The following is a 461,373-nucleotide window of genomic DNA, read 5'->3' as shown; positions in this document are numbered from 1 at the left end:
CACTCCGAAACCCAGCCCATAACATTGCACTAAAGGCCTGCGCGGCCGCATTGCGCGGTGAAATTGACCCCGAAACGGCCCGGGGACTATTTGTCGCTTTCGCTAAAAGGCAAGATCTGCTGGTTTCAGCAGATATCGACCCCGCGATTTCTCAGCGCCGGCAGGAGAGAAATCCGCATGTGTGTTGAATTGATTTCGTGGTCACTCGACCAGAGAGGCTTACTGATCAAGGGTTTTAAGATCTGCGGCATATCGCTTCAAACAGAAGCCCCGGCCTTCGGGGGGCGATAGCCGGGGCTCGCGCAAGTTGGGTTGCCATCGGTCTGGAAAGCCTGCGCAAAGGCATGAAATAGGGGAACAAGGACAGTGGTCAAGGGTAAAAATGCACTGCCTGGTATAATCGGCTAGCGCCCCGCGTGCCAAATCATGGCAAGCGCAACCAGTGCCAGCACAGATGTTAGAATAGCTTCCCCTAAAATGATCCAACTTATTTGCGTCTCTCCAATGCACAAGCTGCTGCAGCTGTTCCGAGGATGGCGCACGGGTCCAGCCATCCGCCTCCGCCTGGTGCCCGTGCTGGCGTATCCATCGTATAGGTTCAGATTTCTTAGAATTTAATTGTCAGCCCCAGGATCGGCCCTTTCTCGACGACGTCGAATTCGAATATAGCTCTAGTATCTTACAAACGACGATCTGAAAGGTGATTGTTATGACGTTGATGTGCGCTTCAAGTTGAACCGGTTCCCATTGGCCATATTTCAAAAACATTAAAAGTTGTGTAAAATAATTAAAATATAGAAGTAAAGTATCCACAATTATCCGTTATTGACGAAAGGTATCGTTTGATTTTTACTGGCGTGACATAGCGAAACTGACAATTATTCCTAATGTCTAGGAGGATCCGGGACATGGCCGAACTTCGAGAAGATGAACGCGCTGATGCTTTGCAGTCTAGCGACAATGTCGATTGGATCAGGAATGTTTCTGAGACTGAAGAGTTCAATCAGTTCGGCTCGATTGCAGTCTTTCAGGCTGGCTTTGGGATACCTGCTGAAACCGCACGTATCTACGAGACCAATGCGCCAGTGAGTGTCGGCGACGATCCACAACCCTCCGAGGATACGTCTGCTGATGGGGCCAACTCCAGTATCCCATTTACCGCCTCCCATGTCTCGGTTGGCGGGGCGGCTACCGACGTAGATGACTTGGTCCAGGGTGGACCTGGCGCGGACTGGCTATGGGGTGACGGTGGTGATGATATGCTCTTGGGTGGCGAGGGCGATGACTACCTCGACGGTGGAACCGGCAACGATTTTCTGGATGGCGGGGGTGGCCGCGACTCGCTGAACGATGGCGACGGAGACGATATACTCCTTGGTGGCGATGGGGCTGATGTCCTGTACAGCTATGACGGTGATGACTATCTCGATGGCGGCAACGGAAATGACCGGCTTGCAAGTTTTGGAGGCAATGACGTCATCCGTGGCGGCGACGGGGACGATTGGATCGATGCCTCCCGAGACTGTTTCGTGGATGGGGGCACCGGCTACGACATACTCGCGATCGAGTTTGGCAAGTCGGAGACCCCGATCGTTTTTGATGCGGCGAGCGGAACGACTGCTACTGGGCTCACCTTCCTCAATATTGAAGGCATCTCCTCTCATGTGGCCGGCGACCAGAACAACCAGCTTCTTGGTTCCGAGGCAAGTGAGGCATTCTTTTCGTCATCCTCTGGCAATGACGTGCTTGACGGTGGGAGCGGAAACGATACCCTCGTCGATCAGGGCATTTTGCATGGTAGTGGAGACGATCGCCTTTTCGGTGGCGAAGGTAACGACAGGCTTCAGAATGATGGTGGAGGCGGTTCGGATGAGCTCACTGGCGGTCCCGGCGCAGATACGTTCTCCTGGTTCCTGATTCCACCATCTGGCGAGGGCGTCGATCGTATTCTCGACTTTGATGGTGCAAGCGGCGACAGGATCGAGTTTTCCGAAACCGCGCAAGGTGTTACAGGAATAGACGACTTTGACGCTTTCCTTGCGGCGTCACGCGACGTTGAAGACGGTGTCTACATCTCCTTCAATGGCACTGATGATTTCGGCATCCTCGTCGAGAATGTGTCGCTCGCGGACCTGGCGGCCAGCGACATAGTCTTTGACGTTGGCGGTGCGTAAAGAAACAATAAAGCCATTATCGAGCAATCCCTCTATGATTAACTTGGTTGCAAGAAGCCGGGTTGGTTAGAAGGGGCTTTCAATCCGTGCACTCGGTCCAATGCCGAAGGCCCCTTCGGCATTTCGTGCTATCAACGGCAGAACCTGAGCAGACCGCGTGCTAGACTGGAAATCAGCACATCTTAATAGCAAGGTCAGCAGTTTGGACATCTACCGGAATCGATGCTCTACCGTGTGGTTTACTATGCTAATTACAATTGGAAAACTGTTCCATGGTAATCAGTCGCAAGGCAGAAAGCCGGACCTTATTGGTGTGGAAAACGTGACCAAATACTACAATCATTTTTTAATGCTTTACTTATTCGACATACTTCGACAGCAATAAAATAAAATCAAGCTGTCGATAGATTAATCTCGTACAAGTGCTCCTAAATAATGGTCAGACTCCTTTTTCTCCTTCTTGGTGCGCGCGCCTTAAAGCCCATGTGGCGACTTCTCATGGCGGCGGGTATCGTATGGATGCTCCTGGGCATCCTGATCCTGTTCGATCTTAGCGATGGAAAGCTCTCCGTCTTTCTGGACACGCTGGCTATTTTCCTCATAGTCGAAGGATTTGTAGAAATCATAGCCGCAGCTGCGCTCGGTTTGCGCCGTCACTGGATCGATGCATTGCGGGGAGTGGCGTTTCTATTTGCCGCCTTTCTCGTTTTCAATGTGCCATGGGACAACAATATTGGTGCCGCGATCGTTTTTGGAACCGCGTTTCTTGTCGACGGATTGTTCCGGATTGGATCGGCTTATGTTTTACGTAGCCCGCGCTGGCGCTTTGGAATAGTGGCTGGACTGGTTGAATTCGGCTTGGCGCTTATGATCCTTTTTGCATGGCCGGTTCCGCACTTGCTAACGGTTCCGTTTTGTTTTGCTCTACTCCTGATAACGTCGGGCTATGCACTTGTGCGTATGGCGCTCCCCTTGCGACGTCTACCCGACGGCGCCTCAATAATGTCGCTTCCTCTCTATGCAGCGCGGAATTGGCAGGGCGGTAAAATCCATCCCATAGTCGCCGACGGTACAATTGTCGAAAAGGACATGATCCTCAACGTCTATGTTTGGACCGCAGTGGGCTCGGTCTCAGATCCCCAGCGTCGGCTCGTTATCGACCGATATGTTGCGGCCGTCGACCAGAAAGGTGTTATTTCCACGGGACATGCAGCGCTTGAAATGCCGCCTGATCTTTATGTGAGCCATTATCCGGCGGATGATATCGATCATAATCCCGACGATTTCCGTGCACTTCTTTCGGCGAGGCCCGAAAACGATGTGCCTGGCCGTTTCAATGCATCTCTAAAAGAGGAAGCTGCCGCTTGGTGTATGCCGGATCAGAAGATCAGTTTTAGCCGGTTTAACCCGCAGTCGCTGCGAACATTTTGGAAGGCTTACGCTCGCGATAAAACCTACAATCTGACCGCACGCAATTGCTCGACGACTGTCATTCAAGCGCTTGACGCCGCAATCGAAGGCGCCGGTGATACGGGGAGACTTTGGCGCGACGTATTCCGTATAGTCAGCGACCCACATTTTTGGTTGATGCGCATTGTCCGAGGCAGAGCTGAAGCGATGACCTGGACCCCGGGTCTCGTGCTTGACTATAGCCGACTTCTCAATGAGGTCGTCGAGAATAGCGAGAGACGCTGGAGAAAGCGCTTGCGTCAGGCGTTTCAATCAAAAAGAGAACTGGTCAGCAAGGAAGAACGTTCCGAGAGTGAAAGGGTTACCCCATGACAGGTTCATTAAGAACAATGGCTGTTGTGATCCTCACGGCAGCCATGTTTGGCCTGACATATGGGCTCAGCGCGCCACTGATAGCACTGGAGCTGTCTGATGCAGGGTATTCCGAGGCGTTGATCGGCGTAAATGGTGCGATGTATGCGGTCGGCGTTCTTATGATCGCCCCCTTTCTTCCCGCCCTTTTAAAGCGATTTGGTTTTGGCAGGCTTGCCAAAGGAGCGCTTCTGGCAGCTGGCGGATTGTTTGCACTTTTTCCCGCATCACCATTCTTTTGGATCTGGTTTCCACTGCGTGCTGCGCTGGGTGCAGCTTCAGAAACCATGTTCGTGGTCTCTGAAGCGTGGTTGAACCAGATCACCGCTGAGGCAAATCGTGGTAAAACGATAGCTATCTACGTTACTGCCCTGTCGGCCGGCACAGCATTGGGGCCCGCTATCCTGACGCTTGTGGGGCGTGATCAATCGCTTGCGTTCGTCATTGGGGCCGCACTTGCATTCGTTGGCTTTCTCGTTCTGCAGAGCGGCCGGCCAGCAGAAGTACAGTCGGCGGAGGAAAGCAAAACGAGTCTAATTGCCTTTCTGAAAGTTGTTCCATTGGCAATCGCCGCTGCCGCGCTGAACGCGGCTCTTGAAGCCGCGGGTTTGACCTTGCTCCCTCTATATGCAATTCAGTTAGGATGGCAAGAGCAATCGGCGACGCTGTTACTCACGATCCTGCTCCTGGGTTCAATTACGCTACAGCTTCCCATTGGCTGGATCGGCGACAGGGTTAAACGCCAACTCCTTATTGTCGTTCTCGGTGCAATGTCAGCGGTAGGGGCGCTTGTCTGGCCGTTTGCGCTTTCTCATGACTGGCTCGCTTATCCGCTGCTATTTGCCTGGGGCGGCGCATTCGTTGGGATTTATACGACAATGATTGCGATCCTCGGAGATCGCTTTAGAGGCGGAGAGCTGGTCAGCGTTTACGCTTTATTGTCGATAGCTTGGGGTCTCGGCGCTCTTGTCGGCCCCCTGATTGGCGGTTTAGCTATGGAGTTTTCGCCGCACGGTCTTCCCGGAGTTGCGGCAATCTCATGTGCGATCTTCACTATCTTCGCTGCACTGAGAAAAAGCGGAGCCAAATCCGTTGGAAATGATGTTGATAAAGCGTGCGGACCAGAGCCGGGATGACGAGGTGAATAATCGAATTCTGGTCCGGCGTCGGCTTCTGGACTAGTATGTTGTGTCCCATTATCCAGGGTTAAACTGTACTTTTTTATTCGCAGGTGGCTTGAAAGCAGTGTTCTTACCGATCGACAAAGCGCTTTACGATTTCTGCGATGAATGACCCCGCGCGACCCATGCTGAATGAAAAAGCCTTATCCCACCTGCACGCGGATTTGGTAAGCCATTTATTGAACGAACTTGAAGAATGTTGTTCACTGTCCACGACACCGCCTCCATGCCCATTCTGCAGAACTCCAAATGCTTATCTCTTAAAAAGAGGCGGGACCCGCTCGAACGAACTGCCGAGGTTTTGCTGTAAAGATTGCAATCGCATGTTCACTCGCCGGACTAGATCGATTTTTTCCAATATCAATCACCGTGAACTCCTGCCCGCCTTTATCAGGCAACTGCCACAACAAAAATCCTACAGAAGCGCCGCACGAGAGCTGGGATGTGAATGGCGTTTGCTTTGGCGTTGGACGGAGAAGATAAAGGCGTGGCTGCTAGCGCAAGAGGACACTAAGCGGTGGGTAGAATGCATACGGTTGGGCCAGAATAGAGCGCATGCAAATGGTCGCCGAAAACGGCCACCCGTTGCGCCACTCGAACCAGAGATTGTCCGGTTGAGGCTTGCAGGCCATGCGATAGGCACAATTGCAACCCGATTAGGACTGAATCATGCGACCGTCGCAAAAGTCATTCAATACCACAATGCACTTGCTGCTGGTGAGGTTCTTCCGCCCCGCCAAAAACCCGGACGCCCAGCCACAATCACATTCTCCGCGGCGGTTATTGAGGAGGTGGAAAAGAGACGCGCTAAAGGTCGAAAGCTCACCGAAATCGCGCAGGAACTTAATCTTCCTTACGGGCCGCTTGCACGACAGTGCCGACGAGAAAGGAAAAAATCAGCCAGAGCTATTTTATCGCCTGAAAAATGAGCATCTCTGGCTTTCGGTGAGACGGACAGAACGACGCTTTCCTGGTGCTCCTGCGCCATCACCGGAGCGGTGGTGAGAACGCAAAGAAATGTCAAGGACGCAAAAAAAGCTTCGACATTGATTTCCTCTATTCCTTCATTTTGAAGAAGGCAATAATGCATGGTTTTCCGCTCAGGCTTCGGAAGAACTGGCCGCGGCGTATGCCACGGAGGCTTTATCACCTTTCATTCTCAATCGGTTCGGCGGGACCGAAGCTGAAATTCCGACCAACTTAAAGAACGATTCCAAACGTTATTGTCCGCATGATCTCAGTTTCCGTCGGTGCTTGCTTTATACCTCCTCATCCAACCTCGCTAAAGGCTGACGGGTGCGGAGCCACAAATACAGGATTCCGATCGGTGCAACGAAAATCGCAAACGCCCAGAGAAAGCCGTTGACTAACCATTTGAGCATGATCAGCATCATCGCGTTCATAAAAATCACGTTGTTTCCGAAGGCCAGATCGCGAAGCTCATCCCAAACCAGCTTCGCGAACGGAAAGAGCAACGTGCTCAGCGAGGCGAAAACTATCAGGCCGACAGGCGAACCGTTCTTGGTTTCCGCGTTCAACGCCACGCCGATCATAAGGGCAAAGAAAATCAGCCCGATCAAATAAGATCGGATGAGATAGGACGGCTGCAGCCCGCCAAAAATACGACGCAAAAAGTTCATTAGTTAATTTCCTTACCTTGCCTACAAAGATGCCTCTGCCTATATAAGTTCTTGGACGCGGTTGTAGAACCTCAATTGGTTCGAGCCCCCCGCTAAATTTCAATCGCGTCCGCCAACCTACATCTTGCGAACCGGCGAATTGCCCTGCGTCTTAATCTTCCAACGGGAAATGTTTCAATCACGCGGTGGGCCCGAACGCCTCGGAAGTCAGTTTTCGGTCGCTCGTCCTGATTTGTCGTCAAAGAGAAACGTAAATCCCCGACTGCACTTGTTCGCTTGGAAATGGGCCAAAGCATTTTGGCAGTCACTGCGCGAAAAGCCTTTTGCTTTGCATAGGCGATCAAATTCTCTGAGGAGGCAGAGGACGGCAGCAGCAAGATCAGGGCGGCTATCCCTTGATTACTTTGCCGGTCAATAAATCCACGGTCGATGTGCCGTTTTCAGAACGCAATGCATCTTCGTAGACGTGCAGATCATAAAACCTGTAATCAGGCTGAACCCCTTGCGAAGAACAGCAATACTGTGAGCAACTGATCTGAGCTGACCGTGGTTCACGCATTTGCCCCGGTTTAGTTTGGATTGTCAGGGTCATCGACCAAGCAACCGACGCCATGGCAACCGATATAATTGCCGTGCGTGTCGAAATTCGTTTCCCCGTTTTTGTCGAACTGCGGGCGAACATCTATTTCTTCGTCGGGATTATCGACTGTGCATCCGATGCCGTGACAGCCGTTATAACCGCCATCATCTTTGTAATTGCTGGTTGTGTGGTGGTGCTTATGTTTGTCATCTTCCGCGATGCCTTCGATGATTGCGCCAAGCACGGCTCCAGCGACAACGCCGCCAACATCATGCCCCCGGTGGTCGTACATACGTGCGCCAGGATCGAATGTATCCCCTTGAACTGCCCCCCATTTCGACCGGACAGTCGGCATAAGCAGAAAGGCTCAAGCACAGGCTTGAGGACAGGCTTATGTCTAACGAGTATCGACACGTTGAATTGTTGACGGGTGATGTTCGCCGCAGGCGGTGGACAACCGAGCAAAAGCTGACGATCATTGAGCAGAGTTTTGAACCAGGCGAGACGGTATCGTCTACCGCTCGCCGCCATGGCGTTGCGCCCAATCTGCTTTACCGATGGCGCAGGCTCTTGAGCGAGGGAGGTGCTGCAGCCGTGGATTCTGACGAGCCGGTTGTCGGCAATTCGGAAGTGAAGAAGTTGGAAGATCGCGTCCGCGAGCTGGAGCGCATGCTCGGCCGCAAGACGATGGAGGTCGAAATCCTCCGCGAAGCTCTTTCCAAAGCGGACTTAAAAAAACGGATATCGCGGCCGATCTTGTTGCCGAAGGACGGTTCGCGATGAAGGCTGTCGCCGAAACTTTGGGCGTCTCCCGTTCCAACCTCATCGAGCGGTTGAAAGGCAGATCAAAGCCGCGCGGGTCCTATCATAAGGCCGAGGATGCGGAGCTCCTGCCCGTCATCCGCAGGCTGGTGGACCAGAGGCCGACCTATGGCTATCGGCGGATCGCCGCGCTCCTCAATCGCGAGAAGCGAGCCGCCGATAAGCCTGTCGTCAACGCCAAACGGGTCCATCGCATCATGGGCAACCACGCCATGCTGCTGGAGAAGCATACCGCCGTTCGCAAGGGCCGCATCCATGACGGCAAGGTCATGGTTATGCGATCCAACCTGCGCTGGTGCTCGGACGGTCTGGAGTTCACCTGCTGGAATGGCGAGGTCATTCGTCTCGCTTTCATCATCGATGCCTTCGACCGGGAGATCATTGCCTGGACGGCAGTTGCCAATGCGGGCATCTCCGGCTCGGACGTGCGCGATATGATGCTGGAGGCGGTCGAGAAACGCTTCCAGGCAACACGAGCCCCGCATGCTATCGAGCATCTCTCTGACAACGGCTCGGCTTATACCGCGCGGGACACGAGGCTGTTTGCTCAAGCCCTCAATCTGACGCCCTGCTTCACGCCGGTGGCCAGCCCGCAGTCGAACGGAATGTCCGAGGCATTCGTTAAAACCCTGAAGCGGGATTACATCCGCATCGCAGCACTACCGGACGCACAAACAGCGCTCCCGCTCATCGACGGATGGATCGAGGACTATAATGAAATCCATCCACATTCCGCGCTCAAGATGGCTTCCCCTCGGCAGTTCATCGGGGCTAAATCAAATTAGCCGACGTGTCCGGTGAAACGGGGTGCACTCCACCCCTCGGCCATGATGGTAGCCGCCAACATGGGCAAACACGCCTGAGCAACCCTGTGCCACCCACACATATTTGCTATTGGGGTTATAGCCCCATGTCTTATTGAGAATGCAGGGTGATCCGGAGGTCTGATGAATGAGTTGCGGCTTTGAAAGCGGGCCTGCGTAGCACTCATCATACTGATAATTGCGTGACCGGCATTCCACCGTGTTTTGCGCCCGGGCTTCTGCCATCAACTGCGGCACAAACATTGTTCCGGAAAGGGCGACACTTGGAGCCATGATGGTTTTGATCATCTACCCGTCTCGATTATTGTTGGTTTCCGAAATATTTGCGGCGGAGAACTCCAAGTTCTCCCGTTTCCTGTTCTGCGAGGATCTGCAAAGTCACCTGATGGCCGATGGGATCATTATGCTGGAAGGCAAAACCGTATTTGTCAGGATGGAATATCGCGCCGACTACTGACAGACCGGAATCCTGTTTAGTGTGCACGTAGTATTCAAGCACAGGAGCATCGCCGATTATCGCATCAATTTCACCACTGGAAAGTGCGTCTATCGCGTCTTGTAAGTTCGTAAAGCTTCTCACTTCAAGGCGCAATTCGCGGCCATATGTCTCGGCCACGCTTCCACCGAGAACACCAACTGTTCGTCCGGGTAGGTCTGCTATGGAGTTGATCTGGTGCGTGAGCGAAAGAGCGGTCATCACACTGGTTACGGACGAAGTTACGTAGGCTATCACCGCCACGCCGCACACCATCCACAGACCGCCTGAGATACGCCCAAGCCAGCCCAGAATATTAGGGCGTGTGATCTTTCCGGAAGTCGCGACCGACATAACTTCATAGAAGCTTTCGGCCAGTCCGACATGCCATTCGGGGGGAAACGTTTTGTCGAACCTGCGATAAAAAAAAGCCAAAACAACCGTCGCAATAATGATGAATGACACAAGCCACAGCATGGCGCGCAAATGACCTGCTTCTTCGAGGCCGCTAATCACTTGCCAGAAGCCGCCTGTATTCTCATTGGCGACCATTATTCTCAAACCAGCATCGTACCACGGCTGCGAAAACAAAATTCTGGCCGCACGCTCTTTCGTGATTGTCAGGTTCGAAATAGCAGCTCCAACTTCACCGTTTTCGACGGCCGATATAAGGGCTTCAAATGAGGGATATTCGCGAAATTCGTATGTTCGCCCCAAAGCTCTTGCCGACTTTTCCCATAACTCAATCGCCATTCCCGTATAGCGATCACCGTCTTTTGTTACGAATGGCGCGCTGACATAGACGCCAGCGATCAACGGGCGGGGAGGGGCGGTCTGTTGCTGAGCCAAGCTGCTGCCGATTGCGCTGAGCAAAAGGGTCAGAGTAACAAACGCGGAAAGTAGGCTATTTATTTTGGAAAATCTCATAATCTCATGGATGATTCATTCATTTCAAGGAGTACGGCGTGCGCGCTACCGTGCACGCCGATTTAACCCGCTACATCTTCTTAATAAGGCGCTCTTCGGTCTCACGATCCATGGTGCGCTGGAAATTATCGTTGTCCATTTGCTGCTGCTGCAACATGCACTGAGAATATTCAGGCGTGCCGCGTGGAATATCGAGATTATCGCAAGAACGCTGATAAGCTTCCCGGTCAAGATCGTCGAGCGATTGGCAGCCCGTTACAATACTTGCGATAATAAAAACCGTGGGTAGCATCAAACGATACATATTCAATTTCCTCTGCCGTTTCTCACGTGTTATATTTTGGCAAAGTAACTGTTAAAAGACACAAACGCACCCCTCAGCCCATAAAAAAACACTAAATTGACAAATTTTATCATGTGAGGTGATCTAAGCAGCAGTCTCGTTTTATGCCGAACTCGCAAAAAAATATGCTGGTGTTCGTTTCCCTCGGTTGCGAACATGATGGGGGCTAGTCGATGGAAATAGAAATTCTCTGGTTTCGTATTTCTTTGTATTTATTCTCGCCTTGGGTGAAGAGATATTGAAGGCTTCTTTGGCTTTTATAGCTAAAGGAAAGGTCGGAATTTTGCGGCCTTCGCCAATTTCGGACTGCGCGATGAAGGAAGGGAGTCGTGATTTTCGCCAAGCATGTCCCTGAAACTGTATTCAATAGGCGCCTGGCAATCGTTGTTGACTGACTTATCTTGGCCGGTGCCGCCCGCAGTCCAACGCTTTCCATTGTCAACGTTTTGATCGGAAGCGAGCGCACGGAAATTTCCACATCGCCCGATCCGTCTACATTTATGCAGTAGCGACGGTGGGTTTTTCGCTCGATGACAATTTCATGCGCAAAGTCAAAACGACGATCCTGCTTTATGATCCCGGCGGCGCCAGCTGATTGCCACAAAAGCCGAAAGGATCATCCTCGAGGCTACCCAGATTCTGACTGACAATCTGGTTTATGAATGTTCCCGCATATGTCTCGCGTAACAATGTGCGATATTCGCGATTTGCATAAGGTACATCGAATTTCCGTTCGATTCGCCGATGAATAAACGCCTTTGCGGCGATAATTCAGTTCTCTAACGTTAACGGGTGACGTTTATGCCAGGCTGTTGCCAATTGAAAAGCGTGCCCCGCTCTGAGCAATATATCTTCGCCAAATGCGGGCCCGATCAGCTGAATGTTGATTGGCATACCATCGCTGTGAGAGCCGCCGGGCATTGATAATACCGGGTGCCCTGACATCGTAAAGGGACACGTGAACCGATGAATGCCTGAAATAAGCTCGTCCGTAAAGTTCCGCATCATTGAAAGTGTGGGGGCAGAAAACGCCATTGCTGGTGAAAGCACAAGATCGACTTTTGCAAACAGTGCGTCGAATTCGTTTCGGAAGAGAGCACGGCGGTTTATGGCTTTTTGATAGTCTGTACCTTTAAGCGCTCGGCCTCTTGCCACCAGCTCGCGCAAGGACTGACCGACGGCGTAGGGCGTTTCGTCGAATACTTTGTCATGCACAAGTGCATTCTGAACTGCGCAGATATCGAACCAATCCCAGATGATCTGCGACGTATCGGGCACCTTTATTTCGACCAGTTTGGCGCCGAGCTCGCGCAACACATCTGCGGCGGACTGAAGCGCTTGGATATGCTCCGCATCTGTCCCCAAGGATGAGAATGCCATGTCAAAACCGATGCGCAGACCTTTGATGGAATCGGTGATCCCAGCAAGGTAGTCCGGGACAGGCTGTCGCGATGAAGTAAGATCGGCAGAATCGTGACCTGCTATAACACCGAGGATAGCAGCTGCATCAACCACATTACGCGTGATCGGTCCGGCATGGTCGAGCGATCCGGCTAGTTCATAAATGCCAGCCCGGCTCACACGCCCCCAACTTGGCTTCAGGCCGGTTACTCCGTTCATTGAGGACGGGATCCTGATCGATCCGCCGGTTTCTGTGCTCAGCGCGGCGCAGAACAGGCCCGATGCTACCCCCACAGCACTTCCGCTGGAGGAAGCTCCGCACCAGCGGTCAGGGTTCCATGGGTTGATCGGTGTGCCATAAGGTTCGTGATGCTCCGCATAAGCGCCTTCAGTAAGATTGGTCTTGCCAAGGATAACTGCCCCGGCATCAATCAAACGCTCGGTGACTGTAGAATTCGAAAACGCTTTGGCGTTGCGTCGCAGCGGTAATCCCGCCGTCGTTGGTGTATCCTCAAGATCATAGAGATCTTTGAGCGCTATAGGCACGCCGTGCAATAGGCCTTTGCGTCGACCGTTGGCAATATCCCGGTCAGCAGCGGCGGCTTGCCGGAGTGCAAGTTCGGGCGTCTCGGTTATGAAGGCTTTGAGATGTGAAAGCGCCTCACAACGGGCGATTTGGTACTGCGTCACCTCAACAGAGGATATTTCGCCACGAGCAATCAAATCGCTCGTTTCGACCAGCCCCATATAGTGCAGATCATCCTTCGTCATGACTTATCTTCAGCGCTTGAGCACATAGCCTGCGACTTCTCTGTCCCAGGCGGTCGCTGTGATACCAGTCTGCCTGAGTAGCGCTTTACGAATCTTGCCATTTTCGGTCAGCGGCAGTTGGCTCACGATGTCGATGAAGCGTGGAACGGCGAAATAGGCAAGTCTGCTATTGCAGAAATCCACGATATCGATCGGATCGATCCGGTTCCCGCTTTCCGGCAGGATCGCCGCCATCACCTCGTCTTCCCCAAAGTCAGAAGGAACGGCATAAACGGCGCAGGATGAAATCGCCGGGTGTGACAGAAGCACCTGCTCGACCTCCCATGACGAGATATTCTCGCCGCGACGACGAATTACGTCTTTCATCCGGTCGATAAAACGGTAGTTGCCATCAGGATCGCGGGCAACGCGATCTCCCGTGTGGAACCAGAGATTGCGCCATGCCTCCACGGTTTTATCCTGCATACCAAAATAGCCGGTGGCAAAGGCGAAGGGTTCATCAGCGCGAAGAAGAAGCTCGCCCGGTTCGGCCTCGGGAACATCTACGTCATCTTCATCGACAATGCGCGCGTCAAAGCCGGGGCAGAGGTAGCCCATCGTGCCTGGCTTTGCCGGGGGAATGTTGCTAGCGAAGACGAAGTTAGTTTCGGTTGAGCCATAAGCGTCAAGGAGCGGTACACCGAACCGTTCCAAAAACGGCTTGTGAAAACGCTCAGGCACGCCGCCGCCGAGAGCCGTGCGCATTGAATGCTGGATATCGGAATCTTCCGGTGGTCGTGAGAGAAGTATAGCCGCCATGGCACCGAGAAAATAGCCGATGGTGGCTTTGTGATGCTTCACCGCTTTCCAATAGCCGGAGGCGGAGAACTTCGGCTCCAGCACATAGGTCGACCCCGTGAGCAACGCCTGCCAGAAACAATTGAGCGCATTGGTATGGAAGAGTGGCAAAGTTGTCAGCAGCACGTCGTCTTCGCGTATTCCCAACCCACGCGCGGTCCCCACGCCCCACCAGAAGAACTGGGCTTGCGGGCAGCAAACCCCTTTGGCTGGGCCAGTCGTGCCGGAGGTATAAAGAATGGCGCAGGTGTCCCCCGGTTTTACCGCATGTGGAGAAATTGAAGCGGGGAATTCAGGCAGCGCGCGCGCGGGCATTTCCCCCACCACATCTACGGCGCCACCAATCGTCCAGATTGTCTCCACGCTATCTAAAGCCTCCGAAAGTTCATCAAAGACTGTGGCGAAAGCGGCCTCAACGACGAGCAGTCGCGCGCGACAGTTCACGAGGATGTGCTGTAACTGGCTCCCACGCGAGGCTGTGTTGATTGGCACCATGATCGCTCCGATCCAGGCGCAGCCAAGAAAGACCGCCAGGAATTCAGATCGGTTGGAACAGAAAATTGCCACCCGGTCGCCTGCAATGATACCAGCGGATGCCAGTAGCGCGCCAGCGCGTCCGGCGATATCGCGGGCGTCATTATAGGTCCAGACGGTGTTGCCGAGAACAGCAAGCCGCCGGTCGTGGTAACGTTCCGCCTGCTGGATCAAAATTTGCGGCAGGGTGCGCTGCTTCGGTCCGAACCGCTCCACAATCCCCTCGATGAATGGCTGGACGGTGATGTCGCGCGCTGAAGCGCTCATTGAATTTGATGACATTTAGAGCGAAACCACCGCAGCTTTGATACGGGTATGGTCAAGTACCGATTGCTCGCCCAAATCGTGTCCGACGCCCGAATTCTTGGTGCCGCCAAAGGGTAGCGCCGTATCGAGTACGTTATGGACATTGACCCAGATGTTGCCAGCTTTGAAACTGCGGATGAACCGGTGCACGCGACTGATGTCACGGGTCCAGATACTGGCACCGAGCCCATATTCGGAATCATTGGCCAGCTTGAGAGCCTCGGCTTCATCGGTGAATTTCGACGCTACAAGAACCGGACCGAAAATTTCCTCTTGAACCACGCGCATATGTTGGTTGGTGTTCACCAACACCGTTGGTTTAACATAACTGCCCGCATGATCGACCGCTTCGCCACCTATCAACACAGATGCGCCCTCGCGTTTACCAGTTTCGATATAGCTGAGTACGCGTTCCTGTTGCGCGCGATTGACCAGAGGCCCCATCTGGCTTTGTGGATCGAGACCGGGTCCAAGCCGGATGGAGCGGGCGATCTCCGCTACTCCTTCGAGTACCTTATCGAAAACTGCTTCATGCACATAGAGCCGTGACCCGGCACAACAATTTTGACCATGATTGCCGAAGATTGCCCAGGCCGCGCCAGGAATGGCTTTTTCCAGATCTGCATCAGCCATAATGACGACCGGCGATTTGCCACCAAGTTCCAGATTGTACTTTTTGAAGGTCGCTGCCGCGTGTGAGGCAATCAGCTTGCCAGTCGCGGTCGAGCCGGTGAAGGAGATTTTATCGACGCCCGGATGTTTCACAAGTGCGGCTCCCGTGTCGGCGCCGGAACCGGTGACCACATTGAGAACACCTTCCGGGATGCCGGCCTCAAGCGCGAGATCGGCAAGGCGAAGCGCAGTCAGCGGTGTCGGCTCTGCAGGCTTGAGGACTATCGTGCAACCAGCGGCCAAGGCGGGTGCGATTTTCCACACGGCCTGACAGAGAGGAACATTCCATGGCGTAATGCCAGCGACAGTCCCGATGGGCTCGCGCTGGGTAAAGGCGAAGAACTCGCCCTGCGGCATGTAGGGCGCGGAAATATCGACGGTGCGCCCCTCAATCTTCGTTGCCCAGCCCGACATATAACGCAGCGTATGAGCAGAAAATTCAACGTCGAAGAGACGGGTATTGGCGATCAATCGACCGCTGTTAATGGTTTCCAGTTCTGAAAGTTCACGGCTATTGTGTTCGATCAGATCGGCCAGCCTAGACATGGCGAGCGCTCGTTCGTGAGGTCGCATGCGCGACCACGGACCATTTTCCAGCGCGTGGCGGGCTGCGCCGACTGCCGCGTTCACGTCTTCGGCTGTAGCTTCTGGCACATATCCGACCGTGTCACCGGAACTAGGGTCGACCATTGGAATGGTTTTCCCACCGGAGGCGGCAACAGTGCGCCCACCGATGCGAAGACCATGTTCCTGACGCAGAAACGCGCGACTTTCGGCTCCGAGAAGATTTAAATCGTTACTAAGCGCATTCATTCGGAACCTCTGTTGTTACGGCATTGTGAGATTTCAGGCGGGTTTGGCGTCGGCAGTCCGTTGGAGGAGGGCGAAGGCAGAATGGACGAATAGTCGAACACCCATGGCAAGCGCGTCCTCGTCGAAGTTGAAAGCGACATCGTGATGCGGTGCGGTGATGCCTTTGGCAGCATTACCGGCGCCCAACAGCACGAAGCAGGATGGTGCCTTCTTTCCGAAGGCAGAAAAGTCTTCTCCCGGCATGATTGGCGGTAGTTCGCCGACCTTTCTGGAGTCGAAAAGTGCGGTGGCTACACCCGAGACAATAGATGCAGTTTGCGGGTCATTGACCACACTGTCGTAGACACGGGTATATTCGTAATCACAAGCCGCGCCGTGTGTTGCACAGATGCCGGTGGCGATTTCACCGATGCGACGCTCGATCAGGTCGCGAATGCCGGGGTCGAAGGTGTTGATGCCGCCGCTGATTGTTGCAGTCGCTGGAATGACACCGACAGATCGACCGGAATGGAATTCGGTAACGCCGACTACCGCCGAGTGTAGCGGATCAATCTCCCGGGCGACGAGGTGCTGCAGGTTGGTGACGATCTGTGCTGCGATTGAGATGGAATCGACGGCGGCATGGGGAGCACCAATATGGCCGCCCTTGCCTTTGACTGTAATCTTGAAGATGTCACAAGCAGCCATCACATGCCGGGCGTTCACCTGCACTACGCCAATCTCGTAGGGTGACCAGAGGTGCAGGCCGATCACCCTGTCCACGCCCTTCATTGCCCCATTAGCGATCATTCCCAGAGCTCCTCCGGGTGGTGTTTCTTCACCATTTTCGAACAGGAAGCGGATTTCACCTTCTATTCTGTTACTGATTTGCGACAGCACGGCGGCCGTGCCCAGCAGAATAGCCGTGTGCCCGTCATGACCACAGGCGTGCATGACACCCGGATTTCGGGATGCAAAGGGCAAACCTGTATCTTCAGTGATCGGCAAAGCATCGAAATCGGCGCGTATCGCAATCGTCGGGCCGGGCATTGCGCCCACCAACCGTCCGACTACGCTCGTGCCTGACGGCCGGGAGATTTCGATGTTGCCGAAGGATCGCAATGTATCGACGATGAATTCGCCGGTATCCTGCTCCTGAAAGGACAGCTCTGGGTTGGCGTGTATATGCCGCCGCCATGCAATCACCTTGTCCGTGACTTCATTTGCCAGCGCATCAAGCTGATCCTTCATTGCACTTCTCCCTGGGACCGGCAAACAAGCTTTGAGGAGTAGCCTGTCTAGGGCCAAATTCACCCCGTTACCGGAACGCCTAATCCCGGTTCAGTTTGCTCAGCAATGTGCTCAAGTCTTTGTTTAGTCGAAGTCGGGCGATTCCAGTCGCATGCAGACAGCGCGCGGTTCGGTATAGGCATGGACCACTTCGGTGCCGAATTCGCGGCCGAGTCCTGAGAGCTTCGCGCCGCCGAAGGGCATGGCGGTATCGAGAATGTTGTGCGTATTGATCCAGACGGTGCCCGCGTCCAGCTGACTGGCCAACAGATGGGCCTTATTGATATCTTTGGTCCAGATACTGGCACCTAATCCGAATTCGGTATCGTTGGCGAACGCCTTGATCTGGCGTGGATCTTCGATAGGCATCGCCATCACCACCGGGCCGAACACTTCCTCACGGGTAATCCGCATGTCGCGGCGGCCTTTGGTCAATACGGTCGGCTGGTAGAAATAGCCCGTTGTGTCGGCGCGGCTCGCACCGCACAGCGGTTCTGCGCCTTCTTCGATGCCACTCGCGACTAGCGATGAGACACGTTCCATCTGGCGAGCAGAGATCAACGGGCCAAGTTGGGTCGACGGATCGAAACCGCTGCCGAGACGCAATTCCTTGGCTATCTGGGCCACCCCATTGGTTACTTCATCAAAAATCGAGGCGTCGATAAAGAGCCGGGAACCGGCGGTGCAGACCTGTCCCGAGTTGGGGAAAATCGCGTTCGCCGCACCGGGTATTGCTTTATCGATATCCGCATCGGCCAATATAATCGTCGGAGACTTGCCACCAAGTTCGAGCGTCACGCGCTTCATCTGGCGCGCCGAAGATTGGAGAATGCGCTGGCCCGTGGCGGTCGAGCCTGTAAAGGCAATCTTGCGCACGAGCTCGTGGTCAACGATAGCCTGACCGGCCTCATGTCCATGGCCGGTAACGATGTTGATAGCGCCGTCGGGAATGCCGGCCTCGAGGATCAGTTCACCCAGTCGAAGCGTTGTCAGAGAGGCCTCTTCCGAGGGCTTCAATACAATCGTGCAACCAAAGGCAATAGCTGGCGCGATCTTCTGAATTGCCTGACCGAGCGGGAAATTCCAGGGCGTGATACCACCCACGACACCCACAGGACGGCGTTCGGTGTAGGCGCGATAGGTGCCTCCATCGTCAAAAAAGGGTGAAAGCGTGATATATTCGCCATTAATCTTCGATGCCCATCCCGCGTAGTAACGCAGCGCATCGACGGTAAACTTCAGGTCAATGTTCTTTGAAACCAGATAGGGCTTGCCGTTGTCCAGCGTTTCCAGGCGCGCCAGCTCTTCTGCGTCACGCTCAACTAACAACGCCAGATTTTCGAGCAGTCGACCGCGATCCAGCGGACGCATCTTTTGCCAGAGTGTGCTCTCGAAGGTCCGATGAGCAGCTTGCACCGCGTAGTCGACATCGACCGCAGAGGCAGCCGCTATATCAGCGATCTTCTCTTCAGTCGCGGGATCATAAACGGGGATAGTGCGGCCATCGACAGGGTCCTGCCATTTTCCAGCGATCAGCAATTTACCTGCTGGAATACGCATGGCTGCTCCGCCAGCTCGTTCTATCAACGCAAGCATTTCAATTCACTCCCAGTTCGGATCGGCAATATAGCCTACCGGTCATGTCACTTCCCTTTAGCGATCTTGTTTGATCGTCTTTTCGTCGCTGATGACGAAATTGACCATTGGAGACCCCTGAAGGTCCAATAGTATCGAGGCAGTAGATTGATCGCATAACGTTATCGCCATCAAGTCTCGCCTGCTTTGTTTGTTCTGGATTTCTAGTGTTCCAACAGAGAAAGAAATCTTGTGAGCGCAGGGACAGACTGGCTGGACCCATACACCAAAGCGAGATTGAGCCCCACATCCAATCCATCGACAGGCAGCAGTTCCACGCCGAGAGGCTTGCGCCATTTCTGGCATTCGTTGACCAGCGCATTTCCAAGGCCGGTGGTGACGAGCGCCAGCATTTCCGCCTCATTCTCGGCTTCGTGCACTACATCGACTGCAACGCCCGCCTGGAACAGACCACGGTGCATTTCGTCATAGTAGGCAGGACTTTCGCGACGATGGAACTGAATCATCCGTTGCCCCGCCAGTTCTGACACATTTACCGATTTCCGGCCTGCAAATTCCGAGTTGACGGGCACTGCGAGCAGCACCGAATGGCGCGTGATCGGTTTTATCGTCAGGAGGGGATCGGCAGGTGGATTATAGAGAAATCCCGCATCGATTCTGCCATCGTATATGGCTTCGATTTGGTCGAGACTTGTCATCGCGCTCAGTACCAGACTAACTCCGGGGCTGCTGCTGCGAAACTCCATGATCGTTTCAGGAATGACGCCGCTCCACGCGGCGACTTCGATAAAGCCGAGCTTCAGCATGCCAGACTCACCGCGAGCGACCGATTGTGCCTCACTGACAGCATGACTGAGGTCCACAAGAATTTCGCGACAATGATCCCGAAATGTCCGCCCCGCCGCCGACAGTCTCACACCGCGCGGCAAACGATCAAATAGCGTCACCCCAAGCTCTGCTTCGAGTAGCTGGACTTGTCGGCTGAGCGCGGGTTGGGCGATATGGATGCGTTCCGCGGCACGCCCGTAATGCTCGTCTTCGGCCACTGCTATGAAATATCGAATTTGTCTCAGATCCATGATGATTGATAACAATATGCGATTTGTTATGGCAAGCAATTATATTGGACCCTTTGAGCCTCGCCCCACTATCCCTTGGAAAACTTTTCCTATGCGACAACTAATAATGCCGCAGTGGCATGAGGGCCTTTTCATGCATTCACCTTTTCTCGCTTTCGAAGCCCAAGCCAAAGCTCAACCCGACGCACCGATGTTGATCGCTCCGGCGAGTGCCGGTCTCGCTTATGCGCCGGACGGGTTTCGAAAAACATATGGTGAAGTATATGCTGAGGTTAGGGAGATCATGGCACGCTTTATTGCGGCTGGATATGGCGCAGGCCATCGAGTTGCGCTGCTCCTTGAAAATCGACCGGAATTTTTCAGCCACTGGCTGGCACTCAACGGCATCGGTGTCTCGATCGTCCCTATCAATCCGGACCTTCGTCCCGCAGAACTCGATTATCAACTCGAAATCGCCGATGCGGATTTGATCGTCACTTACTCTGTCCACGCGCCTGCATTGTCGGGCTTCGAAAGCGAATATGTTCGTGTGGCTGAAGCGGGCGGGTCCCTTCCTCCTACGACATCGGTGGCGGGAAAGCCGAAGGGCAATGGAGACGACGAATGCGCGCTGCTTTTTACTTCCGGCAGCACAGGAAAACCCAAGGGTTGCATTCTTTCCAACACCTATTTCATGACGCTCGCCGACTGGTATGTCACCCAGGGCGGTATTGGTGAAATCAAACCGAACTGCGAAGTTGCACTTACGCCGCTGCCCATGTTCCACATGAACGCGCTCGGCTGTACGGCACTCGGAATGATCGTGTCGGGCGGTGCCATTGTACCGCTAGATCGCTTTCATGCCAGCCGCTGGTGGCAATCGGTCAGCGACTCCGGCGCAACTATTATTCATTGTCTTGGTGTTATCCCTGCGATTTTGCTCAGGCTTCCCGAAACCCCCTTTGATCGCGACCACAAGGTCAAGTTTTCACTGGGACCGGGCGTTGATGCCCAGCACAAAATCGAATTCGAGGAACGCTATCGCATTCCGATCATCGAAGCGTGGGCGATGACCGAGACGGGGGGGCGGGCCTGTACCGGCACGGCTCGTGATGCCTACACACCTGGCTTGCGTTGCATCGGTCGTGCACGGGACGGCATGGAATATCGGATTGTTGATGATCTGGATTGCGATGTCGAGCGTGGCAAACCGGGCGAACTGATCGTGCGCGCGGCTGGTAACGATCCGCGTCAAGGCTTTTTCTCAGGCTATCTCAAGGACGAAAAGGCGACCGAGGAGGCTTGGGCCGGCGGTTGGTTCCACACAGGTGACGTCGTTTATGAGGATGACGATCACCTGCTTTATTTCTTCGATCGCAAGAAAAGTATTGTCCGTCGCAGCGGCGAGAACATCGCCGTCCTTGAAGTCGAAGCGGCACTCGGCGGCAATCCCGCTATAAAGGCAACAGCGGTAACGCCGGTTCCAGACGAGTTACGAGGCGAAGAAGTGTTCGCCTTTTTCGTGCGGGCGGAAGGCGCCGGCCATGACGACCCCGTCATGCTGGCGGAGGCCGTTGTCCGGGACAGCGCGGAGCGGCTCGCCTATCACAAGTTGCCAGGCTATGTCGCCTTCATCAGTTCGCTGCCGCTTAGTTCCACTCAAAAGCTGCAACGCGGCGAGATCAAAACCATGGCCGCGGAATTGGTGCGTCTCGGCTCAGCAATCGACCTGAGAGACCTGAAGGCGCGTATCCGTCACAAGGTGGTGCAAGGCTGATGGCAGGTAAACTTGCGCGGAAGTCCTATGAGGGAATTGTCGCCACGGTGCCGGTAACCGTGCCTTACGAGCGGTTTTCCATCCAGAGCGCACATTGGTGGATCGGCCGCGCATTAAGGGCATTGGCCAAGGACGCAGGTATCAGCCATCGCGACTTTGACGGCTTCGCGATGGCAAGTTTTTCGACCGCGCCAGACACGGCGATCGGGTTGACCCAGCATTTTGGCTTGTCGCCCCGCTGGCTCGATCATGTGCCAATGGGGGGCGTTTCCGGCATTATCTCGCTTCGACGTGCAGCACGGGCTGTGCAGGCGGGAGATGCGGATATTGTCGCCTGCGTTGCTGGTGATACCAACCACGTCGATAGTTTTCGCAAGACGCTCGCCAATTTCTCACGCTTCGCGCAGGACGCGACATATCCCTATGGGGCGGGCGGGGCCAATGCCAGTTTTGCGCTCATTGCTCGCCATTACATGAACCGTTTTGAAGCCAAGCGGGAAGATTTTGGCAAGCTCTGTGTCGCCCAGCGGACCAATGCACTTCGCAATCCATTTGCGCTAATGAAAAAGCCGCTGACCCTTGAGCAATATATGGCGGCGAGACCGGTTTCCGACCCGATCCACCTTTTTGATTGTGTCATGCCTTGCGCGGGCGCGGAAGCATTTTTGATAATGCGTGAGGAAACAGCGAAAGCCCTGAACCTCCCATTTGTCCATATTCTTTCGACGATAGAGCGCCATCATGCTTATGCTGACGACGAGGTGCAATATCGTGGTGGCTGGGCGCGCGATATCGACGATCTCTACGCCATGGCTTCCGTTACTGCGAACGATATCGATGTGGTGCAAACCTACGACGATTACCCCGTCATCTCCATGATGCAGTTCGAGGATCTGGGGTTCTGCAAGAAGGGCGAGGGGCCGGATTTCGTCCGCAGCCATACATTCGAAATAGACGGCTCGTTCCCGCATAACACCAGTGGCGGCCAACTCTCCGTCGGCCAGGCCGGTGCGGCGGGCGGTCATCTTGGCATTGTGGAGGCCATGCGACAGGTAATGGGAGTAGCGGGTGCGGCGCAGGTCAAAAATGCCCGCATCAGCCTCGCCTCTGGTTTCGGAATGATTAATTACGACCGCGGGCTTTCATCTGGCGCTGTTATTTTCGCGGGAGGGAACGCATGACTGAACCACTTGCTCGACCAAAGCGAAAAAATCCGCTTGCTCGTACACGACAGCCACTCTTGCCACCATCTGCTCGCAGCCGCACGGCGCATGGGCTTACGCTCGCAGCTGCCGAGGGCCGTTTTGCTCTTCAACGTTGCGAAGAGTGCAGGCAATTTACTTATCCGCCACGCGATGCCTGCCCGAACTGCCTGTCGCACAAGCTTGCATTTGTCGACGCGCCCAGTGGCGGAAAACTGGTTTCCGCTACGACAATCCACATTACCAGTGACAGCTATTTTCGTGAGCGCACACCCTGGCGACAAGGCATTGTCACGTCTGAGTGCGGTCCACAAATTATCGCGAACCTCCATGGCGAATGCGTAGAGGGCGATAAGGTTCGGCTGACGCTGCAACTCGACAAAGCGGGCCAGCCTGTAATCTGCGCATTGCCTTTGAAGGGAACAGACGACATGCTTGACGATCCTGCGTGGCGTGAATTGACCGCTGATCCGAAATTCAGGCGCGTGCTGATCACAGACGGTCGCAACTCCGTTGGACAGGCGTTGGCGCAATCGCTGGTCAGAGCAGGCGCTGCCCGCGTTTTCGTTGGGGTTTCGGAACCATGGAAACCATTTCTCGGTGAGCACATGCTGCGCGCAATCGAAGGCGTGGAGATTGTGCCGCTGGATGTGACAGACGAGCAATCCGTTAGCGACCTTGCGGCCGTTATCGGCGCGAAGATCGATATTCTGATCAATACAGCAGACCATACGCGACCGGTCCAACTCTTTGATCCGAGTGGGGCGCGCAAGCTGATGGAAGGTGCAGAGGTGATGCTTGCGGGCTCGATGCGGCTGGCACAAGCTTTTGGTCCAATCATGGTAAGCCGAGGCGCTGATGGTACGAACTCGGCAGCGGCTTGGGTAAATGTGCTTTCTGTCTATGCGTTTTCCAACCTGCCAGCATATGGCGCATTGTCGATGCTGAACGCTGCGTGTCTCTCACTTTCGCACTGGCTAAGGGCGGAGTTGAGACCAGGCGGCATCAAGCTGCTTAATGCTTTCGCGGGACCTTTGGATACGGAGTGGTTTCAAACAGTGCCTCCGCCAAAGGTTGCTCCGATACAGCTTGCCGAAGCTATCCTTGACGGCTTGCGCCGCGGCCTTGAAGAAATCTATGTCGGCGATGTTGCGAAGGATGTTCGCGACCGGTTTGCCGCCAATCCGAAAGCATTGGAACGGGAGATCGGTCTATGAGCAGCGCGGCCCAGACACCCGACTCCGTTCTTGCAGCACTGGCGCTTCAGATCGCCAGTGGTGAATTAAAGCTAGTGGATCTGACACACACGCTGAGCCCCAATTTCCCGACCATCATCATGCCGCCGGAGCTGGGCCAATCGGCGCCTTTCCGCATCGAACGCATATCCTGTTATGATGGCAGCGGTCCGGGCTGGTACTGGAACAATATTTCCTTTGGTGAACATACGGGTACGCATTTCGACGCACCAATCCACTGGTTCACGGGCAAAGACTTACCGCTAAACACTGTTGATACGCTACCGACTGCCCATATGCTGGCGCCCGCAAACGTTATCGATTGTTCAAGGCAATCCGCACTCGATCCAGATTATCTGCTGACAGTTTCCGATGTAGAAGCTTGGGAGGCCATTCACGGTCCTATAGCCCCGCGTAGTTGGGTGTTGCTGCGGACCGACTGGTCGAAAAAATCGGGCCGCGACTATGCCAATCTCGCCGATGATGGTGCCCATACGCCCGGTCCGGACGTTGAGGTTATGCGCTGGCTGGTTGAGGAACGGGACATTATCGGCTTCGGCACGGAGACGATTGGCACCGATGCGGGGCAGGCTGGACATTTCAGCCCGCCTTATCCCGCCCATCATTATCTCCATGGCGCAGGTCGCTATGGTTTGCAATGTCTTGCAAATCTCGACCAACTGCCTCCCAAAGGTTCAGTCATTATGGCCGCACCTTTGAAGATTAAACATGGTTCAGGTAGCCCTCTCAGGGTGCTGGCGCTCGTCGCTGGTTGAAAGGGCTATCCGAGGCAGAGAGCTGAAATCGACGCTTCGGGTATAGTGGTGAAGAACACGCCGGTTACCACGAGGGCGGTGCCCACTATCCGCCGGAGGTTTCGTTTGGCTGATAGGCCAAGGCTCGACATGCTTGATATCCCAAAGCCCGAGATGACAACGCCAGGTAATGCTACAACGGCAAAACCGGACATGTAGAGTGCACCGGCAGCTATATCGCTGAAAAGAGCAGCAGTGAGTAGCGCATTGAGCACCATTGCACAGGGCGCCAATCCCAGTGCAGCGCCAAGCTGGTAGGGCGAGCGCGGTCGCAGTTTCAACGCCGATTTTTGCATTATGGCGAAAAAACTGAACCTGCCTTCGAGCTTTGAAGGTGACGGCAGGAAGCCGATGATTGAAAGCCCCGTCAGAATAATCATAAATGCTGCGACGTATCTGAGGAAATTCTGGAAGCCAGCCAGCAGCATCATGCTCTGGATATAATAGCCGAGGCTGCCTGCAACCATTCCCGCCGCGACGTAGACTGTAGCGCGACCCAGCTGCATCCTGACGAGAAAATTCAGTCGCTGGCTCGTGGAGAACCCGCCAGCGGGCTGAGAGACGGTAACAAACATCGAGGCGACGCCGCCACAGAGGCCAGCGCAGTGCAGGCTGCTGGCCAGTCCTGTCAGCATTCCGGATGCAAGGATTAACTCAAGTGTCATCTTTATAGCGTCCGCAGCAGTGAAGAATTGGGGCAGCGGTCACCGAAAGCTGTATCGAGCGGATACATCAACGGAACAGCTGCCCTTGAGGACTTCAGGTGTTAGCTTGCATCTTCGATGCGCGACGCGCCGATCTTCTGATATGCTTCCGGTCGTTTGCTACGGAGCCAAAGAGCCTGCAGAAAACCTGCGATGGCAACGATGACCAATCCCCATGGCAGAGCGTTGACCAATGGAGAATCTATACCTGTCAGCGCCTCGTAGTTGGTGACTGCGAGCCACGTGGCTGCTGCAATCGCGATGCCACCGAGTGCGGGTGCTAACGTGGTTGTCAGCCCATAAGTGCCGCGTTTGGCAAAAAACACTGGAATGCCGAGCGCAGTCAGCGCCAGAAGAGTCATAAGGCCGACCGAGCCGAGACCTACGAACATGGGCGAGATATTGAGGAGCGGATCAAGACCGGCGAGCGCGGCAGCCGCAGTAATGACTGAGAGAACCAGTGTCAGGAACAGTCCCGCTACATGGGGCGATTTATAGACCGGATGCGTTTTGGCCAATCGCTGCGGTAGTACGCCGTCGCGGGCGAGTGCGTAAATATAGCGGGCGCTGTTATTGAAGAGGCCGAGAACTGCGGCAAATGCGCTGGTGACCACAAGAAAGCTGAAAGCATGCGCGCTCCACGCACCGAGGAAGTCGTTGGCCCGCGCAGTAACGAAATGGCCCGGATCTGCCTCCGCGACCTTTGCAACCTCAAGGCTGCCGATTGCGGTAGAGAGGCACCATGCGGTCATCGCATAGAGCAAGCCAGCAATGATGACGGAAACGTAAGTTGCACGGGGAATGGTGACCTTGCGGTCGCTTGCTTCCTCCTGATAAATGGCCGTGCTTTCGAAACCGATCATGCTGTTGAAGGAATAAATCAGCGCTACGCCGAGACCGGGGGCAAAAACGGATGACGGTGAAAAATCGCCGAGGTTGAATGCCGGCAACCCTTTCTGAAATATGATAGCGATATTGAGCAGCATGATCATCGCGATCTCGGCTAAGAGCGCGATCGACAATACAGTGGCAACGAGCGTGATGCGGTGGTATGCGAGTATCGAAACGATGACAATGCTTATTGCGGCCCATAATAGCCAAGGTGTCTGAAGACCCGTTACCAGTGCAAAGAGGTCGCCGCAAAAGAAAGAAAGTGCCGAAAGCGTCGACAGGCAAAGTGCCAGATAGGAGACGGCGGCAATATAGGCAGCGGGCAATCCTATGGTTCGTCCGACACTCGCGGAGATATAGGCATAGAAGGCACCGGCGTTCTTGATATAGGGAATCTGCCGAACATAGCCCACTGCAAATAGAAGCATGGCGACCCCTCCAAGAAGCCATGCGCCGGGTACGCCTGAACCATTGCCAAAGGCCAGCGCTATCGGCATGAGCGCCACGACGACGGCCAGCGGTGCACTGACCGCCAGCACCATGAAGACGATAGCCGACGTGCCGAGCACGCCTCGTTCGAGTTGTTCGTCGGTAGCGTCGCTGATAGCGCTCGCTTCGATGGATAGTGAAGCTGAAGAAACAGGCATTTTTTCCCCTTTTATTGTATGCTTCAGGTTACCTGCGTCGTGTTGAAGTCGTTTTGGCTATTCTTTGCCGCCACAGCAAGAGGTATGGGTTTTTGAGCCGTGACCACCTGGCTGCGATGCCGGGACTTTCATCGCCGGACTGGTTTTGAAAAAGTTGTTGGGTTTTAAGGTAAAGCCCGCATATTCCACAGGCATGATCGGGAAATCTTCGGGCTTGCAGACATGCGTGTGGCCGAAGCTGTGCCAGAGTACGATATCTTCATTGACGATGCTGCGCTTCTGTCTGACATAGACCGGTAGACCGCATTCGCCCCCGTGCTGATTTGGGTAATCACCACTGGCGAAGCGTTCCTCCGGTGCATATGGCGTCACCCAGACATGTTTGGAGGCGAAACCTGCACGCTTGTAGACAGAGCTGCCGGGATCGGCGAGCAGCGTCGGCGATGGCATTACAACCAACTTGTAGCCCGGCGCGTTACCAACGTCGTTGGACTTGTTGGGATTGATGACCTTCCAGTACCGGCCTGTCGATCCGTCGGCTTCACGCGCGGCATCGGCTTCATTCTCCAGCACGGTCGAGCTGACCTTGAAAACGTTGCCATGTGGATTTTCCGGCCCCATTGGCACCCGGATATAGTCGTGTTCGGTAACGCTGTTGCCGTTACCGTCGACGGTCATATGCAGGCGGGCGTTGAAGAAATGCTGGTGCGAGGGGCCACCGAGCGAAGGAACGATCATGCCGCCCCACTGGTATCGTTCACCATCCGGCAATGCCGCTGTCTGGACGATGCCGGTCAGCTTGGCTTCGAGCTGTATAGTCCCGTCTTGATAGAGATACCAATAGAAGCCGTAGTCATAATTACCAACGGTGGCGAAGAAACTGATCACGAGCCGGCGAGAGCGGCGCGTCTCACTAATGTTGGAGCGGAATTCATTGTGTTTCCACAGAATTCCGAAATCCTCCTCGTGCATGCATATCGCATTTTTCATCAAGAAGGGCTGACCGAAATCGTCCGCTGCGGGCACGTTGAAATAGTGAATGTGGCCAAGACAGTCGCAACCGAGTTCCAGCTGGTTGGCAAGCTTGCCAAGGCCGAATTCGCCAGCGTCGAAAGCGCATTTTGCAAAATGCTGTGGCGAAGGGTCGGCGTAGGGTACGGCCATTTCAGTGATGCTCGCGCGATAAATCAGCGGTCGGTCGACATCGCCATCACGGAAGGTAAGCTGATGAAGCACCAGCCCCTCACGGGGCGTGAACCCGACGCGAAATTTCCAATCCTGCCACGTCACTTTCCATCCATCGACAGCAAAGCTTGGGCCGTCTGGCTGAATGATTTCTAGCGGTTTGAGATCGGTACGTGCAGGAGCGAGGGAGGCGCTATCGTAGTTGTATTGTTGCTTGGGGATCGGTACGAGCCGTCCGTCATCCTCCACGGTGATAACCTTGCCTTCTATGAGGTCAACCACCGCAACGATGCCTTCAATCGGATGAGCATAAGCATTGTCCTGCTCGTAAGCGCGATAGTAGGAGACAGCGCGCAATATACGGCGGCCTTTATAGGGCTCGAAATCAAAATAACCGGGTGAGATCGGGTCTATTTGGATAAGTTCGATTTCGCTGTCGGTGAGCCCGCGGCGTTTCATGGCCGAACGCCATTCCGGCGCCGCTTTAACAATATCGGCGGCCCGGAAGAAATCCTCGACGATGATCGGCGGTTGGCCGTGCTCATGATCGGTTTTGAGATCTTTCCAGGACACTAGCTGTTCTGTGCGCAAGTCCACCAACGCCTCACCAGCGTGGCCTGTGGCGATATCGAGCACAAGGACAAAAGCGATACGTGAAAAGTCATCCCCCCCGGTGAAAGTTTCGACTTCAGACTTTGGCGGTTCACGTAGCTCTACGAAGGGAAAGCGTGGTAGCTGACCAAGATCGCGTGCCGCGTGCAGAATCTTGCATGCGGCATCGATCTCGGTGATCGACAGAGGGTCAAGCGGGTGAGTTGCTTTGACGGCGAAAGGCGAGGGGTCGTGTTCTTTAAGCATGATGGCACTCTGCTGGTCTTCGATCAGCAAATGTCTCATGTTCAAGCGACACCGGGGATGATGGAAGTGGCCAAATATTTTGCAATTTAGGCCACGAAAGCTTGTGTTACAGGCAGGAGGAAGATGAATTTCAATAGGCCGAAATTTTCCGAGCTGTCACAAGCGGTCCTTTTGTGATGTACTCGCGTGGCGACAGACCGGTCCATATCTTGAAAGCGCGGGAAAACACCGCTACGTCGGAGTAGCCCAGATAGGCCGCAAGTTCAGATATCTGCAATCGGCCATTGGCCAAGAGATTTTCCGCCTTCAGTAACCGCTGGGACTGAAGGATTTCTCTGAATGAGGTGCCTTCCTCGTCCAGTTTCCGTCGCAGGCTTCGGGGTGAAAGACTTAATTCCTTGGCGATAATATCGAGATCGACGGAAGCTCGGCCCAGCCGTTTGACCACGCAGTTCGTCACCACCTCGCTAAGCGTCCGACCGTTTTCTGGCGTTTCAAACATCAGGTCGTGAAGATGGCGTTCTACGACTGCCATTGCTTTAGTCTCGGCCATTCCACCTAATCGTAGCGGGCGGTCGAGGTCCTCGTTGGCGATGATCATACAATTGAAGCGGGCCCTGCCGCCGACGGGAGAACCGAAGAAATCGCGCAGGCGCGTGCCCCGCGTGTCCATCGCGTGTTCGAATTCAATCTTTTGCGGGACCCAACGAGGCAGCCCGAGTTGACGAATGAGCGCGGCAATGGCGCCGAGCGTAAATTCGGCATCCTGATGTCGGGGCCAGATAGATGGGTCCTCAATGGCATAAGCATAGCTCGTCGTATCGGCTTCTCGCGTGATCAGCAGGCTTGTCCTGGTCTGCCAGGCTGTTTGGAAACGAGCAAAGATATCAAGCGCCGACCGTACGCTTTGTGCGTTGCTCATAAGCGCATAGAACGGCCCCAGTTGTTGCAGTCGAAAGCTTGAGCCGAGTTCGAGCCCGAAATAGGGATTGCCGGTATGGGTCGCAGCATCTTCCATCAGTTCGATATAAAGACGCAACGAAACGCGGCTATATGGCGACCGCAAGTCGGCTTTTGAAAAACCATGGCGCGAAAGGATATCGTCGAGCGGTGCACGCAGGCGTACGAGTTCATTGACGATAGGCTCGAGGAAAAGAGCTCGGATGGTCGCCTGCCTGTTATCGGCAGCGTAAGCCAGCTGATCCAGCATGTCGGCCTCGGTGGTCCGGATGTCCCATTTGTCGGGCGATGCCCAGCGATATGCTTACCCCGTATCTTCGTACGTTTCAGGTTCGCACTTTCTCATTATCCACGCTCTTTGGTCTTGATCAAGACCACTGCGTTCAATTCCCGATGCATATTTCAAAGCAATCGCGTCATAGCGGTTTGTTATCAATAGGCTCTACCTATTCTATTGGATGCCCAGGGGAATTTCAGTTTTGCATGTGATCAGGCGAGATGCGGGCTTTGCACAAAGCGATGCTTCGACCAAACATAAGAAAGGGGAGTTCATGACCATGAAAAAACTAAGGACCGCCTTCACCGCAATTATGCTGGCGTCCGTCGCCAGCGCGCAGGCACAGAATCTGGTTGGCTATGTTTCGCCGATCACGGCACAGCCGGGCCAGCAGATGATCAATGCTGCAATTGAGGAAGCTGCGAAGGAAAAAGGTTGGACGTATCGTGTACTCGATGCAGGTCTCTCCGCCGACCGCCAGGTCTCGCATGTCGATACGCTTCTCACGATGGGTGCCAAAGCAATCGGCTCATGGTCGCTCGACGCGAATGCGGTTGCAGGAGCCTATGACCGCGCCAAATCGCAGGGGGTGCCGGTGATCGGCCTGAACTCCGTTGGTGAAGGTGTCGCCAACACTGTCTGGTGGCAGACCAATGTCTGCAAGGCTGGCGGCGCTTATGACCAGCAGGCCGCCTGGATCGCCAAGCGCAAACCCGGTGCCAAGGTCGTGGTGTTCGGGGGGCCGCCGGTTGAAGCCATCGTCAACAACGTCAAATGCTTCACCGCCGCCGCCAAAGCAGCTGGCCTTGATGTCATCGACCAAGTGGACAACACCAAGGATTCAACAGCAAATGCCGGGAGCCTTGCCTCCGACGAGCTGTTACGTTTCCCGGATACCGAGGTTTTCTGGGCTTACAACGATGCGAGTGCGCTCGGTATTTCTGCTTCTGCACTGGCAAGTGGCAAGTCGATTTATGATGGCAAGAACGAAGACGGTATCATGGTTTTCGGTATCAATGGCGACCCGGATGCTATCACTGCCATTAAGGAAGGCCGCCTGACCGGGACCTGGGATCCGGACTCCTATGCCACCGGTTTTGCTGTCGCAACCGCCATGGAACGCGCTATGGCTGATGCTAGTGCGCCGCAAAAGGAAATCATCGTGGCGGCAAAGTTGTTCACTTATGAGAACATAGACAGTTGGAAGAACGGTCCTGAGCGCGGCTATTCGCTGACCAGTTTTCCTATCGCCGAGTAAATAACGTTTTGTGATCGGTCAGGTCGCGGAGTTTGGCTAACCGCACCTGACCGCATCGAACATTCTATAGAATACGCCGTTTCACGGCAGAAGCCCGGGTTGCTCCAACGCCCTCACTCAATCGTCGATTGACGTCGGCGACGGAGTATTTCCCGCAAACCACCAAGCCAGACCGCTAGTATGAGAATGGCGCCGCTTACCATGCCCTGCCAGAAGGACGAGACGCCACTCAGTGTCAGGCCGTTCTGTACCACGCCGAGGAACAGGACGCCTACCATTGTGCCGAACACGCCGCCTTCTCCACCGGTGAAGGCTGTTCCTCCAATAAGGACGGCGGCAAGCACAGTCATCAGCAGTGTTGGGTCAACTTCTGCCGCTGCCGATGTCAGCCGTCCAACCTGAACGATACTTCCCAAGCCAGCCATCAAACCTGCGATGATGAAGACGATCAGTACAACGCGCTTGACGTCAATGCCGTTCAGGCGTGCCGCCTCGGCATTCGCTCCGATCGCATAAAGTGCACGACCGAAAGCTGTAAACTTGAGAATACCGCCAGCGATCAATAGCAGTGCTAAATCAAAAATAAGGATGATCGGGAACGGGCCGATACTGCCATTGACGAAGGTGTTGAGTGGCTTAAATCCGGCGCTGGAAAATACGCTCACGCTCGTGCCTTCATTGATGATCAGCGCGAAGCTCTGAAACATTGAGAGCGTGCCAAGGGTGACAACGAAGAACGATATCTTGAAATAGGCAACAAGCATGCCGTTAATCGCGCCAAGCAGTGCGCCAAAAGCCAATGCCATCAGGATCGCAATAGGAGCTGAAGTGCCTGCGAGAAGTAGCAGGCCGAAGATCATTGCGGTCGCGGCTGCTGCACTTGCAACAGACAAATCAACGCTGCCCGATATAACGACGTAAGTTGCACCCAGCGCCAGCACGAAAATGACGCTGTTGGATTTAACTATGTTCATCAGGTTGGGCCAGGTGAGGAACACTGGCTGCGTGAGCGTCATGAAAATACTGACGATGACAAGGGCGACCAATGCGCCGGCATATCTATTTTGGAAAATACGGACGATCAGGGATGGCGCGGGCGTAAAGCGTCCGGTCGCAGTCTGCTTTTCCAGTTGGGTGAGTGTCATTGGTGTGCTCCGGATAGTTGGGTCGGATATTCATATCTGGCGCCTCCCGCAACGGCGACATGCGCGATGGCCTGTTCGGTGGCTTCGTCACGGCCGAATTCCTGTTGCAGCTCGCCTTCGAAAAAGACGGCAATCCGGTCACAAATTCCGAGAAGTTCCGGTAGTTCAGACGAAATCACGATCACCGCTGCACCGGCTTCGGCTGCGTCTTGCAGCATCCGATAAATCTCGCTTTTTGCGCCGACATCTATGCCCCGCGTGGGCTCGCTCAGCACAAGCACATCCGGTTTGCGAACGAAGGTGCGGCCGAGTATCACTTTCTGCTGATTGCCACCGGAAAGGGTAGATATCGCAGTGGCGGACGACGAAGTGGCCACACGGTATTCCCTGATCGCATCGCCAACATCTTTGCGCTCCCTGCGGCTATTAAGCAAACCAAACGGACAGAGCCTATCCATCCATGCAAGGGAGAAATTTTCGAGTATGCTGCGTACAAGCAGGAGCGCAGATGCCTTACGGTCATCCGGTACATAACCGATACCGGCGGCGATGGCCTTGCGTGGATCACCCAATCGAACGTTCTGTCCCGCGACCCTGACTGTGCCAGCGCTGGCGATTGCGCCACCAAGGGCCATGCCAAATTCGGATTTGCCCGATCCGACAAGGCCTGCGACGCCCATGATCTCGCCGCGGTTGACCGCAAGCGAGGTCGGCTTCAGAACGCCTTTGGGCGTATGCAGGTTGTCGATTTGGAGAACGGTTTCGCCGGTATCTGTCATGCGTTTGCCATAGAAATCCTTGATCTCTCGGCCAACCATCAACCGGACAAGGTCGGATTCGCGCGTATCGGGAAGCGGAACTGTTGCCACGAGTGTCCCGTCGCGCAAGACTGTTGCGACAGAAGACACTGCGTAAATTTCTGGCATGCGGTGCGTTATCATCAAGATAGCCATACCGGCATCCCGCTCTTGCCGCACGAGATTAAGCAGACGTTCCGTGGCGGCTTCCGATAGCGAGCTGGTAGCCTCGTCAAGAATGAGCAACCGGGCATCGGAGGACAGGGCGCGGGCGATCTCGATCTCCTGACGAAGTTCGACACTCAGTTCAGAAACGATAGCACGCGGTGAGACATGAACGCCGAGGCGCGCGAGGGCAGCACGCGCATCTGTTTCCAACTGCGGCCAGTCAATGAAGCCCAAACGAGTTCTTGGCAGTCTACCGAGAAAGATATTTTCGGCGACCGTGAGGGTTTGTGCGAGGGTCAGCTCCTGGCTGATCATCACAATGCCCTTGCGCAATGCCTGAACCGGGCTCTCGATCCGGCACTCCTCGCCAGCAACGATGATTTTGCCTTCATCAGGTTGAATAAGGCCGGCGATCACTTTGGAAAGTGTCGACTTACCGGAGCCATTTTCGCCGGTCAGGGCATGAACTTCGCCAGCTCGAACTGTCAGATCGACTTTGCTGAGCGCGCGAACTCCCGGGAAGGTCTTGGATATTCCCTCAAGCCGGACAATCACATCGTCTTCCATACTCTTGTCCTCCGTTCGGCTGTTGGTGCAGTTAAATCCCTCATGCCGATTGCCCTCTAATGAGATCTGCTGCCTTTTCGCCGATCATGATCGTGGGAGCGTTTGTGTTGCCCGATATCAGAGTTGGCATGATCGAGGCGTCGACCACGCGAAGACGCTCGATACCGCGGACTTTCAGTTCGGGGTCCACGACAGCCATCGCATCCGTGCCCATTTTGCAGGTGCCAACCTGATGTGAGACGCAGCCGCCGTTTTTAACGAGATAATCCTCAATCTCGTTGTCGGTTGCCGTCGCCGATCCCGGTAAATGTTCTTCAATGACAAAATCAGCAAGCGGTTTGCTGGCGGCCATGCGTCGCGCGAGCTTCAAACCTTCGATCGCAATGCGCCGATCCCGTTCGTCGGAAAAATAGTTGGGTGCGAGCTTTGGCTGGTCAAAGGCGTCAGCGGAACGGAGCGTGATCTCGCCACGGCTGGCCGGTCGTACCGGACAAAGGAAATTTGCGAAGCCAGAGAACTTGAACAGACCATCTTCATAATATCCACCGGAGAACGTCTGAAACAGAAACTGCAGGTCAGGCGATGCTGATTCCGGCAGCACTTTCGTAAACAATCCTGCTTGCCCGGCGGGAACCGAAAGCGGTCCCTTGCGTGTCAAAAGCCATTTTAGTCCGACCTGCGCCTGCTTGAATCGGCTCATCATGACGTCGTTCATGGTGATCGGACGATTGCACTTCCACGTGATTTGACCGCCATAGTGATCCTGAAGGTTCTTACCGACGCCGGGGAGGTGGTGAACCGACTGAATGCCGTGCCGCGCGAGCGCTTCGGCATCGCCGACGCCCGAAACCATCAAAATTTGAGGCGACTTGATCGAGCCTGCAGCGAGGATGACCTCGCGGGCTGCCTTGACTTCAACAGACGTGCCGCGATGACGCAAGCGGACACCACATGCCCGGCGGTCGTCAAACAGGATATGTTCGGCTTCCGCTTCGGTTGCGACATGAAGATTGGCGCGACCCATTGCGGGTTTGAGATAGGCGGTTGCGGCAGAGGCGCGGCGACCGTTCTTTACGGTTGCCTGAAAATAGCCGGCGCCTTCTTGTCGCGCGCCGTTAAAATCGTCGTTCCGCGGTATGCCTTGTGCGCCGGCCGATCCGATGAACGCGTCGCAAAGGGGATTGCGCTCTGTTAGATTGGTGACGGCAAAGGGGCCGCTCGTGCCATGATAATGGTCGGAACCATTCTCCTGGTCTTCTGCCTTGCGAAAATAGGGCAGCACGTCCTCATAGGACCATCCAGGGTTCCCGAGTTGCCGCCAGTGATCATAATCCTCTGCCTGCCCACGAATATAGATCAGACCGTTGATGGAGGATGAGCCACCGAGTACACGACCGCGCGGCCAGTATACTTTTCGACCGCCGAGCGCAGGATTTGGTTCTGTCTCGAACTTCCAGTTAACCTTGGGATCGACAATGGTCTTGCCGTAGCCTACTGGAATGTGAATCCAGAAGCTTGAATCCTTTCCGCCAGCTTCCAGCAGAAGCACACTTGATTTGGGATCTTCGCTTAGTCGTGCAGCCAGAACGCACCCTGCAGAGCCAGCGCCGACGATGATGTAATCAAAGATTTGTCCGTTGAGCACGGATACTCTCCCACTAGTCCGGCCCGAGCGTGTTCCCGCTTATCCGAATTTTATTTTCGCGCTCGGAACCGGATGAATATAAGATATGTGATCAGGTCAGGTTCCAGACATGCGGATCATGTCGGCGGCCTTTTCCGCAATCATGATAGTTGGCGCGTTGGTGTTGCCTGAAATCAGCGTCGGCATGATGGAAGCATCGACTACCCGCAAACCTTCGATACCATGCACTTTCAGTGAGGTGTCCACGACAGCCATTGAATCCTGCCCCATCTTGCATGTTCCAACCTGATGTGCGATCGAAAGGCCGGTCTGGCGCGCATAAGCCAGTATTTCGTCATCCGACTGAACCGCCTTGCCGGGTGCATATTCGACTTCAATAACGGCGGCAATTGCAGCTTTCTCAGCCACTTTGCGCGACAGCTTGATGGCTTCGACCAGTACCTTGCGGTCGTTTTCCGATGAAAGATAGTTGGGCTGCATCAACGGCGTATCTTTGGGATTGGCCGAGCGTAGCTTTAATGTGCCTCGGCTTTCTGGGCGCACCGGACAGACAGCATTGGCAAAGCCCGAGAACTTGTGCAGGCCGTCATCATATTCATCGTGGCTGAAGGTCTGGAACAGAAATTGAATGTCGGGCGTCTCCAGACGCTGATCGGATTTCGCAAATGCGCCAACCTGCGCGGCCGAAATCGTTAATGGGCCGGTGCGGAAGAGTAGATATTGAAGGCCGACCTGCAACTGTTTCGCCGGGCTCATCATGATATCGTTGACCGTTACCGGCAGGCGGCTCTTATAGGTCACGAGTGCACCGTAATGATCCTGCAGGTTTTCGCCCACTCCCGGAAGATCATGTACAACGTCAATGCCGAGCTGTCTCAGCTGCGCGGCAGGCCCTATCCCTGAAAGAAGAAGTAATTTTGGTGAATTGATCGATCCAGCGCTTATGACGACTTCGCGCCTGGCACGAACAAACACCTGCTTGCCGCCCCGCTCGAAGATAACGCCGACGGCTCGTTTGCCCTCGAATACGATCCTCTGGGTTTCGGCCTTAGTAATCACGCGCAAATTTTGACGTTTCATCGCTGGCTTGAGATAGGCAACAGATGCCGAACAACGACGCGCATTGCGGGTCGTTGTGTGGTAGTAGCCCACTCCTTCCTGAGTGGCGCCATTAAAATCGTCATTAGCCGGAATGCCAGCTTCAACTGCACTCTTGATGAAAGCATCGCAAAGAGGGTTGCGCTCCTTGAGGTTGGAAACGCGCAAAGGGCCGTCACTACCATGATAGGCGTCGCCACCATTTTCATGGTTCTCCGCCTTTCGGAAATAGGGCAGGACATCATCATAAGACCAGCCAGTATTGCCGAGCTGTCGCCAGTGGTCATAATCCTGCGCTTGGCCTCGGATATAGAGAAGCCCATTGATCGATGAGGAGCCGCCTAGCACCTTACCACGCGGCCAGTACATCCGCCGATTGCCGATTTCGGCGCTTGCTTCGGTCTCAAAACGCCAGTTGAGGCGGGGATGGACAATCGTCTTGCCATAACCGATGGGGATATGAATCCAAGGATTCCAGTCCTTTCCACCGGCTTCAAGGATAGTAACCGCAGTTTGACCATCCTCGGTCAATCGGCCAGCCAGGGTGCATCCCGCTGAACCTGCACCTACGATAACGATGTCGGTTTCGAGAGTTTCATTTACGTTAGTCATCAATTCGGTTTTCACTTGAGGAAAGCAACACGCAAGCTGCTACTATTTGTTGGCGGAAACCGAAGGAACGGAGAACAGTTCGACTCTCCTCTCCCCCCGAGCGATCATCTCCGTGACCTTATAGAACTCAGTCAACAGCAGCTTTTAATATAATTCCAATATAAATATTCCGGTCACCTAATGCCGAATTGTTATCAATGCTTGGCGGCGTTTCAGATTTTTCGTCGACGATTAAGCGGCGGGCAATTCGTCGATCTTGACTGGCAATCAGCGCATCACGAGAGTGTCAGAATGGTTGACGGGTCGATTCCGTTCTATACGACGAAAGCTGTTTTGATATGCCCGGCCTTTCACCGCACAATAGATCAGAGCCCAAATAATCTTCGATCGATCATCCTGCAAATCATTTGATAAACGGTACTACTCTTGCGCCTCTGCGGATGATAACTACTGTCAAGGATCATCAGTTGTGAAAATGACATGACGCAAAAAACGGCGACCTTGAAGGATGTAGCAGCATTAGCAAAAGTCTCGCGCGCCACTGCTGCTCGTGCGCTCAACAGCTACGGTTATGTTGGTGATGAAACGGCGCTAAAAGTTCAGGCCGCCGCCGAGAAGCTCGGATATAGAGGCAATCGACTGGCCCAGGCTTTGCGCAGCGGTCAACTTCCGATTATCGGTTGTGTTCTCGGCGATATACAAAATCCGTTCTTTGCAAAAATTGCCCATGATTTGGAAGTGCTGGCGCGCGAAGAAGGGCACAATCTCATCATCGCCAGCAGCGAAGAACAATTGGAACTGGAAAAATCCTTGCTGGCGAGTTTGCAATCGCTCAGCATTCGAGGTTTCATAGTAGCGCCAACCTCAGCCGAGGATAATCAGCATCTGCAACGTCTGATCGATGAGAATGTGCCCGTGGTGCTGATCGATCGTGCGGCGCCAGGCATTGAGTGCGACAGCGTCCTTGTTGACAATGAAGGCGGCGCGCGAAAGGCCATTGAGTATCTGATTGGAATGGGGCACCAGAATATTGCGCTTTTGCAAGACGATGCGCGCATCTTTACGTCAAGCGAGCGTTTCAACGGTTACAAGACTGCGTTGCTCGCGCATGGTATAGAGCCGAATGAAAAAATGATATCGGTCTCGCAATCGACGGTTGAACACGCCATCGATGCGACCATACGCCTGTTCAGCCGCCGAAATCCTCCGACAGCACTGTTCACGGTGGACAGTTTGATGACGCAGGGCGCGCTTTTGGCGTTCCGCTCGATGGGTATATCGATTCCCCACGATGTGTCTTTGATTGGCTTTGACGATTTTAATCTGGCCACTTTTACCGATCCGCAGATCACTGTCGTTGCTCAGCCGGTGTCGGAAATCGGTCGGGCCGCGGGCCGGCTCCTGCTTGAGAAAATCGGGGGGAAAAAGGGACCTCCGCAGAAAATAAGCTTTGAAACCAAGCTGATAGTCAGAGGTTCGGTAAGCCGTCGTTAAGCTGACGACGAACAAAACCTGGCCCTTTAAAAAATTTCAAAAACCCACTTGCCAGAAGAAAATTCTTGTGCGCTAGATATATGTGAGATCGATCTCACATTGTCTCAACGAGTTACAGGCGCAAAACCGGTTCGGGCTTTTCTCGAGGTTTCAACTGCGCAAACGGGAAGGTAGTAATGCTCAACTTCGATAAAGATCGCTTTGTGAAAATACAGGGCGGCTCGGTCGCAATCGCCGACGATGTACGCGCTTTGGTGCGTAAGTTGCTCGACGACGGCCTGGAACGCATTTTCTTCATGGGGACGGGCGGTGTGCAGTTTCTGACCCAGCCCGCGATCGAGCTTGCGCGCAACTCGACGGTGTTTCCGGTTTCAGCGGCATTTTCTGCCCAGGTTGTCCTCGAAGCGCCCGCCGGACTGGACGAAAAGGCGCTGGTTATCCTTCCGTCCCTGTCGGGGACGACCAAGGAAAGCGTGCAGCTTCTCGCGTTCTTGAAAAAGAAGGGTGTGAAAACCCTTTCGCTGACCGGACACAAGGATACGCCTCTCGGGCTCGATGCCGATTACAACTTCACGAATTTTGCGGAGGACGACACGTCGTCGGAATCGTTCTACCTGCAGACCTTGCTCATCGTGCTGGCGCTGCTGGCCGAACGCGATGAATATGCCGATTTCGATGCAACGGTTTCCGAACTGAAGCTGCTTCCCGAACTGCTGGTCTCCGTGAAGGAAGATTTTGAAGCAAGCGCAGCCGCGCTTGCGCAGGAAATCAAAGACGAGAACTACCATATCTTCACAGGGGCGGGATCTGCGTGGCCAGAGGCTCATTATTACGGCATGTGCATTCTTGAAGAAATGCAATGGATTAGGACGCGTCCTGTTCATGCTTCGGATTTCTTTCATGGCACGCTGGAGCTGGTAGAACCGGGTGTCAGCCTGTTCATTTTCAAGGGTGAGGATGCCTGCCGTCCGCTGACGGACCGGGTTGAGAATTTCGCCAAGCGCTACACGGATAAAGTTCGTATTCTCGACGCAGCCACAGCCAAGCTGCCGGGTGTTTCCGAGAAGACGCGGAGCTTGATTTCTCCGATCATCCTCGCAACCATGCTGGAGCGCCTGAGTGCTCATCTGGAAGTGCTGCGCGACCATCCGCTGACCACACGGCGTTATTATAAGCGCGTCGAGTACTAAAACAGTTCCCGGTCCGGCTCCGCCGGATCGGGTTTCCGTATTCAGACGAATATCAAGAAACAATAGCCAAAAGAGAGGAACTTTGAAATGAAACGCAAGACGTTTTTGAGCACCACAAGCCTCGCATCGCTCATGGTGCTTGGATTGGCCGCAAGCAATATCGATGTAGCCCTTGCAAAGGACGCCGTTGTTGCCGAACCCGATGCTCCGGTCGAATATTCCGGCACGTTGAGCATTCTGACGAAGTTCGGCCTCCAGCAGCTTTCACCTTATTTCGTTAATGCCGCCAAGGAATACGAGAAGCTGCATCCTGATGTAAAGGTTGAGCTTATCCAGGAAAGTGACGATAGCGTAAAGGGAAAGACCAAGGCTCTGGTCGCATCGAATTCCTTGCCGGATATCTATTTCACCTGGACCGGTAGCTGGGGTGAGAACTTCGTGCGGGGCAATCGTGCAGTAGATCTGACCAAGGTCATCGGTCCGGATACGCCATGGGGACAACAGCTTGCCCATGCCGCTGTGAGCGCCTTCCAGTATAATGGCAAGTTATACGGAATTCCGCTTTATCTGGACGCCAAGTTCATGGGCTACAACAAGGCGCTTTTTGCCAAGGCTGGAGTGGCCGAACCGAAGAGTTTCGATGAGTTGATCGGCGCGTGTGCCGCCTTGCGCAAGTCCAATGTGGTGCCGATTTCGTTTGGAAACAAAGAGGGATGGCCGGCGGTGCATTTCGCTGGACAGCTTCTCGCCTATAACGTACCGCAAGCGACACTTGAAAAGGACTTCAACCCGAAAACCGCCGAATATTCGGATGCAGGTTATGTCGAGAGCCTGAAGCAATTGAAGCAGCTCACCGACGAATGTTCGGACGGTGCAGGTACCAACGGCTCGTCCTATGCCTCGGCACTGCAACAGTTCAGCAACGCCAAGTCCGCAATGTACTATCAGGAAATCATCGAATTCGACCAGAGCACAGCCGATGGCGCATTGAAGAAGGAAGACTTCGGCTTCTTTAAGCTACCCGCACCCAAGGATGCAAAGGGCGACGTCAAATCGATCGAAGGCGCGCCCGAGGGCTACATGATCAATGCGGCATCGAAGAATGTTCCGCTAGCCATCGACTTCATGAAGTTCATCACTTCTCCGGAAAACGGCAAGGTTCTGTCGGCGCCGCCTTATGGGCAGCCCAGCGCCACTGTCGGCGGCTATTCGTCCGAGAGCATGAACCCATCTGTCGTTGAAGGGCTCAAGGTTATCGCGGATTCGTCCTATCTGGTGCCGTGGCTCGATACTGCAAACCCACCGCGCGTCGCCGCTGCCTGGCTTTCAAGTCTGCAAGCCCTGATTGGTGGTTCCATGACACCGGAGCAGGTTATGGAAAAGGTGAAACAAGCAGCAGCCTCTTCCAAATAAGGATGTTGTCGGCCGATGACTGTCATGAAGCGTGAATATAAGGGGGAGGCCGTCAAAAACGGCGTCTCCCGACCGGACGGGTCCGAATTGGACAAGTCCGGTTTGCTGGCGAAGCTGCTGTCGTTCCGTTGGGTTCTGATCGCGTTCGTTCTGATCTTGTGGTTTGTTTATTATCCAATCATAGACAATTTCATCGTCAGTACGACAAATCAGGATATTTTTACGGGTGAAACAGCCTTTGTCGGTCTGGATAATTATCGGCGTCTGCAAGACGATCCGGTAATATGGACGGCAATTCTCAACAACACGCTTTATGCAGTCATTTCAGTTGTTTTCCAGGTTTTTGGCGCATTCGTGCTTGCTGCGATCATTGAAGGTTTGCAACAGGAAACCTGGCGCAGGTTCTGGCGCGCCGTCTATTTCGTACCGTCGGCGATTTCGATCACCGTGACGGGGCTGTTGTTCTACTTCATTTATCAGCCCGATATCGGGCTGCTGGACTCCGCCTTGACCCATCTGGGGCTGGGCGCCTGGTCTCGCGCATGGTTGGGAGAAGAACAGACCGCGACCTATGCAATCATCGCAATGAGCCAGTGGCAGGGCTTCGGATACTCGACCTTGTTGTTTGCCATTGCAATCCAGAAGATCCCGCGCGAACTCTACGATGCGGCGATCATGGATGGCGCCGGTATGTGGCGCCGCTCGTGGAACATCACCTTTCCGCTGACGCGTGAAATGACCGGCCTCATGGTGATCGTTACCATCACCGGTGCTTTTCAGGTCTTCAACGAAGTCATGGTGATGACGGGCGGCGGTCCCAACAACTCCAGTCAGGTGCTTGGAACATGGCTCTACCAGCAGGGCTTCATTGAAAACGATTTCGGTTATGGCGCAGCCATCGCATCGGTAATCTTTATCATTACGCTGCTGGCGGGCTTCGGACAGCTTTGGTACACAAAGAGACGGAGGGTGTATCTATGAACGCCTCCTATCAGACACGCGAAACGGAACCCACCGATTTCGTGCAGATACTGGCCAAGGTCTGTCTCGTGACCTTTCTGATCTGCCTCGGTATTGTGGTTATCTATCCGCTTCTGTGGATGGCTTTGAACGGCTTCAAAACCAATTCCGAGATATTCGGCGAACCGTTTGCGTTGCCGACGGGCTTTACGCTCGATAACTACATCGCTGCCTGGAACCAGGGCATCAGGAACTATATTGCAACGAGCATCATCGTCACGCTGGTTTCGGCTGTCTGTACGGTGTTGATAAGCGCCTGGACCGCCTATGGCCTGACACGGTCGAAACTGCCGGGCAAGCCTTTCTTTGTCGGCCTAGTGCTTGGCGGCCTGATGTTGAGCCCCACGGTCGCGGTTATTCCGCTGGTGCGGATCATGCAACAGCTCGGCCTCTATAACACCTACTGGGCGCTTATCATACTCTACACGGCATTCCGTATCCCGTTCACCACCTTCCTCATTCGCGCCTATATGTTGGGGCTTCCGCGCGATCTCGACGAAGCGGCGGTGATGGACGGCGCAAGCGAGGGCCAGATTTTCTGGCGGGTGACCTTGCCGCTTTGCAAACCGATCCTCGTTTCCTGCGTGATCCTGCACGTTCTTTTTGCCTGGAACGAATATCTCTTCGCCATGATCTTTACCAGTGGCGCCGATGTCCAGACCCTGCCAGTGGGGTTGACGTCCATCATGGCAAAACACGGAACAAACTATGCCGTTGTCTTTGCCGCAATGACATTGTCCGCACTCCCAATCCTGATTGTCTTCTTCGCCGCACAGCGCTTCTTCATACGCGGTCTGGCTGAAGGCATCGGCAAATAACGGAGCGAGAAATGTTAAGACGTGAACAGTTGATCGGTGCGAATTTCTCCTTTCAGCACCATCCCTTCCAATGGGTTGCCGGGCAACTTCGCCAGATGGGTTTCAAACGCATGGAGCTTTGGGGGATAGCCCCCCATCTCGATCTGTTTCATGGCAGCCCGGCGCGACTGGCGGAACTCCGCTCAATTCTCGGCGATAACGGGATCAGTGTACATTGCTTCACACCCGAGCAGGTCCTGTATCCGGTCAATATAGCCTCGGGCGACAGGATCTATCGCGAGAAGAGTGTGGATTGCTTCCTGCGTGCAGCTGATATCAGTGCCGAACTGGGCGCGAGCTATCTCTTTTTGACGCCCGGTCGTGGCTTTGAAAGCGAGAGCCGCCATCTCGCCTGGGCTCACACCGTTGAATCCTTGAGCAAAATTGCTACGCATGCAGCCGGCCTTGGTATCAGATGTCTGCTCGAACCCTTGCAGCGTCTTGAAAGCAACATCGCCAACAATGCCGCCGATCTCGAACGGCTTTGGCGGGACCTGAATGCCAATAATGTCGATCTGGTCCTCGATCTGGTTGCGATGGCTGCTGCCGGAGATCAGGTCGGTGGCTATATGAAGCGATTTGGCAAGCGCCTTGCCCATATTCATATCGTTGACGGAACTCCGTCAGGGCACCTTGTCTGGGGCGACGGAAACCTTCCACTGGACGATTATCTTGCCGAAATCTCTGACCATTCTTTCGAGGGTACTTTGACCTTCGAGCCCTTTGGCAATGGTTCGTATGCGCTGGACCCGGCTGCGGCCTGGCGGCGCTGCCTTGATGCAATCGCTCCTCATTTTGATACTGCGGAATGATGATGAAGAACGCAAATCCCAATCTTATTGCCGTCGGTGACAATTGTCTTGATGCTTATCTGAACAAGGGTTTTGTCACGGTTGGCGGAAACGCCCTCAATGTCGCCGTGCAATGGAAACGGCTTGGATATGGTGCCCGCTATTTTGGCGCCCTGGCTCCCGATCAAGAAGCCGATATCATGCTTGGCATTATCGATGATGCCGGACTGGCGCGTGATGACGTTGAAATTCTGCAAGGAAAATCAGCGGTTACGCTGTTGACCGATGATGCAGGCGAAAGACATTTCCTGCTTGAATCTCTGGGCGTCGGCGAGAACTACATTCCGGATACACAGCGATATCAGGAATTGCTCTTATCCGACTGGACCCATCTTGGGACCCATTCCAGTGAAAAACTGGTGCGCAAGCTGGTGCAAGACGGGATCGGGTTCAGCGTGGACGTCTCGACACGGCATTTCGACCTGTCGCTTGAAGGTGTTCCGCTTGTTTTTGCGTCGGGTCCCGACGATCCAAAAGAGCCGGTGGAGCCGTTGATCGCGCGATTCAAGCAGGCTGGCGCGCAGAAGATTGTCGTGACCTGCGGAAAGCGCGGTTCATTCTACGACAATGGAAGCCAATTGTTTTCGGCAGGCTCGGTGCCTGTAAGCGTGGTGGATACCTGCGGTGCCGGCGACAGCTTTATCGCGACCTTTCTGACGGCCCATTTCTTTGAAGGTTATTCCGAAGAGGCGGCACTTCGTCAGGCAGCTATCCGCGCATCCGAAACCTGCACGCATCTTGGCGGTTTTCCGCAGCGCGTGCAGCCCATCCCGCAATGGCTGCTCAGCAAATACGATGACGTCATCGCAACAGCGCAAAAGGTCTGAATATGAGCATTATTAAAATGCGACCACCCATTGTCGCCGCGAAACAGGACCGTTCTTTCTGGCTGCAAAGCATCAGCGCTGACAGGATCGCCGCACCTCTCACCGGCGACGAACAATGCGATATTGCAATTGTTGGCGGAGGATATGCCGGACTGTGGACGGCGCTGCGGATCAAGGAACAAGCGCCGCAGACGCGTATCACGATCCTGGAAGCGGATTTTTGCGGTTCCGGCGCATCGGGACGCAATGGCGGGCAGGTGCATAGCTGGTTTGCCGAAATCGACATGTTGCGCGACCTCGTGGGCGATGACGATGCGCGCATGCTGTGCCAGGCGACATGCGATGCGATCGACGAACTGAAAGCTTTGCAGGATCGCGGAACCATCGACATGGATCTGCGGCTTGACGGTTGGCTTTGGACGGCCAGCTCTTCGGCCCAGGAAGGCGCCTGGTCCAAGGCTTACGATCTCTGTCAGAAATCCGGATCTAATCCATTCCGGACATTGAGTGCAGAAGACATCGAACGCCGCACCGGTTCGAAGGCTTCTTATGTCGGTATCGTGGAAGACCGGGCAGGCACTGTCCAGCCGGCAAAGCTTGCTCTGGGCCTTCGCCAGTTGGCTCTTGCGAGGGGAATTGTCATTCATGAGCAAAGCCCCGTCCTGGAGATCGTCACAGGCGAGCAACCGAAACTTCGAACGGCACATGGAACGCTTTCCGCCGCGAAGGTCGTTTTGACCATCAATGCGTGGGCTTCCGCAATCCCCGAATTGCATCCATATCTTTATGTCGTGAGCAGTCAGCTCATCGCGACGGCACCTGCGGAAAATGTGCTCGAACGCATCGGATGGATCGATGGCGCTTCAATCTGCGATGCGCAGCATCACGTGCTCTACTATCAACGCACGCCATCCGGTCAGGTTGTTTTCGGACGGGGAACAGGCGACATCACCTATAAGGATCGAATTGACGCTCGTTTCAACCGCAGCGGTGATGGCGGCGCTGACAATATCCGGGAGCTTCACCGGGTTTATCCTCAGCTGAAAAATGTGCCGATTCTTTATGACTGGAGCGGTCCGATCGATTGCACTGCACAACATCTGCCGGTGTTCGATCATCTCAAGCAGCATTCCAATATTTTTTATGCTCTCGGTTTTAACGGCACCGGCATAGCCCAAACACCGGTTGCAGGCCGCATCATGGCAAGCCTCGTCTTGGGCTGGACGGATAAATGGAGCCGGTGCGGACTGGTCGGGATCGAAAAGCGGACCAAACTTCCGCCCGAACCTGTGCGCTATCTAGGCGCTAGAATTGTCCGCCGAGCTATTCGGAAAAAGAACGATGTCGAAATCCTCAATCGTGCCCCGGGTCCCTTAACAAGGTTTCTGGCAAGTCTGGCTCCGTGAGCGAACGGAACCGCCGCGCGTAAAATAATAAAAGGAACGGGAACGATGGCCGACCTGTCGCTGAAGAACATACGTAAATCCTATGCCAACTTGGAAGTACTCCATGGCATCGATCTTGATATCAAATCGGGCGAATTCATCGTTTTCGTCGGACCGTCCGGTTGCGGAAAGTCAACTTTGCTGCGGTCGATTGCCGGTCTGGAAACAATCACATCCGGTGATCTCGTCATTGCCGGTGAGCGCATGAATAACGTGGCCCCATCGAAGCGCGGTATTTCGATGGTTTTCCAATCCTACGCACTTTATCCGCATATGACCGTCTATGAGAATATGGCTTTTGGTCTCCGTATTGCCGGCGTGGCAAAGACCGAGATCGACAAACGCGTTAAAAAAGCAGGCGAGATTCTCCAGCTCAGCGATTATCTGCAGCGCTTGCCAAAAGCCCTTTCCGGCGGACAGAGACAACGCGTTGCGATCGGCCGCGCAATCGTGAGAAATCCACGTGTGTTCCTGTTCGACGAACCTTTGTCGAATCTTGATGCAGCCTTGCGGGTTGCAACACGTATAGAATTGGCGAAGCTCAAACAAAGCATGCCGGATGTCACAATGATTTACGTCACGCATGATCAAGTGGAAGCGATGACACTGGCTGATCGCATCGTCGTGTTTAAAGACGGACACATCGAGCAGATCGGCACACCCGTCGAGCTCTACAGAAAGCCCGCCAACCTTTTCGTGGCCCAGTTCATCGGTTCTCCAGCCATGAACATACTCGAGGGCACCATATCGGAAGCCATGGGACGCAGTTATACTTGTCATCTTGATTGTGGGACGAAACTTGGCCTTGAAGCCAGCGATGGAACTTTCGCACTCAATGATAGAGTTAGCGTTGGAATTCGACCCGAGAATACCAGGATTGCGCACGACAAAACTGATGGCCCGGTCTTTTCTGGTGTCGTGGATCTTGTAGAGCATCTGGGCGAGGCGCAAATCCTTTATATCGACATGGCTGGTTCCGACACCAAATATCTGATCAAGACCCCTGAGGAAGCGAATGGGAGGTTATCAAATAAATTAACATTTACGGCCTCGACAAAGGACATGCATATCTTCTCCGCCAGCGGAACAGCGGTTCCGGCTCAGGTCATCTAACGATTTGAGTATTAAAATTGCGACGAATTCCTAGTAGCCGCGCGTGTCGATGGTTGCACGCATTATCAGACGAAGAGTGATTATGCCGGTGATGTGGCCCGGCGTGATCACGATGGAGTTGTACAGCTTTCCTATCACCGTCCCTGTTTTTTTGTTGGTGATGGCACTTCCAGCACCGGTTTGTCAGCGGGCGACCGCCGGAGCGATAAAAGGTTAGGTGGTCTGAAACCGGGACGTGGGAAACGGAATATAATGTTGGCTGTATAGGGAAAAAAATGCTGCATATAGATGTGACGTGAAATCGTCACGTCTCCTCTAATCCGGTCTTGCAATCATCTTCGAGTGGTTGGGATCTAATATCCCGTTGCTGCACCAGCGACGGCTCGACTATCGATTGCGCCCTAATAGCGATTATCGCCGCCTTTTTCGATGGCTGCCATATCCTTGCCACCGACAAGAATGCCGGCTGCCTCGCCCCAGACCGGCCAGTTATGGTCCTCGCCGACCGTATAGCCCATGCCGGTCAGTAGCCTGATCGTATCCGGCGAAAGCGCGTTTGCTTCCATATAGACCCGGTCGGGCAGCCACTGGTGATGGATGCGCGGGGCATCGATAGCCTCCTGAATGTCCATACCGTGATCGATGACATTCATAATCGCCTCGAGCGTGATCGTGATAATGCGCGAACCGCCGGGACTGCCAATAACCATGAACGGTTTGCCATCCTTCGATACAATGGTCGGGCTCATTGAGGACAGCGGTGACTTGCGCGGTTCAATGGCATTTGCTTCGCCTTGTATGAGGCCATAGAGATTGGCCACGCCCGGTTTGATGGTGAAGTCGTCCATCTCGTTGTTGAGAAGAATGCCGGTGCCTTCGGCCACCTTGGCCGTGCCGAACGATCCATTCAGCGTGTAGGTCACGGCGACGGCATTGCCGTCCTTGTCCACGATGGAATAATGCGTGGTCTCGTTGGACTCCTTGAATTCAGCCGGTTTCAGCGACTCGCTGACACCTGCGCGATAAGGGTCGATACGACTGCGGATTTCTGCGGCATAGGCCTTGCTGGTGAGTTTCTCGATTGGATTATCGATGAAATCAGGGTCGCCCAATGCCGTGTTGCGGTCCACATAGGCATGGCGCTTCGCTTCCACCATCAAACGCGTGGTTTCCGCCGAGCCATAGCCGAGATAGGAAATCGGATAACCCTCCAGCACGTTGAGGATTTCGCAGATGATCAGCCCACCCGAAGACGGCGGTGGCGATGAAACGATGTCATAGCCGCGATAGCTGCACTTGACCGGTTCCAGCTCGCGGACGTTGTATTGCTCGAAATCGGCCTTGGCGAGAATACCGCCTTTTTCCTCGCTCGACTTGACGATCAGATCGGCGATTTCGCCCTGATAGAAGGCTGCCGGACCTTTTTCCGAAATGGCCGAAAGCGACTTTGCCAAATCTGGCTGGACAAGCTTTTCACCCAAGGAAAGCGGTTTTCCGTCTTTCAGGAAGATTCTCGCCGCTGCCGGGTCTTTCGCCAGTCTTTCATTGCCGTCGGCAAAGGAGAGAATATCGCCCAGCTCCAGCGTAAAGCCGTCCTTGGCGAGTTTTAGTGCTGGATCAATCAGCTCCTCGCGCTTGCGGGTGCCATATTTTACGCGTGCCTCCTCGAGGCCAGCCACCGTGCCTGGCACGCCGATGGCGAGATAGGTTTCAGTACTGGCGCTCTCGACCGGCTTGCCATCCTTGTCCAAATACATGGTCTCAGTGGCGGCGAGCGGCGCGCGCTCGCGAAAATCCAGAAAGGTGCTCTTGCCGTCCTTGAAGCGGATCGTCATGAATCCACCCCCGCCGAGATTACCGGCAGTCGGATAGACAACCGCCAGCGCATAGCCGACCGCGACTGCCGCATCGACGGCGTTGCCGCCGTTCTTCAGCACATCGATACCGACTTGCGAGGCAAGATGCTGGGCCGTAACCACCATGCCATTCTGGCCTTCCGCCGGGGCTGGCGATGCCGCTTGAGCCAGAGGTAGATGACTTGCAATGGCGATGACAGCGGCAAGGGAAAGCGATTTCAGTGCGTAATGCTGCATGTCTTTCCTCCCAAGAGTTCTCCCGGATGGGCATCCGGTAATATCGTCCGCAATAATGTTGTGAACAGGGAGTGGGCGATACCAACTGGCCAACTTTGCGGAATGACGTGGTGATTTATTGCTTCAGACTTTATTGCAATGTCTGCAATTTTCGGGGGCTGCGTCGGACTGATTAGCACCTTCCGCTCATTGCTTAGCGCTAACAATAGCTTAGAAAGACCTAAAGCTCAGGTCGCGGGTTCATTTCCCTTCAAGGCGTTTAGGGAACTCGATTGTTGCGGTTGAGAAGCTTGGCCCAGATTCTTGACTGACAAGCCGCACCTCGGCTAACGGCGGAGTCAGCATAGAACGCTTCGTTGTAGACGAATGGCTAAAAATTTAACCCAGAGAATGCACCGAGCGACACGTAAATATTTCTCGACTTAAAGGCTGGCAAAAAATCGGTCGGGTTCGAGTAATCCTTCTGATGCGTTGAAATAATCGGACAATCGCTATTTAATATTCATTCTATTATGAAATTTTAAAAATATAATGAATATACTGTTAAGAATAAATATGCTAAAATTTCTTGCAGACAAGAAGCATAATTGTTTCTACGTTGAATAGGATCCGATCCTCAAGAGCAGATTTTGCCATTAAATCGCGCTCAAAAATTATTGAACCTGTAAACCGGTTTGTCAGATAGTAATAGCTAACCGCGGCAATCGTAATATTCAGTTGCACAGGGTCGATGCCTTCACGAAAAACACCGTCCCTTACTCCTCGCTCCAATAGTTCCGCGACCATACTGACAAGCTTGCGACTGGAAGCCCGAACGATTTCGGATTTCTTGAGATGCTTGGCTCGATGCAGATTTTCGCTGTTTACGAGCGTGAGGAATTCGGGATTCTTGAGATAATACTCCCACGTAAAGCGCACGAGCCTTTCGAGCGCGGCTTTTGGATCAAGGTCCTTGAGATTTAATTTTTGCTCCGCAGCGCGAATTTCAAGATAAACGTTCTCTAACACAATGCGGAAGAGATCTTCCTTGCTTCCGTAGTAGTGATAAATCATCCGCTTGTTGGATTTGGCCTTTTCAGCAATATCGTCCACGCGGGCGCCGCCCAAACCGTTCTTTGCAAATTCTTTTTTTGCAGCTTCCAGAATGCGCAGCTTTGTAGCCTCGGCATCGCGGATACGTGGTTTTTGGCCTGATTTTTCTTGCTGCTCGCTTGTCACGCTCAAGGCCTGTCCTCCGCTGGGGTTGGTGTGTGCAATTTACTCATACACGTACGAATCGCGTGTCGTCAAAATCGAACCGTTAACACGACACGCGCAAGTTCATTGTAAGCCACTTGACGAGAAGTGCAATAATGCAGTAACCAGTTAGTGCGTTATAGGAGTGGCGCCGATCACGGATAGCGGACGAACGAACTCGCCAATGTCGAGCCAGTCGCAGCCCGGGATACGTTTTCAGACGGAATTCGGGAGGAACATATGTCAAGCTTCATAAAAGATTTTATTGAGCGTGAGACGCTTAACCGTCGGAATTTTCTTTTCGCCGCTGCAGCCGGATTGGGCACTGTTGCCATACCAGGAGTTTTCGGGCGTGGTGGGGCGCTGGCTGCATTGAGCGATCCCGCGATTGCGTGGAGCTATCGCGACCGCGCATCAGCATATTGGAATTCGGTCGTTTCGGGCGGCGAAGCCTTCGTGGAATCGCTTGGAAGGCCAAAAACGGCGCTAGTCAGTCTGATCAACGAGGGCTCGACTGAAAAGTCGCTGGCAGACATCAAGGCGTTTCTCGCCAAGAGCAATGGCAATTGCGCGATAGCCTGCGATCCCAACGATAGCCCCAATGCGCGTCCCGTGGTTGAAGCAGTCCAAGCCGCTGGCGGTTTTATTTCCACGATATGGAACAAAACCGACGATCTGCATCCCTGGGACTTCGGCGATAACTACGTCTCCCATATGACGTGGTCGGATGAGAAGCCGGCCGAGGAGACCGCGCGCATCCTTTTCGAAGCCATGGGCGGCGAGGGCGGGGTGGTGCATCTTGGGGGTATCGCTGCCAATAATCCGGCTGTTGAACGCCTTAACGGCTTAAAAAATGCCCTGAAAGATTTCCCGAACATCGAATTGCTCGATGCACAGCCTGCTGACTGGGATACCCAGAAGGGTGCAGCATTGATGTCTTCCTTCCTGACTCGATACGGAGACAAGATCAAGGGTGTGCACTGCGCAGCTGACAATATCGCTTACGGCGTTATTGAAGCCCTGCGCGCCGAAGGCATCGAAAATATGCCGATCGTGGCCTATGACGGCAATCCGGAAGCAGTGCAAATGGTGATGGAAGGCCAGCTTCTCGCTACGGTATTTACCAACCCCCATTGGGGCGGCGGCATCAGCGCTGCGCTCGCCTATCATGCCGCGATTGGAACCTTCAAGCCTTCGGAGGAGCCAAAAGAACATCGCGAGTTTTATGTAGAGAAAACTGGAAGCGGTCGTTCCGGTGTCAATTATACTATGACGGAAAAGGGCATAGAGGTGACCGACCGATATGCGGAAGTGCGTAGGTCACTTCTTTCGAACGCCATCAGCTCGATTCCCAATCTACACCATCGGCTCGAGGAAACGACCAGAACGCTCGATCTAATGACTGGGATTTATGAGCATGCAGCATTGAGTGCGGCAACACATAGGCGTTTACCGAAAGTGGCAATCAGGTAATGAGCATGGGGAGTTTTCAACTGGTTGTTTTTTTGGGCACAACACGTGAGGCCCTGAGTGTGGACGATTCTGCGGCGCCCAATTTCAAGCCGACATCCGAGAGTGGAAAGCTGACCGTGTTCCACCCGGAGGGCGCGCCGCCATGGCTCCTTCAACTTATGGTAGGTGAGATTTTCAACGCCCGAAGCGCATTCAGAATAACAGCAACGTCTATCAATTCTTGGAGCAGCGCACCGTGAACAGGTTTTAGATAACCGAACGCTGCTGCGATCATGGCGATTACAGAAAGACCTATCCCCACCACAACACTTTCGACAGCAATGCGCCTAGAACCCTTCGCAATTTCTATCCCGGTGCGAAGCCTGTCTATCCTGTCAACGAGAAGAACGACCTCGGCCGCCTCAGCGGAAGCTGCCGCACCCCGTGCACCCATAGCCACGCCGACATCCGCCGCTGCGAGCGCAGGCGCATCGTTGACGCCGTCTCCGACCATCATGACAGGGCCATTCTTACGTTCACTGAGAATGGTCAGCACCTTTTGATCGGGCGATAGCTGGGAGTAGACGGCATCAAGCCCCAAACCCTTAGTGATGTGTTTGGCCACTGCAGTGCGATCGCCAGTCGCCAACACTATTCGTTTTACGCCGTCTTTGCGTAAACCTCGTAAGGTATCGACCACTTCGCCGCGCAATGGATCGGCCATAATGATATAACCCGCGATGCTGCCGTCTATCGCGACTGCAACCAGTGCCGCTCCGGCTTCTGTAGCGGGGAATTCACTCTGTTTTGCATTGATCCGTCTCTCAACGAATCCGTGCCCGCCGACAACGACGCTTTTACCATCGACCCAGCCCGCCACGCCATCTCCTGCCAGCTCGCTAACATCGGTTGGTAATACAAGATCTATACGGCGCTGCTGAGCGGCCTGTACCAGAGCCTGTGCCATTGGATGTTTGGATATTTGGTCAAGGGATGCGGCTAAACGCAGGAGTTCATTTTCGCTCAATCCTGGCTTCGCGTGGATCGAAGTAATTTGTGGGCGGCCATCTGTCAGTGTTCCGGTCTTGTCCAGAACCAACGTGTTGATACGAGCCATGTTCTCCAATGGACGAGCGCCTTTCACCAGCACGCCGAAGTGAGCGGAGCGCGACAGTCCCGCAACAAGAGCGACGGGCACCGCCAGGATGAGAGGACATGGTGTCGCCACGACGAGAACGGCGACCGACCTTATCGGGTCTCCCGTGAACCACCATGCTCCGAAGGCGATTATGACGGTCACGATCAGAAAGCCGACGGACCACTGGTCTGCCAGTCTGGACATTGGAGCCTTGGAATGCTGTGCCTCTTCCACGAGGCGAACGATGCCAGCGTAGGTGCTATCCTTCGCCTCGTGCTTGGCAACGAGATCGAAAGCATCGCCGGCATTCATCGAACCGCTCAGCACATCGGTTCCCGATGTAAGCGAAATCGGAAGTGACTCTCCCGTCAAAGCAGACGTGTTTACGAAAGCTTTTTCGGAAGCGATACTTCCGTCGACGGGGATGATATCTCCTTGACGGATCAGAAGGCGGTCACCTTGACGAACATTTTCAACGGCAATCTCTTCGAGATGGTCATCGACATATCGCATTGTCGTTCGCGGTGCGCGGGACAACAAGGCATGCATCTCACGTCGTGCTCGCCCCTCGGCAAAGCTCTCTAGAAAGGCTCCGCCGGTATACATGACAGCGACAATCGAAGCCGCCAGCATTTCTCCAAACGCTAGTGCGGCCGACATTGACATGGCCGCGACGATATCCAACCCAAACTCCTTCCGGCATAAACTCCGGAGGATATCGACGAGCAAAGATGCCAGCACGGGCAAAGTGGCAATCGCCCAGATAATCCTTGCTCCCGAGGAGTAGCCGGAAAAGTGCAAGCCGAGCCCCATCACAAGTCCGCACAAGGCAAAAATTAGCAGGATTGTTTTTGATCGATCTTCACCTGAAAACCGCATCTTGATCGCTCCCCCAGCTTACCGAAAAAGTCAATAATCAAACTTATTGTAAGGCTTCGCACTGACTATGATCAATTATCTTTATAGGGCCGCAGCGCTCTCGAGCGAATAGAATTCTGTTCTCTGGAAACTTTGATCGAAAGTTGCGAAAAGCCTTAGTCGTCGATTGTTGACCAAAGGTCCAGACGACCAATTCTTTGTCCCCATCTACTCAGATGCCGTCCTTTTGATACAAACGACGAAGGGTTTGTTCTTAATCGAATTTTGGTCCCGCAGACGCGACCGGAACACGCCCTTAGAATAAGAGCGGACGCATGTAACATTACGTACTGATGCTCTGGACGAACTGCGCTTTGTTTCTAGTTTGTTAGCAAGTTGGGCTGGTCGACAACTCGGAACATTGAGGGCATATGATTCAATGTAGCAATGACATCGAGTCTGAAGAAGTTTCGGTTGAGGAAGCACAAGAGGCCGTTGCTGATTTAATTGCCGACGATCGATTCCGCTTATCTGATCGCGGTAAGTCCATTCTTAAATATTTGGCCGATCTTTATGCTCCGGGCGATACGCAAGGTGTCAAGGGATATGCCATCGCTGTGGATGTGCTGGGGCGGCCAGAGAGTTTCGATCCAACTTCTGATCCAATTGTCGAATTGAAGTTGGCCGGTTACGCACTGCTCTATCGCAGTTTTACGAAGCGCATGGCCACGAGCAGCCGATAGAAATTCGAATTCCGATTGGAAAATATCGGCTGATATTTGTCCGCCGGACGCAGCAAGACCGCGATTTTTCATTGGCAACAGTTCCTGCCATGCCGGAGATGTCTCCAGTTAGACCCGTTTCGCCGATAAAGCGGCGTTTTGCTCTTTACGTGCTCTCCAGCGACGCTATTGCATCTGTGATCGTGTTGTCATTGTTAGATTTTCTGACACGACAGGAAGTCGTGACGTTTAAACCGATCGTAGCTATTGCTTTTCAAGCCGATAATCCTCCTTCGCTCGAAGCGGCAGCGAAGCTCCGTGACCTTGTCTATATGGCGCTAGTCAATTTTCATACTCTGACAATACGCGACGAGGGTAGCGACGGCCAAGAATCTTGGATGGAGAAACCTCAATATATCCTTCGCTTGCGGTACCTGATGGAAGAAAAGAGCGAAATCCTCTGGTGGCAGGTAGAGGACAAAATCGACAATATTCTGGTCGGCTCAGGCGTCGAAAAAACAAGTGGATCCGGTCAATTCGTTAATCAGGAACGCATGGCGCTTGCTTCTGAAATTTCCCAGAAGATTGCCGCATCGACTGGACTTGTCAATGCCCGGCTCGTCAATAAGACAAACGATACCGTGCTTGGAAATGTCCGCAATCTGATAGGGCACTGTTTTCGCTTATGGAAGCCTATTTGTGTCATGAAAAAAGGGAGCAAGCTGCCGCAATTGCTGAGCAAGCGCTGTCACTTAATCCTAACAATCCAGATCTAAGGGCTGCCGCCCTGATCGCTTTTCCCGGCCGAGACTGGGATTTGACACCAATAACTCGCACGAGCAACAAAATGAAATCTACCACTGAAATGTACACGGAAGCACGAAATCGCATTGTGTAATGATGATCAGGACTATCCCCGTTTCTAACCGAACAGGCGGATTTATGCCCGTTGGCAAAAAAACGTACTCATCCGAGCCGCCTTGAAACATCGCAATAGCGCCATATGTGTCTGAACATCGGTTTATCCAATTCGTCAGGGAACCACCGCGTGGACAAACAGATCATTACCTTTAACGCTGGTTCCTCTTCCGTGAAAGTTGGAACGTTCCGGGTTGACGAAGCTCGGATAAGGAAGGTGGCTAGGGGCGAGATTGATTCAACGCGTCTCCCTTGCGGTTTCGGCTTCGCGGTGACAACGGTGATCTCGATGTCACATTATCGGCTTCCGGATCAGACGATATCGTGGTTGTCCTGGAAGAACTCTTCAACAAACTGGCGACGCATATTGATCCGGCGCGCATCGTTGCCGTGGGGCATCGTGTGGTCTTCGGCGGCGACGAGTTGGTTGAACCGGTGCTGCTGGACGAGGCACATATCGATGCCATTGAACGTCTTCGCATTTTTGCACCACTGCATCAGGCAAAAAGCGCTGAGTTGATAAGAGCAGTCCGTAAACTCTTTCCGGACCTTGTGCAGACAGCCTCCTTCGATACAGTGTTTCATCAGACCATAACTGATACCGTCCGGCTTTTTGCAATTCCGCGCGAATTGGCGGACCGTGGGATAAAGCGCTACGGTTTTCATGGCTTGTCGTACAAGTCGATCATCGGGAATTTCACCAGTCGAGAACCGGAGCTCGCGCGAAAGAAAGTTGTGGTTGCTCATTTGGGAAGCGGAGCCAGCCTGTGCGCCATCGATGACGGGCGCAGTCTGGATACCAGTATGAGTTTCTCGACGCTTGACGGTATTCCGATGGCGACGCATTGTGGCGCTCTCGATCCGGGCGTGCTGCTTCATTTGCTACAAGAAGAGAAGATGCGAGCCGAGGTGCTCGCGAATTTGCTCTATAACCGCTCAGGACTGCTCGGACTTTCAGGATTAAGTGGCGACACGCGTGATCTGCTTGAAAGTGATGCTCTGGAAGCCCGTGAGGCTATCGAAATATTTACGCTGCGTATCGCCGGTGAAATCTGTCGCCTCGCTTCCACGCTTGGCGGGCTTGACGCACTGATTTTTACAGCTGGCATCGGAGAACATCAACCTGCAATCCGTGCAGCAATATGCCAGCGTCTGACGTGGCTTGGCATTGACCTGGACATTGATGCCAACAATAAAAATGCATTTCGCATCACATCCGCATCGAGCCGTCCGGCGGCATTTGTCCTTGCGACCGACGAGGAACAAATAATCGCGTCGGATGCTTTTGAAATCGTCCAGAACGCGACCGGAGCCGAAGCCCGCACAAGCGTGCAAATCCAGTAGGAGGAAAGAGTTTGAGCACAACATCCGCTTCCAAACCTTTGAACCCGCAACAGCTATCGCTGATCGATCGTTACTGGCGCGCGGCGAACTATCTTTCCGTGGGTCAGATTTACCTGATGGACAATCCGCTCCTGCGCGAACCGCTCAAACCGGAGCATATCAAGCCTCGGTTACTTGGCCATTGGGGGACAACGCCGGGTCTCAATTTCATCTATGTCCATCTCAACCGTATCATCAAGCAACGCGATGCCAATGTGATCTATGTTTGCGGCCCTGGGCATGGCGGGCCAGGCATGGTTGCAAGCACCTATCTCGAAGGCACGTATTCCGAAGTTTACCCCGCTGTCAGCGAGGATGAGGCGGGCATGCGCAAGCTGTTTCGCCAGTTCTCCTTTCCCGGTGGCATCCCAAGCCATGTCGCGCCGGAAACACCGGGGTCCATTCATGAGGGCGGTGAACTGGGTTACGCTCTGGTCCATGCTTATGGGGCAGCCTTCGATAATCCCGATCTGGTTGTGGCCTGCGTCGTGGGGGATGGTGAGGCCGAGACAGGCGCGCTCGCGACGTCGTGGCATTCCAACAAATTTCTCAATCCGGCGCGTGATGGCGCTGTTCTGCCGATACTGCACCTCAACGGCTATAAGATCGCCAACCCGACTGTTCTCGCGCGGCTTTCGGACAGGGATTTGACGGATCTCTTCAGGGGATATGGTTACGAACCCTTCTTTGTGGAAGGCAGTGAACCGGAGGCCATGCATCAGAAAATGGCGGCGACGCTAGAGACCATCTTCGTACAGATCGAGACGATCAAGAACAACGCCGATGTCAAGTCGCCTCAGCGCCCACGCTGGCCGATGATTATACTGAGAAGCCCGAAGGGGTGGACCGGCCCAAAGAAGGTTGATGGTCTCATTGTGGAAAATTATTGGCGTTCGCATCAGGTTCCTGTCGCCAACTGTCGGGAGAATGATGCACATCGTAAGATTCTGGAAGACTGGATGAAAAGCTATGATCCAGCCGACCTGTTTGACGAAAAGGGCGCTTTGAAATCGGAACTGCGCGCCCTTGCTCCCGAAGGAGTGCGGCGCATGGGCGCCAATCCCCACGCCAATGGCGGTCTTTTACGCAAGCAGCTGCATACGCCAGATTTTCGTCAATATGCTGTCAATGTCACTCAGCCGGGGGCGATCAAGGCCCAGGCGACCAAGATACTGGGGGAATATCTGCGTGATGTTTTCAGGCTGAACGAGAAAGAAAACAATTTCCGCGTGTACGGTCCCGATGAAACCGCCTCCAACCGTCTCAGCGCCGTCTTCGAAGCAAGCAAACGCGTTTGGATGTCCGAAACGCTCGATATTGATGATAATCTGGCCCCTGATGGCCGCGTGATGGAGGTATTGAGCGAAAACCTATGCCAAGGCTGGCTGGAAGGTTATCTGTTGACTGGACGGCACGGCTTCTTCTCCTGTTATGAGGCGTTCATCCATATTGTTGATTCCATGTTCAATCAGCATGCAAAATGGTTGCAGGTTGCACGTGAGCTGGAATGGCGCAAGCCGATCTCCTCTCTGAACTATCTCTTGACCTCCCACGTTTGGCGGCAGGACCATAATGGTTTCTCACATCAGGACCCTGGCTTTGTTGATCTGGTGGCCAACAAGAGTGCCGATGTGGTGCGCGTTTATTTCCCGCCGGATGCCAACACCCAGTTATGTGTCGGTGATCACTGCTTGAAAACATGGAACCGCGTGAATGTTATCGTCGCGGGTAAACAGCCGGAGCCGCAATGGCTGTCCATGGACGCCGCAGTTCGCCATTGCGAAGAGGGTCTTGGAATATGGGATTGGGCCGGAACAGAAGACGGTCTGGAGCCCGATATCGTTATGGCGTGCGCCGGTGACGTTCCGACCATGGAAACGCTTGCCGCCGTCGATCTTCTGCGTCAGTCTCTGCCGCATCTGCGGATTCGTGTCGTCAATATCGTGGACCTTATGGCGCTACAATCGCCCCAACATCATCCGCATGGGATTTCCGACGAGGCGTTTGACCGGATTTTTACGACCAACCGGCCTGTGATCTTTGCCTATCATGGTTATCCATACCTCATTCACAGGCTGGTTTATAAGCGAACCAACCACCCCAATTTTCATGTACGTGGCTTTATCGAACAGGGAACGACGACGACGCCATTCGATATGACGGTGCGAAACGAACTTGACCGCTTTCATCTTGCAATGGAAGCTATCAATCGACTGCCTTTGGGCTCCGAGAGCGCAGAACCGCTGATTGCCAGTTTCAAGGAAAAACTGGTCCGTCACGCGACTTACGTCCGCGAGACGGGTGAAGACCTACCCGAGATTCAGAATTGGGTCTGGCCTTACGCATCCGGGACATCGTCATGATCATGCAAAAGGGCGGCAATTGTTTGCCGCCCTTGTTGTTTTGATTCATCAGCTGCGCTGTGAATCAAGTTGTTCTTGGTTCTTTTCGACTTCTTGCGCTTTCATATAGCTTTCAATCAGAAGCTGGTAGGGAGGGAAAATTTTGGTGTAAACCTTGGCCCATTCCTGCGCATCGTCGCGGTTCCAAGTCTTCTGGAGTTCGGAAGCCACTGCGGCCGTATCCATTGGCACGACACCGGCCTGAACGACACGGGCCAGCGTGATCTCCTGGGCCATCTTGGAGTAGGTGCCGGATGCATCCACCACCGCGAAAACCTTGTAGCCATCCTGAACGGCACTGATTGCCGGAAAGGCCATGCAAACACTGGTGATAGTGCCAGCGATAATAAGGGTCTTTCGGCCCGTCGCCTTGACGGCGGCAACGTAATCCGGATTGTCCCATGCGTTGATCTCGCCACGGCGGGCTACATACTGGGCATGAGGGGCGTTCTCATGGATCTCTGGGATCAAGGGGCCATTGGGGCCTTGTGGCACCGATGCCGTGGTGATGACAGGCATTTTAGTCAGCGTCGCCATCTTGGCCAGCGCTGCCGCATGGTTGCGCAAAACCGGCATCGGCATGTCTGCAACAGACCGCTCTGATGGTCGATCAGAAGCATGACGGCGTCGTTAGGATCAATAACCGGACGCTGGCCGTTAAAGTTGGCTGGACTGCTCATTTTAAGTTTCCTTCTTCAGGCTTGGACTTGTTTGGGCCGAAAACATTTCCGGTCCGGGGAAACCCGTGGTTTTGAGCATAATCCGACCGGAGTGAAACGAGGGTCGATAAGATTATGCTTGAAATACAAAAGGTTAGAGCGCCAATCGGATTCATTCAGATCGAAACGCGCACTAAAGCCACGGGAATGGATCAGGCAGGGATGACGCCGAATTTCCCTGTTCGAAAATCTGCGAAAGCATCCTGCAATTCTTCACTCGTGTTCATGACAAACGGGCCGCGCATAGCGACAGGCTCTCCAAGCGGTGCGCCGCTCAAAAGAAGGACGGTTGCATCGCTGTCGGCTGCAATCTCGAAACTGCCACCGTTGCGGTCGAGGAGGACGAACTGCACCTCGCGCGCCGATCTGTCGCTGTTGACGGTGATCGCGCCGCGCAAGATTGCCAGACCGATTGTATGCTGGTTAGGAAGTTCAAGCCGAATGCGTCCGCCGCTGTTCAGGCGCAGGTCCCACAGATTAATCGGCGTGAATGTGCGTGCTGGCCCCGCATGTCCTGCATAGTTTCCGGCTATGACGCGGACCATGCCAGCTTTGTCTGGCAGGGCCACGGTCGGAATATCCCGGTCGAGTACCGTTTGGTAAGCGGCAGGAGCGGGTTTATGTTTTGCAGGCAGGTTAACCCACAGTTGCACCATTTCAAGCGTGCCGCCCTGTTCGGTAAATGCCTTCGAATGGCGCTCTTCGTGAAGAATTCCCGCGCCAGCGGTCATCCATTGCACGTCGCCTGGACCAATCAAGCCTCCACTTCCCGTGGAATCGCGATGTTCAACTTCGCCCTGATAAACGATGGTCACTGTTTCGAAACCGCGATGAGGATGGCTGCCAACGCCGCGCGGGGTTGGGGAGGGCGCGAATTGTTCCGGCCCGGCATAGTCAAGATGCAGAAACGGGCTGATATGCTCCCCCATTGTCGCGTGGGACAACATGGAGCGAACGGGAAATCCGTCTCCCACCCAATGGGAGGACGGGCTGCTGTACACGCCGATAACCTGTCTCATTTCGGTCTTTCCCGATTTATTCGTCGCCATAGCGACTGGGGTGACTGTCTGAGATGTGAAATAAATCTGCAACAAAGGCTCCGGTAGATCGAAGTTTAGGCTATACTGTCCCAGAAACAGGACAATGAAAGACCGACCATGGCTGATCTGAACGATATGCGTCTGTTTGTAGAGGTCGTGGACCAAGGCGGCTTTTCCGCTGCAGCCCGAAAATTGGATATGCCTCGCTCAAGGCTAAGCCGCCGGATCGCTCTTCTCGAAGAAGAGCTCGGCGTTCGCCTCCTTCAGCGCACCACGCGGCAGTTTGCCGTGACCGAAATCGGTAGGGCGTTTCATGGCCATTGTCTGGCGATGATGGTGGAGGCTGATGCGGCGCTTGAGGTGATCGATAGAATGCGGGCGGAACCGCAAGGCACGGTGCGGGTGAGTTGCCCGGCGTCGCTCATCTATTACCAGCTCGGTGAAATGATCGCCCGGTTCATGGCCCGCTATCCGAAGGTGAAGGTGCATCTGGAAAGTACTAATCGCCGTGTGGACGTCATCCGGGAAGGCTTCGATCTGGCTATCCGTGTCCGCTTTCCGCCGCTCAAAGATAGCGACCTCGTCATCCGTAAACTGGCGGAAAGCGAACAGCGACTGGTCGCCAGTCCTGTATTCGTGAAGGCGGGGTGCAATGCTGTTCCCGCCGACCTTGTCAACATGCCGGGTCTTGCCTGGGGCGCATCTGACAACAGTTTTGAATGGAATTTGCGTGGTCCCAACGGCGCCACGGCTGAAATTCCCTATCAACCCCTTCTGATAACGGAAGATATGGTTGCGCTGCGGCTGGCCGCACTGCAAGGTATCGGTGTTTGCCAGTTTCCCACGATGGTCATTCAGGAGGATGTGAAGGCCGGGCGATTGATTGATCTGCTCCCCGACTGGGCACCCCGTAGCGGCATTATCCATGCAGCCTTTCCGTCACGTCGCGGGCTGCTTCCTTCTGTTCGGGCTCTTCTTGACTTTCCCGCAGAGGAATATTCCGTTTTGTCTGCTCGTAGTGGAAGCGAGACCGCCTGGGATAGGACTAAACGTCACTGACCAAATGGAAAAATCACGCATCGTGACAAATTCGCTGTCGATCCTGGCTTTGATCGACGTCGGCCAGTTAAGTTGTTGACTGGCAATCAGATCGCGTAGGCTTTTGTGCAAACCGCTAGTGCTTTGCTTGATATCCGAGTCGCTCCGAGATTTTGCGTGCTGCTTCGACAGTTCTCATTATTTGCTCTTCCGTTGGCGCTGCGCCGATTGACTGCACCATGTCAACAATGCCGGTTGCCCCACACACTATCCCCGATGCGTCGAACACGGGGCTTGCAAGCGTGTTCAATCCGAGAGCCGTTTCATGAGGTGCAACTGCCCAACCCTGACGCCTGATTTCGACGAATTCCTTTTCCAAAATGGCGGGTTCAATGATCGTTGAGGGAGTGAAGGCTTTGAGCTGCCCCGCGAGCACACGGGATTGAAGTCCTGCTGACGAAAACGCCGCAGCAACCTTGCCCTGCGCAGAGCTATGAAACGACAAAAGCGACCCGACACGCACGCCAATTTCAATCGGCGAGCGCCCCGGCATCGTCGCAATGACAAGCATCCCGTCCGGCGTGAGCTGGGAAGCGACGGCGGAATGTCCAAGCGCATCACGCAGTTCAAGCAGCGGATCATAAGCGGCGTGCACCATGCCCGCATTGTCAGACACCGACTGCACCAATGAAACCAGCCTGTGACCGACCTCGTAGCGCTCGGAATCCTCGTGTTGAAACACATAGCCCTGGCGCACGAGGGTCTGCAGATGTCGATGAATACGGCTTTTGCTGGTACCCAATGCCTTCGCAAGGCTGGTCACGCCGACACCCTTTGCGGTGCGCACGACCTGTTCCAATACCTGCATTGTTAGAACGACGGACTGAAGGCTGCCACCGTCTTTTTCATCGTCATCGACCATGCCAGATCCTCAATCGATATTCCTTGCACGTTTATACAGAGCGATTCTCACTATGAAAACAACCGGACAGACGGCCCAAGCACCCTTAGCGCCCCCGCGCATTCAATGCCTTACCCTCCCCCTCCGCCGCCAGGAGAACCGAGCGCCCAATCATACCACTTGACACCGATAGTCAATTGCTTGATAAAAATCAGAACCAAGTTCCGCTGAACGGAACAATGGGATTGAGGAGGATGGAATGACGACCGCTGACCCAACTTCTGCCGATGAGCTTCATCATCAGATCAATGATATTCTGCGCGGCGGCGTTGATCCGCATGTCCATAGCGGTCCGTCAATTGCCCCAAGAGCTCTGGATCACCTCGAACTTGCGCGCCAGTTGTCAGAGGCTGGTTTCATTGCAGCTGTCACCAAGGATCACGATTATTCCGGCGTCGTAGCGGCACAGCTGATCCGAAAGCACCACCCGGAACTCACAACGAAGATTTATTCGAGCATTGTGCTCAACAATGTCGTTGGCGGGCTTAACCCCTATGCGGTCGAGCATACCGCAGCGCTAGGCGGGAAAATCGTGTGGCTTCCCACGCTGGCCGCTGAAAATCATCTCCGCTGGGAAAAGACATCCGGCTGGGCGCACCCTGCCTCCACCCAGAAAATGCGTCCGGCAACGGCCGTTCCACTTTTCGATGCCGACGGTAGAATGCTTCCCGAACTTCTCGATGTCCTTGATGTTATTGCGGCCAACGACATGGTGCTTGCAAGCGGCCATATCCATGTTTCGGAAACCAGAACCGTTTTCGCAGAAGCGTTGAAGCGTGGCGTCAAACGCCTGGTCTTTACCCATCCTGAAGACATCGTTGGCGCCACACCGGAGGATGCCCGCGAGATTGCCGACATGGGTGCGTATGTTGAACATTCGCTGGCCTTCTTCCTCGACGGTTCGAAATTCCAGACCCGCGACAGGCAGGATTTCCGGGCGCATATCGATGTCGTCGGTACGTCTCGCACCATTCTTTGCTCGGACCTTGGACAAGTTGGAACATATAGCCCCCTGGAAGGCTTCCGTCGCGGCGTCGCGACCTGCCTTGAGCTTGGCTACCGCGATGGAGACATTCACGACATGGTGGCGCAAAACGCCTCCGATGTTCTCGGACTGAACGGCTGAGCAATCGATTGCTCCGGCCTACCCTGACAAAGAGGATTAGGGACAATAATCGCCTATGGGAACAGCCGGGTGCAATGAGACCCGACTTTGGGAGGACAACATGTTTCAATGGTATCGCGAGCTCAATGCTCCCGAACGAAAGACCTTTCACGCTTGCTATGTCGGCTGGGCAACGGATGCTCTCGACACACAGCTCTTCAGCTTTTTGATCCCGACACTGGTAGCCTTATGGGCAATTACCAACAGTGAAGCCGGCTGGCTTGGAACATCGGCTCTGATTTCCTCGTCAATCGGTGGATGGATCGCCGGTATCATGTGCGACCGTATCGGCCGCGTCACCGTCATGAAGATCGCTATTGCCTGGTTCACTGTCTTTACGATTGCCAGTGGCTTCGCCAATTCCTACGAACAATTGCTTGTCGCCCGCATTCTGTCAGGCATTGGCTTCGGCGGTGAGTGGGCAGCTGGCGCGGTGCTAATGGGCGAAGTGATCCGACCTGCCTATCGCGGCAAAGCGGTTGGCAATGTGCAAAGCGCCTACGCTGTCGGCTATGGCTTTGCCGCATTGTTGTCGTCAGTCCTGTTTGCTACCATGCCACCTGAAAATGCCTGGCGTTGGATGTTCTGGATCGGCGCGCTCCCGGCGTTCTGGGTGTTCTGGGGATTGCGTGGCGTCGAGGAACCCGAAGTCTTTCTCAAGACCCGCAAGGCGCTTGCCGACCGTGGAGAGAAAATCAGTCCTTTTGTGATTTTCCACCCCCGCTATCTGAAGACAACGATCCTGTGTTCATTGCTGGCGCTCGGCATTCAGGGTGGAGGGTTTTCAATCCTCATCTGGCTACCAACTTTCCTCAAGTCGCATTACCAGATTTCATCGGTCACTGTTGGTTACTACGTCTTTGTCATGACCTTCGGTTCGTTCGTCGGCTATATCGTGGCCGCCTATCTTTGCGATCTGATCGGACGACGTCGCAATTTCTTCCTGTTCACAGTGCTGAACTGGATTATCATTCCGATCTTTCTTTATACTCCGCCGATGGGAGCACTCTCCCTCGTCATTAATTTCATGCTTGGCTTCTCACTGCTCGGAATCTATGCCGCTCTTGGACCCTACTTCACGGAGCTCTTCCCCAACACGATCCGCGGTAACGGTCAGGCATTCTGCTATAATTTTGGCCGCGCGGCAGGTGCTTTCGGCCCCGCAATTGTCGGCATGATGGCGACCGGCAGTTTCCTGCCGCTGCGCGACGCAATGGCTCTGTGCGCCATGCTGGCCTACATCTTCGTCCTTGTGGCCGTCGCACTTCTTCCTGAAACCAATGGTCGCGATCTCAGCTTCGAGGATGACCAGCCAATTGCCGGAAAAGAAGACAGCATTGTCGGCGACGCCGCCGGAACACAAACAATTTGAGGATGTGTCAGGTGAAACAGCCTTCAGATAAAACACAACCGAGCTTACGGTTTCGTATCCGGAACGGTGAACTGCTGATCGGCAGTTTCATCAAGACGCCCGCACCGCATATCGTTGAGATTCTCGGCTTTGCGGGCCTCGATTTTGCAGTCGTCGATCAGGAACATGCCCCGATCAGCATTGCGCAGATGGATATTCTGGCGTTAGCCGGACGTGCAGCAGGTCTACCGCTTCTCTCTCGTCGGTGGGGTAACTCCCCCGACTGGATTGCGCCGCTATTGGATCTCGGCCTTGAAGGCGTCATGGTTCCTCATGTCATGGATGCGGCGCAGGCCGCCGCTGTCTGTGATGCTGTCCGCTTTTCCCGGGGCAAACGGGGCCTTTCTCCTTCGCCGCGCGCAGGCAACTACGGCAGCTATGGCATTGCCGAATATCGAACCCATTGTGATGCGCACAACGTGGTGATGGCGCAAATCGAAGATCAAGCAGCACTCGATCGACTGGACGAAATCGCACAAGAACCGGATGTCGACGTGCTCTTCGTCGGCCCAGCCGATCTCTCTCAATCCATGGGGGTGGGTTTTCCGTCGACGGAACTTGATACAGCCATCGAACAGGTTATCGACGCTGGCAAGAAAGCCGGCGTTGCTGTCGGACTATTTGTCGGTAATGCCGCTGATGTTCCGCGCTGGCACAAGCTTGGCGTCACCGTCTTCGTGTGCGGATCAGATCAGGCGCTGTTGCGCAAATCAGCAGCGCAAATGCTGGCAACAGCCAGGGAATGAAAGGAAATCCAATGTTTAAGGACAAGGATCCGCGCGCAGACCTCTTTGCTGCCGCATCCAAGCCGAACCCCACTGGCCTTATTGCCGAAGAGCAACTGGCAGAATTTTATGCCTCTGCTCCTGATCACACGGCTCCCGGCGAGCGCACTTGGTTCTTGCGTGGATGCAATTTCGTGCTCGCCTATTCCGAGCTTGAACGGGGAACGGTAGTCGCACGCGAAGCTCAAGCCGACGAGTATGTCCTTTATCTCGCACACCATAACCACATCGCCACGGTTGAGTGGAATGGGGTGACAACGGAGGTAGCAGGCAGCTCTATCGCATTTATTCCACCGGGCGACAGTCGCATCACCTTTCCAACAGGCGGAAACGTAGTCCGGCTCTTCACAGTCGCATCCAAAGACCTCGTAGCGATGGCGCCAAATACGCACGCCTACGACACGCCCCGGGACCATATTCCGCCCTTCCAGTCCTGGCCCGAGCCTGCTGGCGGTTGGAAAGTGCGCTCCTATTCATTGGACGTTCCCGATGAGCCGGGCCGCTTTGGTCGAATTTTTCGCTGCACGACATTCATGGTCAATGCTCTTCCAGCTCAGATTGGCCCACGCGATCCTGCAAAGATGTCACCGCATCATCACGATGATTTCGAACAATGTTCTCTTGCAATGGCTGGGCGCTTCATCCACCATTTGCGCTGGCCTTGGACTACGGACATGAACGATTGGCGACGGGACAAGGCAATCGAGGTCGGTTCGCCTTCGGCGCTCGTCATTCCGCCTCCGGTCATTCACACGACCAGAGCAACGAGCGAAAACCAGAACGACCTGGTGGATATTTTTTGCCCGCCTCGGATGGATTTTTCGCTCAAAGCCGATTGGGTCCTCAATGCGGACGACTATCCGCTACCGCACAATGAGAGCTGAGGAACGTATTCCCGGCATGTTTACCTTTCATCCTCGAAGGGGTGGAGGGCGGCAAAAAGAAATGGAAAGTCATGGCAAACGCGCGACTGGAAACGCGGATAGGTTCAGTTCTGTTGAAGAACCCGGTCATCGCAGGATCGGCTGAACACCTGATTGACGCTGATGGCGTTCGACGCGCAATCAAGGCGGGAGCGAGCGCGGTTGTCGTCAAATCCACCAATGAATCTCATGCCGCTCGCTTGCAGTTACAACAGGCCGAATATGCGGTCCTTGATGAAAACTGGGAGCGTATCGCCTGGAACGCAGCAGCTCCGCGTAATGCGTTTATCGCCTGTCGTTCCGGTCTCACACCCCAACCCTTCCACGCTTGGCTTGAACAAACTGCCCGGCTTGATCATGAAGCTAGCAAGGATGACGCTGTCGTTGTCGCGAGCATAATTCTCGCCGATCTAGAACACTCCGTCACCATGGCAAAGCAGATAGAAGCCGCAGGCGTGCGCGTGCTGGAACTCAACATAGGCACACCTTACGCCAGTCAGGCGGCGAAGGGTGCGGTATCTACCGAACTCGATCCGGCGCGCATTAGACACATCGTCGATACTGTGCGTTCGGCCATATCCATTCCGCTCTGGATAAAAATCACCGGACAAAGTGAGCGTGTGCCAGATCTTGCCGAGGCAGCCTTTGACGCGGGCGGTGATGCTGTGGTGATGGCGGGACGACTTCTTGGACTTATCCCCGACCTCGAAACACACAAACCTGTCCTCGACACAACACTTGGGGTCGGAGGAACCTGGCATTTGCCGATGACCTGTCATTGGCTCGCTCTCACCCGTCAAAAGCTTGGCGACGATAAGCCTTTGATTGGCACAAATGGCGCTCAGTCCGGCCTCGATATAGCGCGGATGATGTTAGCGGGCGCCTCCGCCATCGAAATGTCGTCGCAGGTCATGCTCCGCGGATTCGGTGTGTTAACGAACGCAGTGGTGGAGCTTGAGGATTATCTGAAGCGAAAGGGATTAACCGCGCAAGAACTCATCGGCAAAGCCGCCGACAACCGCAAGACTTTCGCACAGATGCAGGAACGTCGAGACAACTGGCGCAATCATATCCCACTGTGATCCGCCCGCACATTGACGCAAACGGAAAGGGGGAGTAAGCGTGAAACAAGCGATATACACCGCCGACGAAAAGAAGCTTTTTCAGCGAATTACCTGGCGGATCGTGCCGCTCGTCGTCTTTATTTATCTAATCGCGATTATTGACCGCGCCAATGTGGGCTTCGCAAAACTGCAGATGGTGTCCGCACTGGACATGACAGAACAACTCTATGGACTTGCTTCGTCTTTGTTCTTCATAGGCTATCTGGCGCTTGAAATTCCAAGTGCTTATGCGGTCAACCGTTTTGGCGCACGGCTGTGGCTGGCGCGAATTCTTTTGACCTGGGGACTTTTGACGATTGCGACGGCTTGGGTGACGTCGGGTAGCCTTTTTGCCGCCTTCCGTTTTCTGATTGGCTGTGCAGAGGCGGGAGCCTATCCCGGGATAATCTATTACTTCACATTATGGTTTCCCAAAGAATACCGGGCTCGCGTTCTCGGCTTTTTGACCTTGGGTAGCGCTTTTGGCAACCTGTTCGGTTCACTGGTCAGTGGGTTCTTGCTCGATCTCGATGGCTTTCTTGGCTTCGCCGGATGGCAATGGTCTTTCTGGCCACAGGGCTTCCGGCGGTGCTGTTGACCCCTCTCGTGCTTGTCTTTCTGCCAAACGGACCCGACGATGCAAAATTCATTTCCACTTTGGAGCGAAAGTGGCTGCGGGAGCGGCTCGGGCAGGAAACGCCAGATGGACAACACGGCAACCCGCTTGCGGTCATTTGGGACCGGCGGGTGCTTCTGCTCGCCATCATCTACATGCTCATCCTGGCGTCCCTCTATGGCGTAATATACTGGCTACCAACCGTAGTGCGTGGTTTTGGCGTATCAGGAACGGAAAATGGTCTTCTTAGCGCAATACCATGGGTTATCGGAGCTTGTGCTCTGGTTGTGGTGCCGCGTCATTTGCGTAAAGAAAAGACAGTACTCACTGCAATGATCGCAATTTCGTGTCTTGGACTTGTCTGCTTTTATCTCAGCACGGGGCTGCCTGAGAACTGGATGCGTATGGTTGCAATGTCTATCGGCACACCCTGTATATCATTGCTCTTTCCTTGCCTTTGGTTTCTGCCCTCATTGTTCTTCTCCGGACAGCGGGTAGCCATGGCGATCGCGGCAATCAGTACTATTGGTAATCTGGGCGGGTTCATAGCCCAAAATCTCATGCCATGGGTGGCCAATGCGGCCGGGACGCCTGTCGCGGCTATGCTGGTGCCGGCGAGTGCTCTGGCTCTGGTCGGATTATTGGCGTCACTCATCAAGATCGCAGGATTTACAAACAGGCAGCGGGTTTTGGCGAAGGAGCGGCGAGCCGCAACTAACGAATGAAACTGCTAAGTCTCTGCAAAAAATTAAAATTTCTGCGCATTGAGTATGAAAATAACTGGCCTCAGATTCACATCCCTTCAAGGCGAAGGAGCGATATTGCTACTCATGCAGATTTGGGGCAGGAAACCTGTACTGGCAATCAAATGGTTGAAACAGTTGATCGTCCTCCGAGATCATTCCGTTCGCTTAAATACAGCGAACAGAACTACTTGCAGATATGTATACGGATGGGTTCTTCTGTTCTGCCACCCAATTCCATACATTTCTTTTTCGAACAGAAAGTCCAGCCTCCGCCCGTCTTGCCGGAGGCGGCGAGGATGATTTCACCACGCGGTGGAATATTGGGGTGGTAGATATACCAGCCATCTTTCAGAACCGCATCCGCAGGCGGATCCATCCCCGCGCCGGAGCCCTTGATGCGAGCTTCCGACAAGACAAGCCCCTGAGATGAGACAGTCCAGGACTCCCGCCATGGCACTTTCTCAACGCTGTGCGTCCATGAAAGAATAAAACTTGTGGCGGCGATTTTCAGGACGCCGCCAGCCGTTGCAATGCAGACCGCCATCAACCGGATGACGCGACAACGGAAGGCCGCGACCTCCAGAAATGCCACGCAAGAAAGGCCGTACAGGCAGCAAAGCCGAGTTCATCGCTATACGGATATGTCGCGAGCATGAGCGCAATAGCAGCAAACGCCCATATGCGCTCCCATATGTTCAGCGGCGTTCGAAGATGACCGATCGCGGCTGCGCCCCAGAGCACGATACTAAGAAGCGCCTTGATGAACATATAGGCGAATGCAGGCCAGAAGCCGAATTTTTCTGAAAGCGGTCCGCCCTCTTGGAGCATGATGACCGGTTCATACACCGCCATGAAAGGCACGGCGAATCCCGCGACTGCGATCCGGATCGCCTGCATGCCGATCTTCATGCCGGACTCGCGCGCAATCGGCGCTGCCGCAAAAGCAGCAAGCGCTACCGGCGGTGTGAGATCCGCCATGATGCCAAAATAGAAGACGAACATGTGCGACACCAGAAGTGGTACTTCAAGGTGCAGAAGCGCAGGCCCCGCGATCGACGATGTGATGATGTAATTTGGAATGGTCGGAATGCCCATGCCAAGCACAAGACACGCCAGCATGGTTAGCACCAGAGAGAAAAACAGTGAGTTTTCTCCAACACTGACGATCACGCGGGCGAAAGTCGACCCGGCTCCGGTAAGCGCTAGAACGCCGATGATGACGCCAACAAGGGCGCAGGCGATGCCGACGGGAAGCGCGTTCTTAGCGCCTTCAGCGAGACTTTGAAGACAGAGGCTGAGCGTTTCGCGACCGCCTCGCACTAGAAAGTTAATCGCTACCAAAAGTGCTACAAGCACAATGATAAGCGTTATGCCGCGCAGACTGTAGCCGAAAATGTTGAAGGTTGTACCGAAAGCCGCTGCTGACATAACGCCGAGTGCAACCCAGAACAACACGCGCAAAGGCGTCGACATGGGGCCGGAAATCGGCACGCCCAGAATGATAAGGGCGGTCAGGCTGAGGCCGACAGTGCCAGCAAAAAGGGGCGTATAGCCGGAGAATAGCAGCCATACCAATGCGATCAGCGGTAAAACGAGAAACCAACGTTTTCGGATCGCCTCAAGAGCGCTGGGCATTTCGCTTTTGTTGAGTCCTTTCATCTTGAGACGCCGCGCTTCAAGATCCACCATCACGAAGACAGTGATGAAATAGAGAATTGCCGGAACGATTGCTGCTTTGACGATCTCGACATAGGGCAGACCAAGCGTTTCGGCCATGATAAAGGCGACTGCCCCCATGACCGGCGGCATGATCTGGCCACCCATTGACGCAACCGCTTCGACGCCACCCGCAAAGGCGGGGCGGAAACCTGAACGTTTCATGAGAGGAATGGTAAAGGCGCCGGTGGTCACGACATTGGCGACGCCGGACCCGTTGATTGTTCCCATCAAAGCTGAGGAGATGACCGAAACTTTTGCCGGGCCACCCCGCGATGCGCCGACCGTGCCCATCGCAATGTCGTTGAAAAGCTGGATCATGCCAGCGCGTTCAAGAAAAGCCCCGAACAGGATGAACAGAAAAATATAGCTCGACGAGACATAGATCGGCGTGCCGTAAATTCCCTCGGTTCCCAGGAACAGAACCTCGACCACCTGCTCGAAATCATACCCGCGATGATTGAATGGCTGCGGCAAATATTGGCCGAACAAACCATATGCCAGAAATATCGCGCAGATGAGCGGCAAGGTCCAGCCCATCATCTTCTTTCCCGCCCAAAAGACGAGTGCGATGACCAGAATACCGATTACAATATCCGGCGTATTGGGTTCGCCCGCCCGGATCACAAGGGCCTCGTAGAAAACCCAATGATAAAAGCTAAGCGCGAAGGCGAGGATTGCCGCCAGCCAGAACGCCGCCCGTTTCGCAGACGTCGTGCTTGCATTGGCGTAAAGGCCGAAGAGAAGCAGCAGCAGAAATCCGACATGGACCGAGCGGACCACCTGACTGGGCAATGGGGAATAGGCGGAAGTCCAAAGCTGGAAAACCGAAAAAGCCACGGCAATGGCAAAGAGGACTTTTGCTCCGGAGCCTGCACCCCAGGCAGGAATATGTTCGGCCGATTCTACGGCGCTGTTCTCGCTCTGCGTCATGAACAAACCTTCATCCGTTTATGCATGTTGGAAACAACGGTTTCGGAAACGACCAAGAAGAAGAATTGGGACTCAACCGCCAAAAAGGGGGACGACGCCCGAGGTTGTTACGCGGGCGCCAACCGACGAAAGAGCTCAAACCAGCCTATTCGATGCCTTTTTCCTTGTAGTAACGCAATGCGCCGGGGTGGATCGGGACGGGTGACACAATGGTGCTCTTGTCGAGCTTGATGGACTTGGCCGAAGAATGGGCGGCAGCCAACTGGTCAAGATTTTCAAACAGACCCTTGGTCATCTGGTAAACCAGCTCTTCGTTCAGATCAGGGCGAACGATCAGATAGTTGATAACAGACGCGGTGGTGACATCCTTGTCCTGTCCGCTGTAGGTATCCGCCGGTATCGTGTTGACCTGATAAGGCGCGCCGATTTTCTCGATGATGTCGGCGGGAACCTCAACAACGTTGATGTCCACAGAGTTGGCGAGGTCGCGCAGCGAGGCGACGCCAAGTCCGGAAGATTGCAAGGTCGCATCCAATTGGCGGTTCTTCATCAGCTCGACAGATTCTGCAAAGGGCAGATATTCGATCTTGCCGAGATCGTCATAAGAAAGTCCGGCAGCCTCCAGAATGGTGCGCGCATTCAGTTCGGTTCCCGATTTGGGCGCGCCGACGGAAAGACGTTTTCCCTTGAGATCGGCGAATGTCTTGATGCCGGATTCCTTGGAGGCGACGATCTGGACATAATTCGGATATATCGCGGCAAGGGTGCTGAGATTGGTGAGCTTCTTTTTAAAGCCCGCAGCTTCATTGCCTTCATAAGCGTCGCGCAGGGAATCTCCCAGCGTGAAGGCGACTTCCCCGCGGCCGTTATTAATTAGGTTGATATTCTCGATGGACGCCTTGGTCGCCTGAACCGAGGGGCGCACATCGGGAATGCTCGAATAGATTTTTTCCATCGCGACCCCGAGCGGATAGTAGACGCCGCTGGTGCCGCCCGTCAGAATATTTACAAATTCTTCAGCTCGTGTTTGCGTTACACCGACGGCTAATCCTAGAGCCATGGCCAGAGAAACAGTAGTTTTACGATTAAAAAATTGCATGCTCCCTCCTCACCTCGAAAGATACCGCTGGACTATCAGTTCAGCGATCAGACAAAAGTCTATGCAGAATGCTTTTCTGTCATATTCGAAAATGTCCTCCCACAGACTTGCTGAACGCTACAGCATTCTTTTTAAAATCCCAAACTGTTTTGGAAATCTGACGTCATCAATATAGATTCGTGCTTTATAAAGCAGCATACGAAGCCGAAATATCGCTGATACTATATATAACGTATTGTATTTATTAATAATAATAATAATATTTAGATGGGAATCAAATATATAAATGTGAAAATTGCAATTATACATTGAATAAGCGACAAAAATTCAATTCTTCTGAATGGGTAATTCTTTCAGGGCGGCAGCAGCGATCAAAGACCGATAGATCGCTTGACAAGCGATGGCTAGCTTTTCATGCTCAAAGACATAATTTGAACAAAATTAACGAGGGAACGGAGAGAAACATGACAGTGAGAAAGTTCAGTCGTCGAGCAGCATTTGCTGTTGTTGCAGGCATGGTTGCCGTTGGAACGGGCATTGCTTTCGCACAAGCTCCTGCGTTTTTTCGCATCGGCACCGGTGGAACGGCAGGCACCTATTACCCGATCGGTGGGCTGATCGCGAATGCTATTTCCGGTGCCAGGGATAAAGGTGTCCCCGGATTGGTGGCCACCGCTGTTTCATCCAACGGATCGGTCGCCAATATCAACGCGATACAATCTGGTTCACTGGAGGCTGGCTTTACGCAGTCGGATGTTGCTTACTGGGCTCACACTGGCACTGGCTTGTATGACGGCAAGGGCAAGGTCGAAGATCTGCGTCTGATCGCGACGCTTTATCCTGAAACCATACATCTGGTAGCGCGTAAAGATGCAGGGATCAAATCTGTTGCCGACCTTAAGGGGAAGCGCGTTTCGATTGATGAGCCGGGTTCTGGTACGATTGTTGATGCTCGGATCGTTCTTGAGGCCTATGGCCTGAGTGAAAGTGACGTGAAAGCAGAGCATTTGAAGCCAGGTCCGGCGGGCGAGCGTCTGAAGGATGGCGCGCTCGATGCTTATTTCTTCGTTGGTGGATACCCCACGGGAGCGATTTCGGAACTTGCTACATCGAATGGCATTTCTCTTGTTCCGATTTCTGGCCCCGAGGCTGAAAAGATCAGAGAAAAATACACGTTCTTCTCACAGGATACTGTGCCGGCGGATACCTACAAGGATGTTGGACAGACAGAAACGCTCGCCGTTGCGGCTCAGTGGGTGACGAGCGCAAAGCAGCCGGATGAACTGGTCTACAACATCACAAAAACTCTCTTCAATGATGCAAGCAGGCAGGCTCTTGATGCCGGTCACGCAAAAGGCAAGCTTATCAAGCTTGATACAGCAACCACCAGTCTTGGAATTCCGCTGCACCCAGGTGCGGAGCGGTTCTACAAGGAAGCGGGTGTTCTCAAGTAAGCCTATCCTTTCCAAGTGGAATGAATGGACGCGTTGAAACAGTACTCCGAGATGCGGGCACCAGACCGGTGCCCGCGCAAGGATGGGTTTCATGATATCCAGATGGATATGAAACTAACGAGGGCTGGTGTGGTGAACGGACAAGAAACGAAACTTTCGCCCATGGAATTGGATGAGGCCAAAGCGCGAGAGCTTGAAGAGCAGTTCGATTCCGAGATACGGTTTCGCCCGCTGGCACCGATTGCCGCTCGTATCGTCGGGTTCCTGCTCATCGTTTTATCTTTGTTTCACTACTATACTGCGGGTTTCGGCCTTTTGTCGGAAATGGTGCATCGCGGGATCCATCTTTCCTTCGTGTTGGGCTTGGTTTTTCTCGTCTTCCCCTTTTCGCGCAAAGGTTATGATCAGCCTGAAACCTCTTCGCTGCTAAGGCCTCTCGGTATTTCGATCATTGACTGGACGTTGGCGATTATCGCTGTTGTGGCAGTACTGCACGTCCCTTTAATACCGCTTGACGATCTTGCTTTCCGGGTTGGCAACCCGACCACCATAGACGTTGTTCTTGGAGGTTTGTTGGTCGTAGTGCTTTTGGAGGCGACACGGCGTTCGGTGGGCTGGCCGCTGCCCATTATCTCAATTCTGTTCATGCTTTACGCGCTCTATGGACGCCACATGCCCGGCATATTGGTTCATCCAGGTGCGTCTGTAAGCCAATTGATTGATCATCTTTATCTGACGACACAGGGCATCTATGGCATCGCGCTCGGCGTCGTTGCCACCTATGTCTTCCATTTTGTCTTGTTTGGTGTTTTCGCGACCCGCATCGGTTTGGGGCAGTTGTTTCTTGATTGTGCAGCCTGGGTGGCAGGGCGCTTCGCTGGCGGACCTGCAAAGGTCTCGATTTTTGGATCCGCGCTGTTCGGTATGATCTCTGGTTCTTCAGTAGCCAACACGGTCACGGTGGGTTCTTTGACTATCCCTGCAATGATCCGGCTTGGATATAAACGGCATTTCGCGGCAGCGGTGGAATCGGCATCCTCAACGGGGGGGCAAATTACGCCTCCGATCATGGGCGCAGCTGCGTTCCTGATGATCGAGTTTCTCAACTTGCCTTATACGACTATCATCCTGGCCGCTATTGTGCCGGCCTTTATGCATTTTTTCGGTGTGTTGATGCAGGTTCATTTTGAGGCCAAGCGCAATGGTTTGCGCGGCATGACCAGGGAGGAGTTGCCAGATCTCGGTGAGGCCTTTAAGCGCGATTGGCCGACAGTCATTCCACTCGTGGTGCTGATTGGTGTTCTGTTGTCCGGTTATACGCCTTATCTCGCGGCCTTCTGGGGTATAACCTTGTGTATTGCGGTCGGCCTTCTTAATCCCCGCAAGCGCATGACGGTGGGGGAGATACTCGACGGTCTGCGAGACGGTGCGAAATACGCTCTTGCCGTCGGTGCAGCGGCGGCTACTGTCGGCATAATAGTGGGCGTGGTAACGCTCACCGGGGTTGGTTTCAAAATTTCCTATATAGTAACATCGACAGCCGCCCAGCTCGCCGGCTTTTTTGGGACGATCCTGCCAGTTAGCTGGTTTGGACCGCAGAGTCTTACACTCCTTTTTACGCTCGTAATGACCGGAATTGTCTGCATCCTCATGGGGTGCGGCATTCCGACAACGGCGAACTACATCATTATGGCCACGATTGCCGCACCTGCGCTGGGGCTTCTTGGTGTAGAGCCCATCGTCGCGCATTTCTTTGTATTCTATTACGGCGTTCTGGCCGACATAACACCACCGGTGGCGCTCGCCGCCTATGCAGCTGCGGGTATGGCGGGGGCCGATCCATTCAAGACCGGTAATACGGCGTTTCGCTTGGGATTGGGCAAAGTATTGGTGCCGTTTGTCTTCGTTTTCTCGCCGTCCCTGTTATTGGTAACATCCAATTTCAACTGGCCTGACTTCTTTATAGCGTTTTTCGGTTGCGCCATCGGTATTACCGCACTTGGCGCTGCGCTCTCTGGCTTTTTGTTGGTGAGAACAAAGCCTTGGGAGAACATCCTGATGATCTTGGCGGCGGTTCTATTAGTCGCACCGGAGATTTACTCATCGATGATGGGCTTGCTAATGTTAGTTCCGGTTGGAATTCGGCAATTTTCTGGGTTAAAGACAGCAAAGATGCGTGAAGCCCACTGAAGCTCTTCCATCCGATGCAAATTGCGATGCCCCATGTTACTCTGCCCGCAACGCTCACGATATATATTGTGCCAAATGTTGAATACGACGATGGATACTGCGGCCAGTAGAAAAAGAATTGTGGCGAGAGTTGGCGATAGGACGCCGCATCTCCCGAGACAGAATCTTGACTGGCAGTCAGCACATCGCCCAATGGCCACGCCAGCGGTTTATCTGCATTCAAGACGAAAAGCCATTCGCAATTTCGGCTGTCCGCCAAGCGATCTTTGTGGCACAGATTGCTTTTACAACTCCGTGGTGTCGACGATGTCTCGCCCGGTCGCGGCAACCATTTCCATCCGCTGTGCGAATTCCCGTCGGAGCGTCCGTCGGAGTTCGGCTGCTTCATGGCGCCTGCGATCCAAAGCGTCGACTGGGATCAAGGCAGGCACTGCAACAGGTCGCCCGGTATCATCGACCGCTACCATTGTAAAATAACAGGAATTGGTGTGGCGGCGCTTGCCCGAGCGGATATGCTCCGCTTCCACGCGAATGCCGATCTCCATGGACGTCCGGCCCGTATGGTTCACCGAAGCCCGAAACGTCACGAGTTCACCAACATTGATCGGCTCTTTGAACGTGACCTGATCGACAGAAAGCGTAACTGCATATTGTTTCGAATAGCGCGACGCACAGGAAAAAGCGACACGGTCCAGCAGGTTCAACAAGGCGCCGCCGTGGACCTTGCCACTGAAATTTGCCATGTCGGGCGTCATCAAAACCGTCATTTCCAGGCGGTGAGGATCGGGTTCGGTCGGCAGCATGGAGGTCCTTTCCGGGTCGTGTCAGCTCCGGATTCTTATATTGGCGCTCGCATTACTAAGGCAATCTACGACTTTCTGGTTGCATTTTTGCAAGAATAAAATCGGCGCACCGTTCGGCGATCATGATGGTCGGAGCGTTGGTGTTGCCACTAACCAGCGTCGGCATGATCGAGGCATCTGCCACCCGCAGTCGCGGCACGCCAATGACGCGCAACTGACTGTCGACCACGGCCATTTCATCACATCCCATCTTCGCCGTGCCTGAAGGATGATAGACAGTCTTTGCAATCGAACGTCCATATTTCTCGATGGCTTCGTCGCTTTGTGCCGCATCTCCGGGTCCCAACTCGCGAAAGCCTAGTGCCTTCATAGCTGGCGCGGCCAATATCTTGCGGCCGAGTTTTATACCTCTTACCAACGTATCGATGTCCGCCTTTTTAGTGAGATTGTTGCCAACAAACACGATTGGATCATCTACCTTGGAACTTCGGAGCGAGACCCTGCCGCGCGCTTCAGGTCTTAAAATGCAAGGGTTGATAGATACGCCATGGCCATCCATCTGGCCGCGCGACGCATCACCTACGAGCGCAGGGGTAACGTGAAACTGGATATCAGGGCGACCGCAGCCGGATGTATCGATGAAGCCGCCGGTCTCCACGACGTTGGACGAAAGAAGGCCCGAGCGATTGAATAGATATTGCAGGCCGTTGGCGACGGCTCGAAAGCCTCTGTCCTGTCCCTTCAACGATATCGGGCGATCTGTGATGCCATAAACGGACGCGGTGATATGGTCTTGAAAGTTATTGCCAACACCGGGCAGATCGCGGATGACTGGGATTCCATGCGACGTTAGGTGCGCTCCGGGCCCAATGCCTGACAACATCAACAATTTCGGCGTCGCTAGCGCTCCGGCACAAAGAATCACTTCTTCTTTTGCCAGCACGCTGTGATCTGTACCATCAGCAGTGCGATAAACTATACCGGAAGCGGCCCCATTTTCAATGATGATGGTGCGAACGCTACTTTCGGTGCTGACCGTCAGCAGCGGTGATCCTTTGACAACTTTCAGATAGGTTGCAGCCGTCGAACCGCGGCGTGCCTGCGATGTGGTGGTCTGAAAGAAGCCAATCCCATCCTGTGAGGCACCATTGAAGTCGTGTGAAAAAGGCAGCCCAACTTCTTGGGCCGCACGCACGAACGCCAAACTAATCGGATGACGGTGGCGCGGTTCGGAAACTTTCAGCGGTCCGCCAGTACCATGAAAATCGTCGGCGAACGTTTCATTGTCTTCGCAGCGTTTGAAGACCGGCAAAACCTCGTCATACCCCCAGCCATCACATCCAAGATCGCGCCACGTATCATAATCCTGCGCCTGACCGCGAACATAAATCATAGCATTAACGGAAGAACCGCCGCCCAAAGTACGCCCTTGTGGCACGACGAGCATTCGACCGTTGGCGCCCGGCTCTGGCTCGGTCTGATACATGAACGTCCGTTTACTGCCAAGCACCCGTACGAAGGTAGCGGGGATATGGATGAAGGGGCTGTTGTCCTTCGGTCCTTCCTCCAGTAACAGCACACTCTTACCGGCCTTAACCAGCCGGTTGGTTACGACGCAGCCGGACGAGCCGCCACCCACAACGATGTAATCGAAAGTCTTCATAGGCTGGCTGATCCTTCAAGGCGCGGAAACAGCGGGCGCCAACATTTCCGTCCAGCGCATCCGCGATCTGTGTCAGGCACCGATATGGCTCACGAATTTTGTGGTAAGATAGGCATCGAGGCTTTCGGTGCCGCCTTCGCTGCCATAACCGCTATCCTTGATACCGCCGAAGGGTGTCTCCGCCGCGGCAATGCCGAAATGATTGATGGAAACCATACCGGCTTGAAGTTCGGAAGCAAAACGGTCGGAGGTCGCCAGTGAGCGGGTAAAGGCAAAAGCGGCGAGGCCGAAGGGCAGGCGATTGCTGCGCTGGATCGCTTCATCGATGGAACCGACGCGGACCAGCGCTGCGACCGGGCCGAAGGGCTCCTCGTTCATGATGCGTGCATCTTCTGGTACGTCGGACAAGACGGTCGGCTCGAAGAAGAAGCCGGCATTGCCGATGCGTCGGCCGCCGCATTCCAATTTTGCGCCATTCGCAACAGCGTCGTCAACAAACATTTCCATTGCATCGAGACGGCGCGGATTGGCGAGTGGTCCCATCTGCGTTCCAACACTCATGCCGTCGCCGACCTGCAGCGCTTTTGCGCCAGCAACAAAACTCTCCCTGAAGCTGTCGTAGACAGAATCCTGGATATAGAAACGGGTGGGAGAGGCGCAGACCTGCCCGGCATTGCGGTATTTCAGCATAACTCCAAGTTGTGCAGCTGCAACGACGTCAGCGTCGTCGGCGACGATATACGGCGCATGGCCACCCAATTCCATCGTCGAGCGCTTCATATGGGAAGCGGCGTGTGCTGCGAGCGCTTTGCCAACGGGAACCGAGCCGGTGAACGAGATTTTTTGAATAGTAGGCGAGGCAATCAGATAGTTCGACACTTCGGCTGGAATGCCAAAGATGATGCTAATAACGCCGTCAGGTACGCCAGCATCCTGAAACGCCTTTGCCAGTTCAATACAGGCAGATGGCGTCTCCTCCGGTGGTTTGGCGATGACAGAGCAGCCGGCAGCCAATGCGGCGGAAACCTTGCGAACAAGCTGATTGATCGGAAAGTTCCACGGGGAGAAGGCCGCAACAGGCCCGACCGGCTCCTTTATGACCATCTGGCGGGCACCAGGAATGCGTGAGGGAATTACCCGGCCATAGATGCGGCGCGCTTCCTCGGCGTGCCATTCAATGTGTTCCGGCGCTGCGTTGGCCTCACCACGCGCCTCCGCCAGCGGCTTACCCTGCTCGCGGACCATGTGTTGGGCAATGACTTCTACGCGTTCGCGCACGATCGCCGCCGCACGCAGGAGAATGCGGTAGCGCTCCAGCGCGGTCGTCTTGCGCCAGACCTCGAACCCTTTGGCAGCCGCATCGAGAGCGGCGTCGAGATCGGCGCGTTCACAGACCGGCAGTTGTGCTATGACTTGTCCGGTTGCGGGGTTTTTGACGTCCGCCGTCCGTTTGCCCGAAGGCGCTCGCCACGTACCATCGATTAATAGCGGCTTATCCAACATGATTTGCTTCCTTGAGATTACAATCAAACAGGTTTCGGCAGAGTGGTAAGTGCCTGCGTATAGTCTTGGGCAATGCGGGCCACGATCTCGGCTGCAGGTAGGATTTTGGAAATCAGGCCGGCGCTCTGGCCTGCCTCGACCTTACCCGCCTCAACATTGCCGTCAAAAGCCGCAGCCTTGAGCGAACTGGCAATGAAGAGCGCCTTGCGGTCTTCGTCGGATAACCCTTCCGCTTCTGCTTTCGCCATTCCCTCGGCGAATTGGTTGCGAATGACACGGATAACGCCGAAGCCTCGACCAACCACCATCGTATCTGTGACACCCGCCTTGACCAGAATATCCTGATAGGCCGGGTGCAGCCGCGCTTCGCGTGACATCATGAAACGCGAGCCGAATTGCGCAGCGCCTGCGCCGAGCGAAAGTGCCGCTGCAAGTCCATGACCGTCTGCGAATCCGCCGGAGAGAATCAACGGCATGTCCGGCACCGCCTTCGCGATGGCACGACCGAGTACCAGGGTCGAAACGAGTTCCGGCGGAGGATGCCCGCCGGCCTCGCCGCCGACGGCGATCAGGCCATCGACGCCGGCGTCAGCGGCTTTCCGGGCCTGCACTTCACCGGATACGACATGCAGGCAAATCGTGCCGGCAGCCTTGAAGCGGTCGATATATTTCTTCGGGCCGCCTTGCGATGCGATCAGGACCGGGATGCGCTTTTCCAGCAGCAAGTCGATGATCGCTTCGGCGCCTTCGCGATAAAGGGGCAGGTTGACGGCGAAAGGCTTGTCCGTTCCGGCTTTGATCTCATCGATCGCCTCTTCCAAATGATGCGGAAACATCGGTCCTGCGGCCAACACGCCAAGGCCGCCGGCATTGGAGACAGCCAGTGGCAGAGCCGAGTTGGAGGAGGCCCAGGACATGCCTGCCTGGATGATCGGCAGATCAATGCCAAGCAGTTTGGTAACATTGGTTTCGATACGCATGAGCATTCAACCTTCGATTCCCGCCAACTTGCGCGCATGCGCAGCAAGCCGCTTCTTCTGGATTTTCGAGCTGGCGGTCATTCCGATCGCTTCGAAATCTTCCACGATCCAGACATGGCGCGGCACTTTGAACCCCGCCATCTCCTTCTTCGACCAATTGATGATTTCCGCTGGCGTCGTTGTGCAGCCCTCGTTCAAGATGATGAACGCGGCGATAACTTCGACGAGCCGTTCGTCCGGGACGCCGACAACCGCAGCCTGACGGATCAACCGGTTCTGGTGCAGGACGTTCTCGACATCGGCCGGAGAGACGTTTTCGCCGCCGACACGCACGATATCCTTTGTCCGGCCCATGAAGCGTAAGCGGCCGGATGCATCGAGAGTCCCAAGGTCGCCAGTCGAAAGCCAACCGTCGGTAGAGAGCGTGGCAACGGTTTCTTTCGGCTTGTCGAAGTAGCCTTTCATAACATTCCAGCCATGCACCTGGATCTCACCTGGTTCGTCAGGGCCTGCATCGCGACCGTCTTCGGTGCGAATGCGGACCTCGACGCCGGTCTGCACCCGCATGGCGGCGCTGACACGTAGGTCTTCCGGCTCCCACCAGCAGGATTGCGCGACGTTGGGCGAGGCCTCGGACAGCCCGTAACCGACCACGCACTCACGAGCGCTAAGTTCGTCGATGACACGGCGAACGATGGTGGGTGAAGCGGCCAGCCATGCGCCACGCAAAGTGAGCTGGCGGCGAGGCAGATCGGGATGGTTGAGAAGCATCAGCGCCATCGTATCGTTGCCGGAGAAATGGGTGCAGCGTTCCGCCTCAATCAGCCGCAATGCCTCGCCAGGCTCGAAACGGTCCATGCTGACAAGTGTGACAGCATGCTGCAGGCAGGAGAGGATCGACAGCGTCGTGCCAGCGACATGAAAGAACGGACGGGCGCTGTGGAAGCGGTCGCCTGATCGAAGGCCCATTCGAAGTCCGGAGAAGAAGGCATTCGGCAGCATGTTGCGATGGCGAAGCAGAACGCCTTTCGGGAAAGACGTGGTACCCGATGTATATTGGATCAGCAACACGTCGTCGGGTTGGTCACAAGGCTCAACGGGTTGGAGTTTTGAAGCGCATAGATCGCCCCAGCTTTGAGCCGCTGCCGGCACGTCATCGCCGATCACCAAAACCCGTTTTAGATCCGGCAGGGCCTCATGTGGCAAGGCGGTATCGATACCGGCACAAATGTCCCGCAGCATTGCGATGAAATCGACTTTCAGGAAACGATCGCAGGTCACAAGCGTCGAAACGCGGGATTGTTTCAGAGCATAGAGCATTTCGACCGCGACGAACCGGGTGTTAACCGGCACAGTGACGGCACCGAGCGAGCCGATTGCCAGAAAGATGACAATCCACTCCGTGGAGTTGCCGAGGCAAAGCCCGACATGATCGCCCCTGCTGACGCCGACAGCTGCGAGAGCTGCCCGGGCGTGGGCAACCTTTTCTTCCAGCTGGCTGAAGGTCAACCTTCCACCTGTCGCGACGATTGCCTCGACGTCGGGCGCGATCGCTGCCGATCGACTCAAGGCGTCCGAAACGGTGAGGGGGCAAATTGCCTTGAGATCGAGCTCGCTCATTTGCTGCCCTTCGCGCCAACGGCCTGGGAAAACTTCTCTATGCCGGCCCGCCAGCCGCCATCGGCTAGATTGCGCTCGATTGCTGCCATCTCGATACGGATGCCGTTGCCGAGATTGGTTTCATGTCCGAGATCGACAGCCTGCTTGGTCAGCGCCATGGCGAGCGGCGGTGCCGCTGCAATGCTTACGGCAATTTCCAGGCCAACCTGCTCGAGCACATCGGCTGGAACGACTCGGGAGACAAGACCGCGTTGGTAAGCTTCGCCGACGGTCATGATGCGGCCGGTGAAAAGCAGTTCTTTCGCGTTCATGCGTCCGATTGCTCGTTGCAGCCGTTGCGTGGCACCGACTGTACCCCATTGCGGCTCGGGAAAGCGGAAGGTGGTTTTTTCGGAGGCGACGACGAAATCGCAGCTCATGGTAATCTCGCCGCCGGAACCGACCACCGGGCCTTGCGTCAGCGCCACGATCGGCTTGCGGCATCGGCATATCGCATCATAGGCCGCAAACGAGGCCTGACGGCGGGCGATCACCCAGCCTTCGTCCTTGCCGGTCCGCTCTTTCAAATCCGCACCGGCGCAGAAAACCGGGCCATTGGCCGAGAGAAGGATGACGCGGATATTCTGATCGCGATCCAGTGTCTCGAACGTTTCGCGTAGCGCAAGGCACATGTCCAGATTGACGGCGTTGCGCGATTTCGGGCGATTGAGCACGACGCGCGCAATCGCGTCTTCGCGTGTGACAGAGACGGTGTCCAGGCTCATCCGATCGCTCCTTCCTCACGAAGCGCCGCGATTTCAGCGTCGCCGAAGTTCATTTCTTGGCCGAGAATGGTGTCGGTATCGGCACCCAGTAGCGGTGGGCAGCCGATCTCGGGAGGGTCGAAGCCATTGAAACTGACCGGCGTGCGCAGCGCCTTGAACCGGCCTTCGACAGGATGTTCGAACGTGCCCACGACACCGCGCGCTTGCATGTGTGGATCGTCGAGGATCTCGCGTGTCGTATTGACTTCACCGGCCGGGATTCCGACCGCGCGCAACGCTTCGGCCAACGGCTTTCGTTCGCGGGCAGCTATTGCGGTACGCATTTCGTCCATAACCCGCTTGCGATTGGTCAATCGTCCCGCATTCGTGGCGAAGGACGGGTCCGCGCCAAGTTCGTCAAGTCCGAGCACTTGGCATAGCCGGCCCCAATGCTGATCGCTACCGCTGATGTGCAGCCATCCGCCGTCGCGGCACTGGAAGGCGGCGGAAGGAACGCGACCGGGATGTTCGGTACCGGAGCGGCCGATATCCTCGCCCAACGCGAAAAAGCGGGCAGCCGACAGTGCGAGTAGGCTTGCCTGCACGTCCATCATGGCAAGGTCTATATGGCATCCCTTGCCGCTACGAACGCGACCGACGAGGCCGGTGAGAATGGCGATGGCGATCCAGAGGCCAGCCGTCAGGTCGGCGATCGGCACGCCAGCCTTGGCGGGCGGCGAGTCCGCGTGGCCGGTCAAATGCATGACGCCAGACAAAGCCTGAAACACGGTGTCGTAACCGGCGCGCTGCCGGTAAGGTCCGGTTTGGCCGAAGCCAGTATTGGAGACGTAGATCAGGTTCGGATTGAGTGCCGCAAGGGTTGCATAGCCAAGATTGAAGCGCTCCATGTCACCGGGTAGAAAATTTTCCAGCACGACATCATGTTGGGCAGCCAGCGTAGCAGCGATCTTCTGCGCCTTCGGCGATTTTAGGTTCAGCGTCATCGATCGCTTGGCGCGATTGAAGGCGAAGAAATAGGCGCTTTCGCCGCCGGGAAGGAGTGGCTCGAAAACGCGCGATTCATCGCCGCCGCCGGGCCGCTCGACCTTGGTGACGGTAGCACCGAGTTCTGCCAGGATTTGGGTCGCCATAGGTCCGGCCAGAACGCGGGAAAAGTCGAGAATACGGATGCCGTCGAGCGGTTTCATTTGGCCTCCTTGCGGAAGCTGCGCATCCTGGCATTGAGGTCTCGACCTGCGGACATTGCCTCGGCATAGGGAAGGTCGGCCACCTGATAATAGAGTGTCTTTGCCGCTGCCATGGCGAGCGGATTGGCCAAGGCCCAGGCTTCTGCAATCTCGATCGCCTTTTCGACGACCTTTTCCGGAGCAGCAACGCGATTGCAGAGGCCGAGTGCAAGGGCTTCTTCGGCGCCGATCAGGCGGCCGAGGCTGATCATCTCGAAGGCCGCCTTGCGCCCGAGCGACCTTTGAAGACCGGTCATGACGAGAGCCGGGACGATGGAATGCTTGAGTTCGGGATAGCCGAATTTGAGATTACTTGCAGCCACCATCATGTCACAGCCGATGGCGAGGCCCGCACCACCGCCGACAGCTGCGCCCTGGACGGCCGAGACTACGGGCTTCGACAGGCTCTGCATCATTGCCTGCGTCCGGCAGGTCAGGTCGGCTCGCTTATCGACCAGATCCTGATTGGCGGGCGTCAACGTGTCGAATTCCGAAAGATCGGCGCCCGCACAGAATGCCCGGCCATGACCTGCAAGCACAATGGCGCGAACTTCCGCGTCCTGATCGGCAGCGAGAAATGCATCGTGGATCGCTTGAGTGAGTGCGGTATTCAATGCGTTGAGTTTATCGGGACGGTTCATTGTGATGATGCGAACCGCATCACGGTTTTCGACAAGAAGAACGGAAGATGGGTCGGTCATGCGCTGATCCTATGCCGCGAGATGGCCAAAGCCGCTACGCGCGACCCGGCTCAGGAGTTCACGCTTCAAGACAGCCTCGCACCGACGAGAGGTGTCCTGCAATTTTTTGAGATTGAGACCGGTATCGATACCTTCAGCCTCGAACAGATTGACGAGGTCTTCCGTCGCGACATTGCCGGTAAACCCTTCGCCATATTTTATTTGTGTCGGATGGCCGCCGACACCGCCGATGGCGCTATCGAACCAGCGGCAACCCGCCTCATAGGCCGCGTAGCAATTGGCAAGGCCGGTTCCACGCGTATCGTGAAAATGCGCAATCGGCACCATGTCCGGCAATTCGCAGGCGATGCGCTTGAAGAGACTTTTGACGGTCGCCGGCGTGCCGTGGCCTGCCGTATCGCAAACCGAAACATGCTTCACACCAAGCGCCGAAAAGCGAGCGAGGTCTGCCAGAACACTCTCTGGATCGACTCTGCCTTCGAAGGGGCAGCCGAGAGCCATGGAGATGACCCCGATCAGGCGGAACCGACCACCGGCAAGCCTCACCATTTCCGCGACATTGTCCCATTGGGTCTGCCGGGTGGCGCGAAGGTTTTTCTGTGTGTGCGACTCCGTGGCGGATACGAGAAGGCTGATTTCATCGGCGCCGTGGCCAGCGTCGAGGTCGTCAAGCGCACGCTGCACTGCCTTGGGGTTTGGGCAGGTTGCCTTGTAATAAGTGCCCCGCTGCTTTCTGATGCCAGCCAGAACCTGAGAGGCATCCGCGAAGACAGGGACGTGCGTGGGACTGCTGTAGCTCGTCGCCTCGACGCGCGGAAAACCTGCATCCGAAATTTCGTCGATCAAAGAAATTTTTTCCGCAGTGGATATCGAAGCTGTCTCGTGTTGCAACCCGTCACGCGCAAAACATTCGCAGATTGTGATTTCACTCGCCATGCCTCACCTCCATTCGGTTTGGCGATAGAGATGAATTTATTCGTTCACAATGTCAACTATTTTTATCGTTGAAATTTTCACACTCTCATTCTTCTTCAATGCTCCTCAAGTCTGACTGGGAGGCAGAATTTCGCAATTCGTGATAATATCTGCTGCTTGTGCGGGTCACGCGCCGCAGGAGTTCGATAAGTATCTGTTGCTCTGCGTTGCTAAGTGTTGCCAGCATTTGCTGATTGCGCTCAAACGATGCATCAAGGATTGCGCGTGACAGCGCTAGCCCTTCCGGACTGAGTCTGAGAAGGATGCTGCGGCCATCTTCCGGATTGGCAGTTTTGGCTATATAGCCCCGATCAATCATTGCCGAGACTGTGCGACTCATCTGGCTTTTAATTAAACCACTATGCTTCGCCAGCTCCTGCAGCGGTACTTCTCCTAGGTAATTAAGAACGGCGAGAACGCGCCACTCTCTTGGCGTTACGCCATATTGGGGTCGAATCGAAAGCGCCGCTATTCGTGTGGATAGTCCAGCCAAGCGCTGTAGCTGAAAGGAAAACAGATTCCGAATGTCTGTTTCCTGATCCGAGTTATCATGGCGTTTGTCGAAATAGTCCCCGGAATTCGTCTTCAATTGATCGCGGTTTTGCACGGTCATTTCCTCTTGGGGTTTTCACTCTCGCTTATCTTTATGCGATTTTAGGGCGGCATGGCGAGCGTGACAAAATGTTATCGCAAATTAGTTGACAAAGTGAACAATATAGTTACCTTCGTCAACCAGTTTGGCGTAAAGCTGACGACTTGTTGACCGTGCCAATCTGTCAAGGGAACGAGTGGCGGCACAGGGTCTTTTTCGCGGAGGAGAAACATGATGTTACAGCGGTACAAAGCGGCCTGCCTTCTTGGCGGGGCTATGATTGCAATAATGACTGTGCCCACGTTTGCGGCAGATGCAACCTTGACTGTAGCTGGTTTTGGCGGAAATCTGCAAACAGATCTCCGCAAGACCATATGGCAGCCGGCGGCAGATTTGGCCGGCATTGAACTGCGTGAAGAGACCCATGACGGTCTTGCCGCAGTTCGTGTTCAGGTGCAATCGGGTTCGCCTACCTGGGATGTCGTGCATCTGGGCGCGGATGAGTGCGCTGTCGGTGGCAAGGAAGGCCTGTTTGAAAAACTCGACTATAAGGTGATCGACACCAACGGCTTCGACACGCTCTCATATGGCGAAAACTGGATTGCGACCAACACCTATTCGGTCGTGCTTGCCTGGCGCACGGACGTCTACAAGGACAAGAAGCCGAAAAGTTGGAAGGATCTCTGGGACGTCAAGAATTTCCCCGGCCGCCGTGCGCTTAGCACCTATCCGCAGGAAATGATGGAAATCGCCCTTTTGGCCGACGGTGTCGAGAAGGATAAGCTCTATCCTCTCGACACCAAGCGCGCGCTCGCCTCTTTGGACAAAATCAAGAAGGACGTTGCCGTCTGGTGGTCGTCAGGCGCTCAATCGGCGCAATTGATCAAGGACAAGGAGGTCGACATGATGGCGATCTGGGGCAGCCGTGTCGCCAACGTCATCAAGGACGGTGCTCCGGTCGAGTTCACCTATCAGGACGCCATTCTCGGTTACGGATGCCTGGCGGTTCTGAAGGGATCGCAGAATGCCGAAGCGGCACAGAAATTTATTGCCGGCGTCGTCTCGCCTGAAGTACAGGCACGCATTCCTGAAATGATGCCCTACTACGGGCCGCCGAACACTCGTGCCTTCGAGGTGAAAAAATTCACGCACGAGGTTCTGGCAAAGTCGAATATGTCGCCCGAGAACGTCAAGAAGCAGATCTTCCTGAACGCCAATTGGTGGCGCGATAATAACGCCCTCGTGCGCGAGGATTATAGTCTGCTGATGTCGAACTGACGTCGATCGCAATCGGAGAACGGCAACAATGGCATCAGGTGCAGTCTCGATCCGCAAGATCTACAAGGTCTACGGGAACTATACGGCGCTGGACGGGATATCGCTTGATATCGCCGCAGGTGAGTTCCTGACACTTCTTGGCCCTTCCGGCTCGGGGAAAACGACGCTTCTGAACGTTATTGCCGGCTTCGAGCGACCAGACAGTGGTAGCCTTCTGGTCGACAATGCGGAATTCATCACCAAGCCACCGCATAAACGCGATCTCGGTATGGTGTTTCAAAGTTATGCGCTGTTTCCGCATATGGACGTCTTCGCCAACGTCGCCTATCCGCTGAAATTACGAAAGGTCGATGTTGCGACCATCAAGTCGAAAGTTAAAACGGCTTTAGAAACCGTGCATATGACCCATCTTGCCAGTCGTCGGATAAACGAATTGTCCGGTGGGCAGCGCCAGCGTGTGGCTCTCGCCCGCGCCATTGTCTTCGAGCCTCGTCTGCTCCTAATGGACGAGCCGCTTTCGGCGCTGGACAAAAACCTGCGCGAACATATGCAGATCGAGCTGAAACGCTTGCATCGCACGCTCGGCATGACGACTGTTTATGTCACGCACGACCAGCAAGAAGCCTTGACAATGTCGGACCGTATTGCGGTCCTCGACCGCGGCCGGATAATGCAACTCGACACGCCGAAAGCTATTTATGATACGCCGAATTGCAAGTTCGTCGCAGGCTTCATGGGCGATACACGCTTCGTGCCGATCGAAAAGAATGGATCGGATTTCACACTGGGCGGTCGGCCGCTCAAGCTTGGAGCGACGCCACCGAAAGCAGCCGACGATATCTATCTTATGGTGCGCCCCGAACGCCTGCGCTGGCACGGCTTCGTCGAACGGGACAACCGTATCGAAGGCCAGGTCATCGATGTCACCTATCTCGGCGATAGCCACATGGTATCGCTCCAGCTTCCCCAATGCACGGAAATCTCGATCCGCCATACGGGTGCGGAGAACATGCCGCTGCCCAGACCTGGCGACAGGCTGGCGCTCTGGATGACGCCGGAATCCAGTGTGATTGTCGAAGGAGCACGGCCATGACCATGGCGGATGCGAATTTGTCCGTTGCACAACTCAATACGGATGTGCTGCAACAGTCTCGACGCAGGACCGGGCTTGCGTTTATCGGCCTGTCATTGCCGGCCTTCGTGCTCGTCATGCTGGTGTTGATCGTTCCATTTTCCTGGCTGGCGTGGATGTCGTTTTATGATGCATCCGGCGCGCTTTCTGCAGAAAATTACGGGCGGCTGCTACGTCCAGCCTATATCGACAGCTTTTTGACAACCTTCAAGGTCGCCTCAATCGTCACGATTATCTGCGTTATTCTTGGCTACCCCGTTGCCTATCTCCTTAGCCAGCTTCCGGAGAAAGCGGCACAGGTATTGATGATCTTCATCATTCTGCCATTCTGGACATCAGTTCTGGTGCGTACCTATGCATGGCTCGTGCTCCTGCAGCGGGAGGGGCTAATCAATACCTCACTTATCAATCTCGGGCTGATTTCCGAACCGTTGCCACTCGTCAACAATCTCACCGGCACGGTCATCGGCATGGTGCACATCATGCTACCCTTCCTCATTCTGCCGCTCTACGCGTCAATGAAGACGATTGATCCGATATTACTTCGGGCCGCGTCTAACTGCGGCGCGTCGCCGGCTCAGGCCTTTCGGCAGGTGTTTCTGCCCCTGTCCCTGCCGGGCGTTGCAACCGGCGTGGCGCTGATCTTCGTGCTCTGCCTTGGCTTTTACCTGACGCCGGCACTGCTCGGCGGCGGGCGGGTAGCAATGTGGTCAACCCAGATCGCCGACATGATCGCAAAGTTCGCAAACTGGGGGGCGGCCAGCGCGCTGAGCGTCGTTCTGCTCATCGTTACCGGCACGATCCTGTGGGTCGTCAACGCGCTGTTCAGGGCGGCGAGCGTTAACAAGGGAGGCGTCTGATGCTAAAATCTCCGGCCACTTCCACTCAGATAACCCATGGCGACCGGCTCTGGCTCTATGTTTTCGTCGGCATCATCCTGGCCTTCCTAATCATTCCATGCCTGATCGTCATTCCGATGTCCTTTTCGGATTCCCAATATCTCGAATTTCCTCCGCGAGAGCTTAGCCTGCGCTGGTACGATGCCTTTTTCTCTTCGCCGGAATGGCGCCAGTCGGCCGTGGTTTCCTTCAAGATTGCAGGCGCGACAACGGTGCTTGCGACGATACTCGGAACGCTTGCGAGTTATGGCCTTTTCAAATCAGCCAATCTATTCAATATCGTGATCCGCAGCGTGCTGATCCTGCCGATGATGGTGCCATTGATCTTCGTGGCCATAGGCGTATTTTTCGTTTTTGCCAAGCTCGGCATGAACAATACGCTGACCGGCCTGATCCTGGCCCACACGACGCTGGCCATCCCCTTCGTCATGATTGCCGTGACAAATGGCCTGAAGGGTTTTGATCTCAATCAGGAGCGTGCGGCCCGCAGTCTCGGGGCTTCCCCGGCTCGCGCCTTCTTCACGGTCACTGTGCCGCAAATCAGGATCTCGATCTTCTCGGGCATGCTGTTTGCCTTCATCACCTCGTTTGACGAAGTCATTGTTTCGCTGTTTGTGTCCAGCGGCGCTAATTCGACGCTGACTAAGCGCATGTTCGCCAATATTCGCGACCAGGTCGATCCGACGGTCGCCGCCATCTCGTCCATGCTAGTCGTCGCCTCGATCGTCATTCTCATCGGTATGCAATTCGTCAAGAAATCGAAAATGAGAACCGCGGACTAAGTGCTACGGGCTCATCGCTATAGGCCGGAAGGTCGTTCTTAGGAGGAAACCATGCTTCAGAACTCGCTTCGCGCGCGCGATATCGCCGTGCAGATTCATCCGCAGACCAATCTGGTCCTGCACGAAAAGGTCGGCCCGACAATCATGGCGCGTGGCGAGGGCGCCTATGTTTATGACGACGACGGCAAGCAATATATTGAAGGCATGTCCGGGCTATGGTGTGCGGCGCTCGGCATGAGCGAGAAACGTCTTGTCGAAGCGGCGACACGTCAGCTCAACACGCTTCCTTATTATCAGAACTTTGCCCATCGTGCGACAGAACCGGGCATCGAACTGTCGGATCGCCTGCTCCGGCTGTCGCCTGTGCCGATGTCCAAAGTTCTCTTCCAGAGTTCCGGTTCGGAAGCGAACGACACGACCGTCAAACTCATCTGGTATTATTTCCATTCCCAGGGCCGCTCGGAAAAGAAAAAGATTATCGCGCGCAAGCGAGCCTATCACGGTACTTCGATTGCCTCTGCCAGCATTACCGGTCTGCCGCATCTGCATCGCGACTGGAACCTCCCGCTCGAAGGATTCCTGCATGTGACATGCCCGCATTTTTACCGCGACGGTCTGCCGGAAGAAACGGAGGAAGAGTTCGCAACACGCCTTGCCGAGGAACTGGACGCAGTGATCGTGGCCGAAGGCCCGGACACAGTGGCGGCGTTTTTCGCGGAGCCCGCCATGGGTACCGGTGGCGTCGTACTGCCACCGAAAACCTATTTCGAGAAAATCCAGAAGGTTCTGAAGAAGCACGACGTTCTTCTGGTTGCCGACGAGGTGATCACCGGGTTCGGTCGCACCGGCAACTGGTGGGGGACGCAGACCTACGACATGCAGCCCGATATCATCACTTGCGCCAAGGCACTGACATCAGCCTATATGCCACTGTCGGCGATCCTCCTGTCGGAGCGAATCTATGAAGGCATGAGAGCGCAAAGCGAAAAGATCGGCGTCTTCGGCCACGGCTATACCTATGGTGCCCATCCGGTCGCCTGCGCTGTTGGTGTGGAAACCCTGCGCATCTATGAGGAAGACGGCATCATTGATGACGTGAAGCGGTTGGGCGCGTACATGGGCAAGCTGATGCATCCGCTGATCGACCATCCGCTGGTTGGCGAAGTGCGCGGTGTTGGTCTGATGTGGGGAGTTGAACTCGTGCGCAACAAGAAGACGCGCGAAGCTTTTGCACCGGACCTGCAGTTCGGAATCGGCGTTCAGAACCACGCATTCGAAAATGGTCTCGTCTGTCGCTCGCTGGGCACAGCTATTGCCTTCGCGCCGCCTCTGATCTCCACAATAGAACAGATTGATCAAATTGCGGATCGTTTCAAACGGGCTCTGGACAACGCGCTTGATGATTACACCCGCTCGGGCGGGAAACTGGACTGAATCTGATAAAGGGAGGACAAATATGCTTGCCATTTGTGACAACCGTCAGTTATTGCACAGACCTTTGACGAGATTAGCCGGTGGACGACTTGCACAAAATCCTGAACAGCCAGAGCGCATCGACTTGTTGAAACAAGGGCTGGCAGCAATCGGCGTTCAGCCCGTTTCTCCAACGGATCACGGGCTCGCAAAAATCGCTGCTATCCATGATGACGACTATTTGGATTTTTTGCGAAATGGGTTTGCCGAATGGAAAAGCTCTCCAGCTAATGGACCAGAGATGCGTGCGAGCGTGCATCCAACAGTTCAGATGAATCGCAAACCCGTCGATATTCTGGGTCGGGCCGGATACTACCAGGCAGATGCTAGTTGCGTGCTACTCGACGGTAGCTGGGAGGCATTGTATGCTAGCGCCAACACAGCCATTGATGCCATGGTGCGCGTGCTTGAGGGAGAGGAAAAGGCTTACGCGCTTTGCCGACCGCCCGGCCATCACGCATACGCAGATAAAGCTGGCGGCTTCTGTTATCTCAATAACACTGCCATTGCCGCTGAACTGGCTGCACGACGCGGTTTACGCGTCGCAATCATTGATGTCGACGTGCATCACGGGAATGGCACGCAATCAATTTTTTACGAGCGATCGGATGTTCTGACGTTGTCAGTGCATGGCGATCCTGCTCACCTCTATCCCTATTATGCAGGTTATGAGGATGAGGGCGGAAAGGGGCAGGGAATCGGGTTTAACCGAAATTTTCCGGTGCCTTTGCACAGCGACAGTGAAACATATCTTGCTGCGGTTGACGCGGCCTGTGCCGCAGCTCAAAGCTTCTCGCCCGACGTGCTAATCGTCGCGCTCGGGCTTGACGCTGCTTCTTCTGATCCCTTTGCTTGCATGAACGTTGATGATGACGGTTTTAAACGTATGGGGGAACAGTTGGGAGGCTTGTCAGCAAAGACATTGGTAGTACAAGAGGGAGGTTATCCATCGCCAAGTTTGCCGCTGTTGCTACAAAGCTTTTTAACTGGGCTGGCAGCCTGACCAAAACGAAGCTGCTATCCCGCAGAAACATTGAAAAGGCGACAGAGGTAATTTTGAAGCCCACTTCCGCTCGAGAGCGTCGGGAGGCCATCCAGTCGAAGGTGATTGAATGCGAATACTGTATTTCAGCAACTCCTGAAACCGCGGCAGTACCGGTGAGTGAGCATTGATGAGGTCACTGGCTAAAACCAATTGGATGCCGCTGGAGTTGTTAGGTTTCTCGGTTAATCTTGGTCAGATCGATTTCAGCGAGACAAATAAAGGGGCAATGTTGTTCCGGTTTATTCCTGACGAAGGGCATAATAACCGAAGTGGCTTTATTCATGGCGGTGTTATCATGACATTTGCTGATATTGCGGCGGCCAAGATTCTTCGCACAACCGATCCAACGTTTAGGTATACAAATGTGCAGACTGATATTCAGTTTCTGAATACCGCTACCACAGATAAATCGTTAATCTGCAAATGCACGTTGCAAAAACGTGGTCGTAGCCTGGCTTTCGTAAGTCTGGATTTTAATTCAGATGGAGTTTTAGTCGCCTCAGCTAAGAGTATATGGCGCGTTTACGCTTCAGTACCGAAGTAGCTTGAAACGAAATAAAACTGCTCTGCACGGACGAGGAGATGTTGTTTCAGGCTATCAAGATTCTGACTGGCAACCAGATCCGCACATGACCGCTTTGCGCTCTATTGCCGTCATCTCGCCCCCAATTGCTTCAGACTGAAAGCTGACATTAGCGAAGCAACTTCAGTCCTGTGAGCATCGCGACACCTAGCGAGGAAGAAAGAGCCAAAATAGTGAGGCTCCAGCTCGCACCAAAATTCGCTATACCGGAAGCCATCGCGAATGGCGCAGTGGCCGAAATGATTAGTCTGGCTGACATGATCTTGCCTTGCATGGCACCGTAGCCGTCACTGCCGAATAGTGACAGCGGCAACGTTCCAGAGACAATACTGAATAGACCGTTTCCGAAACCAAAAAGACAGGCAAACATCATCGCCGCAATGATGGATGGAGCTTCGAATAGCAGAACAATGAGGGCTAGCCCCATCAAGGAGGCAGAGATTACTGCCAGACTGATCGGAGCGAGGTTTTTGCCACCAAGCATGTTGATCAGGCGGCTGGCTACCTGAGAAGGTCCGAAAATCGCTCCAATAAATGCTGCAGAACCTGCAAGACCGAGCGCACCCAGCATCGGCACCATATGGACCAGAATGGCCGCTGCGACGAGAGCCTGAGTCGAGAATGCCACGAGAATAAGTACGAAACCTTTGCGCCGTTGATGGGCAGGCAGATCACCTGAAAAGGCGGCTGTGACTGTTCCATTCGTTGATCGTTTCCGACCACTCTTTGCAATAGAACGCGCGAGCAAAAGGTGTACCGGCACGCAGAGAAACAAATGGAGGCAAGCGAACAGCAAATAGGTCTGTTGCCAGGTGAGCCAATGTTGAAGGGTTGTTGTAATGGGCCAGAACATTGTCGAGGCAAAGCCTGCAATCAGTGTCAGATAGGTGATGCTACGCTGGGCAACATTTGGCGCTAATTGCACCAATAATGCAAAGGCTGCTCCATATTGGACGAGGTTGGCGGCGATTTCGATGATCGTCAGCGCGCCTGCAAACGTTAAAGCATTTGGAGAAAACGAACACAGTATGAGAGAGATGGCGGCCAGTATCGAGCCTATCGTCATCATGCGACCAGCACCGTAACGATCAATCCATTTGCCTAACCAGGGAGCCAGAAAGCCCCCGGCTAGCAGGGCAACCGACAGTGCTCCGAAAATCCATTCGTTGGAAACGGCGAAGTCCCGCGCCATGGACGGCGCGAGAATACTGAAGGAATAATATAAAGTGCCGTAACCGATGTTCTGGGTCAGTCCGAGACCGGCAATGGCCGCAATGGGAAGCCGTTCAGCGTTCATATCGATTTTAACGAAACACGCTTTTCGAGTTTGGCAGCTTCTTCCTTGCGCTCGCTATAACGGTCTGTGAGATGATCCGAGATGCCACGCGTCAGAAGTGTAAACTTCATCAGTTCTTCCATCACATCGACCACGCGATCATAGAACGATGAAGGCTTCATCCGTCCAGCGTCGTCAAATTCCTGCCATGCCTTTGCGACGGATGACTGGTTTGGAATGGTGATCATTCGCATCCAGCGCCCAAGAATGCGCATCTGATTGACGGCGTTGAAGCTCTGCGATCCGCCTGAAACCTGCATCAATGCCAAAGTTCGGCTCTGCGTCGGACGAATTGCACCACCCGGCAATGGAATCCAGTCGATCTGCGATTTCATGACAGCGCTCATGGCTCCATGACGTTCTGGACTGGTCCAGACTTGCCCTTCTGACCAAAGCATTGCCTCACGCAATTCCTGAACCTTCGGATGCTCTGCCGAACCGTCGTCTGGCAAGGGAAGACCATTGGCATGAAAGATACGCGTTTCAGCGCCCATCGCATCGAGAAGGCGCTGCGCTTCCAGCGTTAGAAACCGACTATAGGAACGATCACGGAGTGAGCCATAGAGCAGAAGGATACGAGGCTTATGTTTTGGAAAGTGGGCGCGTAATGTATCCAGGTCAGGCAATGCGAAGGAGTTCTGATCGAGGTTCGGCAGGTCCATGTCAGCGCGATTTCTTTGATAGGTGATGACTTCTCCGTCCTCTTTGGTGAATGACGACACCGGGTTTTCCAAAATGTCGAGAACCAGTTCTGACGGACGGCACAGTTTGGTGCCAAGTGGCGTTTCCACGATTGGACGATTGATCAGGATAGGATGCGCCATCATGAAGTCGACCAGTTCATCATCGGTCCATTTGGGATCGGACAATCCCAGCTCGGCATATGGTGTGCCTTTCTCACGAAGGAGCTGACGGGGTGTCATCGCCATTGCTTGAAGCAGTTCGACCAGTCGTTCTCGTGACGGCGGATTTTGCACATACTCAATGATGACAGGCTCTTCGCCGCTGGCACGGATCAAGGCCAATGTGTTGCGAGACGTGCCACAGTTCGGATTGTGATAGATCGTAACTGGCATCAGGGTTTTCCTGTTTCGGTGACTGGCTTTTGATTGGCACCGCGTTCGTACCAGCCCTTGGAGCGGTTCACGATCCAGACAACGGAGAGCATGACAGGCACTTCAACAAGAACGCCAACAACTGTTGCAAGTGCTGCGCCAGATGAGAAGCCGAAAAGGCTGATTGCGGCTGCTACTGCCAGTTCGAAGAAGTTGGATGCGCCAATCAAAGCCGAGGGACCGGCCACGCAATGTTGCTCGCCTGAAATGCGATTCAACAGATAGGCGAGGCCAGAGTTGAAGTAGACCTGAATGAGGATCGGGACGGCCAACATCGCTATGATCATGGGCTGTGCGATGATCTGCTCTCCCTGAAACCCGAATAGCAGAACAAGTGTCGCCAAAAGCGCAATCAGGGACAGCGGCTGTAGCGTTCTGAGCATTGCATCGAAAGCTCGTTGTCCACCGCTGGCGAGAATGCTTCTACGCAGGATTTGCGCGATAATCCCCGGAATGACGATATAGAGGACAACCGACAATACGAGCGTATCCCACGGGACAGTAATTGCCGACAGCCCGAGCAGTAGCCCCACGATTGGTGCAAATGCCACAACCATGATCGCGTCATTCAAGGCGACCTGGGACAGCGTGAAATGCGGCTCGCCCTTGGTCAGGTTGGACCAGACGAACACCATTGCCGTGCAAGGGGCGGCCGCCAGAATAATCAACCCGGCAATGTAGGAATCGATCTGGTCTGCAGGCAGATAAGGACGAAACAGCCAGCCGATAAATAGCCAACCGAGAAGTGCCATAGAGAATGGTTTGACGGCCCAATTGATAAAGAGCGTGACGCCAATGCCACGCCAGTGCTCAGTGACCTGTCTCAATGCGTTGAAATCGATCTTCAGCAACATGGGGATGATCATAAGCCAGATGAGAATAGCAACCGGAATATTGACCCTGGCGACTTCAGCAGATCCGATTGCATGGAATACTGTCGGAAAGAAGTGCCCCAGAGCTACGCCAGCGACAATGCAAAGAGCCACCCAGACAGTCAGATATCGTTCGAATATGGACATCAGTTATTCTCCACATTCCAGGTTGCCTTGCTCAAAATTGAACGCACGACGTTACCCGTGCTCAAGCTGAGCACGCTATAAACCCTAGCTGTCATTGTATCAGTCCGTTTGGTGGAAGGCCGAATTCGTCGGTCTCGTGTTATTGTGTAGTCGCTTTCGGTTCGCAACAGGGTGTTAGGCTTTGTATGAGAGGTTCGCAGAGTTCAGCACTACCGCCGCAACAGTCTTTGATCATGAAAAGGGTCAGTTCGCGAAAACGGTCGAGGTCGGCGCGATAGATAATCGAACGGCTCTGACGTTCACCTTTTATAAGTCCAGCGCGAGATAATGTCGCCAGATGTGCAGACATCGTATTCTGCGGTACATCCAGCATGCGCGCCAGTTCACCAGCAGGAATACCCGTAGGTTCGTGTCGCACCAACCGACGGAATGTATCCAGTCGTGTCGGTTGGGCCAGAGCAGCGAAAGCTGTTATTGCTTCTTCATTTTCCATATATCCAGAATAATGGATATAAAGAGACTGTCAATAGGCAAAGCTGTTTTGAAACGTTGTCGCCAGTTCGTAAAATTGTCCGGCTGTCCAGCCCTAAGCCGCCCAGAGGCGTATTGCGCAGGAGTTGGGGAAGTCACAACGATAGTTGGTACAGCAGTATTCACACATTGGCAGCATTATTGATATGGATAGCCGTGGATCGCTGTTGAGAACCGCAGCTTATATGACCAAGGAAGCATTTTTGGCGACGCAGCCAGTCTGAGTTAACGGCGATGGAACTGCAGCCATATTTGCTTTCTCCTTACATAAAGCGCATGATGCTCAAAACGGCAGTAAGTGAAACGGGTGCTGTCGTTCAGGTTTCAAATACCTGGCCCGCAACAAAGGAGGACAAAATGTCTTCCATCGCGTTGAATTCCAGAAACATCACTATGATTTCGCGACTTCTAAGGGAGGCTCGTAAAACCGGCGACACACAAGATTTGCGCACTGATGCTGCACGTTATCTGACACGTCGATTTCAGGAGGGAACACGTGACGAAGGTCGACTACAGATCGCCCTGACGCAATTTATCAAGAAACATCGAAGAATGGTAAAGGCCGTCGATCGTTTGGATGACTAAGGCGACACAGTAAAAAGCGAAAAGTAATGGCCCTTTCATTTCCAAACCCCAGCAGAAGTTTCGATGATCTTGAGGTGGGCGTGCGATTTGTCGGCTACGATGGAATGACCTCCGTCCCATTTCTAATCGATAAGCCCGCCCTGGAGAAGAATGGCGTCATTGCAGCGACGGAATCATCGCTTCTTGCCGCCTTCGACGCCTCACGGAAACTGATCTACGATGCTGCTCGCGAGGTCTATTCACAGGCTCGGCAAACTTCCTATCGCATCACCGTGGAGGACATGAAGTAGCTTTTTATGCAATGATTGAGCCGATCTGCCGTCGCAATTCAGCCTCAGTTGCTTTGCTCAAATTTAAAGCGCATGGTGCATGTCTCGACAGCTTTTGAAACGGGCGCTGTCGGTTGCGAGTGCATACTCCAGCCCCAATACAAGGAGGACGAAATGTCTTCCAAAATTATCAAGCCCTACTTTGGACCTACCGACTTTCGAATGATGCGTGAAATACTGCGACGCGCCGGCTATCGGCTTTACGATACCGCAGAAAACCGTGCCGCTCACATATCCGCAGCAAGGCTACTCATTCAGGAATTTCAATCTGGACGCTCACCATCGTGAGCGATGCCGCAGGTTTCTCGGCAACATGCCCGTAATAATGTGGAAGTATCTCCAGCGGTGATTTGAACCATCACTGAATTGGTCCGGTAAAAGAATTAGTTAATTCCTCAAAAACAGGAAGTTTTCAAAATGCCCCGTGGTCAGAAAAGAAGTAACCGAGAAATAAGAAAGCCAAAGAAAGATAAGGTCAAGGAGAAAACTGCGTCAACAGATGTTGTTTCAGGTCGCTTTCCTACTCCTGCCAATGACTTGATCAAAACCAAACGGCATTAGTTATAGCTGTGTCTCCCACTTTGCTTGGTGAGGAGACGCAGCCCCTATCGGGGGTACAATCATGCCAACGTCTACATTTAGTTCAATAGGCAATTTGTATTGCGAAGGAAAGAACCTCGGTTCTGTTGGCTACCGTATTTCCATACTCACGGAAGGCGAGAAGACGTTTACAAAGGGCGTCTTGTGGGCAAGCATGGACATACTCCGGCAGGCCTATCTAGGAGATCTTGTTCAATTATCATCGGAAAAAGGCAATGGTTTGCTGAACGTGGATGTAAAGAACGTCGGAATACATGGAAACTCTGACTTCATTATAGTTGGAAAGCAGACGTTTTAGGACATCGCATACCAGTACTTAATAGACGTAGGAACCGAGCACCCACGCGACCAATCCGATGTCGATGCATATGATGAGAAATGCGATCAGATACACGCTCAATTTACGATCCAAAGATTTTTGGGCTGACATTCTATCCTCGCCAGATTGATCACGTGTCATTGAGACGATACCAGCCCGGTAAGTTCCTCGTGAAACAGGCCTCTCGATCCCCACTCGAAGTCGCCGTATTTAGCCCGACGTCACGAAACGCGGATTATCAGCCATGGGCCAATCTCTATCGGAGCCGCTTTCGAGGAGGCCATCGCAAGACCAAGGATTTTGCAGTGACTTGCGGGGCCGTATAGCCCCCCTCATTCTCCCAGGCTTCCAGTTCTCTTTGATTAGATTGTGATAGCCGTTGGGCGCGAATTGCCAAAAGCATGTCCAGCATCTGCACAGGATTATGGCTTCCGTCGCTGAAAATTTCACAAAGGTGTTTGGCGGCTTCCATGCGAGTCTCTGGCTCTTCGCAACCCTCCAGCGAATATCCGGAACGTTGCAGGAAAGCACGTAGCGAAGGGAAATCTTCTGGGCCAAAGTAGGATAGACGTGAAGCGGAAGACATCGCATGTCCCCTTCATCTTGGGGCAGGAGATTGTTCTCTCCCAACGACAGCGCCCGTTTCAATTGCTGTGCATAATAAACAGTGCGCCTTTTCGAATTAAAGCGCAAGCAGACATGTAATATTTATTTATTTAAAAATAATCGGCTCAGAATTTTTATCAGATAATCATGAGACGGAGAAAATCAACGCGTTGCCTTATACTTTTGCATCTTTTCAATTTCATGAATGAATTTTTCCGCATACTGCGCTGTATTAACGTAGTTCAGTCATTGGAGCCAAGAATATGATGGTGCGTGAATACTGCTTTAAGTCGATCCAGAAATTTGGGTTCGGTCTCGGCTAGATGCCCGATGAGAACCTGAAGTATCTGCTCATGTGCAAGAACCTTTCGTTCTAGAGCTGTGGTGTCATTAGCCATTGCGTTTGCTCCTCGGTAAAGAATGACGTGGCGACCGGGTACGTGAGAAACCGCCGCAAGAACGCCGGAGAATATTCGCAAGCTGCGACCAATCTTTAGATGGAGAAGTCATTTGTTCATGAGCATTTCTGAGATCGCTTCTGCTGGCCGTCGTGTCCTCATCATGCTGTGGACGTACAGAAACAGTTTCCAAATTAATGCTAGGGGTAAGTTGTTTATTCATTATAGCCTCTTCGTTCGGTTTCCCGGCCACATTAAAGCGCCTTGGCGAGTTCGTTGCCGCACGCAGTAGCGAGCGCGGTATTGGGTTGCTGTGCTCCCAACGGTGTCGCCCACCCTGTCTTCTCGATAAAAGTACGGCGGGAGTAAGCTGGTGCGGCCTTAAAGTCAGCCAGTATGTTTACAACGGCCGGATCGTTTTTCGATTTTTCAAGACAGTAAGGCGTTAGAGCGAGTGCTACCCCGTCGGTCATGTTGGATGCAATCAGGCGCTCAGAAGTGCCTTGTGTGACCCACCCACCTACGGAGAACCCGATAGCAATTGCCGCAATGGCACCAACCGATGCGCCGCCGAGTGCGGGCTTTAACCAATCAAACTTGTTCATGATGGTATCCGATCTTCAGTGATCGAACGCACATAATTATGCGTTGGATTTTGATTATAGCACCAATGTAATCAACTTTTGCGAGAATTCTATATAAATTTTAATTTTAAGTTGTCTTGCGGCGCCGAGTTGAATTTTTGTGCTTACATAATTTTTCCGAGCCGAGAAAACTCCCACTGCTAGTGCACCACCTTTTCCAAGCGTGGCCTTACTGGTTGCGAGATTTCACGGGCTTTTGCAGAATACAGTGTGCTCGTTATTGGAACATAGCCACCACCCGTTTGTTGTGCTGAAAATGATAAAGACATTGGGCATATGACAGATCTCACAAAACCATATCATTCGTCGAGACGGTTTGCTGCGGGCGTGAGACTTTGTGATCTCCCGTCGCAAGTTATAGCAGAGGCGTTGAAAGACGGTTTGAGAGTGAGGTTCTCCAACAATAATGGAGACACGTTTTCGGAGCTTTTGGCGCGCCTCGACGCTGCAGGGAAAAAATATCGCGAGTGAGCCGTCGCTTGATTTTCTCGATTCTAAAAATAAAATTTGTTTGCCAATGACATATGACTTCCAGCCTCGCACGTTTTCGCTACGGGGTTCTTTTTACCGCTCCAAGATCACGTTTTAATAAAAAGAAAGTCAAGGCCTTGTAAAAATGCTTCGTTAGCGCTAGATGATACGCATCGAATTTGTTATCGAACGACGTGGCTGAAATTTAAAGCCCTTCTTTTTCTCTCAAATCGTAAAACTCGCAGCGAATTAATTTTCGTTATTATTTAACCGTTCGATTTGAAGGATATTCAATATGACCAACGGAACAGTAAAATTCTTTAATGGCACAAAAGGCTTTGGATTTATTCAACCTGATGATGGCTCTCCGGATGTATTCGTTCATGTTTCGGCTGTTGAGCGTGCAGGTTTGCATGCACTCAATGAAGGCCAGAAAGTAAGCTTCGAACTCGTAGCGGATCGCCGCTCGGGCAAGAAGGCTGCCGATAATCTTCAGGCTATTTGATTGGAGCAATGATATTGTCTCCGGTCTTTGACCACGGATGTACTGGCATTGCTCGTTGAGACAATTGGAAGGTCGGGTCTGCCCGACCTTTTTTATTTGGTCCTTTTTTCTGACCCGAATGTGGATCCAACAGCCGGAAGGACAGTATAAGATGGGCGAGCCTACCAAAGAAACGATCTTCAAGCAGCCTCGCACACGTATGGAAACAAAAAACGCTGTGACCGACAAGACTGCCAAGGGCATTCTGGAAAACGAAAGAGCAGCAGTTAACGCAAAAACCGCCCGGCTCCGAGCTGCACGTTTGGAGCGCGAGCGCACCAAGTTTTCAAAAGAGTAGGATAGAAATTGCAGGTACTCGTTAGAGATAACAATGTCGACCAGGCACTCCGTGTACTGAAAAAGAAATTGCAGCGCGAAGGTGTCTTTCGTGAAATCAGAGAACGTCGCGCTTATGAGAAGCCGTCAGAAAAACGCATCCGCGAGAAAGACGAAGCCATCCGTCGCGCTCGCAAAGATGCAAAAAAGAGAGCGCAACGCGAGGGCCTTTTGCCAAAGCCGAAACGAAAGGCCGCGCCGATGCGGCCACGAAATGCGGCGGCCCCAATTCTTAATGGCCACTGAGTTGCTTTGTTGACTCTCAATTAGCGCGCAATATTAACCCCTTATCGGGGTCCAATCTTCACCCCATTGTAGACGATTAGCGCTTGGCCGGCCCGGCGCTGGCCGGGGTTGCAGAGGGTAGGCCAAGCGCGGGTGATGTGTATCTTCGCTATAGCTTTGAGAGCGGTTTTTGAAGCGCCAGGACTCATTTCCGGTTTCCACGATCTCGCAGTGATGGGTCAGGCGGTCGAGAAGTGCTGTTGTCATCTTGGCGTCACTGAACACCGACGGCCATTCACCGAATGCCAGGTTCGTCGACGATGATCGAGGTACGCTCGTAGAGCCTGCTGATGAGGTGGAACAGGAACTGACCTCCGGCCTGCGCGAACGGCAGATAGCCGAGTTCGCCGAAGATGATAAAGTCGAGGCATGTGAGATAATCGGCTATTCGACCCTGCTTGCCGTTGCGCGGTTCCGTTTCAAGTCGATCGACCAGATCAACGACGTTGAACAAGCGGTCGCGCGCGCTGTTGCGTATGAGTGCCCGAGCAATCGCGATAGCCAGATGGCTCTTGTCCGGTCCCGTGCCGCCGACGAGAGCAACGTTGCGCTGATCGGCAACGAAGGTGCCGGTGGCCAGTTCCCGCACCAGGATTTCATTGACGGGCGTGTCGGCGAAGTCGATGTCTTTTGCCAACGGCAGCTTGGCAATACTGAGCTGGTAGCGAATGGACCGGGCCTGTTTCTCGTCGATCCAATTCGCCGATGTACGGTGCGGTTCTGGCCGCACCGTCCGTTATGGCCGCGCCATGTCTTTCCCACCAGTTTAGTCTCAGCAAAAACCGACGATCATGGAACCCGGTTCATACTTTTGTTGATGCTCTGGTCCGCATTCTACGGGTTGCGGCTTTGCGGGGCACAGGCGAGGCGTTTCCAGGTCCCTCTTGTGGGGAACTTTCGGTAGACGGTTCTTGATCGGCAAAGGTGCGGATGTCGAGATTACTCAGGACACGGCGCAACAAACTGAAGAGCTGAGCCGTTTCGGCTTCGTCAAAATCCGCAGTGATGGCATTCGCATGGCTAGCCGCTGCCGGAGCGAGCTGGTGGTAGATATGTTGTCCACATTGGGTCAGTTCGACCTGGACCACGCGGCTGTCGTGATCAGAAATGCGACGGACAACGAGTCCATCCCTCTCCATCTGATCAATCAGCCGGCTGAGGGCCGATTGTGGAATCAAGGTCAGCTGCACAAGTTCGCCCATATTGCGAGCGCCTTTGTTCATGATGACCATCAACACTCGCCAGCGCTGAACGGTTACGCCGAAGGGGCGCAGTCGCTCCAAAAACTGTTGGTTGAGACCCGCCGTTATCAGATTAAAAAGTGAGGGAAGGAACTCTTCCAGTTCCAGCGTGCGCGATACTGGCCGGGCGGAAATCTTGGAGTCTTTCTCAACCATGGTGCCTTGCCTCACTTCCTACTTTCTATGTCTGTTCGTAGCGAAGCCGTCGTCCGCAACCGATGCATTGCTTCCACCGTCAACAATGGGGCGTCTGTTCCCACAACCAGGGTCTCATGCAAAACGGTCACAATTCCCCGGTCGGGTTTGGAACGCGACAATGTCTTATCTATAACGGTAGCGCGTATTCTCATCGTGTTGCCAGAAAGCAGAGGTTTGTGCCAGCGAATCTTGTCAAGGCCCGGTGAAGGCATGACTGCATCGTCCCAAAGGTGCAGATCGAAAAATATTTTAAAGCTTAGCGATAGGGTATGAAACCCCGATGCGATAACCGATGGAAGTCCCACCGAAAGTGCTGCAGCATCCTCAAGGTGGAACGGATTGGGATCGAAACGCTGAGCGAAGTCCACAATTTCCTCGCGGCTTACGGTATGAGGGCCTGCCTCGAAAATTTGCCCGACAGTGATGTCGTCAAAGAACAATCCCGACATATTTTCCTTTCCGCCGACGAGGCGATCCGCTGGGTAGCTGCGTCAAAATAAAGCTGACTACCGGACTCGACACATAAATATGATTTGTCATATAAATATGAAAAAGACAACTGCCTTACAACTTGAAGCTTAGCGGCACCAACAGCGGCCGTGCCGTACCGAACCGGTGCGAACTGCGCGATAAAATATGAATAATCATATATCGCATTGAGGGAAAAAAGAATAATGGCGGAACGCTCATTTGCCAAAGAAGTCGAGGACCTGCGCCTTGGTGAGGGGGAAATTTTCAGGGGTGAGGGCATTCTCGCTATCACCAAGGCTTTACTCCAGTCAGGCGTTTCCTATGTCGGTGGCTATCAAGGTTCGCCGATCTCACACCTCATGGATGTGCTGGCCGATGCCAAGGACGTCTTGAACGAACTGGACGTCCATTTCGAATCGTCGGCGTCGGAAGCGGCAGCGGCGGCTATGCTGTCGGCCTCGGTGATGTATCCGCTACGCGGCGCGGTCACATGGAAATCGACAGCGGGCACCAACGTCGCCTCGGACGCGCTTACTAACCTGGCCTCCGGTGGCGTCATGGGCGGGGCGCTGATCATTCTGGGTGAAGATTTTGGCGAAGGATCATCCATCCCCCAAGAGCGCAGCCATGCCTTCGCGATGAAGTCACAGATGTGGCTTCTGGATCCACGTCCCAATCTAGAATCAATCGTCAAGTCAGTGGAAGATGGCTTCGAACTTTCGGAGGCCTCCAACACGCCGGTCATGTTGCAGGTCCGCATCCGCGCCTGCCATGTGCATGGTCAGTTCGTCACGAAAGCAAACAAGCAGCCCACGTTCACCTTGAGGCAAGCGCTTGAAAATCCGAGACGTGATGTCAGCCGTGTGGTTCTGCCACCCGTCTCTATCTACCATGATAAGGAGAAGCTCGAGCAGCGTTGGCCGAATGCGGTGGACTTCATCCGAACGCGCAAGCTCAACGAGTTCCTGGGACCTGCCGACGGTGACGTCGGCATCATCCTGCAGGGAGGCATGTACAACAGTGTCATGCGCGCGCTGCAATTCCTTGGGCTCGCAGACGTTTATGGCGGATCGCTCATTCCGCTCTACGTTATGAATGTCACTTATCCGATGATCGATGACGAAGTGGCCGAATTCTGCGTCGATAAGAAGGCAGTCATCATGATCGAAGAAGGCCATCCCGCTTTCATCGAGCAGGCACTCATCACCGCGCTCCATCGCAAGGACATCAACACCAAGGTCCACGGTAAGGACATACTGCCACTCGGCGGCGACTACACTGCGTCGGTGATTGAAAAAGGGCTGCGCACATTTTTCAACATCCACGCGCATAAGCTTTTGGGTAACCGTTCTGAAGCGCCGGACGCAACTCCGATACTCGATAACGAGAAGGTAAAAGCTCTCCAGGAAATCGTTCCGCCTCGCCCGGCTGGTTTCTGCACCGGTTGCCCCGAACGCCCAATCTTTGCCGCCATGAAGCTGACTGAGCGAGAGCTCGGCCAGCATCATGTGTCAGGCGACATAGGGTGCCATATCTTCTCCGTCCTGCCTCCGTTCAATATAGGCGGCAATACGATGGGTTACGGCCTATCCGGCGCGGGTGCTTCCGCCTTCAATGTTGAGGCGGACAAGCGTTCGATCGCTGTTATGGGTGACGGCGGCTTCTGGCACAACGGTCTCTCGACCAGTATCGGCAACGCCGTCTTCAATAAGCATGATGGCGTAATTCTGATAGTCGACAACCACTATTCAGCGGCCACCGGCGGCCAGGACATCCTGTCGTCACGCGCTCAAAATCCCGATCGCTCCACCAATAACGCCATCACCGATGCCGTGAAGGGTGTGGGCGTGAAATGGGTGCGCCAGATTGATCGCACTTACGATGTCGCCAAGATGCGCGACACGTTGAAGGAAGCTCTGACGACTGACGAAAAGGGTCCGAAAGTCATTATCGCTTCCTCCGAATGCATGCTGAACAAGCAGCGCCGCGTGAAGCCGCAGTTCAATAAGGCGGTGAAAGACGGCAAGCGCATGGTCAAGGAACGCTTCGGTGTCGACGAAGATGTGTGCACCGGCGATCACGCCTGCATCCGCCTTTCCGGCTGTCCATCGCTCTCCGTCAAGCACACTGACGATCCATTAAAGGACGATCCGGTGGCGGCGATCGACAACAGCTGCGTCGGCTGTGGCAATTGCGGCGAAGTTTCCGAAGCCGCTGTGCTTTGCCCCTCCTTTTACCGCGCCGATGTCATTCACAACCCGACCCGTCGCGACCGGTTTATGGCTAAGGTTCGGACTGCAGTGATCGGCTTCTTTCAACGTCGCGCCGATCGTCGGCGTGTAACCTTTGCGTGAGATCATCATGATTGACGTAACCTCTCCGAAACTTACTGAAGTTTCATTCAAGCGGCCGATCTCGATCGCGATCCTTGCCATGGGCGGTCAAGGCGGGGGCGTACTGGCCGACTGGATCGTCAACATGGCAGAGACCCAAGGCTGGGCGGCGCAATCCACTTCGGTGCCAGGCGTAGCACAGCGCACTGGTGCGACGATCTACTACATCGAAATGCTTCCTGATTTTGAGGGAAAGCGGCCAATCTTCTCGCTGATGCCGACGCCCGGTGACGTCGACGTAGTGCTGGCGTCCGAGTTCATGGAGGCCGGGCGTGCCATGCTCCGTGGCATTGTCACGCCGGATCGCACGACGCTGATAGCTTCGAGCCATCGCTCTTACGCCGTTGTCGAGAAGCAAACTCCTGGCGATGGAACTGGCGATCCGGTCGCCGTCATCGAAGCAGCCGGTATCGCGGCCAAGAAAATCATTGCGTTCGATATGCAAACACTTGCCGAAAAGAGCGGCAGCGTCGTTTCCTCGGCGATGCTCGGAGCGCTCGCAGCGGCCGAGGTCCTACCGTTTCCGCGCTCGGCTTTCGAAGATACAGTCCGCGCTGGTGGCAAAGGGGTTGATTCGAGCCTTAAGGCGTTTTCAGCCGCCTACGATCGCGCGCGCGAAGATCGTCGTGATCCGATTACCCGTTCGCCCGAAAAGAACTTCTTGCCGCTACCGGTAACAACCGCAAACACCGAGCTAGACGCTATCGTGGCGCGCATTCGCGGTAGATTCCCCCAGCATGCGCAGGGGATCCTGTTTGCGGGCGTATGTCGGCTGGTAGACTATCAGGATCCCGCCTACGCGATGCAATATCTTGATCGGATGGAACGGATTCTTGGCGAGGATATCGCCAATAGCGGATCGGTACAGAATTTCGGCTTCACCTGTGAAGTGGCAAAATATCTCGCGGTCGCGATGGCCTATGACGACGTCGTGCGCGTTGCCGATCTTAAGACACGCAGCAGCCGTTTCGAGCGTGTGCGCAAGGAGATCGGTGCCAAGGATGACCAGATCCTTTATATGACGGAATACATGCATCCGCGCATGGAGGAAGTCGCGGGCACCTTGCCAGCCTGGCTCGGCGGGATGATTGAACGCCGACCACGGCTTTATCAAGCGCTGGACCGCATAATCAACAAAGGCCGTCGCGTGCAGACCGGCACCGTCTGGTGGTTCCTGACGCTTTACGCGGTGGCCGCGACGAAGCGCTTTCGTCGCGGCAGCCTGCGATATAAGCGGGAAATGGCGCACATTGATACCTGGTTGGGTGTCGCTCTGCCTCTTCTGTCGATCAACTATCAACTTGCCTGTGAGGCTGTGACATGCCGCCGTCTGGTAAAGGGCTATTCCGACACGCATGCGCGCGGGAACTCCAAATTCGACCGGATTATGGCCTTGGTTCCGCAGCTTGTGCAGAAGCCCGACGGTGCCATTTGGCTTAGCCGCATTAGGCAGGCTGCGATGCTCGACGAAAATGGTGAGGCGCTTGAAGGCGCGATCAAGACTTTCGAGAGCGCCTACGCACCTTGAGAAACGGCGCTGGGCTCGCTTCGGCCTATTCCCAACGAATGGACCCGCACAGCAGACAGCTGGGGCGGGTCTTCCGTTGTGTTCGCGCTTTTCGCCGCGATCCAAGTATTCGAGGCATATGCGAAGGAAAAGGGGCGCGGTTTCCACGCCCCTTTCAGGTCGGTCATCCAATTGTTCCCGGAGGAGCACTCGCTTACATGTTGACCCCATACCGCTTCAGCGTTTTTGCCGCCACCGCGCGCAAGATACGATCGAAGAAAAACCCGAGGCAGCCAAGGACGATGATGCCCACGAAAACCCAATCCGTCCGTCCATAGTTTCGTGCATTCCAGATCAAGGCACCGAGCCCTTCCTGGGCCGCGACGATTTCCGCAGAAACGATGGTGAGGAACGAGTTGCCCATCGCGATCCGCGCACCGGTGATCATAAAGGGCACCGTGGAGGGAACGACAACGGTCAGGAGTGTCTGGACCCTCGTCGCGCGGAGGCTGGCAGCCGCCTTGATGCGCAGATCGGAGACCGCCATAGAGCCCGCGAGCGCATTGAGTGTTACGGTGAAGACGGTCGTGTAGAAGATCAGCGCAATTTTTGAAGCTTCGCCCGGTCCGAGCCAGATTACGCTTAGAGTGACGAATGCGATCGGTGGAATGAAGCGGAAAAATTCGATGTAGGGATCGAATATTTGCCGAACAAGGCGAAAATAGCCCATAGTCATACCGAGGGGGATGCCTACCGCAACGCCTGCCGCCCAGCCGCAGAGAATCCGGAAGCTGGAGGCGGTGATAGAGGTCCACAACGTTCCATCTTCAACCAGCTCCCAGAAGGCGATTGTTGTGAGGGCCGGTGAGGGAAAGAAGAGCGGCGACATCCTGAGACTGAGGATTTGCCACACAAGCAGGCCGCCGAGGATCGAAAGAGCAACGATTACTCCATGTGAAAGGCGGGCGCGCGCCGATTGTGCCCCGAGGACCTTGGGGGCCCTATCGGCCACAGAACGTGAGACTTCGTTCAAACTCATGCCGCCGCCTCCGTCAAAAGTCCTTGCGCGATCAATGTACGGTTGACCTCCGCTGCAATGTCCTGTCTCAAGCTCTCGATAAGTTCAGCCGCGCGGGGATGCGACAGGTCGCGAGGATGCGGGAGATCGATATTCAAGATCGCTTTCACCTTAGCCGCTGGTCCTGCCGTCATTGTCACTACCCGGTCGGCGAGAAGAATGGCCTCGCCAATGTCATGCGTGACAAAGATGATTGTCGCGCCTGTCTCACGCCAGATTTTATCCACTTCCCGTTGCAGCACCTCGCGTGTTTGGGCGTCGAGGGCGCCAAATGGTTCATCCATCAAGATCACCGACGGTTCGTTTGCAAGTACGCGCGCAATCTGGGCGCGTTGTCGCATTCCCCCCGAAAGTTCACTTGGGAATTTTTGTGCAGCATGCGAGAGCCCGACCATGCGGATATAAGCTTCGGCCTTGGCGGCTCGTTCGGTCTTTGATACGCCGCGCAGGCGCGCGCCATATTCGACGTTTTCCTGGACCGTGAGCCAGGGAAAGAGCGCTTCCGAACTCTGAAAGACGACACCCCGATCAATGCCGGGGCCGTGTACAGGTTGACTGTCGACGAGCAGCCGACCGGTGACAGGAACAAAGCCGGCGATAGCGTTCAGAAGGGTCGACTTGCCGCAGCCGGAGGGGCCAAGCAGACAGACGAATTCGCCGGGCTTGATCATGAGGTCGACACCGCTAGTAACGACATGATCACCGATTTGAATACCAACGCCCTCGATAGTGACTGAATTTCCTCTCGACATCGCGGTCATTCCTTAAAAAATCCCTTTTGAACGTAGTTTTCGATGTTGACGCGCTGCGGTGTGCGCTTCTGCTCATAAAGGAAATCGGCGATGCCAGCGACGCTGACGAGGTCGGCTTCGGAGAAGTCTCGCGTCTGGAAGGACAGGCGTTCAATCAGAGGCACCGTGTCAGCTGCGCGCATTCTGGTTGCTTTCTGGAAGTCGATGGCAGCGGCGTTCCGATCAGTGGTGATTTCGCGATTGACTTCGGCCACGACAGCCAGGAACTTCTTGGCTTCTTCTTGATGCGTCTTTAGCCACTCGCCCTGAGCACTAAGCCACATAGTATAAACGTATCCTACGTCGCCACTTGTCAGAAGTGTCTTGCCGCCTTGCTGCCTTCCCTGCTCGTTGAAGGGCGGCCAGCCGAAGAATGCGTCCACATCCCCGCGCTGGAGCAGGGCCGGAAGATCGGGAGCGCCGGCGGGCACAAGTGTTACAGCGGAGGGATCGAGTTGATACTTCTTAAGTAACATGACGGCAGCATATTCGCTCACCGTTCCCTTGATCACGCCGAGCTTCTTAATTTGGCTGGGGTCGCCAATGTCAGGACGGCTGATGAGTTCCAGATGGGTCCCTGACTCGCTGACGACAGCGAGCGGCTTGATGTCGGCACGGGCCAGCCGTATCATCACAGTCTGGTCGGCTGCGATCCCAAAGGTTGCCTGACCGGCGACGACGGCGTCCATTGCGTCGCCTCCTTGCGCCATGCGTAAGAGCTTGACGTCTAGACCGGCCTTTTCAAAGAGCCCCCGTTGTTCGGCGACATAAACCGAGATGAAAGCAGGATCCGTACCAAGCGCGACGGTCAGCGTTTCCGCCTTCGCCGCTGTTGCAGTCAAGGCAAGGCCGCAAAAGGCCGCGTTGATTAGATTTCGAATGATTGACATGCTGCTCCCTCAATTTTTTTTTAATAGCGCACCGTGGCGGGCGCGTTTTACGGCGGCGGCTCCAGTTAGAGATCCACAACAACGACAATCAAACAGTAACGGTGGTCCGAAACAACGGAACGAAAAGGTATTAATCCATTAGAAAAATACATGATTGCCGACCTGAGCGGGAACAACCAAATTTGGGATAGGAATTTGTAACGTCTTAGCGCTGTGCAAATGGCGATATACCGGACTATCAGGTGTGAGGCTGTTTTTGTAACGGAGTTGGGTGTTTGGTTCCCGCATGTGATGGTGTGGTTTGACGATAAAAGCTTCTGGCTTTAAGTTGTTTGGTAAGTTTTATGGGGTCAGCCAATCACGCACAGGCCGCCCGGAACGATTAAAACTTCGCCGGGACAGGAGCTTCAAAGCGATGTTGAATTTCCAGCTATTCAGATGGACTTTGCGATACTGCGGATGGCCATTGGTTTTCTTCTCCGGGCTGATTGGCGCGAAGTTCGCCTTCGACAGCGAACACCCTATGGCATTGTTCACCGTAGTGTACGCTGTCGCTGTCGCTATGCTGTTTATTATGGAACGCATTATTCCATATGAAGGTAGCTGGCTTGAGGCGGATGGTGAGACCTGGAATGATATCGCTCATACGTTGTTGACCAAGGGACTTGTTCAACTCGCCGCACTTGCTGCGGCGCTGTTCCCTATGATAGCTGCCAGCTTCTTGCAGCCGCTGGCTACGCTTCAGTTCAGCTTTTGGCCGACCACATTGCCTTTTGTGCTACAGGTGGCATTAGCCGTGATAATTGCAGAGTTCGGCCTGTATTGGTCGCATCGCATCGCGCACGAGCGGCTGTTCTTCTGGCGCTTCCACGCACTGCACCACTCCGTGACCCGGCTTTGGGTCGTCAATACCGGTAGGTTTCATGTAATCGACTCGCTGTTCAAGGTCGGGCTAAGCCAAGCTCCGCTTTATTTCCTGGGTGCGCCACTACAGATATTTTGGTGGTTAGGTGCCGTCACCGCCTTTGCAGGCATTCTCACCCATTGCAATGTCGACATGAGGACGGGGATATTTGACTATGTCTTTAGTACGCCTCGCCTCCATCGTTGGCAACACTCGAAGGACATTCGCGAAGGAAACACCAATTACGGCGAGAACATTGTTTTGTTCGACCAGATATTCAGGACCTATCACAATCCGGATCGACCGTCATCTGCAGACATCGGCATCAAAGGACAGGTCGCAAAGGGATTCCTTGCTCAATTGGCACAACCTTTCTCGAAGGATGGTGTTCGTCAAATCCTTGGTTTGCCTTCAAAAAATTGATGGCGTGGCATTATCAATGCCGTTCAGGATGGAATATATGTCAGCGTTGCTTGCGGCACGCCAACCTGGCGGCAAATATTGCTTGAATCAACCCCGCCAAGTCAGGAAGCGCTTCTCGATCTGTCCGATGATGAAGTTGACGATAAGTCCCATCACAGAAAGGATTGTGACGCCGGCAAACAGCTTTTCAAGATCATAGAGCGATCCGGCTTCAAGGATATATGAACCGACGCCGAACTGGGCACCGAGCATTTCGGCTGCGACCAGCAGAATGATGGCGATGGAGATCGATACTCGCAATCCGGACAGGATTGCCGGAAAGGCAGCGGGCAGGATGATCTTGCGCACGATAGACCACCATCCAAGTCCGAAGCTTTGCCCCATACGCACAAGCGAACGATCCACATTATCGACTGCGCCGTACGTGGCAACCACGGTTGGCGTAAAGGTGCCAAAAGCGATGAGCATATATTTCGACATTTCGTCGATGCCGAACCAGATTACGAAGAGCGGCAAAAGCGCGATCTTCGGGATCGGGAAAAGAGCGGCGACGAGCGGCACGAGGCCTGCGCGTATATAGCTGAACAAGCCAATCATTACGCCCAGACTGACACCGACTGCGATGCCAAGGCTCGCACCGATGATAAGCCGCCGCAGCGATGGCAGCAGATGCTGCCATAGAAGGCCGGTCTGCCAGAGCTGGACGAAGGTTTCCAGCACAGCAGATGGGCGCGGCAGTGTCAGATTGGATATGAAGCCGCTGCGAGTTCCGATTTCTGCCAGTGCGAGCAGCGTTATGAAGAGGATCAATGCCATATGGCGCACCGGCTGGGGTGCGAAGCCGCCACCCCGGAAGGGAACCGGGCGTACACTTTGGTCGGGCTGCTTTATCTTTGCGACTTCAACCATTGATCAACTCCTGATCCGCTGCCTGCGCTTCAGCCCGCATCAACTCCCAGAGCTGTTTCTGCTTTTCTTCAAGAACGGGATCACCAAGATGGCGCTCCGAAAGGGGGATATCGATATCGACAATCTCTCTGATCCGTCCTGGCCTTCGTGAAAGTACCACGACCCTATGGCCGAGCCGCACCGCCTCGTTAAGATTGTGCGTGACATAAACGGAGGTGAAAGGCTGGCGTGTCCAAAGCGCAACCAAGTCGTCCATCAACAGTTCCCGTGTCTGGCTGTCGAGCGCGGACAAAGGTTCATCCATCAACATGACGGCGGGGCGCACCGATAAGGCGCGTGCAATTGCCACGCGCTGACGCATACCACCCGACAATTGCTTCGGCAAAGCCTGCCGGAAATCTGAAAGCCGGGTGCGTTCCAGTACATTGGTTATGATCCGGTCCATCTCTGTTCGGCCAAGTCCATGGTCCTCCAGCACAAGTTTGATGTTTCCTTCCACGGTGCGCCATGGCAGAAGCGCAAAATGCTGGAAAACATAGGTGAGGGGATTGAGTGAATCCTTCGGCGGCGAACCGATCTGCAGCACCTCACCCGAAGATGGTCGTTCAAGACCGCCCAGAAAACGCAGAAGAGTGGACTTTCCGCAACCTGATGGGCCGATCAGGCAGACGATCTGTCCCTGCGGGATGGTAAGTGAGACATCTTTTAGAACTTCGACCGGACCATAAGAATGGCTGATGTTCTTAAGCTGTAAATCCATTTCAACTCCAGTCGGAAAGTCCGCCCTCCGACAATAGCATCCCGGTTTGAGATAAAGGTCTTCGGGCTTGGTGTCCGACCAACCGCCGGGCACTGAATGTTCGGTCTCGCTCGATCTCAGATCGTCTTGACGTAGGATGTGTCGAACAGCTTTTCCTGCGTGACCGCTTCCTTCACCATGCCTTCAGACCGGAACCAGTCCAACTGCTCCACGCAGCTGTTGAGCGACAGGGCCAAACCCTTGTTGATGCGCATCGCGCCATCGATCAGGTTCTGTTTTGCGGTCTCGAACGGACTGTCGCTTTCGACATATTTGTGCACGATCTTCGCAATATCGTCGCGTGCTGCATCGTCTGCCGTATTGTCTACAAAGGCGGCATTATAATCATCGATTGCCTTGGAATAGGCTTTGACGAAGGCTTCCGTCATGGCGCGCTCATCACTCGCATTCTTGGTGGATGTAAATGCCGTTGTGACCTGATAATCCGGTGCATAATCGGAGACGAGGCCGATCTGCTTTGCCGCGCCTTCGCGGATGAGCTTTTTGGCGATATTGGGCTGGATTGCCCAGGAATCGATCTGCCCGGTCGACAGAGCACCAACAACAGCGCCGAGCTTCTGCAAGGGGCGGAGCTGGATTTCAGAAAGCGGAATATTGTTGGCCTTGGCGATCTTGTGCGCCATGAAATGGAATGACGATCCCGCCGTGGTGATCCCGAAACTGTGTCCTGCCAGCTTGGATGGTTCAGTCAGTCCGCCTTCGTAGGCCTTGTTGGAGGCCAGAATGACGTTTCCGGTGATGCCTTTTTCTTCTGCAAGCGCGCCGCCGATCACCTTGATCGCGCCTTTGTCGGCGAGACTGATCAGACCGCCACTCATCGCGGTCACACCGAAATCGGCATCGCCAGATGCGATGGCGACGGCCATCGGCTGCGCGGCTTCGAAGAACTTTAATTCGATATCGAGACCGGCATCTTTAAAATAGCCTCGCTCATACGCGATATAGCTCGGCGCGTGGCTCGCCAGATGGAGCACCGCCAGATTACGTGTCGCGGCGCGGGCAGGCGACCCGAAAGCCGTGCTGACGCCCAATGCACCAAGTCCCATCAATGTCTGACGGCGTGTCAGGGTGAAATCCATTCTGGCTCTCCTCCAATGCGAATGTTAGCCCGGCACAATAGATTTCCCGCTAAGCCCGGCAAACAAAATTTCATTACGTCACTACCATGAAAAATATGGAAGATTGCTTCGCATAAAGCCAGGTGGGGGGATTTTCAATAAGATTAACGACTAACTTCCTTCGCGGTAATCGACGCTCCGGCATCGATTTTAAGCAGAAATGGGGCTAAGCGTGCCAATATGGGAGCCGATGCGGTCTCGGGCAGCAGATGACCGCCCGCCAGTGCTTCGCCGTCAACATCGCTGGCCCAATCCGCCCAGATGTCGAGCGGTTCGCGCCCGCCGCCAAAGCGTCGGCCCTCTTCCCAGAAGACCAGCGCCGGCACGTGAATACGCCGACCCGCTGTCCGATCCGCAAGATCGTCAGCTTCATCCACGCCAGCGCCGGCACGGTAGTCCTCGCATATCCAATGCCGGACGTCAGGGTTGTCAAAGGCTTTTCGATAATCTTCAAGTGCAAGTGGATGCAGCTTATCGAGACCGTGCGCCATTTTCTGCAGGGTCGTATCGATCATAAAGCGCGGATTGCCAGACAATAGCATTTCAGGCAACGGTTCGGGCTGGGCCAACATGAACCAATGCCAGGCACCCATACCGAATGCTTTGCTCGCACCTTCCCACATTTCCGGTGTCGGTACGACCGTGACAGATACGAGCCCAAGCACCTTGCCCGGATGGTCCAGCGCCATACGATAGGCGACCCGACCGCCGCGATCATGCCCGACCACAACAAACCGGTCGTGGCCGAGCGCCTGCATCAACTCGACCAAACTCGCGGCCATACGTCGCTTAGATGCTGCACCAGTTGGATTGGAAGTGATGCGACTGCGCCCATAGCCCGGCAAATCCGGGACAACGACAGTGTGGGATTGCGCCAATACCGGTGCGATCCGGTGCCAGGCGGCCATGGTTTCCGGATAACCGTGCAGCAGCAGGATCGGCATACCTTGTCCGCCTGTCGTGACAGCAAAACAGACCCCGTCCGTTTCAACATATTGCATTTCGAAACCGGGAAAGAGTTGTTCGATTGCTGGTTTCATTACTCACCACCTTAAACTTGCCGGAAGCGAATTCAGCCAATCTTATAGCCACCTTGTCTGGCTCCGGACAATCAGGATCAAAATGAGGTACGTAAATCAAAAAGTGCTTGCTATTCGGTTTTCTTCACGTATCAATTGTTCCTGAGGATAGGGCGGTATGTCTTTTGCATGCTGTCCGATGGGGTGATCTGGGCGCAAAATGCCTTTGGGAGGATCAGCCATTCAAAGAATAAACAGCTCCAAAGTGGGCTGTTTTGTTATGCCGAACTCCGGGGGGCAATGTGTTCAGGGGCGCGGTATGGTATCAGCCGGTCGTAAGCCGGCGTTGTTTGGAGGAGGTTTGCATGAAACGTCGTAATTTTCTGACCGGCGCGCTGGTTGCCGCAGCTTTGGGCATAGGCGCCATGACATCCACGCCGGTGTATGCTTCGCCGGAAAATCCGGTCATAGGCTTTTCCATTGATGATCTTCGCGTCGAGCGCTGGGCGCGTGACCGCGACTATTTCATTGAGGCGGCAGAAAAGCTAGGCGCCAAGGTCAATGTGCAATCTGCTGACGGTAACGAAGAAAAGCAGGTCAAGCAGGTTGAAAACCTGATTGCGCAGGGCGTTGATGCCATCGTCATCGTGCCGATGAATTCGAAGGTTTTCGATGCGGTCGTTGCCGATGCGAAGGCATCCGGTATCAAGGTTCTTTCCTATGATCGCCTGATCCTCAATGCCGATATTGATGCCTATATCTCGTTTGACAATGAGCGCGTCGGCTTCATGCAGGCGGAAGCCGTCCTGAAGGCCAAGCCCGAAGGCAATTATTATCTCCTCGGCGGCTCGCCGACGGATAACAACGCCAAGCTCCTCCGCGCCGGTCAGGAAAAGGCTCTCAAGGAAGCCATCGATTCCGGTAAGGTGAAGGTGATTGGCTCACAGTGGGTGAAGGAATGGAGCCCGACTGAAGCACTCTCCATCATGGAAAACGCTCTGACGGCCGCACAGAACAAAATCGATGCGGTGGTAGCTTCAAACGACGGCACTGCCGGTGGCGCCATCCAGGCACTTGCCGCGCAGGGACTGGCCGGAAAGACTGCTGTTTCGGGACAGGACAGCGACCTTGCCGCCGTCAAGCGCCTGATCGATGGTACGCAGACCGTAACGGTCTACAAACCGCTGAAGCTCATTGCTTCCGAAGCAGCCAAGCTGACCGTCCAGATGGTCAAGGGCGAAAAGCCTGAGTTCAATTCCAAACTCGATAATGGCGGCAAGCAGGTCGATACGCTTCTGCTGACGCCAACTGCCGTGACCAAAGACAATATCGACATTTACGTCCAGGATGGCTTCTACACCAAGGAGCAGATATCCGGGAAATAAGTCTTTGGGCTGATCGCCGGAGCCCGTCTCAGGCGATCAGCCCAACAGAATAGTGCGATCAGAAGTTTTGAAAAATGTTCAACTTCCGGTCCCGCCAATGTGTCGATGCTGTCTGTGACAGCGTTGTCTGGAGTAATTCCGCCGTGGGAGATGGTGTCGGCGGTCTTCGGATGGCTTATTCTGCTGCAACACTGCAAGGTCGTATGCGATGTCCGAATATCTTCTAGAGATGCGCAATATCGGTAAGGACTTTAACGGCGTGAAAGCGCTTGACGGTATTTACCTGAAGGTGCGTCCGGGCGAGTGCGTCGGCCTTTGCGGCGAGAATGGCGCAGGTAAATCCACGCTGATGAAAGTGCTTTCTGGCGTCTATCCCTATGGCGCCTGGACCGGCGAGATTTTGTGGGAAGGCGAGGAGCTGAAGGCCACAGGTATTCGCGATACAGAAGCGGCTGGCATCGTAATCATCCATCAGGAACTGATGATGGTGCCGCATCTGTCTGTTGCCGAGAACATCTTTCTGGGATCGGAGCCGACGAGCGGGGGCTTCATCGATTATGACCAGATGAATGCGCGTGCCACAGAACTTCTGGCGCGCCTCAAGATCCACGACATCAATGTAGCACTTCCAGTCTATCATTATTCAGGTGGCAAGCAGCAGCTGATCGAGATCGCAAAGGCGATCAACAAGAATGCGAAGCTTCTCATTCTGGATGAACCGACATCGGCGCTGACGGCAGCCGAAACGCGCGTTCTTCTCGATCTCATCAAGGACTTCAAGGCGCAAGGAATGGCCTGTGTCTACATTTCCCACAAGCTGGATGAAGTGGCTGAAATTTCCGATACGGTGACAGTCATCCGCGACGGCACGCATATCGCCACCAAACCCATGGCGGAACTCACCACGCCAGCCATCATCACCATGATGGTGGGGCGCGAGATGAAAAACCTTTTCCCGCGCGAGCCGCACGATATTGGCGAAGTCATTTTCGAGGCCCGCAACATAAATTGCTGGGAGGTGACTAATCCCGATCGCAAGGTGGTCGACAATGTTTCGTTTGCGCTTAGGCGCGGGGAAATCCTCGGTATTGCCGGGCTCGTGGGCGCGGGGCGGACCGAACTGGTGTCAAGCCTCTTCGGTGTCTGGCCCGGAGCGCATGAGGGGCAGGTCTTTCTGGAGGGCAGGGAACTGAAGATCCGCACGCCGCGCGATGCTGTTCGACAGGGCATCTGCATGGTGCCGGAAGACCGCAAGAAGGACGGCATTCTGCCCATCATGCCGGTGGGCTATAATATGACTGTCTCGGTGCTGGATCGTTTTTCCCTGCGCGGATTGCTCGACAAGGAAGCGGAACTAGCGACGATCCAGCGTGAGATTTTGCGTCTCAAGGTGAAGACTGCCGATCCAATGTTGGAAATCGCGTCCCTGTCCGGTGGTAACCAGCAAAAGGCGGTGCTGTCGAAGATGATGCTGCCGGACCCCAAGGTGCTCATTCTGGATGAGCCGACACGGGGCGTCGATGTTGGCGCGAAATATGAAATCTACAAACTGATCTTCGCGCTCGCGAAACAGGGGGTTGCGGTGCTGATGGTCTCTTCGGAAATGCCGGAGGTTCTCGGCATTAGCGATCGCGTACTGGTGATCGGCGAGGGCAGGTTGCGCGGCGACTTCGCCAATGAAAATCTCACGCAGGAGCAGGTGCTTGCAGCCGCAATAGGCAACCCCATGAGCAATGTCGCCTGACCCTCGAGTAACGATTGGTTATCCCGCATTCTTCGGGCGCCAGTTGTTCAACTCCTTTCTGGAATACTCAAATTTGACCGGTGCATGATATGACATTGACGGGCAAAGGCCTCCGAAAGTTTCTCGCGGAATATAAGATCGTAGCTCTCCTGATCGTGGTCGCGCTCATCTGGGCGTTGTTTGCAGTACTCACCTATGATCCGGAGATGGGGCGTTCGCAGTTTCTGACAGCGCGCAATTTTTCTAATCTCCTGCGCCAGATGGCGATCACGGGAATGCTGGCGTCCGCGATGGTTTTCGTCATCGTCGCCGGTGAAATTGATCTTTCGGTCGGGGCGCTTCTGGGGCTTCTAGGCGGCATCGCCGCCGTTCTCGATGTCGTTTACGGATGGCCGCTATGGGCGACGATCAGCACCGTTCTGGTTCTGGGTGTGGCGCTTGGCGCTTTCAACGGCTGGCTGACCGCCTATCTTGGCATACCCTCCTTCATTGTTACACTTGGCGGACAGCTCGTCTTTCGCGGTATAGTGCTGGGTATCATGGGCGGCGTCACAATCGCGCCGATCTCGCCAGAATTCAAATATATCGGGCAGGGTTACCTGCCGGGTTGGCTTGGCAATCTCAGCGCAATTGCGCTGTTCGGCGTTCTTATCCTCATGACGCTACGTACGCGGGCCAGCAAGAGCAAGCATAACCTCCAGACACTTTCGCCCGCTATGGAAGTCGCGAGGCTTCTCGGTATCGGTATCCTGATATTGGGCTTCATCCTGATCCTCAACAGCTATCAGGGCGTACCGGTCCCGGTGCTGATCCTGCTGGTGATCCTTGGCGTTTTCACTGTTATCGCAAAACAGACGGTGTTCGGTCGTCACATCTATGCGGTTGGCTCCAATACCGAAGCAACCCGCTTTTCAGGCGTGAATGTCAATTTCGTCAAGATGGCAGTCTTCGCCTTGATGGGACTGATGGCGGCGGTGGCTGGCCTGACGACAACCTCGCGCCTCGCGGCAGGCACGCCATCAGCAGGTATGGGGGGGGAGCTGGATGCCATCGCATCCTGTTTCATCGGCGGTACTTCCATGCGCGGGGGCGTCGGTTCTGTGCTCGGGGCATTGGTGGGCGCGCTCATCATGTCGAGCCTCGACAACGGTATGTCCATGCTCGGCGTCGATACATTCTGGCAGCAGATCATCAAGGGCAGCATTCTTGTTTTGGCTGTATATCTCGACATCGTATCTTCCGGCACACGGCGCGGATGAGCGTAGTCCGATATACAGGGCGACCAAACATAGCGGGCCTTGCCGCTCGCTATGTTCCAGATTCAATGCGGTAGTTTTGACGACTAAAGGACTATGAATTGTTGTCTCTTTGCGAAAGAATGTGATCCAGCATCTGATTTCGTTGAGTGCGCAATGGGCTTCCATTGGACTCTGCTAATAACTTTTGCGCGCGGCAAACCGTCGGGTGCCAAGCGGCATCCTCCATACCTGATGGACTGCATCAATCTTGCCCTTCTTCGAGCAGTGAAAAGTTGTTTCAGGCAAGCGGAATTCTGAATTCCAATCTGAACACGAGCGGTGCCGTTGCCCTCAAGATGTCCGTAACCTTGGATCAGAAGAAACCGCTCAAAACGCTGCCCGTGTCCAGAATCTTTAAAATATTCGTATTGACCGTCTTGATACACCAGTTCCCTTAGCTACTCTCACTGTGCAAGCGGTACAGAGAATGAGTTCTAGCCACCGCTTATAGCGCTGTAATCGCGAACTTGATCTGATCGAAGCTTTCGGTATCGACCGTTCTTGCGGTCAATGAGTTCGGCATGGCTGCCCTGTTCGGCAATCTTACCGTCTTCGATCACTATGATGCGATCAGCATTGACGATGGTTGCAAGCCTGTGCGCTATCACCAGCGTCGTGCGGCCCTGCGACAGTTCGGCAAGCGATTGCTGGATGGCGCGTTCAGTCTCGGTGTCGAGCGCGGAGGTCGCTTCATCAAGGATCAGAATCGGCGGGTTTTTTAGGAAAATGCGTGCGATGGCGAGACGCTGCTTCTGTCCGCCCGATAGTTTCACGCCACGCTCGCCAATGACTGTGTCCAGACCATTCGGAAGTGAGGCGATCATCGTGTCGAGCCTTGCACGGCTAGCCGCGTCCAGGATGTCGGCTTCGGTGGCGTCGAGGCGTCCATAGGCGATGTTCTCACGGATCGTGCCGGCGAACAGGTAGACATCCTGTTGCACGACGCCAATGTTAGAGCGCAGGGACCTCAAGCTCATGTCGCGAATATCTGTGCCATCGATGCTGATCGCGCCACCTGTCACCTCTTAGAAGCGAGGCAAAAGCGAGCATATCGTTGTCTTGCCCGCGCCCGACGAGCCGACGAAAGCGACAGTTTCTCCGGCGCGGATGGAAAGGTTTAAACCATCGAATAAAGGTGTGTCCGAATTGTAGCCGAAGCGAACATTTTGATAGTCAATGTCACCAGTCAGCCTCTGGATGGAGCGCGCCTTTGGCCGGTCTGCAATATCGGGTAACGTATCCAGGAACCGTGTATATCGCTGAAAGCCCGCAATGCCCTTCGGGTATGTTTCAATGATCGCATTGATCTTGTCGATCGGTCGGAAGAATACACCCACCAGAAGCAGGAAGCCGACGAAGCTGCCCGCCGACAGTTCGCCGCGCACCACGAACCATGCGCCTGCCAGCATCACAACGACCTGCACGAAGCGCGTTGACAGGTAGGACAGTGACATGGATGCCGCCAGAGCCTTGTAGGTTTCCAGCTTGGTTGTCAGATAGTTTTGGTTGTTCTCTGCAAACAGTTTCCGTTCATGATCCTCGTTGGCGAAGGCCTGCACCACCCGGATACCGCCGCCGCTTTCCTCAATGCGGGCATTGAACTCTGCCACACGTCCGTAAAGCGCGCGCCAGGTTTTGGTCATACGCTTGCTGTCACGAGTGGAAAAGATCGCAGTCACGGGCACGATGGTTGCGGTGATCAGCGCCAGCGGCACATGCACCGACATCATCAAAATAAACGCGCCGATCAGAGTCATGAGCGCGATGAAAAGATCTTCCGCGCCGTGATGGGCGACCTCGCCAATCTCCTCGAGATCCCTGGTTAGTCTTGCGACAAGGTGGCCGGTTTTCTGGTTGTCGAAGAAACCGAAAGAAAGCTTTTGTAGATGGTCGAAGGCTTTCCTTCGCATTTCGGTTTCGATCTTGAGACCAAGCATATGGCCCCAATAGGTGACGATAACCTGAAAACCAGCATTGACCAGATAGATCAGGAACAGGCCGAGAGACGCCAGCGCAATCATGCCCAGCTGGTTGGTGGGAAGCAGGCGGTCGATGAATAGCGTTACTACGATCGGAAAGGCCAGTTCCAGTAGTCCGGCTACGACGGCGCTGGAAAAGTCCAGCACGAACAGCCCACGGTGTGGCCTATAATAGGATGCGAAGCGTTTTAACAGGCCAGCCAAACCGGATCCCTTTCGTTTGGTGTCTTGCAGTAAATGTTGCGAACAACGGTATGGTCCGACAAATTTTTCCGGTGGAAGCTGATTAAGAAGCCGTGTTTGGTGTGGCCGGAGATCGTGATGCGCTTGTCTTCATGTTCCCTCTCGGTACGATGAGCGGAGTACCAGCGACTGGATCGGGGATGACCATGGCTGGCAATCCGAAAACGCGTTCGACCAGTTCGGCATCGACGATGTCTGCCGGGGCGCCCTCTGCTAGGACTGCGCCGTCTTTTATGGCGATCAGGTGCGTGGCGTAGCGGCAAGCATGATTGAGATCATGCAGCACCGCGATGATTGTTCGCCCCCTCTCATTGAGATCGGCCAGAAGATCAAGCAGTTCGATCTGGTAGGCGATGTCAAGGAAAGTGGTCGGCTCGTCGAGCAGAAGGATCGGCGTTTCCTGCGCCAGGACCATTGCAACCCATACGCGTTGACGTTGGCCGCCGGAGAGTTCGTCCACCGGTCGACCAGAAAGTTCGGTGACACGGGTTGCCGCCAGTGCGGCGTGTACGGCTGCCTTGTCTGCTTACCTTGGGACACCGACACTCCTTAGGGCCGGTCAGATCAAGAACTGCCGTTACCGCTGGCGGCGACCGCAACCTTGTCATTATTCAGGCTGAAGCTCTCGCGGGTGACAACCAGAATGATGGCCAGAATGATCGCTTCCATGATCGCGAAGGTCAGGAAAGCGCTGACAAAAGACCCACCAGAAACCTTGATGACCACGCCCATGACCCAGGGCGAAATGAAGGTCGCAAGGATGGCGAAAATCTCGGCATAGCCAACCGCTGCCGTCGCCAGTTCTTCCGGATATTTTTCGCTGAGAAAAGCGAAGATCGCGCCGCCGCCGAAAAGCGCCACGCCACTCAAAAGCGCCATCAGGATGAGCCAGCCAAAGCCAAGCGGTATCGCCATGCCGAGGGTGAACATTGCCGCGACGAGAACGGCGAGCACGGTTCCGAACTTGATCATCCCCGTTTTGTTCAGGCGGTCGGCGGCGTAACCGCCAATGACGAGAAACACGACCTGCGACAGCCCCATCAAGGTGCCGATCAGGGCCGCGTCTTCCACCGGCATCTGATGCACGGCGATGTAACCGGGAATGACCCAGGTGGCAGTTCCGGCAATGGCCATTGTGCAGGCCGAAATGCCGAGGCTGCCGACGATGATCCATTTCGAGCGGAAGATGCTGGCCAGCGATGCCGTGGAGGTCTGCTGTTTTTCCGGTTCCCAGCGAAAATCCTTGAAGCCGATATGGGCGGGATTGTTGCGGGTGAAGAGCAGCACGCCCGCCGCCGTCACCAGCGTTCCGATGGCGAGAATGGCGAAGAAGGTGCGCCAGCCATAGGTGATGGAAAGCGGAATGCCAATCGCGAAGTCCAGCGTGATTGCAAGACTATAGGCCGCGAGGATCAAGCCGATCATGCTGCCGCGCCGCTTCTGCGGGAACCAGCCAATGATGAGTTTCATATTACCGAGGAAGATTGCTGCATCAAAGAAACCGATGAACAGGCGGAGGGCAATCAGCTGGGCGTAGGTCTGGACATAGACTTGCGCCACCATGCCGATGGCGGTGCAGAACAGGCCGATCAGCAACAGCGACCGCGCATTCATGCGACGGCTCAATTGCGACCAGACAATCATGCCGAGACCATAGGTCAGCGCGAATATCCCCTGCGCCAGACCGGCCTGCGCGGAATCGAGCTGAAGTGTTTCCGAAATGAACGGTATCACCGCCGCAAAGGCGTACCAGTCGGCGGCGAGAAACATCTCGCATAACAGCGCCAGCGCCAGCATGCCCCATTGCCAGCGCTTTATTCTGGATTGATCGAAGTCCGATAGGCTTTCCCATTGCATGGTCTGGTTCCCCTTATTTTTACCTGCAACTTCATGATGCTCCCAGGCGGGAGCGTGCGGTGCCCAATGCTTGAAGACGGACCTCAGACCGTCGACAGGAAATCGCGCACAAGTGTCGCCGCTGCTGGCGTCTCTTCAAACAGCAGATGGCCGGTCGCGTCGAGCGTCTCCAGACGTGCGCCACTGATCCCGCGCTTCCATTCTTCGGCATATTCCGCGGGGATAACCCGGTCTTCCTCGCTCCAGAGGATCAGGGTCGGCATATTCAGCCGGTGCAGCCACTGGCCAAGTTTTTTATTGCCGCGCCCATCGGTCGCGTGGACCCGCGCCAGCGCGCCCATTTCGCGGCCGAGCGCTGCATCGAACCGGCTATCGGGCGCAGATGGAAAATAGCGGAGTGCGACTGCCGGATCATGCGTGAGATGGGCAGGGATATCGGCTGGCGCGACTTGAAACAGATCAGGAAGAGGGATTGCCGGAAGATCGAGTCCGGCAGGTGCCGCGAGAAACAGCGCGGTGAGCCTGTCCGGCTGCCTGATCGCGTATTCGGCTGCGATCCAGCCCCCCAGCGAAAAGCCGCCAAGGCCGAACTGATCCAGCCCCAACGCATCGAAGAAATCCATGTAATGGAGCACATAATCGCCGATCTGCACGATATCGGCATCATCGTCGCTTTCACCGAAATTGGGATGAAACGGAATGATGAGCCGGTTTCGCGACGCAATGTCGGTTAGGCTGTTAAAGCCGGGAAATGTCCCGGTTCCGTGCAGAAAAACGATGTCCTTGCCTTCACCCTTCACAAGATAAGTGATGGTTTTGCCTCGGATTTCGACCGTGCGCTTTTCAAAACTGCTCGAGTAATTCAACATCTTTCCACCTTATGCCGCTGGCTTGGTGTGACTGGACCAATTGTTTTCTTATCTGGTCGACGGCGCTGTCGATCCGCTCTTCGAGGGCCGGAGGCAACAGCCCGTCCGGTTCCAGTTCCGCCGAACAGGCATAAATACCGGTTGCGACGGTTCCGGCTTCGAAAAAGCCGAATAGCGGACGCAGATGATGCTCGACGACCAATGCGTGACGATGCCCGCCGCCCACAGCGCACAGCACGGTCGGGCGACCGCGCAGCGCCAATGGATGCACGAGATCGAACACATGTTTGAAAAGACCGGGATAGCTTCCCTGATAGACCGGGCAGCCGACGATCAGAGCATCGCAATGCTCGATCTCCGAAATGAGGCTTTCGGACTGCCGGTCCAGTGCCTTGCGATTGACGGTAAACAGGTTCGGCCCGGCATGGGACAGGTCCAGATGCGTGACCGACACATCGTCTTCCGCTTCCAGCCTTGCGGCAATCGCTTGGGTTAGCCGGTGAACTTTCGTCGAGCGATCACACCCCACGAAGCTGACAATATTTCGCGTCATGGCTGGTCTCAGTTTTCGCTGATGCCGAAAACGGTCCATCGCGCATCGGGTCCAGGCAGACCGAGCAGACCCTTGCCGCATTCCTCCACGACCTGGTCAGCGAGCAGAATATGCTGGGTGCCGGAATGGATATCGCGATAAAAGCGCTGCATGGCCGTGTTGTGCAGCGATGCACCGCGCGCTGCACGATGCGCGAACGTCGCCACATCGGAAACGATATCATGCATATAGCGCAGCGAGAGCTTCACCATCGTCATCTGGTCGAGCGACGGAATACCGCCGGATGTGGTGGTCTGTGAGACATCTTCCCATGTTTCCATAGCAAGTGCTCGCGCCGCCCGATAGCGGGCTTCCGCATTGGCAAACTGGAACCGCAGACTGGCGCTGTCCGCACTCTTGCCGAACGGGTCCTGCCGCTGGCGGATCACCTTGGCGAGTTCGTCGAGTATCCGGCGACCAACGCCAATAGCCCAGCTCGTATGGGTGAGGGCGCTGTAGCCCGCCAGCCCGAGATGGCCCTGCGTCTGACCGCGTTTCGGCGCGGATTGCGTGAAACTATAGACCATGGAATCCGGCACGAAGAGGTCTTCGTCGGTTGCCAGCGTGTAGTCGAAGCTGCCGGTCGCGCGCAGGCCCAGCACATCCCAGTTGCCGAGGAGCTGAATTGTCGAGCGCGGGTGATGCGCGACGATGATCTGTGGTGCGCCAGTTTCGTCTTTCAGCAGCGCTTTGCCGCTCGGGTCCTTGGGATCGAGCAGGAAACAGCCGGAATGAATCCATTCCGCGTGAAAGATGGAGCTTCCATAGGCCCAGTTGCCGCGGATCATGTAGCCGCCATCAACCTTGCGGGCGAAGCCGCGCGGCACGCCGTTGCCTGCGATGGTGACATCGACGCCATCCTTGAAGACATTGGCAATCCCCTCATCGTCGAGGTAGATCGCCATGGTCGTGCCTTCCATATTGTTGACCATGGTGCACCAGCCAGACGATGCATGGGCATAGGAAAGCGCGGACATAATCTTCATGGCATCGATGGGCCGCAGTTCCGCGCCGCCAACCTCCTTCGGAAACAGCATCGTGTAGAAGCCGCCCCTGCGCATTGAGTCCACGACGTCATCATGCATCCGCCCGAGTTGTTCCGCTTCTTCCGCCTTTTCTTCAATCAAAGGTAGAATGGCTTGCAGGCGGTCGTTGAAGCCCTGAATGACTGCGGAATAGTTGTCGGCGGTGTGAGCCCGGTGCACGCTGGTATCCAAAACGGTTCCCCTTGATTTAGTCGTTGTAAGCGGGAATGATACGAACAAGAGCGGGAACAAACATTCCCCCCGAATGGGGGGCTTGGGAATTCGGGAGATAGAATGCCCAGGGAAATACTATCGATAGACGAACGGGTCTCTGCAGCGCTGTCTGTTGCGGAGAGCCGTAATTATGACGATTTTACAATAGCTTGCGATTATTTTGCCGCGCATGTATTGCGCGTGCGTTCGCTTGGAATTTATTTGCTGGAGAATAATCGGCCGCGCCTTTTTCACAGCATCAACACGCCCACAGGCTTTCTTCTCGAATATCAGAACGGTCTGGCAGATTCAGATCCGATGATTGCAGCCGTGGTGCAGAATGCCAGCGCGGTGGCGGGCTCGCGATTGCCCCAGAATGCAGCAGGCAATGTGCCGCTGATGCGAACGCTGCTCTATCGATGGAATTACAATGATAACTTGTGCTGTCCGATTTATGTCGGCGGCAATATTCAGGCACTGATTTATGCCGCTGGTTTCGAGATGCATGCAACGCAGCTTGAAGAGCAGGTTTCATTGTTGTGCCGCTCGTCGGCGCTTGCCTTGCGCAACATTCAGGAAGGGCGTCCGGCGAAGACGCCCGGCGCCAATCTGACCAGCCTTTCTCCGCGTCTTTCGACAGTCGCCCGGTTGCTGGCGGCGGGCAACACCAACAAGCAGATTGCACGGCATCTGGAACTTTCGCCCCATACGATAAAGGATTATGTGGATGATCTGATCAAGCGTTTCGGTGTCCATAACAGAACCGAAGTGGCCGTGATGATCAACCGCATGAACGGCGGGACGAAAGCCGAGCAAGCCAGCTTTGCTTTGTCAGGACATGAACAGCGTGGCCTTCCGATAGAGCATTTCTGAGAACGCTTTTGGCGCTGTCACGGACAGAGAAATTGGAGGGCGCGCTTTAACCCTCCTCAACGAACACCTCGTCGCGTTTCTTGCGTATTGATGGAAGCAGCACGACCACGAGAACCGTTGCGGCTATGGCGAGCAGAATTGCGCTGATTGGCCGGGTGAAGAAGGTTGCCGGGTCGCCGCGTGACAGGATCATGGCGCGACGCAGATGTTCTTCCAGTAACGGTCCGAGCACGAAGCCAAGCAACAGGGGAGCCGGTTCGCAACGCAGTTTAGCCAGCAGATAGCCGATGAAGCCGAAGAAGGCGACCGCATAGAGGTCGTAGACATTAGAATTGACGCTATAAACTCCAATGGCACAGAAGGTCATGATAATGGGGAACAGCACATAATAGGGCACTGTCAAAAGCTTCACCCACAGCCCGATCAGCGGCAGATTGAGGATGATAAGCATGAGATTGCCGATCCACATCGACGCGATCACGCCCCAGAACAGGGCGGGCTGCTCTGTTGCAACATTCGGGCCCGGAACGATACCCTGAATGATCATGGCGCCGATCATCAATGCCATCACCGGATTGGCCGGAATGCCGAGCGTGAGCATGGGAATGAAGGATGTCTGTGCACCGGCATTGTTGGCGGATTCCGGTCCTGCAACGCCTGCAATCGCGCCTTTGCCGAATTCCTCTGGCGTCTTGGAGATGCGCTTTTCCACGGTGTAGGAAGCAAAGGAGGCGAGAATGGCGCCGCCGCCTGGCAAGATTCCAAGCGCTGAGCCGATGACCGTTCCGCGCAGGATCGGGGCTGCCATGCGTTTGAAATCGTCTCGTGTCGGCATCAGCCCCGTGACCTTCGCCATCAGCACTTCGCGCGAATGTTCGCTTTCAAGATTCCGCAGAATTTCGGCAATGCCGAACACGCCGACCGCAACGGCTACGAAATTAAGGCCGTCGGCATATTCGGTAATACCCAGCGTGAAACGCGGCGCGCCGGTGTAGATATCCGTACCGACAAGGCCAAGCAGAAGTCCTAGAACGACCATGGCCAAAGCTTTGATGATAGAACCATGTGCCAGCGCTACGGACGAAACCAGCCCCACGACCATCAGCGAGAAATATTCCGCCGAGCCGAATTTCAGTGCGATTTCAGTCAGCGGCGGAGCGAAGACCGCCACCAGAAAGGTAGAGACTGTACCGGCGAAGAATGACCCGATTGCCGCGATTGCAAGCGCTGCACCCGCGCGCCCACGGCGCGCCATCTGGTAGCCGTCGATGGCGGTCACAGCGGATGAGGATTCTCCCGGCATGTTGATGAGAATAGCGGTTGTCGAACCGCCATATTGGGCACCGTAATAGATGCCTGCAAGCATGATCAGTGCGGAAACCGGGTCGCCGATCTGAAACGTGACCGGAAGCAGCATGGCGATGGTGGCCGTGGCGCCGATGCCGGGCAGAACGCCGATTAGCGTGCCGAGGAGTACGCCGATGAGGCAAAAGCCGAGATTTGCCAACGTCGATGCGGTTGAAAAGCCAAGCGCGAGATTGCTGAAAAGTTCCATGCTCATGCCCCCTTAGAATGGCCACCAGGGCCCGAAACGCTGATAAGGCAGCGCGAGCGCATAGCTGAACACAATGACGGAGAAGACCGTGATCGCAGCAGCAAGAATGATGGCTGCGACCGGCCTCATACGCATTGAGGCGAAAGAGGCGATAAGGCAGGTCAGGAATAGCGAAGGGACAAAACCGAGACCACGAACGGTCAGGCCGAAGAATATCGGCGCGGGCAGAATGAAGAAAAGGCCGCGCCATGCGATTGGGCCCATGGGCTCGCCGGAGACCCGGGTAGCCTGGATGAGAATAACCAGTCCAAGCAGGATCAGGACACCGGACAGGACAAGCGGGAAATATCCCGGTCCCATGCGAAGCGATGTCCCTAAGTCAAGACCCAGCGATTGATAGGCAAAAAAAGCGCCGGTCAGTGTGAGAAGGGCACCGCACAATCCGTTGGTCGGATCAATTGATAGTTTCCGCGAAGGCTCGTTCATGGGCCAATCATCTTTCGGATTTGCCGTTGAAAGGGCTATGCCGGTGGTTCGGCATGTGAAGTCTGTCCTTTATCCCGGTGGCTGCGGTTTTAACGCGCAGATGCGGGAAACGATACTAGTGGTCTGATTCCAACATTTGCATCCGTTGGTTCACGCGCTGAGCAAATGTTGGAATCAAAAAGACCACTAGCAAGTATGTGTATCTAGTGGATTTTTCGAATTTGACGTTTGAAACAGCATCTATGTCAGCCGGGATTCAAACGTCAAATTCAATCCACTAGAGGCGCGTTAAAAGACGCGCCTCTAGTATTTGCCCTATGGTCAGTCTGCGTATTGCCCGGCAGCTTCGATGACCGGCTTCCACCGCGCGACTTCGGACTCGAGCTTGGCCTTCAATGCGGCTGGGGTTGCATCGGAGTCCGATGACGGCTTCGTGCCCAGTTCCGCGAAACGGGCAACCACATTCTGATCCTTCAGGGCCAGTTGAAGCGATTTCGACAGTCGCTCGGTAATGTCAGTCGGAGTTCCCTTGGGTGCATAAATGCCGTGCCAGATACCAACTTCCATACCGTCCAGACCAGCTTCCTTGGTTGTCGGAAGGTCTTTCAACACGTCCAGACGTTCAGGGGATGTCACAGCATAAGCCTTGATCGTGCCGGCCTGAATCTGCTTCGTCGTGTTGGTCGTCTGATCGCACATGATGTCCACCTGACCGCCGAGCAGATCGGTCATAGCCGGGCCCGTTCCCTTGTAAGGAACTGTGACGAGCGGAGTTTCAATCGCGCTCATGAAAAGCATGCCGCAAAGATGCGATGCTGCGCCGATACCGGCATTGGCCACTGTCACGGTGTCCTTGTTGGCCTTGGCGTAATCGATCAGTCCCTTGAGATCGGTGGGTTCAAGATCCTTGCGCGAAACAATGGTCATCGGAACTTCCGTGACAAGGCCGACATATTCAAAGGCATTCAGCGTGTCATAGGCGAGCTTGCGATAGAGCGTGGCGCTTGTGGCCATGCCAATATGGTGCAGCAGCAGCGTATAACCATCCGGATCGGCGGTTGCGACACGGCCTGCGCCAAGTGTTCCACCTGCGCCGCCGACATTTTCGACAATGACCTGTTGTCCAAGATCCTTGGACATCGATTCCGCGACAAGTCGCGTCACCGTGTCTGTCGGTCCACCGGCAGCGAATGGCACGACCATAGTGATCGTTCGTTCCGGATAATTTTGTGCGTGCGCGGTGAAAGCCGCAGTGGAAATAGCGAGTGTTGTCGCCAGAGTGGCGATAAGCTTTATCATAGTGTCCTCCCAGACTATGTTGCGACGGGCGAGCCCGCATTATGAATTTAGTTCCCCACGCCTCTTCGGGCGCTTCGGGTAATCTGATGCGATATTATTCAGTCACTGCAATGAAATGCTTATGCACTGACCTTTCTCTTGAATCGGCGCAACTATCCGTTGCTGTTTAAAGTGAATGTAGATGCATCCCGGCGGATTGCCAATGCCCGGACTTCAATGAAAGCGCTTATACTACCAAAGTCTGGGTAGCCTGTTCCTCGCGCTTGGACATCGCATCCATACATTGTCTTGCAGACGTGCAGGAGAACGACACTGCCTTCTATTCGTCCGCACCGTTGCGAAGCAGTAATGAAAGAAGAGATGGCACCGAGCGGGTTTTCAATGTTAATCACATTGGCGGGTCTGGTATTTGTGAATCTTACGCAAATCTATTGCTCGTCGACGCGATTGCTTCGATCCGCGACAGCGAAAACATGTGCATTCTGATGGTTGAGCAGAACGACCTGCTTGACGATCCTGCCATGCGAAAGCTCTATCTCGGTGCAGAGATAGAAACGGGTGCCTGAAACATACTTTCCAGACAGCTGACCTATTTATCGGAGAAGGGGCTTTGGCCCCTTTTCACATTTGATCAAAGAAACAGCGACAGCGCGCCGTCGTTTTTGATCTCTTCCATAACGGCATAAGTGCGCGTTTCACAAACGCCCGGCCAGGCGAGGACAATCTCCCCCAGAAAGCGCCGATAGGACGCCATATTCGGCAGCCTCGTCTTGACCAGATAGTCGAAGCCGCCAGCAACCATGTGGCACTCCAGCACTTCCGGCGCAAGTCGCACAGCGCTTGCAAATTTCTCGAACACATCCGGAGTTGTTTTATCCAGCAGGACTTCAATGAACACCAGCAAATCGAAGCCGATCAGAGCCGGATCGAGTCTGCAACCGAACCCAGTAATAAAACCGTCGCGCTGGAGACGGCGGAAGCGGTCGCTCATGGACGTTTGCGGAATGCCAAGCCGATGGGCAAGGTCACTATTGGTGATACGACCTTCAGATTGCAGGACCGTCAATATACGACGATCCGTCTTGTCGAGATCAGGCAAACTTTTCTCTCCGATTTACCGGCTTGCTTGCATTTACGAGCGTGATAGGGCGATTGGCGGTGGCTAATTGCCCGCCAATAGAGTTACAGGAATCACAGCGGCTCGATGTTGAAATATGACCACCAGCCCTTATCGAACGAGCGTTCTCGGATTGATCATTCAATTAGTTCAATGGATCAATCGGGCGTTGTTTATTGGAATTTTTTTCTAATTTAACATATATATGCGACATAGCTGAAATTTTCCCGTTATTTTTCGATGTTGATGGTTGAAATATCTCATATATTTATGAGCTTTATATAATTATTTTTAAATAACACTCATCTCTTCGAATTTGGCAGGGAAATATACTTCATTGTCTCCGCCACCAAAGCCTCGAACGCAACAAGCTTTCAGTGGTGCGGGGGTAGGCCCCCTTTTGACGGGCGATCATAGAAGTCAGTCCGGGGACGGGCGTCGCTCGCGATTTAGGTGATGCTAAGCACATTATCAAAATAGTATTTAAGAAGTATCTAAAATTAAGGCGTTTGTATTTATTAACAAAAAATGTACTAAAAAGCCGAGCTATTAACGGTTACACCTCCTGCTTCCACAGTTGATTATATTTTAGAAATATACAGAAATTTGGAATTTGAGACGACCATTGGGGCGGCCCAAATCGGGGAGAATGGCTGTGCTGAAAAAGCGTTCTTCGGCTTCAATCGGGGTGGAATTATGAAGCTAAAGGGGGACTGTGAATGATCGCACCTACAGCATCTTTGGTGAATCGCCCATCGCATGGGTCTGAGAATTCCTTTGGTACTTTTGATGCAAATCTGAATGCACGTAGCGTGCTCATCCGTGGTGGCCGAGTGGGTAAGTATAAGGGCATCGTTGGCGGAATAGCGCCTTGTGAAGCAAGTTTTGCGCTGTCTCTATCTGCTTTAGCAGCCGTTTCAGCGGCTGTGTTTGCATCACTCTTTGTTTGGTCGTCGCCATCCTTGGCAGGTAACTGCGTCCCATCGGGTTCTGGGACCTGGACCTGTTCTGGCCCTGCTTCTGGCACCGGAAGTGATCCATCGGTTGGTATCTCATCCTCTCCGCATATAACGATTGTCACGCAGCCGGGATTTGGCCTTTCGACCGGCGCCGACCCGGCCCTTATCGTCGACTCAAGTGGCGGAATAAGCATAACGGACCAGAATGCTTCTTCCATCACGTCCTCTGGTGGCCGCAGCATTGATGTCTACAATGATGTTTCAGGCGACGTCTCGATCACGTCGAATGGCAGCATAACCGGCACTGATGCTATTTATATCGCCAACGCTGGCGCGGGTTCCACTAGTGTTACAACCTCGGGTACCGTGACCGGCACAGCCAACCACGGCATCTCCATCGATAATTACAGCGATACAACAGATCTGACCATCAGCCAGACAGCGGGAACCATCACTAGTGCGAAGGATGGGATTCATACATCCCATTATGGAACCGGGGTAACGATGATCACCGTCGCTGGTGATGTGAACGGCGCGAGTGGAAGCGGCGTATGGGCGGCAAACGAGGGTGCCGCGACAGACATCAGCGTTGTGCAGACAGTCGGAACGATCACCGGTGCGACGGATGGGATTTACACTGTTAACAACGGTATTGGATCAACGGTGATCAAAGTCACAGGTGACGTGAAAGGCGCGGGCGATAACGGTGTCTGGGCGAACAACCGGACGACCGCGACAGACATCACCATCACCCAAGCAGCCGGTAGCACGATTACCGGTTATACGCATGGCATTCGCGCCGATAATTGGGGCGCCGGCGCTATATCGATAACGACCGCCGGGATTGTAAACCAGACCCAGACTGGTGCGTTTAATAGTGACACCTATGGTGTCTATGGCTACAATGGAGCATCTGCGACGGATATTGTCCTTATGCAGACAGGGGGATCAATCTCCGGCAATTGGTACGGCATGTATGCCAATAATGAAGGGACTGGTTCTACGACGATCGTCAGTTCCGGCGATGTCACGGCCATCGAAGTGGCTGGTCTTTATGCTGTGAATAAGAGCACTGCGAAAAATATCATCGTCAACCAGACATCGGGAACGGTAAAAGGCGGTGAACATGGTGTTTTCGCGAACAATATGGGAACCGGTTCGACGACAGTTACATTATCCGGCATTGTGACTGCTTCCGGTGGTTCCGGTGTCCATGCAACCAATGGCAGCAGCGCCACCGACCTGACTGTACAACAGACTGCGGGTTCAATTACTGGCAGAACTGGTATTCTGGCTTGGAATCAGGGCTCCGGCGCGACGTTGGTCAGCGTCGTTGGTACAGTGGCCGGCGGTGCGGGCGCGGGTATCCAGACGATAGCAGCAAACGGTTCGACCATCGATATTGCAGCTTCGGCAACAGTCAAGGCAACATCCGGGATCGCCATTCGGGATGGCGGTGTTACTGGTAATCCGACCGCGTCGGATACGGTCGGCGGCAATGTCATCGTCAACAGTGCTGGCACTATAACCGGTGATGCGATCCTTGGCCTTGGCAACGACACCTTCAATCTGGCTGGTGGAAGCTATGCCGGTAATATTTACGGCGATGACAGGGACGACCCTCAGAGCAATGATGGTATCGCCAACCATGAAGGCAATGATACGTTCAACTGGACGGGTGGCAAACTGACTGGTGGTTTCTACGGTCAGGACGGTTCCGATATCGCAACAGTGAGTGCATCGACCTATGATGGGTCGCAGGTGCTTGACGGTGGCGATGACACCTCCGTCGCCGATGGCATGATCGATACGCTCACGCTCAAGGGTGTGACTGCGACCACGAATGGCGGCAAGATCACCAATTGGGAAATCGTCAAGCTGGACGGTGCCAATCTGTCCATTGATAATGGTGCATGGCATGTCGGTGAACCGGATGAAGGAACAACCGGTGTGTTCCTGAACAGTGGTTCTACGCTTGACGGCATGGCGTCGCTCGACTTCGACGGCAATATGACGATTGATTCACGCTCGACTTTTGTCGGTACGGGCGACGGAGCCGGGGTTTACGCGTTCAGCGGCGATGTGACCAATGCCGGAACCATCACCACGGTCGATAATGCCGTGGGCGATGTTGTGATCATCGGTGGAAATTACAACGGCAATGGCGGACAGATGCTGTTCGATGTTGCGCTCGGTGATGACAACTCCAAGACGGATATGATCATCGTCAATGGCGATACATCGGGCACGACGAATGTTAGCGTCAACAATGTCGGTGGAACCGGCGCGCAGACCAATGAAGGTATCCGTATCATCAAAGTGAACGGCGCTTCCAATGGCTCGTTCTCGCTCATCGGCGATTATACGGTTGGTGGCAAGCAGGCGGTCGTTGCGGGCGCCTATGCCTATCAGCTCTATCAGGGTGGCGCTTCAACGCCGACTGATGGCAACTGGTATTTGCGTTCGCAATTGACCGATGTATCCAATCCATCAACAACGCCGACTGCGCCGCTCTATCAGGCCGGTGTTCCGACCTATGAAGCCTACCCGCAGGCATTGCTTGGCCTGAACGGCGTGCCCACCTTGCAGCAGCGCGTTGGCAATCGTTTCTGGGCCGGTAATGGCAACAAGGTCGTCGCGCAGGGCGCCGATCCGGTCGGCACACCTTATGCCGCTCCCGAAGAAGCTGGTGTTGCGATTGAAGGCAATGGTGTATGGGGCCGCATCGAAGGCGCCCATAACAGCATCGAACCGCGTTTCTCGACCTCTGGCACCGATTACGACCAGAACGTCTTCAAACTTCAGGCCGGGATTGATGGGCTGTTGACTGAAACGGAAAGCGGCAAGCTGATCGGTGGCGTCACAGTCCATTACGCCCATGGCAAAACCGACACCAATTCTGTTTATGGCGATGGTGAGATCAAGACGGACGGGTATGGCTTTGGCGGCACGCTGACCTGGTATGGCGAGAATGGCTTCTATCTGGATGGTCAGGGCCAGGTGACCTGGTACACGAGCGATCTCGACTCTATTCTTGCCCGCAGGAATCTTGCCGATGGCAATGACGGCTTCGGTTATACGCTGTCGCTGGAAGGCGGCAAGCGCATAGCCATCGATCCTGTATGGTCCGTCACACCACAGGCTCAGCTGGTCTATTCCAATGTCGACTTTGATGCGTTCACCGATGCATTCGGCGCACGTGTCAGCCTCGACCGGGGTGAAAGCCTGCAGGGCCGTCTCGGCCTGACGCTTGACCATGAGAACTCATGGCAGAATGACAAGGGCTTGCTCAATCGCACCCACGTCTACGGCATCGCCAATCTCTATTATGAGTTCCTTGAGGGAACCAGGGTCGATGTCCAGGGGGTAAGCTTCGCCAGCCGTAATGACCGTGTATGGGGCGGTCTGGGGATCGGCGGAACCTATAACTGGGATGATGATAAGTATTCGATCTATGGCGAAGGTCTGGTGAACACCAGCCTGAATAACTTTGGCGACAGCTATTCTGTCAAGGGACAGGTGGGCCTGCGCGTGAAGTGGTAATAGGGTCGTTTTAGCCGGTCCTGAAAACCCGAACTGTGATAAAGCCGCTGTCGATCCGCGATGTGATTGGCAGCGGCAACTTGTATTCTTTCAGCATTGCCAGCGCCATGAGAGAGTCCCTCCGCTCATTGGATCACGGTTAGTCCAAACGTTCGCGGGTGCTCAGCGACAACTCTTTCAAGATAATTGCGCATGAGGTCGCTCCTGCATCTCACGCCCCCAAGGATCTTTCGCCAAGGCGGCTTGCTCTGCCGACTTTGGCCACGAGATTGATTGTGGAATCGCGGCCCCTTTCGGCCGCTTCAACGGAGGCGTCAATGGCCGGGACAAGTGTGTCCAGCCGAGTCTTGTCGCCGACTTTGGCCGGACCAATGGACTGAGCGCCCTCCAGACCTCCGTGCAGCATGTGGCTGAATCAGTTTGGGTCAATCTTATCGGAACCATCAGGCTTTTCCGCGAATGCGGTGAACATCACACCGTAAAGCGGTCTCATCGAGCCGAGACGATGTGGACCACCGTGAACAACGGGATTAAACTCTTGTAATTTTAAAAATACAGTTGTAAATGTGCCAAAGATCTTAATGTGCGGAGCGAAATTCATGGCGTTTCGCACATCGATTTGCGGGCAGGTGAGGTTGCCTGGCCTGATTTTGCTTAGGGAGGAATCTAATGAAAAAATTCGCTACTTTGCTGGCGCTTGCCGCCTTTGCATTGCCGACTGTCGCAATCGCGCAGGATGTGCCGGGAACGACGAAGAAGGATAGCTATCGCTTCGTTATCGTGCCGAAGGTCGTTCATCCCTGGTTCGACAAGGTGAATGATGGCGCGCAGCAGGCCGCAGCAGCGCTCAAGGCGCAGACTGGCGCGAATGTTGAAATCGTTTATTCCGCTCCGCAGAGCGCGGATGTCGTACAGCAAAACCAGATCATCGACAGTGCGCTGGCAACCCGTCCTGACGGTCTGGCGCTGGATCTGCTCGACCCGTCTGGCAATCGGGCATCCCTCGAAGAAGCGCAGGGACAGAAGATTCCCCTCGTCCTGTTCGATTCCGTGCCGCCGGAAGGCATGGCTATTACTCATATCGGTTCCGACTTCTGCGAGCAGGCAAAGATCGCCGCGCGCCGTCTGGTCGAGGTGCTTGGCGGTGAAGGCGAAGTCGCGATCATGATGGGCGTGCCGACGGCGCCTAATCACTCCATCCGCGCCGATTGCCATCGTCAGGTATTCGCCGAGCATCCGGGAATCAAGGTTGTTGCTGAAGGCATCGACAATGACAGCATCGAAACCGCTCAGCAGCAGGCAGCCGCAATCATGCAGGCCAACCCAAATCTGAAGGGCTGGGTCGCATCGGATGCCGCAGGTCCGATCGGCATCGGTCAGGCTATTGTCGAAGCTGGCAAGCAGGGCAAGGTCACGCTCGTCGGTCTCGATAACCTGCCGGAAATGCTCGACATGATCCGCAACGGCGTTGCTGACAGTTCTTCGGCATCGCAGCCGGAATTGCAGGGCTACTGGTCGGTCATGGTGCTCTGGGCCCAGGCAACCGGCGCTCCGGTGCCGGGCTATATCGATACCGGCAACGCATTCCTGACCAAGGAAAACGTGGGTAACTAATCCCACCGATCACGCTACAGGAGCGCGGGGTTTTCTCCGCGCTTCCTTTGTCCAATGCTGTCCAGGATGTCCCTCTATGGCTTATCTTGAAACGCGCGGCCTCGGCAGGGATTTTCCCGGTGTGACCGCTCTGGATGGGGTCGATCTCCAGATTGAGCTCGGACGCACCCATATTCTTGCTGGCGAGAACGGCGCGGGTAAATCCACCCTCGTGAAAATTCTGACCGGGACCGATCACGCATCGCGCGGTCAGGTTCTGATCGATGGGCGCGATCCTGCGTCCGATCCGACGCTCTATAAGAATGTGGCCTATGTCCCGCAGGAACTGACTCTGTTTCCGCAGATGAGCGTAGCCGAAAACCTGTTCATGCCATTCAGCCGGACAGGTCATGGCGGTTTTTTGGTCAATCGCACGGCGTTGATGGAAGAGGCCAAGACATATCTCGACCGATTCGGTATCGAAGCGCATCCGCATCAGCTGGTTGCCAATATATCGGTATCCGACCAGCAGCTTTTGCAAATTGCGCGGGCCTGCACCAATTCTCAGATGAAGGTTCTCATTCTGGACGAACCGACATCGTCACTGACGCGTGTCGAGGTGGAGCGCGTTTTCAAGGTTATTCGAAGCCTGCTCGATCGTGACCATGCGATTGTCTTCATCAGTCACAAGATGGATGAAGTCTTCCAGATCGGTGATGATTACACGGTCCTTCGCAATGGCACAAAGATTGAGAGCGGCAAGATCAGCGACGTGACGGAGGCGGATCTCATCCGCGCCATGTCTGGTCGCGATCTCGCGCTGGACGAGCATTTCCGACCGACGGGCGAGATCGGCGCGCCGATCATGGAAGTTCGTGGACTTTCGGGCCCGCGATTTGAAGACGTCAGCTTCGATCTGCGTAAGGGCGAAATTCTCGGTTTTGCCGGACTGGTCGGCGCTGGGCGTTCGGAAGTCATGCAAACCATCTTCGGATTTCTCAAGGCGCGCGCCGGAAGCGTGACGGTCGAAGGCAAGGATTGGGCATTGAACGACACGTCGCGTTCCGTGGCCGGCGGCATGCTTTATCTGTCGGAAGAGCGCAAGCATCACGGAATTTTTCCGCTGTTGTCGCTGCGCGAGAATATCGGTCTGTCGGTGCTTTCACTGACCAGCGGCTCGCTCGGCATCAATGACCGCCGCGAACGTAACATTGTTCAAAAAATCATTGACGATTACGGTATTCGCACCTCCGGCATGGGCAAGCGCATATCGCAACTTTCAGGCGGTAATCAGCAAAAGGCGATTATCGGGCGCGCCATGGCAACGCGGCCGCGCGTGCTGATCTTCGATGAACCGACCAAGGGCATCGATATCCGCACCAAAACCGAAATCTATCGGATCATGAAGAATCTGGCCGAGGAAGGCGTGGGCGTCATCCTGGTTTCCTCGGAACTGAACGAACTCAAGAAATGCGCAAGCCGTATCATCACCATGCACAACGGGCGCATTACCGGCGAATACGACGCCACCGAAACCAACAATGAAACACTCGTAGGCGCGATCTTTGGAACAGAGGTAAAAGCCGATGCAAACTAAACCGCTTTCCAACTTGATACGCACGCCGCTTGCAGGCGTCTTCTTTGCCCTGCTGGTGATTTTCGTCCTGTCGGCGGTGATTTCGCCCTATTTCCTGACGCCATATAATCTTTCCGTCGTCGCACGCGGATTGGCCTTTGTGGGTCTCATCACCATTGCCCAGTCGATGCTCATGGTGTTGGGAGAACTCGATCTGTCGCTCGGCGTCATCGGCGGACTGTGCGGCGTCGTCTCCGGCATCCTGATGGTCAAATTGGGAATCGAGCCTTATACCGCCATGCTGTTGGCACTGTGTCTCGGCGCTTGTCTTGGCCTGCTTAACGGCTTGCTGGTCACCGTTCTTGGCTTGCATTCGCTGGTTCTCACCATCGGTACGGCGGGTATTTTCGGCGGCGCTAATCTGGTGCTGACGCGTGGTGTCGCGATTACCGGCATACCGCGTGAGGTACAGTTTTTGGGACGTGGCGACCTCTTCGGCGTTCCGGTGCCGTTTCTGGTGATGATCGCCGCACTTCTGGTTGCAACCTTCGTAATGCTGAAAACGCCGTTCGGTCGCTATATGTATGCCATCGGCAACAATCGCGACGGTGCGCGTATGCTGGGTATCCGCGTCAACAAGGTACGCCTTCTGGTGTTCGTCGTGGCGGGCGCCATTGCGGCACTGGCTGGCGTGTTGATGGTGGCGCGTCTGGGAACGGCGCAACCCTCCATCGGCGATAGCTGGGTTCTGGCCCCGATTGCAGCCTCTGTCATTGGTGGTGTCGCCACCACGGGTGGCATCGGCAGCCCAATTGGAGCGATCCTTGGCGCAGGTATCATCGCCATCATCGAAAACGTCATCGTGCTGTTTGGCGTCTCGCCGTACTGGCAGGGGATTGTGTCCGGTGCGATTGTGGTTCTCGCTATTTCCTTTGATGCAATCTCGCGCCGCTATCTGCGACGCGATGCCAACTAAATCCGCCGCTGAAGTTTGATGAGAGATACGAACATGAATGAACAGGTCAGAACCAAAAAGCTGATTAATGCGCCGGAAAACATCATTGCGGAATTGATTGAAGGCATGGTCGGCGCTCATCCGGATATGCTGCGTGTCGAAGGCGAGACCGGTCGTGCCGTGGTGGCCGTTGATGGTCCCCGCGACGGCAAGGTTGGTATCGTTGTGGGTGGGGGCTCGGGACATGAGCCTGCCTTCGCCGGTTATGTCGGACGCGGACTGGCCGATGCCGCAGCGGTTGGCAATATTTTTGCCTCGCCATCGCCATCGCATATTGCTGAAGCGGCGCGCGCGGCAGATGGCGGTGTAGGCGTTCTCATGCTTTACGGCAATTACACCGGCGATGTGCTCAACTTCACAATGGCAGCGGAAGAGCTGGCGCAAAGCGGAATGGATGTGCGTCATGTGGCTGTTGCCGACGACGTGGCCTCCGCACCGCTTGACCGGAAGACGGAACGGCGCGGCATTGCGGGTGATTTCTTCGTCTTCAAGGTTGCAGGCGCTGCCGCGGATCTCGGTGAACCTCTGGCGCGCGTTGAAGCACTGGCGCAGGCCGCGAACGACGCGACCCGCTCGATGGGTGTTGCGCTGAGCCCATGTTCCTTGCCACAGACCGGCAAACCGAATTTCACCATCGGCGACGAGGATATGGAAATCGGCATGGGGCTGCATGGCGAGCCGGGTATCCGTCGCGAAAAACTTGCGCCTGCCGATGCTGTCACCGACGAATTGATGGCGTCCATTCTGGAAGAACTGGCCCTCAAGCGCGGAGACCGGGTTGCGGTTCTGGTCAACGGACTTGGCGCGACATCGCAGATCGAGCTCTATCTGGTTTTCCGCCGCGTCAAGCAGTTGCTGGATGGCAAGGGCGTGAGCATCCATGCGTCCTGGGTGGGCGAATACGCAACATCGCTCGAAATGGCTGGCGCTTCCATTACGCTGATGAAGCTCGACGATACATTACAGGCGCTGCTCGACCATCCGTGTCACACGCCTGCGCTGACGGTCGGTGCCGTGCAGCCCAAGGAGCGTCTGGCCAGTCGCAGCCATAAGGTGGAGCATGCCGCAGAAACTCGCGATCCTGCCCACGACGCGCCGCGTGAGTTGATCAAGGATGGTGATGTGACGCCAGCCATTTTCAAGATCATGATGGCCAATGTCGGCGAGCAAATCATCGCCGAGAAAAACTGGCTATCGGAGCTGGACGGCGTTATCGGCGACGGCGATCATGGCATCACGATGGAAATCGGCTGGAAGGCAGTGCAGCACGCGCTGGAAGACGCGCCGGAAGACGAAACCATCGAAGCCATCTGCAAGCGCATGGCCAAGGCGTTTCTCGATGCAGTGGGCGCATCCTCGGGGCCGCTCTACGCGACGGCATTCCTGCGCGCTGGTACTGCGGTCAGCAACCGGTTGAATCTTGATGGTGCGGGCATGGCCGATTGGCTGGCAGCGGCGTGTCAGGGCATTCGTGATCGTGGCCGCGCCGAGCCGGGCGACAAGACTATGATCGATGCATGGGTTCCGGCTGTGGCTGCCGCTGCGGAAGCCGCAAAGCAGGGCCGCTCGACGCTGGATGTCCTCCTTGCGGCCCGCAAGGGTGCAGAGGCTGGTATGCAATCGACGGCTGCCATGGAATCGCGTCGCGGTCGTTCCGCAAAACTCGGTGAGCGTTCCGTTGGCCATATCGACCCCGGCGCAGCATCGACATTTGTGACGCTGCGCGCCATGGCGGAAGCTTTGCAGGCATCCGCGAAGAAGTAAGCAATTGCTTGTTATTGGGGCTGCTTAACGCGGCCCCTGCAACAAAGCCCGGGCTACGCCTTCATTGGTGACGAGGCGATTGACATAGCCGCCGCGCAAAATGGCGCGGATGATTGGAATTTTATTGAGACCACCAGAAACAAGAACCGAGACGGGTTTGAGTTTCAGCTTGTCCGGCGGCAGGGCGATAATTGAATCATTGAGAAAATGTTCGATCGGTCGTCCCCGAGCGTCGAGAAAGCAGCCCATGAATTCTCCGACTGCGCCAAGTTTCAGCACCGTATCGAGATTATCTTTGACAACCCGGATATGTGTCAGCGACGTTTCTTGCGTCAGCGGGCCGCACGAAACAAGCCCGATATCGGCAATCTCAGTTCTGGCCAGAACATCGGTCAGCTCATCATTGAGCAGCAGCGCATTGCGGCTTTCCGGGTTTGCGCAATAGATCGGCGCGGTTAGGTAGTGACATTCCACGCCCAATGCGCGGGCAAAATCCGTTGCCACTTCGAACGTGTTTGTCGCTGAACCGCTGGTGACGCCGCCAGTTAATCCGACAACCCAGCTCTCGGGCTTGGGACGCAGATGGAGCCTGCGAACCGCAAAGCTCAAGGTTCTGCCAGAGCCGATCCCGACGCCCATGTCGCGCCCTTCAATCAGTTCCGACGCCATTGTGCCTGCGGCTTCGCCGATAACCCGCTTCTGCTCGATATAATCGTTGAGATCGGGCACGACGACCGCCTCGACCAGATCGTATCGCGCCGCAACCTTCTCAGCCAGTTCAATGCAGTCGGTCAATGGCAGGTTGACGTTGACCTGCACCTGTCCCGACTCGCGCACATGCCCGATGATCTTGTTGACCTTGAGCCGGGTGATGTTCATCCGCTGTGCAATTTCTTGCTGGGTCTGCCCACCGATAAAATAGAGCCAGGCAACGCGCGCGCGTTCCAGCTCGTCATCCAGCGATCCGAAATTCTCGTTCATTTCCGTGCCTTGCACATTGCGCGCGCCTTCAGCTGCCATCCGTCTCGAAACAGTATCTCCACTCATAGCAGGCATATCAATGCTGGCAACCGGCCAGTTTCGCAATGGCAGGAAGCATGTTCAGGCATGGAATGGAACATGACTTCTTTCAAAGGCGGTATCGGGGCAATGAGGCGGCGACTCGCTTTGCAACACGATGCGGCCCGGAATCCCCGGAAAGGAGCTATGTCGCCGAAACATAGTAATTACAAGGAGATGGCTAATTGCCAACGATCACGAAATAAAAAAATTGCACACAAAATCACATTTAAATCGTTATAATGTTATAGCCACGTTGTTAATATCTCAGGATGATGTTAGTGGGCTCAGGCCTGCTGACCTTTCTCACGAATATGCGTGCGGCAGGCAAAAAATCAGTGATTGGCAAGGAGGTTGCCGCCATGAATTTCGGCTCGCCCTTATCCGACATGCTGCAACTGGCAAACTGCATCGGAGAGAAAGTGATTGGCACGAACTGCTTCGGCGCTTCCGCGTCGATGCTCGGCGAAATTTCTTCTGGAGCAAGGTGAATAATAATGGCTGGCAATTTTGCGCCGCTGGTTCTGGCTGGCGATAATGACCGCGTCGAGGCTGATACCGTTGGAGACTATCTCGATGGCTGGGCAGGGCAAGACGTTCTGCGACTGGCGACAGCCAATGCGATCAAGGCCATTCTCGCGGGGTCGAGCAGGCTCGCTGGGCGCATTGCACGCGGTTCGTTGCCGGGTGATCCGGGAAAGCTTGTTGGCGTCAACAGCGATCAGGATCAGCAGAAAAGCATCGATGTCGGTTCGCACAATCTGTTTGTTGATTTGCTGATCGAAGCGGGTGCGGCCTCCGTTTTATCGGAAGAAGCCGATCTGCCCGTGGCAGGCAAGGCTGATGGTCTGATTGCGGTTGCCATCGACCCGCTGGACGGTTCCGGCAATGTTGGTCTCGGCGCGCCGCTTGGCACGATTTTCTCGTTCTTCCCCGCTGATACGGACGAACCCTTCCTGCAGCCGGGCAACAGGCAGATTGCAGCAGGATATGTATCCTACGGCAATTCTGTCGATCTCTGCTTTTCGGTTGGCGATGGCGTGATTTTCGCCACCTTCGATCCGGCGAGCGAACTATTCCAGATTACGCGCCGCAACGTGACTCTGCCGGAACGCGCGTCGGATATTGCGTTCAATGCATCCGTTCAGCGGCATCTTTCTGCGGGCATGCAGGCCTATGTGAATGACGTCTTCCTCGGTAAGGACGGGCCGCGCGGTCGCAATTTCAACATGCGCTGGCTCGGCGCGGCCGTTGGCGACATGCATCGCATCATGCAGCGCGGTGGCCTCTTCTTCTATGTGGATGATCGCCGTGCGGGCTACGAAAAGGGCCGCCTGCGGCTCGTTTATGAAGCAAATCCGATCGCTTTCCTTTGCCGGGAAGCAGGCGGAAAAGCAACCAACGGTTCGACCGCTATTCTTGATATTCTGCCGCAATCCTACCATGAGCGAAGCGCGCTCGTGTTTGGCGTTGCTGAAGAGGTGGATGTTCTGGGTGAATATTACGCGCGTGAGCGCATCTGACCGCGACTGGTAGGGAGACTGAAAAATGGCACGCATCACACTGCGTCAATTGCTCGATCATGCAGCCGAAAAAGGCTATGGCGTTCCGGCATTCAACATCAACAATATGGAGCAGGCGCTGGCGATCATGGAAGCGGCAAATGCCGTCGATGCGCCGGTTATCTTGCAGGCATCCCGCGGTGCGCGTTCTTATGCCAATGATATCATGCTCCGCCACATGATGGATGCAGTGACGGAAATCTATCCGCATATTCCGGTTTGCGTCCATCTCGATCACGGCAATGAAGCTGCTACCTGCATGACGGCCATCCAGGCCGGGTTCACCTCGGTGATGATGGACGGCTCGCTTAAAGCTGACGGCAAGACGCCTGCCGATTGGGACTATAACGTCTCGGTCACCCGCCGCGTCAGCGAAATGTCGCATCTCGGCGGTATTTCGGTGGAAGGTGAACTGGGTGTTCTCGGTTCGCTGGAAACCGGCATGGGTGATGCGGAAGACGGCCACGGCGCGGAAGGCAAGCTCTCGCACGATCAGCTTCTGACCGATCCGGATGAAGCGGTGAAATTCGTCCGCGAAACCAAGGTCGATGCACTGGCAATTGCCATGGGCACCTCGCACGGCGCATATAAGTTCAGCCGCAAGCCGGACGGTTCCGTGCTGGCCATGAATGTGATCGAAGAAATTCATCGCAAGCTGCCGAACACGCATCTTGTCATGCATGGTTCGTCGTCTGTGCCGGAAGACCTTCAGGAAATCATCAACAAGTTCGGCGGCAAGATGAAGCCGACCTGGGGTGTGCCGGTCGAGGAAATCCAGCGCGGCATCAAGCACGGTGTGCGCAAGATCAATATCGACACGGATAACCGCATGGCAATGACCGGCCAGATCCGCCGCATCCTGCAGGAAGACCCAAGCGAGTTCGACCCGCGCAAATATCTGAAGCCAGCGATGGCCGCGATGACCAAGCTTTGCAAGGATCGTTTCGAGCAGTTCGGCACCGCCGGACATGCATCTTCGATCCGTCCGATCCCGCTAGCCGATATGGCGAAGCGCTATCTTGATGGTTCTCTCGATCCGAAATTCAGCTAAGCTTTTAGCTTGCTGTAAAAATAAAAGCGGACGGTTTCCCGTCCGCTTTTTTTGTCGTGTTCTGACGAATAAATCAGCACTTGTTGTACTTGGCGTCGACATCGTTGATGGCGTTCACGTTTCCAGCCGAGCGACCGTTTTCGTCAAAGGTCTGGGCGAGGAATGCATCGGCGATGGTCTTGGCGACTTCCGATCCGATCACGCGCGCGCCCATGGTGATGATCTGGGCGTTGTTCGACAAGGCGGCGCGTTCAGCCGAATAGGTGTCATGCGTCAGCGCTGCGCGAATGCCGGGAACCTTGTTGGCCGCGATGCAGACGCCGATACCGGTGCCACAGACGAGAATGGCGCGGTCATAGGTGCCGTCCAGAACAGCCGATGCAACGCGGTCGGAAAGATTGGCGTAGAACGCGTCGGCGCCAGCCTCGGTGCGCGAGATTTCCGAAACCTCGAAACGGTCCTTGAGGTGGTCGGCGAGAACCTTGGCCAGACCTTCGCCAGCGCTGTCTCCTGCTACTGCAATTTTCATGATCTCACTCCTTAACTAGTCTGAATTCTCAATTCACTTGAATCTTGGCTGCGCATTTGGCCAGAATGTCGAGATAGCCCTCGACGTTCCAGGCGGAGCGTCCGATGAAGAGGCCATCAATATGCGGGCAGGCGATCAGTTCTTCGCAGTTGCCGGGATTGACTGAGCCGCCGTAAAGGCAGGGAACGCGGCGACCGACAATGCCTTCAGCGACGGCGATAATTTCTGCCTGTCGGGCATCGGCATAGTCGGCGGAAGCGGGAATGCCGTTTTCGCCGATGGCCCAGACGGGCTCATAAGCGAACAGGATTTCGGCCTGCTTTTGCTCGTCCGACAATTTGGACAGCGCGCCGCGCACTTCTTCCGCGAGAACCTCTGCCGCCCGACCGCTTTCACGGTCCTCCAAGGTCTCGCCGATGCAGATCAGCGGGATCAGCCCGTGGCGCACCGCAGCTTCAACCTTGAGGCCAACAGTCTCGTTGGTCTCGCCGAAATGCTCGCGCCGCTCGGAATGGCCGAGTTCCACAATGTCGAGATTGCAGTCTTTGAGCATCAGCGGAGAAATTTCACCGGTCCATGCGCCTTTATCAGCCCAATGCATGTTTTGTGCGCCGACCTTTACGGATGTGTCGGACAGGATTTCCTTCACTTCGCGCACAGCCGTGAACGGTGGAATGATGAAACGCTGAATATCAGCAGATCGTTCGCCGTCAGCGGCCTTCAGCGCGTCGGCAAAGGCCCGCGCTTCCGCCAGCGTCTTGTTCATTTTCCAGCTCGTTCCAACCCAAAATCTGGCCATGCCCAAATGCTCTTTCCTAGTCTGCTATTGTCAGTTTGATCCCAGCCTGTTCCAGCTCGGCTGTGATTTCGCGGCCAGGGGATGTATCGGTGATGATGGCATCGAAATCGGCGAGGTCGGCCATGACATGTAACGCGGGACGCCCGAAGCGCTGATGATTGACCAGAAGGCAGGTGCGTGTCGCCGAAGCGGTCATTGCGCGTTTGGTGCGCACAACATTTTCGTCCATATGGTAGACGAGCCTGCCATTGACGGCGGGTGTCGAAATGAACGCGATGTCGGCACTCAGATGCGACAGTGCCTCTTCCGTCAGCAGGCCGAAAAAAGCGTTGAACTTGGGCGAGAAAACACCGCCGAGAGCAATGAGATTGATCCCGCTTTCGCCTTTCAGCTCATCGATGATGACCGCGTTATTGGTGATGACGGTCAGCGGCCGCTTTTCGGGAAAAAGCCCGCCCAGAACCGCAGCCGTGGAACCGTCATTGATCATGACGGTCATGCCCGGCTCGATCAGTTCCAGTGCCGCTCTGGCCATCTGAAGCTTGGCTTCATTGTCCTGGCGCACGCGAAATCGAAAATCGCTTTCGAATTGCGAGCCTGCATCCATTGTCGCGCCGCCACGAACCTTGCGCAAAACACCAGATTCTTCCAGCGAATCCAGATCGCGATGGATTGTCATTTTGGACACGGCAAAGCGATCCGACAGATCGTCAAGATCGACGGACTGATTTTCAATCAGTAAATTTATGATCGCCTGTCTTCTGTCGTCGCGCTTCACGCTTGTGTCCGATCTGTCTCGCGAAACATTCAACGACGATAAATCACAAAATCACAAAAAAATCTACAATAAATGTGATTTTGTGACATTTTCACGTTCGCTATTCGACGAGGAATTTGGCTGTGCGCTCATCGGTGATCAGGCCGTAAAGACGCCCGCTTTTCAGGACTGCTCGAATGGCTTCGGCTTTCGGCAAGCCGCCCGCAAGGGCGATAATGCGGCTCATATCCGCGTTTTCAACCGACGCGGCGATGGTGCGTGCGGTGAGACCGGTTTCCAGTCGCTTGCCATTAGCATCGAAGAAATGTCCGAGCATTTCGCCGACGCCACCGAGATAGGCGATTTCTTCGACTTCGGCGAGTTCGATCATGCCGGATGTCACGAGTTGCGCCTGCGAATCCACAGTGCCGATCCCGACTATTTTCAATTCTGCCCGGCATCCCATATCGAAAACAGTGGTGACGCCGCGCTGGGCAAGCAGCACTTCGCGATCTTCAGCCGTGTTGGCGAAGAACGGCACCGGCATCACATAAGCGGGCATGCCGGTTTTTTCCGCGATGCGATGCATCACGTCATGGGGATTGGCGGCGAAATTGCGTGTAAGGCCGCCGAGAAGCGAGACAAAGCGCAAATCATTTGCCACAACGCGCGGCATATAGTTGACCGCAGCCGACAGGGTGCGGCCATGGCCGATACCGATTACCTCATGGTCGCCATGTTCGATTTCGCGGCGAAGAAAATCCGCGCCCGCGTGGCCAAGCGCGGTGAGGGGCAGGCCTTCCTCACCGATATCGGGTACGACTTCGCAATAATCGAGATCGTATCGATCTGCGAGACGGTTCTCCAGATCGATACACTCGGTAATGTCGCCGTCGATGGTGACCTTGACGGCACCATCCGCAACCGCCTTGGCGATGAGACGATGCGCCTTCACGGAAGGTAGCCCGAGGCGCTTGGCAACAGCCGACTGGGTCATGCCTGCAACAAAGTGGAGCCAGGCTGCACGAAGGGCGAGGGAATCGTCTGCATCTGCCATTTCGAGCTGTCCGGTCCCTTCGCAGGTCAGGCGCGTTTTAATCTGATCTTATCAGAGGCGCGCGCCTTAAGGTCTTTCACTTGAAGCATTATCCTGTCGAACGTCGTGGTGCTTCGGTCGGATTCTGCCGTTCTTTATATCTTCAAATCCTTGACGCCGGTGTCAATGTGCGGGGCCCAGAAAGCCACACTTTCCGCAATCTGCGGAATGACTTCGCGGTCGTTCGGTTCGCGTTCCTTGAATGAAAGTTCAAGGCAGATTTCATTGTCTTGGGCACCGCCCTCGGCGAAAGCCTTCAGCAAAGGTTCCGGCTGAATGCGACCCTTGGCGTTGAAGGCCGCGGTGAACGGACGATGGCCGCCCTTATCCATCAGGCTCTGCTTGATGTGGATGATCGGCGAAACTTTTGGCACCGCGCGTGCCCAGGCATAGGGGTCAAAGTCGTCCGGATTGGCCGATGTGACATCGCCGTGGTCGATATCCGCCATCATCCACATCGGGATCGTCATATGTGCAGCGGTCAGGCGATCCTGAAGTTTCATGCATTCGGCGATGGTTTCGCCGAATTCCCGACCGATACTCATCGGCTCCCAGAACACATAATCCAAACCGGCACCGGCTGCATGGTCGGCCACTTCCGCCCAGCAGTCGATTGCAATGTCTATAAGCTCCTCGCGACGCGCGGGATTGTCAAAGTCTTTATAGGTGAAGATCGCAAACTGTGTGCCGACCGATTTGCCGCCAAGGTCGCCGATAATATCGGCAAAGGTCTTGAACCAATCGACATAATAGTGGCGCACTTCGCGGTCGGGATGGCCGAAATGATTGAGGCGACCATAGGGGCCGGTCATGCCCGATGTCACGCGAACGCCTGTCCGCTGCAAGGCCTTGTCCATTGCGCGCGTCAGACGGCGGATCGTGGAGGCCTGCCAGCTGGGATTGATGAATTCATGGGTCAGCTGAAGATCGCGGAGGCGCAGATCGCGGGCCACTGTTTCGATTAGATCATCAGGCTCGGCAAAGCGATTGACCAGCGGGTTGGTGTTCAAAGAGAGCGTAAGGGCCATGTCGTCCTCAGGCAGCAATATGTGTGTTGTCGAACCACTCCGTGACGGCAGCGCGTTCGGCTTCAGTCAGATGCAGGTAGTGCTTGGTGCGGCGGTAGAGAATATCTTGTGCCGTCTTCGCCCATTCTTTTGCGACCAGATAGCGAATTTCGGCCTCGTAAAGATTGCCGCCAAAATGGCGGCCAAGACCTGAAAGTCCAACCGCACCGGCGACGACATCCTTGGTCCGCGCGCCATAAAGGCGACCGTAATGGTGCACAAGCTGACGGGGCATCCAAGGATAGCTGTCGCGCAAACTATTGGCGAAGGTTTCGTAATCGGCGTTGGGTATTTCACCGCCGGGTAGCGGCGCGCCATGCGTCCAGTCGCCCCCCATATTGGGGAAAATATGCTTCAGGCGGTGCATGCCGCGCTCGGCCAATTCTCGGAATGTCGTGATTTTACCGCCGAACACGTTCAGAAGGGGTGCATCGTTGGTTTCATCCAGGTCGAAGACATAGTCGCGCGTGACAGCCGAAGGGTTGCCCTTGCCGTCATCGAACAATGGACGCACGCCTGAGAATGCGTGCAACACATCTTCCCGGCGCAGCTTTTCCTTGAAATAGCGATTGACCGCAGCGAGCAGATAATCGATTTCCTTTTCATCTGCGGCAACGTCTTCCGCGCGGCCCTCATAGGCAATGTCTGTGGTGCCGATCAGCGCCTTGTCGCCTTCATAAGGGTTGATGAAAATCACGCGCTTGTCGTGGTTCTGAACGAGATAGGCATTCGAACCGGCCCAGAATTTGGGCACGATGATATGGCTACCCTTGACCAGACGCACATTCCGGCTTGAGTTCGATCCGGCCACATTGTGGATAACATCCGTTACCCAGGGGCCTGCGCAATTGACGATGCAGCGGGCGCGGAAGCTGCGGTTTTCGCCTGTATCGCGGTTGCGCGTTTCAACGATCCAGCCGCCTTTTTCGCGGCGCGCCGACACAGCCGGCGTGCGGGTGAGGATGGTCGCTCCTTTTTCAGCGGCGCCCAGCGCATTGAGCGCGACAAGCCGGGCGTCATCGACCCAACAGTCTGAATATTCGAAGCCCTTGGTATATTGGTCGAGGATCGGTGTGCCTTCCGGGTCGCGCCTGAGATCGAGCGTGCGGGTGCCGGGAAGTTTCTTGCGTCCGCCGAGATGATCGTAGAGAAACAAGCCAAGCCGCACGAGCCAAGCCGGACGATCCTGCGGGCTGTGGGGCAAAACGAAACGCATCGGCCAGATGATGTGCGGCGCCGCGTTGAGCAGCACTTCGCGTTCGATCAGCGCTTCCCGAACAAGACGGAATTCGTAATATTCCAGATAGCGCAGGCCGCCATGGACAAGTTTACCGGAACGTGACGAAGTGCCTTCCGCCAGATCGTCCTTTTCGGCCAGAACGACCTTGAGACCGCGCCCGGCAGCATCGCGCGCAACGCCTGCGCCATTGATGCCGCCGCCAATCACAAACAGGTCACAAGTTTCCGTCTCAGCCATAGCATGCTCCTTGGAATGCCGATGTTTCGGCACGTCTCATCATATTGCGCCAATCCGCCCGGCCTTACCTGTCGGCGGCCAGTTGGTCCCAAACCGGCGACAGCGCCAGCCGGGATTCCCGATAGGCGAGATAAAGCTCTTCATAATGCCGTGCGCGGGAAGCGTCGGGTGCTTCCGGGGGTCCAAGCAGAGGCTCCACCCATTCGGCGATACAGTCATCCATCGTCGCATAGGCCCCAATGGCGACAGCCGCCATCATCGCCGCACCGGCGGCGCCAGCTTCCTCGCGGGAGGAAACGCGAACCGGCGCATTGACGGAAGCGCTGAGTGTGCTGCGCAAAGCGCGTGATCGCGCGGCGCCGCCCGTGATGCGCAGTTCGGCTGGCATGTCGCCCATGGCGGCATAACATTCGCGCGTTGCCATGCCCAGTCCTTCGACCACGGATCGCACCAGTTCGGGGAAACGATCACGGCTCGAAAGACCGATGAGGCTTGCGCGCGCGCTGGCATTGACGAAAGGTCCGCGTTCTCCTGCCTCTGAAATATACGGATGATAGAGGATTGCACCCGGGCGGCTTGCATTGAACCATACGTCGAGGCGCGGGATAAGGTCATTCAGCGAAACAGGCTTGTCCGGTGTGGACATGAGGTCGGCGGCCACCTGCAATATCCAGTCGATATTGATCGTCGCGCCCATATTGGTCTGAACTTGCGTCACAATGCCGGGAATTGGCAATGCGATAACATAGCCGGTGCCTTCCCGATTGAGGTGAATGTCTGCGACCCGCTTTGCGCGCATATGCACGCCTGTGGAGCCAATGGTGGAGCAGCCAGCATCGGAGGCTCCGCCACGAACGCCAGCACCGAGTGCAGTCATGGCCATGTCCACATAGCCGAGGCTGACGGGCGTTCCGGCCAGCAAGCCGGTTGCGGCTGCCGCCTCTGCACTCAACGGATGCATGGTCTGTGTGCCGTCGATGATTTCAGGCAGAAGCTTGCGGCGTTTTTGCAGGCCCAGTGCTTCAATGACGACATCGTCATATTGGCGGTTGCGAAAATTGCCGAAGGTGAAGCTTGCTTCCGATGGGTCGGTGGCCCGAATGCCGGTGAGGTTCAGATAGAGCCAGTCCTTGCAGTGAAGCGCGACCTCGGTCTGGTCGAGCAGTTCTGGCGCAACGCTATCCATATGCGCCATCTGCGAGCCTTGTTGGCATGTATTGAGCCCCGTGCCTGTCGCTTCGAAGCGCGCACGGTTCATGGGGCCAGCGGCAAGCCGCGTCACCGTTGTGGCGGCGCGCGCGTCGAGCCAGATCCAGGCATCGGTAACGGGCTGGTTGTTTTTGCCGACAAGCCAAGTGCCGTCGCCCTGGCCGGTGACGGCGATCGCCGCCGCGCGCTCGCGCAGGTTGGGAACTTTTTCTGCAAGGCCGAGCAGGGCGCTGGCGCAATCTTTCCAGGTTTGTGACAGGGACTGGGTCACTGCACCGTGATCGCCGGTATCGTATTTGTTGCGTACGGCGGCAGACTCGATCTGGTGTCCGTTGAAATCAAACGCGACTGCTTTGAGAACGGATGTGCCAGCATCGATCCCGATGATGAGATCACCTTTATGACGCATGGCCGCTACACGTATTTATCGACATCTGGATTCCTCCCGCGACTGAAATGCGTCGCCGCAACCCTGTTTTTAATGAAATCGGGCATTCGCGTTTAACTGAGATAACATAGCGGCTCGGCAATGTCTGTAAAATTTTTATGTGTACGAATTATTTTTCACAAACTTGTTAGCCGAAGGGAAACCACTTCGAGAAGTGAGGCGATTTTCGACCCTTTGGCAGCAGGAAATCGTTCGCGTAGGATGATATAATATATTGAAATATAATAGTATTTTGATGAATCGATCTGAGCGAAGCTTAAGCCTAGATCCGGTCGTCAACAGCCGCGATGGCTTTTAAATATGTGGATTGAGACAGTCGTTTCTGGTGCCATAACGGGCGGATTTCTCGCCGAAACACGAACTTCCTCTGCCTGTTCCAAAACATCGGATTGACAGTTATCTATGTTTATAACATCATAATTGGAGTTAATAACACGTCGCTATCATAATGCATGGGGCGATGCCTGTTTCCAGTAGGCACGGAGGAGCGGAGCCCTGGGACCGCGTGGAGGATGTCATGATTTTGTCCATTGTCCCGGTTGCCGCGCGAGTGGAGAATTTCGCTGGCCCGATCTGACCGCAGGGCTATTCGCAAACAGGTGAGTGTTCACGGCGGCCAGAACTGGCCGCGATCCGTTCCGACAATTCGGCAGGTTTGAATAATGAGTGCACAGACTAATCAAGTTTCGCGAGCTTCGCCCAAGCAAATCCGCGCCATTCTTTGGAGTGTGATTGCGGCTGTGGTCGTTATAGGCGCGATTGGCTTCGATACGAAGATCGTCAAGATCGGTTCTGATTCCGATGTGCGTCAGCAGGCATTTTCGCCTGAGGCTTATGGCGCTTCAGAGTTTCCGAAGGTGAAGTCGAGCATTATCGAACGTGCCGCCGATGCAGCCGAAGTTGGAACGGCGCTTGCAGCCGACAAGGCTGCGGCCGGCAAGAAATATGGTGTTGGCAGCGTCAATCCAGTCATTCCTGTGAAGTTCACCGGCGTGGTTGAAGAGCGCAAATCGAACTATAATGTGATCAAGGTTGATGGCTTGCCAGAAGGTATGGCGATCCGGGTCCAGACCGGTCCCGCCGTCAATGGCACGGATTTGCGCGATGCGACCGGCACAATCGAATTTGGTCAGTTCAAGAACCAGATCGAGTTCCAGAATGCAGGTTCTGCGCTCAACAACGAAATGAAGAAGCAGGTTCTGCAAGGCGTGGATGCCGACAATCTCGTCGGCAAGACGGTTTCGGTGACCGGCGTGTTCAAGCTCGTCAATCCAAAGAACTGGCTCGTGACGCCGGTAGAGTTCGCAGTCAAATGAGCGCGGCACCAACAATCGAAAATCCCGGAATTGAAGGCAAGAACGGGGATGTCGTTCTGGCCGCGCAGAATGTCGCCAAATCCTATGGCCGCATTCACGCTCTCAAGGGTGTGAATTTCGAGATACGTCGCGGCCAGGTCACCACGCTTTTCGGCGAAAACGGCGCCGGCAAGTCGACTTTGATGAAGGTGCTGTCGGGAGTTATTCAGCCGACATCCGGCACGATTGTGCTGTACGGCGAACCGGTGACATTCAATTCGTCGACGGAAGCGCGTGACCGAGGCATCTCGATCATCCATCAGGAACTGAGCCTCGCACCCAACATGAATGTGCGTGACAATATCTTCATGGGGCGTGAAATCCGCACGCCGACTGGCGTAAATTTCGCCGAAGAAGAACGCCTCACGCGCGAACTCATGAAGGAACTGGAAGAAGATATCGACCCGCTGACACCGGTAGAAGAATTGCGTCTCGGCCAGCAGCAGATTGTGGAAATCGCCCGGGCTCTTTCGGTCAATTCCCGCATTCTCATCATGGATGAACCGACCTCCGCATTGAGTGCATCGGAAGTCGAGGTGCTGTTCAAGGTCATCCGCGATCTGACATCGCGTGGCGTTGCGATTGTCTATATCTCGCACCATCTCGAAGAAGCGCTACAGATCACCAATCATGCCGTCGTGCTGCGCGATGGAACGATGACGGCCTATGCGCCTCGCAACGAAATAGATCTGGAATGGATCGTTCGTAACATGGTGGGTGAGAATTTCGATCTTGGGTCTCCTCCAACCGGATATGAATGGGGGGACGTTGCTCTTTCCGTAGAGAACCTGACGGTTCCAGATCCTGCTGGCGCGGATTTCGCGCTGGTCGATCGGCTGTCGCTCGATGTGCGGGCAGGCGAAATCGTTTGCATCTATGGGCTGATGGGTGCGGGCCGCACCGAGCTTCTGGAAACGGTTGCCGGTCGTTTGAAGGCCAGTGACGGTCGTGTGCTTCTCAAGGGCATCGACGTCTCGGGTCTTTCCATCGCCCAACGCATCGAAAAGGGGCTGGTTTTGGTTCCGGAAGATCGCCAGCGTGATGGTCTGGTCCAGACGATGACTGTCGGAAAGAACCTGTCACTGGCCAGCATAGCCGAGATCACCAAAGGCCTCTTCACGTCCCGAAAGAGCGAGAAGAACATCATCGATCAGTCGATCAAAAATGTTCATATCAAGACCGATGGGGGTGACGCGGCGATCGGGTCGTTGTCCGGCGGTAATCAGCAGAAGGTCGTGATCGGCAAGATGCTGGCCACCGAGCCCGAAGTGATCCTGCTGGATGAACCGAGCCGGGGCATCGACATCGGCGCGAAGGCAGAGGTGTTCAAGTTGCTGGCCGAGAAAGCCAAGCAGGGGCTGGCGGTCATTTATACGACTTCCGAAGTTGGTGAATGCCTCAGCATTGCTCATCGCATCATCGTCATGCATCGCGGGCGCATCTCAGCCGAATTTGGTTCGGATGTCTCCAAGGAGAAGATCATGGCCGCCTCGGGCGAAGCCATGGTTGGTCATTGAGAAACTGCTGCATGTCTTCGGTTTTCGAGCGGGCATGCGCAAGTCGAAAAGTTCGAGCACCTGATCTGATGTTACCAGATCGCTGGAATGCTTTAGTTATGGAGCACTGATAGAATGTCAGTCACGAGCACAAAAGACAAAGCGGCAACCCCAGGCGGGGCGAAGCGGAAAACCAATATCGTGCATCTGCTGCTCGAAGGTCGTGCATTTTTTGCTTTGATCGCAATCATCGCTGCCTTTTCGTTCCTGTCGCCCTATTATTTCACGGTCGACAATTTCCTCATCATGTCTTCGCATGTGGCCATTTTCGGGTTGCTGGCGATTGGCATGTTGCTGGTGATCCTGAATGGCGGCATCGATCTTTCCGTCGGTTCCACACTGGGGCTTGCAGGCGTCGTTGCGGGTTTCCTGATGCAGGGCGTGACGCTGCAGGAATTCGGCATCATTCTGTATTTCCCTGTCTGGGCCGTGGTCATCATCACCTGTGCATTGGGGGCGTTTGTCGGCGCTGTTAATGGCGTGCTGATTGCCTATCTGCGGGTTCCAGCCTTCGTGGCCACGCTTGGCGTGCTCTATTGTGCTCGCGGTGTCGCCTTGCTGATGACGAATGGTCTGACCTACAACAATCTTGGTGGCCGTCCGGAACTGGGGAATACCGGCTTTGATTGGCTCGGTTTCAACACACTTTTCGGCGTTCCGATTGGCGTTTTGGTTCTGGCTGTGCTGGCGATCATCTGCGCGGTCGTTCTCAATCGCACTGCGTTCGGTCGCTGGCTCTATGCTTCGGGTGGAAACGAGCGGGCGGCAGAACTTTCGGGTGTTCCGGTCAAGCGGGTCAAGATTTCCGTTTATGTGATTTCGGGCATCTGCGCTGCCATTGCCGGTCTCGTCCTGTCGTCGCAGCTGACCTCTGCCGGTCCAACCGCCGGTACAACCTACGAATTGACGGCAATCGCGGCTGTCGTCATCGGCGGCGCGGCGCTGACAGGCGGACGCGGCACCATTCAGGGTACGCTGCTCGGCGCCTTCGTTATCGGCTTCCTCTCCGACGGTCTGGTGATCATCGGCGTATCCTCCTATTGGCAGACCGTCTTTACCGGCGCGGTGATCGTGCTCGCGGTTCTGCTCAACAGCATTCAATACTCCCGACGATAGGAATAGGGCCAGGTCCGATTTCGGATGGGCCGTATTCCAAGGGCGTATCGAAAGGTTCCAAGACGGCGATCAACCTCAAAAGCCTCGCCCAATGGAAATGATACCCGCCGGGCAACCGGCACAACACAAACAAAAATGTTACGGGAGTGAGACATGTTTAAGAAGGGTATGCACGTTCTGTTCGCTGCTGCAGCAGCACTGCCGCTTATCGCCAGCGCTGCCTGGGCTGAAGGTCTGATGACGATCATCGTCAACGACCCTTCGAACCCATATTGGTACACCGAAGGTGAAATCGCCAAGAAGACGGCTGAAGGCCTGGGCTATTCGGCTGTCGTTGGCGGTCACAAGGGCGACACCAACACCGAAAGCAACCTGATCGACACCGCGATAACCAACAAGTCGGTTGCGATCATTCTTGATCCGGCAAATGCTGACGGCTCGGTTGGGGCGGTCAAGCGCGCTGTCGCAGCAGGCATTCCGGTGTTCCTCGTCAACGCCGAAATCAATCAGGAAGGTCTTGCCAAGGCACAGCTCGTTTCCAACAACGCGCAGGGCGCTGCAATCGGCGCAACCCAGTGGGTTGAAAGCGTTGGCGACAAGGGCAAATATGTCGAATTGTTCGGTGCACCATCGGACAACAATGCGGCAACCCGCTCGAATGGTTACGAAACGGTCCTGTCGCAGTATCCGGATCTGGTGAAGGCCGGTAAAGACGTTGCCAACTGGAACCGCACCCAGGGCCACGACAAGATGCAGGCCCTGTTGCAGGCCAATCCCGACATTATCGGTGTCATCTCCGGTAACGACGAAATGGCTCTTGGTGCAATCGCTGCTCTGAAGAAGGCTGGCAAGCTGGAACAGGTCAAGGTTGGCGGTTTCGACGGTTCGCCGGATGCGGTCGCTGCGATCAAGGCCGGTGAGCTTCAGTACACCGTGCTGCAGCCGGTTGCCATTTTCTCGGAAGCTGCCGTCAAGCAGGCTGACAGCTTCATCAAGACCGGCAAGACCGGTGTTGAGCAGGAAAAGCAGCTTTTCGATTGCTTCCTGATCACCAAGGATAATGTCGACAAATATACGGCTCCGTTCGTTCTCGAGCAGTAAGAGCATAGACCGGAGCGCCGGCTCTAACCGGCGCTCTGGATATCGTTCCCCTTTTTGTCTGGCGTAGTTCGCCAGAACCTGTCAGTGACAACGAAATAATGGCTGGGAACGGATGGCAGGCATGACGGTGAGCAACAAGGCAAGCATTGACAACCTGATGACAGATCAAGTGCCGAACGACAGTCGGCATGCGCGTCAGCTGGTTCGCCGCCAGCAGATCGCGGAGACTGTGATGGCCGAGGGGTCGATGCGGATCGAAGATTTGACGGAGCGTTTCGGCATCAGCCTGATGACGGCGCATCGTGATGTCGATGAACTTGTCAGCCGGGGACTTTTTCGCAAGACGCGTGGGGTCGTTTCCGCAGCACCTACCAGCCTGATCGAAGCAAGCGATCTTTACCGGGTGTCGCGACAGTCGGAAGAAAAGAAACTGATCGCCGAAGCCGCGATGCAATTTGTCGAACCGGGGCAAGCCATCTTTCTGGATGACTCGACCACTGTTCTGCAAATGGTGCCGCATCTTCAGGCCAAGACGCCTTTGACCGTTATTACCAATTCGCTGATCCTGATGAACGAAGTTCGCGATATGCAGGACATCACGCTGATCGGTCTGGGTGGGCAGCTTTACAACTGGTGCAATGCCTTTGTCGGCGGCATGACGATCCATGAAATCCGTCGCCTGCGTGCCGATGTGGCGTTCATCTCGATCGCCGCAATCACCGACGATCTGTTGTTTCATCAATCGACCGAAATGGTTGAAACCAAAAGAGCGATGCGCGAATGCGCAGCAAAAAGTGTGCTTCTGGCGGACCACACAAAGTTCGAACGGCGCGCTTTGCATAATTTCGGCGCCCTGAGTGATTTCGATGTGGTTATCGTCGATGAAAACACGCCCGAGGCGCATATCGAACATATGCAGTCCCAGGAAATAAATGTCGTCATCGCCCGTTCGGGCGGTCAGAAAGAATAACAAAATCGCGGCGAACGCGCTTCGCTGAGCCAGCATTACCATACCAGGAATACGATCCATGCCCTGCCTGTTGGGAATCGATAGCGGACTGACCGTCACGAAAGCCGTATTGTTCGACATTGACGGCAGGACGCTGTCAGTCGCGCGCCGCCGTGTCGCCCAGTCGTTTCCGCATCCCCGTCACGTCGAGCGTGACATGGACGAATTCTGGAATGCCACCGCGGACGCGATTGCCGAAGCGATTGCCACGAGCGGCAGGCCTGCTTCCGATATTCTGGCCATCGCCACCACTGCTCATGGCGACGGTATTTATATGCTCGACAGTGAACACCGCCCGCTCGGCCCGGGCATTCTGTCGCTGGATAGCCGCGCTGTCGATATTGCGGAAAACTGGGTGAACGGTGCCGTCGCAGAACAGTCCATCGCCATTACCGGACAATTGCCACATGCTTCCGCACCTTCGGCCATTCTCGCCTGGGTGAAAGAAAACGAGCCTGAGCGCTTCAGTCGTATCGCACATGTCATCGCCTGCAAGGACTGGCTCCGGTTCTGCCTGACCGGCGAGGTCGGAACGGATCGGACCGAAGCGTCCACCTCCTTCACGGATGTGCAGAGACAGGATTATTCACGCGACGCGCTTGCATTGTTCGGACTGGAAGCCCTTTGGAACGCGTTGCCACCCATGTCGCGTTCGGACGAGATCGTGGGTGGCGTTTCTGCGGCTTGCGCGGCGCGCACCGGTCTTGTTGCCGGAACGCCGGTTGTCGGTGGTTTGCACGATGTTACGGCATCGGCGCTTGGCGTCGGCGGGCTGAAGATGGGCACTGTGGCGGTGGTCGCGGGAACCTATTCGATCAACGAGACACTATCCTCCGAACCGCATGTGAATCCGAACTGGTTTTGCCGCAACGGTATCGCGCCGGGGGAATGGAACAACATGTCGATCTCGCCAGCGTCAACGGCGAATTACGACTGGTTTCTCGATAAGCTCTGCCCATCCGAGCGGCGTCTCTCGGAAGAGACAGGTCGCTCGATCCACGACATGTTGCGCCCGGAAGTAGATGCTGCACTGGCAAAGCCCTCAACAGCATTGTTCCATCCTTATCTTTTTGGTTCGCCTTATGGCGCCATGGCAAGCGGCGCTTTTTTTGGTCTGCGCGGCTGGCAGGAACGCGGTGATATGCTGCGCGCCGTATGGGAAGGGATTGCCTTTAATCACCGCATCCATGTCGATCATCTCAAGGAAGGGTTCGCCATCTCCGCTGCGCGGTTGACGGGCGGCGTATCGCGCAGCCCGGCCTTTGCGCAAATGTTTGCCAATGTGCTTGGGATGCCAGTGACCGTCACTGAGACGGATGAGGCAGCAGCTTGGGGCGCAGCGCTTTGCGCGGGCAAAGGTGCGGGTGTTTTTGCTGACGTTTATAGCGATCCGCGCGATCTCGATGCCATCGGTTGCACTTATACTCCAGATGCGGAGCGCAGCGCGCAATATGAAAAACGCTTCGCACTGTTCAAGGAAATTGCCTCGGCGCTTGGGCCATTATGGCCGAAAATTGAAGCTCTTTCGGATTGACGACAGAACGGACGCATGTTGCGCGATTGCGCAGACAACAGATGTAAAGACGGTGAAATGAACAGTTTCGTAGGCCCTGCCGAAATGAAGACCCGCATCGCCCAACTGGAAGCGGATGGTGTTGACGTCCTTATTCTTGGCGCGGGCATCAATGGTGCGGGGCTGTACCGGGATTTGTGCGAACAAGGCGTGAACTGCCTTATCGTCGACAAAGGCGATTTTGGATCGGGAACCAGTGCTGCGCCGTCGCGGCTGATCCATGGTGGTTTGAAATATCTGGAAACCGGGGAATTCGGTCTGGTTGCGCAATCTACCCTGGAACGAAACCTGCTTTTGAAAAACGCGCCGCATAATGTTGAGCCGCTGCCGACGTTTATTCCTGTGTTCTCGTGGACCAAAGGGATCACCGCGGCCTTGCGCACATTGTTCGGTTCCACAACTGCGCCGCGCAGTCGCGGCGCCGTACTGATCAAGATCGGCCTTGGACTCTATGATTATTTCGGTGCGCGTGAGCGCGTTATGCCGCGCCACCGTTTTCTCCTGAAGAAGACCGCAACGCAGGAAATGCCGTACATAACGCCTGCGATTGTCGCAGGCGGTATCTATCATGACGCCAAGGTCAGCCGACCCGAGCGGCTGGTCTATGAACTGGTCAGTGACGGACTTCAGGCCAATTCAAAAAGCGCGGCTGCGAATTTCACTGCCTTGGTCAAAGCCGGTAATGGGACAATCAGCTTTGAAGGTCCAGGCGGCGCGGCATTCTCAGTCAGGCCGAAGCTTGTGATCAACGCGGCTGGCCCGTGGATTGACCGGGTGAATTCTGCGCTTGGTAAACCCACCAAGATGATCGGCGGCACTAAGGGGTCGCATATTCTGATCGACCATCCCGAACTGGTGAAAAGCCTTGCTGGAAGGATGATTTATTTCGAGGCCGATGACGGTCGTATCTGCCTTGTTTACGACTATCATGGTCTTGCGCTGGTCGGTTCGACCGACATTCCTTCCGACGATCCGGACAATGTGCGCTGCGAGGACGATGAGACAGATTATTTCATTGAAAGCCTGCGTTCACTGCTGCCGAAATTGCAGTTCGACCGCAATCAGATTGTCTACACCTATAGCGGCATCCGCCCGCTGCCTGCGTCCAATGCCTCAGAACCGGGGTTGATCAGTCGCGATCACTCGGCGCCGGTGATTGAGCCCGATCCGGCGCGTCCATTCGCAATCATCTCGCTGGTAGGGGGCAAATGGACGACGTTCCGGGGGTTTGCCGAAGAGGTTGCGGACACGGTCTTGCAGCGGTTGCAACGCACGCGCCTCCGCTCGACGCGCAATCTCGCAATCGGCGGCGGTAAGGACTACCCGCTGGACGACAATGCGCGCATTGCGTGGGTCGCAAAACAGGTAAGTACAACGGGCCTTAAAGCTGCGCGTGTCGAGCTATTGCTCAAGCGTTATGGCACGACAGCGGGCTCCATCATCCGGGATGAAGCCAAAGTCGGTGTCACCTATTTGCCCGAAACGGATACGGTGAGCCGCGCCGAGATTGCCTGGATCGCTCGCAACGAACTGGTGGTTCATTTGGCTGATGTCGTGCTGCGTCGCACAACGCTTGCCATTGACGGCGCGCTGACCGCCGATAATCTGGCTGCGATTGCGGATATTCTGGCGCTGGAACTGGGTTGGGACGAAGCGCGCAAGGCTGAGGAAATTGAAGCGGTGACCGCAGAACTCGCCAAGCGCCACAATGTCATTTTGGCGGAGAGGCCCGCAAAGCGGCGTTGAACCTTTCCAGAGATACGCGACCGGGAGGATGTCGCGTATCCGCTGCTTTCCGCGCTTTGGCTTAAAGCGGTATTGACAGAACTCTATAGGGTTCGAGCGAAAGCGCCCTCTTACCTTCTATGCTGACGTTCTGCTCTTCTGGCGTGACATTCACGAGCCAGAGTCCACGCTCAACCGCGAAGGCAAGAACGTGGGCCGGGCGTGATGAATGATAGGCGCGCCATTCTTTTCCGGCCAGTGCGGACAAGGCTTTCACGCTGTTGAAAATCGGGCGTGTGCGCCCCGCAGGCGTTGGTTCGTTTTCATGCGCAACCAGCCCGAAGGGACCGGTCAATGCTGATAGCGTCAGACAGTCGAGATTTGCATCTAGCACCCGCGCTGCATAGGCCAAGGCAAATGCTTCTGCGAATTTGCCATTGTGGCGCGGATCGCGATTGGCCATGGCGATACGTTTGCCATTGGGGTTGTCCATCGTCCGGCTCCCATAGGGATTCTGGCGCATGGGAATGGTCGATGGGCCGATGCGGTAGGGTTTGTCGCCATAAATGGCGCGTACCGAACGCGTAATGAAGGGCAGCGCCTCCAGCGTTTGCATGACGCTCAGGTCGTCGGCGGCATGCACGATTGGATTGGTGCAATGCGTCACAAAATCGATCAGGGCGCCCGGCACGCGCTTGCGGTTCAATTCCGTGAAATAGCTCAGCATACCGCCGCCGAGGTTAGCATCCGGAAAAGCGGTGCGCGCGGCGTTATAGACTTCTTCCAGTGGTGGGCAAGGCGGCCAAGCGCTGCCGGGCGGCGTGGACTGGCGATCTATTGACGGTGAGACAATGATAGCGTCGGGCGCAAAGCCTGCTGCTTTCATTTGCGTCGCAATCTGGGTGGTTTCGTCGATGAGTGACCCTTCACAGGGAAGTGCGATCTCCAGCGATGTGCGCCCCTTATATCCAGCGGCAAGAGCAGCAAAGTCTGCAAATGCTGTTGCGTCATGTCCGGCATGTGGATCGTAATGGAACAGCAAATCCTGCGGAGAGATTTCGCTTAGCAGGCCGGACGAGGCAAGGCTCGCCTTGGCTTCTTCCGGCGTGATGATGATGCCGATACTTGGCATGATGCCGCGCGCGTCGTCAGGTGTAATGAGCACTGGTTCGGTGTTTGAAGTGACGGCACTAGATGCACTCGACCGTTCATCGTAGATGGTCAATGCGACGCGCTGATGGATTGGTTCGTTGGTTTCAATCCGATAGGGCCAAGGCAGCGCGAGAGGGCGCACATAGGTTTTATACGAGGCATCGGACCAGTTGCGTTGATCCTCCATCTCGAAGACATCGCCTTCCATACGGCATTCGACCAACACATCCGGAAGGGCTTCATGGGTGATGGCGCGCATATCCTTAAATGGTTGCCACGGCTCGATGAGATCGGGCAGATGGGTCTGTACATGCGTTCCATCGACATGTTCCACCGTAACCGGCGAACCGGCAAGCCCGACAATCGGATGCAGAATACAAAAGCCGCAGCGGTTGGTTTCGAAGCCGGTTGTCGTTGTAGCCACAGCGTCGAATGTTAGTGTGCCACCAGTATCTGCCGATATGGTCACAGCAACCAATAGCTCGCTATCGCTGGGACCGCTGACATAGGCCTGATAGGCGACAGTAAAACCAGCGGCGTTTCTCTCTACGGTGAAGTCGCGAATAGAAGGGGCATATGTCCCCCAGTCGCGGTCGCGTACGAGATAAGACACCGCGCGCAGCACTTCGACACCATCATAGGTGATGCAGCGCAAATTCCCATCGCTCAGATCGACTGCGAGACGCCCAGCTTGCAGGTGCAGTGGCCGGGCATCGGTTTCTTCTGTGCCATAAAGCAGAAACGGATCGACGCTGCTCATCCCAGCATAGCCTTCACATCGACGCGGTTGCCGCTGGCCGCACTGTCATAAGCTGCATCCACCAGCGCGAAGGTTTTGAGATTATCGGCACCCGACGTTGATGTTTCCGCGCCGGAGGCAAGTTTGTCGATCCAGTGTTGCTGGATCGCGAAGACGCTCTCCTGAATATTGTGCCAGGGACGCGATGCCCAGGACAGCAGTTTGGGTGAAACGTCCGAAACGGTTGTACCTCCAGCATTGATGACTTCCAGACGGTATCCCTGATAAAGCCGGATTGAGCCTGCTGTGCCATCCAGTTCGATGAGGGTTTCCGGGAAGGGGTCAACCTGAAGTCTGGTCGCATAGCTGACATCGACGACGGATGTGGCGCCATTTTCATGGTCGAGCAAAATGGTCGCGACGTCCTCGCCCTTAATCTTCGGGTTCACGCGTTTGGTCCGCGCGACGAGGCTTGCTACATCACCGAGAATAAAGCGCGCAATATCGAGCGTGTGGATGCCAAGGTCTTCGATGATGAAGCGCTCGCCTTCCGCAAGATAAGGCTGGCCCGAGAAGACATCGTAGCCCGACCGGAAGGAAAAACGCCCCCAGAAGGGATCGCCTATCGCACCGCTATCGAGTGCTTTCCGAACGGCCTGTATCGGTGTCTGCCAGCGGAAATTCTCGTGAACCATCAAAGGAACACCGGCATCTTGGCACGTTCTCACCATGGCCTTGGCGTCATCAAGGTTCTTGGCAAAAGGCTTTTGGCAGATGGCGGGTACTTTATGAGCAGCGGCCATTTCAACCAGCATGCGATGGCTTCCAACCGTCGTTGCTATATCGACAAAATCGATATTTCCATTGGCGAACAGCGCCTCGGCATCGGTATAGCGACGTTCGATCCCGAACTGATCGCCGACGATCTTCAGTCGCTCGGGGTCGCGGTCGCAGATCGCCACGATTTTTGCACCGGAAACATCGTTCCAGGCATGCATCTGGTTGATTGCGAAGAAGCCGCAGCCGATGAGCGCGCCCTTGAATTCTGCCATTATCCTGCCTTTGCCATTTGCATGAGCGTGACGCGCTGCTGAAGGCGGCGCTGTGCCTGGTCTACAACCACGGCGATGATGATGACGAGGCCCTTGATGACCATCTGCCAGAAGGACGACACCCCCATCATGACCAGACCATCAGAAAGAATCCCGATCACGAAAGCGCCGATAATCGTTCCACCGATGGTACCGCGCCCGCCCGACATGGAGGTTCCCCCCAGAACAGCCGCGGCGATGGCATTGAGTTCGAAGGAGTTTCCAGTTGCCGGGTGCGAAGCCATCAGTTCAGAGGAAATGATAAGACCGGCAATGGCGGCGCAAAAGCCCGAAAACATGTAGACGAACATTTTTACGCGGTCGACGCGGATACCGGACATGCGCGCTGCGCGCTCATTGCCACCCACCGCGAAAATCTGTCGTCCCAACGGCGTGTACCGGGCGACATAGGCTGCGCCCAATGCAACGACGATCAGAAGCCAGATGGAAACCGGCAGGCCGAGAATGCTGCCCGCGCCGAGAAAGCCGAAGCCGGTGGTGCCGAGATCTTCTCGCCCGACGAGGTTCGGGAAGGTCTGGCCGTCAGACGACAACAGAGCAAGGCCGCGCGCGACATATAGGGTTCCGAGCGTGGCGATGAATGGCGCCACGTTGAGCCTGGTAATCAGGAGCCCGTTGATGAAGCCGACCGCGACACCTACAGCCAGTGTGATGAGCGATATCTCGATCACATTGAAATAGATCGTATAACCGATCCCCAGATCAATGCCGTAGATCAAAAGACCACCAGCGACCATGCCGCACAGGCCGACAATCGAACCGACAGACAAATCGATCCCGCCCGTGATGATAACAAAAGTCATGCCCATGGCGAGAAAGGCGTTCAGCGCCACGTGTTTCGACATCAAAATGAGATTGGCCGTCGAAAGGAAATTCGGGGCGGCGAAGGAGAAAAAGATGAAAACGGCAAAAAGTGCGATGAATGTCCGTAGCTTCATCAGCGTCAGCAAGGCCGATCCGCTCGAAAAGGTTGGGTCAGTGGCTGCCGTGGCGGTTTTGGCTGTCATGACGCGAGTTCCTTGGTTTGCAGATCGTGGTTATGGCCGTGGCCCTTGGCCGAGGCCGCTATGATATCGGCTTCCGTCGCATGCTCGCGGTCAAAGATGGCAATCAGCTTGCCATTGCTGAGCACGGCGATGCGGTCGGATAAGGCCATGACTTCTTCCAGATCGGAGGTTGAAAACAGGATGGCCAAGCCTTCGCCAGCGAGGCGGCGCATGGTGCGGAAAACATCCGCCTTTGCGCCAACGTCGATGCCGCGCGATGGCTCGTCCATCAAAAGAACTTTCGGATTGGTCATAAGCGCCTTGCCGATCACAACTTTCTGCTGGTTGCCACCCGACATCGAAGTCACTTCGAAATCCGGGTTCGGGGCTTTGATGGCGAGATCCTTGATGGCCTGCCTGACGGCTTCCTTCTCACGCTTCGGCGCAATGTGGAACAGTTTCGCAAGCCGGTCGAGACTGGCCATCGTCAGGTTGCTGGCAATCGACAGAACCTGCACCAGACCCTCGCGCTGACGGTCTTCGGGAATAAGCGCAAGTCCACGTCTTATGCGGCGTGTCGTATCGCGCTCGATAACTTCTTGCCCGTCTATGAAAATATGGCCGGTCGAATGGCGGTGCTGACCCATGACGCATTCAAAAAACTCGGAACGGCCCGCACCCATAAGGCCATATATTCCCAGAACTTCACCGGCGTGGACCGACAAGGACACATTATCGACGGCAAGGCCGCCTGTGGTGCGGGGCAGGGTGATGTTTTCGGCGCGGAACCGCTCTTCGCCTATCGTGTGGTTCACCGATTTGGCAAAATCCTTGGCATCGGAGCCGATCATGGAACGCACGATCCATTGCGTATCGATGTTCCTGACTTCTTCCTGCCCGGTGATTTTGCCATCACGCAGCACGGTGATGTAATCGCCAATGCGCATCAGTTCTTCCAGACGATGCGAAATATAGACGATGGCGACGCCTTGGCTTTTGAGTTCGGCGATGACCTTGAAGAGAATATCGACCTCGGCGGCTGAGAGCGCAGATGTCGGTTCGTCCATGATGACGATGCGCGCATCAAGTGAAATGGCTTTGGCGATTTCCACCAATTGCTGCTGGCCGATGGGAAGATCGGAAACCAGCATATTGGCATCGATGCCAGCATCCAGACGCTTGAGATATTCGTTGGCCTTTTGGACCTGCGCCTTGTGATCGATGCCGCGTACTCCGCGCATGATCTCACGGGTGGCGAAAATATTCTCGGCCACGGACATATTGGCGAACAGATTGAGTTCCTGAAAGATCATCGCAATGCCGCACTTTTGCGCATCGGCAGGACTGTCGAAAACAACCGGTTCACCGTCGAGAATGATCTTGCCCATGGTCGGGCGCTCAACACCGGCGATGATCTTCATCAATGTGGATTTGCCAGCGCCGTTCTCGCCCACCAGCACATTGACCGATCCGCGTCGCAATTCGAGATTGGCGCGTTTGACGGCGACGATCCCCGAATAGACTTTCGATACGTCTTCAAGCTTGAGGACGATATCGTCTTTGGTTGGCTGTTCCGTTTCCATGGCTCACTTCTCCAGCGCAATGGATACGGGCGTGAAAAGCGGTAGCTGGCCCTTAGATGGCATGGCGAAGGCGCCACTGGCCTTTACTTTCATGCCGACCAGATTTTCGCGTGGCAGCTTCGACAAAACTTCGTCGTTGACGCGGATATTGAACGATTTCCCGAACTGCGCCCATTCGATCTGGTTGCGGAATTCGTTGAAGTTTACAAAGCTCAAGCTGTCGCGAATGGCCGTTCCGCGAACGGTTGGCCCGATCTGAACACGCGCATCCGCCTTGCTATCGCCATTGCTGTCCACATCGACATAGGCAGCCCGCGATTTGGTCTCGGCGCCAACGACCGTACCTTCCAGCCTGGTTGCAAAGGTCCAAGGCGCGTTGCCCTGCTTTTCGCGGTGGCCGAATTTGTTTCCCGCCGCGTCAGCGTCGGTATTGGCTGCCGTCATAACTTCATCAAGCGTCACGGTCTTTTCCGCGAAGAACGGTTTGACCTTGGAATCCCAGATGTTGGCAACCGAGCGGTCCGGGTTGAAATTGTCACCGCGGGCAGCTGCGGCTTCCTCAGCTGTTGGCGTCTTGATGATCTTGCAGCCCGAAAGCGCAACACCACAGGCCAGCACAACAATGGACGCTGACTTCAGTACTGACATGAAGATATCCTCGGTATAGGGAATATGCCGGGAGCATCACGGCTCCCGGCTCTCAACTTTCCGGGGCTCAATCCTTCAAAGCGAAGGTTTCGAGCTTTTCCGCATTGTCGCCGTTGATCAGAACGCAATCCATCAACTGCTTTTCTTCAGCAGGCTTTTTGCCCGACTTGATGAATTCGTCAGCCTGAACGACAGCGGTTTGCGCCTGCGCGTAAGCTGGCTGGAGGACGGTGGCCTTGATGCCGCCAGCCTTGATGGAGTCGCGCACATCGTTGGAGCCGTCGAAGCCGACGACGATCACGTCCTTACGACCGGCAGCTTCGAGAGCCGCCCAAGCGCCCATCGCCATCGTATCGTTGCCTGAAATCACGCCTTTGATGTCCGGATTGGCTTGAAGAATGCTTTGCATCTTGGTGAAGGCTTCCGGCTGGCTCCAGTTGGCCGACTGCTGTGCGACCATCTTCATATCCGGATAGTCGTCGATAACGTCGTGATAGCCCTTCGAGCGTATGCCGGCATTGAGATCGGCTTCGCGGCCAAGCAATTCCACGTAATTGCCTTTTTCGCCCATCAGCTTGACGAATTCTTCCGCGCCGAGCTGGGCGCCCTGATAGTTGTTGGACACAATCTGCGAGACGGCAATGCCGGTCGCATTGATTTCACGGTCGATCAGGAAGGATGGAATGCCTGCATCCTTCGCCTTCTGCACTGCAGCGATAGACGCTTCGGACCCGGCATTGTCCAGAATAATCGCCTTGGCGCCACGCCCGATTGCCGTATCGACGAGCTGAGATTGCTTGTTTGCGTCGTCGTCGTGAACGAGGATCAGCGTTTCATAGCCAAGTTCCTTGGCTTTTGCCTCTGCGCCCACGGCCTCAGCCTTGAAGAACGGATTGTCGTGTGACGGCGTGATGATCGCGATGAGGTCCGCCGCCCAGGCTGGCATGACTGTGCCTGCCGACAGCGCACCAGCGACGATGGCCAGCGCGATACCGCGCGTCAGTTTCCTGCGTGTGAATTCCATAATTTCCTCCCAGTGTGTTCAGCCCTGTTCCCAGCAGGGCAGTGAAGGAGGGCGCTTGACCCTCCCGTTGATTATCAGGTGATACGGCGAATGCTTTCGGCGATCTCCTGCGGTTCAAACACGTTTTTCCAGTCGTCGCGCATCAGCGCGGGTATGCCGAACTCGATTGCCTTGTTGCAGGCATCCGAGAATACGCCGTCGACTTCCTTGAAGATGACCGCGCCCAGAACATTCATATGGCCGAGCAGGAAGTCGCGGGCCGCTTCTTCCGGTACGCCACGCCGCACGCATTCGTCCATTGCCTGGCGCATGACGACGAGAAGTGAGGCGCAGACGGTTTCCGAAAGACCCGGCTCCAGCATCGCCATTTGTTCGACCGTGACGCGATGCGAGCGCATGACGGGGGCCCAGATCACCTTTGCGATTTCTTCGCCCAGCGCGTAATCCGTTTCCGGCCCCTGCATGAGCGCCGAAACGATATGCTGCTTGGCGAAAAGACCACCGAAATGATCCTTCTTTGCCTGCATGTCCGTCTCGTCGTTGAAGATCGGCGGATGGCATGGGTGGGTGACGAAATAGGTCAGATCGGCGCGTTCGGGCAGATGACCTGCGAAGGGAGCTGCCGCGTCAAGCGCGATCACCATGGTGCCGGGCTTCAGCTTGTCGATAATGCCTGCGGCCACTTTTCCGATGAGGGTGTCCGGCACGGCCAGAATGACAACCTCGGCGCCTGCAAGGCCCTGATCGGCATCGACTGTATCGATGCCCAGATCGTTCTTCAGACGCGCCTTGCCTGCATCGCTGACTTCAATATGGCGGACGTCGAAGCGCGAGCCCTTCAAGTTCTTGGCCAGACGGTAACCCATCTTGCCGCCTGCGCCGAACAAAGCGATTGCTGTCATGGTTGAATTTTCCTCCGGTATCTTTGGTAACTTAACTGGTATAACCAGTCAATGAGTATTCCAGATTTCAGTTGGGTAAACCGTCGCGTATTTGGCTGAAATAATTGTCAGCGCCGACCTGCCCGCCTTTAAGTGCGATTTGCAGGCCATTGGTCGCAGTATCGCCACCATGTGCAGTGCAAAGCGGCGAGCCGGGTGTTTGCGGAAGCGGCAGCAGCGTGGTCAGCGCATCGACATGCAGCTCGCGCAGGGCGTGACTGGACGTGTCGCCACCAGCTATTACGGCGCGCGGCAGTTTTTCGCGCTCAACCAGACTGCGCAGGATCGAGCCCAGAATGCGCGCCAGTCGATGGCGGCTCCCGGCGATACGGTCGATTTCGCGACCGCGATCAGCAGAGGGGCCGAGCGCCGTGTTGAGAATGACGCTTCTGCCAGCCTGCAAGGTTTTTTGCGCATGTGCGACGGCGGTTTCCATCGCCTGCGCAGCATTTTCGCCAAGGAGTTCGAGCGGATCGAGATCGATGCCGACAAAACCGGCTGCGGTTGCGGTGCGGATCTGGCGTTCGGTCGTCGGCGAAACGCTGCCCGACACCACGGCGATACGATCCACTTTGCCCGGCAGAGGAAAATCTTTCCGAGCGCCGATCAGGCCCGCCTCCCGCCATGCGGCAAGCAGCGCATATTCGATGCCCGAGGAACCGGCGACAAACCAGCCTTGGGGGGCACGTAAACGCCAGATTTGTTCACCTGCGCGCAACTGGCTTTCGGTGCTATCCACATCGAACAGCACCATGCCGGTCGCCTTTTGCGTGATCGCGTCGATACGCTTATCCGCTTCAGATGCGGCCAGCGCTGCACTATCAACCAATTCGGCTTTCAATGTCGTTTGTTGGGCCAGATGCAAACGCAGATCTGCTTCATGCATCGGCGTCACCGGATGACGGCTCATCACCGGATGGCGATCAATCCGGTAGGTCTCACCCTGATAGGCTGCAAAGAGATTGCCGAAGGATGTGTAGCGCTTGAGTTGCGGCGCACCGACGACCAGCGGAACATAAGCCTGCTGAAAGACCGATTTGCCGATCTCGATCGCCTTGCCGATATTGCCGACATGCGGCGCGGAATCGAAAGTGGAACAGACCTTGTAGTGGCAAATTGCGGCATTGAGGCTACGCAGCCAGGCGAAGGCGGGTGTCAGATGCGCATCCATCCAATCCGGGGTTTCGCTGCGGCTGGTGCCTGCAAGACCAATGGCCCGGCAATGTCCAAAGCGCGATAGAAGAGCGTCATCCGGCTTGTTCATGAACAAGACAGTTTCGATGCCATTCGAACTGAGCGCTTCCATCACATCCGTGGAACCGGTCAGATCATCTCCGTAATAGGAAAGCAGCGGAGCGAGGCTGGTCATCCTTCGCCTCCATTGCCGAATTTCGCCAGCGAGGCTGCAAGTTCGGGGTGGTCTTTTGCGTAAACCTCAAGCGGAATGTCGGCCACTGCGGCCTCCCACGCCTGCTGTACAGCGCGAACCCCTGCTGCAGGTCCGCCGGGATGGCTGACGATTCCACCGCCGCACAAATAGAGGAGGTCGGTGGTGCGGCCCGTGCGTGCATAGGTTTCCGGTGCCTGTCCGCCCCATTGACCGGAGCCTGCAACTGGCAGCGGGCAATCGGAGGGATCGAAGAGCGGTGTACTGATCGCCTTGAACGACGAGACGAAGCTTTCGTCCGGCTCCCAATATTTCACGCGAATGCCATTGATCTGAAACTGATCGACGCCGAGCAGGCGCCAGAACTGCTGATAGACGCGGAAATCCATACCGGCGCCCGGATTGCGGGTCAGAACGTCCCAGCCATTGCGATGCGCATGCAGAACAAGACCCGAGCGCTTGCGCAGAAAACTCATGCCGCCGAAGCCGATGGAGTTGATATTGACCACGGCGCAATTGCCGCCCGCTTCGAGCACCATGTCATGGTTGCGCATCATCTCGTCGGGGTCGGCATGCGAGATGCCGAAGGCATACATGACCTTCTTGCCGGTCTTCTGTTCGTGATCGAGAATGCGCGGCACGATTGCCGCAATGCGTTCTTTCAGCGGGGAGTAAGCAGGACTCATCAGTTTTTCATCGTCCTTGATGAAATCCACGCCGGATTCAATCAACTCGCCCACCAGTTCCGCCGTTTCATGGGGACGCAGGCCAAGCGCGGGCTTGACGATGGTGCCAATGATCGGACGCTTTTCAACGCCGGTGAGCTTGCGGCTTCCCTCAATACCGAATTGCGGGCCGGGATGGGCGTCACGGAATGCCTGCGGCAACTTCATGTCGACGACGCGAATGCCGGTCATGCCCTTGATCGAATAGACCCCGCCAATAGCAATGGTCATGAGAGCGGCGAGATCGGTGCCGACCGCATCAAGCGGAAAAGCAATATCAACATCGGCGCGCCTGATCGGGCCGTGATCGCGTTCCAGTTCTGGCCAGGCTGGAACCTGCGCGTCTTCCAGAGGGCGGATATCCAGCACCTTGGCGGCGACGCGGGCCTTCAATTCCTCCGTTTCACCGGGAACAGCAACAAAAGTGCCGGTGGATTGATCGCTGGCGATCTTGGCCGCCATCTTCTCAATGTTGCTGGTGCTTTCTATGCGATAGGTCAAGCGGATGTTCATCGGAATTGCCGTCACTCGCTGTTTTACTCGCGCCAGCGAAAAGCGCATGGCGTTTGAATGCAAACTGGTATAATGAGTATTCCAACATGTGCAAGAGGAAAAATTGTGAGCCCCTGCATGTGGGTGTGGGTAACGGCTTTCATCTGCGCCGTTGAAGATGCATAAGGGAACAAAGCTCATGACTAGTGAGATGCCATGACCCAGCCAATCGAACCTATCGTTCGCCGTAAATTGTCAGACGAAGTTTTTGACCGGCTTGAAACCATGATCACGTCGGGCGAATTGCTGCCGGGCGATGAAATGCCATCCGAACGGGTTTTGATGGAACGCTTCGGCGTAGGTCGTCCGGCGATCCGCGAGGCAATGCAGTCGCTTGCAAAAATGGGTTTGGTCAGCATTTCGCATGGAGAGCGCGCGAAGGTTCTCAAGCTCACCGCAAGGTCGATATTTCAACAAGTGGACCCAACCGCGAAGATCATGCTTGCGCAGTCGATGGAGACGCTCGAGCATCTGAAGAGCGCGCGTATATTTTTTGAACGCGGCGTTGCACGTGAGGCGGCGCAGAAGGTGACTGCGCGCGATATTTCCGAATTGCGGGATATCATTGAACGGCAACGGCAGTCATTGGGTGATGCCAATGCGTTCATCGCCGCGGATATGGAGTTTCATATTCGCATAGCAAAGATTCTGGATAATCCGATCTTTGTGGCGGTCAGCGAAGCCATGCTGGCGTGGCTGAAAGAATACCACACACACATGCTGATCTGGACCGGCAAGGAAAAATACACGCTTGCCGAGCACACCGAAATTCTAGACCGTTTGGCCGAAAATGACGCTGAAGGCGCCGAGGCGGCAATGCTGGCGCATCTGAAGCGTTCACGCGACTTATATGTGAAGTGATCGACCGTTTTGGGTGAATTCCGTCGTAAGTTTGCATTGAGTACGGATTTTTCTGCTGCGTCTGCCCCAGACGTACATATTCCGATATATTTGCTTTTCCGGAAATAGAAGCGTGTATAATATTTATTTATTAATTATTATATTTTAAATATATTTTGGTGGAATCCATAAAATATATTTGAATTACTGCGCAATGAAGGCGGGAGCCTTCGTTGATTGTGTCAGTTTTGCAATTAATTAATGTCACTCTTGCCAATTTCAATTTATGTGGTGTAGCTTAAATAAGGGAATGCTGCATCTATCCGCTCTATATCAAAGGTATATACCTGACCGGAGGACCAAAGCATGAAAGCTCAAACTGAGCTTGCGTCACAGATAATTGGTTCAAATCGGCTTGAGAGTTTCGCTGACGGTCCGCCGTCGGGCGGGTAGCGTACGCACTACCAACTGGCACCAACACAATCATTGAGCTCCATTCATCCGCGACTTGTTCTTGGTGGATGACGTTTGAATGTGAGCGCGACGAACAACCCACCTTTTCTTTTGTGAATGAGGCCGCGAGATAAGCTCCTTCATCGATAGGAGCGGAATGGAATGGTTGGAGAACGCGCTGATGCCATGCTTGAAGTCATGGATGAAGGCATGCATGAAGCTAGGCATGAGGGAAAGTATCGTCGGATCGAGGTGATCACCGGTCGGCGCCAGCGGCGGAATTGGTCAGACGAGGAGAAGGCGCGGATCCTTGCGGAAAGCGCGGAACCTGATGTTAACATCTCGGCCGTTGCCCGGCGCTGGGGCGTCAATCGCGGCTTGCTGAACGTCTGGCGCCGGGACGCTGGGCTGACCTCCCAACGATCTGCGAGGTCCAGTGCGCAGCAGGCGATGTTCGTGCCCGTGACGGTGGTTGGCGATCGAACGCCTCCCGGAAGCTTGCCGTCGGATGTCGCCCACGTTGCCGCAGGTCGGATTGAGATCGAGATTGCTGGCGCGCGCATGACGGTTATGGGCCCGGTAGCACCTGAACTGGCGCAAGCGATGGTGGCGGCCTTGCGAGGTCGCCGGTGATCGGAGTTTCGCCGAGTGGCGTGAAGATCATGGTGGCGACGCAACCTGTCGACTTCCGGCGCGGTATGAATGGTCTTGTGGCTTTGGTGGCGTCAGCGCTTGCGGCCGATCCCTATTGTGGCGACGTGTTCGTGTTCCGCGCCAAGCGTCTGGATCGACTTCGCTGCATTTACTGGGATGGGTCAGGCATGATCCTGGCGACAAAGTGGTTGGAAAGCGGAAAGTTTGTTTGGCCCCCGATCCGCGATGGTGCGATGCAGATGAATGCCCAGGAGTTCTCACTTTTACTGGCGGGCATTGACTGGACACGGGTCAAGCGAAACGCGGTGAGACGACCCTCAAAAGTAGGCTGATCCTATTGGTTTTGCTTGAAGATTCAGGTTCATATGGTAGGGTCAGTCATGCTGCTTCGACCCGATCCCTTGCCTCAGGATGCTGCGCAATTGACCCGGATCATTCTCTCGCTCGACGAAGAGAATGCCGACCTCAAAGCGCGTATTGTCTTCCTTGAGCGCCAGCTCTTCGGGACGAAATCGGAGAAGATGACGATCATCGATCCGGCCCAGGCAACACTCGACCTGGGCGATCCAGGCGATATTCCCGTTGCAGCCAATGACGATGCCGCACCGGCCGATGAAGACAAAACACAGGCACGGCGATCGCCTGCCCGCAATATCGGCCGTTTGCCCAAGCATCTTCCGCGCTATGAAGAGATCATTGAGCCGGAGAGCAAGATTTGCCCTTGCTGTTCGTTCGAACTGCATTGCATCGGCACGGACGTCAGCGAGGCGCTCGACATCGTACCTGCTGTTGTCCGGGTCAAACGGACGATCCGGCCGCGCTATGCATGCCGGGCCTGTGAGAGTGCCGTCGTGCAAGCACCTGCACCGGCGCGCGTGATGGACGGTGGCATGGTGACCACTGCGTTTGCCGCGCATGTCGCTGTTTCGAAGTTTGCCTGGCATCTCCCGCTCAATCGTCAGGCGCAAATGCTGGCCTCCTGCGGTGTCATCATCGATCGCGGCACGCTTGGCGCCTGGGTAATGCGGGTCGCCTGGTGGCTGGAGCTTCTCTATGACGCGCTTACCGCCTTTATCCGCTCGCAGCCGAGAGTGTTCTGTGACGAGACGCCGTTGCCCCGGCTCGAGCCGGGCCGCAAACGAACCAAGGTCTGCCAGTTATGGGCGCAGGCGGTTGACGACCGTCCCTGGAATGGTCCGGCACCGCCGGCTGTGGCCTATATCTTTACCGAAAGCCGCAGCGCCCGCGAGATCGAGGGACAATTGTCGTCGTTTACCGGCGTGCTTCAAGTCGATGGATACCAAGCCTATAAAACCATGGTCAAACGTCGGGGCAAGAGCAATGTCGCACCCATGCGGCTAGCCTTCTGCCTTGCCCATGCCCGGCGCAAGTTCGTTGATGTCGTCAAGCTGACGGGTTCTTCGGAGGCTTTGTCGATCCTTGCCAGGATTGCGGAAATCTATCGGATCGAAGCAAAACTGCGCGGCGAAAGCGCCGATACCCGGCTCGTCGTGAGACGTCGGGAGGCAGCTCCAGTCATGAGGGAGCTGAAGGCCCACCTCACCGAACTGCGCGACGAGGTGTCGGCGAAATCGGCACTTGGCAAGGCCGTCAGCTACACGCTCAACCATTGGAGCGGGTTGACAGCCTGCCTTGATGATGGCCGGATCGAGGTCGACTCCAATGTGGTCGAGCGTTCAATGAAATCCGTGGCCCTGACGAGGAAGAATTCGTTGTTCGTGGGCAACGAGCGGGGTGGAAAGACTTTCGCTGTCCTCGCATCGCTCGTCAACACCTGTAAACTGAATGGTGTGGACCCCGAGGTCTGGCTTGCCGATGTGCTGGAGCGCATCATCTCCGGCAAAGTGAAAGCCAACGAAATGGAAAGTCTCCTGCCGTGGGCCTGGAAGGCTGAGCGTGAAGCGATGACACAGCAGGAGCGACGGGCGGCATGACACCGAACAGCCAGGCGACGACGGCACGACCGAAGCTCGATGACGAGGCGTTCGAAGCCTTTATCAGGGCACGTCGTCCGGCATCGCCAATCTGGTCAATGAGCGGTCTCGATGGTTATCTTACGGCTCTCATCATCGGCCCGAAGTTCATCGACCCACGCAAGTGGATCCCGGAACTGACCGGCCAGGACGCCCTGAACTTGCCGATGCAAACAACCGAACATCGGGCCGTGCAGACGATCGTTGCGGAATATAACCGTATCTCCGCGAACCTTTCCGAAACCCCGAAAGACCACAGGCCCAGGTTCACCAGGATCGATGACCAAACCTTTGATCCGTTCGATTGGGACCTCTGCTTTTTGCTGGCAACAGGATACGCGCCGAGGCTTTGGCAGCCGGTTCTTCGAGGTCATGCCGGGACTGGCGATATCATTGCGCCCATCCGCAAGCTCGGCGAGACAAAACGGAAAGCGACCCGCCAGGATGCTGCTGACGTCGCCGAAGCACTCGTCAATATCCGAACCTACTTTATGCCGAAGCGGGCAAAACAGAAGTTCTGAAAGAAAGTGCTATTGCGATCCCGTCAACGCCGAAAGCAGTGGGCTGTTCGTCGCGCTCACGTTTGAATTGCGGTGCAGTGCATAAAACTGAATAGCATGCGTCTTTATCATCCCCGACAACAAAGGAGAATTGCCGTGACTTTTGTTAAAGCCAAGGATGGAACAGAGATTTTTTACAAGGATTGGGGCCCGAAGGATGCGCAGCCGATTCATTTCCACCATGGTTGGCCATTAAGCGCCGACGATTGGGATAATCAGATGCTATTCTTCCTAAAGGAAGGCTTCCGCGTTGTTGCTCACGATCGTCGCGGCCATGGCCGGTCGAGCCAGGTCAGCGAAGGGCACGATATGGATCACTACGCGGCCGATGCTTCGGCCGTCGCGGAACATCTCGATCTTCGCAATGCCATTCATATAGGCCACTCAACCGGCGGCGGCGAAGTCGCTCGTTATGTCGCCCAACACGGCCAGCCACAAGGTCGTGTCGCCAAAGCCGTGCTGGTCAGCTCTGTTCCACCACTGATGGTGAAGACAGAGAATAATCCTGAGGGTACTCCGATCGAGGTGTTCGATGGCTTTCGCGCCGCTCTCGCCGCCAATCGCGCTCAGTTTTTCATCGATGTGCCGGCCGGCCCTTTCTATGGCTTCAACCGCACGGGAGCGGAGCCTTCACAAGGCGTGATAGATAATTGGTGGCGGCAGGGCATGATGGGCAGCGCCAAGGCGCATTATGAAGGCATAAAAGCCTTCTCGGAAACTGACCAGACTGCGGACTTGAAAGCGATTACAGTCCCCACCCTAGTGCTTCAGGGCGATGATGACCAAGTCGTTCCCTATAAAACTGCCGCGCTTATGCAAGACAAGCTGCTGCAAAACAGCAAGTTGATCATCTATCCGGGTTTCTCGCACGGAATGCTAACGGTCAATGCAGATGTGGTTAACGCCGATTTGCTCGCCTTTATTCGCAGCTAAGAGATAGATGCGCCGGTATTTTCCGGCGCATTTTTCTTGATTTATTGCGTTTCGCTTTTTGCCAGATGTTGAAAGTTGAACTATTGGAGCGGCGGTTCAAAAAACCAATTGCTCAATTTCCTTTCAATGTGGCCCCAGAACATAGGCTGCATGATGAAATTCGGAACGGGAGTACGTTACGGTAAAGTCGCCTCCGCAGATCGGCGGGCAGGAAAGCCGAGAATAACCTCTATACGGGATAGTTTTTGGGTAAACGCAGCCTGTTTCCAGCACTGTGTTCACCCTCGTTATATTTAAACAGGCTCAACGATATCAAAGGGACTGGCACAAGCGGGTTTTAGCTACACGACTTCAATTCGCCCCTTCATATTGGGATGAAACCGGCAATAGTAATCAATGTTGGCTTTGTCCGTGATGACCCTACTCGCCCGTTTCCCGGGTGGTATCATGATTTCCCATCCACCTTGAACTGCAGCGGTAGGAGCCATCGGGTCCTTATTTGTCCACTCAACGGTCCAGCCTGCCTTTACTTTGACAATGCTCGGTTCCCCACTTCCGTTATGATATACCTTTGTAGGTCCGCGCGTCAGCGATATTGGAAAAGTTCACCATCAGGAACCGGCTTGCCGGTTATCGCGGCTGTGATGTTTTGCGATGCGATCATGGCAAAGGTAATTCCGTTGCCACCGAAACCCATGGCTGCGAATATGCGTTCATATCCCGGTACACGGTCGATGATCGGCAAGCCATCTTTCGTAATTCCGAATGGCGAGGACCAGATATAATCTGGCTTATCGATCGCAATTCCGGTGAGGTCTTTCAGCTTTTTCGCGATGATGGCCGCTTTATATGCCAGCTTCTTTGGATCGTGGCTGCTTTCTTGCGCCTGCTCGTCTTCACCCCCGGCGATGATGCGCCCAAATGCATCAGTTCTCAAATAAAGATAGGGATCAGCAGCTTCCCAGACGAGCAAGTTGCGCATCCAACGGGGCACACCAGACATAGGCTTAGAAGCGATTGCCCAGGTCGATATGATGCTGTGCCATTTGGTTTCCATCTGGGGGAGATATTCATAACCGGTGCAAAACACGGCATGTTCCGCAACCAGAACTTCGCCCTTTCGGGTCGCTAGAGCTACGCCGGAGGGCATCTCAGCCATATCGGTGATCTCGACAGGAGAAACAATATGGGCATTGCGCGTCAGCGCCTTGTGCAGAAGCCCGGCGGTCAGCTGTGCTGGATTGGCAGATGCGGAAACATCCGACAAAATCGCGGCGGGACGATCCACTCCGAAGCGCGCAATCAGAGCTGCGCGGTTGAGATAGTCGGCTTTGATGCCGATCTCGTTGCGCGCGACCACCTCTTTGGCCAATGATTGTGCGCCCATTTCGTTGCCTGCGAGATAGAGCGCTGACTTGCGATGCATCTGACAATTGATCTCAAGCCGGGCGGACAAATCGATCAAGTCCTGCACAGCTTGTGCTGACCGAATCCAGGCCGCATTGGCTGGTGCGGCTCCGATTTTCCTGCGCAGTTGCGTGAGAGGTATGTCGATTTCATGCTGGATCATTGATGTGGACGCCGAGGTTGATCCGCGTACAGGTGGCCGGCGGTCAACGATCAACACGCTTTTTCCACTGCGGGTCAGTGCTTCCGCCATCAAAGCCCCGGAGATGCCTGCGCCGATGACGATAACGTCAAAAGACTGATCGGGAAGATGCCGGTCCGCTCGCACCCTGGAATTCGGAGTTTTTATCCAGAAGGGAATTCCGGTTCGCAACTTGTCTTTGCGGGTTGCAGCATCATGATCTGCCATGAACAATCTCCTCCAAAGATACGTGAGAACGGGATTTATGAGCGTTTGTGGCAGCCATTGATCTGATCGCGGACTGAAAAGCTGGAACATCTGCCATGGTAATAGGTTTTGAGGCAAACAGTTCCCTTAAAATCATCGAGGTGCAGGCATGACCAAGTCCAAAAAGTGGTCGGCAGAAGTGACCGAGCATAGCGATGCGCTGACACTGGAGCCGCATATTTTCGAAGATAATGATCCGAAGAAGATTGCGCTTTCACTGAAACGTTCGGCCGATCACAGTCGAAAGCGCAAAACCACTCCATTCCAATCGGCGATGTCGATGCTGACTTTTTATATCAATCGTGCTGGCACAAAGCTGCCGAAAGAGCGCAAACGAATATTGGAGCTGGCGAAAACTGAATTGCGCAGTGCTTACGGAAAGCCGGAGAAACGTTAGACAGCCGACGGAACAATCGCCTCTGCGACAGGTTCGGCCCTTCTGGAAAAGAGGAAGGAAATCCGATGAAAACGCTGCAACCCGATACCGCAAATGCTGCCCAATTCAAGAAGAAGGCTCTGGAATTGCAATCGGGCGATCCCCCGGAATTACCATCGCCTGAACCCGAAAAAGTCCCCCAGCAGCCGCCGGAGACCATACCCCAGCCCGATGGTGATCCCATTGGTCCTGACGAACCGGACCAAATACCGCCGCTTCCCGATCCCGGGCCACCTTGGCCGGAACCGGACAACCCAAGCCAGCCCATGATGTTTTAATGGCTACCTGGATAGGGGTGGTTCTTCAATAAATGGGCAAGATGGACACAATTTGCAGCGACCATTTTCGTCGTTGAAGCAACGACTTCGGGAATTGTGTTGAGATCGACGAAGTTGGTTGATTGCATCGCTTCACCCACCCAATAGGTGACGGCATTCGCTGGCAAGGTAAAACCAACATCGTTCAAAGCCTGATATAGCTCTGCGGATACGTGATGAGCTCCATCCTCATTGCCAACCACAACCACCGCAGCAACACAGTCATAGGAAGGCATCCGGTTCTTATCGTCTGTTTCGGAAAGAAAGGCATCCATGCGTTCCAAAACACGTTTGCAGATGCTGGATGGCTGTCCGAGCCAGATCGGGGTGCCGAGAATAAAAATGTCCGAATCTAAAATCTTTTGCCGCACCATGGGCCATTCATCTTCGTCGCTTTCGCGGGATGACACACCCGGCTCGATATTGAATGCGCTCAATCGCAGATGTTCGGTCTCTACCCCATATGGAATGAGATGAGAATCCAGATAGCGTAACAGTTCATCGGTCGAGGACGGCGTATGATCCGCCTTGCCTTTCAATGTCGCATTCAGCGCGAGCGCCTTGAGGGGGATGGGGATTGGAGAAGTCGTCGTCATTACGTATCTCTATTTTTCTTCGTGGTGTTGGACTTTGGCTCGCTTAAAGCATCGGAGAGATTTCTGCGGTCGGGATCTGACAGGCTGTGTCCCGCTGCATCGCGTTGTTTGTCGGGATTATCTTCTGCCGGTTCATAACCGCGCGGTCGGTTTTCCGGTGGACCTTCCCATTTTGGTTTTTGATCGGTCGTTCCCGGCTTCGGTGCATGTTTTCCCATTGTCCAGCCTCCATTGATTAGGGAGGTCTAACTTCTCAAAACCACATATGTTTCGAACCAAATCGGTTTCTGTCGAAAGACTTGCGGGAACGCAGTCTACTTCGGGCGGTGTTGTTTTGCTCTTCGGGTCGCATTACGCAGCAATTCCTCAACATTCACTTTTGTAGTTTGTTCTCCGTTTTCGTCCTCAATTGCCGTCCGTATCGCTTCGACTTCGCTTTCGGTGAGGTGTTCAATGCCGATAAGCTGTGAACGCGCGCCTTCCAGACAACGAATGACTTCGTCCAGCTTCGCCTCCACTGCCGTGGAATCGCGGTTTTGCGAATTCTGGATCAGAAAGACCATCAGGAAAGTGATGATCGTTGTGGCTGTGTTGATGACAAGCTGCCAGGTGTCGGAAAAGCCAAATATCGGACCCGAACAGGCCCATATGAGTATGAACCCCAAAGCAACGCCGAACGCATAGGATGTCCCTGCCAGTTCAGCGATGGTCTGGGAGAGACGAGTGAAGAACTTTTCCATGGCAATTGCTCCTCCAGGATAGTGGAAGCCGACACAGCGCTCCATTGAAACTTATTTGACTGGGATCGGTTCCTTCGTGGCGAAGTCTATAAAGTAAAACGGCGTTGTCGAATTCCGAGGCTCCGGAAGAAATCAGCAAGAGGTCGCCGGAACATTTGCTCTACGAGATCGTTGGGCCAGGGAGGTTTATGGCGATGATTACACCCAACAAAACCACCGATAGTGCCCGTGTCTATCGAGCGCCGGGCGGTCAGAAAGCGGAATCTGAACGGCGCCGTGGATTGCAGGAAGGCCGTATCTATCTGATCTGGTGGATGGTCATTCTCGCGATCATCTGCATCGGTTACGCCACTACGTTCTGGATATGACGAGGAAGCCCAGCCGCACAAGCTTATCAAAAGCCAATCGATTGAGGACACCATCATGACTGAGCAAGAGCAAAACCCGACTCCATTGACTAAAGATGAGGATATCAAGTTTCTCGCCGAGAACTCGGATCTTTCGCCGCTACAGGCACGGGAATTGATCGAACGTTTGGGACACCGTGACCGGCAGAAGCTTCTCGCAGAGGCCAAAAAGTTCAAGGCGGAAAGCTAGTGTGGTGTCGGATGACAGTTGCCCGGAACAAGTTCGCGGTTCTGCGAGTTTACCCGAACAGGTAATCTGACACGGAATGAGGAAGCCATGGCTATCCGCGCAAACTGGAAAGGCCAGCTGAAAGTCGAGCAGCTTTTGATGCCTGTCGGTCTTTATACGGCGGTATCAACCTCCGAGCGGGTTTCGTTCCATCTGGTCAATCGCAAAACGGGCAATCGTCTCAGCCGCGAATTTGTCGACAGCGATACAGGCAAACCTGTTCCGCGCGAAGAACAGATCAAGGGATATGAAATCTCTTCCGGTCGTTATGTGAGTTTCGATGATGATGAAATCCAGTCGGCCATCCCGGACAGCAACAAAACGTTGAATGTCACTCATTTTGTCAAATATGGTGATATCGATGATGTTTATCTGGATCGCCCCTATTATCTGGCGCCTGTTGATGATGACGAGGTCTTCTCGCTTTTTCGCGACGGTATGAAAGCCGAAAACGTTGCGGCGGTCGCAGAGGCGGTGCTTTTCCGCCGCGCGCGCAAAATTCTCATCCGCGCGGAGGGCGATGGATTGATCGCAACGACGCTTAATTTTGATTATGAAGTTCGTCCTGCGAACGAAGCTTTTTCAAATCTCGAAGCATTCAAATTCGACCGGGAAATGCTCGATCTGGCTAAGCATATCATCGACACCAAGATGGGTCGTTTCGATCCCTCAAGCTTCGACGACCGTTATGACGCGGCGCTTGCCGAGCTGATAAAAGCGAAGATCGAAGGCAAGCCGCTCAAAAAGCCTGCCGCTCCAAAGACTGCTGACGTGATCGATCTGAAGGAAGCCTTGCGTAAGAGCGCAGCCATGAGCGCGCCGAAGAAAAAACCGGCGAAAACTGCGACAAGCAAAGCGAAGCCCCGAAAGGCCGGATGATGGGACAGCCGCTTGAAACCTATAACAAGAAACGCGACTTCAGCCTGACGAAAGAGCCGCGCGGCAAGGCGGGGCGGAGCAAGGGCGACCTTTTTGTGGTGCAGAAACACGACGCGCGCCGGTTGCACTATGATTTCAGGCTCGAAATGGACGGCGTGTTGAAAAGCTGGGCGGTCACGCGTGGACCAAGTCTGGTGCCCGGTGAAAAGCGTCTGGCTGTCCATGTGGAGGATCATCCTCTCGAATATGCCGGTTTTGAAGGCACAATCCCCAAGGGCGAATATGGCGGCGGCACAGTCATTGTCTGGGACAATGGGCAGTGGAAGCCAATCGGCGATCCACACAAACAGTACAATAAGGGGCACATGGAATTCGAACTGGATGGCGAAAAGCTCAAGGGCCGTTGGCATCTCGTTCGAATGCATGGAAAGCCCGGTGAAAAGCGCGAAAACTGGCTGCTCATAAAGGGGGAGGATGAGTTTGCGCGGGAGGCAAACGATCCGGATATTCTCGAGGAAGAACCGCAATCGGTAAAAACCGGGCGGGTTATTGCCGAGGTGGAAGATGAAGCGCCGGGCTGGTCATCCAAAACCGGGCCTATCGCTAAAACCCGCGTTGCCAAAGAAAAGGCGCAACCTCTGCCGAAGCTCGCCAAAAAGGCTGCGATGCCGCAGTTCATCGAACCGCAATTGGCGACGTTGGTATCCGCTGCTCCAGAAGGGAGCCGCTGGATTCACGAAATCAAGTTTGATGGCTATCGTATTCAAGCGCACGTTTTAAACGGCAATGTCGTGCTTTATTCGCGCAGTGGGCTGGATTGGACCGAAAAATTCGGCCAAGCGATCACAAAAGATATTCTGGCGACCGGCGTCGACAATGCCATTTTGGATGGAGAAATTGTGGTGGAAAGCGGCGCGGGCTTGTCGGATTTTTCCGCGTTGCAAAGCGATTTGAGCGAGGGGCGTTCGGATCGCTTCGCCTATTATCTCTTTGATCTCCTCTATCTTAATGGCCGCGATTTGCGTCAAGTGCCGTTGGTCGAGCGCAAGGCGCTGCTGGCAAAGCTTATCTCCCCTTCGATGGCCACATTACGCTATAGCGAGGCTTTTGATGCCGACGGAGAAGCTGTGTTGAACAATGCCTGCGGTCTGGGGCTGGAAGGCATCGTCTCGAAGCTGAGCGAGGGCCTTTATAGTTCGGGACGCAGCAAAGACTGGCGCAAATCGAAATGCATCGGACGACAGGAATTTGTCATTGCGGGCTTTGTACCTTCCAGCGCAACGCGCGATGCCATCGGTTCGTTGTTGCTGGGCGTTCAGGAAAAGAGAGGTCTCGTTTCGGTCGGGAGGGTCGGAACCGGATTTTCGGTCAAACTGGCCAAAGATCTTTATAAAAAGCTCAACGCGATGCGTCAGGAGAAAAGCCCCTTTGCCACGACGCTGACAGCTGAAGAAAAGCGCGGCGCGATATTCGTCAGACCGCAGCTCGTTGCAGAGATCGAGTTTCGCGCATGGACCGCAGACAGGAGATTGCGCCACGCGTCTTTCCGCGGCTTGCGGGACGACAAGGCCGCGAAGGAGGTCATCTTGGAGAAAAGTGCCATGCCAGCCCGGCCCGAAAAAGCAGCTCCCGAAGAAGCCGATGTGAAGCTCACCCACCCGGACCGTGTATACTGGCCGAAAGAGGGTATCACCAAACAGGGATTGGCGGATTATTACGCCGAGGTCTGGCCGCGCATTGAGCCGTTTATCATCAATCGGCCACTGGCTTTGCTGCGCTGTCCCACAGGCATCGACGGCCAGCACTTCTTCCAGAAACACGCGTGGAAGGGTCTGAACGAACATATTGTTGAGGTTGATGATCCGTCTGAGAAGGATGAAGAACCGTACATAGCAATCAAGGATTTCGACGGTCTGATCGGTTTGGTGCAGGCCGCCACGCTGGAAATACATCCATGGGGATCGACCCTTAAAAACTGGGAACTGCCAGATATATTGACGATGGATCTCGACCCCGGAGACGGTGTGGCCTGGGAGCGCGTCGTCGAAGGCGCTTTTGAAACAAAGGAGCGGCTTGAGAAACACGGCCTCACCACTTTTGTAAAAACGTCGGGCGGCAAGGGGCTGCATGTCGTCGTGCCGTTAAAACCGAAGGCCGACTGGGAAAGTCTGAAGGCTTTCACCAAGGCAATCGCCGACGAGATGGCGGCGGATAGTCCTGATCGCTACGTATCGACTATTTCCAAAGCCAAACGCAAAGGCAAAATCCTCATTGATTACTTGCGCAATCAACGCGGTATGACTGCGGTTGCGCCATATTCGCCTCGCGCTCGTCCGGGGGCAGCGGTTTCCATGCCGCTCGCATGGAACGAAGTGAGCCCGGCAATCGGCCCGACCCATTTCACCATAGTGAATACGCCGACGCGGCTTGCGGCTTTAAAGAACGACCCTTGGGACGATTTCCGCAAAGCGGCAAAACCTTTGCCGAAGCGGTAAGGGAACGCGCCAAAATAAGTAGTTAGCGCTGTTTTTTCTCGTTGGCGAGACTTTTGCGCAAAGCATCCATGATGTTGATAACATTGCCGCTGGTCGGCGGGGGCGTGGCGCTGGATTTTGCCTTTGCGGGTGCTTTTGTTTTCTTCTTCTTGGCGGCGATCATCGATTTCAGATTCCTCTGAACCGGGTCCTTCAGCAAATCCGGATTCCAGTCTTCCGTCTTATCCTTGATCAGCTTACGAACCATGGAAAACAGCTTTTTATCGGGCTTTTCGCCCCTGATATTTGAAAAATAATCCTCAGGTTTTCGCACTTCATCGCCGAAATGCAAGGTCCATAAGACAATACCTGGTCCACGTGGCTCCAGAAGGACGGCTCGTTCGCGCCGGTACATCACCAGTCGCGCCAAGCCGCAGACGCCGCTTTTGTCCATCGCTTCCCGAATGACGGCAAAGGCTTCTTGCCCAACCTTGTCAGCGGGTGAGAGATAATGGGGCTTGTCGTACCAGATCCAGCCGATGTTATCGCGTTCTACGAATTTATCGATATCGATGGTGCGTGTGCTTTCGAGGGCCACCGCTTCCAGCTCATCATCTTCAAGGAGGATATAGTCGCCTTCCGCTTTCTCAAAGCCCTTGATCTCGTCCTGATCGCGCACAGGCTTGTGCGTCACTGAATCGACATAGCGGCTGATGACCCGATTGCCTGTTTTGGCGTTGAGCGTGTGAAAGCGCACTTTCTCGCTGTCGCTGGTCGCCGGCATCAACTCGACGGCACAAGTGACGAGCGACAGTTTCAGATAGCCTTTCCAGAATGCGTGCGGCACCGTTTCATCCCCTTTCAGGTGGAGGATAACCAATTGAAGGCTGGAAGGTTCCGGTTCAGGGCCGCGCTGGAACCTGTTAGGCGTTTGGGTGGTTATCAGCGAAGGAGATTCCGCCACAGCCATTTCGGGGAAGCACCATTGCTCGAAAAATCGCCGATCCCGCATCGCCTGATCCATGTCACTGATACCGAGCCGGGCCTAAAGCGCATTCGTTGCGGCACGGGCTTTCGTTATCTCGATTGCCATAGACATGCGGTCAGTGCGGGGGAAAAGGTGCGGATAGCGGCCTTGGCCATTCCGCCCGCATGGAACGACGTCTGGATATGTCTCGACCAGCATGGCCACATACAGGCTACAGGCCGCGACGCACGCGGCAGGAAGCAGTATATCTATCATCCTGCGTGGATGGCAGAGCGCGGACAGAGCAAGTTTTCAAGCTTGCAGGCTTTTGGTCAGAAGCTCAGCGGTCTCCGGCAAAAGATCGACGCAGACATACGGCGACGTTCCCTCGGTCGGGAAAAGGTGGTCTCAACCGTCATCTGGATGATGGACAGACTGTTGCTGCGCGTTGGCAACCCTAACTATGCGCGGGAGAACAACAGTTTTGGCATCACCACCTTGCGCAATCGCCATGTCAAGGACGACGGAGCAGGCTTGCGTCTGGTTTTCACGGGCAAGTCGGGCAAGAGCTGGAACCTGAAACTGTCCGACAGGCGGATTGCACGGATTGTGCGGTCAGTACAGGAGCTGCCGGGGCAGCAACTGTTCCAATATATCGATGACGAGGGAGCCCGGCGTGCCGTTTGCTCGCAAGATATCAACGATTATCTGCGAGACGCCATGGGGGCAGAATTTACCTCCAAGCATTTTCGCACCTGGGCTGCGACCGCAGAGGCAGTTGAAGCACTCTGCTCGACGGAATTACCTGAAAGCGAAGCGGCCAGAAAGCGCGTGCTCAATCAAGTGATTGACGGTATCGCGCAATCGCTTGGCAATACGCGGGCGGTTTGTCGCAGCGCCTATATTCATCCGGGTGTTATCGAGCATTGGGAGCAGGGTACGCTAGCTGGCGAAGTGGAGGCCGCCGGGGCGAACCGGCTTGTGGCGCCTCGGCTGAGCAAAGCCGAACGCAACACGCTGAAATGGCTGATGGCGAATGCCTGAATAACGGAACTATTTCTCCCGCATCTGGTTAGTCATGAACTGACAAGGAAGGACGCAATTATGAAAACGGCCAAGTTTCTGCTCGGAATTTCGGGGTTAGCACTGGGATTTGCTCTGGCAAGAGCAGCATCGCCGCAAGTGCCCAAAGGCGTTGTGCCGGTGAAACCGTTCGATCTTTCCCGCTATCTTGGAAAATGGTTTGAGCTTGGCCGTATTGAAAACCGCTTCGAACGCGGTCTCACGCGCACAACGGCGGAATATTCTCTGAACCCTGATGGAACCGTCCGCGTCGTCAATAGCGGGTTTGATCCATGGAAAGGCCGTTCGACAAGTGCGACCGGTACTGCAAAATTTGTAGGCGCGTCCGACGAAGGTGCGTTGAAAGTGTCCTTCTTCGGCCCATTCTATGGCGGTTATAACATTGTTGATCTTGATGAGAATTACGAGTGGGCGATCATCGTCGGGTCAAGCCGCAACTATTTCTGGGTGCTTTCCCGATCCACAGTTCTCACCGACGAACTGAAGGCCCGTGCGGTAGCCGTGGCGTTGCTTCTGGGGATTAATCCCGACGCGATCCACTGGATACCGCAGGAGAAGCCGCTGTAGAGGCCGCTCATTCCACAGGATGATTTGCCATCTCCCTGCAGGATGCGGCGCAGCGTTCGCAAGCCGCCACACATTCTTCCATACCATCCAGCGCGCGACAGCTTTCCGCGCAGTCGGCGCATATCCGGGCGCAGAGCCTGCATAGATCATTGTGGATGGGGCTCTTAAGCATCATCACGTGCGCCGCAGTACGACAAAGTTCGGCGCAGCCCAGCATGGTTCTGAAATGTTTTGGTTCGACATGTGCGTCTCCACGTTCCAGACAATGGTTGGAAGCCATCTCGATACAAGTGCGATAGCAGTCGAGACAGGCGGCGATGCTTTCAGTCTGCTTGGCATCGTGCATTTTCCGGTTCCTCCTTTGACATGTTCGAACCCCAAACCACGAAATGGCGTTATTGTTTCAAATGGAACAGAAGCGTATTTTTGCGGTTATGCCTCGGGATGCTCCAGGAGGAGAGCCGATGGCTAGTGGAAAATGGAAAAAGCGAATCCGTCGGGCCAAGGCTGGCCACGAACTGGAGCAGGCGGCAGCACTTCCCTATCGGTTTGAAAATGGCCACCTTAAGATCATGCTGGTCACGTCGCGCAGCACGCATCGCTTCACCTTGCCGAAAGGCTGGCCGATGAAAAAGCGTAGTCTCGCCGACGCTGCACGTATTGAAGCCCTTGAAGAAGCGGGGATTGAAGGAAAAGTCAGCCGTTCTACGATCGGCCACTATCTGTATTGGAAGCGCCTGAAAAGAGTTTTCATCCCGGTTAAGGTGAGGGTCTATCCGTTGCATGTTCAATGCGAAAACGCCCGTTGGCCAGAACAGAAGCAGCGCCAGCGCAAATGGCTTTCGCTGGATGAGGCGGGTCTGCTGGTGGACGAGCCGCAATTGATGAGCCTCATTGCGTCCCTCGATACCGATCATCGAGCCTAATTTTGTGGGAACATAAACTGCGCTTGTCGGTTAGGTGCTGGTCTGAGCCCAGAAAACTCGTCCAAAGGAGAATGAGATGGACGATCATCACATCCCCAAGCAACTCCGACAAGAGCATAAAAAGACATCAACAACGCCTGATAAGAATTCCGAAAAGTCGAAGGACCAGAAGGCCACTGACAGTCTAAGGGACCGCGATGACAAGGAGCATTGGCTCTACGCGCAACGCGTGCCAGACAAATGAGAACGCTCCTTCTCTTGGCCATCGGTGTGGTGTTGCTTCTGGTGGTAGGGTCTCTATTTTATCCTTCCACCGATGACGATGCTGGAACACAGCCTTCGCCCCATTCTTTACAGACGGATCCTCCCGATTGAAGCGCCCGCTTAAAGCGGGCGCTTTCTTTTAGAGAATCGGCTTTCCGCCCGTGACTGCAATGGTTGCGCCTGACGTATAGCTCGATAGTGGATCTGCCAGCATGACAAAGGCGGAGGCAAGTTCCGCAGGTTGGGCGGGTCGTTTCATCGGCGTCTGTTTGCCGAATGATGCAACAGCCTCTTCCGGCAATGTGGAAGGGATCAGGGGCGTCCATACCGGACCCGGCGCCACCGCATTGGCGCGAATGCCTTTTTCAGCCAGCAATTGCGCAAGCCCAGCAGTGAAATTCTGGATAGCGCCCTTTGTCGTTGCATAAGCCAGCAAGGTTGGGTTGGGCATATCCGAATTGATCGAAGCCGTGTTGATGATCGCGGATCCCGGTTTCATATGAGGCAGGGCGGCCTTTGTCAGATAGAACATTGCGTGGATGTTCACACGGAAGGTCAGATCCCATTCTTCATCGCTGATATCTTCCAACGCGTTAAAACTGGCCTGATGCGCGGCATTATTGACCAGGATATCGATCTGCCCAAATTCTTTGGCGGCGCGCTCTGCAATTTCCCGGCAGGTCTGGGAACGCTGAATATCGCATTTCATCAAAACGGCCTTGCGGCCCTCTGCCTCGATCAGCGACCGCGTTTCAAGCGCATCGGCCTCTTCCTGAAGATAGGCGATCAGAACATCAGCACCTTCTCGTGCAAAGGCGATAGCTACGGCGCGTCCGATCCCGCTATCGCCGCCCGTGATGATGGCTTTTCGTCCTTCCAGCTTGCCGGAACCCTTGTAGCTTGCTTCGCCATGATCAGGCTTGGGATTCATCTTTTCCGTCAAGCCTGGCATGGCCTGATGCGGCGTATCGAAGGGAGGGGCGGGATATTGTTTATTCATAACGGGTTGTCCTTCCTCAGCATTATTATCGCTTCGGATCTAACCACCGGAATCCTCCGGTGTTCCCATCATGTGGCGTAGAATGTGTCCGTGACGTTCGGGACTACTGTTCCAGACCGCGACGACGAAAAAGAGCTTCGGCAATGACCGACAGATCATTGTCACGATTACTCAGTACGAAGCCGGTAAAGCCCTTGTTATCACTCGCCGGATTCATGGACAGGGCGAAAATGAACGGCGTCGATCGCGTTTCAAGCGCATCGACAAGCGGCAATACAGTTGCCGGCTCCAGCGCCACATCAAGTATAGCGGCGTCGACTTCTTCGTTTTGGAGAAAATGGAGCGCTTGCTCGGTCGTGTTGACGGGGCCAAGAATTACAGCACCAATCGCACCAAGTTTGCGACCGGTTTCCTCCGAAAGAAGAAAACTGTCTTCGAAAACGAGAATGCGCTTGCCCGAAAATGAATACATGGCCCTATCATTTAGACTTATCATAACAAGTAGTTAGTTAGTCATGTCCGAAGGCAAAACGCAAGATATCGGGCGATGGTTTTGCGCTTCAATCAAAACGCTATGAACAGGCAGTTCGACAGTTTTTCGTTCATCAACCATCGACGATATCGTGCAGCTTATGGCGGGCGCGATGCAGACGGCTTTTCACTGTACCAATCGAACAAGCGCAAATTTCAGCTGTACGTTCATAGCTTTTACCTTCCAGCACCACCAGCGAAAGCACACGGCGATATTTCTGTGGCAAGGTTTTAAGCGCGATCTGCACATCATGTGCTTCGAGCGTATATTCCTGTGAAGCACCGACGCTTGCGGTCGGCGATATACATTCGGCAACACCGGGCGCTTCTCGCTTTTGCAACCGGATGCGGGTGCAAAATGTGTTGCGCATAATGGTGAAAAGCCAGGATTTCAGCGGGGAATAAGGGATATATTTCTCCCGGTTTGCCAGGGCTTTAACGAGCGTTTCCTGTACGAGATCTTCGGCATCTTCCCGTTGGCTATAAAAAGTGCGCGCAAATGCGCGCAATGCCGGGATCATATCAACAAGCTCGTCCGGTTCCAACGTGTAGTCGGAATGGAGGGGGCAAGACATCAGTCTGACCTTTCCGAACCAACGGTTCGGTTTGAGTGTGGGGCGGCTTATGCCGCCCCTTTTTTGTCACGAGTTCTTGTGGCTTTGCTGCCCCGCCTTCACATGCTGCTCGTGTGAGCCGCCGCGTGAGGAAGACTGCTGATTATTGCCACCGCTAGCCTGCTTGCCGTCGTTCTTATGGCTTTGCTGACCAGCCTTGACATGTTGTTCGTGGGTGCCACCCTGGGTATGGCTTGGTGTATGACTCTGGGCCATTATCTTTCCTTCCGGTGGGTTTCATGCTTTCCAAGGTTGTTGTGTCGCGCGTGACATAAGCCTAACCCGACCGGCGCGCCGATGTTCCGTGCTGTCGTTGTAACAAACTTCACGTTTGTCCAGAGTTCGGATTAATTGGCAAAATCCGCAGCCATCGCGAGCTCTTTGAGGAACAAGGCGCGTTCTTTCTCGAAATCCGGTCGGCTTCGTAGCCGCAGCAGGTAGGAAGGGTGGATGGTGACGAGCAATTGGATATGCTCACCGTAAGCGAGCAAGCGCCCGCGCATGTCCGCTATCCGAACTGGCTTCCCCAACAGGGATTGCGCGGCAGTCGCTCCCAGCGCCACAATAAGTTGCGGGTGGACCAGTTCGATCTCCTGCTCGAGCCACCAGCGACACGCCTCAATATGGCTGGTAGAAGGGCGCTGATGGAGCCTTTTCTTGCCCCGCTGAATATGTCGGAAATGTTTGACCGCGTTGGTGAGATAGCAACGATCGCGTGAAAGGCCTACTTCCGCGAGGCAGCGTTCAAACATCTGCCCTGCCGGACCGATCAAGGGGCGCCCCCCTTGATCCTCCTTATCTCCCGGCTGTTCTGCAACGAACATGATACCGGCTCCCACCGGCCCTTCGCCAAAGACTGTTTGCGTCGCATTTTTGTATAGCTCGCAACGCCTGCAGCTAAGCGCTTCATGCCGGACGGAGGCCAGGGTAGCCTCCGTAATTTTTGTTGCCGGACGTGTCATTGCGCGCCCGTTGCCGAAGCAGGAGGTTTCGATTCCGTGGATGCGGGCGGCTTGCTGTTGTCATCCATGAAACCCCTGCCGGGGGTCAACTGGCCGTAAGATTCGACCGCCGCCCAGACAATCATCGCCAGCACGAGACTGACAATAAGTATCAGGAAAATCCGGCTTCCCTTCCGGCCTTGCCGGGCATCCTTGGGAGTAACCTCCTTCATGCTGGCTGCTCCACTTCTAAATTATGTCCATCGGCGGCGTTCTTGCTCGATCTGGTCGGATGTGTAAGGCGCCCCAGAAGCGCTGAATCCTTCCCAACCTTCATCGACATAAGCATTGCGCCGTTTCCGGATGTCCACACGCGCCCACTCGTCGAAAATCGCTTCCACTTTCTGACGGTCCTCTTCGTCGCACCGAACGACGACCAGCGTGCTGCCCCGGCGGATCGCTTCGGAATAGGCTTGCGCTTCTTCCTCCGGAATGCCGCTTTCCATCAGCGCTCCGACAATGCCTCCCGCAACACCGCCTGCAGCTGCACCACCGACCAGCCCGACGAGGGTGGCTGTGAGCCAACCGCCGGCAACGACGGGCCCGACACCGGGAATTGCAAGCAGTCCCAGCCCCGTCAGCAGTCCGGCTCCACCACCCGCAACAGCTCCGACACCAGCGCCAGTTTCCACCCCGGCAATGGTGGATTGATCTTCTCTGACAGCATCATCGGCATATTGGCCGTTGGTATTGTTGGATATGAGACTGATATCGTCAGCTGAAATACCTGCTTCTTGCAGTGCCCGGACAGCGTCGAGCGCTTCGTCATGATTATCGAAAAGACCGGTGACATGTACCATTGTCATCTCCTTCGTTCGGTTAGGGCTGCGTTTTTATTGCGTGGTTACATTGCCCTGAAAGTCGAGCTGAACTTTAAAGGGCTGTCCATCACGCGCCGCTTCGGCGCGCCAGATGCCATCTTCGCCCAGTTTGAGGTTCATGATGTTGGTGTAACCTGCGTCGGTGAAACGCTGCTTTGCCTGCTCTTCGGTGAAACTGTTCTTGCCCGGAACGGGTGCGTTCGGATTGGTCTCGCCTGGCGTTGTAACCGCAGGGGTTTGCGGCTCATCAGAGGGTGCCGTTTGGGCGAAGGCAGTGGTGGCAATAAGAACAAAAGCAGCGCCTGCTGGATATCGGACTGAGCTTTTCATGGAATTCCTCCCTTCATCGTGAGAGGTGTCCTAACCAGCGAGAGGCTAGGATGTTCCACTGCCTTGTGTTTTGATCCAACAGAGTTGGATAATGGCCGTAAGTTTCTGGTTTTACGCTGTATTCTAACGGGCGCCGAGAACCATTTCCCTGATCCAGCGTGTCAGAAGATGGTTATAAGTCTTCTGGTGAACAGCGTCCTCAAGAGCGTGGTCTGCACCATCCAGCATACGCAGGGTCAGTGAATGAGAATGGATGAAAGCGCTTTGATAACTGGCGATGGTCGGATGGGGTACAATTGTATCATGTTCGGACTCAACGAGCAGGACGTCCCCGCGAAACTCTCGGGCCTGACGCAGCGCTCGATTGTCCTCTGCTCCGATCAACGCCGAGCGATAGGATTGGAGATCAACCCTATCGAGTTGCGCTTTCGGCAATTGCCAATAACTGTCGCGATAAAGGGCAGGGGCTCTGAGAGCCAACCACCTGACGGGCCGAAATTCCGTCAATAGCGTCGCCAGATAACCGCCATAGCTGCTTCCGACGACGACAATCGAACCATCCTCGACGATCTTCAGGCTTGCCAGCCGGTCATAGGCGGCAATGACATCATCGAGATTCTCTCCGCGCGTTACGGTCTTGTTGCTGGTGACTGTATGTCCGTGACCGCGCATGTCGAATGTCAGGCAAACGCAACCGAGTTCCGAAATTGATTTAGCCCGTTCGATATCGCGTTCCTGATTGCCAGCCCAGCCGTGGAGAAACAAAACGCCTGGAATGGTTGTGTCCGGTGAGATGACCGTGGCGTCCAGTTGGCCTTGGTCTACATCAATGGTGGTAGCATTACGGATCATGATAGAGTTTCTCTATTCGTGCATATTTATGGAGCGGCTGGCCGATATCGTCCTCGCCCGCATACACAACAAAATCATCGGCTGCGAACCGCGGTTCTGCACCGTAAGTCTCGCGTGCGACAACCTTCTAGGCGCTGACGGAACTGTCCGCAGTCATCGCCTCCAGAGCGAGGATTTCCGCGGGAGAAGCCCCGCCCACTCGCCATGATTGCTCTAGCACCCCGCAGCAAAAGCCATCTTCCGTCACGGGACCGACCAGAACGTCATAGTTTTTACGCGAGGCGACGAGGCCGAAATGCTGTTCGGCGGCGGTGTCGTAGCGTTGCGCGCCATCGATAATTCGATGGGCGACAGGCATGCGCAGTCGAATTCGCAATGCATCCCAGCCTCCGCGTGCCACATAGAGCCGACTTCCCGCATAAACGGTCTCGCCATTGAGGTCGCTCGCGGTATATTGGCGACCGAGATAGCTCATGGTCAGACCGGCAAGACTGACCTGCCCAACCGAATAAGTCGATGAGTTTTCAATATCTTCCTCAATTACCATTCCTCTAGCGATATCGCTTTCCGAAAGCGTTTGAAGAAACAGGTCCAGTTCGTGGTTGTTTTGAAAGACACTTTGCTTTTTGCCGCCCGATGCATAGGGATCTTTCAATCGGATCTTTCGCTTGTCGAGAAGAAACGCACCCGCTTGCGCAGCATGGTCATGCGAGAAAACGGAGTAACCGGAGAGGGCAGCACCTTCTAGATCCTTCGCGAATTGGGGCATCCAGCCGGTCGGCAGAGCGTCTTCTTCGGTCCAGGCGGGGTGTGTCGCCAGTTTGGTCGTCATGAATTCCTGATCCACACAGCCACCCCAAAACTGATCGGCGTCGAGTTCGGGGTGGCTGTGTCGGATAAGCGAGAAAGTCGGCACAAAGAATGTCCGCACTGCGTCGTCGAAATGCTGCACAGTGGAACCGAGACGGATGCCCGTCAGTTTCGCCAACCGTTCAGCGATGGCCTCGACACTGGCAACATTATGCCGACTGTCGGAAGACTGGCTGACGACGCAAATTTTCTCGTAGCTGTCCATTAAACTCAGGCAGCTTCGGCGTGACGATTGGCTGACGTTTCAGCAAGCTGGGTCAGGTCCTTGTCGGTCTGGCCTTCTTCCTGCAAGGTTTGATCGAGCAGCTTGGCCACATCATTGTAGCCCAATGTTTGTGCCCAACGCTTCAGGGTGCCGTAACGGGTTATTTCATAGTGCTCAACCGCCTGCGCGGCAGAGATCAGGCCTGCATCCAGAGCGGGGGTCTCGGAAAATTCATCCATAATCTCTTCGCCCTCGGCAATGATACCCTCAATCGCTTCGCATGTTTTGCCCTGAGCGCGCTTTCCAAGAATTTCGAAACATTGCTGCAGGCGTTCGACATGCCCTTCCGTCTGCTCATAATGTTTCATGAAAGCATTCTTGAGCTTTTCGCCTTCGGCGGCGCGCGCCATTTTTGGTAGCGCTTTCAATATCTTGCGCTCAGCATAGTAGATATCTTTCAGCGTATCGTAAAAGAGGTCTTCAAGTGTGCGTTGCTTGGTTCTGGCCATTTCCAACTCTCCATTTGGTGTTTCAGATGTGGATGCCGCTCCGTTACAGCGACAGGCCTGCCCAACCCATCAGGCCACTAAATGTTTCATCGTCCCGATAATTCTTGCAGGTTGACGTTCAGGATTTGGATGCGTGTTTCGGCTTTCCCTTTTGCTTGGTGGAAGCCATTTTCTCGAGTTCCGTCTCGTTCATGGATTTTTCCATTTGCTTGGACGCGCCTTGCAAGCTGCTTTTGGCTTTGTCTCCGCGTTTTGCGGCGAGGGCCGCCCCGGCGGCCTGTTGCTGTGCTTTCGATTTTGCGGGCATGTCTTTTCCTCCGGCATCAATGCGCTCATTCGAATGAAGTGCTTGGTCCGCTACGCACAGACGCGAAGCGAAATAGCCCTACCAAACCGCGCGATACGGAGATTGTTCCAAAAGGAATGACGACAGATAGCCGATTACTTGCGACCGCGCTGTTCGTCCCTGCATTTCTTCGCGTCCTGACCTGGCACACACTTTGTGTGCTTCTCAATCCGGTCTTTACGATCATGTTTTGGTGGTTTCGCTTTTTCAGGAACGGGTACGTTCTCTGGTGCAGCAGGCTGCTGATTGGACGAAGGCGGCGGGTTTCCCGGCACCTCAGGTTCCTGTCCGCCCGATTGGGTCGGCATGCCGGGTGTTTGCGCAGACGCTGCAGTCGAGGCGACTGCAAAAGCTATCGCGATAATGAACTTTTTCATTGCTCTATCCTCATCGCTGAAAGATGAGTAGATCAACAGTCTCGCTGGAAAAATGTTCCGACAGGTGCGATGCATCCACAGCGTCGCTGATGCGGGGTTTGATTGGCTTTGAAGCAAAATGGCGGGCGGATAGCTGGGGCCGCCTCGCCACTTTACTTCCATTCGAAAAACCGATCAGCGGTTATTTATCAATGCCTGCACAAGGTCGGCTTCCAGATCTTCCGGGTCTTCCAGACCGATAGAGATGCGAATGAGCTGCGCGCCAATGCCCAGGTCATTCTTCTGGTCTTCTGGCACAACCGCATGGGTCAATGAAAACGGGTGCTGAATGAGGCTTTCCACACTTCCAAGGCTGACAGCGAAGTGGAAATAGCGGGTCGAAGTCAAGATGCGTTGGACGCGCGCAAGGTCACCTGCAACCTCAATGGAGATGACGCAACCGAAATTGATCATCTGATTTGCCGCCAGTTTATGCTGCGGGTGGCTTTCCAGACCGGGATATACAACCTTGGTCAGCCCCAGTTCGTCAGCTTTTTGTTCGAGATGGGTTGCAAGCTTCAGCGCGGTTTCCGATTGCCGGATGCTGCGAATTTCCAAGGTTTTCAGCGAGCGATGCAAAAGAGCGCAATCGGTCGGCGACATCACGGAACCGAGCGCGTTTTGCAAATATTTGACGCGTTCTGCAAGCCCTGCGGGAGCGTTCGAAGAGACCGCAACCACTCCGCCGAGAAGATCGGAATGCCCGTTCAGCATTTTCGTTGCCGAATGGACGACCACATCAATTCCGTAGTCGATCGGGCGCTGGCCAGCTGGCGAGGAGAAGGTGCTGTCGCAAACCGTGATCGCGCCAGCCGTGTTGCCGAGTTCCGCGACCAGAGAAAGATCAACGATGCGCAGCGTAGGATTGGATGGTGTTTCAAACCAGAGCAGAGCAGGCTTGTGATCGGTGACGGCCTGGCGAAGAGCGGCTTCGTCGGAAAAATCCACGAAACTGACATTATGCGCTGCCGTGACCGGCTTGACGTCGGCAAGCAGTCGATAGACACCGCCATAGAGATCGTTATGCGCCAATATCGACGATCCCGCCGGGAGCGCTTCAATTAATGTCGCCGCTGCAGCAAGGCCGCTGGGAAAAACGAACGCGGCTTCTGCACCTTCAAGGTCTGCCAGACAGCGTTCCAGACCATTTCGGGTTGGATTGCCGCTGCGGGTGTAGTCGAAACCCTTGCTCGCTCCAATCCCGTCCTGCACATATGTCGTTGCATGGTAGATCGGAGGGATCACGGCTCCGGTCAAAGGATCTGGTTCCTGACCGATATGGATCGCGCGCGTTGCAAAACCAGCCTGATTGCGGGGAGGGTTCTTGGCCAATTTTCCGTCTTTCTATCGTTGGTCTGTGGTGCCGGTTTTGCGCATCAACCGCTCCCCGGATCGATAATATTTTTTGTGTCCAGCCGAACATCGTTCGTGTTTCAATAAGCGATCAATTCGCTCGTATCCTTCAAATAAAGCGGGTGGCCGGGCGAGCCATTATTTGTAATCTTCAGCGCATGGAGCTTAATATTGTTGTTGCGCAGCGCATTCGTGATGAGCTCGCCATGATGCGCCAACTTCTTGTGCAGTGATCCATAGGCCATCACCACGATTGCTGCATGTTTGGCCTGTTCGAGAATTGTCTGAACATTCTCCTCGGTGCAAGGAACAACGCCTTCTTCCAGCAACATTTTTGGATGCGTGGCGCGATAATCCATCACGTTGCATTTTACATAGCGGCTGTAGCCCCAGCGGCGCGTAAACTTCTGCTCTTTGAAAACCGTTGGATCGTCCACATCATAGGCTGCAGTGCTGGGGTTCATGCCGATCCAGAGCACATATCCGTCTTTATCTCCACCGTCCCATTCGCGCGTCAGAAGACGACGGTATCGACCGCATTCGGAAAAGACTGCGTCGCCTCTGATCTCCGGTTTAACCTTCAAGCGAACCTTGCCGCCTGGGTCATGGGATTCGTGATTCATCATCGCTGCGTCTCGAGTTTCCGTGGTCGTCATGTCTTTCTATGGAGGATTTAGCATCCGATGCGCTGAACGCCTAGCGTATTATACTGTGGAAGTAGAATTTGCGACCGGGCCGCTCGCCGACCTCGCCTTTGCAGCAGTGCGAGATATGCAGATGATGGAAGGAAGACAGCGGTAAGCCGCCTTCCTCCCTATGGAATTGTCAGGCGCTGACTGGTTGGCGCGGACTGCTGTTCGTTCGGGATTGTTGAACAGTATCCGCGCTTCGATTGACAGAATAGACATAATGAAACGCATCGGCTCTGCCACCTATCAGGCATATGTCGTGACGGTTCCAGTTCCATCGTTCCGCATTTAGCATTCTCTCGAACTTTGACGATGTGGTTGCCGACCAGAAACTTGCCGCCCCTGTCGGGGTCAGAGCTCCTCCCAGGAGGGCGAGGCCGCTTCCAGAATAAATCGCATTGTTCTGTTCTCTTACGAGAAAATCAGGACCATTATCGGTATCCATCAAAATCAAATCATATGCCGCAGGCCGCTGTCGTAACGTCTCCATGACGTCGCCAACCTGAAGTTCAACACGATGATCCCGAATTGGATGGTCGGCCAGATGACCGATGAGGGAACGGTTCCATTCGACAATTTCGGGAATGAGTTCACACACGGTTATCTGCGTGTCCTGCGGAACAAAATCGAGCGCTGCTCGAAGCGTGAAACCCATGCCAAGCCCACCGATGAGAATTCTCTTGGGCGTGTGATTTAAGAAGCGCAGTGAACGTTCAGCGAGAACAATCTCCGATTGGAAATTGACGTTCGACATCAATTCCAACCCGTTATATCGAATTTCGTAGATATCGCCTCTTTGTCGCAACAATATTTCGTCGCCAGCGTCATTGCCGGCCCGCGCCAACTCAGTCCAGATAGCCATTTCAAAACCCAAACGTTGAAAAGAACGACTGGCCCTGCCAGTGCGAACTAGATGTTTCTTAGTGATGGGAGTGTCGGGGTCGCTGCAAACCTAGATGTGCAGCAACCCAATGGCATCGTCTGATCTGGCATCCATCATGAGAGGAAATGCCGACACATTCTTCAAACCGTTGGAAATATTGAGCAAGATTTGAAAAATATTCGTCATATAAAAATTCTTGATCACATCCTGATTGTGTAATGGCCTTCTTTTAGTACCAAAGTGGCTTTTTTTATCAAGATGCTCGGGTGAAATGTCGCACAAATCCGGCATGGCTTCAGCAACGTTCGACGTTGACCGTTATTTTCTTTGATAGGTGATCTGTTCGCCGTCTTCCTTGGTAAAGGACGCAATCGGGCTTTCGAGAATATCGAGGACCAGTTCTGATGGACGGCAGAGTTTGGCGCCAAGTGGCGTTTCAACGATCGGACGATTAATCAGGATCGGATGCGCCATCATGAAATCGATCAGCTCATCATCCGTCCATTTGGGATCGGAGAGGTCCAATTCTGCATAGGCGTGCCTTTTTCCCGAAGGAGCTGGCGGGGTGTCATCTGCATTGCGGTGAGCAATTCAGCCAGTCGTTCGCGTGAAGGCGGATTTTGAACATATTCGATGATGACCGGCTCTTCTCCACTGGCGCGGATCATAGCCAGTGTGTTGCGAGAAGTGCCACATTTCGGACTGTGGTAAATCGTAACAGTCGTCAAAGTTTCCCGTTCAGAGTCCGTAGGCGCGGATTATCCCGCCTTCATCTATGAAAAGGAACCTCGTTTCAAGGCAACAGTGGCTGACCTGCCAGAAAAGATTAGGGCCGCTTAGCTGCGGCCCCGACTGTTCTTTATTTAGCAACGATTGCCTGGATGCCGGCAAGTGCACATTCGGCATCCGTTGCGCCCGACGGTGCGCCGCCGACGCCAATTCCGCCCACTAGCGCATCGCCGATCTTGATCGGCAGCCCGCCCGCCTGGATGACGAAGCGTGAATCCATATCCCGCATGCCGCTATTGGCTGGCTTCGACGCGATAAATTCTGCGAGTTCGCCGGAGTCACGGCCAAGAGCTGCCGCCGTGAACGCTTTTCCTGTGGCGCTGTTGCCAGTGTGCGGGCCGGAAAGATCGGCTTTCAGCAGCACCTTCGTCGATCCATCACGCGCAACAACTGCGACGCTCACATTGTTGCCCTTGGCGACACATGCATCGAGTGCAGCCTGAGCGGCTTTGGTTGCCAGATCGAGCGGCAGATAGGGCGTCGTGGGAAGGGTCTGAGCGAAAGCGGTAGCCGGAGCCAGCGACAGAGCGATAATAGCAAGTTTGCGGATCATGGTCGTTCCTCGGTTTCGATGGGTGTGATCTAACTCTGCCCGCCCTGAAACTGAATCCGTAGCCTTTGCGATCTTATCCGTAGTTCTACGGATTTGCACTTCCTTCGAGCCATAGGCGAGTCATTTCCGCTTGCGATGTGGTGCCCAGTTTCACGCCAATGGCTGCACGGTGACTGTCGATGGTGCGTGGAGATAACCCAAGACCATCCGCAATCTGCCGGGTGGTGAAGCCTTGCGCAATACGGTCCAGCACCTCGCGCTCGCGTGCTGTCAACATATCGAGCAAGGCAAGCGTTTCGGCTCTCAGCGCCTTGCTGCCCAGCTTGTGGTCCAGCAATTGCTGGGCTTTCTGGATCGCATCGATCAGGTCCTGCTCATCGACGGGTTTGGATAGATAATCTACAGCGCCATTGCGAAAAGCGCGGCGACAGGCTTCGATATCGCCGTGGCCGGAAATAATGATCACAGGCCAGTCGATTTCCTGCGCAGCCAAAACCTCCTGCAGTTTAAGGCCCGTCATCACCGGCATACGAATGTCGAAAATCAGGCATCCGGGCGTCAGTCGTGGCAATTGCGCCAGAAATGCAGACGGATCGGCAAAAGTTTTAACCTCGATATCTATGGTCGAGAGCAGAAGGCTGAGGGCCTTTCTGACTGCTGCATCGTCATCGACGAGGTAAACAGGCTGAACCATTAATTTCAACTTTCTCTGTCGGCAGCCATCGGAAGCACCACGCGAAATAGCGCGCCGTGTTCCTGTGGGATATAGGAAATCTCGCCGCCGAAGTGTTCAACCAGACGTTGGCTCAGCGCAAGTCCAAGGCCGGTTCCCTCGGGACGGTTTGTCGTAAACGGCGTGAAAAGGCGAGGCAGCAGTTCGGGCGCGACACCTGGGCCGTTATCCTGAACCTCCAGAACCGCCATGCTTCCTTCCGTTTTAAGCGACGCTGTTACGTGCCGATCACGATCATCGTCGGTGTCACGAAAAGACTCGATGGCATTGCGCAGAAGATTGAACATTACCTGCTCCATTTCCACCGGGTCTACTGCGGCCAACAAAGGGCTTTCAGGCATCAGGAGGTCTAACCCGACACTTTGCCGTTTTGCTTCTGAGGCCAGCAAGGTTTGTACATTTTGCAGTGAAAGGCGCAGGTCGGCTTTGATGTTTTCCCTGCGTTGCGGACGCGACCAGTTGCGCAACCGATCCAGAATGGCCGAAGCGCGGCGCGCCTGATCCACCATATCGTCAAGCGCACTCGCAAGCGCCGTTGTGTTGTTGCGGCTCAACAGGCGGCGTCCGGCCTGCGCCCCAGCGAGAAGCGCGGTCAGCGGCTGCGTCAATTCATGCGCCATGCCGCTTGCCATTTCACCCATCGTGTTGACGCGCGATGCATGGGCCAGGCGGGCTTCAAGGCCGCTCAGTTCTGCGCGACGCTCCGCATGGCGTGTGCGTTTGATTTGGCGAATGATGACCAGCCCCCCGAAGAAAAGCAGGTTTGTGAGAACGAGGATCGGAATCAACTGGTCCAGAGGCAGCAGAGCCGCCCATCCCACATTCATGGCAGTTTCGAAAAGAAGCGGTTGAGAGGCGCTTCCCAATTGCTTGGAAAAGAGCGCTGCGCCAAATGATACTGGGTTGCTGAAAAGAATTGTTCCATCCGGCATCAGAAGTCGCCGCGCAACACCGCTGCGACGCCAGAAAGTGTCGTCCGAGCTGATCAGGGCGTCAGCATTTATCGATGGCGCCAGTCCATCGTGGGGATCGTCGTTATTCGGGCTGCGCTTTACAATCATGTAATGCCCGGGACGCGCCGCTGGTGTGATCAATTTCGGAATGCCGCTCGATGAAAGTGCCGCCGCTCGTATGGTTGCGGTCAGCTCCGGTTCCAGCCGTCTTGTGCCAGTGACAGGCGCTGACGGGTCGATCGGCACAAGTTGAATTTCATCGATCCGTGGATAGAAACGTGTGATGGTCGTAGCGACTTCGAGAAACACGTCGTCTTGTGAGAGTTCGGCAGTCCGCACCTTGGATTGCGCTATCGTCGAAAGCGCAGTCAAATGGGCATCATGCTGAACCGCACGTTGAGAAGCTTCACGATGTAACGTGAAACTGGCCGCCTGGAGTTCGGACAACAATTCGGATCGCTGATAGACTGCAAGGCCGCCGATTACCAGAAGATTAAGCAGAAGCCATATGATAAATGGGAGCAAGGCAGAGCGGAACCGCGCCCATATGCTTCCATTATGCAGGTTCATAGTTCCATCCTGATACCGATCGCTATTCCGGCAAAACATATCGATACTGATTTGCTGCGCCAACAGGAAATCGTCCTGCGTTCAGGTTCCAGTCATCTGAGCGAGATTATCAACGGTCATAAGGCTGCTGGTGTTTCGCAATAGCGCTATTCCGGTGGCAGATGGTTCGTTCTGAAAGGATATCTTGATCATGGATTTCATGCGTCGCTCATTTTTGTTGTCCGGTGCGGTGCTGGTGCTTGTCGTATCAGCATGTCAAAAAGAACAAGTCCCGGCTGCGCCCGAAGCTCAGGCTGGAATTTGCAAAAAAGATGTCGCAGAAACCCTCGCTGGCATGGATAGACTTACCGACGACGCCGCCATGCAGCTGACAGGCGCAACCATCGTCCGCCAAGTGAAGCCCGGCGACCCGGTTACAATGGATTTCAGGCAGGAGCGCATCACCATCGAAACAGACGCCACGACCGGCAAAATCAGTCGCGCATATTGCGGCTAGCTGTTTCTCATAGCCGGGACGCAAAGTAACAGCGCAAGAGAAAACTTAGCTGATTGGCGAAGTTTTCTCTTGCGCATTGTTCCGATATCTGAATAGTTAGCAATATGGCTAAGCATGATCCAGATCTTTCATTATTGTTCCACGCGTTGGCAGACCCGACACGACGGTCGATACTGACCCGTTTGGCCGGTGGGCCGTCAGCGGTGACGGAATTGGCTGGTCCGACGGGGCTGCGCCTGCCGACGGTGATGCGACACCTTTCCGTGCTGGAAGAGGCCGGTTTGATCGTCTCATCGAAGGATGGACGAATACGTACCTGCGCTATCCGCCCTGAAGCTATGGAGCCAGCGCGCAGTTGGATGGATGAACAGCGCGCCATTTGGGAAGCACGTCTGGATCGGCTGGATGCGTTTGTGATGAATGTGATGGAGGAGCGCAAGAATGACACGGATTGAGAAGCCCGGTAGCGTGGGCGTAGCAGCAGCAGGTGACAGTCGTTTTGCAATGCTTACCTTTGAGCGGAACGTGGCGGCGCCGGTATCCGTTCTGTGGCAGGCGTGGACCGCTCCCGCCGCGCGGGCGGTCTGGGCTGCGCCAAACTCTGCCGTCGAAGTGGAATTTCCGGAAGCCGACACACGGATCGGCGGTCGCGAGGTTTCGCTATGCAGGGTGAAAGGTCAGCCCGACATTCGCTGCGAATGTGGCTGGCTCGAATTGCAGCCCGCGTTGCGCAGCGTGAATTACGAAGTGATCTCCAGCGAAGGCGTGAAGCAATCGGCAGCATTGGTCACGGCCACCTTTGCCGATAAGGGGGAACGCAGCAGTGTGGCGGTGACGGTTCAGCTGTCTTCGCTGGCCGGGAATATGGAGGCGGGCTATAGCGAAGGCTTCGGCGCGGGTCTAGACAATCTGGCACAAGCCGCCGAGCGCACGATGGTACTGCAGAAAATCATACGGGCACCGCGAGCGGTTGTCTGGAAGGCATGGATGAACCCCGAGACGTTGCCGCTTTGGTGGGGGCCGGAAGGTTTTTCGTGTCGCACAAAGAGGATCGATCTTCGTCAGGGCGGCGAATGGGTTTTCGACATGATCGGCCCGGACGGCACAGCCTATCCGAACCACCACCGCTATTGTGAGGTCAGGCCGGAGGAACGGCTGGGCTATACGCTTTTGTGGGGTGAGAACGGGCCGAAACATGCCGATGCATGGGCCGCGTTCGAGGATCAGGACGGGTTCACGAAAGTGACCCTGGGAATGGTCTTCAGCACAGCGGCTGAATTCCAGGATGCCAAGGGCTTCGGAGCGATCGAGCTGGGGATGGAGACACTCGGCAAACTGGATCGTTTTGTCACAACGAAATGAAATTCGCCAGTTCAGCTCTTAAAGCAATCGATGGCGCATTCGTGGGAGGCGGTCGGTTGTCTCTTACGAATGCAGCCCTTTGATCTGTATGCCCACAATTTCTTTGGCCAGGGCTATCCTGTCGGCGTCGGTATCGACGCTTCTGGGTTGATACCAGATCGACAGCCAGTTGATGGCGCCGAGCACGGCCTTGGCCGCTATCGACACGTCGACATGGCGAATGCTGCCGTCCTCGATGCCTTCGCGAATGACCTGCTTGAACAAATCCTCAAACCGGCGTCTGATCGAGATCAGCTCGTTGAGCGTTCTGCGCTGGTCGGGTGTGGTCGCCGCGAGCTTGTGCATGTGAACGCCTTGCACCACCACAGCTTCGAAAGCGACGTTGTTCATCATGGCAAGCGCGTGAGCGGTGAGCATCTCTTCAAGCCGGTACAGGCCTGAGCCATTCAGCGTCATAGCCGGCTCAACGGCCTTGAACAGTCGTTCCATGCCTTCGCGGTGCACGTCGAAGAACAAATCCGTCTTGGAAGAATAGTAGTGATAGATACGCCCCTTGGTGGAGCCCATCCTGCGCGCCACATCATCAATGCTTGTGGTCGAAAAGCCTTGTTCCATGAAACACTGGGCGGCTGTTTCCAGGATCACGACATTCCCTGTACTGTCCGTGCGGTTAGATCGGCGGCTGTCAGCCATCTGCTACTCCGATTTATGCGTAGGTAAGCGGCAACCAAGCCTAGCAAATTTCGTAAGGAAAATGCCACTAGACAAAGCGATGTTCAAGTGCATACTACTCAGTATGTTGTTGATTAATGCGACCGCGTTCCATTTTTCAGCGCTTGGAGGACATAAATTTGGAAATACAGCCTAATTCTGCTGCGTCTGCGCGGTCCGCAAACGCAGAAAGCCAGCTCCTGTACTCGGACTGGATCAAGATCGATCAGCAGCTTGTGGATCGGTTTGCGGATGTGATCGACGATCATCAATTCATTCATACAGACCCCGAACGCGCAGCGACTGAAAGTGTGTTCGGTGGCACCATCGCACACGGGTTTCTTGTGCTCGGCCTGTTGACCAAGCTCAGCCGCGAGGTTTTGCCGGAAGTTGCAGCCGGTACGGTTGAAATCAACTATGGCTTCGACAAAGTCCGCTTCCTTTCGCCGGTGAAGGTGGGTTCTTCCATCCGTGGCGTATTCAGTTCCAAATCGGTGCAGCCGAAGGGTAACGGTCAGCTCCAGACTCTTGCAGCGACCGTTGAAATCAAAGACGAAACCAAGCCAGCACTCGCCGCTGACTGGCTCATACTGACAGTAGGTTGAAGATCACATGGCCATTTCTTTTGAAAATCGTGTTGCAATTGTAACGGGTGCGGGCGGCGGGCTTGGGCGCGCTTATGCCCTCGAACTGGCAGCGCGCGGCGCAAAGGTCGTCGTGAACGATTTCGGTGGCAGCCGCGACGGCACCGGGGGGGCATCGGAGGCAGCCGAAAAGGTCGTTGCGGAAATTCGATCCAAGGGCGGTGTCGCCATTGCCGACGCCGGCAACGTCACGAAGTTCGAAGACATGCAGGCGCTGGCGAAGCGCACGGTCGAAGAATTCGGTCGCATCGATATTCTCATCAACAATGCCGGGATCTTGCGCGACAAGAGCTTCGCGAAGATGGATATGGCCGATTTTCGCGCCGTGGTTGACGTGCATCTTATTGGCTCGGCCAATGCCAGCCGGGCGGTGTGGGACGTCATGAAAGGCCAGAACTATGGCCGCATCCTGATGACGACCTCTACGTCTGGCGTTTATGGGAATTTCGGCCAGTCCAACTATGGTGCGGCCAAGGCAGGCCTCGTCGGCCTGATGAATGTGTTGCATTTTGAAGGCGACAAATACGACATTCATGTCAATGCGATTGCCCCGACTGCTGCAACGCGCATGACCGGCGATGTGCTGGATGACGAGATGCTGGTGCGCCTCGCACCCGAAAACGTCGTTCCGGCTGCTCTCTTCCTCGTCAGTGAACAGGCGCCAAGCCGCACTGTGCTTCTGGCTGGTGCGGGAACTGTGGCCCGTATGGCGATTGTGGAAAGTGAAGGCGTTTATCTGCCGAAAGGCGAGCGGACACCGGAAGCCGTTGCGGCTGCTTTCTCAAAGATCGATGACATGACTAATTTCATCGAGACGGATGCCGGTTTGGCGCATGTGGACCGCATCATCGCGACGTCCCGCGCTAATGAGGTTATCGAATGACGGCGTCAAAACCCCGACCGAAGGCTGAACCCCGGTCAGCCTATCGGGAGTTCTACGATATGCAGACGCGCTGGAGCGACATGGACATTTACGGCCACGTCAACAATGTCGTCTATATGCAATATTGCGATGCGGCATTGAACCGGTCGCTGATTGCGTCTGGTGCTCTGGAGTTGAACGGCTCTACACCCATTGGTATCGTTGCGCGCAATTCAACGAATTATTTCTCCGAAATTTCCTATCCTGACAATGTCGTTGTCGGGGTTCGCGTCGAGCATATCGGCAATACCAGTCTGCTGTGGGGTTTTGGCATCTTCAAGGATGACGAAGAGTTGACCGCCGCTGTAAGTGAATATGTGCATGTCTATGTAGACCGAGACACGCGACGGCCGGTTCCGCTGACTCCGGAATTGAAAGAATTGGCCGACAGGCTTTACGTTTCGGCGTCAGTGGAGGAGTTTTGATGAGAGAAGCTGTCATAGTATCAACTGCGCGCACACCGATTGGCAAAGCCTATCGCGGAGCCTTTAACGACACGTCTGCGCCAGCGCTGGCGGGTCACGCGATTGCCGCTGCGGTTGAGCGCGCGGGCATTGATGGCGCGGAAGTAGAGGATGTGGTTCTCGGTGCTGCGCTTCAGCAAGGCACGACCCACATGAATATCGCCCGCACGTCCTTGTTGCGGGCTGGCCTTCCGGTTTCAGTTCCGGGTCAGTCTATGGATCGTCAATGCGCGTCGGGGCTGATGGCTATCGCAACAGCCGCCAAGCAGATCACCGGCGATGGTATGACGATTGCTATCGGCGGTGGTGTGGAGCAGATCTCACTCGTGCAGAACGAGCATATGAACGTCTATCGCTGGCGTGATCCCTGGCTGACGGAGCATCTGCCCGCCACTTATATGAGCATGATCGAGACGGCGGAGATCGTTTCAGCGCGTTATGGTATATCGCGTGAGGCGCAGGATGAATATGCGCTGCAATCGCAGCAACGCACCGCGGCTGCACAGGCCGCAGGCCGCCTGAACGCCGAGATTGTCCCGATCCAATCCACCATGCTGGTCAAGGACAAGGCCACGGGCGAGGTCTCCGCAAAAAGCGTTGAGCTGGCCATGGACGAAGGCAATCGCCCCGAAACCACACTAGAAGGTTTGCGCGGGTTGAAGCCGGTCTTTTCCGGGGGGCAGACGATAGCGCAGGGTGGCTTTATTACCGCTGGCAACGCCTCGCAATTGTCGGATGGTGCTTCGGCATCTGTTCTGATGGAAGCAAAGGAAGCGGAAAAGCGGGGCCTCTCTCCGCTTGGTGTTTATCGCGGAATGGCGGTCGCCGGATGCGAACCTGACGAGATGGGTATCGGCCCGGTTTATGCCGTACCGAAACTGCTCAAGCAGCACGGCCTGACGGTCGATGATATCGATCTGTGGGAACTGAACGAAGCCTTTGCGGCACAGGTGCTTTATTGCCGCGACAAGCTTCGTATCGACAATGAAAAACTGAACGTAAGTGGCGGCGCTATTTCGATTGGCCATCCTTATGGAATGTCGGGCGCGCGTATGACCGGGCATGCCCTCATCGAAGGCAAGCGGCGCAATGGACGTTACGTGGTGGTGACCATGTGCGTTGGCGGCGGCATTGGCGCTGCGGGCCTGTTCGAAATTTGCTGATAGATACGAAAAAGGCCGGTCAAACCGGCCTTTTTCATGATGTTACCAGCGGCGCTATCAATAAGCGGCTTTATAAATCGCCAAGGCATCCGCCTCAGTGACCTTGCGTGGATTGTTGACCAGAAGCCGCGTCTGTTTCATTGCGTCGCGCGCAAGCAGGGGCAGATCGTCTTCCGTAATATTCACTTCGCGCAATGTCTGCGGCACGCCGAGCTCACGGCTGAGATCCGCCAGTTTTTCGACAAAGGCTTCAGCACGTTTTTCTGCCGACACGGTGCTCAGTTCCGGGAAAACGTCTGCTGCAATTTCCGCATAAATGTGGCTGGCTTCCGGCAAGTTGAAGCGCAATACATGCGCAAGCACGAGCGCGTTGGACAAGCCGTGCGGCACATGGAAATGCCCGCCAATCGGGTAGGCGAGTGCATGCACAGCGGCAACCGGAGAATTGGCAAAGGCCTGACCGGCAAGCAACGATCCGAGCAACATAGCGGCGCGTGCGTCGCGGTTGCCGCCCTCAAAGACCGCAGTGCGAATATTGGCGCCGAGCAGTTGCAGGGCGTTGCGCGCCAGCGAACGCGACAAAGGATTGTTGTTGGCGGAAGCTGAAGCATAAGCCTCGATGGCATGCACCATCGCATCGATGCCGGTGGCAGCGGTTACTGCTGCTGGCAAGCCGACAGTCAAATCCGCGTCCAGAATCGCCATGTCCGGCAATAGAAGGGGCGAGACAACGCCCTTCTTCTCCGATGCTCCAGTGGTGATGATTGATATCGGTGTGACTTCCGATCCCGTGCCCGCCGTCGTTGGCACCAACACGAGCGGCAGGCGTGGCCCGCGCGCGATGTTCACGCCGTAAATGTCGTTCAGCGTTTCACCGCTTTTTGCCAACAGGGCGGCAACCTTTGCAACATCCATTGATGAGCCACCGCCGATGGCGAGAACGCCAGTCGCTTCGTGGGTGACGATCTGGTTCTTCAGCGCCAGAACATTGCTTTCCGGTGGGTCGGCCTGCACATCATCGAAGATCGAAACGGCAATGCCCGCCTGCTCCAAGGCGTTTGTCGCTGGGGACAGCAGTCCGAGCTTACGCAATCCTTTGTCGGTGACGATAACAACGCGCTTGCCCAACAAATGCCCGGCAATATCGACAATCTTCGCCAGCCCGCCGGTTTGCAGCACGATGGATGGCGTTGTGTTGAAGATAAAATTTTCCATGATGTTCAGGTCTTTCGATTTTGATAGATCAACTCGCGCGCTTCACCTTGAGCTCGCGATCAATCGTATCTCCGGTAATGCCTTCGCTGCGTAGTACATGTTTCTGAATTTTACCGCTCGAGGTTTTTGGAAGAGATTCCAAAATTCGTACATAGCGCGGCACCATGAAGCGGGGCAGACGACCTGCGAGAAACTCCAGCAGTTCCCCCGCAACGATTTCCTGCCCTTCGACAGGGGTTACGGCGATCAGAACTTCATCCTCACTCAGTTCACTCGGGACTGCGATAGCTGCGCATTCCTTGACGGTGTCGTGGAAAAGCACTTCGGCCTCCAAAGCGAAGGACGAGATATTTTCACCGCGCCGCCGGATGACGTCTTTCAGGCGATCCACGAAGAAATAGACACCGTTTTCATCCTTGCGAAAGCTGTCTCCAGTGTGAAACCAGCCATTGCGCATGGCTTCGACGGTAGCTTTCGGATTGTTGTAATAACCTTTCATCAACGCCCAGGGGCGGTCGGAGCGGATGACCAGTTCACCAGCCGTGCCATCCGGCACTTCGATGTCGTTTTCGTCAACCACGCGCAGCTGATACCAGGGGCGCGGCTTTCCGGCGATTCCCTTTTGCGTGATGCCGGGTCCAGCAACAAGCGGGCTGGCGATTTCGGTCATGTTGTAGATGGTCCATGCCTCGACGCCGAATCTTTCCGCAAATAATGGGCCATCCTCGCCGAACGGGGTAATGAAGGCGCGCCGCAGCGGGTGGTTGCGATCATCCGATGAAACCGGCTGTTTCAGAAGGAAACTCGCCATGACGCCCAGCAACAGGCAATAGGTCGAGTTGGTATCCCGAACGGCCTGCCAGAAATGCTGGGTTTTGAACTCGCGCATCATGCCGATGGAAAGGCCTCGTGCCAGCATGGCGTAGACGTAAAGGGTAGAGCCGCAATGGAAGATCGGACCGCAGATCATGCAGCGATCCGTTTCATCGACGCAGTCAAAGGCGTCCGGGCCCATCGTATAAAGCTGCACATATGAGGTTACGACGCCCTTGGCGTTGCCCGTCGTACCCGAGGTGTACATGATGGCAAGCGTGTCCCACGGCTCAATCGGCTTGTCGAGAACAAGTTCGGTTTCGCTGACTGTTTCCACGTCAGACAAAGGCAGAATTTCCACACCATCGACTGCACAGCTAACAGAGCCTTCGACCACCAAAACCTTGCGCAGTTTGCCGGGTGCGACATCCAGCAATCGTTCCACCAGATCGGCGTGGGCGATCATCAACGGTGCATCCGCATCGTCCAGAATATGTTCCAGAGGGCGACCGAGTGCTGCAGTGTTGATTGGCACATAGACTGCGCCGATATAGTTGATCGCGAACCAGGTGGTGAGCAGATCCGGGCCGTTGCCCATAAAACAAAGCACGTGATCGCCGCGTTTTACGCCATGGGATTGCAGCGTTGCCGCGCGCTGGCGAACGCGGTCGCGGGTCGTCTTGTAATCCCACTCCGTCGACGGCCAAAAATGCACGAATGGTGCCGTGGGGCGCTCGGCTGCATATTGATCGAGAAGATATCGCAACACGGAATGGTTACGGTTGAGCGCGCGCTGGTCTGGCGTCATGTTCTGAATTCCTCCTACCCGGCCACAACTAAACCTTCAAAAGAGGGCAGTTGCAAACCTGTTTGGAATATGCAACATACTCGGTAGTATGTCAAAGCGAAAACATCTGGGAGGATGGAAATGGCCATAGTCGATATCAAGCGCGAGGGACCGATTGCGGTGGCGCGCTATGACCGTGGCGGCAAGGCCAATGCTCTCAATGAGGAATCGATCAAGGCGCTCATCCAGGCAGCGGACGAATTATCGGCGGATGACAGTGTTCAGGTCGTTATCATCGCCGGAACCGAAAGCCGCTTTTCCGGCGGCGTCGATCTGAAAGACGAGAACCTGTGGCGCACCAGTGCGGGCGCCGTTGCACGCCACACGGCCATGTCGCTCGGCGGCGTCATGTGCGATCGGTGGCGGTTGTTGCCGCAGATCACCATTGCAGCGGTTGAAGGTCCGGCAGTTGGTGGTGGCGGCATCCTGGCCTTGGCAGCAGATTTCCGCGTTATGGCGGAGGGGGGCTTCTTTCAGTTTCCGGAAGTCCGTCTGGGCATGACGCTGGGTTGGGGCGGGCTGCCCCTCCTGTCATCGCTAATCGGCCCGACGCGCGCCAAGCGGGCGCTTTTCGCTAATGACCGGATCGGCGAACAGGACGCGCTTCATATGGGTCTTTGCGACAAGATTGCCCCGGCGGGCGGTGCAGTCGAAACCGCCAAACTCTTCGCGCAGACCATCGCCGAATGTCCACCCTTGGCCTTGCGGATGACGAAAAGAGCCATTGATCAAGAACACCGCGCCAACTGGGCTGCGCCTTATGAAGCCGACCAGTTTTATCTGGCGAGACTGATTGCGGAAAGCAGCAGCCAGTCGGGCTGACACCGTTATAATTTGGGAGGAGGAAAACATGAAAATGAAATCAATGATGCTTTCGGGTGCGTTTGCCACCATGATGCTCGCAAGCCCGGCTTTGGCAGAACCGGTTCGACTAGGCGTGCTGACGGATATGTCCGGCATGAACTTCGACCTTGCCGGCGACGGTTCGGTCGTGGCCGCAAAAATGGCGGTAGAAGATTTCGGCGGAAAGCTGAATGGGGAGCCTATCGAAGTCATCGTCGGCGACCATCAGAACAAGCCGGATATCGGTTCGACGCTGGCGCGCAGCTGGATCGACGAGAAGAACGTCAAAGCCATCATCGATGTGCCGACATCGTCGGTCGCCATGGCTGTTCAGGAAATTACACGTGACAAGGACATAGCGTTTCTGGCGTCCACTGCAGGTTCCTCGGACCTGACCGGCAAAGCCTGTTCGCCAACGACGGCGCAATGGACCTGGGACACCTATTCGCTTGCCAATGGCACCGGTCGCGCCATGACGCAAGAGGGCGGCAAGAAGTGGTATTTCATTACCGTTGACTATACCTTCGGCCATGCGCTGGAACGCGATACAGCGGAAGCCGTCAAGGCAAGCGGTGGCGAAGTGGTGGGTGCGGTGCGTCATCCGCGTGAAACCACTGATTTCTCCTCCTTCCTGCTACAGGCGCAAGCATCGGGCGCTGACGTGATTGCTCTTGCGAACTCGTCAGGCGATACGATGACCGCGCTCAAGCAAGCCAGTGAATATGGCATTACTCAGGGCGGCCAGAAGATCGCAGGCATGTTGCTGTTTCTTTCCGACGTTCACAGCGTTGGTCTCGAAACTGCAAAAGGCCTGACACTGACCACCGGCTTTTACTGGGATTATGATGACCAGACCCGTGCCTGGTCGAAGCGTTTCGGCGAACGGATGAATGGCAAAATGCCGACGATGGTTCATGCAGGCGTTTATTCGTCTGTCATGAATTACCTCAAGGCGTCCGAAGCGGCAAAATCCACCAGCGGCAAGGTCGTGCTCGACAAGATGCGCACGATGGATATCAGTGACTTCTTCGCTCGCAATGCAAAGCTGCGCGCCGACGGTCGTATGGTTCACGACATGTATCTTGTTCAGGTCAAGTCGCCTGAGGAGTCCAAAGGTCCGTGGGACTATTACAAAGTTCTGCGCACCATCCCCGGTGACGAAGCATTCCGTCCGCTCGACAAGGGCGGCTGCCCGCTTGTGACGCAGTAAGAGGCTTTTTGGATGACAGCTTCGACTGGCAATGTGACGGCTCTGCGTGAAGCAGGGCCGGCGACCTCGACTTCTCTATCGCGGACCGCTGCGCGTCCTGTTTTGTCGGCGCGCGGCTTGGGCAAGTCGTTTGGCGGCTTTTATGCGGTGAAGAATGTCGATCTTGATGTGGAACATGCCCGCGTTCATGCGCTGATCGGCCCGAACGGGGCTGGCAAGACGACGGTGTTCAATCTTCTGACCAAGTTTCTGCAGCCGACAAGCGGCGAGATCACGCTTCTGGGCGAAACCATCACCAAAACCGACCCGGCCAAAGTGGCGCGGATGGGACTGGTGCGTTCGTTCCAGATTTCGGCCACCTTCCCGCATCTGACGGTTCTGGAAAACGTCAAGGTGGCGCTGCAACGCCCGAACGGTCTTGCCACGCAATTCTGGCGTTCGCTTTCCGCGCTGGACCGGCTGGATGCGAGAGCCGTCGAGCTTCTGGAGCGCGTCGGCCTTGCCGATGCCCGTCATGCACTGGCTGCCGATCTGTCCTATGGCCGCAAGCGGGCGCTCGAAATCGCCACCACGCTGGCGCTTGATCCGAAAGTGCTGCTGCTCGATGAGCCGATGGCTGGCATGGGCCATGAAGACGTTCACACCATTGCCGCCCTCATTGCCGATGTCGCGAAGGACCGCGCCGTTTTGATGGTGGAACACAATCTCAAGGTGGTGGCCGATATCGCCCACCATGTCACGGTGCTGCAACGCGGCGAGATCCTCGCCTCCGGCAGCTATGCCGACGTCTCCAAGGACGAGCGCGTGCGCACCGCCTATATGGGAACCGAACATGAATAAAGGCCAACCGCTCCTGTCCGTGCGCGGGCTGAATGCCTGGTATGGCGAAAGCCATGCCCTGCATGGCGTCGATCTCGACATCTGGCCGGGCGAAACCATCACGCTTCTGGGCCGCAACGGCGTCGGCAAGACGACAACCTTGCGCGCCATCATGGGCATCATCCGCAAGCGCACCGGCACGATCACGCTGGAGGGCAAAGACATCATGCGCGTGCCTTTGCATCGCATCGCCCATGCGGGTCTTGGCTTCGTGCCGGAAGAGCGCGGCATCTTCGCCACGCTCAGCGTGCATGAGAACCTGCTTTTGCCGCCGGTTGTCGCAAAAGGCGAGCAGAGCTTGATGTCATTGGACGAGATTTACGAGCTTTTCCCGAACCTGCATGAGCGGCGCAACAGCCCCGGCACCAAGCTGTCGGGCGGCGAACAGCAGATGCTGGCCATCGCGCGCATCCTGCGCACCGGTGTCAAGGTGCTGCTGCTGGACGAGCCGACCGAAGGTCTGGCGCCTGTCATCGTGCAGCGCATCGGCGATGTGCTGGTGGAACTGAAGAAGCGCGGCATGACCATCCTTCTGGTCGAGCAGAACTTCCGCTTTGCCGCCAAGGTCGCAGACCGCTTCTATCTGATGGATCATGGCGTGGTGACGGAGAACTTCCCAACCGCCGAACTGCCCGACCGCATGGCGGCCCTGAACGAAGCGCTGGGAGTCTGACATGACAATGATTTTTGGAATCCCCCTGCAAGCGCTTCTCGGCCAATTGCTGGTCGGTCTCATCAACGGCTCGTTCTATGCCATGCTGAGCCTTGGCCTTGCCATCATCTTCGGGCTGTTGCGCATCATCAATTTTGCCCATGGCGCGCAATATATGCTGGGCGCTTTTGTCGGTTATCTGCTGTTGAGCTGGCTTGGCATCGGCTATTGGCCAGCGCTTATTCTGGCCCCGATCATCGTCGGTCTCGGCGGCGCGATTGTCGAGCGCGTGGCGCTGTCACGGCTTTATAATCTCGATCCGCTTTACGGCCTGCTCTTCACCTTCGGCCTGGCGCTCGTGATCGAAGGCACGTTCCGCTATTATTATGGTGCTGCCGGACAGCCCTATGCGGTGCCACCGTCGCTTGCAGGCGGCAATAATCTCGGCTTCATGTTCCTGCCGAATTATCGCGCCTGGGTGGTCATGGCTTCGCTGATCATCTGCCTTGGCACCTGGCTTCTGATCGAAAAGACCAAGCTTGGCGCTTATCTGCGCGCCGCCACCGAAAACCCGACACTGGTCAAGGCCTTCGGCATCAATGTGCCGCTGCTTCTCACCTTCACCTATGCGCTGGGTGCTGGCCTTGCGGGCGTTGCCGGCATCATGGCCGCCCCGATCTATCAGGTCAGCCCGCTGATGGGTTCGAACATCATCATCGTGGTCTTTGCCGTGGTGGTTGTCGGCGGCATGGGATCGATCCTCGGCGCCATCATCACCGGCTATGTGCTGGGTCTGGCCGAAGGGCTGACCAAGGTCTTCTATCCAGAAGCCTCCAGCATCGTCATCTTCGTCATCATGGCTATCGTCCTTCTGGTGCGACCCGCCGGACTGTTCGGGAAGGAGGCCTGATATGGCTGATACCGCTCTTAAAGCAACGGCTGCAAGCAATAGCGCCACCCCGACCCGCAAACCGGCGATCAACAGCCTGTCGGCCACCATCCTCATCATCGCCATCGTCGCACTGGCCGCAGCACCCTTCGTGGTCTATCCGATCTTTCTGATGAAGATGCTGTGCTTTGCGCTGTTTGCCTCGGCGTTCAACCTGCTGCTCGGCTATACCGGCATTCTCTCGTTTGGCCACGCAGCCTTCTTCGGCGGTGCGGCCTATATCACCGCGCATACGGTGAAGGAATGGGGCGTGACGCCGGAAGTGGGCCTGATCCTCGGCATTCTTGCCGCCGCAGCGCTTGGCCTCGTCATCGGCTATCTGGCCATTCGCCGACAGGGCATCTATTCGACCATGATCACGCTTGCGCTGTCGCAGATGTTCTTCTTCTTCTGCCTGCAGGCTGCCTTCACCCATGGCGAAGACGGCTTGCAGGGCGTGCCGCGCGGATATCTGTTTGGCTTCATCGATCTCAACAATCCGATGAACATGTATTACTTCGTGCTGGCGCTGTTCGTGCTCGGCGTGTTTGCCATCTGGCGCATCATCAACTCGCCCTTCGGCATGATCCTGAAATCGGTGCGCGAGAATGAAAACCGCGCCATATCGCTCGGCTACTCCGTCAATCGCTACAAGCTGGCCGCTTTCGTGATGTCGGCTGCTCTTGCGGGCCTTGCAGGCGGTCTGAAGGCGCTCGTCTTCCAGTTTGCAACGCTGACCGATGTCGGCTGGCAGATGTCGGGCGAAGTCATCTTGATGACACTGCTTGGCGGGATCGGCACGCTGATCGGGCCCATCGTCGGCGCGGCCTTCGTCGTCGCCTTGCAGAACTATCTCGCAACGTCCGACTTCCCCGTCACAATCGTCACCGGCATCATCTTCATGGCATGCGTCATCCTCTTCCGTAAAGGTATCGTCGGAGAGTTCTATGCTTGGCTGGAGCGGAGGAAATAAGCATGAGCGAAGCGTTGCCCATCTATCGCACAAGCGTTTCGCCGGGCTGGATCGACTATAACGGCCATATGGGGGACTATGCCTATGGTATCGTCTTTTCGGATGCCGCTACTGCCTATATGGACCGAATTGGCATCGATGCTGCTTATCGTGAGGCAAATAATGCTACGCTCTACACCATGGATAGCCGTATCGGATATTTGAAAGAATGCCACGTCGATGAAATATTGAACGTGGAACTGTCTGTCTTGAATGTCGATCACAAGCGTATGCATGTTTTTATGCGGATGCTGAATGGAGACGGGGAGGAAACGGCCTTCTGCGAGCAGGTTTTGATGCATGTCAGCCGAGCGTCGGGATCGCCGCGTTCAAGCAAAATGCCTGAGTTGGTACAGGAGAAGCTATTTGCCGATCTTGAACTGTCCAAAGCCACCATCAAGCCCGATTGGATCAATCGGCGGATCGGTTTGGAAAAGCATCGTAATTGAGCTACGCCAGCGGCTGCGGTGCATGCAGACTGCTCAAGCATCACACGGCGTATACCTTGGTATATGACGTGTACCATAATGCACCTTGCAAAAGCCATGCATTTTCGTAGCTCGCGAAAGGCGCATCTGGTAAAGAGATGCCGTCGGAGCAACAAGCTCCTCAACACAGGAAAACACAATGCCAAGCGACAGTAGTCGAAAGCTGTCGCCACTGGGGTTGTTCGACGAGAGCTAATCTCATGCTCTTGCCCGGACGCTCGCAGTGGCGCGTCATGAGGTAAGAGATGAATATTGCAGCCGCAATCGCCAATTTTGGCGCGCGCTTTGGTGTGCCTATGCATTCCATTAGCCGCAGAACCGCTCGCAGCAGCGTAACCACTTATAGCCACGTGTTTGAAGCCGATGTGAACCGTGACGGAGCCATCGGGAAGGCTCCCCAGCTGACAACGATCTGGTACGTCAATCCTGAAAACGGACGCGTGGAATGTCGCTGGACAACAGACCCCAAAGAGATTGCACACTATAGGTCGTTGCCGGTGCTGGAACGTTTCGGCCTGTTGCTTGCTGCCGGGCAGCAGAACCGAACGTCAACCTGGGTGCATTGATAAGCGAAATCATTCAAACAGTGGAATTAGACCATGGACGATGACCCCAGTAGGTCCGCTCGGTTATCGCCGGTAGCGCTAATCGGGCAGGCTTTTCACAATCTCGACAGGAAAACAAACCGGACGTCGCTTCGACGGTGCGGCATGGCTTTGCACAACCCTTAGGGGGGGCATGTCAGCGCTCGTGCCGGACGTGGCGGCATGAGGATAATGACATGAATGCCATATTGAAACAGCCCGTATCTGCCGCTGCCCGCAAGGACGACAGGAAACTGTCAATGCGTGCGGTGCGCGAGGCACAAAACAGCGTTGATACGACGCTCGCAAATTTCAGGACGACCATCAACGGCCTGACTGAGACTGAAGCGAAACACCGCCTGATCAAGGACGGACCCAATCATGTAGCACATGAAAAGCGTCCGCACGCGTTGGTACAGTTTCTGCTCGCCTTCAAAAACCCGTTTATCGCCGTGTTGGTAACGCTTGCGGCTATATCGTCCGTTACGGATATCATTCTTCCGCTGCGCAACGGCGAAGACCCGGAATATACCGGCGTGACGATTATCTTGACGATGGTGTTCCTCAGCGCATTGCTGCGTTTCTGGCAGGAATTCCGCTCCGGCAAAGCTGCGGAAGCGCTTAAGGCCATGGTGCGCACAACTGCAACAGTGTTGCGCCGTCAGGGAAGCGGAAACGCACAAAGTGTGGAAGCAAAACTGGTCGAAGTTCCCATGGCCGAACTCGTCGCAGGCGATATCGTCAAGCTTTCAGCTGGCGATATGATCCCTGCCGACGTGCGACTGCTTGAATCGCGTGATCTGTTCGTCAGTCAGGCGGCCCTGACGGGTGAAGCTCTACCGGTTGAAAAATATGACACGCTTGGCGCTGTTGCTCAAAAGTCTGCCGAGACTAAAGCAACCGTCGGTGATCAGATGGACATGCTCGATCTGCCGTCGGTCTGCTTCATGGGCACAAATGTTGTCAGCGGCACAGCGACTGCTGTCGTGGTCGCAACCGGCGCACGCACTTACTTTGGTTCGCTTGCGAAAGCGGTTGTGGGTTCGCGCGCAGAAACGGCCTTTGATCGGGGTGTTAATAGCGTGAGCTGGCTTCTGATCCGCTTCATGCTGGTAATGGTGCCGGTGGTCCTGCTGATCAACGGCTTTACCAAAGGGGACTGGCCTGACGCCTTCATGTTTGCGCTCGCTGTGGCGGTTGGTCTTACACCCGAAATGTTGCCGATGATCGTTTCGTCGAACCTCGCCAAAGGTGCTGTCGCAATGGCGCGCCGCAAAGTCGTGGTGAAGCGTCTGAATGCCATCCAGAATTTCGGGGCGATGGATGTGCTTTGTACAGACAAGACCGGCACATTGACTCAAGACAAGATCATCCTCGAACACCATCTTGATGCTAACGGCCAATGTGATCCAAGTGTATTGCGGCTGGCGTGGCTCAACAGCCACCACCAGAGCGGTGTGAAGAACCTTATGGATCAAGCCGTTATTCGCTTTGCCGAAGACAGCCCTTCAAGCACTGCTTCAGCTCGGTTCTACAAAAAAGTGGATGAACTGCCGTTCGACTTCGTTCGTCGCCGCTTGTCGGTTGTGGTTGAAGGCTTTGGTGGCGAGCATCTGTTGGTCTGTAAAGGCGCAGTGGAAGAGATGCTGGCGATCTCCACCTCAATTCGCGACGGCGATGAAATCAAGCCGCTGGATGATGTGCGCCGTAAAGCACTTGTCGAACTGGCACGCGATTACAATCGTGATGGTTTCCGTGTGCTGGTGGTCGCCACACGAGAGATCGATCCGTCTTCCACCGTGGCGCGCTATGATATCCCGGATGAGAAAGAGCTGGTGGTGCAAGGCTTCCTGACCTTCCTCGATCCGCCAAAGGAAACTGCACGTCCCGCAATTGCCGCCTTGGCCGAGCATGGCGTTGCCATCAAAGTACTCACTGGCGACAATGATGTCGTCACCACAAAGATCTGCCGTGAAGTTGGACTGGAGCCGGGCACGCCAATTCTTGGTCGAGAAATCGAGAAGATGAACGACGAAAAATTGCGCGCGACGGTTGAGGAAGCCACAGTTTTTGCAAAGCTCACGCCATTGCAAAAATCACGGGTTCTCAAAGCGTTGCAGGCAAATGGTCATACGGTTGGGTTTCTTGGCGATGGTATCAACGATGCCCCAGCGTTGCGCGATGCGGATGTGGGTATTTCGGTTGATAGTGGCACTGATATTGCGAAGGAATCTGCCGATATTATCCTTCTCGAAAAGAGCCTGATGGTGCTGGAAGAGGGTGTTCTCAAAGGGCGTGAAACATTCGGTAATATCATCAAATATCTGAATATGACCGCCAGCTCGAATTTTGGCAATGTGTTCTCCGTGCTGGTGGCGAGCGCTTTCATACCGTTCTTGCCGATGCTGGCAATCCATTTGCTGATCCAGAACCTGATGTACGACATTTCCCAGCTTTCCCTGCCATGGGATCGCATGGACAAAGAGTTTCTGGCAAGACCCCGAAAATGGGACGCCCGGAACATCGGTCGTTTCATGATTTGGGTAGGGCCGACGTCATCGATCTTCGACATCACGACTTTCGCGTTGATGTGGTATGTCTTTGCGGCGAACACGCCGGACATGCAGTCACTGTTCCAGTCGGGCTGGTTCATTGAGGGCCTGCTGTCGCAGACGCTTGTGGTGCATATGCTGCGCACGCAGAAAATACCGTTCATCCAAAGCACTGCCGCTTTGCCCGTGATGCTGATGACCGGTTTGATCATGGCGCTTGGCATTTACATTCCATTCTCGTCGCTTGGAACTATGGTCGGCTTGCAACCGCTACCCTGGGCTTACTTCCCATGGCTGCTCGCAACGCTGTTCGCCTACTGTGTTGTCGCCCAAGGCATGAAGAGTCTCTACATTCGTCGCTTTGGTCAGTGGTTCTGATGTGACGCTGTCGGTGCCTCGCAGCGTCACATCGAAGGAAGTGGCCAGCAGCTATGCTGCTGGTCACTTTTTCATAGAAGCCGCTGTGTTGGGCCGAACGCATGCCGGATCTTGCGAAGTATCATGGTAGATCAAACCAAAGGATTGGAGCTATAAGATCGGATGAAGTGCCAAACTGAACACCAGAGAGGAGCCGTTGAATGCGAATGAAAGGCCTCCGCCGCATGTCTCCGCAGGACATTGCGGCATCTCTGGTACTCGCCATTTTCTGCGCCACCATTTTCGTATTCGACACAGTCACCGATTACGCGATAGCCGCCGCTGTTTTCTATACAGCTATTGTACTGGTTTCGGCCAGATTGTTCTCGCACCACACAGTGATTGGTGTCGCCGCTGGCTGCATCGTCTTGACTGTTGTAAGCTTTGGCCTGACGCGCTCGGGCTCTTATAATGTTGGTTTCATCAACACATTGATCAGCATTGTGGCCATCGGGTGCACAGCATATCTAGGCCTGAAACTGGTCGATGCGGAAGCAGAAGCCCACGAGACGCGGGAACGCTTGTGGCGACTTGCACGATTGACCACACTTGGTCAGCTGACCGGCTCCATTACCCATGAAGTCAGCCAGCCACTGGTTGCAATCGAAACCAGTGCGGGCGCCGGCCACCGTTGGCTGTCACAAACTCCGCCAAACGTGGCGCGTGCTCTATCAACGTTTGAGCGGATATCTGCGGATTCTCATCGTGCGAGTGAAATCCTTGATCGTGTTCGCCGCTTGTCCAAAGGCGAAAAGCCAAAGATCGGGCGCTTTGATTTCAACATGGCTATCCGTGAAATGGCCGATCTGGCCGCAGCAGAGCTTCACCGAAATGGGATACGCCTTCAACTTGACTTGGCGAGCGATCTACCGTCCGCTTGGGCAGATCGGGTGCAAATACAGCAGGTCATCGGCAACCTGATCCTCAATGCCCTTGAAGCAATGGCGGGGACGGATAGTGACGATCGGTTTCTCCTGATAAAATCCCAGTTCGGCGTAAATGCCAGCTTGCGGTTTACGATAGCTGATACGGGATCAGGTCTCACGAATGCAACGCGAGAACACCTTTTTGATGCGTTCTGGACCACGAAAGACGGCGGCTTCGGGTTGGGACTGACGATTAGTCGCACTATCATAGAGGCCAATGGTGGTCGTATCTGGACCGATGCCCAAGGTGCATTGGGTGCCGGGTCGAATGGCGTGACGTTTCTGCTGGAAGTGCCAGCGGTCAGGATGGGCGAGCAATGACGGCTACACACGAGAACGCAGCGGTCGTTTACATTATCGATGACGATCTCTCGGTTCGGCGCGCCTTGGAAGATTTATTTGCTTCCATCGATATGAAGGTGATCAGCTTTGAATCTGTGCGGAGTTTCCTTGATTTCGAACGCCAGTCCGGCCCGTCCTGCATGATACTTGATGTGCGAATGCCGGAGCAGACAGGTACGGATTTTTTCGCCCAGATGACAGGCCTCGGTATTCGCATTCCGGTTATCTTCATTACCGGTCACGGCGATATCACCATGGGCGTCAATGCCATCAGAAACGGGGCTGTTGATTTTCTGCCGAAGCCATTTCGTGATCACGATCTGTTGGATGCTGTCTATCGGGCCATCGACGGCGATAGGAAACGTTTGCAGGACGAACAAGCGCGTTCTGAGATTCACGACCGTTGGCTGAGCCTGACAGCGGGCGAACGCGATGTGTTCACGCTCGTTGTCCAAGGTCTATTGAACAAGCAGATAGCCGCTCAACTCGAGGTGAAGGAAATCACCGTGAAGGTGCGTCGTGCGCATGTCATGCAGAAGATGCAGGCAGGATCGCTGGCCGATCTGGTGCGTATGTCCGCTCTGATCGAAACCTAGCAAAACGTAGTTCGCTACACACACAGAAAATGTGCTGTTTGTTACTGTAACAAACTTCATTTTCCGTGCGTTTAAGATACCCTTTTCGATATGAAATGGGGAAACTTGCGATGTCGATCTTCACGCGTACAGGTCTTGGACTGCTGTTGTCCTTCGTTTTGATGAATGGCGTTGCAGCGCAAGAGCATCAGTCGGTAAACGACGCCAATAATCCCCTGACACCGAAGATTACCGTCAACTTCCATAACTATTATGTGCCGGAAATATATGGATTATCCGGTCGGCGGTCCAATCAGTTTCTCCTGCGTGGACTGGTGCCAGCGGAGATAGTCGGTTTGCCGCAATTGTTACGGTATACGCTACCCATCGCCACAGCGCCGGAGTTTCCCGACGGATATGTGACGGGATTGGGCGATTTGACGCTAATGGACATTTTCATTCTCCCCAAGCATGGAGACATCACATTCGGTGCGGGGCCGATATTGGTTATCCCAACCGCGACGGATGACGCACTTGGCAGCGGAAAATGGCAGGTCGGGGCGTCGGGCGTGATCGTTGCGCCGCAAAGTTGGGGTCTTTTGGGCGGCCTGGTGACCTATCAAACATCGTTCGCAGGGCATGGCGACCGGGATAGGGTAAGTTTGGCAACCGTCGAGCCGATCATCAATTACAATCTGAAGGATGGCTGGTATCTTCGCTCGACTGCAACATGGAACTTCAATCTTGAGGACAATGAAGGGTATATTCCGGTCGGTTTGGGTATCGGTAAAGTTTTCGAGCTTGATAAAGGCATTACCATGAATGCGTTTATCGAGCCGCAATATACGGCTTGGCATCAAGGCGACGGCGCGCCGAAATGGCAGATATTTGCGGGCGTCAATTTTCAGTTTCCTGTTAAAAAATAATAGTGCCTCGTCGCGGCTTTTGTGCGGCGCGTTTGACCGGATCAAAACTTGTTTGAGGCAAATTGCTGTCTCAGCCATTTGGCGGCGGGTCCGTGCGGGCGGAGCTTGTTCCAGACCAGTTCGAGCGCCACGGGATGGGCGCCTCCGTCGAATTGCAGTTTTGGGATGACAAGTTCATCCGCCAATGGTGAATCCCGCAATATATGTTCCGGGATATAAGCCCAACCGATGCCTTGTTTCAAAATTTGCAGAATGACCCAGTGGCTTTCCACCCACCAGACCTCGGCGGCCACGCGAAGCCTGTGTTTTTCGTCCTCGTCACTGCGTTTGCGAACCATGATCTGCCGGTGCGTCCGCAGGTCTTCCCAATTCACGGGGCTGCTCGCAAGGGGATGGTTTTTCCCGCAGACAAGCACAAGCGGCACCCAGCCAATGGTCTGGAACCCGAGTTCGGGCTGTATCTGATCCAGCCGCCACATGACGCCAAGATCAACCTTGCCGTTTTTAAGCAGCCCGGCGATCACGGATGAATGCGGAAACTGCAATTCGAGTTCGACATGGGGATAGTGCTCTGCAAACGCGGCGAAAAGGGCGGCGACCGCCGGTTCGGGATAGAGTTCATCCAGAGCAACCACAAGGCGGGACTCGACATGCTCATCGAAGTTTCGTGCGACTGAAATGAGATGTTCACGCCGATCCAGCATCAGACGCGCTTCGGGCAACAGCCTCGCGCCTGCTTCGGTCAGTGCCGGACTGCGCGTCGCTCGGCTGAAAAGTTTGACGTTAAGATCGTCTTCCAGAGAGGAGATCAACACACTGACGGCTGACTGCGCTTTGCGCAGATGGCGGGCCGCAGCCGAAAACGATCCGTGTTCAGCAGCGGCAACAAACGCTTCCAGTTGGTCCAGCTCGACATTCATCTATCGCAAATCCAGATAGTATCTAACTTTTAAAATCCATAATAATAGATAGAAAGGGCGCACCAATATCAAGGAATAAATAAGTGCGTAGTTTTGCAGATCGTGTTCGCCATGCGGCGATGTTTGAAATTATTGGACTGGCAATCTTCATTCCATGCTCGGCGATTATTTTTGATAAGCCGGTGGATGCGATGGGTGTCATCGGCGTCATATCCGCCACTACCGCGACTATCTGGAATTTTCTTTTCAATCTTGGATTTGATCGGGCTTCGCTGCGACTGAGGGGAACGGTGCATAAAACTATGCCCATCCGCGTTGCACATGCCATCTTGTTCGAAGCGGGTCTGATTGTGCTGCTGATACCGTTTATTGCCTGGTATCTGGGCATTTCGATCATCGCCGCGCTGATGATGGACGTGGTGATCGTGCTTTTCTATCTGGCTTATGCCTTTGTTTTCAATATCGCTTATGACTGGCTGTTTCCAATTTCGTCACAGCTTCCGGAGAAAAGTGCCGCTTAAAACTTTGCGGTGAGGCACTATTCTGCCTCACTGCATTCTATGACGTCAAACTGGCAAACGGTGACGCACCAAAGTTGTCCAATAAGAGCAACCCCAGGCAATGACATCGTCGTTGAAGTCATATTTGGGGTGATGGAGATTGGCGCTTGGGCCGTTGCCGATATTGATCATCGCGCCCGGAACTTCGTTTAGCATGAACGCGAAGTCTTCGCCGCCAAGTGTGGCCGGCATGTCGCGCGTGACACGATCAGCGCCAGAGACGGCTTCGGCAGCAATGGCTGCAAGTTCGGTTTCGTGCTCGTGATTGACGGTCACGGGATAGTTGCGCTGATAGTCGAGCGTTGCCGTTGCTCCGAAAGCATCGGCAATGCCCTGCACTGCACGGGTCAGTTTTCCCTCGATGTGATTACGCACGTCCTCGCGAAGTGTGCGAACCGTGCCGGTCAACCGGATTTTCTGCGGAATGACGTTGAATGCATCGCCTCCCTGAATAGTCGTGATCGAAATCACGGCAGAATCCAGCGGATCGATGGTGCGCGCTGTCAGGGTCTGGATTGCCTGAATGAGAGCGGCTGTCACCGGGATTGGGTCGATGGTCTGATGCGGTGAGGCCGCATGTCCGCCAACACCTTCAATGGTGATGTCTAGAACGTCGACTGATCCCATGATCGGGCCGGAATTGATGATGAAATGCCCGACCGCAAGGTTTGGACGGTTGTGCATGCCATAAACTTCGTTGACCGGCCAGCGCTTGAATAGGCCGTCATCGATCATCGCCTTGGCGCCAGCGCCGCCTTCTTCGGCAGGCTGGAAGATCACGATAACCGTGCCGTCGAAAGCGCGACTTTGTGCCAGTTCGCGGGCCGCACCGAGAAGCATCGTCGTGTGGCCGTCATGACCGCAGGCGTGCATTTTGCCTGGCACTTTCGAAGACCATTCCGCGCCGGTTTCTTCCAGGATCGGCAGCGCATCCATGTCCGCGCGCAAGGCAATGGCACGGCCAGACTTGTTGCTCTGACCGCGTATGACGCCGACAACGCCAGTGCGCCCGATGCCGGTTGCGACCTCATCGACGCCAGCCGCACGCAGTGCATCGGCAACCTTGTCTGCCGTCCGGTTTACATCGTAAAGCAGCTCCGGGTTTTCGTGCAGGTCACGACGAAATGCGACGAGTTCATCGAGCTGGTTCGACGTCCAGTTTTCAACCGGCATATCAGGCTTCCTTCGTATTTTCTTCGGTGGCGTCGAGACGATAGCGAAAATCGCAGTGGCTCGCGCCCTTCATGATGGTCTGCGTGCGTTCCAGCTTCATTGCGGGATTATAGCCGATGCAAAAATCGCCATCGCGATTGCAGGAAAGCAGATGCCCGATATGGCCAAGGCCCATCTCGCGGTACATTTCCGAATAACGGCAGCGCGTGACATTGAAATCGAAATGGTTTTCGCCCTGCGAAATCACGTCGATTTCCAGCGCGTTTTCCTTCGTCCACAGCGGCTGGATGTCGGCAAAATCCTGGATCGTTGGCGTGCGGCCCAGTTCTTCTGCAAAGCTTTTGCCCTGTTCAATTGCCGAACGGCTGACAGCTTCGCCAACTACAGCTTGGGCTTCTTCGTCACCGGAACGTTCGCGCAGCACATCATAGATGTTCTTAATGACCATCGCCTCAATGCGGCGGCGTTCGAGAATTGGCATTTGATTCATGGACCTGACCTTTCACATGAATAAGCTGATTTAGAGATTGGGTTCGGTGAGATCCTTGCGCCGAAGCCAGGCGAGATAGAAAGGCGCGATTTTCCGCGCGACTTTGTGAAAAGGCAATGGCGCGGCCTCTGAAACGGGCAGCGCAAGCTCCTGCACCGATTCTCCATCGAGCGCACGCGCGAATTCGCGACCAAGTGATGTGCCAAGCGCGACGCCACGTCCGTTGCAGCCGATCCAAGCCCAGCCATTGGTGCCAAGCTGATGAATGCGTGGGAAACGATCCCACGTCATGCCGATAAAGCCGCTCCACACATGGGTGATTTCCGGCTCCCCGAGGGCGGGGAAAGCTTCCGCCATGCCGCGCGCAGTCTTGCGCTTTACGCGCTCGGCGACATCGTAGTCACCCATCACAATGCCGCCGGTGATCAGCCGGTTGCGTGCATCGTAGCGGAAGAAGCGCAGGTCGCCACGCGTATCGGAAACCGCCTGCCGTCCGGGCAGAATTGTCGCGCGCAGATTGTCGCTGACGGGTGCCGTCGCCATCTGCCATGAGAGTACTGGCACGATCGTGCGGGCGAGGCGCGGGGCAAGCCTTTCGCGAAGCTCGCCCGTATAAGCATTGGTCGCGAGCAAAAAGCCTTTGGCGCGAACTGTGGCGTTGTCGGTGCGCACTTCCCAATAATCGCCCACCTGCCGATAGGATGTAACCGGGCTTTGCTCGTGAATGATTGCGCCATGGCGCTCCGCAGCCGCTGCTAGCCCGCGCGCGAAAGCCAGCGGATTGATATGACCGCCGGTCGGGTTGAACATACCGCCATACCAGAAATCGCTCCCCAACAGCCGCGATGTGGCGGCGCGGTCGAAAAACTCTGCCGGGAAGCCGAAGCGTTTCCATGCATCCACACGGGTTTGCGACAGCTTCACCCGACCCGGCGAATGGGCAGGCTGAAACCAGCCGTTCTGCTCGGCCTCGGCCTCAATGTTTTCGTCGCGCACGATGGAGAAAAGAATGTCGGCACTATTGCCGATCAGTCTGGCAAAGCGCTCGCCCGAAGCGCCATAGCGTTTGGCGATTGCGTCGGGTTCCGCCGAAGTCATGGTCGGGATGACCTGACCATTGTTGCGACCCGAAGCACCCCAGCCGACCGCATTGCCTTCCAGCAGGATAACGCGCTTGCCCCGTTTTGCGAGATGAAGTGCTGCCGACAGACCCGTGAAACCACCGCCGACGATAACAACATCGGCTTCGGCATCGCTCGTTAACGGCTTCGCCGGTGTGCGGGGAGGCGCAGTGGCGGCCCATATGGAGGGTGGGAATTCTACTTTTTGCATGGCTTCAAGCATTCTCAAAACGAGGTGGCGTCCAGTTCTTGCCGGGGATTGAGGCAAGCAGACGCTGTGTATATTCGTGGCGCGGATTGGCGAAGACTTCAGCCGTCGGGCCGGTTTCGGCAATCTCGCCTTTGGACATCACGATGATGCGGTCGCAAAGCTGGGCTGCGACGCGCAAATCATGCGTCACGAAAAGCAGCGACAGGTTCAGCCTTTCACGCAGGTCGGCCAGAAGGCGCAGAACCTGCGCCTGTACCGAAACATCGAGCGCAGAGACAGGTTCATCTGCGACGATGATGCGCGGCTCCAAAGCGAGCGCACGGGCAATGCCGATGCGCTGGCGCTGCCCGCCTGAAAACTCGTGCGGAAAACGGTCGGCAGCAGCGGGCGAAAGCTCGACCAGTTCCAGCAACTCACGGGCCTTTGCGTGCGCCTCAGCCTTCGGTACACCATGGACAATGGGGCCTTGTGCGATCAGGTCCACGACACGGCGGCGCGGATTGAGCGAGGCCATCGGGTCCTGAAAGACCATCTGGATATGCTTCCGCATGGCGCGCACTTCACGCGGGCTTGCGCTCAGAAAATCCTTGCCGTTCACATCGACCGTGCCGCTGTCTGCTTCCAGCAGGCGCGTGACGATGCGCGAAACGGTCGTCTTGCCCGAACCGCTTTCGCCGACGACGCCCAGCGTTTCGCCTTGGCGCAATTCGAACGAAAGGTCCTTTACGGCGGGCACGGCACTGCGTTTGCCGGTCAGCAATCCGCCACGCGCCTTGAAGGTTTTGCGTAAAGCGCTCGCCTTGAGAATGATCGGTTGGGCTTCAACTGACGGCTTTGGTTCGGGCGGAGTGAGTGCGGGAACCGATGCGATCAGCGCCTTCGTGTAAGCATGCTGGGGATGGTTCAACACTTCGTTTGCAGGGCCTTGTTCGACCAGTTCGCCGAGCCGTAACACGGCGACGCGGTCGGCGATTTCTGCCACCACGCCAAAATCATGCGTGATGAAGAGAATGCCCGTGTCATGCTCGCGTTGCAGATCGCGGATCAGCTTCAGAATTTGCGCCTGCGTGGTCACGTCGAGCGCCGTGGTCGGTTCATCGGCGATGATAAGACGTGGTTTCAGGATCAGCGCCATGGCGATCATGACGCGCTGGCGCTGTCCACCGGAAATCTGAGGCGGATAGGCGTTATAAGCGGATTCCGGATCGGGAATTTTCACCTCTGCCAGCATGCCCAGCACGGCGGCACGGCGTTCCTTGCGGCCCAGTTTGGTGTGCAGACGCAGCACTTCATCGATCTGCCAGCCGACTGTTTTCTGCGGGTTGAGCGCTGTCATCGGCTCCTGAAAGATCATTCCGATGCGGTCGCCGCGCAGCTTTTTCATGTCAGCTTCGCTGAGCGAATAAAGGTCAGTGCCTTCAAGCTTGATCGTGCCATGCGTCACGCGCACATGCGGTTCCGGCAAAAGGCGCATGATCGCGCCTGCCGAAAGCGATTTGCCGGAACCGCTTTCGCCAACAAGGCAGACGATTTCACCGGGATTGATGGTCAGTGTTAGGTCCTGCAAGGCAAAAGGACGGTCGGCGCCCTTCGGCAGCGCGATTTGCAGGTTGCTGATTTCGAGAACGGGTGCGGCGGTCATTATTTCTTCTGCCTCGGATTAAGCGCGTCGTTCAGGCCTTCGCCAAGCAGACTGAAGGAAAGAACGGTGAGCAGAATGGCGATGCCGGGAATGACCGAGCAGAACCAGTCGGTGCGGAGCACGGCGCGGCCCTGGCCGATCATGTTGCCCCAGCTGGCATAATTAGGATCACCGAGACCGAGGAAGGCGAGCGCGCTTTCCATCAGGATGGACGTGGCCATAACGACAGATGCGAACACGATCACCGGCGGCAAAGCGTTTGGCAGTATTTCGCGGAAGATGATCGACATATTGCCGACGCCCAGATTGCGCGCCGCGTCGATGAATTCGCGCTGGCGCAACGCCAGAAATTCGGCGCGCACCATGCGTGCAGGCGCGGTCCATGAGACAATGCCGATGCAGATGATGATGTTTTCGATGGACGAGCCGAAGATCGCCACCAGCGCCAGAAGCAGCACGAAGCTCGGCACGGTTTGAAAGGCTTCGGTGATGCGCATCAGCACATCATCCACCCAGCCGCCATAGTAGCCCGCGAGTGCACCGATGACGATGCCGATGATGATCGAGATCAGGGTCGCGACCACGCCGATCAGAAGCGAGATACGCGCGCCGTGAAAGATGCCAGCCATGATGTCACGCCCGAGCTGATCGGTGCCGAGCGGCGTGGCCGCATTGAGAAATGGCCAGACAAGCGGCTCGCCAGCGCGGCGCAGCGGGTCGCCGGGCGCAATGACATCGGCCAACAGGGCGATCAGAACCACGGCGATGAAAAGAACAAGGCCCAGCACGGCAGCGCGGTTGCGGCTGAAGCGCTGCCACAGAACTTTCGTGCGGGAGACCTGTGGGCGGGTGAGGGAAAGGTCCTGGGATGTCATGACAATTCGATCCTGGAATCAAGCCGCGCATAGATGAGATCAGTGATGAAATTGACGATCACCACCAGCACCGAGCAGAGAAAGATGATACCCATCAGCGTGTTGAGGTCGCGCTTGATCACCGAGGTATAGGCAAGCTGGCCAAGGCCGGGCAGCGAGAAGATCGTTTCGATCACAACCGAGCCGCCGAGCACGGTGGAAAACTGAAGACCGAGCAGTGTCACGACGGGTAGAAAAGCGTTGCGCATGATGTGATGGAACATCAGCCTTGCGCCGCTGGCGCCTTTGGCGCGGGCGGTTCGGACATAATCGAGATCGGCGACTTCCAGCACACTCGTGCGCATCAGGCGCATATAGAAGGCAAGATAGATCAGCGAAAGCGCCGTCGTCGGCATGACGAGGTGCACTGCAATATCCCAGACATTCTTCCAGCCGGTGTAAAAACCGCCAAGCGTCTTGTAACCGCCAACGGGCAGCCAGCCCAGCTTGACGGAAAAGATGAACATCAGGATGAGGCTGAGAAAGAAGCTCGGCATGGCGTAGAAGACAAGACCGAGCGTCGAGATGACATTGTCGGTCAGCGAATAAGCCTTGCGCGCAGCAAAGGCACCAAGCGTGATGCCGAAAATGAACGCTACGGAAAGCGAAGAAATCATCAGCAGGAGCGTCGGCACGAGCCGCGCCATCAGCACGTCCAACACGGGCAGTTCATAGACATAGGACCAGCCGAAATCGAACCGAGCCAGCTTGGTCATGTAAATCCACAGCTGCACCCAGACCGGTTGGTCCAGACCGTATTCCGTGCGCAGATTGGCGACGAATTGCGGGTCTGCACCGCCCATGTCACCGACAAGCGCGTCAACCGTGTCGCCAGGCGCAAGCTTGATGAGCAGAAACGCCCCGATCATGATGAGAAGGATGACGGGAACCGCCTGCAAGATGCGACGCAGCGCAAAGGTCAGGATTGGGGGCAGGGACATTGCGGATTATCCTGCAAGATATTCATAGTCAGCATTCTAAAACTGGTGAACCGCTGCCGGGTGACCGGCAGCGGTTGGCATTGCTTATTGGTCGATCCAGAGATCGTACCAGCTTGAAGAATCCCACCGTGGTGTATTGTGGTGGTTTTTGAGAACCTTGTTGGTCACGCCGACGAACGGATGTTCGATGGCGAAGATGACCGGCAGGTCTTTCATCTCAAGCTGCTGGATCTGGTGATAGAGATCGGCGCGCTTGGCCGGGTCGAGCTCGCTTGCGGCCTTGTCGATCAGGCTGTCCATTTCGTCAGACTTATAGTCGAACTGGTTGGACCATGCCGTGCCGACCGGAGCGCCGGAGCGCAGCCAGACGGTGGTGGAAACAGCCGGATCGGACCGGAACTGGTGCCAGCCGCTTGCCGTGTCGAAGTCGTGATCACGATAGACGCCGTTCAGGAAGCCCGGTGCGTCATTGGTGAGGATTTCAACGTCGATGCCGACTTCCTTCATGGCTTGCGCATAATACTCAGCCCAGAGCTGCGTATACTCGCCCCATGGCGCCGGACGATGGCGCAGCTTGAAGCGAATGCCGTTTTCTTTGACGGGATATCCAGCCTCGTCGAGCAGCTTCTTGGCCTTTTCCACGTCATATGGATAGGTCTGGACCTGATCGGTATAATTTGCGCCGCCAGCGCTCGGGATCGGACCGCGACCCGGCTTGGCATAACCGCGCATGATCGTCTTGATTGCAAAGTCGATGTCGAGCGCGTGATAGATCGCCTGACGAACCTTCAGATTGGCAAGGATCGGGTTGCGCAGGTTGAACTCGATGGTCGAATGGGCAACGTTGTTTTCGAAACCCTTGGTGCCTGTGTCGAAGCGGCCATCCTTCTGGAGGCGCTCGGTGTCCGACATGGAAATGCCGTTGAAGGCGGTTTCCATCATTTCGCCAGCCTCAAGCGCTGCCGCTGCCGCTGCCTTGTCCGGCATGAAGCGCCAGATGATGCGGTCGAGGTAAGGATATTCCTTGCCGCGCCAGTAATCATCATTGCGCTCGGCGATGATGTGCTGGCCGCGCTCATATTCGACAAACTTGAACGGACCCGTGCCGACCGGCGCGGAGTTGTACTTGTTCTTCAGGATGTCGGTGGCTTCATAAAGATGCTTCGGCACCGGATGGCCGAGATCAGGCATAGCGGCGACCAGCAATTCCAGCGGCATCGGCTTGGAATAGCGGAACACGGCGGTATGCGGATCGGTGCAATCCACAGCTTCGAGATTGGCCTGAAGCGTGGTCGAATAGTTAAGCAGCTTCTTCCAGAGGTTCATTGCGCTGAACGAAACGTCATCGCAGGTGAATGGCTGGCCGTCGTGCCAGCGCACATTTTCGCGCAGCTTGAAGGTGATGGCCTTGCCGTCTTCCGATGAAGACCAGCTCGTTGCCAGAACCGGCACGTAGCCCTCGTAAGTGCGGTCGATTAGCGGCTCCATGATGCGACCGGTGATCTGGTATACGCCGGTCGAGGCGCGCAGCGCAGGGTTGAGTACGCCCTGCTCGGTATTCATATGGACAATGACCGTACCGCCGCGCTTCACTTCTTCAGCGTTGGACGACGCCGTAGCAAGTGAAAAGGCTGCGAGAAACAGGCCAAGGCCAGCTTTTCTGATATGCATTCTATGTTCCCCTGAAGGACGTTGAGGAGGGCTTTCCGGCCTCTTTTCCCGCACGTCCCGATATTGTTCAAGCCCCTGAAACTGCTCTTTAAAGCAGCGTTCAATGGCCTTTTCCTTATGCAAGCACCGTTATGCTAGAATCCGCTATGATTTTGTCAAGATAAACTAATTTGTGCGATAAAATTAGTATAATTTCTCGATAACCATGCGTTAATAAATGTCGATTTTCTATCTTGGAGTTTGTTGATGAGCCAGATTTCTCCCGAACAGAGTGAAAATGCGGGCAAAACCAAGCCCGGAGCGGTCTGGGTCACCGGCGCCGGTTCGGGCATCGGCGCTGCAATGGCACGCCGTTTCGCAAGCGAGGGTTGGCCGGTGGCCCTGACAGGCCGGAAGGCGGAAGCGCTGGCCATCATCGCGGATGAAATTACTTCTGCAGGCGGCGAGGCCCGGATATTCCCGGCTGATGTGCTCGACCGCAAGGCGATGACAGATGTCGCTGAAGCGATCGTCGAATGGACCGGGCGTCTCGATGTTGTCTGCAACAATGCTGGGCTTAACATTCCGCGCCGCAGCTGGTCGGATATCGATTTCGATTCATGGGATGATGTCATCGACATCAATATCAAGGGCGCGATCAACGTGATAGCAGCCGCGCTTGCACCAATGCGGGCGCAGGGTGGCGGCCTGATGATCCATACATCTTCCTGGGCGGGGCGTTTTTCGTCGCCCGCTGGCGGCGTACCCTATGGCGCCTCCAAACACGCGCTCAACGATCTCAGTGCGAGCCTGAACGCGCAAGAGGGACAAAACGGTATTCGTTCCACGGTGCTTTGTCCCGGTGAGGTGGCGACGCCGCTTTTGGCGCGCCGTCCGGGTTTCGATCTCGCGCGCATGGATGACGTCATTCAGCCGGAGGATATGGCGGAAACCGCGCTCTATGTCGCCAGAATGAATCCGAAGGTCACAATTCATGAGATTGTGCTGGCGCCGACAAAGAAATAAGCCTCCATCCACTAGCATCTGATTTTATCAAAAAAGGAAACTCCACATGTCTCACCCGGTAAAAGGCGTCGACCACGTTTTTCTGCTGGTTAATGATCTGGAGAAAAGTGCCGAGCAATACCGTCGCTTCGGATTCGCGCTGAGCCCGCGCGGACTGCACAGCAAGGAAAAAGGCACCGGCAATTACACGATCATGTTTCCGGAAGATTACTTCGAGCTTCTAGGCATTGTTGCCGAAACCCCGGGCAATCAGCACCAGCGCCAGAAACTTGCGGCGCTAGGTGAAGGACTGCATGCCATCGCCTGCCGGATCGACAATGCACGCGAGGCAAAGGCGGAGCTAGCAGCCCTCGATATAGCGACGGGCGGAGTTGGCGCATTCCAGCGCCCGGTGCAGCTGCCGGGCGGCGGCGAGGGCGTCGCAGCGTTTGAAACAGTCTCTTTTGCCGACAGCGAAGTTCCGCAGGGCATGGTTTTTATGTGTCAGCACAAGACCCGCGAAACGGTCTGGCTGCCGGAGCTGATCGAACATGAAAATGGTGCTATCGGTCTCTCGGCTATCGTCATCATTGCTGCCGATCCTGCAACGTCTGCTAAAGGTTTTGCCCGTCTGTTCAAGGCCGGGGAAGCGGTTGAGCACGATGGCGGATGGAAGGTTCTGACCGGGCCGAACTCGGCCGATCTACTGGTTCTGGATCGCGAGAAAGCGTCGTCGCTTTACCCGAATGTCGATTTGGACAAAACGCCTGCCAGTGCTTTTGCAACCTTGCGCATTCGCGTGAGATCACTGGATAAAGCGCGTGCTGCACTGACCGCACATGGCGTGTCCTTTGCGTCAACGGCGGCAGGCGTGGCCGTTTTGCCCGAGAACGCCAGCGGCACAATTCTGGAGTTTTCAGAACAGTAGGCGTTGTGCCCCGTAAAGGACTCAAGGCGCGGTTGCCATAAACCGCGCCTCCAAGGCATGGATCGAAACGATCCAGTCGCGCAATTGAAATGATTGCGTTGGTAACTTTCAGTTGGCTATTTTTTACGCAAATGCTCGATAACATTGCATTTTTGTATGTCGGATCTTTTTCTGTAGCGTCGTTTCAGGCGCTTGTTGTCTGAAAAGAAGGTTGCCCCTGCTTTTCGCGCACAATTAATGCTTAATACTTATTCAAATTGATCAAAAATTATTCTAGAGAGTGATCATTATGAGATTACATACCGACTCTGGAGATGAAATTTTGGTCAACGTCCATGAAAAGCTCGAGCCCATTCTCGAAGATGTCCTCCATCGCAACGCGGGTGAAATTGAATTTCACCAGGCCGTGCGAGAGGTTTTGGAAAGTGTTGGGCGCGTCATTGCGAAACGACCATATTATGCCGACAATGCCCTGATCGAACGCATTTGCGAGCCGGAACGGCAGATTATTTTCCGCGTGCCGTGGGTTGATGATCAGGGTCGCGTACAGATCAATCGCGGTTTCCGCGTGCAGTTCAATTCGGCGCTTGGGCCTTACAAGGGCGGGATTCGCTTCCATCCTTCGGTCAATGTCGGCATCATCAAGTTCCTCGGCTTCGAACAGACGTTTAAAAATGCGCTGACCGGCATGCCGATTGGTGGCGGCAAGGGCGGCTCGGATTTCAACCCGCGTGGCCGTTCTGACGCTGAAATCATGCGCTTCTGCCAGTCCTTCATGACCGAACTTCATCGTCATATCGGCGAATATGTGGACGTTCCAGCGGGTGACATCGGCGTTGGTGGGCGCGAGATCGGCTATATGTTCGGTCAGTACAAGCGACTGACCAATCGCTATGAAGCTGGCGTATTGACCGGCAAGGCGCTGTTCTACGGCGGTTCCAGGGCGCGCAAGGAAGCAACCGGTTATGGTGCGACCTATTTCGTGCAGCGCATGCTCCAGGCCCGCAAGCAGGATTTCGATGGCAAGCGCGTTGTGGTTTCCGGTTCTGGCAATGTTGCCATCTACACGATGGAAAAGGTGATCGAGTTCGGCGGCAAAGTGGTCGCCTGCTCCGATTCCAATGGTTATATCGTTGACGAGAACGGTATCGATCTTGATCTCGTCAAGGAAATCAAGGAAGTGCGTCGCGAACGTATTTCCGAATATGCACGCCAGAAGGGCCAGTCCGTCCATTACATTGAGGGCGGCTCGATCTGGGATGTTCCCTGCGATGTGGCCATGCCGTCGGCAACGCAGAACGAGTTGACCGGCAAGGATGCCAAGACGCTTGTGAAGAATGGCGTTATCGCTGTCGGTGAAGGCGCTAACATGCCCTCCACGCCTGAAGCGGTGAAGATTTTCCAGGATGCGAAAGTGCTGTTCGCGCCCGGCAAGGCTGCCAATGCGGGCGGTGTGGCGACTTCGGCGCTTGAAATGCAGCAGAACGCATCGCGCGATAGCTGGACCTTCGAGCAGACGGAAGCGCGTCTGGCTGAAATCATGCGCAATATCCACGATCTTTGTGCGGAAACCGCCGAGGAATATGGCACGCCGGGCGATTATGTCCTCGGTGCCAATGTCGCCGGTTTTGTGCGGGTGGCAGAAGCCATGGATGCTCTGGGCATTATCTGATTGAACAGGAGGGCGGGACCATAGGGCTCCGCCTTCAACTTTTCTACGCGGCTCATTATAGAATGACATTTGCTTCGGTATGAGCTTGCGCTACCATTATTTCCCATCAGAGTTGTTGCTACCATTAGCCAGCTTCCATTTTTGGAAGATGGATTGCCGCGATTCTCGGCAGTTTCGGCGAACCGTCGACGGGTTCGTCATTTTGCTCAAATTGCTCCCACAAATTTTGCAAAATCCACGGCTTGAACGGTTGATCCATCAATGGAACTCTGCTCAATAGTTCTATGAAAGCGGTGACTTAGGGAGGGGATCGCTGAATGTCTGTAATGCCCGAATTGCGTGCTGATACCATAATTTATAACGGCACGATCTGGTGTGGATACGAAGAGGGCACAGTCGAAGCCCTGGCAATCTGGCAAGGCAAGGTGCTTGCCACCGGCACTAAAGATCAGGTCTGGGGCCTCAAGGGCGACAAGACGCAGTTGATCGATCTGGAAGGGCGTTTCGCCACACCGGGACTAAACGATTCTCATCTTCATCTGATATCGGTCGGGCTGACGCTCAAATGGATTGATGCAACGGCTGATGCCGCGCCTACGCTGGAAAGTCTTCTGAATGCAATCCGCGAAACGGCGGCTTCTGTTCCTCCGGGCACCTGGATCAAGGCGCGCGGCTACGACCAGACCAAGCTGGATATTGGTCGTCATCCGCATAAATCGGAACTTGATGCGGTTGCGCCAGACCATCCCGTGATGCTCGTGCGCGCCTGCGGTCACGTTTCGATCTTCAACTCGAAGGCCTTCGAACTTGCAGGGATCGATGAAAATTCTCCGGTTCCCGACGGCGGCTTGATCGAGCAGCGGAACGGCGTGCTGACCGGCATGGTTGCCGAAAACGCGCAAGGCGCGGTTCGCAAGGCCATCCCGACCGCGACGACAGAGGAAATGATCGAAGCTATTGAAGCAGCAGGCAATCTGCTGCTTTCTTACGGCATTACCAGCGTCATGGATGCAGCGGTCGGGCAGGTTGCAGGTTTCGACGAAATTCGCGCCTATAATATTGCCAAGCTGCAAAAGCGTTTGCCGGTGCGCACGTGGCTGGTACTGCTGGGCGATCCGGGCCCGTCAATCGTTGAAAAATGCTATGAGGCCGGGCTGGTCTCCGGTGTCGGTGATGACATGCTGACGGTTGGTGCCGTCAAGATATTCCTCGACGGTTCTGCGGGCGGTCGCACGGCCTGGATGAGCAAACCATATCTGGGTGACGACAACAATATTGGCGTGCAGATTTTGCCCGATGCGGAGCTTGAGGCACTTGTGCTTGATGCGCACAAGAAGGGATTTCAGCTTGCCTGCCACGCGATTGGTGATGCTGCCATCGGGCAACTCATCACCGCTTATGAGAAAGCTTTGACCGCCTATCCAGACCCGAACCGCCGTCATCGCATCGAGCATTGCGGATTTTCAACGCCGGAACAGCATGCGCGCATGCAGAAGGCGGGCATTTATCCATGTCCGCAGCAAGTCTTCATCTATGATTTCGGGGATGCCTATATTTCAGTTTTGGGCGAGGAGAGGGCTCTTTCAAGCTATCCGCTCAAGACGTGGAAAGACCTTGGTTTCAAACCGGCAACGGGAAGCGATGCGCCGGTCTGTCATCCAAATCCCTATCCCAACATCTATTCGATGCTGACGCGCGAAACGGGCAAGGGAACCGTGATGGATGCGCGACAGCGTGTGACCATTGAAGAGGCTCTTCAGGTCTATACGGAATATGGCGCGTTTTCGCAGAAGTTAGAAACCGTAAAAGGCAAACTGATCCCGGGACAAGTGGCTGATATTGCAGTCTTTTCGCGCAATATGCTCACCGCGAAGCCGAAGGAAATTCTCAACGATACGCATTGCGTGCTCACCCTTCGCGAAGGTGAAGTGGTGTTCGAACGTTCGTAGGGAGAACAGGCAGCGAAGCCTCGGTTGCGCTGCCTGAATACGTTCATTCATCCGATCTACAAAAATCAAAAGGGGAAGATCATGAGGAAATTTGCGTTGCTTGCGGCGGTCTCCGTCGCATTGTTGGCCGGAACTGCGGCCTTTGCTGCCGATACGCCGCGCTCGGGAGGCGTCGTCAACTTCGTTGCGCCTTATGGCGACAGCTTTTCGACACTGGATATTCAGGCTTCGCCTGCAACACAGGACGAATTCTACGCCAAGGCCATTCATCGCACGCTCTATGACTGGAATGCGGATCTGAACAAGCCGGTTCTGGCGCTGGCGACAGATGTAGGTGTTTCGGACGACAAGCTCGTCTATACTTATAAGCTGCGTCAGGATGCATTTTTCCATGACGGCAAGCCATTGACGGCAGATGATATTATCTGGAGCTACACCCGGATAATGGACCCGAAGAAGGCCATGCCTCCAGCGCGCTATATTGCGGAAATCAAGGGCGCTGAGGATTATGCACAGGGCAAGGCCAAGGAAATTTCGGGTCTGAAGAAGATCGACGATCACACGCTGGAAATCACGTTGAAGCAGCCGATTGATCCGGGCTTCCAGTTCATGCGCAACAATACCGCAATCTATCCTGCGGGACAGGGCGACAGCGAAGAGTTTCAGCGCCATCCGATCGGTCTCGGACCTTACAAGTTTGCCGAATATGTGCCCGGCTCGCGTCTGACGGTCGAGAAGTGGGACAAATATTACGATAACGGCAAGCCCTACGCCGACAAGATCAATATCATGATCATGGGCGATGCGGCAGCGCGCGATGTTGCCTTCCGCAACAAGGAAATCGATGTGGCCGTGCTCGGGCCGGCACAATACAGCACCTATCGCGCGGATCCGGAACTCGGCAAAAACATGCTCGAAGTTGCTGAAGCCTATACGCGAGCCGTCGGCTTCAACCCCGATTTCAAACCGTTTCAGGATAAGCGCGTCCGTCAGGCGATCAACTATGCCATCGACAGTGATCTGATCATCAAGCGTCTCGTCAAGGATAAGGCTTACCGTGCGGTTGGCTGGCTCCCGAACTCGTCGCCTGCTTTCGACAAGGATGCCAAGCCCTACCCCTATGACCCTGAGAAGGCCAAGGCTCTGCTCGCAGAGGCCGGTTATCCGGATGGTTTCGAATTTGAACTGACGGCCACGCAGAATGAAAGCTGGGGCTTGACCATTGTTCAGGCCATCATTCCGATGCTCGCAAAGGTTGGGATCAAGGTGAAGGCAAAGCCTGTCGAAGCATCGGTTCTTGCCGATGTGGTTCCAGCCGGTAATTTCCAGGCCTATATGTGGTCGCTGGAAAGCGGCCCGGACGCATTGACGGCGATGCAGTGCTTCTATTCCACGACACCGCAGTCGGCCTGTAACTATCAGAAGTTCTCCAACGCGGAATTCGACAAGATTGTCGATGCCGCGAAAGCCGCCAAAACCGACGAAGAGAAGAATGAGCTTCTGAAGAAAGCCAACAATCTGTTGCAGGACGAAGCGCCGGTCTGGTTCTTCAACTATAACAAGGCTGTCATGGCGCATCAGCCATGGCTGCATGGCTTGCAGCCAAATGCGGCAGAGATTGCAATTCAGTCCTATGAAAAGCTTTGGGTCGACGACACGGTTCCGTCGGGTCGTTAATCCGAGCCTCCATGGACCGGCCCGCTCTTTTTCGAGCGGGCCACAAATCCCCTTTGCTCCAGCGTTTCATCGCTGATCCGAAAGGAGGACCGCGTGCTCTATTTTATTGTCCGCCGCGTCTTGCAGATGATACCGACAGTTCTGGCGGTATCGTTGCTGGTCTTCGTCATATTCAGCGTTGTTCCGGGCAGTATTGCTTCCGGTCTCGTCGCCAGTGGCAAAGGCATGAGCGACCCGAAACTGGTCGAAAAGATCACGCAGGAATTCGGTCTCGACAAACCCGTTCACGTGCGTTTTGGCAATTATCTCGTGCAATTGGCGCAGTTCGATCTCGGTACGTCCTATCGCTCGCGGCAGCCCGTTGTTTCGCTCATTCAGGAGCGCATGTGGCCGACATTGAAGCTCGCTTTTGCGGCCATGGGATTTGCAATTTTGATTGGTGTGCCGCTGGGCTTTCTGGCCGCGCTCAAGCCCGGAAGCATACTCGATAGCACGACCATGATCGGCGCGGTGTCGGGCCTTTCCATGCCGCAATTCTGGCTTGGTTTGCTGGCGATGTATCTGTTTGCGCTGACACTCGGCTGGTTACCAAGCTTCGGTTACGGCGATGGAGGCATACGCAATATCATCCTGCCTGCTCTGACTTTGGGCGTTGCGCCCTTGGCTTTGCTGGCGAGAACCACCCGTGCAGCCGTGCTGGAAGTGATGGGGGCCGATTTTATCCGCACGGCGCGTTCAAAGGGCATGAACAGTTTCAGGCTGGTGAAATGGCACGTCATGCGCAATGCGCTGGTGCTGATCATCACGACCATCGGTCTGCAATTCGGATCGATGATGGGGCAGGCCGTGGTGGTGGAAAAGCTTTTCTCCTGGCCGGGGCTTGGTTCATTATTGATCGACAGTGTTTCGCTGCGCGATATCCCGGTGGTGCAGGGTGCAATTCTCGTGATCGTTTTATGGTTCCTCGTCATCAATACGATCGTTGACATTCTCTACGCGGTCATCGACCCGCGTATCAGCCACGAGTGACGCCCATGAAGCTCCGTTTCAATCTCATATTCGGCGGGCTGGTATGCGTCATCATTTTGATGGCGGCAGTCTTTGCACCGCTGCTGGCGCATTATAATCCGGTTCTTGATGCCGACCTGATGAATGCCGAACTGCCGCCCGACGCCCAGTTCTGGTTCGGGACCGACGCACAGGGGCGAGACGTTTATTCGCGTATCCTCTTTGGCGCGCAAGTGTCTCTGACGGTTGGTATCGTCTCACAGTGCATCAACACGGTGATCGGCCTCAGCTTTGGCATATCGGCTGGCTATTTCGGCGGCTGGTGGGATGATTTTGTCAACGGATTGACCAATCTGATGCTTGCAATCCCGTCGCTGATCTTTGCGCTCGCCATCATGGCGGTTCTCGGTCCGGGCCTGCCAAGTCTCTTGCTGGCGCTTGGGCTGACAAACTGGTCATGGACGTGCCGCATCGCCCGCAGTTCCACGCTTTCCCTCAAGAAGCAGGGCTATGTGCAGGCCGCCAAAATGCTTGGCTACAGCGATATTCGCATCATGATCACGCAGATCGTGCCGAATATGATCGGACCGATCCTCGTTATCGGCACGCTTGGCATGGGCGACGCCATCCTTGCAGAGGCGGCACTTTCCTATCTCGGGCTTGGTATCAGCCCGCCAGATCCAAGCTGGGGAAATATGTTGACCGACGCCCGCGAACTGATCGTCAGCGCGCCATGGGCGGCAATCTTTCCGGGTCTGGCGATTTTCTTCACCGTGCTCGGCCTCAATCTGTTTGGCGATGGGCTGCGCGACTGGCTCGACCCGCATATGAGGACACGCAAGGTATGAGCGAAGAAACACTTCTGGAGGTGGAAAACCTTCGCATTGATATCGTTTCCGGTTCTTCCCGACACAATGTGGTGGAAGACGTGTCTTTCACCATTGGCGCGGGTGAAACCTTTGGCCTCGTGGGGGAATCCGGTTGCGGCAAAAGTATCACGGCTTTGTCGATGATCGGCTTGCTGCGCAAACCTTTGGCGATTACTGGTGGTGCGATACGCTTTAAAGGGCAGAATCTGGCTGCCCTGTCGTCCCGCGAGATGCGCAAGCTGCGGGGCAATCGCATCGCCATGATTTTCCAGGAACCGATGACGGCACTCAACCCCCTATCGCCGGTAGGGCGGCAGATCGCGGAAATGTTTGTGCTGCATCAGGGCGCGACATGGCATGAGGCTGAACGCAGGGCCGTCGAAGCGCTTGCAAGCGTTCAGGTTCCGGCACCCGATCAACGGGTCAAAAACTATCCCCATCAGATGTCGGGCGGCATGCGCCAGCGCGTGATGATTGCGATTGCGCTGGCCTGTGATCCCGATCTTTTGATCGCCGACGAACCGACCACAGCACTCGACGTGACGGTACAGGCAGAAATTCTGCGTCTGATGCAGGACCTTTGCACCGCCAGAGGAACCTCTGTGCTGATGATCAGCCACGATCTCGGCGTCATTGCCAAAATGTGCCGTCGTGTCGGCGTCATGTATGCCGGGCATCTGGTCGAGGAGCGCATAACGGCGGGGCTGTTCCGACATCCGTCGCATCCCTATGCGCACGGACTTCTGGCATCGCTGCCACAACTCGGTTCGCGCCAGAAGGAAGGTCAACGGCGACTTCAGGAAATCGAAGGCGTCGTGCCATCTATTTCCGCCTTTCCAAAAGGCTGCCGGTTCGAACCGCGCTGCACACGCGCAACCGAAATATGCCGTGCGGAAAAGCCCGGCTGGACTCCGCTTCAGGATATGGGTGTGGTGAGGTGTTTTCATCATGAATGACATGCGTTCAACCCAGACGACCAATGCGCTCGTTACTATTGACGATCTATGCGTCTATTTTCCCGTCAGCGGTGGACTATTCAGCCGTTCCAGGCAGTTGCTGCGCGCTGTCAACAATCTCAGCCTGACGCTCAATAAGGGCGAGTGCCTGTCGATCGTTGGCGAATCCGGTTGTGGGAAATCCACCCTCGCGCTTTCAATTGTCGGATTGCAAAAGCCGACGAGCGGCGAGATTTACTTTGAAGGCCGTCCGATCACTGGCAAGAACGAGCCATCGCGGCTTGAGCGCTCGCAAATGGCGCAAATGGTGTTTCAGGACCCATTCGCTTCGCTCAATCCGCGCCAGACCGTTTATACATCACTCGCTGCGCCTTTGCGGCTGCATGGGGTGGCATCGCGCAGCGAAGTTGACGGGCGGGTTGAAGATATTTTGCGTCTGGTCGGTCTCAAACCTGAGCATGCGAAACGTTTCCCGCATGAGTTTTCCGGCGGTCAGCGTCAGCGCATCGGCATTGCGCGGGCGCTGTTGCTCAATCCGAAGGTGATTGTCCTTGATGAGCCTGTTTCGGCACTTGATGTTTCCATTCGCGCGCAGATCATCAATCTGTTGCTGGAATTGAAGGAAAGGCTTGGCCTGTCCTATATCATGATCAGCCACGATCTCAGCGTCGTGGAGCATATGAGCGACCGCGTGGCGGTGATGTATTTCGGGCAAATCGTCGAAAGCGGGCCATGGGACCGGATTTTCTCCAACCCCACCCACCCTTACACAAGGCGATTGATCTCAGCTATTCCCGATCCGATGACCGAACTTTCCGGTGGGCGTCTGCTCGACGATGGCGCAGCGCCGCCGGCGCCAGAAGGCTACGTGTTCTATCCGCAGGGTTTTGGCGGGCATGATGTGCATCAGATACCACCACCTACGCAATTCATCGACATTGGCGGCGGGCAGCGCATTCGCGTTATTGAGAGAGCGTGAGAAGCAGTGCGGATTGAAATAACGCCGGTATTGAATTGCCGCCGCAGAACGTACCAGCATTCTTGTTGGAACGTCACCCGCTTCGCCTGCCACGGCGAAGCGGGTGACCAGAACTAACACTACTTCGGCGGAGCCACCGCGACATAGACGATACTGTGTCCGTTATACTTTGGCTCGAACCAGTTTCCGTTGCAGTCCTTGTAGCTTATGCCGTTGACCACGACGTTTGTGCAATCTGGTGGAACATTGGCAATGACCGAACCGATGGCCACGGCTGCGGCTGTGCCAACAATGGCGGCTGCTGCCGGATCCCAACCGCCATTCCAATAGCCCGGCCAATATGGACCCGGCGGTGGTGGAGGAGGTGGCGGTGGTAAAGGATGCGGTCCTGGCCCCGGATGAGGCGCGGGACCCGGTCCGGGATGTGGTTTCGGCGCTGGGTGTGGAGCAGGATGCGGAGCGGGATGTGGACCAGGCGCAGGGTGGTGCGCTGGATGCGGACTTGGCCCCGTTCTCGCATGCGGAATATTGCCACCGCGCGGGCGCGGCATGGACGGATTAAAGCGCGGCTCGAAATGGGCTGGCCCATTGAAACCGCCCATCCGGGGAGCATGAAAGCCGCCGCCGAACCCGTGCATCCCGCCGCCGCCCAAATTCATACGCGGCATGCGCCCGCCAAAGCCACCACGAGCCTCGGCAATCTGGGGGGCAATCATCGCCGTGGCGAACAAAATTCCTATCGTGACACGAAAGAGTTTCATTGCTGGTTCCCCTCTTCCAGGAAGCGGAGCTTTTTCGCATCAGCCGGCGGTGTGAATTCGAAAGCGCTCGCCTGAATATCGGGTTTTTCGTTCCAATCGAGAACGGCGGTCATGCGCGGACGGGTTTGATCGTCACGATCCACCAGTGAAACCTTGAGAGGTAAGGGTGGGCCGTCCGATGCAATCCACACTTCAAAGTCCTGGTCTCCGGTACGATAAGCCCAGTGATCTGTCGGCCTCCCGTTCACCATTGCATTGCCGACGTGAAATCCTTCGGCGATTTCGCCGATGGGCGCGTCCGGCGTACCCCAGGCGAACAGATCCGCCAGTGGGAACGTCAAATGATACTTCTGGGCGGCTTCCTCCAGCGTTTCTTTGATTGTCACGGGGGCGGGTGCTTGAGCATAGGTATTGTTGCTCGGAGAGACATAGGTGAAGGTTGTTCCGTTATAAATGAACTCACCCTGCACGACGTCTGTTTTCAGGTCGATGCGGAGCTTGTTCGGTCTTTCCACCTCATAGGATACCTCGCCGCCGATCTCCAGTTTCTGGTCGGTATCCAGAACCGCGTCCACGCTGGTTTGGGAGTTCAGGGAGAATTTCTGCAAGGATTGCAGATGCTTGCCCATATTCTCTAAGGCCTGGATTGAAGCTGGTTCAATCCTGTCGGAAGCGGCCTCGCCCTCCTGTGCGGCAGATATGGTAATCATGCCGAGCAGAAATAACCCGCTTGCTGTACATCGGAGAATGCGCCTGTTGAGCGGCATTGGAGTCCTCCTCGAATGACTATGGATTGCGGATGATGCATGGGGAACGAGAGGCTTAGTCGAAGGCATAAATCTTCTTCCAATCATTCTTCATGTCGACGATTACCCAATTTCTCTCCGGAGCTTCGGTCAAAGCCTTGTCCAGTTTTCCGAATGAGGACTGCCGGTCATAGGCGTATTCCCGGTCTCCGTCCGTGTGATGGACGATGATACCAAGGCTGTTCGGGGAGGCAGTGCCCCACCGCAGCATTTCGTAATCACCATCCGAATTGCCCGCGACGAAAATCGGCCTTTTGCCGATGACCCGATTGATGCCGACAGGTTTGCCGGAACCATCGACGATAAAATCGATCTCCGGCAGGCGTTTCAGCACGGGTTGGTCGTTCTCGATTGCGTATTGCGTCTTGATACTGCTGCCGATGACCTGTTGCGAAGGTATGCCGTAAGCCTTCTCCGTCATGGGGCGCATGAATTCCACACCACCGCCAGACACGATGAATGTCTGGAAATCGTGAGTGCGGAGATAATCAAGCAGCTCGCGCATGGGAAGGAATGTCATTTCCGAGAATGGCTTGCCCGTCTTTGGGTGCTTGGCCGTTGCATACCATTCCGTGACGATTTTGTTGAATACGTCGGTCGTCATGCCAGCGTGGGTCACCATCCCAAGCTCCACAACACCTTTCTCGCCACTTTTGGCAATGCCGGCCAGATCACCGGTCAGGAAGGATTTGAACGGTTCTGTTGTCTTCCACTCCGGATGGTCGGGCGCCAACGCCTTCACACGGTCAAGCATGAAGGCCAACTGGAGGTAATAGGGTTGCTCGGTCCAAAGCGTGCCGTCATTGTCGAAGACAGCGATCCGGTCCGCAGGCGCTACGTAATCTTTACTTCCCTCTTTTGTCACTTTATCGACGAAATCAACGATCTGCTGTTTGGATTTGACATCGTTCCAGGAGGCGAGGTCCTCAGCCCACGCAGAGGTTGAGATTTGAAGCGTGGCGATCAGCAAAATCTGCGCAAACAACCGCATGAAATTCCCCTCAGTTTGTTGGTCTTTTCACACACCGGAATCCGACATGACTGGTGGACGTGTCTTCCGGCTCTGCATGTCGCGCCGCCGGGCGATAGCGGCGGCAATAGTCGGGTGAACAGAGGTGAGAACCACCTTTTAGAACACGTCTGGCAATGCGAATAGCGGGCTGCTGCGGGTCAAAACTTGCGAGAGCTTCGCCGCCGCGTGGATTGCGCGGGATGCAACACGGGCTTGCCGCTGGTTCGGCATGTCGGGACGTCCAGTAGTCATTCGTCCATTCCCAGACATTGCCGATCATGTCGTAAACGCCATAACCATTGGCTGGAAACGACCGCACTGGCGAGGTTCGTTCGCGTCCGGCGGGCTTGGTACTTTTCACAGGAAAGATGCCTTGCCAGGTGTTGGCCATGGCAACGCCGCCCGGCATGAGTTCGTCGCCCCATGCATATTCCAGATCTTCAAAGCCCCCCTTGGCCGCGAACTCGAACTCGGCTTCGGTCGGCAGATCAAGACCTGCCCATTGTGCATAGGCAAGGGCATCGCAGTGCGCCACATGGACGACTGGATGATCGAGTTTGCCGCGTAGATCGCTTAGCCCGCCCAATGGCTTACGCCAGTTTGCTCCGAACTTGAATTTCCACCACTGGCCGATATCCCGGCCCTCGACCCGTTTTGGGGGCGTGAACACAAGAGACCCAGCGCGCAACATTTCGGGCAGCGCGCCCGGATAGTCCTTCGGGTCCGGCGCTTTCTCGGCCGTCGTGATATAGCCTGTTTCGTCGACAAAGCGCGAAAACTGTCGGTTGGTAACAGGTGTCGTGCTAATCCAGAACCCGTCCACCTTCACGGGATGGCGTGGCGCTTCTTCGGGATAATGGTTGTCGGACCCCATCAGAAATGTGCCCCCCGGTATCCAGGCCATTTCGTCTGAAAACTGCTCGGAATAACGTTTGCTCGAAGCGTCCATACCCATCGTCATCCTCCGCGAAATTATGGAAAGCTTGCCTTTGCGCTACTCCGGCGAGAAGTACGTTACGGTAAATCGGGTAGCTTCACGGGTTCAGTTCCAGAAGCGCGGGTGGTTTTGTGGCGTGTTTATGCGAAAGGCGGTTCATAACGCCGTGAGCAAGAACGCGCCGGTCGATTTCCTCGGAGTGGCCCTTTCCGTATAGCTGCCGCTGGAGAATTTCGACCTGTGCGGCAAGCGACCCGTCGTTCGCGGCTGCGGCCCAATCATGGATGGAAGAGTAACCAAGACGGCGCGACCAGACTTCCAGTGCCGCATTTATCCGGGCGTAATCGCCTGTACTGATAATGCGGAGGGTCTGCCGTCTTTGATGATGAAGCGAATTCCGGCGCTGCTCATTCCATCGGCGCAGCACGTCGACAAACCGAGACCTATACCGCATCGCGATGACTATAAGGCCGGCGATCAGAAGCGCGGCTATTGCCAATGTCCAAAGGAACTTGCCGTTAAGCGTGCCTTTACTGGCGGGTTCAACGGGCGTGGCAGATTTCGTGGCGCCTGTGGTGACGGTCACGGTTGTTTCCGGTGACGTGGCGGTCTGAACCTGCTGTGATTTCACGTCAAACCAGCGATACGAAATTGCAGGCAAGGTGAAGGTTCCGGGTTTGGAAGCGGTGTAGACGATGGTTTCGATGCGACGGCTCGCAGTTTGTCGCCCGACAGAGACGTTATCTGCGACTGTCGCTGGTTTGGCATACTGGTCCAGCCCTTGCGGTGTTCCCGCTTCGACGGGTGGAATGGTGATCGCCACCGTATCTGTGGCGGTAATGGTCAGGATTCTGACCAGCGCATCTCCTGTTTGTAATTTGTCCGGCGGCCGGTCGAAACTTTGTGACAGTTCCAGTGACCCGGCTGCAAATCCCGGCTGCCCATCCTTCTGAGCCGTGCCGACCGTGAAAGTTAGCGGCTGGCTCTTCACGGTGCCTTTTTTCGGGGCTCCATCCTCAAGGTAATCAAAGGAAATCTGAATTTCTGGAATGCTATAACTGCCGCTGACTTGCGGTATGATGGAATACCGCTTTTGAATGCCACTGACCTGAACGCCATTTATCGTATCATTGGTGTTCTGGGACCGTTCGTCCGGCAAGGTTACCAAGGCATGCGGAAGCGCAAATAAAGGAAATTGCGGCGGTGAGGTGAAAAAGCCCGGAGCAAGTACATTAAGCACAAGGTGGACTTGCTGCCCCGGCACGATAGTGCTCGTTTCTTCAATTTTTGCGCGGACCATGGGTTCCTGCGCTGTAGCATCATTGATGAATAGTGCGGGTGAAACCAAGAGGATGAAAAGGACAAGCCGAAATATGTTCATTTGGCACCGCCTCCCGCTTCGATGGAAAAGCGACGCGCCAGCATGGCTGCTGGGCTGACAGCGATATTCTTTATCCACATCTGAGATGTCTGCTCGGACATGGCAATTTGGGCGTCTTTGCCTTGCTTGCCCTTATCGTCAAACTGGATGCTATCAGGTTTCAGATCTGGGGCTTCCTCCTGATCCTGCTCTTCTTTTTGCTGAGCCAGCAAGAGGCGTTTTGCCGTCGCCAGATTGGCTTGAATGTCTTCCGAAGCAGGCTTCGCCTGAAGTGCTTTTTCGTATGCCGCAATAGCTTCTTCGAACTTCTTCAAATGCATGAGCGCATTGCCCTGATTGTACCAACTGTCGGGGCTATCGATGATGGCGAAAGCGTTGATTGCATCTTGATATTTCCCAGCCCGATATGCGGCGACACCACGCCATATGGGATCGCGAAAAGTACTGGCAGCTTTGGAAAAATCGCCTTTACGAAAAGCGATTTGTCCCTGTTGATCCGGCGTCAGCCACATATCTTCGAATGACCCAGCGCGTGCTGGATCGTTGCCGATCAGATGCAAGGCAATGACAACGCTCCCCAACCGCACAACCCAGCCGCGTCTGAATGTGAATGCGAATAGCAGCACGGCGGGGATGAGAAACCACCATCCGCTGTCGCGCCAACGGCTTTCCTTGTCGGATTGCTGTTGCGCAAAATTTCCCTTTATCTGTTCGGCGATCCAGCGAACATCTGCATCGTCGTCGGTGACTGTGGTGACCGCGATTGAGTTCGAGGTGCGCAGTTGCGCAAGGCTTTCGGTGTCGAGCTTGGTAACAAGGCGTGCACCACCATCGGAGGACAGAAAGCCGCCGTCGCCGGTCTTGATCGGTCCGCCATTTGCGGTGCCGATAACTAGCACTACGACGCCATCATTGCGCTCATCACCGAGCGTTTTAATCGCGGAGGCCTCAACGCCGTCCGTCATGAACAGTATCGTGCCGGGTGAACCGTCTTCTTTCAGAAGATTGGATGCAAGATCCAGTGCCGCACCCGTATCTTTGCCCGGACGCGGCATGATGCCGGTTGAAAGGGCATCGGTATAGGATTCAATCAAATCGGCGTCATCCGTGAGCGGCAGGACGAGATGAGTCGTTCCCGCATAAGCGATCACGGCGGTTCTGGCGCCAGCCCTGCTTTCCAGAATGTCGTGAATTTTAAGCTTGGCTCTCTCGATGCGGCTGGGGCTGATGTCAATCGCATCCATTGTCTGTGAAAGATCGACTGCGATCACCAGTGACGCCGTGTCGTGTACAAAGGGAGGCGTTTCCTTGTCCCAACTGGGACCGGCAATTGCGAGGATCATGATTGCCATGATGAGCGCAAGGAGTGTTGCCGGTTGAAGACGCCGCTTACTATCGCCTTCGATCACCAGTCGGTCGAGCAGATGCGGCGCGATCATGTTTTTCCACTTCTGCCTGATGTTGGCAGAACGGGCGGCAAGCCAGATCATGATCAGCGGCAATATCAGCAAAATCAGCCAGACCGGGCGCAGAAAGTGAAAGTCGGAGATCATGCTGAAGCTCTCCGCGCGATGCGTGCCTGCACAAAACCGAGGCAAAGGGAGAGTGCCAAGACCAAGAACGATATTGCAGCCGGATACTGGAACAGTTCCCGGCGTGGCCGCCATGAAAGCTCCTTCTGTTCCTGCGGCGTTATGCGGTCCAGCATATCGTAAATGGCAGACAGGCTGGCCTGATCCTGACCGAAGGAATAGCGTCCGCCTGTCTGCGCGGCGATTGCCTGCAGTGTTTGCGTATCGACCTTGTCTTCTCCTGTTGCCTTTGGGTCGCCAATGGCGACTGTGTGAATGACGATATGGTCGCCTTCGGCAATTTCAGCCGCTTTCAAAGGCGGCATCTTGCTGGCGGTATCGTTGCCGTCGGAAAGCAGGATGAGCACCTTTTCCGGCACGTTCGATTTTCCGAACATGCGAATGGCGAGACCGATGGAATCGCCCATTGCTGTTCGTGGTCCTGCTTCGCCCGGCACGAGCGAGCCGATCATAGTTCGGATCAGATCATGATCCATGGTGAAGGGCGCCAGTGGGTAGGGAGCGTCACCAAAGGCAATCAGGCCGAGCCTGTCGCTTGTCCGCTTCGAAACAAAGTCGGAAACCACTGTTTTGACCGCTTCAAGGCGGGTATCCATAGCTCCGCTTGGTGACGCGAAATCGCGTGTCTCCATCGATTGAGAGAGATCAAGCGCCAGCAGGATATCGCGCTGCGGTATGGATTTGACCATCGGTGGTTCGATCAGTTGCGGTCTCGCCAAGGCCAGCACCAGCAGGCACCAGGCCAGCATGTCGAAAACAATCTGCCACCAGCTCCGACGCGGAATGACCGACCCTTCCGTTGGTTCAACACCTGCCGCTCGTGCGACATCGTTAAAGAAGGGGAGCCGGATTGAAGCGGTCGAGACGCGATGGGTCGGCAAGAGCCACCACAAAAGCAGCGGCAGCGGCAGTAAAAGCAAAAGCCACGGATGGTCGAGCTCATACATGATGCCTCTCGATCCACAGGCGGGCCTGATTGACGATGACAGGCATGTCGTTTGCTTGTTGGTCGGGTTCGTATTCGCGGCCCTTCAGGAATGCCTTCAGGTTGGTCCCAAGAGGTGCGGGACTGTGGCTTTCGAGGAAAGCCACCCATTGCCCGCCGGATAATGCTGCGACGTCGGCACGCGGAAAGGCCGACAAAGCCGTGCGCTTCAACAGTTCGGCGATTTCTGTTGTCGGTGCCGTGTTCGAAATGTTTTCGAGAATTTGAAGCGCTTCGCGCCGATAAGCATTTCGGCGATAGCGTTTCACCCACCGGAAGAGAAGGATGGCTAATCCTAGCAAAAGCAAAACTGCCACCAACGCCCATCCCCAGGTCTGAGGCAACCACGACACCGATGGTGGAATAGCAATGTCGTGGAGCGTCCGCAGGGCAGTCTCCGTTGCCTGATCCATTATCGCCTCCTTTGACGCCACATGGACTTTTCAAGGAGATTACGCAGTTGCGGCGCTGTTTCTTCCGCCGCCGAGATGGGCAGCATCGGTAAGCCGAGCTCGCGTTGCCAGGAGCGAAATTCGCGCCCGCGATTGCGCGCGAAACTGTCGATGGAATTGCGCATCGATCCTTTGCCGAAGGTCAGTTCGGCCTGCGTGGTGCCTCCGCTGACGACCAGATCGCCGCTGGTCGGCAAGTCGAGCAGAAAAGGATCGTAAACCAGCAGGCAGATCACGTCATTGCGGCTTGATATCTGCAGCAGATAGTCGCGGGTTGCCTCATCATGTCCGTCGAAGTCGCTGACGACGATCACGAGATAGTCGTGATAGGCAATGGCGCTGACATGGTGCAGAATATCATTCAACATAGATGGCGCAGTTTCATGGGCATAGCTGGCGTTCAGTGCGGCGTTCTTCTCCGCTATCTGGCTGGCCAGTCCGATGACCGCGTTGCGGCTGCGCTGTGGTTTGATCTGCGCGGTATCCGTGTCGCCGAATACGATGCCGCCGACGCGGTCGCCAGACCCCAGAATACGCCACGCGCAGAGCATTGCGCATTCTGCTGCCGTCACGGATTTCATGGAGCGTCTGCTGCCGAAAAACATATTGATCCGCTGATCGACGATCAGGAGCGCTGGGCGTTCCTTCTCTTCGCTATAAACCCGCACGACGGGTTTCATCGTGCGTGCAGTGACCCGCCAGTCGATGGAACGAATATCATCGCCGGGCAGATATTCGCGCAATTCCTCGAACGACAGACCACGACCACGGACCGCCGAGCGCATTCGCCCCGCAAGCTGGCGATGGCTGGGAGATTTTTGAACGAAGCTGAGATCACGCGCTTGAGCTTCAAGGGCGACGAGCGCAGAAGTGTCTACGTAAACGCCGGTCTCAACGTTCGCCCCAGCCTTCATGATACGGCCACCAGTTCGGTGATGCGGTCGATGATCTGGTCTGGCGTTGTGTTGGAGGCATGGGCTTCATAGGACAACAACAGCCGGTGCCGGAAAACGTCGTGCACGATTGCTTTTACGTCATCCGGGGTGACAAAGTCTCGCCCTTTCAGCCACGCATAGGCGCGGGACATGCGGTCAAGGCCGATGACACCGCGCGGACTGACGCCAACCTGTAAAAGCTTGGCCAGATCCGCATTGTAACGATCCGGATACCGTGTCGCGAAGACCAGCGCGACCATATATTTCTCGACGGGTTCCGAAACTGTAACCGTGCCGATTTCCTTGCGCGCATCAAAAATGCTCTGTGCGGAGAGGCGCGTCGCCTTCTCTTTTGAAGCAGCCTTGCTGTGAGCTTCCTGTTCCTCGTTGCGGTTAAGACGCATGATCGCGGCTTCGGATTCTTCGTCTGGGTAGTCAACCCGGATATGAAGCAGAAAACGATCCAGCTGCGCTTCGGGCAGAGGATAGGTGCCTTCCTGCTCGATCGGGTTTTGCGTCGCCATGACCATGAACAGATCCGGCAAAGGATAGCTCTTCCCGCCGACGGTTACCTGCCGCTCCTCCATCGCTTCCAGCAGAGCGGATTGCACCTTGGCAGGCGCGCGGTTGATTTCGTCGGCAAGAATGAGATTGGCGAAGATTGGCCCCTGCTGAAACTGGAACGCGCTCTTTGTTCCGTCTGAGATATAAATCTCGGAACCGGTGACATCCGCCGGCAGCAGATCTGGCGTGAACTGTATGCGGGAAAGTTCGGATTCGAGGTTTTTTGCCAGACTTTTGATCGCGCGGGTTTTAGCGAGACCGGGCAGCCCCTCGACCAGTATATGACCGTTTGAAATGACCCCCAGCAAAAGGCGTTCAACCATTTGCTCCTGCCCGACGACGGATTGCCCAACCCGTTCGCCGAGTTTCAGAATATCATCGCGTGCTGCCATATCGGGTGTCCTGAAATGGTGGGAAAAGGCGCGCCGTGAAAGAGCGCGCCTAAATCGTTACTTTTCTAAACTGCGGTCCTTGAACGACTTATCAATCGCCTTGTCCACTTGGGCACGCACGCCTTCAAGGTTAAAGCTGGCGTTGCGTTGGCTCGGCGGAAACTGGACAAAGGTTTCCAGCAAAGCCGCAGCCTTTAGCTGGGCCTTCACAAGCAGGAAGTCATTTCGTACCAGCCAGTCATTATACTGATCGGATACGATATCGGCGCGTTCATACGGATCCATACGAAGGTTGAACAGCTTCGGTACGCGCCATGTAACCAGTGGTGTTTGCCACACGGCGAACCCTCCCGGGGCAGGCTGCTCATGGAATACAACCTTCCATTCGTCAAATCTGGTCGCGACCAGGTTGCCGTCATCATCGAAGTAAAAGAATTCATTTCGTGAACTTTTATCTGTCTTTCCGGTCAGATAATCGAGCTGGTTATAGCCGTCCAGGTGATTGCGGAAAGTGGTCGTGCTGCCGTCCGGCTTCCAGCCTTTCAACAGCCTGTCCTTTACGTCCGGGTCTCCGGCTGCGGCCAGAAGTGTCGGAAACCAGTCCAGCCCGGAAAACATCTCGTTTGAAACCTGGTCGGGCTTGATATGTCCCGGCCAGCGGACCATTGCAGGAACGCGGAAAGCGCCTTCCCAATTGGTGTCTTTTTCCGAACGAAATGGTGTGGTGGCAGCGTCTGGCCATGACCACTGGTTGGGCCCGTTGTCAGTGGTGTAGACAACAATCGTATTGTCTGTGATGCCAAGTTCGTCAAGCTTCTTGAGAAGTTTGCCGACATCGCCATCGTGCTCGACCATGCCGTCGCCATACTCATTGTAAGCCATGCCGCTTTGGCCGCGCATTGACTCACGAACATGGGTGAAGGCATGCATGCGGGTCGTGTTCATCCAGGTGAAGAAGGGCTTGCCTGCCTTCGTCTGACGGTCAATGAAATCGATTGCCGCGGCTGTGGTTTCGTCATCAATCGTTTCCATCCGCTTCTTGGTGAGCGGACCTGTATCTTCGACTTTGCCGTCAGCCGAGGCCTTCACGACGCCTCGCGGAGAATATGCCTTAAGAAACTCCTTGTCGTCTTTCGGCCAAGTGGGCTGCTCCGGTTCCTCTTCAGCATTCAGATGATAAAGGTTTCCGAAGAACTCGTCGAAACCGTGTTGGGTTGGCAGAAATTCATCCTTGTCGCCAAGATGATTTTTGCCGAACTGGCCGGTTGCGTATCCGAGCGGCTTGAGGGCCTGCGCGATAGTGATATCGGTTGCCTGAAGACCGACCGGTGCTCCCGGCGCGCCGACTTTGCACAGGCCCGTGCGTAAGCATACCTGGCCCGTGATAAAGGTTGAGCGCCCCGCCGTACACGAGTTTTCCGCATAATAGTCGGTGAACCTTATGCCTTCCTTGGCAATCCGGTCGATATTGGGGGTTCTATACCCGACAAGCCCATCGCTATAGGCGCTGATGTTGGTCTGTCCGATGTCGTCGCCGAAGATAACGAGAATGTTCGGTTTCCCTGCGGGTGCCGCGGGCGCAGCCTGCTGCGCATAAGCGGGCGTAACGACCGTCGCAGACGTCACTGTCATGGCCAAGGCAGCAGTCGCTGAAAGTAGTCTACGGATGACAGGCGTCTTCATAGCGGCCTCCTCAATGTGGATTTATTCAACATTCCGCACTCCTGTTTGCGAGGCAAATTGGGATGTCGTCGATGCTCTATCGATGGCAACGTCGGAAGGCTCGACCAAATCCGGAGGAAGCGTAAGTACGTTACTGTAAACATGCTCGGTGATCGGCATTTACGTTAAATCTGGCTGGCCAGCGCGAGTCGCAGAAGTGGCGCAGTGCCCACGATATTTACCGTAACGTACTGCCGTTCGTACAAATTGGTGTCATGCTTCGCAGTGAAAATCCGTTGAGGGGAGAACCGTGGCACGTGACCCAGGATGATGCAGTCCGTCGCAGCTTCAGTTCTGCATCGAGAAGCGGGCTTAGTAAACTCATGTTAAAGCTCCCATCTGTCCGTTCGCAGCTAAAGCAACTTTCCGGCGAACCGCTGATTGGTCTCTTCGAGGCTTATGACGAAGCCAGCAACATGTTGGAAAAATTGCGCAGAGCTGAAATTGGAGTCACCCCCCTTTCTCTGGAATACGAGACCATATGCAAGGAGATAGAAGAGGACGTACTGCATATTGCTTACTACATAAATAGGGACATGCTCCGAAATGGAACATCTTATTTGCGGCAAGCCGTTATTATTGACATCGGCTTTTCGGGGACTATTTTAGCCTAAAACCGCTAATTTATTCTAATGTCGGGGCCCGAGGGGTGGTATGACACGGAATAGTAGTGCATTTGATGACCGGGGAGCGTCAGATCAAGAAGTTAAATCCGCGTTAGCCGATCTGATTGCGGATAAGAGATTTCGCGCGACCGAACGGGGCAGGGCGATCCTCAGTTACATTGCGGATCTGCATTTTTCCGGCAGTTCCGAAGGGGTCAAGGGCTATTCGATAGCGATTGATGTTCTGGGGCGGCCTGATAGTTTCGATCCTTCCACTGAGCCGATTGTACGCATAGAAATCAGCCGGTTGCGGGCCGCTTTGGTCCAGTATTACGAAGCTTTTGGCAAAGAAAAGCCGATTGAGATCGAGCTTCCTAAAGGCAAATATGCGCTTGCGTTCAACCACCGCGCCGTCGTGGATACATCTGTTTCGGACGAGGCTTCTGCGGGCGAGCCAATTCCGCCTCCGTTGCAAGCTCCATTAACTTTAAGGCGCCATCTCAAATATATGGATTTGGCGGTCGCTAGTCTGGTATTGCTTATTTCTTTTACATTAGTCTATTTTTTGACAAATCGGTCAGTCGATACCGTAAAGCCGACTGTTGCGATTGATTTCCGGGCTGAGAACCCCGCGTTCGATATAGAGGCCGAAAATGTACGGGATTCGGTGCTGATCGCACTTGGTAATTTTCATACGCTGGCGCTTCGTTCCGACAATAGCGGATCGATTGATCCACAGGTTCGGTTTCCAGCCTATACGGTTCGGATGCGCTATCGCGTTGAAGGTGAGATGAAAAGCATCTGGTGGCAGGTGAAAGACGAGGTCAAGAACGTCATTGTCAGCTCCGGTGTCGAAGAAGCTTCGGGAATGGGGCAATCCGCAGAACAGGTGCGCGCAGCTCTTTCGTCAGCTATATCGCAAAAGCTTGCCGCCTCCACCGGGGTGATCAATACACGTCTGGTCGCAGATGTGAAGAGCTCGTTCATCGGCAATATTTGTGTTCTCAAAGCGGAAATATCGCTGGCGAAGGGGCAGGCGCTATCGGACGACGAAACGTGTCTTGAGCAGACTTTAAAGAGTGATCCAAGGCAGAGTGACGCCATGGCTGCTCTTTCCCGTGTGCTTGTGAATGCCAATGCGCCCCTAATCAGCAACGATGTGTTGGACCGTAGCCTGGAACTTGCGCAAGATGCCGTCGCTGTCGCGCTAGGATCGGATCGCGCCGAATTTGCCTTGATGGAAGCCAATTTTCGCAAAGGTAGGATCGATGAAGCGCTGGAGTCGGGTAAGCGCGCCGTGTCTCTTAACCCCAATAATCTGGAGGCGAAGGCGGCGCTGGCAATGGTGCTTTTCGCCAATGAGAATTGGGATCAAGCTGTGGCTCTCATTGAGGAAAGCGGGCAAGAATATCACAGTATGGCATTGAAGGCGCGCACCGTGCTTGCGCTTGATGCCGCCCGTCGCGGCGATTGGCACAACGTACTGCTTCGTGCAAATCAGCTGCCTCCGCAGAATGATTTCGCAACCGGTTTTAGATTGGCTGCGCTTGTTCAGTTGCGACCGGCTGATGCCCAAAAAGAACTTCAGGATGTCACACGATCCAATCCCAATCTACGCCAGTCAGTCGGTGAAAAATTGGAAGCTCTAAGTGTTCCAAACATTGTCACAAATGCCATTATTGACCAAATCCAGATCGGGCAAACAAAGTTGCAGCCGGACAAGCCATGAGAGCAAAACTGACGAACGCGTTTCGCATTTGTTCATTGAACGCTTTGGAGCCAAGCTCCGTTAAGGTCAGCTTCAAAGGCAATTACCAGCCCAACATTTACCGTAACGTACTCATTAGATATTGCGTGAAAAACAAATAGAAACGAGAATTATCCAAAATTAAGTATTGTTAGATTCGTCGGAATATTGAGCAGCCGTGCTCGTAGCCGAGGGGATGTTATGGGTCGAATTTCGCTTCATACGCTGTCACTGGGTTCAATTGCGGGACTGTTGCTTGTTCCGTCCGTGGCGATGAGTGCAGAAGGAGGCGCGGGTTTCTACCTGTTAGGATCGAAGGGACCAGCGGCGGGCATAACACCTCCACCCGGTGTCTATTTTCAGAACGATTTCTACTATTATCGCGGGAATCTCGGCGGAGATAAAAGCCTGCCAACTGGCGGTAAGCTGGCCGTTGGGGTCGTGGGCACCGCGGTCATTGAGGTCCCGACGGTCATGTGGGTGCTGCCGGAAACTATCGCCGGAGGCCATCTTGGTCTTGGCGGGACGATACCGGTCGGCTGGAAGAAAACCGAAGCGGATGTGGTTTTAAACGGTCCCCGGGTGGGTGAGGTCTCGACAGGTGTGCGCGATACGGCGTTCACCATTGGTGATCCGATCGTTAGCGGGTTCCTGGGCTGGCAGACGGGTAATTTCCATTACCAGATTGGCACCATGATCAATGTGCCCATCGGCGATTATCAGGACGGCGAGATATCCAATATCGCTTTCCACCATTAGGGCGCGGATGTGTTTGCAGCCGCAACTTGGCTTGACCCTGCAATTGGTTGGGATATTTCGGGCGCGGTTGGCGTAACTTTTAATGCGGAAAATCCGGCCACCGACTATCGAACCGGTAACGAGTTCCATTTCGAATGGGCCGCCGTAAAACACATCAATGCGAAATTCGATGCCGGTCTGGTGGGTTATTACTATCAGCAGCTATCGGGTGATAGTGGAGACGGTGCGGCGGCACCATTCAAGGGACGTGTGGCTGCCGTTGGTGCAACTGTCGGCTGGAACTTCGAACTGGGTGAAACACCGCTTTCCGCTCGTGTGAAGTATTTCCACGAGTTTGCTGCGGAAAACCGGGCCGAAGGAGACGCGGTTTTCCTGTCATTATCGATGCCATTGTCGATCAACAAACCGACCGTGTCTGCTGATTAACCCGGTGTGGAGATTGGCTTCTCTTTGAGGACATGGAGTATCTGAAACGCGCAGCGTGACTGATGAGGGAGAAGGATATGCATATCAGATCATTCAATACCGCCGGATTGGTTGGCATGGCTGGAATGATATTTGCGGTCCTGTCGTGTTCATCCACGCATGCTCAGAATGATAAACTGAGTGGATTTCCAGCGATGGTTCTGGGCGGGCAGACGGCCAAAGCGACTACTGTTCAATTCAGCGTTCCTTTCGACAATCTCATACGGCTGGCCGACAAAGATGTATCGCTGGGTAAAACGAGCCTCGATGAGATCCAAGCTGTCGTTGGAGGGACTGTGCACGGTCATACAACGTCATCCCTTAAAACGGCTTGGCTTTGCTATGAGGTGACGGGCGATAATTTGCCCCGTCGTATCTGGTTCATTTCGGACGGGATGAACACGAAGAAAGGTCAGGGGGCCGTTCTCAATCTGATTTCGGCGGAAATTATAACGGACAAGTCTGCGAAATGCGGACGGCCTCGCATTGATCTGACGAACCTCAAATTGCCTATTCCTGCCTTGAAAGACAACAAACATGCGCTCGAAAAGCGGTTCGGCAAGGTAAGCGCCAAGCAATTTGCGCGTTATTCGAACGAACATAAAGTTTCAGGTGCGACAGTTGAGCAGTCGCTCGTGTACCAGCTGGATGGAGACCGGATTATTGGCGTGGCGTTCTCCCAGCCCGCAGCGAAGTAGCATATCTCGTGTCCAGTCAAGCATAGGTAAGAAAGTCGGGCATATGGGATTTCGCTTCGCGTTAGCCATGTTCATTGCAATACGGAATGTCATGGGTCTCGCGATTGGTATTTTCGTCTTATCGGCTCCATCATTTGCACAGTCTGCGAGCGACGATATCGATGAATTGGCACGAAAAGTCTCAAACCCCGCTTCGTTCATGATCAGTGTGCCAGTTCATTCAGATATTGATTTTGGTCGTGGAAGCGGAAAGGTGCGGGGCTTCTCTCTCGATATCGAACCAGTCATTCCAATGCGGTTCAATGATCGCTGGAACGTTATTTCCCATACCGATATTCCGTTGGTTTACAGCAACCCGTTTGGCGACGTGGGCAGCAATTTCGGGCTCGGCGACATAACGCAGACTTTCTCTTTCACTCCGTCCGCCCATGGCCCAGTCATATGGGCGATTGGACCGCAGTTCTCGTTCCCAACGGCGACAGACGATTTGCTGGGGTCCGGCAAGTTCTCTCTCGGGCCATCGGGTTTGCTGCTTTATCAAACAAGTGCAATCACGACTGGCCTCTCGTCAAACCATATCTGGTCCGTTCTTGGGGCAGATAGCAGGCCGGACGTGAACCGAACCGAACTCCAGCCGTTTACCGCCTGGCATATCGGCAAGGGACGAACAATTTCGGCAAATCTTTAAGCTGACTATGACTGGACAGCCGATCAGTGGACTGTGCCAGTGTCGGGGGCATTCTCAAAGATCGTGAAGCTTGGCGATCAACGATGAGCCTGTCGCTTGGAGCGAAATACTGGCTGGAAGGTCCATACGAAGGCCCCAAATGGGGATAAAGGCGGCCGTAACCTTCCTCTTCCCCCAAACGGTCAAATAGCGCGGTTGCCACACACCGGAACACGGTGTCAAAGTCCAGCGACCTTTTTCAGATCATCGACAGCGCCGGGGGCGGCTGCAAATACAGGATGGCCTTTCAGGATATTCTCGCCGTTCACAGGGAATGGATGGGTGTACCCGCCAGCTTCGCGCACGAGGCAAAACCCAGCCATGCAATCCCATGCGTGCATGTAAGGCTCGTAGTAGCCGACAAGCCTGCCTGCCGCGACATAGGCGATCATTAGGGCGCCCGACCCGTTGCGTATGAACGTGCCACCGGCTTCCAGCAGATTTTCGACGATCTTCGCCACGGTTTGCGGAGTGACATAGTTATTTGCGCCAATGCCTGTGACTGCGTTTTGAAGAGTCTTCGTTGAATCGAGCGCCAGTTTCTTGCTATTCAGCGTCGCGCCAAGACCTTTTGCCGATGCATAGAGCTCATCGAAACAGGGTGCCTTGATAACGCCAATGACAGGCTCGCCGTCTTTCAAAACGGCAATCGACACACACCAGTTTGGCATACCGTTTACGAAAGGGCTTGTTCCATCAATGGGGTCTACAACCCAGGTAAAGCCCGATGATCCGTCGTTCAGTCCGTATTCCTCGCCAAGAAACCCGTCTTCCGGAAATTTTTCGGAAACAAGCGTGCGAATAAGCTGCTCCACTTCCCGATCAGCAATGGACACCACGTCTTGGGGATCACGTTTGAATTCTATGGTCAGCGCTTCACGATTGTTGAAGTAGTCCAGCGCCTTGGCGCCAGCCGCCTGCGCAATGTCTTTGGCAAGCGCCAGCCGCTTTTCCAGGTCGTATTGGAGATTGTTGGTCATTCTTTGCTTCCGGCAAGAGTGATGATCGGCACGTTTTGGCGGGCTATTGATTGATAAGCGCAAGCCCGCGTGACTTGAAGTGTATCGAGACATCCGTGAGCGTTGGCAAGGCCTGTTCCGCTTCGGGGTCAACTATGAAGAGCTTGCCATGTTCGGTTTCGATCTCATACTCGATGTGATCGCCAAGATAAGCGGCATGCGCCACGCGCCCCGGAAAATCGCCGCCGGCGAGCGGCTGCAGGTTAACGGCGTTCGGTCGGATCGCCAGTTGTGCAGGCCCTGTTTTGGCATTACGCGCAGCGACACGATGCGTCAGTGCGCCAATGCGTATGACGGCCTCGTTATTCTCGGTGGCGATCACTTCGCAGGGCACGACATTGGCCTCGCCCATGAAGTCCGCGATAAACGCCGACGCCGGTGACTCATAGAGTTCACGCGGTGTGCCTTTCTGCGCAATATTACCATCCTTCATTACGATGATCGTATCGGATACGGCCAGTGCTTCATCTTGATCATGCGTTACATAGACTGCCGTGAAACCAAGCCGTTGCTGCAATTCGCGGATTTCCGTGCGCACGCGCCGCCGAAGCCGTGCATCGAGGTTGGATAGCGGTTCGTCGAGAAGCAGCACTTGTGGTTCCAGCACCAGAGCACGCGCCACGGCCACGCGCTGCTGTTGTCCGCCCGAAAGTTCGGCGGGCAGCCGGTGGCCCATGCCGCCCAATCCAACCAGCTTCAGTCCTTCTTCTGCTCGGTCGCGGGCTTCGGCTTTCTTGATGCCGGAAGATTCCAGCCCATAGGCGACGTTATCCAGCGAATTCATATGTGGAAACAGTGCGTAGGACTGAAACACCATCGAAACATCGCGTTCATTGGCTGGCAGATTGGTAACATCCTTGCCGCCGATCAGAATGCGGCCCGAGCTTGGGTGTTCCAGCCCCGCCAGCAGCCGCAAAGTGGTGGTCTTTCCGCAGCCTGAAGGGCCGAGTAAAGTGACCAGTGTTCCCGGTTCGACAATCAGGGACAAATCGGGCAGGGCGGTGAAGTTTCCAAATTTCTTGGAGACATTCTCGAATGTGACGGAGCCGGGGCGGATCGTCGTCATGCTACTTTCTCCTGATTGGCGGATTTGATCGGCGTGACAGTGGCGACACGATTTTCTCGCCTGAGTTTTCGTTCTCCGACAAGCAACTGAAAGCCGGTGATGATGACGATCATCACCACAATCAGCATTGAGGAGTAGGCAATGGCGACCCCGAATTGCCCATTTTCAACCAGTCCGACGATGTAGGATGTCGCCATGTTATACTGCGCGGACACCAGAAAGATGACGGCGCTGATCGATGTGATCGCGCGCACGAAGGAATACACCAGCGCTGCGGTTATGGCGGGGCGCAGGAGTGGCAGAATGACCTTGCGAATGGTGCGGAAGCTGTTTGCCCGCAAGGTCAGGGAAGCTTCATCAAGGCTTTTGTCGAGTTGGCTCATTGCAGCGACGCCGCCTCGCACGCCGACAGGCATGTTACGGAAAACGAAGCAGGCGATGAGGATTGCCGCAGTGCCGGTCATTTCGAGCGGCGGCAGATTGAACGCCATGATGTAGCTGACACCGATCACCGTGCCCGGAATTGCAAAGCTCAGCATCAATGCGAATTCGAACAGATTGCGGCCGACAAAGCGTTGCCGGACAATCAGATAGGCGGTGAGCAAGCCAACAGCGGCTGTGAGCGGTGCTGAGATCAGCGAGATTTCCATGGTGGTCCAGAACGAGTTCCACGCAACACCGGTCCATGCAATGCCGGTCTCGGTCCAGCCAATGGAGAAGGCGCGGGTATAATGCTCCAGCGTCAATGTATTATCGAGCCCCCACTGGCGCACAAAGCCGCCGATAAGGATCATGAGATAGACGATGACGGTGAATATCATCCACGGGATAACAAGCACGTAGACGCCGACTTTCAACCCGTGTGGCAAGGCGGCATGCATGCCTGAATCGCCCTTGCCGGTTACGGTCGCGAAGTTTTTGCCAGCGAGCCAAAGGCGCTGAATAAGGAATGCGGTGAGCGTGAAACACAACAACACCATGGCGAGGACAGCTGCGCGCGATGGATCATTTTGCGCACCCACCACTGCAAAGAAGATTTCCGTCGACAGCACGCCGTTGCTGCCGCCCAGAACCATCGGATTGCCGAAATCGGCCATGCTCTCGATGAAAGCGATAAGGAAGGCGTTGGCAAGGCCCGGCGCCATCAATGGCAGCGAGACCTTTCGGAAAGTGCGCCAGCGGTCTGCGCGCAAGGTTTGCGACGCTTCCTCCATCGACGGCGACACACCCTCAACAACGCCGATGAGGACCAGAAATGAAATCGGCGTAAAGGAAAGAACCTGCGCAATCCAGATGCCGGTCAAGCCATAGAGCCAACGCCCCGGCTCGACACCGAATATGTTGGAGATCTGTTCCGTGACCACGCCCGCGCGCCCGAACAACAAGGTAAGGGCCAAACCGACGACGAAAGGCGGCGTGATGATTGGAAGGATGGTGAGAAGTCGAAGCCCTTTCTTGAAAGGGAAGTTTGTGCGCGTCGCCACCAGGGCAAAGGCAAGGCCCATGATTGTCGAGCCAGAGGCCGTCATCAGTGCAAGCCATAAGGTGCGCCATGCAACACCGCAGCGACCTTCCCCCACCACGCAGGCGAGGCTCCAGATGGAGGAATCTTGTATGTTTCCGATGAACCCCTCCGGCTTGAATGAACCGTCGAAGTCCTGAACGGAACCGACAAACATGCTGAGCACCGGGTAGAAGACAAATACACCTACCAATGCGACGAGCAAGGTAATGGAGGAAACGACGAAAGCATCGCCTTTCATCACGCCACGTTCGGCAAGACCGAATGCGAAAATTAGCAAAAAGCAGAGACAGGTCAGGATTGCGCCTGCACCAAAGGCTGGTTGTCCATCGGCGAGCGTGCCAAAGAGACTTTCACTGATTGTCCAATTCCAACCGGAACCGCCAACAGCCAGCCCTTGAAGGACGAGAAACCCCAGACCAAAAAGGCTTGCCCAGATCAAGATGGAACTGCGCCTGCCCACAGACAAGGCTATGCGGGCAAATGCACAAACAAGCATAAGGGCCGCCGCCACGCCGAGCCAGGGACGGGAAAAAGCAACGATTTGCAGGATGCCGGGTGCAGTTGTGCTTTCGCTGAACAGGTCGCCAAGCCAGCCAAAACCAAGAAAGCCGTCTTCTATCCGATACCAGGGCAGGAAGACGAAGGCCACCAGCGCAAATGCGAGAACAATATCCAGTCTGCGGTTTTGCTGTACCATAGTGCGTCCGCTTCATTTCGGGTCTTGGAATTGTTGCGATGAATGGCGAGGCGTTAGCGGCAACGCCATTCAGGCAGACGCGTTGCCGGAAGCAGCAACGCGTTCAAACGGTGATCGAAGGTTTAAAACCCATCAGTTGGCTTGCGCGCCAATTTCCTTGTCCCAGCGCTCCAAGAGCTCCTTGCGTTTTGCAGGGTCACCATAGGTCTTGAAGTCATAATCGATGAGTTTGATGTCTTCGAAGCGCGGCGATTCCTTCGGCACTTCGGCAGACTTGTTCGATGGAAGCTGGAAGGATTTGGCATCCTTCATATGAGATTGTACTTCCGCGGTCAGCGCCCAGTCATACCATTTCTTGGCATTGTCGAGGTTCTTCGCGCCTTTAATGATGGACATGGAACCGATTTCGTAACCGGTGCCCTCACACGGCGCGACGGATTTGACTGGGAAACCTTCGGCAGTCATCGACACCGCATCATGCATGAAAACGATACCAATGCCGGTTTCACCACGCGCGGCGGATTTGACTGGTGCCGAGCCTGATTTGGTATATTGGGAGACGTTCTCATTGAGCTTCTTGAGGTAATCATAGGCCTTGTCTTCGCCCATGATCTGTACCAGCGTTGCAAGCGCCGTATAGGCCGTGCCGGAAGAGTTGGGATTGGCCATCTGAATTTCGCCCTTGTAGGACGCATCCAGCAAGTCAGCCCAGCATTTTGGTTCTTTGAGCTGCTTCTTGGCAAGAATATCGGTATTGTAGCCCCAGCCGAGCGCGCCGGCATAGACGCCAACCGTGCGATAGTTCGCGCTTTCCGCCTGCTTCTTGGCCCAATCCTGCAATTGATCAAGTATCGGTGATTTATATTCGAGCGTCAGCCCTTCCCCGGCGGCCTGCAAATGGGGGTCACCGGTGCCCGCCCACCAGATATCTGTTTTTGGATTGCGGGCCTCTGCGCGAACCTTGGCATAGGTTTCACCGGAAGAAAGCCGAACCATGTTCACGCTGATGCCTGTGTCTTTTTCGAACATGTTTTTCATTTGCTCGCAGATCACTACATCTGCCGAACAAATCAGATTGAGATTGCCAGCCGCATGGGCCGCAAAAGCCATTGACGAAATACCGGCGGCAAGCGCCGCAACCAAAAATGTCGAACGCATTCTTTCCCTCCCATTTTACGACGCCTCCACGTCGACGTTTTTGCAAACGTGTGCACAGTCTTTGCCTTTTATCGATAGCTGTCAACGGTTTTGCAAAATTCATTCTGAATTTTTCAGAAATAGTTCAATTGTTCTGTTTGTTGCGAGAATATGCACAGCCGTGCAGGGTACGAACTAATTGCATTGGCGATTATATATGAATCGTATATGGTATGTGTATAACACAGCAAATTCGGAGCCAACGATGGGTATAGTGAAGATCGCCGATGATCTGCATGAAGAATTGCGCAAGGCGAGCGATGTCATGTGTCGTTCGATCAACGCGCAGGCAGAATACTGGATGAAAATCGGCATGCTGGCGCAGGCCAATCCAGATATGTCGTTCAACGAAATCGTGCAGATGCAGTTGCGCGCCGCACAGGTGGAAATTCCGGTCATGGCTGTACGGCCATCATGACCAAGACGCCCGCCGAAGTGGAGCAGATGGCGATTTCAGGAGCGTTGTTGGCTTCTGTTTTCACACTGCTGGACCGTACACCGCTTGCCGGTATGACAACGATGCAGGTCAACGATCTGGTTGAGGGTTACATTACGGGTGAGTTGAAAGCGCGACCCGCCAGCAAAGGACAATATGAATATCCCTTTGTGCTGAACTGCTCGAAGGACGATGTCGTCTGCCATGGAATGCCGTCCCATGGTGATGTTATCGCTAATGGCGAGATCATCAATTTCGATATTACGCTTGAAAAGGGTGGCTATATCGCAGATTCCAGTAAGACTTACATGATCGGCGACGTCGCGCCGTTTGCCTCCCGTCTTGTACGCGTGACTTATGAAGCCTTGTGGAAAGGCATTGCGGCGGCTCGACCCGGCGCCACGCTGGGCGATATTGGCTATGCCATTGAGCGTCATGCCAAGCGGAACGATTACAGTATTGTGCGCGAGTATTGCGGCCACGGCATCGGACGAGAGATGCATGAAGAACCGCAGGTTCTGCATTTCGGCAAACCGGGTACGGGGGTTCGCTTGCGCGAAGGCATGGTTTTCACCATCGAACCGATGCTCAATCAGGGAACGGCCAAGGTGAAAACCGAAAAGGATGGATGGACCGTCGTTACACGCGACGGAAAACTATCGGCGCAATTCGAGCACACAGTTGCTGTCACCGGCAATGGCGTGCGTGTGCTGACCTTGCGTCCAGATGAGAAGAAGATGCTGGCAGCCATAAAGCATGCAGTGTGACTGCCGATTTGGCTATCGATTGTTCTCACGCCGCCATGTCTGGAATTTCTGCTCGAATTTCTCCTTGGTGCAAGGATAGAGCCCAATTATCGCTTCACCGTTCTTGACCTCTTCGAGCACGAAATCTTCGTATGTTTCCATCCCGATGCACTCCTCGGCGATTTCTTCGCAAAGATGCGCCGGAATGACCATGACGCCATCCGCATCGCCGACCAGCACGTCTCCGGGAAACACGGCGGCGTCGCCGCACGAAATCGGTACATTGATGTCGATGGCTTCATGCAAAGTCAGATTTGTTGGCGCCGACGCTTTTGCGCAATAGGCGGGCATGGATAATTCGCCAATTCCGGTCACGTCACGAAAGCCGCCATCGGACACAATGCCTGCCGCGCCACGCAGCGCAAGTCGCGTTACCAGTATCGACCCAGCGGTTGCCGCACGTGCATCCTTGCGTGCATCCATAACCAGCACCCAACCGGGCGGGCAGGTTTCGATGGCAACGCGCTGTTTGTGATCAGGATTGCGGAAAACAGTGATCGGGTTTCGATCTTCACGCGCGGGAATGTAACGCAAGGTGAAAGCCTGCCCGACCATGTTGTCGGGCTTGCGCGCCACTTGAAGCGCACCTTGAATGAACTGATTACGCAAACCGCGTTTATAAAGCGCCGTAGCAACCGAGGCCGTCGAGACGTTCTTCAGTTTGGCGCGGGTTTCTTCCGTGAGAACATAATCGGTCATGGTCTGCCTCTTAATAGATCACCGGTTCATCAACCGGACGGCCAAAGTCGGTTTTCAGGAAATCGAAGTCGCAACCCTTGTCGGCCTGTTCCACATGTTTGGAAAACACAAAGCCGTAGCCACGTTCATATTTGGGTTCAGGTGTCTTCCAGGCGGCGCGGCGTTCAGCCAGTTCTTCATCAGGAACAAGCATATTCAGGCTGCGGGCGGGGATGTCCAACTCCACCATATCGCCGGTCTTAAGCAGGGCTAGCGGCCCTCCAATGAAGGATTCCGGTGCAACGTGGAGCACACAGGCGCCAAAACTTGTTCCCGACATGCGGGCATCGGAAATGCGCACCATATCGCGCAGGCCGAGCTTCAAAAGTGCCTTCGGCATCGGGATCATACCCCATTCCGGCATGCCCGGTCCGCCTTGTGGTCCGGCATTGCGCAAGACAAGCACGGTGTCCGGCGTTAGGGGATAATCGGGATCATCAATGATCTTTTTCAGCTCGGGGTAGCTGTCTGCAACCAATGCCGGGCCTTTATGACGATGGAATTTCGGGTCGCAGGCCGCTGGCTTGATGACAGCTCCATCAGGACACAGGTTCCCCTTCAATACCGCCAGCGAACCCTCATGATAGACGGGGTTGGACAGTGGACGTATAACATCATCGTTCCAGATCTGGACCTTCTCCAGCCCTTCCACCAAAGCCTCGCCTGTCACGGTGATAGCCGTGGGGTCGAGCTTGTCGGTAAGTTGTTTCATCAATGCGCGGATGCCGCCTGCATAATAGAAATCTTCCATCAGATATGTCGTTCCCGATGGTCGAATATTGGCAATCACCGGTGTGGTGCGGCCGATGCGGTCGAGGTCGTCCAGCTCCAGTGGAATACCTGCGCGCCGCGCCATGGCAATCAAATGAATGATGGCATTGGTTGAACAGCCGGTGGCCATGGCGACGATAACGGCATTTTTGACAGCAGCAGGCGTAATGATCTGGTCGGGTTTCAAATCTTCCCAGACCATATCGACAATGCGGCGTCCGCATTGGGTCGACATGCGTTGGTGGTTGGCGTCGGCTGCCGGTATGGACGATGCGCCGGGAAGGGAGAGGCCCATGGCTTCGGCAATCACGGTCATCGTCGACGCGGTGCCCATCGTCATGCAATGCCCATAGCTGCGCGCAATACCGCCTTCTATGCCTTGCCATTCTTCCTTACCGATGGAGCCTGCGCGGCGCTCGTCCCAGAACTTGAACATATCCGTGCCGGATCCTAGCGTTTTCCCGGCATAATTGCCGCGAAGCATTGGACCTGCGGGCAGGAAAATGAAGGGTAGACCGGCGCTTGTTGCCCCCATGATGAGTGCAGGCGTGGTCTTGTCGCATCCGCCCATCAAAATGGCTCCATCGACCGGATGCGAGCGCAGCAGTTCTTCGGTCTCCATCGCGAGCATGTTGCGATAGAGCATTGTTGTGGGTTTCACGTAGCTTTCAGACAAGGACAGAGCGGGCAGTTCAAGGGGAAAGCCGCCTGCCTGCAAGATGCCGCGTTTGACCCATTCGACCCTGTCCTTGAAATGGGCATGGCAGGGCTGCGCATCCGACCATGTATTGATGATCGCGATGATGGGCTTGCCCTCCCAGTCCACCGGATCATAACCCATCTGCATTGTTCTGGAACGATGGCCCGAAGAACGCTGATCATCCGGCAACATCCAGCGCGCAGAACGCAGATCGACATATTGCTTCCTGGGCATTTCAATATCTCCCCGAAAATTTTCGGCCCTGCCTGTTATCAGCGAGCCTGCTTTTGTTGTGACTGTGCTTCACGCACCGGTGCATGAAAGTTAATCGCCACGCGTATAGTCTTGTGCTGTGAAAGCGCCGCCCTGATAGCGCCGCGTGATCGAATCGCCAGTTTCGGCGAGGTCGCCAAAACGCGAGGCGTCATCCTGCGGCACATAACCGATGCGGCTGGCATCGTCCTTTTCCCACCAGCGCCCGGCATTGGCGGAGATCCCCCAGACGACGGCAAAGCCGGTTTCCTGCGCCTCGACAGATCCGATCAACAACCGCACAAGATCGTCTTGCGAAAGCCAGGTGGCGAGGTGTCGTGCTTCGGTTGGTTCAGGAAGGCAGGAGCCGATGCGCACGTGAACGCTTTCGACGCCGTGTTTGTCGAACATCATTTGCCCAAGCAGTTCACCATAAGCTTTCGACAATCCGTAATAGCCATCAGGCTTGAAGGGATCATCGCTGCTCAGCACCGCATCGCGTTCATAAAAGCCAATCGTATGATTGGAACTTGCAAAAATCACCCTTTGCTTTTCAGCGCGCGCAGCCTCGAAAATATGTGTAACGCCGAGAAGGTTAGCACGGGCGATCAGATTGTAAGGCTTTTCGATACTGATGCCGCCAAAATGCAATATCGCATCGGTTCCGCAAACCAGTTCGGCAACCGCATCGGCATCGCTCAGATCCGCCTGTATGAATTCTGCACCTTCGGGCAAGGCATCGGGGAATGGTTCAATGTCGGATAAGCGCAGACGGTAACCGGCTTGTGACAGTTTTCGGGTGAGCATACGGCCAAGATTGCCGGAAGCCCCGGTCAAAAGGAGGTGTTTCATTCAATTAAATTCCCTTCATGCGCGCCACTTTTGCCCCGGCAACGGTGCTGGTTGCGAGATGCACACCGCCCGATTGCGGAGCTTCGACCAATTTGTCGGCGGGCGCCAAGCGATGCGAAGTCAGCGCGATCTGCTTCAGATCGGGACCGCAGAAGCAAGGCATTGTCGGTGCCGGAACCGGAACTGGAAAGCTAGCGAGCAGATTTCCATCCGCATCGAAGCGGTTCAGGACACCAGCCGACACACCCGCACTCCAATAAGCACCTTCGGCATCGCAAGCGCCGCCGTCCGGTCTGCCGGTACCTTCGTCGAGGTCGCGAATGCGTCTCTGGTTGCTAATACGGCCCGCCATGCGGTCAAAGGCGTAACGGTCGATCCATGGTCCCCGGGAATCCGTATGGAACATCGTGGTCGCGTCCGGTGTCCATGCAAGGCCGTTTGAAACCTCAAATCCCTTTGCCATGACCGCAGCTTGCCCATCGGCAGTAACACGATAAAGTTTCGCGATAGGTTCGCGTGTCGGGCGACAATCCATGCTGCCGATCCACAGCGCACCGTCGGGACCGATCTTGCCGTCGTTGAGCCGCGATGTTTCTGGCTCATCATAGCCGCCCCACAGGGGCTGCCTGTCACCGCTATCTGGGTCGAACAGAATGATTTCGCGTGCCAGCGCGACGATCAGCTTACCGCTTTCGGCAAGCCCGACGCATGGAACTTCGGCTTCAAAGGTCCAGTCTCGAACCGGGCCATGTTCAAGATCGATTTCGTAAAGCTTGCGCCCATTGATATCGCAGGCAAAAAGCTTCGCCCGGCGCTCGTCCCAGACGGGGCTTTCCATCAATGCGCCGCGCAGATCGGCAATACAGTGAAACGGTCCAATCATAATGCGTCTGTCTTTCTGCGGATAACATCCGGGTGGTTAAGAACGAAATCGGAGAGCTCCAAGCCAAGCCCGGCCCCTTCAAAGGGATAGATCATCCCGTTTTCAATCCGTGGCATCACCGTGACCAGATCGCGATACCATGAAGTGTAATAGGCCCGGACCGACTCTTGATAGATGGCATTGGGCGCATTGAGCGACAGGTGAATGGAGGCTGCGAAAACGACTGGTCCCGTGCAGTCATGCGGCGCAATAGGGCGCTGGAAGGCTTCGGCCATGGTGGCGATCTTCTTCGCTTCGGAAAGTCCGCCGCACCATGAAATATCCAGCATTACATAATCGGACGCATCGGCGCGCAGGACGTCGAGGAATTGAGCGCGGGTTGCCATTGTTTCGCTTGCACAAACCGCAATGCCGGATTTCTGGGCATAGACCGCAAGCGCTTGCGGATTCATCATTTTGATCGGGTCTTCCGACCAGAACGGGCGGAACGCCTTTAGCTCGCGCGCAATCGTCAGCGCCGATGTCAGGTCCCACATGGAATGGAACTCGACCATGATTTCCATTTTGTCACCGACAGCATTGCGTATCTGGCGGAACGGCTCAAGAGCCTTGTCCAGATCCTGCGCATGGATGAAATTTCCCCCCGAAACCACGGCGAATGGATCAAACGGCCATATCTTCATAGCCGTTATGCCTTCGGAAAGAAGACTTTCGGCAAGCGCGCCCGCGTCACGGTGAAAGGCAAGCTGGTCCTCGTAAGGTCCTTCCTTGCCTTCGTCCGTATCGCCGATATAGCGACGCGCACCGCTTTTGTTATAGGTGTAGCCTGCACAGGTATTGTAGGTGCGGATGGAGTGTCGCGACAACCCGCCCAGCAGCTGGTGTATGGGCTGGCCGGTGACCTTGCCAAAAATATCCCAAAGCGCGATGTCGATGGCGGACGTGGCGCGAATTTCCACGCCGGAAGACCGAAAGCCGACATAAGGCTCCAGCAGAAGTTTGGATATCCGGTCGATCGCCAGTGGGTTCTGCCCGATCAGTTGCGGTGCGATATCACTATGGATATAGGCCGCCACGGCATTCGCGCCGCGAAACGTCTCGCCCAGACCCACAATCCCCTCATTGGTGTGGATTTGAACCCACAAGATGTTGTTGAGGTGCGGCAACTGCACCGTCTCGACAGCCGTGATCTTCATCGTAGGCTCCTGTTCAGTCTGTCACGCTAATGCGCGGATGGTTGACGGTTGCGCGCGACAATTTGCGTGGGGTTGACGAAGCGCAGCGCCAAAAGAAGCCATACCAGCGAAGTCACCATGTAGATCACGGCCATGGCGTCGATGGATTGGACGGAACGAACACCGGCTGCGAACACCGAATAATAGAGTGCCACGACGAGTGTTTGCGATGTTGGCCCCGCTGTCAGGAAGGCGAGTTCAAACATTGCCACCGTTCGCACCAGAACCAGAAGCATGGCGGCGAGAACACCGGGCAGCAACATGGGCAGGAGCACATGGATGAAGAGTTTGAATGTTCCAGCGCCGAAGACCCGCGCCGCCGCCTCAACCTTGGGGTCGATCTGTTCAATGAAAGGGATCATGACGAGAATGACGAAAGGTACGGTCGGCACGAGATTAGCAAGAACGACCCCCCAGAATGTTCCGCCGACACCGAATTTATAGAGAACGGTCGCGAGCGGAATACCGAAGGTTATTGGTGGCACGAGCAGCGGCAAAAGGAAGATCAGCAGCACGAATTTCTTACCGGGGAAATCGCGTCGCGCCATGGCATAGGCGGCGGTTACACCGAGAATGCCGGATAGGATCACAACGGCAAAGACCACCTGAAACGTCACCAGCAAGACCTGATCCAGCTGGAATTCCGCCCATGCGGCTGCATACCAGCGTGTCGTGAAGGCATCCGGCAGCCATGTGCCAAGCCAGCGTGTGCCGAAACTCGACACGACGACAGCCGTAATAACCGCCAGAACGTTGAGGACAAAGAAGCCGGTGAGAAGCCAGACGGCGGTGATCCAGAGTTTGGAGAGAAGGGATGTGTCGCGAACCATGATTTATCCCTTTCCGCCGGCTGTCGAGCCACGATAGAAAAGTGAGCGGACGCCAAGGAGTGCGCCAACGACGAGCAACTGTACCGCTGCCATGATCATGGCAATTGAAGACGCCATGGAGTCGTCATATTGCTCGAACGCGGCCTGCGCCGCTGCAATGGATATGACGCGCGTAGGGCCGGATGGAGCGCCCAGAAGCACGGCGGATGGGAATACCGCGAAGGCCTGAACGAAGGTGAGGCAGGCCGCCACGACCAGACCGGGAACCAGCAGGGGCAACATGACATATCGAAAGCGCTGCCAGCTATTGGCTCCATGGGTGGCCGCCGCCCGTTCCAGTGCCGGATCAATGCCGGTTATATAGGAGAGCGTCAGTAGAAACGTGAATGGAAAAACGGTGATGACAAGTGAAGCGAACACACCCCAGTAATTATTGGTGAGTTTCAGCGGGCTGTCGATCAGGCCTATGAAAATCAGCGTGCGACTGAACCAGCCTTGCGGACCGAGATAGTTGAGAAGGCCTTCCGCGATCAGAACTGTGCCAAGCGTAATCGGCAGGACAAGAATGGTCGTCAGCAACCGCTGGCGTCGCATCAATCGAACGCGCAAGGCGATTGGTACGGCGAACATCACACTGATGATCGTCACCGGAACAGCAAGCCAGAGGGTCGCGCCGATGGTTTTGTAAAGAAATGGATCGGAGAAGAATTTGACGTAGTTGGCGAGCGCGCCGCCTCCATCCAGCGGATTGAACGACAGCACCAGCCCATAGAGGAATGGGTAGATGAAGACACCCACCACAAACAGCAATGCTGGGAGGATCAGTAATGTCACACCGTCGAAGCCGCGATTGGCGAGCCTTTGTCGCAGACTGGGCGTTAATGGCGCCTCGGCGTATCGCTCCTGAGCTAGATCAACCATGCCTCAGTCCTCCGCCGGAAAGACGAGTGCATTGGCTGCATCAATGCCGAGCGCAATCTGGCTGCCCGGTTCGACGCCTTTCGGGCCGTGAAAGATCAATTCCAGACCTGTTTGCGTGCGCGCTGTGCCCACATATTCGCGACCGCGATATTCGATGGTTTCAACGGTTGCCTGCAACGTATTCTGATGGCCCGAGCCGGAAACGACATCGTCGCCGCGTGCCATCAAAACGGCTTCGTCGCCAGTTTTTAAGGCGTCAACCGCACGTCCCGTCAGCGCGTTACCAGCGACGTCAATGGTTGCCTGACCATTTTCGATGCGCGTGACCTTGCCGGGGAGGGCGTTTCTGAATCCCATGAAGGCTGCAACATCTCTGTAGAGCGGCGCTTCATAAAGTTCGTTGGGCCTGCCGACCTGACGAATTTCACCATCGCGCAACACCACAATGCGGTCTGCAAGCGACAGGGCCTCGTCCTGATCGTGCGTAACGTAGATCGTGGTGGAACCAAGCTGATTGTGGATGCGACGAATTTCGGCGCGCATTTCGAGGCGCAGTTTTGCATCGAGATTGGATAGTGGTTCATCCATCAAGACCAGAGGAGGTTCGATGACAATCGCGCGGGCGATAGCCACGCGCTGTTGCTGACCGCCAGAAAGCTGTCCGGGAAGTTTTTCTTCCTGTCCCTGCAAGCGCACTAAGGCCAGCGCCGCACGGGCGCGCTTTTCGATCTCGCTTTTGGCAAGCCCTCGCATTTTGAGTCCAAAGCCGACATTCTGCAGAACGTTCATATGCGGAAACAGTGCATAGTTCTGGAAAACCATGCCAAAGCCGCGATCTTCCGGCTTCAACTGGTCGACACGACGATTGTCGATATAGATGCAGCCGCCCGTCGTGCCCAGAAGACCGGCAATACAATTAAGGGCCGTTGATTTTCCGCAGCCGGAAGGGCCGAGAAGTGCGATGAATTCGCCTTTCCGGATGGTGAGGTTGATTTCCCTCAGCGCATTGAAAGTTCCGAATGAACGGCTCATCCGGTCTAGCCGGAGTTCTTGAAAGGACATTGACGCAAACACCATGATTTGTTTGGCGATCATAGGCGCTTCCAGACGAGCCGATGTGGCTCGCCCGGAAATGCCCGTTTAAGAGCGCATCCCGAAAAGTGTGAAACGGTTTTCGGAAAAGATGCGCGTTAAAACGAAGCCTTAACTGGCCGCGACCTCTTCATCCCAGCGCCGGAATGCTGCGACAAGCGCCTCCGGTTCAAGCGGAAGTTCAATCGGATTGTTGGCGATCCACTCGGCATATTCCGGGCGCCCGAACTCAGCGATGACGTTCTGGCTTTCCTTCGGCGCCATCTCGATTGTCACGTCTTTGACGGCTGGGCCCGGATAGAAATAACCGGCATCGTAAGAATAAGCCTGCTGATCCGGCTTTAGTGCAAATTTGATGAATTCCATCAGGACGGCGATCTTCTCTTCCGAAACGCCCTTTGGAATTGCAAAATAATGCGCATCACAAACCCAATGGAAACCGTCGAGCTTGCTGACGCCCATTTCCTTCGGCACCACGCCGAGTGCACGTGGATTGATATCCCAGCCGGTGGTGGTCACCGTCATGTCGCGGGTGCCTTCGCCCAGTTCCTTCATCAGGGCGCCAGTGCCTGCCGGATAATATTCTATGTTTTTGTGCAGTTCCTTCAGATAGGCCCAGGTTTTATCCCAGCCCTTGATCGGGTCTTTTGGATTGCTGTCGCCGAGAAGATAGGGGAGCCCCATCAGGAATGTGCGGCCCGGGCCTGAATTGGCTGGACGTGCATAAATGAACTTCTTGGGATTTTCCTTTGTCCAGGCCAAAAGTTCTTCAGCGTTTTTAGGCGCGGTCTTGACCTTGTCGGGATGGTACTCAAGCAGCGGTCCCGACGGGTAATAGGACACCACCACGCCTTTGCCCTTCGACATTTCCTGCATGCGCCATGCTGGCTCAAGATAGATGTCCTGAAGCTTGGGCAAGCCGTTTTCCGGCAAGGCGATGATGTCGGTCCAGATATCATCTGCAAGTCCTGCCGAGAGCGCGTCAGGGCCGACAATGACCAGATCGATATCGATGCGATTGGCGCGCTGTTGGGCCTTGATCTTGCCCGGAAGTTCCGGCGCTGGCGCTTTATTGAAAGTAAAGCGCGAAACGAGCGCCTTTTGTTCGGATGCAAAATTGTCAAATATGGGCTGGGTCAAAGCGAGGTTGCCCGCAGCATCGATAACGTTCAGCGCAACGGGCGATGATGGCAGTTTTGCGGACTGGGCCCAAGCACCTTTCGGCAGCATGATGCCCATACCTGTTGCAAGCCCGGCCCCCGCCATGAATGTACGGCGTGAAATTCCCTTATTCATGTTCTCCTCCATTTTTGGTTCTGCGGTGCGCCCATCTTCTCCCTGTCAGGACGCCCTGATTTCATCTGTCAGACTAAGCCATCTGTCTCCCAACCTGCGACAATCTGCTGGAGCGTTTCGCGGTCGTGTTTTTCGAGTTGCGGCAATCCGGGAAGCCGGACCTTGCCCACGGCAAGCCCCTGAATTTGCAAGGCTTCCTTGACGACCGTAACATTGGCGCCATTGCGGTATTTCGTGCGCATGGTTTCAAATTCAGCGATGCTTTCGACGACCGATCGCGCGCGGTCGTAATCACCGGCCTCCAACGCATTCCAAACAGCAAGCGAACGCTGCGGTGCGACATTGACCAGTCCTGAAGTGAAGCCCCGTCCGCCAAGCGCGTAGAAGGGCAGGGCCCAGCTTTCCGCGAGACCGCAAATCCAGGTCGCGTCCATGCCTTTGGTCGCCCGGCAGCATTCGAAGAAAAGCATCGTGTTTTGCGATGCGAATTTTACCCCGGCAACTTTCGGATGGGTGGCGAGCCTGACCATTTCATCAAGCGGGATCAAGTCAGAACGGATATAGGCGACGATGGGTAGATCAATCGCTTCAGCAATCGCGATAAAATAATCAACCTGCGCATGCGGGGCCGCGAAGGGATCGAGCGGATGATGGATCATCACGCCGTCGGCACCTGCCGCGCTGGCAGCCTTTGCCACTTTTATGGCCTCACGTACCGAACGCCCCGCAGCAGCTGTGACCGCTGCCTTACCGGCGGCAGCTTCAATCGCTATCGATTGCAGGCGAATAACTTCGTCTTCCGTCAGGCTGTAGAACTCACCGGTGTTACCACCGCTGACGATATTATGAACGCGCGCATCGGCGATGCGCGAAACGATTTTCGCCGTCAGCACCGGTTCGATTTCGCCCTGTGCGTCATAAGCGGTTGCATGCACGCCCGAAATGCCGCGAAGCACTTGGCGATAGCCTGCTAGATCCATTGTTTCCTCCCAATAGGCCGGTCAGAAGACCAGCTCGATATGCGTCTCCCCTGCCTTTACGATGTGCTCACGCATCAATCGCTCGGCCAAATCTCCGTTTCTTTTGGTAATCGCCAGCATGATAGCCTCATGCTCGTTGAATGATTGACGCCGAACGTCATCGCGAGAAAGCACCGTCACCCGGGCCGCATGGTCATACATGCGCTGAGCGTTTTGCAGTCGTCGCAGATATTCACATCCGGACGCTTCATGAATGCCGTCGTGAAATTTCTCGTTCAGTTCGATCAATTCATCGACGTCGCCGGTTTCCACCGCCGCGCGCATTTCCTCAATGGTGGCGCGAAGAAAATCAAAAGCTTCCTCGCTTCCGTGTTTTGCAGCCTGCCGCGCAATGATGCTCTCCAGCGCAGCGCGCGCCAGCATCATCTCCTCCGCCTGACGTTCGCTGAAGCAGACAAAGGTGCCGCGACGCGATTCCGTTCGAACCAGACCTTCGCCCTCAAGCTGCCTCAGCGCTTCCTTGAGCGGACTGGTGCTGATGCCAAGATCGGCTGCAAGCTGACGTTCATTCAATTTCTCGCCGGATTTCAGCCGACCGGAAATAATCGCTTCCCGCAAGCTGTCATGCACATGGTCTCTGAGATTTCTCAGCTTAATCGGCTTGAGAGCTAATGCCTGCGAATCCAAAGCTCAAATCTCCCTGAAACTCCTCGCTTAAAGAAATAGCCGCCTATTTTGTGATATGTCAATATCTGATGTATCAGATTTTATGTCGCTAAGGCCTGCCTGTCACATAATGCATGAAGCGCATTTTGTTATTTTATGGAGGCGGCGTCGGCATGCGATTAAGTTTTACGTAGTGGAAAACAAAAATGGCGCCGCAGCGCCATTCTCAATAAACCCGAAACTGAGGCGAGAGTTACTCCGTCAGCGCCAGACGACGGCGAAGCCGTGCAGCCCTTCCACCAGTAACGTTGGCCGACAGCTTTTGAAAAGCGTCGAGATAATTGTCCTTGGTGCGAAGAATATGCGCAGCCAATATCGTGGATAGTTGGTCACGCTTGTTCTCGGCAAAGAGGCTGATCATATGCGCATGATCTTTATAGGAGCGGTCCGGTTCACCTTCTGCGCGAATGGCAAGATGAGTTCTCAAAGATGCCACGCGGCCTAGAATAAGATCGTAAGCATTTTTGAGATAGCGATTGCCGCAGTGATGAAAGAAGGCAAGGTGGAATGCGGTATCGGCGCGGCCATAAGCTTGCATATTGCCACGATCAATGGCCTCAGTCATGGCTTGCAACTGCTTCTGCAATTCGTTGACCGCCAGCGGAAGCGATTGTTGGGGCGTAAGCGCTATCGCTTGCTTTTCCAATCCAACGCGATAGTCGCAAAGTTCGGCAATGTCCTCCAGCGTCGGTGTGAAGACATAGGTGCCGGATTTTGGGACGATGATTACCAGCCCTTCCATCTGCAACAGATTGAGCGCTTCACGCACAGGCGTTCGGCTGACTTCAAATGCAGAGGCCAGAGTGTCTTCGGAGAGGTTTTCCCCAAAATCGAGCTCGGCGTCGACGATAGCCGCGCGTATTTTATCAGCGATCGTCGGGACAAGACTCTTGCGCGGGGGCGTTTTCGGCTTTGTCATGCCAGTACACGGTCTCCTCAAAGAATTTCCGGCAGCGCGTTCAAGATCGCTGCCGGTAATGTGGTCTAGTCGCGTTTCGCTTTCAAGCTCATGCAGAGGAAGAAGCTGATGATCGGAAATACTGCAAGTACCAGAAGCGAGATAGAAAAACTATCGGTCGCCGTTTTGACCCAACCCACAATATAGGGACCTGTAAAGCCGCCAATCTGTGCAAAGCCGTTGATTGCAGCCAGACCGCCAGCCGCTGCTGCACCAGTGAGGAACTGCGTCGGCAAGGTCCAAAAAACACCGAGATAGGACCAGAGAAAGAACGCACAGATGCAAAGCAGCAGCAGGCCCAGATAGGGATTGGGCGCTAGCGCGCTGGCTGCGAGGAATAGGCCGCCGAACAGGCCGGCAATGGCCGTGTGAATCTTGCGCTCGCCGGTGCGGTCGGAACTGCGCGAAATGACGACCAAACCGAGTGCCGCGAAAATGAACGGTATGGCCGAGACAAAGCCGGACTGCAGGGTCGTCAGGCCAAAAGTCTTCACGATCTGCGGCAGCCACATAATCACACCATACACGGCGATACCGTTGAACATATAGACCAACGTGAGGAGCCAAACCCGGAAATCGCTGAAGATTTCGCGCAGACTATGGCGTGTATCGGGCTGGGCGTTCTTTTCGTCAGCGGCAAGCTGTTCCAGAAGCCAGGCACGTTCGTCCGCGTCCAGCCATTTGCTGTCTTTCTGCGGTGAATCGACAAGATAGAAGAACGTGATAATGCCCAGCAGGACTGCGGGCAATCCTTCAAGGATGAACATCGCCTGCCAGCCGTGCAGGCCAAACAGGCCTTCACCAGCGTCGATCAGCCAGCCCGAAATCGGTGCGCCGATGACAATTGACAATACGGTTGCGGCCATGAAGAGGGCCGTCGCGCGACCACGTTCTTTGGCTGGGAACCAGTAGGTCAGATAGAGGAGTACGCCTGGCGCAAAACCGGCTTCGGCTACACCGAGCAGAAAGCGCAGAATATAGAAGGAGGTTGGCCCCTGCACGAAGGCCATCGCACAGGAGACAATGCCCCAGGTGACCATGATACGGGCGATCCAGATGCGCGGACCGACTTTGTGCAGGATCATGTTGCTGGGGATTTCAAAAGCCAGATAGCCGATGAAGAAAATTCCCGCGCCGAGACCGAACATATAAGGCGTCAGGCCGATATCTTCGTTCATATGCAGTGCGGCAAAGCCGATATTCACGCGATCCAGATAGTTCACGATGAAGCAAATGAAGCAGAACAGGACAATGCGCATGTTGAGCTTGCGGATCGTCCGGTCGCGTAGACTGGTATTCAATTGAGCGCCGTCAGCACGGATAGCATCCGCCATGACATTCCTCCCTAAGCTTTGATGTCGCCCTCCGCGACACCTTTCGGCGGCACCTATAGACTGGAAAAGAAGTACGCACAAGTGGAATACATAATCTAGAACCCTAGTTGACAATCGGACCGATCTGGTCATTCTTGCCGCCGAATGAAACATGACGCCCTTTATGGCGGGAGGATAGAAGTGCAGCAATCACAATCGGCAAACATCGGCTCCGGTTATTTCGTTGACCGAACGGTTTTGGTCACCGGCGGTGCATCGGGGATCGGACGCGCCGTTACCGACAAGCTGGTTGGTCTCGGCGCGTTAGTTGCGGTGTGGGATATCAATGCTGAACGGCTTGCTGAATGTCAGTCGGCCCACGGCGACCGCGTGCTGACGGCGAATGTCGATGTTGCGGACCGCGCATCCGTTGAAGTTGCCATGAACGCGCTAGTAGGGTCGCTTGGTGGTGTAGATCATCTCTTGAACAATGCCGGTATCATCGGTCAGCGCATGACTGTCGAAGATATGAACGAGCCGGAACTCGACCGGGTTCTCGGGGTCAATCTGAAGAGCGCTTTCTATGTTTCCAGCGCCTTCATTCGCGCTCCTTCCAGTCGTGCGGATCGTTCCGTGGTGAATTTGTCTTCGATTGCCGCGCGCACCGGCGGTATGGTTGGCAATATCGTTTACGCAACCACCAAAGGTGCGATTGCGTCCTTTACTGTCGCACTTGCCAAAGAGCTTGCGCCGAAGGCACGTGTTAACGCATTGGCGCCCGGCGTCATCAACACGGAAATCCAACAGGACGTTTTTGCCGATCCCGCCAATATTGAAGCGATGGCCAATATGATTCCGCTCAAAAGGCTTGGGACCGCCGCTGAAGTTGCAGATGCTGCGGTTTGGCTCCTGTCTGGAGAGGCGTCCTATATCACCGGTGTTGTCGTAGACGTATCCGGCGGTCGCTGAAGAGGGAGAGCATAATGAAGAACACAGCTGAAAAATTGAGAGCTGATATTGAAACGGGTCGTCTGGTTCAGGCTCCGGGTGCCGCCGACGCATTGACTGCACGTCTGGTTGAGATGGCACAATTTCCCGCCATTTACATGACGGGTTTTGGGGCGACGGCCTCGCGGCTCGGTCTACCGGATATCGGCCTGCTGTCGCAAACGGAAATGACAACGCATGCGCGTGACATGGTCCGGGCGGTTGATATTCCTGTGATTGCTGATGCTGACACCGGTTACGGTGGCCCCGCCAATATCTGGCGAACGGTTGAAGAGTATATTCAGGCTGGCGTTGCTGCAATCCATCTTGAAGACCAGCAATTGCCAAAGCGATGCGGCCAGCGGTCGGGCGTACGCATCATTCCGGCAGAGGAAAACATTCGTCGTTTGCGCTGCGCTGTCGAAGCGCGCGGCCAGCATCCCATGTTGTTGATAGCGCGGACTGATGCAATCCAGAGCGAGGGCATTGACGAAGCTATTCGTCGCGCAAAACTCTATCAGGATGCAGGCGCCGACCTCGTTTTTGTCGATGGTATCAAGAAGATCGCTGAAGTTGAGGCGGTTTCCAAGGGCGTGCATGGTCCCAAGGTTGTCAGCATTGTTGATGGCAACGAGACCACCGCACTCAAGGCAAAAGACCTGGAAGAGCTCGGTTTCAACGTTGCTTTCTATGCGCTCTCGGCTCTTTTCTCTGCGGTTAAGGCCGTTCGAGATACCCTTGATGTGTTGAAGGCAGATGGAACCCCGCATAATCGCGCAAGCGCCATGGTATCATATGCAGAGTTCAGTGCTGTCACTGGACTTGCAGGGTTTGATGCACTGGACGATCGTTACGGCTGGCCGGAACACAAGGAATAGTCCCAAACGAAAACAGGTGGCCCGCTTTCCGGCGGGCCACCTGTTTTGTGTCATGGTCGGGTTGGGGCAGGGACTGCCCCAAGTGGGTTGTTTGTTATGCCTTGCCGAGACGCTTGCGCAATTCGGTGTTTTCGGAGCGAAGCTTTGCAGCCAGTTCCTTGCGCAGCTTGAGGTTTTCAGCTTCCAGTGCAACAAGCGCCTTGAGATCATCGCTCGACGATGCCTTGGCAGCAGCCGGTGCTGCGGTCTTTCCAGCGGCATTCTTCCAGTTGTAATAGGTCTGTTCGCTGACTTCAGCCTGCTGCAATGCAGCTTTCAACGTGACCTTGCCACCCTTGGTAGCCTTTTCAACGGAGGCAAGAATAGAAGCGCGTTCGGCTGGCGAATATTTCTTCACCTTGCGGCCAGCTGGTGCTGCAGCAACTGCAGCGGCCTTGGGTGCGCTCTTGGCAGCTTTGGGAGCCTTGGCTGCCTTCGCCGCAGGCTTTGCAGCGGCTGCTTTAGGCTCGGCCTTCTTGCGCGGTGCACGGGTTTTCGGCTTGCTGCTTGCAGGCTCTGCGGCAGCGGTCTGGTTTGCTTCTACAATGGTTTCATCAGCCATGTTCAGTTTCTCCTGAATTGATACTCGGGTAAGCTTTCCGGGTGCCGAATATATGGGACAATGCTTAATGCAACCATAAGTGCCATTACTTTGACAATTTGTGAAGAGATGCCATCCAAAGACATGCGGCGAGCGATCTATTATGAAGGCGGATTGATTGTTGAAAACGGGCCCCGAAATCTATAGGTAGAGCGCAGTACCTGTCGTACACTTCCATGGAATTTGATCGAGAAAGCTATTTTCGGATGAAGAATCCAATCCGCAATGTTGTGGTTGAATATAAGAACCGGCGTGCGCGCAAGAGCGGCAACTCTCTTTGGGGCAACCTTGATCTGAAATCGATTGCCCGTGAAGTGGACAAGGATGTCAAGGCACCGCACGCAGCCGAGCCGTCAAAGCCCGCTATCCCGCAAACTAGCAGTAAGCCTGCTGAGACCATCCAAGAACCCGCCCCACAGGGGAAAGCCATTGTTGAGCCGGTAATCTTGGAAGCAATCACGTCCCAACAAGAAACCAAAACGCTTCCGGCTATCGCCGCTCCCGTCTCGGCAACGCCTGAAAAGAAAAAGCGAAATACTCGCCGCCACTTGAAGCCAATTGCTGACAAGCCGGTAAAGGCAAAACCATCTCCGCGCGCGAAACTTGATATTCTGGATGAACTGCAAGCGCTTGAGGCCGAGAATGCTGCACTAAAACGACAGCTGGCTGAAAAGCTCGCCGCCGAAAACCAGAAAATGCGAAAAATGCTCCATCGTATAGAGACGCAGATCGAACCTTAGTCCTGACTGTCTGGTGGTAGCGTCACAAGTTTTTCTAGATCGATAGCGGCTTATCAAAGGCTGCGAAACATGCATGCCATCGCATCAACGAGCTTTGGCTTCAGACGCTGGCGTTTCCTTCTTTATGAGAAGCCCTTCCAGCAAAGTGCGAAATGTCTGCACAGCCTTTTTTGAGGTGACTTGCGGGTCTTCTGCATTGGCGATCCATTGGGCGGCGCTACTGCTGGCTGCATTAATGAGGCGCGCGGCAGCTTCCGGGTCAATGTCTACGATAATACCAGCCTTTTGCAGATCCGTGAGACTGCGGGCGACCGTTGCAATACAGCCATTGGCATTTGGCCAGCCGGACGGGTCTCCAAGCACCGCGGGACCGTCTCTGAACATGATGCGCTGAATTTCCGGCTCCAGCGCCATCTCAACATAGGCGACATTCTCATCCACAAAGCCCTGCCAGGGTGTCGCGGCGCGGGACGAAATCGCGCAAAGCCTGCCGGTCATTTCAGCATCAATCTGATTGACGACAGCTTGCAGGAGGCCTTTTTTGTCGCCGAAGTGGTGGTAAAGCGCGCCTCTGGTCAGACCGGCTGCGCCCGTAAAGTCATCCATTGAGGCATCGGCATAGCCCACTGTACCGAATGCCTTCCGTCCCGCGGCCAGCAGCTTTTCCCGGGTTTCAGCAATCATTTCGCTACGGGGTTTGCGCACATTATTCTCCAGTTTTCACATACGTGACGTATATTAGTTGACATGCGCCACGTATCAAGTAATTAATTAACATACGCCACGTATGTAAATGGCAAAATCCTTTGCACCAAGGAACAGGTCCATGTCCAACCCCTATAAAGAGATATTCAGCGCGCCCGGCGCGCTTGGCTTTTCCGCCGCTGCGGGTTTTGCGCGGCTTCCAATGGCAATGGCTCCAATCGGAATCGTCGCGATGCTGTCTCTGACGCACGGCGAATATTGGCTGGGTGGCGCAGTTTCCGCTACCTTTGCCTTGACCAACGCGTTTCTGTCGCCGCAGATATCGCGGGCTGTCGACAAATTTGGGCAACGGGCCGTCGTAGGGCCGGTAACCATTGTTTCGGTGGTTGCGGTCGCGGCGCTGATTTTGGCTGCCAATCAAAAATGGCCCAACTGGACCCTATTCGTATCGGCCTTTTTGGCCGGAACAATGCCAAGCATATCCGCGATGGTACGGGCACGATGGACCGAGATCTTTCGTGACCGACCAGAGTTGAACACCGCCTTTGCATTTGAGTCGGCTGCCGATGAATTGGTCTATATCGCCGGCGCTTCGCTCTCGGTTGGCTTGACCGTAGCTCTTTTCCCAGAGGCCGGGATGTTGATCAGCACGGTCTTTCTCGCTGTTGGCACCATTGCTTTTCTCGCTCAGCGTTCAACAGAGCCCAAACTCCGCATGCCTGACCAAAATGTTTCGCAGCGTTCCGCTATCAGGCTTCGTTCGGTTCAAATTATCACCCTGGCTTTGGTATTCGTGGGATCGACTTTCGCCACGGCGGAAGTTAGTGCTGTCGCGATCACCAGGGAGCTTGGCCAGCCCAACATGGCAAGCTTGGTTATTGGTGTATACGCCATCGGATCCTTTGTGGTCGGTCTGACGCTAGGCGCGCTCAAACCCAGAATTCAATTGCCGCTACAGCTGCTCATTGCGGTTAGCGTCCTTGCAATCACCGCCCTGCCGCTCTTGTTTGCAAGCTCGTCGGTCGCTCTACTGGCCGTGGCTGTCTTTATCAGCGGCATAGCCATTTCGCCGACTTTCATCACAGCTTTCGGTCTCATCGAACGCCGCGTGCCGGAAAGCATGCTGACTGAAGGTATTACCTGGGTCATGACGGGGATCGGTATCGGGATGGCGCTCGGTGCGTTCATCGCGGGCTGGGTCGTCGATAATTTTGGTGCTGCGAACGGCTTCTGGGTGTCGATTGTTGCAACTGTGACGACCGTTTTAATCGTCGGATTGGGACAGAGGGCTTTGTCTGGCGAGCGTACAACATTGGCCGTCGCCGAGCGCTGTTCGGCGCAGCCTGCTGAATAACGGCTTGTATAATCATGAGGCCCCTGACGGAAAGAACGTTGGGGGTCATTTTTATCTGCATTCCCAAATAGTGAAACAAAGCTCGATTTTTGATCGCTATTTTTAGTGAGGCCTGTCCGCCTTGCCAGCTCTGCTATCGCCTTCGAATTGTTATGCTTCCTACCAATAAAAAGAAGAGAATTGGTCAACGTTAAATCCACGCAAGACAAGGGCGAGGGGTAATCCTGTTGGATGCAATCTCGCCGGTGTGAATTATCGCGCGAGAAATAGGACAAACATTGTGCGGGCTGATCCCATAGACGAGCAAAAGCCCGCGCCGTGGCAAAGGGTTCTCCTGTTACAAGGACCGGTTGGGCCTGCGTTCCGCCTGCTTCGGAGATATCTGACGCAATTGCGCTATCATTGCATTCAAGTGTTGTTCAATCCGGGTGATCGGCTCTTTGCGGGGCGACGGAACGGCACACTCGTTTACACGGGCGGTATAGATGGTCTCGAAGACTGGCTGCTTGTTCAGGCGAGCACCCAGAAAATCACACACATGGTTCTCTTCGGTTCAGAACGCCCAGTTCATATCATAGCACGCCGAGTGGCCGCGCAACTGAGCATAGTCGTGATATCTCTTGAAGAAGGATATATCCGCCCCGGTGCGATCACACTGGAATTCGGAGCAAACAACGCCTTTTCTCCAATTGCCGGGCAGCTTCCGCCGCGCAGCTTCCGAATTGATCGTGAAGATACTTACCCTGACAATCGGGGTCATTTCTCTGCTATGTGTATCTATGGTGGGCTATATTACGCGTCTGTCGCGCTTTTTGCGAAACGCAGACAACGGCGGTTTATGCACCGTGATATCGGCATTCTCCGTGAGTTGCCCCACTGGGTCAAAAATTTCCACCGTTGGTTTTGGGGGCAATCGAAGAATAGCGCAATCATCGAACGCCTGCTGGAGCACAGTGTCGGTCAATATTTTGTGGTGGCTTTGCAGGTTTCACAGGATACCCAGTTGAAACGCTCCGCCCGAGGGTGGAACAATGCGCGTCTGATAACTGAAGTGCTTGATAGTTTTGCGGCATCGGCTCCGCAACATCTGCGGCTGGTTTTCAAAATACATCCGTTGGAGCGCGGTTATGACAATGATCGCAAGCTGATAGACGAACTGTCGGTTAATCTCAGCATCAGGCATCGTGTCGATATTGTGGATGTGGGCTCTATCGGTTCTCTGACACGCCATTCAGCGGGCATGATCACTATCAATAGCACATCCGGGTTTTCGGCCATCCATCACGGCGTTCCCCTGCTGGTGATTGGCGAGGCCGTTTATGCAAATCAAAGAATTGCCACTTGTGCATTCGGAACGCCCGACTTTGATGCCTTTTGGAAAGGCGGGCTGATTGCTTCCGCGCGGCTTCGAAAACGCTACATTGCATGGATTAGAAAGCGCTGTTTGCGACCGGGCGACTTTTTTACCGCACGCGGAATAGCAGCAAGTTACAAGGCAATCATTGATGCAATCAACACATCGGCTGTGCCGCATGGCAACATGAGGAGTGCAGCATGATGATCAAGATTGCGCCTCTCATTTTTACTGCGATCGCTGTTTCTGGTCTGGTGGGGTGTACCGCTGTTCCTGGCAGCGGTCCATTGACTTCCGCTATCAACACCGAAACGACGAATAGAACGAACGGTAGCAACTATGCTGTCGTACCGCTCGATACCACCATCCTGTCGGTTGTGAGAAACTACCGTTTCAGCGGCATTCCAGAGAGTTTCAAAGGCAAACTGGGCAACCGGCAATCCTTGACCATTGGTGCCGGCGACGGGCTTGCCGTGAATATCTGGGAGGCCGCCCCTGACGGGTTGTTTTCGACGGCGGAGCGGAAAAGCGCCACCCTTCAACTGATTGTCGACGAACGCGGAATGGTATTCATTCCCTATGTGGGTCAAGTGCATGCTGCGGGCCTGACTGCCGAAGCGCTGCGCAAATCGATTGAGGCGGGTTTGAAAGGAAAGGCGGTCGAGCCGCAGATACAGGTCCTTGTCAGTGAAAACCGAAGCAAGGTGCTGATTGTGGTGGGAGATGTGACCAGTCCCGGTCCATTTCCGGTGCCGATGCGAGGGTTGAAACTTCTGGATGCGGTCGCGCTTGCAGGCGGAACCCGAAAAGCGATGTTTGAAAGTACGGCGACAGTGACCCGTGGTTCGACCAGTGCGACCCTGCGACTGGAAGATGCTGTCAGCCATCCGAGCGAAAACATCTGGCTTGCATCGGGGGACAATATAACCGTAACGCACCAGCCACGCAGCTTTTCAGCCTTTGGCGCGGTGAAGAGCAGTCAACTTGTTCCGTTTCCCGCAGAAAAGCTCGTTCTATCTGAAGCACTGGCGCAAGTCGGAGGGCTGAGTGACCGATCTGCTGATGCGGGTGGTGTCTTTATCTTCAGGTTCGAACCGCACGATCTTGTGCAACAACTGATAGGTAAGCGCGCCGACCATTTGCCCACGGACGATACGCGACGCGTGCCAGTTATATACAGGCTTGATTTCAACAAGCCGGAATCCTTCTTCCTTTCCCAATCATTTCAGATACGGGACAAGGATGTTCTCTATGTCGCAAACCATCCTGCTGCGGAGTTGAGCAAGTTTCTAACGCTGATCGTCTCACCGCTTCTCGGTGTTACTCGAACGGCTGAGGCGCTTTGAAACACGCGCCCGTCAGGCAGGCATAAACAAGCTTAAGAGAAAACACAGCGCTTCCATAATCCGGTTTCGTACGGAAACGCTCCGACAATCTATGTGGGGGCTCATGAAGGTACTAACAGTCTTCGGTACGCGACCGGAAGCGATCAAGATGGCGCCGGTCGTGCGACGTCTTTCAAACACCGAGGGATTTCAAGCGCGTTTATGTGTTACCGCCCAGCACAGGCAGATGCTGGATCAGGTGCTTCAGCTTTTTGAGCTGACGCCGGACTACGATCTCGACATCATGAAACCGGGCCAGACGCTTGGCGACATCACCAGCGCCATTCTGCATGGTATGGACGCTGTATTCGAAGATTTTGCCCCCGATATTGTTCTGGTGCACGGCGATACGTCCACCACCTTCGGCGCAAGCCTGGCTGCCTATTTCCACCGCACGCCCATCGGGCATGTCGAAGCCGGTTTGCGCACTGGCAATCTCTATTCTCCTTGGCCGGAGGAGGCCAATCGCAAACTGACCGGCGCATTGGCCGCACTTCATTTTGCACCGACCGAAAGCGCGCGAAAAAATCTTTTGCTGGAGGGTATTCCGGCGCGGACGATCAAGGTAACAGGCAATACCGTGATTGACGCGCTCGTCCATACCGAGCAGCTATTTGCCCGGGATGCCGAGCTGGAAGGCACAATGCGCCAGCGCTTCGATTTCCTGCGGTCAGAGGCGCAACTGGTCCTCATAACCGGCCACCGACGTGAAAACTTCGGTACGGGTTTTGAGAACATCTGCGAGGCCATATGCGATCTGGCCCGACATTTCCAGGACGTGGATTTTGTCTATCCGGTGCATCTGAACCCCAGCGTTCGGGAGCCGGTTGGGCGGCTTCTTTGCGGGATTTCAAACATTTATTTGATCGAGCCGCAGGACTATCTCCCATTTGTCTGGCTGATGAAGCGATCCTATCTGATACTGACGGATTCCGGTGGCGTACAGGAAGAAGCGCCGACTTTCGGCAAGCCGGTTCTGGTAATGCGCGAGACAACCGAGCGGCCCGAGGCAATAGCTGCGGGAACTGCCAGACTGGTTGGCGCAGAGCGAGACCGCATTTTCAACGGCGTCAGTCAGCTTCTGCTTGATCCAGTCGCCCACGCCCAAATGGCAACCGCCCAGAACCCCTATGGCGACGGACTGGCGGCTGCAGAGATCGTCAAAACCCTTCAAGCATTCCCGACTGGTCTTGGTCGTAAACATGCCTCCCCATTGCTTTCCTGACAGGACTACTTTCATGCAGCGTTCTTTTGCCTATGAAACCCTATGTGTAATCGGCCTTGGTTACATTGGACTCCCCACTGCCACAGTCTTTGCCCAACATGGGCTCAAGGTACAAGGGGTGGATGTCAATGCATCCGTGGTCGCGACGATCAATAAGGGTGAGGTGCATATTGTCGAGCCCGGTCTGGAAAAATGCGTCAAGCAGGTGGTGCTGAACGAAAACCTTCGAGCATCAACTTTGGCTGATCCCGCCGATGCATTTCTGATTGCTGTGCCAACGCCTTTCAAAGGGTCTGATCACGAGCCGGACTTGTCATATATCGAAGCCGCTGCACGGGCAATTGCACGTGTTTTGAAGGCTGGCGATTTGGTCGTTCTGGAGTCGACTTCACCGGTTGGTGCAACACAGAAGATGGCGGACTGGTTGGCGGAATCCCGACCCGATTTGACCTTCCCGCAGGATGCGGCTGAAGCTTCCGACATCAGGATTGCGCATTGCCCGGAGAGGGTTTTGCCCGGCAAAATTCTGGATGAACTTGTGCATAATGACCGCATCATCGGCGGAATGACACCGCTATGCGCAGCGGCTGCGCAAGCGCTCTATTAGGCGTTTGTGACCGGAGAATGCATCGCCACGGATGTACGCACAGCCGAAATGTGCAAGCTCGCAGAAAATGCATTTCGCGACGTGAACATTGCATATGCAAACGAGCTTTCGCTGATTTGCGACCGAAGCGGGATCGATGTTTGGGAACTCATCCGTCTGGCGAACCGTCACCCGCGTGTCGATATTCTTCAGCCTGGCGCGGGCGTCGGAGGGCATTGCATTGCCGTCGATCCCTGGTTCATCGTCGCAGGGGCGCCAGATTTGGCGCAGCTTGTGCGCACGGCGCGCAATGTGAACAACGCAAAGCCCGAATGGGCCCTGCAAAAACTGCGCATCGCAGCTGAGCACTTTGAACTGGCCCATGAGGGACGAAAGCCCATCATCGCCGTATGTGGCCTTTCATTCAAACCCGATATCGATGATCTGCGTGAAAGTCCGGCGCTGGAAATAGCGGTTGCACTTCAGGAAGAGTTCGACGCGCAGGTGATGTTCGTCGAACCCAATATTGAAGAGCTTCCGCCGCGCCTGTCCGCGGCCCGACTGGTGGACATTGCTGTGGCAAGGGAAGAAGCCGACATACTGCTCGTTCTGGTAGGGCACCGGTCGTTCCAATACCTCGCTGATACTCCTCTTCGCCCTAACCAGAGCATCATTGATGTGGTGGGATTGCTGGCGAACAAGCGAACCGCCTTGCAAGACAAGGCACTTCTGAACGCGATCGAAGGCTGAACACGACATGTCCCTTCCATCTTCAGACGCTGCTGAACAAACCACGGTCAACGAGCTTCCTGCAGGCAAGCCGTTGCCCGACCTCCATGATCGCATCACCGAAGCCTATCTCGGGCAGCTGGGAAAAGAATTTGCCCAGTGCACGCGCGAGCGCATCCATTGGATATGTGCCCGCGCCATGGGCATGCGTATTCTTGACGTCGGCTGCAGCCAGGGGATCACATCAATCCTGTTGGGGCGGGAAAGACGGTCCGTCGTCGCTCTGGATATCTCCAAGAGAGCCATCGACGAGGCGCTGCAGTTCATCTCGCGCGAACCGGCGCATGTGCAGAACAGCGTCAAATTCGTTCATGGCGATTTTATCGGCGCGGATTTCGGAGTCGAAACATTCGACACCGTCATCATGAGCGAAGTGCTGGAGCATCTGACGAAGCCGGAGGAATTCGTCGGTGCCGCCGCCCGCCTTCTCAATGAATGCGGAACCGTCATCGTCACCGTGCCCTTTGGCGTCAATGACTGGCCGGACCACAAACATACATTCTATCTGCTCGAACCGTGGCGTCTGCTGGTTGCCCATTTCATAATCGAGGAAGTGAAATTCTTCGGTAAGTGGATCGGTTTTGTTGGCCGAAAGCGCCAAGAGCAGCTTTTGCTGGACGAAGTGCCATCGGTGGCTTTGCTTGCAGAGGTGGAGCAGGCCTTCCAGTATGTCGAACGCGATCTGATTGCAAAATCAGGGACCTTGTCCTCCAAGACCAGCAAGTTGAAGGCGCGACTTCAATCCGCCAATGAACAGAATGCTACCCTGATAGACACAATTTCCCGGGCAGAGATAATCCAACTGCTTGCTGAGGAGCGGGTTGCGACGCTTAATGCCGAGATTGATCTCCACCGAAGCAAGGATGCCGAAATAGCCCATAGCGTTGAGTTGTTGGAAGACAGTTTGCAGACGGCAAAACTTGAAAAAGCGGCATCCGCGCAGGACATTACGCGCCTCAAGGCAGAACATGCAGCCCTTGAAACTCTGACTGAACGTTTCAGGCGCGAAGCGGAAGAACTCGCCACAACGCTTGGGAGCGAGCGCCGAGAACGGCTTGTGGCAGAGAAAAAAGTGGTCCTCGCCGAAGGTCGCCTTGAAGCGGTCGAGACCTTGCTGAAGGAAGCAAACGAACGGCTGGCCGCTCAGACAAGCGAGACCAATATCGCCGCAAGCCGGTTGAAACAGCTTCGCGCTGAGCGGGACGATCAGGATCAGGAAATCGCCCGCCTTTCGGGAGAGTTGAAAGATGCTCTGGCTGCGGTCAGTCAAGGAAAAGCCGAACTGGAGCTCTTCGCAAAACTACAGGAAAGCGAACGATTCCAGCGCCGGTTTCTTGAATGCAAAATCAGTGAGCTGCAAATTGATCTTACCGAAAAGGATGAGAAGATCGCATCGCTGACATCCAGTCTGACGGATGCGGAACACGATCTTGTTCGGTTGCGCACGGATGCGGTACAGCGGAAGCTTTTCCACGACCAGACTCAAAAAGAGCTGGAGGCCGAAAAGGACCTCCATAAGGAGACATTCGGCAAGCTGGAGGCCGCCCAACTGGATATGCGCAGCGCCGGTATCCGCAATGATGAATTGCAGCGGCAGGTGCAACGCTCCAGCGCCCACATCATGACGTTGCAAAATAAGGTCGAAACCGCCGAGCGGGCTCGGGTCCTGTCGGAAGCGAAAGCCTTGCGAACGCGCAATATGATTTCGTTTCAGCTTGGCTATGCGCTCATCCAGGCCAGTAAATCGTGGCAAGGCCTTGTTCTCCTGCCGCAGCGCCTTCGGGATATATCGAAAGACGCAAAGCGCCGGACCAAGGGTGAAGCCAAAACGGCCCGTTTGGTTCCCGCAGCCCCTAAATTGCCGTCGATTAGCTTTGATAAGGCAGGCTACAGCGCTCAACAACTTAAGGCGCTGAAAATTGCCTGCATCATGGACGACTTCACCTATGCATCCTATGAGCATGAAGCGGTCCTCCTGCAGCTGACACCAGATGAATGGCGCGAACAGCTGGATACGTTTCAGCCCGAAATTCTATTTGTGGAATCCGCATGGCGCGGAAAAGATGGGCTTTGGGGCAATCAGATCGGGCATCGCAGCAATCAACTGGTCGAGCTCGTAGAGTGGTGCAGGCAACGACAGATACCCACCGTCTTCTGGAATAAGGAAGACCCTGTCCATTACGAGACATTTCTGAACACCGCTGTGCTGTTCGATCATGTTTTCACGACGGATATCGATTGCATTGGCCGCTATAAGGCAGCGCTTGGGCATGACAATGTCTGGCTCCTGCCTTTTGCTTGTCCGACAGCCCGGTTCAATCCAATTGAAACCTATGCGCGTGAGCAGGTCTTCTCATTTGCAGGGGCTTATTATGCCCGTTATCCGGAACGCAACGGAGACTTGGCCAGTATCATTTCGGCGCTTGCCGAAAATCATAAGGTGGCAATCTATGACCGCAATTACGGTCAGGATGATCCGCGATATCAGTTCCCACCGGAATTTCAGCCATTCATTGTTGGGCATCTCCCCTATGATCAGATCGAAAGAGCCTATAAGGCCTACACCCATGCCATCAACATGAACTCGATCAAGCAGTCACAAAGCATGTTTGCGCGACGGGTTTTCGAACTGCTTGGCAGCAACACAATCACGATCAGCAATTTTTCGCGTGGTGTGCGCAATCTTTTCGGCGAGCTGGTTGTGTGCAGCGACAACGGTGCGGAAATCATCCGGCGTCTCAACAGAATTTCCGACGAAACAACGGAGCGAAAATTCCGGCTGGCGGGTCTTCGCAAGGTTATGAGCGAACACACCATGCAGGATCGTCTCGCTTACCTTGCCTCTAAGGCACTGAAAACCCAACAGGCCCAACTCCTGCCGGATATTCTGGTGGTTGCCTATGCAAGCGACAAAGAGGAATTCGACTTGATACTGGCGAATTTCCACCGTCAGGCATACCGACAAAAGCGCCTTCTGGTTGTGACCAACGAAACTGAGGTCGAGTCCAAGGTGGATGACATCGTTCATGTGGTAGCAAGTGCACACATAAATGACGCGCAATTTGCATCGCTGATCGGCAGCGCCCGTTATGTTGCGGGTATGGTCCCAGCGGACTATTACGGGCGCAATTACCTCACCGATCTTGCTCTGGCGACGCGCTATTTCGACGGTGAAGCCATCGGTAAACATGATCATTATTATTATGGGCAGGATTCCGCCGATGGGATCATACTGAACGACACCGGCCAGCGCTATCGTTGCGGTCATAAGGTGATGGCGAAGGCAGCCCTGATTGCGGTTTCGGTGATTGAAAGTGAAGCTGTTTGCGACTGGACGATGAGCCTTTCCAAGAAGGTCGTCACCGTCGATCGCGCTCTGTTTATTGATGAGTTCAACTATTGCGAAAACGGCGCATCGGTCAGCCCGGATAATTTGAAACAGGTTGACGATGGGAATTTCGATACCGGGTTCGACATGTCGGCCATTATCGCAAGTGCCGAAGCGATCGAAGCTGATGCGATGCCGGTTGTATCGGACGCGGTGATTGAGGCTACGGAACTTGCCAGTCTTTTCAAGACAACCGGCAGTGAATGTTTAACATTCGCAGTTGAGGGCCAAAACTGGCACATATCTTCAACGCTACCAGATGGAAAACATGAATATGTTTATGCCGGCAGGGAACTGGAGCCAGCAACGCTTGGCTTTGCGGGTTCTGCAAAACTTCATCTGGAAACGACCCCGGGACTAAACGTGCAGTGTGTCCTGGTCTATCTGGATGCAAAGAAACAGAAGCTGAGCCATGAAATATTCCATGCGAACCAGAACGCCACTTGCACCTTGCCGGAAGGCGCGGCGTTTGTCCGTATCGGTTTGCGCCTTTACGGTCCCGGAACCACCGAAGTCAAAAGGTTTTTTAAAGGTCACAAGGCTACGGTGCCCGGTACGCTTCTTGGAAAAGCACGCCACCTCGTTCTGACCAATCATTATCCCCGCTATGACGATCTGTACCGGAACGGCTTCGTCCATAGCCGGGTGAAACACTATTTCAAACACGGTGTGCCGGTAGATGTCTTTCGGTTTCAGCCAAACGCGGCTCTTGGCTATTACGAATTCGAAGATATTGACGTAACGACTGGTGGCGCTGAGGCGCTCGACAAACTGATCGGGGACCGGCAGCTTGAAAGCATAGCCGTACATTTTCTAGACCCGGCCATGTGGCAGGTGTTGGAACACCATATCGATAGAATCAGGGTGAATGTCTGGATTCACGGCGCTGAAATTCAGCCGTGGCATCGCCGGGAATTCAATTTCTGCAACGATATGGAGCTGCAGGCCGAGAAGGCTAAAAGCGAGCAAAGGTTGACGTTCTGGCAGAAGCTTTTGGCCAAGCAGCACGACAATCTGCACATCATCTTCGTATCAAAGAATTTTTCCGAAGAGGTGATGGAGGATCTAGGGTTTCGTCTCGCAGAGTGGCGATATTCCATCATTCACAATCCGATTGATACAGAGCTTTTCGCCTATCGCAAGAAAGACATTTCTCATAGGCAGCGGATTCTGTCGATCAGAACTTATGCATCCAAGAAATACGCCAATGACCTATCCGTCGCAGCGATTCTGGCATTGCAGAAGGAACCCTTCTTCTCGGCTCTCGAGTTTCGCCTGATCGGTGACGGGCAACTGTTTGATGAAGAGACATTGCCCTTGCAGGGTTTCAGGAACGTGTTTCTGGAAAAGCGCTTTGTTTCTCATACGGAAATTGTCGCTCTTCAGGAGAATTATGGAGTTTTTCTGACGCCGACCCGATGGGATTCGCAGGGCGTTTCCCGCGATGAGGCCATGTCTTCCGGGCTTGTGCCGGTCACCACCGGGATCTCCGCAATACCCGAATTTCTGGATGATACCTGCGGTTATCTGGCCAAGCCGGAAGATGCCGCCGGATTGGCGGGGGCAATAGTCGCGAGCTGCGGCCAAACGTGTCCGCAGCCAAAGCAGCGCCAACGAGATCATACGTCGGGAATTGGCGCTTATCTGCCGCCTCCATGCAGAGGCGTTCACATGAACTCGCAACGCTCCATTTTCGCAAGCCTTAAGGTTGCCCTGATTGCGGACGAACCGACGCGCATCTGCCTTTCCCATGAGTGCCGGGTGATGAACCTCACCCCATGGAACGGCCTTTACATTTTTGACCATTGGAAGCCAGATCTTCTGTTGGTTGAATCCGCCTGGGAAGGATACAGGGGCAGCTGGCGATATGGCATCGCGTCTTATCCGGATCACCCGGAACGTAACAACGCCTTACTGGACTGTGTGGTGGGCCGTGCGCGGGACGAGAGTATCCCGACCATATTTTGGAACCGCGAAGACGGCGTGCATTTCGACCGCTTCATCGCTTCGGCGAGGCTGTTCGAACATATCTTCACGGTCGATGAGAATATGATTCCGCACTACCGTGCTGCGCTTAAAGATATAGCTGCACTCGACGTACTGATGTTCGCAGCACAGCCGGCGGTTCACTTTCCCGATCCGGCCAACGTAACGGTTGAACCGAACCGCCGGCTGGTTTTCGTCGGCAGCTATAGCCGTCACATACATCCTCGCCGCCGCTTGTGGCAGGATATGGCATTTAACGCTGCCAACAACATCGGTTTGACGCTCTATGATCGTAATTCCAGTCGCCGGTCGGAACAATATCGCTTTCCGTGGCGACGTTGGATCAACGTAAGAAAAGCAATTGCCCACATCCGCACGGCGGACGTTTATCGCAGTTACGTTGCCAGCCTCAATGTCAACACAGTCGATAATTCGCAAACGGCTTTCTCACGGCGACTGGTGGAGATCATGGCAAGTGGCGGACTGGCCGTGACCAATACCACCCCATCCGTTATGCGCCATTTTCGAAATTTCTGCGAAACAATCGATTCCGAGGATGAGGCGCGGGGATTATTTGACAGGCTTGCAAGGGATGGCTGGTCACGCTCAGATCGCGAGCGCATGCGGGCGGGCGTGGACCATGTGCTACAGCATCATACCTGGCGGCATCGGCTCGGACAAATCATGGAGAGAGTGAGTTGATGGCCCCCTCGTTGAGAAGAGTAGGGCTCCTTTCCGTAAGGGCTTCGCGATTGCCAAATCTCGCCGCACTCCTCAATGGAGAACCGCACTATCTTCCTCTCAGCGGATTGCGAGATATCAATGTTATTGCAGGCTGGGGCAGGGGACTGCATGCGCGTGCTGCGAAGCAACTGGCCGCATGTTGCAGTCTGCCTTACGTAACACTGGAAGACGGCTTTATACGCTCGGTTGAACGTAGCGAGCCGCCTTTGTCCATCGTGCAGGATGATTTAGGCATCTATTATGACGGGACGAAGCCAAGCCGCCTTGAACAATTAGTTTCAAAACCACTTTCGGCGAACGAGGTGGCTTGCGCGCAAAAACTTATCCAGTTATGGCGTCAAGGGCGCGTCTCTAAGTATAATTCGGCGCGTGAATATGATGCCGATTTGCCGGATCGCTATGTTCTTGTGGTGGATCAGGCATGTAGAGACCGATCAGTGGCATTTGGCTGCGCCAGCGATCATTCGTTCCAGCATATGCTCTTTGCAGCACTGACCGAAAACCCTGATTGCATGGTTTTGATCAAGACGCATCCAGATGTCTTTGCGCGCAGACGGAGAGGCTATTTCAGCGCTTCACGGCTTTTGGAAAATCCGCGTGTCTTGATGATTACGGAAAACTACCACCCCGTTTGCCTGATTGAAAAATGTGAGCGGGTTTATACAGTTACATCCCAACTCGGTTTTGAAGCACTGATATGGGGCAAGAAGGTCCGATGTTTTGGTATGCCTTTCTATGCGGGTTGGGGACTTACACAAGATGAGTTGCCGCAGCCGAGCAGACGACAGAAAGCCAGGATCGAACAACTCGTCCACGCGGCGCTGATCGACTATGCGCATTATGTCGATCCTGAGACCGGGCGAAGCTGTGAGGTGGAGCGCGTCCTTGATCACATCGCATTTCAACGTCGCATGCGGGAACGGTTGCCCAAAAAACTCCATGCCATCGGGTTCAGTCGCTGGAAACAGCCTATCCTTCGCCGTTTTACGGCTGGTGCTGAAATCGAATTTCATAGAACCGCGGGAACAGTTCCAGCCAATTCGCATATTCTTGTATGGGGAAATCAACGGGTTACAGATGCGCCTGCACCGTCTTCCATCCGCCATGTCGAGGACGGCTTTCTTCGATCTGTGGGGTTAGGGGCGGAGCTGACACCACCTCTCTCATGGGTGCTCGACGATGCAGGCATTTATTATGATGCAACGAAAGCATCTGGCCTCACGCATATTCTGGAGAGTGTGGATGCAAAGGAACAACTTCTGCAGCAAGCCGCAGCATTGCGCAGCGGCATAGTTGCCGCCGGACTTACCAAGTACAATGTTCAGCAGTCGGAGTGGCGTCGCCCCGATGGACCTTCACCCATCATTTTGGTGCCCGGACAAGTCGAAAACGATGCATCGCTGCGATGCGGCGCTCCGTATATATCGACAAACATAGAATTGTTGAAAGCGGTTCGTCTATCGAGACCAGATGCCTATATTATCTATAAGCCCCATCCTGATGTAGCCGCTGGTTTGCGTGATGGAGGAACCAGTGGCGAACAGTTCAGCACCTACTGCGACGAAATCGTGAGGGATGCTGGAATGCCTCAACTGCTTGACGCGGTTGACGAAGTTCACACAATAACGTCGCTCGCGGGGTTTGAAGCGCTGATCAGAAACATTCCGGTCACCTGTTATGGACTGCCATTTTATTCCGGCTGGGGGCTTACTACTGATATCATCCCTGTCGCGGGGAAAAGACAGTTAAGTTTAGATGAACTTATTGCCGGAACCCTGATCCTTTATCCAGTATATGTAAGCTGCGTGACGGGGCATTATACAACGCCGGGGCGTGTTGTGCAGGAACTGGTCGCATGGCGCGATCAGCCTCAATGCCACGTGCCATTGTGGCGTCGCATCTATAGGCTGAGTGTGCAGACAATAAGAGCCGCAAAAGCGAAATCCCTATCTTTGAACTCGGTAAGGGGTTTGCCGCCGAGAGGTCACACGGTGGAAACGAAAATTGAGCGAAGCCCTCAATAGAGTTGTATCTCTCAAAGTACAGCAACCGTCAGCGGCGGGAGAAACTCCTATGGCTAAGCAAACCCGCCCCCAAAAACGAAGGCGTCGCTTACTGGCAATTTCTTTCGTTCTATGCGTGATCATCCCTTCCATTCTCGGAGCGCTATACTTCACATTCATCGCTTCTGACCGTTATGTGGCGGGCGTTGGCTTCGCCGTCAGAAGCATGGATGCGGGTAGTGGTGGCGACTTTTTTGGGACATTCACCGGTATAGCAAATGCCGGAAGCACGACGTCGGATTCATACATTCTGCTCAAGTATATTAAAAGCAGAAGCCTGGTCGAGAAGCTTGAAAAGGATTTTCCGTTGCGGTTGGCTTATGCCACCGACGGCCCCGATATGATCTCGCATCTGCGTCCACAGAGCGATATTGAACACGTCGTCGAATATTGGGGTGGGATGATCCAGACATCCTACGATAATATTTCAGGTGTCATCACGTTCAAAGTCAGCGCTTTTACGCCGGACGATGCCAGGAAAGTAGCAGATCTGGTTTTGCGCTATTGTACGGATCTGGTGAACGAACTGTCGGAACGTGCGAGAACCGATGCTGTTTCTTTTGCCAATGGCGAGGTGACGCATGCCGAAGAGCGACTTCGTAATGCTCTGGGGAAACTACGATCTTTTCGCGACGATGAAAAATCGATCGACCCAACGCGAAGTGCGCAAGTCCAGATTGAGATTGTTGGAGGGTTGGAGAAGGAACTGGCTGACCGGCGGGCGAGAATTTCCGCACTTGTGGGAACCGTCGACGAGGGTTCACCGTCACTCAAAATCCTCAGACGTCAGACAGACGCGCTTGAGCAGGAAATAGCGGCAAAGAAGCTCGAAGCAACGAAAGGCGAGGGTAATAAAAGCCAGTCTTCCAACGCGTTATCGGGGCTTCTGGCCACCTATGAAACCCTCGAAGTCGAACGAAACTTTGCGCAACAAGCCTATGCTTCGGCGCTTTCGTCACTGGAAAAGGCGCGTGTGGAAGCTGGCCGACAACAGCGCTATCTGGCGATTTATGAAGCGCCGCTCCTGCCGGAATATCCGCTTTATCCCAAACGCATTCTAAACAGTCTTCAGCTTGGTGCCATACTCGCAATGCTGTGGGGGCTTGGTTCCCTCATAATCTATTCCATCAGGGATCATCTCGCGTGATGACACTGTTGCGGTTGCAGATACATGTGATGGGAGCGCTAGTTCTACGTGAGACGCGTGCCGCTTTTGGCGCCTCTCATATAGGCTATCTATGGGCCGTGATTGTTCCGTCCACCAGTATAGCGGTTCTGGTGTCCGTGTTTACTTTCGCAGGGCGAAATCCACCTTATGGATCGAGCTTTGCACTGTTCTTTGCAACAGGCGTTCTGACGCTGCAGTTCTTCAGCAAATTGTCGTCTTCATTGATGGTGGCGTTCGAGGCGAACAAAGCGCTCCTGAGCTATCCGCCGATAAAAGAGCTTGATGTTTTGTCTGCTCGCGCCATGCTTGTAACAGCAACATATGCTGTTATTTTCATGGTGGTATTCTGGGGCATCATGGTTTGGGACGGCGGCGACATGCCGGCTCATCCGGGACGAACCATGGGAGCATTTGTTGCGACCGCGTTGTTGGCCACAGCTTTTGGCGTTGTGAACGCCGTCATTCTGTCGATGTGGGATTCGTGGCGCCACATTGAGAGGATTCTCACCAGCCCGCTTTTTTTCCTGTCAGGAATTTTCTACGTGCCGAGCCTGCTACCGACGGCGTTGATAGAATATTTATCCTGGAACCCCATCTTGCATGCTGTTGAATGGATGCGTGATGGTTTCTATCCAAACTATGATAGCACAGTTCTCGATCGCGCCTATCTGATGAAAACGATCCTTCTCCTTATGGTCGCGGGCTTAACTGGCGAGCGGCTTTTCAGGAAAAGGAGAGCCGTTTGATTGATCTGATCAATGTCTCCAAATCCTATAAGACGAACGGTATCAGAAAGAACGTTTTTGACGATCTCAGCTTTTCTTTTCCAGAGGGTAGGAATGTCGCCATTGTCGGCCCCAACGGAGCCGGGAAGTCGACCTTGATACGGCTGATTGCCGGGACTGAATTGCCGGATCGCGGGCGCATTATAAGGCGTGGTCGCGTATCGTGGCCGCTGGGGTTTTCAAGCGGATTCAATGGGGGAATGACGGGCCTCGAAAATATTCGTTTTGTTGCTCGGATATATGAGCAGGATACGGAGGCGATGATTGACTCTGTCAGCGATTTTTCCGAACTGGGTAGTTCGCTTCATCTTCCGGTCAAAACATATTCTAGTGGAATGAAAGCGCGTCTGGCCTTTGGTATGAGTCTTGCGATAGATTTCGATTGCTATCTGATCGATGAAATTATCGCAGTGGGTGATGAACGTTTCAAGGCGAAATCCAAAGCGGCGCTTGACTCTAAAATCTCGCATGCACGGGTGATTATGGTTTCGCATTCAATATCGCAGATCACGCATTATTGTGATTGCGGAATTATCATCCGCGACGGCCATATTGTCTATTATGATGATATCGCGACGCTGCGGACCAGCTTCGCAGAGGCTTGATCTTGAAAGCCGGCCCTTCCGGTCCGACTTTTGTTTCGATGGCAAGTTGTTAGCTTGCCTTTTTTGTAATCAGCGTCAAAGCGCCATTTTCCGAAAGACTGGCTGCAATGACATCTTGTTCGTTCATGCCCTTCTTTTGCAGGGCGTCGCGCGCCTCGGGGAACGTCTTCACTGATGTGCGCAGTTTGGTGAGGTCATCGGCGCTACGTTTTTCGACTACGGCTTGAACCTCTTTCTGGCTTTCAGCTGGCAGTTCCTTGATATCTACCACAGATACAGTCTGTATGGTTGGGGCTGTTGAAGGTTGCTGAGCCGCTGGCGCTGAATTGGCCGGGGGCTGTGGTGCCTGTTGCTGAGCCATTGCGGCAGGGGTCAGGGCGACGAGAGTTACGAATGCAAGCGATGCAATTCTTGGCATCATCTTTCCTTTCCAGAAATTCTGCTAGAGGCGATTTGGGTGACTGAGCCAGTGCACAGGTCGAATGTGACCGTAAAGAGTTTCTTTCGGGGCTATTCCGAGGTTAAACCATGTTTCGGCCAAGGCGCCCGCGTCCTAACAAATTACGTGGGCGACATTGATTGCGTCGTATTTGAACTGTATGTCATGACAAAAAATCGCTATAACAGTTCAATCGACACTTTGTCATGATGGAGCCGGTAAGCCTATGTGGAAACCCGTATTGGAACTGCGCAAAGGCGCAACCAAACACCGACTTCTGACAGAAAAAATTGTCGATGATATCGAGGGCGGTATTCTGCAACCAGCAACCCGGATGCCTACGCATCGCGAACTTGCGCATCAACTCGGACTTTCTGTGCAGACTGTCAGTATCAGCTATAAGGAAGCAGAACGACGCGGTTATCTGCGTGGTGAAGTTGGACGCGGAACTTACGTTTGCAATCGCGTCACCGAACGTGCGGACCGTTTCATGCTGGATCGAGATCCGAGCGGCACCGCTGATATGTCGATCATACGAGCTGTCTATACGGAGGCGCATGAGCGGGCCTCCAAACATCTGTTTGAACAATTGAGCCAAACGGAAAACGCCAGTTTCATGCGTCCATGTCGGCCAATCGCCGGGCTGGATCACCATCGCGCCGTTGCTCAGGAATGGCTGCGTAGCTTATCTGTTGATGTTGATCCGGGCCGTATCGTCATTACCAATGGAGCGGCACATGGCCTGTTTCTTGCGGTCGCGACAATTGTTCAGCCGGGCGAGGTGGTGCTGACGGAACGCTTGACCGACCATGGCATTATCGGGCTCGCAAATGTGCTGGGATTTACCCTGCGCGGCCTGCCAATCGACGAACAAGGTGTCATGCCGGATGCTTTTGAGATGGCGTGCAAAGCTGGGGATGTCCGCGCGCTCGTACTGATACCGACACTGGGCAATCCTACAAGTCATCTCATGTCTGCGCAACGGCGTATGGCGATCGCGGAAATCGCTGCAAGACACGATGTTTGTGTTATCGAAGACGAAGTTTACAAACCGATCCTCGAAGAACGGTTGCCTTCAATGCCGGAATTGCTGCCGGATTTGGGCTTCTTCGTAACAAGCTTCACGAAGACTGTCATGACGGGGCTTCGCACCGGTTATCTCGTTGTTCCATCGCAATATTCCATTCGTGTTGCATCGATTTTGCGCGTGACAAGCTGGAGCGGGGTCAATCTTCTGGGCGAGATGGCAAGCCGCTGGATTGAGGATGGCACCGTCAAGGAACTCATCGAAATCCAACGGGGCGAATTGCGTACAAGACAGGCGCAGGTGAGTGACGTCTTGGGGCCTCTGATCGCAGGGAGTAACCCGTTGTCTCTGTGCGCCTGGCTCAAAATCCCGCGCCACTGGTCGGAAGACGGGTTGGTAAGAGCGCTGGCCAATAAGGGGGTCGCAGTGACGCCATCCGATCCGTTTGTAGCCGGGGCCGACCGCGGCCAAGGGGGCATTCGAATTTGCCTTGGCGGACGGCTGTCACGCACAACCTTGCACAAGGCACTTGAAACCATCCGTGAAACCGCTGCGCAGCTACCACCCGTGTATGATGTTGGCGCTATAGCCTGACCCTAAAGGACAGACTGGAGAAACTCCTTGGTGCGCGCTTCTTTCGGTGCTTGAAATATCTGTTCGGGCGTGCCCTGTTCGCAGATGCGCCCTTTGTCGAAAAAGCACACACGATCAGAGACTTCTCGCGCAAAGCGCATTTCGTGGGTAACCAGCAGCATGGTGAGATCATGCTCCTGCGCAAGACTGCGGATGACTGACAACACCTCGCCAACAAGCTGCGGATCCAGCGCCGATGTCGGTTCATCAAACAGCAGGACACGCGGACGCATTGCCAGTGATCGTGCTATGGCAACACGCTGTTGCTGACCGCCCGATAATTGGGACGGATAGTGATCCTTCTTGTCCGAGAGGCCGACAAGAGCAAGCAGATCGAGCGCGCGTGCTTCGGCTTCGGCGCGTTTAAGACCAAGGACATGGACCGGCGCTTCGATGACGTTGCGCAATACGGACATGTGGGGGAAGAGATTGAAGCTCTGAAACACCATCCCGACATGCGATCTGATCTTCCGCAAATGTGCTTCGCTGGCATAAAACGGTTCTTTGCCGCCGGTCTCATGATAGGGCACGCCACCCAATTCCAGCGTGCCTTCCTGAAAGGGTTCAAGTGTCATGAGAATACGCAATACAGTAGATTTTCCGGAGCCGGATGGGCCAATGAGCGTAACTTTTTCGCCTGTTGTGACCGAGAAATTGAACTGATCCAATACGGTCAGTGCTCCAAAGCATTTGACGACGTTCTGAAAGCGAATGATTTCCTGCGTCATTTGAGAGCGATCCCGTTCTTTGGAAGTGTTCGTTCAAGCAGACGGATGGCTGCTGAACAGATGAGTGTCAAAATGAGGAAGATCAGGCCGACCATCGATAGCGGCACGAGATATTCGAAAGTACGATCGCCGATCAAGTTGGCAAGATTGAGCATGTCGACGATGCTGACGACCGAGAGAGCCGGCGTTTCCTTCAGCATCGAGACCAGATAGTTGCCCATGGCCGGAATGATCCGGGGAACCGCTTGCGGTATGACGATATCGCGATATGTCCTCCACGGCGTCAGATTGAGCGCGCGGGCCGCCTCCCATTGTCCACGAGGAATGGCCTCAATGCCGCCGCGATAAACTTCGGATGTATAGGCCGAATATTGCAGGCCGAGCGCCAGAGCGCCGGTTAAAAATGCCGGCAAGACAATGCCATAGACTGGCAGTACGTAATAAAGAAAGAAGAGCTGCACCAAGAGCGGCGTATCCCTCAAGAACTCCACCACAACAGCCGTGGGCCAGGAAACGATTTTGTAACGGCTGCGCCGCAAAAGCGCAAAGACCAATCCAAGCACCAAGGCGATGGCAAAACCGGTTGCTGCAGCTTTCAGCGTTACGGTCAGACCGATAGCCAGGATCGGCAAGATCGATGTGGCGAAGGACAGTGTGGACGTGGTGTCCCAGGCATAACCATAGATCATGCGAAACCTCCAGCCATGGTCTGGCGGCGAAGGCGTCGTTCCAGCCATCTTATTGCAGTCGCAAGCAAAAGAGCCATCGCGAAATAGCCAAGCAGTGTCAGGGAATAAATGGTCACGCTATCCAATGTCAGGTTGCGCAATCTTTGGGCCTGAAATGTCAGGTCGCTGATAGCGATCAGGGACGCAAGAGCGGTATCCTTGAGATTATGGATGGCGAGATTGCCAAATGCAGGCATCATCTCGACAATAGCCTGCGGCAAGACAATGTGGAACAGCGTGTGTCTTTTGCCAAAATTGAGCGCGCGTGCCGCTTCATGTTGGGCTTCTGGTACGGCCTGCAGCGCACCGCGAACGACCTCGGCACCATACGCACCGATATTCAGGCCAAGACCCATGATGCCCGTGGTGACGGGGTCAAAGGAAATGCCGATCAGCGGTAAGGCATAGTACAGCCAGAACAGCTGTACCAAAAGCGACGTGCCCCGGAAGACTTCAATATAGACCACGGCGAGCGCCGACAGGATTCTCCCGCCTGCAAAGCGCGCTATTCCCGCCGCAAACGCGAATATGGTGCCTATCACCATCGAGCTCAAAGCAAGTACGATGGTGACTTGGGCGCCTTTGAAAAGGGCGGGTAAATATTCCGTCCAATGCATAGGGTCGTCTCCCGGGCAGAGAGACCCGCCGATATTATTGAGATCGGCGGGCGCTGATAAGCTTACTTTGCGTTGCAGAGTGCTGCTGTGTCTACAGCGCGTGCAGCTTCTACGCTTTCTTCGCTAAGTCCATATGTTGTCAGGATTTTCTTGTAGTCGTCGGTCTTCTTGAATTCGATAAGCTCTTTGTTAAAAGCTTCATAAAAGTCCTTGTCTTCAGGGCGGAAACTAAAGGCGCCGAAGCTTCGCGCAGATTTCCCGTCAACGACAGGGTCGGTGAATGGATGAGCCTGTTCCAGCTGAGGGGAGTTTTCGACAAGCTTTGCAACCGTCAATTCGGTTGCAGCATAAGCATCGGCTCGTCCTGTCTGTACGGTGGAGGGCGCATCGGCATTGCCCTGGATCATTACAATCTGGGATTCGTCAATCCCCATTCCATGCAGGAAATCGATTTGGTCGGCTCCCGATACGATGGCAACCTTCAGGGATGGGTCCTTCTTGATGTCGTCGTAGGAGTGAATTTTTTTGCGGTTTCCTTTAGGCACCAGAAGACCTTCACCATAGCTGGAATTGGCAACGGTAAACTGCACCTGCTTGCATCGTTCCGGCAAGACATTCTGTTCGGCAGCGACGAATTCAAAACGCTTGGCTTTCAAGCCCGGGATAAGCGAGCCGAATGGCGTGACCGTCCAGTCAACTTCTTCAATGCCAAGTTTTTTGAAGATCGCTGCCGCCACGTCAGGGCCAATACCCTTCGCCGCCCCGCTTTCGTCCATGTAACCATAGGGCATCTCGTTGGCTGTTGCGCCACGGACAAAGCCAGCGCTTTTCAGATCGTCGATCGTGACGGCGTGAGATGGCAGGGTGAGGGCAATGGTTGCTGCCGCAGAAAGCAGGGTAGAAATCGTATATAGTTTCATGCGCATTGTGTTCACTCCTCTTTGAAATTACCGGTTTGTTTTACTCCGGCTTATTGCTTCGGTAGTTCAATGGGTTTCAGTTAACGCGCTACGGGTTCCTCGCAGATTGTGGCAATGACCGAGAGGCAGTCACCCATCTTGACGAGCCCCGGAAAGTGACGGGCAGCCAGAACACCGTCGAGCTTGGCGCGGTGTTCCTGCGGTGCACTGCCGGTCCGCATTATGTTATGGACTCGGGCGATGAGGTCACCCTTCCGAATTTCGGAACCCAGATCGACGAGCGGTTCCAATAGGCCGTCTGTGTCTGCAAAGCCGAAACAATCCTCTGACGGCATATCGAGCCAGACCGTCGGCGACTGTTCAATCTCACCTTCCAGAATGCCGGAATGGCGCAAAAGGTTGCACACGCCGCGTTTTGCTATTGCGGCCGTGCGGGCGGATATGGTTCCACCACCTGCGAGCTCGGTTGTCACAAAGACCTTCCCAGCTTCTTCCGCAGTGGTGTCATACATGCCCACCGCATCTATCTCGATCATGCGCATGGAATAGGGCGCGGAGAAGGCCTTGACTGCGGCAAAGCAGCGGCTTTCCTGTACCTTGTCGGGCAGAGCATGTGCAGCCGCATAGGGTAGGAAATCCAGCGTGCGCCCCCCTGAATGGAAGTCCAATACGATGTCGGCTTCTGGCATAAGATAGCGCGTGAAGTAGTCGGCGATTTTCTCCGTGACCGTACCGTCAGGACAGCCCGGAAAACTGCGATTGAGATTGCCCTTGTCGATTGGGGAGGTGCGGGTGCCCTTCTGAAAGGCTGGGAAATTCATCGCAGGAACGATGACGACGCGACCATTGATTTGCTCCGGCTTCAGACTTGCTGCGAGATCATAGAGCGCCACAGGCCCTTCATATTCGTCGCCGTGATTGGCGCCGGTCAGCAGTGCCGTCGGACCATCACCGTTGCGGATCACGCAGATTGGGATCATCACTGAGCCCCATGCGGAATCGTCCCGCGACCACGGCAGCCGCAAATGGCCATGCTGGATTCCATCCCGCGTAAGATCGACAGTGGGTGTGATCGGGGAGGGGCGTGGAGGTGGCGTTGTGTGCATCATGAAACTAGTCCTTGACCACCAGCTTGCGTGGTACCTTTGAAAGGCATTCGACGCCGGTTTCGGTGATGACGATGCTTTCTGTGATTTCCAGCCCCATGGTTTCAAGCCAAAGCCCCGTCATGAAGTGAAAGGTCATGCCTGGCTGCAATTCAGTGCGATCACCAGGCCTCAGGCTCATCGTGCGCTCACCCCAATCTGGCGGATAGGAAAGACCGATCGAATAGCCTGTGCGATTATCTTTAATGATGCCATATTTTTTGAGAACACCGAAAAACCCAGAAGCAATGTCTTCACAGGTGTTGCCGGGCCGGGCAGCCGCGAGACCAGCCTCCATCCCCTCCAGTGTGGCCTTTTCGGCATCGAGAAATACCTGTGTCGGCTTGCCCAGGAAGACAGTTCGAGACAGCGGGCAATGATAGCGTTTATAGCACCCTGCAATCTCGAAGAACGTACCTTCGCCGGATTTCATCGGCAAATCGTTCCATGTGAGGTGGGGGGCGGAAGCATCTGCACCAGAGGGCAAGAGCGGTACGATGGCTGGATAATCACCGCCAAATTCGCCCACACCACGTGTTCCGGCGTCATAAATTTCTGCCACAAGATCGCATTTGCGCATGCCCGGTTCTATTGTATCGACGATACGTTTGTGCATCGCTTCGACAATGAGGCCCGCCTTGCGCATGTAGTCGATCTCTGTGGGGCTTTTGACGGCACGTTGCCAATTCACCAGTCCCTGAGCGTCCTTGAACCGCGCATTCGGCAAGTGCCTTTGCAGAGCGTGATGGGCCGCTGCCGTATACCAATAATTGTCGAACTCCACCGCAATCGTCTTGTTGCCCCAACCCTTATCGCCAAGGATGGACGCCAGTAAATCCATAGGATGGCGTTCCAGCGACTGCACATAGTGATCTGGATAACCAATAATACTGTCGTGGCTGATCCAGGCCGTGCGTTTTGCGCCGTTTCCGTCTTGACGGCGCCCATACCAGATTGGTTCTCCATCCATCGCAAGGACAACGCATTGATGAACATAAAAGGACCAGCCGTCATAACCGGTCAGCCAATGCATGTTGGACGGGTCGGTTACAATGATGATGTCGAAACCAGCCTTCTCCATGGCGCGTCTGGTCTTGGCAATTCTGGCGTCATACTCGGCGCGGGTGAAATTGAGTTCAACGCTCATTATTTGGCTCCAGCAGATTTGTTCGAGTCGATTTTGGCGCCAGTGTCGCGCTTGGTTGCGCGTTCCGTGGCAAGACGTGCAATGGCCGTGTCCTGAACGCCGGTGCCCGTCAGGTCGCAAAATGTGATGTCTTCAGCATTACGGAGGAAACTGCCCCCCTCTGAAATGATCTGTCCGAGTTCAGGGAAATGGGCATCGGCAGCAACGATCCCGGCGTCGATTGCGTGATGCAATTCTCCCAACCTGCGCGTCTGGCTGAGGCTGTCCGCGACATACAGGATCGGTCGGCGAAAGATCGCGGGTTCTATTTCGTTCTTGTGTTCGGCATCCGAACCCATGGCGGTGAGATGTTGCCCCGGCTCCAGCCAGTCAGCCTCGATGAGTGGCTTTTCTGACGGTGTGGTCGTGACGATGATATCGGCCCCCGCACAGGCCTTTCGCGCATCTTCAACGGGAACGACCGGGATTCCTAGCTTCTGTTCGAGGACTGCCGCTGCGCTTGTTGCTTTCTTGAAATCGCGCGCCCAGATACGCGCTTCCCTGATCGGGCGCACCAGCGTCAGGGCTTCGAGCTGCAATTGGGCCTGTATACCCGCGCCAAAGATTGCGGCTGTGCTGGCGTCTTTGCGGGCCAGATATTTTGCAGCGACCGCGCCCGCTGCTGCGGTGCGCACGTCGGTCAGATATCCATTGTCGAGCAGCAGGGCTTCGATCAGCCCGGTTTTTGCGGAAAACTGGATCATCAGGCCGTTGGTCGAAGGCAAGCCAATGGAAGGATTGTTGAAGAATCCGGGGCTGATCTTGATCGCGAAACTATCGAACCCCGGAATATAGGCGGTTTTAACATCGACTTCCCCGCGCTCGGCGGGAATGTCGAGCCGCAGGATCGGCGGCATACGGACGTCTCCACGTACAAGCGCGCGAAACGCATCTTCGACACAGGCGATGGTTTCCAGATCGAGCGTAATGAACTGACGAAGATCTGCTTCGCTCAATATCCGCATTTCAGCCATCAGCTCGCTCCCCCACAAAGCCATCCATGATCATGCGATGTTGTTTGGGATCGATATTGCCACCAGAAACAATAATCGCGGTTGGGGTTGAAACCTCAAGTTTGCCACTGAGAAGCGCGCCAACACCGACGGCGGCTGCGCCCTCGATGACTTCATTTTCGTGAAGGGCCATGTGTCTCACACCAGACGCGATCTCTTCTTCGTCAAGCAAAAGCACGTCATCCAGCAGATCGCGGCACATGGCGAAGGTCCAGCGATTATTAAGGCCGATGCCGCCGCCTAGCGAGTCCGCCAGCGAATCCACTTCTTCTACATAGACAGGATGGCCGACGGCGAGACTTGCCTGCATTGCAGCGCCCCGCCGCATTGAGATACCAACTATTCGGGCTTTGGGTTTATGTGCTTTGACTGCGGCGGCGATGCCTGCCGCCAGCCCACCACCGGAAAGCGGGATAAGCACGGTTTCCATGTCAGGCATAGTTTCCAGCAACTCAAGCCCGATGGTTCCTTGGCCCGCGATCACGTGTGGATCATCGAAAGGCGGAACCGCATTCATGTTCTCATCGCGCACAAGACGGACGACTTCCTCCATCGCGTCATCTTGAGACTTTCCGACAATGCGAATATTGGCACCCAGTCGCTCAATCGCCTCGACTTTGTTTCGCGGAACGAGTGAGGAGAGGCAGATAGTGGCTGTGAGACCTTGCAGAGAAGCCGCATGGGCCAATGCGCGGCCATGATTTCCTGTGGAAGCGGTGACAAGTCCAAACTTTCGCTTGGAAGCAGGCACGTTGAGAGCGGCGTTCGTTGCACCACGCAACTTGAAGCTGCCGGTGGTTTGGTGATTTTCAAGTTTGAGGAAGATCGGTGCCCCGGACATTTCACTGAGGCGTTTTGTGCGAACGAGCGGGGTCCGCACAATTTGGCCACGCAGCCTGTCGTGCGCCTGTTCGACTTCCCGGATACTCACCATTGCGGACACGTCTTTCGCCTCTCAAAACTAGTCGAGGAATGGAAAGTCTGCAGCCAATTGGAATGGTGCTGAAACGCAGGACGCAATAATGCACCATATGCGAAACCGTGTGGTCGCAAGCTCGTTCCCCATGTCTTGATTATTTTCGTTGCAATATGTGTGAAAGACAGGAAAGATCATGTCAATGATTATATTGGATCATTACAATTAGATTTGCGCATTGTTCTGGCGGCTAGCCTTGCCAGCCCTGTTTGCTCATGCAAGGAAGAGCGCACTGAATTCTCACTGGAACCGGATCAACCGAATGAAATCTGCCCTTAAGCTCGATGCTGTTGATCTGCGTATTCTCGATGCGGTGCAGGAGAATGCGAAAATCACAAAACTTGCATTAGCGGAAAAGGTCGGGCTGTCGCCGACGCCGTGTTGGCTGCGCCTTCGCAAACTGGAAGAAGCTGGCATAGTGACCGGTTATCATGCGCATATCGCCTACCGTAAAGTCGCTCCCATCGCGCATGTCATTGTGCAGATTACACTTGGTAATCATCGTCAAAGTGACTTTGATCGGTTTGAACGTGCCGTTTCGGCGTTGCCGGAAATCATTTCGTGCTGGTCGGTTGGTGGTGGTGTGGACTATTTCCTGATGGTCGCTGCGCGCGATATTGATGGCTACCAGCGGCTGATCGACCGGCTTTTGGACCAGAATATCGGTATCGAGCGCTATTTCACCTATATCGTGACCAAGCTGGTCAAGCATGCGAAGGGCGCTGCGCCACTATCGCTTCTTGCCGACGATCAAGCGTAGACCAAGCGGACTATGCACTGGGCCAAGTTTGGTCCAAATAACCAGTGGCGTCGGTCGCTTTGGTCCAAATCAACGGTGCTCCTATGAGATGCTTTTCCTGAATTGGGAGAAGCACGATGAATGCCGTTCTGGATCATCCGATACAACATGACGGGCTAAAAAGGCTGCGTGACAAACATCTCTTTCGCGAGCTGGCCTATATCAACGGGCGTTGGGTGGCTGGAGAGAAGGCGGAGACATTTCCGGTTGTGGACCCCGCGACAGGGCAGCGCCTGGCACGGGTCGCAAGCCTGAATGGAACCCAGACGCTTACAGCAATAGATGCGGCGGAAAAGGCATTTCCTGAATGGGCGCAGCTGCTCCCACAGAAGCGGGCGCGCATTCTGCGGCGATGGTACGAACTGATCGTCCAGAACCGGGATGACCTGGCAGTACTGATGACGCTTGAGCAGGGCAAGCCGTTTCCGGAATCCCTCGGTGAAATCGATTATGGCGCGTCTTTCGTTGAATGGTTTGCAGAAGATGCAAAACGCCTGAATGGTGAAACAATAGCGAGCCATCTGCCGGATGCAGAGATGCTGGTACGTCGCGAGGCTCTCGGCGTTGTGGGGCTGGTAACGCCATGGAATTTTCCAAACGCGATGATTACGCGGAAGGCCGCTGCTGCTATTGCAGCGGGTTGTCCGGTCGTTGTTCATCCGTCATCCGAGACGCCGCTTTCCGCACTTGCTCTCGCGGAACTTGGCGAAAGAGCGGGCTTTCCCGCTGGTGTGTTCAACGTTGTGACAGGCAAGGCGGCGCCAATCGTCGATACGCTTTGCAATGATACGCGCATACGCGCTTTGAGCTTCACGGGTTCTACTGAGATCGGCAAGCTGATCGCTTCCAAATGTGCGGCAACGGTCAAGCGCCTTGTCATGGAACTTGGCGGGCATGCACCATTGATCATTTTCGATGATGCCGATCTGGAGCGAGCTGTAGACGTGGCCATGGCCGCGAAATTCGCAACCTCCGGTCAGGACTGTTTGGCTGCAAATCGTATTTTTGTTCAGCGCGGCATTCTTGCGTCTTTCACCGAAGCCTTTGCGGCGCGCATTGCTGCGCTCAAGGTGGGCCAAGGCTTTGAAGCGGGAGTAGATATCGGGCCGCTGATGCATAGCCGCGCGGTCGAGAAGGTCGAAGAACACGTGGCGGATGCGCGTTCGCAAGGAGCGCGGGTACTCGTTGGCGGCAATCGCATCGGTGACAATACGTTGTTTTATGAACCGACTTTGCTTGTCGATGTGCCTGATGATGCGGCTATCATGCAGGAAGAAACCTTTGGCCCGGTGGCAGCTATTGCTGCATTCGATCAGGAAGATGAGGTCATCGCGCGGGCCAACGATACAGAATACGGCCTTGTCGCTTATGTTGTGACCGCCAATGGCGCACGGCAGCTGCGGATGGGGCGTGCTCTCGAATACGGCATGGTCGCCATCAATCGCGCCAAGATCACCGGTGCGCCCATACCCTTCGGCGGCTGGAAACAGTCCGGATTGGGACGCGAAGGTTCCCATTACGGCATCCACGCTTTCACCGAACTCAAATATCTCTGCATCGATACCGCCGCATGAATGTGTCGCGCAATAAAAGGAAACTGACAGTGTTAAACAACAGCAACGAATTGACCGCCTGGGACCGCGATCATTTTTTCCACCCATCGACACATATGGGCATGCATGCACGTGGTGAGACTCCAACCCGTGTGTTGGACGATGGTAAGGGTGTGTTTATCACCGACGTGAATGGACGTCAGAGCCTTGACGCCTTTGCCGGACTATACTGTGTGAATGTCGGCTATGGCCGTAAGGAGATCGCCGATGCGATCGCTGAACAGGCCCATAAACTCGCCTACTATCATGCCTATGTTGGCCATGGTACGGAAGTGTCAATTACGCTTGCCAAGATGATTATCGATCGTGCGCCCGCGCATATGAGCCGCGTCTATTTCGGCTTGTCGGGTTCCGACGCCAATGAAACCAACATCAAACTGATATGGTATTACAACAATATTCTGGGGCGTCCAGAGAAGAAAAAAATTATCTCCCGCTGGCGCGGTTATCATGGCTCCGGCGTCATGACCGGCAGTTTGACCGGCCTCGCGACTTTCCATAACGCTTTCGATCTGCCGCGTGCGCCCATATTGCATACGCAGGCGCCATACTATTTCCGCCGCGAAGATAGCTCGATGAACCAAGAGCAATTCTCACAATATTGCGCCGATCAGCTCGAGGAAATGATCATTGCGGAAGGGCCCGACACAATCGCTGCTTTCATCGGCGAGCCTGTTCTGGGGACGGGTGGTATCGTGCCGCCTCCAGCAGGATATTGGCAGAAAATACAGGCCGTGCTCGACAAATACGACATTCTGCTCGTGGCAGACGAAGTCGTGACAGGCTTTGGCCGCCTCGGCAGCATGTTTGGCTCAGACCATTACGGGATGAAGCCCGATCTGATCACCATCGCCAAGGGATTGACATCGGCCTATGCGCCACTTTCCGGATCGATCGTTTCGGATCACATGTGGGAAGTATTGGTCAAGGGATCAGACAAGATGGGACCGATTGGTCATGGCTGGACCTATTCGGCGCATCCGATCTGTGCTGCTGCCGGTGTAGCGAATCTCAAGCTCATTGACGAGCTGAAGCTGGTGGAGAATGCTGGTTCAACCGGCGCATATTTCCGCAAGGCGCTTCAGGACGCTATCGGTGATCACAAGCACGTCGGAGATGTGCGCGGTGAGGGGCTGATGGCCGCTATCGAGTTTGTGGAAGATCGCGATGATCGTCAATTCTTCGACCCGTCACTCAAGATTGGCGCACAGATTTCGACGGCCCTTCTTGCCAATGGCGTCATCGGGCGTGCAATGCCGGAAGGCGACATTCTGGGCTTTGCGCCTCCGCTTTGTCTGACGCAGGAAGAAGCGGATCAGGTCGTTTCTGCAACGAAAGCGGCGATTGAAAGCGTTTTCGCAGACCGGTGATAACAAGGCCGCGCGGGGCCAACTTCAGGATGGAGTGGCCCAACCTTGTTGACGATATTTCTGCATTCTGCGACATTCGCTTTATGCAGAACTCCATCTCCATTGATCAGGACTACCTCGTTACAAGGCTTAAGGCCCTTCTTTCGATACCAAGCCCAACGGGTTTTACGGATGAAGCCGTCCGCTATGTCGCCCGTGAACTGGAAATGCTCGGTCTGGAAGTGATGCTGACCAGACGCGGTGCAATTCGGGCCCGTCGACCGGGTGCATCCCGACGCCCGGCGCGGGGTATCGTATCGCATGTGGATACATTAGGCGCGCAGGTTAAGTACCTGAAAGATAACGGTCGTCTTGAACTGGTCTCTATCGGAAACTGGTCTGCGCGTTTCGCAGAAGGCGCACGGGTTTCCATCTTTTCCGGCAAGGGAACCTATCGCGGGTCCATCCTGCCATTAAAGGCATCCGGGCACACATTCAACGAAGAAGTCGACACTCAGCCGGTCGGCTGGCCCCATGTCGAATTGCGGGTTGATGCACTGGCACGCAACAAGGAAGACCTTGTTCAGCTTGGGATTGATGTGGGCGATATTGTTGCTGTCGATCCCGCGCCAGAGTTTATTGATAACGGCTTCATCGTCTCTCGCCATCTGGATGACAAGGCAGGCGTGGCCATCATGCTCGCCTCACTCGAAGCCATGCAGCGAGGCGGGATCGAAACGCCGGTTGACACCTATTGGCTCTTCACCATCGGCGAAGAAGTTGGGGTCGGCGCGTCGGCTGTGGTGGTTCCCGATATTGCCTCTCTCGTTGCCATCGATAATGGAACGACCGCGCCGGGGCAGAACTCGTCGGAATTCGGCGTAACGCTCGCTATGGCCGACCAGACGGGGCCCTTCGATTATCATCTGACCAAGAAGCTTTATGAACTCTGTGGCGAACAAGATATTCAGGTACAGAAAGACGTGTTCCGGTATTATCGCTCGGATGCGGCTTCTGCCGTGGAGGCAGGGCATGACGTACGGACCGCGCTGTTAACATTCGGCGTTGATGCGTCCCATGGGTATGAGCGCATTCATTTGAGCGCCTTGACCTCAATTGCTAAACTGGCCGTTCATTATGCAATGAGCGACGTGGAAATTAAACGTGACGCCGAAGAAACAGCCAAGGGTTTGAAGGGCTTTACGCATCAAAAATCCACCAAAGCCGAGCAGGATTTGAAGCCTGAAGACACTCCCGCCGAATAGCAGAAACCTTCACAGTTTAAGGGCGGGCCGAGGTCCGCCTTTTTCAGCAGTATGAAATTTATTATGATAATTAGTTGATCCAGAAAAGTTTATGCCTATAAATTAGTGTTAGCTAAATAGGCATAACGAAAGGGGATCGCTCGATGAGAAGATTATTTCGTGCTGCGCTGGCGGCAATGGCGCTCGCAATTGCGGGGCCGGCAATGCCGTCACTGGCTCAAACGCCGCCCAACGTGCTGATCGTGGGGCAGATTGCGGAGCCGCAATCGCTCGATCCGCATACAGTCACCGCAACCAATGATTTCCGTATTCTGGTCAATATCTATGATGGTCTCGTGCGCTATAAGGATGGGACACTCGAGGTTGAGCCTGCATTGGCCGAAAGCTGGACCATTTCAGATGACGGCAAGACTTATCGGTTCAAGCTGCGTCAGGGTATCAAATTTCATGATGGGTCCGATTTCAACGCCGAGGCGGTGAAGTTCAACTTTGATCGGATGTTGAAGGAGGATCATCCTTTCTACAACACCGGGCCATTTCCCCTTTCCTTCAATTTCTCGTCGATTGAAGCCGTCAATGCGATTGATCCGACAACAGTCGAGTTCAAATTGAAAGAGCCATTTGCGCCATTTCTGTCCAATCTGGCTTATCCGACGGGTCTTATCGTTTCGCCCGAAGCTGTGAAGAAATATGGCAAGGAGTTTGGGCGGCATCCATCGGGAACAGGTCCGTTCAAATTTGCCGAATGGCAATCCGGTCAACGCGTTGTGGTGGAACGAAACCCCGATTACTGGGACGGCGCGCCCGCTTTGGAAGCCGTTGTGTTCCGCCCAATAACTGATCCGAATACCCGCGTTGCAGAAATGATGGCTGGTGGCCTCGATGTCATGGTGGAAGTGCCGCCAGACAATCTTGCCACGTTCAAACAGGACGCGAATTTTGCCGTAGCGGAACAGGCCGGACCTCATGTCTGGTTCACTATTCTGAATGCAAAAACTGGCCCTTTCGCTGATAAGAAGGTACGGCAGGCTGCAAATTATGCAGTCAACAAACAGGCGCTTGTCGATAATGTTTTGCAAGGCTCCGCGACTGTTGCAGCCGGTCCCATTCCACCGGCGTTCAACTGGGTTGAAGACAAGACGGAGGCTTATCCCTATGACCCCGAAAAGGCCAAAGCATTGCTGGCCGAGGTCGGTGTCACCAATCCGGAAATCACTTTCTATGTGACAGAGGGCGGCTCTGGCATGCTTGATCCCATCACCATGGGGGCGGCGATCCAGGCGGATCTTCAGGCCGTTGGGTTCAAGGTTAAAATCGAGACTTACGAATGGAACACCTTTCTGGGCCGCGTGAACACGGGTCTCGAAGGCAAAGCCGATATGGCCGAAATGGCGTGGATGACCAATGACCCGGATACTGTGCCGTATCTGACGCTGCGGACTGATGCCTTGCCTGACAAGGGCGGATTTAATTCCGGCTATTATTCCAACCCGCAACTGGACGCGCTTCTTGAAAAAGCGCGCACGTCGAACAGCCAGGCCGAACGCGGCAAGCTCTACGGCGAGGTACAGGCGATTGTGCATGACGACGCGCCATGGCTTTTCGTAGCCAATTGGAAACAGAATGCGGTGACAACTGCTGCCGTCAAAGGCTTCAAGCTGCAACCGTCCTTCCTGCTGCATCTGAAAACGGTAACAAAGGAGTAAGCCTCAAGCCCGCTTGCCAAAGTCTACGGCAGCACTATCCCCGGATTTAAAGGAGGGCTTGAAATGCCAGCCTATATTTTAAAACGCCTTGTAGCGGTGATCCCCGTGTTGCTGGGACTTTCGATCATTGTTTTTCTCGTGATGGCTATGATCCCTGGCGACACGGCAACCGCATTGCTCGGCTCCTATGCAACGCCTGAAAACGTCGAGCGAGTAAACCGCGATCTTGGTCTGGATAAGCCTCTCGTGCAGCAGTATTTCATCTGGATCAGCAATCTGCTGCATGGCGATTTCGGCCGTTCCTTCGTTCTCAACAGGCCGGTACTCGATGAGGTTCTGGAACGATTTCATGCGACACTGATCCTGGCTGGAGTGGCGCTCGTCCTGTGTTCCATCGTCGGATTGCTGGCGGGCATCGTCTCAGCCGTACGTCAGTTTGGTTGGGCGGACAGGGCGATCACCTTCGTCGTTCTTGCTGGAATTTCCATCCCCTCCTTTTGGCTCGGTCTCCTGCTGATTTATCTCTTCGCTGTTCATTGGCGGATTCTGCCCGCATCCGGTATGTATGCCGTCTATGGCGGCGGTGATCTGAAGGACTTGATCTGGCACCTGATCTTACCTGCTGCAACACTTGCCGTTGTGGCGGCGGGTGTTATCGCCCGATTGACGCGCAGCGCGATGCTGGAAGTTTTGCGACAAGACTATATCCGCACCGCCCGCGCCAAGGGGCTGAACGAGCGACGAGTGATCTACCGCCATGCGTTTCGCGCTGCACTTGTCAGTGTCATTCCCGTGATCGGTATACAGGCAGGGTTTGTGCTGGGCGGAGCGGTCTATATCGAAACCGTATTTCAATGGCCGGGCATAGGCGCAATGCTGGTGAAGGCAATATCCACGCGCGATATTCTGCTGGTCCAAGGCGGTGTGTTTGTGGTGGCTGCGAGCTACGTCCTTTTCAATCTGGTTGCCGATATTTTCCAGACCATGCTTGATCCTAGGATTCGCACATGAGTTTGCTGACACAAAGTGCGGCGGTTCCGGCGCAGACACGATTGACCTCATGGGGGCTGCTCATGAGCAATCGGCTGGCCGCTTTCGGCTTTTTCCTGCTGGTCGCGATCTGCCTTGTCGTTCTGGCGGCGCCTTTGCTGCCGTTGCCCGATCCGGATGCTACGTCACCCGCGACGCGCTTGCAGCCCCTGTTCACGTCCGGCCATTTGCTTGGAACGGATCAACTGGGCCGGGATATCCTGAGCCGGGTCATCTGGGGGACGCGTGTATCGGTGGCAGTGGGTTTTGCTGCTACTTTGATCGCGGCTGTTATCGGTTCTTCTATCGGTCTCGTCGCTGGCTTTGTGGGTGGGCGCACCGATAATCTGATGATGCGCGGTGTCGATATGCTGATGGCATTTCCCTATATCCTGCTTGCTTTGGCGATTGTCGCAGTTCTTGGCCCCGGACTGATGAATGCGCTGTTTGCAATAGCCGTCGTCAATATCCCGTTCTTTGCGCGCAATGTACGCGGTGTTACGCTGGGTCTCGCACATCGCGAATTTATCGACGCGGCGCGGCTTTCTGGAAAAAACCCCATCTCGATATTAGCGAGCGAAGTCCTTCCCAATGTGATGCCGGTAATCGTCATCACCATGTCTACGACTGCCGGCTGGATGATCCTCGAAACGGCTGGTCTCAGCTTTCTCGGTCTGGGCGCGCAGCCGCCACAAGCTGATCTGGGTTCGATGCTGGGTGAGGGCAGGGCGCAGCTCTTCAATGCCCCGCATGTGTCGATTGTTCCGGGGCTGATGATTTTCCTGCTTGTGATTAGCTTGAATGTCCTTGGAGACGGTGTACGCGACGTTCTTGATCCACGCCTACGGTCCGGTGCCCTTGCGCGTCCCGGTGCACGAACCGAAGTCGCCAGAGATCGAGTTACAAAACCCGAAATATTGGGCAATGCGGCATTGTCGATTGATGGGTTGGAAACAGGGTTCGTCAGCGGCGGGCATTTCTCCCCTGCCGTCAAAAATGTTTCTCTCCAGTTGGAACGGGGGGAATGTCTTGGCCTCATTGGGGAAAGCGGATCAGGAAAGAGCGTTACTGCACTTTCAATCATGGGGCTTGTCGCATCGCCGCCCGGGCTTATTCGCAACGGCTCCATATTTCTTGAGGGCAGGGATGTGCTTTCCATGCCGGAGACGGAACTGACGGTCCTTCGCGGCAGCAAGGTGGCCTATGTGTTTCAGGACCCGCTCACGACATTGCATCCGATGTATTCCATCGGCTGGCAGGTCGAGGAAGCGATCGGAGCGCATCGGCGCATCACTGCAACGGAGCGGCGCGCGCAAGCAATAGCACTGCTTGAAAAAGTTGGCATTCCAGACGCCAGAGAACGCGCCAGTCACTATCCGCATCAGCTTTCCGGCGGCCAGCGCCAGCGTGTTGGCATTGCAATGGCTCTGGCAAATGATCCCGATATCATCATTGCCGACGAACCGACGACGGCGCTCGATGTAACGGTACAGGCCAGAATTCTTGATTTGCTGCGCGAATTGCAGCGTGAACGCGGCATTGCGCTGTTGTTCATCACCCATGACTTTGGCGTGGTTTCAGAAATCTGCGACCGCGTTGCGGTGATGAAGGATGGCGAGATTGTCGAGACTGGCACGGCGAGGGCAGTCCTGTCCAACCCGCAGCATGACTATACCAAGCGGCTCATTGCGTGTGTGCCGGAACTCGGACAGGGCGCAAGTTTTCTGGACAAAGTAGCTAAAGTCTTTGGACGCGGGAATAAAGGCATGACAGCATGAGTGAAATTGCTATCCGTGCACGCGATCTGACCAAAACCTTTGGTGGGGGACGAACGCTCTTCGGTCGAAAACGCCATCAGGTTGATGCGGTTAAAAAAGTATCTCTTGATCTGCGGCGGGGGGAGACCCTTGCGGTGGTCGGCGAAAGCGGCTCCGGCAAGAGCACCCTTGCGCGCATGTTTGTCGGGCTGACGGAACCCACAAGTGGGACCATGACAATCGCGGATCGCGATGCGACCGATCTGCGCAAAGCCGGGGCTTCAGCATTTGGCAAGGTCATCCAATATGTCTTTCAGGACCCTGTCGCTTCGCTCAACCCGCGCAAGACGATAGGACAAATTCTTGACGTTCCGCTTAAGCTTCTGGGCAAACTCGACACGGCGCAGCGCAAACAGAAGATGGTGCGACTGCTTGATGCCGTGCAGATGCCAAAAGACACGCTGGAACGCTATCCGCATGAGTTCTCCGGCGGGCAAGCACAGCGGATTGCAATAGCGAGAACACTCGCAGCGGAGGCCGAGATTATCGTGCTGGATGAACCAGTCAGTGCGCTTGATGTTTCGGTGCAGGCTCAGGTTCTGTTGCTCCTGGACCAGCTCAAACGGGAGTTCGATCTCTCCTATCTTTTCATAAGTCACGATCTTGCAGTTGTGGAAGCAATTTCAGATCGGGTGGCGGTGATGTATTTCGGAGAAATTGTGGAACAAGCCCCGACCCGCGATCTTTTTGCTCATCCGCGACACGCCTATACGCGACAATTGCTGGAAAGCGCACCCCGCATCAGGAAAGAGTAGAAGCGCATGGTCAAGACGGACCTTAAAAACAAGGACGAAACACGGGCGCATGCGCGCGTGAATAAAGCCAAGCGCAGGCCGGAAGAGATCGCCGACCGCATCAAGAATTTCATTCGGGCGAAAACCATGGCGCCCGGGGACCGGTTGCCTCAGGAAAAGGAATTGATCGATCAGTTCAAAGCCGCCAAGGGGACTGTTCGTGAGGCAATGAAAGCACTTGAAACGCAAGGGCTTATCTATACGCGCAGCGGGCCGGGCGGCGGCGCATTTGTGGCGGAGCCATCGGCACGACATGCTATGGAAATGCTGGGCAGCTTCTTCTTCTTCGATCAGCCAAGCTTGAGCGAAATCTACTCCATCCGCAAACTTCTGGAACCGGAAATTGCGGCATTGCTGGCAGGCAGGCTCATGCAAGGCGATATCATCCAACTGGAAAACACCATGCGCCTTTATGATCGCCCGCCTATCGATCTGGACGACCAGTACCAGCAGCGTGTGGCGGAACTCGATTTCCATTCGCTGCTGGCGCGATTGTGTCCTGACCGACTGCTCGGTTTCATCTGCGGGCTGACGCACCATCTTCTGCGGAACTTGCCTGTCGCACGGAGCATCTATGCAGATCCTACGCCTGCATCCCGTGAAGCTGGCCTCGTTTTCCAGCACCGCCTGCTGGCCGCACTTATAGAGAACAGACCCGAGGATGCACGACGCATCGCCCACGAACATATGCTGGCAGCCGAAGATTATATGCTCGCGAAGGCCAAGACAGTTGGCGGAGCTGATTAGGAAAAACCGATAAAAATGGGAACCATCCCGGCGCTCTTGCATTTGCAACTATGAGGGCCGCCGCCAGTTGATATGCGACGGCCCCTTTCGTGAGGGCATAGCCCGTAAGCTGTGAAGCAGTTTTCGGGCTGTGCAATGAACGAGGGCAGGGACAAACGGATTCCCGTTTGAAATCGCTCTCGTGATGACAATGGAGGTTTTGACCCTTTTTATGTGTGGAATTTGCGGAGAAGTCAGGTTCGATGGCGGTACGCCATCGGTTTCGGCAGTCTCGAAAATGGCGGATGTTTTAAGCCCCCGAGGGCCGGACGCATCTGGTATCGTCATCCGGGGCAATATTGGCTTCGGTCACAGAAGACTGAGGATCCTCGATCTTTCCGAAAAATCGCAGCAACCAATGATCGACGCCGACCTCGGTCTCACACTGGTTTTCAATGGATGCATCTACAATTTCCGCGAGTTGCGTGCAGAACTTGAAGCAAAGGGTTATCACTTCTTCTCCGATGGAGACACGGAAGTGATCTTGAAGGCCTGGCATGCATGGGGAGAAAATTGCGTCTCTCGATTTTTGGGTATGTTCGCATTCGCAATCCACGAACGGGATACGGGAAGGATCATTCTCGCTCGCGACCGTTTCGGGATAAAGCCGCTCTATCTTGCGGAGGTCAAAGGCGCGTTGCGTTTTGCGTCTTCGCTGCCAGCATTGGTGAAAGCTGGCGGCGTTGATACTTCAATCGACCGCGCTGCTCTCCACAATTACATGAGCTTTCACGCGGTCGTTCCACCGCCGCGCACGATCTATGAAGGTGTGCGTAAGCTTCCGCCTGCAACGATGCGCATCTATGAAGCCAATGGCAATTTCAAAGACCGGATTTATTGGCAGGCGCCCTATCGCCGACTGCCAGGTGACAGCGCTCTGAGCCGTGAGGAATGGCAGGAGCAATTGTTGGACATGCTCCGTGTGGCAGTCAAAAGACGCATGATTTCTGATGTTCCGGTCGGCGTTCTTCTTTCCGGTGGCGTGGATTCCAGCCTCATCGTGGGGTTGCTGGCCGAAGCAGGGCAGACTGGCCTTATGAGTTTTTCTGTCGGTTTCGAAGAAGCCAATGGTGAGAAAGGCGATGAGTTCGTCTATTCGGACCTGATAGCCAAGCATTTCGGAACGGATCACCACAAAATCTTTGTTCCGTCGGCGGATCTCATGGGCGCCTTGCCTGGAACCATTGCCGCCATGTCGGAGCCGATGGTTTCCTATGACAATGTGGGCTTTTACCTTCTCTCGAAGGAAGTGTCGAAGCACATCAAAGTTGTCCAATCAGGTCAGGGCGCGGACGAGGTATTCGGTGGCTATCACTGGTATTCGCCTCTCATTGATTCCAACGATGTGGTCAGCGACTATGCCAAGGGATTCCGCGACCGGACGCATGCGGTGCTTGCAACGCAATTGTCTCCAGAGTGGATGTCCGAACAGGATTACAGCCAGCAACTTCTCGAACAAAGGCTGCTTGAGGATGGCGCCGATACGCCCGTGGATCGCGCGTTGAGGCTCGATACCAATGTGATGCTCGTGGACGACCCGGTCAAACGCGTCGATAACATGACGATGGCATGGGGTCTGGAAGCGCGGGTGCCCTTCCTTGACCATGAACTCGTTGAACTGGCAGCGCGGATACCTCCTGAGGAAAAGCTGCGCGATGGCGGCAAAGGCATCCTCAAGGATGTAGCGCGGAAGATCATCCCAAGCGAGGTCATCGACCGCAAGAAGGGTTATTTTCCGGTGCCGCAGCTCAAATATATCGCCGGGCCCTATCTCGACATGTTGCGCGATGCGTTGTCATCCCAGAAGGCGCGCGAACGTGGGCTTTTTCAGCGCGATTACCTGGAGCGTCTGTTCACAAAGCCCTCAGACCACATCACGCCACTGCGTGGATCGGAATTGTGGCAGGCGGGCCTGTTGGAGATGTGGCTCCAGACGCAGGAGGCATAAATGCATAACCATGGTGAGGAACGTATGACCCGGCAGAAAGCCAGGGGCGGCAAGGCTCTTTCGCATCGTCTGACCCGCTTGCGCACGCCTGAAAGTGCTGGGTTTTACCAGGAGCATTCTCAAGGCCATAAGGCGGAAACTGATAGCAGGCATCGCAATGTAGCACTCGATTGCGGCTGGGGCCGTTTGTTGTTTGCTCAGACATTCGACAGCAACCAAGCCATTATTGACGCCATGCGGGCCGAAGCTCCGGCAAGTAGAGATATCCTGTTTTATGTCAGCGATCCGCATGTGCTATTGTCGCTGGCACCGCAAGAGATTTTTCTCGATCCGTCGCATACTTACCGTCTGGAACTGTCGACCTACCGGGCTGGCGGGCGTCGCACACGTGGCATCACCATTCGTCGCGCCATTTCGGAAATTGATGCAGATGGTATCAACGGGGTCTATGCAGCGTGCGGGATGGTTCAGCTTCGGGAAGATTTCTTTTCTGCCGAGCGGGTCAACCGCGCTGTGACCTATTTTGTCGCTCAGGACGACGCCACTGGCGAAATTGTTGGAACGGTCACTGGCATCGACCATCAGCGCTTGTTCGACGATCCTGATCGCGGGGCGTCCCTCTGGTGCCTCGCGGTTCATCCGCAGGCGCGTCAACCCGGTATTGGTGAAAAGCTGGTGCGCATGCTGGCCGAACATTTTCAGGCGCGTGGGTTGCGTCATATGGATTTGTCGGTGCTGCATGACAATGAAAACGCTATCCGTCTGTATGAGAAACTTGGATTCAATCGCGTTCCGCTTTTTGCGGTTAAGTGCAAAAACGCCATCAATGAAAAGTTCTTCGCATCTCGTCTCGAAGCCGTTGAGGCACTTAACCCCTATGCGCGGATCATTGTGGATGAAGCAATGCGCCGGGGTGTCCAGGTTGATGTAACAGATGCGGAAGGTGGCTTCTTTCGTCTCTCCTATGGGGGGCGTTCGGTTCATTGTCGCGAAAGCCTGTCTGAGATGACCTCCGGCGTTGCGATGTCGATCTGTGACGATAAGGCCGTGACCCGACGGGTTGTTGAAAAAGCGGGACTAGTCGTGCCTGCACAGATTTCCGCCGACGCCCCCCCTGAAATGCTCGAAGCTTTCTTGCGTCAACATGGGAAGCTTGTCGTCAAACCGGCGCGCGGAGAACAGGGCCAGGGGATCTCTGTTGGAATATCCGATATGAAGCAGCTGCAAACGGCAATCAAACAGGCGCGCACTGTTTGTGATCGGGTTCTGCTGGAAGCCTGTTTTGATGGTGAGGATTTGCGTCTGGTTATTATTAATTATCAGCTTGTCGCAGCAGCGGTGCGTCGCCCCCCACGTGTGGTGGGTGACGGAAAGACACCTGTGCGAAAGCTCATCGAGATTCAATCACGTCGTCGCTCTGCCGCTACTGGTGGTGAGAGCCGCATCCCTATCGACGCTGAAACTAAAAGATGTCTCCAAGAGCAGGCGCTATCGCTCGATAGCGTGCTTGAAGACGGCCATGAAATTACGGTGCGCAAGGCAGCCAATCTGCATACAGGCGGGACCATCCACGACGTGACGTCCATTGTCGATCCTGAGCTTGTCGACGCGGCTCGTCGTGCCGCGCGTGCAATCAATATTCCGGTGGTCGGCATCGACTTCATGGTCAAGCAACCGGATGGACCGGAGTACATTTTCATTGAGGCCAATGAGCGACCAGGGCTAGCCAACCATGAACCAAGACCAACAGCGGCCAAGTTTGTTGAGTGCCTGTTTCCGCAGCTTCACCACGACGGTTGAAATGGTTCTGCATCAACATATTACATGAGTAAGCCATGTTAAGCTGTTATCATGTAACGGTAACTTCTTGGGATAAATAGACAAAAAGGTGGCCCGCTTTCCGGCGGGCCACCTGTTTTGTGTCATGGTCGGGTTGGGGCAGGGGCTGCCCCAAGTGGGTTGTTTGTTATGCCTTGCCGAGACGCTTGCGCAATTCGGTGTTTTCGGAGCGAAGCTTTGCAGCCAGTTCCTTGCGCAGCTTGAGGTTTTCAGCTTCCAGTGCAACAAGCGCCTTGAGATCATCGCTCGACGATGCCTTGGCAGCAGCCGGTGCTGCGGTCTTTCCAGCGGCATTCTTCCAGTTGTAATAGGTCTGTTCGCTGACTTCAGCCTGCTGCAATGCAGCTTTCAACGTGACCTTGCCACCCTTGGTAGCCTTTTCAACGGAGGCAAGAATAGAAGCGCGTTCGGCTGGCGAATATTTCTTCACCTTGCGGCCAGCTGGTGCTGCAGCAACTGCAGCGGCCTTGGGTGCGCTCTTGGCAGCTTTGGGAGCCTTGGCTGCCTTCGCCGCAGGCTTTGCAGCGGCTGCTTTAGGCTCGGCCTTCTTGCGCGGTGCACGGGTTTTCGGCTTGCTGCTTGCAGGCTCTGCGGCAGCGGTCTGGTTTGCTTCTACAATGGTTTCATCAGCCATGTTCAGTTTCTCCTGAATTGATACTCGGGTAAGCTTTCCGGGTGCCGAATATATGGGACAATGCTTAATGCAACCATAAGTGCCATTACTTTGACAATTTGTGAAGAGATGCCATCCAAAGACATGCGGCGAGCGATCTATTATGAAGGCGGATTGATTGTTGAAAACGGGCCCCGAAATCTATAGGTAGAGCGCAGTACCTGTCGTACACTTCCATGGAATTTGATCGAGAAAGCTATTTTCGGATGAAGAATCCAATCCGCAATGTTGTGGTTGAATATAAGAACCGGCGTGCGCGCAAGAGCGGCAACTCTCTTTGGGGCAACCTTGATCTGAAATCGATTGCCCGTGAAGTGGACAAGGATGTCAAGGCACCGCACGCAGCCGAGCCGTCAAAGCCCGCTATCCCGCAAACTAGCAGTAAGCCTGCTGAGACCATCCAAGAACCCGCCCCACAGGGGAAAGCCATTGTTGAGCCGGTAATCTTGGAAGCAATCACGTCCCAACAAGAAACCAAAACGCTTCCGGCTATCGCCGCTCCCGTCTCGGCAACGCCTGAAAAGAAAAAGCGAAATACTCGCCGCCACTTGAAGCCAATTGCTGACAAGCCGGTAAAGGCAAAACCATCTCCGCGCGCGAAACTTGATATTCTGGATGAACTGCAAGCGCTTGAGGCCGAGAATGCTGCACTAAAACGACAGCTGGCTGAAAAGCTCGCCGCCGAAAACCAGAAAATGCGAAAAATGCTTATGAGATAGAGGTTAATAATTTATCCGATTGATTGTTTGAATATATTTCCCGGCGCCTAAACCTGTATTCCCGCCTAAGCAGCAATTATCGTGTCTTATTTGATTTGGAAAAATATGTCGATTTAGTATAAACAATCCGGCGACTGGGGAGCTTTTCGACTTCTTCAGCATCGAAGAGGCGAGACATGGATGCAAAGTCGGTCTATATCACAGTGATGCTGATCATTCTTGCGAATGGCGGCGTTCTGAGCGCAATCCTCTCCGATTTTCCGACCACGTTAAGACCTGCTGCTCGTATCTGGCAATGGGCTACTCTGCTCGTCGCTCTTGGGTGTGGGATATTCGCTGCCGAAGTTTACTTGCCGTCGAACCTGGCGATCATTACGGCAAATGTGGTTTTGATGATAGCGCTGAGCATGTATCATCTGGCCATCAGACAGTTTCACGGATTACCACTGTACTCGCACGTTCTGTTGGTGCCGGTCTTGGGTATGCTCCCGTTTCTTTATTACGTTGTCTTCGTTCCAGACATCAAAGTGCGGGTGATCATCGTTTCGATTCTTTGGGCTATCATCATGTTAGCCTCGACAGCTATCCTGATCAGTCCCGAACACTCAAAGGAGTATCAATCCCGTAGTCGGTTTGCGATGGCTGTAATTTATATAATGGCGGCGCTTACCACGATACTGCGCGCAATCCTTTACGTCTCGCTAGATACACAACCGAATTTCACGATTGCGGACAACACCCACTGGATGAACAGCGTGACGCCAGTGTTTCTATCTGTATTGCCGGTTATTGGAACCACAACATTTTTGCTCATGTGCTCCGATCAGGTCAAACGCCGTTGGCAGAATGCTGCATCACGCGATTATTTAACAGACCTGCCAAACCGGCGTTCGCTGATTGCGTATGGTACGTCGATCATAGGGTCCACCGAAGAAACATCCAGTCACCGGGCAGTTGCAATCCTCGATATCGATCAGTTCAAATCCATCAATGATAGCTATGGTCATTTTTCAGGCGACGTCGTTTTGCAAACGCTTGCACAAAGACTAAAAGCCATTTTGCAGGCTGATGATTTTATTGCTCGTACAGGCGGTGAGGAGTTCGTAATCATTTTTGGCGAAAAAAGCAGCCGTGATGCAGAAATGGCCGCCGAACTAGTCCGTAACGCCGTTGCGGGAAACGTGTTTTCTATAGGCAACGCGTCAATATCAGTCACGGTGTCGATCGGACTTGTCGTCCAGAACAAATCGATGAAGTTCGATGACGTGATGATACATGCTGACAAGGCGCTGTATGTCGCAAAGAATAATGGACGCAATCGGATTGAAGTCGTTGCGATAGACACGGCGTGATAGCTCGACCGTTGCAGGTGTGAGTTCCATAAGATAGATTACGCGATTGATCTATATAACAGCAATATACAGATGCGACAGATGGGCAAGATAGAGATGCGACATTTTTAGGTCGCGTGCCCTGTTCAGATCGAACGAGGAAAGGAAGACTGGGCGGCTCTTCACACGTATCCGTTTAGAGAGTTGCCATGTCTTGTTTGATTACGATGTCGCAGAAAGAACTCAATAGATTGGAAGTCATTCAGAAGATTCGAGATCGTCGTCTGACGGTTATCCAGGCGACTGCATTGCTGGATCTCAGCCGCAGCCAGATCCATCGTCTTTTACAGGCTTACGACAAGCTTGGGCATTCGGGTCTGATGTCGGGACGACGCGGACGCCCGAGCAATCGTCGTTACAGCGAGGATTTCCGGAATGCGGTGCTTGATTTGATCCGGGCTTATTATCGGGATTTTGGGCCGACACTGGCCTGTGAGAAGCTTGTCGAACGCCACCAGCTTTCGGTCAGCAAGGAGACGCTGCGGCAATGGATGACGGCGGCGGGTTTGTGGACGTTACGGCGCGAACGCAAGCGACAACTGCATCAGCCGCGCGGTCGGCGTGATTGCTTTGGTGAGCTGGTACAGATCGATGGTTCGCATCATTGGTGGTTTGAGGAGCGGGGTCCCAAATGCGCCCTCCTCGTTTATATTGACGATGCCACGGGCAAGCTCCTGCATTTGCGCTTCGCTGGATCAGAGAACACGTTTGATTATTTTCATGCGACGAAGGCCTACCTGCAGCAATGGGGCAAGCCGCTGGCCTTTTACAGTGACAAGCATGGTGTGTTTCGCACGACCCATGGTTCGCAGCAGGATCGCACGAGCGGTCTGACCCAGTTTGGCCGGGCGCTTTATGAACTCAACATCGACATTATCTGCGCCAATACCCCGCAGGCCAAAGGCCGTGTCGAGCGGGCAAACAGAACTTTGCAGGATCGTTTGGTCAAGGAATTGCGACTGCGCGGCATTGATACGATCGAAGCAGCCAATGCTTATGCGCCGGAATATATTGCAGACTTCAATGCTCGTTTTGGCAAGGAGCCGCGCAATCCTAAGGATATGCATCGACCGCTGGCCGCGCATGAGAACATCGATGGTGCGATGTGCCGGAAGGAAGTACGGACACTGTCGCAAACACTGACACTGCGTTACGACAAGGTGCTGTTCATCCTGGAGCCGACGGAGTTTGCAAAGCGGCTGGCTCGACAAAAGGTGATTGTCTGCGACTATCCGGATGGCCGTCTGGAGATCATGTATGGTACGGACACCCTGCCCTACAGAACATTCGACAAGCTTCGTTCTGTTCATCGCTCGCCTGTTGTCGAGAACAAGCGACTGGATGACATGCTTTCGATTGTGGCCGAGATGCAGGCAGGCCGGGAACTGCAACGCAGCCAGAGCGGTCCCCGTCGCACAGGTCAGACGAACCATTTGTTTGGCGTGCCTGATGGCAGTGTCGGGAACGGGTATCAGAAGCGCGAGCGCAAATCGCGCGCCGCTTACATGAACGATCCTGACGTTATCGCGCGCCGGGAGAAGGCACTGATGAGGCGGACAGCAGCCGAATAATGATCGTCAATGCACCTCAATGTCGCTTTGGGTATCCGATTCCAGCTGCAGGCAAGCTGCCCAGAGCGGCGAAGAAGCTTCAGCTGGCGGGTGATGTCGTGCATGACCCAAAGCGACGGAATGATTGTTACTAAGAAAGCTAAAGCCGAAGGGCACCTATCGACCCGCCCCCATTCCTCGCTTGCAACCCTGACCAGCCTCTCGGAATGGGGGCTGAACGTCAGCACCTGTCGCATCTCTATCTTGCTGGAGATAGCGCATCCCTATCTTGCCAAAACAATCTATTATAACAGGGTGGGTTCTAGCTTGAAGTGCGACTTGCAAGTCAATTCATGAAGCTCGACCGCATCACGGATTAAGCCATTGAGATGCGACAACAGCACCCACATGATCGTAGGTAAATCTCGCCCTGCGATTGCCCTGCCGACGGAGTTGAAACCAGTCCAGCGTCTCCGCCCGAAAAACCATAACTCCGAAATGTATTTTGCCATCGGGCGTGCTTGTGAGTTCCGGCCCGGCAGAGATATGGGCAGTATCGAAGGCGAGCTCGTCGCCAGGAGGTCCGCCTGCATAGGTCGCGCGCGTCCATGCCGGAAGCAACTCCCAAGCCGCTTCGGCGAGCGTGTGATCAACCGCAAAAAGCTCGACAGTTCCCTGGAGACGAAGCTGCAAACGCGTCTGCGGACAATAGCCAAGTACTGTCGCACGAGGATATGCATCAAACTCGCGCCATTTGGCGCTGCGCGTGTCGGTGTGGAATTCGAGAACCCGCTTTACCGCATTGGCTTGCCGCAGCACGACCATGCGCGCTTGCGGCATGTTTCGGGCATCGACGGAACAGAGATTCAGATAGCGGAATCCGGACTCCGGGTGAATAGCCGCGGTTTCAAGTTCAGCCCAGGCGGCGACATCTGATTCTTGAATGATATCCACGCTGCGCCCTCCCAACAACGAGAAGCGGTGCCGGCTTGAAGATCAGCACCGCTTCTTAATTGTTCTGCTGAAAGCGGATCAAACCGAACGGGTGATCCCGCCGTCGACGCGCAGGTTCTGCCCTGTGATATACCCCGCGCCGTCCGACACCAGAAACGCGATGGTCGCAGCGATTTCCGCCGTCGTGCCGTAGCGGTTCATTGGCACGCTGTCTCGTCGTTCATCGGTTGATGGAAGACTATCGATCCAGCCCGGCAGGACATTGTTGATGCGAATGTTCTTCGCTGCATAATCGTCGGCGAAAATTTTGGTAAAGCGGGCCAAACCGGCGCGGAATGTCGCGGAGGTCGGGAACATCGCCGAGGGCTCGGAAGCCCATGCCGTCGAAATGTTGACAATGGCGCCGCCACCTTGCGCTTCCATGATCGGCGTAACCAGACGAATTGGCCGCACGGCGCTCAGGAAATAGACTTCCATGCCCTTGTGCCAATCTTCGTCTGAAAGTTCGAGAATGGGTGCGCGGGGGCCATGTCCGGCTGAATTGACCAACGCGTCCACTCGCCCCCATTTGTCCATCGTGAGATCAACGAGCCGCTTTATGTCGTCGTTGACAAGGTTCGATCCTGTGATGCCAATGCCGCCCAGTTCCTTTGCCAGTGCTTCACCCTTGCCGGACGAAGACAGAATAGCGACGCGGTAGCCATCCTGCGCCAGTTTTCTCGCGGCGGCAGCACCCATGCCCGAACCGCCAGCCGTAATGATCGCTACTTTTTCTCCAGACATGAAAGTCTCCTTCATCAAAATGTTGAACACACTATGCCAAATTTTGCATGAACTTTCGCGCCAGAAAGAAACACGCTATGCTGTAGAAAATCTACAGGATTCCTCATGGACCAATCACGCCGTAAATTGCCCCCACTGAATGCCTTGCGTGCCTTCGAGGCGTCAGGCCGCAGACTGAATTTCCGCGCCGCTGCTGATGAGTTGTTTGTTACGCAAGGCGCGGTCGCGCAACAGGTTCGGGCGCTGGAGGATCATCTCGGTTTAACGCTGTTTCATCGTCTGCCGCGTGGACTTGCTCTGACTTCGCAGGGGGCGGGCTATCTTTCAGAGGTGACCCGGGCTTTCGACACGCTTGGAGAAGCAACAGGTCGGCTGCTGGATCGACCGGAGGCCGTCACGATCAGCGTCACGCCAACCGTTGCCGCCAAGCTGCTAATCCCGAGACTTGCAAAACTTCAAGCCGACCTTTCCGGCATAGAGTTGCGCACTGTTGCGACAGAAGCTATTTCCGATTTCGACAGGGACAATGTGGACATAGCAGTGCGCCTTACCCGTCCGCCCTTCCCTTCCACGCTGGAAGCAAAACTGCTGTTTCGTCAGGAATTGGTCGCCGTCGCGAGCCCCTATCTCGTTGGCGAGCGGGTTTTGCCCCTGACAAGCGAACAGCTTCGGGAGATGCCGCTCCTTCACGATGCGCATAATCATTGGCCCGAACTTTTGGGAGCGAAGGTAAAACTGCCTGGCGCAATGTTCAACCAGACAGCGCTCGCTTTGGATGCTGCATTGGCAGGCCAGGGTGTCGCCCTGGCGTGCAGGGCTTTCGTAGCGTCCGACATTGCCGCAGGGCGGCTGGTGCAAGTGGCCGAACCTACCATCACGATAGAACCCGATTATTATCTGGTCCGCAAACGGTCTACGTCGCCCAGGAAAGCTGCCGACGCGGTTTGGGAATGGTGTTCAGAGCGGTTGCTCTTGCCAGAAATGAAATCAGCGTCGGACGGCTGACTGTTTTTTCCCTTTCATTACACCAACATTGCAAGGCAACGCTTTTTTAGATCGGCCAATAAGGTTGCGCTGCGGTACCGCGGGCGGAGTAGTCCTACGTCGAAGACATCACGAACACGACCGGGATTAGGCTCCATGATCAAAACCCGATCAGCAAGATAAAGCGCCTCCTCCACATCATGCGTGACGATAATGATGGAGACCTTGTTCTTCTCCCAGATGGACAAAAGTTCATCTTGAAGGCGCATCCGCAAGATCGAATCCAACGCTCCGAACGGTTCATCCATCAGCAGAATATCGGGTTCCTGCGCCAGCGCTCTGGCTATCGCCGCACGTTGAGCCATCCCGCCTGAAAGCTGCTTCGGATAGGCCTTCGCATAGTCGCTGAGACCAACGAGCGCGAGGTAATGCTGTACTCTTTCGCGCTTGGATGCGGGCGAAAGATCAGACTTGTCGTAAGCGAGTTCAACATTGCGCTCAACGGTGAGCCATGGATACAAACGGTGATCCTGAAAAACCATGCCGACCTTTGCCGTTGACTGAGCGTCGCCACGTGTAATCGAACCTCGATAGTCGCCGTCCAATCCTATAATCAATCGCAGCAGTGTGGATTTTCCGCAGCCGGATGCACCGACGATGGAGAGGATTTCGTTGTGTCCGACCTCAAAATTGATATCCTTCAGCACCGGGCGTGGAGCACCGTCGAGAACGAAGGATTTACTGACATGTTCGATTGAAAGAGCGTTCATTGGGTCTCAACTCCAGGGGGAAATGATCGATGTGGCGCGGCGAACAAGCCATGACAACAAAACACCGCCCGCAGCCAAGGTGAATACGCCAACGATCACGATATCCATGCGAAATTGATCACGCGCGCTTGCAATATAGCTGCCGAGGCCGCGACCATTTCCGATTGCATATTCTGCGCCTATCGTTCCGATCCATGCCGATAGAGCAGCAATTTGCAAACCGACATAGATGCTCGGAAGCGCCGATGGCAGATAGAGACGACAGATGCTGGTCCGGCGTTTCAAGTGCAGCGTTTTTGCAACTTCGATTAGCGAGGATGGAACCTGTCGCACGCCCTGCTCTGTCGCTAGAAAAAGTGGGAAGAAGGTAGAGAGTGCTGTGAACACCAATTTTGTGCCTTCACCGTTTCCGAACCACGCGGTCAGCAGCGGAATCCAGGCAAATAGTGCGACTTGACGCACCGCATGGATGGATGGTGCGAGCGCCAATCCGGCCCAACGATAGCTCCCAACCACAAATCCGAGCACGAGCCCTGCAATGCCGCCGATGCTGCCACCGACAGCTACACGGACGATGCTCGCCGCAAGTGCCGCCCATAATTCTCGCCCGGAAGGATCGAGAAACGGTGCTTCCAGAACCTGAGAGAGGTGAATGGCCATGGGGCCAGTGATCAGGCCCGCGGATAACGCACCCCACCAAACGATCAATGCAGCGATTGGCACCACCGCACCGCGAGGAAATGGTGGGAGTAGCGAGGAACGCTCAGCCATTTGCGCCGCTCTCCCTGCGCATCAGTGCCTCGGCACGCTTCAGAAGAAGGTCGAGCAGAAAGCCCACAACGCCCACCACCACCATGCCGACGATAACAATGTCGAGCTGGAAAAGTGTACGCCCCCAGACCATCATGTACCCAAGACCATCCGTACCCGCGAGCATTTCGACGACGATCAGGGAAACGAATGCCTGACTGAGCGAAAGCCGGACACCACTTGCGATATAGGGTGCCATTGCCGGGATCGTCAGCTTGAAAAACCGGGTCCGCGTGCGCAAGCCAAGAATGTCGGCAACCTCGTTGAACCCTTTGGGGACGTTTCTGGCTCCCTCTGCGGTGCTGATAGCCATCGGCACAAAACAGGCTTTCGAAAGGATAATGATCTTCACGCTTTCTTCGATACCGAATAGCAGGATCAGGATGGGCAGCCAGCCAAGAGATGGCACAGCTGCAAGCGCCCTGAAACTTGGCCCGAGATAAGCATTCGCGGTTTCGGATTTGCCAATCAGAAAGCCGAAGGCGAAGCCGAGGGACGAACCAATCAGAAAGCCCTCTGCAATGCGTTTGAAGCTGACGATGGCGGCAGAAAATATGTCGCCGTCGGCCAGAAGATCCAGAAAGGTGTTAAAGACCCAATCCGGACGTGGAAGCACCTGCGGCGAAACCCAGCTATTCGCCGACGCGGCCCACCAGAGAACGAGCAAGCACACCGGGCCGGACAGAGCCAGCACGTAGCTTGCGACGCGCGTTTGCAATCGCGCTGACCGCTCGCCTTTAATTCTCCGGGAAACGCGAAAGCCGGCACCAGCTTCGAACGTCGCCATAAGCTTCTCCGATCAGTTCAGAAGGCCGCCTGTCGCGGACCGATCCGGCCACAACGACTGAAGGTTCAGTGTCTTCACGGCATTATCCACGTAGCTGCGGTCGACCCAGGCATCGAGATCGATGTCACGGCGGATCAGCTTCTGCTGTTTGTCGAATTCGATGCCGCTGCGATAACGAGCCGCGAAGAAACCGTCGAGCCGAGGATTGTACTTCTTGCCGAGCTCGCCGCCTTCATTCGACTTACGAATAACCTCGATTGGCGTCCCTGCCCGCGACCAGATCTTGAAAGCCTCTTCCCGGTTTTTGTCGTCCGACAGCCATTGCGCCGCTTTGACGAAACCCGTCACGACTTTTTGCGTTGCTTCCGGGTAAGCTTTTCGGAACTCGTCGGTGACGAGGAAAGCACCGAAGCCGTCACCAGTCGCGCCAGCAGCGGATGACTTGTAGAAAATCTTGGCCAGGCCTTTATCTTCAAGCGGAAGCAGGAAATCAGCGCCGAACACGGCATCGACGCTCTTTGCTGCAATAGCGGCGAGCTGATCGGCATTCTTCAAATCGACGATGGTGATATCTTTTTCGGACAGACCTGCATTATTGAGGGCTGTAATCAGCGCCCAGTGAATGATGGTTGCTTTCTGGATGGCGACTTTCTTACCCTTCAGGTCGGCGATGGACTTGATGTCGAGATCGGGTCTGGACGCGCCAAAAATCGTGGTTCCGCCATAGGATGCCAGAATGACAGTATCGAGACCGTTCGCCTTGCCGATGATATTGGGAACCGCGCCATAGGATGCAAAGTCAAGTTGACCGTTGGACAGTGCTTCGTTGATGGCCGGGCCTGTCCCCGTGAAATAGGTAAACTCGACTTTGGTGGGAGTTCCCTTGAATTCATCCGCGATGAAGCCTTTGGCGTCCGCTATTGCCTGAAGGCCGACGCCGAACGGCGTCCCAAAGCCGAAGCCCACATCACCGAAACGAATAGATGCTGGTGCATCCTCGGCCAGCGTAGGAGCAGCCGTGGCGGTTATAACGCCGACCGCCAGCAGGAAGGTCGATAAAAATCGTCTCATAAATTTCTCCAGTCAGGGTATGATTTTTCCGGTCTCGAATATCCGGTAACTCCAGTCGCCAGCCGTTCCGCGCGGCTTGGCATTTTTCCATCCCATCTCTCGACGGAAACTGCCCATCACGCCACGCGCAATCAGTTCGCTCTCGGTCGCGCCTTCAATCGCCTCGGAAAGCGGTGATACGTAGAGCGCGTCGGTTGGGCAGAAAAGCTCGCACAGGAAGCAGGTCTGGCAGTCCGACTGGCGCACGATGATGGGCGCGCTGTTGGGAACCGCATTGAACACATTGTCCGGGCAGGCCTCGACACACAGGTCGCATTTGATGCAGCGGTCTTCACTGACTATCTCTATCATGACGCTGCCCTCACTCGATTATCCGCCTCAAACGAAGCCCAGATGTTTTCAATGCCCCCGGAGTCAATTGGCTTTGCCATATTCGGATTCGTCTCCGGAAAATCCGTGCGGCGCTGCAAGCCACGGCTTTCCTTGCGTAACAGCGCGCTTTGGGTCGCCCATCGGGCAGTCGCAATAAGCGCTTCGACCTCTCGCACTTTTGTCGTGCGGTGCAATCGCCAGCTTTCGTCCTGCCAAAGCGAGGCCAATTGTTCGGACACTATCGACAGCTGATCATGGTTTCGGAAGAATCCACCATCCAGCGGAAGAACCTGCTGCTTGACGTCGTTCAAAACTGCATCGACATCGCGGATCGCCTGATCTGCCCGTTCGGTCAATTGACCATTGGCGGAACGCACTTTCCTGTCGCGCCAGTTCGCGCCCAACGATTGAACAAACGTCGCGGCATCCTCACCAGCCCACGAACCTGTCGCCATCGCCCAGCTGGAATTTGGGCCGCCGCCACCGCTGGACGCGCCCGACATTCCCTGCCGGGTTGCCGCGTCTCCGGCAGCAAACAAGCCGGGGATCGTTGTCGTTGCGCGACCGTCGATCTTGAGACCACCGGTGCCGCGAACCGTCCCTTCGTGGCGAAGAGTAATTGGAAAGCGCTCAGTGAAGGGATTGATCCCCATGCGATCAAACGGCACAAAGATATTCGGCTGGCCGCGACGAAATCCTTCTTGCAAACGCGGTGGCGCTTTATCCAGAACGGCGTAGACCGGCCCTTTGATCAGTTCTCGCGCGACAATGCTCTGGCGGTCTCCTGCCGAGGAAAGTTCATTGCCCTGCTCGTCGCTGAAAGTGCCCCAGAAATACACCACGCCTTTCGTAACGCTTGAATAGGCTGGCGAAATACCGAACTGGGCGGAAAACTCCATGCCTGAAAGAACAGCACCAGCTTCCGCGGCCATGAGATAACCATCGCCGGTGAGGTTGTTCGTGCCAAGCGCGCCGCTGCGAAACGCGCAGCCGCCTGTCGCAATGACCACCGCGCCAGCGCGGACGTGCAACAACTCACCCGACCGTCGATATCGCGCGATTGCACCTGCAACCGCACCCTCAGACACGAGTAATTCTACTATCGGGCAATGATCGATAATCCGCACATGCGCCTTGATCAGCTTCTGTCGCATGAACCGCAGATAGTCCGGACCGCGAAGCATTCCGCGATAGGGCCTGCCATCCTCGTAACTTGGAAAATCGTAGCCCCATTGGGCGAGCAGATCGAGGTTCTCGACAGTCCGGTCAAGCACGCGCTCAATACGTTCCTGTTCCGCGAGGCCCTGCCCGAGCCGCACCCTTTGCGCAACGGTCGCGCTCCGTTCGGCGGTGCCGCGATGGGTGTATATCGTGGTGGTATTGCCTGCCGCCGTGGCGCCGCTGGTGCCGACATAACCCTTTTCGACAAGAACGACGCTCGCGCCCCTGGCAGCTGCATTCCAGGCGGCCCAGCACCCGGCTGGTCCCCCTCCGATCACAAGCACGTCCGCTGATATTTCTACTGTATCTATATTCATGGTCTCTCACATTCGCGAAAAACCTATAATTTATATAGAATTTATCAAGGAAGGTTTGATTGGCGTCAGGGAGGTGGGTTAAAATAGTTTTCCATAATGATAAAACGCGCCGCAAAGACTTAAAGGTCTGCGGCGCGAAACTGAAATATTAGGCAGCGGATCGTGGTCGTGTCGGGATTTGCCTTAAAGCACCATTCTCGGCATGCCCTCGGGCCTGAGATAGCGCTTCAGAGCCGCGATACGGAAGATGGCGTTCACGGCCCCATAACCCTTGTAGCCACGCCGTTGCACGACTTCGAAGAAGAAGCCCTGATCGTCTGTCGGACTGTACAATTGAAAATATTCGCCGGTTTCATCGCGATCATAAAGAACATTGGCTGCTTTCAACTGGTCCGTAAAATCCGGATCAAGCCCAAGTCGCGCTTCAAGATCGTCATAGTAGTTGGGCGAAATCTCCAGCGTGTGGAAACCGTTGGCTTTCAGCGCGGCAGCGGTTGCAAAGATATCGTCGGTCGCGAAGGCCAGATGCTGAATGCCGGAACCAAAGGTTTCGGCAATGAAGCGGCCAGCCAGTGTGCGCCGGTTTTCAGCGCCATTGAGCGTGATGCGCAGCGATCCGCTGTCATTTTCAACGACCTGACTGCGCACGACACCAGCCGGATCGACAATGTCGACCATAGGCGATTTTCGCGATTCCGTAAGCGACGTGTAGAACAGGAGCCAGGTCAGAAGTTCGTCGAACTTCATCGTCTGCGCGACATGGTCGATATGGGTGAGGCCCACGCCCTGAGAGTTGCCGGTCTCCGCGACAGGTTCGAACTCAATGTCGAAGATACGAGCAAGATCGGTCTTTTCATCAAGGAAATAAATAAGACCGCCCCCAACACCGCGTATTGCTGGCATGCCAATTTCGCCCGGATCGAGCGGCTGTTCGAATGGCTCTGCGCCCAAGGCAATCGCGCGTGCTTGCGCCGCCGCAGCATCATCGACAACGAGGCCCATGGCATAGGCCGTCGTGCCGTGAACAGCATAGGCCGAGCTTGCGAAGCCGCGTATATCAGTGTTGACGACCAGATTGATGTGGCCCTGACGATAGAGCACGACATCCTTGGAGCGATGCTTGCCCGCCAGCTGAAAACCAAGAGCGCCGAGCACCGATGCGAGTTTATCGGCGCTTTCGGCATGCGCGGTAAATTCGATGAACCCAACCCGATCCACTTTGGCTCTCGCGGGCATTTCGGTCACCGTAAGCCGGTTTTCCGGCTCCACACGACGGACCTGATCACCGAGATAGATCAGCGAGCGACGGCCATCGGCGGCGATAGACGCGGGCAATCCGCCTCGGAACTGATCATTGAAAATCTCCAGCGAGAAATAGCCGTCATAACCGGTGGCGGCTACTGCGCGCATGAAATCGAGAACCGGCAGATCGCCCTCGCCCGGCATGTTGCGATAATGACGGCTCCAGTAAAGCAGATCCATATCGATCAGCGGCGCATCGGCCATCTGAACGATGAAGAGTTTTTCCTTTGGAATGGAGCGGATCGAATTCACGTCGATCTTGCGCGCCAGCGTGTGGAAACTATCAAGGATCAGGCCAACATTGGGATGATCTGCGCGACGCACAATCTCCCAGGCATCGCGATGATCATTAATGTGGCGACCCCAGGCGAGCGCCTCGTAACCCACGCGCAAATCGCGGCGGGCGGCACGTTCGCCAAGCTCGCGGAAATCATCGGCAGCGCGATCAATCCCGCCCATGGCCACCGGCGATACATTCGAGCACACCAGTACGAGGTCTGTAGCAAGTTCCTGCATAAGATCGAACTTGCGCTCGGCGCGGTCGAACGTACGGCTGCGCAATGGTTCAGGCATGCCTTCAAAATCGCGGAACGGCTGGAACAGAGTGATTTCCAGTCCCAGATCGCGTGCCATACGCCCCACCTGACGCGGACTTTCGTCAAAGGTGAGAAAGTCGTTCTCGAAAATCTCGACACCGTCGAAGCCAGCTTTGGCAATGGCTTCGAGTTTCTGTGGCAGATCACCACTGATCGAAACCGTTGCTATCGAAGTTTTCATGAGAGGCTCTCCTGGTCCGGTTTACTGTATATCCGCGTTTAAAGGGTTGGTGCTGCTATCGGCGCTTTTGGATTATCAAGCTCGACATGTCCGCCAAGGAACAGCTGCCCCACGCGCGGATCAGCAAGAAGCTTTGCGGCTTCGTCGTGCATCCGCGTTTGCCCGAGCTCGAGAACCAGACCGTAATCCGACATGGCAAGTGCTGCCTTGGCGTTCTGCTCGACCATCAGGATGGTGACGCCCTGATCACGCAGGCGAATGAGTGTTTGAAACACCTCTTGAACGAGATTGGGTGACAGACCGATGGACGGCTCATCGATCAAAATGAGCTTCGGATCAAGCAAAAGAGCGCGGGCGACCTCCAACTGCTTCTGTTGGCCGCCTGACAGCTCGATTGCCTTGCGGTCGCGGAACTGTCGCAGCATAGGAAACTGGTCCATGACCTGTTCGATACGGGCGCGGACCTTGGCAGGATCGGGCGATGTGATGCCCCCAAGTTCAAGATTGTGGTAGACGGAAAGCTGCGGCACGACATTGCGCCCTTGCGGCACATAGGTCACGCCGTTGGCGATCATCTGGCGCGGCGTATTGCGGGTGACGTCTTTTCCGTCCAGCAGGATTTGCCCCGAATGGATGTTCAGGAGGCCAAAGATCGCCTTGAATACGGTCGATTTACCGGCTCCATTAGGCCCAATCACGGTCGTGATGGTGCCCTTTGGAATGGAGAAAGACACGCCGTTCAAAATGGTGATCTTGCCATAGCCGCCGTGAAGGTCTTTGAGTTCAAGCATATGTCATCCTCCCAGATAAGCGTCGATAACCATCTGGTTTGACCGGATTTCTTCGGGTTTGCCTTCAGCAATGATGCGGCCTTCCGCCAGCACAATAATCCGCGTGCAAAGGCTCATGACGAACTCCATATTGTGTTCGATGACCACGAAAGTCGTTCCATGTTCGGCATTATAGGCGACCAAACGATCTTTGAGATTGGCAAGCATCGTCAGATTGACGCCGCCGGCCGGTTCATCGAGCAGAACAAGACTGGGGCCTGCCATGAACGCCATCGCCGCATCGACCAGCTTTTGCTGGCCATAAGAAAGCGACCCTGCCAATTCATCACGCAGATGGTTGAGACGGAAGAACGAAATCATCTGTTCCGCTTCTTCGGTCAGTCCGGCATCGCCCGGTCCAAACAGCCGGGAAACCATGGTTCCCTTGTGTTCCTGACCTGCCAGAATGATGTTCTCAAGCACGGACATCTTCGGGAAGACGGAAAGCTGCTGGAAAGTGCGTCCGACGCCAAGCTTGCTGAGGTCGGACGCCCGCATGCCGGAAACGTTCTTGCCATTGACCTGCACTTCACCGCCATTGGGCTGAAGCTGGCCAAGAATGCAGTTGAACAGCGTCGACTTGCCGGAGCCGTTCGGTCCGATCAGTCCGAGAATCTCGCCCTGATTGACGTCGAATGACACGTCGCGAACGGCGTGAATGCCGCCGAAACGCTTCTCGATATTGCGTACGGAAAGTACAGGACTGCTCATTTCAGCCGCGCTCCTTCGCTCATGTCACCGCGAAGCTGACGCTTCGGCCAGAATTTTTCGCGGAACTTGCCCCACACTCCGATCAAACCCGAAGGCACGAAGACCAGCATGACAATCACCAGCACGGAATAAATGATGAGATAGTAGCCTTCCGTGAAGCGAAGCACTTCCGGCAGCAAAATGACGACTGCGGCTCCGATGAAGGGACCGAAGAAGAAGCCTGCGCCACCCACAACGACCATCAGCAAAATGCGCAGTGAATGGACGAGACCAAAGGAACCCGGCTCGATAAACTGAACCAGCGGTGTGATCAGCGATCCGGCAAGCCCGCCATAGACGGAGCCGATGGCAAACGCCAGAAGCGTGATGCGACGTGTATCAACGCCAAGGCTTTCAGCCCGGATGGGGTTTTCCCGCAGAGCCTTGAAGGCGCGGCCCCATGGGGAACGTACGATGCCCCACATGATCAACGCGGCTATGATCGTCACGCCAAGCGTGAAATAGTAGAACGGCATCTGCTTGGTCGTTGCGAAAAGACCAAGATCAGGACGCGGCATGCCGACAAGACCGTAATTCCCGCCGGTCAACCATTCTTCGTTGCGCAACACCAGAAAGACCAGAGTGTTGAAGGCAAGCGTCACAAAGGCCAGAAAGTGTCCTTTGACGCGCAGAGCTGGATATCCCAGCACAAGGCCGACGATAAAACACAGGACGAGGCCAAGCGGCATTGCCAGAAACCAGTGCCATCCGGCCAGTGTCAGAAGGGCCGTCGTATAGGCGCCAATCGCCATGAAGGAAGCCTGCGCCAGTGAGATCTGACCTGCATAACCAAGCGTCAGGTTAAGCCCCATCGCGGCAATCGAGAAGATCAGCCAAGATGTCAGCACATAGATGATATAGTTGCCCTGCCCAATCGGTGCGAGCAGTGATAAGAGCAACAATATGGCAATAGAAATATTGCGTTTATGCGCGGTCATCACACGGTCCTCCCCTCGGAAGTGCCCATAATGCCCTGTGGCCGCACGAGGATGATCACGATCAACAATACCAGCGGCAGCGCCGCGCGATATTGCGCAGTAACATAAGCCGCCGTGAGATTATCGAGAACGCCGATCAGCAATCCGCCAACGAGCGCGCCACGGATCTGGTTGAAACCGCCGACGATGGCCGCGATGAAGGCGATAAGGCCAAGCGTTTCGCCATTGGAGAATTTGGCGAGATAGACTGGGCTGATCAGATAGGACGCAAGCGCCGCCAGAGCCGCATTGATCAGAAACGTATAGAGGATCATGCGCTTGACATTGACGCCGAGTATCTCAGCCACCGCTGGATTTTGTGCGGTTGCCTGCATGCAGCGCCCCGTACGTGTCCGGTTGAGGAACAATGTCAACAAAACGACAATACCCAGCGATAGTCCCAGATTGAGCATGTCTCGCAGCGAAAGGACCGCGCCGAAAACATCAATGGGATCGTTCGGGAACATTGACGGGAACGGTTGCGCTTCTGCCGAATAGAACTCTTTCACGCTCTCTTTCAGCAAGATGCCCAAAACCATCGTCGCGATGATCAGCGTGATACCCCCATGGGGCAGGATCGGTTCGACGATCAGCTTCTTGAACAGAAGCCCAAGCACGATCAAGGCGACCACAAGCCCGATGAGCAAAGCAGGCCAGAACGACACGCCGAAAATGGTCATTGCCGCCAGAACGAAGAAGGCCGGCAGCATCACGAATTCACCCTGCGCGAAGTTCACGGTCTGGGCAGCCTGCCAGACCAGCGTGAAACCGATCGCAACGAGTGCGTAAATGGAGCCGGTCGCAAGACCGGATAACAAAACCTGTAGAAACTGGGACATGACTTTACCCGTCTGAGGCGGCAGCCAGGCCGCCGCCTCTGCTGAAAGGATTGATCAGTTTGCCGGGACAGTACCAATGACCGTCGGCACACCGTCCTTCACCTGAACCATGAAGCTTGGGCGGGACATTTCTCCGCGGTCATCCCAGCAGGTGTCGAGAAGCACTTTCGGATAGTCAGCCGCCTTCAGGCAAAGACCATGCATCTTTTCAGCAAATGCTTCCCCGTCGAGCTTGCCCACCATGTCAGTGACATATTTGGTGGTCCAGACGCCGACATAGCCCTTGAGCGCGTCATGCGTTGGCTTACGCTTGTAGGCTTCTTCGAACTTCTTAGAGAATTCGCCGATACCCGGCACCTCGGTTGCGGCAGCGGTGATACCGACATGCGCGATAGCACCGTCAGCCGCACCACCGGCAAGCTCAACCACCTTGGCTTCCGTCAGCGTCACTTCGCCAACCAGAGGCATTTTCAGGCCTTGCTTCTTGGCTTCGATCAGAAAACGCGCGGACTCTTCCTGGTTCATGTAGACGAAGATCGCCTCGGGATTGGCCTGCTTTAGTTTGGCAACGTCGGCGGCATAGTCAGTTTGCGCCTGCTCGGAGGCAACGTCGGCAATGATTTCGATCCCCGCCTTCTTCATTTCCTCAACGAAAACGTCATGGCCACCCTTGCCGAATTCGTTGTTGAGCCACGCGACACCGACCTTCTTCGCCTTCAGCGTGTCGGTGAAGTAGGACGTCAGTGCTGGAACGCCCTTCTGAGCGCCGGTCGAGGTGCGGAACACGAAAGGGTTGCCCTTTTCGACAATGCTCGGCGATTCAGAACCGACGAATTGCGGAATGCTGTTCTGCTGGGCAACCAGCATATTGACCATGGTTGAGCCGGAATAGATCGTGCCGAGAATGGCATAAGCGCCGTCGTCGATGGCCTTCTGCACCAGTGCGCGCGAGACCTGCGGATCGGTCTGGGTATCATATTCACCCAGTTCGACCTTCTTGCCCAGAATGCCGCCGTCAGCATTGACTTCGTCGATTGCGATCTTGATGCCATCGCGCCAGTTCGTGCCTGCCGGAGCACCCGGACCGGACAGTTCGACCACCATGCCGAGCTTGACCACGTCTTCCGCCTGTGCAGCTCCAACAGTCGCGAATATCGCCGTCGACAGCGCCAGAAGTTTCTTACGATAATGCATTTTAGTTCCTCCCCTTAAGTTCATAGAGATCGAGATATAGAGATAAGCCTACCCTTTCGTGGACGTCGGCAACGGAGCGCGACCGCTATGGTGCAGATGCCCGTCGTGACCAGTCAGAAAATCCGCCAGGACCTCCGCCTGCGCATCGAACATTCCAGCACCAATCATTGTCTGGCAGCCCCGTTTTCTAGCTTCCTCAATAAATGGCGATACGTGCGGTTTGGTAATCACGCAAGCAGCAAACTGCTCTGAACGCAACTTTGTTACGTTTACCGGTAAGGGATCGTTCGATTTCATGCCCATCGGTGTCGCATTTGCAATCAAATCGAACCCGGATGGATCGTCGCTCCCCATAGCGACCTTACCCGTATAACGAGCATCAAGCTTGCGGATCACAGAATCACGTTTCTCTCCGTCAACATCGTGAATAGCGAGGCGGGCGGCACCCCGCCTCAGCATTTCCAGCGCAATGGCCGTTCCCGCACCGCCGCACCCGACGAGAAGCACAGTTTTCCCCTGGACATCGAACCCTTCCCGCTCGATCCCGTTGAGAAAGCCGATCCCATCCGTATTGTCGCCATACCAACCATTTTCGACCCGTCGAACGACATTGACCGCCTCAATGCAAACCGCATTGTCCGTTAGCCCTGTGCAGAGCTGAAAGGCCTGCTGCTTATGCGGTATCGTCACCAGCAAGCCGCCGACGTTATCGACCTCTATTAATGTGCTGAAAACGGCAGACAGACCGGATGATGAGACATGGAATGGAACAACAAGCGCATTTTGACCGCGCGCCCGGAACAGTTCCGTCATGACTTCTGGCGAACGCACCTGCTCAATCGGGTCGCCCACCACAGGGAAAAGACGAGATGCTCCATTAGGAAACGGATTCAAGTCCTTCAAATGTCGGGCACTATTGTCATGCGTCATTTCTGTACTGATCCCGGTCTGCGCGCTCGTTCTTGCGTCCTTCCATGATCAGCTTAGCGAATGGTAGAGATAATATCGCCTACCAAATCAACAGCAATCCTTAACATCATGTTAATTCACACGCTTCAGTCTTGACGACTGAATGAACTCACAGCATTCATCTCCTGACGCAGCACATCAATGAAATGTTCGGCGTAGACGGAAAGCGGCAGATCGTTGCGGTAGGCGATGTAAGTATGAAAGGCGCTCTCGGCGTCAATTGGAATGCTCTTCAGCCCCCGTACCACGCCATGCGCGACGGTAAACTCGTCGATGATTGCAATGCCGAGCCCTGCCGCCACCAGACTGCACACGGTCGTTCCAAAACGGGCTTTGATATTCATGCGATAATCGAGGCCTGCATTGGTGAACATTGCCGCCATGATTGCTCCATATGGATCTTTCGGATTAATGCCGATCAGCGGATATTCCGACATTTCCTCCGGCGTTATCTTTTCCCTCGAAGCCAGCGGATTGGCTTCCGGCACAATGCAAAGCAATCGGCCCTTCGCAAGCGGCTCGAACTTGATCAGCGGATGCTCGAAGCGCGATGATATTGCAACGATCTCACCGCGCCCTAACAGAAGATAATCAACGGCTTCTTCGATTTTGAGAATGTTCAGGTCGAGGTTGAGGTCGCTGTAACGCTCCCGTACCTTTGCCACAGCACGCGGCACCATGACATTGGCGATGCTCGGCACGGAAGCCACGCAAAGTTCCTGCGCTTTGCCGTTGCTCAAATCTGCAACAGCCGATTGCAGGTCGTCTATTTTCCGATGCACCGTATCCAACAAATCGAAGATGTTGCGGGCCTGCGACGTTGGAACATAGCGCCCACCACGACGATCAAAAAGCCGGATGCCAAGCGAATCTTCCGAATATTTCATCAGCCTGCTGATGCCCGGAGCGGAGACATTCAAGAGCTTGGCCGCGCCAGCAATCGTCCCGGTCACCATGATGGCCCGGATCACTTCGATTTGTCGCAATGTCAGCATTTGTTTCCCGCCTGTTTATTCATTACACAGGCATATTCAACAAATGTAGCCGGAATTGCCACAGCTTCCTACAAAACCCATAGAATCCTTAAGTCACCGACGGGATCATGACATTCGAACGAAGCAGCTAAGGCATATTCTTCATCATTTCCGGGCTCATCGGCATCATGTTCTCATTGAGATGATGCATAACCCAAAGTGATCCAGCCAGTGCGATGCCGACAATGATGAGTGTAAAGATCAGCGCCATCAGCGTCCAACCACCTTCGGAGCGTGGGCTCATGTGCAGGAAATAGACCATGTGAACAACAATCTGGACAGCGCCAATGCCCATGACCAGCATGGCAGTCAACTGCCTGCTGGCGAAGACATCGCCCATGACGAGCCAGAATGGGATGGCGGTGAGAATAACCGACAGGACAAAGCCTGTCATGTATCCGCCAAAGGTCGCATGGACTTCGTCCGCGCGCGACCCATGATTGTCGTGATGGCCCGATTGGGCTCCGTGGTGCTCGCCTTGTACGCTCATCCCAGAACTCCCAACAAATATACAAAGGAGAATACGCCAATCCATATAACGTCGAGAAAATGCCAGAACATCGAAAGGCACATCAATCGTCTGCGGTTCTCGACAATCAGGCCATGACGTACGACCTGCAACATCAGCGTGACCAACCAGATGATGCCGAAGCTGACGTGCAGGCCGTGGGTACCGACGAGCGTGAAAAATGAGGATAGGAATGCCGAACGGCCCGGCCCGGCGCCTTCGCGAATAAGATGGCTGAATTCATAAATTTCGATTGCAAGAAACAATGCGCCGAAAATGCCGGTGATGCCCAACCAGAACAGCGTTGCGGTCTTGTCATCGCGCTGCATCTGCAGCATGGCGAAACCATATGTGATCGATGACAGGAGCAGCATTGCAGTGTTGATAGCCACCAGATTAAGGTCAAACAGGTCTGCCGGCGACGGTCCGGCAGCGTAGTTGCGACCAAGCACGCCATAGGTAGCAAAGAGAACAGCAAAGATCAGGCAGTCACTCATCAGATAGAGCCAGAAGCCCAGCATGGTGCCGTTTTCCGGATGATGCTCTTCCGTCAGATAAAACTGTGGCTTCTCGGTTTGGTCCAGATGTGTTTCTGTCATGGTGCGACCTGTCCAGCGAGAAGTTTTGAACGTGCATCTTCTGTCGCCGTCACCGCTTCAGCGGGGATATAGAAGTCACGCTTATAATTGAATGTGTGCCCGATCGCGGCGAACAGCAAAGCGACGAAAGACACAATCGCCAGCCACCAGATGTACCAGATCAAGGCAACCGCAAGAACGACGCTCAACCCGGCAAGAATAACTCCAGCACCCGTATTGCGCGGCATATGGATGGGGCGATAGCCGGTTAGCGGGCGCTCGTAGCCGCGATTTTTCATGTCATACCAGCTGTCGTGATCATGCACGACAGGGGTGAAAGCAAAGTTATAGTCCGGCGGCGGTGATGATGTTGACCACTCAAGCGTCCGTCCGCCCCATGGATCGCCAGTCAGATCGCGCAGTTGTTCCCGCTTCAAATAGCTGACCACCAGCTGAATGAGAAAGGATGCAATGCCGAGTGCAATCAGAAACGCTCCAAAGGCAGCCAGAACAAACCATATCTGCAACGATGGATCTTCAAACTGGCTGACGCGGCGCGTAACGCCTTTAAGGCCCAGAACGTAGAGCGGCATGAAAGCAAAAAGAAAGCCGATCTGCCAGAACCAGAAGCTCATGGTGCCCCAGAATGGATCGAGTTTATATCCGAAGGCCTTCGGCCACCAGTAGACAAGTCCCGCCATGAGTCCGAAGACAACGCCACCAATAATCACATTATGAAAATGCGCAATGAGAAAGAGCGAATTATGCAACACGAAATCCGCAGGTGGAATGGCGAGCATCACGCCAGTCATGCCGCCGATCACGAATGTCACCATGAACCCTAACGTCCAAAGCATCGGCACTTCATAGCGGATGCGTCCCCGATACATCGTGAAGAGCCAGTTGAACATCTTCGCGCCCGTGGGGATGGAGATGATCATCGTCGTTATGCCGAAGAACGCATTGACAGACGCGCCCGACCCCATGGTGAAGAAGTGATGCAGCCACACGAGATAGGAGAGGATCATGATAACGCAGGTCGCATAGACCATTGAAGCGTAACCGAACAGGCGCTTGCCGCAGAATGTCGCCACCACCTCGGAGAAAATGCCGAATGCAGGCAGAACGAGAATGTAGACTTCCGGGTGCCCCCATATCCAGATGAGGTTGATATACATCATCGGATTGCCACCAAGATCGTTGGTGAAGAAATTTGTCCCTACATAACGGTCCAAGGATAGCAGTGCGAGCGTTGCAGTGAGAATGGGGAACGTTGCCACAATGAGAATGTTGGTGCACAAAGACGTCCATGTGAATATCGGCATCTTCATGAACGACATGCCCGGCGCGCGCATCTTGACGATTGTGGCTATCAAATTGATGCCCGACAGGGTGGTGCCGACCCCCGCCACCTGTAAACCCCATATATAATAATCGACCCCGACATCAGGACTGTAATCAATACCGGACAAGGGTGGATAAGCCAGCCAGCCCGTGCGGGCAAACTCTCCAACAAAAAGCGACATCATGATGATGATTGCGCCGCCGGTCGTCATCCAGAATGAGAAATTATTGAGAAACGGAAAAGACACGTCCCGCGCGCCGATCTGAAGCGGCACCACATAGTTCATCAGGCCCGTCACGAATGGCATGGCCATGAAGAAGATCATGATCACGCCATGGGCGGTAAATATCTGATCGTAGTGATGGGGCGGCAGATAGCCCTCATAACCATTAAAGGCGATAGCCTGCTGGATACGCATCATGATCGCATCCGCAAAGCCACGCAAAAGCATGACCAAGGCCAGAACGACATACATGATGCCGATCTTCTTGTGGTCCACGCTGGTGAACCACTCGTGCCAGAGATAACCCCACAGCTTGAAATAGGTAATCAACCCAACAATGGCGATCCCACCAATTGCTACCACGATGAAGGTCAGCAAAAGGATGGGTTCGTGATAGGGTATCGCCTCAAGAGAGAGACGCCCGAAAATCATACTCGTAGGACTGTTTCCGCCAATCATGATAGAACATTCCCGAAGTTATATCTGAAGCGATCACCGCTTTTTCAACTGTGTGGTCTTGTATGTAGGACTGAGACGCAATTCAGCTTCAAGGCATGTTGTGCATGTCATGGCCCTGCTCCTGTTTTGCGTCCGGGGTGGCTGGAACGACCGCCCCGCCCGATTGTGTTTCGTCTTGGCTATATCGATTGTCGTGTTCAAGCTTCGCCTTGTTTTCACGACTGTCGATGCCACCACCGCCCATTCGATCAATATGCATCATGTCGCTCATGCACATCTGGCCGGGACGAACGCACATATTCAATATGGCTTGAAAAAGCCCGTTTTCGACTGCGCCAAAATACCGAACGGGCTCCCGGACACTGGGCTTTTCGAGCTTCAAATAGGTATCGCGGTTCAGCGCGGTTCCGTTCTGCTTGACCTGACTGATCCAAGTGTCGAAGCCGGAATAATCGAGACCGTGAAACTGGAAGCGCATATGTGAAAAGCCTTCACCGCTGTAGTTCGATGAGAAACCTTCATACTCCCCGGCCTTATTGATCACCGCGTGCAGTCGTGTCTGCATTCCGGGCATAGCGTAAATCATGCCCGCAAGTGCTGGAATATAGAAGGAATTCATCACAGATGAGGCGGTGATCTTGAAATCAATCGGCCTGTCGACGGGGGCTGCCATCTCGTTGACTGTGGCCACACCGTACTCCGGATAGAAGAATAGCCACTTCCAGTCGAGCGCCACAACCTCCACAGTCAGTGGCTTTGTTCCTGCCTCGACCGGTCGTGCGCTGTCTATTCTGTCCAGCGGCCTGTAGGGGTCGAGCTTATGCGTGTTGACCCATGTAATCGCACCCAATGCAATGATAATGAGCAAGGGCGCGGTCCAGATAACCACTTCCAGCGCGGTGGAATGATGCCATTCAGGATCGTATTTAGCTGCACTATTGGATTGCCTGTATCGCCACGCAAAGAAAAGCGTGAGGAAAATAACCGGCACAATAATGATCAGCATCAGGATCGTCGATATGACGATAAGGTCCCGCTGCTGGGCTGCAATGTCTCCTGACGGGGACATGACGACCATATTACACCCGGCCAGCCCCAAAAAAAGTGAGGCCAGTATCGTATTTCGTATGAAACTAAAGAATGCGTCCATGTTAAACCCGACCTACATTCTGTTCCTTTAATCATGATAAGGCACAATCGCATTTCGGGAAGACCCATTTTTCAGTTTATGAAATTTTCACGGCAAAGGAGCTTTTAAGCAACTATATCTGCTTTTTTTTTGCCCTGTTCCTTGATATCGTGCCACCGTGCGACATCATAAAGCACATGATACGTTTCCCTCGGAGAGTTTCATGAGTTCGTCCGCCACGCCGACATCGACAGGTCTTGAACAAGACGCGCGACGCATCCACAGCGACGGAAAACCCTTGTCTCCGGGAAACGTCGCCATCGGTGTCGTCATCGGTCGAACATCCGAATTCTTCGATTTTTTCGTTTATGGGCTCGGTTCCATTCTGGTTTTCCCCAAGCTGATTTTCCCGTTCGCGCCTGATGCGGTATCGGCGACATTGATGTCATTTGCCGTCTTCTCGCTCGCATTCATTGCGCGTCCCGTCGGTTCTTTCATCTTCATGTGGATTGACCGCCATTACGGACGAGGAACAAAACTCACGCTCGCCCTCGTTATTTTGGGTGGCTCAACCGCTTCTATCGCGTTCTTGCCCGGCTATGAGACGATCGGTTATTGGGCCGTGTTCCTGCTTGCCTTGTTCCGATTGGGCCAAGGCTTCGCACTTGGCGGTGCCTGGGATGGTCTGGCTTCGCTGCTCAGCCTGAGTGCGCCCCAGAATAAACGGGGCTGGTATGCAATGATACCACAATTGGGAGCGCCTATCGGCTTCGCGCTCGCCAGCATTCTCTTCGCCTACTTCGTACATAATCTCAGCGAAGTAGACTTTCTCGCTTGGGGTTGGCGCTATCCATTCTTCGTTGCCTTCGCGATCAATGTAGTCGCGCTCTTTGCGCGCCTTCGCATCGTTGCGAGCAGTGAATTCGGCGCGGCGATGGAAGCGCAAGAATTGCAGCCGCGACCGGTGTTTGAAATGCTGAGCAAGCATAGCATCGACGTCCTGCTCGGCGCATTCGTGCCGCTGGCAAGCTTTGCCATGTTCCATCTTGTGACGATTTTTCCACTCAGTTGGGTTGTCCTTTCAGGAACGCAGCCGGCAGAACGTTTCCTCTGGGTGCAGGTAGCTGGCGCTGCAATCGGCGTCATCGGCATCATCTTGTCGGGCTTTGTCGCCGATCGCATCGGACGACGCAGCGAATTGATGGTCGGCGCCATCATCATCGCGATATTCAGCTTCTCCGCGCCCTTCCTTCTCGATGCGGGCAGCGCGGGACAAGATGCTTATATCCTGATTGGTTTCGGCGTATTGGGGCTGACATTCGGCCAGTCTTCTGGTGCGGTCTCCTCCCGTTTCACGCAGTATTATCGCTATACCGGTGCGGCACTGACATCGGATCTTGCTTGGCTCGTCGGAGCAGCTTTTGCCCCGCTCGTCGCTCTTGGCCTTGCAAGCAGCCTTGGGATAATTTTCATCGGCGGGTATCTGATATCCGGTGCAATCTGCACGCTGGCTGCCTTGCGCCTGTCGCGGGTATTGGATCACAACTGACGGATATTTCGGCAAGCCAAATCAAGATTGTCTTGCCGAAGATTACTATCGTTTATGCCAACGGCTTATAGGCGATGACGTCCATTTCCACCTTGGCGTCGACCATCAATGGCGATTGCACCGTGGAACGCGCTGGCGGATGGTCGATAAAGTGCTTTTGGAACACAGCATTGAAGCTGGAGAAATCGCGCGCATCATCCAGCCAGACATTCACCTTGACGACATCAGCCAAAGTACAGTCCGCGAGAGCCAGCACGTCCTTGATGTTGGTGATCACCTGCTCGGTCTGGGCAACGATATTGCCCACCACCACCTCACCGTTGAGCGTTGGCACCTGTCCGGAGACATAAACGAAATCGCCGGCCCGAACCGCTTTTGCAAAAGGGCGGCGCTGACCGCCTGCCTGATTGTCAGCCGTCTCGTAACGGATCAGTTTTTCGTTGTTCATATGTCATGCTCCTTATTCAACGATTGAGGTCGCTATCATTCACGCAGCAGATAAGCGTCCGCCCCATTCCGTGAAATCCTGCACCAAATGCCCAGGAGAAACCTCGATATAGTTGCGTTTCGGCGGAACATAATCGAGCGGTCGCAATGGGCTTTTAATTTCTTCGCCAAGTTCCGGGCGCACCAGTCCTCGTGAAGCCGGGTCGGGAATAGGGACGGCCTCTATAAGACGGCGCGTATATGGGTGCTGGGGGTTGCCAAAGATCGCTTCGCGCGGACCAATCTCGACAATTTCGCCGAGATACATCACTGCCACGCGGTGGCTGATCCGCTCAACGACAGCCATGTCATGGCTGATGAAGAGATAGGCAAGATCATGCTGCTCCTGCAAATCAAGCAGGAGATTCGCCACTTGCGCCTTGACCGAAACATCGAGCGCCGAAACCGCCTCATCCGCGACGATCAGCTTTGGCTTCAACGCCAAAGCGCGCGCGATGGAAATTCTTTGTCTTTGCCCGCCTGAAAATTCATGCGGAAAGCGGTCTGCAACCGAAGCCGAAAGCCCTACCTGCTCCAGCAGTTCTGCAACCCGCGCCCTCGCTTCGCCTTTGCCCATCATCTTGTGGGCCAGAATGGGTTCGGCAATCGCCGCGCCAATGCGGATGCGCGGATTGAGCGAGGCAAAAGGGTCCTGGAAAATCATCTGCGCATTGCGCCGCATTTCGCGCAACTGCGACGCACCAAGCTTGGTCACGTCCTGTCCATCAATGACGATATTTCCAGATGTCGGCTGCAGCAGACGCATGATCGTGCGACCGGTTGTCGATTTCCCGCAACCGGATTCTCCTACCAGTGCCAGTGTCTCTCCGGGGCGAAGGTCGAAAGAAACATCTTCAACGGCGTGAATGCGACCGTTTGGAAGTTCAAACCGAACCACAATATTGGTGGCTTCGAGAAGCGGTGCTCGATCCGCAGGCAGGGGCTTTGTCTGCGAGCCCTCGGCAGCTTGTCCGGTTTTCGGATCGACTGCCGGGAACCGTTTTGGAGCCGTTGCGTCTCCCATGGTTCCCAACCGGGGAATGGAAGCGAGCAGAGATTTTGTGTATATTTCTCTCGGCGCAGCAAAGAGTTCTTCCGTACGACCAGTCTCGACCATATCGCCACGGAACATGACCACTGTGCGATCTGCGACCTCTGCAACCACGCCCATATCATGCGTGATGAAGAGAACGGCCATGTTCTCTTCCTGCTGCAACTCACGAATGAGGTGGAGGATTTCGGCCTGTATTGTCACGTCCAGCGCTGTCGTCGGTTCATCGGCGATCAGAAGCTTTGGGCGGCACGCAAGCGCCATCGCAATCATTACCCGCTGGCGCATGCCACCGGAAAATTTATGCGGATATTCTTTCAAGCGGGATCGCGCTGCTGGAATGCGAACGCGCTCCATGAGGCGAACGGCTTCCTCTTCGGCCTGCTTCCAACTCAGTTTTTGATGAAGCACCAAAGCCTCGGCCAATTGATTGCCAATCGTGAAGACGGGATTGAGCGATGTCATCGGTTCCTGAAAGATTATGCCGATGGAGCCGCCGCGCACCGAACGCATTTCCGCTTCCGATACTTTCAGAAGATCGCGCCCATCGAGCAGAATTCGGCCTTCTGACTTTGATTTTGCAGGCGACAGCAATCGCATCGTGGAAAGCGCAGTGACACTTTTCCCCGATCCGCTCTCGCCGACAATGGCAACCGTCTCGCCAGCATTCACATGGAAATTGATATCGCGGATGACGGGCCGCCAACCCTCTGCGGTCTTGAACGATGTCGTGAGGTTCTCCACCAACAAAACCGGGCGGGTATCACTGCTGGACTCTTGATACATGGTCAGCTTTCCTTCGCGAGACGCGGATCAACCAGATCGCGCAGGCCATCGCCGACAAGTTGCAGCGAGAGGACGGAGAAGACGATGGCAAGGCCGGGAAACAACATGAGCCAGGGCGCGTTGTTCATATATTCCCGTCCCGATGCCAACATGGTTCCCCAGGTCGGCATATCCGCCGAAACGCCAACGCCTAAGAACGATAGGCTTGCCTCTGCCAGCATTGCAGATGCGAAGACGAATGTTGCCTGTACCAGAATGGGAGAGGCCAGATTGAGCAGTACGTGACGTAACAATATCCGCCAGGTGGGAAGTCCCAGCGAAATTGCCGCCTCGATATAGGGCATCTCGCGGATCACCAATGTCGAGCCGCGCACGATACGCGCAAGTCGTGGCGCATAGGTGATCCCAAGCGCAATGATGACGGTCATCAACGAAGGGCCAAGTGCTGCAACAAGCGCAATCGCAAGCAGAATATCCGGGAAGGACATCATCGCGTCGAGCAGTCTGGAGATAGGCGTATCCAGCTTGCGAAAATATCCGGCCGTTACGCCGAGTATGACGCCCAGAATGGTCGAGATCATAACCACACCAAGACTGACGAGCAGCGAAACGCGTCCCGCAAAGATCGCGCGCGAGAAATTATCGCGTCCGAATTCATCCGTGCCGAAAATATGCTTCCAGGAAGGGCCCTGAAGCTTGTTCACGATAGAAAGTTTGTTCGGTGCATAAGGTGCAACCCAAGGTGCGAGAATAGCTGCCAGCACCACGGCGAGCAGGATCAGCGCACCGAGCAAGATCGCCCGATTGCCGAACAGACGTCGAAAGCCCGACGCAAAGGGCATGGAGAAAGAAGCGAGCGTCACAGGCGTACCCTCGGATCTACGAGAATATAGAGCATATCGACCACAAAATTGATCAGTACATAGATAGCGGCCACGACCAACAGCGTTCCTTGGATCACCGGATAGTCGCGGCGGAGCACCGCCGACACCACCAGATTTCCAATGCCCGGCAGACCGAATACCGTCTCCGTTACGACGGCACCCGCGACCAGCATCGCGATGGAAAGTCCAATGACGGTGATAATGGGCACAAGCGCATTCTTGAAGGCATGCTTCAGGATCACGCGGCCTTCGGTGGCGCCCTTTGCGCGTGCCGTCCGCACATAGTCATCCCCCAGCACATCAAGCATGGCTGCCCGGGTAAAGCGGGTGATGAGTGCGGAATTGACCACGCCAAGCGCGACGGCGGGCAAGATCAGATGGTGCAATCGTTCCAGAAAGCTAGTGTCGGGACCACCATAACCGGATGCCGGGAACCAGCCATATTGAACCGCGAAAATCTGGATAAGGAGCAAGCCCAACCAGAAACTTGGCACGCTTGCAGCTACCATGGTCAGCACGACCACAGTCTGATCGAAGAAGGTTCCTCGTTTCACGGCTGAGAAAACCCCGACCGGCAAGGCGATCAGCACCGCGATCAATATGGAGAACAGCGTGAGAAAGAATGTCGGCTCCGCACGCGAAGCAAGGGCTTTCGTCACCGGCTGGTTGAGAAAGATGGACTGACCAAGATCGCCTTGGAAAATGCCCAGCACGAACTGGCCGTATTGCACCAGAAGGGGCGCATCCAGCCCCATCCGTGCTCTCAAATCTGCAATGTCCTGCGGGGTCGCGTCAGACCCCAGCATGACGGCAGCGGGATCGCCCGGCGTAACCCGGACAATGACGAATACAACTGTCACGACAAGGGCAAGCACAACGGCCATGCCTATCAAGCGGTGCAACAGTGCCCGGGCGATCCTCGACATGGTCTGCCTCACTTCTTCGGGGCTACATTCCAGAAATGCGGCCAGTAGGTTGGCGTGTAACCGGCAACCCCGTTCGCAACACCGGAAACCGCATTGAAATTGCCGACCTTATAGAGCGGAGCATCATCATAGATGACAGTCTGGATGCCTTCCCACGCCTTCTGCTTGGCTTCATCGGTCGTCGCATCCATATAGGTCGCGACGGCTTTGGCTTTCTGGTCCGACACATACCAGCCCGGATATGTATCGGTGATGGTGTTGATCGTCGTCGGATCTCCCGGGAAATTCGAATGGGTGATGAAGATATCCCATTCCTTCGGATCGGCGCGACGCGTCGTCAGCGTAGCCCAGTCGACAACCTGCATATCAACTTTGAAGCCTGCCGCTTCAAGATAGGCTTTCGCCACCTCACCGATCTTGTAATGGAACTCATATTGGCGGCTGGTCAAGAGCCGGATCGGCGTGCCGTCATATCCGGCATCCTTCAGGAGCTTGGCAGCTGTTTCAGGGTCGCCTTCGCCATAGCGGGCCACGCCGGCTTCAGTGTGCCAGAACGACCCTTCAGGGAAGATGGAGCCATCGACGCTGTAAAAACGGTCATCGGAGAAAGCTGCGAGCATCATGTCGGATGCATTGAGCGCGGCCTGAACCGCCTGACGCAGTTCCTTTTTGACGAGCGCGCCTTCCTTCATGTTGATATTCATGGAGGCCCAGCCCGAGTTCTTGAAGATGACTGGTTTGGCCTTCCCGCTTGCTTCAACACGCTCATAGGCGCTGACGGGAAGCGAGTCTGCGAAATCAAACTGTCCGGAAATCAGTCCTTCAACGCGGGTGTTGGCATCGGGAACGGGCACAAAGCGCAGTTCCTTGGCAATGGCCTCGCGCTTACCCGCATAATTGCTCGGCTCGCCTTTGGGAGACTTATAATCGTCAAAGCGCACGAGCTGCGTATACTGATCGGGCTTGCGCTCCTTGAGCGCATAGGGGCCGGTGCCGACGAACTGCGTCAGCGTGTCGGCGATGGTCTCGGACGGAATGATGATCGATGCCTGCGATAACGTCGCCAGCAGTGGTGCATAGCGCGACTTGAGTTTGATGATGACCGCATGGTCGCCATCTTCGCTCAGGCTTTCTACGATGCCAGCAACCTGCTTGCCCTTGGAATTGATTTCCATCCATCGCTTCAAGGATGCGACGACGTCCTTGGAGTCAAAATCGCTGCCATCGTGGAACTTCACACCTTCTCTCAAGGAAATCTTGTAAGTCAAACCATCTTCGGAGATTTCCGGCATGCCAGCAGCGAGCAACGGAACCGACTTCCACTGTTCATCATAGGTATAAAGCGTCTCAAAAATATGCTGGTCAATCGTCAGGACAATGTCGGTTGGGGTCTGCATCGCATCCAGTGTTGGCGGCTCGCCGATGGTTGCGATGGTCAGAACGCCATCCGACGATTGCGCGAAAGCCATCACGCTTGAACATAGAAGTGCTGCAGTAGCCCCCAGCAGAAAACGTTTTTTCATGGTTACTCCCCTTTTTATGTAATCGAACCGACTGAGTGTTCGCTGTGGTTAGTCCAGCCCCAGCGGATCGGCGACCCGCGGCCAGAGTTCCAGACTTGCTTTCCGATATGGTGTGACCGCTGGATTGGTTGGGTATGAAGTTGGAGCCGCTATATAGACAATCTCCGAGGCGACAGGCTGGAAACCGGCCTGAAAGTGGTTGGTCGATTTGACGACAAGGAAATCCTTTCGCGCAAAATCGATCCCCATATTGGAGAAGATATCCGGCTCATAGGTCTGTGAGCGGCTGGTAATCAGAATGATATCGATCTGTGTTCCGACAGGACGGATTACCGCGACACGTCCCAGATTGACCCGGCTGTTGCGAAAGCTCTGCCAGCCTGCGTCCACGACCTTCTCGATGGTCACACGCAGATCAAGCGGCTCGCCGCCTTGCCATGACGACTTTCCACCGACACGGATTTCGAGCTCGGCCCCCTCACCTGCCGCATGACAGAAAGCCACGGCGACAGGATCCCAGATGGTGGCTACCGCAAAATTGTCGAGCTTGCGCTCCAGCATGCGGCGCAGAATATAGGTGGCATCACCCGCCACGCCCCCGCCCGGATTGTCCCAGATATCGGAGACAACAACAGGACGCGATGGGTCACTGGCGCGACGTTCCAGGACGCGATCCAGACCAGCTTCCGTATCCAGCATCTCCATGGCCGTAAGCTTTCGCATACGGTACAGTTCATGGCCCAGTTGACGCGCAAGCTGGTCGCCTTTGACCTGGTCATTATCGGTGACAACGATAATCCGCGTCCCCATGTCGGGCGCGTCGCCAGCCATGAAACCATGGATTACGGAAATCGAAAGGATGCCATTCTTGCCCTGCATAGCCACGAGGCGATCCACATAAGATCGCATTGGCTCGCGATTGGTGGGATAAATGGTGATCATGCGACAATCGAAGGTCGAAATGACAGGCTTGATTTCCCCGCGAAGCGTCCGGAGAGCCAGATCAACGACATGTTCTCCACGCTCTTCGAAATCCGTATGCGGGAACTCCAGAAACGTTGCCATGACGTCGAGATTGGCCACACGTTTTGCAGTCAGGTGACTGTGGGGATCAAATTCCGCCGCGATCAGAACATCAGGGCCCACAATTGCGCGTACTTTTTCCAGAAAGTCCCCTTCCGGATCATCGTAGCCCTGCGCCACCATCGCGCCATGCAGACCCAGAACAACCGCATCCAGAGGGAGCGCGGCTTTCAGTTCAGCCAATATGGTATCGCGCAATGTCTCATAGGTCCGGCGTTGTATGAGACCCGCAGGCTCGGCCCAGCACGAGGTGCCTTCGACAACGGTAAAGCCCTCCGCTTTACCGCGACGGCGCAAGATCGGCACAACGGATGAACACAAGGTCGGTGTTTCCGGGTGTTCGCCGGGCTTGGCATAAAAGGCTGCCTTAAATGCATCCATATCCGTTGGAACGGGTGAAAATGTATTTGTTTCCGTAGCCATCGAGGCCGTGAATATGCGCATGGTATGGTTCCAGGTCTATGGCTTAATCAGAGGACATGACGCCATCTGTTCGCACGCAAAGCTCGCCAATGCGCGCTCGTTTCAGGTTTGTCGCTCACGTCCTGTACGCAAAACAGTTCACGCAGACTGGCGACAATTCCGACGCAACAATTTGAAATAGGGATATGATGGTGATCTCCGCCTCGTGTTCGCCCTTTGATTATTTTGTAATTTATTTTCTCGATAATGCGTCGAATATTGTCCGTGTCAACAGGATATCGCGCAATGAACTACGAAACTGGCGTTAAGATGAAAATTTATGAAATTGATTTTCATGAAGCGGCAGCGGACCCCGCCGCGATGATGAGCGGAAAATGCATGCTCATTCAATGCCTTTAAGGCGGCTCTCAATGCTTCATGGGATATGAATTTACTTATCAGATGAAAAAGGAGCCGAAAAATTCGGCTCCTTTTTCATGTTTTCTGCTCACTTTTTTCAACGTTAGGCCGTCATTTCACGCCACCATTGGCGCACAACTCACCAAACGGTCCCACGTGCGGCAACATCTTCAACACGAGTCACCACACCGTCACGATGAAAGACCATGCGATCGAACAGGTTGCTGACGACACATGTGTGATTGGGGATGACCCGAACAACAGCACCCACCGGCGCGAAATCTTGTTTGCAATCCGTCAGATCGACCACACCGTGCTCTTCCGAAAGGGAAACAATCCGCGCGCCCTCAAAGCCTTCGATAACGCCATGGTCAACAAAACCAAGCAGGTCCGATGTCAGAGCTTTGGAACCGCAATCCAGCACGGCCCTGCCCGGCGCGGGTCTGGAAACTACAGTTGCAAGAATATGCATGGCAAGATTCTCATTGGTGCAGTGCCCTGCCCTAACCATGCTGCGGTCGTTATAGACATAGGTGCCAGCGCGGTGTTCAGTCGCTGACGGTACGAGATGCGCGGAATAGAGGTCCGGCGAGCCGCCATTCGACCGGATCGGGCAATCTATTCCTTTCGCGGCCAGCTTTTCCATCGTCTCGACGATGAAATTTTCGACTTGCGCCGCGCCTCCCGCCGCCGGGTAAGTCAGGATGCCTGCAAAACGAAGACCGGGCTTGGCGGAGATCACTTCAGCCAATGCCACAGCGGCATCCGGCGTCTGGACGCCGCATCGCTTGCCGCCTGTGTTGCATTCCACCAACACCGCAAGCGGTCGCTCGGCATCAAAGGTTTCAGCAAGCCCCTTGATCGTGACTTCACTATCGACAGTCACTTTTAAAGCGCCGATTTTCGCATTGAGTATTTTCAACCGCGCGAGCTTTGCAGCTCCGAGAATATTGTAGGTTATCAGAATGTCATCGAAACCGGCCTCGGCAAAAACCTCCGCCTCGGTGATCTTTTGGCAATTGATGCCTTTGGCGCCCGCTTCAAGCTGTAGCCTTGCGATGGAAGGTATCTTGTGCGTTTTGATATGCGGACGAAAAGCCTTCCCGTGCTGGTCGAAATAAGCCTGCGCGCGGGCAATATTCGAGGCCATACGGTCTTCATCGATGATGGGCATTGGGGTCGGGATATTTTCAACAGGCGTGCCTGCTTCTGGCCAAGGGAACGTCATGGATTGCCTCTTCGGGTACGGTGCGCGATTGTTGTCGACGGTGTATATTATTTTCTTGATTAACCTCGTGTGAGAGATAACCATTGATCAGAACGCGGAAAATTTCCATAGTCATGTAATTATTTTTCATCAGCAGGGATATGGAAAAGAGACCGCAAAGCGCTGTTTCCTTCTCGACCGGAGTTCCAATGGACGTCATTCACGCATTGTCGGACAAGGAAGGCAAACTTTCCGGTCTCGAAAAAAAGCTCGCAGCCGTGGTGCTGGAAAATGTCGATTTTGTCGTCAATTCCTCGATTGGTGAACTGGCGGAGAAGGCAGGCGTTTCTCCGCCAACCGTAACACGGTTTTGCCGACGGATAGGCTGTCAGGGCTATTCCGACTTCAAGGTGCAACTGGCAAAGATAACCTATGTCGGATTGCGCTATCTGATGCCGGAAACCGAGACCAGCTCGGTGGAGGAAGTCGCCGAAGACATTATAACCAAGGCGCAAAATGCGCTCTTCCAGTTACACCGGCAACTCGATCTCGCCGCAATAGAACGGGCCGCCCACCTGATCCGTGGGGCTGAATTTATTCAGGCCTTCGGCGCGACGGGCAACTCAGCCATGATTGCCAATGAACTCCACAACCGGTTGTTCCGCCTCGGTTGTCGCATCAATGCATCGACGGACCACAGCATGAACCACATGCTCTCAGCTGCTGCGCTGCCGGGAACGGTTGTCATCGGCTCATCGATTACAGGGCGAGATCGAGAGCTGGTGAATTGCATGAATTTGCTGCGCGCCCGGGCCATTCCCACCATTGCGATAACGCAGAGAAATTCGCCTGTCGCACAGGCTTCCGATGTGTTGATTGCAATTGATCTGGACGAAGGCAAAAATATCTTCCGTCCCACATCCACCCGCTACGCCTATCTGGCCACAATCGACATTCTGGCAAACATGGTTGCCTATGCAGACCGTAACCGCTCCGCGCATGTTCTCCGACAGATCAAGGAAGAGCTTGTCCGCTCCAGGGATGGCGACGACAAACAGGTGCTGGGAGATTAAGCGTTTGTCTCTCAGGCCGCAGTGGTTGCGGCCTGAGAGTTTTAAAATGCGCAGGCGTTAGCGCTGCGCCACCGGCCTGACCAGCGGTGTCACTCGGCGAATGGTAACACGGCGGTTTTCCTGCTCTGGCCCGTCGGTCTTGATCTTCAGGAAGCGCTCACCATAGCCCTGCGTGACGAGATTCTCAGCCGGAATATCATAAACTTCCGTTAGCAGGCTTGCCACTGACTCCGCGCGTTTATCCGAAAGAACGAGGTTCGATCGATCAGAGCCGACAGCATCCGTGTGACCTTCGATGAAGAAGGTTTCGCCGGGGTCTTTGCCAAGGACCTTCTGCATGGCGTCGGCCACCTTGCGCAGCGTTTTAGCCTGCGATAGCGAGACTTCCGCGCTGCCGGTGGCAAAGTGGATGGTGTCCAGATCAATGCGGCGCACCTTATCGCGCAGACGTGCCGAATGACGCACCTCGTCAATCGTATACACGCGTTCAACCCGCTCTACCGGAGGCATGGCCAGGAAGTCATAGAAGTCGCGATCGCGGTCGTCTGTGACGTCAATGATATAATCGCTGACAGGAATTGTGAGACGCATCGGCGGTAGCTCGTAGCCGACATCGGCAATAGCTGCACGGGGTGTATCTTCATAGTCGGGTGCGTAGACCATGAGATATTCGTTGCCGTCGCGATCAATACGGGAACGTTGCACAACATCACCATAGCGATCATAGACAGTCACCACGCGATAGCCGCCGGGACGCACAATCGTTTCGCGCGTGCGGCCGCGCGGCAGCTCATCATAATAGGCTTCTTCAGCATTGCGGCGCAGACGTGGGCGGTCATCGCCGCGCACAAAAATTCGATCTCCCACATTCATAACAACGCGGTTGTCGATTTCTTCAAGCACTTTCACATTGCTGACGTTGTTCGTCACATTGTTGACTGTCGTGTTATTGACGACCGTGTTGTTAACAACGGTGTTGTTCACAATGTTTGTGGTTTCCGGGACAACGAAAGCGGGTGCCTCATCGACGCGCTTTCCCTTTTCCTTCAGATTGGCTTCAATCTTCTTGGGAAGATCGGCCTTGATCTGCTCGGGGATCGCAACCTGAGCGGATGCGTCGTCTGCGGGGGGCGGCGCTGAGGCTTCGGCTTCGCGCTGTTGTCCACGCTGCTTGCGACGTTCCTCGCGAGCCTGATTGCCACCGCTATTATCGGCATCCTTGTCGCTGTCGAGAATCGCAGCACCGTTCTCGACCGGAAGAACCACCGTTTCGTCCGTCTTCGACGGATCTTTCGCGATGGCTTCCTTTTCTGCCGCGGAACGCTCGTCGACGATTGCAGGAACAGGTTCTGGCTTCTTCTCAGCCTCCTCAGGTTGCTCCGCTGGTTGCTGTTCTACCGGCGACGGCTCGCGCTTCTCATTTCCATGCTGTTCTTTGACAGCTGGCTGTTCCGCAGGTTGAACGGGAGTGACTTCACCAGTCTGCGGTTCGGTCGGCTGCACTGGAACAGGTGCAGATTCCGGCTGTGGCGCAGGCTTCTGCGCCTGTGCATCGTCGGCAGGAGCGGGCCTCTTCTTCCGCCGTTCTGCAGGCTCCTTGGCAGTCTCTTCCGATGCTCCGTTTGCATCCGGCCTCTTCGCTGCTGGCTTTTTGTGGGCAGGAACCTTTTGTTCTGGCTCTGCCTCGTCTTTCGGCGCGCTTTCTTCCGATGCAGGCTTCTTCTCTTGGGCTTGGCGCTGCGTCTCTTGCTCTGCCGCCTTCTTTTGCTCGACAGCCTGCTTTTCAGCTTCGTCGGCAGCAGCCTTCGTCTCAGCCTGGCGTTCCGCTGCTTCCTGCTCAGCTTTACGCTGTGCCTGTTCTGCCGCCTTCTGCTGTGCGGCAGCTTCTTCTTCGGCCTTTTTCTGTTCAGCCGCCTGATGCTGCGTTTCCGCTTCAGCCGCCTTGCGTTCTTCAGCCTGCCTTGCAGCCTCTGCCTTTTCCGCCTGCTGCTTTTCTATTTCCTGGCGCTGCGCTTCCGCACGTTCAGCCTGCTTCTGCTCCTCAGCCTGACGATGCCCCTGACCTTCCTCAGAAGGACGCTCGCCTTCTGCCTGTGGCTGTTCAACGGGCTGTTCCTGCGGCGCTTGCTCCTCGCTGTTTTCCTGAGCCACTTGATAGGACTGCGACAGCCTATCCGCGAAAGATGGCTGCGCCAGAACACAGACCGATATCACCGGGATCGCAACAGTAGTGCGAAGCTTGGAACGAATAGACATATATCCTTCTCCTTCTGGAAGGCAGAACTGATAAGCAAAAGGGCCTGCTTCCGATTCCGCACATGCTGGAATGCGAATAGAGGCAAATTGCGGCAACTTCGCAGAAGCGTTACCGCTGTGATCATGAACCGAGGCTGAATGCCGTTTGGGGAGCATCACGTTTGGAAACCGATACACATCGCATCGATTTTCCAGGCGCGGCGATGCCACATTGTGGTTTCGTCATGGTCATCAAAGTGTGAGAATCTGCTCCGCGTGGGAGCAATTGGTGACCGAGCAACTGATGTTCGGCGGCACTATTAATCAGATGTCTTTTTTGTTTTAGCTGCATGGCCGTTCGCTGCCATGCCCGCAGAAAAATTCTGCGCAATATCTGCAAGGGTCACACCCTGAAATCGGCTCAAAAGCAGTCGCTCTGCTTCTTTGAAGACACTTTCAAGCTTTTTATTAACCGCTTGTTCTATAACGCAACCGGGCATGTCATAGGCGGGGCCGACAGCGAAAATAGAAGGTTCCCCGACCGCGCGGTAAATGTCCAAAAGTGTCAGCTGGTCGAGTGGCCGCGCCAGCGTCCAGCCGCCTCCGTGCCCCTTCTCTGAATGCACATAGCCCTCTTTACGTAACCCGGCCATCGTGCGTCGGATCACCACCGAATTGGTATCCAGCATCGCTGCAATTTCTTCAGACGTCAACGCGCCATCATGATGATCCATGTGGATCAAAACATGCAACATGCGAGAGAGCCGACTATCCTGCCTCATATGCGTTCACTCTTTATATCTGCCTGATAGGACTGACCAGTTTATCGAACATTTCCTGTCAGAAAGCAATTTGACACACCGTAAGTTACATGACTATTGACTCGAGGATATCATGTAACTTATGGTGTGCCATGTCGATTTTAACCCGCTTGATGTCCTGCCGAGGAGGTTCGTGCAGACAGCTCTGGCGCGCCATCGTCAACGGCTATCAAATGACCGGATAAACAATCATGCAAAATTACGAGACCATCATCATTGGCGGTGGCCCTGCGGGGCTTTCCGCAGCCTTGATCGCAGGACGCGCTCTGCGCAGAGTGCTTGTCATCGACGGAGGCGAGCCTCGAAATCAGAAAGCTCCCGCCATGCACAGTTATCTGTCGCGGGATGGGATTCTGCCACAAGAATTTCGGAAGGTGTCGCGTGAAGAGCTATCGCGTTATGACACAGTGACCTATCGCGACGGTCTTGCCCAGGCGATCTGGCCAAAAGATGGGGGCTACTCAGTAGAATTGGTCGATGGAGACATTGTTTCTGCGCCCAAAATTCTCCTCGCTCTTGGCGTGATGGACCAGCTTTCGGACATTGAAGGCCTTGCGAACAACTGGGGCAGCGGCGTTCATCATTGCCCTTTCTGCGATGGCTTTGAACATCGCGGCGAGCATTGGGGTGTACTTGCGGAAACAACAGCAATGCTGGATCACGCCGGTTTCTTCAAGAACTGGGCGAATCGCCTGACCGTCTTCACCAATGGCGCTGACCTACCAGCCGATAAACTGTCAGATCTGTCACGCGCAGAGATCAATTTGGTAACAATGCCCATCAAAGAAGTTCTTAGCGGTGATGGTCACACCATCGGCGGCATAATGCTCAAGGACGGTCGTCGAGAGGATATCCAGTCGCTATGGATCAGACCATTTCAAAGCCAAGCACCCATCGTCACGGGACTGGCACTCAATTTGCGCGAGGATGGGGGCCTGTGGCGCAATGAGATGAATGAGACTTCGTTGAAGGGAGTCTATGCCGCGGGTGATTGCGCGGCAGGGCCAATGCAGCAGGCCATCCTTGCCGCAGCCGATGGCGCCCGCACGATGTTTTCGATCATTCATAGCCTTGTGACCGCGCATTAAAGACATGCTTCACGAAGGCAGCTTGAAACGGCTGCCTTCGGGTCAGATAATGCTTGAACTTAATCCAGCACGTAGCAGGCTTTTCCTTTGCCCGGCGCCGGATCTCCGAACGAATAATTGTCGCAATCGACTCCGTCACGGAAAGTACGTTCGATAAAGCGACCTTTCGCGCCATAGCGAACCCGTTTGCGCCCGTAGAAGTCGCAATATCCGCCTTCCTTCGCGCAAGGCCGCCAATCGCGATCCCGATCATAACGGTCGGGGCGATCTGGACGACCGGGGCGGTCGTAACGGTCACGGACAACGAAAGAGCAGCTCTTCTTCTTGCCCGGTGCTGGATCGTTAAAGACGCGGTTCGAGCACGGCACTTCCGGACGATCGATAAAGCGAGAGGTGTTGCGTCCGCCTGTCCCATAGACCACTTCAGCCGGGTAAGGCAGCCGGCAAATACCGCCTTCGCTTGCACAACGCTGCAATTCTGCCGCCGACGCGGATGTTGCGAGCAGCGGCGAAACCATTGTCATCACACCGCCCAGACATAGCGATGCAACCATCTTTTTAACTACAGATACCATACTGGGGTCCCTCCATATGCGCCGAACTATGCTTTAAATCCAACAGTTTGAATAGAGGATGAATGAGGTCGTACGCTTTGCGCCTAAGATAATTGCGTCGCCATATGGCGCAGACCTTTTACGGCACCTAAAACAGAAAAAGCCCCGCAAAACGGGGCTTTCCTGAAAAGACTAGAGCTGAGTTCGCTTAGCCCTTCGGGCTCAAATTCATGGAGAACCACTTTTCCGACATCTTGGCGAGCGTGCCATCTGCCCGCATTTCGCCAAGTGCATTGTCGAGCTTGGCTTTCAGTTCTGGCTCTTCCTTGCGCAGGCCGATGCAGACATTGGTTGCCTGAATGCCACCAACCAGAAGCGGCCCGGTGATCTTCAGCCTGCCATTGCTCTTCTCAGCACGGTCACGCGCGAAAACCACATTATCGTACTGACCGTCAACACGACCGGATTCGAGATCCAATTTAACCTGTTCCGATCCCTTATAGGTGCGGACCTGAACGGCATCACCGAAGTTCTGTTCGACAAACTGCAACTGGCTGGTCGAAAGCGACGCACCAATTGTCTTGCCTTTCAACGCTTCTTTGAGATCAGCAATCGCCTTTTTGCCTTCATCTGTATCTGTGGAAAGGCTTTCACCCGTATGCGGCAGATTGGCCAAAGGTCCATCAGCTGGCACCAGGAACGTATTCGGCGTAATCACATAAGGATCGGAGAAATCGATGACCTTGCGACGCTCTGGGTTTGGGCCCATGGTCAGTACTACGTCGAATTTTCCGGCGAGCAGCGACGGAATCTGGCTGTCCCAATCCTGCGCAACAATATTGCATTCAAGCTCGGCGCGCTTGCAAACTTCCTTGATGACATCAAGGTCAAGGCCCTGAAGCTCTCCGCCCGGGCTTGTAAGGTTGAAAGGCGGAAAGGCGCCCTCGACACCAACGGTCACAGCTTTCCAGTCTTTCGCCAAAACGCTGCCACTGTAAAGCATCGATAAAGTGCAAAGGCCAATGGCCGCAATTTTCTTCAGCATAGTTCCCTCATGCTTATTTGTGTTTTTTATCTGCAATGCGGGCGGCGATTACGCGCTTTTCTCTGCCCGGTTGCAAAGAGTTTGAACCCGCTGATCAGCGATGAAAAGCGGAATTTGGTTCATATATATGAACTTTGTTCTGCTTTATGAAGGCCGTGCATGACCAGCACACGTAAACACACCCGGCCCGAAAATCGGGCCAAAGTTAGTTTCAGCTGCACCGCAAAGTTCTACTTATCAACCATTTAGCTTGGCATAGCGTGCAATATCCGCGTGGGTCGCAAACCATATATCCTTATGGGTGCTAATATGCGCAGTCAGTTCTTTCAGTATCCAGATTCTCGAACGGTGCCCGATGATATCCGGATGCATGGTTAGCTGGAAAATGCCACCCTCTTCGTAAGCTGCATCGAACTCCCGGAGAAATATCTGGAGAATATCGTGCGGTGCGATCTGCGGGCGTAACCCACCCCATCTGTCCATGACGAGATAGGCTGCGTCATCTCGAATCCATTCCACAGGTAGTTCGGTGACACCACACGGCTCGCCATTAAGCAAAAGCTCGTAGCAATCTACATCCGCCATAAGCGATGAATCGTAGATCAATCCCATTTCAGAAGTGATCTGCAATGTGTTGTCGCTGAAATCCCAGGACGGCGTACGAATGCCGACCGGGCGAACACCGGTGATCTTTTCCAGCGTATCAGCGGCACGATGTTGAAGATCGCGCTCTGTTTCACCGTCAAGCAATGTGTTGCGCTCGTGTATCCAGCCATGAAGGGCAATTTCGTGCCCCTCGCCGATCAGGGCGCGTTGCTCATCAGGATAATGCATGGCCGAAATGGCAGGCACGAAGAATGTGGCCGGGATGTTATCGCGGCGCAGAATTTCGCGGATACGAGGGATACCCTGCCTTGGGCCAAACTGCCCCTGCGACAAAGCCGATATCGATTTTCCGCCATCACGCATTTCAAACGTGTCATGGTCTGAATCGAAGGACAAAGCGACTGCGCATCGAGCGCCGCCTTGCCAGGAAGACGGTTTGAAACTGCGGCCAGCGCGGGCACGATTCATGATGGTCTGAAGCCGTTCTTCAGACCATGTCCAGGTTGGAACAGGCGCGTCAGTTGTCATGATGTCGGCCCTCCACTGACCGATAATGTCTGGCCCGTGATCCAGCTCGCAAAAGGAGATGCGAGAAAGAGCACAGCATTCGAGATGTCTTCCGGCAGTCCGATCCGACGCAACGGAATTTCGTTGAGCATTGCGGCCTGCCCCTCATCACCATAGGAAGCCCACTGACGCTCATAGTCAGGGCTGGTGCGCAAAAAGCCGGGAGCAACGGCATTGACGTTGATCCCGAATGGTCCAAGCTCGTGACCCAGCTGGCGGGCAAGACTGATCAACGCAGCCTTCGCGCTCGCATAAGCCTGAATGCCAGTGAGGCTAACGCCAAGACCGGCACCGCTGGAAATGAAGACCATTTTGCCCGTGCCCCGCCGCTTCATGGCCGGGACAAGTGCCCGGGCGACCAGAAACGCCCCGCGCACATTGATGTCGTAGATGCGATCCCAATCAGCGGCTGGAACGTTCTCCACCGGACGCTTCTTCTGTCCGAGGACACCGCCGGCAACATGGACGAAGATATCAAAGCCTCCATTGGCCTCTTCTACCGCCGCCAATGCGGCTATCGCGGCTTCATCGGTCACATCCAGATGTACTGTTCTGATCGAGCCGCCACGTCCGGGCTGTGCCTCACGGGTCAATTCTGTCAGTTCATCGTCCAAAACATCGGTAGCAGTAACGATTGCACCGTCCGCAGCAAATGCCTCGCAGATAGCCCGCCCAATTCCCCTTGCGGCTCCGGTCACCAGAACCCGCTTTTCTTTGAATTCTATATCCATGTTATTGCTTGTCTGCTGTTGTTGGTTTGTATCCAAGGCGCGCGCTCAACTCTGCCGCATGCTTGACGACAGCGTCGATCATGCGCTGACGGCATGCGGTAAAGCGCGATGAGATGGTGGCCATGTTGAGCGTTGCGACCACTTCGCCGCTGGCATCAAAAACTGGAGCAGCGACGCCGGACCCGCCGACAACCGCCTCTTCGTCACAGATTGCAAAGCCGTCCTCGCGGGCAACTTCAATGATACGGCGTATCTGTACCCGATCGATCACGGTCTTATCCGTCAAAGGAACGATCCGCTCTTTGGCTAGATAGGTAGATGTCTTTTCCGGCTGCCAATGCGCCAGAAGAACCCGCCCCATTGCCGTGCAATAGGCAGGATCAGACCCTGTCAGATCGGAATCAAAGCGGACCGCCTGATGACTGACACTCTTGGCGAGGAGCTTAACCCGCCCATCCTTGCGGCGCGTGCCGAGAAAGACGGTTTCGCCTTCACTATCACGCATGGCGTCCATGATCGGCTGGGCCGTCGCGATCAGATAGGCATCGCTGCCGCTCGACCAGCCCGGCCCGTCACGAAACGCCTCATGGATGCGATAGGACTCGGTATCGTCCCGCACCACATAGGCGCGGGCCACCAATGTAGCCAGCAGATTGAACGTGCTGCTTTTGGGATAACCAAGCTCAGCGACAATTGCTTTGAGCGTCACCGGCTTATGTGCACGACCGAGGAATTCGAGGATCTCGAGAACCCGAACGGCCGACTTAACTTCACCAATGTTTTCAATGTTCATATATGTGAACCAAATTCCTATTGTGGAATAATGTGGCAGACATACGATCAAGTGGCAATACAAAAAGGAGCGCATCTGGAAATGAACTCACAAAACAAGGTTGCCATTGTTACTGGCGGGGCAAGAGGCATCGGAAAGGCTTGCGCTCTCGATCTGGCGCGTGCGGGCTATGACATTGCGCTGGTTGATCTGCTGGAAGTGGAACTGGCGGCAACCGCAGCCGAAATTGAAGGCCTCGGCGTCAAGGCAATCTCCTGCGTGGCCGATGTTTCCAGCCACAAGCGGGCTGGTGAAGTCGTCGCACAAACCGTTGAAACATTTGGCCGTCTTGACTTTCTGCTCAACAATGCAGGCCGTTCTGCCCCGGTTGGCATTCTCGACATTTCGGAAGATGAGTTCGACCGCGCGATCGCCATCAACCTGAAAAGCTGCTTCAATTATATCCAGCATTCGGCGCCACATATGCTGAAACAGGGCGGCGGCCGCATTGTTTCCATGTCGTCGCTCAATGCACTTTCCGGGGGTGTGACCGCAGCCGTCAGCAGGTTTGCCTATGCCGCCGCAAAAGCTGGCATTCTGGGCATGACCCGCTCGCTCGCCAAGGAACTCGGCCCGAATATCGCCGTAAATGCGATCTGCCCCGGCGTCATCCGCACCGAGATCGACACGAATGTTACCGAACGCGCCGATGAAGTCATCAAGGGCATCGCGCTCGGTCGCCTTGGTTGTGCTGACGACGTGGCACGCCTTGTCACGTTCCTTGCCACATCCGAACCGTGCTTCATAACCGGTCAGGCATTCACGGTTGATGGCTTTCAATTCAATGTTTGACATGAACGCAGAAGGAAGTAATCAGCACCACTTCAGATTACTCCCTTCGACGGGATTGCGCTGAAAAGCGCAATCCCGAACATAAGGGCGACAATAACGGACCTCAATACAATGGGAGCCAGACGATGGAGGGGCGAGCTATGGCGAAGAACCATCACGATATCTGGGATATTGTGGACGGCAAAAGTGCCGCTTATTTCGAACTCAGCGACACGGTTTGGGATCATCCTGAGACCAATTATGAAGAATATGAGTCCAGCGCAGCTCATGCTGCAATGCTTGAAGCTGAAGGGTTTCGCGTCTCGCGCGGCATCGCAGGACTGCCGACCGCCGTCATGGGCGAAGCAGGTGACGAAGGTCCGGTCATTGCCATTCTTGGCGAATTCGATGCCCTTCCCGGCTTGAGCCAGATCGCGGGCATTGCAGAAGAACAGCCCATCGAGGCAGGCGGACACGGCCATGGCTGCGGCCATAATCTGCTTGGCGCCGGTTCACTTCTGGCGGCCGCCGCAGTGAAGCAGTATCTCAAAACACATGGGATCAAGGGACGTGTGCGCTATTACGGCTGCCCGGCGGAAGAAGGCGGATCAGCCAAGGGCTTCATGGTGCGCGAAGGCCTTTTTGACGATGTCGACGTCGCCTTTTGCTGGCACCCGGCACCTTTCGCAGGCGTCAACGACCCCGTATCGCTGGCCTGTAACGAAATAAGCTTTCATTTCACCGGTCGCGCGGCCCATGCAGCCTCCGCCCCCCATTTGGGACGCAGCGCTCTCGACGCCGTAGAGTTGATGAATGTCGGCGTCAATTACATGCGCGAGCACATGCCTTCTTCGGCCCGCATTCATTACGCTGTGACGGATTCCGGCGGTTTCGCGCCCAATGTCGTGCAGGCCAAGGCCAGCGTGCGCTATCTAATCCGCGCGCTGAGTCTGCCCGTGATGCAGACCTTGTTGGAACGGGTTAAGAAGATCGCCGACGGCGCAGCGCTTATGACGGAAACGACGGTACGCAGCGAAATTGTTAGCGGCGACGCCAATCTGATCGGCAACAAGCCGCTGGAACAGCTTATGCAGCGCGAGCTGGAGCGTTTGGGACCACCCGTATTCGACGCAAAAGATCAGGAAATGGCACAGCGTTTTCAGGCCACGCTGACCAAGGAAGACATTTCTGACGCTTTTCGCCGTTTCGGCGTCGAACCGAAGGAAGGCCTTGCTCTTTGTGAAGATGTTTATGAACCCTATAAGGGAGACAATTCCCTCGTTGGTTCGACAGACGTTGGTAGCGTGAGCTGGGTTGTCCCCACCGTGCAGATGCGTGGCGCTACCTGCGCTATTGGCACGCCGCTCCATTCGTGGCAAATGGTGGCGCAGGGTAAATTGCCTACGGCTCATAAAGGAATGGCTCATGCTGCAAAGGTCATGGGAAGCACGGCAGTGGAACTGTTTTTGCATCCCGAACGGATTGTAGAAGCCAAACAGGACCACGTGAAAAGGCTTAACGGCGATGTTTTCGTCAATCCTATTCCAGATAGTGTGCAGCCTGCCCTGCCCGTCGCAGCGAAATGAAACATGGTCCAGCGCGACCGCCGGAAAGTGAAATGAACTTCAATCAATCCTTCAAGAATTGGCCTGACGCATCATGAAGGCTTTTTTCGACATTTTAAGCTTCGGCCCCGACGGCTGGGGCTATGTTCTCGTGATGGCGGCTTTGGTAACGGTCTCGCTGGCCGTTGTCGGTTTCCTGCTGGGTGCAACCATTGGCGTATTCGCCGCCTGGGCAAAGATTTCCGGCGGACGCACACTGCGCGGCGTTGCTGATGGCTACACCACCATCATTCGTGGCGTTCCCGATCTTCTGGTGATCTATCTGTTTTATTTCGGCGGCAGCGCCGCCGTCACGGCGCTTGGAAAGTTCTTCGGCGCTCAAGGCTTCATCGGCTTTCCCGCTTTTCTGGCTGGCGTGCTGGCCATTGGCATTTCCTGCGGTGCGCATCATACGGAAGTGTTTCGCGGCGCATTCAGAGCCGTATCCAAGGGAGAGCTTGAAGCTGCATCGGCCTGCGGCATGGGTCAGGCGCTCAAATTTCGTCGTATTATCGCGCCACTGGCCCTGCGCCATGCGCTGCCCGGTCTTGGCAATGTCTGGCAGGTTGCGTTGAAAGAATCTGCTCTGATCTCTGTTGTCGGCGTGGTCGATATTCTGCGTCAGGCGCAGATCGGCGCAGGCTCGACTGGACTCCCTTTCAACTTCTTCCTGATTGCAGGCGCGCTCTATCTGCTGATTTCCTCGGTTTCCGGCAGCATCCTGCAAGCCGCTGAACGTCACTTCTCGCGTGGCGTCAGGAGGGCAAAATGAACCTTCAATTCTACACAGAATCCTTTCTGGCAATGATGGGCGGGGTGCCGTTGACGTTGCAGCTTGCGGCCATATCCATCGTGTGCGGCGCAATTCTTGCCCTGCTGTTTGCTATGATGCGGTTGTCGGGAATAAAGGTCCTCGACTGGTTTGCTCGGCTCTATGTGTTCGTGTTCCGTGGAACGCCGCTTCTAGTGCAAATCTTCATCATCTATTATGGTCTCAGCCAATTTTCGACGATCCGCTATTCGTTCTTGTGGCCCATTCTCCGTGAGCCATACTGGTGCGCAATCATCGCGCTGACGCTGAACAATGCAGCCTATGCCAGCGAGATTATTCGCGGTGGTCTGCTGTCTGTGCCGCACGGCCAGATTGAGGCGGCAAAAGCCTGTGGCATGTCGCGTTTCACCTGCTTCCGCAGGATCGTGATGCCGCTTGCTATCCGACAGGCGCTACCCGGCTATGGCAATGAAATGATCTCGATGATCAAAGCAACCTCGCTTGCCTCCATCATCACGCTCATGGAAGTCACCGGCATTGCAGCCAAGCTCATTGCCGAAAGCTACCGCGTGATTGAGGTGTTCGTGATTGCGGGCGCGATCTATCTTGCTATCAATTTCGTTCTGACACGCTTGCTGCTGATCGCCGAATACAGGCTCACGCCCTATTTGCGCCAGCCCGTCGCTCGTATCTCCACCGAAGGAAAAACATCGTGAGTAAAGCCATCTCTCCTAACGCACCGGTGGCGCTAAAAGTCGAAAACCTGCGTAAAAGCTTTGGCGCGAATGAAGTGCTGAAGGGCATTTCGCTTGAAGCGCGCGAAGGCGAAGTCATTTCTATCCTTGGCTCTTCCGGCTCCGGAAAATCCACTTTGCTGCGTTGCATCAACCTTCTGGAAATTCCAACTTCCGGCACCGTCACCGTTTCGGGCGAAACGATCCGGATGGCCAACAACTCCAAGGGTGAAGCCTATCCCGCCGACAAGAAGCAGGTCTCGCGAATCCGCTCCGAACTGGGCATGGTATTCCAAAGCTTCAATCTCTGGTCACACAAGACTATTCTTGAAAACATCATCGAAGCGCCGATCTATGTTCAGGGTCGGCAGCGCGCGGAATGCATTGCAGAGGCCGAAGCGCTACTCGCCAAGGTTGGCATCGCAGATAAGCGCGACTTCTACCCCTCACATCTCTCCGGTGGTCAGCAACAGCGTGCCGCCATTGCCCGCGCATTGGCAATGAAGCCAAAGGTGATGCTTTTCGACGAGCCAACCTCCGCGCTTGATCCCGAACTTGTCGGCGAGGTACTGCGTGTCATGCGCGGCTTGGCCGAAGAAGGACGCACCATGCTCGTCGTCACCCACGAAATGGGCTTTGCCCGTGATGTGTCGAACCGGGTCGTCTTCGTCCATCAAGGGCTGGTCGAAGAAGACGGTGCGCCCGAAGAGGTGTTTACAAACTCCAGATCAGAGCGTTTTCGCAAGTTTATCAGCCATGAAAACGCTGGCTGATTATTTCAAACGTCACTGATTTATGCCAAAAGACCGCTCAGCACTTAACTGCAGTAAGGTAATTAAGATGAAGACCAAGGGATTGTTCAAAGCCCTTCTCGTTTCGGCCCTCGTTGTGACCGCTGCTTCGGCCCATGCCGAAGAGAAGAAGTGGACCAAGCTCACCATCGCGACCGAAGGCGCGTTCCGTCCATATAATTTCACCAAGCCAGACGGTACGCTGGACGGTTATGAAATCGAACTGAGCAAAGACCTCTGCGCCCGCATGAAGGTTGAGTGCGCCATGATTGCACAGCCTTTCGACGGCATCATCCCGGCCTTGAATGCAGGCAAGTTCGACGCAATCATGGCTGGCCTTACCGCTACGCCGAAGCGCGAAGAAACCATCGACTTTTCCGTCTCTTATGGCTTGACCCCGCAGACCTTCGCCACGCTGAAGGATAGCCCATTCGCCAAGCTACCACATACGGGCGAAACGCTCTATCTGGCCAAGGACGAAGCTGCCGCTCAGAAGGCGATTGACGACGTCAAGGCTGAAATCAAGGGCCGCACAATCGGTGTACAGACTGCCTCGCTCGGCCTCTCGCTGCTCGACAAGTATTTCAAGGATTCTGCCGATATCCGCGAATACAAGACCACCGATCAGCACGACCTCGACCTCAAGTCGGGCCGCGTCGATCTTGTCGTCGCTTCATTGGCTTATCTGAGCGATGCTGCCAAAAAGCCCGGCAATGAAGATATTGTCATGACCGGTCCTTTCTTTAAGGGCGGCATTCTGGGTCGCGGCGTCGCCGTTGGTCTTCGCAAGAACGAACCTGAACTTCAGAAGATGTTCAATGAAGCCATTGAAGCCGCTAAGGCCGATGGCACCATCAAGCGTCTTTCTGAGAAGTGGTTCGGTTTCGACGTGACACCGTAATCGGTTCGTCAGCGATACTGTTGAAAGGCCGCCTCAAGGGCGGCCTTTTTTATGTCAAGAAGCCGCTTGATCAGGCGCCGTATTTCGACTCCACCGGCCACACTGACTGGAGCTTTTCACCACCTAGAATACGGTCACGGGCCGAAGCTTCGTTTGCGCCCAGCTTGTCGGCCTGATCCGCGACTGCAGCAACCATGTTCTTAGGGATGACGACAACGCCATCGATATCGGCGAAGATGACGTCGCCCGGCATGATCTTCACGCCGGCGATTTCGATTGGAACTTGCGAGAGCTTCGGTTCCATCTTGCCGGATACCGAAACCGGAGACCGCGCGCGACCGAAAAGCGGATAGCCAAGATGGCGAACCTGCGCGATATCACGCACCGTTCCGTTGACGATCGTGGCAGCCGCGCCCCGCGTTTTCGCGCCTGTGCTCATCAGCTCTCCCGAGCAGGAACCCTGCGCGCAGGATGCATCCACGACGACAATGCCACCCCTCGGTGCGTTGTCGATGGCGTTGTGATAGACATCCTGCGGCTGATTGCGTCGTTCGCTTGGCGCAAACTGCACCGTGACTGCGGGACCGCAAACCACTTCGCCCGGCTTCAATTCACCCTGTAACGATATACCGTCCAGATAGCCCCAGCCACCCAGTTGTTCAAGACTGTCATGGACATCGCCGGAATACCATTTCGAAAGACGCTCGATCGACGCCCAGTCTGTATCGGAATAATCGAAGTTGCTCATTTGGTTTTGACCTTGTTCTGTAGATTTGAATTGTCGAGTGCGACCTTGAGATAGCGCGAACTTTCGTCGATCTGTCTGCGAATGGCTTGCCGGGCGATATCTGGTTCTCTGGCCTTGATGAGGTTGTAAATTTCCTCATGCTCGGCAAACCCGTCTTCCAGCGATTTGTTGGGCACACGGCTCGTAACCCGGATGACATCGATGATGATCGAGAAAAGATTATCATAGACGACATTGAGGATCTCGTTGCCCACGGAATGCACGAGCCCAAGATGAAAAGCGGCATCGCTGTCGGTAAAACGGGCCATGTCATTGGCGTCAGTTGCAGTCCTCATACTGGCAAGCGCTTCGTCAACTTCCGGCGTCATCACCAGGTCTTCCGAACTCAGTCGCGTCACGACTTCCGTCTCGATGATCCGGCGCACATCCATCAGTTGGACGAGATAGTCGGAGTTATTGGCAAAGAGCTGTTTGACAGTCGTGGCAAGCGAACCGAGAAATTCTCCGACATCGTCACGCACAACAAGCGCTCTTTCACCGTGTTTGCGGCGAACGAGACCCTTTGTTTCGAGAATTTGAAGCGCTTCACGAACAGATCGCGTGCTTACATTGAATTCACGCGCCATTGCGGCTTCGGCAGGCAGACGATCGCCAATCTTGAGCTTGCCGGAAAGTATCTGAGCTTCCAGCGCCTCAACGACCGAGACGTGCAGCTTGTCACGATCAGGTAACGCGCGCCTCGTCAGATATCGATTGTCTGCCTGTTCTGTCACCATGCCGTAAAGCCTCCATCCACAACGACATTCGAACCTGTCATATATGACGAGGCATCGGATGCCAGAAACTGTATCACGCCATTATATTCATCGATCTCTGCTTGTCGGTTCATCGGAACGCGTTCGAGAAACGCATCCACAAATTCCTTGTCAAAGTTTGCGGTTTTCACGCCACCGAACGAAATCAGGTTCACTCGGACATTTTTGGTTCCCCAATAAGTGCCGAGATACCGAGTCAAGTTGACAAGACCGGATTTGGAAGCCGCATAGGAGACGGCCTTGATGAAAGGCTCGCCATCTCGTGCCTCGCGATACGCATAGAGCGCCTGATTGGGAGAAACGATACCGTAGATCGAACCGACATTGATGATGCTGCCGCGTCTGGCGTCGGCCATCTTCGAGCCGATGACCTGGCAGCACAGCATCACACCCGTCAGATTGGTCTCGATGATCTCGTTCCAGTATTTCTGCGGATAGATTTCAAATGGACTGTTCTGGTCTGCCGAACCCGAGGGCTTTGAATCAATGCCTGCATTATTGACCAGAATATGCGGCACGTCCCAATCGGCGATGAGCTGTTCGGTTGCCTGCTCAAGGCTGGCCTTGTCCGTAACACTCGCGACATAAACGCGAATGTTCTTAGTCAAGCCTGGAAACTTCGCTTCGAGATCGGCAGCGTCGATTGCCCGGCGGCTGAAGATCGCCACCTTCGCGCCAGCTTCTGCAAGCGACTTGCTGAACTGGGTTCCGAGCTGCCCCAACCCGCCTGTTACAATGGCGATCTTGTCTCTCACACTGAACTTGTCTGTCATAATTTCATTCCTGCACCTTAGAGCTCGTTTCGATCTGACCGGAGCAGATCGGCGCTCTAAATGTTTGTTTTAACGCGCATCTTTTCCAAAAGCTGTTTCATGCTTTTCGGGATGCGCTCCAATCTGCTGGCTTCGGGGTCGTCCAAGTTCTCAAGAGCAAGGTTCCGTTCCATCAGTATTCAGACCAGCACCGTGGCGGGTCGTGTCTTTCACAGCCCCGCCACGGCAGTTGTGTCACGACCGAGGCAAGTCACTGGCCAGCAGTTTCTGCGGGTCCAGACGAGCGCCATGATATTTTTCGTAAATGTCGATCAGCTTGCCGTTGTCGAGATTGGTCTTGATCCACGCGTCGATCCATTCCTTGAGCTTCGGCTCGTTCTTGCGGAGTGCAATACCCAGCGGGTAAGCCTTGGCTACAAACTTTTCTTCGAGGTCGAGCTTGGGATTGGCCTTGATCAATTCCGTCAGAAGCGGGCGGGACGTTGCATAAATTGCAATCTGGCCGCTGGTGACTGCCGCACTCGATGTTGGATCGTCCTCAAACCGCACGATCTGGACGCCGGCAACATCCGCCGTCTTTTCCGTCAGATTGGTGTCGTTGACCGTACCGCGCGTGACCGCAACCGATGCATCGGTTAGATCCGCATAGGATTTCACTTTTGCTTCTTTGGGTGCTGCAACGACGATTGCGGTTTCAGCATAGGGAATGCTGAAATCAACAACCTCCAGCCGCTCCTTTGTTATTGAAAGCGTGGACACCGCCAAATCTGCCTTGCCTGAGACAAGAAACGGAATGCGACCCGAGGTTGGAACCGTCAGGAACTCCACATCCACGCCCAGGTCCTTGGCCAACAGCTTCGCTGTTTCGACTTCCGAGCCGGTCGGCTGGAACTGTGCATCGCGCATCGCATAGGGCGGATTGCCAAGATCAATGGCGACCTGCAGCTTGCCTTTCTGGCGGATCGTATCCAGTTGATCGGCAAAAGAGGTCTGGGGCATCATGGCCGCCATACCGATGCCAAGTCCCATTATTGCCAGAAATTTTCTCTTGTTCAGAATAGTCATATTTCCTCCTCCTGTTGTTGATGATGTCGCTCATCATCGACACCACATGCTTATGATCGGATGTTCAGTGATGCGCGCCAACGAAGCTGCGCAATTCAGGTGTTTGCGGGCTTGCCAAAATTGTCGGCTCGCCCTGTTCGCAAATCTGGCCCTGATGCATGAAGACAATTCTGTCTGCCACGCGCTGGGCAAAATCCATTTCGTGGGTGACGAGCAGCATCGTCATGCCACCCCGCGCCAGATCTTCGATGACCTTCAGCACTTCTCCGGTCAGTTCAGGGTCCAGCGCCGAAGTGACCTCGTCGAACAGCATGACCTTCGGCTTCATCGCGAGTGATCGGGCAATGGCTACACGTTGCTGTTGTCCGCCGGACAATTGCTCGGGATAGGAATCTATCTTTTCCGCCAGTCCAACCTGCCGCAAAACCGTCTCGGCTATTTCGCGCGCGGCGGTTCTTGTCAGTTTCTTGACCCAGCGCAGCGCCAGAGTGATGTTTTGTTCAACCGTCAGATGCGGGAAGAGGTTGTAGCTTTGAAAGACGATGCCAACATCCTGTCGGAGCGCGCGCAGATTGATATTGGGATCACTGACACGATGATCGCAAACCCAGATATCCCCGCTGTTGACGGTTTCGAGCCGGTCGACACAGCGAAGCGCTGTGCTTTTGCCGGAACCGCTTCGTCCGATCAGAGCAACAACCTGTCCCTTCTCAATTTCGAGATTGATACCTCTCAGCACTGGCAGCGAGCCATAGCTTTTATGAACGTCAACAAACTTAACGACGGCTGACACTGTACATCCTCTCGAATTTCCGGCTGGCCGCTGAGAGCGGGAAGCAAATGCAAAAGTAGAAGAATGCGATCACGAGATAGGTCGTGAAGGGCTGGAACGTCGAAGCGTTGATTTCCTTGCCGATATAGGTCATCTCGGCCATGCCGATGATCGATGCGAGCGACGTGTTCTTGACGATCTGGACCATGAAGCCGGCTGTTGGCGGCGTTGCGATGCGAATAGCCTGGGGCATGATGACAAGGAACAGCCCCTGCAATCCAGTCAGGGCCAGACAATCGGATGCTTCCCACTGCGTGCGTGGCACTGATTGCAGACTGCCCCGCCAGATAGCGCCAAGGAAGGCGCTCGCGAAGATCGTCATCGCAACGCTGGCCGCAAAAAGTGACGAAACTTCAATGCCGAAGACCGGCAAACCGAAGTAAACGATGAACATCAGGATCAGAACCGGTGTGCCCTGCACCAGAACGGTATAACCATCGACCAGAGCAACCAAAGCCTTGTTCTTTGCTATTCCAGCCAGCGCCACGGCAAAGCCAAGCAGGCCGCCGAATATGAAGGCGATGATCGAAAGCAGAACTGTCCAGACCAAGCCTTGAAGCAGAACTTCGATGTGAATCCAGGAGAAATTCGTAAACATCCCGACCTCCTAAAGATTGGTGCCAAGACGGCGTTTGCGTGGAAACAACGCCAACCCCAGAAGCTTGAACAGTCCCCGCATCAATAGGGAAAGAACGAGATAAATCACCAGAATGACGAGATAGACTTCGAAAGAACGAAAGGTCGTCGACTGGATTCTGGACGCAGCTCCGGTCAGCTCTTCAGCCGATATCTGCGATGCAACACTTGTTGCCAGCATCAACAGCACATACTGACTGACGAGCGCGGGATAGACCTTCTCAAGTGCTGGCGGCAGCATAATCCCTGCAAGCATTTGCAGCCGGGACAGTCCCAGTGTGTCAGCAGCTTCCAGCTGGCCGGGGTGAATGGCCTGCAAGCCCGCGCGAATGATCTCGCTGGAGTAAGCGCCAACATTGATGGTCAGGCCGATTAGCGCCGAGGTCTGGGCGGAAAATTTGACGCCCATGGAAGACAGTCCGAAATAGACCAGAAACAGCTGCACGAGCAGAGGTGTATTGCGGATCGCCTCGACATAGATCGCCACGAGAATGCGCAGGAACTTGTATTTGCTGATGCTGGCAACCGCACAGATCGTGCCCAGCACGAAGCCCAGCGCCGTGACAATCAGGGACATTTGGATCGTCGCCAAAGTACCTTTGAGCAGCAGCGGCCAATACTGGCTGAGGAAGCTGAAACTGAACTCGTAACTCATAGAGACTTCACCAGTTCGGACGAAGAACCCTGCAAGGCACAAGTCAGTTTCTGATCCACGCCCTGCCACAGACAGGCAGATGCTGCGCCTGAAACACAGCCGCACGCGATCACGCAATCCAAGATTGCAGTGTACAATCCAGTCACAAATATTTCCTCCCAAGCTCGATGTGCTCCACCCTCACAAGGGTCTCCTCGAAGCGACATCTGCTCAATTTCAACCAAGCTAATTCCAACTTATGACATATGTCAAGATCGCGGGCGGATTTCTTTGCTATGGGGATGAAACTTACATTTCCACCCGAAACTTATTCCGCTTTTGGTCGAAAAATCGCCGTGTGCGCCATAGGCAGACGGTACAAAAGCAAACCAACCGGCAATAACCGGTTGGCTTACTTTGCTAACAACTCATTGAAATATTTTAGTAATAGCGTATCCGCCATCAATCACAACGGCTACGGACGAAAAAGAATATCGCCCGTTTTCCGTTCACTCCCATTTAGGCAAGTGCGGCACTTAAATCATGGGAGAGATCATTGATTTCCCGCAGGTCGAGCTCGGATTCCACATGTTCAAGGTGGTGTGCCATCAGATCGGCGGCCTTTGTGACGTCGCCATGCAGAATCGCTTCCACAATCTCCGCGTGTTCATCAGGCCCGCAGTTGAAGCGGTTGGTATTGCGGTAGACAGCCGTGATGAGAGAGGTGCGCGAAATGAGATCGCGCATCGTTGTGAACAGAAAATCAGAGCCCGTCAATTCGGCCAGCAGCAGATGAAAACCACCTGACAGCTTGATAATATCGGTCGTGACATTGTTCTTGTTGGCGACACGTTCTTTCGCAACATGTTCGCGCAAAATCTTGATCTTGTCCTTTGACGGAGAACGCCCAAGGCGCTCGACCACACAACGCTCAACAGTCCGGCGTACGAAGAACACATCCCGCGCTTCTTCCACGGTCGGCTTGCAAACAAAAGCGCCGCGATTGGGAATAATCGTGACAAGCCCTTCCCGTTCAAGCGCGGCAAGCGCCTGACGGATACGCGCACGGCTGACGTGAAAAATCGTCGCCATCTGCTCTTCTTTAAGCTGCACCCCCGGACGCAGACGGCGCTCGGCAATGGATAGCCATACTTTCTCAACAATCTGCTGCGTCGAGACACCTGTCTGATCAGTCATGGTCTTGCTCCCGTTCCGATTCAGGAAGCGTGATGCGACCGAAAAAGTCAACTATTGCAACCGCAAAGCGCCTACAAAATTGTCAACAATACATCGTGATGCTTCTAATTCAGGCACAAATTCCGCAGATGGCGTCCGTATTGCCCGTCTTCACACGCGGATAGTCATAGGTGTTCACCTTCGAAGTCGCGTAGCCCGCTCCGACCAAAGCTTCGGCAAGCTTCACCGCCGCCGCAACGCCGTCGATCACCGGAACGCCCGTTGCATCCCGCAACCGGTCGCACAAGGACGTCATGCCCGCGCAGCCGAGAATGATCGCCTCTGCCCGATCTTCGCGCTTGGCGAGTTCGATCTCGTTGATCAAAAGCCGTTCTGCTTCCGCAGGATCATCTTCCAAGCCGAGTACCGGCAAATTGATCGCACGCACTTTTCTGCAATGACGTTCTGCGCCGTAATCACTGACCAGATCTTCGATGATCGGAACCGACCGCGGCAAGGTCGTGATAATTGAAAAGCGCCGGCTGATCGTCATGGCCACCTGTACCGCCGCCTGACAAATACCCAGTACCGGACCCTTCGCGATCTCTCGCGCCGCATGCAGGCCGGGATCGTCAAAGCAGGCGATCACATAGGCGTCCACACCTTGCGCTTCACCTTTTCGGATTTCCGCAAGCATGCCCGGCACAGCCAGTGCTTCGTCGGTTCCGCCTTCAATGCTGACAGGCGTGTCGGCAGGATTTGAGGCTGAGACCGTGGTGCTGCTGTGTTTGACGAGCAGAGCACTATCAAGAGCTTGCGCTGTCATAGACGCTGTTGAGTTAGGATTGATCAGATGAATGTGCATGGTAAAAATTCTCGAAGAACCGTCGTTCTGGCCTAGTTTTCCGGCTTCACGAAATCGGCGATGGTCGGTGCCTTCAAAACGAACTGACGATCTGAAGTGATGTAATTGTCGGCGTGAAGCCGGGCAATCGGTTGATAGAATTCGGGATCGACGTAGTGGCCGTCGGCATCCAGACAATTGCGACGAACGTGCATATGCACCACCTCACCCAGGATAAGCGCGCGACGCGGATAATCGATCACACGTTCGACACGGCACTCGAAGGTGCAAGGTGCCTGCTCAGCAAAAGAGACATCGATTTTCTGGCAGGGTGTCGCTGACAGCCCGGCCATCTCAAGCTCATCGACTTCGCTGTCGAAACCCAATCCGCAGATCAGCATCTGTTCCGACAATGCCATGTCGACCATGCTGATTGCGAACTCGCCGGTGCGACGGATATTCGCCAGCGTGTCCTTCTCCTCACCGGAAAGACGTGGTTGAATGCCCAGAACGACAATGGCCGGGTCGTGCGAAAACACGTTGAAGAAACTCATCGGCGCGGCATTGCTATGGCCTGCTGGTGAACGGGTTGTCACAAGTGCTATCGGTCGTGGACCGATGAAATTCGTCAGGAGCCTGTAACGGCTTTGAGGGTCCAACTCTTCAAAATCGAATTCCATCACGTCCCCAGAACCTGATTTATTATCTACAATAATATTTCATATTGTCGACAATTTAACAACCCGCTTTAATCCCGACTGGAGCACTTATCCGCAGATCTCGGCACCTGCTTTAAACGTGCAACAGTAGCCCAATGCGGTGCCTGAACACCCTACCTATATCAGGCAGCTGCTGCGGCCTCTTCCACCAAATGACAGGCGACGCGTGTGCCATTCGACAAAGTCTGCATCTTCGGCGCTTCTTGCGCACAGCGCGCCACCGCAAACGGACACCGCGGATGGAATGTGCAACCCGAAGGCGGTTTCAGCGGGCTTGGAACTTCACCGCTTGCCGGTGTGCGGTTGCGATTGGGAGATTCAATGTTGGGGATCGTCTGCAACAAAAGCTGCGTATAGGGATGACGCGGCTGCGCGAAGAGTTCTTCCGTATTACCCTCTTCAACAATCCGCCCCAGATACATGACCGCGATACGATCGGACATGTGGCGAACGACGCTCATATCATGGCTGATGAAGAGGTAGGTCAGGCCCAGCTCATCCTGCAAGCGGCGCATAAGATTGAGCACCTGCGCCTGCACCGAAACGTCCAGCGCCGAAGTCGGCTCGTCGCAAACAAGAAACTCAGGCTCGCTCGCCAAGGCACGCGCAATTGAAATGCGCTGCCGTTGCCCACCGGAAAACTCATGCGGAAACTTTTCGCCGTCGGAGGGTGAAAGCCCGACAGTACGCAGAAGTTCCTCCACGCGCTCGGTGACTTCCGCCGCCGTCTTACGCAGTTTCAATTCCCGCAATGGTTCAGCGATGATGTTCTTGACGCGCCAACGAGGATTGAGCGAGGCATAAGGGTCCTGAAATATCATCTGCGCCGTCAATGGCGCACCACTTTTGCCGGGCGCAAACCGCATTTGGCCGCTTGTCGCACCATGCAATCCAGTGACCAGTCGCGCTACGGTTGACTTTCCGCATCCACTTTCACCAACGATGCTCAGACAACCACCTGCTGGCACCGTAAAGCTGATATCGTTGACAGCCTGGAGGTACTGACGCGGCTTGCGCTCTATCACTCTGTTGAGCCATGGAGCAGAGACATCAAATGTCTTGACCAGACGCTCGACGGTCAAAGCCGCAGTTTCTTTCGACGGGTTCGTCATAGGCTGCCTCCTGCGTTGAGCCAACAAGCGCTAGCGCCAAGATTGGGGTTTTGACTGACAAGGTTGAGTTCGGGACGCTCCTGAAGGCAACGTGGCACCGCCACCTTGCAACGCGGATTGAAAGCGCAACCCTTGGGAATAGCGTCAAGACGCGGCATTGAGCCATCGATCTGATTCAGCTTTTCCACGCGCGCACCAAGCGACGGGATCGAGGCCATCAAGCCCTGTGTATAGGGGTGACGCGGCTTATGCAGAACCTGTTCGACAGGCCCGATCTCAATCAGTCGCCCCGCATACATCACGGCAATGCGATCAGCGGCTTCGGCAATCACTCCCATATCGTGCGTAACGAGCATAACAGCGGTTTGCTTTTCCTTGCAGAGCTTCCGCAGGAGCGAAATGATCTGTGCCTGGATCGATACGTCCAGCGCCGTCGTCGGTTCATCGGCGATGACGAGCTTAGGGGAAGCGGCAAGTGCAAGTGCAATTACCACGCGCTGCCGCATACCGCCCGAGAACTGATGTGGATACTGGTTGACGCGGTCCTCCGGCGAAGGAATGCCAACATCGCGCAGCAACTGGATAGCCCGTTCACGCGCCTGAGCCTTGCCAAGACCAAGATGCCGCCGGATCGTTTCGACAAGCTGCGCGCCCACCGTGAACAGCGGATTGAGCGAGGTGAGCGGATCCTGAAAGATCGCGCCGATTTCACGTCCGCGAATTTTCTCCATGGCGCGGTCATCCAGTGTGTCTATCCGGCGCTTGCCAAGCCACACTTCACCGTCGGCGATATGCCCAGGCGCTTCCAGCAGGCCCTGAATGGCCAGACCGGTCATCGACTTGCCAGCACCGGATTCACCCACAACACCAAGGATTTCACCGGGCCGGATCGACAGGCTGACATCTGATAGAGCGGTAACCGTGCCATGACGCCCTGGAAAATCCACGCGCAGATTGCGCACTTCAATGATTGGTTCTTGCATGTCATGCATTGAAATCACCTTCTATCGGATAGCTGGAAGGGAAGATTTCCGCGACAGGAGGATGGTTCCAGCTGCGCTCGGGATATTTGGCGATAAGTCCGTCGAACTGGGCCTGTGCCTGACGACGAGCTTGTTCCATATCCAACCCCGCAAGCTTTCGATTAATCATGGAAGCGCGGCCATCGACAAAGACCGCGCGCGTGATCTTGCCCGAACCGCCAGTGACAATGGTCGTGATGGGGTCAACTGTCGCGGCCATGATGGTATCGTCGAGATCGAAGATCGCTATATCCGCTCTCGCACCCCGTGAGAGGTGACCGAGATCATCGCGTCCGAGTGCTTTTGCGCCACCAATGGTCGCCGCGTCAAAAAGATCCGCTGACCGCAAACGATCCGGCGCGCCATCGGCGATGCGGCCAGCGATAAGGCCCGTCAGCAAATTCATGAGCATATCTGGCGGCGTGGTATCTGTGCCCATGGCAATATTGATCCCCCGCTTGCGGCAAGCGGAGAAGGATTTGAGGATCGAACCGCTGCGTGCCGATACCAGCGGACAATGCACAATGGAAACGCCATTGGCCGCATAGAGCCCCAGATCTTCATCCGTTGCGTTCGTCGCGTGAGGTGCAATCATCCGGTCGCTGAGCAGACCATGTTTCGCAAGCCAGACCGGAGCAGTCGAGCCATGCAGCATCCGCACAGTATCGACTTCCATCGTGCCTTGAGCCATGTGAAGACGGAACTTGCAGCCAAGATCGCGCGCCGCTGCATCAGTGCGTTGCAACAATCCAAGTGTCGAAGTCTCGACCCGATCCGGGGCTAACATACCGCGCACCAGATCGCCGTGACGCCCATTCTGGCGCTCGATATAGGCAATGGCGTCTTTTAGCCCCTGAAAACCACGCTCTTCGTCGAAAACCGGAATAATCTTTCCCGGTTCTTCCAGAACCATACCGCCGGAACGGTAGGCAGGACTCAGGTAAACGCGTAGCCCCAGTTCACCAGCCGCCTCGGCAGCAGCATCGAACTCGGCAACTGTTTCGCCCCATTCTCGATAGAATAGAGAGGCGATAGGCGCTGCCGTGGTGATCCCGTTCAACAGGAGTTGGCCGAACGCAAAGCGCTTTTGAAAAGCCAGCTCGTCCTGACTGTACATCTCATAAGGGCCAGCCTCGATATAAGACCGTGGCCAGACGCGACCCTTGGCCCAACCAGGATGGTTGTCTATGCCAAGAATGGTAGTGTCGAGGTCCGACAAGGCATCAAGATCAATGAGACCCGGCGAGATTAGCGCATTGCCGAAATCGATGCGGCGCGCCAGTTCCCCGGTGAAGCCATGTCCAACAAAGACAATCTCGCCGTGTTCAAAAACGACTTCACCATTGCGTAAAAGCGTATGGCCGCCATCCTTGTGCCCAACCACCCAACTGGCGGTAATCAAAGTCCGTCCATCAGGACGCTGACCGAGGGTTAATGTGTCAATAGCATTGTTCATCACGGCATCTCCACCACAGCAACGCCGTTGCGTGCAGTGACGCGACCGTTCTTGACCACCAGAGGGCGCGGTGCGATATCCACCACGGCATGGGCCAATGTTTCACCCGTCAGAAGGGTAAAGTCGGCATTGCAGCCCACATCCAGACCATAGTTTTCAAGACGCATCACATCCGCGCCGCCTTGAGAGACGATGTACAGGAGATGTTCCAGATCATGGTCCGAGCGGACACCGTTTTTCATGCCAATGATCTTGGCACGGTCTAGCATATCCGGCTGGCCCCAAGGTCCCCAGGTGTCGCGAATGCCATCACAACCACCACCAATGCGCACGCCCGCTTCCTTCAGGCGCTTGATCGACGGCACCGTGGCCGATGGCGCGCCGGTCGTCAGAATTGCGACATCCAGAGCCGCGATCTGTTCGATCAACTGGCCGACGCGCAAATAATCATTCATGCCGAGCGCGAAAGCATGGCTGATCGCCACCTTCCCTTCCATACCGTTGGCGCGAATGCGCTCAAAGATGAGTTCCATCGTGAACGCGCCAAGATCGCCGGTCTCATGCAGATGAATATCAATCGGTACGCCGTGCTTGAGTGCGAGCGCGAACAGAATATCGAGCTGACCCTTTGGGTCGCGATCAATACCGCATGGATCAATACCACCCAGAACTTCACAACCCTGACGCAAGGCCTCATCGAGCAATTCTTCCGTACCAGGCATGACCACCAGACCCGACTGCGGGAATGCAACGATCTCGATATCGATGATGCCTTTCAGCTTCTCGCGTGTTGCCCAGACGCCTTCGACCAATGACAATCCATGAGTGGGGTCGATATCGACATGGCTGCGGATATGCGTTGCGCCATGGGCAGCAAGACCGATTGCATGACGCATTGACTGACGATGCGGATCAAGGCCGATTTCCAGCCGGTGCTCGCGTTCGAAGTCGATACGTTCGCGCAGGATCGCGGCACGATTATTGACATGCCAGGGCATGCCCCAGGTCGTCTTGTCGAGATGCGTATGCGCATCAATCAGGCCAGGCGCCATGATTGCATTGCCACCATCTTCGATGGCCATACCCGGCTCTGCCTCGAACCGTCCGAAACCCGCAATCTTCCCATCCTTGATCAAGACATCGCACGTATCGCCAGCCATAGGGCGCACATTGCGGAGCAAAAGATTGTTCATCGATATTACCTCAGTTTCGGATTGAGAGCATCGCGCAGCCAGTCGCCAAGCATATTGACGGCCACGACCAGCAGGCAGAGCTGAATGACAGGGAAGAGCACGATCCACCAGGAACCGGAAAACAGGAACTGGTTGCCGATACGGATCAGTGTCCCGAGAGAAGGCTGGCTCGGCGGCATGCCGATACCGAGGAAGGACAGCGTGGCTTCGGTAAGAATGGCCATGCCGAAGTTAAGCGTTGCCGCCACCATGATGGGCGTCAGCGTATTGGGCAGAATATGTCTCGCCATGATGCGGCGCGCCGGAACGCCGATCAGACGGGCGGCGGACACATAATCCTTGCCGGTTTCAACGATGGCCTGAGCGCGGACAGTACGGGCATATTGCACCCATGCGGAGAGCGCGATGGCCAGAATGAGAACCGCGGATGCTCCGACCTCGCGCAGGCTGACAGGCAACATCTGTCGCACGACGGTTGAAACCAGAATGGCGACCAGAATGGTCGGGATCGACAGCGTGATATCGCCGATGCGCATCAGTAGATTGTCGATAAAACCGCCGAAATAGCCTGAGACCAAACCGGCACTCATGCCGATGACCAAGGAAAGCACAACGGAAGCGATGCCGATAACGATGGAAATGCGCGTGCCATAAAGAATGGCTGACAGCATATCGCGCCCTTGCGTGTCGGTGCCCAGCAGGAAGGGCCATTCGCCGCCGTCTTCCCAGATAGGCGGCAGCTCTGCTTTCCACATATCGAGTGCAGCGCCATCATAGGGGTTTTGCGGTGCAATGAGGGGTGCAAACAATGCCGTCAGGATCAGGATTGCGAGCAGTGCTGCGCTGATCATTGCGGTCTTGCTGTGTGTGAACGACCACCACAAGTCGCTTTTACGAATCCGCTGTACAACCGACGGGCGGGAGATGGTAGTGGTTTGCGTGGTTGGGGTGCTCATCGGCTTTAACTCCACAATCGGTTCCATGGGCAACTCAACGCGCCGTGCGCAGGCGTGGATCGATCACCGCATAGGCAATGTCCACGAAAGTGTTGAGTACAACGAAGATGAAGGAAATGATGCAGAGATAGGCTGCCATGACCGGGATATCGAGGAAGGTAACGGCCTGAATGAACAACATGCCCATGCCCGGCCATTGAAACACGGTTTCGGTGATCAGCGCGAAGGCGATCAGCGAACCGACATTCATCGCTGTCATCGTCACAACCGGCATAAGGCAGTTGCGAAGCGCATGACGGAAATAGATACGCCAGCGCGGAATACCGCGGGCACGGGCGAATTTCACGTAGTCCGAACGCAGCACTTCCAACATTTCTGCGCGAACCAGACGCATGACAAGCGTGACTTGATAAAGCGAGAGCGCAATGGCCGGTAGCAAAATCGCGATACGACCGGAATGCGTCAACAATCCCGTGGACCACCAGCCAAGCTGTACGACATCACCCCGTCCGAATGCCGGGAACCAGCCAAGCGTGACCGAAAAGACCAGAATGAGCAGTATACCGACCACAAAACTTGGCAGCGAAACACCGACAATGGAGAGAAACTGTAATCCCTCCGTATACCATTTGCCACGTTTAATTGCTGTTAGTACGCCAAGAGGAAGGCCAAGCAACAACGAGATCAAGGTGGCCACCAGCACCAGTTCCAGTGTTGCCGGAAACCGCTCGGCGATAAGGCCAAGCACATCCTGACCATTGCGATAGGAAATGCCGAAATTGCCCTGAGCGGCGTTCACCACGAACCGGGTATATTGTGTCATCAGGCCATCGTTAAGCCCCAGACGCTCACGCAGATTATCGCGGTCGGCCTGTGTCATCTGTTCGTTGGCCATCATCTCGACGGGGTCGCCCGCCAGACGAAAAATCAAAAAGGCCAGCAAGGCAACAGCCAGCATGACCATGATGGCATTGCCCAGACGCTTGATGATAAAAACCAGCATGTGAATTCCTTGGGAACAGGACGCTCCGGAACGGCGTGCCCCGGAGCGTCTTAATGAGACTATTCGGCAAAATGCGTCAGCCAGTGACGCGGCTTGTTGTCTGGCAACTGGACGATATGATCAATCTTATTCGACATGACCCACGCCATCGGCTGTTGATGCAGCGGCAACATGACGATCTCGTCCTTGACCATTTGCAGGGCCTTTGTCTGCAACGCCAGCCGCTTGCTCGGTGCAGGCTGTGCCAGCATCCAACAATTGCTGGATGGTTCCATGACCATGAAGGCAATCGCATTGCTGTTGGTGGTCAAGGCGGCAGTTTGGTTGATTGCGCTTGGCTCCGGCACGTCAGGCGGCGTCCTCGCCCCGCTTCTTCTGCTTGGCGGTGCACTGGGTGGACTGATTGAGCAGTTCCTGTCTGGCGGCGCAGGCTTCTGGGCCATGATCGGCATGGCCGGTATATTAAGCGGCGCAATGCGCGCGCCACTGACGAGCACCATCTTCGCGGTCGAACTGACCGGTCATTTCGTCGCCCTGCCCGAGACCATTGCCGCGTCAGTGTCAGCCTATGCCGTCAGCGTCCTCATTCTCAACCGCTCCATTCTGACAGAGAAAATTGCGCGCCGCGGACGCCATATCTTGCAGTAATATTCGGTAGACCCGTTTGCATTTCTACAGGCTGCGCACGTCATGACGCCTGCGCCGGAATGTCTGTCGGGAAAACAGTCGATTGACGAGACGATTGCATTTTTTACGAAAGACGCACACCACAGAGCGTATCCTGTTCTGAGCGAGGACGGGCGCTTGCTCGGTCTTGTTTCCAGATCGGAAGTTCTGCAATGGCAGGTGTCGGGCGCTCCGGTGGCCGCATCGCTCGCCGAAACCCTCTCCGACGCCTCGCAACCCACAGCCTTTACCTCGACGCCGCTTGGCGAGGTCGCCGATCTGATGGTTATGAGAGGCATTCCGCGCATTCCCATTCTCGACCCGCAGTCACACAAAGTCGTCGGTCTGGTCTCGCGGCAGGATCTGCTCAAAGCACGCATTCAGCATAGCAATATCGAGATGGTTCGAACGCGCTGAGTATCGGTAACCCGGTGGACTATCTGTAAATTTCAGGCTTGTAGCGACTGCCCAAGCGATAGCGATCACCCGCATAGATCAGCTTGTTGACGGTCGCGACCGTCTCTCTGGTCCATGTGCGACGGTCGAGGTGGAGGCAGGCCGCGTTGACCTCGATTTGCAACAGGTCGGCAATCTGCGCATTCGCAGTCACTGCTGAGATCACCTGTTCGACTTCCGTCATCGGCGTGCTTTTCTGCAGATAATCATAGGTCGTCATGGTGCGGAAATCCTGCAGTTCATAATCCTGCACCAGTTGCGTGTTGACGAAGCGTTCTTCCAGTTGCACGGGCACATCGTTTTCGAAATGTACGATGATTGAATGCGCGACAGCTATCGGGCTTTGCAGTTCAAACGCATTCAGCAGCGCCGCATCCGGCTGCACGATATCGAGCGCAATCACCTGCGCGCGATGCGTCGCGCCTCGCGCTGCAATCTCATTGGCAATGTTCACCACTTCGATCAACGTCGTTTCGGGCTTTGGCGGTGAAACGAATGTACCAACACCTTGAATACGCTTCAAAATGCCTTGATCTGTCAGCTCGCGCAGCGCCCTGTTGACGGTCATGCGGGAGATGCCAAGCGCCTCTACAAGCTCATGCTCGGATGGCAGGCGGAAATTGCCGGGCCAGCGTCCGGACCGAATATTTTCGAGAACCTGGGCCTTCACCTTCTCGTAAAGGGGCCCTGCCGTTTCGGGCAATTCCATCGCCGAACGATGATCCGCATCCGATTTACCGGCAGAGCTCATGACGCGACTATGCTCCTATCCGTATGATCGTTTTCAGCCCTTCGGCCTGGCCCGCCAGCAAGCGGTCATAAGCCTCCGGCACTTCATCAAGTGAAATCTCGCGATCGATCAGTTTCACCAACGATGCCTCCAGTTCTGGCAGCAAAGCCGCTATTTCCTGAAGTTCGTCCTGATAGGCATGACAACCGATCAGACTGATTTCCCGCTCAACCAGAATATTTGGATCAAGCTCGATCTTGCCGTGCGAAATCCCGACGAGCGCCAGAGAACCACCACCGGACAGGACATCGATGATCGCGTTCAAAACGGCGATATTGCCCGTCGCATCAATGGCATAACGCAAGGTTTTACCTGAAAGCGCACGCTCCAGAGCAGGCTTGTCGAGTTCCACCTTGATTGCGCCGGTTACTCTCGAAACCAGTTCAACGCGCTGTTCATTACGATCACAGACCAACACCGGCCCGTAGTGCAAACGGGAAAGCAATAAAGCCACAAGCCCGCCAATCGGCCCACACCCCACAACCAGAACTGCCTCGCCGGGCGGCACACGCTGCTTGCGAATGGCATGCAACGCAACCGAAAGCGGCTCGCCCATCGCGGCGACAATCGGGTTGATGTCGGGAGCATATTGGACAAGCAACCGGGCAGGCAGCGCCGTCTCCTCGGCAAAACCGCCGTCACAAACCTCACCAATAAATCCGAGAGTGGAACAGACATTGTGTCGACCGCTCTGGCAAGCCGGACACTCGCCGCACCAATATCTGGAATCGGCAATGACCGTATCGCCCGGCTTGAACCCGATCACACCTGTGCCAATCTCGGTCACGACGCCAGCAAATTCGTGCCCCGCAACCGAAGGCGAACGGCTGATCCACTGGCCGGTCGAGAAATTGTGCAGGTCAGAACCGCAAATTCCCGCAGCGGAAACCTTCAGCCGGACCCAGCCCGGCTCAAGCGCCGTTGGCGGGTCGATATTTTCGACCCGCAGATCCCTGGCCGCATAAAGCCGGACCGCTTTCATTGCGCCCACCTTCCTTAAAGATAGTCTTTGCGGATTTCTGAAACGGCATTTTCGTGAGACGAGAAGCCTTCATAACGGGCGAGCGTGCGGGCGTGCTTGGCGAATTCCGGATAAGCGGAAGCCGTCACATAGCCGATGGAACAACGCTTGACGAAATCGGTCACAGAAAGCGGGCCATAGGTGCGCGCCCAGCGGCTGGTTGGCAGCACGGCATTCGGTCCGAGGCCGAAATTGCCGATGACCACCGGCGTATGCGGCCCCATGAGGATTTCCGCAGCCTCGGTAATGTGGCCAAGATGCGCAAACGGGTCGGTCGAAAGAAGCTCCAGATGTTCCGGCGCATAATCATTGATGAAGCGATAGCTTTCCTCAACCGACGAGGTCAGGACGATGCCACCATAATTGCCGGTCAGAACGGTCTTGGAAAAACCAACCCGCTGTTCCGTCATGCGTGCCCAATGATACGGCAGAGCGGCAAGTGCTTCCTCAACCACACGACGGCTATGCGTGACAAGCCAGGCGGAGGAATCCGGACCGTGTTCGGCTTCGATCAAAAGGTCGAGCGCGGCCAGACCGCCCTTGACGGTATCGTCTGCGAAAATCACTGCTTCGGAAGGACCTGCGGGGAGACCCGGATCGATGACACCACCAAGGAGGCGCTTGGCAGCGACAACCCACGGGCTACCCGGACCAACGATTTTGAGCGCGGGTTTCACCGTCTCCGTGCCGTAGGCAACGGCCGCAACGGCCTGTGCGCCGCCAACCTTATAGACGGTTTCGACACCCGCCAAACGTGCAGCGACGAGCGTGGCGGCATCCACCGAGCCATCCGGGGTCGGCGGGGTAACGATGGCCAGTTCCGGCACACCGGCAACCACAGCAGGCACGGCGGTCATCATGGTGACAGACGGAAATGCGCCCTTCCCGCGCGGGATGTAGAGCGCTACCGAACGGATGGGCGTAAAGCGGTCGCCAGCATAGGCGCCGGGACGCATTTCCTTCAGCCACATCGCTTCCGGCTTCTGCTCTTCATGGAAGTGACGTATATTGTCGATGCCGAATTGAATGGCTTCGATCACGTCTTTTTCGACCTTGTCGAAAGCCGCGTCAAATTCCGCCTCGGTTGCCTTGATATTGGCTGGATCAACTTCGGCCTTGTCCAGATCACGTGCAAACCGTACCAATGCGGCGTCGCCTTCCGTGCGAACGGCTTCGATGATCGGTTTCACTTTCTCGATAAAGCCTGAGAGATCGGTTTCCGAACGCTTCAAAAGCTCCGCGCGCTTGGCGTCGTCCAGCTTTGCCAGTTCGTGAAAGGTTACATCGGACATAGTCGGCTCCTTGCTCGCTGCGTTGGGGACGCAGCTGATCATTTCGATTTCAGGAAAATGTCGAGCCCGACCAGACGGTCGAGCAGGAAGATAGCAAACGCGGCGCAGGCGATGAAAACCACAGAAATCGCTGCGAGGTCAGGCGTGATGATGGATCGGATCGAATTGTAAATCTGCACCGGCAGGGTGACGATACGGGCGTCAACCAGAAGCAGGCTCACCAGAAATTCGTTGAGCGCCAGAATGAACATCAGCAACGATCCGCTGATTACACCCGGCACTACGACCGGGAGCGTCACAAAGAAAAATGTCGATATCGGCCCTGCGCCGCAATTTGCGGCGGCCAGTTCAAGGTCAGCATCGAGATTGGCCGCACTTGCCGTCACAGCCCAGATCATGAAAGGCAGATTGATGACGCAGGCTGCAATCCCGACTGGCCAAAGTTGACCCAGAATACCGGCATGCCCGAAGACCAGCATCAGGCCGATACCAGAACCGATCAGTGGGATCGTGAACGGCAACAGCAGATAGATCTGGATCGTCTTTTCAAAGCGCACCGCATATTTCGCCAGTGCGATACCGGCCAGCGTTCCGACAGGAATAGCGACGATGGTACAGATGAAGGACACGTAGAGGGAACGCAGGAATGCATCCCACAAATCGCTTGTCCCGACGATCTTCTGATACCATTTCAAGGAAAACCCTTCGGGCGGGAAGGTGATCATATTGCCCGACGTGAAGGACGCTCCAAGAACCACGATTGTTGGTGCAGAGAGAAGCACCAGCACCGCAATTACAAAGGTCCAGATAACGACAGACTTGGACAATGGAGCGGTCATTTGCGCGCCCTCCCCATGGCGAGCGTTCCCGCACCGAACAGGGTAAAGACGATCCCGACAAGAATGGAACCGACACCGACCAGAAGCAGCGCCAAAGTCGCGCCCAGCCCCTGATCGGATGTGCGGAAGAACTGGTCATAAATGGCGTTGGCGATAAAGTCCTGAGAGCCGCCACCAAGGATTGCCGGAATGGCAAAATCGGTCAGCGAAAGCGTCATCACCACCAGCCCCGCGCCAATCAGGCCGGGACGCGCCATGGGCAGAACAACATGCGCAAATGTCCGCATCCAGTTCGCACCAAGCGAACTTGCCGCCGCTTCCATTTCTTCTGGTATGGCGGTTAGTGCTGGAGCCAGCATCAGAACCGCGAATGGCAGCATATATTGCACCAGTCCGAACAGAACTGCCGGATAGTTATAAAGCAGGCGCAAGGGTGGGATACCGACGAGACCGAGCGCCTCGTTCACCATGCCCTGATTGCCCAGAATGATGAGCCAGCCATAAGCGCGGACCACCTGCCCGATGAAGAATGGCAGGAAAAGCGCTATCAGCAGGAATTTACGCAAGGCCGCCGAAGGCGTTCTGACCATCAGATAGGCATAGGGAAACGCCAGAATGAGCGTGAAAAGCGTAACGACGAGCGATCCGAGAAGGCTGCGCCAGGCAACTGTCGCAAAGAGGGATTCCGTCAGGGCGCGCTTGTAGTTGGCGAGCGTGTAATAGTCCGACATCAGGAAGGTTGACGTGTCGAGTGTACGCAGGCTGGTGTCTGCTATCTGGATCAGACCGAGCACCAGCAAGCCCACCAACACGATGGCCGGAAACAGCATCAGATAGGGCACAGCACGGTTAAACCGCGCGGGCCATAGAAAGGCTGCGATTGCTTCCAGCGCATCCATGATACGCCAAACCACCGGATAGGCAGAGCGTGCCGCTCGCATGTTTCAATTCCTGAATATTTGCCTTGAGATATCGGGCATAGGGATCGCCCTCATCGGGCGATCCTTGTTGTCTATCGAGCTGGATCAGCCCTGCATGATCGCTTTGAACTTGGAGAACCACTCGCTCTCGTTCTCAACCTGTACCTTGGCCGAGATGCGGATGAGATGCTTGAAATCCTCGTCCTTGGTCGGATAGGCCGGATCATTCACCAGATCGGCGGGCGGCGTCAGACCCGGCACCACGCCCGGCAGGCCGAGGCCGTCGAGCCAGACCTGCTGCGCATCCTTGGTGAGAGCGAAGTTGATATATTCCTTGGCCCAGTAGAGCTCGTTTTCCGGCAGACCCTTTGGAATCCACAAACCATCGGTGTCGAACTTTGCGCCTTCTTCAGGCACGGTCCAGTCGATCTTGACGCCGTTCTTCTGGGCTTCGCGCGCATTGGTGGAAATGGTGCAGGCGAGATCGATTTCACCCTTCTGGAACCAGGTGGTGAAATCCGGGTCTTCACCGAGAAGTGGCTGCTGCTGCTTCACCTTGGCGATGAAATCCCATGCTGCCTGCATATTGCCCGGAATGTCTTCCAGCTTGCCGCCACCGGCAACCTGTGCCGGGAAGTGGAAACCAATGCCGTCATTGTAAAGCGCGATGCGTCCCTTGAACTTCGGATCAAGCAGAGCATGCCACGACTTCGGCGGGCCATCCGGGAATGCTTCCGGGCGATAAGCCAGCACATAGACATAGCCATAGGTATTGACTATCGGATAGCCGTCGAGACCGACCGGCTTGGCAAGATCGGTGGTGTTCTTGAGATTGGACAGGTCCGACAGGTCTTCCGTCACGCCACGCAATGCCGATTTGGTGGCATTGGTCGTCGTATCCCAATTGACATGGATCGGTGGAATACGCTTCTGCGCCACCGCAGCCCAAAGCTTCGGCTGAATTTCATTGTCTTCCGTCAGATCGTGGCGGATTGAAATGCCGGTCTTAGCCGTAAATGGATCGGAAACGCCCGCCTTCAGCGCATCAACCCAGCTGCCGCCCCAGGCGCGTACGATGAGTTCTTTCGGCTTTGCAGGCTCTTCCGCGAAAGCGCGGGAAAGGCCAAGCGAGGTGGTTCCGGCAGCAGCGGCCATAGCGCCTGCGCTTTGCAGGAAGCGGCGGCGGTCGAGTATCAAAAAAGGCTTCTTCACAGCGCTCATAATGTTCTCTCCTCTAGGGTTTTGTCTGTAATCTGGTGTTCAGTTCATGCTGCAAAAACGATGAGATCGCGTGCATTCCAGCCGAGCGTGACGGTCGCGCCTTCTTCAAACTGGCTGTGTCCGACCGGATCGTGATCGAACACGCGCATCAAGGCATCGCCCAGCGCCGGTACGCGCACTTCATACACAATGCGCTCGCCTTCAAAGATTGCGTCGGTGACAACACCTTCAAGCGTGGTATCCAGCCCGGCAGCACCTTCAGCATTTGAACCGATACGGATTTGTTCGGCGCGAATGGCACAAGAAACACCATCGCCTGCGGCAACTGGCTTTTGACCGTCACCCAATATACCAACAAGCTTCGGCCCCGCATCCACCTGCACGATACTGCCGTCCACGGACGCAGCTTTCCCGGTGATGAAATTGGTAACCCCGATGAAATTCGCGACAAAAGCGTTGGACGGGTTGCGATAGGTTTCCGACGGCCTTGCCATCTGTTGTATTTCACCGCCATCCATAACGATGATTTCATCCGACACGACCAGTGCTTCACGCTGGTCATGGGTGACGTTAATCGTGGTGACACCCAGTTCGCGCTGGATGCGGCGAAATTCAAGCTGCATTTCTTCACGAAGCTTGCGGTCAAGCGCGGCCAGCGGTTCATCAAGCAGCAGAAGATCAGGCTCGAACACCAAGGCTCTGGCAATGGCGACGCGCTGTTGCTGGCCGCCGGAGAGCTCATGAACGCGTCTGTTGCCGAGCCCGCCCAAACGAACCAGATCGAGATAGCGCTCGACCCTTTCCGGGATAGTCCGGGCATCGAAACGGCGCATCTTGAGCGGAAAAGCCACATTTTCCGCTGCTGTCATGTGCGGAAACAAGGCAAGCTTCTGGAACACCATGCCGATCGAACGCTTATGCGACGGAACCGCACTGACAGCCTGGCCATTGATGAAAATTTCGCCGACACTTGGGCGTTGAAAACCAGCGATCAGCCGAAGCAGGGTTGTTTTGCCCGAACCGGATGGCCCGAGAATGGTCAGGAAACGTCCCTGATCGAGATCGAATGAAGCCGACCGAACGGCATGGAAGCCGTTATAGATCATGCTGACATTCTTGGCCGAGACGGCAGCCGGTCCGATCTTGGCATTGGGGCCAGTTCCGTTTCCGGTGGATTCCATTGATGTTTCCCGTTTCATTCAGAAGCGTTTGAAAACGCCGGTCGTAAGTGTCTCAAGTCAGTTTCGGGGAGCCGAAACGTTAGATCGATGCCAGATAGCCGCCGTCGATGGGGATAACCTGACCCGTTATATAAGCGGATGCGGTGCTCGCCAGAAACACCACCGCGCCTGCAACATCATCCATGCGACCGAACCGCCCCTGGGGGATTTTATCCAGCATGGACTTTTGCCATTCTTCATTTTCATAGAAAACGTCCGTCATCGACGTGCGGAAATAGCCGGGCGCGATACCATTGACGCGAATGCCATGCGGCGCCCATTCCGTTGCAAGCGCGTGCGTCATCCCCATGAGGCCAGACTTCGACGAGCCATAAGGTGCCGCTGTCGGTACGCCAACATAGGAGGTGAGCGAACAAAGATTGATGATTGCGCCGCCGCTTTTGGTATCCGTCATGTGACGCGCCGCGGCCTGAGCGCAAAAGAATGCGCCCTTCAGATTGGTCGAGACAATGCGGTCCCACAGCGCTTCGTCAACATCGAGCGAAGGCCGTATTTCTTCATAACCGGCATTATTGACGAGAATATCGAGACCGCCCAGTTTGGCGGCGGCTTGTGCAGTCACGTCTGCGCAGGCCTCAACGGCCCGCACATCAAGGGAAAGCGGCATGCAGGCGCGCCCAAGAGCGGCGATGCGAGAGGCCGTTTCGGTCAGATCGTCGGACTTGCGCGCTGTTATGGCAACGTCGGCCCCTGCCGATGCCAGAGCCTCGGCAATAGCCTGTCCCAGCCCCCGGCTCGCGCCAGTGACCAGCGCCTTACGCCCGCTAAGGTCGAAAAGCGATAAAACCTGCATCATGTTCCCCTATGGACCCTGCCTGAACAAAACATCGCCAGAACTTCTAACCATTCTGCGGGTAATGTTTAGCAATTTTTTATGGTCTCCCCGACATAAAGGCATCTTTTTCGGAACTTGTCTATACATATATATACAAAATAGGAGTTTAGTCTTAGAACGTTCTTTAGCAAGGCGCGCCGCATCCAAGAGCGCGCCATGAGAGGAGAACGTGAAATGACCGATGATCAAACAGCGCTCAACAGTCTGATTCGTCCAGAGATACGCGCCCTTAGCCCTTATAATGCCGGGCTGACCATCGCCGAAGTCGAACATCGCTATCATCCGGCCAAGATCGCAAAGCTCGGTTCAAACGAGAACCCTTTGGGTCCTTCTCCGAAAATAGAAGAACTCTTCGTCTCCGTGCACGACCTGCTGAGGCTTTATCCTGACCCGACCGGTCGCGCTCTGGCGCTCGAAATAGCGCAGGAATTTCAGTTGCCGGAGGATCAGGTTATCTTGGGCAACGGATCGGAAGACCTGATCGGGGTCATCTGCCGATCTGTGCTTCGCCCCGGCGATCGCGTCGTTACGCTTTATCCGTCCTTCCCTTTGCATGAAGACTATTCGACGCTTATGGGAGCTGTGGTCGAGCGGGTTGAGGTAAAACAATCGCTGGAGGTCGATGTCGATGCTCTGGTGGAGGCCGTTGCAAAAGGACCGCAGCTTGTCATGTTCGCAAATCCGCTCAATCCAGTCGGAAGCTGGCTTGATCCGGAAGCGCTACAGCGGGTTATAAAAGCGACATCTCCGAACACCTTGCTCGTGCTCGACGAAGCCTATGCCGAATATGCGGCGGGGGATGATTATCCATCAGCCATAGACCTGTTACACGGCACCGACCTTAACTGGATCGTGCTTCGAACATTCTCCAAAGCCTATGGGCTGGCAGGCGCACGTCTTGGCTTCGGCCTCACAAGCGACAGCACCTTGCGCGGTTATCTTGACCGCGCCCGCACGCCCTTCAACGCCAATGCGATTGCACAGGCGACTGGATTGATCGCCCGGCGTGACAGCGAACATCTTGCGGCAGGTGTAGCTCTTGCTTTGCGTGAGCGGGCCCGTGTGGCTGATTTCCTCGGCACGCGGCAAATCCGGTTCGCTCCGTCAAAAGGCAATTTCCTGTTCATAGACGTCAAGACGGATTCCGTTGCTTTTGCCGAGAAGCTTTTACGCGACGGCGTCATCGTCAAACCATGGAAACAACAGGGATACACGAATTTTATTCGCGTCAGCATCGGCAGCCCGGAAGAGAACGACCATTTCATGCGTTCGTTTGCGCAAACATACGATGGACAATGAACCGATATTTCTACTGAAAGCAAGACAGGCGACCTGATTACGTGTCGCCTGTTTTTTTAAGTGTTATGCCTTGCCGAGACGCTTGCGCAATTCCGCATTTTCCGCTCGAAGTTTTGCTGCCAATTCCTTGCGCAGCTTGAGGTTTTCCGCTTCCAGCGCCACAAGCGCTTTCAAATCGTCACCCGCAGAAGGTGTGATAGCCGCTCGGGCTGCGGACTTACCAGCAGCGTTCTTCCAGTTGTAATAGGTCTGCTCGCTGACGCCTTCATGCTGCAATACAGCTTTCAGCGTAGCTTTGCCGTTCTCGGTGGCCTTCGCAACTAATGCAAGAATGGCAGCCCGTTCCGCTGGCGCGTATCTCTTACGAACAGCCGGAGCGGTAACAGCAGCCTCCTTTGCAACTGGTTTCACGACAGCCGCTTTCGGCTCAGCCTTCTTGCGCGGCGCACGGGTGGTGGGCTTGGCGCGCACCAGCTTCGCTTTCTTCACGAAATATGGTTCGAGATTGGCGCGAACGCGATCCAGCACCGTCTCGCCTGTCAGATCGGGCACAAAAGTCTTGCCGGTGATCTGTTCGTAGGCCTGGATATAGACCTTCGAGGTCTGCTCGATGAGTTCAAGCGGAATTTCCGGGATCGGGTCGTTATAAGGATCACAACGCTCGGTGACCCAGGCGCGCACGAAATCCTTATCGAAGCTCGCCGGGCGGGTTCCCGCAGCGAAACTCTCTTCATAGCTGTCAGCAATCCAATAGCGGCTTGAATCCGGCGTATGAATTTCATCCGCGAGAATGATGCGGCCGCTGGCGTCTGTTCCAAACTCATATTTGGTATCGACAAGGATCAATCCATGTTCCGCCGCGCGCGCCTGTCCACGCTCGAAAAGCGCCAGCGCATAACGGGACACGGTTTCCCATTGTTCTGCGGTCAGCAAACCTTGTTCAAGAATTTCGTCCCCCGAAAGCGGTTCATCATGTCCGCCGTCGAAAGCCTTGCTTGTCGGCGTGATGATCGGATGCGGCAACTTTTCATTGTCCTTCAGACCATCTGGCAGTGTGACGCCATACATCTGGCGCTCGCCTTTGCGGTACTTCGTCAGGATCGACGTGCTGGTCGTACCTGCCAGATAGCCGCGCACAACGACTTCAACCGGCAGAATGTTCAACCGTGTGCCAATGACGACATTCGGGTCTGGATAAGCCAGAACGTGGTTCGGGCAGATATCAGCCGTTTCCTCGAACCAATAGGACGCGGTCTGTGTCAAAACCTGACCTTTGAAAGGGATCGATGTCAGGATGACGTCGAAGGCGCTCAGCCGGTCGGTAGAGATGATAATACGGCTGCCGTCCGGCAGATCGTAATTCTCACGAACCTTGCCGTTGTAGCGGTTCGGCAGTTCAGGGATATCGGCGCTGGGGAGAATGCGCAAAGTGCTCATTGGCAGAGGCTTCCGCTGTTGGTTCCGTCTGCCCTTTCGCTTAAACGTGCAGGTGGTTGCCCGTCAAGGATGAAGTCACCCCTATATATCCAACTCAGCACTTTGCGTTTGGATGCGCTTGATCGCCCTGAATGCGCTCGCCCCAGTCCCGCATGCTGATCAAAATGGGCGCAAGAGAATGACCAAGGCCCGTTGTCAAGATCGGGCAGTAAAGCCGCAGCCATTTAAGCCGGAATGGTCAGAGGTAATATTCACCATCACCCCTATGCGGGATATGCCGCATAGGGGTGATGTCTATTCTCGCCTATTTCGCCGCCGCCTTGGCTCCAGCCTGCATATCCGAGAGATTGGCAACGATCCCCGCCGCCTCAATCTGCAGAACGTCCTTGGCGCTCTTGCGGGTTTTCTCAATGGCGATATCTGCGCTCAGGCTTCGCTCGTTGGACTGAAGACCGTCATCCGGACTGTTGTTGAAGCCATCATCGGATTTTTTGCGGGCTTTCAGACGGTTTTCTTCCGCCGTCATTTCGTTGCGGCGTTCCGTTTCATTGAGAGAAAGCTCCGCCTTTTCGCGCTGTGCTTTCAACACCGCAATGTCATCCACAAACTGCTGGAACTCAGGATTATCCTTTACCCGGGCGTCGTGAAGGTTTTGCAGCTGGGGCAAGAGTGGCGTGATATCGCCGGAACGCTTATATTTTGTCGGTTTGACTTCGCTCCAAGGCAACGCGTTGTCGAAGCTCGACTCGCCAACAGTCTTCAGATCAAAGAGCCCAGGCAGGCTGATATCCGGCGTTACGCCACGCAGCTGCGTCGTGCCTCCGTTAACGCGGAAGAACTGGGCGATAGTCAGCTTAAGCTCACCGAATTTTGGCTCTGGATTGTGCGCCACCTCGTCAAGATTGACCACGGTCTGCACCGTGCCCTTGCCGAAACTCGGTTCTCCGATAATCACGCCCCGACCATAATCCTGTATCGCCGCCGCAAAAATCTCGGACGCCGACGCCGACCCACGATTGATCAGCACGCCAAGTGGTCCCTGCCAGGCAGGCGTCGACCGATCATCACTTTCAACCTTGACCTTGCCATTGGCATTACGCTGCTGGACGACCGGACCTTTTCCAACGAAAAGACCGGTCAGATCAATTGCTTCCGACAACGAGCCGCCGCCATTGTTACGGAGATCGAACAGGATGCCATCGACATTGTCCTGCTTCAGTTCGGTAATGAGCTTGGCGACATCGCGGCTGGCGCTGCGATAATCCTTGTCGCCTTTTCTGCGCGCTTCGATATCTTCGTAGAAGGCAGGCAAGGTGATAACGCCGATCTTGCGCGTGGCATTGCCATCCTTGACCTCAAGCACCGATTTCTGCGCAGCCTGTTTTTCCAGGCTGATCTTGTCGCGAACCAGACTGATGATCTGGTGCTTCGCGTCCGGTCCTGCATTGGCAGGCAGAATATCCAGGCGCACCACCGAGCCTTTGGCGCCACGGATCAGCTGTACAACTTCATCAAGACGCTGGCCAACCACTTCCTTCATCGGTCCGGTCTCGTCTTGACCGACACCCGTAATGCGATCACCGACTGCGATTTTACCCGACACCTGAGCCGGGCCACCGGCCACAAGCTCGCGGATCGTGATGTAGTCGTCCCGTTCCTGCAAAACCGCGCCGATACCGACGAGAGAAAGCTTCATCGATATATCGAACTCAGCAGAAGCACTGGCGCCGAAATAATCCGTATGGGGGTCAACCGAGGTTGTATAGGCGGCCATGAACATCTGAAAAACATCGTCGCTTTTGTATTTGTAAATACGTTCAAGCGAATTCTGATAGCGCTTTTCCAGCGTTTCGCGGATCGAGGCATCATCCTTGCCAGCCAGCTTCAGGCGCAGCCAGTCATTCTTGACGCGTTTGCGCCAAAGGTCCCTGCTTTCCTCATCCGTTGCGGGCCAAGGTGCCTTGTCCCGCATCAGCGGATAGCTTTCCTGCTCATTGAAATCGAACTTCGTGTTCAACAGGCTGCGCGCATAGGCCATGCGGTCGGTAATGCGCTTTTCATAAACATTGAATATGGAAAACGGGATGCTCAGATTTTCCTGTTTGATCGCGTCGTCAATCTTGGTTTTGTCCGCCATAAACCCGTCAATGTCGGATTTAAGGAAGATCAGCCGGTCCGGGTCCAACGATTTGATAAACCGGTCCATAATTTTGGCCGACAGAGCATCGTTGAGTGGCACTGGCTTATAATGAAAACGCGACAAAAATTCAGAGGTCAGGCGCGCGGCCTGAACCTGCTGCGGCAGCGGCTTGAGGTCCGGCGGTGTACCAGCCTCGAAAGCAAGTGCAGGTGAAACGGTTGCCAGAAGGAGGCAAAGAGAAGCAAATTTTAGGCGTTTCAAGTGTTGCCCCGTTGTTCAGCGCGAAATGTACGTACCGATCTATGTGGAGCAATTATGGTTTTTTGGCAACCGCGCTTCCCTCAATGGCGGGGTGCGGCCAAGGTCTTTCACGCCAATCAGTAACGAATGTACATATTTCTGTGAGGCAAATCCCCGTCCGGCGACTATGCTTTCGCTACGCGCATTTGGGGAAGCCCCGGTAAAGCAGGTCAAATTGGGTTCAACACTTATCTTGATACGTACGGCTCACTGTCCGACCGCCTGATCATCGACGGCGGCGAGGCATCTGGTTCCACTCGGTTGGAGGTGACGAATGCGGGCAGGCAAGGCGCCATCACCACTGGAAGTGGTAATCTTATTGTCGATACAGCCAATGACGGAACGAAGGGAGACCGGCGCGATCCATCTCGCGGGTCCAGCCGTGGCTGGCCCTTACGAATACTCGCTTTATCGCGGCAGTATTGACGCTTCCGCTCAAGAGAACTGGTATCTCCGATCCGAGCTTACGCGCGTACCCCCCACACCACCAACTCCTCCCCACCAACACCGCCTGTTTCACCCATCCAACCAATCCCGAACCCAACACCTGATTACGGACCAGAAGTGTTCCTTTATGCTCCAATACTTTCGATGGGAGCCATTTATGGCAGGCAGTTGATCGGCTCATTCCCTGAGCGTGTCGGCGAAGAAGAGTAACTCAAAGACCGCAAACCTGGTACCACATGACAACCAGCTCAAACCGGGCGACGGAATTTGGCTTCCCTGATCAAGATGTCAAAGGCTTCGGTATGGCAATCCCAGCTACAGCACGACCTTTGATGCCGACAATTATGCCTGGAATGGAAAGCTCGGCGTGCGCGTGAACTGGTAGGCGACAGTGTTGGCCATAGCTGAACCGGCTTAGCTGTGCAGCATTTCCGATGGAGCAGGCGCCCCAAGCTGGGCACCTTTCCATATTGCAGACGCACCGGGATCGGAGAACAGCAGGCGCAAATGCCCGATGAGCTGCCCGGCGCGCGGGTCCGCCACGCGATAGACGACCGCGCGCGCTTCGCGCCTCCCTTCGATAATACCAGCCTCGCGCAACTCCCCAAGCTGCTGTGACAGGGTCGGCTGGTGAACATCCAGCACGTCTTCCAATTCGCTTACCGAGCGCTCGCCTTCCAGCAAGACGCACAGGATCGAAAGCCGCACGGGATTGGATATGGCTTTCAGAAAATCAGACGCTGCGCCGACCGCCCGACATTTCACCTTGGGCACATGGGCTTTTGGAGTGGCTTTCTCGTTCATGATCGTCGCGCCCTGCCATTCAATCTCAAAAATAGAGCAAACACGGAATGGTTTTCCAAGTTCCGCCGAAGGTTTAATCAAGCCTTCCTTCGGTGCCTGCCTGAATCCCATTATATAAATTTATATAACGAATTTGCAACCGGACCCCGTTTTCATGGCATTCAAGATCGGCTTTCATCCCAATAATCTGCATCTGACGCTCGCGTCTCGCTGGCCGGGGGCTTTCGCCGATTTCAAGCCGGAATTCGTGCCTTATCCGGAAGGCCGCGACACCGCCCAGCAGCTTATTGCCGGCAATATCGACATTGGTGGCACGGGGTCCACGCCGCCCATTCTTGCAGCGGAGAGCGGACTGCCGGTGACCTATGCCGCAGCATCTGCACCACGGCCTGCAAATGGGGCCATACTGGTTGCCAAGGATACTGATATCCAGACCGTCGCCGACCTGAAAGGGCGCGATATTGCGCTCGTCGATGGCTCGTTTCACACGTATTTTCTGGCAAAAAGTCTGGAGCAAGTCGGGCTTCGTCTTGATGACGTGAAACGCCATGATCTTCTGGCGAGCCCTTCGCGTGAACTTCTCCGCACAGGCAAAGTGGCGGCGTGGATTGCCATGGCGCCACATCTCGAACAGGCGCTCGCCAGTGGCGAATTCTATGTCTTGCTGCATTGCGGCACCACAATTCCCAATCGGTCGGTGTTCTGGACGATCGGACAGCGCAATCTGCCGGACGATGTGATCGATGCGTTTGCGGTGGAACTCGCCCGGATCGGTCGTGAGATTATCGCGCATCCTGAACAGGCCGCAGCCCTTCTCGCCAAGGACGCCGACGACAATGAGCGGCGCGCCTGGACGCGGGTGATCCAGGAACGCAACTGGCACATCGTGCCAGCTGACGACACGCTTTTGCGCGAACAGCAGGCGGAGGCAGACATACTGCTTCGCCATGCTGCGATCAGCCGCAGACTAGAAATTATAGCAGAGCATAACGAGGCAGAAACAGCATGAATGTCCTTTGGTACATGTGCGCGCCAGACGGCGCTTATCCCTGGAAACCCGAGGGCTCACGCGTCGTCGATTACGGCTACTACAAGCAGCTTGCACAGGCCTATGACCATCTGGGTTATACCGGCGCGCTTTTTGCCACCGGCGCTCATGATGTGTGGCCGCTGGCTGGAGCCCTTCTGCCCTTTACGGAGCGCATGAAGTTTCTGCTGGCCTTCCATCCGGGTCTGGTAGCGCCAACGCTGCTTGCCAAGATGGCAGCGACATTTCAGGAGTTTTCCAATGGCAGGCTGATGCTGAATGTCGTTTCCGGCGATGCCAAGATGCTTGGCGCTTATGGCATGATGTTGCCGCATGACGAACGCTATCTGATGGCCGACGAGTATCTGACGCTGTGGCATCGTCTTATGGCAGGTGAAAGCGTCACCCATAACGGCAAATATTTCCAGACCGAAGGCGCAAAACTGGCCCTTCCTGCCGGTTCGTCGATTGCCCCACCGCCACTATGGTTTGGCGGATCTTCGGACAGCGCAATCGAAGTCGCGGCAAAGCATGTCGATACCTATCTTTCGTGGGGAGAAACGCCCGAACAGATGGGCGATAAGGTCAAGCAAGTCAAAGCGCGCGCCGCAGCGCATGGGCGCGAACTGAAATACGGTATCCGTCTTTATGTAATCGTGCGCTCGACTGACGCAAAGGCGTGGGAAGCAGCAGCCGACCTTTACGACCAGATGGATGAAGCGGCCATGGCGGGCAACAAGCGCTTCGTTTCCAACACGGACTCTGTCGGCCAGCAGCGCATGACGGCAATGCATGGCGGCGTGAAACCCGACAATCTGCGCGACCTTGAAATCTCACCCAATCTCTGGGCGGGTATCGGTCTCGTCCGCCCCGGCCCCGGCACCGCAATCGTCGGCTCGCCCGACACGGTTATTCGCACACTTGAAGCTTATCAGGCCGTGGGCGTCGATACGTTTATCCTGTCGGGCATGCCGCTGCTGGAGGAAGCCTATCGTTTCGGCGAAATGGTATTGCCGCGCCTTCCTGTCGAGCGGCCCGTCGCTGAGCGCAAGCAGTTTACGTGGTCAACCCTGTTCGACCGGGATCTGACCGGAAAGGCCAGCAATGGCTGATACGAGCGCTCTGGAGAAAACGGCGACCGTCGGTTCTCCTTCGGTCGGCAATGCCAAAGCAAGTCCGCGCTTCCCGCAATGGATGCGCAGGCTTATATCGCCCATCGCCATCCTGATCTTGTGGCAACTGGCGAGCATGACGGGGCTTTTATCGGCCCGCACGCTGGCGTCGCCTGTAGACATCGCGGCAACCGGCCTGCGGCTGCTGGCTTCGGGTGAACTTGCGACAGGTTTGGCCGTGTCGTTCCTCCGCGTCATTGCAGGCTTCTCCATCGCGCTTGTCGTAGGCGTCGCACTGGCACTTTGCGCCGGGCTTTCCAAGCTCGGTGAAACCATCATCGATCCGCCGGTACAGATGCTGAAGGCAATGCCTTTTCTGGGGCTTCTTCCGCTCTTCATCCTTTGGTACGGTATAGGTGAAGCACCAAAGATCGGCATGGTTGCCTTTGGCTCCGTCTTCCCGATCTATCTGACACTGCATGGCGGCATTCGCGGCGTTGATCGCAAGCTGATCGAAGCCGGACGCACCCTCAATCTCAGCACGCTCGAAATCATTCGGCATGTCGTGATCCCCGGCGCTCTGCCTTCGTTGCTCGTCGGCGTACGCTATGGATTGAGCATCGCATGGCTTAGCCTCGTGGTGGCAGAACAGATCAATGCCTCCAGTGGCATAGGTTATATCATCACTTATGCACGCGATTTCCTGCAAACCGACGTCATCGTGGTCTGCCTGCTCGTCTACGCGCTCATGGGGCTGCTCACTGACGGGCTGGTTCGCGCAATCGAGGCCTATGCCCTGCGCTGGCGCCCTGCGGTGATATCATGAGCGACATCGTAAAAATTCGTGGCTTGTCGCGGTCCTTCGGCGGACCGGCAATTCTTGATGGTATCGACCTGAGCATCGCGCCAGGGGAATTCGTAGCCCTGCTTGGCAGAAGCGGCTCAGGAAAATCCACGCTTTTGCGCGTGCTTGCGGGGCTCGACGAAGCTCCCGCAAGCGTGCTGGAAATTCCCCAACGCCGTGCCGTCGTGTTTCAGGAGCCTCGGCTGATGCCGTGGAAAAGTGTGATCGACAATGTTGCGCTCGGTGTGCCGAACGCCTGCAACAGCGGCAAGGCCGCGCAAGCGCTGGCCGATGTCGGTCTGTCGCACAGGATCAATGCATGGCCTCTGACATTATCTGGTGGTGAAGCACAGCGGGCGGCCTTGGCGCGGGCGCTGGTGCGAAAACCGCAACTGCTTTTGCTGGACGAGCCATTTGCAGCACTTGATGCGCTGACGCGTCTTCGCATGCACGACCTGGTGTTCAACCTCTGGCGCAAGCACAAGCCAGCAACCTTGCTGGTGACGCATGATGTCTGGGAGGCTGTCGCTTTGGCCGACCGCATTCTCGTTCTGGATCAGGGACGTTTCAGTCACGATCTGCGTGTCGATATCGATCACCCTCGACAGAGAACAGATAAACGCGCTGCTGCTATCGAAACCGAATTGCTGGAAGCGCTGGGCGTCCGGCATTCCGTCCTGCACCCTTAAAAGCGGAGATATTCAATGAAAAGACTTCAAATTCTGGCCGCCCTTACCGGTGCGGCAATGACACTTGCGAGCACAGCGGCGTTCGCCGCCGATCAGGTTGTGCGCATTGGCTGGCTTCGCGGCCCTAACGACATAACACTGGCCAAATCACGCGGCACACTGGAACAAGCCCTCGCGGAAAAAGGTATCAAGGTGGAATGGGCTGGCCCATTTCCGGCTGCGGCCCCAGCCTTTGAAGCACTGAACGCGGGCAGCATCGATATTACAGCAGGCAGTTCGACATCGGCCATTGCTGCGCTGGCGGCAAATATTCCGCTGACGATCTTTGGCTATCAGAAAATGTCGCCGGGATCGGAAGGAATTGTTGCCAAGAAAGATGCTGGCATCACGTCGATCAAGGATTTGGCAGGCAAGAAGGTTGCTGTCAACCGCGGCGGTACGGGCGAATATCTGCTGATGCAAGGGCTGGAGACAAACGGTATCGATCCGAAAAGCGTCGAGCGCGTCTATCTTAGCCCAAGCGACAGCGGCCCCAGCTTTGTGCAAGGCCATGTCGACGCCTGGGCGACATGGGATCCTTTCGTGGCAATCGCCGAAAAATCCTATGGCGGTCAGGTAATTGCGGATGGCGCTGCCATTGGTTCCGACAATGCGGTCGTTCTGATTTCAAGCCGAGAATTTGCCGAAAAGAAAGCCGACGAGCTTCAGGCGATTTTCGATGTTCTGAAGAAAGACAATGCCTGGGCCGTGGCGAACAAGGCGGACGCTGGCGCCATCTGGGCCAAAGAAATGAATATACCCGCTGAACTGGGGCAAGTGATCGGTGAGAACAATGCCGTTCCGACGACCGCCGTTACCGCAGCAGATGTCGAGCAGATTGGGAAAATTGCCGATTGGTATGCCAAGAGCGGTATCATTCCCCAAAAGCCCGATATCAAGGCAGCCGTTGTCGAACTGAAATAGTCAACACCATTCCGCCTGCATCGGTTTTTCAAAACGGATGCAGGCGATGCTTTGGTTTTGCCAAATGATGCGCTTGACGGTAGAAGCTCTTCAAAGCCAGCCGGAGCATCCCTTGAAAACCATCGCAGTTGATTTTGAAACGGCCAATGAACAGCGCGGAAGCGCCTGTTCAGTTGGATTGGCATGGATTGAGGATGGCCGCGTTGTGCGCGTTGAAGAGCGCCTTATCCGACCGAAGGATATGCGGTTTTCCTCATTCAACATCGCCATTCATGGCATTCGCCCCGAGCATGTCGAAGATGCCGGAGAGTTTCCCGAAGTCATGGATGAGTTCGCAGATGAATTCGCGGGCGCGACGATGATCGCCCACAATGCTGCTTTCGATTTCAGCGTCTGGCGCGCATGCCTCGACCAATATCGGCAAAGCTACCCGGAGTTTCAGTATCTGTGTTCGGTAAAAATGGCGCAGAAGGTCTGGCCGGACCTCGGCTCCCACAAGTTAAATGTTTTGGCTTCGCATCTCGGTCTCACCTTCGCACACCATAATGCGGCGGAAGACGCGGCCATCTGCGCCGAAGCCACAATCTCCATTGCACGTTCGCTCGGTGCACAAGCCTTGCACGAGGTTCCGGCCATGATCGGCATGAAGCCTGGTCGCTTGTTCGCCGGTGGCTACGAGCCCTGCACTTGCCGAAAACGCTGAGTGCGCGCTACTTTAACGGCTTTTGTTAAAGTAGCGCCCGAAGCATCACTGGATGAGGCGACCGCCGTCTATGACGAGATCGGCTCCATGGATCATGCGTGCATCGCTTGAGCCAAGAAACGCAATCGCCGCCGCTACGTCGCACGGTTCGACGATGCGGCCGGACGGATTCATTTTCGAGAAGGCTTCACGCGCCGCATCTTCCGTCCCGAACTGGCTCGCTGCCTTAGCGGCTACAAGCGGCGTCCAGACATAGCCCGGATGCACGACATTGATGCGCACATCATGACCATTGCGCGCAGCCGAAAGTGCTGCATGTTTCGTAAGCGAGCGAACCGCCCCTTTCGACACGCCGTAAGTGCCGTTATCGGCAGAGCCGGTATAGGCGGCCAGTGAACCGAGATTGACGATTGCCGCCCCTGCGCCCTGTTTCATTGCTTTCAAAGCGGCCTGTGTTCCGAGCAGAACGCCGTCCAGATTGACCTTCAGCACGCGATGAAACTCATCGAGCGGAATATCGGTGATGGGCTGTGGTACGGGCGTTATCACGCCTGCATTGTTGACCAGCAGGTGCAAAGCACCGCTTTCAGCGAGGATCGTATTGATCGCCTCGTCCCAGCTTTCCGCCGAACTGACGTCAAGCGTAAGTACCTTCGGAAGTGTCACACCCTGATAGGCTTCCGTAATCCGCCCCGCGTCATCGGCAGTCAGATCGGCCAGATAAACAATTGCGCCCTCTTCGGTCAGTCGCCGACCGATGGCCAATCCCATGGCGCCAAGTCCACCGGTTACCAAAGCCACCCTGCCATGGTAGCGCGCGAGTTCAGTCGTCTTTGACACTTGCTTCATCCTTGAGCATGAGAAATCTTTCACGGGGCGCGTGTTGTCCCCCATGTTCGCCCGCCATAACTGGCAAGTCGGTTAGGTTACGATGCGTGGCCCAGATAGATTTCCCGGATGACCGGACTGGAGGCTATTTCCTCGGCGCTGCCTGTATGCACCACGCGTCCGGTATCTATCACGCTTGCAGTATCGGCATGGCGCAGCGCCTTTTCCACCAACTGCTCCACCAGAATGATCGCTGCTCCCTCTTTGGCGAGCTGCGCGGCAACGTCGAGGATGCGATCCACTACGATAGGGGCAAGTCCGCCTGAAGGCTCATCAAGGACGAGCAGACGCGGCTCGGCAAGAATGCCCTGACCAACCGCCAGAATCTGCTGCTGACCACCAGAAAGTGAAGACGCAGGATCGTTCTTCTTGGACGCCAGTTCAGGAAAAAAATGGTAGATGCGCTCGTAATCTGGCTTTTTACCACGTTTTTTGCCAGGATAAGCCGCTACCTCAAGATTGTCCTGCACTGTCAGTGAAGAAAAAATGCGGTGGCCTTCCAACACCTGAATCAGTCCAAGCTCGACGATCTTTTCGGGGCTGGCACTGGTAATATCCTCGCCGCCAAAACGGACCCGACCGCTGCGCTTGCCGATCAAACCGGAAACCGCGTGAAGCATGGTACTTTTTCCGGCACCATTGCGACCGAGAATGGCGTGGAACTCACCGGCATGGACGTTGAGCGACGCGCCGATGACCACGGGCGCCTTGCCATAAGCCACGCTCAGATCTGTGATTTCGAGCAACGGCGTGCCGTTATGCATCATTGCCATGCTCTCAACTCCCCAAATAAACGCGGACGACTTCCGCATCGTTACGCACTTGATCAGGCGCACCTTCCGCCAGAACCGCGCCAAGATTGAGCACGGTAACGTGATGGCTCAAACGGAAGACAAAATCCGTGTGATGTTCGACAAGGAGCACGCCAATGCCCGCCTCCGCCACCGACTGGATAATCTGTCCGAGATATTCGATCTCACGACCCGTCAGCCCCCCCGCGGGCTCGTCGAGAAGCAATAGTTTTGGTCTGATCATCAAAGCACGGATGATTTCAAGGAAACGCCGCTCGGCATGTTCAAGATGTTCGCAACGCCGCCCGGCGAGATGTCCGAGACCCGACGCATCAAGCAGCGCCTGCGCGCGCTCGCGCATTTTGCGCTCTTCGCGCCTTGAGCGCGGCATATGCAGCGCGGTTTCAACGAAACCGGCCTGAACTGCGCCCCATCCACCGAGCATGACATTGTCGAGCACGCTTAAAGAGGGCAACAGCCGCGGTTTTTGAAAGGTTCGCGCGATACCGGCGAGTGCGCGGGCGCGCACGTCAAGACGGCTGATATCCTGGCCGCCAAGCACCACCCCCCCCTCATCGATCATGTAATAACCGCTGATGAGGTTGAGCATCGTGGTCTTGCCGGAACCATTTGGACCGATCAACCCGTGAATCTGGCCAGCCTGAATGGAAAGCGACACAGCGTTGACGGCTTTCAGCCCACCGAAGCTTTTGGAAACATTGCGCGCTTGCAGCATGTCCGGGCCTAGAACGCCGGTGCTCTTTCTTACTGCAGGATCTATCATGTTCATATCAGGCTTTCTCCTGCAAAAGGGCCGTCAATGCGGGCATGTTGGGCTCTTGCGCGCCGCGCTGATCATCTGATGCGCTCTTTCCGACGATGTTGCCAAGATGGTCTTTGGCCCAGACACCGAGTCCTTGCGGTATTGCGAGAACCACCGCGAGCAAAATGCCGCCATAGAAGAACGCCGTATAGCGCTGCATTGAAGCGAATACATCGGGGATCACGGCAAGCAGCAGCGTGCCGACCATTGGACCGATGATCGATCCGCGTCCGCCGATAATGATCGCCGTGAAGAACATCAACGAGACGTCGAAATTGAAGGCTTCCGGCGTGATGTGGCTTTGAGCGCGTGCGAAAAGTCCGCCTGCAACGCCCGCACAAAAGCCCGAGAAGAGGAAAACGGTGAGCTTTGTGCGGAAAATTGACACTGCAACGCTCTGCGCCGCCACTTCGCTGTCGCGGATGGAAATCATCGCACGGCCCCACATGCTGCGAGCCAAGTTCCAGGTCATAGCCGTCACGATGGTTGCTATGCTAAGTGCAAGCCAGTATTCGCCGATTGTGCGCTTGAATGGCGCTGGGAAAGCCGGAACCGCTAGGCCAACCGTGCCGCCGGTAAGACCCGAGAAACCGAGCGCCAGTTCCACCATGATGAGCGCAAAGGCAATCGTTGCGAGCGCAAAATAAAAACCCGGGAGCCGCAGCGATGGCAGGCACAAAAGGCCTGCGGCAAGCGCGGTCACGCCACCGGAAGCAATCAGCGCCGCATAGGGGTGAAGCCCCAGCTTGCCAGCGAGAATCGCGAATGCATAGCCACCGATCGACAGAAGACCGACATGGCCGATGGACATCAGGCCGACATAACCGACAAGCAGGTTCAGTCCGGCAACGATGATCCAGTAGATCAGAACCATTTCTCCGATGCGGAGCAGATAGCGATCATTGGTGAGAAAGGGGAAGGCAACGGCGAGGCCGATGCCGATGAGGGCGAAGAGAAGGCCCTGATGTGATTTTACGTTCATACCTGGCGTACCCGCTTCTTGCCGAACAATCCCGAGGGGATAAAGGTCAGGAGGATGACGAGCGTCCCGACTGCGATGGTTTGCTGGAATTCCGAGCCGAAGACATAAGCGACGCAGGTGGTGACCACGCCGAAGATGATGCCGCCCGCCAGCGCGCCGATGTTGGAACCGATCCCGCCAATCGCAAGCGCGATGAAGCCATTGAGCGTCAGTGTCAGCCCAAGCGCAAAATAGGCGTAGGTGAGTTGTCCCGTCATGAACCCCGCGAGAGCGCCGAGCGCACCAGCAATGGCATAGGAAAGCGAGCGCATGCGGATCGCAGAAATGCCACGCGCACTGACCGCAAAAGTATCGTCTGCAAGCGCGACGAAGATTTTGCCGATTGCCGTCTTGCGGTAGAACAATGCAAGCCCGCCCGCCATGAGAAATGCCGTCACAATCGGAAGCCAGTATTTCTGGTCCAAAATGCCAGCATAGTCTTGGGGAATGAGCCGAGGGAACGGTCTCGGCTCTGTTCCCCACCAAAGCGCCATGCCTTGCTGGACAATCGTTGCAACGGCAAGCGTGGACAGAATCCAGAGGTGGTCATCTCCACCATTCATGGTGCGGCGAATGGCGACAAGTTCCGTCAGCCAGCCAAAGATCAGACCAACGACGATAACGAGCGGCAGCGAGGCCCAGATCGGCCAGCCAAGATTGCCGAGCGTCCATGCGCCGACAATGCCGCCGACCATGGCGAACTGTCCGGCGCCCATGCTGAGCACCTTGGAGGTCGAGTACATCACGTTGTAACTTAGGGCCACCGTGGCGTAGAGGCACCCCAGGGCTAGCCCCGAGATCAGAACGAGAAACATGGTTTAGTCCTCTTGGTGACGGGCTCCACGCACCGCGCGAGAGTCCGCCGACAATCGATCAGGCCAGCGTGAAGCCGCCGTTTTGGAACGACGAAATCGTGAAGAGCGCGTATTCGTCCATCGACAGCCCTTCCCGGCTGCTCGGACTGAAACCGACGTTGCCGAACAGTGTTTCCGTCGTTCCCATGGTTTCGAGAGCTGCGATTACAGCATCGGTCTCAACGCTACCGGCTTTCTCTACGGCAGCAGCCCAAAGCTTGGTCGACGCATAGCCAAGAAGTATCCAGGTTATGCCGTTCTTGAGCTGTGGCCCGACAATCGAAGCCTGCTTGGCCAGCAGAGCTTCAATGCCAGCGGCAAACTTGCCATTGCCATCCACTGCAAGATGACGGAAGCCCACTCCGACCGCGCCGTCGAGATATTCTTTCTTCACGAGATCCGTGATCTGGGCGTTCAGCGCAATCGGTGCGCAGATGGCAGGAATATCCCACTTCTGCTCACCACGCGCCGTCAACACGCGCGCCATGAAGGATGATGCAGCCGACCAGACCAGAAGCACATCCGCGCCGCTATTGCGCGCCTTGATGATATCGTCGCCCAGATCCACCTTGTTGGCGTCCAGCGTGCCGACATAGACCGGCTCGGTGTTGCGCGCCTTCATCTTTTCAAGCGCAAGATCGCGGCAGAGAACGCCATAAGACAGATTATCTACGAAGAGCGCGATCTTCTGCTTCTTGTAGTGATCGAGAGCGAAGGTGATACCGGCTTCAATTTGCTGCCCCGCCGACCCGCCAACGCGGAAAATCGTCGGATAGGCTTCCGGGTCGATCACGTGATCGATCAGGGCCGTCGGCATATTGATCGTGTTGGCTTCGGCGATGAAGTCGCGGATCGGCATCGCTTCCCCGGAGGTGTTGGGCCCGAAGAGCACATTTACCTTTTCCGAGAACAGAAGTTCCTGCACGAAATTCACAGCCTTGCCGGGATCGGCAACCGTATCGCGAGCGACCAACTCCAGCGGGCGGCCAAGCACACCGCCCTTGGCATTCAGTTCTGCGATGGCCGCCTTGTGGCCGGCATCCTGCGCCAATGCGCCCGTGGAATAGGGGCCGGAAAGCGCGGCAAACCAGCCGATTTTTACCGGATCGCCCGAAGCTGCGCGAACAGCAGACTGGAAACCAGGCAACAGCCCAGCGGCCATGAACCCGGCGCTATACAGCAGCAGGTTGCGTCGATTGATCTGCATCATTATCTCCCATAAAAACTCTCGGCGGGTTTGGGATATTGAACCTTCAACTTCAACCCATTTTCGATTAGAGTTCACCTGTCGAACGCAATTTTCCGCGCCGCCGAGCGTTAGTGCCCATGGAACCGACCAACAAAAGAAACTTTGCCCCCGTTCGCGCTTTGGAGCGCGGTCTGGCCCTGCTTCAAGACCTCTCCCTCTATAAGGGCGCGCATCCGCAGCAGATTGCGCGACGGCTGGAATTGCCACGCCCAACTGTGGTGCGGCTTCTGGAAACGCTGGAAGGCTTGGGTTTTGTCGAGCGCAGTCCCTCGGATGGCAGCTGGTATCCGACACTCTACGTGCGGTCGCTTTCTGACGGCTATAATGACGAAGCATGGGTACGCGAATGCGCGGCACCAGAGATCGAACGGCTCGGCAAGCAAATTCTTTGGCCCGTCGATCTGCATACATTGCAAAACGACATGATGCTGGTGCGGGAATCGACGCACCGCACGAGCCCCTTTTCCATTCAGCACGGGCTTGTCGGCACGCGTTTGCCCATTCTGCATACGTCGTCCGGGCGAGCCTATCTTGCCTTTTGCCCGGATGAAGAACGGGAAGCCATTTTGGACCGGCTTGCGCAAAACCCCGCCAATCAGGCGGCGCTTGCGGGCGACCGCCGCCATATCACGCAGCAGATTGCCGCCACCCGTCAGCAAGGATACGGGTTGCGCAGCGGTGAACTGATCCGCGCGACCAACAGCCTCTCCTTGCCCGTGCACGCCAAAGGCCGAGTGCAGGCGGTAGTCACGGTGGTGTGGTTCGTGTCGGCGCTTCCGGTCGCGGAAGGTGTTAGGCGTTTTCTCGAACAGGCGCGGGAATGTGCGGCGCGGATTGCTCAAAAATGCGAAGCTTTTCCCGACATGACCATGCGTTATCGACGCGAAAACTCCAACTCCACAGACTAAGTCGTTCTTCCGGGGGTACCGTTCATCTGGTGAACGCAACTCCAATTCGATCTGGCCTTGGACCGCTCGTCACAGCATAAGGCCCACGAATGCGCGACCCCGATTGGGCCGCGCCCGACGGATCGAAGGGAGTTACAACGGTGCGACTGGTTTCATTTACGACAGCGGATCAAGGGGCGGGTTATGGGTTCATTACCGATGCGGGGCTGCACAAGTCTTCTGCCGCTTTCAAGGCTCGCTACCCTGATCTGCGGGCTGTTTTGAATGCCGACGCCGTGGCCGAACTGTCTGCACATACGGAAGCGCCAGTTACGGTATCGGAAGTTACTCTGGTTTCGCCAATTCCAAACCCGGACAAGATTCTCTGCATCGGCCTGAATTATGCCGCGCATATCAAGGAAACCGGTCGCGAAAAGCCAAAATATCCTTCGATCTTCACGCGCTATTCGTCGTCTGTTCTTGGGCATGAAAATCCGCTGTTGCGACCAGCCGTTTCCAAGGAATTCGACTATGAGGGCGAACTCGCTGTCATCATCGGCAAAGCGGGTCGCAATATCCGCGCCGAAGAAGCCGCAGATTACATCGCAGGCTATTCCTGCTTCAACGACGGCTCTATCCGCGACTTCCAGCGCCATACGACCCAGTTTTGGCCGGGCAAGAGCTTCGACGATACCGGCTCAATGGGACCATGGATGGTCACGAAGGACGAACTGCCAAATCCCGAAGAACAGCATCTACGTACCCGCGTGAACGGTCAGGAAGTGCAGACGACGCCGATTTCGGATCTGGCTTTCTCCATTGGCGAAATCATCGCCTATGTTTCGACGGTGACAAAACTGCTTCCCGGCGACGTCATTGCCACCGGAACACCCGGCGGCGTCGGCAAGTTCCGCGAGCCTCAACTCTATATGTTCGCTGGCGACCGTGTTGAAGTCGAAATCACCGGTATTGGCACGTTGTCGAACCCAATCGCTGACGCAGCCTGATTTCCGCAGGCCCCGCCAAAAGCGGGGCCAATCCAAGTTTACGCGAGGGAAAAGGCAATGGCCATCAATGCTCTGGGATATATCGGCGTGCGCTCCGACAAGCTTGATGATTGGGCCGACTTTGCCTCCGGCTTGCTTGGTATGCAGAAAATTGACCTTGCCGCCGGTCAACTAGCTTTCCGTATGGATGACCGCATGCAGCGGTTGATCGTGCTTGACGAGCCGGGCGAAACGCTGTCCTGCATGGGCTGGGAAGTCGAGTTTCAACACGACCTCGATCAATATGCATCGCGTCTGGAAGCGGTCGGCACCCGGGTTCATCGGGCCAATGTCGCCCTTTGCGATCAGCGCTTTTGTGCGGACATGGTCTGGTTCGACGATCCGATGGGCAATCGCATCGAGCTGATCTGGCAGCCGATGATTGCCACCGATCCTTTTGTCCCGGGTCGCCCCATATCAGGGTTCAACACCGGCCCGCTTGGCATGGGACATGCCGTGCTGCATGTGAAGAATATCGAAATCATGATGCCCTTCTATCGGGACAATCTGGATTTCCATGTGACTGATTATGGACTGAAGCCCTATGGGCTCTACTTCTTCCATGTCAATGACCGCCACCATAGTTTTGCAATGGTTGGGTCCGGTCAACAGGGGTTCCATCATTTCATGGTTGAGTTCAAGAACCTTGACGATGTTGGACAGGGATATGATCTCGCGGGACTAGAAGATGGTCGGCTGGCCTATACGCTTGGACGCCACACCAATGATTACATGACATCGTTTTATGCAAACACACCTTCGGGTTTCTTTGTAGAAAACGGCTGGGGCGGAAGACAGATCGACCCCGCAAACTGGGAACCGCATGAAACCACGGACGGACCTTCCTTCTGGGGGCATGAACGTCTCTACCTGAAGGAAGAAGAAGGCCGGAAGCGCCTGCGCGACATGCGGCTCGACGCCGCCGCACGAGGCATTCGGGCACCGGCGGTGGCCGAATGCCCCTGGCTCTACGAGGCTATCAAGAACGAGCGTTCATAAGCCTACGCAATATCAATTGAGTCTCTGTTCAGTCTCTGCGTCAAAGAGATGGATATTCGCAGGATCGAGCATGACTTCGAACTCTTCGCCTGGCTGAACTTTATGACTTGGGGGCAAAGCGGCAACGAGCCTTTGTGGGCCAACGGTTCCCGTTACAATCAGTTCGGGACCCGTGAGTTCGGCGATGTCGCATTTCATGCGCAGAACGACACTTTGACCTTTCCGCTCCCGCCCTATTGCTTCTGAACGAACCCCAAGCAAAATACGTCTGCCAGCCGCAATATTCGGTAGGTTGCCAATTGGAATGCTGGTGTCCGTACCGTCAATCGTCAGACGATCTCCGCTGAATGTGGCTTCCAGCATGTTCATTGGCGGCGCGCCGACGAATGTCGCCACATAAAGCGTCGCGGGCCGGTTATAGACATTTTCAGGCGTATCGAGTTGCTCAATGCGCCCATTGCGCATGACCGCAATCCGCGTCGCCAATGTCATCGCCTCGATCTGATCGTGCGTAACGTAAACGATCGTGGTTTTCATCAACTGATGCAGTCGTTTCAACTCGGCACGCATTTCCATGCGCAGTTTTGCATCCAGATTGGACAATGGTTCATCGAAAAGGAACAGTTTGGGGTGACGCACCAATGCGCGACCGATTGCAACACGCTGACGCTGGCCACCGGAGAGCTGCGCGGGCTTTCGATCCAGCAGATTTTCAATCTGCAAAAGGCGCGCTGCTTCCAGCACGGCTTTATCCCGCTCCGCAGCTGGTACTTTGCGCATCTCAAGACCGAAGCCGATATTGCGCTTCACATTCAGATTTGGATAGAGCGCGTAGGACTGAAACACCATCGCCGTATCCCTGTCCTTGGGGTGTACGCGACGATAGACCGCTCATCAATGAGAATGTCGCCGCTTGTCGGTTCGGCCAAACCCGCGATCATGTTGAGCAATGTCGACTTGCCGGAACCGGAGGCACCAAGCAGCACTAAGAACTCGCCGCTGGCCAGAGACAGATCGATACCTTTGAGGATTTCTGTCGACCCGTAGCTCTTGCAAACCTTGCTTATGGTCAGGGTGCTCATGCAAGCGCTCCTTCAGCATCCGACATATAGGCCCGCGGGCTTGTGGAAATAGCCTTCGAGGCGCTGCGTGTGGCGGCCAGCAAGCAGGCCTCAACCGAGCGTCCCTTGGCGAATGACGCAAGAAAAGCTGCGTTGAAAACATCGCCCGCACCGATTGTATCGATAACCGTTACCTGAGGCGCATTGACCGATATGACGCTGCCATCATGTCCAACCGCGAAGGCACCGTTCGGGCCGCATTTAACGATAAAAAGGCCGCCATTCGGCATTGTCCGGCAGAGATTGCGCGCGGCCTCCACCGGATCGACGGAGTTTCCAAGATTGATCGTCTCAACCTCGTTGAACATGACAAACTTGCTGCGTTTCAACCATGAAAGTGCGCGGCTTCGGTTCCGCTCCGTCCAGCCTTCGACCGGCCAGCCGGTATCAAGCGCCACCTCGATGTTGTGGCTGTCGGCCCAATCGAAAAACTGACCATATGCATCCGCCAGCCTGTCGGTCAGAAAACTTCCGCAAAGAAGGGCCAGTCCGCCGGACAAGGCCTCACTATCAAGTGCCGACAGGGCATCTTCAATTGAAAAATGCGGCAGATGACCGAGTGTCGTGAAGAAAGTCCGTTCTCCATCCGGATGCGTCAGGCCGACGGACAGAGTGGTTTTTCCAGCAAACACCGCCCATTGTCTGGCATGATCACCAAAATTCTCAGCGAGCCAGCGTCCAAACTGATCGGCGCCTGTATTCGCGGCCATTTGAAATGGAACTTCCAAAGCCATCAGTGTCAAAGCCGAATTGCCCGCCGAACCGCCGACGCGTAACTCGTCATGGCTGACAATGTTCTCGGTGCCCGGTTGTGGCCAAGCCGCAGTCGGTCCCAGGATCATATCAACATTGACGTTGCCGATAATTGCAATTGGCCTCACTCATTCGCTCCGGGTGATTTTGGAAGAACGGACCGGCGTACCGGCATTCTCGACACGTTGGTCGGCAAAGGCTATCATGAGCCGTTGCGCAGTTGGCAGGATCGTGAAAACGGCGCCAAGTCCGCTTGCTGCGGGAAACGAAATCGTTACAGCACCCGGAACAGGCACCTCACCGGAGGCGTCAAACACTACCAGTTTGGCTCCCGTTTCAGCAACAGACTGTCCCATCGCCGTCACCAGCGGTGCGGTCGCATCCTTGCCCTTGAAGAGGATAACTGCAACCTTTGGTGAGAGCATTTCCATCGGCCCGTGACGCAGTTGGCCACCCTCCAGCGAATAGCTCGGCACGCGCGAAAGCTCGGTAAACCCAAGAGCAATGGCTTCTGCTACCCCCTGCAGACTGCGCCCCGAGGTTACAATCGTGTTGACATCAGCGATGCAATCAAGCGCTGCATCAATCGCCACAGTTTGGGGGGAATTTAACACGTTGAGTGCGGCTCGCGGATCGTCACCGAGTGCCGCCAATATGGCCAGATGCAGAGCGAAACTAATCGTCAGGCTACGGGTTGCTGCAAATGCAAGCTCCCCGCCGCCATGCCCCACCAGGCAGTCGACTTTGCTGGCGAGAAACGACCCAGCATCAAGCGTCAAACCGAATATATCGGCCTGCCCCTTTTTCTCGACGAACCAGCGGACGACTTCCGCACTTTCACCAGACTGAGATGTGACCAGAACAGTTTTGCCTTCAATGGGTAAGGAAGCGCCAAGCTGCTCTGAAATCGGTATGGCAACTGCATCGATATTATGGGCGCGATAAAGCGGTTCCACCGCACGACCGACCGCATGTGACCCGCCCATCCCCAGCAGCAGCAGCTTGCCGGTTTTACGTAAACTCCCGGCGATCTTCTCTGCCAGTTCACGATTATTCTCGAAGGAAATCAGAGCATCGCTAAACTGGCGTGCCATCTCTTTATCGATTGCGACAAGTCCTTCAGGACGCTGCTTTTGCGTGTTCATCATCATCCTTTCACGCCGCCGCTGGTGAGGCCGGAGATAAGTGCGCGTTGCATCAAAAGCCCAACAATAACCGGTGGAAGTGCTGCCAAAACACCCGCCGTCGCGATCAAGCCGTAATCGGAAACGCGCCCGCCAGCCAGATCGGCAATAGCAACTGTCAGCGTCCGCGCTCTCTGATCCGATGTGAACAACAGCGCATAGAAAAATTCGTCCCATCCCAGCAGAAATGCGAACAGCGCCGATGTCGCAACAATCGGCAATGCAAGCGGCAGCGTGATGATACGCAATGTCTGGAACAGGCTTGCACCGTCAATCATCGCGGCCTGCTCAATCTCCTGCGGGATACCATCGAAGCCAGACTTCATCAGCCATGTGGTGAATGGTGCCAGAATGGTAAGGTAGACAAGCGCGAGACCGAATACCGAATTCAGCAGCCCTAGTTTTGCAAGGACCATGTAAAGCGGCACGGCCAAAGCCACCGGAGGCAGCATATAGGTGCCAATGACCAAAGTGAGCGACCAACCGATGCGCGAGGTCCGCGATACCGCCCAACCGGCAGGGATCGCAACAAGGATCGCCACTAATGCGGCCATGCCCGCCACTCTCAGACTGTTATACATCGATGCCACAAAGGCAGCGCCAGCGCTATTGGGGACCGTGGACAGCAGAGTCTGATAGCGAGAAAAATCCGCTGTGGTCGGCCACCATTTCAATGGGCGAACAGACAGGTCGGCCATCGGCGATATGCTCATGACAAACAGCCAGAACAAGGGCGCGAGGATAATGACTGCCAGCGACAGCGCAGCGAGATAAACGAAGAAAGTTGCGATGGGGCTTCGACGTTCCATTATGTTGCCGCTCCAGCCGTTTTGCGCACCAGAAAACCATAGCCCAACGCCAGCACCGTAACGATTAGGGTCACAATGAGCGCCAGCGATGCACCAGATCCCGCGCGCTGGAAGGAAAATGCTTCCTGATAAACGAGGATAGAAAGCGTACGTGTGGAATTGGCGGGGCCACCGCGGGTCATGATCCAGATAATGTCAAAGACCTTGAATGCCTCAATGGTGCGGAGCACAAGCGCGACCATCAATGGTCCCGCAAGATAGGGCAGAATAACAAACCGGAACCGGTTGAATGGACCCGCGCCATCGACGAGCGATGCAGCCGTTATGTCTCTTGGGACGGCTTGAAGGGCCGCCAACGCGATGAGTGCGACAAGCGGGAAGTTCTTCCAGCAATCGGCAACAATCAGTGCCGTCATTGCTGCTGACGGTTCGCCGAGCCATGACTGGTAGTCTGAAATGATGCCAAGCTGGGTCAACAGCGAATTGAGCGCACCATATTCGGGATTGTAGATGAGACGCCATAGTGTTGCGTTGACCACCGTTGGCAACGCCCATGGCAGAATAAGCAAGGCGCGCAGAACAGTGCGGCCATAAAACTGCTGGTTCAGCAACAGTGCCGCCAAAACGCCAAGGACCATTTCGACTGACACCGAGATGAGAGAAAACCAGGTTGTGGTCCAGAAGGCACGCTGGAAATTTGAGCTGGTTAGCATCTTGATGTAATTGGCAAAGCCAACAAAATCGCCGCCAGTGCCGACAAGCTTTGCATCGGTGAACGAAAGGCGCACCGTTTCAAACATTGGCCAGCCGATCACGCAAACCATGACGGCGAGTAACGGAAGCATCAGCAACCACGCTCGCATAGTCATCCAGTTGCCGGACATTGTTTGCACCTCAGTCTAAATGGAAGAAGGGAGTGGATGCAGATGCACCCACTCCCATCAGGATCTTAGAGTCCGCTGTTTTCAGCTGCGGATTTAAGGGCGTCTTCCGGCGAAGACTGTCCAAGCAGGGCTTCCTGAATGGACTGCTGCAAGGCCGTGGACATTTCCTGATATTTCGGTGTTGTCGGGCGCGGATACATCGCAGCCAAACCGAGCTTCGCTGCCGCGATCAACTCTTCCTGTCCCTTCGATACAGCCGGATCATCATAGGACGACGCCCAGATCGGCAGAGACAGTTTTGCATAATCGTTCTGGACCTTTTGCGAGGTCATGAAGACGATATATTTCCACGCATCATCAGGATGTTTGCTGGTGGTGGTGATGCCAAGCCCCATGGAACCATTGACCGCCGAAACCTCGCTCTTGCCTTCGACGCCCGGCGCAGGCACCACGCCCACCTTGCCAACCACTTTGCTTTCGGCAGGGTCATTGACCTTACTATACATATAGGTCCAGTTCAGCGCGAAAGCGGCGTCACCATTCTGGAAGACCTTGCGTACGTCCTCCTCCAGAAACTCTTTCGAGTTGGGATTGCTGAGGCCGGACTTATAGCTGTCCACCATATATCTGAGGGCATCCAGTCCGCCATCCTTGTCGAAGGCGGGCTTTCCGTCTTTCAGGAAATCGCCGCCATAAGCACTCACCAGCGTGGTGTAGTCGCAAATCGCGGCCTCCGCCTGCGCCCAACTCCACGCAATCGGCGATGCAAGCAATCCCTTGTCCTTGATGATCTTTGCCTGATCGTTGAGTTCCGCCCAGGTCTTGGGCGGGTTCTTTATGCCCGCTTTCTCAAGGATTTCCTTGTTGTAGAACAGGTACTTGGTATCCAGAATCCACGGCATGCCGTAATATTTGTCCTGATACTGAACCGTCGTCCAGGCGCCCGGCAGAACGCCCTTCTTCATCTCGTCCGTGATGCGTGAAGAGACGTCGACAAGCACATTGTTGCTTGCATATTCGGCTGGCCAGATCACGTCGAACAGCACAACGTCATAGCCCTGCCCCGAACCCTGAGCCAGAACCGTCTTGTCATGCAACCCTTCATAGGGCACGAATTCCAGATTGACCTTCACATCCGGATTGGCTGTCTGAAAGGCCTCCGTCATCGCGCGTACATCCGCTTCGCTATAAGCGGCCTGCGCCATGAACAGGGCATTCAGGGTCGTTTCAGCAAATGCGTGCGGAACCGAGAAAGCGGATACGGCCAGCGTACCCAGCAAGACGGTGCGAATTGATTTAAGCATTGGTACCTCCCGTTAACCTGCCTCCGGCTTGTGCTAGTGCCGTGCACATTGCCTTATCGCCGTGAGATCAGAGCTGTTGTTCCACCATTATTAAATGTTCATGTTCTTTATTAAGTCAAATCCATTGACTTAAACGTGTTATAAATATCTACTGGTGTCAAGAGGGATTGAGGATGCCAAGAAAGAGCGACATTCGGGCCACGAGTGGCACCAATCATGAGGGTACAAGCGCCCATAATCGCAGGGTGATCATCGACGCCCTGCGCCAAAACAGATCGCTCTCCCGCGCCGAACTCGCCCGTGCGACAAATCTCACCAAACAGACGATCTCCAACCTGATTGATGGTCTGGAAGGCGACGGATTGGTGAGTTCGGAAAATGCGGTCAGGCGTGGTCGCGGACAACCGGCAACGCCCTACCGGCTGGTGCCCGAGGGCGCATTCGCGCTCGGCGTTCAGATCGACCGGCATCTGACCCGGATCGTCATCGTCAATCTGACCGGCGATGAAGTCGTGCGGCGAGAGGCCAGACTGCCACCCGATAATCCGGAAGAAGGCTGCGCCATCATTCTGGAAGAAATTGCCAAAGCGCAAGCGACGCTCGCACGGAAATTCCCCGATGGACACTATCGAATGTCGGGGCTTGGGGTCGCCATGCCCGGCCCTTTCGGGACAAAGGTTCCCGAGCATGACCGATGGGTGATGAGTGCATGGCAATCTTTCCCGCTGATTGACAGGTTGACCCAAAGCACCGGCCTGACTGTAACATTGCAGAACGATGCTACGGCCTGCGCGCGGGCAGAAAAAATGGTTGGTCTCGCAGACGGCCTCGATAATGTCGTCTGTATCTATATGGGCTACGGTGTCGGCGCCGGGTTGATACTGAACGGAGAAATCTATACGGGCAGCAAGGGCAATGCCGGTGAAATCGGCACCATGCTTATGACCAATCGCGGCGCGCCAACGCCACTGGAACACCATGCTTCTCTCTCGTCGCTCTACAAACATTTGAAACTCGACGAAGCACAGCCCGATCTTTCTGCGGAATTGGAAGCCCTGTTGGCGCAGAACGATCCGCAACTGGAAACATGGCTGGAGCGGGCGGCGATGGAACTGAGATCCGCCATCCATACGATAGAAGCGATCTTCGACCCGCAAACAGTTATTCTGTGTGGCGGCGCGCCGAAACTTCTGGCCAACCGGCTCGTGGACCGGATTGAACCGCTCATTTCCTCCAGCGTCGATTACCCGGTGCGGACATTGCCGCGTCTGCTGGTCGGGTTGACCGATATATGGGCCGTGGCGCGCGGGGCAGCCCTTGAGCAGATCAGCAGGCATTTCGACCCACGTTTCTCAGCACTGCTGAAGTCTGGAGTCATTCCCTGAAGCGCCCGGCGATAGCCAACACCAGCTCTTCTCATCATCCCTCAAGCCACGTCGGCAGGCCCCGCGCTACGTGGCCTGTCTTTGCGGCCTCTGCGCAGCTCGCAAGACTACCAAAACGCACCGCACGGCCAGACAGACCCGGCCCATAATGTGCGTATTTTCCGGAATTGGTCATCAGCGCTTTGGCCGCGACCGGAAAAACCGGTTCGGAAATGGAACACCAACAGAGATCCGGGATCACCTGAACGCCCGCGGCTTCCAGCCTTTGCAATGTTCCATCTTCGCGCGCCGCAGCTATAACCTGACGCCCCGCGGTGATAATGGTGGTTCTGACCGCTTTGCCGCCTCGCAAAGCGTTTGCAAAGGCGCGGCATTCCTCAAGCGAAGCGTGCGGGCTGCCGATGGCTACCAGATCCACCGCATCTGGACCATCGTTCAGCGACTTCCATCCATCCACCATGTCGTTCCTTGTGATAGAGACCGTATCGGCTGCGGGCGAAACAAAATGCGCTTCCGGTGTAACGCCTTCGACATGCAGCATGGGTGCAGCGGAAGTCGTACCGAAGGCCGCACACATGGCTTTTAAATTTTCCGGTGTCGGCTTGGCGTCCCTGAGCCCTTTCAGGAGTGGAATCCGATCCGGCGAAACCTTACCCGCGAGATAACCAATCAAGGGCCAGAAAGCGTCGTCGAACCCTTCGGGTATATCAACGTGGATGATACGCTGCGCAAATCGATGTTGATCAAGATAAACGCCGGACAGTGGTGCGCGTCCCGTCATGGCAATGCAGAGATCAAGAAAATCGGGATGCTTCGCCGTACGAGCTCCAAGCACGGTGTTTGCATAAATGACAGCATTGCTTTCGGCCCATGCGATCATTTCCCCCTTTTCCGGCGCGGTGTGCAAAAGATAGGGCGAACAGGTAAATGTGTTCTGGCATCCCATCCGCACATAGGCATCGGCAAGCCGTGCGGCGGGCCACCCAAAGGATGCAGGCACACCTTGCGCCTGCCAATGTTCACGGTCAACGGAGATAGCATTCATTGTCGTCGGTACGCGGACCCGCGCACCCATATCTACCATCTTCTCGGCGAAGATCAAATTGGCCGGGCTTGCATAGATGCAGCCGTCGATATGCGCCTGCGCGACATCGATCAGGCGTTCTGCGCCTTGGTTTTCGGCCATCGCGCAGATAATTTCCATGGCGAGCTTGGTGGCATCCCCATCTGCGCCCGTCATCATGGCTTGATCGGCTGCGGAAAGTTCGAGCCTCGTTTCCTTTGACCCCACGAGCGGCAGGGTAAAGCCAGGCGCGGTTAACTTGGTCGGCGTGATCTTGACCTCCGGCCCCTTTCGTAAGCGCTCCCAGTCCTCCGGTGCCAGGCGCAAGACGGGTAGAGGATGGTCGAACATCTTGTCGGCGATTAGTGCCCCCAGAGTCACCACATCCTCAGTCTGGGAGAAAATCAGCGCAGCCGGTGCCATGCCATTCAATGCCAGATCAAGCAGCACGCCCGAGCCCGTACAGGAACCGCGCGTTGATGGCATCATCAGCGCAGCGCCTCTGATACTCTGCCCGTGGAGGGGATGGTGCACGTCGATGATTTTACCCGAAGAAGGATCAACTCCGCCCCAAAAGCTGAGCGGTTCGGTTGTCGCCAGGATTGGCCCTTCGGCGGTTCCGGGCAGAATGCTACGGGCTGTTGCGGTCATGTTCACCTGTCCGTTGCCTGGTTTGATTTCTGAATGATCTCGGCCAATATGGCGACGGCGATTTCGGCAGGTGTCGCGGCTTTAATATCCAGCCCTATCGGGGATGAGATCCTCGCCAGATCGGTGGCATTGTGCCCGAGTTTCTTCAGGTTTTCCATGCGTTGGGCATGGGTTCGACGACTGCCCAATGCCCCAATGTAAAAGCAATCCGCCTGCATTGCCAGTGATAGAGCCGGTTCGTCAATTTTGGGATCATGTGTAAGCGTGGCAACCGCAGTATACCGGTCCAGCGGGTTGTCGCGAAACGCCTCCTCCGGCCAGACTGCCTTAAGAGCGGCCTCCTGAAACCGCAACGGCGTTGCAAACGCGGTTCGTGGGTCGATGACCTCCACATCAAAACCCGTCATGATGGCCATCTGCGCAAGATGCTGGGCGATGTGAACTGCCCCCACCAGTTTCAACCGTAATGCCGGTCGGTATATATTGATGAAGTAACGTCGATTGTCGGCCACAAAAAAGAGCGGCTTACCGGTTTGAAACGCTTGTCGAACGTGCGGTTGAAACGCACTAAAAACATCCTCAGCATCCCGCACAAGCTCAGTGCGTCCGTAGTCCAGATCGGTCAATGTCGCTGCAAGCAAACGTCTGGCGCGTAGCTCATTCAGTTCCGCAAGAAGAGAGCTTTGCATCAATCGAGCTTCTCCACATAGACCCTGATCTTGCCCCCACAAGACAGCCCCACGCGCCATGCCGTTTCATCGGCAACGCCAAACTCCAGCAGCTTTGCCTTTCCAGACGCTATCGTTTCCAGAGCCTCTTCAATGACTGCGCCTTCGACGCAACCACCAGAAACCGAGCCTTCAAAATTCCCCAACGCGTCGACAACAAGATGACTGCCTGTGGGACGTGGTGCCGATCCCCATGTTTCAATGACGGTGGCGATCGCAACCCCTTTGCCGTTCTGGCGCCAGTGGAGCGCGACAGCCAACGGGTCCCTGGTAAGACCAAAACTATGTTCAGACAATTCGCCCCCCGGCATTCACGACAGCGTCTCTCGTATCGACGTCAATTCTGGCAGCAGACCCAATGGGTACATCAACGATAGGGAGTTCGCTCGCCTCAATGATATGCCTTGCACCCACATCGCCCGACAGGGCGGAAATGGCTTCGAAAAGCTGATGCGGGATAATAACGGGGTTGCCACGCTCACCCTCGTCGGTAACGGCGCGAATGACAGCGTTTCCGTCGTGCTGGCGGAAACGATCAATCATCATGCGAATGTGCTGCGCGCTGACCGCAGGCATGTCTCCCAGATGGATCATCAGCCCGTCACAGTCTGCCGGTGCTGCGACAAGGGCAGCTTTGATCGAACTTGCAAGCCCAAGGGCATAAGCCGGATTGTGCACGACAGAGACGTCAAGCCCCTGAAGCGAAGCGGAAATTTCGTCTGCCATATGGCCAGTAATGGCGATCACCCGGCCACGATCAGCTTCTACCGCATTTTCAACCGACCGGCGCGCCAGCGGCTTGCCATCAAAAATGGCGAGAAGCTTGTTCGCCCCGCCCATGCGGGAGGATTGCCCGGCGGCCAGAACAGCGATCATGACCGCAATATCGCGTTTTCTCCTGGTTCTGCCGTCGCGCGGTGCAATGCGCGCCGGACTATCGAGCAAAAGACCGCCGACGCCCATCGCTGCAATGTCCTTTGGCGTGACACTCATCCCTGCCGTCAAGCGGTTGAGAACCCAGTCGAACCCATTCTCCTTGATACTTCTGGCGCAGCCGGGAGCGCCGATCACCGGCTTACCGTCGACTTCACCAAGAACAAGCAGATTGCCGGGGTCGACCGGCATCCCGACATAGGTAACCGTGCCCCCAGCCCTGCGAATGGCGGTGGGAAGAACGTCGTTCCTGTCCGCAACAGCCGATGCGCCGAACACAACGACAATGTCGGAAACCGCAGCTGCATCTTGTATGGCGCACGCCATCGGCTCCGCCGCATGCGAGACCCGAAGTTCTGTCGCCACGGCTCCAAGATTCATCGTCAAACGTGCTTCAAGCGCCTGACGGGTTTTATCCAGAACACTTGTTTTCAAAGCCGTGTCCGTTCCCTGAACAAGCCCGACAGTGCAACCGCTGAAGGATTCAACGCCGAGCATATTCTGGTCGTGACACAGCTCAAGCACTGCTGCGACGGAACTCTCCGGGACGGCATAGGGAATGATCTTTATCGTCGCTACAACCTGCCCTGCACGAACGCGGTCAAACTCGCGCAAGGTCGCCAGTGTTATCGACGAATCGATAAAATTCACCGCGTCCACAAGCTTCCGGTTGACGGTGAAGACACCGGCTTCTCTTGCAAGAAAATTCACGCGCCCGGTCGTGGCCGCAGAACAAATAATGCCCTTTGCCGATATTGCAGATGCGATCTGGGCAGCAGCGTCGTTCTCCGTAATATCGCCGGCTTCCAGTTGGGCCGACACCACGCTGTCATGTCCCTCCTTTCGAAGAAATTCGATATCATGCGCGTCCAGAACATGCCCTTTGGGGAAACTCTTCCCACCTACAACAAGCCGATGCGCGAGAATAGCGTTCAATGCCTCGTCGAGCGGCGTTGCCCCGAAAACCATGCGCTATCCTTCCCCCAAAGCCACGCCGGATCGCCGAAGCTCTTTCCGTTATCTGGTCGCCATTTGGCTCCGCGAGAGCCCCCGCTCCCTTATATGCCGGAGCTTCATCATTTGTCACGATGCGCTCTGGCGTTTAACGTCCAATCATGCGGTTTCAGATATGTCTATTCATCGTCGGGCAATCCTTGCTGGAGTTCGGCGAATTTGGCAGCCATTGTCGGATTACCGCGGGTAAGCCGCTTGACCGTCAGGTCCTCAGCCTTATCGTTTGCCAGTCTTAGATTGTTGGCCGACTTGTGAAGCGCTTCTTTTGTTTTCTCGAGATCCTTGATCGCTTCATCTATGCGTTTGACTGCTTCCTCAAAACCGTCAGAAGCCAAACGCCAATTGCGCCCGAAAGCAGCTTTGAAGTCGTCGAGCTGGCTTTCGAAATTTGTGATGTCGACATTTTGTGCCTTCACCAATGCCAGTTCGGACTTGTATCTGAGCGAGTTCATCGCTGCATTGCGCAGCAGCGTGATGATTGGAATGAAGAACTGCGGCCGGACGACGTACATTTTCGGATAACGATGGGATACATCGATGATCCCCGTGTTGTAGAGTTCGCTTTCAGGCTCAAGCAACGAGACCAGAACCGCATATTCGCAACCTTTCGCGCACCGGTCCTTGTCGAGCTCTTTGAGAAAATCTTCGTTCTTTTTCTTGGTCGCCGTCTCGTCGTTCTCGTTCTTCATCTCAAACATGATCGAAACGATTTCGGTGCCCGCATCGTCCATATCGCGGAAGATAAAGTCGCCCTTGCTACCGCTGCTCGCGTCATTATCCTTCTCAAAATATGCGATGGGGAAAGCAGTCGCACGAATACGGTCGAACTCGGTTGCACAGTGCTGTTCCAGCGTCTCGCCGATCATTTTTGTCGATAGTTTCGCTTTCATATCCCGCAGACGCTCGATTGCCTCGTCGCGATCCTTCAGCTGCGTTTCGTATTTGTCTTTGAGCGCTGTCTCGGCAAGTTGCTTTTCAAGTGCCACCCGGGCAAGCCCGTTCTTCAGTTCATCGCGCTCTTTCTCAATCGCGCTGACGGCTTCGGTGACGGCAAGTTTTTGAGAAATCTCGCCGGCATCGAGTCTGGCCTTCAAGCCCTGAATCTCTTCATTCTTGATGGAAGCCGCTTTCTGCAGTTCAGAAAGAAGCTTTGCCTCGGCCAGTTTAGACGTGGCTTCGTTGTCACGCCTGACGCTTTCAAGCTCGTGCAAAAGAGCATCACGTTCTTTCTCGATGGCCCCCAGAGCCTCGGCTACGGCAAGCTTCTTCGCGACTTCCCCGGATTCAAGCCTTGTCTTCAGTTCCTGGATTTCAGAATCCTTGGCTGCGGCGGCTTTCTGCAGTTCATTGGCAACCTTGGCCTGTGCAAGCTCGACAGCATTCCGCTTGTCCTGCTCTGCTAACTCCAGGCGCTCGTGCAATTGCTTCTCGAAATCACTGTCTCGAACCTGCTTTAGAATATCTGCATATCCAGCTTCATCGATTTTGAATGCCTTGTTGCAATGCGGGCAGATGATTTCGTGCATGATAATTTCCGTTAGCCTTGGCCAGAAATTCCTGCAGAAACTCCAGCTGCCATTGATCCGCGTCTTGTGAACGATTGCTGCACTTTTAGCAAATCTGCAATCAATTCAATCAATTCAGATTAAAAAATAATCAACTAGAAAATTGATTAATAAATAGACCGATAGCTATTGCCAATGCAACGCCGCTACGGCATCAATGCAGCATGAAGCAGCCGGACCTGACCATTCTATCGATGAGAACGCCATTCGCTCCTCGATTATTGAGGAAGGATTGTGCGAGGCAGGCCACGGCAAAGTCGTGGTGATCAACGAGATGCACGGCATAGTGCGCATGATTGAAACGCTAAATCCCGATGTGATTGTGATCGACATAGAAAACCCCAATCGCGACATGATGGAGCATCTGTTTCAGCTGACCCGCACCGTAAGCCGCCCGATCGCCATGTTTGTCGACCGTTCCGACACAGCCTCTATCGAGGCGGCGGTGGAGGCAGGCGTTTCCGCCTAATTCGTGGACGGATTGAAGAAAGAACGCGTGAAGCCCATTCTCGATATGGCCGTCAGCCGGTTCAATGCGTTCAGCCGTTTGCTGCGCGAACTGGCGGATGCAAAATCGGCATTGGAAGAGCGCAAGGTCGTCGAGCGCGCCAAGGGCATTTTGATGAAAATGCGCGGCCTGTCCGAAGAAGACGCCTTTGCCCTGCTGCGGCAGACTGCGATGAATGAAAAGAAGAAAATGTCCGACATTGCGCAAAGTATCGTGACCGCGGCCGCACTGCTGATGAAATAGCTTTAGATTTCAGAACCGGGGCAAATATTCCGGGAGTATGCAAGTGAACATGCCGACCAGATTGACCGAGACCGGAAGTGGGCTTGCCGCGCCAGCAGGCATAGCAGGCAAGGAAATCAGGACGCTGCGCACCGGATTTATTCCTCTGGTCGACGCTTCAGTGCTGATTGCAGCGGCAGAGTTTGGTTTTGCTCGAGCGGAAGGCTTGAACCTTGATCTCGTCAAGGATGTCTCATGGGCGAATGTCCGTGACAGGCTCGCTTTCCGGCAATTCGACATTGCACACATGCTTTCGCCCATGCCCGTGGCATCCATGCTGGGACTCGGCTCCAATCCATCGCCGACGATAACTCCGTTCTCGCTAGGGCGCGGCGGCAACGCCATCACCCTGTCAGTGCGCCTTTATGAACGGATGCGCACAATCGCCGATATACCGGAAGCCGCTGATGCGCTGGAAAATGCGCGGGCGCTCGCGTCCGTCGTGCGCGAGATAAAATCACGCGGCGAACCACTCCTGACGCTGGCAATGACCTATCCTTTCTCGTCGCATAATTACGAGTTTCGCTACTGGCTGGCGGCAGGCGGCATTGATCCTGACCGCGATGTAAAACTGGTCGTCGTGCCGCCCCCATTGACCTCGGACGCTCTGGCGTCAGGTGCTATCGACGGTTTCTGCGTTGGAGCGCCATGGAACATGGTGGCCTCAGAACGGGGCGCCGGGCGCATTGTCGCTGCCAAACAGGATATCTGGCCAAGCGCGCCCGAAAAAGTCATCGGCATGCGCCCGGAATAGGCTGAGACCCACCCCGAAACCGTTGCCCGTTTGATCGTCGCCCTCGATAAGGCCGCACGCTGGTGCGACTGCATCGAAAACCATGACGCGTTGGCCGAGACTTTGGCAGACGAGCGCTATCTCGGCGTGCCGCAGCATATCATTCGCAACGTACTTGCCGGGACATTCAATCTTGATGCGCGCGGGAACCAGCGTGTCATCGAACATTATTTCGACTTCCATGCCGGCTTTGCCAATTGCCCCCGCCCCAACGATGCGATGGGTCTACCAAAACGAACATAAGCCACTAAAGCAAAAGCTGACAAAGTGAGCATCATCATTGGACGAATAAGACCTTTCGTCGACGATGAAACCATCCACCCTGAAGTTACAATGGCACTGCTCCAAAGCCATCCAAAGTCAGAGACAGAAAGCGCCATTGCGGTGATGCAAACGGGGCTTGCCGTCATAACCAATGTCAGTTCGCTATTTTCATCGTTACGGTGTGACGAAAAGAACGAAGTAAATGTACTCCAGCTAAAGCCAACTGACATACTGAGCAGGGCTGGCATCAAGATCGAATAAAACATGCGTGGCACCCCATAGAGCGATACCTTACACATGCAGTTTTTATGCCACTTTTGGGGGAATAATCGTTTTGAAGTATATAATACTAGTAGGGGCGCGGCTAAGCAAAATTGAAGCGCTATCGTGGCCTTAAAATAATCGAATAATCAAGCCAAGCCACATAAACTTTTCTTTCAGGCAAAGCGAGCCTGATCAAAAACTAGCCAGATGACAAATTTTCGAGCCCACCCTGTGCACTCTGATATTAAAACGACCAGAGCGCATCAGGTACTGACCTGCTTAATTGTTACCGATCGGTGCATCGGCAGAAATGACGCCTTTGTCCTTCAGGCGAGCCCAGAAGGTGGCGGGAATTTCCTGCTCGAACCAATCGACATTTGCCTTCATCTGCTCGCCATTGCGGGCACCCGAAACCACCGTGACCACAGCTGGATGCAGTGTCGGGAAGGCTAACGCCGCGGCTTGCATGGTAACACCCTCGGATTCGCATGCCGCCTGGATTGCATCGACACGCGTCAGAAGATCGGTCGGCGCCTCGGCGTAGTTGAACTTCCGATTGCCCGCCAGAAGGCCGGAATTGAAAGCACCGGCCACGACGATACCAACGCCGTCGCGGTGGCAACGGTCGAGAAGCGCAAGGCTGTCCTGCTCCAGCAAGGTGTAGCGGCCAGCAAGCATCGAAACGTCGATGTCGAATTCCTGCATCGCGTCGGAAACGACCTGCCATTCGTTGACGCCCAGACCAACGGCCTTTACCAAGCCCGCAGAACGCAGTTCTCCAAGCGCCTTGAACCCGCCGCCCTTGGTCAGCTGGTTCCAATAGTGCTGATGACGATCGCCGTGGGTGGCGCGGCCAATGTCGTGAATATACAGCAAGTCAGGAGCGAACACGCCAATGCGTTGGCGGCTTGCTTCGAAGGAACGCATAATTGCATCGTAGCTGTAATCATAATTCGGTCGGAAAGGCAGCGGCTCGACGTAAGCGTCTTCTTCCGGCCCGACCGTCTCATCCGGCACCATGATACGCCCAACTTTAGTGCTAAGCACATACTCGTCGCGCTTGTGCTCCGTCACCATCGTGCCAAGGCGGCGCTCTGAACGCGTATAGCCATAAAAGGGCGCCGTATCGAAATAACGGATACCAGCATTCCAAGCTGCATCGAAAGCACTCAGAGATTCCTGATAACTCGTCACCCGATAGAGATTGCCCATCTGGGCGCAGCCGAGACCCATTAGCGTGAACGAGACGTCACGATTGCGCAATTTGCGTCTGTCTGAAACCTTCATGATGTGCTGAATTCCCAATCTGACCGAAAAAGAGCGCGCGGATATGCTCCGCGCGCTGGCTTTGACTTAGTAAAGAACGTTCTTCGCTTCCGGCTTGTCGACATTGTCCTTTGTGACAACAACGACGCCAGTATCGATCGTCTTTTCGACCTTTTCCTTGTTGAGCAGCTTCAGCAGTGTTGCAACGCCGATATCGCCCATCTGGTAGGAACCCTGGACAACGGTTGCAGCCAGCGTGCCGTCCTTGACGAATTCCTGCAAATCCTGGTTTCCGTCGAAACCGATTGCAGTAATCTTGCCCGCCTTACCGGCCTGCTTGATCGCCCGGCCCATGCCGATTGCCGTCGGCTCGTTCGCGCCAAAAATACCCTTCAGGTCGCTGTTGGCAGCAAGAACATCGGTCGTCTGGTTAAGCGCGGTAGCCATCTGCGACTGCGAATAGTATGGGCCGACGATTTCCAGCTTCGAATTGGCCTTGATGTAGTCGGTAAAGCCGCCCACACGGCCGATTTCCGATCCGGCGCCAGCAACATAGGACATGACGGCGATCTTGCCCGTCGTTCCGACCTTATCGATCAGAGCCTTCGCGGCGAGTTCGCCAGCCTTCTTATTATCCGTCGCCAAGAAGGACTGATAGTATTTCTCGGCACCGCTGGCGAGCTGGCTGTCGATGATGACAACCGGGATACGCGCTTCCCAAGCCTTCTTCACGGCTGGCACGAGCGCATCTGGATCGGACGGTGCAAGGAGAATGGCGTCGACTTTGCGGTTGACGGCATTTTCGACCATGTTGACCTGGTCGGCAATAGCCGATTCCGATGCGGGTCCCTGGAACGTCATCGTGTGCTCGCCCTTTACCTCGGCAATGGCGGCATCGGCGCCCTTCTGAACGTTCTGCCAGAAGGTCGAATTGACCGTCTTAACGATAACGGCAATTTCACCGGCTGAAGCAGTGGACAAACCGCCGAAGACCATGACCGAAGCGAGAAGCGCAGTTTTAAATTTACCCATGTTTTCCTCCAACTAACCGAACCCGACCGGAGCTCGAAACGGGGGAAGGCCCTACCCTTCCCATCCTCCTCTTCAGCGACGATTGCGCAATTGGTCGATCCAGACGGTGACCAGAATGACAAGGCCGATGATGATCTGCTGCGTGAAGGCGGAGACGCCATTCATGTTCAAACCGTTACGCAAAATGCCGATGACGAATGCGCCGATGAAGGTTCCGGAGATCGTACCGACCCCGCCGATCAATGATGTCCCGCCAATAACTGCGCTGGCGATGGCGTCAAGTTCGTACATGACGCCTTCATTCGGCTGCGCGGTGACAAGTCTCGACATCAGTACACAACCGGTCAGCCCGGCCAATGTGCCGGAAATCAGGTAGGTGTAGATCGTGATCCGGGAGACGTTGACGCCCGACAGACGCGCTGCAACGGCATTGGACCCAATGGCATAGATATGACGGCCAAAGACGGTCCGATTAAGAACAAACGCGGCGATGATGGCGATCACAATCATCAGGACAACGGGATACGGGATGCCCGGAAAAGTGACGACCGGAAACCCCTGTTCATCGATCGACTCCATCCGAAACAGCGAACCGTTACCCAGAACACCGAAGCTTTCTCCCAGTCCCGACACGGCGCGGGCGCCAGTGATCTGCAAGGCAACACCACGGGCAATCAACATCATGCCGAGCGTGGCGATAAAAGGAGGCAGCCGCAACTTTGTCACGGCGAGACCGTTGATCAGGCCGCAAAGCGACCCGGTCAAAATGCCGAGCAGCATCGAAATCCAGATGGGAAGCTGCAGTTCCTTGACGGCAAGTGCAGCCACAACGCCAGCGAGCGCGAGCACCGAGCCAACGGAAAGATCGATACCACCCGTAATGATCACATAGGTCGCACCAATACCGAGCAAAGCAATCGACGTGACCTGAAGCGCAATTGTCATGCCATTGCCGACGGAGAAAAAGGCGCTGCTGGTCGCAGAGAAGATTGCAGCAAGCACGACAAGACTGCCAAGTGCTGCAAATTTCTGGATGATATCCTTCTGCCGCTCGCTAAGGCGTCGTCCCTTATCTGCCGAAACTTGGCCCTGCTCTACCGGTTTACCGTTGGTTACTTCCGTCATGCTGATTATCCTTATTCGCCGCGTCGACCACTGCCGGACGCGTAATGCATGATCTCTTCCTGATTGGTGTCGCGTGTTTTGAGAGTCGCAGCGATACGCCCGCCATGGAAGACAGCGATGCGATCAGACATCCCAAGCACTTCCGGCAATTCGGAACTTATCAAAACGACAGCGATACCGCGCGCCGCAAGCTCATCCATGATCTGATAGATCGCAAATTTCGCTCCAACGTCGATGCCACGTGTCGGCTCGTCGAAAAACATGACCCGCGGCTCACGAAACAGCCATTTGCCAATGATGATTTTCTGCTGATTGCCACCCGACAAAAGACGAACCGGCTGATGGAGGCTCGGTGTCTTGATGCTCAGGAGATCGACATAATGCTGGCTCGCATCCCGCTCTTGCTTGCGATCGATGACGCCAAGACTGTTACTGACCGCCTGCATGCGCGCCATGACCAGATTGGCATCGACAGGCATCGCGATGGCCAAACCTTGAGCTTTACGATCTTCAGACAGGTAAGCGATGCCCGCATTAATCCCGCTGCGTGGATCTGTGATTTTCAATTCACTGCCGTCGAGCATGATGGTGCCCGCATCAAGCGGATCGGCGCCGAAAATTGCGCGCGCCACTTCGGTTCGCCCTGCACCCATCAACCCTGCAAAGCCGAGAATCTCGCCACGACGAATATCAAAGCTGATATCCTCGAAAACATCGCGTCTTGTGAGGCCTTTTACGGAGAATATGACTTCATCAGCAGGCTGACGGGTCGGCTCTGGAAACTTGTCCTCCAGCGAGCGCCCAACCATACGCGCAACGATTTCATCGACGGTGAGGTCGGCAAAATCGTCCGTTGAAACATATCGCCCATCGCGCAAAACCGTAACGCGATCAACGATTTCCTGCATTTCATCCAGCCGGTGAGAAATATAGATAATGCCGGTGCCCTGGCTTTTCAGGTCACGGATTACCTTGAAGAGAAGCTGTGCTTCCTGTTCGGTCAAAGACGAGGTGGGCTCATCCATAATCAGCACGTTCGCGTCGAGCGAAAGCGCTTTCGCGATTTCGACCATCTGACACTGGGCAACCGACAGCGTCCGCACCTGCACGTTTGGATCGATATTAACCCCAAGCCGATCCAGACAGCGCTTGGCATCTGCGATCAACTTCTTTCGATCAACCAGAAAGCCTCGCCGGGGTTCACGTGCGAGATAGATATTCTCCGCAACGCTCAAATGCGGCACGAGGTTGAGTTCCTGATGGATGATAGCGATGCCAGCTGCTTCCGACTCCAGCGTCGAAGCGAACTGAACCGGCGATCCCTTATAGGTGATCGAACCTGAATTTGGTTGGTATACGCCGCTGATGATTTTCATCAGCGTCGATTTGCCAGCGCCATTTTCTCCGCAGACAGCGTGAACCTCTCCGGCGCGCAGATCGAAGCTAACGCCCGAAAGAGCCTTTACGCCTGGAAATTCTTTCGACACATCTTCGAGCGTGAGCAGCACGCGAGCCGTTTCAGATGGCTTCTTTGCAGAATGACCTCTCATCGCGCTCCTCCTCCTGGTGCTCTGAAAAAGTTGTCATTTGATAGGGGGAAAAGAGAAATCTGGTCAAGCCACTTTATCGAAATTTCTTGAGAATAGCGCTAAAATAAGGAAAATAGTCGTGAAGCAATCCGTTCATAACAAATTTGGTCTTACCGCATGCTTGAAACGAGACGTGTCTATCAACAGATCGCCGACCAAATCCGCGCGCTTATCGACGCCGGTTCACTGACGGCTGGGTCGAGGTTACCGGCTGAACGGGAACTTGCGCAGCAATTGGGAATCTCACGCCCGTCGCTTCGCGAAGCGCTTATTGCGCTCGAAATCGAGGGGGTCATCGATATTCGATCAGGATCAGGTATCTATGTCCTGAACCCCACCGGCTCGGAACTGAATGAACAATCGTTGGGTGAAAGCCCTGCTGAATTGATGCAGGCGCGCGTTTTGATAGAATGTGGCTTGATCGCGCAATGTGCGGCACGCATCAGCGAGCCGGCATTGTCAGAACTGGAGAATATCCTTGAAGCGATGTTGCGGGATATCGATATCAATCGAAAGCCTTTGGAACATGATCGAAGGTTTCACATCAGCCTTGCATCGGCAGTGGGAAACAGCGTTCTGACCAATCTGGTGATCAAGCTCTTCGATGAGAGACACAGCCCAATCTCTGAACGCATGCAAAGGCATACGGAGACGCCGAATACCTGGCGGTTGGCGGTTGAAGAACATCGCGCGATTTTGACTGCCCTCAGGGCAAAAGACCCGTTTGCAGCGCAAGCCGCCATGCATGCCCATCTTGCGGCATCCGAACGCCGGTGGGTCGAAGATTAACGGCGCGCAACATTGAACAATTCTGCTGACCAGGCAGCGCGCGAGCGACAGGATTGCCCTCGCGCCGATAGATTTCACGCAGAAGCCGCCACCAGCAAGGCCGCGTTCAGCCGTTGACTACTGCTTAGCAGAAATCCGACCGCTGTTTTGCGCGCGGCCGTGCATTATTTGCTGCCCGCACGCACGGCTAACGGACGGCTTATCGACCCGGTCGCCCGCTTCCACCTTGGCAATGGTGCCCGACTGGAGCGCCTCAATTATATGGAGATGTTTCCGCCAAAACTATGCCAGAATCCCATGGATTGATGGTCAATTATCTTTAAAAGCTTGATGACATCGAGCGCAATTACGAAGCTCATGCCGAAAGAGGAGAGGTCGGCACCTCTGCGAACATCCACAAATCACCATCGGTACAGCCCCCTCTAAAAGCATCCAAAAATTCCTCGGAAACAACATATGCCTAATCACCTGTTTGATGCCATTCGCAGCGCAATTTCCACCACCGACGCGACCTTCATAGAAACACAAGCGGGAAATATCTGGACATATGGGGATATGCTGGCGCTATCCGCACGTCTTGCCAATGTGCTGGTCGAGCAAGGCGTTAAACCCGGCGACCGTATCGCCGTTCAGGTTGAAAAAAGTGCCGAAGCCTTAATGCTTTATCTGGCCTGCTTGCGGTGTGGCGCTGTCTATCTGCCGCTAAACACGGGCTATACGGTCGCCGAACTTGATTACTTTTTTAACGACGCCAAGCCAGCCGTTGTGGTCGTCTCACCGCAAAATGCGGAAAAGCTTGCCGAAACGGTCCGCGCCTGCGGCGCAGTTCTTGAAACGCTGGACGAAACGGGCAGTGGTTCTTTGATGGGCCAAGCACAAGACGCCGAGCCACAATTTAACGATGTCGATCGCGGACCGGACGATCTTGCCGCCATTCTTTACACGTCAGGCACGACTGGGCGCTCAAAGGGCGCGATGCTCAGTCATGGCAATCTGCTCTCCAACGCATTGACGCTGCGCGATAGCTGGCACTTTACCTCGGCAGACCGGCTCATCCACGCGTTGCCGATTTTTCACACGCACGGCCTGTTTGTCGCAAGCAATGTAACCTTGATCTCAGGCGCATCAATGTTTCTGTTGCCAAAATTCGACCCGGACCAAATCGTCGCTCGCCTACCCAAAACAACCGTGTTGATGGGGGTTCCGACGTTCTATGTGCGCTTGTCGCAGGATGCGCGCATAAACCGTGAAAGCACCGCACGTATGCGGCTCTTCATCTCGGGGTCCGCTCCTCTTCTGAACGAGACCCACCAGACTTTTTTCGAAAATACAGGGCATGCCATTCTGGAACGCTATGGCATGACGGAAACCAACATGAACACCTCCAATCCCTATCGCGGAGATCGAGTAGCAGGAACCGTGGGCCTTCCCCTGCCCGGTGTGAATATTCGCGTGGTAGACATGGAAAGTGGCACGGCACTCCCGGACGGAGAGACCGGGATGCTGGAGGTCAAAGGGCCGAATGTATTCAAAGGCTATTGGAATATGCCGGAAAAGACCAAGGCGGAATTCCGAGACGATGGCTTCTTCATCACAGGCGATCTCGGTCTTATCGATGAGAGGGGATATATTCACATTGTGGGTCGAGGCAAGGACCTCGTGATATCGGGTGGCTATAATATCTATCCAAAAGAAATCGAGAGCGAAATCGATCTGTTGGATGGCGTGTTTGAGAGCGCAGTTATTGGCCTGCCACATAAGGATTTTGGCGAAGCCACCACAGCTGTTGTTGTTAAAAAACCTGGCTCTTCGTTAGAGGAAAACCAAGTGCTGGCGGCTTTGAGCGAACGACTGGCGCGCTACAAACTGCCGAAGCGAATTCTGTTTGTAGACGAGCTGCCTCGAAACACTATGGGTAAGGTGCAAAAGAATATCCTGCGGGAGCGCTACCGCCAGCTCTATGAATAAGCGCGCGCCTTCTCGCGGCGCTAAGAGCCTGAGTCAAAAAAGCGGCATGTGTGTGCAAAAATGGTGATTTTCGAGTACCGGAGCGGAGCGTACTCAAGGTACGTGAGCACCGGAACGCAGAAAATTGCCATTTGCAGCTACACAGGGCGACTTTTGGAGCAGGCTCTAAGGTCGAACGTTTTCAACATAGCAAATCCGTTCTTGCTTGATGGACGACAAGAACAGAAATAATTTTGCGCGCGGGGGCGTTCATCCAAAGCTTCGGGCATGCTCCCGGTAGAGGCCTTCGCCTCACTTACAGGAAGCTGCATAGTGAAATACCTGGGCAGGCGCGATGCACTCCGGGGGGGCTTCCCCGATCAACGCGTTAAAGATAGTCTGAATCCAAGACAGGCTACTTATTATATAAAAACGATTGCTGTTATTTTTTAAATGTAGTTATACTGTAATTATCCATAGCAGAATGGAGGGTCACAGATGTATGCATTTGCTTCTGTATCGAAAGCCGCAATCCTTCTGGCAGCGTTATCTACGTTTTTTTTCTCCATTGACGCGAACGCGCGTCCTATTCCCAGAAGCGTCGTTGTCGGTACGGAGTTGAACAACGGGCGATCTTTGACTTGCAGAGAAGCTACCCGGCGTCTTGCAATGCGTGGCCTTACCAATGTCCGGGAAATCGATTGCCGGAGACCAAACTACGTTATCCGGGGCGTGCGTAATCAACAGGCCTTGCGGGTTGAGGTTCGGGCGCGTGATGGACGCGTTGTGCGCGTTGATCGGTGGCACAGACCCCACCGCAGATAGTATTTTCGTCGCCTGCCCCAGATTCAAAAGCAGAATTTGGATCTCTGAAATTAAGCATGGTGGGTTAATTAGCCGTGGGTTTTGGCCCGTCGCTCATCGCTTTCGTTTTCTGACTTTGTCTTGCTTAACTTGCAATTATTTCTGACGCTTACTGCTTCAGATGGAGGATATCATGAACCGATATATGTTCAGCTTGTTGGTTGTTACCGCTGTCAGCTTGGGAACAAGCGCTTGTACGTCGTCTGAACAGAGAACCGCCGGATATGGTGTCGGCGGCGCTGCAATCGGTGGTCTCGCCGGTGCTGCGATTGGCGGCAATACGCGCGGAGCGCTCACCGGCGCTGCAATCGGTGCTGCGGCCGGAACCTTGGTTGGTGTGGCCCAGACCCGAAACGGCGTTCAATATTGTCGCTATCGCGATCAGCACGGACGCGTCTTTGAAGCGCCTTGTCGATGAGGCTTGCGTCAATAGTGAATTGAGAACGTCTCAATGAAGGCTTCGGAGGGAAAAGACATGTTTCGATCCATTGCCGCTATCCTTGCATTGCTAGCCTTGACCATCGTCGGTTCTATTGCGGAGCCGGTTCCGGCGTTCAGCCAGAACCAAACCGCTCTGGTCGGCACCAGAATAAATAACGGCCACAGAATCCGCTGTTCGGAGGGCGCCAGGCTCTTGAGAATACGGGGCTTCCGAAATGTTCGCGCAATAGACTGCAGGGGAAGTCATTTCCTCTATCGTGGAGATCGTTTCAGACGAACTTACGATGTAACGGTGCGCGCGCGTGATGGACGCATAACCAACGTCCGCACTGTGAGATGGCGTCGCTGATAACACGGTTATAGCCGGGGATGCTCTTTGAATTACTTCGTGAAGAGAAGGGCTTACGCATGGAAGTTCACGAATTAAGCCATCTGGAGCGCAAAGCAATTGAACAGAAGAAATGGAAGGGGTTTCTTGGCATTGGCGTCCTCCTGTTAGCTGGAGGCGCGCTCTGTCTGTTTCTACCGGTCTTTTCGGAATTTGCGGCAAGCACCGTCTTCGGTGTGGTCCTTATGGCAATTGGTCTCGTGAAGATCATCCAGTCGCTTAGGGTAAAAAGCTGGGCGGGATTTGTCTGGCAAGAATTGACGGGTGTGGTGGAACTGGTCGGCGGAATTATGATCTATCTCAATCCACTCAAAGGCGCGCTTGCGATAACGCTGTTGATCGCGATCGTGGTTTTTGTGCATGGATTTCTGCAGATTGCCTTGTCGTTCAAAATCCATCCCACAAAAGGCTGGTACTGGTTCGCGGTCTCCGGGTTCATCGCCTGGATAGCCAGCGCCGCACTCTTCCTGAAATGGCCTTTGACGCGTGAACTCGCATCGGGATCAATCGCTGGAATTGCCCTGCTGATTGCCGGTTTTGCCTATGTCGCAATAGCTCTGAGTACTCGAAATGCATGAATGACAGGTCATTGCATGACCGCAGGGAGGACCCGACATTGATTAAGACCCTCGGTTATTATTCCGCGAATGTCGCCCTTTCCGGGTTGCTTTTGCTGTCTTTCATGCCTCCTGCCGCCGCCCAGCAAAGCACAACAACCCAGCCCGCGCCATCGGTGGTCGTCAGAAAGGCGGGCTCGGCGCCTTCCACGGCCCCGCTCCAATTCAATGGACAAGTCGAAGCAATAGAAGCCGTTGACATTCAGGCCCGGATTACGGGTTTTCTCAAAGTGAAGAGCTTTGAACAGGGAAGCGCAGTCAAGACAGGCGATCTCCTCTTTGAGATCGAACCAGACCAAATGCGGGCGGCGGCGGCTTCAGCAGAAGCGCAGGTCGCTCGCGCACAGGCGGCCCAGAATGCTGCCCGGCAGACCCTGACGCGAACACGCACACTGGCGAACCGGAACACCGCGTCACAAGCCTCTCTGGATGATGCTCAGGCAGCGTTCGATATCGCTTCCGCAGACGTTCAAAGCGCAGAGGCTGCGTTGAATACAGCCCGACTGAACCTTTCTTACACGCAGATCCGTTCACCGATCAACGGCACAATCGGCCGGTCTTTGTTTACGGTTGGAAATCTGGTCGGCCCCAGCGCCGGGTCGCTGGCGCGTATTGTTCAGCTCGATCCTGTCCGCGTTGTTTTTTCCATTACCGATCGAACGCTCATCGCCATTCGCCAGAAAGAGGCGCGCGGTGGAACCGTTGATCTGAACAGATTCCAACTAACGCTTACCCTCGCCAACGGCAAGCAGTATGGCTCCAAAGGTAACATCCAGTTCATCGACAACGAGGTCAATCCGCAAACGGGCACAATTGCTGTACGCGCGCTGTTTGCAAACCCGGACCATATTCTGGTTCCGGGCCAGACCGTCGCTGTCAGCCTGCTGGATGAAACGGCAAAAACATTGCCGATTGTTCCAATGGCGTCTGTTCTGCAGGACCGCGAGGGCAAGTTTGTTTTTGTGTTGAACGACAATAACACTGTCACTCGGCGGCAGATTGTGACCGGCATACGCATCGGCAACGATTGGTCCGTCAAAGACGGGATCAGCGCGGGAGAAACGATCGTCATCGAAGGCTTGCAAAGAATTGCGGATGGGCAGTCCGTATCACCTCAGGAATCGTCACCGGATGAACCGGGGGCCGCTCAATGATTTCGGAAACCTTCATCCGACGAACGCGCCTCGCAATCGTTATCTCGCTTCTCATCTCCATTGCTGGCGCCATCGCCGTTTTCTCACTGCCCATCCAGCAATATCCGCAGATCACCCCTCCAACAGTTTCTGTTTCGGCGATATATCCCGGCGCGAGTGCGGAAGTGATTGCCGACGTTGTGGGCGGTCCGCTGGAAACAGCCATCAATGGCGTGGATGATATGATGTATATGTCATCCACGAGCTCGAATGCCGGTCAATATTCATTATCAGTCACCTTTGAAGTGGGAACTGATCCGGAACTTGCGCAGATCAATGTGCAGAACCGTGCGCAACTGGCAATCTCGCGATTGCCTGCCGCTGTCGCACAACAGGGCGTTTCTGTTCGATCACGCTCACCCGATTTTGTGCTGGGCATCGCTTTCTATTCTCCCGATGACAGTTTGAGCGCGCTTGAGATCACCAATTTCACCACGACGACCATTGTCGACGCGATTTCACGCGTGGCAGGTGTCGGTGAGGCTAGTGTCACCGGCGCGTCTGAATATTCGATGCGAGTCTGGCTCAATCCTCAAAGAATGGATGCGCTCGGGATAACCATTGATGAGGTTTCCGCGGCAATCCAACGCCAGAATATCCAGGCTACCCTCGGGCAGTCTGGTGCGCCGCCCATGCGGGTTGGAACGGAACTACAATATACGCTGGTCGCACAGGGGAGGTTGCGAGATGCCGACGAATTTGGAGCTATCGTCATTCGCACCGGCGCCGACGGAGCCAAGGTATTTCTCCGCGACATAGCCCGTCTTGAACTTGGTGCACGCAATTATGCTTCAAGAGCCAGTTTTGCTGGTCATGAATCGGCGATGCTGCAGATTAATCAGTCGCCCGGCGCCAATGCGATACAGACTGCGACAGCCGTTCAGGCCGAACTGAAGCGGCTCTCCGCCAGATTTCCGGCAGGTCTGCAATATCACGTGGTTTATGACGCAACGCGGTTTGTGGACGCTAGCTTGCACTTGACGACGCGCACATTGTTTGAAGCCTTTGCAATCGTGCTCGCGGTGACATTTATCTTCCTGCAAGACTGGCGCGCGACACTGATCTCGGCCCTTGCCATACCGGTTTCCATGCTTGGTGCGGTCGCGGTTCTATTGGCTGTCGGCTATTCGTTGAATATGATTTCGTTGCTGGCCTTGGTTCTCGCTATCGGGCTTGTCGTCGATGACGCTATTCTCGTCGTGGAAAACGTCAAACACGTTCTGGACGACACGCCCGACATCACCGTTGTCGATGCGACGCGCAAGGCGATGTCTCAGATCACCGGACCGATCATCTCAACGACGCTCGTGCTTCTCGCCGTGGTCACACCCACAGCGTTTCTCGCGGGTATTGGCGGACAGCTCTACCGCCAGTTCGCAGTGACAATCTCATCGGCGCTGGTCATTTCGTCGTTCGTTGGCCTCACGCTAAGTCCGGCATTGGCGGCGTTGCTGCTCAAGCGCGGGCAAAGCGGTTTCAAGAGAGGACCACTGGCGTGGTTTACTAACATCATGGAACGAAGCCGTGATGCTTACGGCAGGGGCGTGGGCATTCTCGTCAAATATTGGTATGTGCCGCTTGCAGCCATTGTGGCCTGCTTTGCCGGTGCCTATCTCATTTTTGTCAATCTACCCGCCACTTTCCTGCCGGACGAGGATCAGGGAGCTTTATTCGTTGATATCCAGTTGCCAAGTGCGGCTTCGCTCGACCGCACCAATCGCATCGTTGAGAATGTCAGAAAGGTGCTAAACGAGACCGCCGGGGTTCAGGATGTGATCACGGTTGCGGGCTTCAGTATTCTGCAATCGACGAGCACGCCCAATGGCGCCATGGCCGTTGCCGCATTGCTGCCCTGGGAAGACCGGGAAAAAGAAGAGCTGGGGCTTAATAATATTATCGGCACTCTCCGGTCTCAATTCTCCCAGATTCCCGGCGCTATTGTCTCAGTTTTTGCGCCACCGGCGATAGCCGGTATCGGGTCCGTTGGCGGGCTCGATTTCCGCCTCCAGGCATTGCAAGGACAGTCTACGGAGGAAATTGCACAGGTTACAAATGCATTGCTTGGCTACTTTAACCAGAACGGCGAGATCGGCGGGGCGGCGACGACTTTCAATGCGAATGTACCGCAAATCTATGTCGACGTTGACCGTTCCCGTGCGGAAGCGCTGGGGCTCAGTGTGTCTGATATTTACGCGGTGATCGGCGCCAATTTTGGCTCACGCTATGTCAATGACTTTACGCTTAATGGGCGCGTCTTTCAGGTGAATCTGCAAGCGGATTCCGATTTTCGCGCGCATAGCGAAGACATTTTGAAGCTCCACGTGAGAAACCGAAACGGAACAATGGTCCCGTTGAGCAGTGTCGTGTCCTTGACCACCGTTCTGGCCCCTTTCGTCATTACGCGTTATAACCTTTCGGTCTCAGCACAGGTCAATGCGGTTCCGGCTCCCGGTGCGAGCAGTGGCCAGGCGATGGCGGCAATGGAGACTGTGGCATCCCAAAAACTACCTGATGGCTATGGTTATGAGTGGTCGGGCCTATCCTTTCAGGAAAGCAGAAGCAGCGGTCAGGAAGGCATCGTCTTTGCCCTTGCCTTTCTTTTTGCCTATCTCTTTCTGGTTGCTCAGTATGAAAGTTGGGCCTTGCCTGCGGTGGTGATTGTTTCATTGGGCGCAGCATTGCTTGGAGCAGTCGCAGCCCTGAAAATCTTCGGGCTGCAAAATAGCCTCTATGTGCAGATTGCGATGGTGTTGTTGATCGGCCTTGCCGCCAAGAATGCAATTCTGATTGTGGAATTTGCAAAAGAAAAGCGGGAAGCAGGTCTGTCGGCGAGTGAAGCGGCACGGACGGGAGCTGAGCAACGCTTCCGTGCCGTGATGATGACAGCTGTATCTTTCATTCTGGGCATCATCCCTTTGATCGTTTCTTCCGGCGCGGGTGCGGGCGCTCGTCAGGCCGTGGGTGTGACAATCTTTGGAGGGATGGTCGCAGCAACGACGATTGGTCTGTTACTCACACCGGGTTTGTATTTCATTGTGCAACGAATAACCGAGCGTTTAGGAAACCGCCGTGATCAATGACGGAACTGTATCGCAAGCGTCACGGCGCAGCAGTTGTTTTCATTCCGGCAAGCATACGGTGAAAAGCTCGATCATCGCCATGAGGAGGTTGAACCCATGAACTCTGTAAAACAGCGCTTTCATCAGTTGGCACTCTTATTGAGCCTTTTCTTGTTAGGCTCTGGCAGCGTTTCATACGCTCAGTTTCTGGATTCCGTCAAAGCCGGTAATGGAATAACCGCCAGTGTTGTAAGCAGAACTCCCATCGGAACTCGCGTTGTGCTCACCGGTTCGATCAAGGGCAATATGAGAAGAGCTCATTATATTTTTCAAGATCACACTGGAACGACAAGAGTCCGCATCGAACGAGAAATTTGGCGAGGCAGAAAAATAGGTCGAAAAGATCAAATCGAAATCCGAGGACGTGTCGATAACGATGTGAGAGGAAGGTTCATAGACGTCTACTATTTTAAAATACTCAAGTAGAATTAGAGAACTTAGACCCGTCGAATTTTTAAGAATTCGATATAAGCATTATTTTCTTGATATATTCCGTCTAAAGTAGTTTCATTCAATAATTCCGAATGCATTCTCTCCAACATCGGCTGAGGGGTCAGATAGCATGGGGTTGCTTGGAATACTGCTGGGACTAGCGCTACTCATGTGGTTTGCCTATCGCGGCTGGAGTGTGCTTCTGCTTTCTCCTGTCGCTGCTCTTCTCGCCGCGCTCATTTCCGGGGAGCCTCTTCTGGCAAACTGGACATCGACCTTCATGGGCGGGACTGCCAGTTTCGTGGGACGGTGGTTTCCACTTTTTCTCCTGGGTGGTATTTTTGGAAAGCTAATGGATGATAGCGGCTCCATCACCTCGATTGCACGATATCTGACGGAAAAACTCGGCGTAAAACGCACGATGCTATCCGTCGTGCTGGCATCGGCCGTCGTCACCTATGGGGGCGTCAGCGTATTCGTTGCCTTCTTCGTTCTCGTGCCCATGGCGCGGGAAATGTTCAAAGCAGCCAATATACCAGCCCGTCTGATGCCTGCGGCCATTGGGCTTGGTGCCTTTACCTTCACCATGTCGGCAATGCCGGGCACACCTTCCACAAACAATGCCATTCCGATGCCCTATTTCGAAACCACGACCTTTGCAGCGCCGGGACTGGGGATCATTGCATCAATCATAACACTGGTCTTCGGCATGTGGTGGCTGCAACGCGCGGAAGCCAAGGCGCGGGCTGCAGGTGAAAATTATGTCGATGACACCGGCGAACTGGAGATTACCGAAAAGGTCAGAGAACAATCGACGCTTTCAGGTGACTTCGACCCTGCGGAACTCGAACACGGCGCACGCGCCGACAACCAGCCGCCTTTTTTCTTCGCGGTCCTGCCCCTGCTTGTCGTCATCGTGGTCAATTTCCTGATGGCACTCATTGTCTTGCCCCGTATCGATTTCTCATTTCTGGAGCAGGAGCCTTGGGGGATCGATGTCGGATCATCAATAGGTTTGTGGGCGGTTCTCATCGCGCTGGCAGCGGCTATCCTGACCCTGATAGCGGTCAATTTTCGCCGCCTGCGGGCGATCCGCGAAAGCCTCGACGCAGGCGCCAACTCCTCTGTTCTGCCCATTCTCACCATAGCGAGCCTCGTCGGGTTCGGTGCAGTTGTGGCAGCGATGCCTGCTTTTGCCGTGGTTCGCGATGCGGTGCTTGAGGTGCCGGGCGGTCCGCTTGTCTCTCTGGTCGTGGCCATGAATGCGCTGGCGGCCCTCACCGGAACAGCATCCGGCGGCATGGCCATCGCACTCAATGCGCTGGGCGACGAATATATGCGATTGGCGATCCAGTACGGGATCAATCCTGATCTCATGCACCGTTTGACGGTCATCAGCGCTGGTACACTGGATGCGCTGCCGCACAATGGTACGGTGCTTCTGCTCCTTCAGATCAGCAAACAAACCCATGCATCGAGCTATTTTGACATGGTCATGACTGTGATTGTCGGCGTGATTATCTCGCTCGCGGCGGTTTTCGTGCTGGGTTCAATGTTTGGCTCCTTCTGAGTATGGCCATTGTTGTTGAAAGGAAGTTGAAATGAAAAGGACATCTCTCCTGATTGCCGTCCTGCTCTCCTTGATGGCAAGCCCCGCATTCGCCCATCTCAACCCCGCCGAGCATGGTTCTTTCGCCGCTGGGTTTTTTCACCCTCTTTCGGGCGCCGACCACATCCTTGCAATGGTTGCCGTTGGCCTTTGGGCTTCGATGCTCGGTGGGCGCGCGCTTGTCGTCGTTCCGCTAAGCTTTGTCGGCGTCATGCTGCTGGGATTTATGGCGGCACTCAGTGGGATAACTCTTCCCTATGTCGAACCAGTCATCCTTACATCGGTAATTGTGCTTGGCCTCATTGTCGCCATGGCGTTCCACGCATCGACCCTGACTGCAGCGCTCGTCGTCGCCTTCTTCGCATTCTTCCATGGCTATGCCCATGGTGGGGAAATCGGCAGCGCGGCGTTTCTTTCCTATGGTGTTGGGTTTGCGCTAGCGACGGCATTGCTCCACGCAGCAGGTATTGGTGCGGGCCTTGCAGCAGGCCGCATCCTGCAAGGTCGGACGGGGCAGATGATAATGCGGGCGGCGGGCGGCTTTGCCGCGCTCAGCGGGCTTTACCTGATGGCTGGATGATGTGAGCCGCATCTTGCTGGATCATTCGAAGAGACACGCTGAAGTTGATGGTAATAATGCTGGACCGGAACCGGACTTGCCCGTGCACTCTCCGGCTCTGCCTATGCTGCACCTCATGCGACTTGTCAGTCCCAGCCAGCCGGTTGGTGCTTTTTCCTATTCGCGTGGTCTTGAATGGGCTGTCCACACTGGCACCGTCACGAATGAAGAAAACTGTGCAGCGTGGGTTTTTGGTCTTCTGGAACACAGTTACGCCGCGCTTGACGGTGCAATTTTCTGGCGAATGATTTCCGCACTGACGCGAAGCGACGATGCCGAATTCTGCCGCTTGAACGACTGGCTTGGGGCAAGTCGAGAAAGCAGCGAACTCGAGCTTGAGGATCGCCGCATGGGCGAAAGCTTGCTTACTCTGCTATCGGAACTCGGTGTCGAGCGGGCGCGCAACTTCGCTTCGGAACAACGTGCCACCTACCCCGCAGCCTTCGCCATCGCAGCGCTTAACTGGAATATAGAGCCGGTCGATGCACTGCGCGGCCTTATGTGGAGCGTGGTGGAAAGCCAGGTCATGGCGGCAATCCGGCTCGTTCCGCTTGGCCACACGGCAGGCCAGAGGATACTTATTGCTGGAACAGCAAGAATTGAGCGGGCCGTCGAGAAAGCATGCACGCTCGAAGACGACAAAATCGGCAATACAGCGCCCGCACTGGCTATGG

Annotated in this window: 417 protein-coding genes and 15 pseudogenes (2 of these 432 only partly in view); 187 read left to right on the top strand and 245 right to left on the bottom strand. The window is 55.0% G+C overall.

Annotated features, from left to right (window positions below; genetic code table 11):
- From WIX40_RS20235 to WIX40_RS20220, 4 genes are all read left to right on the top strand, one after another.
- Positions 1-188, top strand: partial view of a DUF982 domain-containing protein gene (locus tag WIX40_RS20235; protein ID WP_339441734.1) — the 3' portion only. It extends 112 nt beyond the left edge of the window; the window shows 188 of its 300 coding nt (coding positions 113-300); the start codon falls outside the window, past its left edge; its stop codon occupies positions 186-188.
- Positions 189-908: 720 nt separating this feature from the next.
- Positions 909-2,174 (top strand): calcium-binding protein, encoded by a 1,266-nt coding sequence (locus tag WIX40_RS20230; protein WP_339441733.1) that lies wholly within the window; start codon positions 909-911, stop codon positions 2,172-2,174.
- 498 nt (positions 2,175-2,672) lie between these two features.
- Complete coding sequence (locus WIX40_RS20225) at positions 2,673-3,956, top strand: HdeD family acid-resistance protein (protein ID WP_339441731.1); 1,284 nt, start codon at positions 2,673-2,675, stop codon at positions 3,954-3,956.
- A complete protein-coding gene (locus WIX40_RS20220; RefSeq protein WP_339441729.1) occupies positions 3,953-5,131 on the top strand; it encodes an MFS transporter in 1,179 nt (392 codons plus the stop codon). Before WIX40_RS20225 ends, WIX40_RS20220 begins: the two co-directional genes overlap by 4 nt.
- Before the next feature lie 898 nt (positions 5,132-6,029).
- Here the strand turns inward: WIX40_RS20220 and WIX40_RS20215 are convergent.
- The 3 genes from WIX40_RS20215 to WIX40_RS20205 all read right to left on the bottom strand — a co-directional run bounded on the left by WIX40_RS20215 (position 6,030) and on the right by WIX40_RS20205 (position 7,688).
- Complete coding sequence (locus tag WIX40_RS20215; RefSeq protein ID WP_339441728.1) at positions 6,030-6,266, bottom strand: hypothetical protein; 237 nt, start codon at positions 6,264-6,266, stop codon at positions 6,030-6,032.
- Between the two features lie 169 nt (positions 6,267-6,435).
- Entirely contained in the window at positions 6,436-6,816 is a 381-nt protein-coding gene (locus WIX40_RS20210; protein WP_339441727.1) for a hypothetical protein, read from the bottom strand.
- A 569-nt stretch (positions 6,817-7,385) separates the two neighbouring features.
- On the bottom strand, positions 7,386-7,688 hold the full coding sequence (locus WIX40_RS20205; RefSeq protein WP_339441725.1) for a hypothetical protein: 303 nt from the start codon (positions 7,686-7,688) through the stop codon (positions 7,386-7,388).
- 101 nt (positions 7,689-7,789) lie between these two features.
- Between WIX40_RS20205 and WIX40_RS20200 the strand changes: the two genes are divergently transcribed.
- Positions 7,790-9,003 (top strand): IS3 family transposase gene (locus WIX40_RS20200; protein WP_339441723.1). Its coding sequence is split into 2 segments (ribosomal slippage): positions 7,790-8,126 and positions 8,126-9,003, totalling 1,215 coding nucleotides; the frame shifts between segments, so codons are not numbered across the junction.
- On the opposite strand, the gene WIX40_RS20195 is transcribed toward WIX40_RS20200, so the two are convergent.
- From WIX40_RS20195 to WIX40_RS20155, 9 genes are all read right to left on the bottom strand, one after another.
- Positions 8,995-9,330, bottom strand: a complete 336-nt coding sequence (locus tag WIX40_RS20195; protein WP_339441722.1) for a DUF3011 domain-containing protein — start codon at positions 9,328-9,330, stop codon at positions 8,995-8,997. The two genes, WIX40_RS20200 and WIX40_RS20195, sit on opposite strands and share 9 nt — an antisense overlap.
- Positions 9,331-9,343: 13 nt before the next feature.
- Positions 9,344-10,444 (bottom strand): transporter substrate-binding domain-containing protein, encoded by a 1,101-nt coding sequence (locus WIX40_RS20190; protein WP_339441721.1) that lies wholly within the window; start codon positions 10,442-10,444, stop codon positions 9,344-9,346.
- A 70-nt stretch (positions 10,445-10,514) separates the two neighbouring features.
- Positions 10,515-10,748, bottom strand: a complete 234-nt coding sequence (locus tag WIX40_RS20185; RefSeq protein ID WP_339441720.1) for a hypothetical protein — start codon at positions 10,746-10,748, stop codon at positions 10,515-10,517.
- Positions 10,749-11,558: 810 nt separating this feature from the next.
- Positions 11,559-12,959 (bottom strand): amidase, encoded by a 1,401-nt coding sequence (locus tag WIX40_RS20180; protein ID WP_339441719.1) that lies wholly within the window; start codon positions 12,957-12,959, stop codon positions 11,559-11,561.
- Between the two features lie 9 nt (positions 12,960-12,968).
- Positions 12,969-14,546 (bottom strand): ATP-dependent acyl-CoA ligase, encoded by a 1,578-nt coding sequence (locus WIX40_RS20175; RefSeq protein WP_339441717.1) that lies wholly within the window; start codon positions 14,544-14,546, stop codon positions 12,969-12,971.
- A 66-nt stretch (positions 14,547-14,612) separates the two neighbouring features.
- Complete coding sequence (locus tag WIX40_RS20170; RefSeq protein ID WP_339441715.1) at positions 14,613-16,121, bottom strand: aldehyde dehydrogenase family protein; 1,509 nt, start codon at positions 16,119-16,121, stop codon at positions 14,613-14,615.
- A 33-nt stretch (positions 16,122-16,154) separates the two neighbouring features.
- A complete protein-coding gene (locus WIX40_RS20165) occupies positions 16,155-17,351 on the bottom strand; it encodes an amidohydrolase (protein WP_339441713.1) in 1,197 nt (398 codons plus the stop codon).
- A gap of 123 nt (positions 17,352-17,474) precedes the next feature.
- Positions 17,475-18,950, bottom strand: a complete 1,476-nt coding sequence (locus WIX40_RS20160; protein ID WP_339441712.1) for an aldehyde dehydrogenase family protein — start codon at positions 18,948-18,950, stop codon at positions 17,475-17,477.
- 239 nt (positions 18,951-19,189) lie between these two features.
- Positions 19,190-20,065: a LysR family transcriptional regulator gene (locus WIX40_RS20155; protein ID WP_339441710.1), complete on the bottom strand. Its 876-nt coding sequence runs from the start codon at positions 20,063-20,065 to the stop codon at positions 19,190-19,192.
- 133 nt (positions 20,066-20,198) lie between these two features.
- Here WIX40_RS20155 and WIX40_RS20150 point away from each other — a divergent pair, with 133 nt between their 5' ends.
- From WIX40_RS20150 to WIX40_RS20135, 4 genes are read left to right on the top strand one after another with little or no spacing between them, the layout of a single operon-like run.
- The gene (locus tag WIX40_RS20150; RefSeq protein ID WP_339441709.1) at positions 20,199-21,821 is read left to right on the top strand and encodes an AMP-binding protein; all 1,623 of its coding nucleotides are present in this window, start codon (positions 20,199-20,201) and stop codon (positions 21,819-21,821) included.
- A complete protein-coding gene (locus WIX40_RS20145; protein WP_339441708.1) occupies positions 21,821-23,002 on the top strand; it encodes a thiolase family protein in 1,182 nt (393 codons plus the stop codon). Before WIX40_RS20150 ends, WIX40_RS20145 begins: the two co-directional genes overlap by 1 nt.
- Positions 22,999-24,240 (top strand): SDR family NAD(P)-dependent oxidoreductase, encoded by a 1,242-nt coding sequence (locus WIX40_RS20140; protein WP_339441706.1) that lies wholly within the window; start codon positions 22,999-23,001, stop codon positions 24,238-24,240. Before WIX40_RS20145 ends, WIX40_RS20140 begins: the two co-directional genes overlap by 4 nt.
- Complete coding sequence (locus WIX40_RS20135; protein ID WP_339441704.1) at positions 24,237-25,034, top strand: cyclase family protein; 798 nt, start codon at positions 24,237-24,239, stop codon at positions 25,032-25,034. Before WIX40_RS20140 ends, WIX40_RS20135 begins: the two co-directional genes overlap by 4 nt.
- 5 nt (positions 25,035-25,039) lie before the next feature.
- Here the strand turns inward: WIX40_RS20135 and WIX40_RS20130 are convergent, their stop codons facing one another.
- The 4 genes from WIX40_RS20130 to WIX40_RS20115 all read right to left on the bottom strand — a co-directional run bounded on the left by WIX40_RS20130 (position 25,040) and on the right by WIX40_RS20115 (position 30,568).
- Positions 25,040-25,708 (bottom strand): sulfite exporter TauE/SafE family protein, encoded by a 669-nt coding sequence (locus WIX40_RS20130; protein WP_339441703.1) that lies wholly within the window; start codon positions 25,706-25,708, stop codon positions 25,040-25,042.
- Between the two features lie 131 nt (positions 25,709-25,839).
- Complete coding sequence (locus tag WIX40_RS20125) at positions 25,840-27,315, bottom strand: APC family permease (RefSeq protein WP_339441702.1); 1,476 nt, start codon at positions 27,313-27,315, stop codon at positions 25,840-25,842.
- 57 nt (positions 27,316-27,372) lie between these two features.
- A complete protein-coding gene (locus tag WIX40_RS20120) occupies positions 27,373-29,358 on the bottom strand; it encodes a primary-amine oxidase (protein ID WP_171319576.1) in 1,986 nt (661 codons plus the stop codon).
- 130 nt (positions 29,359-29,488) lie between these two features.
- The gene (locus WIX40_RS20115) at positions 29,489-30,568 is read right to left on the bottom strand and encodes an AraC family transcriptional regulator (protein WP_339441701.1); all 1,080 of its coding nucleotides are present in this window, start codon (positions 30,566-30,568) and stop codon (positions 29,489-29,491) included.
- Between the two features lie 307 nt (positions 30,569-30,875).
- Here WIX40_RS20115 and WIX40_RS20110 point away from each other — a divergent pair, with 307 nt between their 5' ends.
- Complete coding sequence (locus WIX40_RS20110) at positions 30,876-31,853, top strand: sugar ABC transporter substrate-binding protein (RefSeq protein WP_339441700.1); 978 nt, start codon at positions 30,876-30,878, stop codon at positions 31,851-31,853.
- Positions 31,854-31,966: 113 nt separating this feature from the next.
- Here the strand turns inward: WIX40_RS20110 and WIX40_RS20105 are convergent, their stop codons facing one another.
- The 4 genes from WIX40_RS20105 to WIX40_RS20090 all read right to left on the bottom strand — a co-directional run bounded on the left by WIX40_RS20105 (position 31,967) and on the right by WIX40_RS20090 (position 37,885).
- On the bottom strand, positions 31,967-32,998 hold the full coding sequence (locus WIX40_RS20105; protein WP_171319536.1) for an ABC transporter permease: 1,032 nt from the start codon (positions 32,996-32,998) through the stop codon (positions 31,967-31,969).
- Entirely contained in the window at positions 32,995-34,530 is a 1,536-nt protein-coding gene (locus tag WIX40_RS20100; RefSeq protein ID WP_339441697.1) for a sugar ABC transporter ATP-binding protein, read from the bottom strand. The genes WIX40_RS20105 and WIX40_RS20100 overlap by 4 nt, the downstream gene beginning before the upstream one ends.
- Before the next feature lie 40 nt (positions 34,531-34,570).
- Positions 34,571-36,175, bottom strand: coding sequence for a GMC family oxidoreductase (locus WIX40_RS20095; RefSeq protein ID WP_339441695.1), 1,605 nt, complete (start codon positions 36,173-36,175; stop codon positions 34,571-34,573).
- A 96-nt stretch (positions 36,176-36,271) separates the two neighbouring features.
- Entirely contained in the window at positions 36,272-37,885 is a 1,614-nt protein-coding gene (locus tag WIX40_RS20090; RefSeq protein ID WP_339441693.1) for a GMC family oxidoreductase, read from the bottom strand.
- Positions 37,886-38,365: 480 nt separating this feature from the next.
- Between WIX40_RS20090 and WIX40_RS20085 the strand changes: the two genes are divergently transcribed.
- The 9 genes from WIX40_RS20085 (at position 38,366) to WIX40_RS20045 (ending at position 48,095) form a co-directional block, all read left to right on the top strand.
- Positions 38,366-39,379 (top strand): LacI family DNA-binding transcriptional regulator, encoded by a 1,014-nt coding sequence (locus WIX40_RS20085; RefSeq protein WP_339441691.1) that lies wholly within the window; start codon positions 38,366-38,368, stop codon positions 39,377-39,379.
- A gap of 176 nt (positions 39,380-39,555) precedes the next feature.
- Positions 39,556-40,569 (top strand): SIS domain-containing protein, encoded by a 1,014-nt coding sequence (locus WIX40_RS20080; protein WP_078340982.1) that lies wholly within the window; start codon positions 39,556-39,558, stop codon positions 40,567-40,569.
- Positions 40,570-40,656: 87 nt separating this feature from the next.
- Entirely contained in the window at positions 40,657-41,982 is a 1,326-nt protein-coding gene (locus tag WIX40_RS20075; protein WP_151661612.1) for an ABC transporter substrate-binding protein, read from the top strand.
- 15 nt (positions 41,983-41,997) lie between these two features.
- On the top strand, positions 41,998-42,963 hold the full coding sequence (locus tag WIX40_RS20070) for a carbohydrate ABC transporter permease (protein WP_339441688.1): 966 nt from the start codon (positions 41,998-42,000) through the stop codon (positions 42,961-42,963).
- Positions 42,960-43,820 carry a carbohydrate ABC transporter permease gene (locus WIX40_RS20065; protein WP_078340979.1) on the top strand — a complete coding sequence of 287 codons (861 nt, stop codon included), beginning with the start codon at positions 42,960-42,962 and terminating at the stop codon, positions 43,818-43,820. The genes WIX40_RS20070 and WIX40_RS20065 overlap by 4 nt, the downstream gene beginning before the upstream one ends.
- A gap of 29 nt (positions 43,821-43,849) precedes the next feature.
- Complete coding sequence (locus WIX40_RS20060; protein ID WP_339441687.1) at positions 43,850-44,671, top strand: sugar phosphate isomerase/epimerase family protein; 822 nt, start codon at positions 43,850-43,852, stop codon at positions 44,669-44,671.
- A complete protein-coding gene (locus tag WIX40_RS20055; RefSeq protein WP_235943013.1) occupies positions 44,668-45,537 on the top strand; it encodes a PfkB family carbohydrate kinase in 870 nt (289 codons plus the stop codon). The genes WIX40_RS20060 and WIX40_RS20055 overlap by 4 nt, the downstream gene beginning before the upstream one ends.
- Positions 45,538-45,539: 2 nt before the next feature.
- Complete coding sequence (locus tag WIX40_RS20050) at positions 45,540-46,943, top strand: NAD(P)/FAD-dependent oxidoreductase (protein WP_339441684.1); 1,404 nt, start codon at positions 45,540-45,542, stop codon at positions 46,941-46,943.
- 45 nt (positions 46,944-46,988) lie between these two features.
- Entirely contained in the window at positions 46,989-48,095 is a 1,107-nt protein-coding gene (locus WIX40_RS20045) for an ABC transporter ATP-binding protein (protein ID WP_078340975.1), read from the top strand.
- A gap of 401 nt (positions 48,096-48,496) precedes the next feature.
- Here WIX40_RS20045 and ggt read toward each other — a convergent pair whose 3' ends face one another.
- On the bottom strand, positions 48,497-50,188 hold the full coding sequence (gene ggt, locus WIX40_RS20040; RefSeq protein WP_339441683.1) for a gamma-glutamyltransferase: 1,692 nt from the start codon (positions 50,186-50,188) through the stop codon (positions 48,497-48,499).
- A gap of 558 nt (positions 50,189-50,746) precedes the next feature.
- Complete coding sequence (locus WIX40_RS20035) at positions 50,747-51,412, bottom strand: TetR/AcrR family transcriptional regulator (protein WP_109366364.1); 666 nt, start codon at positions 51,410-51,412, stop codon at positions 50,747-50,749.
- Positions 51,413-51,664: 252 nt separating this feature from the next.
- On the opposite strand from WIX40_RS20035, the gene WIX40_RS20030 reads away from it, so the two are divergent.
- Positions 51,665-52,897, top strand: coding sequence for a sugar ABC transporter substrate-binding protein (locus tag WIX40_RS20030; RefSeq protein WP_339441681.1), 1,233 nt, complete (start codon positions 51,665-51,667; stop codon positions 52,895-52,897).
- Between the two features lie 151 nt (positions 52,898-53,048).
- Here WIX40_RS20030 and WIX40_RS20025 read toward each other — a convergent pair whose 3' ends face one another.
- Positions 53,049-54,893: a heavy metal translocating P-type ATPase gene (locus WIX40_RS20025; RefSeq protein WP_339441679.1), complete on the bottom strand. Its 1,845-nt coding sequence runs from the start codon at positions 54,891-54,893 to the stop codon at positions 53,049-53,051.
- Between the two features lie 410 nt (positions 54,894-55,303).
- Between WIX40_RS20025 and WIX40_RS20020 the strand changes: the two genes are divergently transcribed.
- The 4 genes and pseudogenes from WIX40_RS20020 (at position 55,304) to WIX40_RS20005 (ending at position 60,258) form a co-directional block, all read left to right on the top strand.
- On the top strand, positions 55,304-55,615 hold the full coding sequence (locus WIX40_RS20020; protein WP_339441678.1) for a hypothetical protein: 312 nt from the start codon (positions 55,304-55,306) through the stop codon (positions 55,613-55,615).
- A 71-nt stretch (positions 55,616-55,686) separates the two neighbouring features.
- Entirely contained in the window at positions 55,687-56,370 is a 684-nt protein-coding gene (locus tag WIX40_RS20015) for a hypothetical protein (protein WP_339441676.1), read from the top strand.
- 272 nt (positions 56,371-56,642) lie between these two features.
- A pseudogene (locus WIX40_RS20010) lies at positions 56,643-57,856 on the top strand (acetate/propionate family kinase).
- Between the two features lie 11 nt (positions 57,857-57,867).
- On the top strand, positions 57,868-60,258 hold the full coding sequence (locus WIX40_RS20005; RefSeq protein WP_339441675.1) for a phosphoketolase family protein: 2,391 nt from the start codon (positions 57,868-57,870) through the stop codon (positions 60,256-60,258).
- A 48-nt stretch (positions 60,259-60,306) separates the two neighbouring features.
- On the opposite strand, the gene WIX40_RS20000 is transcribed toward WIX40_RS20005, so the two are convergent.
- A complete protein-coding gene (locus tag WIX40_RS20000) occupies positions 60,307-60,873 on the bottom strand; it encodes an isochorismatase family protein (protein ID WP_339441674.1) in 567 nt (188 codons plus the stop codon).
- A 295-nt stretch (positions 60,874-61,168) separates the two neighbouring features.
- Positions 61,169-62,035, bottom strand: coding sequence for a pirin family protein (locus WIX40_RS19995; protein WP_339441673.1), 867 nt, complete (start codon positions 62,033-62,035; stop codon positions 61,169-61,171).
- Between the two features lie 138 nt (positions 62,036-62,173).
- Here WIX40_RS19995 and WIX40_RS19990 point away from each other — a divergent pair, with 138 nt between their 5' ends.
- Entirely contained in the window at positions 62,174-63,115 is a 942-nt protein-coding gene (locus tag WIX40_RS19990; protein WP_339441672.1) for a LysR family transcriptional regulator, read from the top strand.
- 115 nt (positions 63,116-63,230) lie between these two features.
- Here the strand turns inward: WIX40_RS19990 and WIX40_RS19985 are convergent, their stop codons facing one another.
- Positions 63,231-64,016 (bottom strand): IclR family transcriptional regulator, encoded by a 786-nt coding sequence (locus WIX40_RS19985; protein WP_339441670.1) that lies wholly within the window; start codon positions 64,014-64,016, stop codon positions 63,231-63,233.
- A gap of 238 nt (positions 64,017-64,254) precedes the next feature.
- Between WIX40_RS19985 and WIX40_RS19980 the strand changes: the two genes are divergently transcribed.
- The 6 genes and pseudogenes from WIX40_RS19980 (at position 64,255) to WIX40_RS19950 (ending at position 70,783) form a co-directional block, all read left to right on the top strand.
- On the top strand, positions 64,255-65,181 hold the full coding sequence (locus tag WIX40_RS19980) for a DUF6282 family protein (protein WP_339441668.1): 927 nt from the start codon (positions 64,255-64,257) through the stop codon (positions 65,179-65,181).
- Positions 65,182-65,281: 100 nt separating this feature from the next.
- Positions 65,282-66,592: an MFS transporter gene (locus WIX40_RS19975; RefSeq protein WP_339441666.1), complete on the top strand. Its 1,311-nt coding sequence runs from the start codon at positions 65,282-65,284 to the stop codon at positions 66,590-66,592.
- Between the two features lie 11 nt (positions 66,593-66,603).
- The gene (locus WIX40_RS19970) at positions 66,604-67,377 is read left to right on the top strand and encodes an HpcH/HpaI aldolase family protein (RefSeq protein WP_339441664.1); all 774 of its coding nucleotides are present in this window, start codon (positions 66,604-66,606) and stop codon (positions 67,375-67,377) included.
- A gap of 11 nt (positions 67,378-67,388) precedes the next feature.
- Positions 67,389-68,300: a cupin domain-containing protein gene (locus WIX40_RS19965; protein WP_339441662.1), complete on the top strand. Its 912-nt coding sequence runs from the start codon at positions 67,389-67,391 to the stop codon at positions 68,298-68,300.
- A 113-nt stretch (positions 68,301-68,413) separates the two neighbouring features.
- Positions 68,414-69,421 carry a tRNA-dihydrouridine synthase gene (locus WIX40_RS19960; protein WP_209446007.1) on the top strand — a complete coding sequence of 336 codons (1,008 nt, stop codon included), beginning with the start codon at positions 68,414-68,416 and terminating at the stop codon, positions 69,419-69,421.
- 175 nt (positions 69,422-69,596) lie between these two features.
- Positions 69,597-70,783, top strand: a pseudogene (locus WIX40_RS19950) (MFS transporter).
- A gap of 205 nt (positions 70,784-70,988) precedes the next feature.
- On the opposite strand, the gene WIX40_RS19945 reads toward WIX40_RS19950, so the two are convergent.
- The 3 genes from WIX40_RS19945 to WIX40_RS19935 all read right to left on the bottom strand — a co-directional run bounded on the left by WIX40_RS19945 (position 70,989) and on the right by WIX40_RS19935 (position 74,552).
- Positions 70,989-71,348, bottom strand: coding sequence for a DUF1850 domain-containing protein (locus WIX40_RS19945; protein WP_339442372.1), 360 nt, complete (start codon positions 71,346-71,348; stop codon positions 70,989-70,991).
- The gene (locus WIX40_RS19940; RefSeq protein WP_339441656.1) at positions 71,348-73,453 is read right to left on the bottom strand and encodes a TRAP transporter permease; all 2,106 of its coding nucleotides are present in this window, start codon (positions 73,451-73,453) and stop codon (positions 71,348-71,350) included. Before WIX40_RS19940 ends, WIX40_RS19945 begins: the two co-directional genes overlap by 1 nt.
- Before the next feature lie 145 nt (positions 73,454-73,598).
- Positions 73,599-74,552, bottom strand: coding sequence for a TAXI family TRAP transporter solute-binding subunit (locus WIX40_RS19935; RefSeq protein WP_339441655.1), 954 nt, complete (start codon positions 74,550-74,552; stop codon positions 73,599-73,601).
- 464 nt (positions 74,553-75,016) lie between these two features.
- On the opposite strand from WIX40_RS19935, the gene WIX40_RS19930 reads away from it, so the two are divergent.
- Together WIX40_RS19930 and WIX40_RS19925 are read left to right on the top strand one after the other, a co-directional pair.
- A complete protein-coding gene (locus WIX40_RS19930) occupies positions 75,017-76,006 on the top strand; it encodes a TAXI family TRAP transporter solute-binding subunit (protein WP_339441654.1) in 990 nt (329 codons plus the stop codon).
- Between the two features lie 108 nt (positions 76,007-76,114).
- Positions 76,115-78,196 (top strand): TRAP transporter permease, encoded by a 2,082-nt coding sequence (locus WIX40_RS19925; RefSeq protein WP_339442370.1) that lies wholly within the window; start codon positions 76,115-76,117, stop codon positions 78,194-78,196.
- Between the two features lie 284 nt (positions 78,197-78,480).
- On the opposite strand, the gene WIX40_RS19920 is transcribed toward WIX40_RS19925, so the two are convergent.
- From WIX40_RS19920 to WIX40_RS19875, 10 genes are all read right to left on the bottom strand, one after another.
- Entirely contained in the window at positions 78,481-78,999 is a 519-nt protein-coding gene (locus WIX40_RS19920; RefSeq protein WP_167836138.1) for an acyl-CoA thioesterase, read from the bottom strand.
- A 55-nt stretch (positions 79,000-79,054) separates the two neighbouring features.
- Entirely contained in the window at positions 79,055-80,662 is a 1,608-nt protein-coding gene (locus WIX40_RS19915; RefSeq protein ID WP_339441651.1) for a GMC family oxidoreductase, read from the bottom strand.
- A 72-nt stretch (positions 80,663-80,734) separates the two neighbouring features.
- Positions 80,735-82,165, bottom strand: coding sequence for an NAD-dependent succinate-semialdehyde dehydrogenase (locus tag WIX40_RS19910; RefSeq protein WP_339441649.1), 1,431 nt, complete (start codon positions 82,163-82,165; stop codon positions 80,735-80,737).
- A 23-nt stretch (positions 82,166-82,188) separates the two neighbouring features.
- Positions 82,189-83,145 (bottom strand): NAD(P)H-dependent flavin oxidoreductase, encoded by a 957-nt coding sequence (locus WIX40_RS19905; RefSeq protein WP_339441647.1) that lies wholly within the window; start codon positions 83,143-83,145, stop codon positions 82,189-82,191.
- A 6-nt stretch (positions 83,146-83,151) separates the two neighbouring features.
- Entirely contained in the window at positions 83,152-84,765 is a 1,614-nt protein-coding gene (locus WIX40_RS19900; protein WP_339441645.1) for an AMP-binding protein, read from the bottom strand.
- Entirely contained in the window at positions 84,762-85,529 is a 768-nt protein-coding gene (locus tag WIX40_RS19895; protein WP_339441643.1) for an enoyl-CoA hydratase/isomerase family protein, read from the bottom strand. The genes WIX40_RS19900 and WIX40_RS19895 overlap by 4 nt, the downstream gene beginning before the upstream one ends.
- Positions 85,526-86,716, bottom strand: a complete 1,191-nt coding sequence (locus tag WIX40_RS19890; protein WP_339441642.1) for a CaiB/BaiF CoA transferase family protein — start codon at positions 86,714-86,716, stop codon at positions 85,526-85,528. Before WIX40_RS19890 ends, WIX40_RS19895 begins: the two co-directional genes overlap by 4 nt.
- Positions 86,713-87,456 carry an enoyl-CoA hydratase/isomerase family protein gene (locus WIX40_RS19885; protein ID WP_339441641.1) on the bottom strand — a complete coding sequence of 248 codons (744 nt, stop codon included), beginning with the start codon at positions 87,454-87,456 and terminating at the stop codon, positions 86,713-86,715. Before WIX40_RS19885 ends, WIX40_RS19890 begins: the two co-directional genes overlap by 4 nt.
- A 9-nt stretch (positions 87,457-87,465) precedes the next feature.
- The gene (locus tag WIX40_RS19880) at positions 87,466-88,392 is read right to left on the bottom strand and encodes a hydroxymethylglutaryl-CoA lyase (protein ID WP_339441640.1); all 927 of its coding nucleotides are present in this window, start codon (positions 88,390-88,392) and stop codon (positions 87,466-87,468) included.
- Positions 88,393-88,477: 85 nt separating this feature from the next.
- Entirely contained in the window at positions 88,478-89,038 is a 561-nt protein-coding gene (locus WIX40_RS19875) for a MarR family winged helix-turn-helix transcriptional regulator (RefSeq protein WP_339441638.1), read from the bottom strand.
- Between the two features lie 273 nt (positions 89,039-89,311).
- Here WIX40_RS19875 and WIX40_RS19870 point away from each other — a divergent pair, with 273 nt between their 5' ends.
- The 7 genes from WIX40_RS19870 (at position 89,312) to WIX40_RS19840 (ending at position 96,176) form a co-directional block, all read left to right on the top strand.
- On the top strand, positions 89,312-90,301 hold the full coding sequence (locus WIX40_RS19870) for an ABC transporter substrate-binding protein (protein WP_339441636.1): 990 nt from the start codon (positions 89,312-89,314) through the stop codon (positions 90,299-90,301).
- Positions 90,302-90,329: 28 nt separating this feature from the next.
- Positions 90,330-91,394, top strand: a complete 1,065-nt coding sequence (locus WIX40_RS19865; protein ID WP_339441634.1) for an ABC transporter ATP-binding protein — start codon at positions 90,330-90,332, stop codon at positions 91,392-91,394.
- Positions 91,391-92,293, top strand: coding sequence for an ABC transporter permease (locus tag WIX40_RS19860; protein ID WP_339441632.1), 903 nt, complete (start codon positions 91,391-91,393; stop codon positions 92,291-92,293). Before WIX40_RS19865 ends, WIX40_RS19860 begins: the two co-directional genes overlap by 4 nt.
- Positions 92,293-93,114: an ABC transporter permease gene (locus WIX40_RS19855; protein ID WP_339441630.1), complete on the top strand. Its 822-nt coding sequence runs from the start codon at positions 92,293-92,295 to the stop codon at positions 93,112-93,114. The genes WIX40_RS19860 and WIX40_RS19855 overlap by 1 nt, the downstream gene beginning before the upstream one ends.
- A gap of 51 nt (positions 93,115-93,165) precedes the next feature.
- Positions 93,166-94,548, top strand: coding sequence for an aminotransferase (locus tag WIX40_RS19850; RefSeq protein ID WP_339441628.1), 1,383 nt, complete (start codon positions 93,166-93,168; stop codon positions 94,546-94,548).
- Positions 94,514-95,590 (top strand): histone deacetylase family protein, encoded by a 1,077-nt coding sequence (locus WIX40_RS19845; protein ID WP_339442369.1) that lies wholly within the window; start codon positions 94,514-94,516, stop codon positions 95,588-95,590. Before WIX40_RS19850 ends, WIX40_RS19845 begins: the two co-directional genes overlap by 35 nt.
- Positions 95,591-95,759: 169 nt before the next feature.
- Entirely contained in the window at positions 95,760-96,176 is a 417-nt protein-coding gene (locus WIX40_RS19840; protein ID WP_339441626.1) for a PaaI family thioesterase, read from the top strand.
- A gap of 148 nt (positions 96,177-96,324) precedes the next feature.
- Here WIX40_RS19840 and arsK read toward each other — a convergent pair whose 3' ends face one another.
- The 5 genes and pseudogenes from arsK to WIX40_RS19815 all read right to left on the bottom strand — a co-directional run bounded on the left by arsK (position 96,325) and on the right by WIX40_RS19815 (position 100,178).
- On the bottom strand, positions 96,325-97,512 hold the full coding sequence (gene arsK, locus WIX40_RS19835; protein WP_339441625.1) for an arsenite efflux MFS transporter ArsK: 1,188 nt from the start codon (positions 97,510-97,512) through the stop codon (positions 96,325-96,327).
- The gene (gene arsH / locus WIX40_RS19830; RefSeq protein ID WP_339442367.1) at positions 97,509-98,213 is read right to left on the bottom strand and encodes an arsenical resistance protein ArsH; all 705 of its coding nucleotides are present in this window, start codon (positions 98,211-98,213) and stop codon (positions 97,509-97,511) included. Before arsH ends, arsK begins: the two co-directional genes overlap by 4 nt.
- Before the next feature lie 81 nt (positions 98,214-98,294).
- Positions 98,295-98,627, bottom strand: a pseudogene (arsC, locus tag WIX40_RS19825) (arsenate reductase (glutaredoxin)); the annotation flags it as partial.
- The gene (gene arsB, locus WIX40_RS19820; RefSeq protein WP_339441624.1) at positions 98,627-99,685 is read right to left on the bottom strand and encodes an ACR3 family arsenite efflux transporter; all 1,059 of its coding nucleotides are present in this window, start codon (positions 99,683-99,685) and stop codon (positions 98,627-98,629) included. The gene arsB and the pseudogene arsC, both read right to left, overlap by 1 nt.
- 139 nt (positions 99,686-99,824) lie before the next feature.
- Positions 99,825-100,178 carry an ArsR/SmtB family transcription factor gene (locus WIX40_RS19815; RefSeq protein ID WP_140026404.1) on the bottom strand — a complete coding sequence of 118 codons (354 nt, stop codon included), beginning with the start codon at positions 100,176-100,178 and terminating at the stop codon, positions 99,825-99,827.
- Positions 100,179-100,450: 272 nt separating this feature from the next.
- Here WIX40_RS19815 and WIX40_RS19810 point away from each other — a divergent pair, with 272 nt between their 5' ends.
- The 3 genes from WIX40_RS19810 to WIX40_RS19800 all read left to right on the top strand — a co-directional run bounded on the left by WIX40_RS19810 (position 100,451) and on the right by WIX40_RS19800 (position 101,418).
- Positions 100,451-100,801: a hypothetical protein gene (locus WIX40_RS19810; protein ID WP_339441622.1), complete on the top strand. Its 351-nt coding sequence runs from the start codon at positions 100,451-100,453 to the stop codon at positions 100,799-100,801.
- Positions 100,802-100,827: 26 nt separating this feature from the next.
- Complete coding sequence (locus WIX40_RS19805; RefSeq protein ID WP_122066534.1) at positions 100,828-101,091, top strand: DUF1488 family protein; 264 nt, start codon at positions 100,828-100,830, stop codon at positions 101,089-101,091.
- Positions 101,092-101,244: 153 nt separating this feature from the next.
- Positions 101,245-101,418 (top strand): hypothetical protein, encoded by a 174-nt coding sequence (locus WIX40_RS19800; protein ID WP_181394330.1) that lies wholly within the window; start codon positions 101,245-101,247, stop codon positions 101,416-101,418.
- A gap of 1,889 nt (positions 101,419-103,307) precedes the next feature.
- On the opposite strand, the gene WIX40_RS19795 is transcribed toward WIX40_RS19800, so the two are convergent.
- A complete protein-coding gene (locus WIX40_RS19795; RefSeq protein WP_339441616.1) occupies positions 103,308-103,658 on the bottom strand; it encodes a hypothetical protein in 351 nt (116 codons plus the stop codon).
- 805 nt (positions 103,659-104,463) lie between these two features.
- Between WIX40_RS19795 and WIX40_RS19790 the strand changes: the two genes are divergently transcribed.
- The 3 genes from WIX40_RS19790 (at position 104,464) to rpsU (ending at position 105,294) form a co-directional block, all read left to right on the top strand.
- Positions 104,464-104,673, top strand: a complete 210-nt coding sequence (locus tag WIX40_RS19790; RefSeq protein WP_109365776.1) for a cold-shock protein — start codon at positions 104,464-104,466, stop codon at positions 104,671-104,673.
- A gap of 151 nt (positions 104,674-104,824) precedes the next feature.
- On the top strand, positions 104,825-105,010 hold the full coding sequence (locus WIX40_RS19785) for a hypothetical protein (RefSeq protein WP_109365777.1): 186 nt from the start codon (positions 104,825-104,827) through the stop codon (positions 105,008-105,010).
- An 8-nt stretch (positions 105,011-105,018) separates the two neighbouring features.
- Positions 105,019-105,294, top strand: coding sequence for a 30S ribosomal protein S21 (gene rpsU / locus WIX40_RS19780; RefSeq protein WP_339441613.1), 276 nt, complete (start codon positions 105,019-105,021; stop codon positions 105,292-105,294).
- 33 nt (positions 105,295-105,327) lie between these two features.
- On the opposite strand, the pseudogene WIX40_RS19775 reads toward rpsU, so the two are convergent.
- The 3 genes and pseudogenes from WIX40_RS19775 to WIX40_RS19765 all read right to left on the bottom strand — a co-directional run.
- Positions 105,328-106,027, bottom strand: a pseudogene (locus WIX40_RS19775) (ATP-binding protein); the annotation flags it as partial.
- Between the two features lie 109 nt (positions 106,028-106,136).
- Positions 106,137-106,730 carry a MarR family winged helix-turn-helix transcriptional regulator gene (locus WIX40_RS19770; protein WP_339441612.1) on the bottom strand — a complete coding sequence of 198 codons (594 nt, stop codon included), beginning with the start codon at positions 106,728-106,730 and terminating at the stop codon, positions 106,137-106,139.
- Between the two features lie 11 nt (positions 106,731-106,741).
- Positions 106,742-107,221, bottom strand: coding sequence for a MaoC/PaaZ C-terminal domain-containing protein (locus tag WIX40_RS19765; protein WP_339441611.1), 480 nt, complete (start codon positions 107,219-107,221; stop codon positions 106,742-106,744).
- 225 nt (positions 107,222-107,446) lie between these two features.
- On the opposite strand from WIX40_RS19765, the gene WIX40_RS19760 reads away from it, so the two are divergent.
- Both WIX40_RS19760 and WIX40_RS19755 read left to right on the top strand, forming a co-directional pair.
- A complete protein-coding gene (locus WIX40_RS19760; protein ID WP_339441609.1) occupies positions 107,447-109,597 on the top strand; it encodes a thiamine pyrophosphate-dependent enzyme in 2,151 nt (716 codons plus the stop codon).
- 7 nt (positions 109,598-109,604) lie between these two features.
- Positions 109,605-111,164 carry an indolepyruvate oxidoreductase subunit beta family protein gene (locus WIX40_RS19755; RefSeq protein ID WP_339441607.1) on the top strand — a complete coding sequence of 520 codons (1,560 nt, stop codon included), beginning with the start codon at positions 109,605-109,607 and terminating at the stop codon, positions 111,162-111,164.
- A 193-nt stretch (positions 111,165-111,357) separates the two neighbouring features.
- Here the strand turns inward: WIX40_RS19755 and WIX40_RS19750 are convergent, their stop codons facing one another.
- Genes WIX40_RS19750 through WIX40_RS19740 form a run of 3 tightly spaced genes read right to left on the bottom strand, consistent with a single transcriptional unit; the run spans position 111,358 to position 113,902 of the window.
- Positions 111,358-112,182 (bottom strand): ABC transporter permease, encoded by an 825-nt coding sequence (locus WIX40_RS19750; protein ID WP_339441605.1) that lies wholly within the window; start codon positions 112,180-112,182, stop codon positions 111,358-111,360.
- Positions 112,179-112,973, bottom strand: a complete 795-nt coding sequence (locus tag WIX40_RS19745) for an ABC transporter ATP-binding protein (RefSeq protein ID WP_339441603.1) — start codon at positions 112,971-112,973, stop codon at positions 112,179-112,181. Before WIX40_RS19745 ends, WIX40_RS19750 begins: the two co-directional genes overlap by 4 nt.
- A 5-nt stretch (positions 112,974-112,978) precedes the next feature.
- Positions 112,979-113,902: an ABC transporter substrate-binding protein gene (locus WIX40_RS19740; protein ID WP_339441601.1), complete on the bottom strand. Its 924-nt coding sequence runs from the start codon at positions 113,900-113,902 to the stop codon at positions 112,979-112,981.
- 415 nt (positions 113,903-114,317) lie between these two features.
- Here WIX40_RS19740 and olsE point away from each other — a divergent pair, with 415 nt between their 5' ends.
- Complete coding sequence (gene olsE / locus WIX40_RS19735; protein ID WP_339442366.1) at positions 114,318-115,229, top strand: ornithine lipid hydroxylase OlsE; 912 nt, start codon at positions 114,318-114,320, stop codon at positions 115,227-115,229.
- 87 nt (positions 115,230-115,316) lie between these two features.
- Here the strand turns inward: olsE and WIX40_RS19730 are convergent, their stop codons facing one another.
- The 4 genes from WIX40_RS19730 to WIX40_RS19715 form a co-directional block, all read right to left on the bottom strand.
- Positions 115,317-116,138 (bottom strand): ABC transporter permease, encoded by an 822-nt coding sequence (locus WIX40_RS19730; protein ID WP_339441599.1) that lies wholly within the window; start codon positions 116,136-116,138, stop codon positions 115,317-115,319.
- Positions 116,131-116,898, bottom strand: a complete 768-nt coding sequence (locus WIX40_RS19725) for an ABC transporter ATP-binding protein (protein ID WP_339441598.1) — start codon at positions 116,896-116,898, stop codon at positions 116,131-116,133. Before WIX40_RS19725 ends, WIX40_RS19730 begins: the two co-directional genes overlap by 8 nt.
- A 116-nt stretch (positions 116,899-117,014) precedes the next feature.
- The gene (locus WIX40_RS19720; RefSeq protein WP_140025813.1) at positions 117,015-118,037 is read right to left on the bottom strand and encodes an ABC transporter substrate-binding protein; all 1,023 of its coding nucleotides are present in this window, start codon (positions 118,035-118,037) and stop codon (positions 117,015-117,017) included.
- A gap of 143 nt (positions 118,038-118,180) precedes the next feature.
- Positions 118,181-119,116, bottom strand: a complete 936-nt coding sequence (locus WIX40_RS19715) for an alpha/beta hydrolase (RefSeq protein WP_339441596.1) — start codon at positions 119,114-119,116, stop codon at positions 118,181-118,183.
- A gap of 344 nt (positions 119,117-119,460) precedes the next feature.
- Here WIX40_RS19715 and xylF point away from each other — a divergent pair, with 344 nt between their 5' ends.
- From xylF to WIX40_RS19700, 3 genes are all read left to right on the top strand, one after another.
- Complete coding sequence (xylF, locus tag WIX40_RS19710) at positions 119,461-120,480, top strand: D-xylose ABC transporter substrate-binding protein (RefSeq protein ID WP_109365818.1); 1,020 nt, start codon at positions 119,461-119,463, stop codon at positions 120,478-120,480.
- Between the two features lie 208 nt (positions 120,481-120,688).
- Entirely contained in the window at positions 120,689-122,224 is a 1,536-nt protein-coding gene (locus tag WIX40_RS19705) for a xylose ABC transporter ATP-binding protein (protein ID WP_140025807.1), read from the top strand.
- Positions 122,225-122,313: 89 nt separating this feature from the next.
- Positions 122,314-123,483 carry a sugar ABC transporter permease gene (locus WIX40_RS19700; protein WP_109365820.1) on the top strand — a complete coding sequence of 390 codons (1,170 nt, stop codon included), beginning with the start codon at positions 122,314-122,316 and terminating at the stop codon, positions 123,481-123,483.
- A 473-nt stretch (positions 123,484-123,956) separates the two neighbouring features.
- On the opposite strand, the pseudogene WIX40_RS19695 reads toward WIX40_RS19700, so the two are convergent.
- From WIX40_RS19695 to WIX40_RS19670, 6 genes and pseudogenes are all read right to left on the bottom strand, one after another.
- Positions 123,957-125,705, bottom strand: a pseudogene (locus WIX40_RS19695) (ABC transporter ATP-binding protein).
- Positions 125,706-125,787: 82 nt separating this feature from the next.
- Positions 125,788-126,267, bottom strand: a pseudogene (locus tag WIX40_RS19690) (ABC transporter ATP-binding protein); the annotation flags it as partial.
- 41 nt (positions 126,268-126,308) lie between these two features.
- The gene (locus WIX40_RS19685) at positions 126,309-127,601 is read right to left on the bottom strand and encodes an MFS transporter (protein ID WP_339441592.1); all 1,293 of its coding nucleotides are present in this window, start codon (positions 127,599-127,601) and stop codon (positions 126,309-126,311) included.
- Between the two features lie 83 nt (positions 127,602-127,684).
- Entirely contained in the window at positions 127,685-128,470 is a 786-nt protein-coding gene (locus WIX40_RS19680; protein WP_339441590.1) for an alpha/beta fold hydrolase, read from the bottom strand.
- Entirely contained in the window at positions 128,445-129,023 is a 579-nt protein-coding gene (locus WIX40_RS19675; protein ID WP_339441588.1) for an NAD(P)H-dependent oxidoreductase, read from the bottom strand. Before WIX40_RS19675 ends, WIX40_RS19680 begins: the two co-directional genes overlap by 26 nt.
- Positions 129,024-129,031: 8 nt before the next feature.
- Positions 129,032-130,267, bottom strand: coding sequence for an acyl-CoA dehydrogenase family protein (locus WIX40_RS19670; RefSeq protein ID WP_339441586.1), 1,236 nt, complete (start codon positions 130,265-130,267; stop codon positions 129,032-129,034).
- Positions 130,268-130,381: 114 nt separating this feature from the next.
- Here WIX40_RS19670 and WIX40_RS19665 point away from each other — a divergent pair, with 114 nt between their 5' ends.
- Positions 130,382-131,173, top strand: a complete 792-nt coding sequence (locus WIX40_RS19665) for a LuxR C-terminal-related transcriptional regulator (protein ID WP_339441584.1) — start codon at positions 130,382-130,384, stop codon at positions 131,171-131,173.
- A gap of 46 nt (positions 131,174-131,219) precedes the next feature.
- On the opposite strand, the gene WIX40_RS19660 is transcribed toward WIX40_RS19665, so the two are convergent.
- The 3 genes from WIX40_RS19660 to WIX40_RS19650 form a co-directional block, all read right to left on the bottom strand.
- The gene (locus WIX40_RS19660; protein ID WP_140025867.1) at positions 131,220-132,728 is read right to left on the bottom strand and encodes a tripartite tricarboxylate transporter permease; all 1,509 of its coding nucleotides are present in this window, start codon (positions 132,726-132,728) and stop codon (positions 131,220-131,222) included.
- A 12-nt stretch (positions 132,729-132,740) separates the two neighbouring features.
- The gene (locus WIX40_RS19655; protein WP_339441583.1) at positions 132,741-133,214 is read right to left on the bottom strand and encodes a tripartite tricarboxylate transporter TctB family protein; all 474 of its coding nucleotides are present in this window, start codon (positions 133,212-133,214) and stop codon (positions 132,741-132,743) included.
- Positions 133,215-133,535: 321 nt separating this feature from the next.
- On the bottom strand, positions 133,536-134,513 hold the full coding sequence (locus tag WIX40_RS19650) for a tripartite tricarboxylate transporter substrate-binding protein (RefSeq protein ID WP_339441582.1): 978 nt from the start codon (positions 134,511-134,513) through the stop codon (positions 133,536-133,538).
- 296 nt (positions 134,514-134,809) lie between these two features.
- On the opposite strand from WIX40_RS19650, the gene WIX40_RS19645 reads away from it, so the two are divergent.
- Positions 134,810-135,079 (top strand): hypothetical protein, encoded by a 270-nt coding sequence (locus WIX40_RS19645; RefSeq protein WP_339441581.1) that lies wholly within the window; start codon positions 134,810-134,812, stop codon positions 135,077-135,079.
- A 65-nt stretch (positions 135,080-135,144) separates the two neighbouring features.
- On the opposite strand, the gene WIX40_RS19640 is transcribed toward WIX40_RS19645, so the two are convergent.
- Positions 135,145-135,612, bottom strand: coding sequence for an Lrp/AsnC ligand binding domain-containing protein (locus WIX40_RS19640; protein WP_339441579.1), 468 nt, complete (start codon positions 135,610-135,612; stop codon positions 135,145-135,147).
- A gap of 737 nt (positions 135,613-136,349) precedes the next feature.
- Between WIX40_RS19640 and WIX40_RS19635 the strand changes: the two genes are divergently transcribed.
- A complete protein-coding gene (locus WIX40_RS19635) occupies positions 136,350-140,132 on the top strand; it encodes an autotransporter outer membrane beta-barrel domain-containing protein (protein ID WP_371834159.1) in 3,783 nt (1,260 codons plus the stop codon).
- A gap of 139 nt (positions 140,133-140,271) precedes the next feature.
- Here WIX40_RS19635 and WIX40_RS19630 read toward each other — a convergent pair.
- Positions 140,272-140,631: pseudogene (locus WIX40_RS19630) on the bottom strand (dihydroxyacetone kinase subunit L); the annotation flags it as partial.
- A 170-nt stretch (positions 140,632-140,801) separates the two neighbouring features.
- On the opposite strand from WIX40_RS19630, the gene WIX40_RS19625 reads away from it, so the two are divergent.
- From WIX40_RS19625 to dhaL, 4 genes are all read left to right on the top strand, one after another.
- Positions 140,802-141,746, top strand: coding sequence for a substrate-binding domain-containing protein (locus WIX40_RS19625; protein ID WP_339441576.1), 945 nt, complete (start codon positions 140,802-140,804; stop codon positions 141,744-141,746).
- A gap of 76 nt (positions 141,747-141,822) precedes the next feature.
- Positions 141,823-143,322 carry a sugar ABC transporter ATP-binding protein gene (locus WIX40_RS19620; RefSeq protein ID WP_140025748.1) on the top strand — a complete coding sequence of 500 codons (1,500 nt, stop codon included), beginning with the start codon at positions 141,823-141,825 and terminating at the stop codon, positions 143,320-143,322.
- A complete protein-coding gene (locus tag WIX40_RS19615) occupies positions 143,312-144,277 on the top strand; it encodes an ABC transporter permease (protein WP_339441574.1) in 966 nt (321 codons plus the stop codon). Before WIX40_RS19620 ends, WIX40_RS19615 begins: the two co-directional genes overlap by 11 nt.
- 18 nt (positions 144,278-144,295) lie before the next feature.
- Complete coding sequence (dhaL, locus tag WIX40_RS19610; RefSeq protein ID WP_339441573.1) at positions 144,296-146,080, top strand: dihydroxyacetone kinase subunit DhaL; 1,785 nt, start codon at positions 144,296-144,298, stop codon at positions 146,078-146,080.
- 24 nt (positions 146,081-146,104) lie between these two features.
- Here dhaL and WIX40_RS19605 read toward each other — a convergent pair whose 3' ends face one another.
- Positions 146,105-147,100, bottom strand: a complete 996-nt coding sequence (locus tag WIX40_RS19605; RefSeq protein WP_339441572.1) for a sugar-binding transcriptional regulator — start codon at positions 147,098-147,100, stop codon at positions 146,105-146,107.
- A gap of 320 nt (positions 147,101-147,420) precedes the next feature.
- Between WIX40_RS19605 and WIX40_RS19600 the strand changes: the two genes are divergently transcribed.
- From WIX40_RS19600 to fba, 3 genes are read left to right on the top strand one after another with little or no spacing between them, the layout of a single operon-like run.
- On the top strand, positions 147,421-147,630 hold the full coding sequence (locus tag WIX40_RS19600) for a hypothetical protein (RefSeq protein WP_121538964.1): 210 nt from the start codon (positions 147,421-147,423) through the stop codon (positions 147,628-147,630).
- On the top strand, positions 147,631-148,662 hold the full coding sequence (locus tag WIX40_RS19595; RefSeq protein WP_124916038.1) for a class 1 fructose-bisphosphatase: 1,032 nt from the start codon (positions 147,631-147,633) through the stop codon (positions 148,660-148,662).
- 25 nt (positions 148,663-148,687) lie between these two features.
- Positions 148,688-149,752 (top strand): class II fructose-bisphosphate aldolase, encoded by a 1,065-nt coding sequence (gene fba / locus WIX40_RS19590; protein ID WP_109365861.1) that lies wholly within the window; start codon positions 148,688-148,690, stop codon positions 149,750-149,752.
- A gap of 73 nt (positions 149,753-149,825) precedes the next feature.
- Here the strand turns inward: fba and derI are convergent, their stop codons facing one another.
- From derI to WIX40_RS19555, 7 genes are all read right to left on the bottom strand, one after another.
- Positions 149,826-150,281 carry a D-erythrulose-4-phosphate isomerase gene (derI, locus tag WIX40_RS19585; RefSeq protein WP_109365862.1) on the bottom strand — a complete coding sequence of 152 codons (456 nt, stop codon included), beginning with the start codon at positions 150,279-150,281 and terminating at the stop codon, positions 149,826-149,828.
- 28 nt (positions 150,282-150,309) lie between these two features.
- A complete protein-coding gene (locus tag WIX40_RS19580) occupies positions 150,310-151,080 on the bottom strand; it encodes a triose-phosphate isomerase (protein WP_124916037.1) in 771 nt (256 codons plus the stop codon).
- 16 nt (positions 151,081-151,096) lie between these two features.
- Entirely contained in the window at positions 151,097-151,858 is a 762-nt protein-coding gene (locus tag WIX40_RS19575; RefSeq protein WP_109365864.1) for a DeoR/GlpR family DNA-binding transcription regulator, read from the bottom strand.
- 100 nt (positions 151,859-151,958) lie between these two features.
- Positions 151,959-152,894 carry a sugar-binding transcriptional regulator gene (locus WIX40_RS19570; RefSeq protein WP_109365865.1) on the bottom strand — a complete coding sequence of 312 codons (936 nt, stop codon included), beginning with the start codon at positions 152,892-152,894 and terminating at the stop codon, positions 151,959-151,961.
- Positions 152,895-153,028: 134 nt separating this feature from the next.
- Positions 153,029-153,961 carry a TIM barrel protein gene (locus WIX40_RS19565; protein WP_339441568.1) on the bottom strand — a complete coding sequence of 311 codons (933 nt, stop codon included), beginning with the start codon at positions 153,959-153,961 and terminating at the stop codon, positions 153,029-153,031.
- 7 nt (positions 153,962-153,968) lie between these two features.
- Positions 153,969-155,477, bottom strand: coding sequence for a glycerol-3-phosphate dehydrogenase (locus WIX40_RS19560; RefSeq protein WP_339441566.1), 1,509 nt, complete (start codon positions 155,475-155,477; stop codon positions 153,969-153,971).
- 64 nt (positions 155,478-155,541) lie between these two features.
- Entirely contained in the window at positions 155,542-157,095 is a 1,554-nt protein-coding gene (locus WIX40_RS19555; RefSeq protein WP_339441565.1) for an FGGY-family carbohydrate kinase, read from the bottom strand.
- A gap of 701 nt (positions 157,096-157,796) precedes the next feature.
- On the opposite strand from WIX40_RS19555, the gene WIX40_RS19550 reads away from it, so the two are divergent.
- The 7 genes from WIX40_RS19550 to WIX40_RS19520 all read left to right on the top strand — a co-directional run bounded on the left by WIX40_RS19550 (position 157,797) and on the right by WIX40_RS19520 (position 166,590).
- Positions 157,797-158,450: a DUF2291 family protein gene (locus WIX40_RS19550; RefSeq protein ID WP_339441564.1), complete on the top strand. Its 654-nt coding sequence runs from the start codon at positions 157,797-157,799 to the stop codon at positions 158,448-158,450.
- Positions 158,447-160,006: a sugar ABC transporter ATP-binding protein gene (locus tag WIX40_RS19545; RefSeq protein ID WP_339441563.1), complete on the top strand. Its 1,560-nt coding sequence runs from the start codon at positions 158,447-158,449 to the stop codon at positions 160,004-160,006. The genes WIX40_RS19550 and WIX40_RS19545 overlap by 4 nt, the downstream gene beginning before the upstream one ends.
- A gap of 114 nt (positions 160,007-160,120) precedes the next feature.
- Entirely contained in the window at positions 160,121-161,161 is a 1,041-nt protein-coding gene (locus WIX40_RS19540) for an ABC transporter permease (RefSeq protein WP_109365871.1), read from the top strand.
- 153 nt (positions 161,162-161,314) lie between these two features.
- Positions 161,315-162,262 (top strand): D-ribose ABC transporter substrate-binding protein, encoded by a 948-nt coding sequence (locus WIX40_RS19535; RefSeq protein ID WP_339441561.1) that lies wholly within the window; start codon positions 161,315-161,317, stop codon positions 162,260-162,262.
- Between the two features lie 121 nt (positions 162,263-162,383).
- Complete coding sequence (locus WIX40_RS19530; RefSeq protein ID WP_121538992.1) at positions 162,384-163,232, top strand: DeoR/GlpR family DNA-binding transcription regulator; 849 nt, start codon at positions 162,384-162,386, stop codon at positions 163,230-163,232.
- Positions 163,233-163,290: 58 nt separating this feature from the next.
- Positions 163,291-164,805: an FGGY-family carbohydrate kinase gene (locus tag WIX40_RS19525; protein ID WP_339441559.1), complete on the top strand. Its 1,515-nt coding sequence runs from the start codon at positions 163,291-163,293 to the stop codon at positions 164,803-164,805.
- Positions 164,806-164,862: 57 nt separating this feature from the next.
- Positions 164,863-166,590, top strand: a complete 1,728-nt coding sequence (locus WIX40_RS19520) for a glycerol-3-phosphate dehydrogenase/oxidase (protein WP_371834158.1) — start codon at positions 164,863-164,865, stop codon at positions 166,588-166,590.
- 61 nt (positions 166,591-166,651) lie between these two features.
- Here WIX40_RS19520 and apnL read toward each other — a convergent pair whose 3' ends face one another.
- The 9 genes from apnL to oiaX form a co-directional block, all read right to left on the bottom strand.
- Positions 166,652-168,481: a D-apionate lactonase gene (gene apnL, locus WIX40_RS19515; protein ID WP_339441558.1), complete on the bottom strand. Its 1,830-nt coding sequence runs from the start codon at positions 168,479-168,481 to the stop codon at positions 166,652-166,654.
- Complete coding sequence (locus tag WIX40_RS19510; RefSeq protein ID WP_339441556.1) at positions 168,478-169,512, bottom strand: Gfo/Idh/MocA family protein; 1,035 nt, start codon at positions 169,510-169,512, stop codon at positions 168,478-168,480. Before WIX40_RS19510 ends, apnL begins: the two co-directional genes overlap by 4 nt.
- Complete coding sequence (locus tag WIX40_RS19505) at positions 169,512-170,579, bottom strand: ABC transporter permease (protein WP_109365877.1); 1,068 nt, start codon at positions 170,577-170,579, stop codon at positions 169,512-169,514. The genes WIX40_RS19510 and WIX40_RS19505 overlap by 1 nt, the downstream gene beginning before the upstream one ends.
- Positions 170,576-172,141, bottom strand: a complete 1,566-nt coding sequence (locus tag WIX40_RS19500) for a sugar ABC transporter ATP-binding protein (protein WP_339441555.1) — start codon at positions 172,139-172,141, stop codon at positions 170,576-170,578. Before WIX40_RS19500 ends, WIX40_RS19505 begins: the two co-directional genes overlap by 4 nt.
- A gap of 3 nt (positions 172,142-172,144) precedes the next feature.
- Complete coding sequence (locus WIX40_RS19495) at positions 172,145-172,789, bottom strand: DUF2291 family protein (RefSeq protein ID WP_339441553.1); 645 nt, start codon at positions 172,787-172,789, stop codon at positions 172,145-172,147.
- Between the two features lie 67 nt (positions 172,790-172,856).
- Positions 172,857-173,813 carry a D-ribose ABC transporter substrate-binding protein gene (locus tag WIX40_RS19490; protein ID WP_109365880.1) on the bottom strand — a complete coding sequence of 319 codons (957 nt, stop codon included), beginning with the start codon at positions 173,811-173,813 and terminating at the stop codon, positions 172,857-172,859.
- A 74-nt stretch (positions 173,814-173,887) separates the two neighbouring features.
- Entirely contained in the window at positions 173,888-174,715 is an 828-nt protein-coding gene (locus WIX40_RS19485; RefSeq protein WP_109365881.1) for a phosphogluconate dehydrogenase C-terminal domain-containing protein, read from the bottom strand.
- Positions 174,716-174,782: 67 nt separating this feature from the next.
- A complete protein-coding gene (locus WIX40_RS19480; RefSeq protein ID WP_339441551.1) occupies positions 174,783-176,123 on the bottom strand; it encodes a four-carbon acid sugar kinase family protein in 1,341 nt (446 codons plus the stop codon).
- Complete coding sequence (gene oiaX, locus WIX40_RS19475; RefSeq protein ID WP_339441549.1) at positions 176,120-177,379, bottom strand: 3-oxo-isoapionate-4-phosphate decarboxylase OiaX; 1,260 nt, start codon at positions 177,377-177,379, stop codon at positions 176,120-176,122. Before oiaX ends, WIX40_RS19480 begins: the two co-directional genes overlap by 4 nt.
- 195 nt (positions 177,380-177,574) lie before the next feature.
- Between oiaX and WIX40_RS19470 the strand changes: the two genes are divergently transcribed.
- From WIX40_RS19470 to WIX40_RS19445, 6 genes are all read left to right on the top strand, one after another.
- Positions 177,575-178,279 carry a transcriptional regulator NanR gene (locus WIX40_RS19470; protein WP_140025713.1) on the top strand — a complete coding sequence of 235 codons (705 nt, stop codon included), beginning with the start codon at positions 177,575-177,577 and terminating at the stop codon, positions 178,277-178,279.
- A gap of 594 nt (positions 178,280-178,873) precedes the next feature.
- Complete coding sequence (tnpA, locus tag WIX40_RS19465; RefSeq protein ID WP_043062545.1) at positions 178,874-179,344, top strand: IS66-like element accessory protein TnpA; 471 nt, start codon at positions 178,874-178,876, stop codon at positions 179,342-179,344.
- Positions 179,341-179,697 (top strand): IS66 family insertion sequence element accessory protein TnpB, encoded by a 357-nt coding sequence (gene tnpB, locus WIX40_RS19460; protein WP_043062544.1) that lies wholly within the window; start codon positions 179,341-179,343, stop codon positions 179,695-179,697. The genes tnpA and tnpB overlap by 4 nt, the downstream gene beginning before the upstream one ends.
- Positions 179,698-179,745: 48 nt before the next feature.
- Positions 179,746-181,320: an IS66 family transposase gene (gene tnpC, locus WIX40_RS19455; RefSeq protein ID WP_043062543.1), complete on the top strand. Its 1,575-nt coding sequence runs from the start codon at positions 179,746-179,748 to the stop codon at positions 181,318-181,320.
- Positions 181,317-181,880, top strand: coding sequence for a UPF0149 family protein (locus WIX40_RS19450; RefSeq protein ID WP_112591117.1), 564 nt, complete (start codon positions 181,317-181,319; stop codon positions 181,878-181,880). Before tnpC ends, WIX40_RS19450 begins: the two co-directional genes overlap by 4 nt.
- Before the next feature lie 96 nt (positions 181,881-181,976).
- On the top strand, positions 181,977-182,852 hold the full coding sequence (locus WIX40_RS19445; protein ID WP_210205534.1) for an alpha/beta fold hydrolase: 876 nt from the start codon (positions 181,977-181,979) through the stop codon (positions 182,850-182,852).
- A gap of 586 nt (positions 182,853-183,438) precedes the next feature.
- Here the strand turns inward: WIX40_RS19445 and WIX40_RS19440 are convergent.
- A complete protein-coding gene (locus WIX40_RS19440; protein ID WP_339441548.1) occupies positions 183,439-184,758 on the bottom strand; it encodes an NAD(P)/FAD-dependent oxidoreductase in 1,320 nt (439 codons plus the stop codon).
- Between the two features lie 58 nt (positions 184,759-184,816).
- Between WIX40_RS19440 and WIX40_RS19435 the strand changes: the two genes are divergently transcribed.
- Both WIX40_RS19435 and WIX40_RS19430 read left to right on the top strand, forming a co-directional pair.
- The gene (locus tag WIX40_RS19435) at positions 184,817-185,104 is read left to right on the top strand and encodes a DUF3175 domain-containing protein (protein WP_109365888.1); all 288 of its coding nucleotides are present in this window, start codon (positions 184,817-184,819) and stop codon (positions 185,102-185,104) included.
- Between the two features lie 65 nt (positions 185,105-185,169).
- Entirely contained in the window at positions 185,170-185,421 is a 252-nt protein-coding gene (locus tag WIX40_RS19430; RefSeq protein ID WP_339441546.1) for a hypothetical protein, read from the top strand.
- Here WIX40_RS19430 and WIX40_RS19425 read toward each other — a convergent pair.
- From WIX40_RS19425 to WIX40_RS19415, 3 genes are all read right to left on the bottom strand, one after another.
- Positions 185,418-186,032, bottom strand: coding sequence for a flavodoxin family protein (locus WIX40_RS19425; protein ID WP_319080415.1), 615 nt, complete (start codon positions 186,030-186,032; stop codon positions 185,418-185,420). The genes WIX40_RS19430 and WIX40_RS19425 overlap by 4 nt on opposite strands.
- Before the next feature lie 23 nt (positions 186,033-186,055).
- On the bottom strand, positions 186,056-186,274 hold the full coding sequence (locus tag WIX40_RS19420; protein ID WP_339441544.1) for a hypothetical protein: 219 nt from the start codon (positions 186,272-186,274) through the stop codon (positions 186,056-186,058).
- Between the two features lie 96 nt (positions 186,275-186,370).
- Complete coding sequence (locus tag WIX40_RS19415) at positions 186,371-186,796, bottom strand: low affinity iron permease family protein (protein ID WP_109365891.1); 426 nt, start codon at positions 186,794-186,796, stop codon at positions 186,371-186,373.
- Between the two features lie 194 nt (positions 186,797-186,990).
- Between WIX40_RS19415 and WIX40_RS19410 the strand changes: the two genes are divergently transcribed.
- From WIX40_RS19410 to ligD, 4 genes are all read left to right on the top strand, one after another.
- Positions 186,991-187,164: a hypothetical protein gene (locus WIX40_RS19410; RefSeq protein WP_180918034.1), complete on the top strand. Its 174-nt coding sequence runs from the start codon at positions 186,991-186,993 to the stop codon at positions 187,162-187,164.
- Between the two features lie 55 nt (positions 187,165-187,219).
- A complete protein-coding gene (locus tag WIX40_RS19405; protein ID WP_339441542.1) occupies positions 187,220-187,393 on the top strand; it encodes a hypothetical protein in 174 nt (57 codons plus the stop codon).
- An 87-nt stretch (positions 187,394-187,480) separates the two neighbouring features.
- Positions 187,481-188,311, top strand: a complete 831-nt coding sequence (ku, locus tag WIX40_RS19400) for a non-homologous end joining protein Ku (RefSeq protein WP_339441541.1) — start codon at positions 187,481-187,483, stop codon at positions 188,309-188,311.
- Positions 188,311-190,806, top strand: coding sequence for a DNA ligase D (ligD, locus tag WIX40_RS19395; protein ID WP_339442360.1), 2,496 nt, complete (start codon positions 188,311-188,313; stop codon positions 190,804-190,806). The genes ku (WIX40_RS19400) and ligD overlap by 1 nt, the downstream gene beginning before the upstream one ends.
- A 22-nt stretch (positions 190,807-190,828) precedes the next feature.
- Here ligD and ku (WIX40_RS19390) read toward each other — a convergent pair whose 3' ends face one another.
- Positions 190,829-191,632 (bottom strand): non-homologous end joining protein Ku, encoded by an 804-nt coding sequence (ku, locus tag WIX40_RS19390; protein WP_339441540.1) that lies wholly within the window; start codon positions 191,630-191,632, stop codon positions 190,829-190,831.
- A 138-nt stretch (positions 191,633-191,770) separates the two neighbouring features.
- Here ku (WIX40_RS19390) and WIX40_RS19385 point away from each other — a divergent pair, with 138 nt between their 5' ends.
- The gene (locus WIX40_RS19385; RefSeq protein ID WP_339441539.1) at positions 191,771-192,796 is read left to right on the top strand and encodes a DNA topoisomerase IB; all 1,026 of its coding nucleotides are present in this window, start codon (positions 191,771-191,773) and stop codon (positions 192,794-192,796) included.
- Positions 192,797-192,856: 60 nt separating this feature from the next.
- Entirely contained in the window at positions 192,857-193,402 is a 546-nt protein-coding gene (locus WIX40_RS19380; RefSeq protein WP_339441537.1) for a lipocalin family protein, read from the top strand.
- A gap of 7 nt (positions 193,403-193,409) precedes the next feature.
- On the opposite strand, the gene WIX40_RS19375 is transcribed toward WIX40_RS19380, so the two are convergent.
- A complete protein-coding gene (locus tag WIX40_RS19375) occupies positions 193,410-193,748 on the bottom strand; it encodes a four-helix bundle copper-binding protein (RefSeq protein WP_339441536.1) in 339 nt (112 codons plus the stop codon).
- Between the two features lie 61 nt (positions 193,749-193,809).
- On the opposite strand from WIX40_RS19375, the gene WIX40_RS19370 reads away from it, so the two are divergent.
- The gene (locus WIX40_RS19370; protein WP_339441535.1) at positions 193,810-194,328 is read left to right on the top strand and encodes an NUDIX hydrolase; all 519 of its coding nucleotides are present in this window, start codon (positions 193,810-193,812) and stop codon (positions 194,326-194,328) included.
- A 76-nt stretch (positions 194,329-194,404) separates the two neighbouring features.
- Positions 194,405-194,572 (top strand): hypothetical protein, encoded by a 168-nt coding sequence (locus WIX40_RS19365; protein WP_171318211.1) that lies wholly within the window; start codon positions 194,405-194,407, stop codon positions 194,570-194,572.
- Positions 194,573-194,731: 159 nt separating this feature from the next.
- Here the strand turns inward: WIX40_RS19365 and WIX40_RS19360 are convergent, their stop codons facing one another.
- From WIX40_RS19360 to WIX40_RS19265, 20 genes and pseudogenes are all read right to left on the bottom strand, one after another.
- The gene (locus tag WIX40_RS19360; protein ID WP_339441533.1) at positions 194,732-195,592 is read right to left on the bottom strand and encodes an SDR family oxidoreductase; all 861 of its coding nucleotides are present in this window, start codon (positions 195,590-195,592) and stop codon (positions 194,732-194,734) included.
- Between the two features lie 103 nt (positions 195,593-195,695).
- Positions 195,696-196,064 carry a response regulator gene (locus WIX40_RS19355; protein WP_235859007.1) on the bottom strand — a complete coding sequence of 123 codons (369 nt, stop codon included), beginning with the start codon at positions 196,062-196,064 and terminating at the stop codon, positions 195,696-195,698.
- A 133-nt stretch (positions 196,065-196,197) separates the two neighbouring features.
- Positions 196,198-196,698 (bottom strand): sigma-70 family RNA polymerase sigma factor, encoded by a 501-nt coding sequence (locus tag WIX40_RS19350; RefSeq protein ID WP_339441531.1) that lies wholly within the window; start codon positions 196,696-196,698, stop codon positions 196,198-196,200.
- A gap of 66 nt (positions 196,699-196,764) precedes the next feature.
- The gene (locus tag WIX40_RS19345; RefSeq protein WP_109365901.1) at positions 196,765-196,953 is read right to left on the bottom strand and encodes a hypothetical protein; all 189 of its coding nucleotides are present in this window, start codon (positions 196,951-196,953) and stop codon (positions 196,765-196,767) included.
- 131 nt (positions 196,954-197,084) lie between these two features.
- Entirely contained in the window at positions 197,085-197,699 is a 615-nt protein-coding gene (locus tag WIX40_RS19340; RefSeq protein WP_124916022.1) for a UdgX family uracil-DNA binding protein, read from the bottom strand.
- Entirely contained in the window at positions 197,696-197,911 is a 216-nt protein-coding gene (locus WIX40_RS19335) for a hypothetical protein (protein ID WP_124916021.1), read from the bottom strand. Before WIX40_RS19335 ends, WIX40_RS19340 begins: the two co-directional genes overlap by 4 nt.
- A gap of 21 nt (positions 197,912-197,932) precedes the next feature.
- Entirely contained in the window at positions 197,933-198,538 is a 606-nt protein-coding gene (locus WIX40_RS19330) for a hypothetical protein (RefSeq protein ID WP_339441528.1), read from the bottom strand.
- 33 nt (positions 198,539-198,571) lie between these two features.
- Entirely contained in the window at positions 198,572-198,889 is a 318-nt protein-coding gene (locus tag WIX40_RS19325; protein WP_339441526.1) for a PepSY domain-containing protein, read from the bottom strand.
- 123 nt (positions 198,890-199,012) lie between these two features.
- Positions 199,013-199,741, bottom strand: a complete 729-nt coding sequence (locus WIX40_RS19320) for an alpha/beta hydrolase family protein (protein ID WP_339441525.1) — start codon at positions 199,739-199,741, stop codon at positions 199,013-199,015.
- Positions 199,742-199,868: 127 nt separating this feature from the next.
- Positions 199,869-200,816 carry a DUF3182 family protein gene (locus tag WIX40_RS19315; protein ID WP_339441523.1) on the bottom strand — a complete coding sequence of 316 codons (948 nt, stop codon included), beginning with the start codon at positions 200,814-200,816 and terminating at the stop codon, positions 199,869-199,871.
- Positions 200,817-200,821: 5 nt separating this feature from the next.
- The gene (locus WIX40_RS19310; protein WP_339441521.1) at positions 200,822-201,325 is read right to left on the bottom strand and encodes a YciE/YciF ferroxidase family protein; all 504 of its coding nucleotides are present in this window, start codon (positions 201,323-201,325) and stop codon (positions 200,822-200,824) included.
- 118 nt (positions 201,326-201,443) lie between these two features.
- The gene (locus tag WIX40_RS19305) at positions 201,444-201,632 is read right to left on the bottom strand and encodes a DUF3008 family protein (RefSeq protein ID WP_339441520.1); all 189 of its coding nucleotides are present in this window, start codon (positions 201,630-201,632) and stop codon (positions 201,444-201,446) included.
- 134 nt (positions 201,633-201,766) lie between these two features.
- Positions 201,767-202,048, bottom strand: a complete 282-nt coding sequence (locus tag WIX40_RS19300; protein WP_339441518.1) for a hypothetical protein — start codon at positions 202,046-202,048, stop codon at positions 201,767-201,769.
- Between the two features lie 174 nt (positions 202,049-202,222).
- A complete protein-coding gene (locus WIX40_RS19295; protein WP_339441516.1) occupies positions 202,223-203,419 on the bottom strand; it encodes a trans-sulfuration enzyme family protein in 1,197 nt (398 codons plus the stop codon).
- Positions 203,420-203,520: 101 nt separating this feature from the next.
- Complete coding sequence (locus WIX40_RS19290; protein ID WP_235892044.1) at positions 203,521-204,096, bottom strand: DUF1643 domain-containing protein; 576 nt, start codon at positions 204,094-204,096, stop codon at positions 203,521-203,523.
- A 169-nt stretch (positions 204,097-204,265) separates the two neighbouring features.
- Positions 204,266-204,991, bottom strand: coding sequence for a spermine/spermidine synthase domain-containing protein (locus WIX40_RS19285; RefSeq protein WP_339441514.1), 726 nt, complete (start codon positions 204,989-204,991; stop codon positions 204,266-204,268).
- A gap of 339 nt (positions 204,992-205,330) precedes the next feature.
- A pseudogene (locus WIX40_RS19280) lies at positions 205,331-205,680 on the bottom strand (arsenate reductase family protein).
- Positions 205,681-205,871: 191 nt separating this feature from the next.
- A complete protein-coding gene (locus tag WIX40_RS19275; protein WP_109365913.1) occupies positions 205,872-206,354 on the bottom strand; it encodes a GlcG/HbpS family heme-binding protein in 483 nt (160 codons plus the stop codon).
- 85 nt (positions 206,355-206,439) lie between these two features.
- Positions 206,440-207,048, bottom strand: coding sequence for a response regulator transcription factor (locus tag WIX40_RS19270; protein WP_121538922.1), 609 nt, complete (start codon positions 207,046-207,048; stop codon positions 206,440-206,442).
- A gap of 5 nt (positions 207,049-207,053) precedes the next feature.
- On the bottom strand, positions 207,054-208,610 hold the full coding sequence (locus tag WIX40_RS19265; protein ID WP_339441511.1) for a sensor histidine kinase: 1,557 nt from the start codon (positions 208,608-208,610) through the stop codon (positions 207,054-207,056).
- 190 nt (positions 208,611-208,800) lie between these two features.
- Between WIX40_RS19265 and WIX40_RS19260 the strand changes: the two genes are divergently transcribed.
- The 3 genes from WIX40_RS19260 to WIX40_RS19250 all read left to right on the top strand — a co-directional run bounded on the left by WIX40_RS19260 (position 208,801) and on the right by WIX40_RS19250 (position 210,468).
- Complete coding sequence (locus WIX40_RS19260; protein ID WP_235942894.1) at positions 208,801-209,106, top strand: I78 family peptidase inhibitor; 306 nt, start codon at positions 208,801-208,803, stop codon at positions 209,104-209,106.
- 104 nt (positions 209,107-209,210) lie between these two features.
- On the top strand, positions 209,211-209,561 hold the full coding sequence (locus WIX40_RS19255; protein ID WP_109365916.1) for an ArsR/SmtB family transcription factor: 351 nt from the start codon (positions 209,211-209,213) through the stop codon (positions 209,559-209,561).
- Positions 209,548-210,468, top strand: a complete 921-nt coding sequence (locus tag WIX40_RS19250) for an SRPBCC family protein (RefSeq protein ID WP_339441510.1) — start codon at positions 209,548-209,550, stop codon at positions 210,466-210,468. Before WIX40_RS19255 ends, WIX40_RS19250 begins: the two co-directional genes overlap by 14 nt.
- 63 nt (positions 210,469-210,531) lie before the next feature.
- Here WIX40_RS19250 and WIX40_RS19245 read toward each other — a convergent pair whose 3' ends face one another.
- Positions 210,532-211,161 carry a TetR/AcrR family transcriptional regulator gene (locus WIX40_RS19245; protein ID WP_339441508.1) on the bottom strand — a complete coding sequence of 210 codons (630 nt, stop codon included), beginning with the start codon at positions 211,159-211,161 and terminating at the stop codon, positions 210,532-210,534.
- 164 nt (positions 211,162-211,325) lie between these two features.
- Between WIX40_RS19245 and WIX40_RS19240 the strand changes: the two genes are divergently transcribed.
- Genes WIX40_RS19240 through WIX40_RS19225 form a run of 4 tightly spaced genes read left to right on the top strand, consistent with a single transcriptional unit; the run spans position 211,326 to position 214,372 of the window.
- A complete protein-coding gene (locus WIX40_RS19240) occupies positions 211,326-211,784 on the top strand; it encodes a MaoC family dehydratase (RefSeq protein WP_371830930.1) in 459 nt (152 codons plus the stop codon).
- 7 nt (positions 211,785-211,791) lie between these two features.
- A complete protein-coding gene (locus WIX40_RS19235; protein ID WP_121538918.1) occupies positions 211,792-212,706 on the top strand; it encodes an SDR family NAD(P)-dependent oxidoreductase in 915 nt (304 codons plus the stop codon).
- A complete protein-coding gene (locus tag WIX40_RS19230; RefSeq protein WP_094513360.1) occupies positions 212,703-213,170 on the top strand; it encodes an acyl-CoA thioesterase in 468 nt (155 codons plus the stop codon). Before WIX40_RS19235 ends, WIX40_RS19230 begins: the two co-directional genes overlap by 4 nt.
- Positions 213,170-214,372: an acetyl-CoA C-acyltransferase gene (locus WIX40_RS19225; RefSeq protein WP_339441504.1), complete on the top strand. Its 1,203-nt coding sequence runs from the start codon at positions 213,170-213,172 to the stop codon at positions 214,370-214,372. Before WIX40_RS19230 ends, WIX40_RS19225 begins: the two co-directional genes overlap by 1 nt.
- Positions 214,373-214,429: 57 nt before the next feature.
- On the opposite strand, the gene WIX40_RS19220 is transcribed toward WIX40_RS19225, so the two are convergent.
- Positions 214,430-215,587 (bottom strand): iron-containing alcohol dehydrogenase, encoded by a 1,158-nt coding sequence (locus WIX40_RS19220; protein WP_109365921.1) that lies wholly within the window; start codon positions 215,585-215,587, stop codon positions 214,430-214,432.
- Positions 215,588-215,615: 28 nt separating this feature from the next.
- Complete coding sequence (locus tag WIX40_RS19215) at positions 215,616-217,208, bottom strand: AMP-binding protein (protein ID WP_121538915.1); 1,593 nt, start codon at positions 217,206-217,208, stop codon at positions 215,616-215,618.
- Positions 217,209-217,328: 120 nt separating this feature from the next.
- On the opposite strand from WIX40_RS19215, the gene WIX40_RS19210 reads away from it, so the two are divergent.
- From WIX40_RS19210 to WIX40_RS19155, 12 genes are all read left to right on the top strand, one after another.
- The gene (locus tag WIX40_RS19210) at positions 217,329-218,069 is read left to right on the top strand and encodes an enoyl-CoA hydratase/isomerase family protein (RefSeq protein ID WP_339441502.1); all 741 of its coding nucleotides are present in this window, start codon (positions 217,329-217,331) and stop codon (positions 218,067-218,069) included.
- A gap of 28 nt (positions 218,070-218,097) precedes the next feature.
- Positions 218,098-219,300, top strand: coding sequence for an ABC transporter substrate-binding protein (locus tag WIX40_RS19205; RefSeq protein WP_339441500.1), 1,203 nt, complete (start codon positions 218,098-218,100; stop codon positions 219,298-219,300).
- A 12-nt stretch (positions 219,301-219,312) separates the two neighbouring features.
- A complete protein-coding gene (locus WIX40_RS19200; protein ID WP_109369605.1) occupies positions 219,313-220,140 on the top strand; it encodes an ABC transporter ATP-binding protein in 828 nt (275 codons plus the stop codon).
- A complete protein-coding gene (locus WIX40_RS19195) occupies positions 220,133-220,852 on the top strand; it encodes an ABC transporter ATP-binding protein (protein WP_339441498.1) in 720 nt (239 codons plus the stop codon). The genes WIX40_RS19200 and WIX40_RS19195 overlap by 8 nt, the downstream gene beginning before the upstream one ends.
- Position 220,853: 1 nt before the next feature.
- Positions 220,854-221,741: a branched-chain amino acid ABC transporter permease gene (locus WIX40_RS19190; protein WP_339441496.1), complete on the top strand. Its 888-nt coding sequence runs from the start codon at positions 220,854-220,856 to the stop codon at positions 221,739-221,741.
- A 1-nt stretch (position 221,742) separates the two neighbouring features.
- On the top strand, positions 221,743-222,732 hold the full coding sequence (locus WIX40_RS19185; protein WP_339441495.1) for a branched-chain amino acid ABC transporter permease: 990 nt from the start codon (positions 221,743-221,745) through the stop codon (positions 222,730-222,732).
- A gap of 2 nt (positions 222,733-222,734) precedes the next feature.
- Complete coding sequence (locus WIX40_RS19180) at positions 222,735-223,220, top strand: thioesterase family protein (RefSeq protein WP_339441493.1); 486 nt, start codon at positions 222,735-222,737, stop codon at positions 223,218-223,220.
- A gap of 284 nt (positions 223,221-223,504) precedes the next feature.
- Entirely contained in the window at positions 223,505-223,825 is a 321-nt protein-coding gene (locus tag WIX40_RS19175; protein ID WP_339441492.1) for a hypothetical protein, read from the top strand.
- A 215-nt stretch (positions 223,826-224,040) separates the two neighbouring features.
- The gene (gene mgtA / locus WIX40_RS19170) at positions 224,041-226,773 is read left to right on the top strand and encodes a magnesium-translocating P-type ATPase (protein ID WP_339441490.1); all 2,733 of its coding nucleotides are present in this window, start codon (positions 224,041-224,043) and stop codon (positions 226,771-226,773) included.
- A 224-nt stretch (positions 226,774-226,997) separates the two neighbouring features.
- The gene (locus WIX40_RS19165; RefSeq protein WP_339441489.1) at positions 226,998-228,059 is read left to right on the top strand and encodes a sensor histidine kinase; all 1,062 of its coding nucleotides are present in this window, start codon (positions 226,998-227,000) and stop codon (positions 228,057-228,059) included.
- A complete protein-coding gene (locus WIX40_RS19160) occupies positions 228,056-228,676 on the top strand; it encodes a response regulator transcription factor (protein WP_339441488.1) in 621 nt (206 codons plus the stop codon). Before WIX40_RS19165 ends, WIX40_RS19160 begins: the two co-directional genes overlap by 4 nt.
- A gap of 161 nt (positions 228,677-228,837) precedes the next feature.
- Positions 228,838-229,581, top strand: coding sequence for a hypothetical protein (locus tag WIX40_RS19155; RefSeq protein ID WP_339441486.1), 744 nt, complete (start codon positions 228,838-228,840; stop codon positions 229,579-229,581).
- A 41-nt stretch (positions 229,582-229,622) separates the two neighbouring features.
- Here the strand turns inward: WIX40_RS19155 and WIX40_RS19150 are convergent, their stop codons facing one another.
- Positions 229,623-230,501 (bottom strand): LysR family transcriptional regulator, encoded by an 879-nt coding sequence (locus WIX40_RS19150; protein ID WP_339441484.1) that lies wholly within the window; start codon positions 230,499-230,501, stop codon positions 229,623-229,625.
- An 83-nt stretch (positions 230,502-230,584) separates the two neighbouring features.
- Between WIX40_RS19150 and WIX40_RS19145 the strand changes: the two genes are divergently transcribed.
- On the top strand, positions 230,585-231,022 hold the full coding sequence (locus WIX40_RS19145; RefSeq protein ID WP_339441483.1) for a PACE efflux transporter: 438 nt from the start codon (positions 230,585-230,587) through the stop codon (positions 231,020-231,022).
- 45 nt (positions 231,023-231,067) lie between these two features.
- On the opposite strand, the gene WIX40_RS19140 is transcribed toward WIX40_RS19145, so the two are convergent.
- The 7 genes from WIX40_RS19140 to WIX40_RS19110 all read right to left on the bottom strand — a co-directional run bounded on the left by WIX40_RS19140 (position 231,068) and on the right by WIX40_RS19110 (position 239,224).
- Entirely contained in the window at positions 231,068-232,234 is a 1,167-nt protein-coding gene (locus tag WIX40_RS19140) for a M20 aminoacylase family protein (protein WP_339441482.1), read from the bottom strand.
- A gap of 1 nt (position 232,235) precedes the next feature.
- Complete coding sequence (locus tag WIX40_RS19135) at positions 232,236-232,724, bottom strand: L-2-amino-thiazoline-4-carboxylic acid hydrolase (protein ID WP_109365936.1); 489 nt, start codon at positions 232,722-232,724, stop codon at positions 232,236-232,238.
- Positions 232,725-232,754: 30 nt separating this feature from the next.
- A complete protein-coding gene (locus WIX40_RS19130; RefSeq protein WP_339441481.1) occupies positions 232,755-234,056 on the bottom strand; it encodes an NAD(P)/FAD-dependent oxidoreductase in 1,302 nt (433 codons plus the stop codon).
- A 4-nt stretch (positions 234,057-234,060) separates the two neighbouring features.
- Positions 234,061-235,698, bottom strand: coding sequence for an ABC transporter ATP-binding protein (locus tag WIX40_RS19125; RefSeq protein WP_339441480.1), 1,638 nt, complete (start codon positions 235,696-235,698; stop codon positions 234,061-234,063).
- A complete protein-coding gene (locus tag WIX40_RS19120) occupies positions 235,698-236,573 on the bottom strand; it encodes an ABC transporter permease (RefSeq protein WP_339441478.1) in 876 nt (291 codons plus the stop codon). Before WIX40_RS19120 ends, WIX40_RS19125 begins: the two co-directional genes overlap by 1 nt.
- Positions 236,570-237,553, bottom strand: coding sequence for an ABC transporter permease (locus WIX40_RS19115; RefSeq protein ID WP_109365939.1), 984 nt, complete (start codon positions 237,551-237,553; stop codon positions 236,570-236,572). The genes WIX40_RS19120 and WIX40_RS19115 overlap by 4 nt, the downstream gene beginning before the upstream one ends.
- Before the next feature lie 84 nt (positions 237,554-237,637).
- Positions 237,638-239,224 carry an ABC transporter substrate-binding protein gene (locus WIX40_RS19110; RefSeq protein WP_339441476.1) on the bottom strand — a complete coding sequence of 529 codons (1,587 nt, stop codon included), beginning with the start codon at positions 239,222-239,224 and terminating at the stop codon, positions 237,638-237,640.
- 246 nt (positions 239,225-239,470) lie between these two features.
- Here WIX40_RS19110 and WIX40_RS19105 point away from each other — a divergent pair, with 246 nt between their 5' ends.
- From WIX40_RS19105 to gdhA, 3 genes are all read left to right on the top strand, one after another.
- The gene (locus WIX40_RS19105; RefSeq protein ID WP_339441475.1) at positions 239,471-240,229 is read left to right on the top strand and encodes an SDR family oxidoreductase; all 759 of its coding nucleotides are present in this window, start codon (positions 239,471-239,473) and stop codon (positions 240,227-240,229) included.
- A 46-nt stretch (positions 240,230-240,275) separates the two neighbouring features.
- Entirely contained in the window at positions 240,276-241,136 is an 861-nt protein-coding gene (locus tag WIX40_RS19100) for a VOC family protein (protein WP_339441474.1), read from the top strand.
- Positions 241,137-241,458: 322 nt separating this feature from the next.
- A complete protein-coding gene (gene gdhA / locus WIX40_RS19095) occupies positions 241,459-242,808 on the top strand; it encodes an NADP-specific glutamate dehydrogenase (RefSeq protein ID WP_167836069.1) in 1,350 nt (449 codons plus the stop codon).
- Between the two features lie 124 nt (positions 242,809-242,932).
- On the opposite strand, the gene WIX40_RS19090 is transcribed toward gdhA, so the two are convergent.
- The gene (locus tag WIX40_RS19090; RefSeq protein ID WP_280176216.1) at positions 242,933-243,067 is read right to left on the bottom strand and encodes a hypothetical protein; all 135 of its coding nucleotides are present in this window, start codon (positions 243,065-243,067) and stop codon (positions 242,933-242,935) included.
- Positions 243,068-243,134: 67 nt separating this feature from the next.
- Between WIX40_RS19090 and WIX40_RS19085 the strand changes: the two genes are divergently transcribed.
- From WIX40_RS19085 to WIX40_RS19060, 6 genes are all read left to right on the top strand, one after another.
- Positions 243,135-244,757 carry an amidohydrolase gene (locus WIX40_RS19085; RefSeq protein ID WP_371830919.1) on the top strand — a complete coding sequence of 541 codons (1,623 nt, stop codon included), beginning with the start codon at positions 243,135-243,137 and terminating at the stop codon, positions 244,755-244,757.
- A gap of 81 nt (positions 244,758-244,838) precedes the next feature.
- Positions 244,839-246,434, top strand: a complete 1,596-nt coding sequence (locus WIX40_RS19080; RefSeq protein WP_339441472.1) for an ABC transporter substrate-binding protein — start codon at positions 244,839-244,841, stop codon at positions 246,432-246,434.
- Between the two features lie 93 nt (positions 246,435-246,527).
- Entirely contained in the window at positions 246,528-247,463 is a 936-nt protein-coding gene (locus WIX40_RS19075) for an ABC transporter permease (RefSeq protein ID WP_124915492.1), read from the top strand.
- 5 nt (positions 247,464-247,468) lie between these two features.
- Positions 247,469-248,290, top strand: a complete 822-nt coding sequence (locus WIX40_RS19070) for an ABC transporter permease (protein WP_339441470.1) — start codon at positions 247,469-247,471, stop codon at positions 248,288-248,290.
- Positions 248,287-249,267: an ABC transporter ATP-binding protein gene (locus WIX40_RS19065; protein WP_121538036.1), complete on the top strand. Its 981-nt coding sequence runs from the start codon at positions 248,287-248,289 to the stop codon at positions 249,265-249,267. The genes WIX40_RS19070 and WIX40_RS19065 overlap by 4 nt, the downstream gene beginning before the upstream one ends.
- Entirely contained in the window at positions 249,260-250,246 is a 987-nt protein-coding gene (locus WIX40_RS19060) for an ABC transporter ATP-binding protein (protein WP_339441469.1), read from the top strand. Before WIX40_RS19065 ends, WIX40_RS19060 begins: the two co-directional genes overlap by 8 nt.
- Before the next feature lie 119 nt (positions 250,247-250,365).
- On the opposite strand, the gene WIX40_RS19055 is transcribed toward WIX40_RS19060, so the two are convergent.
- The 11 genes from WIX40_RS19055 to WIX40_RS19005 form a co-directional block, all read right to left on the bottom strand.
- A complete protein-coding gene (locus WIX40_RS19055; protein WP_339441468.1) occupies positions 250,366-251,007 on the bottom strand; it encodes a hypothetical protein in 642 nt (213 codons plus the stop codon).
- Positions 251,004-251,774 carry a DUF2092 domain-containing protein gene (locus WIX40_RS19050; RefSeq protein ID WP_339441466.1) on the bottom strand — a complete coding sequence of 257 codons (771 nt, stop codon included), beginning with the start codon at positions 251,772-251,774 and terminating at the stop codon, positions 251,004-251,006. Before WIX40_RS19050 ends, WIX40_RS19055 begins: the two co-directional genes overlap by 4 nt.
- Before the next feature lie 55 nt (positions 251,775-251,829).
- Positions 251,830-252,804 (bottom strand): HAD family hydrolase, encoded by a 975-nt coding sequence (locus tag WIX40_RS19045; protein ID WP_339441465.1) that lies wholly within the window; start codon positions 252,802-252,804, stop codon positions 251,830-251,832.
- Positions 252,805-252,814: 10 nt separating this feature from the next.
- Positions 252,815-253,780, bottom strand: coding sequence for a formylglycine-generating enzyme family protein (locus tag WIX40_RS19040; RefSeq protein WP_371834157.1), 966 nt, complete (start codon positions 253,778-253,780; stop codon positions 252,815-252,817).
- Between the two features lie 79 nt (positions 253,781-253,859).
- Positions 253,860-255,143 carry a BatD family protein gene (locus tag WIX40_RS19035; RefSeq protein WP_339441461.1) on the bottom strand — a complete coding sequence of 428 codons (1,284 nt, stop codon included), beginning with the start codon at positions 255,141-255,143 and terminating at the stop codon, positions 253,860-253,862.
- Entirely contained in the window at positions 255,140-256,696 is a 1,557-nt protein-coding gene (locus tag WIX40_RS19030; protein WP_339441459.1) for a vWA domain-containing protein, read from the bottom strand. The genes WIX40_RS19035 and WIX40_RS19030 overlap by 4 nt, the downstream gene beginning before the upstream one ends.
- Complete coding sequence (locus tag WIX40_RS19025; protein WP_339441458.1) at positions 256,693-257,682, bottom strand: vWA domain-containing protein; 990 nt, start codon at positions 257,680-257,682, stop codon at positions 256,693-256,695. Before WIX40_RS19025 ends, WIX40_RS19030 begins: the two co-directional genes overlap by 4 nt.
- Positions 257,675-258,133: a DUF4381 domain-containing protein gene (locus tag WIX40_RS19020; RefSeq protein ID WP_339441456.1), complete on the bottom strand. Its 459-nt coding sequence runs from the start codon at positions 258,131-258,133 to the stop codon at positions 257,675-257,677. Before WIX40_RS19020 ends, WIX40_RS19025 begins: the two co-directional genes overlap by 8 nt.
- Complete coding sequence (locus WIX40_RS19015) at positions 258,133-259,086, bottom strand: DUF58 domain-containing protein (RefSeq protein ID WP_339441454.1); 954 nt, start codon at positions 259,084-259,086, stop codon at positions 258,133-258,135. The genes WIX40_RS19020 and WIX40_RS19015 overlap by 1 nt, the downstream gene beginning before the upstream one ends.
- Positions 259,083-260,063: an AAA family ATPase gene (locus tag WIX40_RS19010; protein WP_339441453.1), complete on the bottom strand. Its 981-nt coding sequence runs from the start codon at positions 260,061-260,063 to the stop codon at positions 259,083-259,085. Before WIX40_RS19010 ends, WIX40_RS19015 begins: the two co-directional genes overlap by 4 nt.
- 57 nt (positions 260,064-260,120) lie before the next feature.
- Positions 260,121-261,746, bottom strand: a complete 1,626-nt coding sequence (locus tag WIX40_RS19005; RefSeq protein ID WP_339441452.1) for an arylsulfatase — start codon at positions 261,744-261,746, stop codon at positions 260,121-260,123.
- Between the two features lie 296 nt (positions 261,747-262,042).
- On the opposite strand from WIX40_RS19005, the gene WIX40_RS19000 reads away from it, so the two are divergent.
- From WIX40_RS19000 to WIX40_RS18980, 5 genes and pseudogenes are all read left to right on the top strand, one after another.
- Positions 262,043-262,399: a hypothetical protein gene (locus WIX40_RS19000; RefSeq protein WP_339441451.1), complete on the top strand. Its 357-nt coding sequence runs from the start codon at positions 262,043-262,045 to the stop codon at positions 262,397-262,399.
- Between the two features lie 40 nt (positions 262,400-262,439).
- Positions 262,440-264,119 carry a tetratricopeptide repeat protein gene (locus WIX40_RS18995; RefSeq protein ID WP_339441449.1) on the top strand — a complete coding sequence of 560 codons (1,680 nt, stop codon included), beginning with the start codon at positions 262,440-262,442 and terminating at the stop codon, positions 264,117-264,119.
- Positions 264,120-264,338: 219 nt separating this feature from the next.
- Positions 264,339-265,322, top strand: a pseudogene (locus WIX40_RS18990) (SphA family protein).
- 77 nt (positions 265,323-265,399) lie between these two features.
- Positions 265,400-266,059 carry a hypothetical protein gene (locus tag WIX40_RS18985; RefSeq protein ID WP_339441448.1) on the top strand — a complete coding sequence of 220 codons (660 nt, stop codon included), beginning with the start codon at positions 265,400-265,402 and terminating at the stop codon, positions 266,057-266,059.
- Positions 266,060-266,150: 91 nt separating this feature from the next.
- Positions 266,151-266,747, top strand: coding sequence for a transporter (locus tag WIX40_RS18980; protein ID WP_339441447.1), 597 nt, complete (start codon positions 266,151-266,153; stop codon positions 266,745-266,747).
- A gap of 218 nt (positions 266,748-266,965) precedes the next feature.
- On the opposite strand, the gene WIX40_RS18975 is transcribed toward WIX40_RS18980, so the two are convergent.
- The 4 genes from WIX40_RS18975 to WIX40_RS18960 all read right to left on the bottom strand — a co-directional run bounded on the left by WIX40_RS18975 (position 266,966) and on the right by WIX40_RS18960 (position 272,251).
- On the bottom strand, positions 266,966-267,766 hold the full coding sequence (locus tag WIX40_RS18975; RefSeq protein ID WP_339441446.1) for an inositol monophosphatase family protein: 801 nt from the start codon (positions 267,764-267,766) through the stop codon (positions 266,966-266,968).
- 43 nt (positions 267,767-267,809) lie between these two features.
- Positions 267,810-268,871, bottom strand: coding sequence for an ABC transporter ATP-binding protein (locus tag WIX40_RS18970; protein ID WP_339441444.1), 1,062 nt, complete (start codon positions 268,869-268,871; stop codon positions 267,810-267,812).
- The gene (locus tag WIX40_RS18965) at positions 268,868-271,093 is read right to left on the bottom strand and encodes an ABC transporter permease (protein WP_339441443.1); all 2,226 of its coding nucleotides are present in this window, start codon (positions 271,091-271,093) and stop codon (positions 268,868-268,870) included. Before WIX40_RS18965 ends, WIX40_RS18970 begins: the two co-directional genes overlap by 4 nt.
- 132 nt (positions 271,094-271,225) lie before the next feature.
- Complete coding sequence (locus WIX40_RS18960) at positions 271,226-272,251, bottom strand: ABC transporter substrate-binding protein (protein WP_339441441.1); 1,026 nt, start codon at positions 272,249-272,251, stop codon at positions 271,226-271,228.
- A gap of 244 nt (positions 272,252-272,495) precedes the next feature.
- Between WIX40_RS18960 and WIX40_RS18955 the strand changes: the two genes are divergently transcribed.
- Together WIX40_RS18955 and map are read left to right on the top strand one after the other, a co-directional pair.
- Positions 272,496-272,708 carry a ParD-like family protein gene (locus WIX40_RS18955; protein WP_109365955.1) on the top strand — a complete coding sequence of 71 codons (213 nt, stop codon included), beginning with the start codon at positions 272,496-272,498 and terminating at the stop codon, positions 272,706-272,708.
- Positions 272,705-273,493 carry a type I methionyl aminopeptidase gene (gene map, locus WIX40_RS18950; RefSeq protein ID WP_339441439.1) on the top strand — a complete coding sequence of 263 codons (789 nt, stop codon included), beginning with the start codon at positions 272,705-272,707 and terminating at the stop codon, positions 273,491-273,493. The genes WIX40_RS18955 and map overlap by 4 nt, the downstream gene beginning before the upstream one ends.
- A gap of 12 nt (positions 273,494-273,505) precedes the next feature.
- Here map and WIX40_RS18945 read toward each other — a convergent pair whose 3' ends face one another.
- From WIX40_RS18945 to WIX40_RS18885, 13 genes are all read right to left on the bottom strand, one after another.
- Positions 273,506-274,231 carry a ribonuclease activity regulator RraA gene (locus tag WIX40_RS18945; protein WP_339441437.1) on the bottom strand — a complete coding sequence of 242 codons (726 nt, stop codon included), beginning with the start codon at positions 274,229-274,231 and terminating at the stop codon, positions 273,506-273,508.
- Between the two features lie 10 nt (positions 274,232-274,241).
- Positions 274,242-275,975: an L-arabinonate dehydratase gene (gene araD / locus WIX40_RS18940; protein WP_339441435.1), complete on the bottom strand. Its 1,734-nt coding sequence runs from the start codon at positions 275,973-275,975 to the stop codon at positions 274,242-274,244.
- A 90-nt stretch (positions 275,976-276,065) separates the two neighbouring features.
- Positions 276,066-276,845, bottom strand: a complete 780-nt coding sequence (locus WIX40_RS18935) for an NAD-dependent epimerase/dehydratase family protein (RefSeq protein WP_109365959.1) — start codon at positions 276,843-276,845, stop codon at positions 276,066-276,068.
- 4 nt (positions 276,846-276,849) lie between these two features.
- Complete coding sequence (locus WIX40_RS18930) at positions 276,850-277,728, bottom strand: SMP-30/gluconolactonase/LRE family protein (protein WP_339441433.1); 879 nt, start codon at positions 277,726-277,728, stop codon at positions 276,850-276,852.
- The gene (locus WIX40_RS18925; RefSeq protein ID WP_339441431.1) at positions 277,725-278,924 is read right to left on the bottom strand and encodes a mandelate racemase/muconate lactonizing enzyme family protein; all 1,200 of its coding nucleotides are present in this window, start codon (positions 278,922-278,924) and stop codon (positions 277,725-277,727) included. Before WIX40_RS18925 ends, WIX40_RS18930 begins: the two co-directional genes overlap by 4 nt.
- 26 nt (positions 278,925-278,950) lie before the next feature.
- Positions 278,951-279,793 carry an ABC transporter permease gene (locus WIX40_RS18920; protein WP_339441430.1) on the bottom strand — a complete coding sequence of 281 codons (843 nt, stop codon included), beginning with the start codon at positions 279,791-279,793 and terminating at the stop codon, positions 278,951-278,953.
- 3 nt (positions 279,794-279,796) lie between these two features.
- Positions 279,797-280,714: an ABC transporter permease gene (locus tag WIX40_RS18915; RefSeq protein WP_339441428.1), complete on the bottom strand. Its 918-nt coding sequence runs from the start codon at positions 280,712-280,714 to the stop codon at positions 279,797-279,799.
- Positions 280,715-280,717: 3 nt separating this feature from the next.
- Entirely contained in the window at positions 280,718-281,791 is a 1,074-nt protein-coding gene (locus WIX40_RS18910; RefSeq protein ID WP_339442358.1) for an ABC transporter ATP-binding protein, read from the bottom strand.
- Between the two features lie 126 nt (positions 281,792-281,917).
- The gene (locus tag WIX40_RS18905; RefSeq protein WP_339442356.1) at positions 281,918-283,072 is read right to left on the bottom strand and encodes an extracellular solute-binding protein; all 1,155 of its coding nucleotides are present in this window, start codon (positions 283,070-283,072) and stop codon (positions 281,918-281,920) included.
- Between the two features lie 98 nt (positions 283,073-283,170).
- The gene (locus tag WIX40_RS18900) at positions 283,171-284,082 is read right to left on the bottom strand and encodes a dihydrodipicolinate synthase family protein (protein ID WP_339441426.1); all 912 of its coding nucleotides are present in this window, start codon (positions 284,080-284,082) and stop codon (positions 283,171-283,173) included.
- A gap of 21 nt (positions 284,083-284,103) precedes the next feature.
- The gene (locus WIX40_RS18895; protein ID WP_121538071.1) at positions 284,104-284,712 is read right to left on the bottom strand and encodes a GntR family transcriptional regulator; all 609 of its coding nucleotides are present in this window, start codon (positions 284,710-284,712) and stop codon (positions 284,104-284,106) included.
- Positions 284,713-285,001: 289 nt separating this feature from the next.
- Complete coding sequence (locus WIX40_RS18890) at positions 285,002-285,727, bottom strand: GntR family transcriptional regulator (protein ID WP_339441424.1); 726 nt, start codon at positions 285,725-285,727, stop codon at positions 285,002-285,004.
- A 65-nt stretch (positions 285,728-285,792) separates the two neighbouring features.
- Complete coding sequence (locus tag WIX40_RS18885; RefSeq protein ID WP_124915482.1) at positions 285,793-287,100, bottom strand: MFS transporter; 1,308 nt, start codon at positions 287,098-287,100, stop codon at positions 285,793-285,795.
- A gap of 180 nt (positions 287,101-287,280) precedes the next feature.
- On the opposite strand from WIX40_RS18885, the gene WIX40_RS18880 reads away from it, so the two are divergent.
- Entirely contained in the window at positions 287,281-288,048 is a 768-nt protein-coding gene (locus tag WIX40_RS18880) for an SDR family NAD(P)-dependent oxidoreductase (RefSeq protein WP_339441423.1), read from the top strand.
- Between the two features lie 14 nt (positions 288,049-288,062).
- Complete coding sequence (locus tag WIX40_RS18875) at positions 288,063-288,944, top strand: isocitrate lyase/PEP mutase family protein (RefSeq protein ID WP_339441421.1); 882 nt, start codon at positions 288,063-288,065, stop codon at positions 288,942-288,944.
- A 94-nt stretch (positions 288,945-289,038) separates the two neighbouring features.
- Here WIX40_RS18875 and WIX40_RS18870 read toward each other — a convergent pair whose 3' ends face one another.
- The gene (locus tag WIX40_RS18870; RefSeq protein ID WP_171319769.1) at positions 289,039-289,545 is read right to left on the bottom strand and encodes a transposase; all 507 of its coding nucleotides are present in this window, start codon (positions 289,543-289,545) and stop codon (positions 289,039-289,041) included.
- A 215-nt stretch (positions 289,546-289,760) separates the two neighbouring features.
- Here WIX40_RS18870 and WIX40_RS18865 point away from each other — a divergent pair, with 215 nt between their 5' ends.
- Positions 289,761-290,324: a hypothetical protein gene (locus WIX40_RS18865; protein ID WP_339441419.1), complete on the top strand. Its 564-nt coding sequence runs from the start codon at positions 289,761-289,763 to the stop codon at positions 290,322-290,324.
- 84 nt (positions 290,325-290,408) lie between these two features.
- On the opposite strand, the gene WIX40_RS18860 is transcribed toward WIX40_RS18865, so the two are convergent.
- Positions 290,409-291,029, bottom strand: coding sequence for a TetR/AcrR family transcriptional regulator (locus WIX40_RS18860; protein WP_339441417.1), 621 nt, complete (start codon positions 291,027-291,029; stop codon positions 290,409-290,411).
- 121 nt (positions 291,030-291,150) lie between these two features.
- On the opposite strand from WIX40_RS18860, the gene WIX40_RS18855 reads away from it, so the two are divergent.
- From WIX40_RS18855 to WIX40_RS18805, 11 genes are all read left to right on the top strand, one after another.
- Positions 291,151-292,383, top strand: a complete 1,233-nt coding sequence (locus WIX40_RS18855) for an MFS transporter (protein WP_339441415.1) — start codon at positions 291,151-291,153, stop codon at positions 292,381-292,383.
- 280 nt (positions 292,384-292,663) lie between these two features.
- Positions 292,664-293,941 carry a capsular polysaccharide export protein, LipB/KpsS family gene (locus tag WIX40_RS18850; RefSeq protein ID WP_339441413.1) on the top strand — a complete coding sequence of 426 codons (1,278 nt, stop codon included), beginning with the start codon at positions 292,664-292,666 and terminating at the stop codon, positions 293,939-293,941.
- A complete protein-coding gene (locus WIX40_RS18845; RefSeq protein ID WP_339441411.1) occupies positions 293,938-295,083 on the top strand; it encodes a polysaccharide biosynthesis/export family protein in 1,146 nt (381 codons plus the stop codon). Before WIX40_RS18850 ends, WIX40_RS18845 begins: the two co-directional genes overlap by 4 nt.
- 103 nt (positions 295,084-295,186) lie before the next feature.
- Positions 295,187-296,347 (top strand): non-hydrolyzing UDP-N-acetylglucosamine 2-epimerase, encoded by a 1,161-nt coding sequence (gene wecB / locus WIX40_RS18840; RefSeq protein WP_339441409.1) that lies wholly within the window; start codon positions 295,187-295,189, stop codon positions 296,345-296,347.
- 13 nt (positions 296,348-296,360) lie between these two features.
- Complete coding sequence (locus WIX40_RS18835) at positions 296,361-296,954, top strand: NAD(P)-binding domain-containing protein (RefSeq protein WP_339441407.1); 594 nt, start codon at positions 296,361-296,363, stop codon at positions 296,952-296,954.
- A 48-nt stretch (positions 296,955-297,002) separates the two neighbouring features.
- Positions 297,003-297,683 (top strand): UDP binding domain-containing protein, encoded by a 681-nt coding sequence (locus tag WIX40_RS18830; RefSeq protein ID WP_339442354.1) that lies wholly within the window; start codon positions 297,003-297,005, stop codon positions 297,681-297,683.
- 7 nt (positions 297,684-297,690) lie between these two features.
- Positions 297,691-303,798: a glycosyltransferase family protein gene (locus WIX40_RS18825; RefSeq protein WP_339441405.1), complete on the top strand. Its 6,108-nt coding sequence runs from the start codon at positions 297,691-297,693 to the stop codon at positions 303,796-303,798.
- A gap of 50 nt (positions 303,799-303,848) precedes the next feature.
- Positions 303,849-305,864 (top strand): capsule polysaccharide biogenesis protein, encoded by a 2,016-nt coding sequence (locus WIX40_RS18820; RefSeq protein WP_339441404.1) that lies wholly within the window; start codon positions 303,849-303,851, stop codon positions 305,862-305,864.
- Positions 305,865-305,913: 49 nt separating this feature from the next.
- Positions 305,914-307,050: a KpsE/RkpR family capsule polysaccharide export protein gene (locus WIX40_RS18815; protein WP_339441402.1), complete on the top strand. Its 1,137-nt coding sequence runs from the start codon at positions 305,914-305,916 to the stop codon at positions 307,048-307,050.
- Positions 307,050-307,817 (top strand): ABC transporter permease, encoded by a 768-nt coding sequence (locus WIX40_RS18810; RefSeq protein ID WP_339442352.1) that lies wholly within the window; start codon positions 307,050-307,052, stop codon positions 307,815-307,817. Before WIX40_RS18815 ends, WIX40_RS18810 begins: the two co-directional genes overlap by 1 nt.
- Complete coding sequence (locus WIX40_RS18805) at positions 307,814-308,461, top strand: ABC transporter ATP-binding protein (protein ID WP_339441401.1); 648 nt, start codon at positions 307,814-307,816, stop codon at positions 308,459-308,461. Before WIX40_RS18810 ends, WIX40_RS18805 begins: the two co-directional genes overlap by 4 nt.
- 49 nt (positions 308,462-308,510) lie before the next feature.
- Here the strand turns inward: WIX40_RS18805 and WIX40_RS18800 are convergent, their stop codons facing one another.
- On the bottom strand, positions 308,511-308,882 hold the full coding sequence (locus tag WIX40_RS18800; RefSeq protein WP_235943030.1) for a hypothetical protein: 372 nt from the start codon (positions 308,880-308,882) through the stop codon (positions 308,511-308,513).
- Positions 308,883-309,126: 244 nt separating this feature from the next.
- On the opposite strand from WIX40_RS18800, the gene ehuR reads away from it, so the two are divergent.
- The gene (gene ehuR / locus WIX40_RS18795) at positions 309,127-310,521 is read left to right on the top strand and encodes a MocR-like ectoine utilization transcription factor EhuR (protein ID WP_339441399.1); all 1,395 of its coding nucleotides are present in this window, start codon (positions 309,127-309,129) and stop codon (positions 310,519-310,521) included.
- A gap of 2 nt (positions 310,522-310,523) precedes the next feature.
- Here ehuR and ehuA read toward each other — a convergent pair whose 3' ends face one another.
- From ehuA to eutB, 8 genes are all read right to left on the bottom strand, one after another.
- On the bottom strand, positions 310,524-311,288 hold the full coding sequence (ehuA, locus tag WIX40_RS18790; protein WP_339441397.1) for an ectoine/hydroxyectoine ABC transporter ATP-binding protein EhuA: 765 nt from the start codon (positions 311,286-311,288) through the stop codon (positions 310,524-310,526).
- Positions 311,285-311,977 (bottom strand): ectoine/hydroxyectoine ABC transporter permease subunit EhuD, encoded by a 693-nt coding sequence (gene ehuD, locus WIX40_RS18785; protein WP_339441396.1) that lies wholly within the window; start codon positions 311,975-311,977, stop codon positions 311,285-311,287. Before ehuD ends, ehuA begins: the two co-directional genes overlap by 4 nt.
- On the bottom strand, positions 311,974-312,633 hold the full coding sequence (ehuC, locus tag WIX40_RS18780) for an ectoine/hydroxyectoine ABC transporter permease subunit EhuC (protein ID WP_121537928.1): 660 nt from the start codon (positions 312,631-312,633) through the stop codon (positions 311,974-311,976). Before ehuC ends, ehuD begins: the two co-directional genes overlap by 4 nt.
- Positions 312,634-312,695: 62 nt before the next feature.
- The gene (gene ehuB / locus WIX40_RS18775) at positions 312,696-313,559 is read right to left on the bottom strand and encodes an ectoine/hydroxyectoine ABC transporter substrate-binding protein EhuB (RefSeq protein ID WP_339441394.1); all 864 of its coding nucleotides are present in this window, start codon (positions 313,557-313,559) and stop codon (positions 312,696-312,698) included.
- Positions 313,560-313,633: 74 nt separating this feature from the next.
- A complete protein-coding gene (gene doeB / locus WIX40_RS18770; protein WP_339441392.1) occupies positions 313,634-314,662 on the bottom strand; it encodes a N(2)-acetyl-L-2,4-diaminobutanoate deacetylase DoeB in 1,029 nt (342 codons plus the stop codon).
- 4 nt (positions 314,663-314,666) lie between these two features.
- Positions 314,667-315,845 (bottom strand): ectoine hydrolase DoeA, encoded by a 1,179-nt coding sequence (doeA, locus tag WIX40_RS18765; protein ID WP_339441390.1) that lies wholly within the window; start codon positions 315,843-315,845, stop codon positions 314,667-314,669.
- Positions 315,845-316,858: a cyclodeaminase gene (locus tag WIX40_RS18760; RefSeq protein WP_339441388.1), complete on the bottom strand. Its 1,014-nt coding sequence runs from the start codon at positions 316,856-316,858 to the stop codon at positions 315,845-315,847. Before WIX40_RS18760 ends, doeA begins: the two co-directional genes overlap by 1 nt.
- Complete coding sequence (eutB, locus tag WIX40_RS18755) at positions 316,851-317,831, bottom strand: hydroxyectoine utilization dehydratase EutB (protein WP_339442350.1); 981 nt, start codon at positions 317,829-317,831, stop codon at positions 316,851-316,853. Before eutB ends, WIX40_RS18760 begins: the two co-directional genes overlap by 8 nt.
- 304 nt (positions 317,832-318,135) lie before the next feature.
- Between eutB and WIX40_RS18750 the strand changes: the two genes are divergently transcribed.
- The 11 genes from WIX40_RS18750 (at position 318,136) to ngg (ending at position 332,779) form a co-directional block, all read left to right on the top strand.
- Positions 318,136-318,633: an Lrp/AsnC family transcriptional regulator gene (locus WIX40_RS18750; protein ID WP_121537917.1), complete on the top strand. Its 498-nt coding sequence runs from the start codon at positions 318,136-318,138 to the stop codon at positions 318,631-318,633.
- Between the two features lie 116 nt (positions 318,634-318,749).
- The gene (locus WIX40_RS18745) at positions 318,750-320,246 is read left to right on the top strand and encodes an NAD-dependent succinate-semialdehyde dehydrogenase (RefSeq protein ID WP_339441386.1); all 1,497 of its coding nucleotides are present in this window, start codon (positions 318,750-318,752) and stop codon (positions 320,244-320,246) included.
- A gap of 29 nt (positions 320,247-320,275) precedes the next feature.
- Positions 320,276-321,655 carry an aspartate aminotransferase family protein gene (locus WIX40_RS18740; RefSeq protein WP_339441384.1) on the top strand — a complete coding sequence of 460 codons (1,380 nt, stop codon included), beginning with the start codon at positions 320,276-320,278 and terminating at the stop codon, positions 321,653-321,655.
- An 83-nt stretch (positions 321,656-321,738) separates the two neighbouring features.
- Positions 321,739-322,899 (top strand): osmoprotectant NAGGN system M42 family peptidase, encoded by a 1,161-nt coding sequence (locus tag WIX40_RS18735; protein WP_339441382.1) that lies wholly within the window; start codon positions 321,739-321,741, stop codon positions 322,897-322,899.
- 143 nt (positions 322,900-323,042) lie between these two features.
- Positions 323,043-324,605, top strand: a complete 1,563-nt coding sequence (locus tag WIX40_RS18730) for an ABC transporter substrate-binding protein (protein ID WP_339441380.1) — start codon at positions 323,043-323,045, stop codon at positions 324,603-324,605.
- 63 nt (positions 324,606-324,668) lie between these two features.
- The gene (locus tag WIX40_RS18725) at positions 324,669-325,616 is read left to right on the top strand and encodes an ABC transporter permease (protein ID WP_339441378.1); all 948 of its coding nucleotides are present in this window, start codon (positions 324,669-324,671) and stop codon (positions 325,614-325,616) included.
- Positions 325,613-327,412, top strand: coding sequence for a dipeptide/oligopeptide/nickel ABC transporter permease/ATP-binding protein (locus WIX40_RS18720; protein WP_339441376.1), 1,800 nt, complete (start codon positions 325,613-325,615; stop codon positions 327,410-327,412). The genes WIX40_RS18725 and WIX40_RS18720 overlap by 4 nt, the downstream gene beginning before the upstream one ends.
- A complete protein-coding gene (locus tag WIX40_RS18715; RefSeq protein ID WP_339441374.1) occupies positions 327,409-328,206 on the top strand; it encodes an ATP-binding cassette domain-containing protein in 798 nt (265 codons plus the stop codon). The genes WIX40_RS18720 and WIX40_RS18715 overlap by 4 nt, the downstream gene beginning before the upstream one ends.
- A 6-nt stretch (positions 328,207-328,212) precedes the next feature.
- Positions 328,213-328,992, top strand: a complete 780-nt coding sequence (locus tag WIX40_RS18710; RefSeq protein WP_339441372.1) for a FadR/GntR family transcriptional regulator — start codon at positions 328,213-328,215, stop codon at positions 328,990-328,992.
- 211 nt (positions 328,993-329,203) lie between these two features.
- A complete protein-coding gene (locus WIX40_RS18705; protein WP_339442349.1) occupies positions 329,204-330,979 on the top strand; it encodes an N-acetylglutaminylglutamine amidotransferase in 1,776 nt (591 codons plus the stop codon).
- Entirely contained in the window at positions 330,980-332,779 is a 1,800-nt protein-coding gene (gene ngg / locus WIX40_RS18700) for an N-acetylglutaminylglutamine synthetase (protein WP_339441371.1), read from the top strand.
- 166 nt (positions 332,780-332,945) lie between these two features.
- Here the strand turns inward: ngg and WIX40_RS18695 are convergent, their stop codons facing one another.
- A complete protein-coding gene (locus WIX40_RS18695; protein WP_171319769.1) occupies positions 332,946-333,452 on the bottom strand; it encodes a transposase in 507 nt (168 codons plus the stop codon).
- 245 nt (positions 333,453-333,697) lie between these two features.
- Between WIX40_RS18695 and WIX40_RS18690 the strand changes: the two genes are divergently transcribed.
- The 3 genes from WIX40_RS18690 (at position 333,698) to WIX40_RS18680 (ending at position 337,172) form a co-directional block, all read left to right on the top strand.
- Positions 333,698-334,210: a hypothetical protein gene (locus tag WIX40_RS18690; protein ID WP_339441370.1), complete on the top strand. Its 513-nt coding sequence runs from the start codon at positions 333,698-333,700 to the stop codon at positions 334,208-334,210.
- Between the two features lie 176 nt (positions 334,211-334,386).
- Positions 334,387-335,562 (top strand): GGDEF domain-containing protein, encoded by a 1,176-nt coding sequence (locus WIX40_RS18685; protein WP_339441368.1) that lies wholly within the window; start codon positions 334,387-334,389, stop codon positions 335,560-335,562.
- Positions 335,563-335,750: 188 nt separating this feature from the next.
- Positions 335,751-337,172: an ISNCY family transposase gene (locus tag WIX40_RS18680; protein ID WP_339438206.1), complete on the top strand. Its 1,422-nt coding sequence runs from the start codon at positions 335,751-335,753 to the stop codon at positions 337,170-337,172.
- Between the two features lie 348 nt (positions 337,173-337,520).
- Here the strand turns inward: WIX40_RS18680 and WIX40_RS18675 are convergent, their stop codons facing one another.
- Together WIX40_RS18675 and WIX40_RS18670 are read right to left on the bottom strand one after the other, a co-directional pair.
- Positions 337,521-338,105, bottom strand: coding sequence for a pyridoxamine 5'-phosphate oxidase family protein (locus tag WIX40_RS18675; RefSeq protein WP_339441366.1), 585 nt, complete (start codon positions 338,103-338,105; stop codon positions 337,521-337,523).
- A gap of 78 nt (positions 338,106-338,183) precedes the next feature.
- A complete protein-coding gene (locus WIX40_RS18670) occupies positions 338,184-338,888 on the bottom strand; it encodes an SDR family oxidoreductase (RefSeq protein WP_339441364.1) in 705 nt (234 codons plus the stop codon).
- Positions 338,889-338,993: 105 nt separating this feature from the next.
- On the opposite strand from WIX40_RS18670, the gene WIX40_RS18665 reads away from it, so the two are divergent.
- Positions 338,994-339,893, top strand: a complete 900-nt coding sequence (locus WIX40_RS18665; protein ID WP_339441362.1) for a LysR substrate-binding domain-containing protein — start codon at positions 338,994-338,996, stop codon at positions 339,891-339,893.
- Positions 339,894-339,910: 17 nt separating this feature from the next.
- Here WIX40_RS18665 and WIX40_RS18660 read toward each other — a convergent pair whose 3' ends face one another.
- The 18 genes from WIX40_RS18660 to cyoA all read right to left on the bottom strand — a co-directional run bounded on the left by WIX40_RS18660 (position 339,911) and on the right by cyoA (position 358,155).
- A complete protein-coding gene (locus WIX40_RS18660) occupies positions 339,911-340,642 on the bottom strand; it encodes an ABC transporter ATP-binding protein (RefSeq protein ID WP_339441360.1) in 732 nt (243 codons plus the stop codon).
- A gap of 6 nt (positions 340,643-340,648) precedes the next feature.
- Positions 340,649-341,413 carry an ABC transporter permease gene (locus WIX40_RS18655; protein ID WP_339441358.1) on the bottom strand — a complete coding sequence of 255 codons (765 nt, stop codon included), beginning with the start codon at positions 341,411-341,413 and terminating at the stop codon, positions 340,649-340,651.
- On the bottom strand, positions 341,406-342,239 hold the full coding sequence (locus tag WIX40_RS18650) for an ABC transporter permease (protein WP_339441356.1): 834 nt from the start codon (positions 342,237-342,239) through the stop codon (positions 341,406-341,408). The genes WIX40_RS18655 and WIX40_RS18650 overlap by 8 nt, the downstream gene beginning before the upstream one ends.
- Positions 342,240-342,251: 12 nt before the next feature.
- Positions 342,252-343,310 (bottom strand): ABC transporter substrate-binding protein, encoded by a 1,059-nt coding sequence (locus WIX40_RS18645; RefSeq protein WP_339441354.1) that lies wholly within the window; start codon positions 343,308-343,310, stop codon positions 342,252-342,254.
- A 12-nt stretch (positions 343,311-343,322) separates the two neighbouring features.
- Positions 343,323-343,661 carry a 4Fe-4S binding protein gene (locus tag WIX40_RS18640; protein WP_339441353.1) on the bottom strand — a complete coding sequence of 113 codons (339 nt, stop codon included), beginning with the start codon at positions 343,659-343,661 and terminating at the stop codon, positions 343,323-343,325.
- Positions 343,658-345,220, bottom strand: a complete 1,563-nt coding sequence (locus WIX40_RS18635) for an FAD-dependent oxidoreductase (protein WP_339441352.1) — start codon at positions 345,218-345,220, stop codon at positions 343,658-343,660. The genes WIX40_RS18640 and WIX40_RS18635 overlap by 4 nt, the downstream gene beginning before the upstream one ends.
- 183 nt (positions 345,221-345,403) lie before the next feature.
- Positions 345,404-347,299, bottom strand: coding sequence for a bifunctional sugar phosphate isomerase/epimerase/4-hydroxyphenylpyruvate dioxygenase family protein (locus tag WIX40_RS18630; protein WP_339441351.1), 1,896 nt, complete (start codon positions 347,297-347,299; stop codon positions 345,404-345,406).
- A 38-nt stretch (positions 347,300-347,337) separates the two neighbouring features.
- A complete protein-coding gene (locus tag WIX40_RS18625) occupies positions 347,338-348,090 on the bottom strand; it encodes an ABC transporter ATP-binding protein (protein WP_124915462.1) in 753 nt (250 codons plus the stop codon).
- A 3-nt stretch (positions 348,091-348,093) separates the two neighbouring features.
- Positions 348,094-348,840, bottom strand: coding sequence for an ABC transporter ATP-binding protein (locus tag WIX40_RS18620; protein WP_140025283.1), 747 nt, complete (start codon positions 348,838-348,840; stop codon positions 348,094-348,096).
- Complete coding sequence (locus WIX40_RS18615) at positions 348,837-349,817, bottom strand: branched-chain amino acid ABC transporter permease (RefSeq protein ID WP_339441346.1); 981 nt, start codon at positions 349,815-349,817, stop codon at positions 348,837-348,839. Before WIX40_RS18615 ends, WIX40_RS18620 begins: the two co-directional genes overlap by 4 nt.
- Positions 349,817-350,695 (bottom strand): branched-chain amino acid ABC transporter permease, encoded by an 879-nt coding sequence (locus WIX40_RS18610; RefSeq protein WP_140025281.1) that lies wholly within the window; start codon positions 350,693-350,695, stop codon positions 349,817-349,819. Before WIX40_RS18610 ends, WIX40_RS18615 begins: the two co-directional genes overlap by 1 nt.
- A 54-nt stretch (positions 350,696-350,749) precedes the next feature.
- Positions 350,750-351,889 carry an ABC transporter substrate-binding protein gene (locus WIX40_RS18605; RefSeq protein ID WP_124915458.1) on the bottom strand — a complete coding sequence of 380 codons (1,140 nt, stop codon included), beginning with the start codon at positions 351,887-351,889 and terminating at the stop codon, positions 350,750-350,752.
- Positions 351,890-351,937: 48 nt separating this feature from the next.
- Positions 351,938-352,819, bottom strand: a complete 882-nt coding sequence (locus WIX40_RS18600) for a shikimate dehydrogenase family protein (RefSeq protein WP_339441342.1) — start codon at positions 352,817-352,819, stop codon at positions 351,938-351,940.
- A 125-nt stretch (positions 352,820-352,944) separates the two neighbouring features.
- Entirely contained in the window at positions 352,945-353,853 is a 909-nt protein-coding gene (locus WIX40_RS18595; protein WP_339441340.1) for a LysR family transcriptional regulator, read from the bottom strand.
- Between the two features lie 127 nt (positions 353,854-353,980).
- Entirely contained in the window at positions 353,981-354,382 is a 402-nt protein-coding gene (gene cyoD / locus WIX40_RS18590) for a cytochrome o ubiquinol oxidase subunit IV (protein WP_339441338.1), read from the bottom strand.
- Entirely contained in the window at positions 354,379-354,999 is a 621-nt protein-coding gene (gene cyoC / locus WIX40_RS18585) for a cytochrome o ubiquinol oxidase subunit III (protein ID WP_339441336.1), read from the bottom strand. The genes cyoD and cyoC overlap by 4 nt, the downstream gene beginning before the upstream one ends.
- Entirely contained in the window at positions 354,996-357,005 is a 2,010-nt protein-coding gene (gene cyoB / locus WIX40_RS18580) for a cytochrome o ubiquinol oxidase subunit I (RefSeq protein ID WP_339441334.1), read from the bottom strand. Before cyoB ends, cyoC begins: the two co-directional genes overlap by 4 nt.
- Before the next feature lie 88 nt (positions 357,006-357,093).
- A complete protein-coding gene (gene cyoA, locus WIX40_RS18575; RefSeq protein ID WP_339441332.1) occupies positions 357,094-358,155 on the bottom strand; it encodes a ubiquinol oxidase subunit II in 1,062 nt (353 codons plus the stop codon).
- A 202-nt stretch (positions 358,156-358,357) separates the two neighbouring features.
- On the opposite strand from cyoA, the gene WIX40_RS18570 reads away from it, so the two are divergent.
- Positions 358,358-359,683 carry an MFS transporter gene (locus tag WIX40_RS18570; protein WP_339441331.1) on the top strand — a complete coding sequence of 442 codons (1,326 nt, stop codon included), beginning with the start codon at positions 358,358-358,360 and terminating at the stop codon, positions 359,681-359,683.
- A gap of 52 nt (positions 359,684-359,735) precedes the next feature.
- Here the strand turns inward: WIX40_RS18570 and WIX40_RS18565 are convergent, their stop codons facing one another.
- The 7 genes from WIX40_RS18565 to WIX40_RS18535 form a co-directional block, all read right to left on the bottom strand.
- The gene (locus tag WIX40_RS18565; protein ID WP_339441330.1) at positions 359,736-360,131 is read right to left on the bottom strand and encodes a RidA family protein; all 396 of its coding nucleotides are present in this window, start codon (positions 360,129-360,131) and stop codon (positions 359,736-359,738) included.
- 39 nt (positions 360,132-360,170) lie between these two features.
- A complete protein-coding gene (locus tag WIX40_RS18560; RefSeq protein ID WP_339441329.1) occupies positions 360,171-362,006 on the bottom strand; it encodes an ABC transporter ATP-binding protein in 1,836 nt (611 codons plus the stop codon).
- A 2-nt stretch (positions 362,007-362,008) separates the two neighbouring features.
- Entirely contained in the window at positions 362,009-362,848 is an 840-nt protein-coding gene (locus WIX40_RS18555) for an ABC transporter permease (RefSeq protein ID WP_339442347.1), read from the bottom strand.
- 17 nt (positions 362,849-362,865) lie between these two features.
- Positions 362,866-363,816 (bottom strand): ABC transporter permease, encoded by a 951-nt coding sequence (locus WIX40_RS18550; protein ID WP_371830807.1) that lies wholly within the window; start codon positions 363,814-363,816, stop codon positions 362,866-362,868.
- Between the two features lie 8 nt (positions 363,817-363,824).
- On the bottom strand, positions 363,825-365,339 hold the full coding sequence (locus tag WIX40_RS18545) for an ABC transporter substrate-binding protein (RefSeq protein WP_339441327.1): 1,515 nt from the start codon (positions 365,337-365,339) through the stop codon (positions 363,825-363,827).
- A gap of 48 nt (positions 365,340-365,387) precedes the next feature.
- The gene (locus WIX40_RS18540; protein ID WP_339441325.1) at positions 365,388-366,866 is read right to left on the bottom strand and encodes a M81 family metallopeptidase; all 1,479 of its coding nucleotides are present in this window, start codon (positions 366,864-366,866) and stop codon (positions 365,388-365,390) included.
- Positions 366,867-367,383: 517 nt separating this feature from the next.
- Positions 367,384-368,472: a D-TA family PLP-dependent enzyme gene (locus tag WIX40_RS18535; RefSeq protein WP_339441324.1), complete on the bottom strand. Its 1,089-nt coding sequence runs from the start codon at positions 368,470-368,472 to the stop codon at positions 367,384-367,386.
- A 188-nt stretch (positions 368,473-368,660) separates the two neighbouring features.
- On the opposite strand from WIX40_RS18535, the gene WIX40_RS18530 reads away from it, so the two are divergent.
- Positions 368,661-369,524 carry a MurR/RpiR family transcriptional regulator gene (locus tag WIX40_RS18530; RefSeq protein ID WP_339441323.1) on the top strand — a complete coding sequence of 288 codons (864 nt, stop codon included), beginning with the start codon at positions 368,661-368,663 and terminating at the stop codon, positions 369,522-369,524.
- A 57-nt stretch (positions 369,525-369,581) separates the two neighbouring features.
- Here WIX40_RS18530 and WIX40_RS18525 read toward each other — a convergent pair whose 3' ends face one another.
- Together WIX40_RS18525 and WIX40_RS18520 are read right to left on the bottom strand one after the other, a co-directional pair.
- Positions 369,582-371,780, bottom strand: coding sequence for an OmpA family protein (locus tag WIX40_RS18525; protein WP_339441322.1), 2,199 nt, complete (start codon positions 371,778-371,780; stop codon positions 369,582-369,584).
- Between the two features lie 299 nt (positions 371,781-372,079).
- The gene (locus tag WIX40_RS18520) at positions 372,080-372,541 is read right to left on the bottom strand and encodes an RrF2 family transcriptional regulator (protein ID WP_339441320.1); all 462 of its coding nucleotides are present in this window, start codon (positions 372,539-372,541) and stop codon (positions 372,080-372,082) included.
- 230 nt (positions 372,542-372,771) lie between these two features.
- On the opposite strand from WIX40_RS18520, the gene WIX40_RS18515 reads away from it, so the two are divergent.
- On the top strand, positions 372,772-373,668 hold the full coding sequence (locus WIX40_RS18515) for an NAD(P)/FAD-dependent oxidoreductase (protein ID WP_339441318.1): 897 nt from the start codon (positions 372,772-372,774) through the stop codon (positions 373,666-373,668).
- A gap of 59 nt (positions 373,669-373,727) precedes the next feature.
- Here the strand turns inward: WIX40_RS18515 and WIX40_RS18510 are convergent, their stop codons facing one another.
- The 5 genes from WIX40_RS18510 to WIX40_RS18490 form a co-directional block, all read right to left on the bottom strand.
- Complete coding sequence (locus WIX40_RS18510) at positions 373,728-374,243, bottom strand: hypothetical protein (protein ID WP_121537854.1); 516 nt, start codon at positions 374,241-374,243, stop codon at positions 373,728-373,730.
- 187 nt (positions 374,244-374,430) lie between these two features.
- Positions 374,431-375,267: a transporter substrate-binding domain-containing protein gene (locus WIX40_RS18505; RefSeq protein ID WP_124915448.1), complete on the bottom strand. Its 837-nt coding sequence runs from the start codon at positions 375,265-375,267 to the stop codon at positions 374,431-374,433.
- Positions 375,268-375,504: 237 nt separating this feature from the next.
- Entirely contained in the window at positions 375,505-376,401 is an 897-nt protein-coding gene (locus WIX40_RS18500; protein WP_339441315.1) for a polysaccharide deacetylase family protein, read from the bottom strand.
- Positions 376,398-377,171: an SDR family NAD(P)-dependent oxidoreductase gene (locus WIX40_RS18495; RefSeq protein ID WP_339441314.1), complete on the bottom strand. Its 774-nt coding sequence runs from the start codon at positions 377,169-377,171 to the stop codon at positions 376,398-376,400. Before WIX40_RS18495 ends, WIX40_RS18500 begins: the two co-directional genes overlap by 4 nt.
- A gap of 1 nt (position 377,172) precedes the next feature.
- The gene (locus tag WIX40_RS18490) at positions 377,173-377,964 is read right to left on the bottom strand and encodes an IclR family transcriptional regulator (RefSeq protein WP_339441312.1); all 792 of its coding nucleotides are present in this window, start codon (positions 377,962-377,964) and stop codon (positions 377,173-377,175) included.
- Positions 377,965-378,045: 81 nt separating this feature from the next.
- On the opposite strand from WIX40_RS18490, the gene WIX40_RS18485 reads away from it, so the two are divergent.
- The 6 genes from WIX40_RS18485 to WIX40_RS18460 all read left to right on the top strand — a co-directional run bounded on the left by WIX40_RS18485 (position 378,046) and on the right by WIX40_RS18460 (position 383,576).
- Positions 378,046-378,795 (top strand): SDR family NAD(P)-dependent oxidoreductase, encoded by a 750-nt coding sequence (locus tag WIX40_RS18485; protein WP_109366426.1) that lies wholly within the window; start codon positions 378,046-378,048, stop codon positions 378,793-378,795.
- 140 nt (positions 378,796-378,935) lie between these two features.
- Positions 378,936-380,360, top strand: coding sequence for a M20 family metallopeptidase (locus tag WIX40_RS18480; protein WP_339441311.1), 1,425 nt, complete (start codon positions 378,936-378,938; stop codon positions 380,358-380,360).
- A 73-nt stretch (positions 380,361-380,433) separates the two neighbouring features.
- On the top strand, positions 380,434-381,150 hold the full coding sequence (locus tag WIX40_RS18475) for an ABC transporter permease (RefSeq protein WP_109366020.1): 717 nt from the start codon (positions 380,434-380,436) through the stop codon (positions 381,148-381,150).
- Positions 381,147-381,866 carry an ABC transporter permease gene (locus tag WIX40_RS18470; RefSeq protein ID WP_339441309.1) on the top strand — a complete coding sequence of 240 codons (720 nt, stop codon included), beginning with the start codon at positions 381,147-381,149 and terminating at the stop codon, positions 381,864-381,866. The genes WIX40_RS18475 and WIX40_RS18470 overlap by 4 nt, the downstream gene beginning before the upstream one ends.
- Positions 381,863-382,657 (top strand): ABC transporter ATP-binding protein, encoded by a 795-nt coding sequence (locus WIX40_RS18465; protein ID WP_339441307.1) that lies wholly within the window; start codon positions 381,863-381,865, stop codon positions 382,655-382,657. Before WIX40_RS18470 ends, WIX40_RS18465 begins: the two co-directional genes overlap by 4 nt.
- A 67-nt stretch (positions 382,658-382,724) precedes the next feature.
- Positions 382,725-383,576, top strand: coding sequence for a transporter substrate-binding domain-containing protein (locus WIX40_RS18460; RefSeq protein ID WP_339441305.1), 852 nt, complete (start codon positions 382,725-382,727; stop codon positions 383,574-383,576).
- 70 nt (positions 383,577-383,646) lie between these two features.
- On the opposite strand, the gene WIX40_RS18455 is transcribed toward WIX40_RS18460, so the two are convergent.
- The 17 genes and pseudogenes from WIX40_RS18455 to WIX40_RS18375 form a co-directional block, all read right to left on the bottom strand.
- A complete protein-coding gene (locus tag WIX40_RS18455) occupies positions 383,647-384,324 on the bottom strand; it encodes an RraA family protein (protein ID WP_339441303.1) in 678 nt (225 codons plus the stop codon).
- Positions 384,321-385,100 (bottom strand): FadR/GntR family transcriptional regulator, encoded by a 780-nt coding sequence (locus WIX40_RS18450; RefSeq protein ID WP_339441301.1) that lies wholly within the window; start codon positions 385,098-385,100, stop codon positions 384,321-384,323. Before WIX40_RS18450 ends, WIX40_RS18455 begins: the two co-directional genes overlap by 4 nt.
- Positions 385,094-385,912, bottom strand: coding sequence for an SDR family oxidoreductase (locus WIX40_RS18445; RefSeq protein ID WP_339441300.1), 819 nt, complete (start codon positions 385,910-385,912; stop codon positions 385,094-385,096). The genes WIX40_RS18450 and WIX40_RS18445 overlap by 7 nt, the downstream gene beginning before the upstream one ends.
- Before the next feature lie 234 nt (positions 385,913-386,146).
- Positions 386,147-386,977 (bottom strand): transporter substrate-binding domain-containing protein, encoded by an 831-nt coding sequence (locus WIX40_RS18440; protein ID WP_210237295.1) that lies wholly within the window; start codon positions 386,975-386,977, stop codon positions 386,147-386,149.
- Between the two features lie 64 nt (positions 386,978-387,041).
- Positions 387,042-387,770: an amino acid ABC transporter ATP-binding protein gene (locus WIX40_RS18435; protein ID WP_339441296.1), complete on the bottom strand. Its 729-nt coding sequence runs from the start codon at positions 387,768-387,770 to the stop codon at positions 387,042-387,044.
- Entirely contained in the window at positions 387,754-388,407 is a 654-nt protein-coding gene (locus tag WIX40_RS18430) for an amino acid ABC transporter permease (protein WP_339441294.1), read from the bottom strand. The genes WIX40_RS18435 and WIX40_RS18430 overlap by 17 nt, the downstream gene beginning before the upstream one ends.
- Positions 388,408-388,416: 9 nt before the next feature.
- A complete protein-coding gene (locus WIX40_RS18425) occupies positions 388,417-389,100 on the bottom strand; it encodes an amino acid ABC transporter permease (protein WP_339441292.1) in 684 nt (227 codons plus the stop codon).
- Between the two features lie 498 nt (positions 389,101-389,598).
- Positions 389,599-390,276, bottom strand: coding sequence for a GntR family transcriptional regulator (locus WIX40_RS18420; RefSeq protein ID WP_078337166.1), 678 nt, complete (start codon positions 390,274-390,276; stop codon positions 389,599-389,601).
- A 109-nt stretch (positions 390,277-390,385) separates the two neighbouring features.
- Positions 390,386-391,120: an aspartate/glutamate racemase family protein gene (locus WIX40_RS18415; protein ID WP_339441289.1), complete on the bottom strand. Its 735-nt coding sequence runs from the start codon at positions 391,118-391,120 to the stop codon at positions 390,386-390,388.
- 32 nt (positions 391,121-391,152) lie between these two features.
- Positions 391,153-391,779 carry a flavin reductase family protein gene (locus WIX40_RS18410; RefSeq protein WP_339441288.1) on the bottom strand — a complete coding sequence of 209 codons (627 nt, stop codon included), beginning with the start codon at positions 391,777-391,779 and terminating at the stop codon, positions 391,153-391,155.
- Positions 391,780-391,940: 161 nt separating this feature from the next.
- On the bottom strand, positions 391,941-392,930 hold the full coding sequence (locus WIX40_RS18405; RefSeq protein ID WP_140025255.1) for an ABC transporter ATP-binding protein: 990 nt from the start codon (positions 392,928-392,930) through the stop codon (positions 391,941-391,943).
- A complete protein-coding gene (locus WIX40_RS18400; RefSeq protein ID WP_339441287.1) occupies positions 392,927-393,922 on the bottom strand; it encodes an ABC transporter ATP-binding protein in 996 nt (331 codons plus the stop codon). The genes WIX40_RS18405 and WIX40_RS18400 overlap by 4 nt, the downstream gene beginning before the upstream one ends.
- Complete coding sequence (locus WIX40_RS18395) at positions 393,915-395,408, bottom strand: amidohydrolase family protein (protein ID WP_339441285.1); 1,494 nt, start codon at positions 395,406-395,408, stop codon at positions 393,915-393,917. The genes WIX40_RS18400 and WIX40_RS18395 overlap by 8 nt, the downstream gene beginning before the upstream one ends.
- Positions 395,408-396,601 (bottom strand): amidohydrolase family protein, encoded by a 1,194-nt coding sequence (locus WIX40_RS18390; protein WP_339441283.1) that lies wholly within the window; start codon positions 396,599-396,601, stop codon positions 395,408-395,410. The genes WIX40_RS18395 and WIX40_RS18390 overlap by 1 nt, the downstream gene beginning before the upstream one ends.
- Positions 396,602-396,606: 5 nt before the next feature.
- Complete coding sequence (locus tag WIX40_RS18385; RefSeq protein WP_121537984.1) at positions 396,607-397,557, bottom strand: ABC transporter permease; 951 nt, start codon at positions 397,555-397,557, stop codon at positions 396,607-396,609.
- A 34-nt stretch (positions 397,558-397,591) separates the two neighbouring features.
- Positions 397,592-398,560, bottom strand: a complete 969-nt coding sequence (locus WIX40_RS18380) for an ABC transporter permease (RefSeq protein WP_339441280.1) — start codon at positions 398,558-398,560, stop codon at positions 397,592-397,594.
- 59 nt (positions 398,561-398,619) lie between these two features.
- Positions 398,620-398,790: pseudogene (locus tag WIX40_RS18375) on the bottom strand (ABC transporter substrate-binding protein); the annotation flags it as partial.
- Here WIX40_RS18375 and WIX40_RS18370 point away from each other — a divergent pair.
- Together WIX40_RS18370 and WIX40_RS18365 are read left to right on the top strand one after the other, a co-directional pair.
- Positions 398,732-399,208, top strand: coding sequence for a chloride channel protein (locus WIX40_RS18370; protein WP_339441279.1), 477 nt, complete (start codon positions 398,732-398,734; stop codon positions 399,206-399,208). The pseudogene WIX40_RS18375 and the gene WIX40_RS18370 overlap by 59 nt on opposite strands.
- Before the next feature lie 42 nt (positions 399,209-399,250).
- Positions 399,251-399,643, top strand: a complete 393-nt coding sequence (locus WIX40_RS18365; protein WP_339441277.1) for a CBS domain-containing protein — start codon at positions 399,251-399,253, stop codon at positions 399,641-399,643.
- Positions 399,644-399,662: 19 nt separating this feature from the next.
- On the opposite strand, the gene hutC is transcribed toward WIX40_RS18365, so the two are convergent.
- The 8 genes from hutC to WIX40_RS18325 form a co-directional block, all read right to left on the bottom strand.
- Positions 399,663-400,433: a histidine utilization transcriptional repressor HutC gene (hutC, locus tag WIX40_RS18360; RefSeq protein WP_339441275.1), complete on the bottom strand. Its 771-nt coding sequence runs from the start codon at positions 400,431-400,433 to the stop codon at positions 399,663-399,665.
- 7 nt (positions 400,434-400,440) lie between these two features.
- Entirely contained in the window at positions 400,441-401,454 is a 1,014-nt protein-coding gene (locus WIX40_RS18355) for a zinc-dependent alcohol dehydrogenase (RefSeq protein WP_339441274.1), read from the bottom strand.
- A 14-nt stretch (positions 401,455-401,468) separates the two neighbouring features.
- Positions 401,469-402,785 (bottom strand): histidinol dehydrogenase, encoded by a 1,317-nt coding sequence (gene hisD / locus WIX40_RS18350; RefSeq protein ID WP_339441272.1) that lies wholly within the window; start codon positions 402,783-402,785, stop codon positions 401,469-401,471.
- A 38-nt stretch (positions 402,786-402,823) separates the two neighbouring features.
- The gene (locus tag WIX40_RS18345) at positions 402,824-403,624 is read right to left on the bottom strand and encodes an ABC transporter permease (RefSeq protein ID WP_109366057.1); all 801 of its coding nucleotides are present in this window, start codon (positions 403,622-403,624) and stop codon (positions 402,824-402,826) included.
- A complete protein-coding gene (locus WIX40_RS18340) occupies positions 403,621-404,565 on the bottom strand; it encodes an ABC transporter permease (protein ID WP_339441269.1) in 945 nt (314 codons plus the stop codon). The genes WIX40_RS18345 and WIX40_RS18340 overlap by 4 nt, the downstream gene beginning before the upstream one ends.
- 84 nt (positions 404,566-404,649) lie before the next feature.
- On the bottom strand, positions 404,650-405,765 hold the full coding sequence (locus WIX40_RS18335; protein WP_109366059.1) for an ABC transporter substrate-binding protein: 1,116 nt from the start codon (positions 405,763-405,765) through the stop codon (positions 404,650-404,652).
- A gap of 44 nt (positions 405,766-405,809) precedes the next feature.
- Positions 405,810-406,946 (bottom strand): ABC transporter ATP-binding protein, encoded by a 1,137-nt coding sequence (locus WIX40_RS18330; RefSeq protein ID WP_171317691.1) that lies wholly within the window; start codon positions 406,944-406,946, stop codon positions 405,810-405,812.
- 79 nt (positions 406,947-407,025) lie between these two features.
- Positions 407,026-407,799 (bottom strand): SDR family NAD(P)-dependent oxidoreductase, encoded by a 774-nt coding sequence (locus WIX40_RS18325; RefSeq protein WP_283735745.1) that lies wholly within the window; start codon positions 407,797-407,799, stop codon positions 407,026-407,028.
- A gap of 216 nt (positions 407,800-408,015) precedes the next feature.
- Between WIX40_RS18325 and WIX40_RS18320 the strand changes: the two genes are divergently transcribed.
- On the top strand, positions 408,016-409,140 hold the full coding sequence (locus WIX40_RS18320) for a histidinol-phosphate transaminase (protein WP_339441267.1): 1,125 nt from the start codon (positions 408,016-408,018) through the stop codon (positions 409,138-409,140).
- 63 nt (positions 409,141-409,203) lie between these two features.
- Here WIX40_RS18320 and WIX40_RS18315 read toward each other — a convergent pair whose 3' ends face one another.
- The 3 genes and pseudogenes from WIX40_RS18315 to WIX40_RS18305 form a co-directional block, all read right to left on the bottom strand.
- Positions 409,204-409,551 carry a transposase gene (locus WIX40_RS18315; protein ID WP_339442346.1) on the bottom strand — a complete coding sequence of 116 codons (348 nt, stop codon included), beginning with the start codon at positions 409,549-409,551 and terminating at the stop codon, positions 409,204-409,206.
- Positions 409,552-409,629: 78 nt separating this feature from the next.
- Positions 409,630-410,568: pseudogene (locus WIX40_RS18310) on the bottom strand (phosphoribosylaminoimidazolesuccinocarboxamide synthase); the annotation flags it as partial.
- A gap of 313 nt (positions 410,569-410,881) precedes the next feature.
- Positions 410,882-412,978, bottom strand: a complete 2,097-nt coding sequence (locus WIX40_RS18305) for a carboxy terminal-processing peptidase (protein ID WP_339441265.1) — start codon at positions 412,976-412,978, stop codon at positions 410,882-410,884.
- A 183-nt stretch (positions 412,979-413,161) separates the two neighbouring features.
- Here WIX40_RS18305 and WIX40_RS23690 point away from each other — a divergent pair, with 183 nt between their 5' ends.
- Positions 413,162-413,443, top strand: a complete 282-nt coding sequence (locus tag WIX40_RS23690) for an autotransporter outer membrane beta-barrel domain-containing protein (RefSeq protein ID WP_371834167.1) — start codon at positions 413,162-413,164, stop codon at positions 413,441-413,443.
- Positions 413,444-413,878: 435 nt separating this feature from the next.
- Here the strand turns inward: WIX40_RS23690 and WIX40_RS18300 are convergent, their stop codons facing one another.
- Positions 413,879-414,268, bottom strand: a complete 390-nt coding sequence (locus WIX40_RS18300; RefSeq protein WP_109366432.1) for an ArsR/SmtB family transcription factor — start codon at positions 414,266-414,268, stop codon at positions 413,879-413,881.
- A gap of 154 nt (positions 414,269-414,422) precedes the next feature.
- Here WIX40_RS18300 and WIX40_RS18295 point away from each other — a divergent pair, with 154 nt between their 5' ends.
- The 6 genes from WIX40_RS18295 (at position 414,423) to WIX40_RS18270 (ending at position 419,606) form a co-directional block, all read left to right on the top strand.
- On the top strand, positions 414,423-415,277 hold the full coding sequence (locus WIX40_RS18295) for an ABC transporter substrate-binding protein (RefSeq protein ID WP_339441264.1): 855 nt from the start codon (positions 414,423-414,425) through the stop codon (positions 415,275-415,277).
- Positions 415,274-416,407 (top strand): LLM class flavin-dependent oxidoreductase, encoded by a 1,134-nt coding sequence (locus tag WIX40_RS18290; RefSeq protein WP_339441263.1) that lies wholly within the window; start codon positions 415,274-415,276, stop codon positions 416,405-416,407. Before WIX40_RS18295 ends, WIX40_RS18290 begins: the two co-directional genes overlap by 4 nt.
- Positions 416,400-417,233, top strand: coding sequence for an ABC transporter permease (locus tag WIX40_RS18285; RefSeq protein ID WP_339441261.1), 834 nt, complete (start codon positions 416,400-416,402; stop codon positions 417,231-417,233). The genes WIX40_RS18290 and WIX40_RS18285 overlap by 8 nt, the downstream gene beginning before the upstream one ends.
- Complete coding sequence (locus tag WIX40_RS18280; protein WP_339441259.1) at positions 417,230-417,940, top strand: ABC transporter ATP-binding protein; 711 nt, start codon at positions 417,230-417,232, stop codon at positions 417,938-417,940. The genes WIX40_RS18285 and WIX40_RS18280 overlap by 4 nt, the downstream gene beginning before the upstream one ends.
- Before the next feature lie 15 nt (positions 417,941-417,955).
- On the top strand, positions 417,956-418,903 hold the full coding sequence (locus WIX40_RS18275) for an aliphatic sulfonate ABC transporter substrate-binding protein (protein WP_339441257.1): 948 nt from the start codon (positions 417,956-417,958) through the stop codon (positions 418,901-418,903).
- A 112-nt stretch (positions 418,904-419,015) separates the two neighbouring features.
- Positions 419,016-419,606 carry a 3'-5' exonuclease gene (locus tag WIX40_RS18270; protein ID WP_339441256.1) on the top strand — a complete coding sequence of 197 codons (591 nt, stop codon included), beginning with the start codon at positions 419,016-419,018 and terminating at the stop codon, positions 419,604-419,606.
- Positions 419,607-419,651: 45 nt separating this feature from the next.
- Here WIX40_RS18270 and WIX40_RS18265 read toward each other — a convergent pair whose 3' ends face one another.
- The 6 genes from WIX40_RS18265 to WIX40_RS18240 all read right to left on the bottom strand — a co-directional run bounded on the left by WIX40_RS18265 (position 419,652) and on the right by WIX40_RS18240 (position 425,193).
- Entirely contained in the window at positions 419,652-420,446 is a 795-nt protein-coding gene (locus tag WIX40_RS18265; RefSeq protein WP_210205540.1) for an SDR family NAD(P)-dependent oxidoreductase, read from the bottom strand.
- Positions 420,447-420,532: 86 nt separating this feature from the next.
- Positions 420,533-421,261: an ABC transporter ATP-binding protein gene (locus WIX40_RS18260; protein ID WP_339441254.1), complete on the bottom strand. Its 729-nt coding sequence runs from the start codon at positions 421,259-421,261 to the stop codon at positions 420,533-420,535.
- 10 nt (positions 421,262-421,271) lie between these two features.
- Positions 421,272-422,075 carry an ABC transporter ATP-binding protein gene (locus tag WIX40_RS18255; RefSeq protein WP_109366076.1) on the bottom strand — a complete coding sequence of 268 codons (804 nt, stop codon included), beginning with the start codon at positions 422,073-422,075 and terminating at the stop codon, positions 421,272-421,274.
- Between the two features lies 1 nt (position 422,076).
- Positions 422,077-423,090 carry a branched-chain amino acid ABC transporter permease gene (locus WIX40_RS18250; protein WP_109366077.1) on the bottom strand — a complete coding sequence of 338 codons (1,014 nt, stop codon included), beginning with the start codon at positions 423,088-423,090 and terminating at the stop codon, positions 422,077-422,079.
- Entirely contained in the window at positions 423,087-423,944 is an 858-nt protein-coding gene (locus tag WIX40_RS18245) for a branched-chain amino acid ABC transporter permease (RefSeq protein ID WP_339441250.1), read from the bottom strand. The genes WIX40_RS18250 and WIX40_RS18245 overlap by 4 nt, the downstream gene beginning before the upstream one ends.
- Before the next feature lie 58 nt (positions 423,945-424,002).
- Positions 424,003-425,193, bottom strand: a complete 1,191-nt coding sequence (locus tag WIX40_RS18240) for an ABC transporter substrate-binding protein (RefSeq protein WP_339441248.1) — start codon at positions 425,191-425,193, stop codon at positions 424,003-424,005.
- Between the two features lie 116 nt (positions 425,194-425,309).
- On the opposite strand from WIX40_RS18240, the gene WIX40_RS18235 reads away from it, so the two are divergent.
- The 3 genes from WIX40_RS18235 (at position 425,310) to WIX40_RS18225 (ending at position 428,164) form a co-directional block, all read left to right on the top strand.
- A complete protein-coding gene (locus WIX40_RS18235; protein ID WP_339441247.1) occupies positions 425,310-426,140 on the top strand; it encodes an IclR family transcriptional regulator domain-containing protein in 831 nt (276 codons plus the stop codon).
- Between the two features lie 140 nt (positions 426,141-426,280).
- Positions 426,281-427,126 (top strand): fumarylacetoacetate hydrolase family protein, encoded by an 846-nt coding sequence (locus tag WIX40_RS18230; RefSeq protein WP_124915515.1) that lies wholly within the window; start codon positions 426,281-426,283, stop codon positions 427,124-427,126.
- Positions 427,127-427,183: 57 nt separating this feature from the next.
- Positions 427,184-428,164, top strand: a complete 981-nt coding sequence (locus WIX40_RS18225) for a VOC family protein (RefSeq protein ID WP_339441246.1) — start codon at positions 427,184-427,186, stop codon at positions 428,162-428,164.
- Between the two features lie 12 nt (positions 428,165-428,176).
- On the opposite strand, the pseudogene WIX40_RS18220 reads toward WIX40_RS18225, so the two are convergent.
- The 6 genes and pseudogenes from WIX40_RS18220 to WIX40_RS18195 all read right to left on the bottom strand — a co-directional run bounded on the left by WIX40_RS18220 (position 428,177) and on the right by WIX40_RS18195 (position 434,219).
- Positions 428,177-429,246 (bottom strand): annotated as a pseudogene (locus WIX40_RS18220) (ABC transporter ATP-binding protein).
- Positions 429,243-430,166: a carbohydrate kinase family protein gene (locus WIX40_RS18215; protein WP_339441245.1), complete on the bottom strand. Its 924-nt coding sequence runs from the start codon at positions 430,164-430,166 to the stop codon at positions 429,243-429,245. The pseudogene WIX40_RS18220 and the gene WIX40_RS18215 overlap by 4 nt, the downstream one beginning before the upstream one ends.
- Positions 430,167-431,183, bottom strand: coding sequence for an SIS domain-containing protein (locus WIX40_RS18210; RefSeq protein WP_339442343.1), 1,017 nt, complete (start codon positions 431,181-431,183; stop codon positions 430,167-430,169).
- 2 nt (positions 431,184-431,185) lie between these two features.
- Positions 431,186-432,031, bottom strand: coding sequence for a carbohydrate ABC transporter permease (locus tag WIX40_RS18205; protein ID WP_339441243.1), 846 nt, complete (start codon positions 432,029-432,031; stop codon positions 431,186-431,188).
- On the bottom strand, positions 432,031-432,915 hold the full coding sequence (locus WIX40_RS18200) for a carbohydrate ABC transporter permease (protein WP_339441241.1): 885 nt from the start codon (positions 432,913-432,915) through the stop codon (positions 432,031-432,033). Before WIX40_RS18200 ends, WIX40_RS18205 begins: the two co-directional genes overlap by 1 nt.
- Positions 432,916-432,980: 65 nt before the next feature.
- A complete protein-coding gene (locus WIX40_RS18195; protein WP_109366086.1) occupies positions 432,981-434,219 on the bottom strand; it encodes an extracellular solute-binding protein in 1,239 nt (412 codons plus the stop codon).
- Positions 434,220-434,392: 173 nt separating this feature from the next.
- Between WIX40_RS18195 and WIX40_RS18190 the strand changes: the two genes are divergently transcribed.
- Entirely contained in the window at positions 434,393-435,604 is a 1,212-nt protein-coding gene (locus tag WIX40_RS18190) for an ROK family transcriptional regulator (RefSeq protein ID WP_339441240.1), read from the top strand.
- Between the two features lie 34 nt (positions 435,605-435,638).
- Here WIX40_RS18190 and lhpI read toward each other — a convergent pair whose 3' ends face one another.
- The 5 genes from lhpI to WIX40_RS18165 form a co-directional block, all read right to left on the bottom strand.
- Entirely contained in the window at positions 435,639-437,318 is a 1,680-nt protein-coding gene (lhpI, locus tag WIX40_RS18185) for a cis-3-hydroxy-L-proline dehydratase (protein WP_339441239.1), read from the bottom strand.
- A 2-nt stretch (positions 437,319-437,320) separates the two neighbouring features.
- Positions 437,321-438,007 carry an XdhC family protein gene (locus WIX40_RS18180; protein ID WP_339441238.1) on the bottom strand — a complete coding sequence of 229 codons (687 nt, stop codon included), beginning with the start codon at positions 438,005-438,007 and terminating at the stop codon, positions 437,321-437,323.
- Complete coding sequence (locus WIX40_RS18175) at positions 438,007-438,342, bottom strand: XdhC family protein (protein WP_371834156.1); 336 nt, start codon at positions 438,340-438,342, stop codon at positions 438,007-438,009. Before WIX40_RS18175 ends, WIX40_RS18180 begins: the two co-directional genes overlap by 1 nt.
- Positions 438,335-439,948 carry an NTP transferase domain-containing protein gene (locus tag WIX40_RS18170; RefSeq protein ID WP_339441234.1) on the bottom strand — a complete coding sequence of 538 codons (1,614 nt, stop codon included), beginning with the start codon at positions 439,946-439,948 and terminating at the stop codon, positions 438,335-438,337. Before WIX40_RS18170 ends, WIX40_RS18175 begins: the two co-directional genes overlap by 8 nt.
- 164 nt (positions 439,949-440,112) lie before the next feature.
- Positions 440,113-441,519: a DUF2130 domain-containing protein gene (locus WIX40_RS18165; RefSeq protein WP_339441233.1), complete on the bottom strand. Its 1,407-nt coding sequence runs from the start codon at positions 441,517-441,519 to the stop codon at positions 440,113-440,115.
- A gap of 196 nt (positions 441,520-441,715) precedes the next feature.
- Between WIX40_RS18165 and WIX40_RS18160 the strand changes: the two are divergent.
- Together WIX40_RS18160 and WIX40_RS18155 are read left to right on the top strand one after the other, a co-directional pair.
- Positions 441,716-442,309, top strand: a pseudogene (locus WIX40_RS18160) (ANTAR domain-containing response regulator).
- Between the two features lie 49 nt (positions 442,310-442,358).
- Positions 442,359-443,363, top strand: a pseudogene (locus tag WIX40_RS18155) (CmpA/NrtA family ABC transporter substrate-binding protein); the annotation flags it as partial.
- Between the two features lie 585 nt (positions 443,364-443,948).
- Here the strand turns inward: WIX40_RS18155 and WIX40_RS18150 are convergent.
- The 4 genes from WIX40_RS18150 to WIX40_RS18135 all read right to left on the bottom strand — a co-directional run bounded on the left by WIX40_RS18150 (position 443,949) and on the right by WIX40_RS18135 (position 448,642).
- Entirely contained in the window at positions 443,949-444,956 is a 1,008-nt protein-coding gene (locus WIX40_RS18150) for an aldo/keto reductase (RefSeq protein ID WP_339441231.1), read from the bottom strand.
- Between the two features lie 66 nt (positions 444,957-445,022).
- Positions 445,023-445,967, bottom strand: a complete 945-nt coding sequence (locus WIX40_RS18145) for an ABC transporter substrate-binding protein (protein WP_339441229.1) — start codon at positions 445,965-445,967, stop codon at positions 445,023-445,025.
- 72 nt (positions 445,968-446,039) lie between these two features.
- The gene (locus WIX40_RS18140) at positions 446,040-447,092 is read right to left on the bottom strand and encodes an ABC transporter permease (protein WP_109366112.1); all 1,053 of its coding nucleotides are present in this window, start codon (positions 447,090-447,092) and stop codon (positions 446,040-446,042) included.
- Positions 447,093-447,103: 11 nt separating this feature from the next.
- The gene (locus WIX40_RS18135) at positions 447,104-448,642 is read right to left on the bottom strand and encodes a sugar ABC transporter ATP-binding protein (RefSeq protein ID WP_339441227.1); all 1,539 of its coding nucleotides are present in this window, start codon (positions 448,640-448,642) and stop codon (positions 447,104-447,106) included.
- 156 nt (positions 448,643-448,798) lie between these two features.
- On the opposite strand from WIX40_RS18135, the gene WIX40_RS18130 reads away from it, so the two are divergent.
- The 11 genes and pseudogenes from WIX40_RS18130 to WIX40_RS18080 all read left to right on the top strand — a co-directional run.
- On the top strand, positions 448,799-449,470 hold the full coding sequence (locus WIX40_RS18130; protein ID WP_109366114.1) for a FadR/GntR family transcriptional regulator: 672 nt from the start codon (positions 448,799-448,801) through the stop codon (positions 449,468-449,470).
- Positions 449,471-449,608: 138 nt separating this feature from the next.
- Positions 449,609-449,934 (top strand): annotated as a pseudogene (locus WIX40_RS18125) (malonyl-CoA decarboxylase domain-containing protein); the annotation flags it as partial.
- On the top strand, positions 449,927-451,438 hold the full coding sequence (locus tag WIX40_RS18120) for a malonate--CoA ligase (protein WP_339441225.1): 1,512 nt from the start codon (positions 449,927-449,929) through the stop codon (positions 451,436-451,438). The pseudogene WIX40_RS18125 and the gene WIX40_RS18120, both read left to right, overlap by 8 nt.
- A 976-nt stretch (positions 451,439-452,414) precedes the next feature.
- A complete protein-coding gene (locus WIX40_RS18115) occupies positions 452,415-452,699 on the top strand; it encodes a YMGG-like glycine zipper-containing protein (protein ID WP_109366116.1) in 285 nt (94 codons plus the stop codon).
- A 431-nt stretch (positions 452,700-453,130) separates the two neighbouring features.
- Entirely contained in the window at positions 453,131-453,688 is a 558-nt protein-coding gene (locus WIX40_RS18110; RefSeq protein ID WP_339441223.1) for an HdeD family acid-resistance protein, read from the top strand.
- Positions 453,685-454,881, top strand: coding sequence for an efflux RND transporter periplasmic adaptor subunit (locus WIX40_RS18105; RefSeq protein ID WP_339441221.1), 1,197 nt, complete (start codon positions 453,685-453,687; stop codon positions 454,879-454,881). The genes WIX40_RS18110 and WIX40_RS18105 overlap by 4 nt, the downstream gene beginning before the upstream one ends.
- On the top strand, positions 454,878-458,000 hold the full coding sequence (locus WIX40_RS18100; protein ID WP_339441219.1) for an efflux RND transporter permease subunit: 3,123 nt from the start codon (positions 454,878-454,880) through the stop codon (positions 457,998-458,000). Before WIX40_RS18105 ends, WIX40_RS18100 begins: the two co-directional genes overlap by 4 nt.
- Positions 458,001-458,096: 96 nt before the next feature.
- Positions 458,097-458,465, top strand: a complete 369-nt coding sequence (locus tag WIX40_RS18095; protein ID WP_140025563.1) for a YgiW/YdeI family stress tolerance OB fold protein — start codon at positions 458,097-458,099, stop codon at positions 458,463-458,465.
- 136 nt (positions 458,466-458,601) lie between these two features.
- Positions 458,602-460,041, top strand: coding sequence for a GntP family permease (locus tag WIX40_RS18090; protein ID WP_339441216.1), 1,440 nt, complete (start codon positions 458,602-458,604; stop codon positions 460,039-460,041).
- 31 nt (positions 460,042-460,072) lie between these two features.
- Positions 460,073-460,660 (top strand): HupE/UreJ family protein, encoded by a 588-nt coding sequence (locus WIX40_RS18085; RefSeq protein ID WP_339441215.1) that lies wholly within the window; start codon positions 460,073-460,075, stop codon positions 460,658-460,660.
- 1 nt (position 460,661) lies between these two features.
- Positions 460,662-461,373, top strand: partial view of an urease accessory protein UreF gene (locus WIX40_RS18080; RefSeq protein ID WP_109366124.1) — the 5' portion only. 47 nt of this gene lie beyond the right edge of the window; only the first 712 of its 759 coding nucleotides appear in the window; it begins with the start codon at positions 460,662-460,664; its stop codon lies beyond the right edge, outside the window.

It is taken from the genome of Ochrobactrum teleogrylli (assembly GCF_037482325.1).
Lineage (GTDB): Bacteria > Pseudomonadota > Alphaproteobacteria > Rhizobiales > Rhizobiaceae > Brucella > Brucella teleogrylli.
This window is presented reverse-complemented; position numbering and strand designations above follow the sequence as displayed.

Excerpts from the sequence above, each read along its gene's own strand:
- WIX40_RS20230 (WP_339441733.1), top strand. The coding sequence starts at position 909 with ATGGCCGAACTTCGAGAAGATGAACGCGCTGATGCTTTGCAGTCTAGC.
- WIX40_RS20225 (WP_339441731.1), top strand. The coding sequence starts at position 2,673 with ATGGCGGCGGGTATCGTATGGATGCTCCTGGGCATCCTGATCCTGTTC.
- WIX40_RS20220 (WP_339441729.1), top strand. The coding sequence starts at position 3,953 with ATGACAGGTTCATTAAGAACAATGGCTGTTGTGATCCTCACGGCAGCC.
- WIX40_RS20215 (WP_339441728.1), bottom strand. The coding sequence starts at position 6,266 with ATGCATTATTGCCTTCTTCAAAATGAAGGAATAGAGGAAATCAATGTC.
- WIX40_RS20210 (WP_339441727.1), bottom strand. The coding sequence starts at position 6,816 with ATGAACTTTTTGCGTCGTATTTTTGGCGGGCTGCAGCCGTCCTATCTC.
- WIX40_RS20205 (WP_339441725.1), bottom strand. The coding sequence starts at position 7,688 with ATGTACGACCACCGGGGGCATGATGTTGGCGGCGTTGTCGCTGGAGCC.
- WIX40_RS20195 (WP_339441722.1), bottom strand. The coding sequence starts at position 9,330 with ATGATCAAAACCATCATGGCTCCAAGTGTCGCCCTTTCCGGAACAATG.
- WIX40_RS20190 (WP_339441721.1), bottom strand. The coding sequence starts at position 10,444 with ATGAGATTTTCCAAAATAAATAGCCTACTTTCCGCGTTTGTTACTCTG.
- WIX40_RS20185 (WP_339441720.1), bottom strand. The coding sequence starts at position 10,748 with ATGTATCGTTTGATGCTACCCACGGTTTTTATTATCGCAAGTATTGTA.
- WIX40_RS20180 (WP_339441719.1), bottom strand. The coding sequence starts at position 12,959 with ATGACGAAGGATGATCTGCACTATATGGGGCTGGTCGAAACGAGCGAT.
- WIX40_RS20170 (WP_339441715.1), bottom strand. The coding sequence starts at position 16,121 with ATGAATGCGCTTAGTAACGATTTAAATCTTCTCGGAGCCGAAAGTCGC.
- WIX40_RS20165 (WP_339441713.1), bottom strand. The coding sequence starts at position 17,351 with ATGAAGGATCAGCTTGATGCGCTGGCAAATGAAGTCACGGACAAGGTG.
- WIX40_RS20160 (WP_339441712.1), bottom strand. The coding sequence starts at position 18,950 with ATGCGTATTCCAGCAGGTAAATTGCTGATCGCTGGAAAATGGCAGGAC.
- WIX40_RS20155 (WP_339441710.1), bottom strand. The coding sequence starts at position 20,065 with ATGGATCTGAGACAAATTCGATATTTCATAGCAGTGGCCGAAGACGAG.
- WIX40_RS20150 (WP_339441709.1), top strand. The coding sequence starts at position 20,199 with ATGCATTCACCTTTTCTCGCTTTCGAAGCCCAAGCCAAAGCTCAACCC.
- WIX40_RS20145 (WP_339441708.1), top strand. The coding sequence starts at position 21,821 with ATGGCAGGTAAACTTGCGCGGAAGTCCTATGAGGGAATTGTCGCCACG.
- WIX40_RS20140 (WP_339441706.1), top strand. The coding sequence starts at position 22,999 with ATGACTGAACCACTTGCTCGACCAAAGCGAAAAAATCCGCTTGCTCGT.
- WIX40_RS20135 (WP_339441704.1), top strand. The coding sequence starts at position 24,237 with ATGAGCAGCGCGGCCCAGACACCCGACTCCGTTCTTGCAGCACTGGCG.
- WIX40_RS20130 (WP_339441703.1), bottom strand. The coding sequence starts at position 25,708 with ATGCTGACAGGACTGGCCAGCAGCCTGCACTGCGCTGGCCTCTGTGGC.
- WIX40_RS20125 (WP_339441702.1), bottom strand. The coding sequence starts at position 27,315 with ATGCCTGTTTCTTCAGCTTCACTATCCATCGAAGCGAGCGCTATCAGC.
- WIX40_RS20120 (WP_171319576.1), bottom strand. The coding sequence starts at position 29,358 with ATGCTTAAAGAACACGACCCCTCGCCTTTCGCCGTCAAAGCAACTCAC.
- WIX40_RS20115 (WP_339441701.1), bottom strand. The coding sequence starts at position 30,568 with ATGCTGGATCAGCTGGCTTACGCTGCCGATAACAGGCAGGCGACCATC.
- WIX40_RS20110 (WP_339441700.1), top strand. The coding sequence starts at position 30,876 with ATGAAAAAACTAAGGACCGCCTTCACCGCAATTATGCTGGCGTCCGTC.
- WIX40_RS20105 (WP_171319536.1), bottom strand. The coding sequence starts at position 32,998 with ATGACACTCACCCAACTGGAAAAGCAGACTGCGACCGGACGCTTTACG.
- WIX40_RS20100 (WP_339441697.1), bottom strand. The coding sequence starts at position 34,530 with ATGGAAGACGATGTGATTGTCCGGCTTGAGGGAATATCCAAGACCTTC.
- WIX40_RS20090 (WP_339441693.1), bottom strand. The coding sequence starts at position 37,885 with ATGACTAACGTAAATGAAACTCTCGAAACCGACATCGTTATCGTAGGT.
- WIX40_RS20085 (WP_339441691.1), top strand. The coding sequence starts at position 38,366 with ATGACGCAAAAAACGGCGACCTTGAAGGATGTAGCAGCATTAGCAAAA.
- WIX40_RS20080 (WP_078340982.1), top strand. The coding sequence starts at position 39,556 with ATGCTCAACTTCGATAAAGATCGCTTTGTGAAAATACAGGGCGGCTCG.
- WIX40_RS20075 (WP_151661612.1), top strand. The coding sequence starts at position 40,657 with ATGAAACGCAAGACGTTTTTGAGCACCACAAGCCTCGCATCGCTCATG.
- WIX40_RS20070 (WP_339441688.1), top strand. The coding sequence starts at position 41,998 with ATGACTGTCATGAAGCGTGAATATAAGGGGGAGGCCGTCAAAAACGGC.
- WIX40_RS20065 (WP_078340979.1), top strand. The coding sequence starts at position 42,960 with ATGAACGCCTCCTATCAGACACGCGAAACGGAACCCACCGATTTCGTG.
- WIX40_RS20055 (WP_235943013.1), top strand. The coding sequence starts at position 44,668 with ATGATGATGAAGAACGCAAATCCCAATCTTATTGCCGTCGGTGACAAT.
- WIX40_RS20050 (WP_339441684.1), top strand. The coding sequence starts at position 45,540 with ATGAGCATTATTAAAATGCGACCACCCATTGTCGCCGCGAAACAGGAC.
- WIX40_RS20045 (WP_078340975.1), top strand. The coding sequence starts at position 46,989 with ATGGCCGACCTGTCGCTGAAGAACATACGTAAATCCTATGCCAACTTG.
- ggt (WP_339441683.1), bottom strand. The coding sequence starts at position 50,188 with ATGCAGCATTACGCACTGAAATCGCTTTCCCTTGCCGCTGTCATCGCC.
- WIX40_RS20030 (WP_339441681.1), top strand. The coding sequence starts at position 51,665 with ATGTCAAGCTTCATAAAAGATTTTATTGAGCGTGAGACGCTTAACCGT.
- WIX40_RS20025 (WP_339441679.1), bottom strand. The coding sequence starts at position 54,893 with ATGCGGTTTTCAGGTGAAGATCGATCAAAAACAATCCTGCTAATTTTT.
- WIX40_RS20020 (WP_339441678.1), top strand. The coding sequence starts at position 55,304 with ATGATTCAATGTAGCAATGACATCGAGTCTGAAGAAGTTTCGGTTGAG.
- WIX40_RS20000 (WP_339441674.1), bottom strand. The coding sequence starts at position 60,873 with ATGCCGGTTTTGCGCAACCATGCGGCAGCGCTGGCCAAGATGGCGACG.
- WIX40_RS19995 (WP_339441673.1), bottom strand. The coding sequence starts at position 62,035 with ATGAGACAGGTTATCGGCGTGTACAGCAGCCCGTCCTCCCATTGGGTG.
- WIX40_RS19990 (WP_339441672.1), top strand. The coding sequence starts at position 62,174 with ATGGCTGATCTGAACGATATGCGTCTGTTTGTAGAGGTCGTGGACCAA.
- WIX40_RS19985 (WP_339441670.1), bottom strand. The coding sequence starts at position 64,016 with ATGGTCGATGACGATGAAAAAGACGGTGGCAGCCTTCAGTCCGTCGTT.
- WIX40_RS19980 (WP_339441668.1), top strand. The coding sequence starts at position 64,255 with ATGACGACCGCTGACCCAACTTCTGCCGATGAGCTTCATCATCAGATC.
- WIX40_RS19975 (WP_339441666.1), top strand. The coding sequence starts at position 65,282 with ATGTTTCAATGGTATCGCGAGCTCAATGCTCCCGAACGAAAGACCTTT.
- WIX40_RS19965 (WP_339441662.1), top strand. The coding sequence starts at position 67,389 with ATGTTTAAGGACAAGGATCCGCGCGCAGACCTCTTTGCTGCCGCATCC.
- WIX40_RS19945 (WP_339442372.1), bottom strand. The coding sequence starts at position 71,348 with ATGGCGGTCTGCATTGCAACGGCTGGCGGCGTCCTGAAAATCGCCGCC.
- WIX40_RS19940 (WP_339441656.1), bottom strand. The coding sequence starts at position 73,453 with ATGACGCAGAGCGAGAACAGCGCCGTAGAATCGGCCGAACATATTCCT.
- WIX40_RS19935 (WP_339441655.1), bottom strand. The coding sequence starts at position 74,552 with ATGCAATTTTTTAATCGTAAAACTACTGTTTCTCTGGCCATGGCTCTA.
- WIX40_RS19930 (WP_339441654.1), top strand. The coding sequence starts at position 75,017 with ATGACAGTGAGAAAGTTCAGTCGTCGAGCAGCATTTGCTGTTGTTGCA.
- WIX40_RS19925 (WP_339442370.1), top strand. The coding sequence starts at position 76,115 with ATGAAACTAACGAGGGCTGGTGTGGTGAACGGACAAGAAACGAAACTT.
- WIX40_RS19920 (WP_167836138.1), bottom strand. The coding sequence starts at position 78,999 with ATGCTGCCGACCGAACCCGATCCTCACCGCCTGGAAATGACGGTTTTG.
- WIX40_RS19915 (WP_339441651.1), bottom strand. The coding sequence starts at position 80,662 with ATGAAGACTTTCGATTACATCGTTGTGGGTGGCGGCTCGTCCGGCTGC.
- WIX40_RS19910 (WP_339441649.1), bottom strand. The coding sequence starts at position 82,165 with ATGTTGGATAAGCCGCTATTAATCGATGGTACGTGGCGAGCGCCTTCG.
- WIX40_RS19905 (WP_339441647.1), bottom strand. The coding sequence starts at position 83,145 with ATGCGTATCGAAACCAATGTTACCAAACTGCTTGGCATTGATCTGCCG.
- WIX40_RS19900 (WP_339441645.1), bottom strand. The coding sequence starts at position 84,765 with ATGAGCGAGCTCGATCTCAAGGCAATTTGCCCCCTCACCGTTTCGGAC.
- WIX40_RS19895 (WP_339441643.1), bottom strand. The coding sequence starts at position 85,529 with ATGAGCCTGGACACCGTCTCTGTCACACGCGAAGACGCGATTGCGCGC.
- WIX40_RS19890 (WP_339441642.1), bottom strand. The coding sequence starts at position 86,716 with ATGAAACCGCTCGACGGCATCCGTATTCTCGACTTTTCCCGCGTTCTG.
- WIX40_RS19885 (WP_339441641.1), bottom strand. The coding sequence starts at position 87,456 with ATGACCGACCCATCTTCCGTTCTTCTTGTCGAAAACCGTGATGCGGTT.
- WIX40_RS19880 (WP_339441640.1), bottom strand. The coding sequence starts at position 88,392 with ATGGCGAGTGAAATCACAATCTGCGAATGTTTTGCGCGTGACGGGTTG.
- WIX40_RS19870 (WP_339441636.1), top strand. The coding sequence starts at position 89,312 with ATGACTGTGCCCACGTTTGCGGCAGATGCAACCTTGACTGTAGCTGGT.
- WIX40_RS19865 (WP_339441634.1), top strand. The coding sequence starts at position 90,330 with ATGGCATCAGGTGCAGTCTCGATCCGCAAGATCTACAAGGTCTACGGG.
- WIX40_RS19860 (WP_339441632.1), top strand. The coding sequence starts at position 91,391 with ATGACCATGGCGGATGCGAATTTGTCCGTTGCACAACTCAATACGGAT.
- WIX40_RS19855 (WP_339441630.1), top strand. The coding sequence starts at position 92,293 with ATGCTAAAATCTCCGGCCACTTCCACTCAGATAACCCATGGCGACCGG.
- WIX40_RS19850 (WP_339441628.1), top strand. The coding sequence starts at position 93,166 with ATGCTTCAGAACTCGCTTCGCGCGCGCGATATCGCCGTGCAGATTCAT.
- WIX40_RS19845 (WP_339442369.1), top strand. The coding sequence starts at position 94,514 with ATGATTACACCCGCTCGGGCGGGAAACTGGACTGAATCTGATAAAGGG.
- WIX40_RS19840 (WP_339441626.1), top strand. The coding sequence starts at position 95,760 with ATGAGGTCACTGGCTAAAACCAATTGGATGCCGCTGGAGTTGTTAGGT.
- arsK (WP_339441625.1), bottom strand. The coding sequence starts at position 97,512 with ATGAACGCTGAACGGCTTCCCATTGCGGCCATTGCCGGTCTCGGACTG.
- arsH (WP_339442367.1), bottom strand. The coding sequence starts at position 98,213 with ATGGACCTGCCGAACCTCGATCAGAACTCCTTCGCATTGCCTGACCTG.
- arsB (WP_339441624.1), bottom strand. The coding sequence starts at position 99,685 with ATGTCCATATTCGAACGATATCTGACTGTCTGGGTGGCTCTTTGCATT.
- WIX40_RS19815 (WP_140026404.1), bottom strand. The coding sequence starts at position 100,178 with ATGGAAAATGAAGAAGCAATAACAGCTTTCGCTGCTCTGGCCCAACCG.
- WIX40_RS19810 (WP_339441622.1), top strand. The coding sequence starts at position 100,451 with ATGGAACTGCAGCCATATTTGCTTTCTCCTTACATAAAGCGCATGATG.
- WIX40_RS19805 (WP_122066534.1), top strand. The coding sequence starts at position 100,828 with ATGGCCCTTTCATTTCCAAACCCCAGCAGAAGTTTCGATGATCTTGAG.
- WIX40_RS19800 (WP_181394330.1), top strand. The coding sequence starts at position 101,245 with ATGTCTTCCAAAATTATCAAGCCCTACTTTGGACCTACCGACTTTCGA.
- WIX40_RS19795 (WP_339441616.1), bottom strand. The coding sequence starts at position 103,658 with ATGAACAAGTTTGATTGGTTAAAGCCCGCACTCGGCGGCGCATCGGTT.
- WIX40_RS19790 (WP_109365776.1), top strand. The coding sequence starts at position 104,464 with ATGACCAACGGAACAGTAAAATTCTTTAATGGCACAAAAGGCTTTGGA.
- WIX40_RS19785 (WP_109365777.1), top strand. The coding sequence starts at position 104,825 with ATGGGCGAGCCTACCAAAGAAACGATCTTCAAGCAGCCTCGCACACGT.
- WIX40_RS19770 (WP_339441612.1), bottom strand. The coding sequence starts at position 106,730 with ATGGTTGAGAAAGACTCCAAGATTTCCGCCCGGCCAGTATCGCGCACG.
- WIX40_RS19765 (WP_339441611.1), bottom strand. The coding sequence starts at position 107,221 with ATGTCGGGATTGTTCTTTGACGACATCACTGTCGGGCAAATTTTCGAG.
- WIX40_RS19760 (WP_339441609.1), top strand. The coding sequence starts at position 107,447 with ATGGCGGAACGCTCATTTGCCAAAGAAGTCGAGGACCTGCGCCTTGGT.
- WIX40_RS19755 (WP_339441607.1), top strand. The coding sequence starts at position 109,605 with ATGATTGACGTAACCTCTCCGAAACTTACTGAAGTTTCATTCAAGCGG.
- WIX40_RS19750 (WP_339441605.1), bottom strand. The coding sequence starts at position 112,182 with ATGAGTTTGAACGAAGTCTCACGTTCTGTGGCCGATAGGGCCCCCAAG.
- WIX40_RS19745 (WP_339441603.1), bottom strand. The coding sequence starts at position 112,973 with ATGTCGAGAGGAAATTCAGTCACTATCGAGGGCGTTGGTATTCAAATC.
- WIX40_RS19740 (WP_339441601.1), bottom strand. The coding sequence starts at position 113,902 with ATGTCAATCATTCGAAATCTAATCAACGCGGCCTTTTGCGGCCTTGCC.
- olsE (WP_339442366.1), top strand. The coding sequence starts at position 114,318 with ATGTTGAATTTCCAGCTATTCAGATGGACTTTGCGATACTGCGGATGG.
- WIX40_RS19730 (WP_339441599.1), bottom strand. The coding sequence starts at position 116,138 with ATGGTTGAAGTCGCAAAGATAAAGCAGCCCGACCAAAGTGTACGCCCG.
- WIX40_RS19725 (WP_339441598.1), bottom strand. The coding sequence starts at position 116,898 with ATGGATTTACAGCTTAAGAACATCAGCCATTCTTATGGTCCGGTCGAA.
- WIX40_RS19720 (WP_140025813.1), bottom strand. The coding sequence starts at position 118,037 with ATGGATTTCACCCTGACACGCCGTCAGACATTGATGGGACTTGGTGCA.
- WIX40_RS19715 (WP_339441596.1), bottom strand. The coding sequence starts at position 119,116 with ATGAAACCAGCAATCGAACAACTCTTTCCCGGTTTCGAAATGCAATAT.
- xylF (WP_109365818.1), top strand. The coding sequence starts at position 119,461 with ATGAAACGTCGTAATTTTCTGACCGGCGCGCTGGTTGCCGCAGCTTTG.
- WIX40_RS19705 (WP_140025807.1), top strand. The coding sequence starts at position 120,689 with ATGTCCGAATATCTTCTAGAGATGCGCAATATCGGTAAGGACTTTAAC.
- WIX40_RS19700 (WP_109365820.1), top strand. The coding sequence starts at position 122,314 with ATGACATTGACGGGCAAAGGCCTCCGAAAGTTTCTCGCGGAATATAAG.
- WIX40_RS19685 (WP_339441592.1), bottom strand. The coding sequence starts at position 127,601 with ATGCAATGGGAAAGCCTATCGGACTTCGATCAATCCAGAATAAAGCGC.
- WIX40_RS19680 (WP_339441590.1), bottom strand. The coding sequence starts at position 128,470 with ATGTTGAATTACTCGAGCAGTTTTGAAAAGCGCACGGTCGAAATCCGA.
- WIX40_RS19675 (WP_339441588.1), bottom strand. The coding sequence starts at position 129,023 with ATGACGCGAAATATTGTCAGCTTCGTGGGGTGTGATCGCTCGACGAAA.
- WIX40_RS19665 (WP_339441584.1), top strand. The coding sequence starts at position 130,382 with ATGCCCAGGGAAATACTATCGATAGACGAACGGGTCTCTGCAGCGCTG.
- WIX40_RS19660 (WP_140025867.1), bottom strand. The coding sequence starts at position 132,728 with ATGGAACTTTTCAGCAATCTCGCGCTTGGCTTTTCAACCGCATCGACG.
- WIX40_RS19655 (WP_339441583.1), bottom strand. The coding sequence starts at position 133,214 with ATGAACGAGCCTTCGCGGAAACTATCAATTGATCCGACCAACGGATTG.
- WIX40_RS19650 (WP_339441582.1), bottom strand. The coding sequence starts at position 134,513 with ATGATAAAGCTTATCGCCACTCTGGCGACAACACTCGCTATTTCCACT.
- WIX40_RS19635 (WP_371834159.1), top strand. The coding sequence starts at position 136,350 with ATGATCGCACCTACAGCATCTTTGGTGAATCGCCCATCGCATGGGTCT.
- WIX40_RS19625 (WP_339441576.1), top strand. The coding sequence starts at position 140,802 with ATGAAAAAATTCGCTACTTTGCTGGCGCTTGCCGCCTTTGCATTGCCG.
- WIX40_RS19620 (WP_140025748.1), top strand. The coding sequence starts at position 141,823 with ATGGCTTATCTTGAAACGCGCGGCCTCGGCAGGGATTTTCCCGGTGTG.
- WIX40_RS19615 (WP_339441574.1), top strand. The coding sequence starts at position 143,312 with ATGCAAACTAAACCGCTTTCCAACTTGATACGCACGCCGCTTGCAGGC.
- dhaL (WP_339441573.1), top strand. The coding sequence starts at position 144,296 with ATGAGAGATACGAACATGAATGAACAGGTCAGAACCAAAAAGCTGATT.
- WIX40_RS19605 (WP_339441572.1), bottom strand. The coding sequence starts at position 147,100 with ATGGCAGCTGAAGGCGCGCGCAATGTGCAAGGCACGGAAATGAACGAG.
- fba (WP_109365861.1), top strand. The coding sequence starts at position 148,688 with ATGGCACGCATCACACTGCGTCAATTGCTCGATCATGCAGCCGAAAAA.
- derI (WP_109365862.1), bottom strand. The coding sequence starts at position 150,281 with ATGAAAATTGCAGTAGCAGGAGACAGCGCTGGCGAAGGTCTGGCCAAG.
- WIX40_RS19580 (WP_124916037.1), bottom strand. The coding sequence starts at position 151,080 with ATGGCCAGATTTTGGGTTGGAACGAGCTGGAAAATGAACAAGACGCTG.
- WIX40_RS19570 (WP_109365865.1), bottom strand. The coding sequence starts at position 152,894 with ATGGCAGATGCAGACGATTCCCTCGCCCTTCGTGCAGCCTGGCTCCAC.
- WIX40_RS19565 (WP_339441568.1), bottom strand. The coding sequence starts at position 153,961 with ATGGCCCTTACGCTCTCTTTGAACACCAACCCGCTGGTCAATCGCTTT.
- WIX40_RS19560 (WP_339441566.1), bottom strand. The coding sequence starts at position 155,477 with ATGGCTGAGACGGAAACTTGTGACCTGTTTGTGATTGGCGGCGGCATC.
- WIX40_RS19555 (WP_339441565.1), bottom strand. The coding sequence starts at position 157,095 with ATGCGTCATAAAGGTGATCTCATCATCGGGATCGATGCTGGCACATCC.
- WIX40_RS19550 (WP_339441564.1), top strand. The coding sequence starts at position 157,797 with ATGAGTGCACAGACTAATCAAGTTTCGCGAGCTTCGCCCAAGCAAATC.
- WIX40_RS19545 (WP_339441563.1), top strand. The coding sequence starts at position 158,447 with ATGAGCGCGGCACCAACAATCGAAAATCCCGGAATTGAAGGCAAGAAC.
- WIX40_RS19540 (WP_109365871.1), top strand. The coding sequence starts at position 160,121 with ATGTCAGTCACGAGCACAAAAGACAAAGCGGCAACCCCAGGCGGGGCG.
- WIX40_RS19535 (WP_339441561.1), top strand. The coding sequence starts at position 161,315 with ATGTTTAAGAAGGGTATGCACGTTCTGTTCGCTGCTGCAGCAGCACTG.
- WIX40_RS19530 (WP_121538992.1), top strand. The coding sequence starts at position 162,384 with ATGACGGTGAGCAACAAGGCAAGCATTGACAACCTGATGACAGATCAA.
- WIX40_RS19525 (WP_339441559.1), top strand. The coding sequence starts at position 163,291 with ATGCCCTGCCTGTTGGGAATCGATAGCGGACTGACCGTCACGAAAGCC.
- WIX40_RS19520 (WP_371834158.1), top strand. The coding sequence starts at position 164,863 with ATGAACAGTTTCGTAGGCCCTGCCGAAATGAAGACCCGCATCGCCCAA.
- apnL (WP_339441558.1), bottom strand. The coding sequence starts at position 168,481 with ATGAGCAGCGTCGATCCGTTTCTGCTTTATGGCACAGAAGAAACCGAT.
- WIX40_RS19510 (WP_339441556.1), bottom strand. The coding sequence starts at position 169,512 with ATGGCAGAATTCAAGGGCGCGCTCATCGGCTGCGGCTTCTTCGCAATC.
- WIX40_RS19505 (WP_109365877.1), bottom strand. The coding sequence starts at position 170,579 with ATGACAGCCAAAACCGCCACGGCAGCCACTGACCCAACCTTTTCGAGC.
- WIX40_RS19500 (WP_339441555.1), bottom strand. The coding sequence starts at position 172,141 with ATGGAAACGGAACAGCCAACCAAAGACGATATCGTCCTCAAGCTTGAA.
- WIX40_RS19495 (WP_339441553.1), bottom strand. The coding sequence starts at position 172,789 with ATGTCAGTACTGAAGTCAGCGTCCATTGTTGTGCTGGCCTGTGGTGTT.
- WIX40_RS19490 (WP_109365880.1), bottom strand. The coding sequence starts at position 173,813 with ATGGAATTCACACGCAGGAAACTGACGCGCGGTATCGCGCTGGCCATC.
- WIX40_RS19485 (WP_109365881.1), bottom strand. The coding sequence starts at position 174,715 with ATGACAGCAATCGCTTTGTTCGGCGCAGGCGGCAAGATGGGTTACCGT.
- WIX40_RS19480 (WP_339441551.1), bottom strand. The coding sequence starts at position 176,123 with ATGACCAGCCTCGCTCCGCTGCTTTCCTATTACGGAGATGATCTGACC.
- oiaX (WP_339441549.1), bottom strand. The coding sequence starts at position 177,379 with ATGAACATCCGCTTGACCTATCGCATAGAAAGCACCAGCAACATTGAG.
- WIX40_RS19470 (WP_140025713.1), top strand. The coding sequence starts at position 177,575 with ATGACCCAGCCAATCGAACCTATCGTTCGCCGTAAATTGTCAGACGAA.
- tnpA (WP_043062545.1), top strand. The coding sequence starts at position 178,874 with ATGGTTGGAGAACGCGCTGATGCCATGCTTGAAGTCATGGATGAAGGC.
- tnpC (WP_043062543.1), top strand. The coding sequence starts at position 179,746 with ATGCTGCTTCGACCCGATCCCTTGCCTCAGGATGCTGCGCAATTGACC.
- WIX40_RS19450 (WP_112591117.1), top strand. The coding sequence starts at position 181,317 with ATGACACCGAACAGCCAGGCGACGACGGCACGACCGAAGCTCGATGAC.
- WIX40_RS19445 (WP_210205534.1), top strand. The coding sequence starts at position 181,977 with ATGCGTCTTTATCATCCCCGACAACAAAGGAGAATTGCCGTGACTTTT.
- WIX40_RS19440 (WP_339441548.1), bottom strand. The coding sequence starts at position 184,758 with ATGTTCCAGCTTTTCAGTCCGCGATCAGATCAATGGCTGCCACAAACG.
- WIX40_RS19435 (WP_109365888.1), top strand. The coding sequence starts at position 184,817 with ATGACCAAGTCCAAAAAGTGGTCGGCAGAAGTGACCGAGCATAGCGAT.
- WIX40_RS19430 (WP_339441546.1), top strand. The coding sequence starts at position 185,170 with ATGAAAACGCTGCAACCCGATACCGCAAATGCTGCCCAATTCAAGAAG.
- WIX40_RS19420 (WP_339441544.1), bottom strand. The coding sequence starts at position 186,274 with ATGGGAAAACATGCACCGAAGCCGGGAACGACCGATCAAAAACCAAAA.
- WIX40_RS19415 (WP_109365891.1), bottom strand. The coding sequence starts at position 186,796 with ATGGAAAAGTTCTTCACTCGTCTCTCCCAGACCATCGCTGAACTGGCA.
- WIX40_RS19410 (WP_180918034.1), top strand. The coding sequence starts at position 186,991 with ATGATTACACCCAACAAAACCACCGATAGTGCCCGTGTCTATCGAGCG.
- WIX40_RS19405 (WP_339441542.1), top strand. The coding sequence starts at position 187,220 with ATGACTGAGCAAGAGCAAAACCCGACTCCATTGACTAAAGATGAGGAT.
- ku (WP_339441541.1), top strand. The coding sequence starts at position 187,481 with ATGGCTATCCGCGCAAACTGGAAAGGCCAGCTGAAAGTCGAGCAGCTT.
- ligD (WP_339442360.1), top strand. The coding sequence starts at position 188,311 with ATGGGACAGCCGCTTGAAACCTATAACAAGAAACGCGACTTCAGCCTG.
- WIX40_RS19380 (WP_339441537.1), top strand. The coding sequence starts at position 192,857 with ATGAAAACGGCCAAGTTTCTGCTCGGAATTTCGGGGTTAGCACTGGGA.
- WIX40_RS19375 (WP_339441536.1), bottom strand. The coding sequence starts at position 193,748 with ATGCACGATGCCAAGCAGACTGAAAGCATCGCCGCCTGTCTCGACTGC.
- WIX40_RS19370 (WP_339441535.1), top strand. The coding sequence starts at position 193,810 with ATGGAACAGAAGCGTATTTTTGCGGTTATGCCTCGGGATGCTCCAGGA.
- WIX40_RS19365 (WP_171318211.1), top strand. The coding sequence starts at position 194,405 with ATGGACGATCATCACATCCCCAAGCAACTCCGACAAGAGCATAAAAAG.
- WIX40_RS19360 (WP_339441533.1), bottom strand. The coding sequence starts at position 195,592 with ATGAATAAACAATATCCCGCCCCTCCCTTCGATACGCCGCATCAGGCC.
- WIX40_RS19355 (WP_235859007.1), bottom strand. The coding sequence starts at position 196,064 with ATGTATTCATTTTCGGGCAAGCGCATTCTCGTTTTCGAAGACAGTTTT.
- WIX40_RS19350 (WP_339441531.1), bottom strand. The coding sequence starts at position 196,698 with ATGTCTTGCCCCCTCCATTCCGACTACACGTTGGAACCGGACGAGCTT.
- WIX40_RS19345 (WP_109365901.1), bottom strand. The coding sequence starts at position 196,953 with ATGGCCCAGAGTCATACACCAAGCCATACCCAGGGTGGCACCCACGAA.
- WIX40_RS19340 (WP_124916022.1), bottom strand. The coding sequence starts at position 197,699 with ATGACACGTCCGGCAACAAAAATTACGGAGGCTACCCTGGCCTCCGTC.
- WIX40_RS19335 (WP_124916021.1), bottom strand. The coding sequence starts at position 197,911 with ATGAAGGAGGTTACTCCCAAGGATGCCCGGCAAGGCCGGAAGGGAAGC.
- WIX40_RS19330 (WP_339441528.1), bottom strand. The coding sequence starts at position 198,538 with ATGGTACATGTCACCGGTCTTTTCGATAATCATGACGAAGCGCTCGAC.
- WIX40_RS19325 (WP_339441526.1), bottom strand. The coding sequence starts at position 198,889 with ATGAAAAGCTCAGTCCGATATCCAGCAGGCGCTGCTTTTGTTCTTATT.
- WIX40_RS19320 (WP_339441525.1), bottom strand. The coding sequence starts at position 199,741 with ATGATCCGTAATGCTACCACCATTGATGTAGACCAAGGCCAACTGGAC.
- WIX40_RS19315 (WP_339441523.1), bottom strand. The coding sequence starts at position 200,816 with ATGGACAGCTACGAGAAAATTTGCGTCGTCAGCCAGTCTTCCGACAGT.
- WIX40_RS19310 (WP_339441521.1), bottom strand. The coding sequence starts at position 201,325 with ATGGCCAGAACCAAGCAACGCACACTTGAAGACCTCTTTTACGATACG.
- WIX40_RS19305 (WP_339441520.1), bottom strand. The coding sequence starts at position 201,632 with ATGCCCGCAAAATCGAAAGCACAGCAACAGGCCGCCGGGGCGGCCCTC.
- WIX40_RS19300 (WP_339441518.1), bottom strand. The coding sequence starts at position 202,048 with ATGAAAAAGTTCATTATCGCGATAGCTTTTGCAGTCGCCTCGACTGCA.
- WIX40_RS19290 (WP_235892044.1), bottom strand. The coding sequence starts at position 204,096 with ATGACGACCACGGAAACTCGAGACGCAGCGATGATGAATCACGAATCC.
- WIX40_RS19285 (WP_339441514.1), bottom strand. The coding sequence starts at position 204,991 with ATGGCTATCTGGACTGAGTTGGCGCGGGCCGGCAATGACGCTGGCGAC.
- WIX40_RS19275 (WP_109365913.1), bottom strand. The coding sequence starts at position 206,354 with ATGATCCGCAAACTTGCTATTATCGCTCTGTCGCTGGCTCCGGCTACC.
- WIX40_RS19270 (WP_121538922.1), bottom strand. The coding sequence starts at position 207,048 with ATGGTTCAGCCTGTTTACCTCGTCGATGACGATGCAGCAGTCAGAAAG.
- WIX40_RS19265 (WP_339441511.1), bottom strand. The coding sequence starts at position 208,610 with ATGAACCTGCATAATGGAAGCATATGGGCGCGGTTCCGCTCTGCCTTG.
- WIX40_RS19260 (WP_235942894.1), top strand. The coding sequence starts at position 208,801 with ATGGATTTCATGCGTCGCTCATTTTTGTTGTCCGGTGCGGTGCTGGTG.
- WIX40_RS19255 (WP_109365916.1), top strand. The coding sequence starts at position 209,211 with ATGGCTAAGCATGATCCAGATCTTTCATTATTGTTCCACGCGTTGGCA.
- WIX40_RS19250 (WP_339441510.1), top strand. The coding sequence starts at position 209,548 with ATGACACGGATTGAGAAGCCCGGTAGCGTGGGCGTAGCAGCAGCAGGT.
- WIX40_RS19245 (WP_339441508.1), bottom strand. The coding sequence starts at position 211,161 with ATGGCTGACAGCCGCCGATCTAACCGCACGGACAGTACAGGGAATGTC.
- WIX40_RS19235 (WP_121538918.1), top strand. The coding sequence starts at position 211,792 with ATGGCCATTTCTTTTGAAAATCGTGTTGCAATTGTAACGGGTGCGGGC.
- WIX40_RS19230 (WP_094513360.1), top strand. The coding sequence starts at position 212,703 with ATGACGGCGTCAAAACCCCGACCGAAGGCTGAACCCCGGTCAGCCTAT.
- WIX40_RS19225 (WP_339441504.1), top strand. The coding sequence starts at position 213,170 with ATGAGAGAAGCTGTCATAGTATCAACTGCGCGCACACCGATTGGCAAA.
- WIX40_RS19220 (WP_109365921.1), bottom strand. The coding sequence starts at position 215,587 with ATGGAAAATTTTATCTTCAACACAACGCCATCCATCGTGCTGCAAACC.
- WIX40_RS19215 (WP_121538915.1), bottom strand. The coding sequence starts at position 217,208 with ATGACGCCAGACCAGCGCGCGCTCAACCGTAACCATTCCGTGTTGCGA.
- WIX40_RS19210 (WP_339441502.1), top strand. The coding sequence starts at position 217,329 with ATGGCCATAGTCGATATCAAGCGCGAGGGACCGATTGCGGTGGCGCGC.
- WIX40_RS19205 (WP_339441500.1), top strand. The coding sequence starts at position 218,098 with ATGAAAATGAAATCAATGATGCTTTCGGGTGCGTTTGCCACCATGATG.
- WIX40_RS19200 (WP_109369605.1), top strand. The coding sequence starts at position 219,313 with ATGACAGCTTCGACTGGCAATGTGACGGCTCTGCGTGAAGCAGGGCCG.
- WIX40_RS19195 (WP_339441498.1), top strand. The coding sequence starts at position 220,133 with ATGAATAAAGGCCAACCGCTCCTGTCCGTGCGCGGGCTGAATGCCTGG.
- WIX40_RS19190 (WP_339441496.1), top strand. The coding sequence starts at position 220,854 with ATGACAATGATTTTTGGAATCCCCCTGCAAGCGCTTCTCGGCCAATTG.
- WIX40_RS19185 (WP_339441495.1), top strand. The coding sequence starts at position 221,743 with ATGGCTGATACCGCTCTTAAAGCAACGGCTGCAAGCAATAGCGCCACC.
- WIX40_RS19180 (WP_339441493.1), top strand. The coding sequence starts at position 222,735 with ATGAGCGAAGCGTTGCCCATCTATCGCACAAGCGTTTCGCCGGGCTGG.
- WIX40_RS19175 (WP_339441492.1), top strand. The coding sequence starts at position 223,505 with ATGAATATTGCAGCCGCAATCGCCAATTTTGGCGCGCGCTTTGGTGTG.
- mgtA (WP_339441490.1), top strand. The coding sequence starts at position 224,041 with ATGAATGCCATATTGAAACAGCCCGTATCTGCCGCTGCCCGCAAGGAC.
- WIX40_RS19165 (WP_339441489.1), top strand. The coding sequence starts at position 226,998 with ATGTCTCCGCAGGACATTGCGGCATCTCTGGTACTCGCCATTTTCTGC.
- WIX40_RS19160 (WP_339441488.1), top strand. The coding sequence starts at position 228,056 with ATGACGGCTACACACGAGAACGCAGCGGTCGTTTACATTATCGATGAC.
- WIX40_RS19155 (WP_339441486.1), top strand. The coding sequence starts at position 228,838 with ATGAATGGCGTTGCAGCGCAAGAGCATCAGTCGGTAAACGACGCCAAT.
- WIX40_RS19150 (WP_339441484.1), bottom strand. The coding sequence starts at position 230,501 with ATGAATGTCGAGCTGGACCAACTGGAAGCGTTTGTTGCCGCTGCTGAA.
- WIX40_RS19140 (WP_339441482.1), bottom strand. The coding sequence starts at position 232,234 with ATGCCGGTTGAAAACTGGACGTCGAACCAGCTCGATGAACTCGTCGCA.
- WIX40_RS19135 (WP_109365936.1), bottom strand. The coding sequence starts at position 232,724 with ATGAATCAAATGCCAATTCTCGAACGCCGCCGCATTGAGGCGATGGTC.
- WIX40_RS19130 (WP_339441481.1), bottom strand. The coding sequence starts at position 234,056 with ATGCAAAAAGTAGAATTCCCACCCTCCATATGGGCCGCCACTGCGCCT.
- WIX40_RS19125 (WP_339441480.1), bottom strand. The coding sequence starts at position 235,698 with ATGACCGCCGCACCCGTTCTCGAAATCAGCAACCTGCAAATCGCGCTG.
- WIX40_RS19120 (WP_339441478.1), bottom strand. The coding sequence starts at position 236,573 with ATGACATCCCAGGACCTTTCCCTCACCCGCCCACAGGTCTCCCGCACG.
- WIX40_RS19115 (WP_109365939.1), bottom strand. The coding sequence starts at position 237,553 with ATGTCCCTGCCCCCAATCCTGACCTTTGCGCTGCGTCGCATCTTGCAG.
- WIX40_RS19110 (WP_339441476.1), bottom strand. The coding sequence starts at position 239,224 with ATGCATATCAGAAAAGCTGGCCTTGGCCTGTTTCTCGCAGCCTTTTCA.
- WIX40_RS19105 (WP_339441475.1), top strand. The coding sequence starts at position 239,471 with ATGAGCCAGATTTCTCCCGAACAGAGTGAAAATGCGGGCAAAACCAAG.
- WIX40_RS19100 (WP_339441474.1), top strand. The coding sequence starts at position 240,276 with ATGTCTCACCCGGTAAAAGGCGTCGACCACGTTTTTCTGCTGGTTAAT.
- WIX40_RS19090 (WP_280176216.1), bottom strand. The coding sequence starts at position 243,067 with ATGGATCAACCGTTCAAGCCGTGGATTTTGCAAAATTTGTGGGAGCAA.
- WIX40_RS19085 (WP_371830919.1), top strand. The coding sequence starts at position 243,135 with ATGCCCGAATTGCGTGCTGATACCATAATTTATAACGGCACGATCTGG.
- WIX40_RS19080 (WP_339441472.1), top strand. The coding sequence starts at position 244,839 with ATGAGGAAATTTGCGTTGCTTGCGGCGGTCTCCGTCGCATTGTTGGCC.
- WIX40_RS19070 (WP_339441470.1), top strand. The coding sequence starts at position 247,469 with ATGAAGCTCCGTTTCAATCTCATATTCGGCGGGCTGGTATGCGTCATC.
- WIX40_RS19065 (WP_121538036.1), top strand. The coding sequence starts at position 248,287 with ATGAGCGAAGAAACACTTCTGGAGGTGGAAAACCTTCGCATTGATATC.
- WIX40_RS19060 (WP_339441469.1), top strand. The coding sequence starts at position 249,260 with ATGAATGACATGCGTTCAACCCAGACGACCAATGCGCTCGTTACTATT.
- WIX40_RS19055 (WP_339441468.1), bottom strand. The coding sequence starts at position 251,007 with ATGAAACTCTTTCGTGTCACGATAGGAATTTTGTTCGCCACGGCGATG.
- WIX40_RS19050 (WP_339441466.1), bottom strand. The coding sequence starts at position 251,774 with ATGCCGCTCAACAGGCGCATTCTCCGATGTACAGCAAGCGGGTTATTT.
- WIX40_RS19045 (WP_339441465.1), bottom strand. The coding sequence starts at position 252,804 with ATGCGGTTGTTTGCGCAGATTTTGCTGATCGCCACGCTTCAAATCTCA.
- WIX40_RS19040 (WP_371834157.1), bottom strand. The coding sequence starts at position 253,780 with ATGGGTATGGACGCTTCGAGCAAACGTTATTCCGAGCAGTTTTCAGAC.
- WIX40_RS19035 (WP_339441461.1), bottom strand. The coding sequence starts at position 255,143 with ATGAACATATTTCGGCTTGTCCTTTTCATCCTCTTGGTTTCACCCGCA.
- WIX40_RS19030 (WP_339441459.1), bottom strand. The coding sequence starts at position 256,696 with ATGATCTCCGACTTTCACTTTCTGCGCCCGGTCTGGCTGATTTTGCTG.
- WIX40_RS19025 (WP_339441458.1), bottom strand. The coding sequence starts at position 257,682 with ATGTATGAGCTCGACCATCCGTGGCTTTTGCTTTTACTGCCGCTGCCG.
- WIX40_RS19020 (WP_339441456.1), bottom strand. The coding sequence starts at position 258,133 with ATGGATCAGGCAACGGAGACTGCCCTGCGGACGCTCCACGACATTGCT.
- WIX40_RS19015 (WP_339441454.1), bottom strand. The coding sequence starts at position 259,086 with ATGAAGGCTGGGGCGAACGTTGAGACCGGCGTTTACGTAGACACTTCT.
- WIX40_RS19010 (WP_339441453.1), bottom strand. The coding sequence starts at position 260,063 with ATGGCAGCACGCGATGATATTCTGAAACTCGGCGAACGGGTTGGGCAA.
- WIX40_RS19005 (WP_339441452.1), bottom strand. The coding sequence starts at position 261,746 with ATGAAGACGCCTGTCATCCGTAGACTACTTTCAGCGACTGCTGCCTTG.
- WIX40_RS18995 (WP_339441449.1), top strand. The coding sequence starts at position 262,440 with ATGACACGGAATAGTAGTGCATTTGATGACCGGGGAGCGTCAGATCAA.
- WIX40_RS18985 (WP_339441448.1), top strand. The coding sequence starts at position 265,400 with ATGCATATCAGATCATTCAATACCGCCGGATTGGTTGGCATGGCTGGA.
- WIX40_RS18980 (WP_339441447.1), top strand. The coding sequence starts at position 266,151 with ATGGGTCTCGCGATTGGTATTTTCGTCTTATCGGCTCCATCATTTGCA.
- WIX40_RS18975 (WP_339441446.1), bottom strand. The coding sequence starts at position 267,766 with ATGACCAACAATCTCCAATACGACCTGGAAAAGCGGCTGGCGCTTGCC.
- WIX40_RS18970 (WP_339441444.1), bottom strand. The coding sequence starts at position 268,871 with ATGACGACGATCCGCCCCGGCTCCGTCACATTCGAGAATGTCTCCAAG.
- WIX40_RS18965 (WP_339441443.1), bottom strand. The coding sequence starts at position 271,093 with ATGGTACAGCAAAACCGCAGACTGGATATTGTTCTCGCATTTGCGCTG.
- WIX40_RS18960 (WP_339441441.1), bottom strand. The coding sequence starts at position 272,251 with ATGCGTTCGACATTTTTGGTTGCGGCGCTTGCCGCCGGTATTTCGTCA.
- WIX40_RS18955 (WP_109365955.1), top strand. The coding sequence starts at position 272,496 with ATGGGTATAGTGAAGATCGCCGATGATCTGCATGAAGAATTGCGCAAG.
- map (WP_339441439.1), top strand. The coding sequence starts at position 272,705 with ATGACCAAGACGCCCGCCGAAGTGGAGCAGATGGCGATTTCAGGAGCG.
- WIX40_RS18945 (WP_339441437.1), bottom strand. The coding sequence starts at position 274,231 with ATGACCGATTATGTTCTCACGGAAGAAACCCGCGCCAAACTGAAGAAC.
- araD (WP_339441435.1), bottom strand. The coding sequence starts at position 275,975 with ATGCCCAGGAAGCAATATGTCGATCTGCGTTCTGCGCGCTGGATGTTG.
- WIX40_RS18935 (WP_109365959.1), bottom strand. The coding sequence starts at position 276,845 with ATGAAACACCTCCTTTTGACCGGGGCTTCCGGCAATCTTGGCCGTATG.
- WIX40_RS18930 (WP_339441433.1), bottom strand. The coding sequence starts at position 277,728 with ATGATTGGACCGTTTCACTGTATTGCCGATCTGCGCGGCGCATTGATG.
- WIX40_RS18925 (WP_339441431.1), bottom strand. The coding sequence starts at position 278,924 with ATGAAGATCACGGCTGTCGAGACGGTGCAGTTGCCGCACCTCAACAAC.
- WIX40_RS18920 (WP_339441430.1), bottom strand. The coding sequence starts at position 279,793 with ATGGTTCGCGACACATCCCTTCTCTCCAAACTCTGGATCACCGCCGTC.
- WIX40_RS18915 (WP_339441428.1), bottom strand. The coding sequence starts at position 280,714 with ATGGTTGATCTAGCTCAGGAGCGATACGCCGAGGCGCCATTAACGCCC.
- WIX40_RS18910 (WP_339442358.1), bottom strand. The coding sequence starts at position 281,791 with ATGGTGTTTGCGTCAATGTCCTTTCAAGAACTCCGGCTAGACCGGATG.
- WIX40_RS18905 (WP_339442356.1), bottom strand. The coding sequence starts at position 283,072 with ATGGCGGGGGCCGGGCTTGCAACAGGTATGGGCATCATGCTGCCGAAA.
- WIX40_RS18900 (WP_339441426.1), bottom strand. The coding sequence starts at position 284,082 with ATGGATCTAGCAGGCTATCGCCAAGTGCTTCGCGGCATTTCGGGCGTG.
- WIX40_RS18890 (WP_339441424.1), bottom strand. The coding sequence starts at position 285,727 with ATGACAAAGCCGAAAACGCCCCCGCGCAAGAGTCTTGTCCCGACGATC.
- WIX40_RS18885 (WP_124915482.1), bottom strand. The coding sequence starts at position 287,100 with ATGGCGGATGCTATCCGTGCTGACGGCGCTCAATTGAATACCAGTCTA.
- WIX40_RS18875 (WP_339441421.1), top strand. The coding sequence starts at position 288,063 with ATGAAGAACACAGCTGAAAAATTGAGAGCTGATATTGAAACGGGTCGT.
- WIX40_RS18870 (WP_171319769.1), bottom strand. The coding sequence starts at position 289,545 with ATGGCTGATGAAACCATTGTAGAAGCAAACCAGACCGCTGCCGCAGAG.
- WIX40_RS18865 (WP_339441419.1), top strand. The coding sequence starts at position 289,761 with ATGGAATTTGATCGAGAAAGCTATTTTCGGATGAAGAATCCAATCCGC.
- WIX40_RS18855 (WP_339441415.1), top strand. The coding sequence starts at position 291,151 with ATGTCCAACCCCTATAAAGAGATATTCAGCGCGCCCGGCGCGCTTGGC.
- WIX40_RS18845 (WP_339441411.1), top strand. The coding sequence starts at position 293,938 with ATGATGATCAAGATTGCGCCTCTCATTTTTACTGCGATCGCTGTTTCT.
- wecB (WP_339441409.1), top strand. The coding sequence starts at position 295,187 with ATGAAGGTACTAACAGTCTTCGGTACGCGACCGGAAGCGATCAAGATG.
- WIX40_RS18835 (WP_339441407.1), top strand. The coding sequence starts at position 296,361 with ATGCAGCGTTCTTTTGCCTATGAAACCCTATGTGTAATCGGCCTTGGT.
- WIX40_RS18830 (WP_339442354.1), top strand. The coding sequence starts at position 297,003 with ATGTGCAAGCTCGCAGAAAATGCATTTCGCGACGTGAACATTGCATAT.
- WIX40_RS18825 (WP_339441405.1), top strand. The coding sequence starts at position 297,691 with ATGTCCCTTCCATCTTCAGACGCTGCTGAACAAACCACGGTCAACGAG.
- WIX40_RS18815 (WP_339441402.1), top strand. The coding sequence starts at position 305,914 with ATGGCTAAGCAAACCCGCCCCCAAAAACGAAGGCGTCGCTTACTGGCA.
- WIX40_RS18810 (WP_339442352.1), top strand. The coding sequence starts at position 307,050 with ATGACACTGTTGCGGTTGCAGATACATGTGATGGGAGCGCTAGTTCTA.
- WIX40_RS18800 (WP_235943030.1), bottom strand. The coding sequence starts at position 308,882 with ATGATGCCAAGAATTGCATCGCTTGCATTCGTAACTCTCGTCGCCCTG.
- ehuR (WP_339441399.1), top strand. The coding sequence starts at position 309,127 with ATGTGGAAACCCGTATTGGAACTGCGCAAAGGCGCAACCAAACACCGA.
- ehuA (WP_339441397.1), bottom strand. The coding sequence starts at position 311,288 with ATGACGCAGGAAATCATTCGCTTTCAGAACGTCGTCAAATGCTTTGGA.
- ehuD (WP_339441396.1), bottom strand. The coding sequence starts at position 311,977 with ATGATCTATGGTTATGCCTGGGACACCACGTCCACACTGTCCTTCGCC.
- ehuC (WP_121537928.1), bottom strand. The coding sequence starts at position 312,633 with ATGCATTGGACGGAATATTTACCCGCCCTTTTCAAAGGCGCCCAAGTC.
- ehuB (WP_339441394.1), bottom strand. The coding sequence starts at position 313,559 with ATGCGCATGAAACTATATACGATTTCTACCCTGCTTTCTGCGGCAGCA.
- doeB (WP_339441392.1), bottom strand. The coding sequence starts at position 314,662 with ATGATGCACACAACGCCACCTCCACGCCCCTCCCCGATCACACCCACT.
- doeA (WP_339441390.1), bottom strand. The coding sequence starts at position 315,845 with ATGAGCGTTGAACTCAATTTCACCCGCGCCGAGTATGACGCCAGAATT.
- WIX40_RS18760 (WP_339441388.1), bottom strand. The coding sequence starts at position 316,858 with ATGGCTGAAATGCGGATATTGAGCGAAGCAGATCTTCGTCAGTTCATT.
- eutB (WP_339442350.1), bottom strand. The coding sequence starts at position 317,831 with ATGGTGAGTATCCGGGAAGTCGAACAGGCGCACGACAGGCTGCGTGGC.
- WIX40_RS18750 (WP_121537917.1), top strand. The coding sequence starts at position 318,136 with ATGAAATCTGCCCTTAAGCTCGATGCTGTTGATCTGCGTATTCTCGAT.
- WIX40_RS18745 (WP_339441386.1), top strand. The coding sequence starts at position 318,750 with ATGAATGCCGTTCTGGATCATCCGATACAACATGACGGGCTAAAAAGG.
- WIX40_RS18735 (WP_339441382.1), top strand. The coding sequence starts at position 321,739 with ATGCAGAACTCCATCTCCATTGATCAGGACTACCTCGTTACAAGGCTT.
- WIX40_RS18730 (WP_339441380.1), top strand. The coding sequence starts at position 323,043 with ATGAGAAGATTATTTCGTGCTGCGCTGGCGGCAATGGCGCTCGCAATT.
- WIX40_RS18725 (WP_339441378.1), top strand. The coding sequence starts at position 324,669 with ATGCCAGCCTATATTTTAAAACGCCTTGTAGCGGTGATCCCCGTGTTG.
- WIX40_RS18720 (WP_339441376.1), top strand. The coding sequence starts at position 325,613 with ATGAGTTTGCTGACACAAAGTGCGGCGGTTCCGGCGCAGACACGATTG.
- WIX40_RS18715 (WP_339441374.1), top strand. The coding sequence starts at position 327,409 with ATGAGTGAAATTGCTATCCGTGCACGCGATCTGACCAAAACCTTTGGT.
- WIX40_RS18710 (WP_339441372.1), top strand. The coding sequence starts at position 328,213 with ATGGTCAAGACGGACCTTAAAAACAAGGACGAAACACGGGCGCATGCG.
- WIX40_RS18705 (WP_339442349.1), top strand. The coding sequence starts at position 329,204 with ATGTGTGGAATTTGCGGAGAAGTCAGGTTCGATGGCGGTACGCCATCG.
- ngg (WP_339441371.1), top strand. The coding sequence starts at position 330,980 with ATGCATAACCATGGTGAGGAACGTATGACCCGGCAGAAAGCCAGGGGC.
- WIX40_RS18695 (WP_171319769.1), bottom strand. The coding sequence starts at position 333,452 with ATGGCTGATGAAACCATTGTAGAAGCAAACCAGACCGCTGCCGCAGAG.
- WIX40_RS18690 (WP_339441370.1), top strand. The coding sequence starts at position 333,698 with ATGAAGAATCCAATCCGCAATGTTGTGGTTGAATATAAGAACCGGCGT.
- WIX40_RS18685 (WP_339441368.1), top strand. The coding sequence starts at position 334,387 with ATGGATGCAAAGTCGGTCTATATCACAGTGATGCTGATCATTCTTGCG.
- WIX40_RS18680 (WP_339438206.1), top strand. The coding sequence starts at position 335,751 with ATGTCTTGTTTGATTACGATGTCGCAGAAAGAACTCAATAGATTGGAA.
- WIX40_RS18670 (WP_339441364.1), bottom strand. The coding sequence starts at position 338,888 with ATGTCTGGAGAAAAAGTAGCGATCATTACGGCTGGCGGTTCGGGCATG.
- WIX40_RS18665 (WP_339441362.1), top strand. The coding sequence starts at position 338,994 with ATGGACCAATCACGCCGTAAATTGCCCCCACTGAATGCCTTGCGTGCC.
- WIX40_RS18660 (WP_339441360.1), bottom strand. The coding sequence starts at position 340,642 with ATGAACGCTCTTTCAATCGAACATGTCAGTAAATCCTTCGTTCTCGAC.
- WIX40_RS18655 (WP_339441358.1), bottom strand. The coding sequence starts at position 341,413 with ATGGCTGAGCGTTCCTCGCTACTCCCACCATTTCCTCGCGGTGCGGTG.
- WIX40_RS18650 (WP_339441356.1), bottom strand. The coding sequence starts at position 342,239 with ATGGCGACGTTCGAAGCTGGTGCCGGCTTTCGCGTTTCCCGGAGAATT.
- WIX40_RS18645 (WP_339441354.1), bottom strand. The coding sequence starts at position 343,310 with ATGAGACGATTTTTATCGACCTTCCTGCTGGCGGTCGGCGTTATAACC.
- WIX40_RS18640 (WP_339441353.1), bottom strand. The coding sequence starts at position 343,661 with ATGATAGAGATAGTCAGTGAAGACCGCTGCATCAAATGCGACCTGTGT.
- WIX40_RS18635 (WP_339441352.1), bottom strand. The coding sequence starts at position 345,220 with ATGAATATAGATACAGTAGAAATATCAGCGGACGTGCTTGTGATCGGA.
- WIX40_RS18630 (WP_339441351.1), bottom strand. The coding sequence starts at position 347,299 with ATGAAAACTTCGATAGCAACGGTTTCGATCAGTGGTGATCTGCCACAG.
- WIX40_RS18625 (WP_124915462.1), bottom strand. The coding sequence starts at position 348,090 with ATGCTTGAACTCAAAGACCTTCACGGCGGCTATGGCAAGATCACCATT.
- WIX40_RS18620 (WP_140025283.1), bottom strand. The coding sequence starts at position 348,840 with ATGAGCAGTCCTGTACTTTCCGTACGCAATATCGAGAAGCGTTTCGGC.
- WIX40_RS18615 (WP_339441346.1), bottom strand. The coding sequence starts at position 349,817 with ATGACCGCGCATAAACGCAATATTTCTATTGCCATATTGTTGCTCTTA.
- WIX40_RS18610 (WP_140025281.1), bottom strand. The coding sequence starts at position 350,695 with ATGTCCCAGTTTCTACAGGTTTTGTTATCCGGTCTTGCGACCGGCTCC.
- WIX40_RS18605 (WP_124915458.1), bottom strand. The coding sequence starts at position 351,889 with ATGCATTATCGTAAGAAACTTCTGGCGCTGTCGACGGCGATATTCGCG.
- WIX40_RS18600 (WP_339441342.1), bottom strand. The coding sequence starts at position 352,819 with ATGACGCATGACAATAGTGCCCGACATTTGAAGGACTTGAATCCGTTT.
- WIX40_RS18595 (WP_339441340.1), bottom strand. The coding sequence starts at position 353,853 with ATGCTGACATTGCGACAAATCGAAGTGATCCGGGCCATCATGGTGACC.
- cyoD (WP_339441338.1), bottom strand. The coding sequence starts at position 354,382 with ATGAGCGTACAAGGCGAGCACCACGGAGCCCAATCGGGCCATCACGAC.
- cyoC (WP_339441336.1), bottom strand. The coding sequence starts at position 354,999 with ATGACAGAAACACATCTGGACCAAACCGAGAAGCCACAGTTTTATCTG.
- cyoB (WP_339441334.1), bottom strand. The coding sequence starts at position 357,005 with ATGATTGGCGGAAACAGTCCTACGAGTATGATTTTCGGGCGTCTCTCT.
- cyoA (WP_339441332.1), bottom strand. The coding sequence starts at position 358,155 with ATGGACGCATTCTTTAGTTTCATACGAAATACGATACTGGCCTCACTT.
- WIX40_RS18570 (WP_339441331.1), top strand. The coding sequence starts at position 358,358 with ATGAGTTCGTCCGCCACGCCGACATCGACAGGTCTTGAACAAGACGCG.
- WIX40_RS18565 (WP_339441330.1), bottom strand. The coding sequence starts at position 360,131 with ATGAACAACGAAAAACTGATCCGTTACGAGACGGCTGACAATCAGGCA.
- WIX40_RS18560 (WP_339441329.1), bottom strand. The coding sequence starts at position 362,006 with ATGTATCAAGAGTCCAGCAGTGATACCCGCCCGGTTTTGTTGGTGGAG.
- WIX40_RS18555 (WP_339442347.1), bottom strand. The coding sequence starts at position 362,848 with ATGCCCTTTGCGTCGGGCTTTCGACGTCTGTTCGGCAATCGGGCGATC.
- WIX40_RS18550 (WP_371830807.1), bottom strand. The coding sequence starts at position 363,816 with ATGTCGAGGATCGCCCGGGCACTGTTGCACCGCTTGATAGGCATGGCC.
- WIX40_RS18545 (WP_339441327.1), bottom strand. The coding sequence starts at position 365,339 with ATGAAAAAACGTTTTCTGCTGGGGGCTACTGCAGCACTTCTATGTTCA.
- WIX40_RS18540 (WP_339441325.1), bottom strand. The coding sequence starts at position 366,866 with ATGCGCATATTCACGGCCTCGATGGCTACGGAAACAAATACATTTTCA.
- WIX40_RS18535 (WP_339441324.1), bottom strand. The coding sequence starts at position 368,472 with ATGACGTTCCCTTGGCCAGAAGCAGGCACGCCTGTTGAAAATATCCCG.
- WIX40_RS18530 (WP_339441323.1), top strand. The coding sequence starts at position 368,661 with ATGGACGTCATTCACGCATTGTCGGACAAGGAAGGCAAACTTTCCGGT.
- WIX40_RS18525 (WP_339441322.1), bottom strand. The coding sequence starts at position 371,780 with ATGTCTATTCGTTCCAAGCTTCGCACTACTGTTGCGATCCCGGTGATA.
- WIX40_RS18520 (WP_339441320.1), bottom strand. The coding sequence starts at position 372,541 with ATGAGGCAGGATAGTCGGCTCTCTCGCATGTTGCATGTTTTGATCCAC.
- WIX40_RS18515 (WP_339441318.1), top strand. The coding sequence starts at position 372,772 with ATGCAAAATTACGAGACCATCATCATTGGCGGTGGCCCTGCGGGGCTT.
- WIX40_RS18510 (WP_121537854.1), bottom strand. The coding sequence starts at position 374,243 with ATGGTATCTGTAGTTAAAAAGATGGTTGCATCGCTATGTCTGGGCGGT.
- WIX40_RS18505 (WP_124915448.1), bottom strand. The coding sequence starts at position 375,267 with ATGCTGAAGAAAATTGCGGCCATTGGCCTTTGCACTTTATCGATGCTT.
- WIX40_RS18500 (WP_339441315.1), bottom strand. The coding sequence starts at position 376,401 with ATGACAACTGACGCGCCTGTTCCAACCTGGACATGGTCTGAAGAACGG.
- WIX40_RS18495 (WP_339441314.1), bottom strand. The coding sequence starts at position 377,171 with ATGGATATAGAATTCAAAGAAAAGCGGGTTCTGGTGACCGGAGCCGCA.
- WIX40_RS18490 (WP_339441312.1), bottom strand. The coding sequence starts at position 377,964 with ATGAACATTGAAAACATTGGTGAAGTTAAGTCGGCCGTTCGGGTTCTC.
- WIX40_RS18485 (WP_109366426.1), top strand. The coding sequence starts at position 378,046 with ATGAACTCACAAAACAAGGTTGCCATTGTTACTGGCGGGGCAAGAGGC.
- WIX40_RS18480 (WP_339441311.1), top strand. The coding sequence starts at position 378,936 with ATGGCGAAGAACCATCACGATATCTGGGATATTGTGGACGGCAAAAGT.
- WIX40_RS18475 (WP_109366020.1), top strand. The coding sequence starts at position 380,434 with ATGAAGGCTTTTTTCGACATTTTAAGCTTCGGCCCCGACGGCTGGGGC.
- WIX40_RS18470 (WP_339441309.1), top strand. The coding sequence starts at position 381,147 with ATGAACCTTCAATTCTACACAGAATCCTTTCTGGCAATGATGGGCGGG.
- WIX40_RS18460 (WP_339441305.1), top strand. The coding sequence starts at position 382,725 with ATGAAGACCAAGGGATTGTTCAAAGCCCTTCTCGTTTCGGCCCTCGTT.
- WIX40_RS18455 (WP_339441303.1), bottom strand. The coding sequence starts at position 384,324 with ATGAGCAACTTCGATTATTCCGATACAGACTGGGCGTCGATCGAGCGT.
- WIX40_RS18450 (WP_339441301.1), bottom strand. The coding sequence starts at position 385,100 with ATGGTGACAGAACAGGCAGACAATCGATATCTGACGAGGCGCGCGTTA.
- WIX40_RS18445 (WP_339441300.1), bottom strand. The coding sequence starts at position 385,912 with ATGACAGACAAGTTCAGTGTGAGAGACAAGATCGCCATTGTAACAGGC.
- WIX40_RS18440 (WP_210237295.1), bottom strand. The coding sequence starts at position 386,977 with ATGACTATTCTGAACAAGAGAAAATTTCTGGCAATAATGGGACTTGGC.
- WIX40_RS18430 (WP_339441294.1), bottom strand. The coding sequence starts at position 388,407 with ATGTTTACGAATTTCTCCTGGATTCACATCGAAGTTCTGCTTCAAGGC.
- WIX40_RS18425 (WP_339441292.1), bottom strand. The coding sequence starts at position 389,100 with ATGAGTTACGAGTTCAGTTTCAGCTTCCTCAGCCAGTATTGGCCGCTG.
- WIX40_RS18420 (WP_078337166.1), bottom strand. The coding sequence starts at position 390,276 with ATGACTGATCAGACAGGTGTCTCGACGCAGCAGATTGTTGAGAAAGTA.
- WIX40_RS18415 (WP_339441289.1), bottom strand. The coding sequence starts at position 391,120 with ATGCACATTCATCTGATCAATCCTAACTCAACAGCGTCTATGACAGCG.
- WIX40_RS18410 (WP_339441288.1), bottom strand. The coding sequence starts at position 391,779 with ATGGAATTCGATTTTGAAGAGTTGGACCCTCAAAGCCGTTACAGGCTC.
- WIX40_RS18405 (WP_140025255.1), bottom strand. The coding sequence starts at position 392,930 with ATGACGAACCCGTCGAAAGAAACTGCGGCTTTGACCGTCGAGCGTCTG.
- WIX40_RS18400 (WP_339441287.1), bottom strand. The coding sequence starts at position 393,922 with ATGCATGACATGCAAGAACCAATCATTGAAGTGCGCAATCTGCGCGTG.
- WIX40_RS18395 (WP_339441285.1), bottom strand. The coding sequence starts at position 395,408 with ATGAACAATGCTATTGACACATTAACCCTCGGTCAGCGTCCTGATGGA.
- WIX40_RS18390 (WP_339441283.1), bottom strand. The coding sequence starts at position 396,601 with ATGAACAATCTTTTGCTCCGCAATGTGCGCCCTATGGCTGGCGATACG.
- WIX40_RS18385 (WP_121537984.1), bottom strand. The coding sequence starts at position 397,557 with ATGAGCACCCCAACCACGCAAACCACTACCATCTCCCGCCCGTCGGTT.
- WIX40_RS18380 (WP_339441280.1), bottom strand. The coding sequence starts at position 398,560 with ATGCTGGTTTTTATCATCAAGCGTCTGGGCAATGCCATCATGGTCATG.
- WIX40_RS18370 (WP_339441279.1), top strand. The coding sequence starts at position 398,732 with ATGACGATCTCGTCCTTGACCATTTGCAGGGCCTTTGTCTGCAACGCC.
- WIX40_RS18365 (WP_339441277.1), top strand. The coding sequence starts at position 399,251 with ATGACGCCTGCGCCGGAATGTCTGTCGGGAAAACAGTCGATTGACGAG.
- hutC (WP_339441275.1), bottom strand. The coding sequence starts at position 400,433 with ATGAGCTCTGCCGGTAAATCGGATGCGGATCATCGTTCGGCGATGGAA.
- WIX40_RS18355 (WP_339441274.1), bottom strand. The coding sequence starts at position 401,454 with ATGAAAGCGGTCCGGCTTTATGCGGCCAGGGATCTGCGGGTCGAAAAT.
- hisD (WP_339441272.1), bottom strand. The coding sequence starts at position 402,785 with ATGTCCGATGTAACCTTTCACGAACTGGCAAAGCTGGACGACGCCAAG.
- WIX40_RS18345 (WP_109366057.1), bottom strand. The coding sequence starts at position 403,624 with ATGACCGCTCCATTGTCCAAGTCTGTCGTTATCTGGACCTTTGTAATT.
- WIX40_RS18340 (WP_339441269.1), bottom strand. The coding sequence starts at position 404,565 with ATGCGAGCGGCACGCTCTGCCTATCCGGTGGTTTGGCGTATCATGGAT.
- WIX40_RS18335 (WP_109366059.1), bottom strand. The coding sequence starts at position 405,765 with ATGAGCGCTGTGAAGAAGCCTTTTTTGATACTCGACCGCCGCCGCTTC.
- WIX40_RS18330 (WP_171317691.1), bottom strand. The coding sequence starts at position 406,946 with ATGGAATCCACCGGAAACGGAACTGGCCCCAATGCCAAGATCGGACCG.
- WIX40_RS18325 (WP_283735745.1), bottom strand. The coding sequence starts at position 407,799 with ATGCAGGTTTTATCGCTTTTCGACCTTAGCGGGCGTAAGGCGCTGGTC.
- WIX40_RS18320 (WP_339441267.1), top strand. The coding sequence starts at position 408,016 with ATGACCGATGATCAAACAGCGCTCAACAGTCTGATTCGTCCAGAGATA.
- WIX40_RS18300 (WP_109366432.1), bottom strand. The coding sequence starts at position 414,268 with ATGAACGAGAAAGCCACTCCAAAAGCCCATGTGCCCAAGGTGAAATGT.
- WIX40_RS18295 (WP_339441264.1), top strand. The coding sequence starts at position 414,423 with ATGGCATTCAAGATCGGCTTTCATCCCAATAATCTGCATCTGACGCTC.
- WIX40_RS18290 (WP_339441263.1), top strand. The coding sequence starts at position 415,274 with ATGAATGTCCTTTGGTACATGTGCGCGCCAGACGGCGCTTATCCCTGG.
- WIX40_RS18285 (WP_339441261.1), top strand. The coding sequence starts at position 416,400 with ATGGCTGATACGAGCGCTCTGGAGAAAACGGCGACCGTCGGTTCTCCT.
- WIX40_RS18280 (WP_339441259.1), top strand. The coding sequence starts at position 417,230 with ATGAGCGACATCGTAAAAATTCGTGGCTTGTCGCGGTCCTTCGGCGGA.
- WIX40_RS18275 (WP_339441257.1), top strand. The coding sequence starts at position 417,956 with ATGAAAAGACTTCAAATTCTGGCCGCCCTTACCGGTGCGGCAATGACA.
- WIX40_RS18260 (WP_339441254.1), bottom strand. The coding sequence starts at position 421,261 with ATGATGCATAACGGCACGCCGTTGCTCGAAATCACAGATCTGAGCGTG.
- WIX40_RS18255 (WP_109366076.1), bottom strand. The coding sequence starts at position 422,075 with ATGAACATGATAGATCCTGCAGTAAGAAAGAGCACCGGCGTTCTAGGC.
- WIX40_RS18250 (WP_109366077.1), bottom strand. The coding sequence starts at position 423,090 with ATGAACGTAAAATCACATCAGGGCCTTCTCTTCGCCCTCATCGGCATC.
- WIX40_RS18245 (WP_339441250.1), bottom strand. The coding sequence starts at position 423,944 with ATGTTTCTCGTTCTGATCTCGGGGCTAGCCCTGGGGTGCCTCTACGCC.
- WIX40_RS18240 (WP_339441248.1), bottom strand. The coding sequence starts at position 425,193 with ATGATGCAGATCAATCGACGCAACCTGCTGCTGTATAGCGCCGGGTTC.
- WIX40_RS18235 (WP_339441247.1), top strand. The coding sequence starts at position 425,310 with ATGGAACCGACCAACAAAAGAAACTTTGCCCCCGTTCGCGCTTTGGAG.
- WIX40_RS18225 (WP_339441246.1), top strand. The coding sequence starts at position 427,184 with ATGGCCATCAATGCTCTGGGATATATCGGCGTGCGCTCCGACAAGCTT.
- WIX40_RS18210 (WP_339442343.1), bottom strand. The coding sequence starts at position 431,183 with ATGAACACGCAAAAGCAGCGTCCTGAAGGACTTGTCGCAATCGATAAA.
- WIX40_RS18205 (WP_339441243.1), bottom strand. The coding sequence starts at position 432,031 with ATGGAACGTCGAAGCCCCATCGCAACTTTCTTCGTTTATCTCGCTGCG.
- WIX40_RS18200 (WP_339441241.1), bottom strand. The coding sequence starts at position 432,915 with ATGTCCGGCAACTGGATGACTATGCGAGCGTGGTTGCTGATGCTTCCG.
- WIX40_RS18195 (WP_109366086.1), bottom strand. The coding sequence starts at position 434,219 with ATGCTTAAATCAATTCGCACCGTCTTGCTGGGTACGCTGGCCGTATCC.
- WIX40_RS18190 (WP_339441240.1), top strand. The coding sequence starts at position 434,393 with ATGCCAAGAAAGAGCGACATTCGGGCCACGAGTGGCACCAATCATGAG.
- lhpI (WP_339441239.1), bottom strand. The coding sequence starts at position 437,318 with ATGACCGCAACAGCCCGTAGCATTCTGCCCGGAACCGCCGAAGGGCCA.
- WIX40_RS18180 (WP_339441238.1), bottom strand. The coding sequence starts at position 438,007 with ATGCAAAGCTCTCTTCTTGCGGAACTGAATGAGCTACGCGCCAGACGT.
- WIX40_RS18170 (WP_339441234.1), bottom strand. The coding sequence starts at position 439,948 with ATGGTTTTCGGGGCAACGCCGCTCGACGAGGCATTGAACGCTATTCTC.
- WIX40_RS18165 (WP_339441233.1), bottom strand. The coding sequence starts at position 441,519 with ATGCACGAAATCATCTGCCCGCATTGCAACAAGGCATTCAAAATCGAT.
- WIX40_RS18150 (WP_339441231.1), bottom strand. The coding sequence starts at position 444,956 with ATGAAGGTTTCAGACAGACGCAAATTGCGCAATCGTGACGTCTCGTTC.
- WIX40_RS18145 (WP_339441229.1), bottom strand. The coding sequence starts at position 445,967 with ATGGGTAAATTTAAAACTGCGCTTCTCGCTTCGGTCATGGTCTTCGGC.
- WIX40_RS18140 (WP_109366112.1), bottom strand. The coding sequence starts at position 447,092 with ATGACGGAAGTAACCAACGGTAAACCGGTAGAGCAGGGCCAAGTTTCG.
- WIX40_RS18135 (WP_339441227.1), bottom strand. The coding sequence starts at position 448,642 with ATGAGAGGTCATTCTGCAAAGAAGCCATCTGAAACGGCTCGCGTGCTG.
- WIX40_RS18130 (WP_109366114.1), top strand. The coding sequence starts at position 448,799 with ATGCTTGAAACGAGACGTGTCTATCAACAGATCGCCGACCAAATCCGC.
- WIX40_RS18120 (WP_339441225.1), top strand. The coding sequence starts at position 449,927 with ATGCCTAATCACCTGTTTGATGCCATTCGCAGCGCAATTTCCACCACC.
- WIX40_RS18115 (WP_109366116.1), top strand. The coding sequence starts at position 452,415 with ATGAACCGATATATGTTCAGCTTGTTGGTTGTTACCGCTGTCAGCTTG.
- WIX40_RS18110 (WP_339441223.1), top strand. The coding sequence starts at position 453,131 with ATGGAAGTTCACGAATTAAGCCATCTGGAGCGCAAAGCAATTGAACAG.
- WIX40_RS18105 (WP_339441221.1), top strand. The coding sequence starts at position 453,685 with ATGAATGACAGGTCATTGCATGACCGCAGGGAGGACCCGACATTGATT.
- WIX40_RS18100 (WP_339441219.1), top strand. The coding sequence starts at position 454,878 with ATGATTTCGGAAACCTTCATCCGACGAACGCGCCTCGCAATCGTTATC.
- WIX40_RS18095 (WP_140025563.1), top strand. The coding sequence starts at position 458,097 with ATGAACTCTGTAAAACAGCGCTTTCATCAGTTGGCACTCTTATTGAGC.
- WIX40_RS18090 (WP_339441216.1), top strand. The coding sequence starts at position 458,602 with ATGGGGTTGCTTGGAATACTGCTGGGACTAGCGCTACTCATGTGGTTT.
- WIX40_RS18085 (WP_339441215.1), top strand. The coding sequence starts at position 460,073 with ATGAAAAGGACATCTCTCCTGATTGCCGTCCTGCTCTCCTTGATGGCA.